This window comes from Pseudoduganella dura (assembly GCF_009727155.1).
Taxonomy (GTDB): Bacteria; Pseudomonadota; Gammaproteobacteria; order Burkholderiales; family Burkholderiaceae_D; genus Rugamonas; species Rugamonas dura.
Window position 1 is genome coordinate 2,586,629 of sequence record NZ_WNWM01000002.1, and the last position, 457,812, is coordinate 3,044,440.

The 457,812-nt window shown below is 64.9% G+C and carries 413 protein-coding genes, 8 tRNA genes and 2 riboswitches (2 of these 423 only partly in view); of the genes, 162 read left to right on the plus strand and 259 right to left on the minus strand.

Annotation, left to right across the window (positions count from 1 at the left end):
• The 9 genes from GJV26_RS11280 to GJV26_RS11320 all read right to left on the minus strand — a co-directional run.
• Positions 1–4,044 carry the 5' portion of a non-ribosomal peptide synthetase/type I polyketide synthase gene (locus GJV26_RS11280; protein WP_173346187.1) on the minus strand. The gene continues 6,768 nt to the left of window position 1, outside the view, so 4,044 of the gene's 10,812 nt are visible here — the first part of the coding sequence; its start codon is at positions 4,042–4,044; its stop codon lies off the left edge, out of view.
• A gap of 36 nt (positions 4,045–4,080) precedes the next feature.
• Complete coding sequence (locus GJV26_RS11285; protein ID WP_155708906.1) at positions 4,081–5,358, minus strand: hypothetical protein; 1,278 nt, start codon at positions 5,356–5,358, stop codon at positions 4,081–4,083.
• A 42-nt stretch (positions 5,359–5,400) separates the two neighbouring features.
• Entirely contained in the window at positions 5,401–6,162 is a 762-nt protein-coding gene (locus GJV26_RS11290; RefSeq protein WP_155708907.1) for an outer membrane lipoprotein-sorting protein, read from the minus strand.
• The gene (locus GJV26_RS11295; RefSeq protein WP_155708908.1) at positions 6,155–7,393 is read right to left on the minus strand and encodes an ABC transporter permease; all 1,239 of its coding nucleotides are present in this window, start codon (positions 7,391–7,393) and stop codon (positions 6,155–6,157) included. The genes GJV26_RS11290 and GJV26_RS11295 overlap by 8 nt, the downstream gene beginning before the upstream one ends.
• The gene (locus GJV26_RS11300; RefSeq protein WP_155708909.1) at positions 7,390–8,091 is read right to left on the minus strand and encodes an ABC transporter ATP-binding protein; all 702 of its coding nucleotides are present in this window, start codon (positions 8,089–8,091) and stop codon (positions 7,390–7,392) included. Before GJV26_RS11300 ends, GJV26_RS11295 begins: the two co-directional genes overlap by 4 nt.
• Positions 8,092–8,249: 158 nt before the next feature.
• A complete protein-coding gene (locus GJV26_RS11305; protein ID WP_155708910.1) occupies positions 8,250–8,621 on the minus strand; it encodes a hypothetical protein in 372 nt (123 codons plus the stop codon).
• A gap of 27 nt (positions 8,622–8,648) precedes the next feature.
• Positions 8,649–9,221: an aminoacyl-tRNA hydrolase gene (pth, locus tag GJV26_RS11310; RefSeq protein WP_155708911.1), complete on the minus strand. Its 573-nt coding sequence runs from the start codon at positions 9,219–9,221 to the stop codon at positions 8,649–8,651.
• A 27-nt stretch (positions 9,222–9,248) separates the two neighbouring features.
• Complete coding sequence (locus tag GJV26_RS11315; protein WP_155708912.1) at positions 9,249–9,713, minus strand: DUF6691 family protein; 465 nt, start codon at positions 9,711–9,713, stop codon at positions 9,249–9,251.
• Between the two features lies 1 nt (position 9,714).
• Positions 9,715–10,143 (minus strand): YeeE/YedE family protein, encoded by a 429-nt coding sequence (locus GJV26_RS11320; protein WP_155708913.1) that lies wholly within the window; start codon positions 10,141–10,143, stop codon positions 9,715–9,717.
• Between the two features lie 355 nt (positions 10,144–10,498).
• Here GJV26_RS11320 and GJV26_RS11325 point away from each other — a divergent pair, with 355 nt between their 5' ends.
• On the plus strand, positions 10,499–11,377 hold the full coding sequence (locus tag GJV26_RS11325; protein WP_155708914.1) for a hypothetical protein: 879 nt from the start codon (positions 10,499–10,501) through the stop codon (positions 11,375–11,377).
• A 153-nt stretch (positions 11,378–11,530) separates the two neighbouring features.
• On the opposite strand, the gene GJV26_RS11330 is transcribed toward GJV26_RS11325, so the two are convergent.
• The 6 genes from GJV26_RS11330 to GJV26_RS11355 form a co-directional block, all read right to left on the minus strand.
• Entirely contained in the window at positions 11,531–12,130 is a 600-nt protein-coding gene (locus GJV26_RS11330; protein ID WP_155708915.1) for a 50S ribosomal protein L25/general stress protein Ctc, read from the minus strand.
• Between the two features lie 188 nt (positions 12,131–12,318).
• On the minus strand, positions 12,319–13,269 hold the full coding sequence (locus tag GJV26_RS11335) for a ribose-phosphate pyrophosphokinase (RefSeq protein WP_155708916.1): 951 nt from the start codon (positions 13,267–13,269) through the stop codon (positions 12,319–12,321).
• Between the two features lie 161 nt (positions 13,270–13,430).
• A tRNA-Gln gene (locus GJV26_RS11340) sits at positions 13,431–13,507 on the minus strand.
• 70 nt (positions 13,508–13,577) lie between these two features.
• Positions 13,578–14,489, minus strand: a complete 912-nt coding sequence (gene ispE / locus GJV26_RS11345) for a 4-(cytidine 5'-diphospho)-2-C-methyl-D-erythritol kinase (protein WP_155708917.1) — start codon at positions 14,487–14,489, stop codon at positions 13,578–13,580.
• A gap of 2 nt (positions 14,490–14,491) precedes the next feature.
• Positions 14,492–15,133 (minus strand): outer membrane lipoprotein LolB, encoded by a 642-nt coding sequence (locus GJV26_RS11350; protein WP_229419268.1) that lies wholly within the window; start codon positions 15,131–15,133, stop codon positions 14,492–14,494.
• Positions 15,134–15,158: 25 nt separating this feature from the next.
• Positions 15,159–16,961, minus strand: a complete 1,803-nt coding sequence (locus tag GJV26_RS11355; protein WP_155708918.1) for a tetratricopeptide repeat protein — start codon at positions 16,959–16,961, stop codon at positions 15,159–15,161.
• A 115-nt stretch (positions 16,962–17,076) separates the two neighbouring features.
• On the opposite strand from GJV26_RS11355, the gene mutM reads away from it, so the two are divergent.
• From mutM to mutY, 3 genes are read left to right on the plus strand one after another with little or no spacing between them, the layout of a single operon-like run.
• The gene (mutM, locus tag GJV26_RS11360) at positions 17,077–17,910 is read left to right on the plus strand and encodes a bifunctional DNA-formamidopyrimidine glycosylase/DNA-(apurinic or apyrimidinic site) lyase (protein ID WP_155708919.1); all 834 of its coding nucleotides are present in this window, start codon (positions 17,077–17,079) and stop codon (positions 17,908–17,910) included.
• A 40-nt stretch (positions 17,911–17,950) separates the two neighbouring features.
• Positions 17,951–19,879 (plus strand): dynamin family protein, encoded by a 1,929-nt coding sequence (locus GJV26_RS11365; protein WP_155708920.1) that lies wholly within the window; start codon positions 17,951–17,953, stop codon positions 19,877–19,879.
• Between the two features lie 10 nt (positions 19,880–19,889).
• Positions 19,890–20,996, plus strand: a complete 1,107-nt coding sequence (gene mutY, locus GJV26_RS11370; protein ID WP_155708921.1) for an A/G-specific adenine glycosylase — start codon at positions 19,890–19,892, stop codon at positions 20,994–20,996.
• Positions 20,997–21,078: 82 nt separating this feature from the next.
• Here mutY and GJV26_RS11375 read toward each other — a convergent pair whose 3' ends face one another.
• From GJV26_RS11375 to GJV26_RS11405, 7 genes are all read right to left on the minus strand, one after another.
• On the minus strand, positions 21,079–22,209 hold the full coding sequence (locus GJV26_RS11375) for a deoxyguanosinetriphosphate triphosphohydrolase (protein ID WP_155708922.1): 1,131 nt from the start codon (positions 22,207–22,209) through the stop codon (positions 21,079–21,081).
• A gap of 2 nt (positions 22,210–22,211) precedes the next feature.
• Positions 22,212–23,828 carry a bifunctional shikimate kinase/3-dehydroquinate synthase AroKB gene (gene aroKB / locus GJV26_RS11380; RefSeq protein ID WP_371866560.1) on the minus strand — a complete coding sequence of 539 codons (1,617 nt, stop codon included), beginning with the start codon at positions 23,826–23,828 and terminating at the stop codon, positions 22,212–22,214.
• 260 nt (positions 23,829–24,088) lie between these two features.
• On the minus strand, positions 24,089–26,242 hold the full coding sequence (locus tag GJV26_RS11385; protein ID WP_155708924.1) for a type IV pilus secretin PilQ: 2,154 nt from the start codon (positions 26,240–26,242) through the stop codon (positions 24,089–24,091).
• Positions 26,239–26,793, minus strand: a complete 555-nt coding sequence (locus tag GJV26_RS11390) for a pilus assembly protein PilP (protein WP_229419269.1) — start codon at positions 26,791–26,793, stop codon at positions 26,239–26,241. Before GJV26_RS11390 ends, GJV26_RS11385 begins: the two co-directional genes overlap by 4 nt.
• Complete coding sequence (locus GJV26_RS11395) at positions 26,790–27,443, minus strand: type IV pilus inner membrane component PilO (protein WP_155712398.1); 654 nt, start codon at positions 27,441–27,443, stop codon at positions 26,790–26,792. The genes GJV26_RS11390 and GJV26_RS11395 overlap by 4 nt, the downstream gene beginning before the upstream one ends.
• A gap of 31 nt (positions 27,444–27,474) precedes the next feature.
• Entirely contained in the window at positions 27,475–28,119 is a 645-nt protein-coding gene (locus GJV26_RS11400; protein ID WP_155708925.1) for a PilN domain-containing protein, read from the minus strand.
• A complete protein-coding gene (locus GJV26_RS11405) occupies positions 28,119–29,237 on the minus strand; it encodes a pilus assembly protein PilM (RefSeq protein WP_155712399.1) in 1,119 nt (372 codons plus the stop codon). Before GJV26_RS11405 ends, GJV26_RS11400 begins: the two co-directional genes overlap by 1 nt.
• A gap of 341 nt (positions 29,238–29,578) precedes the next feature.
• Here GJV26_RS11405 and GJV26_RS11410 point away from each other — a divergent pair, with 341 nt between their 5' ends.
• Both GJV26_RS11410 and GJV26_RS11415 read left to right on the plus strand, forming a co-directional pair.
• Positions 29,579–31,915: a penicillin-binding protein 1A gene (locus tag GJV26_RS11410; protein WP_155708926.1), complete on the plus strand. Its 2,337-nt coding sequence runs from the start codon at positions 29,579–29,581 to the stop codon at positions 31,913–31,915.
• A gap of 81 nt (positions 31,916–31,996) precedes the next feature.
• Positions 31,997–33,508, plus strand: coding sequence for a SulP family inorganic anion transporter (locus GJV26_RS11415; RefSeq protein WP_155708927.1), 1,512 nt, complete (start codon positions 31,997–31,999; stop codon positions 33,506–33,508).
• A gap of 102 nt (positions 33,509–33,610) precedes the next feature.
• Here the strand turns inward: GJV26_RS11415 and cyaY are convergent, their stop codons facing one another.
• Positions 33,611–33,952 (minus strand): iron donor protein CyaY, encoded by a 342-nt coding sequence (gene cyaY / locus GJV26_RS11420; protein WP_155708928.1) that lies wholly within the window; start codon positions 33,950–33,952, stop codon positions 33,611–33,613.
• Positions 33,953–33,991: 39 nt separating this feature from the next.
• Here cyaY and lptM point away from each other — a divergent pair, with 39 nt between their 5' ends.
• Positions 33,992–34,165, plus strand: a complete 174-nt coding sequence (lptM, locus tag GJV26_RS11425) for an LPS translocon maturation chaperone LptM (protein ID WP_189441792.1) — start codon at positions 33,992–33,994, stop codon at positions 34,163–34,165.
• 16 nt (positions 34,166–34,181) lie between these two features.
• The gene (gene lysA, locus GJV26_RS11430; RefSeq protein ID WP_155708929.1) at positions 34,182–35,471 is read left to right on the plus strand and encodes a diaminopimelate decarboxylase; all 1,290 of its coding nucleotides are present in this window, start codon (positions 34,182–34,184) and stop codon (positions 35,469–35,471) included.
• Between the two features lie 47 nt (positions 35,472–35,518).
• Here the strand turns inward: lysA and GJV26_RS11435 are convergent, their stop codons facing one another.
• From GJV26_RS11435 to GJV26_RS11465, 7 genes are all read right to left on the minus strand, one after another.
• Positions 35,519–35,974 carry a transposase gene (locus tag GJV26_RS11435; protein ID WP_155708930.1) on the minus strand — a complete coding sequence of 152 codons (456 nt, stop codon included), beginning with the start codon at positions 35,972–35,974 and terminating at the stop codon, positions 35,519–35,521.
• The gene (locus GJV26_RS11440) at positions 35,931–36,713 is read right to left on the minus strand and encodes an IS4 family transposase (protein WP_155708931.1); all 783 of its coding nucleotides are present in this window, start codon (positions 36,711–36,713) and stop codon (positions 35,931–35,933) included. Before GJV26_RS11440 ends, GJV26_RS11435 begins: the two co-directional genes overlap by 44 nt.
• Positions 36,714–36,915: 202 nt before the next feature.
• The gene (gene msrQ / locus GJV26_RS11445; protein WP_155708932.1) at positions 36,916–37,539 is read right to left on the minus strand and encodes a protein-methionine-sulfoxide reductase heme-binding subunit MsrQ; all 624 of its coding nucleotides are present in this window, start codon (positions 37,537–37,539) and stop codon (positions 36,916–36,918) included.
• Between the two features lie 27 nt (positions 37,540–37,566).
• Positions 37,567–38,547, minus strand: coding sequence for a protein-methionine-sulfoxide reductase catalytic subunit MsrP (gene msrP / locus GJV26_RS11450; protein WP_155708933.1), 981 nt, complete (start codon positions 38,545–38,547; stop codon positions 37,567–37,569).
• A 106-nt stretch (positions 38,548–38,653) separates the two neighbouring features.
• The gene (gene ccsB, locus GJV26_RS11455; protein ID WP_155708934.1) at positions 38,654–39,805 is read right to left on the minus strand and encodes a c-type cytochrome biogenesis protein CcsB; all 1,152 of its coding nucleotides are present in this window, start codon (positions 39,803–39,805) and stop codon (positions 38,654–38,656) included.
• A gap of 53 nt (positions 39,806–39,858) precedes the next feature.
• On the minus strand, positions 39,859–41,982 hold the full coding sequence (locus GJV26_RS11460) for a cytochrome c biogenesis protein ResB (RefSeq protein ID WP_155708935.1): 2,124 nt from the start codon (positions 41,980–41,982) through the stop codon (positions 39,859–39,861).
• 201 nt (positions 41,983–42,183) lie between these two features.
• Entirely contained in the window at positions 42,184–42,840 is a 657-nt protein-coding gene (locus GJV26_RS11465) for a c-type cytochrome (RefSeq protein ID WP_155708936.1), read from the minus strand.
• A 159-nt stretch (positions 42,841–42,999) separates the two neighbouring features.
• On the opposite strand from GJV26_RS11465, the gene yihA reads away from it, so the two are divergent.
• Positions 43,000–43,800 (plus strand): ribosome biogenesis GTP-binding protein YihA/YsxC, encoded by an 801-nt coding sequence (gene yihA, locus GJV26_RS11470; protein WP_155708937.1) that lies wholly within the window; start codon positions 43,000–43,002, stop codon positions 43,798–43,800.
• An 18-nt stretch (positions 43,801–43,818) separates the two neighbouring features.
• Positions 43,819–44,832, plus strand: coding sequence for a porphobilinogen synthase (hemB, locus tag GJV26_RS11475; RefSeq protein WP_155708938.1), 1,014 nt, complete (start codon positions 43,819–43,821; stop codon positions 44,830–44,832).
• Between the two features lie 242 nt (positions 44,833–45,074).
• Here hemB and GJV26_RS11480 read toward each other — a convergent pair whose 3' ends face one another.
• Positions 45,075–45,995 (minus strand): LysR family transcriptional regulator, encoded by a 921-nt coding sequence (locus GJV26_RS11480; RefSeq protein WP_189442131.1) that lies wholly within the window; start codon positions 45,993–45,995, stop codon positions 45,075–45,077.
• Between the two features lie 286 nt (positions 45,996–46,281).
• Here GJV26_RS11480 and GJV26_RS11485 point away from each other — a divergent pair, with 286 nt between their 5' ends.
• A complete protein-coding gene (locus GJV26_RS11485; RefSeq protein ID WP_155712402.1) occupies positions 46,282–47,457 on the plus strand; it encodes an MFS transporter in 1,176 nt (391 codons plus the stop codon).
• 168 nt (positions 47,458–47,625) lie between these two features.
• Here the strand turns inward: GJV26_RS11485 and GJV26_RS11490 are convergent, their stop codons facing one another.
• From GJV26_RS11490 to GJV26_RS11510, 5 genes are all read right to left on the minus strand, one after another.
• Positions 47,626–48,552: a cell envelope integrity TolA family protein gene (locus GJV26_RS11490; protein WP_155708939.1), complete on the minus strand. Its 927-nt coding sequence runs from the start codon at positions 48,550–48,552 to the stop codon at positions 47,626–47,628.
• A 255-nt stretch (positions 48,553–48,807) separates the two neighbouring features.
• Entirely contained in the window at positions 48,808–51,933 is a 3,126-nt protein-coding gene (locus GJV26_RS11495; protein WP_155708940.1) for an efflux RND transporter permease subunit, read from the minus strand.
• Entirely contained in the window at positions 51,930–53,129 is a 1,200-nt protein-coding gene (locus tag GJV26_RS11500) for an efflux RND transporter periplasmic adaptor subunit (protein ID WP_155708941.1), read from the minus strand. Before GJV26_RS11500 ends, GJV26_RS11495 begins: the two co-directional genes overlap by 4 nt.
• A gap of 120 nt (positions 53,130–53,249) precedes the next feature.
• Positions 53,250–54,614, minus strand: coding sequence for an ATP-binding protein (locus GJV26_RS11505; RefSeq protein ID WP_371866454.1), 1,365 nt, complete (start codon positions 54,612–54,614; stop codon positions 53,250–53,252).
• A gap of 25 nt (positions 54,615–54,639) precedes the next feature.
• Entirely contained in the window at positions 54,640–55,365 is a 726-nt protein-coding gene (locus tag GJV26_RS11510) for a response regulator (protein ID WP_155708942.1), read from the minus strand.
• Between the two features lie 222 nt (positions 55,366–55,587).
• Between GJV26_RS11510 and GJV26_RS11515 the strand changes: the two genes are divergently transcribed.
• A complete protein-coding gene (locus GJV26_RS11515) occupies positions 55,588–56,046 on the plus strand; it encodes a Spy/CpxP family protein refolding chaperone (protein WP_155708943.1) in 459 nt (152 codons plus the stop codon).
• Positions 56,047–56,369: 323 nt separating this feature from the next.
• Here GJV26_RS11515 and dsbD read toward each other — a convergent pair whose 3' ends face one another.
• Positions 56,370–58,211 carry a protein-disulfide reductase DsbD gene (dsbD, locus tag GJV26_RS11520; RefSeq protein ID WP_155708944.1) on the minus strand — a complete coding sequence of 614 codons (1,842 nt, stop codon included), beginning with the start codon at positions 58,209–58,211 and terminating at the stop codon, positions 56,370–56,372.
• Between the two features lie 267 nt (positions 58,212–58,478).
• On the opposite strand from dsbD, the gene GJV26_RS30685 reads away from it, so the two are divergent.
• On the plus strand, positions 58,479–58,763 hold the full coding sequence (locus tag GJV26_RS30685) for an alpha/beta fold hydrolase (RefSeq protein WP_371866455.1): 285 nt from the start codon (positions 58,479–58,481) through the stop codon (positions 58,761–58,763).
• A gap of 13 nt (positions 58,764–58,776) precedes the next feature.
• On the plus strand, positions 58,777–58,974 hold the full coding sequence (locus GJV26_RS30690; protein ID WP_371866456.1) for an alpha/beta fold hydrolase: 198 nt from the start codon (positions 58,777–58,779) through the stop codon (positions 58,972–58,974).
• 78 nt (positions 58,975–59,052) lie between these two features.
• Here GJV26_RS30690 and rplQ read toward each other — a convergent pair whose 3' ends face one another.
• The 28 genes from rplQ to rplC all read right to left on the minus strand — a co-directional run bounded on the left by rplQ (position 59,053) and on the right by rplC (position 73,162).
• Positions 59,053–59,451, minus strand: coding sequence for a 50S ribosomal protein L17 (gene rplQ, locus GJV26_RS11530; protein WP_155708945.1), 399 nt, complete (start codon positions 59,449–59,451; stop codon positions 59,053–59,055).
• A gap of 120 nt (positions 59,452–59,571) precedes the next feature.
• Positions 59,572–60,549 (minus strand): DNA-directed RNA polymerase subunit alpha, encoded by a 978-nt coding sequence (locus GJV26_RS11535; protein ID WP_137315746.1) that lies wholly within the window; start codon positions 60,547–60,549, stop codon positions 59,572–59,574.
• A 111-nt stretch (positions 60,550–60,660) separates the two neighbouring features.
• A complete protein-coding gene (gene rpsD, locus GJV26_RS11540; RefSeq protein WP_189442138.1) occupies positions 60,661–61,284 on the minus strand; it encodes a 30S ribosomal protein S4 in 624 nt (207 codons plus the stop codon).
• 282 nt (positions 61,285–61,566) lie between these two features.
• Positions 61,567–61,971 (minus strand): 30S ribosomal protein S11, encoded by a 405-nt coding sequence (gene rpsK / locus GJV26_RS11545; RefSeq protein ID WP_028101645.1) that lies wholly within the window; start codon positions 61,969–61,971, stop codon positions 61,567–61,569.
• A gap of 14 nt (positions 61,972–61,985) precedes the next feature.
• Complete coding sequence (rpsM, locus tag GJV26_RS11550; protein WP_155708946.1) at positions 61,986–62,351, minus strand: 30S ribosomal protein S13; 366 nt, start codon at positions 62,349–62,351, stop codon at positions 61,986–61,988.
• Between the two features lie 14 nt (positions 62,352–62,365).
• Complete coding sequence (gene rpmJ, locus GJV26_RS11555; protein ID WP_145653081.1) at positions 62,366–62,479, minus strand: 50S ribosomal protein L36; 114 nt, start codon at positions 62,477–62,479, stop codon at positions 62,366–62,368.
• A 34-nt stretch (positions 62,480–62,513) separates the two neighbouring features.
• A complete protein-coding gene (gene infA, locus GJV26_RS11560) occupies positions 62,514–62,732 on the minus strand; it encodes a translation initiation factor IF-1 (protein ID WP_010812378.1) in 219 nt (72 codons plus the stop codon).
• 14 nt (positions 62,733–62,746) lie between these two features.
• The gene (secY, locus tag GJV26_RS11565) at positions 62,747–64,081 is read right to left on the minus strand and encodes a preprotein translocase subunit SecY (protein WP_155708947.1); all 1,335 of its coding nucleotides are present in this window, start codon (positions 64,079–64,081) and stop codon (positions 62,747–62,749) included.
• 27 nt (positions 64,082–64,108) lie between these two features.
• Positions 64,109–64,540 (minus strand): 50S ribosomal protein L15, encoded by a 432-nt coding sequence (gene rplO, locus GJV26_RS11570; protein WP_130186540.1) that lies wholly within the window; start codon positions 64,538–64,540, stop codon positions 64,109–64,111.
• 28 nt (positions 64,541–64,568) lie between these two features.
• Positions 64,569–64,751: a 50S ribosomal protein L30 gene (gene rpmD / locus GJV26_RS11575; RefSeq protein ID WP_130186541.1), complete on the minus strand. Its 183-nt coding sequence runs from the start codon at positions 64,749–64,751 to the stop codon at positions 64,569–64,571.
• 4 nt (positions 64,752–64,755) lie between these two features.
• Positions 64,756–65,274: a 30S ribosomal protein S5 gene (rpsE, locus tag GJV26_RS11580; protein WP_050409755.1), complete on the minus strand. Its 519-nt coding sequence runs from the start codon at positions 65,272–65,274 to the stop codon at positions 64,756–64,758.
• Positions 65,275–65,284: 10 nt separating this feature from the next.
• Positions 65,285–65,647, minus strand: coding sequence for a 50S ribosomal protein L18 (rplR, locus tag GJV26_RS11585; RefSeq protein WP_130186542.1), 363 nt, complete (start codon positions 65,645–65,647; stop codon positions 65,285–65,287).
• A gap of 13 nt (positions 65,648–65,660) precedes the next feature.
• The gene (rplF, locus tag GJV26_RS11590) at positions 65,661–66,194 is read right to left on the minus strand and encodes a 50S ribosomal protein L6 (RefSeq protein WP_155708948.1); all 534 of its coding nucleotides are present in this window, start codon (positions 66,192–66,194) and stop codon (positions 65,661–65,663) included.
• Between the two features lie 10 nt (positions 66,195–66,204).
• Positions 66,205–66,600, minus strand: coding sequence for a 30S ribosomal protein S8 (gene rpsH, locus GJV26_RS11595; RefSeq protein ID WP_155708949.1), 396 nt, complete (start codon positions 66,598–66,600; stop codon positions 66,205–66,207).
• Between the two features lie 14 nt (positions 66,601–66,614).
• Positions 66,615–66,920 (minus strand): 30S ribosomal protein S14, encoded by a 306-nt coding sequence (gene rpsN / locus GJV26_RS11600; protein WP_155708950.1) that lies wholly within the window; start codon positions 66,918–66,920, stop codon positions 66,615–66,617.
• Between the two features lie 6 nt (positions 66,921–66,926).
• Positions 66,927–67,466, minus strand: coding sequence for a 50S ribosomal protein L5 (rplE, locus tag GJV26_RS11605; RefSeq protein ID WP_130186546.1), 540 nt, complete (start codon positions 67,464–67,466; stop codon positions 66,927–66,929).
• A gap of 6 nt (positions 67,467–67,472) precedes the next feature.
• On the minus strand, positions 67,473–67,787 hold the full coding sequence (gene rplX, locus GJV26_RS11610) for a 50S ribosomal protein L24 (protein ID WP_130186547.1): 315 nt from the start codon (positions 67,785–67,787) through the stop codon (positions 67,473–67,475).
• A 9-nt stretch (positions 67,788–67,796) separates the two neighbouring features.
• Positions 67,797–68,165, minus strand: coding sequence for a 50S ribosomal protein L14 (gene rplN, locus GJV26_RS11615; protein WP_107144090.1), 369 nt, complete (start codon positions 68,163–68,165; stop codon positions 67,797–67,799).
• Positions 68,166–68,424: 259 nt separating this feature from the next.
• Positions 68,425–68,697: a 30S ribosomal protein S17 gene (gene rpsQ, locus GJV26_RS11620; RefSeq protein WP_130186549.1), complete on the minus strand. Its 273-nt coding sequence runs from the start codon at positions 68,695–68,697 to the stop codon at positions 68,425–68,427.
• Positions 68,694–68,885, minus strand: coding sequence for a 50S ribosomal protein L29 (gene rpmC, locus GJV26_RS11625; protein ID WP_155708951.1), 192 nt, complete (start codon positions 68,883–68,885; stop codon positions 68,694–68,696). The genes rpsQ and rpmC overlap by 4 nt, the downstream gene beginning before the upstream one ends.
• A 12-nt stretch (positions 68,886–68,897) precedes the next feature.
• Entirely contained in the window at positions 68,898–69,317 is a 420-nt protein-coding gene (gene rplP / locus GJV26_RS11630) for a 50S ribosomal protein L16 (protein WP_145653055.1), read from the minus strand.
• A 14-nt stretch (positions 69,318–69,331) separates the two neighbouring features.
• On the minus strand, positions 69,332–70,120 hold the full coding sequence (gene rpsC, locus GJV26_RS11635; protein WP_155708952.1) for a 30S ribosomal protein S3: 789 nt from the start codon (positions 70,118–70,120) through the stop codon (positions 69,332–69,334).
• A gap of 9 nt (positions 70,121–70,129) precedes the next feature.
• Positions 70,130–70,462, minus strand: coding sequence for a 50S ribosomal protein L22 (gene rplV, locus GJV26_RS11640; protein WP_189442147.1), 333 nt, complete (start codon positions 70,460–70,462; stop codon positions 70,130–70,132).
• The gene (gene rpsS, locus GJV26_RS11645) at positions 70,459–70,734 is read right to left on the minus strand and encodes a 30S ribosomal protein S19 (RefSeq protein ID WP_055937623.1); all 276 of its coding nucleotides are present in this window, start codon (positions 70,732–70,734) and stop codon (positions 70,459–70,461) included. The genes rplV and rpsS overlap by 4 nt, the downstream gene beginning before the upstream one ends.
• 9 nt (positions 70,735–70,743) lie before the next feature.
• Positions 70,744–71,571: a 50S ribosomal protein L2 gene (gene rplB / locus GJV26_RS11650; RefSeq protein ID WP_155708954.1), complete on the minus strand. Its 828-nt coding sequence runs from the start codon at positions 71,569–71,571 to the stop codon at positions 70,744–70,746.
• Positions 71,571–71,885 (minus strand): 50S ribosomal protein L23, encoded by a 315-nt coding sequence (gene rplW / locus GJV26_RS11655; protein ID WP_131148099.1) that lies wholly within the window; start codon positions 71,883–71,885, stop codon positions 71,571–71,573. The genes rplB and rplW overlap by 1 nt, the downstream gene beginning before the upstream one ends.
• Complete coding sequence (rplD, locus tag GJV26_RS11660) at positions 71,882–72,502, minus strand: 50S ribosomal protein L4 (RefSeq protein ID WP_130186556.1); 621 nt, start codon at positions 72,500–72,502, stop codon at positions 71,882–71,884. Before rplD ends, rplW begins: the two co-directional genes overlap by 4 nt.
• A gap of 3 nt (positions 72,503–72,505) precedes the next feature.
• A complete protein-coding gene (gene rplC, locus GJV26_RS11665; protein ID WP_155708955.1) occupies positions 72,506–73,162 on the minus strand; it encodes a 50S ribosomal protein L3 in 657 nt (218 codons plus the stop codon).
• Positions 73,163–73,361: 199 nt separating this feature from the next.
• On the opposite strand from rplC, the gene GJV26_RS11670 reads away from it, so the two are divergent.
• On the plus strand, positions 73,362–73,964 hold the full coding sequence (locus GJV26_RS11670; protein ID WP_308807626.1) for a DUF2269 family protein: 603 nt from the start codon (positions 73,362–73,364) through the stop codon (positions 73,962–73,964).
• Positions 73,965–74,108: 144 nt separating this feature from the next.
• Complete coding sequence (locus GJV26_RS11675) at positions 74,109–74,282, plus strand: hypothetical protein (RefSeq protein WP_155708956.1); 174 nt, start codon at positions 74,109–74,111, stop codon at positions 74,280–74,282.
• 40 nt (positions 74,283–74,322) lie between these two features.
• Here GJV26_RS11675 and tssK read toward each other — a convergent pair whose 3' ends face one another.
• Positions 74,323–75,657 carry a type VI secretion system baseplate subunit TssK gene (gene tssK / locus GJV26_RS11680; protein ID WP_155708957.1) on the minus strand — a complete coding sequence of 445 codons (1,335 nt, stop codon included), beginning with the start codon at positions 75,655–75,657 and terminating at the stop codon, positions 74,323–74,325.
• 118 nt (positions 75,658–75,775) lie between these two features.
• Here tssK and tssF point away from each other — a divergent pair, with 118 nt between their 5' ends.
• The 8 genes from tssF to GJV26_RS11720 all read left to right on the plus strand — a co-directional run bounded on the left by tssF (position 75,776) and on the right by GJV26_RS11720 (position 88,522).
• A complete protein-coding gene (gene tssF, locus GJV26_RS11685) occupies positions 75,776–77,629 on the plus strand; it encodes a type VI secretion system baseplate subunit TssF (protein WP_155708958.1) in 1,854 nt (617 codons plus the stop codon).
• Positions 77,626–78,630, plus strand: a complete 1,005-nt coding sequence (gene tssG / locus GJV26_RS11690; protein WP_173346188.1) for a type VI secretion system baseplate subunit TssG — start codon at positions 77,626–77,628, stop codon at positions 78,628–78,630. The genes tssF and tssG overlap by 4 nt, the downstream gene beginning before the upstream one ends.
• 13 nt (positions 78,631–78,643) lie before the next feature.
• Positions 78,644–81,481, plus strand: coding sequence for a type VI secretion system Vgr family protein (locus GJV26_RS11695; protein ID WP_229419271.1), 2,838 nt, complete (start codon positions 78,644–78,646; stop codon positions 81,479–81,481).
• A gap of 10 nt (positions 81,482–81,491) precedes the next feature.
• Positions 81,492–83,780 carry a T6SS effector phospholipase Tle3 domain-containing protein gene (locus GJV26_RS11700; RefSeq protein WP_155708960.1) on the plus strand — a complete coding sequence of 763 codons (2,289 nt, stop codon included), beginning with the start codon at positions 81,492–81,494 and terminating at the stop codon, positions 83,778–83,780.
• A 129-nt stretch (positions 83,781–83,909) separates the two neighbouring features.
• Positions 83,910–85,517, plus strand: a complete 1,608-nt coding sequence (locus GJV26_RS11705) for a type VI lipase adapter Tla3 domain-containing protein (protein ID WP_173346189.1) — start codon at positions 83,910–83,912, stop codon at positions 85,515–85,517.
• Between the two features lie 84 nt (positions 85,518–85,601).
• Positions 85,602–86,423, plus strand: a complete 822-nt coding sequence (locus GJV26_RS11710) for an effector protein Tle3 domain-containing protein (RefSeq protein WP_173346190.1) — start codon at positions 85,602–85,604, stop codon at positions 86,421–86,423.
• Positions 86,420–88,174 carry a type VI lipase adapter Tla3 domain-containing protein gene (locus GJV26_RS11715; RefSeq protein ID WP_155708963.1) on the plus strand — a complete coding sequence of 585 codons (1,755 nt, stop codon included), beginning with the start codon at positions 86,420–86,422 and terminating at the stop codon, positions 88,172–88,174. The genes GJV26_RS11710 and GJV26_RS11715 overlap by 4 nt, the downstream gene beginning before the upstream one ends.
• Positions 88,175–88,255: 81 nt before the next feature.
• Positions 88,256–88,522: a PAAR domain-containing protein gene (locus tag GJV26_RS11720; RefSeq protein WP_155708964.1), complete on the plus strand. Its 267-nt coding sequence runs from the start codon at positions 88,256–88,258 to the stop codon at positions 88,520–88,522.
• A gap of 105 nt (positions 88,523–88,627) precedes the next feature.
• On the opposite strand, the gene rpsJ is transcribed toward GJV26_RS11720, so the two are convergent.
• The 5 genes from rpsJ to rpsL form a co-directional block, all read right to left on the minus strand.
• Positions 88,628–88,945 (minus strand): 30S ribosomal protein S10, encoded by a 318-nt coding sequence (gene rpsJ, locus GJV26_RS11725; protein WP_130186563.1) that lies wholly within the window; start codon positions 88,943–88,945, stop codon positions 88,628–88,630.
• A gap of 153 nt (positions 88,946–89,098) precedes the next feature.
• Complete coding sequence (gene tuf, locus GJV26_RS11730) at positions 89,099–90,289, minus strand: elongation factor Tu (RefSeq protein ID WP_155708965.1); 1,191 nt, start codon at positions 90,287–90,289, stop codon at positions 89,099–89,101.
• Between the two features lie 76 nt (positions 90,290–90,365).
• A complete protein-coding gene (fusA, locus tag GJV26_RS11735; protein WP_155708966.1) occupies positions 90,366–92,471 on the minus strand; it encodes an elongation factor G in 2,106 nt (701 codons plus the stop codon).
• 99 nt (positions 92,472–92,570) lie between these two features.
• Positions 92,571–93,041, minus strand: coding sequence for a 30S ribosomal protein S7 (gene rpsG / locus GJV26_RS11740; RefSeq protein ID WP_130186566.1), 471 nt, complete (start codon positions 93,039–93,041; stop codon positions 92,571–92,573).
• Between the two features lie 116 nt (positions 93,042–93,157).
• Entirely contained in the window at positions 93,158–93,538 is a 381-nt protein-coding gene (rpsL, locus tag GJV26_RS11745; RefSeq protein ID WP_155708967.1) for a 30S ribosomal protein S12, read from the minus strand.
• Positions 93,539–93,849: 311 nt separating this feature from the next.
• Between rpsL and GJV26_RS11750 the strand changes: the two genes are divergently transcribed.
• From GJV26_RS11750 to GJV26_RS11800, 11 genes are all read left to right on the plus strand, one after another.
• On the plus strand, positions 93,850–95,688 hold the full coding sequence (locus tag GJV26_RS11750) for a phosphoethanolamine transferase (RefSeq protein ID WP_155708968.1): 1,839 nt from the start codon (positions 93,850–93,852) through the stop codon (positions 95,686–95,688).
• Between the two features lie 297 nt (positions 95,689–95,985).
• Entirely contained in the window at positions 95,986–97,269 is a 1,284-nt protein-coding gene (locus GJV26_RS11755; RefSeq protein WP_155708969.1) for an efflux RND transporter periplasmic adaptor subunit, read from the plus strand.
• Positions 97,270–97,335: 66 nt separating this feature from the next.
• On the plus strand, positions 97,336–98,028 hold the full coding sequence (locus GJV26_RS11760) for an ABC transporter ATP-binding protein (protein ID WP_155708970.1): 693 nt from the start codon (positions 97,336–97,338) through the stop codon (positions 98,026–98,028).
• Positions 98,029–98,037: 9 nt separating this feature from the next.
• On the plus strand, positions 98,038–99,348 hold the full coding sequence (locus GJV26_RS11765) for an ABC transporter permease (RefSeq protein WP_155708971.1): 1,311 nt from the start codon (positions 98,038–98,040) through the stop codon (positions 99,346–99,348).
• Positions 99,349–99,371: 23 nt separating this feature from the next.
• Positions 99,372–100,613: an ABC transporter permease gene (locus GJV26_RS11770; RefSeq protein ID WP_155708972.1), complete on the plus strand. Its 1,242-nt coding sequence runs from the start codon at positions 99,372–99,374 to the stop codon at positions 100,611–100,613.
• Positions 100,614–100,631: 18 nt separating this feature from the next.
• On the plus strand, positions 100,632–101,975 hold the full coding sequence (locus GJV26_RS11775; protein WP_155708973.1) for a sigma-54-dependent transcriptional regulator: 1,344 nt from the start codon (positions 100,632–100,634) through the stop codon (positions 101,973–101,975).
• Positions 101,975–103,363, plus strand: coding sequence for a sensor histidine kinase (locus GJV26_RS11780; RefSeq protein ID WP_155708974.1), 1,389 nt, complete (start codon positions 101,975–101,977; stop codon positions 103,361–103,363). Before GJV26_RS11775 ends, GJV26_RS11780 begins: the two co-directional genes overlap by 1 nt.
• A 118-nt stretch (positions 103,364–103,481) precedes the next feature.
• Positions 103,482–104,078 carry an FxDxF family PEP-CTERM protein gene (locus GJV26_RS29925; RefSeq protein WP_189442097.1) on the plus strand — a complete coding sequence of 199 codons (597 nt, stop codon included), beginning with the start codon at positions 103,482–103,484 and terminating at the stop codon, positions 104,076–104,078.
• Between the two features lie 155 nt (positions 104,079–104,233).
• Complete coding sequence (locus GJV26_RS11790; protein ID WP_155708975.1) at positions 104,234–104,722, plus strand: FxDxF family PEP-CTERM protein; 489 nt, start codon at positions 104,234–104,236, stop codon at positions 104,720–104,722.
• 66 nt (positions 104,723–104,788) lie between these two features.
• On the plus strand, positions 104,789–105,547 hold the full coding sequence (locus tag GJV26_RS11795; RefSeq protein WP_155708976.1) for a spermine/spermidine synthase domain-containing protein: 759 nt from the start codon (positions 104,789–104,791) through the stop codon (positions 105,545–105,547).
• A 355-nt stretch (positions 105,548–105,902) separates the two neighbouring features.
• Positions 105,903–108,359: a TonB-dependent receptor plug domain-containing protein gene (locus GJV26_RS11800; RefSeq protein WP_155708977.1), complete on the plus strand. Its 2,457-nt coding sequence runs from the start codon at positions 105,903–105,905 to the stop codon at positions 108,357–108,359.
• Positions 108,360–108,379: 20 nt separating this feature from the next.
• On the opposite strand, the gene pdxR is transcribed toward GJV26_RS11800, so the two are convergent.
• Positions 108,380–109,960 (minus strand): MocR-like pyridoxine biosynthesis transcription factor PdxR, encoded by a 1,581-nt coding sequence (gene pdxR / locus GJV26_RS11805; RefSeq protein WP_155708978.1) that lies wholly within the window; start codon positions 109,958–109,960, stop codon positions 108,380–108,382.
• A gap of 89 nt (positions 109,961–110,049) precedes the next feature.
• On the opposite strand from pdxR, the gene GJV26_RS11810 reads away from it, so the two are divergent.
• The 3 genes from GJV26_RS11810 to GJV26_RS29930 all read left to right on the plus strand — a co-directional run bounded on the left by GJV26_RS11810 (position 110,050) and on the right by GJV26_RS29930 (position 112,892).
• The gene (locus GJV26_RS11810) at positions 110,050–110,691 is read left to right on the plus strand and encodes a pyridoxamine 5'-phosphate oxidase family protein (protein WP_155708979.1); all 642 of its coding nucleotides are present in this window, start codon (positions 110,050–110,052) and stop codon (positions 110,689–110,691) included.
• A 134-nt stretch (positions 110,692–110,825) separates the two neighbouring features.
• Complete coding sequence (locus GJV26_RS11815; RefSeq protein ID WP_155708980.1) at positions 110,826–111,632, plus strand: class I SAM-dependent methyltransferase; 807 nt, start codon at positions 110,826–110,828, stop codon at positions 111,630–111,632.
• 582 nt (positions 111,633–112,214) lie between these two features.
• Positions 112,215–112,892 carry a PEP-CTERM sorting domain-containing protein gene (locus tag GJV26_RS29930; protein WP_216643126.1) on the plus strand — a complete coding sequence of 226 codons (678 nt, stop codon included), beginning with the start codon at positions 112,215–112,217 and terminating at the stop codon, positions 112,890–112,892.
• 70 nt (positions 112,893–112,962) lie between these two features.
• On the opposite strand, the gene GJV26_RS11825 is transcribed toward GJV26_RS29930, so the two are convergent.
• Together GJV26_RS11825 and GJV26_RS11830 are read right to left on the minus strand one after the other, a co-directional pair.
• Positions 112,963–114,585: a serine hydrolase gene (locus GJV26_RS11825; protein WP_155708981.1), complete on the minus strand. Its 1,623-nt coding sequence runs from the start codon at positions 114,583–114,585 to the stop codon at positions 112,963–112,965.
• An 11-nt stretch (positions 114,586–114,596) separates the two neighbouring features.
• The gene (locus GJV26_RS11830) at positions 114,597–116,444 is read right to left on the minus strand and encodes a M1 family metallopeptidase (RefSeq protein WP_155708982.1); all 1,848 of its coding nucleotides are present in this window, start codon (positions 116,442–116,444) and stop codon (positions 114,597–114,599) included.
• Between the two features lie 116 nt (positions 116,445–116,560).
• Positions 116,561–116,719: riboswitch (yybP-ykoY riboswitch) on the plus strand.
• A gap of 92 nt (positions 116,720–116,811) precedes the next feature.
• Here GJV26_RS11830 and GJV26_RS11835 point away from each other — a divergent pair.
• Positions 116,812–117,387: a TMEM165/GDT1 family protein gene (locus tag GJV26_RS11835; protein ID WP_155708983.1), complete on the plus strand. Its 576-nt coding sequence runs from the start codon at positions 116,812–116,814 to the stop codon at positions 117,385–117,387.
• 129 nt (positions 117,388–117,516) lie between these two features.
• Here the strand turns inward: GJV26_RS11835 and GJV26_RS11840 are convergent, their stop codons facing one another.
• On the minus strand, positions 117,517–126,195 hold the full coding sequence (locus tag GJV26_RS11840; protein WP_371866458.1) for a glycoside hydrolase family 94 protein: 8,679 nt from the start codon (positions 126,193–126,195) through the stop codon (positions 117,517–117,519).
• 204 nt (positions 126,196–126,399) lie between these two features.
• Positions 126,400–128,400: an aminotransferase class V-fold PLP-dependent enzyme gene (locus GJV26_RS11845; RefSeq protein WP_155708984.1), complete on the minus strand. Its 2,001-nt coding sequence runs from the start codon at positions 128,398–128,400 to the stop codon at positions 126,400–126,402.
• Between the two features lie 99 nt (positions 128,401–128,499).
• Here GJV26_RS11845 and GJV26_RS11850 point away from each other — a divergent pair, with 99 nt between their 5' ends.
• Positions 128,500–128,988, plus strand: coding sequence for an Lrp/AsnC family transcriptional regulator (locus GJV26_RS11850; RefSeq protein WP_155708985.1), 489 nt, complete (start codon positions 128,500–128,502; stop codon positions 128,986–128,988).
• 7 nt (positions 128,989–128,995) lie between these two features.
• Positions 128,996–130,174, plus strand: coding sequence for an HPP family protein (locus tag GJV26_RS11855; protein ID WP_155708986.1), 1,179 nt, complete (start codon positions 128,996–128,998; stop codon positions 130,172–130,174).
• A 30-nt stretch (positions 130,175–130,204) separates the two neighbouring features.
• Here GJV26_RS11855 and GJV26_RS11860 read toward each other — a convergent pair whose 3' ends face one another.
• Positions 130,205–130,549, minus strand: a complete 345-nt coding sequence (locus GJV26_RS11860) for a PEP-CTERM sorting domain-containing protein (RefSeq protein WP_155708987.1) — start codon at positions 130,547–130,549, stop codon at positions 130,205–130,207.
• A gap of 248 nt (positions 130,550–130,797) precedes the next feature.
• On the opposite strand from GJV26_RS11860, the gene GJV26_RS11865 reads away from it, so the two are divergent.
• Positions 130,798–132,615 (plus strand): DUF885 domain-containing protein, encoded by a 1,818-nt coding sequence (locus GJV26_RS11865; protein WP_155708988.1) that lies wholly within the window; start codon positions 130,798–130,800, stop codon positions 132,613–132,615.
• 133 nt (positions 132,616–132,748) lie between these two features.
• Here the strand turns inward: GJV26_RS11865 and GJV26_RS11870 are convergent, their stop codons facing one another.
• Positions 132,749–133,219 carry an acyl-CoA thioesterase gene (locus GJV26_RS11870; protein ID WP_155708989.1) on the minus strand — a complete coding sequence of 157 codons (471 nt, stop codon included), beginning with the start codon at positions 133,217–133,219 and terminating at the stop codon, positions 132,749–132,751.
• 202 nt (positions 133,220–133,421) lie between these two features.
• Between GJV26_RS11870 and GJV26_RS11875 the strand changes: the two genes are divergently transcribed.
• Positions 133,422–134,849, plus strand: coding sequence for a sensor histidine kinase (locus GJV26_RS11875; RefSeq protein WP_155708990.1), 1,428 nt, complete (start codon positions 133,422–133,424; stop codon positions 134,847–134,849).
• A 170-nt stretch (positions 134,850–135,019) separates the two neighbouring features.
• Here the strand turns inward: GJV26_RS11875 and GJV26_RS11880 are convergent, their stop codons facing one another.
• Positions 135,020–135,652, minus strand: a complete 633-nt coding sequence (locus GJV26_RS11880; protein WP_155708991.1) for a winged helix-turn-helix domain-containing protein — start codon at positions 135,650–135,652, stop codon at positions 135,020–135,022.
• A 161-nt stretch (positions 135,653–135,813) separates the two neighbouring features.
• Between GJV26_RS11880 and GJV26_RS11885 the strand changes: the two genes are divergently transcribed.
• Positions 135,814–138,630 carry a M16 family metallopeptidase gene (locus GJV26_RS11885; protein ID WP_155708992.1) on the plus strand — a complete coding sequence of 939 codons (2,817 nt, stop codon included), beginning with the start codon at positions 135,814–135,816 and terminating at the stop codon, positions 138,628–138,630.
• 162 nt (positions 138,631–138,792) lie between these two features.
• Entirely contained in the window at positions 138,793–138,975 is a 183-nt protein-coding gene (locus tag GJV26_RS11890) for a hypothetical protein (RefSeq protein ID WP_155708993.1), read from the plus strand.
• Between the two features lie 205 nt (positions 138,976–139,180).
• Here GJV26_RS11890 and rpoC read toward each other — a convergent pair whose 3' ends face one another.
• The 13 genes from rpoC to GJV26_RS11955 all read right to left on the minus strand — a co-directional run bounded on the left by rpoC (position 139,181) and on the right by GJV26_RS11955 (position 153,240).
• On the minus strand, positions 139,181–143,422 hold the full coding sequence (gene rpoC, locus GJV26_RS11895) for a DNA-directed RNA polymerase subunit beta' (protein ID WP_155708994.1): 4,242 nt from the start codon (positions 143,420–143,422) through the stop codon (positions 139,181–139,183).
• Positions 143,423–143,495: 73 nt separating this feature from the next.
• Positions 143,496–147,605, minus strand: a complete 4,110-nt coding sequence (rpoB, locus tag GJV26_RS11900) for a DNA-directed RNA polymerase subunit beta (protein WP_155708995.1) — start codon at positions 147,603–147,605, stop codon at positions 143,496–143,498.
• 325 nt (positions 147,606–147,930) lie between these two features.
• Positions 147,931–148,305: a 50S ribosomal protein L7/L12 gene (gene rplL / locus GJV26_RS11905; protein ID WP_155708996.1), complete on the minus strand. Its 375-nt coding sequence runs from the start codon at positions 148,303–148,305 to the stop codon at positions 147,931–147,933.
• Between the two features lie 65 nt (positions 148,306–148,370).
• A complete protein-coding gene (gene rplJ, locus GJV26_RS11910) occupies positions 148,371–148,916 on the minus strand; it encodes a 50S ribosomal protein L10 (protein ID WP_189442099.1) in 546 nt (181 codons plus the stop codon).
• Between the two features lie 252 nt (positions 148,917–149,168).
• Positions 149,169–149,864 (minus strand): 50S ribosomal protein L1, encoded by a 696-nt coding sequence (gene rplA / locus GJV26_RS11915; RefSeq protein ID WP_155708997.1) that lies wholly within the window; start codon positions 149,862–149,864, stop codon positions 149,169–149,171.
• A gap of 2 nt (positions 149,865–149,866) precedes the next feature.
• On the minus strand, positions 149,867–150,298 hold the full coding sequence (gene rplK / locus GJV26_RS11920) for a 50S ribosomal protein L11 (RefSeq protein ID WP_155708998.1): 432 nt from the start codon (positions 150,296–150,298) through the stop codon (positions 149,867–149,869).
• A gap of 101 nt (positions 150,299–150,399) precedes the next feature.
• Positions 150,400–151,023 (minus strand): transcription termination/antitermination protein NusG, encoded by a 624-nt coding sequence (nusG, locus tag GJV26_RS11925; RefSeq protein WP_155708999.1) that lies wholly within the window; start codon positions 151,021–151,023, stop codon positions 150,400–150,402.
• Positions 151,024–151,407, minus strand: coding sequence for a preprotein translocase subunit SecE (secE, locus tag GJV26_RS11930; protein ID WP_155709000.1), 384 nt, complete (start codon positions 151,405–151,407; stop codon positions 151,024–151,026).
• Positions 151,408–151,443: 36 nt separating this feature from the next.
• Positions 151,444–151,519 (minus strand) — tRNA-Trp (locus tag GJV26_RS11935).
• Positions 151,520–151,612: 93 nt separating this feature from the next.
• Positions 151,613–152,803: an elongation factor Tu gene (gene tuf / locus GJV26_RS11940; protein WP_155708965.1), complete on the minus strand. Its 1,191-nt coding sequence runs from the start codon at positions 152,801–152,803 to the stop codon at positions 151,613–151,615.
• A 112-nt stretch (positions 152,804–152,915) separates the two neighbouring features.
• Positions 152,916–152,990: transfer RNA gene (locus GJV26_RS11945), tRNA-Thr, on the minus strand.
• 44 nt (positions 152,991–153,034) lie between these two features.
• A tRNA-Gly gene (locus GJV26_RS11950) sits at positions 153,035–153,108 on the minus strand.
• A 46-nt stretch (positions 153,109–153,154) separates the two neighbouring features.
• Positions 153,155–153,240 (minus strand) — tRNA-Tyr (locus GJV26_RS11955).
• Between the two features lie 206 nt (positions 153,241–153,446).
• On the opposite strand from GJV26_RS11955, the gene GJV26_RS11960 reads away from it, so the two are divergent.
• Positions 153,447–156,686: an EAL domain-containing protein gene (locus tag GJV26_RS11960; protein WP_155709001.1), complete on the plus strand. Its 3,240-nt coding sequence runs from the start codon at positions 153,447–153,449 to the stop codon at positions 156,684–156,686.
• A gap of 4 nt (positions 156,687–156,690) precedes the next feature.
• On the opposite strand, the gene GJV26_RS11965 is transcribed toward GJV26_RS11960, so the two are convergent.
• From GJV26_RS11965 to GJV26_RS11975, 3 genes are all read right to left on the minus strand, one after another.
• On the minus strand, positions 156,691–158,340 hold the full coding sequence (locus tag GJV26_RS11965) for a tetratricopeptide repeat-containing response regulator (RefSeq protein WP_155709002.1): 1,650 nt from the start codon (positions 158,338–158,340) through the stop codon (positions 156,691–156,693).
• Between the two features lie 197 nt (positions 158,341–158,537).
• Positions 158,538–159,491, minus strand: a complete 954-nt coding sequence (locus GJV26_RS11970) for a J domain-containing protein (RefSeq protein ID WP_155709003.1) — start codon at positions 159,489–159,491, stop codon at positions 158,538–158,540.
• A gap of 141 nt (positions 159,492–159,632) precedes the next feature.
• A complete protein-coding gene (locus GJV26_RS11975; protein WP_155709004.1) occupies positions 159,633–160,781 on the minus strand; it encodes a class I SAM-dependent methyltransferase in 1,149 nt (382 codons plus the stop codon).
• Positions 160,782–160,821: 40 nt separating this feature from the next.
• On the opposite strand from GJV26_RS11975, the gene GJV26_RS11980 reads away from it, so the two are divergent.
• From GJV26_RS11980 to ttcA, 3 genes are read left to right on the plus strand one after another with little or no spacing between them, the layout of a single operon-like run.
• Entirely contained in the window at positions 160,822–161,598 is a 777-nt protein-coding gene (locus GJV26_RS11980) for an SDR family oxidoreductase (RefSeq protein ID WP_155709005.1), read from the plus strand.
• 25 nt (positions 161,599–161,623) lie between these two features.
• Positions 161,624–162,022 (plus strand): dihydroneopterin aldolase, encoded by a 399-nt coding sequence (locus GJV26_RS11985; RefSeq protein ID WP_155709006.1) that lies wholly within the window; start codon positions 161,624–161,626, stop codon positions 162,020–162,022.
• Positions 162,019–162,945 (plus strand): tRNA 2-thiocytidine(32) synthetase TtcA, encoded by a 927-nt coding sequence (gene ttcA, locus GJV26_RS11990; protein ID WP_155709007.1) that lies wholly within the window; start codon positions 162,019–162,021, stop codon positions 162,943–162,945. Before GJV26_RS11985 ends, ttcA begins: the two co-directional genes overlap by 4 nt.
• Positions 162,946–163,116: 171 nt before the next feature.
• On the opposite strand, the gene GJV26_RS11995 is transcribed toward ttcA, so the two are convergent.
• The 3 genes from GJV26_RS11995 to hppD form a co-directional block, all read right to left on the minus strand.
• Positions 163,117–164,874 (minus strand): M14 family metallopeptidase, encoded by a 1,758-nt coding sequence (locus tag GJV26_RS11995; RefSeq protein ID WP_155709008.1) that lies wholly within the window; start codon positions 164,872–164,874, stop codon positions 163,117–163,119.
• Positions 164,875–165,179: 305 nt separating this feature from the next.
• Positions 165,180–168,755, minus strand: a complete 3,576-nt coding sequence (locus tag GJV26_RS12000; protein ID WP_155709009.1) for an indolepyruvate ferredoxin oxidoreductase family protein — start codon at positions 168,753–168,755, stop codon at positions 165,180–165,182.
• A 101-nt stretch (positions 168,756–168,856) separates the two neighbouring features.
• The gene (hppD, locus tag GJV26_RS12005; RefSeq protein ID WP_155709010.1) at positions 168,857–169,987 is read right to left on the minus strand and encodes a 4-hydroxyphenylpyruvate dioxygenase; all 1,131 of its coding nucleotides are present in this window, start codon (positions 169,985–169,987) and stop codon (positions 168,857–168,859) included.
• Between the two features lie 127 nt (positions 169,988–170,114).
• Here hppD and GJV26_RS12010 point away from each other — a divergent pair, with 127 nt between their 5' ends.
• A complete protein-coding gene (locus tag GJV26_RS12010; RefSeq protein WP_137315692.1) occupies positions 170,115–170,642 on the plus strand; it encodes an Lrp/AsnC family transcriptional regulator in 528 nt (175 codons plus the stop codon).
• A gap of 6 nt (positions 170,643–170,648) precedes the next feature.
• On the opposite strand, the gene GJV26_RS12015 is transcribed toward GJV26_RS12010, so the two are convergent.
• From GJV26_RS12015 to GJV26_RS12030, 4 genes are read right to left on the minus strand one after another with little or no spacing between them, the layout of a single operon-like run.
• A complete protein-coding gene (locus GJV26_RS12015) occupies positions 170,649–171,323 on the minus strand; it encodes a GNAT family N-acetyltransferase (RefSeq protein WP_155709011.1) in 675 nt (224 codons plus the stop codon).
• Complete coding sequence (locus GJV26_RS12020) at positions 171,323–172,585, minus strand: multifunctional CCA addition/repair protein (RefSeq protein ID WP_155709012.1); 1,263 nt, start codon at positions 172,583–172,585, stop codon at positions 171,323–171,325. The genes GJV26_RS12015 and GJV26_RS12020 overlap by 1 nt, the downstream gene beginning before the upstream one ends.
• Complete coding sequence (locus tag GJV26_RS12025; protein WP_155709013.1) at positions 172,582–173,295, minus strand: glutathione S-transferase family protein; 714 nt, start codon at positions 173,293–173,295, stop codon at positions 172,582–172,584. Before GJV26_RS12025 ends, GJV26_RS12020 begins: the two co-directional genes overlap by 4 nt.
• 29 nt (positions 173,296–173,324) lie before the next feature.
• Positions 173,325–175,325, minus strand: a complete 2,001-nt coding sequence (locus tag GJV26_RS12030; protein ID WP_155709014.1) for a lytic transglycosylase domain-containing protein — start codon at positions 175,323–175,325, stop codon at positions 173,325–173,327.
• Positions 175,326–175,414: 89 nt separating this feature from the next.
• On the opposite strand from GJV26_RS12030, the gene GJV26_RS12035 reads away from it, so the two are divergent.
• Positions 175,415–175,966 (plus strand): 5-formyltetrahydrofolate cyclo-ligase, encoded by a 552-nt coding sequence (locus tag GJV26_RS12035; protein ID WP_229427926.1) that lies wholly within the window; start codon positions 175,415–175,417, stop codon positions 175,964–175,966.
• Between the two features lie 132 nt (positions 175,967–176,098).
• Here the strand turns inward: GJV26_RS12035 and metF are convergent, their stop codons facing one another.
• The 4 genes from metF to metK all read right to left on the minus strand — a co-directional run bounded on the left by metF (position 176,099) and on the right by metK (position 180,157).
• Complete coding sequence (metF, locus tag GJV26_RS12040; RefSeq protein ID WP_155709016.1) at positions 176,099–176,929, minus strand: methylenetetrahydrofolate reductase [NAD(P)H]; 831 nt, start codon at positions 176,927–176,929, stop codon at positions 176,099–176,101.
• Entirely contained in the window at positions 176,922–177,272 is a 351-nt protein-coding gene (locus tag GJV26_RS12045) for a phage holin family protein (RefSeq protein ID WP_155709017.1), read from the minus strand. The genes metF and GJV26_RS12045 overlap by 8 nt, the downstream gene beginning before the upstream one ends.
• A 73-nt stretch (positions 177,273–177,345) precedes the next feature.
• The gene (ahcY, locus tag GJV26_RS12050) at positions 177,346–178,761 is read right to left on the minus strand and encodes an adenosylhomocysteinase (protein ID WP_155709018.1); all 1,416 of its coding nucleotides are present in this window, start codon (positions 178,759–178,761) and stop codon (positions 177,346–177,348) included.
• Positions 178,762–178,788: 27 nt separating this feature from the next.
• Positions 178,789–178,861: riboswitch (S-adenosyl-L-homocysteine riboswitch) on the minus strand.
• 126 nt (positions 178,862–178,987) lie between these two features.
• Positions 178,988–180,157, minus strand: a complete 1,170-nt coding sequence (gene metK / locus GJV26_RS12055) for a methionine adenosyltransferase (RefSeq protein ID WP_155709019.1) — start codon at positions 180,155–180,157, stop codon at positions 178,988–178,990.
• Positions 180,158–180,348: 191 nt separating this feature from the next.
• Here metK and GJV26_RS12060 point away from each other — a divergent pair, with 191 nt between their 5' ends.
• Genes GJV26_RS12060 through dapF form a run of 3 tightly spaced genes read left to right on the plus strand, consistent with a single transcriptional unit; the run spans position 180,349 to position 182,998 of the window.
• Positions 180,349–181,245 (plus strand): lysophospholipid acyltransferase family protein, encoded by an 897-nt coding sequence (locus GJV26_RS12060; protein WP_155709020.1) that lies wholly within the window; start codon positions 180,349–180,351, stop codon positions 181,243–181,245.
• Complete coding sequence (locus GJV26_RS12065; RefSeq protein WP_155709021.1) at positions 181,242–182,138, plus strand: LpxL/LpxP family acyltransferase; 897 nt, start codon at positions 181,242–181,244, stop codon at positions 182,136–182,138. The genes GJV26_RS12060 and GJV26_RS12065 overlap by 4 nt, the downstream gene beginning before the upstream one ends.
• The gene (gene dapF, locus GJV26_RS12070; protein ID WP_155709022.1) at positions 182,135–182,998 is read left to right on the plus strand and encodes a diaminopimelate epimerase; all 864 of its coding nucleotides are present in this window, start codon (positions 182,135–182,137) and stop codon (positions 182,996–182,998) included. Before GJV26_RS12065 ends, dapF begins: the two co-directional genes overlap by 4 nt.
• Before the next feature lie 4 nt (positions 182,999–183,002).
• Here the strand turns inward: dapF and GJV26_RS12075 are convergent, their stop codons facing one another.
• Positions 183,003–184,439: a tetratricopeptide repeat protein gene (locus GJV26_RS12075; RefSeq protein ID WP_155709023.1), complete on the minus strand. Its 1,437-nt coding sequence runs from the start codon at positions 184,437–184,439 to the stop codon at positions 183,003–183,005.
• Positions 184,440–184,880: 441 nt separating this feature from the next.
• Here GJV26_RS12075 and GJV26_RS12080 point away from each other — a divergent pair, with 441 nt between their 5' ends.
• The 9 genes from GJV26_RS12080 (at position 184,881) to GJV26_RS12120 (ending at position 193,137) form a co-directional block, all read left to right on the plus strand.
• The gene (locus tag GJV26_RS12080; RefSeq protein ID WP_155709024.1) at positions 184,881–185,936 is read left to right on the plus strand and encodes a porin; all 1,056 of its coding nucleotides are present in this window, start codon (positions 184,881–184,883) and stop codon (positions 185,934–185,936) included.
• Positions 185,937–186,037: 101 nt separating this feature from the next.
• On the plus strand, positions 186,038–186,721 hold the full coding sequence (locus GJV26_RS12085; RefSeq protein WP_155709025.1) for a DUF484 family protein: 684 nt from the start codon (positions 186,038–186,040) through the stop codon (positions 186,719–186,721).
• Between the two features lie 2 nt (positions 186,722–186,723).
• On the plus strand, positions 186,724–187,695 hold the full coding sequence (xerC, locus tag GJV26_RS12090) for a tyrosine recombinase XerC (RefSeq protein WP_155709026.1): 972 nt from the start codon (positions 186,724–186,726) through the stop codon (positions 187,693–187,695).
• A gap of 76 nt (positions 187,696–187,771) precedes the next feature.
• Positions 187,772–188,824 carry a CobW family GTP-binding protein gene (locus GJV26_RS12095; RefSeq protein ID WP_155709027.1) on the plus strand — a complete coding sequence of 351 codons (1,053 nt, stop codon included), beginning with the start codon at positions 187,772–187,774 and terminating at the stop codon, positions 188,822–188,824.
• A 97-nt stretch (positions 188,825–188,921) separates the two neighbouring features.
• The gene (gene dksA / locus GJV26_RS12100) at positions 188,922–189,362 is read left to right on the plus strand and encodes an RNA polymerase-binding protein DksA (RefSeq protein ID WP_155709028.1); all 441 of its coding nucleotides are present in this window, start codon (positions 188,922–188,924) and stop codon (positions 189,360–189,362) included.
• A gap of 96 nt (positions 189,363–189,458) precedes the next feature.
• The gene (locus GJV26_RS12105) at positions 189,459–190,793 is read left to right on the plus strand and encodes an STAS domain-containing protein (protein ID WP_155709029.1); all 1,335 of its coding nucleotides are present in this window, start codon (positions 189,459–189,461) and stop codon (positions 190,791–190,793) included.
• A 198-nt stretch (positions 190,794–190,991) separates the two neighbouring features.
• Positions 190,992–191,528 carry an ATP-dependent protease subunit HslV gene (gene hslV, locus GJV26_RS12110; protein WP_155709030.1) on the plus strand — a complete coding sequence of 179 codons (537 nt, stop codon included), beginning with the start codon at positions 190,992–190,994 and terminating at the stop codon, positions 191,526–191,528.
• A gap of 62 nt (positions 191,529–191,590) precedes the next feature.
• Positions 191,591–192,928 (plus strand): ATP-dependent protease ATPase subunit HslU, encoded by a 1,338-nt coding sequence (hslU, locus tag GJV26_RS12115; protein ID WP_155709031.1) that lies wholly within the window; start codon positions 191,591–191,593, stop codon positions 192,926–192,928.
• Between the two features lie 5 nt (positions 192,929–192,933).
• Entirely contained in the window at positions 192,934–193,137 is a 204-nt protein-coding gene (locus tag GJV26_RS12120; RefSeq protein ID WP_155709032.1) for a hypothetical protein, read from the plus strand.
• 41 nt (positions 193,138–193,178) lie between these two features.
• Here the strand turns inward: GJV26_RS12120 and GJV26_RS12125 are convergent, their stop codons facing one another.
• From GJV26_RS12125 to gpmA, 16 genes are all read right to left on the minus strand, one after another.
• Positions 193,179–193,838, minus strand: a complete 660-nt coding sequence (locus GJV26_RS12125) for a type II secretion system protein N (RefSeq protein WP_155709033.1) — start codon at positions 193,836–193,838, stop codon at positions 193,179–193,181.
• A 77-nt stretch (positions 193,839–193,915) separates the two neighbouring features.
• Positions 193,916–195,136, minus strand: coding sequence for a type II secretion system inner membrane protein GspF (gspF, locus tag GJV26_RS12130; protein WP_155709034.1), 1,221 nt, complete (start codon positions 195,134–195,136; stop codon positions 193,916–193,918).
• Between the two features lie 19 nt (positions 195,137–195,155).
• Positions 195,156–196,586: a type II secretion system ATPase GspE gene (gene gspE / locus GJV26_RS12135; protein WP_155709035.1), complete on the minus strand. Its 1,431-nt coding sequence runs from the start codon at positions 196,584–196,586 to the stop codon at positions 195,156–195,158.
• 24 nt (positions 196,587–196,610) lie between these two features.
• Positions 196,611–198,791 carry a type II secretion system secretin GspD gene (gene gspD, locus GJV26_RS12140; RefSeq protein WP_155709036.1) on the minus strand — a complete coding sequence of 727 codons (2,181 nt, stop codon included), beginning with the start codon at positions 198,789–198,791 and terminating at the stop codon, positions 196,611–196,613.
• The gene (gspN, locus tag GJV26_RS12145) at positions 198,791–199,564 is read right to left on the minus strand and encodes a type II secretion system protein N (RefSeq protein ID WP_189441842.1); all 774 of its coding nucleotides are present in this window, start codon (positions 199,562–199,564) and stop codon (positions 198,791–198,793) included. Before gspN ends, gspD begins: the two co-directional genes overlap by 1 nt.
• Positions 199,561–200,082 carry a type II secretion system protein M gene (locus GJV26_RS12150; RefSeq protein WP_371866461.1) on the minus strand — a complete coding sequence of 174 codons (522 nt, stop codon included), beginning with the start codon at positions 200,080–200,082 and terminating at the stop codon, positions 199,561–199,563. The genes gspN and GJV26_RS12150 overlap by 4 nt, the downstream gene beginning before the upstream one ends.
• Before the next feature lie 53 nt (positions 200,083–200,135).
• On the minus strand, positions 200,136–201,365 hold the full coding sequence (gene gspL, locus GJV26_RS12155; protein WP_155709038.1) for a type II secretion system protein GspL: 1,230 nt from the start codon (positions 201,363–201,365) through the stop codon (positions 200,136–200,138).
• A gap of 13 nt (positions 201,366–201,378) precedes the next feature.
• A complete protein-coding gene (gene gspK / locus GJV26_RS12160) occupies positions 201,379–202,302 on the minus strand; it encodes a type II secretion system minor pseudopilin GspK (RefSeq protein WP_155709039.1) in 924 nt (307 codons plus the stop codon).
• A gap of 32 nt (positions 202,303–202,334) precedes the next feature.
• Positions 202,335–202,949: a type II secretion system protein GspJ gene (locus GJV26_RS12165; protein WP_155709040.1), complete on the minus strand. Its 615-nt coding sequence runs from the start codon at positions 202,947–202,949 to the stop codon at positions 202,335–202,337.
• Entirely contained in the window at positions 202,946–203,311 is a 366-nt protein-coding gene (gspI, locus tag GJV26_RS12170; protein WP_155709041.1) for a type II secretion system minor pseudopilin GspI, read from the minus strand. Before gspI ends, GJV26_RS12165 begins: the two co-directional genes overlap by 4 nt.
• An 8-nt stretch (positions 203,312–203,319) precedes the next feature.
• Positions 203,320–203,778 (minus strand): type II secretion system minor pseudopilin GspH, encoded by a 459-nt coding sequence (gene gspH, locus GJV26_RS12175; RefSeq protein ID WP_155709042.1) that lies wholly within the window; start codon positions 203,776–203,778, stop codon positions 203,320–203,322.
• A 15-nt stretch (positions 203,779–203,793) separates the two neighbouring features.
• Positions 203,794–204,237 (minus strand): type II secretion system major pseudopilin GspG, encoded by a 444-nt coding sequence (gspG, locus tag GJV26_RS12180; RefSeq protein ID WP_155709043.1) that lies wholly within the window; start codon positions 204,235–204,237, stop codon positions 203,794–203,796.
• 142 nt (positions 204,238–204,379) lie between these two features.
• On the minus strand, positions 204,380–205,126 hold the full coding sequence (locus GJV26_RS12185) for a HesA/MoeB/ThiF family protein (RefSeq protein ID WP_155709044.1): 747 nt from the start codon (positions 205,124–205,126) through the stop codon (positions 204,380–204,382).
• A gap of 6 nt (positions 205,127–205,132) precedes the next feature.
• A complete protein-coding gene (locus GJV26_RS12190) occupies positions 205,133–206,695 on the minus strand; it encodes a S41 family peptidase (RefSeq protein WP_155709045.1) in 1,563 nt (520 codons plus the stop codon).
• A 132-nt stretch (positions 206,696–206,827) separates the two neighbouring features.
• A complete protein-coding gene (locus tag GJV26_RS12195) occupies positions 206,828–208,336 on the minus strand; it encodes a peptidoglycan DD-metalloendopeptidase family protein (protein WP_371866463.1) in 1,509 nt (502 codons plus the stop codon).
• Positions 208,337–208,342: 6 nt separating this feature from the next.
• Positions 208,343–209,089 carry a 2,3-diphosphoglycerate-dependent phosphoglycerate mutase gene (gene gpmA, locus GJV26_RS12200; protein WP_155709046.1) on the minus strand — a complete coding sequence of 249 codons (747 nt, stop codon included), beginning with the start codon at positions 209,087–209,089 and terminating at the stop codon, positions 208,343–208,345.
• A gap of 103 nt (positions 209,090–209,192) precedes the next feature.
• Here gpmA and GJV26_RS12205 point away from each other — a divergent pair, with 103 nt between their 5' ends.
• The 9 genes from GJV26_RS12205 to GJV26_RS12245 all read left to right on the plus strand — a co-directional run bounded on the left by GJV26_RS12205 (position 209,193) and on the right by GJV26_RS12245 (position 215,606).
• The gene (locus GJV26_RS12205) at positions 209,193–209,594 is read left to right on the plus strand and encodes a rhodanese-like domain-containing protein (RefSeq protein WP_189441834.1); all 402 of its coding nucleotides are present in this window, start codon (positions 209,193–209,195) and stop codon (positions 209,592–209,594) included.
• 15 nt (positions 209,595–209,609) lie between these two features.
• A complete protein-coding gene (grxC, locus tag GJV26_RS12210) occupies positions 209,610–209,870 on the plus strand; it encodes a glutaredoxin 3 (RefSeq protein WP_155709047.1) in 261 nt (86 codons plus the stop codon).
• Positions 209,871–210,017: 147 nt separating this feature from the next.
• On the plus strand, positions 210,018–210,494 hold the full coding sequence (gene secB / locus GJV26_RS12215; RefSeq protein ID WP_155709048.1) for a protein-export chaperone SecB: 477 nt from the start codon (positions 210,018–210,020) through the stop codon (positions 210,492–210,494).
• A gap of 102 nt (positions 210,495–210,596) precedes the next feature.
• Positions 210,597–211,040 (plus strand): SH3 domain-containing protein, encoded by a 444-nt coding sequence (locus GJV26_RS12220; protein WP_155709049.1) that lies wholly within the window; start codon positions 210,597–210,599, stop codon positions 211,038–211,040.
• A 1-nt stretch (position 211,041) separates the two neighbouring features.
• The gene (locus GJV26_RS12225; protein ID WP_155709050.1) at positions 211,042–212,091 is read left to right on the plus strand and encodes an NAD(P)H-dependent glycerol-3-phosphate dehydrogenase; all 1,050 of its coding nucleotides are present in this window, start codon (positions 211,042–211,044) and stop codon (positions 212,089–212,091) included.
• A gap of 74 nt (positions 212,092–212,165) precedes the next feature.
• The gene (locus GJV26_RS12230) at positions 212,166–212,576 is read left to right on the plus strand and encodes a GtrA family protein (protein ID WP_155709051.1); all 411 of its coding nucleotides are present in this window, start codon (positions 212,166–212,168) and stop codon (positions 212,574–212,576) included.
• The gene (locus GJV26_RS12235; RefSeq protein ID WP_155709052.1) at positions 212,525–213,556 is read left to right on the plus strand and encodes a glycosyltransferase family 2 protein; all 1,032 of its coding nucleotides are present in this window, start codon (positions 212,525–212,527) and stop codon (positions 213,554–213,556) included. The genes GJV26_RS12230 and GJV26_RS12235 overlap by 52 nt, the downstream gene beginning before the upstream one ends.
• The gene (locus GJV26_RS12240; RefSeq protein WP_155709053.1) at positions 213,553–213,717 is read left to right on the plus strand and encodes a hypothetical protein; all 165 of its coding nucleotides are present in this window, start codon (positions 213,553–213,555) and stop codon (positions 213,715–213,717) included. The genes GJV26_RS12235 and GJV26_RS12240 overlap by 4 nt, the downstream gene beginning before the upstream one ends.
• Positions 213,714–215,606 carry a hypothetical protein gene (locus GJV26_RS12245; protein WP_155709054.1) on the plus strand — a complete coding sequence of 631 codons (1,893 nt, stop codon included), beginning with the start codon at positions 213,714–213,716 and terminating at the stop codon, positions 215,604–215,606. Before GJV26_RS12240 ends, GJV26_RS12245 begins: the two co-directional genes overlap by 4 nt.
• Before the next feature lie 55 nt (positions 215,607–215,661).
• Here GJV26_RS12245 and GJV26_RS12250 read toward each other — a convergent pair whose 3' ends face one another.
• The 3 genes from GJV26_RS12250 to GJV26_RS12260 all read right to left on the minus strand — a co-directional run bounded on the left by GJV26_RS12250 (position 215,662) and on the right by GJV26_RS12260 (position 220,151).
• Complete coding sequence (locus GJV26_RS12250; RefSeq protein WP_155709055.1) at positions 215,662–215,991, minus strand: cupin domain-containing protein; 330 nt, start codon at positions 215,989–215,991, stop codon at positions 215,662–215,664.
• 120 nt (positions 215,992–216,111) lie between these two features.
• Positions 216,112–217,482: a hypothetical protein gene (locus GJV26_RS12255; protein WP_155709056.1), complete on the minus strand. Its 1,371-nt coding sequence runs from the start codon at positions 217,480–217,482 to the stop codon at positions 216,112–216,114.
• Positions 217,483–217,661: 179 nt separating this feature from the next.
• Positions 217,662–220,151: a TonB-dependent receptor gene (locus GJV26_RS12260; protein ID WP_173346191.1), complete on the minus strand. Its 2,490-nt coding sequence runs from the start codon at positions 220,149–220,151 to the stop codon at positions 217,662–217,664.
• Positions 220,152–220,340: 189 nt separating this feature from the next.
• Here GJV26_RS12260 and GJV26_RS12265 point away from each other — a divergent pair, with 189 nt between their 5' ends.
• The 5 genes from GJV26_RS12265 (at position 220,341) to GJV26_RS12285 (ending at position 226,763) form a co-directional block, all read left to right on the plus strand.
• A complete protein-coding gene (locus GJV26_RS12265; RefSeq protein ID WP_155709058.1) occupies positions 220,341–221,333 on the plus strand; it encodes a LacI family DNA-binding transcriptional regulator in 993 nt (330 codons plus the stop codon).
• Between the two features lie 79 nt (positions 221,334–221,412).
• Positions 221,413–223,743, plus strand: coding sequence for a glycoside hydrolase family 65 protein (locus GJV26_RS12270; protein ID WP_155709059.1), 2,331 nt, complete (start codon positions 221,413–221,415; stop codon positions 223,741–223,743).
• A complete protein-coding gene (gene pgmB, locus GJV26_RS12275) occupies positions 223,740–224,399 on the plus strand; it encodes a beta-phosphoglucomutase (protein WP_173346192.1) in 660 nt (219 codons plus the stop codon). The genes GJV26_RS12270 and pgmB overlap by 4 nt, the downstream gene beginning before the upstream one ends.
• A gap of 35 nt (positions 224,400–224,434) precedes the next feature.
• Complete coding sequence (locus GJV26_RS12280; RefSeq protein ID WP_155709060.1) at positions 224,435–225,712, plus strand: MFS transporter; 1,278 nt, start codon at positions 224,435–224,437, stop codon at positions 225,710–225,712.
• A 40-nt stretch (positions 225,713–225,752) separates the two neighbouring features.
• Positions 225,753–226,763 carry a substrate-binding domain-containing protein gene (locus GJV26_RS12285; protein ID WP_155709061.1) on the plus strand — a complete coding sequence of 337 codons (1,011 nt, stop codon included), beginning with the start codon at positions 225,753–225,755 and terminating at the stop codon, positions 226,761–226,763.
• Between the two features lie 13 nt (positions 226,764–226,776).
• Here GJV26_RS12285 and GJV26_RS12290 read toward each other — a convergent pair whose 3' ends face one another.
• The 7 genes from GJV26_RS12290 to petA all read right to left on the minus strand — a co-directional run bounded on the left by GJV26_RS12290 (position 226,777) and on the right by petA (position 231,947).
• Positions 226,777–227,481: a hypothetical protein gene (locus GJV26_RS12290; RefSeq protein ID WP_155709062.1), complete on the minus strand. Its 705-nt coding sequence runs from the start codon at positions 227,479–227,481 to the stop codon at positions 226,777–226,779.
• A 197-nt stretch (positions 227,482–227,678) separates the two neighbouring features.
• Positions 227,679–227,754 (minus strand) — tRNA-Thr (locus GJV26_RS12295).
• Positions 227,755–227,780: 26 nt separating this feature from the next.
• On the minus strand, positions 227,781–228,284 hold the full coding sequence (locus GJV26_RS12300; RefSeq protein WP_155709063.1) for a ClpXP protease specificity-enhancing factor: 504 nt from the start codon (positions 228,282–228,284) through the stop codon (positions 227,781–227,783).
• Positions 228,285–228,387: 103 nt separating this feature from the next.
• Positions 228,388–228,999 carry a glutathione S-transferase N-terminal domain-containing protein gene (locus GJV26_RS12305; RefSeq protein WP_090436157.1) on the minus strand — a complete coding sequence of 204 codons (612 nt, stop codon included), beginning with the start codon at positions 228,997–228,999 and terminating at the stop codon, positions 228,388–228,390.
• 130 nt (positions 229,000–229,129) lie between these two features.
• Positions 229,130–229,894 (minus strand): cytochrome c1, encoded by a 765-nt coding sequence (locus GJV26_RS12310; protein WP_155712414.1) that lies wholly within the window; start codon positions 229,892–229,894, stop codon positions 229,130–229,132.
• 30 nt (positions 229,895–229,924) lie between these two features.
• On the minus strand, positions 229,925–231,337 hold the full coding sequence (locus GJV26_RS12315) for a cytochrome b (RefSeq protein ID WP_155709064.1): 1,413 nt from the start codon (positions 231,335–231,337) through the stop codon (positions 229,925–229,927).
• A 1-nt stretch (position 231,338) separates the two neighbouring features.
• On the minus strand, positions 231,339–231,947 hold the full coding sequence (gene petA, locus GJV26_RS12320) for a ubiquinol-cytochrome c reductase iron-sulfur subunit (RefSeq protein WP_155709065.1): 609 nt from the start codon (positions 231,945–231,947) through the stop codon (positions 231,339–231,341).
• 220 nt (positions 231,948–232,167) lie between these two features.
• Here petA and mscL point away from each other — a divergent pair, with 220 nt between their 5' ends.
• From mscL to GJV26_RS12335, 3 genes are read left to right on the plus strand one after another with little or no spacing between them, the layout of a single operon-like run.
• The gene (gene mscL / locus GJV26_RS12325; protein ID WP_155709066.1) at positions 232,168–232,593 is read left to right on the plus strand and encodes a large conductance mechanosensitive channel protein MscL; all 426 of its coding nucleotides are present in this window, start codon (positions 232,168–232,170) and stop codon (positions 232,591–232,593) included.
• A gap of 36 nt (positions 232,594–232,629) precedes the next feature.
• Positions 232,630–233,793: a S1C family serine protease gene (locus GJV26_RS12330; protein WP_155709067.1), complete on the plus strand. Its 1,164-nt coding sequence runs from the start codon at positions 232,630–232,632 to the stop codon at positions 233,791–233,793.
• Positions 233,794–233,837: 44 nt separating this feature from the next.
• Positions 233,838–234,533, plus strand: a complete 696-nt coding sequence (locus GJV26_RS12335; protein WP_155709068.1) for a DUF2461 domain-containing protein — start codon at positions 233,838–233,840, stop codon at positions 234,531–234,533.
• Between the two features lie 27 nt (positions 234,534–234,560).
• On the opposite strand, the gene GJV26_RS12340 is transcribed toward GJV26_RS12335, so the two are convergent.
• A complete protein-coding gene (locus GJV26_RS12340; protein ID WP_189441832.1) occupies positions 234,561–235,457 on the minus strand; it encodes a LysR family transcriptional regulator in 897 nt (298 codons plus the stop codon).
• A gap of 96 nt (positions 235,458–235,553) precedes the next feature.
• Here GJV26_RS12340 and GJV26_RS12345 point away from each other — a divergent pair, with 96 nt between their 5' ends.
• Positions 235,554–236,630, plus strand: a complete 1,077-nt coding sequence (locus GJV26_RS12345; RefSeq protein WP_155709069.1) for a tartrate dehydrogenase — start codon at positions 235,554–235,556, stop codon at positions 236,628–236,630.
• Positions 236,631–236,821: 191 nt separating this feature from the next.
• Positions 236,822–237,028 (plus strand): hypothetical protein, encoded by a 207-nt coding sequence (locus GJV26_RS12350; protein WP_155709070.1) that lies wholly within the window; start codon positions 236,822–236,824, stop codon positions 237,026–237,028.
• 203 nt (positions 237,029–237,231) lie between these two features.
• Here the strand turns inward: GJV26_RS12350 and GJV26_RS12355 are convergent, their stop codons facing one another.
• From GJV26_RS12355 to GJV26_RS12420, 15 genes are all read right to left on the minus strand, one after another.
• Positions 237,232–238,413 (minus strand): LytR C-terminal domain-containing protein, encoded by a 1,182-nt coding sequence (locus GJV26_RS12355; protein WP_155709071.1) that lies wholly within the window; start codon positions 238,411–238,413, stop codon positions 237,232–237,234.
• A 22-nt stretch (positions 238,414–238,435) separates the two neighbouring features.
• On the minus strand, positions 238,436–239,377 hold the full coding sequence (locus GJV26_RS12360; RefSeq protein ID WP_155709072.1) for a type II secretion system F family protein: 942 nt from the start codon (positions 239,375–239,377) through the stop codon (positions 238,436–238,438).
• Positions 239,374–240,348 (minus strand): type II secretion system F family protein, encoded by a 975-nt coding sequence (locus GJV26_RS12365; protein WP_189441830.1) that lies wholly within the window; start codon positions 240,346–240,348, stop codon positions 239,374–239,376. The genes GJV26_RS12360 and GJV26_RS12365 overlap by 4 nt, the downstream gene beginning before the upstream one ends.
• A gap of 9 nt (positions 240,349–240,357) precedes the next feature.
• Entirely contained in the window at positions 240,358–241,704 is a 1,347-nt protein-coding gene (locus GJV26_RS12370) for a TadA family conjugal transfer-associated ATPase (RefSeq protein WP_155709073.1), read from the minus strand.
• The gene (locus GJV26_RS12375; protein ID WP_155709074.1) at positions 241,701–242,897 is read right to left on the minus strand and encodes a CpaE/TadZ family protein; all 1,197 of its coding nucleotides are present in this window, start codon (positions 242,895–242,897) and stop codon (positions 241,701–241,703) included. Before GJV26_RS12375 ends, GJV26_RS12370 begins: the two co-directional genes overlap by 4 nt.
• A gap of 18 nt (positions 242,898–242,915) precedes the next feature.
• A complete protein-coding gene (locus GJV26_RS12380; RefSeq protein WP_173346193.1) occupies positions 242,916–243,500 on the minus strand; it encodes a TadE/TadG family type IV pilus assembly protein in 585 nt (194 codons plus the stop codon).
• Positions 243,490–243,951: a TadE/TadG family type IV pilus assembly protein gene (locus tag GJV26_RS29790; protein ID WP_173346194.1), complete on the minus strand. Its 462-nt coding sequence runs from the start codon at positions 243,949–243,951 to the stop codon at positions 243,490–243,492. The genes GJV26_RS12380 and GJV26_RS29790 overlap by 11 nt, the downstream gene beginning before the upstream one ends.
• Complete coding sequence (locus GJV26_RS12385) at positions 243,948–245,393, minus strand: pilus assembly protein TadG-related protein (RefSeq protein ID WP_155709076.1); 1,446 nt, start codon at positions 245,391–245,393, stop codon at positions 243,948–243,950. Before GJV26_RS12385 ends, GJV26_RS29790 begins: the two co-directional genes overlap by 4 nt.
• A complete protein-coding gene (locus tag GJV26_RS12390) occupies positions 245,390–245,659 on the minus strand; it encodes a pilus assembly protein (RefSeq protein WP_155709077.1) in 270 nt (89 codons plus the stop codon). Before GJV26_RS12390 ends, GJV26_RS12385 begins: the two co-directional genes overlap by 4 nt.
• Positions 245,660–245,668: 9 nt before the next feature.
• Complete coding sequence (locus GJV26_RS12395; protein ID WP_155709078.1) at positions 245,669–247,180, minus strand: type II and III secretion system protein family protein; 1,512 nt, start codon at positions 247,178–247,180, stop codon at positions 245,669–245,671.
• A gap of 10 nt (positions 247,181–247,190) precedes the next feature.
• Positions 247,191–248,030, minus strand: a complete 840-nt coding sequence (cpaB, locus tag GJV26_RS12400) for a Flp pilus assembly protein CpaB (RefSeq protein WP_155709079.1) — start codon at positions 248,028–248,030, stop codon at positions 247,191–247,193.
• Positions 248,027–249,391: an ATP-binding protein gene (locus GJV26_RS12405; protein ID WP_155709080.1), complete on the minus strand. Its 1,365-nt coding sequence runs from the start codon at positions 249,389–249,391 to the stop codon at positions 248,027–248,029. Before GJV26_RS12405 ends, cpaB begins: the two co-directional genes overlap by 4 nt.
• A gap of 76 nt (positions 249,392–249,467) precedes the next feature.
• On the minus strand, positions 249,468–249,998 hold the full coding sequence (locus GJV26_RS12410; RefSeq protein ID WP_155709081.1) for an A24 family peptidase: 531 nt from the start codon (positions 249,996–249,998) through the stop codon (positions 249,468–249,470).
• Between the two features lie 63 nt (positions 249,999–250,061).
• Positions 250,062–250,250 (minus strand): Flp family type IVb pilin, encoded by a 189-nt coding sequence (locus GJV26_RS12415; RefSeq protein WP_155709082.1) that lies wholly within the window; start codon positions 250,248–250,250, stop codon positions 250,062–250,064.
• 632 nt (positions 250,251–250,882) lie between these two features.
• Positions 250,883–251,071 carry a Flp family type IVb pilin gene (locus tag GJV26_RS12420; protein ID WP_155709083.1) on the minus strand — a complete coding sequence of 63 codons (189 nt, stop codon included), beginning with the start codon at positions 251,069–251,071 and terminating at the stop codon, positions 250,883–250,885.
• Positions 251,072–251,472: 401 nt separating this feature from the next.
• Here GJV26_RS12420 and GJV26_RS12425 point away from each other — a divergent pair, with 401 nt between their 5' ends.
• Positions 251,473–252,528, plus strand: coding sequence for a GGDEF domain-containing protein (locus tag GJV26_RS12425; protein WP_155709084.1), 1,056 nt, complete (start codon positions 251,473–251,475; stop codon positions 252,526–252,528).
• 6 nt (positions 252,529–252,534) lie between these two features.
• On the opposite strand, the gene GJV26_RS12430 is transcribed toward GJV26_RS12425, so the two are convergent.
• Positions 252,535–253,752, minus strand: a complete 1,218-nt coding sequence (locus GJV26_RS12430) for an HD-GYP domain-containing protein (protein ID WP_155709085.1) — start codon at positions 253,750–253,752, stop codon at positions 252,535–252,537.
• Between the two features lie 78 nt (positions 253,753–253,830).
• Here GJV26_RS12430 and GJV26_RS12435 point away from each other — a divergent pair, with 78 nt between their 5' ends.
• The 5 genes from GJV26_RS12435 to GJV26_RS12455 all read left to right on the plus strand — a co-directional run bounded on the left by GJV26_RS12435 (position 253,831) and on the right by GJV26_RS12455 (position 263,399).
• Positions 253,831–254,757 carry a LysR substrate-binding domain-containing protein gene (locus tag GJV26_RS12435; protein ID WP_155709086.1) on the plus strand — a complete coding sequence of 309 codons (927 nt, stop codon included), beginning with the start codon at positions 253,831–253,833 and terminating at the stop codon, positions 254,755–254,757.
• A gap of 287 nt (positions 254,758–255,044) precedes the next feature.
• Positions 255,045–258,614 (plus strand): indolepyruvate ferredoxin oxidoreductase family protein, encoded by a 3,570-nt coding sequence (locus GJV26_RS12440; protein ID WP_155712418.1) that lies wholly within the window; start codon positions 255,045–255,047, stop codon positions 258,612–258,614.
• Between the two features lie 192 nt (positions 258,615–258,806).
• Positions 258,807–262,097: a fused isobutyryl-CoA mutase/GTPase IcmF gene (gene icmF / locus GJV26_RS12445; RefSeq protein WP_155709087.1), complete on the plus strand. Its 3,291-nt coding sequence runs from the start codon at positions 258,807–258,809 to the stop codon at positions 262,095–262,097.
• A 180-nt stretch (positions 262,098–262,277) separates the two neighbouring features.
• Positions 262,278–263,174, plus strand: a complete 897-nt coding sequence (locus tag GJV26_RS12450) for a phytanoyl-CoA dioxygenase family protein (protein ID WP_155709088.1) — start codon at positions 262,278–262,280, stop codon at positions 263,172–263,174.
• Positions 263,175–263,192: 18 nt separating this feature from the next.
• Positions 263,193–263,399: a hypothetical protein gene (locus GJV26_RS12455; protein ID WP_155709089.1), complete on the plus strand. Its 207-nt coding sequence runs from the start codon at positions 263,193–263,195 to the stop codon at positions 263,397–263,399.
• A gap of 49 nt (positions 263,400–263,448) precedes the next feature.
• Here the strand turns inward: GJV26_RS12455 and GJV26_RS12460 are convergent, their stop codons facing one another.
• Positions 263,449–265,485, minus strand: a complete 2,037-nt coding sequence (locus tag GJV26_RS12460; protein WP_155709090.1) for a 3'-5' exonuclease — start codon at positions 265,483–265,485, stop codon at positions 263,449–263,451.
• A 105-nt stretch (positions 265,486–265,590) separates the two neighbouring features.
• Positions 265,591–266,598, minus strand: coding sequence for an MBL fold metallo-hydrolase (locus tag GJV26_RS12465; RefSeq protein ID WP_155709091.1), 1,008 nt, complete (start codon positions 266,596–266,598; stop codon positions 265,591–265,593).
• A gap of 110 nt (positions 266,599–266,708) precedes the next feature.
• Between GJV26_RS12465 and GJV26_RS12470 the strand changes: the two genes are divergently transcribed.
• Complete coding sequence (locus GJV26_RS12470; protein WP_155709092.1) at positions 266,709–267,323, plus strand: TetR/AcrR family transcriptional regulator; 615 nt, start codon at positions 266,709–266,711, stop codon at positions 267,321–267,323.
• Positions 267,324–267,468: 145 nt separating this feature from the next.
• On the plus strand, positions 267,469–267,795 hold the full coding sequence (locus GJV26_RS12475; protein ID WP_155709093.1) for a hypothetical protein: 327 nt from the start codon (positions 267,469–267,471) through the stop codon (positions 267,793–267,795).
• 2 nt (positions 267,796–267,797) lie between these two features.
• Here the strand turns inward: GJV26_RS12475 and GJV26_RS12480 are convergent, their stop codons facing one another.
• Positions 267,798–268,340, minus strand: a complete 543-nt coding sequence (locus GJV26_RS12480; protein ID WP_155709094.1) for a carboxymuconolactone decarboxylase family protein — start codon at positions 268,338–268,340, stop codon at positions 267,798–267,800.
• Between the two features lie 113 nt (positions 268,341–268,453).
• Here GJV26_RS12480 and GJV26_RS12485 point away from each other — a divergent pair, with 113 nt between their 5' ends.
• Positions 268,454–269,362 carry an AraC family transcriptional regulator gene (locus tag GJV26_RS12485; protein WP_155709095.1) on the plus strand — a complete coding sequence of 303 codons (909 nt, stop codon included), beginning with the start codon at positions 268,454–268,456 and terminating at the stop codon, positions 269,360–269,362.
• 3 nt (positions 269,363–269,365) lie between these two features.
• On the opposite strand, the gene GJV26_RS12490 is transcribed toward GJV26_RS12485, so the two are convergent.
• The 18 genes from GJV26_RS12490 to GJV26_RS12575 all read right to left on the minus strand — a co-directional run bounded on the left by GJV26_RS12490 (position 269,366) and on the right by GJV26_RS12575 (position 291,520).
• Positions 269,366–269,668, minus strand: a complete 303-nt coding sequence (locus GJV26_RS12490; RefSeq protein WP_155709096.1) for a 2Fe-2S iron-sulfur cluster-binding protein — start codon at positions 269,666–269,668, stop codon at positions 269,366–269,368.
• On the minus strand, positions 269,668–271,116 hold the full coding sequence (locus GJV26_RS12495) for a lipopolysaccharide biosynthesis protein (RefSeq protein ID WP_173346195.1): 1,449 nt from the start codon (positions 271,114–271,116) through the stop codon (positions 269,668–269,670). Before GJV26_RS12495 ends, GJV26_RS12490 begins: the two co-directional genes overlap by 1 nt.
• A 14-nt stretch (positions 271,117–271,130) precedes the next feature.
• Positions 271,131–272,165, minus strand: coding sequence for a polysaccharide deacetylase family protein (locus GJV26_RS12500; protein ID WP_216643127.1), 1,035 nt, complete (start codon positions 272,163–272,165; stop codon positions 271,131–271,133).
• Positions 272,152–273,486 carry a putative O-glycosylation ligase, exosortase A system-associated gene (locus GJV26_RS12505; protein WP_155709098.1) on the minus strand — a complete coding sequence of 445 codons (1,335 nt, stop codon included), beginning with the start codon at positions 273,484–273,486 and terminating at the stop codon, positions 272,152–272,154. Before GJV26_RS12505 ends, GJV26_RS12500 begins: the two co-directional genes overlap by 14 nt.
• A 24-nt stretch (positions 273,487–273,510) precedes the next feature.
• A complete protein-coding gene (locus tag GJV26_RS12510; protein ID WP_155709099.1) occupies positions 273,511–274,920 on the minus strand; it encodes a phenylacetate--CoA ligase family protein in 1,410 nt (469 codons plus the stop codon).
• Positions 274,921–274,957: 37 nt separating this feature from the next.
• Positions 274,958–276,064 (minus strand): glycosyltransferase family 4 protein, encoded by a 1,107-nt coding sequence (locus GJV26_RS12515; protein ID WP_155709100.1) that lies wholly within the window; start codon positions 276,062–276,064, stop codon positions 274,958–274,960.
• Positions 276,061–277,287, minus strand: a complete 1,227-nt coding sequence (locus GJV26_RS12520; RefSeq protein ID WP_155712421.1) for a TIGR04063 family PEP-CTERM/XrtA system glycosyltransferase — start codon at positions 277,285–277,287, stop codon at positions 276,061–276,063. Before GJV26_RS12520 ends, GJV26_RS12515 begins: the two co-directional genes overlap by 4 nt.
• A gap of 54 nt (positions 277,288–277,341) precedes the next feature.
• Positions 277,342–279,237: an XrtA/PEP-CTERM system amidotransferase gene (locus tag GJV26_RS12525; protein ID WP_155709101.1), complete on the minus strand. Its 1,896-nt coding sequence runs from the start codon at positions 279,235–279,237 to the stop codon at positions 277,342–277,344.
• On the minus strand, positions 279,225–280,400 hold the full coding sequence (locus GJV26_RS12530; protein ID WP_155709102.1) for a TIGR03088 family PEP-CTERM/XrtA system glycosyltransferase: 1,176 nt from the start codon (positions 280,398–280,400) through the stop codon (positions 279,225–279,227). The genes GJV26_RS12525 and GJV26_RS12530 overlap by 13 nt, the downstream gene beginning before the upstream one ends.
• Before the next feature lie 5 nt (positions 280,401–280,405).
• Positions 280,406–281,989, minus strand: a complete 1,584-nt coding sequence (gene xrtA, locus GJV26_RS12535; protein ID WP_229419273.1) for an exosortase A — start codon at positions 281,987–281,989, stop codon at positions 280,406–280,408.
• Positions 281,986–283,248, minus strand: coding sequence for a TIGR03087 family PEP-CTERM/XrtA system glycosyltransferase (locus GJV26_RS12540; RefSeq protein ID WP_189441828.1), 1,263 nt, complete (start codon positions 283,246–283,248; stop codon positions 281,986–281,988). Before GJV26_RS12540 ends, xrtA begins: the two co-directional genes overlap by 4 nt.
• Positions 283,249–283,251: 3 nt before the next feature.
• On the minus strand, positions 283,252–284,418 hold the full coding sequence (locus GJV26_RS12545) for a FemAB family XrtA/PEP-CTERM system-associated protein (protein ID WP_371866464.1): 1,167 nt from the start codon (positions 284,416–284,418) through the stop codon (positions 283,252–283,254).
• Positions 284,415–285,236 (minus strand): XrtA system polysaccharide deacetylase, encoded by an 822-nt coding sequence (locus GJV26_RS12550; RefSeq protein ID WP_155712427.1) that lies wholly within the window; start codon positions 285,234–285,236, stop codon positions 284,415–284,417. The genes GJV26_RS12545 and GJV26_RS12550 overlap by 4 nt, the downstream gene beginning before the upstream one ends.
• Positions 285,237–285,327: 91 nt before the next feature.
• Entirely contained in the window at positions 285,328–286,467 is a 1,140-nt protein-coding gene (wecB, locus tag GJV26_RS12555) for a non-hydrolyzing UDP-N-acetylglucosamine 2-epimerase (RefSeq protein WP_216643129.1), read from the minus strand.
• Positions 286,460–287,479 carry an XrtA/PEP-CTERM system-associated ATPase gene (locus tag GJV26_RS12560; protein ID WP_155709104.1) on the minus strand — a complete coding sequence of 340 codons (1,020 nt, stop codon included), beginning with the start codon at positions 287,477–287,479 and terminating at the stop codon, positions 286,460–286,462. The genes wecB and GJV26_RS12560 overlap by 8 nt, the downstream gene beginning before the upstream one ends.
• Before the next feature lie 20 nt (positions 287,480–287,499).
• Positions 287,500–289,035: a TIGR03016 family PEP-CTERM system-associated outer membrane protein gene (locus tag GJV26_RS12565; protein WP_155709105.1), complete on the minus strand. Its 1,536-nt coding sequence runs from the start codon at positions 289,033–289,035 to the stop codon at positions 287,500–287,502.
• Positions 289,028–289,975, minus strand: coding sequence for an XrtA-associated tyrosine autokinase (locus GJV26_RS12570; RefSeq protein ID WP_189441826.1), 948 nt, complete (start codon positions 289,973–289,975; stop codon positions 289,028–289,030). The genes GJV26_RS12565 and GJV26_RS12570 overlap by 8 nt, the downstream gene beginning before the upstream one ends.
• 24 nt (positions 289,976–289,999) lie before the next feature.
• A complete protein-coding gene (locus GJV26_RS12575) occupies positions 290,000–291,520 on the minus strand; it encodes an XrtA system polysaccharide chain length determinant (protein WP_308807627.1) in 1,521 nt (506 codons plus the stop codon).
• Between the two features lie 267 nt (positions 291,521–291,787).
• Between GJV26_RS12575 and GJV26_RS12580 the strand changes: the two genes are divergently transcribed.
• From GJV26_RS12580 to GJV26_RS30220, 10 genes are all read left to right on the plus strand, one after another.
• Positions 291,788–292,564, plus strand: coding sequence for a S1 family peptidase (locus GJV26_RS12580; protein WP_155709107.1), 777 nt, complete (start codon positions 291,788–291,790; stop codon positions 292,562–292,564).
• A gap of 151 nt (positions 292,565–292,715) precedes the next feature.
• On the plus strand, positions 292,716–293,321 hold the full coding sequence (locus GJV26_RS12585) for an XrtA/PEP-CTERM system exopolysaccharide export protein (protein ID WP_155712429.1): 606 nt from the start codon (positions 292,716–292,718) through the stop codon (positions 293,319–293,321).
• Positions 293,322–293,518: 197 nt separating this feature from the next.
• Positions 293,519–294,094: a hypothetical protein gene (locus tag GJV26_RS12590; RefSeq protein WP_155709108.1), complete on the plus strand. Its 576-nt coding sequence runs from the start codon at positions 293,519–293,521 to the stop codon at positions 294,092–294,094.
• Positions 294,094–294,327 carry an HPr-rel-A system PqqD family peptide chaperone gene (locus tag GJV26_RS12595; RefSeq protein ID WP_155709109.1) on the plus strand — a complete coding sequence of 78 codons (234 nt, stop codon included), beginning with the start codon at positions 294,094–294,096 and terminating at the stop codon, positions 294,325–294,327. Before GJV26_RS12590 ends, GJV26_RS12595 begins: the two co-directional genes overlap by 1 nt.
• A 41-nt stretch (positions 294,328–294,368) precedes the next feature.
• Complete coding sequence (locus tag GJV26_RS12600; RefSeq protein WP_155709110.1) at positions 294,369–295,280, plus strand: HprK-related kinase A; 912 nt, start codon at positions 294,369–294,371, stop codon at positions 295,278–295,280.
• Entirely contained in the window at positions 295,277–296,371 is a 1,095-nt protein-coding gene (locus tag GJV26_RS12605) for a nucleotidyltransferase domain-containing protein (protein WP_155709111.1), read from the plus strand. Before GJV26_RS12600 ends, GJV26_RS12605 begins: the two co-directional genes overlap by 4 nt.
• Before the next feature lie 51 nt (positions 296,372–296,422).
• The gene (locus tag GJV26_RS12610; protein ID WP_155709112.1) at positions 296,423–297,148 is read left to right on the plus strand and encodes a GAF domain-containing protein; all 726 of its coding nucleotides are present in this window, start codon (positions 296,423–296,425) and stop codon (positions 297,146–297,148) included.
• Positions 297,149–297,152: 4 nt separating this feature from the next.
• The gene (locus GJV26_RS12615) at positions 297,153–298,043 is read left to right on the plus strand and encodes a transglycosylase SLT domain-containing protein (protein WP_155709113.1); all 891 of its coding nucleotides are present in this window, start codon (positions 297,153–297,155) and stop codon (positions 298,041–298,043) included.
• The gene (locus GJV26_RS12620; RefSeq protein ID WP_155709114.1) at positions 298,040–299,632 is read left to right on the plus strand and encodes an FAD-binding oxidoreductase; all 1,593 of its coding nucleotides are present in this window, start codon (positions 298,040–298,042) and stop codon (positions 299,630–299,632) included. Before GJV26_RS12615 ends, GJV26_RS12620 begins: the two co-directional genes overlap by 4 nt.
• 90 nt (positions 299,633–299,722) lie before the next feature.
• Positions 299,723–300,562, plus strand: a complete 840-nt coding sequence (locus GJV26_RS30220) for a PEP-CTERM sorting domain-containing protein (protein ID WP_229419274.1) — start codon at positions 299,723–299,725, stop codon at positions 300,560–300,562.
• Positions 300,563–300,781: 219 nt separating this feature from the next.
• Here GJV26_RS30220 and GJV26_RS12630 read toward each other — a convergent pair whose 3' ends face one another.
• The 11 genes from GJV26_RS12630 to GJV26_RS12680 all read right to left on the minus strand — a co-directional run bounded on the left by GJV26_RS12630 (position 300,782) and on the right by GJV26_RS12680 (position 315,304).
• On the minus strand, positions 300,782–301,546 hold the full coding sequence (locus tag GJV26_RS12630) for an N-acyl amino acid synthase FeeM domain-containing protein (RefSeq protein WP_229419275.1): 765 nt from the start codon (positions 301,544–301,546) through the stop codon (positions 300,782–300,784).
• 154 nt (positions 301,547–301,700) lie between these two features.
• Positions 301,701–304,454 carry an XrtA/PEP-CTERM system TPR-repeat protein PrsT gene (prsT, locus tag GJV26_RS12635; RefSeq protein WP_155709115.1) on the minus strand — a complete coding sequence of 918 codons (2,754 nt, stop codon included), beginning with the start codon at positions 304,452–304,454 and terminating at the stop codon, positions 301,701–301,703.
• A 118-nt stretch (positions 304,455–304,572) separates the two neighbouring features.
• Positions 304,573–305,577, minus strand: a complete 1,005-nt coding sequence (locus GJV26_RS12640) for a glycosyltransferase family 2 protein (protein WP_173346196.1) — start codon at positions 305,575–305,577, stop codon at positions 304,573–304,575.
• The gene (locus GJV26_RS12645; RefSeq protein ID WP_173346197.1) at positions 305,574–306,542 is read right to left on the minus strand and encodes a glycosyltransferase family 2 protein; all 969 of its coding nucleotides are present in this window, start codon (positions 306,540–306,542) and stop codon (positions 305,574–305,576) included. The genes GJV26_RS12640 and GJV26_RS12645 overlap by 4 nt, the downstream gene beginning before the upstream one ends.
• A 78-nt stretch (positions 306,543–306,620) precedes the next feature.
• The gene (locus GJV26_RS12650) at positions 306,621–307,856 is read right to left on the minus strand and encodes a carboxylate--amine ligase (RefSeq protein ID WP_155709118.1); all 1,236 of its coding nucleotides are present in this window, start codon (positions 307,854–307,856) and stop codon (positions 306,621–306,623) included.
• Between the two features lie 8 nt (positions 307,857–307,864).
• Complete coding sequence (locus GJV26_RS12655) at positions 307,865–308,974, minus strand: acyltransferase family protein (protein ID WP_155709119.1); 1,110 nt, start codon at positions 308,972–308,974, stop codon at positions 307,865–307,867.
• Complete coding sequence (locus tag GJV26_RS12660) at positions 308,971–309,573, minus strand: arsenate reductase/protein-tyrosine-phosphatase family protein (protein WP_216643130.1); 603 nt, start codon at positions 309,571–309,573, stop codon at positions 308,971–308,973. Before GJV26_RS12660 ends, GJV26_RS12655 begins: the two co-directional genes overlap by 4 nt.
• Complete coding sequence (locus GJV26_RS12665; RefSeq protein WP_155709120.1) at positions 309,570–310,616, minus strand: polysaccharide deacetylase family protein; 1,047 nt, start codon at positions 310,614–310,616, stop codon at positions 309,570–309,572. The genes GJV26_RS12660 and GJV26_RS12665 overlap by 4 nt, the downstream gene beginning before the upstream one ends.
• A 1-nt stretch (position 310,617) precedes the next feature.
• Positions 310,618–312,447 carry an asparagine synthetase B family protein gene (locus GJV26_RS12670; protein WP_155709121.1) on the minus strand — a complete coding sequence of 610 codons (1,830 nt, stop codon included), beginning with the start codon at positions 312,445–312,447 and terminating at the stop codon, positions 310,618–310,620.
• Positions 312,448–312,470: 23 nt separating this feature from the next.
• Positions 312,471–313,706, minus strand: a complete 1,236-nt coding sequence (locus GJV26_RS12675; RefSeq protein ID WP_155709122.1) for a pyridoxal-dependent decarboxylase, exosortase A system-associated — start codon at positions 313,704–313,706, stop codon at positions 312,471–312,473.
• Complete coding sequence (locus GJV26_RS12680; protein WP_155709123.1) at positions 313,703–315,304, minus strand: acyl-CoA ligase (AMP-forming), exosortase A system-associated; 1,602 nt, start codon at positions 315,302–315,304, stop codon at positions 313,703–313,705. The genes GJV26_RS12675 and GJV26_RS12680 overlap by 4 nt, the downstream gene beginning before the upstream one ends.
• Positions 315,305–315,555: 251 nt before the next feature.
• On the opposite strand from GJV26_RS12680, the gene GJV26_RS12685 reads away from it, so the two are divergent.
• Genes GJV26_RS12685 through GJV26_RS12715 form a run of 7 tightly spaced genes read left to right on the plus strand, consistent with a single transcriptional unit; the run spans position 315,556 to position 321,985 of the window.
• Complete coding sequence (locus tag GJV26_RS12685) at positions 315,556–316,824, plus strand: aminotransferase class I/II-fold pyridoxal phosphate-dependent enzyme (RefSeq protein ID WP_229419276.1); 1,269 nt, start codon at positions 315,556–315,558, stop codon at positions 316,822–316,824.
• Positions 316,821–317,936, plus strand: coding sequence for a GNAT family N-acetyltransferase (locus GJV26_RS12690; RefSeq protein WP_155709124.1), 1,116 nt, complete (start codon positions 316,821–316,823; stop codon positions 317,934–317,936). The genes GJV26_RS12685 and GJV26_RS12690 overlap by 4 nt, the downstream gene beginning before the upstream one ends.
• Before the next feature lie 2 nt (positions 317,937–317,938).
• Positions 317,939–318,187, plus strand: coding sequence for an acyl carrier protein (locus tag GJV26_RS12695; protein WP_130186740.1), 249 nt, complete (start codon positions 317,939–317,941; stop codon positions 318,185–318,187).
• Between the two features lie 13 nt (positions 318,188–318,200).
• Positions 318,201–319,058 (plus strand): hydrolase 2, exosortase A system-associated, encoded by an 858-nt coding sequence (locus GJV26_RS12700; protein WP_155709125.1) that lies wholly within the window; start codon positions 318,201–318,203, stop codon positions 319,056–319,058.
• A complete protein-coding gene (locus GJV26_RS12705; protein ID WP_155709126.1) occupies positions 319,048–319,992 on the plus strand; it encodes a hydrolase 1, exosortase A system-associated in 945 nt (314 codons plus the stop codon). Before GJV26_RS12700 ends, GJV26_RS12705 begins: the two co-directional genes overlap by 11 nt.
• Complete coding sequence (locus tag GJV26_RS12710) at positions 319,989–321,275, plus strand: glycosyltransferase (RefSeq protein ID WP_229419277.1); 1,287 nt, start codon at positions 319,989–319,991, stop codon at positions 321,273–321,275. The genes GJV26_RS12705 and GJV26_RS12710 overlap by 4 nt, the downstream gene beginning before the upstream one ends.
• Entirely contained in the window at positions 321,269–321,985 is a 717-nt protein-coding gene (locus tag GJV26_RS12715) for a tetratricopeptide repeat protein (RefSeq protein ID WP_155709127.1), read from the plus strand. Before GJV26_RS12710 ends, GJV26_RS12715 begins: the two co-directional genes overlap by 7 nt.
• 134 nt (positions 321,986–322,119) lie before the next feature.
• Here GJV26_RS12715 and GJV26_RS12720 read toward each other — a convergent pair whose 3' ends face one another.
• From GJV26_RS12720 to GJV26_RS12750, 7 genes are all read right to left on the minus strand, one after another.
• A complete protein-coding gene (locus GJV26_RS12720) occupies positions 322,120–323,334 on the minus strand; it encodes a VanZ family protein (protein ID WP_155709128.1) in 1,215 nt (404 codons plus the stop codon).
• 14 nt (positions 323,335–323,348) lie between these two features.
• Positions 323,349–324,719, minus strand: a complete 1,371-nt coding sequence (gene prsR / locus GJV26_RS12725) for a PEP-CTERM-box response regulator transcription factor (RefSeq protein WP_189441824.1) — start codon at positions 324,717–324,719, stop codon at positions 323,349–323,351.
• A gap of 82 nt (positions 324,720–324,801) precedes the next feature.
• On the minus strand, positions 324,802–326,844 hold the full coding sequence (prsK, locus tag GJV26_RS12730; protein ID WP_308807628.1) for an XrtA/PEP-CTERM system histidine kinase PrsK: 2,043 nt from the start codon (positions 326,842–326,844) through the stop codon (positions 324,802–324,804).
• Positions 326,845–326,875: 31 nt separating this feature from the next.
• Positions 326,876–328,279, minus strand: a complete 1,404-nt coding sequence (locus GJV26_RS12735) for a TIGR03013 family XrtA/PEP-CTERM system glycosyltransferase (protein WP_155709129.1) — start codon at positions 328,277–328,279, stop codon at positions 326,876–326,878.
• 69 nt (positions 328,280–328,348) lie between these two features.
• Positions 328,349–329,395: an SDR family oxidoreductase gene (locus GJV26_RS12740; protein ID WP_155709130.1), complete on the minus strand. Its 1,047-nt coding sequence runs from the start codon at positions 329,393–329,395 to the stop codon at positions 328,349–328,351.
• Between the two features lie 20 nt (positions 329,396–329,415).
• On the minus strand, positions 329,416–330,705 hold the full coding sequence (locus tag GJV26_RS12745; RefSeq protein WP_155709131.1) for a nucleotide sugar dehydrogenase: 1,290 nt from the start codon (positions 330,703–330,705) through the stop codon (positions 329,416–329,418).
• A 592-nt stretch (positions 330,706–331,297) separates the two neighbouring features.
• Positions 331,298–331,373 (minus strand) — tRNA-Arg (locus GJV26_RS12750).
• A gap of 251 nt (positions 331,374–331,624) precedes the next feature.
• On the opposite strand from GJV26_RS12750, the gene GJV26_RS12755 reads away from it, so the two are divergent.
• A complete protein-coding gene (locus tag GJV26_RS12755; RefSeq protein WP_155709132.1) occupies positions 331,625–332,215 on the plus strand; it encodes a c-type cytochrome in 591 nt (196 codons plus the stop codon).
• Between the two features lie 165 nt (positions 332,216–332,380).
• Here GJV26_RS12755 and GJV26_RS12760 read toward each other — a convergent pair whose 3' ends face one another.
• The 3 genes from GJV26_RS12760 to GJV26_RS12770 all read right to left on the minus strand — a co-directional run bounded on the left by GJV26_RS12760 (position 332,381) and on the right by GJV26_RS12770 (position 337,383).
• Positions 332,381–334,423 (minus strand): M13 family metallopeptidase, encoded by a 2,043-nt coding sequence (locus GJV26_RS12760; protein ID WP_155709133.1) that lies wholly within the window; start codon positions 334,421–334,423, stop codon positions 332,381–332,383.
• Between the two features lie 143 nt (positions 334,424–334,566).
• Positions 334,567–336,615 carry a M13 family metallopeptidase gene (locus GJV26_RS12765; RefSeq protein ID WP_371866466.1) on the minus strand — a complete coding sequence of 683 codons (2,049 nt, stop codon included), beginning with the start codon at positions 336,613–336,615 and terminating at the stop codon, positions 334,567–334,569.
• A gap of 210 nt (positions 336,616–336,825) precedes the next feature.
• Positions 336,826–337,383: a hypothetical protein gene (locus GJV26_RS12770; RefSeq protein ID WP_189441740.1), complete on the minus strand. Its 558-nt coding sequence runs from the start codon at positions 337,381–337,383 to the stop codon at positions 336,826–336,828.
• Positions 337,384–337,703: 320 nt separating this feature from the next.
• On the opposite strand from GJV26_RS12770, the gene GJV26_RS12775 reads away from it, so the two are divergent.
• The 4 genes from GJV26_RS12775 (at position 337,704) to GJV26_RS12790 (ending at position 343,055) form a co-directional block, all read left to right on the plus strand.
• The gene (locus tag GJV26_RS12775; RefSeq protein WP_155709134.1) at positions 337,704–339,134 is read left to right on the plus strand and encodes a S41 family peptidase; all 1,431 of its coding nucleotides are present in this window, start codon (positions 337,704–337,706) and stop codon (positions 339,132–339,134) included.
• A gap of 154 nt (positions 339,135–339,288) precedes the next feature.
• The gene (locus GJV26_RS12780; RefSeq protein WP_155709135.1) at positions 339,289–340,410 is read left to right on the plus strand and encodes a beta-ketoacyl-ACP synthase III; all 1,122 of its coding nucleotides are present in this window, start codon (positions 339,289–339,291) and stop codon (positions 340,408–340,410) included.
• Between the two features lie 187 nt (positions 340,411–340,597).
• Complete coding sequence (locus GJV26_RS12785; protein ID WP_155709136.1) at positions 340,598–342,307, plus strand: cation:proton antiporter domain-containing protein; 1,710 nt, start codon at positions 340,598–340,600, stop codon at positions 342,305–342,307.
• 103 nt (positions 342,308–342,410) lie between these two features.
• A complete protein-coding gene (locus GJV26_RS12790; protein WP_155709137.1) occupies positions 342,411–343,055 on the plus strand; it encodes an SRPBCC family protein in 645 nt (214 codons plus the stop codon).
• A gap of 36 nt (positions 343,056–343,091) precedes the next feature.
• Here GJV26_RS12790 and GJV26_RS12795 read toward each other — a convergent pair whose 3' ends face one another.
• The 8 genes from GJV26_RS12795 to GJV26_RS12830 form a co-directional block, all read right to left on the minus strand.
• Positions 343,092–343,544, minus strand: coding sequence for a hypothetical protein (locus GJV26_RS12795; RefSeq protein WP_155709138.1), 453 nt, complete (start codon positions 343,542–343,544; stop codon positions 343,092–343,094).
• Between the two features lie 93 nt (positions 343,545–343,637).
• On the minus strand, positions 343,638–344,090 hold the full coding sequence (locus GJV26_RS12800) for a DUF2721 domain-containing protein (RefSeq protein ID WP_155709139.1): 453 nt from the start codon (positions 344,088–344,090) through the stop codon (positions 343,638–343,640).
• Between the two features lie 98 nt (positions 344,091–344,188).
• On the minus strand, positions 344,189–345,142 hold the full coding sequence (pip, locus tag GJV26_RS12805) for a prolyl aminopeptidase (RefSeq protein WP_155709140.1): 954 nt from the start codon (positions 345,140–345,142) through the stop codon (positions 344,189–344,191).
• 10 nt (positions 345,143–345,152) lie between these two features.
• A complete protein-coding gene (locus GJV26_RS12810) occupies positions 345,153–346,466 on the minus strand; it encodes an amino acid deaminase (protein ID WP_155709141.1) in 1,314 nt (437 codons plus the stop codon).
• Between the two features lie 98 nt (positions 346,467–346,564).
• Positions 346,565–347,305, minus strand: a complete 741-nt coding sequence (phbB, locus tag GJV26_RS12815) for an acetoacetyl-CoA reductase (RefSeq protein ID WP_155709142.1) — start codon at positions 347,303–347,305, stop codon at positions 346,565–346,567.
• Positions 347,306–347,378: 73 nt separating this feature from the next.
• Positions 347,379–348,557, minus strand: a complete 1,179-nt coding sequence (locus GJV26_RS12820) for an acetyl-CoA C-acetyltransferase (protein ID WP_155709143.1) — start codon at positions 348,555–348,557, stop codon at positions 347,379–347,381.
• 61 nt (positions 348,558–348,618) lie between these two features.
• Positions 348,619–349,095: a phasin family protein gene (locus GJV26_RS12825; protein ID WP_155709144.1), complete on the minus strand. Its 477-nt coding sequence runs from the start codon at positions 349,093–349,095 to the stop codon at positions 348,619–348,621.
• A gap of 94 nt (positions 349,096–349,189) precedes the next feature.
• Entirely contained in the window at positions 349,190–350,098 is a 909-nt protein-coding gene (locus GJV26_RS12830; protein WP_155709145.1) for a LysR family transcriptional regulator, read from the minus strand.
• A 100-nt stretch (positions 350,099–350,198) separates the two neighbouring features.
• Between GJV26_RS12830 and metE the strand changes: the two genes are divergently transcribed.
• Positions 350,199–352,610, plus strand: a complete 2,412-nt coding sequence (metE, locus tag GJV26_RS12835; RefSeq protein WP_155709146.1) for a 5-methyltetrahydropteroyltriglutamate--homocysteine S-methyltransferase — start codon at positions 350,199–350,201, stop codon at positions 352,608–352,610.
• Positions 352,611–352,690: 80 nt separating this feature from the next.
• Here the strand turns inward: metE and GJV26_RS12840 are convergent, their stop codons facing one another.
• Positions 352,691–353,803, minus strand: a complete 1,113-nt coding sequence (locus tag GJV26_RS12840; RefSeq protein ID WP_155709147.1) for an RNA-guided endonuclease InsQ/TnpB family protein — start codon at positions 353,801–353,803, stop codon at positions 352,691–352,693.
• Between the two features lie 163 nt (positions 353,804–353,966).
• Between GJV26_RS12840 and minC the strand changes: the two genes are divergently transcribed.
• The 3 genes from minC to minE all read left to right on the plus strand — a co-directional run bounded on the left by minC (position 353,967) and on the right by minE (position 355,845).
• On the plus strand, positions 353,967–354,713 hold the full coding sequence (gene minC / locus GJV26_RS12845; RefSeq protein WP_155709148.1) for a septum site-determining protein MinC: 747 nt from the start codon (positions 353,967–353,969) through the stop codon (positions 354,711–354,713).
• 63 nt (positions 354,714–354,776) lie between these two features.
• Positions 354,777–355,592 carry a septum site-determining protein MinD gene (gene minD, locus GJV26_RS12850; protein WP_189441738.1) on the plus strand — a complete coding sequence of 272 codons (816 nt, stop codon included), beginning with the start codon at positions 354,777–354,779 and terminating at the stop codon, positions 355,590–355,592.
• A 1-nt stretch (position 355,593) separates the two neighbouring features.
• Positions 355,594–355,845, plus strand: coding sequence for a cell division topological specificity factor MinE (gene minE / locus GJV26_RS12855; RefSeq protein WP_145650669.1), 252 nt, complete (start codon positions 355,594–355,596; stop codon positions 355,843–355,845).
• 270 nt (positions 355,846–356,115) lie between these two features.
• Here the strand turns inward: minE and GJV26_RS12860 are convergent, their stop codons facing one another.
• Positions 356,116–356,529, minus strand: a complete 414-nt coding sequence (locus GJV26_RS12860; RefSeq protein WP_229419278.1) for a hypothetical protein — start codon at positions 356,527–356,529, stop codon at positions 356,116–356,118.
• A gap of 274 nt (positions 356,530–356,803) precedes the next feature.
• Here GJV26_RS12860 and GJV26_RS12865 point away from each other — a divergent pair, with 274 nt between their 5' ends.
• The 9 genes from GJV26_RS12865 to GJV26_RS12905 all read left to right on the plus strand — a co-directional run bounded on the left by GJV26_RS12865 (position 356,804) and on the right by GJV26_RS12905 (position 365,378).
• The gene (locus tag GJV26_RS12865; protein ID WP_155709149.1) at positions 356,804–357,493 is read left to right on the plus strand and encodes a response regulator transcription factor; all 690 of its coding nucleotides are present in this window, start codon (positions 356,804–356,806) and stop codon (positions 357,491–357,493) included.
• 119 nt (positions 357,494–357,612) lie between these two features.
• Entirely contained in the window at positions 357,613–358,887 is a 1,275-nt protein-coding gene (gene hemA, locus GJV26_RS12870; RefSeq protein ID WP_155709150.1) for a glutamyl-tRNA reductase, read from the plus strand.
• 72 nt (positions 358,888–358,959) lie between these two features.
• The gene (gene prfA / locus GJV26_RS12875; RefSeq protein WP_155709151.1) at positions 358,960–360,036 is read left to right on the plus strand and encodes a peptide chain release factor 1; all 1,077 of its coding nucleotides are present in this window, start codon (positions 358,960–358,962) and stop codon (positions 360,034–360,036) included.
• Positions 360,037–360,136: 100 nt separating this feature from the next.
• Positions 360,137–360,607 (plus strand): disulfide bond formation protein B, encoded by a 471-nt coding sequence (locus GJV26_RS12880; protein ID WP_155709152.1) that lies wholly within the window; start codon positions 360,137–360,139, stop codon positions 360,605–360,607.
• Positions 360,604–361,437 carry a peptide chain release factor N(5)-glutamine methyltransferase gene (prmC, locus tag GJV26_RS12885; RefSeq protein WP_155709153.1) on the plus strand — a complete coding sequence of 278 codons (834 nt, stop codon included), beginning with the start codon at positions 360,604–360,606 and terminating at the stop codon, positions 361,435–361,437. Before GJV26_RS12880 ends, prmC begins: the two co-directional genes overlap by 4 nt.
• A gap of 162 nt (positions 361,438–361,599) precedes the next feature.
• Complete coding sequence (gene gshA, locus GJV26_RS12890) at positions 361,600–363,195, plus strand: glutamate--cysteine ligase (RefSeq protein ID WP_155709154.1); 1,596 nt, start codon at positions 361,600–361,602, stop codon at positions 363,193–363,195.
• A 12-nt stretch (positions 363,196–363,207) separates the two neighbouring features.
• A complete protein-coding gene (locus GJV26_RS12895) occupies positions 363,208–364,251 on the plus strand; it encodes a histone deacetylase family protein (RefSeq protein ID WP_189441736.1) in 1,044 nt (347 codons plus the stop codon).
• A gap of 171 nt (positions 364,252–364,422) precedes the next feature.
• The gene (locus GJV26_RS12900; protein WP_155709155.1) at positions 364,423–364,848 is read left to right on the plus strand and encodes an organic hydroperoxide resistance protein; all 426 of its coding nucleotides are present in this window, start codon (positions 364,423–364,425) and stop codon (positions 364,846–364,848) included.
• Positions 364,849–364,925: 77 nt separating this feature from the next.
• Positions 364,926–365,378, plus strand: a complete 453-nt coding sequence (locus GJV26_RS12905; RefSeq protein WP_155709156.1) for a GNAT family N-acetyltransferase — start codon at positions 364,926–364,928, stop codon at positions 365,376–365,378.
• A gap of 120 nt (positions 365,379–365,498) precedes the next feature.
• On the opposite strand, the gene GJV26_RS12910 is transcribed toward GJV26_RS12905, so the two are convergent.
• Entirely contained in the window at positions 365,499–366,722 is a 1,224-nt protein-coding gene (locus GJV26_RS12910; RefSeq protein ID WP_155709157.1) for a sensor histidine kinase, read from the minus strand.
• Positions 366,712–368,088: a sigma-54-dependent transcriptional regulator gene (locus tag GJV26_RS12915; RefSeq protein WP_155709158.1), complete on the minus strand. Its 1,377-nt coding sequence runs from the start codon at positions 368,086–368,088 to the stop codon at positions 366,712–366,714. Before GJV26_RS12915 ends, GJV26_RS12910 begins: the two co-directional genes overlap by 11 nt.
• A 201-nt stretch (positions 368,089–368,289) precedes the next feature.
• Between GJV26_RS12915 and GJV26_RS12920 the strand changes: the two genes are divergently transcribed.
• From GJV26_RS12920 to GJV26_RS12930, 3 genes are all read left to right on the plus strand, one after another.
• Positions 368,290–369,522 carry an efflux RND transporter periplasmic adaptor subunit gene (locus tag GJV26_RS12920; RefSeq protein WP_229419279.1) on the plus strand — a complete coding sequence of 411 codons (1,233 nt, stop codon included), beginning with the start codon at positions 368,290–368,292 and terminating at the stop codon, positions 369,520–369,522.
• 96 nt (positions 369,523–369,618) lie between these two features.
• Entirely contained in the window at positions 369,619–370,299 is a 681-nt protein-coding gene (locus tag GJV26_RS12925) for an ABC transporter ATP-binding protein (protein ID WP_155709159.1), read from the plus strand.
• Positions 370,296–372,701, plus strand: coding sequence for an ABC transporter permease (locus GJV26_RS12930; protein WP_155709160.1), 2,406 nt, complete (start codon positions 370,296–370,298; stop codon positions 372,699–372,701). Before GJV26_RS12925 ends, GJV26_RS12930 begins: the two co-directional genes overlap by 4 nt.
• Before the next feature lie 58 nt (positions 372,702–372,759).
• Here the strand turns inward: GJV26_RS12930 and GJV26_RS12935 are convergent, their stop codons facing one another.
• Both GJV26_RS12935 and GJV26_RS12940 read right to left on the minus strand, forming a co-directional pair.
• The gene (locus GJV26_RS12935) at positions 372,760–373,200 is read right to left on the minus strand and encodes an FKBP-type peptidyl-prolyl cis-trans isomerase (protein ID WP_155709161.1); all 441 of its coding nucleotides are present in this window, start codon (positions 373,198–373,200) and stop codon (positions 372,760–372,762) included.
• Between the two features lie 131 nt (positions 373,201–373,331).
• Entirely contained in the window at positions 373,332–375,203 is a 1,872-nt protein-coding gene (locus GJV26_RS12940) for a potassium transporter Kup (RefSeq protein ID WP_155709162.1), read from the minus strand.
• A gap of 185 nt (positions 375,204–375,388) precedes the next feature.
• Between GJV26_RS12940 and GJV26_RS12945 the strand changes: the two genes are divergently transcribed.
• The 3 genes from GJV26_RS12945 (at position 375,389) to ettA (ending at position 378,467) form a co-directional block, all read left to right on the plus strand.
• A complete protein-coding gene (locus GJV26_RS12945; protein ID WP_155709163.1) occupies positions 375,389–375,823 on the plus strand; it encodes a GNAT family N-acetyltransferase in 435 nt (144 codons plus the stop codon).
• Positions 375,820–376,716, plus strand: coding sequence for an EamA family transporter RarD (rarD, locus tag GJV26_RS12950; protein WP_155709164.1), 897 nt, complete (start codon positions 375,820–375,822; stop codon positions 376,714–376,716). The genes GJV26_RS12945 and rarD overlap by 4 nt, the downstream gene beginning before the upstream one ends.
• A gap of 83 nt (positions 376,717–376,799) precedes the next feature.
• A complete protein-coding gene (gene ettA / locus GJV26_RS12955; RefSeq protein ID WP_155709165.1) occupies positions 376,800–378,467 on the plus strand; it encodes an energy-dependent translational throttle protein EttA in 1,668 nt (555 codons plus the stop codon).
• Between the two features lie 163 nt (positions 378,468–378,630).
• Here ettA and GJV26_RS12960 read toward each other — a convergent pair whose 3' ends face one another.
• Both GJV26_RS12960 and GJV26_RS12965 read right to left on the minus strand, forming a co-directional pair.
• Positions 378,631–379,215: an outer membrane beta-barrel protein gene (locus GJV26_RS12960; RefSeq protein WP_155709166.1), complete on the minus strand. Its 585-nt coding sequence runs from the start codon at positions 379,213–379,215 to the stop codon at positions 378,631–378,633.
• 224 nt (positions 379,216–379,439) lie between these two features.
• On the minus strand, positions 379,440–380,036 hold the full coding sequence (locus tag GJV26_RS12965) for an alpha-ketoglutarate-dependent dioxygenase AlkB family protein (protein WP_155709167.1): 597 nt from the start codon (positions 380,034–380,036) through the stop codon (positions 379,440–379,442).
• Positions 380,037–380,085: 49 nt separating this feature from the next.
• On the opposite strand from GJV26_RS12965, the gene GJV26_RS12970 reads away from it, so the two are divergent.
• Positions 380,086–380,682, plus strand: a complete 597-nt coding sequence (locus GJV26_RS12970; protein ID WP_155709168.1) for a molybdopterin-dependent oxidoreductase — start codon at positions 380,086–380,088, stop codon at positions 380,680–380,682.
• 6 nt (positions 380,683–380,688) lie between these two features.
• On the opposite strand, the gene GJV26_RS12975 is transcribed toward GJV26_RS12970, so the two are convergent.
• The 8 genes from GJV26_RS12975 to GJV26_RS13010 form a co-directional block, all read right to left on the minus strand.
• On the minus strand, positions 380,689–381,051 hold the full coding sequence (locus GJV26_RS12975; RefSeq protein WP_155709169.1) for a hypothetical protein: 363 nt from the start codon (positions 381,049–381,051) through the stop codon (positions 380,689–380,691).
• Between the two features lie 245 nt (positions 381,052–381,296).
• Positions 381,297–382,115 carry a Rossmann-like and DUF2520 domain-containing protein gene (locus tag GJV26_RS12980; RefSeq protein ID WP_155709170.1) on the minus strand — a complete coding sequence of 273 codons (819 nt, stop codon included), beginning with the start codon at positions 382,113–382,115 and terminating at the stop codon, positions 381,297–381,299.
• Complete coding sequence (locus GJV26_RS12985) at positions 382,115–382,699, minus strand: DUF924 family protein (RefSeq protein WP_155709171.1); 585 nt, start codon at positions 382,697–382,699, stop codon at positions 382,115–382,117. The genes GJV26_RS12980 and GJV26_RS12985 overlap by 1 nt, the downstream gene beginning before the upstream one ends.
• A 144-nt stretch (positions 382,700–382,843) precedes the next feature.
• Entirely contained in the window at positions 382,844–383,584 is a 741-nt protein-coding gene (locus tag GJV26_RS12990) for an MgtC/SapB family protein (RefSeq protein WP_155709172.1), read from the minus strand.
• Between the two features lies 1 nt (position 383,585).
• Positions 383,586–383,849 (minus strand): hypothetical protein, encoded by a 264-nt coding sequence (locus tag GJV26_RS12995; protein WP_155709173.1) that lies wholly within the window; start codon positions 383,847–383,849, stop codon positions 383,586–383,588.
• Positions 383,846–385,663, minus strand: coding sequence for an aminopeptidase P family protein (locus tag GJV26_RS13000; RefSeq protein WP_155709174.1), 1,818 nt, complete (start codon positions 385,661–385,663; stop codon positions 383,846–383,848). The genes GJV26_RS12995 and GJV26_RS13000 overlap by 4 nt, the downstream gene beginning before the upstream one ends.
• 61 nt (positions 385,664–385,724) lie before the next feature.
• On the minus strand, positions 385,725–386,726 hold the full coding sequence (locus GJV26_RS13005) for an alpha/beta fold hydrolase (RefSeq protein WP_155709175.1): 1,002 nt from the start codon (positions 386,724–386,726) through the stop codon (positions 385,725–385,727).
• Positions 386,727–386,861: 135 nt separating this feature from the next.
• On the minus strand, positions 386,862–387,554 hold the full coding sequence (locus GJV26_RS13010; protein ID WP_155709176.1) for a Crp/Fnr family transcriptional regulator: 693 nt from the start codon (positions 387,552–387,554) through the stop codon (positions 386,862–386,864).
• A 127-nt stretch (positions 387,555–387,681) separates the two neighbouring features.
• Between GJV26_RS13010 and GJV26_RS13015 the strand changes: the two genes are divergently transcribed.
• From GJV26_RS13015 to GJV26_RS13055, 9 genes are all read left to right on the plus strand, one after another.
• Positions 387,682–389,625: an AMP-binding protein gene (locus GJV26_RS13015; RefSeq protein ID WP_155709177.1), complete on the plus strand. Its 1,944-nt coding sequence runs from the start codon at positions 387,682–387,684 to the stop codon at positions 389,623–389,625.
• A gap of 14 nt (positions 389,626–389,639) precedes the next feature.
• The gene (locus GJV26_RS13020; protein WP_229419280.1) at positions 389,640–390,464 is read left to right on the plus strand and encodes an ABC transporter ATP-binding protein; all 825 of its coding nucleotides are present in this window, start codon (positions 389,640–389,642) and stop codon (positions 390,462–390,464) included.
• Complete coding sequence (locus GJV26_RS13025; protein WP_189441750.1) at positions 390,460–391,356, plus strand: branched-chain amino acid ABC transporter permease; 897 nt, start codon at positions 390,460–390,462, stop codon at positions 391,354–391,356. The genes GJV26_RS13020 and GJV26_RS13025 overlap by 5 nt, the downstream gene beginning before the upstream one ends.
• A 1-nt stretch (position 391,357) precedes the next feature.
• The gene (locus GJV26_RS13030; RefSeq protein ID WP_155709178.1) at positions 391,358–392,416 is read left to right on the plus strand and encodes a branched-chain amino acid ABC transporter permease; all 1,059 of its coding nucleotides are present in this window, start codon (positions 391,358–391,360) and stop codon (positions 392,414–392,416) included.
• Positions 392,417–392,448: 32 nt separating this feature from the next.
• Complete coding sequence (locus tag GJV26_RS13035; protein ID WP_155709179.1) at positions 392,449–393,744, plus strand: ABC transporter substrate-binding protein; 1,296 nt, start codon at positions 392,449–392,451, stop codon at positions 393,742–393,744.
• Positions 393,741–394,541, plus strand: a complete 801-nt coding sequence (locus tag GJV26_RS13040) for an ABC transporter ATP-binding protein (RefSeq protein ID WP_155709180.1) — start codon at positions 393,741–393,743, stop codon at positions 394,539–394,541. The genes GJV26_RS13035 and GJV26_RS13040 overlap by 4 nt, the downstream gene beginning before the upstream one ends.
• A 10-nt stretch (positions 394,542–394,551) precedes the next feature.
• On the plus strand, positions 394,552–394,908 hold the full coding sequence (locus tag GJV26_RS13045) for an MmcQ/YjbR family DNA-binding protein (RefSeq protein ID WP_155709181.1): 357 nt from the start codon (positions 394,552–394,554) through the stop codon (positions 394,906–394,908).
• The gene (locus GJV26_RS13050) at positions 394,905–396,161 is read left to right on the plus strand and encodes a phenylacetate--CoA ligase family protein (RefSeq protein ID WP_155709182.1); all 1,257 of its coding nucleotides are present in this window, start codon (positions 394,905–394,907) and stop codon (positions 396,159–396,161) included. The genes GJV26_RS13045 and GJV26_RS13050 overlap by 4 nt, the downstream gene beginning before the upstream one ends.
• 111 nt (positions 396,162–396,272) lie before the next feature.
• Complete coding sequence (locus GJV26_RS13055) at positions 396,273–396,845, plus strand: hypoxanthine-guanine phosphoribosyltransferase (RefSeq protein ID WP_155709183.1); 573 nt, start codon at positions 396,273–396,275, stop codon at positions 396,843–396,845.
• 18 nt (positions 396,846–396,863) lie between these two features.
• Here the strand turns inward: GJV26_RS13055 and clpP are convergent, their stop codons facing one another.
• A complete protein-coding gene (gene clpP / locus GJV26_RS13060) occupies positions 396,864–397,451 on the minus strand; it encodes an ATP-dependent Clp endopeptidase proteolytic subunit ClpP (RefSeq protein WP_155709184.1) in 588 nt (195 codons plus the stop codon).
• A gap of 125 nt (positions 397,452–397,576) precedes the next feature.
• On the opposite strand from clpP, the gene GJV26_RS13065 reads away from it, so the two are divergent.
• Positions 397,577–398,338, plus strand: coding sequence for a sigma-70 family RNA polymerase sigma factor (locus GJV26_RS13065; RefSeq protein ID WP_155709185.1), 762 nt, complete (start codon positions 397,577–397,579; stop codon positions 398,336–398,338).
• Positions 398,339–398,441: 103 nt separating this feature from the next.
• The gene (locus GJV26_RS13070) at positions 398,442–399,140 is read left to right on the plus strand and encodes a hydrolase (RefSeq protein ID WP_155709186.1); all 699 of its coding nucleotides are present in this window, start codon (positions 398,442–398,444) and stop codon (positions 399,138–399,140) included.
• 34 nt (positions 399,141–399,174) lie between these two features.
• Here the strand turns inward: GJV26_RS13070 and GJV26_RS13075 are convergent, their stop codons facing one another.
• The 3 genes from GJV26_RS13075 to GJV26_RS13085 form a co-directional block, all read right to left on the minus strand.
• Entirely contained in the window at positions 399,175–400,128 is a 954-nt protein-coding gene (locus GJV26_RS13075) for an NAD(P)H-dependent flavin oxidoreductase (protein ID WP_155709187.1), read from the minus strand.
• A gap of 109 nt (positions 400,129–400,237) precedes the next feature.
• Positions 400,238–401,146: an MBL fold metallo-hydrolase gene (locus GJV26_RS13080; RefSeq protein ID WP_155709188.1), complete on the minus strand. Its 909-nt coding sequence runs from the start codon at positions 401,144–401,146 to the stop codon at positions 400,238–400,240.
• 28 nt (positions 401,147–401,174) lie between these two features.
• The gene (locus GJV26_RS13085; protein ID WP_155709189.1) at positions 401,175–401,384 is read right to left on the minus strand and encodes a DUF1289 domain-containing protein; all 210 of its coding nucleotides are present in this window, start codon (positions 401,382–401,384) and stop codon (positions 401,175–401,177) included.
• Positions 401,385–401,608: 224 nt separating this feature from the next.
• Here GJV26_RS13085 and GJV26_RS13090 point away from each other — a divergent pair, with 224 nt between their 5' ends.
• Positions 401,609–402,631 (plus strand): extracellular catalytic domain type 1 short-chain-length polyhydroxyalkanoate depolymerase, encoded by a 1,023-nt coding sequence (locus GJV26_RS13090; RefSeq protein WP_229419281.1) that lies wholly within the window; start codon positions 401,609–401,611, stop codon positions 402,629–402,631.
• A 76-nt stretch (positions 402,632–402,707) separates the two neighbouring features.
• Here GJV26_RS13090 and GJV26_RS13095 read toward each other — a convergent pair whose 3' ends face one another.
• The gene (locus GJV26_RS13095) at positions 402,708–402,941 is read right to left on the minus strand and encodes a cysteine-rich CWC family protein (protein ID WP_155709191.1); all 234 of its coding nucleotides are present in this window, start codon (positions 402,939–402,941) and stop codon (positions 402,708–402,710) included.
• A 176-nt stretch (positions 402,942–403,117) separates the two neighbouring features.
• Here GJV26_RS13095 and argB point away from each other — a divergent pair, with 176 nt between their 5' ends.
• Together argB and GJV26_RS13105 are read left to right on the plus strand one after the other, a co-directional pair.
• A complete protein-coding gene (gene argB / locus GJV26_RS13100; protein ID WP_155709192.1) occupies positions 403,118–404,044 on the plus strand; it encodes an acetylglutamate kinase in 927 nt (308 codons plus the stop codon).
• Positions 404,045–404,104: 60 nt separating this feature from the next.
• Positions 404,105–404,179, plus strand: a tRNA-Thr gene (locus GJV26_RS13105).
• Positions 404,180–404,203: 24 nt separating this feature from the next.
• Here the strand turns inward: GJV26_RS13105 and GJV26_RS13110 are convergent.
• On the minus strand, positions 404,204–405,109 hold the full coding sequence (locus GJV26_RS13110) for a TraB/GumN family protein (protein ID WP_155709193.1): 906 nt from the start codon (positions 405,107–405,109) through the stop codon (positions 404,204–404,206).
• Between the two features lie 48 nt (positions 405,110–405,157).
• On the opposite strand from GJV26_RS13110, the gene GJV26_RS13115 reads away from it, so the two are divergent.
• From GJV26_RS13115 to pabB, 3 genes are read left to right on the plus strand one after another with little or no spacing between them, the layout of a single operon-like run.
• On the plus strand, positions 405,158–405,901 hold the full coding sequence (locus GJV26_RS13115; RefSeq protein ID WP_229427912.1) for a pyrimidine 5'-nucleotidase: 744 nt from the start codon (positions 405,158–405,160) through the stop codon (positions 405,899–405,901).
• Complete coding sequence (gene slmA / locus GJV26_RS13120; RefSeq protein WP_155712451.1) at positions 405,901–406,524, plus strand: nucleoid occlusion factor SlmA; 624 nt, start codon at positions 405,901–405,903, stop codon at positions 406,522–406,524. Before GJV26_RS13115 ends, slmA begins: the two co-directional genes overlap by 1 nt.
• The gene (gene pabB / locus GJV26_RS13125) at positions 406,524–408,389 is read left to right on the plus strand and encodes an aminodeoxychorismate synthase component I (protein ID WP_229419283.1); all 1,866 of its coding nucleotides are present in this window, start codon (positions 406,524–406,526) and stop codon (positions 408,387–408,389) included. The genes slmA and pabB overlap by 1 nt, the downstream gene beginning before the upstream one ends.
• On the opposite strand, the gene GJV26_RS13130 is transcribed toward pabB, so the two are convergent.
• Both GJV26_RS13130 and ftrA read right to left on the minus strand, forming a co-directional pair.
• Entirely contained in the window at positions 408,379–408,732 is a 354-nt protein-coding gene (locus GJV26_RS13130) for a DUF1428 domain-containing protein (RefSeq protein ID WP_155709195.1), read from the minus strand. The genes pabB and GJV26_RS13130 overlap by 11 nt on opposite strands.
• A gap of 120 nt (positions 408,733–408,852) precedes the next feature.
• Complete coding sequence (gene ftrA / locus GJV26_RS13135) at positions 408,853–409,848, minus strand: transcriptional regulator FtrA (protein ID WP_155709196.1); 996 nt, start codon at positions 409,846–409,848, stop codon at positions 408,853–408,855.
• A gap of 97 nt (positions 409,849–409,945) precedes the next feature.
• On the opposite strand from ftrA, the gene GJV26_RS13140 reads away from it, so the two are divergent.
• Positions 409,946–410,338: a rhodanese-like domain-containing protein gene (locus GJV26_RS13140; RefSeq protein ID WP_155709197.1), complete on the plus strand. Its 393-nt coding sequence runs from the start codon at positions 409,946–409,948 to the stop codon at positions 410,336–410,338.
• Here GJV26_RS13140 and GJV26_RS13145 read toward each other — a convergent pair whose 3' ends face one another.
• Entirely contained in the window at positions 410,339–410,950 is a 612-nt protein-coding gene (locus GJV26_RS13145) for a glutathione peroxidase (RefSeq protein ID WP_155709198.1), read from the minus strand.
• Positions 410,951–411,128: 178 nt separating this feature from the next.
• Between GJV26_RS13145 and GJV26_RS13150 the strand changes: the two genes are divergently transcribed.
• Positions 411,129–412,235 (plus strand): extracellular catalytic domain type 2 short-chain-length polyhydroxyalkanoate depolymerase, encoded by a 1,107-nt coding sequence (locus GJV26_RS13150; RefSeq protein ID WP_229419284.1) that lies wholly within the window; start codon positions 411,129–411,131, stop codon positions 412,233–412,235.
• Here GJV26_RS13150 and GJV26_RS13155 read toward each other — a convergent pair.
• The 9 genes from GJV26_RS13155 to dgoD form a co-directional block, all read right to left on the minus strand.
• On the minus strand, positions 412,222–413,028 hold the full coding sequence (locus tag GJV26_RS13155; RefSeq protein ID WP_155709199.1) for a PPK2 family polyphosphate kinase: 807 nt from the start codon (positions 413,026–413,028) through the stop codon (positions 412,222–412,224). The two genes, GJV26_RS13150 and GJV26_RS13155, sit on opposite strands and share 14 nt — an antisense overlap.
• Positions 413,025–413,981 (minus strand): LysR substrate-binding domain-containing protein, encoded by a 957-nt coding sequence (locus tag GJV26_RS13160; protein WP_155709200.1) that lies wholly within the window; start codon positions 413,979–413,981, stop codon positions 413,025–413,027. Before GJV26_RS13160 ends, GJV26_RS13155 begins: the two co-directional genes overlap by 4 nt.
• Before the next feature lie 104 nt (positions 413,982–414,085).
• Positions 414,086–415,303: a glycoside hydrolase family 53 protein gene (locus GJV26_RS13165; RefSeq protein ID WP_173346198.1), complete on the minus strand. Its 1,218-nt coding sequence runs from the start codon at positions 415,301–415,303 to the stop codon at positions 414,086–414,088.
• A 28-nt stretch (positions 415,304–415,331) separates the two neighbouring features.
• Complete coding sequence (locus tag GJV26_RS13170; RefSeq protein WP_155709202.1) at positions 415,332–416,219, minus strand: SMP-30/gluconolactonase/LRE family protein; 888 nt, start codon at positions 416,217–416,219, stop codon at positions 415,332–415,334.
• Positions 416,219–418,855, minus strand: coding sequence for a TonB-dependent receptor (locus GJV26_RS13175; protein WP_155709203.1), 2,637 nt, complete (start codon positions 418,853–418,855; stop codon positions 416,219–416,221). Before GJV26_RS13175 ends, GJV26_RS13170 begins: the two co-directional genes overlap by 1 nt.
• A gap of 25 nt (positions 418,856–418,880) precedes the next feature.
• A complete protein-coding gene (locus tag GJV26_RS13180; RefSeq protein WP_155709204.1) occupies positions 418,881–421,340 on the minus strand; it encodes a beta-galactosidase in 2,460 nt (819 codons plus the stop codon).
• Positions 421,341–421,415: 75 nt separating this feature from the next.
• Positions 421,416–422,033 carry a 2-dehydro-3-deoxy-6-phosphogalactonate aldolase gene (locus GJV26_RS13185; protein WP_155709205.1) on the minus strand — a complete coding sequence of 206 codons (618 nt, stop codon included), beginning with the start codon at positions 422,031–422,033 and terminating at the stop codon, positions 421,416–421,418.
• Between the two features lie 26 nt (positions 422,034–422,059).
• A complete protein-coding gene (locus tag GJV26_RS13190) occupies positions 422,060–423,016 on the minus strand; it encodes a 2-dehydro-3-deoxygalactonokinase (protein WP_155709206.1) in 957 nt (318 codons plus the stop codon).
• Positions 423,010–424,158, minus strand: a complete 1,149-nt coding sequence (gene dgoD / locus GJV26_RS13195; RefSeq protein WP_155709207.1) for a galactonate dehydratase — start codon at positions 424,156–424,158, stop codon at positions 423,010–423,012. Before dgoD ends, GJV26_RS13190 begins: the two co-directional genes overlap by 7 nt.
• Positions 424,159–424,470: 312 nt before the next feature.
• Between dgoD and GJV26_RS13200 the strand changes: the two genes are divergently transcribed.
• Together GJV26_RS13200 and GJV26_RS13205 are read left to right on the plus strand one after the other, a co-directional pair.
• Positions 424,471–425,259 (plus strand): alpha/beta fold hydrolase, encoded by a 789-nt coding sequence (locus GJV26_RS13200; RefSeq protein ID WP_155709208.1) that lies wholly within the window; start codon positions 424,471–424,473, stop codon positions 425,257–425,259.
• A 51-nt stretch (positions 425,260–425,310) separates the two neighbouring features.
• The gene (locus GJV26_RS13205) at positions 425,311–426,324 is read left to right on the plus strand and encodes an alpha/beta hydrolase (RefSeq protein ID WP_155709209.1); all 1,014 of its coding nucleotides are present in this window, start codon (positions 425,311–425,313) and stop codon (positions 426,322–426,324) included.
• A gap of 381 nt (positions 426,325–426,705) precedes the next feature.
• On the opposite strand, the gene GJV26_RS13210 is transcribed toward GJV26_RS13205, so the two are convergent.
• The 4 genes from GJV26_RS13210 to GJV26_RS13225 form a co-directional block, all read right to left on the minus strand.
• On the minus strand, positions 426,706–426,906 hold the full coding sequence (locus GJV26_RS13210; RefSeq protein WP_155709210.1) for a hypothetical protein: 201 nt from the start codon (positions 426,904–426,906) through the stop codon (positions 426,706–426,708).
• Positions 426,907–427,020: 114 nt separating this feature from the next.
• The gene (locus tag GJV26_RS13215) at positions 427,021–427,593 is read right to left on the minus strand and encodes a DUF2750 domain-containing protein (protein ID WP_308807629.1); all 573 of its coding nucleotides are present in this window, start codon (positions 427,591–427,593) and stop codon (positions 427,021–427,023) included.
• Between the two features lie 62 nt (positions 427,594–427,655).
• On the minus strand, positions 427,656–428,903 hold the full coding sequence (locus GJV26_RS13220; RefSeq protein WP_155709212.1) for a type II toxin-antitoxin system HipA family toxin: 1,248 nt from the start codon (positions 428,901–428,903) through the stop codon (positions 427,656–427,658).
• The gene (locus tag GJV26_RS13225) at positions 428,887–429,219 is read right to left on the minus strand and encodes a helix-turn-helix domain-containing protein (protein WP_155709213.1); all 333 of its coding nucleotides are present in this window, start codon (positions 429,217–429,219) and stop codon (positions 428,887–428,889) included. The genes GJV26_RS13220 and GJV26_RS13225 overlap by 17 nt, the downstream gene beginning before the upstream one ends.
• Positions 429,220–429,380: 161 nt before the next feature.
• Between GJV26_RS13225 and GJV26_RS13230 the strand changes: the two genes are divergently transcribed.
• Positions 429,381–429,923, plus strand: coding sequence for an acyl-CoA thioesterase (locus tag GJV26_RS13230; RefSeq protein WP_155709214.1), 543 nt, complete (start codon positions 429,381–429,383; stop codon positions 429,921–429,923).
• Between the two features lie 28 nt (positions 429,924–429,951).
• On the opposite strand, the gene GJV26_RS13235 is transcribed toward GJV26_RS13230, so the two are convergent.
• Positions 429,952–431,571, minus strand: a complete 1,620-nt coding sequence (locus tag GJV26_RS13235) for an FAD-dependent oxidoreductase (RefSeq protein WP_155709215.1) — start codon at positions 431,569–431,571, stop codon at positions 429,952–429,954.
• Between the two features lie 7 nt (positions 431,572–431,578).
• Positions 431,579–433,090: a polyamine aminopropyltransferase gene (locus GJV26_RS13240; RefSeq protein ID WP_155709216.1), complete on the minus strand. Its 1,512-nt coding sequence runs from the start codon at positions 433,088–433,090 to the stop codon at positions 431,579–431,581.
• Between the two features lie 55 nt (positions 433,091–433,145).
• On the opposite strand from GJV26_RS13240, the gene GJV26_RS13245 reads away from it, so the two are divergent.
• The 5 genes from GJV26_RS13245 to speD are packed head-to-tail and all read left to right on the plus strand — an operon-like array spanning position 433,146 to position 436,603.
• A complete protein-coding gene (locus GJV26_RS13245) occupies positions 433,146–433,532 on the plus strand; it encodes a DUF350 domain-containing protein (protein WP_137315481.1) in 387 nt (128 codons plus the stop codon).
• Between the two features lie 11 nt (positions 433,533–433,543).
• Positions 433,544–434,587, plus strand: a complete 1,044-nt coding sequence (locus GJV26_RS13250; protein ID WP_155709217.1) for an SPFH domain-containing protein — start codon at positions 433,544–433,546, stop codon at positions 434,585–434,587.
• 5 nt (positions 434,588–434,592) lie between these two features.
• Positions 434,593–436,056 (plus strand): DUF4178 domain-containing protein, encoded by a 1,464-nt coding sequence (locus GJV26_RS13255; RefSeq protein WP_155709218.1) that lies wholly within the window; start codon positions 434,593–434,595, stop codon positions 436,054–436,056.
• Positions 436,053–436,217, plus strand: coding sequence for a hypothetical protein (locus GJV26_RS29795; RefSeq protein WP_173346199.1), 165 nt, complete (start codon positions 436,053–436,055; stop codon positions 436,215–436,217). The genes GJV26_RS13255 and GJV26_RS29795 overlap by 4 nt, the downstream gene beginning before the upstream one ends.
• A complete protein-coding gene (speD, locus tag GJV26_RS13260) occupies positions 436,214–436,603 on the plus strand; it encodes an adenosylmethionine decarboxylase (protein ID WP_189441734.1) in 390 nt (129 codons plus the stop codon). The genes GJV26_RS29795 and speD overlap by 4 nt, the downstream gene beginning before the upstream one ends.
• Before the next feature lie 16 nt (positions 436,604–436,619).
• On the opposite strand, the gene GJV26_RS13265 is transcribed toward speD, so the two are convergent.
• Entirely contained in the window at positions 436,620–437,009 is a 390-nt protein-coding gene (locus tag GJV26_RS13265) for a VOC family protein (RefSeq protein WP_155709219.1), read from the minus strand.
• A gap of 171 nt (positions 437,010–437,180) precedes the next feature.
• Between GJV26_RS13265 and GJV26_RS13270 the strand changes: the two genes are divergently transcribed.
• Entirely contained in the window at positions 437,181–437,765 is a 585-nt protein-coding gene (locus GJV26_RS13270) for a hypothetical protein (RefSeq protein WP_229419285.1), read from the plus strand.
• A gap of 210 nt (positions 437,766–437,975) precedes the next feature.
• Here GJV26_RS13270 and GJV26_RS13275 read toward each other — a convergent pair whose 3' ends face one another.
• From GJV26_RS13275 to GJV26_RS13340, 14 genes are all read right to left on the minus strand, one after another.
• Positions 437,976–438,401, minus strand: coding sequence for a F0F1 ATP synthase subunit epsilon (locus tag GJV26_RS13275; RefSeq protein ID WP_155709220.1), 426 nt, complete (start codon positions 438,399–438,401; stop codon positions 437,976–437,978).
• A 56-nt stretch (positions 438,402–438,457) separates the two neighbouring features.
• Complete coding sequence (gene atpD, locus GJV26_RS13280) at positions 438,458–439,858, minus strand: F0F1 ATP synthase subunit beta (RefSeq protein ID WP_155709221.1); 1,401 nt, start codon at positions 439,856–439,858, stop codon at positions 438,458–438,460.
• A gap of 30 nt (positions 439,859–439,888) precedes the next feature.
• Positions 439,889–440,764 carry a F0F1 ATP synthase subunit gamma gene (atpG, locus tag GJV26_RS13285; protein ID WP_155709222.1) on the minus strand — a complete coding sequence of 292 codons (876 nt, stop codon included), beginning with the start codon at positions 440,762–440,764 and terminating at the stop codon, positions 439,889–439,891.
• A gap of 59 nt (positions 440,765–440,823) precedes the next feature.
• Entirely contained in the window at positions 440,824–442,365 is a 1,542-nt protein-coding gene (gene atpA, locus GJV26_RS13290; RefSeq protein WP_155709223.1) for a F0F1 ATP synthase subunit alpha, read from the minus strand.
• A gap of 76 nt (positions 442,366–442,441) precedes the next feature.
• Complete coding sequence (locus GJV26_RS13295) at positions 442,442–442,975, minus strand: F0F1 ATP synthase subunit delta (RefSeq protein WP_155709224.1); 534 nt, start codon at positions 442,973–442,975, stop codon at positions 442,442–442,444.
• A 2-nt stretch (positions 442,976–442,977) separates the two neighbouring features.
• The gene (locus GJV26_RS13300) at positions 442,978–443,448 is read right to left on the minus strand and encodes a F0F1 ATP synthase subunit B (RefSeq protein WP_155709225.1); all 471 of its coding nucleotides are present in this window, start codon (positions 443,446–443,448) and stop codon (positions 442,978–442,980) included.
• Positions 443,449–443,486: 38 nt separating this feature from the next.
• Positions 443,487–443,771, minus strand: coding sequence for a F0F1 ATP synthase subunit C (atpE, locus tag GJV26_RS13305; protein WP_155709226.1), 285 nt, complete (start codon positions 443,769–443,771; stop codon positions 443,487–443,489).
• Positions 443,772–443,885: 114 nt separating this feature from the next.
• On the minus strand, positions 443,886–444,686 hold the full coding sequence (gene atpB / locus GJV26_RS13310; protein WP_155709227.1) for a F0F1 ATP synthase subunit A: 801 nt from the start codon (positions 444,684–444,686) through the stop codon (positions 443,886–443,888).
• Between the two features lie 84 nt (positions 444,687–444,770).
• Positions 444,771–445,139: an ATP synthase subunit I gene (locus tag GJV26_RS13315; protein ID WP_189441731.1), complete on the minus strand. Its 369-nt coding sequence runs from the start codon at positions 445,137–445,139 to the stop codon at positions 444,771–444,773.
• A 351-nt stretch (positions 445,140–445,490) separates the two neighbouring features.
• Positions 445,491–446,387: a ParB/RepB/Spo0J family partition protein gene (locus tag GJV26_RS13320; protein WP_155709228.1), complete on the minus strand. Its 897-nt coding sequence runs from the start codon at positions 446,385–446,387 to the stop codon at positions 445,491–445,493.
• A gap of 160 nt (positions 446,388–446,547) precedes the next feature.
• On the minus strand, positions 446,548–447,318 hold the full coding sequence (locus GJV26_RS13325; protein ID WP_155709229.1) for a ParA family protein: 771 nt from the start codon (positions 447,316–447,318) through the stop codon (positions 446,548–446,550).
• Between the two features lie 130 nt (positions 447,319–447,448).
• Entirely contained in the window at positions 447,449–448,102 is a 654-nt protein-coding gene (rsmG, locus tag GJV26_RS13330) for a 16S rRNA (guanine(527)-N(7))-methyltransferase RsmG (RefSeq protein WP_155709230.1), read from the minus strand.
• Positions 448,102–450,030, minus strand: coding sequence for a tRNA uridine-5-carboxymethylaminomethyl(34) synthesis enzyme MnmG (gene mnmG / locus GJV26_RS13335; protein WP_155709231.1), 1,929 nt, complete (start codon positions 450,028–450,030; stop codon positions 448,102–448,104). The genes rsmG and mnmG overlap by 1 nt, the downstream gene beginning before the upstream one ends.
• Positions 450,031–450,249: 219 nt before the next feature.
• On the minus strand, positions 450,250–451,014 hold the full coding sequence (locus tag GJV26_RS13340; RefSeq protein ID WP_155709232.1) for a sulfite exporter TauE/SafE family protein: 765 nt from the start codon (positions 451,012–451,014) through the stop codon (positions 450,250–450,252).
• Between the two features lie 89 nt (positions 451,015–451,103).
• Between GJV26_RS13340 and GJV26_RS13345 the strand changes: the two genes are divergently transcribed.
• Positions 451,104–452,273, plus strand: coding sequence for an iron-containing alcohol dehydrogenase (locus GJV26_RS13345; RefSeq protein WP_155709233.1), 1,170 nt, complete (start codon positions 451,104–451,106; stop codon positions 452,271–452,273).
• Between the two features lie 93 nt (positions 452,274–452,366).
• Here GJV26_RS13345 and GJV26_RS13350 read toward each other — a convergent pair whose 3' ends face one another.
• From GJV26_RS13350 to GJV26_RS13365, 4 genes are all read right to left on the minus strand, one after another.
• A complete protein-coding gene (locus GJV26_RS13350) occupies positions 452,367–454,427 on the minus strand; it encodes a 3-hydroxybutyrate oligomer hydrolase family protein (RefSeq protein ID WP_229419287.1) in 2,061 nt (686 codons plus the stop codon).
• A 115-nt stretch (positions 454,428–454,542) separates the two neighbouring features.
• Positions 454,543–455,517: a branched-chain amino acid ABC transporter permease gene (locus tag GJV26_RS13355; protein ID WP_155709234.1), complete on the minus strand. Its 975-nt coding sequence runs from the start codon at positions 455,515–455,517 to the stop codon at positions 454,543–454,545.
• 10 nt (positions 455,518–455,527) lie between these two features.
• Positions 455,528–456,412, minus strand: a complete 885-nt coding sequence (locus GJV26_RS13360; RefSeq protein WP_155709235.1) for a branched-chain amino acid ABC transporter permease — start codon at positions 456,410–456,412, stop codon at positions 455,528–455,530.
• A 563-nt stretch (positions 456,413–456,975) separates the two neighbouring features.
• Positions 456,976–457,812 carry the 3' portion of an ABC transporter substrate-binding protein gene (locus GJV26_RS13365; protein ID WP_155712461.1) on the minus strand. 369 nt of this gene lie beyond the right edge of the window, so only the last 837 of its 1,206 coding nucleotides appear in the window; its start codon lies off the right edge, out of view; its stop codon occupies positions 456,976–456,978.

Below are 457,812 nucleotides of genomic sequence, written 5' to 3' on the forward strand. Positions count from 1 at the left end.
GCCGGCGCAGCGGCCCATCAGCCGTGCGCGCGTGGCGACGAGCAGCGCGGCGTCTTCCAGGTCGATCGCGCCGGCGATGCATGCCGCCACGTATTCGCCCAGGCTGTGGCCGAACGCGGCGGCCGGCTGGATGCCGCCGGCCATCAGCGTCCACGCCAGCGCGTATTCGCAGGCGAACAGCGCGGGCTGCGCGAAGGCCGTCTGCGCCAGCGTGTCGCTGTCGAGCGGTGCGCTGCCGTACAGGTGGCCGGCGACCGGCAGGCCGTGGCGTTCGAACGCGGCGGCGGCGGCATCGAACGCTTCGCGGTAGGCCGGCACCAGGCGGTACAGTTCGGCGCACATCGCCGCCTGCTGCGCGCCCTGCCCGCCGAACACGAAGGCGATGCGCGGCGCCGGCCGGCCGGTGACGTCGCCCTGCAGCAGCGTGCCGCCCATGGTTTCCAGCTGCGCGGCGATGTCCGCCGCATCGGTGCCGATGGCCACCGCGCGGCGCGACAGCGCGGAGCGCCCCGCCGCGGCCGAACGGGCTACCCGGTGCAGCGCGCCCGGCGCTTCCCGCAGCTGCCGGGCATAGGCGGCGCACAGCGCGCGCAACGCCGCATCGGATTCGGCGCCGACCGGCAGCACGGCCACCGGGAGCGCCGGAGATGCGGGGGCCACGGCGTCACTGCGCTCCAGGATCACGTGCGCATTGCTGCCGCCGAAGCCCATCGACGTGACGCCCACGTGGCGCAGCGGCGCGGCCAGCGGCGTGCCGTCGGCCAGCCGCAGCCGGCCGTCGGCGCGGTCCAGCTTCGGATTGGGCTGCAGCAGGCCGGCAACGGGCGGCACCTGCTGGTGCCGCAGGCACAGCACGGCCTTGACGAAGCCGGCCAGCCCGGCCGCCGCTTCCAGGTGGCCGATGTTGGCCTTGACGGTGCCGACCAGGCACGGCGCGGCGGTGTCGCCGCTGTTGCAACGGTCGGCTCCCACCACGGCATTGAGTGCGTTCCACTCGATCGGATCGCCCAGCGCGGTGCCGGTGCCGTGCGCCTCCACGTACTGCACGGCGTTGCCGGCGATGCAGGCGGCTTCCAGCGCGGCGCGCACCAGCTGCTGCTGGGCGTTGCCGTTCGGCGCGGTCAGCCCGAAGCTGCGGCCATCCTGGTTGACGGCGCTGCCGGCGATGCGGGCCAGCACGGGATTGCCGCATGCCTCGGCCATGCCACGCCGGCGCAGCACGACGGTGACGACGCCTTCGCCGCGCACGTAGCCGTCCGCCGCCGCATCGAAGCTGTGGCAGGCGCCGGTCGGCGACAGCATGCCGGCGCGGCGCAGCGTGGCCGACAGCCGCTCGTCGAGCAGCAGGTTGACGCCGGCCACGAGCGCGGTGTCGCACTCGCCGTCGAGCAGGCTGCGCCAGGCCATGTGCAGCGCCACCAGCGACGACGAACAGGCGGTGTCGATGGCCAGGCTGGGGCCGCGCAGGTCGAGGAAATACGACAGCCGGTTGGCGACGATGCTGTTGGCGCCGCCCGTCGCGGCGTGTCCGCCGTCGGCTTCCTCCAGCACGCGCTGGCCGTATTCCTGGCCGCTGATGCCGACGAACACGCCGGTGCGGCTGCCGGCCAGCTGCTCGCGCGGGATGCGCGCCGCTTCCAGCGCATGCCAGGCGCTCATCAGCAGCAGGCGCTGGCGCGGGTCCATCCGCTCCGCTTCCCGCGCGGCCAGGTGGAAGAACGGCGCATCGAAGCCGTCGATGCCGTCCAGCCAGCCGGCGTGGCCGTCGGCACCCAGCGCGCGCCGGGCCGCCGACGGCGTGCCGACCGCGCGGCCGCCTTCGCGCAGCAGTTGCCAGAACGCGTCCAGGTCAGCCGCGCCGGGGAAGCGGCCGTGCATGCCGACGACGACGATGTCGTCCTGCGCCGGCGGGGCGGACAGGGAAGACGAAGGGGACGAAGTTGCCTCCCGCGCCGTTGCCGGCACAGCCAGCGTGGCCAGGTGGCGTGCCACGGCGGCGGGGGACGGGTGATCGAACAGCAGCGTGGTGGGCAGGCCCGCCAGGCCGAACGCGCGCTCCAGTTCGCCGGACAGGCGCACCGCGTCGTTCGAATCGAGGCCCCAGTCGGCAAAGGCGCGCTCGGGGCGGATCGCGTCGAGCGGCAGGCCGGCCAGCTCCGCGACACGCCGGCGCACCCAGGCTTCGATATCGGCCACGTCGGCCGGTACCGGCGTGCCGGCCGGCGCGGCTTCCTGCTGCGCGGCCAGCAGCGCCGGGCTGCGCCAGCCGGCCTTTTCTTCCAGCGTGCCGTCCAGGAACATCGCGCTCGTGGCGCGGCGCTGCACCTTGCCGCTGGTGGTCTTCGGGATCGTGCCCTGCCGGATCAGCGCGATGCCGGCCACCTTCAGCTCGTGGCTGTCGGCGATGCCGCGGCGGATGGCCGTCAGCACGGTATCAGTATCGCGCTCGGGGTTGAAACGGCGGTCGGTCTCCGCCACCACGCACAGCTGCTCCTCGCCGTCGACGGGCACCGCGAACGCCGCGGCGCCGGCCGGGCGCAGCAGCGGGTGCGCGCCGTCGACGGTATGCTCGATGTCCTGCGGGTAGTGGTTGCGGCCGCGGATGATGATCACGTCCTTCATCCGGCCGGCGATGACGATTTGCCCGTCGTGCAGGAAACCGAAGTCGCCGGTGCGCATCCAGCGGCGCGCATCGCCCGCCGCTTCGCCTGCTTCCTCGTCCGCTTCCTCGCCGGCCAGCACGCCGCCGAACGTTTCCTCGGTGCGCTCCGGGTTCATCCAGTAGCCGGCGCCGACGGCGGCATTGCGCACCCAGATCTCGCCCACCCGGTCCGCCGCGCAGGGCATGCGGGTGGCCGGATCGACGATCGCTAGCTCGGTTTCGCCGATCGGGTAGCCGCTGCAGGCCAGCCACGTGGCGCCCGGGCCGTCCTCGGCGCGCGGCTCGACGCGGTGGCATTCCAGCGCGCGGGCATCGACGAACAGGCCGGCCGGCACCTGCCCCGTCCCGGCGGCCGCCTTCAGGTGGCTGCCGGTGACGATGCAGCTGGCCTCGGCCAGGCCCCAGCTCGGGTTGAACACGCCGGCGCGAAAGCCCACCGGCGCGAATTTTTCCGTGAACGCGCGCATGGTTTCCATGCGCACCGGCTCGGCGCCGTTCAGCGCGCCCTGCCAGCACGACAGGTCCATGTCCGCCAGCTCGGCGGCGGTCACGCTTTTCATGGCGAGGTCGAACGCGAAGTTCGGGCCCATGGTGTGCGTGATGCGGTAGCGGCTGATCGCCCGCACCCAGCGCGACGGCTGCTGCACGAACGAGGCGTTCGGCATGATGTAGCCGCGGATCGCCAGCCGGATCGGCGTCAGCAGGCCGTAGATCAGGCCCAGGTCGTGGAACGGCGGCAGCCAGTTCAGCAGGCTCGATTCCGGGCCGTGCGCGCAGCCGCGGGCGAAGTAGTCCGTGTTGGCCAGCAGGTTCGCGTGCGTGAGCATCACGCCTTTCGGCAGCGCGGTGGAGCCGGACGTGTACTGCAGGAAGGCAACGCCGTGCGGATCGATGTGCGGCCGCCGCCATTCGCCGGCGCGGGCCATGTCGATCTCTTCGCTTACGAGCCATGCCATGTCGCGCAGGGCCGGCATCGTGTCGAAGAACTCGGCCGCCTTGTCGGCCAGCAGGCGCGTGGTCAGCACAGCGCGCGGCGCGGCCGAGGCGGCGATCGCCAGCAGTTTTTCCAGCGTCTGCTGCAGGCGCGCCGGCCGCGGCGGCGGCAGCGGCACCGCGATGCGGCCCGCGTACAGGCAGCCGAAATACGCGCTGGTGAACTCCATGCCCGGCAGGTACAGCAGCATCACCCGGTCGCCGGGCTGCGTGCTGCCGGCCAGCGCCTGGGCGATGGCGCGCGCCTGCGTGTCGAGCTGGGCGAAGGTGGCGGTGGCGGCGGCTTCCTCGCCGTCCCGCAGGTAGGTGAGCACCGGGAAATCCGGCTGCCGGGCGGCCTGCAGCTGCAGCAGGTCGACCAGGTCGCGCGGGACGATTTCGTCATGCATGTTCATCTGTTCTACCCCTAGTATTTTTTACGAATGTCAGAAACTTGCCGTCATGCCGAAGAACAGCACGCTGTCCAGGTAGCGGCGGGTGTCGCCGTGGCGCGAGCCGAACGGCACCGTGAGGTTGGCGGCCAGCTTGATGCGGTCGTTCAGGTCGTGCGAGACGACCACGGTGGTGCTGCCGTCGTGCGAGTTCAGGCCGTAGCTCACCTGCACGACGAGGCTGGTGGACGGTGCGATGCTGCGGTCCACGTATTGCGCATACAGCGTGTCGCGGCCGTACGTGCGGGCATACGGCTGCACCAGCGCGCCCAGTTGCCCGGCCGCCGCCCCCACGGCGGCCGGGTCTGAACCATTGCGCAGGCGGGCCGCCTGCACGGTGGCGAAGGCGTCGAGCGCCTCGCGTTCCGCCCCCGTGTAGGCTTCCGTGTTGCGGCGGTATTCCAGGTTCACGGTGCCGCCGCCGGCAAAGGTGTACGAGCCGCCGACCAGTGCGTCGTAGTGGCGCTTGCGGTCGTCGCCGCGCGTGGCCAGCTGCCAGTCCTGCGCGCCCCCTGGTTCCCCGCCCGGAGCCAGTGCCAGCAGCCGGCGCGAACCGCGGAACGTGGCGGCATCGAAATACACCAGCACCGCATCGTTGACGGTCCACTGGCCGTAGGCGCCGTACCCGTTGCGGCCGGCGCGGTGCGAGGCGACCGCGCCCACGGCGAAGTTGTCGCCCACGTGGTCGGCCCGCAGCGCCGTTTCGGGCTTGAACGGCCGCAGCACTTCGCGGTCGCGGCCTTCGTCCGTGTTGCGCACCAGCGCCACCGTGTTGCGGTCGTTGATGCGCCAGCGCACGCCGGCGAAATCGCGCGACGGCAGTTCGGTAAAGGGATTCACCCCGTTCGTCTCGATGAAGAACGGGTTCGACGGCGACGCGAACTGCGACGGCCCCCACAGCATCAGCTCGCGGCTGTAGAACACGTCGAAGTTGCCCAGGCGCCCTTCCACCAGCCAATTCTGCAGGTAGGCTTTCGTGTCGCGCGTATCCGTGCTGGCCGCGCTGGTGCCGGTGGCCTTGCTGAACGCGACCCGCGGGCCGACGGCCAGCACGCCGTACTCGCCTTCCATGCGCCAGCGCAGCCGTGCCTGGGCGCCGTGTTCCATGCGCGGCAACCCCGCCAGCAGGTTGTCCGGGTTGTACGGGCTGTCGCCGCGCACGTCGTACAGGGAACTGAACAGCACCAGGTCGGCACCGAATTCCGGATCGCGGGCAAACACATCCCCCGTGCCGGCCGCCAGGGAGACCAGCACTACCAGAGCTACGCGCATGTGGAACCTCGTTATGAGTAGGTTGAGCCTGATTGCGTGCGATTAATTGCGCGTCAGGTTCGCCAGGCTGAGCGTGGACGACGAAATATCGTTCACCTTGACGTCCCAATATTTGAGGACGGTGCGCTTCGAAGGTTCGAGCGCGTCGGCGATCTCCATCTTGCTGACGAAGCGCACGGTCTGGCCGTTGTGCCGCACGTGGTTGTCGTACTCGATCCGCGCGGTTTTCAGCACGTTGCCGGAGACGGCGAAGTATTCGGCCTTGATGCCGAGCGCCGCTTCCTTGTCGATGTAGTAGCGGATGCGGTCGTAGGTCACGGAGGTGGCCTTGGCCTTCAGGTCCAGCACCCACACCGGGTGGCCGTCGACGGTGCCCTCGCCGACCAGCGCGGCATCGTAGTCGCGGCTGTAGTTGGTGGTGGCGATATCGCCGTTCGACGCTTCGCCCAGCATGCGCTGGCGCGGCGAGATCGCCACCGGCTTCCTGACTTCCGGCGAGGCGAACCACAAATTGCGGCCCTGCATCAGCATGCGGTTGCCGCGCACCCGCGGCGGCTCGGTGAAGCTGATCAGGCTGTCGGTGGCGGCGGCCTGGATCTCGAGCTTGAGTTCGGAACCGGGGCGGCCGTCGCGGATCTCGGTGACGCTGCTGGACAGCTGCACGCCTTTCAGGCCGCCGCCGCGCGCCATGTCGCTCTGTTCGAGCAGCTTGTTGGGGTCCGGCGCGCCGTCGACGGCGGCCTGGGCTTCGAAGGTCACGGCGGCCGCCAGCAGCAGCCGCATCAGGTGTTTGGCGTTAAACATGGGACAGTGCTCCTACGATGTTGCGGCGCGAGGCGCGCCGTGCCGGCAGGTACGAGGCCAGGGCGGCCAGCACCACCAGCGTGAACAGGGAACCGAACAGGTTGGCGCCCACCAGCTCGACGCTGAGCGGCACCTCGGTGGCGGCGTCCGGCGGCAGGTACGTGATGCCGGCGCTGTTGATCAGCCAGCCGGCACCCAGCGTCAGCACGATGCCGGCGCAGCAGCCGATCGTCACGATCAGCATGCCTTCCAGCACGAACAGCCCGTCGAGCGTGCGGATCTGCATGCCCAGCGCCCGCATCGTGCCGATCTCGCGGGTGCGTTCCGTGATCGTCATGCCCATCGTGTTGAAGACGCTGGCCAGGACGACGATGGCGACGACGACGCTGATGAACAGGTACATCAGGTCGAACAGGCTCTTCACCTGGCCGTAGTACACCGACAGCGTGCGCCAGTCGTGCACCTCGACGGCGAGCCCGTCGGCGGCCAGCGCGGCTTTCACGGCGGCACCGGTGGCGGCGAGATCGGTGCCCTTCTCCAGCAGCAGCACGATGCGCTCGGCGCCTTCGTAGGCCATCAGGCGGCGTGCCGTGTCCAGCGACGTGAGCACGAACTTGTCGTCGGTGCCGAGGCTGCCGGTGGGCGACGCTTCCAGCAGCTGCACGCCCACCGCGTTGACCATGCCGTCGAGCGTGGAGCCCAGCAGCGTGGCATCGCTGCCCTGTTTCAGGCCCAGCGACTCGGCCAGTTTCCTGCCGAACACGGCGCCCTGCGGCTGGCCGGGGTCGAGCCGGCCCGGATAATTCGCATAGCGCTCGCCGCGCAGCGCGATCATGTCCTGCGGGCGCATGCCTTCGCCGATGTAGATGCGCGACGTGTCGCCGTTGCTGACCAGGCCCGACATCGAGATGCGCGGGCTGACCAGCTTCACGCCGGCGATCCCCCGCAGCCGCGCGGTGGCCCTGGCAAGCTCGGCTTCGGTGAACGCGTAGGCCCGCGGGTCCTGCGCGCCTTTCTCGTACAGCCCCGGCTTGCTCACGGTGAGGTGGCCCAGCCGTTCGCCGATGATGGCCTCGTCCTCCAGCGCGCTGTAGACGGACACGAAGTAGCCTTCGAACAGCGACAGCGCGACGAAGCCGATGACGACCGAGGCCAGCGTGGCCATGCTGCGCCGGCGGTTGCGGACCGCGTTGCGGGCGGCCAGCTTGAAACGGGTGACGATGTCCATCATGCGGCCCTCTCGTTGGCGTGGCGGGTATCGGTGACGATCCGGCCGTCGGACAGTTCCAGCCGGCGGCCGGCATAGCCGAGCAAGCGCGCATCGTGGGTGGAAAACACGAACGTGACGCCCTTCTCGTTGTTCAGCTTGCGCATCAGCGCGATCACCGATTCGGCGGTCACGGAATCCAGGTTCGCGGTGGGCTCGTCGGCCAGCACCAGCTTCGGGTCGTTGACGAGCGCGCGGGCGATCGCCACGCGCTGGCGCTGGCCGCCGCTCATCTCGTCGGGCAGCTTGCGGGCCTGCTGCTCGAGGCCCACATCGGCCAGCGCGCGCAGGGCCCGGGCCTTGCCTTCGGCGGCCGGTACCGCCGCGATCTGCAGCGGCAGCATCACGTTTTCCAGCGCGCTCAGCACCGGCACCAGGTTAAAGCCCTGGAACACGAAGCCGATCGTGGCGTTGCGAAATTGCGCGGCCTCGCTTTCGCCAAGGGTGGCGCAGTCGGTGCCGTCGACCCGCACGGCACCCAGGTCTGCACGGTCGAGCAGGCCGATGAGGTTGAGCAGCGTGGACTTGCCGCTCCCCGATGCGCCCCATACGCAGGCAAATTCGCCGGCCTGGACCTGGAGACTCAGGTTGTGCAGTGCAACAACCCTGCCCTGGTCCTTGCCGTACGCCTTCTCGACGTGGGTTAATTCAACGATGTTCAATGGAAGCTCCTCGAAAAACAGGCAAAACGGGGCCCCGCGGCGACACGCGAAGCGTTGCCGGATGGATGCATACCGGGTGGACGGGATGCGGCTATCGACGGGTTCGATCTACTGCTGGTACTGCCTTCTGCCGGAGACTGCTGGTTACCGCTTTTTTCTTACTGCCTGATGCTGCATGGTGGATTGCCAACGTTATTCACTGCTGCCTGGCGGCATTGTTGGTCTGGTCGCGACTGTAGCGGCGCGATGTGACGCGGGAATGACAAAAAGATAACTCCTGGTTTTATCTCAAGGAGTTGCGCAAATTCATAATTGTTAATTGCGCGTCCCGAATCAGTGAAGGCATCATAGCGATGTTGCGAAGCACAATCATCGCTATCGTGTAGCCCATTTGTCGCAAAAATGTATTGGTAATAAGCTAATGCAATTTTTGTTTCAGGGAGAAAAAAGCGCAATGCCGAGGTAAGGCTGCTGGCATCGCGGAGAGGGGAATGCGGCGCGGCGCGCTCCGGATGGGAACGCGCCGGCATGAGGGAGCGAGGGTGGACGCCGGCGAATCAGCCGGTATGCAGTTCCATCGTGGCCTGCGCCAGCTTGCCGGCCACGGCCAGCGGGATGATGTCCAGGCTCTTGCGGATCGCTTCGTCGATCAGCAGCTGTTCTTCCCGGCGGGGTCGGTGCAGCACGAAGTCGGCCACGTTCTGCGTGAGGTTCAGCGTGCGCGGATGGCCGATGCCGATGCGCAGGCGCCAGTAATCCTGGGTGCCGAGCGCCGCGGTGATGTCCTTCAGGCCGTTGTGGCCGCCGGACGAGCCACCCTTCTTCAGCTTGGCCACGCCGGGCAGCAGGTCCAGTTCATCGTGCACGACGAGGATTTCATCGGGATTGATCTTGAAGAAGCGCGCCAGGCCGCCCACGGACTGGCCGGAGCGGTTCATGTAGGTCTGCGGTTCCAGCAGCCACACCTCGCTGCCGCCGATCGATGTTTTCGCCGCGAGCGCATTGAAGCGGCTTTCGCGCTGCAGCCGGCCGCCGGCGAGATGGTCGACCAGCCAGAAGCCGGCGTTGTGGCGGGTTTGCTCGTATTCGGGCCCGGGGTTGCCGAGGCCGGCGATCAGGCGGATGGTCATGGCGTGCTGGAGTATGGAAAAGGCGGATTATCCCGGAGATTTGGCGGAAACAGAAGCGCGCATCCATTCGGCCAGTTCGAACACCGCCATGCCCGCCACCATCGCCGGCACGAAGAGCCATGGCGCCGCGCCGCCGATCGACAGCGACGCCAGCGCGGGGCCGGGGCAATATCCGGCGATGCCCCAGCCCACGCCGAATGCCAGGCTGCCCACCACCAGCGGCCGGTCGATGCGGCGCGATCGCGGCAGCTGCATCGGCGCACCCGTGATCGCCGCCTTGCGGCGCGCGGCGATCCGGAACGCCGGCGCGGCGACGGCGATCGCGCCCAGCATCACGCACAGCAGCGAGGGGTCCCAGCTGCCGGCGAGATCGAGGAAGGCCGCGACCTTGGCCGGCTCGGTCATGCCGGAAAGGATCAGGCCGACCCCGAACAGCAGGCCGGCGGCCAGGGCGGCCAGCAAGGTCGCGACGAAAGAGGTGCGCGTGCCCATGTCAGCCGCCGTGCCGCAGCAGGAACACGGTGGCGAAGCCGGCCGCCACGAACAGCGCGGTGGCTGCCAGCGAGCGTGGCGACGCGCGCGCGACTCCGCACACGCCGTGGCCGCTCGTGCAGCCGCTGCCATAGCGGGTGCCGATGCCCACCAGCAGGCCCGCCGCGACCAGCCACGCGCCACCGGCAACGGGTTGGGCCGGCGCCAGCGGCGCGAACAGGCGCCACAGCGGCGCGGCCGCCAGCAGGCCGCCAAGGAAGGCGATGCGCCAGGCGCGTTCGCCGCGCGCCGCGCGCAGCAGGCCGCCGAGGATGCCGCTGACACCGGCGATGCGGCCATCGAACAGCACCAGCAGCGCGGCGCCCAGGCCGATCAGCGTGCCGCCGGCCAGCGAGGATATCGGTGTGAAGTGTTGCCAGTCGATCGACATCGCGGTCTCCTTTTCAAGGGTACCGGTCGATTGTACGCGCGAAAAAAAAGGCAATGCCAGCGCATGCCCGTTCGGTCAAGAGTGATGGCAACGCCCGTTTTCGCAAGTTATATCGAAAGCGAAGATCGCCCGGCGGCACAGGCGTGATGTCATGCGAACGCGCCGGGTTCACCGGTCTTCGGATACTGCGATCCGTTCCGGCACAGCTCGACGATTACGAAGCACTGCCTTATTGGCTGCTGCTATCATCGCTTGACACATGGGGAGCCGGGTATGGTGCCCGCCGGTTATTGCAGGATTACTCGAACCACGCCGCTCGCGAACCAGCGGATTTCATGATGGAACCAGCATTTATATGAACAGATTCTGGACGTTGAAACAATGGCTGTTGGAATTCCTGCTCGAGTGGATCATTCCCAAATTTTCGGTGGCGGCGGGCGTCTCGGCCGTCTCCGCGGTTTTTTTCAGCCTGGACCCATCCACGCCCGTATCGACGAAGGCAAATGAAAAATTCAACGCAATATTTTCATTGATCTCTTATGACTGGTTCGTTCCCGTTACGGTGGCATTTGGAATATTATTGATTATCAGTATTTCCATCAGGGGCCATGCCAATGGCAGCAGGACGAAATTCCATGCCTTTTCATTGCACGCTGAAAAATTATCCAAGGCATTGAATTTTCTTTACGGTTGTACCCTGGTCCCGCTGGTCGTCATTTGTACCGCCTCGGTCATGCATCGCGGCGCGGGCAGTGAAAATATCGGCTCCATGGCGTTCCTTGCCCTTTCCTACGTACTCATCGGTGCCGGCGTACACCTGCTGGGAAAGATGGATTCGCATCCCTGGGAAGGGCTGTCCTATGTGGTCTACGCCGATCATGCCATCGGCAACGATGCATTCGGTTTCGCCACGCTTGCCAGGCTGGAGCAGATGATGGCTTATCTCCCCTGGGCTGGCGATGTCGTGGTGGGAATTGAATCCCATGGCGGCTTTACGACGTTGTCGATCCCGTTGCACCTGAAGGCCGCCAGCTGGGATGATGAAGAGCTGGAGTGGCTGCGGCGGGCCACCTGGGCAGTCGAGATCGAATGGCAAAAGCTGGGCCTGCATTACGAAAGAACCATGTCCGTCGATATGGAACGCCGATTCAGGAGCGCGGTATATTCTGTCCAGGGTAAAAGTTCATCCGGCAAGGTTCATGAATACGTGATTCCCTGTTCGAATCGCAATTGAACTTCCCGACGCAGCGATGGGCGCCACCGATCGCATGTCAAGCCTGCTCCACCAGGCACGTTATCCGCCGGAGCATTGCTTCCGTGCCCGCGGATTCTATTCAAGCAAAAAAAAACCCGCCGGAGCGGGTTTTTCTTGCAGCGCAAACGAAGATTATTTCTTTTCTTCGGTAGCAGCGGCTTCGGCGGCAACCTGGCCAGCCGGGATCGAGGCGGTAGCGATCGTCAGATCGGAACCGTGGGTGATCAGCGTCACGCCTTCCGGCAGCGTCAGGTTCGATGCGTGCAGCGACGTGCCGACGTCCATGTTCGTCAGGTCGACGGTGATGAACTCAGGCAGCTGGCCTGGCAGGCACGAAACTTCGATTTCGTTGGTCACGTGGCTGATCGTCGCGCCGTGCAGTTTCACTGCAGGGGAGACTTCGGCGTTTTCGAAGTGCAGGGCCACTTTGACGTGCACTGGCTGGTTGGCGTCGACGCGCTGGAAGTCAGCGTGCAGCACCAGTTGCTTGTATGCGTGCATCTGGAAGTCGCGCAGCAGTACTTTCTGTACCTTGCCGTCGATTTCCAGGTCCAGCACGGCGCCGTGGAACGCTTCTTTTTTCAGCGCGTGGTACAGCGCGTTGTGGTCCAGGGCGATCGTCACAGGGGCTTCGGCGCCGCCGTAGATGATGCCAGGGGTCTGGCCGGAAATACGCAGGCGGCGGCTCGCACCCGTGCCCTGCAGTTCGCGTTTGAATGCAACAACTTTCATTTGATACTCCAAAAAGAGCCGGGGTATGCCCCCGTGGGTTTTGACACCCTTGATTAGAAGCCTCCCGCGACCAGGAGACTCCGGAAATCGGCGCGATCGCATGCATGCGGCCGTGCCGGATAAAACACACGGCGCGGCCGGTCTTTCGACCGGTCGCGCCGCAGTAATTCAGTGCTTCGCCGAAAAAATCAGTCGACGAACAGGGAGATCACGGAATCGCCCTTGATGATGCGCTTGAACGTCTCTGCCAGCAGCGGTGCGCAGGTCAGTTGACGGATCTTGCCGCAGGCCTTGCCGGCGTCGGACAGCGGGATCGTGTCCGTCACCACCAGTTCGTCCAGCGACGAATTGGTGATGCGCTCGATCGCCGGGCCGGACAGCACCGGGTGCGTGCAATAGGCAACCACTTTCTTGGCGCCGCGTTCCTTCAGCACTTCGGCGGCTTTCACCAGCGTGCCGGCGGTATCGACCATGTCGTCCATGATCACGCAGTTGCGGCCTTCCACGTCGCCGATGATGTTCATCACTTCGGAAACGTTGGCTTTCGGACGGCGCTTGTCGATGATCGCCAGGTCGCAGCCGAGGCGCTTGGCCAGCGCGCGGGCGCGCACCACGCCGCCCACGTCCGGCGACACCACCAGCAGGTCCTGGTAGTCGCGCTTCTGCAGGTCGCCCAGCAGGATCGGCGAAGCGTAGATGTTATCGACGGGAATATCGAAGAAGCCCTGGATCTGGTCGGCGTGCAGGTCCATGATCAGGACGCGCTCGACACCGGCTTCTTCCAGCATGTTGGCGACGACCTTGGCCGAGATGGCGACCCGGGCCGAACGCGGACGACGGTCCTGGCGGGCATAGCCGAAATACGGGATGGCGGCCGTGATGCGGCCAGCGGATGCGCGTTTCAGCGCGTCGACCATCAGGATGAGCTCCATCAGGCTGTCGTTGGTCGGTGCGCAGGTCGATTGCAGCACGAAGACGTCCTTGCCGCGAACGTTCTCGTTGATTTCGACCATTACTTCGCCGTCCGAGAATTTCGAAACGACCGCTTTGCCGAGGGGGATGCCGAGATTTTTCGCGACCCCTTCTGCCAACGCAGGATTAGCGTTGCCGGTAAAAACCATCAGGTTTTCATAAGCCATGGGAGTCCCAGGAAGGTAAGCTTTTGAACTGAATACCACCGGATCGAGTCCAGTGTGTGAATAAAAACGCGGAATAAAAAAGCCCCGGCTCAGCAGGGGCATTTTTGTTTTTTTCTAGGCTGTCTGGCTGTGAATCCCGATCGACAGACCTGAAGAATTGGTGGCAGGGGAACAAGGATTCGAACCTTGGTATGCCGGAATCAAAATCCGGTGCCTTAACCAGCTTGGCGATTCCCCTACGCTTGACTGACTGTGCTTCATCAGATGGCGAGCATTATACTAGCAAAACGACGAAACACCAAATCTTTTTACGCTTCGCAACTTTCAGACTGGAACATCTCCATCGGATGCCTGCGCAGCGCCTTTGCTTTCCACCCCTTCCAGGTGGAGGGTGCCGTTGCCCCGAAGGCATCCAACACCGCATCGGCCTGTTCTTCGCCGTGAAACGCGCAGAACACGCATGCACCAGAGCCAGTCATCCTGGCATCGCCGTGAACCCCCAGCCATTCGACCGCCTGTGCCACCGGCGGGAACAAGCGGGAGGCCACTTGTTGCAAATCGTTTTTCCCGAACTGCCGCAGCCCGATATTCTGGTCAGCGAAGTGCCTGGAAAAGTCCGAGATTATGACGGCGGCTGTGTTCCTTGTCAAATGTTCCGACGTAAAAATGTCGCCTGTCGGCACCTGCACGCCGGGTTCGATGACGACATACCAGCAGTCCGGCCCGTCAACGGGCCGCAGCGCCTCGCCCACGCCCTCTGCGAACGCCGTTTCGCCGAACAGGAAGAAGGGAATGTCGGCCCCCAGCGGCAGGCCCAGGTCCATCAATTCCTGCTTCGACAGGCCGCCATGCCACAGCCGGTTCAGCGCCAGCAGCGTGGTGGCCGCGTCGGAGGAGCCGCCGCCCAGGCCGCCGCCCATCGGCAAGACCTTGTGCAGCGCGATGTCCACGCCCGGCGGCGGCGTGCCCGTGCGGCGCGCCACTTCCGCCTGCAGCAGGCGCGCGGCGCGAACGACCAGGTCGCTGTCTTCCGGCACGCCCGGCACGTCGGTCACGCGGCGGATCCGTTCGTCGCCGCGCAGCGTGAAGTCGAGCGTGTCGCAGCGGTCGATCAGCTGGAACACCGATTGCAGCAGGTGGTAGCCGTCCGGGCGCCGGCCCGTGACGTGCAGGAACAGGTTCAGCTTGGCCGGCGCAGGGCAGCTCATCAGGCTCCGCATGGTCAGCTGCCCGCGTCGATGACGATGCGGATCTCGATGCGCTCGATATCGCCGTCCGCGCCGCCCGCGCCACGGCGCGCATCGATGCGCAGCGGCTTCGGTGTCGCGCCGCCCTGCTGCCACGACACGAAATCGAGCTGCCATCCGTCGCGCGTGGTCACCTTCGGCTGCGCCGGGCTGGCGGCAAAGCGCTTGCCGTCCGCCGCCACCGCGTAACCCTGCAGCCAGTCGCGCAGGCCGGATACCGGCAGCGGCCAGCCCAGCGCCTGCATCGACAGCGCATCCACGTCCGGCGCGCTGCGCGGCGGGTTGCTGCCTTCCTTGAACACCGCTTCGCCGGGGGTGACGGCGATCGTGGCGATCGTCTGGCCGAGCGGCGAGGACAGCGTCACATCGGTGCGCGCGCCGTGCTGGCGCCAGGCGAACTTGCCGGAGATCGACTCCTGCTTGCCATCGCGGACATAATTGACGGAGAGGCGGCCATCGAGGTCGATCGTGTCGGCGTAGGGCGCGACGACGGCGTTCGACACGGGGGTGGAAGGCGCGGTGGCGCAGCCGGCCAGCGCAGCGAAGGTGGCGGCCATGGCGGCCAGCGAGGCGGTGTGGATCAGGCGTGTGACCGGCATCAGGCTTGGGATCGGCATCAGGCTTCTTATCGTCATGCGAACTCTATAAACTGGTATTCAGGCGCGCCAGCGTATCACGCAGCGCGTCGTTCTTCGGGTCCTTGGCGCTGGCTTCGCGCCACAGCTTGCGCGCATCGTCCTGCCTGCCCTGCCGCCACAGCACCTCGCCCAGGTGCACGGCGATCTCGGCATCGTTGCGCAGCGCGTAGGCCTTGCGCAGCGTGGCTTCCGCTTCGGCCAGATTGCCCTGGCGGAACTGTACCCAGCCCATCGAATCCATGATGTACGGATCGTTCGGCGCCATCCGCAGGGCCTTGTCGATCAGCGCATGCGCTTCGTCGAGCCGCACGCCCCGTTCGGCCAGCGCGTAGCCGAGCGCGTTGTAGGCATGATGATTGTCCGGCACCGCCGCCATCACCTTGCGCAATGCCGCTTCCATTTCCGCCGGCTTGTCCTGCTTTTCGGCGGCCAGCGCGAAGTCGTACAGCAGGTCCGGGCTGTCCGGGAAGCGCTGCACGGCATCGGCCAGCAACGTGTAGGCTTCGGCGCCGCGGCCGGCGTCGCGCAGTAGCTGGCCTTCGGTCTGCACCACCTCGGCCTGCTCGGCGGGATCGACGGCGGCGATCTCGTGCAGCATCGTGCGGGCCCGTTCCAGGTTGCCCTTCTTCGCCGTCAGGTGCGCGCTTTTCAGGCGCGATGTCATGTACAGGCGCGGTTCGGCGCTGCTGACCTGGTCCAGCCAGGCCAGCGCCCCGTCGAGATCGCCACGCTCCTCGGCGATCTGCGCCAGCAGCGCGAAGCCCTTCGACGGATCGCGCTCGGGATCGTCGCTTTCGCCCAGCACGGCCACGAAGCGGCGCAGGTAGCCTTCTGCACCCGGCGGATCGCCGGCCTGCAGCGACATGATGCCCAGCGCGTACAGCGTGCCCGGATTATCGGGCTCATCCTTGAGCATCTGCTCGAACTGGGCGCGCGCGCCGTCGTATTTCTTCTGTTCGACCAGCAGGCGCGCATAGGCGGAACGCACCTCGCGCGCGCCCGGATTCTTCTTCAGGAAGCCGGCGAACAACTGGCTCGCGGCATCGGCGTCGCCCATCACCTGGGCCAGCGTCAGCACGGCCAGTTCGGAATCGCCTTTCAGTTCCAGCGCGCGCCTCGCCTCCTGCAAGGCGCGATCGCGGTTTTCGGCCGCATACGCCGCCTGGGCCAGCACCAGGTGGCTCTCCATCATCCCGGCATGCGGCGCGAGCACCCGTTCCATCAGCGCGAACGCGGCGGCCTTGTCCTTCGCCCGCAGCAGGTATTGCTGCATCTGGAACATGATCAGGCCGCGCGCCTCGGCCGGGGCCCCGTTCAGGCGCTGCGCGAACACCTGCTCCGACTCGGCGAGGTCGTCGCCCAGCACGGAAAAGCCCAGGAAATACTGCACCGCCTCGTCGGAATCGGGGGCCAGTTCGCGCCACAGGCGGATCGCCGCCAGCGCCTCGTTGCCCTGCTTCGCCGCCAGCGCCATTTCGGCCGAGCGGCGCGCCAGCCGCGGATCGCGGGTCTGCTGCGCCAGCACCATCATCGACACATAGGCGCTTTGCCACTGCCCCCGCTTGAAATCGAGTTCGGCCTTCGTCAGCTTGTAGAACAGGTCGCTGGTCAGCTCGACGGCGGGCAGTTTTTCCTCGTGCTGCAGGGTGGCGGCGATGGCATCGCCGCCGGACTCGCCGGGCGCCGCCTCCGCCACGGCCGGCGGCACCGGCGGGACGGCGGCATCGCCGTCAACCTGTTTTTGCGGCGCAACAGCGCACGCGGACAACAGCGCCGAGAGGGTTACAATGGCGAGTGCGTATTTCAAGGCTTGAATCCAGGTCGGGTCAAACCCTGATTCTACGCCCAACCCATCGCCTGCGCGGCTTTGCAGGTGTAACGAAGTCTAGTCGGACGGCGCGCCGTCCCCCCATCCGCCCCCTATGCCAGAATTACCGGAAGTCGAAGTCACCCGGCGCGGCGTCGCGCCCCACATCGAAGGCCGCGCCGTGCGCGAAGTGGTGCTGCGCCGCACGGGCCTGCGCTGGCCCTTCCCCGCCGCCCTGCATGAAATCCTGCTGGACCGCACGGTGCTCGCCACCGGCCGGCGCGGCAAGTACCTGCTGGTGGAATTCGAGCACGGCACGCTGATCATCCACCTGGGCATGAGCGGCCACCTGCGCGTGCTGCCACCCGGCGTGCCGGTGCAGAAGCACGACCACATCGACCTGGTCGTCGACGGCCCGGACGGCCCGCAAATCCTGCGCATGACCGACCCGCGCCGCTTCGGCGCCGTGCTGTGGCACCCGAAGGAAGAAGGCGAGCTGGACACGCACCTGCTGCTGCGCGGGCTGGGCGTGGAGCCGCTCGGGCCGGCGTTCACCGGCGAACTGCTGTACCGCAAGACGCGCGGGCGCAGCGTGGCGGTCAAATCCGCGCTGCTGGCCGGCGACATCGTGGTCGGCGTCGGCAACATCTACTGTTCCGAAAGCCTGTTCCGCGCCGGGATCAACCCGAAGACGCCGGCCGGCCGCATCGGCCTGGCCCGCTACGAAAAGCTGGCGCAGGCGATCCGCGACGTACTGGCCGAGGCGATCGTGCAGGGCGGCAGCACGCTGCGCGACTTCATTGCCGTCAACGGCCAGTCGGGCTATTTCCAGAACACGTATTTTGTCTACGACCGCGCCGGGCTGCCGTGCCGCGTGTGCGGGGCGCCGATCCGGCAGGTCAAGCAGGGGCAGCGCTCGACGTTCTACTGTCTCGTTTGCCAAAAATGATTGTCAGAAATGAGCCAGCAATGAGGGATGGACGACAGCCATGATGCGCGACCTCGAACAGTACAGTGCCTGGCGCCAGGGCGTGGCGGCGGCGCTGCGCGCCTACCGCGACGGCGCGCAGGCGGCGGACCTGCTCGATGCGGCCGCCGCCCAGCGCATCGCCCGCACGCTGGCGCGGCTGGCGGACGACAAGCTGTCCGTCGCGTTCGTGGCCGAATTTTCGCGCGGCAAATCGGAACTGATCAACGCGATCTTCTTCGCCGACTACGGGCAGCGCATCCTCCCCTCCGCCGCCGGCCGCACGACGATGTGCCCGACCGAGCTGCTGTACGATCCGGCCTATCCGCCGTCGATCCGGCTGCTGCCGATCGAGACGCGGGCGGCCAACCTCTCCACCAGCGATTACCGCGACGACCCGCGCGCCTGGACCGTGCTGCCGCTGGACGTGAACACCGCCGCCGACATGCACGACGCCTTCCGCCAGGTGAGCCAGACCCGCGCCGTGCCGGTGGAGGAAGCGCGCCGCTACGGCCTGTACGACCCGGACGATCCCGATCTCGCCGCCACCGTGAATGGCGAAGGCATGGTGGAGATCTCGCGCTGGCGCCACGCGATCATCAACTTCCCGCATCCGCTGCTCAGGCAGGGCCTGGTGATCCTCGACACGCCGGGCCTGAACGCGATCGGCACCGAGCCGGAGCTGACGCTGAACCTGATCCCGCACGCGCACGCGGTGCTGTTCATCCTGGCCGCCGATACCGGGGTGACGAAAAGCGACATCGAAGTGTGGCGCGAGCACATCGGTGCCGGCGCGGGCCGGATGGTGGTGCTGAACAAGATCGACGGCATGTGGGACCCGCTGCGCTCCGCCGCCGAGGTCGACGACGAGATCGCCCGCCAGGCCGCGCACGCGGCGCAGCTGCTGGCGGTCGATGCCGGCCAGGTGTTCCCGGTCTCGGCGCACAAGGCGCTGGTGGCGAAGATCACCGGCGACGCGGCACTGCTGGAACGCAGCCGCATCGGGCAGCTGGAACAGGCGCTGTTCCACGAGCTGATTCCCGCCAAGAAGGAGATCGTGCGGCAGCGCCTGGCCGACGACCTGGGCGCGCTGAACGGCGCGCAGGCGGCGGTGCTGGGTGCCCGGCAGCGCGGCATCGCCGAGCAGCTGCACGAACTGACCAGCCTGCGCGGCAAGAACCGCAACGTGATCGCCCACATGGTGCGCCGCGTGGAAGCGGAAAAGAAGGAATTCGACGCCAGCCTGTTCCGGATGCAGGCGGCGCGCGCCACGTTCACGCGCCTGTCGACGGAGCTCTATGGCACGCTGGGCATGGACATGCTGCGCGACCATGTGCTGCGGGTGCGCACGGGCATGGCGCGCAGCCACTGGTCGGCCGGCCTGCGCGAGGCGGTGCGGATCTTCTTCGACAGCGTGCAGGCGGAGCTGGAGCGGTCGGACCGCAAGGCCGGCGAGATCCGCGACACGATGCAGGCCGTCTACCAGCAGTTCGCCGCCGAGCATGGCGTGGCGCTGCCGCCGCCGCCGCCGTTCGCGCTGGCGAAGTACCGCGTGCAGGTGTCCGACATCGAAGCGATCTACCAGCGGCAGTTCGGCGCCGCCGCGTTGCTGACCACCAGCCGGGCCGTGCTGATGGAGCGCTTCTTCGACACGATCGCGTCGCAGGTCAAGCGCTGCTTCAAGGCGGCCAACGCGGAATGCGAGAGCTGGCTGAAGGTGATCATGGCGCCGCTGGAGGCGCAGATCCGCCAGCACCGCGAACAACTGAAGGGCCGCCAGGCATCGATCGGGCGCATCCACGATGCCGCCGACACGCTGGAACAGAAGATCGAGGCCTTCGAGCGCACCCGGGCGGCGCTCGAAGGGCAGAAGGAACAACTGGCCGCGCTGGCCCGGGCGATCGCGGCCGCCATCGATACGGAACCGCGCGCGGAACCCGCTCCACAATAGAAAGACGAACTTGCAGTACGAAGACCCTACTTTTTCAGCCGCGCTGATCGCGTGGCAGCAGCAGCACGGACGCCACACGCTGCCGTGGCAGAACACCCGCGATGCCTACCGCATCTGGCTTTCCGAGATCATGCTGCAGCAGACGCAGGTGGCCGCGGTGCTCGGCTACTACGCCCGCTTCCTGGAGCGCTTCCCCACCGTGCACGAGCTGGCCGCCGCGCCGGTCGAGGATGTGATGGCGCAATGGAGCGGCCTCGGTTACTACACGCGGGCGCGCAACCTGCACCGGTGCGCGCAGCGCGTGGTGGCGGAATACGGCGGCGTGTTCCCGGCCGATCCGGCGCTGCTGGCCGACCTGCCCGGCATCGGCCGCTCCACGGCCGCGGCGATCGCCGCGTTCTCGGGCGGCGCGCGGGCCGCGATCATGGACGGCAACGTCAAGCGGGTGTTCGCGCGCGTGTTCGGCATCGATACCTTTCCCGGCGAACGGAAAACGGAAGAAGCGATGTGGCGCCGCGCCGAGGCGCTGCTGCCCGCGCAGGGCATCGAATCGTACACGCAGGGCCTGATGGACCTGGGCGCCACGCTGTGCACCCGCAGCAACCCGGATTGCCCGCGCTGCCCGATGCAGGCGCGCTGCGTGGCCTTCGCCACCGGCCGCACGAAAGAGCTCCCGGTGCGCAAGCCGAAAAAGACGACGCCGGAAAAGCACACGGTCATGCTGCTGGCCGTGCATGGCGGCCAGGTGCTGCTCGAACAGCGGCCGGGCGCCGGCATCTGGGGCGGCCTGCTGTCGCTGCCCGAGGTGAACGGCCATGTGGCGCTCGACGACGACGGGGAGCCCGGCTTCGATGACGACGCGGTGGCGCGGGCGCTGCTGCCGTTCGGCGTGGCCGAATCGCAGGAACGCCTCAATACCATCATGCACGGCTTCACGCACTACAAACTGCATATCGTGCCGGTGCTGGCGACGCTGGCGCAGCGCGCGCCGCTGGCGGCCGATGGCCGGTTCGTGTGGCTGGACGTGGCGCGGCTCGCGGACGCGGCGCTGCCCGCGCCGGTGAAGAAACTGCTGATGGAACTGCTGGGAGCGCAGGCGCAGGCGCGCATGTTCTGAAGCGCCGGCATTGGCCGCGCCGCCGGCCGCTGCAAGCGGCCGGGAAGGTGGCTACCGGGGTGGCCACCGGGGTGGCCGCAACTCAGAGCTCTTCGAGGGAATACAGGTTCCGGTGCACATGGATTGCATAGCGGTCCGTCATGCCCGCGATGTAGTCGGCGATGCGCCGCGCCTGTTTCGTTGCATCGCCCGACGGTTCGCGGTAATCCGGCGGCAGCAGTTGCGGGTCGGCCGTGAATGCGTCGTACAGCTCGCGCACCATCCGGCTGGCCTTGAGCCGCATGCGGTTCACCTTGTAGTGGCGGTACAGGTTCTCGCGCAGGAAACGCTTCAGCTCGGTCGCATCCTTGCGCATCGGGTCCGAGAAACGGATCAGCGGCGGCGCGGCGCGCACGTCGTCGATGCCTTGCGGATTCGCCTCGAGGATGCGGGCCTGCGACGTGACGATCAGGTCGTCCGCCAGCGCCGTGATCAGGCGGCGCAGCGTTTCGTAGATGGCCCGGCGGCCCGTCAGCCCCGGGTAGGCGGCCTGCACTTCGCGCCACAGCCGGGCAAAGAAATCCACCTGCTCCAGCTGGGCGATCGTGATCAGGCCGGAACGCAGGCCGTCGTCGATGTCGTGGCTGTTGTAGGCGATCTCGTCGGCCAGGTTGGTCAGTTGCGCTTCCAGCGACGGTTGCGTCCTGTCGAGGAAACGCTGCGCCACGTCGCCCAGCTGCCGGGCATTGTGGGCGGAGCAGTGCTTGAGGATGCCCTCGCGCGTCTCGAACATCAGGTTCAGGCCGTCGAACGCGCCGTACTGTTCCTCGAGGTGGTCGACCACGCGCAGGCTTTGCAGGTTGTGCTCGAAGCCGCCGTGGTCCTTCATGCATTCGTTGAGCACGTCCTGCCCCACGTGGCCGAACGGCGTGTGGCCCAGGTCGTGCGCCAGCGCGATCGCTTCCACCAGGTCTTCGTTCAGCCGCAGGTTGCGCGCCAGCGAACGGCCCACCTGCGCCACTTCCAGGCTGTGCGTGAGCCGGGTGCGGAACAGGTCGCCTTCGTGGTTCAGGAAGACCTGCGTCTTGTATTCGAGCCGGCGGAACGCGGTCGAATGGATGATGCGGTCGCGGTCGCGCTGGAACTGGCTGCGCGAGGCGTGCGGGGTTTCGGCGAAATGGCGGCCGCGCCCCTGGTCCGAACGGGCGGCGTAGGGAGCGAGCGCCTCTTCCATGCTCACTCCACGCAGGCCGCGATGGTGGCCAGCAGCGCGTCGTGCGGCGCCGTGGTCACGATGGCCGTGCCCAGCGGCTTGATCAGGATGAACTTGATCGCGCCGCCCTCGTTTTTCTTGTCCACTTCCATCAGCTCCAGCCAGCGGTCGATGCCCAGGTCGGGCGCCTTGACGGGCAGTCCCGCCGCGGCGACCACGTTGCGGATGCGCTCGAGCGTTGCCGCATCGATGTAGCCCAGGCGATGCGACAGGTCGGCCGCCATCACCATGCCGCAGCCGACGGCTTCGCCGTGCAGCCAGGCACCATAGCCCATGCCGGCCTCGATCGCGTGGCCGAACGTGTGGCCGAAGTTCAGGATCGCCCGCAGGCCCCCTTCGCGCTCGTCCTGCCGCACCACGTCGGCCTTGATTTCGCAGGAACGGGCGATCGCATAGCCCAGCGCGGCGCGGTCGCCCGCCACCAGCTTGCCGATGTTCTCCTCGGTCCAGTCGAAGAAATCCTCGTCGATGATGGGGCCGTACTTGATCACCTCGGCGAGGCCGGCCGCCAGCTCGCGCTGCGGCAGCGTTTCCAGCGTGGAGGTATCGGCCAGCACCACTTTCGGCTGGTAGAACGCGCCGATCATGTTCTTGCCCAGCGGGTGGTTAATGCCGGTCTTGCCGCCGACCGAGGAATCGACCTGCGACAGCAGCGTGGTGGGCACCTGGATGAAATCGACGCCGCGCATGTAGGACGCGGCGGCATAGCCGGTCAGGTCGCCGATGACGCCGCCGCCGAGCGCGACCAGCGTGGTCTTGCGGTCGCACTTGTTGGCCAGCAGCGCATCGAAGATCTGCATCAGGCTCGACCAGTTCTTGTGTTCCTCGCCGTCTTCCAGCACAACGGAAATGACTTCCTTGCCGGCCGCCGCCAGCGGGGCGGCCACGCGCTCCAGGTACAGCGGCGCGACGGTGGTGTTGGTGACGATCGCGACCTTGCGGCCGGTGACATGGCGCGCCAGCAGCGCTTCGTCGAGCACGGCCGGGCCGATCGAGATCGGGTAGCTGCGCTCGCCGAGGTCCACGTTCAGGAGGATGTTGGTCTGTTCGTTCATGGAGGATTGTGCCTGCGTCATGCAGTTCGGCGCATCCTGGCAAGCCAGGGCGTCGAGCTGGTTGATGATGATCTGGACCATCGATTGTACGTTAGGTCGACCCGTATCGACGACGAGGCGTGCCATCTCCAGGTACAGCGGCTCGCGCTGGGCGAGCAGTTCCTCGAGTTTCCGGCGTGGATCGGCGGTTTGCAGCAGCGGGCGGTTCTTGTCGTGGCCGGTGCGCGCGAGGATGCTGGTGATGCCGGCGCGCAGGTAGACGACGGTGCCGCGCTCCTGCAGCAGCGCGCGCGATTCCGGATCGAGGATGGCGCCGCCGCCGGTGGCGAGCACGATGCCCTCCTGGCCGGAGAGGTCGCGGATCACCTCCGCTTCGCGGCGCCGGAAGCTGGCCTCCCCCTCGATCTCGAAGATCCACGGGATCGTGGCGCCGGTGCGCTCCTCGATCTCGTGATCGGAATCGACAAAGCGCATGCCAAGTTTGCGGGCGAGCAGGCGGCCGATCGTCGTCTTGCCCGCCCCCATCAGTCCTACCAAAAATACATTTTGCATCGCGGATCAGATTAGTGCATATCGCACCATTGTAATCCGAGTGACGCGACTGGCGGCCGCGGGATGGCGAGAGGAAGATGGCGCCCGCGTCGCTGGTGTCGGACACCTTCAGGTGTCGGACACCGGTTTTCGCCAACATCCTGCCAATGTCGTCGCTAAAAGCCGGCGCCCGACACCAGCCCGCCGGCACCGCCGCTGGTGTCGGCCGCCGTGATAGCCCGACACCAGGCTTCCTACCGCGCAGTCACCTTCTCCGCCACGATCTTCGGCGTGATGAACACCAGCAACTCGGTCTTTTCGCTGGTGCGGCTGGTGGTCTTGAACAGGTGGCCGAGCACCGGCACGTCGCCCAGCAGCGGCACTTTCGAGACCGAGTTGCGCTCGGTCTGCTGGTAGATGCCGCCCAGCACGACGGTGCCGCCGTTTTCCACCATCACCTGCGTCTTCACGTGCTTGGTGTCGATCGCGAAGCCGGCGCGGGTTTCGGCGCCCACGCTGTCCTTGTTGACGTCGACATCGATGACCACGTTGCCGTCCGGCGTGATCTGCGGGATCACTTCGAGGCGCAGGTTGGCCTTGCGGAACACGATCGACGTGGCGCCGCTGCTGGTGGCCACCTGGTAAGGCAGTTCCAGGCCCTGTTCGATCGTGGCCACCGACTTGTCGGCCGTGACCACGCGCGGGCTGGAGATGATCTTGCCGGTGCCGTCCGCTTCCAGCGCCGACAGTTCCAGGTTCAGGAACCGGTTCGCGGCCGAGTTGAACAGGCTCACGGCCAGGCTGCCCGCCGCCACGCCGTTGATCGGCGCCGCCGGCAGGTTGATGAACTGGGTGTTGTTGAAGTCATCCGCCGAGTCCGACGACACGACCTGGCCGGTCAGCCGGCCGGCGCCCGTCATGTTGCCCGAAACCAATGCATGATTGCCGCCCTGCGTGCCCTTGAAGTCGGCGAAGCCCAGCTTGGCGCCGAGGTTGCGCGTGAAGCCGTCGTTGGCCTCGACGATGCGCGCCTCGATCAGCACCTGCCGGGAGGCGATGTCGGTCTTCGACAGCAGCTTGCGCACTTCTTCCAGCCGGGACGGGATGTCGGTGACGAACAGCTGGTTGGTGCGCGGTTCGATGATCGCGCTGCCGCGGCGCGACAGGATGCGGTTCTTCGCATCGCTGGCGCCATCGAGCCCGAACACCATCTTGAACGATTCGGCCTTCTGGTAATTGAGCTGGAAGATTTCCGATTTCAGCGGTTCCAGGTCGGCGATCTGGGCACGCTGTTCCAGTTCGAGCTTTTCCTTGGTCAGCAGTTCTTCCTTCGGCGCGATCCAGATCACGTTGCCGTTCTTGCGCATGTCCAGGCCCTTGGCCTGCAGGATCACGTCCAGCGCCTGGTCCCACGGCACGTTCTTCAGGTGCAGCGTCAGGCTGCCCGCCACGCTGTCGGAGGAGACGATGTTCAGGCCCGAGATGTCGGCCACGGCCTGCAGCGCCGCGCGCACTTCGATGTTCTGGAAATTGAACGAGACCTTCTCGCCGCGGTAGCCCTGCGTGCCCTGCACCAGCCTGGCCGGATCTTCCTTGACCGGCCGGACTTCCACCACCAGCTGGGTGTCGCTCTGGTACACGTTCTGTTCCCACAGGCCGGTGGCCTCGACCTGCAGCCGCACGTTGTCGCCGTGCGGCGCGGCGGTCACGCGCGTGACCGGGGTGCCGAAATCGGTCACGTCGAGCCGGCGGCGCAGCGTTTCCGGCACGGCCGTCTTCAGGAAATCGACGGTTACGCCTTGCGGGCCCTGCTTCACGTCGACGGCCACCGCGTTGTTCGGCAGGTCGACGACGATGCGGCCTTCGCCGCCGGTACCGCGGCGGAAATCGATCGCCCTGAGCACCGGCTTGCCGGGCGCCTTCGACGGCGCATCCGCCGCCGGACCCGCCGGCAACCGGGCCGGTGCGGCGGACACGGGCACACCGCGCGCATCGAGCGCGGTGGCAACGCCGCCCGTCCCCTCGATCGTCAGGATCACGTTCCTGCCCTCCACCGCGGTGGCGTAGTTCAGCGCGCGCTTGAGGTTGAACACGAGCCGCGAGCGGTCGCCCGCCTGCACCGCGTTCACGCTGCGCAGGTCGCCCACCTCGATGTCCTGCGCCGTCTTGCCGGTGGCATTGCTGGTCTGGCCGAAGTCGAGCGCGATGCGCGGCGGGTTCGCGGTGGCGAAGCCGGCCGGTGCCCGGTCCGGCGCATGGTCGAGCGCGATCTTCACGATCACGTTCGTGCCCTGCCGGCTGGCGGTCACGGATTCGATCGCATTGCCCCCCTGCGCGTGGGCCAGCGCGGCGGCACCGGCCAGCGCCAGCGCGGCGCCGAGGCGGCGCATGGTATCGGTTGCGATCATTGCTTGTTCTCCTGGCTTTGCTGCAGTTCCAACGTACTGGTGCGCTCGATCCATTCGCCGCTCGCATCCTGTACCGTTTCCTTCACGTTGACGGAAGTCTCCGTCACCGACGTGATCACGCCGTAGTTCTGGCCCAGCCGCTGCCCGGTGCGCACCTGGTGCACCGACTGGTCGATCTGCAGCAGGGCGAATATGGCGCGACCCTTCTGCAGCATGCCCACCATCCGCATCGTATCGAGGGGAAAGCCCTCGAGCGGCTCCTTGCGCCGGGCGGTGTCCGGCGCGGCGCCGGTGCCGGGGCGCGCGGCATCGCCGCCGGCCAGCAGCTTGTTCGGGTTGAACGGGTCGGGCCCGCCGGCCGACGCGTAGGCGAACGGCACGAAGGTCTTCGGCTCGACCAGCGGCTTGACGGCCACGCGGGTGGTGGCGTCCACTTCCTTCATCCACTGGCGCACTTCCTGTTCGTCGCGGTCGCCGCAACCGCCCAGCAAGCCGGCCAGCGCCAGCACCAGCATCGGTGCCCCGGCGGTCGGCGAAATCCCGTGCTTCATTTCTTCGCGCCCTTCTTCTCGGCGGCCGCCTTCTTCTGCGCGGCCACTTCTTCCTGGTCCAGGTAACGGAAGGTCTTGGCAATCGCATTGAGCGTCAGCGTGCCGTCCTTGTTGGTCACCAGTTCCATGTTGTTCAGCGTGACGATGCGGGGCAGGTTCGCCATGTCGCCGGCGAACGCGCCCAGGTCGTGGTAGTTGCCGGTCACCTTGATGTCGATCGGCAGTTCGGCGTAATAGTCCTTCACCACGACCTGGCCCGGCTTGAACAGCTCGAACTGCAGGCCGCGGCCCACGCCGGCCTGGTTGATGTCCGACAGCAGCGCCGCCATCTCGGCCTTGCTCGGCAACTGCTTTTCCAGCCGTACCACGTACTGGTCGACCTGCGACTTCTGCGCCGTCAGCGCATCGAGGTTGATCGCCTGCGCGGTCTTCTGGCGGTACTGGTCGCGCAACTGCAGCTCCTGCGCCGCGCCCGCCTCCTGCTCCTCGAACTGGGTGCTCCAGTAGCCGAAGTACCCCAGCACCAGCACGCCGAGCGCCACGCCGATGCCGCACAGGATGCGCGGCGCCAGCGGCCACTGGCCGGGGTGCACGCCGTTCAGGCCGTGGAACTGGGCGCCGAGCGAGCCCGCCAGCCGCCGCATGTCCATCCCCTTGTCGATATCCTTGCCGGTTGCCATGTCAGATCGCCTTCGCGGCCGGTGCCGGCGTGCCGGCCTTGCCGCCGCCGTGGTTGTCGTTGCCTTCGTCCTTGCTTTCTTCCTTGTCGCGCGGCCGCTTGATGCCCACGATGAGCGAGAATTCCACGACCTTGCGCGGGTTCTTCGCCTGGCCGATCGTGCCGGCCTTCACTTCGATCAGGTCGGGGCGTTCCAGCCACGGCGAAGCGCTCGACAGGTTGCGCAGCAGCCCGGACACCCGTTCCTGCGATTGCGCGTAGCCGTCGACCGCCACGCGCTGCCCATCCTGCCGGAAGCCCTTCAGGTACACGCCCTCCGGCGTCTGCCGCACCAGTTCGTCGAGCAGGTAGACGGGCTGGTTGCGGTCGCCCTGCAGGTCCTCGACGGCCTGCTGGCGCGCCTTCAGCGCCTCGATCTCCTGCTTCAGCGTGGCGATGCGGGCGATCTTCACGTCCAGCGCGGCGATCGAATCGCGCAGCAGCGCGTTGCGCTGCTCCTGCACGGCCAGCGCGCGCGCGTTGTAGCCGCCCACCAGCAGCACGATGCCGATGCCGATCAGCGCCGCCAGCACCAGCAGCGCCACGAATGCCGCCTTGCGCTGCTTGCGCTTTTCCTCGCGGTGCGGCAACAGGTTGATGCGAACCATCAGTCGAACCTCCTCAGCGCGAGGCCGCAGGCGACCAGGTAGGCCGGCGCGTCGGCGCGCAGCTGCTGTTCGCGCACGCCGGGTGCCAGCGCCATGCCCTGGAATGGCGAGATCACGGCGCCCGGGATACGGGTGCGCGAGGCCACGATATCCAGCAGGCCGGGCAGCAAGGCGCAACCGCCGGCCAGCAAGACCTGGTCGATCTTCGTGTAGGGCGTGGAGGTGAAGAAGAACTGGATCGCGCGGGTGACTTCCAGCGCGGCCGATTCCAGGAACGGCTGCAGAACGTCTGCCGCATAGCCGGCCGGCAGGTCGCCCCCCTGTGCGTTCGCCTGCGGTGCATTGACCTGGGCTGCGTACGATTTCTTGCGCGACTCGGCTTCCTCGAACGCCAGGCCGTAGGCGCGCACGATATCCTGCGTCAGCGAGTTGCCGCCGAACGGCTGCTCGCGCTCCCACAGCGTGACGCCGTCCTGCATCACCGAAATCTGCGTCATCGATGCGCCGATCTGGAACAGCGCGATTACCTGCCCCTTGCCGCCGCCGGGCATCTGCGCGGTGACGCGCGCGGCCGCCGCGCGTGCCGCGTACGATTCGATATCCATCACCGAAGCCTTCAGGCCCGATGCCTCGGCCACGGCGACGCGATCCTCGATCTTTTCGCGACGCGCGGCGGCGAGCATCACCTCGATGTCGTCCTGCGAGCTGGCCACGGGGCCGATGACGTCGAAGTCCAGGCTCACGTCGTCGAGCGCGAAGGGAATGTACTGGCTGGCCTCGGATTCGACCTGCACTTCGAGCTGTTCTTCCGACAGGCCGGCGGGCAGCACGATCTTTTTCGTGATGACGGCGGCCGGCGGCATGCCCAGCGCCGCGTGGCGCGCGCGTGTGCCGCTCTTTTTCAGCAGGCGGCGCACGGCGTCCACGACCTGGTCCAGGTTCTCGATGTTGCCATCGGCGACCGCGCCGCGCGGCAGCGGCTCGACCGCGCAGCGCTCCACGCGCAGGCCATCCTTGCCGGCATCGGCGAGTTCGACCAGCCGCACGCCCGAACTGCTGATGTCGAGCCCCACGAGCGGCGGCGTGGCGCCACCGAACAAGGACTTCAAGTCTGGCATCATCGATGCATTCCCCGCCCGATGCGGCAAAGAGTCCGCTCCGGAATAATTGGCATAAAGTGAAAAAACCGTTTGAAAACCGTCACTTGGAACATAAATACCTGACGGCAAGATGGATGCTAGCAATTCCGCGAGGCAACTGTAAAGATATTTCCGCACGGCACTATGACTTTCATCTGCCCACCCGCCTGCAGAGTTTGCGGACTGTATAGCCGTGCCGATAACAGAGTTGTCGGCTTGGTCATGCGCCGCGGGGGCGGCACAGAGGGCAGGCCCGGGAAGCGTGCCCGCCAGGACGCGTCGCTTATAATGCGTGCACAAAATTTCAAAGGTTTACCCGCATGACTCCTCCGAACAACGCTTCTTCCAAAAAGTCCAAACCCAAGTCGCCGAAGAACTACCTGCTGCTGGCGCTGGGCTCCGTGGCCGGGCTGGGACTGGTCGCGGTGCTGCTGGTGGTCTTCGGGCTGGCGCTGGCCTACCCGAGCCTGCCTTCGCTCGATACGCTGACGGATTACCGGCCCAAGATGCCGCTGCGGATCTATTCCGCCGACAATGTGCTGATCGGCGAATTCGGCGAAGAGCGCCGCAACCTGGTGCGCTTCAAGGACATCCCGGACGTGATGAAGAAATCCGTGCTGGCGATCGAGGATGACCGCTTCTACGAGCACGGCGGCGTCGACTACCTGGGCATCCTGCGCGCGGCCGTGCACAATGCCACCGGTGGTGCGCGCCAGGGCGCCTCGACGATCACGCAGCAGGTGGCGCGCAACTTCTTCCTCTCCAGCGAACAGACGCTCAAGCGCAAGGCGTATGAAGCGCTGCTGGCCTGGAAGATCGAGCAGAACCTGACGAAGGACCAGATCCTCGAGGTCTACATGAACCAGATCTACCTGGGCCAGCGCGCCTATGGTTTCGCCTCGGCGGCGCAGATCTATTTCGGCAAGAACCTGCACGACATCACGATCGCCGAGGCGGCCATGCTGGCCGGCCTGCCGAAGGCCCCTTCCGCGTACAACCCGGTGGTCAACCCGAAACGGGCAAAGACGCGCCAGCAGTACATCCTGCAACGGATGGCGCAGCTGGGCTACATCACGCCGGCGCAGTATGAAGAAGCCAGGCACGAACAGCTGAAAGTAAAGACCGACAGCAGCGAGTTCGGCGTGCATGCCGAATACGTGGCCGAGATGGCGCGCCAGCTGGTGTACGAACAGTTCAAGGAAGACACCTACACGCGCGGCCTGAACGTGTTCACGACGATCACGAAATCGGACCAGGATGCGGCCTACCTGGCACTGCGCAAGGGCGTGATGGACTACGAGCGCCGCCATCCCTACCGCGGTCCGGAAGCCTACGTGGACCTGCCGCGCGAGCGCGCCGAAGCCGACGAGATCATCGAGACCGAACTGGCCGAGCACCCGGACAGCGACGACATCGTGGCCGCCATGGTGCTGTCGGCATCGCCGACGAAGGTGACGGCGATGACGGCATCGGGCGAGGAAATCACGATCACCGGCGCCGGCCTGTCGATGGCCAAGGGCTGGCTGGCCGAGAAGGCCGCGCCGAACCGCCGCGTGCGCCGCGGCGCGGTGATCCGCGTGATGCAGGAAGAGAAGGATTGGCAGATCACGCAGATGCCGGAAATCGAATCGGCATTCGTGGCCGCCAGCACCGAGGATGGCGCGATCAAGGCGATGGTGGGCGGCTTCGACTACAACCGCAACAAGTTCAACCACGTGACGCAGGCGTGGCGCCAGCCGGGTTCGTCGTTCAAGCCGTTCATCTATTCGGCCTCGCTGGAGCGCGGCCTGTCGCCGGCGACGATCATCAACGACGCGCCGATCTCGTTCGACGCCGGCCAGACCGGCGGCCAGGCGTGGGAACCGAAGAACTACGACGGCCGCTACGAAGGCCCGATGACGATGCGGCGCGGCCTGACGAAGTCGAAGAACATGATCTCGATCCGCATCCTGCACAAGATCGGCGCGAAATACGGCCAGGAATACACCACGCGGTTCGGCTTCGAGGCCGACAAGAACCCGCCCTACCTGACGCTGGCGCTGGGCGCCGGCGCCGTGACGCCGCTGCAGATGGCCGGCGCCTACGCCGTGTTCGCGAATGGCGGCTACAAGGTCACGCCCTACCTGATCTCGAAGGTCACCGATGCCAACGGCCGCGTGCTGTCGCAGGCCGCGCCGGACCGCGCCGGCGTGGAAGGCAACCGCGTGATCGACGAGCGCAACGCGTTCCTGATGGACTCGATGCTGCGCGACGTGGCGCGCTACGGCACCGCCGCCAAGGCCCAGCAAACCCTGAAACGCCCCGACTTGGCCGGCAAGACGGGCACCACGAACGATTCGATCGACGCCTGGTTCGCCGGCTACCAGTCGAAGCTGGTGGGCATCGCGTGGATCGGCTACGACCAGCCGAAGAACCTGGGCAACCGCGAAACGGGCGGCGGGCTGGCGCTGCCGATCTGGATCGGCTACATGCAGAAGGCGCTGAAGTCCATCCCGGTCGAGGAGCGGCCCGTGCCGGATGGGATCATCATGGCCAACGGCGAGTATTACTATGCCGAGAACCCGCCGGGCGTGGGCGTGGAAAGCCTGGAAGGCGCTTCGCGCGGCACGCCGGAAGAAGAAAAGGCGCGCGACGCCGTCAAGAACGAGCTGTTCTAAGCCAGCAACGCAAAACCGGGGACGTGCCTGCCGGGAGCCATCGCTCCCGGCAGGCACGTCCCTCTTTTTTATATATCGGGCATGACCTTGTCGAAACCAACACCCGCGCAATTGCGCACCGATGTCCTTTCCGGCATCACCGTCTCCCTCGCGCTCGTGCCGGAGGCGATCGCCTTCGCGCTGCTGGCCCGGGTGAGCCCGCTGACGGGCCTGTATGCCGCGTTCATCGTGTGCCTCGTCTCGGCCGCGCTGGGCGGCCGGCCGGGCATGATCTGCGGCGCCGCCGGCGCGCTGGCGGTGGTGATGACCGGCCTGGTCGTCAGCCACGGCGCCGAATACCTGTTCGCGGCGGTGGTGCTGATGGGCGTGTTCCAGCTGCTGTTCGCCGCGTTCAGGCTGGGCAAGTTCATCCGCATGGTGCCGCACCCGGTGATGCTGGGCTTCGTCAACGGCCTGGCGATCGTGGTCTTCATCGCCCAGTTCGGCCACTTCAAGGCGAACGGCCAGTGGCTGCAGGGCACGGCGTTGTGGACGATGCTGGCGCTGGTGGCGCTGACGATGGCGATCATCTACGCGCTGCCGCGGCTGACGAAGGCGGTGCCGGCGTCGCTGGCGGCGATCCTGGTCGTGTCAAGCCTGGTGGCGGCGCTGGGCATCCACACCAGGACGGTCGGCGACATGAGCTCGATCGCCGGCGGCCTGCCCTCGTTCCACGTGCCGCAGGTGCCGCTGACGATGGAGACCTTGGCGATCGTGCTGCCGTACTCGCTGATCCTGGCCGCCATCGGGCTGATCGAAACGCTGCTGACGCTGAACCTGATCGATGCCATCACCGATACGCGCGGCAGGCCGAACCGTGAAAGCATGGCGCAGGGCCTGGCCAACATCGCCAGCGGTTTCTTCGCGTCGATGGGCGGCTGCGCGCTGGTCGGGCAGAGCATGATCAACATCGACAACGGGGCGCGCCACCGTATCGCCGGCATCACGGCGGCGCTGTTCCTGCTGGGCTTCATCGTGCTGCTGTCGCGCTGGATCGAGATGATCCCGCTGGCGGCGCTGGTGGGGCTGATGGTGGTCGTCTGCGAAAAAACGTTTGCCTGGGGCAGCCTGCAGACGCTGCGCAAGATCCCGCGGCAGGATGCGGTGATCGTCGTCGGGGTCACCGTGATCACCGTGCTGACGGACCTGGCGGTGGCCGTGCTGGCCGGCGTGGTGTTCGCGGCACTCGTGTTCGCCTGGCAGCATGCGAAGGAAATCCGCGCCGCCATCTCGACGGATGCGCGCGGCTGGAAGGTGTACACGCTGAAGGGCTCGCTGTTCTTCGCATCGACGGCCAACTTCGCCGCGCTGTTCGACCCGAAGAACGACCCGCAGCACGTGGTGATCGAATTCCGCGACGCCAGGGTGGTGGACCACTCGGCCGTGGAAGCGATCGACACGCTGGCCACGCGCTACCAGCAGGCCGGCAAGACCCTGCACCTGCGGCACCTGAGCCCGGACTGCCTGGAAATCCTCGGCAACGCCAAGGCGATGGTGGAAGTAAACGAGTTCGAGGACCCGCATTACCACATCGCCGATAACCGGCTAGGCTGACCGAAAAAAAACCGGTGACAGGCTTCGGTTTTTTTGAAATGTTCCAGTTTAATAGGAGCCTGTCACCGGTTTTCCGGCAATGTTGTCGCCAGCCGCCTTGCGTTACGGATTCTCGCTGACGATCACCGGCGCGCCGCCCGACTGCTCGGTGGCGATCCGCGACAGCGCATCGAACAGCTCGCTGCCGTCGCGCGAATTGATCCACCGGCCGTCGACGCGGCGGTAGTGGAAGCCGCCGGAACGCGCGGCCACCCACAGTTCCTGCATCGCGGCCTGGCTGTTGACGATCACCTTCGAGCCGTTGTGCAGGAACTCGATCTCCAGCACATTGCCGTTGCGGCTGCATTCGACATCGAGCCGGTTGTCGTCGTTCAGGCGGTCCAGCGCGGCTTCGATGGCATTGAGCGTGCTGTCGGCCAGGTCCAGGAATTCGGTTTCGGTCATGCTACACTCCAAGGGTTCTGTAATAACGAGATTCTAATCGTGAAGTCCACTCCAGCGCTTCTCTTGATTGCCGTTTTGCTCGCCGGTTGCGGCCAGACCGGCGCCCTGTACCTGCCCAAGCCGCCCGCCAAACCGGAAACGGCGGCCGGCAAAGCCGGCGTGGCGCCCCCTTCCGCCCCGGTTCCTTCGACTCCTCCCGCTTCACAACAGTAGACCATCCAGCAGATCCATGTCCCACTTCGACTACCAGAACGGCGTGCTGCACGCCGAGGGCGTCTCATTGCCCGCCATCGCCGAAACGTTCGGCACGCCGACCTACGTGTACTCCAAGGCCCAGCTGCTGGATAACTTCGACGCTTACGCCAACGCCTGCGCCGGCCGCGATGCGCTCGTGTGCTATGCGATGAAGGCCAACTCGAACCTGGCGATCCTCGACCTGCTGGCCCGCCGCGGCGCCGGCTTCGACATTGTTTCCGGCGGCGAGCTGCTGCGCGTGATCGCCGCCGGCGGCGATCCGAAGAAGGTGATCTTCTCCGGCGTGGGCAAGAGCGTGGACGAAATGCGCCTGGCGCTCGGCCACGACATCCTGTGCTTCAACGTGGAGTCGATCCCCGAACTGCACCGCCTGAACGACGTGGCCGGTTCGCTGGGCAAGAAGGCGCGCATCTCGCTGCGCGTGAACCCGAACGTGGACGCGAAGACGCACCCCTACATCGCCACCGGCCTGAAGGCCAGCAAGTTCGGCGTGGCGTTCGACGATGCGCTGGCCACCTACCGCACCGCGGCGCAGCTGCCGAACCTGGAACTGGTCGGCATCGACTGCCACATCGGCTCGCAGCTGCTGGACGACACGCCGCTGCTCGAAGCGCTGGACCGCCTGATCGAACTGATCGACACGCTGGCGGCCGAGGGCATCCACCTGCACCACCTGGACGTCGGCGGCGGCCTGGGCATCGACTACGGCGTGGCCGGTGAAGACCAGCCGGCACCGGCAGGCGACTACGTGCGCCGCGTGTTCCAGCGCGTCGAGGCGTGGCGCGCCGCAAGGCACGATGGCAAAGGCATCAAGGTGATCTTCGAGCCGGGCCGCTCGATCGTCGGCAACACCGGCCTGCTGCTGACGAAAGTGGAATTCATCAAGCACGGCGAGGAAAAGAACTTCTGCATCGTCGACGCGGCGATGAACGACATGGCCCGCCCCGCGCTGTACCAGGCGTGGATGGACATGCAGCCCGTGGTGCGGCGCGAGGCGCAGCGTCAGAACGCCGGGGCCGTGTACGACGTGGTGGGCCCGATCTGCGAATCCGGCGACTGGCTGGCGCGCGACCGCGAACTGCCGGTCGAAGCCGGCGACCTGCTGGTGATGAAGACCGCCGGTGCCTACGGCATGACGATGGCCTCCAACTACAACACCCGCGGCCGCGCGGCCGAGGTGATCGTCGACGGCGGCCAGGTGCACCTGGTGCGCCGGCGCGAACTGCCGGAAGAGCTGTTTGCGCTGGAATCGGTGATCAAGTAAGAAGCCGCCCCGAAACGCTTTCCAGAAAATAGGGACGGACCCTGAGCCTACCCCTCGAATTCCCAAGTGCGGACCATCGAAACGAGTTCGATAAATGCATATTTGATGGCCGATGGGGAGAGTCTGGGTCGACGATAGTCGTCGACCCAGTGCATTGCCAACGAGAAGATTGAAAGGCAGCTGCCTGCCTTGGGATGGCTGCCGTAGTGGACTTCATAGCCAGCCGCTCGTGCCGCTAAGCCGATCAGCCATAAGGCATAAGTGAGCAATGCACCGATTAGTAAAAGTGCCGCCAGACGAAGCAGGCTTGTAGTCTGGCTATGTCGCAGTGCCATTCCCCATTTGGCATTCTTCAGGTCGCGGAAAGTCTGCTCGATTTGCATGCGCCCAGAGTAAATTTTGATGATGTCGTCTGCACGAAGCTGTGCCAGTGCTGGCGAAACGGCGAGTAGCCAAGGCTCACATTGGGCAGCGCTGTTTTTCTTGCTGTGGCGCGCGCGCAGGTTGACCGGATTTCGTCAAGCAATGCCGTCCTTTCGATTTGGACTTGTATAGCACTAATCGGCAGTCGACAGGGTTGGAGCGGACATGAAAAAAATAGCCCAAATCGCGCGCTTTTGCGGTAGCTCTTGAGTACAAGCTTTTGCAGCCGAACCAGTCGTTGCCGTTCTGTTGGCACACCAAATCACGGTTGCGTATCCGTCCGACCCAGCCAAAGCCGAGCTGATTGAGCGTTTTAAACCACGTAGCACGAAATCCTGCATCGGTGATGATGATGGCGCGACAGTGCGCTGGCAGGATGGTTTTCAGGGTCTTCATGAAGCACTTATGGACCAAAGATGCCGCGAGCCTCTCCTGAGGGTGGACCTCCTCGTAGAGCGTAAAGGCGCGTCCTTCGATGATGGCTGCTGCACGCAGCAATTGAGCACTGCCATCTGCGCGAATTTCTGACCAATCTACTGCTACCTGCACGTATTGCCTGGATTGAAGAAGGCGTTGGCTCATTGCTCGGTATATCTGCACCCGCTCTTTGGCCAGATGGGGATTGCTCAGCAAACGGTCACAGCACTTGATGCGATGCCGAAGACTTGTTTGTGACCTGAGCTGCTTACCGATGCGTACAACGCCCAGCCCGGCACGAGCTGCAGCTTGCACAATTTGAGCTAGGCAAGCTCGGCGTTTAGCGTGAATTGATGGGCACTCCTGCCCCAACAATCGTTGTATGATTTGGCGTGCATGCATGGTCCGTGCCTTTCATTTGCAGTTTGGTCGCTACGAATGAAAGGGCTAACACGGCCATGCATGTGCCGTTTTTGGGATTGAAGTTAACAGCTTCCCATATGGTTTACAACAAAAATTTGAGGGGTAGGCTCAGGGACGGACCCTGTTTTACAGGAAATTTCCTGTAAAACAGGGTCCGTCCCTAATTCTTTGTTCCTGATTTTCAGGCGCTGGCGCGAGCCGGCGCCCTGCTTTTCTGCCGGGCCCACCACACCCGCGCCAGCAGCAGCGCGGCGACGATCGCGGCGAACAGCAGCGGCTGCGCGAGATCGTTCTTGGCGGCCTTCATCCACCAGTAGTGCAGCACGCCGAGCGGCGTGGCCACGTAGACCAGCCGGTGCAGCCACAGCCAGCGCTTGCCGCCCAGCCGTTTCACCATCGCGTTGGTGCTGGTCAGCGCCAGCGGGATCAGCAGCACGAAGGCGGTGAAGCCGACCAGGATGAACGGCCGCTTGGCCACATCCTTCAGCATGGCCGCCACGTCGAAGAAATGGTCGAACCACAGGAACGTGGTGAAGTGCAGCAGGCCGTAGAAGAACGCGTACAGCCCCAGCATGCGCCGCAGCTTCAGAACCCAGTTCCACTTCGCCAGCCGCCGCAGCGGCGTCACGGCCAGCGTGATGCACAGGAAGTACAGCGTCCAGTCGCCGGTCGAGTGCGTGATGTACTGCAGCGGTTCGACCAGCGCATCGGTGAACACCAGAACCACCAGCCGGGCCAGCGGCACCAGCGCCAGCAGGTGCACCAGGGCCTTGATCCCGGCAAGTTGTAGGGCGGATGGCTGCATCAGAACGCTCCCATCAAAATTCTCCCGTCAGAACCATTTCTTCAGATCCATGCCGGCGTACAGCGACGCCACGTCGTTGTAGCCGTTGAACATCAGCGTCTTGCGCTTGCGCGACAGGAACGAATCCTCGCCGATGCGCCGCTCGGAGGCCTGCGACCAGCGCGGGTGATCCACGTCGGGATTCACGTTCGAGTAAAAACCGTATTCGGACGGCGCCGACTTGTTCCACGCCGTGCGCGGCATGTCGCGGGTAAAGCGGATCTTGACGATCGACTTGGCGGACTTGAAGCCGTATTTCCATGGCAGCACCATGCGCACCGGCGCGCCGTTCTGGTTCGGCAGCACGTCGCCGTACATGCCCAGCGTGAGCAGCGCCAGCGGGTGGTTCGCCTCGTCGAGGCGCAGCCCTTCCACGTACGGCCAGTCCAGCACGCGGCTGTTCACGCCCGGCATCTGGCGCCGGTCCGCCAGCGTGGTGAACTCGACATATTTCGCATTGCCGGTGGGCTCCACGCGCTTGATGATCTCGGAGAACGAATAGCCCACCCACGGGATCACCATCGACCACCCTTCCACGCAGCGCAGCCGGTACACGCGCTCCTCCAGCGGCGCGAGCTTGAGCAGCGAGTCGATATCGAGCGTCATCGGCTTTTTCACCTCGCCCTCGATCGCCACCGTCCACGGCCGCGTACGCAGCGTGTGGGCGTTCTCGGCCGGATCGCTCTTGTCGGTGCCGAATTCGTAGAAATTGTTGTAGTTGGTCGCATCCTTGCGCGGCGTCTGCTTGTCGAGCGCCGAATAGGAGGGATTGAGCTTCGCCGCGAGCTTGCCTGGCGTCGTGCCCTGGGCGAAGGCCTCGCGCGTCAGCATCTCGATCAGCGCGCCGCTGGCGATCGAGCCGGCGGCGACCTGGCGGATGAAGCTGCGCCGTGCCTCGAACACGTGGCGCGGCGTGATTTCCGATGAAAACGGCAGATCGATGCCGTTGGGGGAACGTTTGATCAGCATGACGGCTCCGGATGGGTAAGGTCGATGAACATGTACTGCGACCTTACACCAATCCCGGCAGCCTTTCGTTTACGACAGAATTAATTGCCTGTCGGTACAGCGCATTTTACAGGTTGCCGTAGGAATGCAGGCCCGACAGGAACATGTTCACGCCCAGGAAGGCGAACGTGGTGACCAGCAGGCCGACCACCGCCCACCAGGCCGCCACGCGGCCGCGCAGGCCCGACATCAGCCGCATGTGCAGCCATGCCGCGTAGTTCAGCCACACGATCAGTGCCCAGGTTTCCTTCGGGTCCCACGACCAGTAGCCGCCCCAGGCCTCGGCCGCCCACAGCGCGCCCAGGATCGTGGCGATCGTGAAGAACGCGAAGCCGGCCGAGATCGACTTGTACATCACGTCGTCGAGCAGTTCCAGCGACGGCAGCCGGTCGACCAGGTAGCCGTGCGATTTCAGCAGGTAAGCCGTGCCCACCATCGCGGCCAGCGCGAACGTACCGTAGCCGATGAAGTTGGCCGGCACGTGGATCTTCATCCACCAGCTCTGCAGCGCCGGTACCAGCGGCTGGATCTCGTGCGCATCGCGCGATACCGTGTACCACAGCAGGAAGCCGACGGCCGCCGAGATGATCAGCATCACGAACGCGCCCAGCTGGCGGGTGGCGTAGCGCTGCTCGTAATACAGGTGGAACATCGCCGTGATCAGGCAGAACAGGATAAACACTTCATACAGGTTCGAGATGGGAATGTGGCCGACATCCGCGCCGATCAGGTACGACTCGTACCAGCGCACCATCATCGCGGTCCAGCCCAGCAGCATGCCGCCCCAGCACAGCCGGGACCCGATCGCGCCGCCGGCCGGCGAGCGTGCCGCCAGCCCGATCCAGTAGAACAGCGTGGACAGGAAGAAGAACACGCTCATCCACAGCACCGCGGACTGGCTCGACAGCATGTAACGGAGCCAGAAGCGCTTCTCGGCCGCCGCCAGGTCGCCGCCGTACATGGCGATCGCGCCGAGCGCCAGCAGGGCGATCGCCAGCATCAGGGGGCGCACCGGCTTCCAGTGCCAGCCCAGCGCCGCGAAGGTGGGCACGGCCAGCAGCAGGATCGCCTTTTCGTAGCCGTCCATCCAGGCGCCGTAGCGGTTCAGCGCGAACAGCGCGCCGGCCAGCAGCGCCAGCCCGAACAGCCAGTCGAACGGCGACAGCCGGCGGAAATAGCCGGGGGTGGCCGTGTAGGGTTGGTGTTGTGTGATGTCCATCGTCATTCTCCAGCTCGTGGTTTCCTGCTCGCGGGTGTCCGCTGCCGGTCAGCTTACGCCGTTTGCGGCAGCTTTTGCTTCAGTTCTTCGAATTCGCGGTCGAAGTCGAGCGTGCGGCGCTGCGTGCTCATCGCCATCAGCGCGTGCGCCCCGCCCGTTTCCTGGCCGGCATCGGCACGGATCCAGATCCACAGCCGCCGCTCGCGGATGTAGAACATCGCGAACACGCCCAGCACCAGCAGCAGGCAGCCCAGGTAGACCACCGACTTGCCCGGCGAGCGCGTCACCTGGAATACCGACGCCTTCACCTGCTCGAATTCGTCGAGCTGCAGGTACACCGGCGCGCCGTAGAAGAAGCTGTCGGACAGGCCGTTCATCGCCAGCTGCAGCCAGCGCGCATGGGCTTCGTCCGGCGCGATCGCCGCCAGGCCGTCGCGCTCGCGCGCCACGGCCCACAGTTCCCACAGCGTGCCGTTGAGGATCTTCATGAAGATGTCGGCGGCCTTTTCCTGTTCCGCCTGCGGCACCTTCTCGAGGAAGCGGCTGACGGACATGTAGCCGCCCGCATCCTTGTCGCCGGCGAAGATCTCCAGGCTTTTCAGGGCCGACAGCGCCAGTTGCGCCTGCACCGTGTCGCTTTTCGCGCTGTCGCTCCGGCCCGAACCCGGCGACATGCGCCCCGCATACGCATTGGCCGCGCGTTCGCGCAGCGTCGGGTCGTGCAGCGCGGCGCGCAGGCGCATCCAGTCGCGCACGCTGTGCTCGTCGTCGGCGGGAATGCGCAGGTAGCTGAACGGATCGGCCGGGCTGGCGCGCACGCCGGACAGGAACATCGGCATGCCATCGAGCGTGACGGGCTGCATGTAGTTCTGGAATTCGCGCGCCTGGCCGGTCTGGTCGCGCACCTTGTACTGCACGCTCGGGCCCACGTTCTTCAGGTCCTTGTTGTTGGCGTTCTTGGCGGCCGAGCCCAGGTGCTTGTCCAGGCCCAGAGCGAAGGCGTTGCCCAGTTTTTCATTCTGCTTGACGGCGCGCACGTCCTCGGCGCCGTTCTGGTTCGCCGTGTTCTCCACGTTGAACGGGCGAAAATCGGTCCATTCGATCGTGTGGGCGTCATCGAGTTTCGTGGAATTGCCGACGACGCCATTCATGTCGAACTTGCCCGCTTTCGTGCCTTCCATCGGGAAGCCCGTGAGCTTGAGCTTGCTGCCGCCATCCTCGAAGCTGGCCTGGTACACGGCCAGTCCTTTCCAGATGAACGGCTTGTTGACCTCGATCGTGGCGGCCTTCGTTTCGCCGGTGGCGCTGTCGCGCACCAGCACGTCGCTGGCGAACAGCTTCGGCATGCCGGTGCTGTAGAAATCGATCGTGAATTTCTTCAGCTCGATGGTGAACGGCAGATCCTGGATCAGCACGCCGTCCGGCCGCGACAGCACGGCCGAATTGCTGGCCTGCCCTTCCGGGATCACGGTATTGCCGCGGAAGGTGGGGTTCGAGATGCCGAGGCGGTGCTTTTCCGGGATGGCCGAGATCAGGCCGTCGCCGGTGAACGGCACCTTGCCGAGCGCCCATTGCTGCACGCGGATCGGAATATCCGAATCGAGCAGGCCGCCCACGCAGATGACGACGATCGCGCTGTGCGCGAAGATGTAGCCGAACTTGTTGGCCGCGCCGCGCTTGGCCGCCACCAGCAGGCCGCCCTCCTTCTCCACCACCTTGGCCTGGTAGCCGGCATGCGCCAGGCGCCGCGTCATTTCGCCGGCCAGCGCGGCGGCCGGCTGGGCCGACCGCCATTCGGCCTTGTGGTGGAAATTGCGCAGCGACTGCTCGCGCACGTTCTCGCGCCAGCTGCGCATGTCCTTCATCATCTTCGGCGCATTGCGGATGATGCACAGCGACGTGGACGCGACGAGGAAGCACATCATCAACAGGAACCACCACGCGGAATAGACGGCGTACAGTCCCAGCTTGTCGAACACGTCGAACCAGAATGGCCCGAACTGGTTCACGTAGTTCGTCATCGGCTGGCCCTGCTGCATGATCGTGCCGATGATGGCCGAAATCGCGATCATCACCAGCAGCGCGATCGCGAATCGCATCGAGGACAGCAGTTCGAACGCTTCGTTCAGCGCGGGGCGGCGGGTGTTGAGACGGATGCCCGTCGCTGTAGTGCTCATGTGATAGTGCTCATGTAGTGATGCTCATGCTTATACCCGGACTCATGCGGCAGTGCTCATGCTGCGGTGCTCATGGAACAACTCATGCGCCAGCCGGCGTTTTGTATACAATCCCGGCAGGCATAGTAACAAAAAAAAGGGCGGCCCCGTCATGGCGGCCGCCTTTTTTCCTTCGATCGGTATACACCGGCCGATGCCGGCTTATTTCAGGCCGGCCACGTAGTCGGCCACGGCCTTGATCTCGTCGTCGGACATGCGTTGCGCGATCGTCGTCATTTCGGTACTGTTCTTGCGGCCGTGCCCCTTGAACAGGCCCAGCTGGGCGATCGTGTAATCCTGGTGCTGGCCGCCGATGCGCGGATATTTCGACGGGTTGCCGGCGCCCGCCGGCCCGTGGCAGCTGGCGCAGGCGGGCACGCTCTTCTCGGCCAGCCCGCCGCGGTAGATTTTCTTGCCCAGCTCGATGGAATCCTTGTTCTTCGCGGCGCCCGGCTTTTGCGATTGCGCGGCGAGATAGGCGGAAATGTTTTTCTTTTCCTGGTCCGTCAGCATCTTGGCGTAGGTCGTCATGATCGGCTGGGCCCGCGCCGGCTGGGTGAAGTCCACCAGCTGCTTGTACAGGTAGGCTTCGGGCTGGCCGGCGAGCTTGGGATTGGCGACGATCGTGGAATTGCCGGCGGCGCCGTGACACGACACGCAGGACGGCAGGCCGCGGGCGGCGTCGCCGTCGGCATAGAGCGTTGCGCCCTTGGCCGGGTCCACCTTCACCACCTGCGGAGTGGCAGCCGATGCCGCTCCCGTGAAGGCCATCAATGCAAGGAACATCGAGCGTACCACTGGTGAATACTTACGATTCATTCAGCCACCTCATTTATCCACCTCATTTAGCCACCTTCCGGAAACGAGTCAATAAAATGTCGCAATGTTCGCGTGCGCCGGCCCGCACGGATACGGGTCGTAACTCCTTATTGTACAATAGCTTCCCGGCACAACTGCCTGTTCTCGTAGCAATTTTTCATGTCCAAGCTCTGGCAAGCCCGCTTTTTCACGACCGTCAACCACCTGCGCGATCTGCCCCGTACCACGGTGCCGGAGATCGCCTTCGCCGGCCGATCCAACGCGGGTAAGTCCACCGCCATCAACATCCTCTGCAACCAGAAGGGGCTGGCCTTCGCCTCGAAGACGCCGGGCCGCACGCAGCATATCAACTTCTTTTCGATCGGCGGCGCGCACGTGGCGATGCACCGCCATGACCCGATCAACATGGACGAACTGCGCTGCCTGGTGGCCGACCTTCCCGGCTACGGCTACGCGGAAGTATCCGGCAACGCCAAGCTGCACTGGCAGCGGCTGCTGGGCGACTACGTGCAGCAGCGCGAGCAGCTGGCCGCGCTGGTGCTGATGATGGATGCGCGCCGCCCGTTCACCGACCTGGATATCCAGATGCTCGAATGGTTCGCCCCCACCGGCAAGCCGATCCACTGCATCCTGACCAAGGCCGACAAGCTCACTCGCAACGAAGCCGTCAACACGCTGCGCCAGGCGCAGGCCAAGCTTGACAGCTATGTCGACGAGGATGGCGAAGGCTTCCCGTTCACCGTGCAGCTGTTCTCCGCGCTGAAACGCATCGGCATCGAGGAAGCGACGGCGAAGATCGAGGAACTGGCCGGCCTGAACGACATGCCGGAAGCCGTGCCAGCCACGGAAGACGGCACCGGCGAGGCGCCCGCGGCCGGGCCCGATGCCGCCGGGTCCGGGTCCGGGTCCGGGTCTGAATCCGACGCCGATGCCGACGCCGATCCTTCGCCAGCCCCCTGACCTTTAGGAATCCAAGCGATGCACAGCCCCCATTTCTCCGCCCAGTTCCCCGCGATGCGCATGCGCCGCATGCGCCGCGATCCGTTCTCCCGCGCGCTGATGCGCGAGAACGTCGTCACCGCGGCGGACCTGATCTACCCCGTCTTCATCCTCGAAGGCACCAACGTGCGCGAGCCGGTGCTGTCGATGCCGGGCGTCGAGCGGGTATCGGTCGACCTGCTGCTGAAGGTGGCCGGTGAATGCGTGTCGCTGGGCATTCCCGTGCTGGCGCTGTTCCCCGTCATCGATACGGCGCTGAAGACGCCGGACGGCATCGAGGCCACCAACCCCGAAGGCCTGGTACCGCGCGCCGTGCGCGAACTGAAAAAGCACTTCCCGGAACTGGGCATTCTCACCGACGTGGCGCTGGACCCTTACACGAGCCACGGCCAGGACGGCCTGATCGACGATGCCGGCTACGTGATCAACGACATCACCACCGAGATGCTGGTGCGCCAGGCGCTGACGCAGGCCGACGCCGGCGTGGACGTGGTGGCGCCGTCGGACATGATGGACGGCCGCATCGGCGCGATCCGCCAGGCCCTGGAAGGCAAGGATCACATCCACACGCGCATCATGGCTTACTCGGCCAAGTACGCTTCCGCGTTCTACGGCCCGTTCCGCGACGCCGTGGGCTCCGCGAAGAACCTGGGCAAGGGCGACAAGAACCAGTACCAGATGGACCCCGCCAACAGCGACGAAGCGCTGCGCGAAGTGGCCGGCGATCTGCAGGAAGGCGCCGACATGGTGATGGTCAAGCCCGGCATGCCGTACCTGGACATCGTGCGCCGCGTGAAGGATGAGTTCAAGGTGCCCACCTTCGCCTACCAGGTCAGCGGCGAATACGCGATGATCAAGGCCGCCGCGCAGAACGGCTGGCTCGACCACGACAAGGTGATGATGGAATCGATGCTGGCCTTCAAGCGCGCCGGCGCCGACGGCGTGCTCACCTACTTCGCGCTCGATATCGCGCGCAAGCTGAAGGGCCTCTGAGGCCGGCGTCACCCTCCAGACCAGGCGGGCCACGGCCCGCTTTTTTCATGCCTGCCACGGTTGAGCTGGTCGCTAAACAACACCAGGGGCTTGGCAGGGAGTGTAGGCAGGGAATTCTTGGCGCATGGCTCCAAGCCTGCGGAACGATGCGGCCATGCAGGGCCGCAGCTTCGCGGAGCATGCTCCGCGCCTGCCAAGCGGTAATGGCATGCATGCCATTACTCCTTCCAGTCCCCGATTTTTTACAACACCTGGCAAAGATCCGGCTCGCGCTCCAGCAGCGCGGTAATCCACTCCGCAAACACCCGCAGCTTCGGCGCGCCCATCCGCCCGCGCGGATAGAGCAGCGACACCGGCATCGGCGCTGGCGGGGTTTCCGAAAACAGTTCCACCAGCTCGCCCCGTTCCAGGTAGCCGCGCACCTGGTAGCGCGCGGCCTGCGTGATGCCGAGCCCCTGCAGCGCGCAGGCCACGTTGGCGTCGGCGTTGTTGACGGCGACCCGCCCCGGCACCTGCGCGGCCTTGACCACCCTGCCGTCGACGACGAAATCCCAGTCGAACGGCCGGCCCGTGCGGCCGGAAAAGTGCACGATGCCCTGGTGATGCCGCAACGCGTCGATCGCGTGCGGCGTACCGTGCCGGGCGAGATAGGCCGGGGCCGCGCAGGTGACGAACCGCATGCTGCCGACCTGCCGGCCCACCAGCGACGAATCCTGCAGGTCGCCCACGCGCAGCGCGCAGTCGATGCCTTCCTGCGTGAGGTCCACGAGACGATCCGAAAAGCTCAGTGTCAGCGCCAGCTCGGGCCAGGCGTCCGCAAAGCCGGCGATGCGCGGCAGGATCACGTGGCGGCCGACGGCATCGGGCAGGTCGACGCGCAGCGTGCCGCGCGGCCGGGCCGCGGCCGCGCCGCGAAATGCCGCCTCGGCGCTGGCCACCGCGTCGAGGATCTGCAGGCACTGCGCGTGGTAGTCGGCGCCGTCCGGTGTCAGCGCCAGCCGGCGCGTGGTCCGCTGCAGCAGGGTCGTGCCGAGATACGCTTCGAGGTTCTTGATCGTGGCCGTCAGCGCCGCGCGCGGCAGGCCCAGTGTTTCCGCCGCCTTCGTGAAACTGTTGGCCTCGACGATGCGCACGAAGACCTGCATTGCCCGAAGTTTGTCCACTGTCCACTCAATTGTTCACATGATGTGAAAAGTATAGGGCGATTATGGGTGGATTATCTTCTCTCTTTCGATGCGTACACTTTCCCCATCCAATCCTGCCGGTCCACGGCGCTCCCGATGGCGGATTCCACGCAACCGGCCGCTCCGTAGACTGGTTTCATCCATTCACATGGGGAAAACCATGACATCGCATCGAGAATCGCAGCACGATTTGCAGAAAGACCCACAGCAAGATCCGCAGCACGCCCCGCAACAAGCCCAGCATCCGACCCATATCGCACCCTCGATGGTGCTGTTGCTGGCGGCGGCGTCTGGCCTGATCGTCGCCAACCTGTATTACGCGCAAACGCTGGTGGGGCCGATCGCGGCCGCCACAGGGCTGTCGGCCGGTGCCGCCGGCCTGATCGTCACGCTGACGCAGGTCGGCTACACGCTCGGCCTGCTGTTCATCGTGCCGCTGGGCGACCTGCTGGAAAACCGCCGGCTGATCGTGACGGCCCTGGCGGCGACGGCCGCCGCGCTGGCTGTCGCCGCCTTCGCCACCAGCGCCCCGGTGTTCCTCGCCGCGGCGCTGGCGATCGGGCTCGGCTCCGTGGCCGCGCAGGTCCTGGTGCCGTTCGCGGCCCACCTGTCGCATGAATCGAAGCGCGGGCACACGGTGGGCAAGGTGGTCAGCGGGCTGCTGCTGGGCATCATGCTGGCACGGCCGGCGGCCAGCCTGATTGCCGACCACACGAGCTGGCACGTGGTCTTCGCGGGCGCGGCGGTGCTGATCGCGGCGCTGGCCATCGTATTGCGCGTGAAATTGCCGGAGCGGGTGCCGCACTCGCGCACGTCGTATCCAAAGCTGATCGGTTCGCTGTGGACCCTGTTCCGGACGACGCCGGTGCTGCGCCGCCGCGCCGCCTACCATGCCGGCCTGTTCGGTTCGTTCAGCCTGTTCTGGACCGTGGTGCCGCTGGCGCTGGCCGGGCCGATGTTCGGGCTGTCGCAGACGGGCATCGCGATCTTCGCGCTGGTGGGCATGGCCGGCGCCATTGCCTCGCCGGTCGCCGGCAGGCTGGCCGACGCCGGCCACAGCCTTCCAGCCACGGCGGCCGCGCTGGGCCTCGGCATCGCGGGCTTCGCGCTGCCCCTGCTGGTGCCGGGCTCGCGCCACGTGGCGCTGGCGCTGCTGGTAATCGCGTCGATCGTGCTGGACATGGGCGTGGCGGCCAACCTGGTGCTGGGCCAGCGCGCGATCTTCACGCTGGGCGCGGAAGTGCGCAGCCGCCTCAACGGCCTGTACTTCGCCGTGTTCTTCGCCGGCGGCGCCGTGGGGTCCGCGCTGGGCGGCTGGGTATATGCCCGTTACGGCTGGCACGCGGCGCTGCTGGCCGGCATGGCGATGCCGGCCGCGGCGCTGCTGTACTGGCTCGGCGAGGCGCTGGAGCACGCGGCAGGCCTGGTGGATCGCCAGTAACCGCTGGGGAACCGCTGATTTATTCATGGCGGCGATCTTAGCCATGAGAAAACGCGCCCAGCTGCGTCACAAATGCCCTGCCATACCCAGGTATGACAGGGCATTTGCGTCTTGCTGGCCACGTTTTTCAAGACTAATCTCATCCACCAGCAATAAATCAGCGCTTCCCTAGCGCCCCGCCGGGCGGATATAGCGCGGGTACATTTCCTTCAGCAGGAAGGCGCGCAGCTCGGCTTCGTCTTCCTTGCGGGCGCTCATCTTGACGACCCGGCCCAGCCGGTGCGATTCCCATTCGAAGTCGCCGGTCTTTTCCTTGCGGATCAGCTCGATCATCTTGGTGACGACGGCGTTTTCGATGTCGATCTCGCTGCCCAGCTCCACCTTCACCTGCGACAGCCAGCGGCGCTTGAAGTTGGTGTTCCAGCCGCGGAACTTCAGGTCGGCGCTGTTGAACGTCTGGTTCTTCACGTCGAAGATGCCGCCCGAGTCTTCCCGTTCGCCGGCCGCGTTGCGGCCCTGGGCGCCCATGATGTTGGCCATCGCGCGCGCCTTGGCCTGGGCATTCTCGCTCTCGGCGCTTTCCGTGGCCGGGGATTCGACGGCGCCGCGCCGCCGCCGCGCGGCTTCCACCATCTGCGACATGTCGGTCACGTCCGGCGGCGGCGGCGTCATGTCGGCCTTGACCGGCGGCGGCGGCGTGTCCTGCCTGCGCGGATCGGTGATCGCGTCGTTGTTGGTGCGCTTGATCGGCGGCGACGGCGCCGGCTGCGGCTTCGTTTGCGCGACTTTCGGCTGCTTTTGCGGCGTCGGTTTCTGCGGCGCGGACTTTTGCGGCTTCGGCGGTGTAGGCGTGGGCGATACGGGCGCGATCCACACCATTTCGCCGGCTTTCGACGGTGGATTGAGCTTGATGAAGGTCTGCGGGTTCATCAGGATCAGCCCGATGATGAGGACGTGCAGGCCGATCGCGATGGCCAGGCCCGTGCGGTTCGGCTTGTTGTCGCCATAGCGGAGCGCAAGGCCGCCGGGCGGAATGACCTGGCCGCAGGTGGGGCAGACTTCGTCGGGACCGTGAGTATGGCTGGACTGGAGCAAGATAAACCGTTTTCTATGCGCGAACCGGCGGGGCCGGGCTTTGGTCGGGCAAGCTTACGCGAGCTTGTCGTTAACGGATGTTACCGTATGTATCATATTGATGGGCGCGGGATCGAGCAGTGATGCGGGCATTTCAGGTAGCTTTAATTGAAACGGTCCGGGGCAAACGCCGGTGCCTGGCACCTTTTCCGGGCGAATCATCCAGAGAAGTGTCAGGCACCAGCTTCCCGGGCCAACGGATGTCAAGGTAAGCCATCACGACAGGTTTACCGCCTTCAGCTCCACCTTCTGCGGCTCCGGCGGCAGCTCGGCCAGTTCGGCATCGCCCATCGGACCGTTGCCGCTGTACCGGTCCAGGAACAGGTAGATCACCGGCGTGACGTACAGCGTGATCGCCTGCGAGAAGATCAGGCCGCCGCACACGGCCAGGCCCAGCGGCTGGCGCAGTTCGGCGCCGGCGCCCAGGCCCAGCGCGATCGGCAGCGCGCCCATGAACGCGGCCAGCGTGGTCATCATGATCGGGCGGAAGCGCAGGATGCACGCCTCGCGGATCGCGGCGGCCGGCGCCATGCCCCGCTCCCGCTGCGCCTGCAGGGCGAAGTCGATCATCATGATCGCGTTCTTCTTGACAATGCCGATCAGCATCAGGATGCCGATGATCGCGATCATCGTCAGGTCCATGTCGAACAGCCACAGCGTGAACAGCGCGCCCACCGCGGCGGACGGCAGGCCGGCCAGGATCGTCAGCGGGTGGATGTAGCTTTCGTACAGCACGCCCAGCAGCACGTAGATGACGGCCAGCGCGGCCACGATCAGGATCACCTGGCTGCCTTGCGAGCTCTGGAACACCGCCGCATCGCCGCCATAGTTCGTGATGATCGACGGCGGCAGGCCGAATTCCTGGCCCATCGCATCGATCCTGGCCGTGGCGGTGCCCAACGGCACGCCCGGCGCCAGGTTGAACGCCACCGTGACCGCCTGCAGCTGTCCCTGGTGGTTGACGGCGGTGGGCCCGACCGTGCGCTGCACGGTGGCAAAGCTCGACAGCCTGATCAGTTGCCCGGCCGCGTTGCGCACCGAGACCTTGGCCAGCGCATCCTCGTAGCGGCGGTCTTCGTCGGCCGCCTCCAGGATCACGTAGTAACTGGCGGCGGACGAATAGATCGTCGACACCTGCCGTTCGCCGAACGCCAGGTACAGCGCGGTGCGCAGGTCGCCGATCGACACGCCCAGCGTGCTGGCCTTGTCGCGGTCGATGTTCAGCGTGGCCTGCAGGCCCTTGTTCTGCGAATCGCTGGTCACGTCGCGGAAGTCGGGGTCGGCGCGCAGGCGCTCCAGGTAACGATCGGCCCATTCGTTCAGCGCATCCGGGCTCACCGACTGCAGCGTGTACTGGTAGCGGCTCTTGCTCTGGCGGCCGCCCAGCTGCAGGTTCTGCACCGGCGACATGTAGACGGCGATGCCGGCCACGTCGCGCATCTTCTTGCGCAAGCCTTCCAGCACCTGCGGCATCGCCTTGCGCTCGCCGCGCGGCACCAGCACCACGAACATGCGGCCCGTGTTGCCGCCGCCGGTGAACGACACCACGCTCTTCACGGCCGGATCGGCCTTGATGATCGCGGCCACGCGGTCCTGCAGCGCCAGCATCGCGACCGTGGAGATATCCTCGGAGGCTTCGGTGTTGACGCGGAACTGGCCGATGTCCTCTTCCGGGAAGAAGCCCTTCGGCATCGTGGCGTACATCACCACCGTCAGCACGAAGGTGGCGAGCGCCACGGCCAGCACGACGAAGCGGTGGCGCAGCGCCATGTCCAGCGTGCGGCCGTAGCCGTTCAGCACGGCGCGGAAGCCCCGCTCGAAGTGGCGGCCCAGGAAGGTGTCGTCGCCCGAGGTTTCATGCGAATCGGCCGGCAGGAAGCGCGCCGCCATCATCGGCACCAGCGTCAGCGAGATCAGCGCTGAGACCAGCACGGCCAGCGCCACGATCACGGCGAATTCGCGGAACATCAGGCCCATCACGCCGGGCATGAAGAAGATCGGGATGAACACGGCCACCAGCGAGATCGAGATCGATACGATGGTGAAGCCCATCTCGCGCGAACCGATCAGCGCCGCCTGCAGCGGCTTCTTGCCGTGCTCGATGTGCCGCACGATGTTTTCCAGCACCACGATCGCATCGTCGACGACGAGGCCCACGGCCAGCGTGATGCCCAGCAGCGAGATGTTGTCCAGGCTGTAGCCGAGCGCGTACAGCAGCGCCAGCGCGCCCAGCAGCGAGATCGGCATCGTGACGGCCGGGATCAGGGTGGCCACGGCGCGGCGCAGGAACAGGAAGATCACCAGCACCACCAGCACGATCGTCAGCGCCAGCGTCAGGTTGACGTCGTGGATGGCTTCGCGGATCGACACCGAGCGGTCGTTGACGAGGCTGATGTTGATCGATTCCGGCAACTGCGCGCGAAAGCGCGGCAACAGCGCCTTGACGCCGTCGACCACCTGCACCGTGTTCGCATCGGGCTGGCGCTGCACCAGCAGCACGATCGAGCGCTCGCCGTTGTAGCTGCCGAACGACTTGATGGACTGGAAGCTGTCCTCGACGACGGCCACGTCCTTCAGCCGCACCGGTTCGCCGTTGCGGGTGGCGATGATCAGGTCGCGGTAGTCGGCCGCCTTCATCAGCTGGGCATTGCCCTGGATCGTCAGCGTCTGGTCCGGCCCGTCCAGCACGCCCAGCGGCGTGTTGGCGTTGGCGCTGCGGATCGCCGTCTGCACCTCGGCCAGCGTGAGGTCGCGCGCGTTGAGCAGGTCGGACTTGGCGCGCACCCGCACGGCGAAGCGCTTCTGGCCGTTGACGGTCACCTGCGCCACGCCGGGCAGCGTGGACAGGCTCGGGGCGATCAGGTTTTCCGCGTAGTCGTTCAGTTCGGACAGCGACAGCGAAGGCGAATTCATCGCCATGAACAGCACCGGCGCATCGGCCGGGTTGATCTTGCGGTACGACGGCAGGTCGGTCATTTCCTGCGGCAGCTGGCGCTGGGCGCGCAGCAGCGCGGCCTGCACGTCGACGGCGGCCTCGTTGACGTCGATGCTGGAATCGAATTCCAGCGTCAGCGACGTGTTGCCCTGCGTGCTGGTCGACGTGATCATCGACAGGCCGGCGATCGTGGAAAACTGCTTTTCCAGCGGCAGCGCCACCGAGGAGGCCATCGTATCCGGGCTGGCGCCGGCCAGGTCGGCGGACACGTTGATGACCGGGGTGTTATAGCTGGGCAGCGCGGCGACGGGAATATGCAGGTAGGCCAGCACGCCGGCCAGGATCAGCGACAGCGACAGCAGCACCACCATCACGGGGCGCCGGATCGAGAGCTCGGAGAGGTTCATTCGACGCCGCCTTTCGGCTTGCCCTGCTCGGCCAGGCGCGCATCGGGTGCCCGCACTCCGGGAACCCGTACGTCCGCCACGCGCACCTTGCCGCCGGGGCGCAGGTTCTGCTTGCCTTCGACGATCACCTTTTCATTGCCGGCGAGGCCGCGCACCGCGGCATCGGCGCCGAACGCGTGCAGGCGCTCCACGTTGGCCACTTTCGCCGTGCCGTCCGGCCCCACCGTGTAGACGAACGTGCCGCGCGTGTTCGTGATGATCGCGTTCTGCGGCACCACCAGCGCATCGCGCAGCGTCTGCACGGTGACTTCGGTGTTCACGTACTGCCCCGGCCACAGCCGGTTATCCCGGTTGTCGAACTGCGCCTTCACGCGGATCACGCCGGCCTGCGGGTCGACGGTATTGTCGATGAACGACAGGACACCGTCGATCGGCGTCTTCGAGTCGCGATGGAACACCTGTACCTTCACCTTGCCGGCGCGCTGCGCATCGAGCAGCGCGGCCAGGCTGGTTTCGGGCACCGTGAAGGCCACGTTGATCGGGTCGAGCTGGGTGATCGTCGTCAGCGACGTGGACAGCTGCACCAGGCTGCCGGGATAGACGTTGATGCCGCCGACGCGGCCCGACATCGGCGCGCGGATCGTGTTGTAGCTCTGCCCCACGCTGATCGCGCGGGCGGCCGCGATATTCGCTTCCATTTCGGCGCGGGCGGCATCGACCTGGCTTTTCAGCGTGTCGACGGCGCCCTGGGCAATGAACTTCTGGCCCAGCAGCTCCAGGCTGCGCTTGTACTGGCGTTCCAGGTCGGCCAGGGTGGCACGGTCGCGCGCCACTTCGGCCTGGGCCTTCTGCAGGTTGGCCGATTCGCTGCGGCTGTCCAGCGAGAACATCAGCTGGCCTTCCTTGACGAATTCGCCTTCCTTCACGTGCACCTTGACGATCGTGCTGGTGGTCTGCGGGTGCAGGTCGACGGTGCTGATCGGGCTCACGGTGCCGTTCGCCTGCAGTGCTACGGGAACGTCCTGCCGCTTCGGCGCGACGACGTTGACGGTGGTCGGCCCCTGGCCCTGCCCTTTTCCCTTGCCTTCGGTGCCCGCGGCATGCCGGGCTTCGCCCGGCGCGCGCGTGACATGCCAGGCGCCGGCTCCCACGGCGATGGCGGCAGCAACCAGTACTCCCAAGGTGGTCTTTTTCATTTTTTATAATGGCTGAAGTGGTGAATGACGATATGCCAACAAATTGTTTCCGTCCGGAATTAACCGGCCATTGTCGCATCGAACTGCTACCGCCCGGTGACATCGGTAACGGCTGCGTTGCTACTTTCCTGCGTAAAACTCGGGCAAGGTCAACACCGCTTCAAGGCCGCCGGCATCGCCATTGGCCAGGCTCAGCGTGGCGCCATGCTGTTCGGCGATGTTGCGGGCGATCGTCAGCCCCAGGCCAGTGCCGCCGGAGGCGCGCGAGCGCGACGTTTCGACGCGGTAGAACGGTTCGAACACGCGGGCCAGGTGGTCGTGCGGAATGCCCGGGCCTTCGTCGCGGATGCGGATGCGGGCCGCGCCGGCCAGCCGCTCGACCGTCACGTGGGCCCGCTGGCCATACTTGACGGCGTTGTCGATCAGGTTCACCAGGCAGCGCTGCACGTCCAGCGGCCGGCCCAGCAACGCCATGCCGGCCTTGCCCTTCAGTTCGACCTGCTGGCCGGCGTCGTGCGCATCGGCGCACACGCTGTCGAGCAGCGAATCGAGGTCCAGCTTCTGCATCGTGCCGCTGGTATCCATGCTGCGCGCCAGGTCGAGCCCTTCGCGGATCATCTGCTGCATGGCCGACATGTCGCCGATCAGCTTTTGCTGCAGGTCCGGATCGCTCACCTTTTCCAGGCGCAGGCGCATGCGCGTCAGCGGTGTCTGCAGGTCGTGCGTGATCGCAGCCAGCATCTCGGTGCGCTGGGCGATGTGCTGGCGGATGCGGCCCTGCATCGCGTTGAACGCCGCGCTGGCCTGGCGGATCTCGGCGGCGCCGGCCAGTTCGAGCGGCGGCCGGTTGATGTCGGCGCCCAGGTCCTTGGCGGCCTGGGCCAGCTGTTTCACGGGCCGCACCGCCATGCGCGTGACGAAATAGGCCAGCACCGCCACGCACAGCAGGAACGGCACGAACACGGTCCATTCGTTATGGCCGGTGGGGATCGTGCCCCGCGGCGGCAGCACGGACAGTTTCAGCACTTGCCCGTCCGTCATCACGATCTTGACGGCTTCGCAGGTGCCGCGCCACGGGCCCGGGCCGAACAGCGTCATCGTGCTGTTGCGCTGCCCGCATTGCGCCGGCCGCTCGGTCATCGGAATCACCTGGAAGTCGCGCGGCAGGCGCTGCGCCAGCGCGGCGGAAAACTCCGTGGCGGGATGCATCGTCAGGTCATTGTCCGGCGCGATTTCCAGCTTCATGCTGCTCTTGCTGGACACGGCCAGGTACTGGGCGCGCGATTCCGGACGCACCACATCGGTGGTTTCGATGATCTGCTCGGCGCGTTCCAGAGCGTGGTAATTGCGATAACGTTCCAGCGTGCGCTGGCGTTCGTTGACGGCCAGCCACTGCGTGAGCGCCGCCGACGCGACGATGCCGACCATCAGCGCGAAAAACACGCGCCCGGTCATCGAATTGACGAAATTTTTCAGCGTGCCCACGTTACCCCTGCCCGGCCGGCCCGGTTCACGCGCGCGGCTCAACGGCCACGGCGCCGGCCAGCACGTAGCCGCCGTTGCGCACGGTCTTGATGATCTGCGGCACCCGCGCGTCTTCGCCCAGTTTTTGCCGCAGGCGGCTGATCTGGATGTCGATCGAACGGTCGAACGGGTCCGCATCGCGGCCCTGGGTCAGGTTCAGCAGCTGGTCCCGGTTCAGCACACGGTTCGGATGTTCCAGGAACACCTTCAGCAGCCGGAACTCGGCGCCGGACAGCATGATCACCACGCCGTCCGGGTTCAGCAGGTGGCGCGCGGTGAGATCGAGCGTCCAGTTCGAAAAGCGGATCTGCGATGCCTTGTCCATGCCGCCGGACGGCATCGAGTTGCTGCGGCGCAGGACGCTGCGGATACGGGCCAGCAGCTCGCGCGGTTCGAACGGTTTCGGCAGGTAGTCGTCCGCGCCCATCTCCAGGCCGAGGATGCGGTCCAGCGGTTCGCTGCGGGCGGTCAGCATGATCACCGGCAGGTTCGAATGCGCGCGCAGCTTGCGGCACAGCGTGAGGCCGTCTTCGCCGGGCATGTTCAGGTCCAGCACGATCAGGTCGGGCCTGGTTTCGTCCAGCAGCTTCCACATGCCGGTGCCGTCCGCCGCGCCGAACGTGCGGTAGCCGTTGGACTCCAGGTAATCCGCCAGCAGCGTGCGGATATCGCGATCGTCGTCGACGATCAGAATGCTAGATGTGGGTTCCATGCTCCAATTATCGCCAGTTCGGCAGTGGAAGACCAACGGCGGTTTGTATCGTCTTGTATATGGTTTACCGCCTGCACGAGCGCTATTGCGCAGGGAAAATCGAGGAAACAAACGGATACAAAAACCGGCGTCCGCGACACTTGCCGGAAACACCCGGTTGAGAAACTGGTTTCCGTGCAGTGCTGCAAGCACACTCGAATTCACCCATGAAAGGATTTAAAAATGAATATCCTGCGTAAAAGCATTATCGCCGGCATGACCGTATTGAGCCTGGGCTCCGCCGCGATGGCCACGGAAGCACAGGAAGCCCCGCGTGAACGTTCTTATGCCGCGACGAAATTCGATCCCGTCAAACACGCCGAGCGTATCGAACAGCGTCAGCAGAAATTGCACGACGCATTGAAATTGACTGCCAACCAGGAAGTAGCCTGGAAAACCTATCAGGCGGCGATACAACTCCGCCAGCCGGCGGGCCGTGCCGATCGCGCGTCGTTCAAGGATTTGAATGCGCCGCAGCGACTGGAGAAAAGGCTGGAATGGTCGAAAGCGCGGATCGCACAACAGGAAACCCGGCTCGAAGCCTTGAAAACGTTTTATGCCGTGCTGACGCCGGAACAGCAGAAGCTGTTCGACCAGCATTCGCATGACGGGAAGCGCGGGCATCACGGTCGGCGCGGCTGATCCACGATGGCAATTGCGCAGGGACGGCTCGCCGTCCCGCATTTTTCCTCAGAGCATGCCAGATCGGAGCCTGAATAAGCTGGAATTTGGCATACTCGGTCTGCATCGGTGAGGCGTAGACAGCGTTTGAACCACTGGTGTCGGACACCGGCACTTTGGTAGCGATGCAGGGGTTTCGATGAGCCTGCTAATCGCCTGCAGAGCGGGTCATTGCTTGCAATGACCCTATCCCGGACACCGGTTCTCGCCGAAATTTAGCAACTACGATGCCGAAAACCGGTGTCCGACACCAGCTCATCGGGGGGGTCTTATCAAACTCTTCTTTATTGCAACTTGTCGAGCGAGCCCAAAAACTTTTCACTATTCTGAAAACCAATCACCCGGCTGTCGGTAATTTCCCTGCCCTGCCGATCGAAGAAAATGATTCCGGGCGGCCCGAACAGATTGAATCTTTTCAATAGCGCCTTGTCGTCATCGCTATTGGCGGTCACATCGGCCTGGATCAATATCGTATTACCCAGCCGTTGCTGCACGGCCGGATCGATAAATGTCAGCTTTTCCATTTCCTTGCAGGCGACGCACCAGTCGGCATAAAAATCGAGCATGACGTTTTTACCGCCGGTATCGGCAAGCACGCGGTCGAGATCGGCCATGCTTTTGATCCGCGTGAAATGCAGTGCCTGTTCGCCGTTACCCGTTACATGCGCGAGCGGCGCAAGCGGATCGCGCGCGCCGGTGGCCACGCCGATGATCTGGACAATACCCAGGCCGATGAATGCCACGGCAAGCGCCTGCGCCGGCCAGCCCTTATGATGACGCAACAGGTAAATACCGTAGGCGATACCCAGCAGTGTCCACCCGGCCATCTGGACAATGCCGGGCAGTACCGGCGATACCAGCCACCAGGCCATCGCCAGCAGTAGCACGCCGAAGAAGCGCTTGACGGCCTCCATCCATGCGCCCGCCCGGGGCAACAGTGCTCCGGCCGAGACGCCGACCAGGATCAGCGGCACGCTCATGCCGGCCGCCAGCGCGAACAGCGCGGCGCCGCCGACGACCACGTCGCGCGTCTGGCTGATGTACACCAGCGCGCCGGCCAGCGGCGCGGCAACGCAGGGGCCGACGATCAGCGCGGAGATCGCTCCCATCGCGAACACCCCGGCCAGCTTGCCCGCTGCCCGGCGGCCGGATGCGGCGGCCAGCCGGGTCTGGAGCGCGGCGGGTACCTGCAGTTCGTAGACGCCGAACATCGACAGCGCGAGCAACGCCATCAGCACGCCGAAGGCGCCGAGCACCCACGGATTCTGCAGCGCCGCGGCGAGCCCTTCGCCGGCCAGGCCGGCGGCGACACCGAGCGCCGTGTAGACGATCGCCATGCCCAGCGCATAGCACAGCGACAGCACCAGGCCGCGCCCGCGGCCGGTCTTTTCACCTTCGCCGACGATGATCGACGACAGGATCGGCACCATCGGCAATACGCAGGGCGTGAAGGCCAGGCCCAGGCCGAGCAGCAGGAACAGCGGCAGGATGACCGCCAGGCGCCCGCCTTGCAGGGCGCCCTCTATGCGGCTTAGTTCGCTTTGCGCAGGCACCGGCCGTGCTGCCTGAACAGGCAATGCGGGTGCCGTCGCGGGTATCGCGGGCGCCGCGGCGGGCACTTCCATCACCGGATCGCCCGGGCGGCTCATGGCCGGCAAACCGAACGCGCCGGCCGGCCGCCGTGCCGCCGTGACCTCGCCCGTCGGGGACAATTGCGCCGTTGCATCCTGCGGGGAGTAGCACAGGCCCTTGTCGGAACAACCCTGGCCGGTCGCGGTCAGCGTAAAGGCGCCCGCCGCCTCGACGGGAATGCGCATCGTCACGCGGTGACGGTAGGTTTCCACGTTCTTGTTGAACGTTTCATCGAATTTCACCTTGCCGGGCGGGATATCCGGTGCCCCGAGCCGCGCGCCCGCGGCCTTGAACCGGAACTGTTCCCGGTACATGTAGTAGCCCTCGGCGATCTGCCATGTGGCTTCCACCGTGCCGGCATCGGCCATGCGGGCGTAAAACTGGAAGGCGACGTCCGGCGGCAGGAAATCGTCCTCGGCGCGTGCGGGCGACAGCGCAGACAGGAAAGCGACCAGCAGGAAAAAGCGGAAGAACAGGCGCGGGAAGGTGGGCATACGGCTACTCGGCGGGGTGAACTGCGAAATGGTACACCGGAAAATTCCGGGGCGCTGGCATTTCCCCGGCCGGCCCCGGCATGCGCCAGGTCTTGCCGGAGGCTGTCAACCTTCTTACGCGGGAGATGCGTCTCTGGTCCAGGCAGGAAGCCGGGGTATGCAAGCCGCAGTACGCTCGGTTCGACGGACACGCGGGCGCCGCGGCGCGCGATCGCAGCGGCCGGTTGCGGGCGGTCCGCATTACCACCAACTTCAGAGGTAACGACGATGAATGTCATGCCGCATCGCGCCGCACGCCCGCTTGTCCTGTTCGCCACCGCCGTCCTGATGGCCGGCACTGCCCTCGCCGCCGGCATTCCCCGCTATCCGGCAGCGTTTCGCACCACCGACATCCAGGTCGAAGGCGTCACGCTCCACGTGCGCGTGGGCGGCAGCGGACCCGCGGTCGTGCTGCTGCACGGCTTCGGCGACACGGGCGACATGTGGGCACCGCTCGCAACCCGGGGCGATGCGGGCCGCGTTCGCCCAGTTCAACTCGATTTCGCAGGATGAAAAAGACAATCTCGTGTCGATGCGCACGAAGCTGACGATGCCGGTACTGGCGGTGGGCGGCGAGAAATCGTTTGGGGCCAACGAGGCAATCGTGATGCGCAATGCGGCAACCGACGTGACCAAAGTGGTCATCCGCGATGCGGGCCACTGGCTGATGGAAGAACAGCCCGCGGCCACGATCGACGCGGTGGCCGGATTCCTGCGGCGCTGACCGGCGCGGCCGGATACGATTCACGCGGGAATAAAAAAAGCCGGGCAAGCCCGGCTTCTTCATTCGACGACTGGAAGATTACTCTTCGGCGGTCGGTGCTGCTTCGATGTCGCTTGGTTCCGGACGATCCAGCAGTTCGACGTAGGCCATCGGTGCATTGTCGCCAACGCGGAAGCCCATTTTCAGGATACGCAGGTAGCCGCCGTTGCGGTTGGCGTAGCGTGGGCCCAGTTCGGCGAACAGCTTCAGGACCATTTCGCGGTCGCGCAGGCGGGCGAAGGCCAGGCGCTTGTTGGCCAGCGTGTCGGTCTTGCCCAGGGTCAGGATCGGCTCGATGACGCGGCGCAGTTCCTTGGCCTTTGGCACGGTGGTCTTGATCGCTTCGTGACGCAGCAGCGAAACGGTCATGTTGCGCAGCATTGCCAGACGGTGGGACGAGGTACGGTTCAGTTTACGGAGGCCGTGACGGTGACGCATGGTACTTCCTTTCGAGGTGTTTAATTCCGGACTCTTCGATCGCCTGGCTCATGCCCGGCGCGGGTCGGTTAATAAAGTTGAAAACGTCCGGCGCGACATGCGCCGGACGGGTACTGCAATTTACTTTTCCAGACCGGCTGGCGGCCAGTTTTCCAGCTTCATGCCCAGGGTCAGGCCGCGGGATGCCAGCACTTCCTTGATCTCGTTGAGCGACTTGCGGCCCAGGTTCGGCGTCTTCAGCAGCTCGTTTTCCGAACGCTGGATCAGGTCGCCGATGTAGTAGATGTTCTCGGCCTTCAGGCAGTTCGCGGAACGAACCGTCAGTTCGAGATCGTCGACCGGGCGCAGCAGGATCGGATCGACCAGCGGTGCACGCGATGGTGCCTCGGCGGTGGCTTCCGTGCCTTCCAGCGCGGCGAACACGTTCAGCTGGTCGACCAGCACGCGTGCCGACTGGCGGATCGCTTCTTCCGGCGTGATCACGCCGTTGGTTTCGATGTTGATGATCAGCTTGTCCAGGTCGGTACGCTGTTCCACGCGAGCCGATTCCACGGAGTACGACACGCGGCGGACCGGCGAGAACGATGCGTCCAGGATGATGCGGCCGATCGTCTTGTTCGTGTCTTCCGACAGGCGGCGCACGTTGCCCGGCACGTAGCCACGGCCTTTTTCGACCTTGATCTGCATGTCCAGCTTGCCGCCGGCGGTCAGGTGAGCGATCACGTGATCCGGGTTGATCAGTTCCACGTCGTGCGGCAGGTCGATATCCGATGCCAGCACGGCGCCTTCGCCTTCCTTCTTCAGGGTCAGCGTGACGGAATCACGGTTGTGCACCTTGAAGACCACGCCCTTCAGGTTCAGCAGCAGGTCGACCACGTCTTCCTGCACGCCATCCAGCGACGAGTACTCGTGCACGACGCCGGCGATGGTGACTTCGGTCGGCGCGTAGCCGATCATCGACGACAGCAGCACGCGACGCAGGGCATTGCCCAGCGTGTGGCCGTAGCCGCGCTCGAACGGCTCCATCACGACTTTTGCGTGACCGGCGCCCAGGGCTTCGACGTCGATGATACGTGGCTTCAACAAACTGTTTTGCATTGAAATGTCCTTTTCATTACCCTCGGCTCGTTACACCGATAAGGCTGATGGCATTAGTGAAAACGCCCACTCTGATGAGTGGGCGGTTGATACTTGATACTGTGACTACGATTAACGCGAGTACAGTTCGACGATCAGCGATTCGTTGACGTCGGCAGCGATTTCGCTACGTTCCGGGAACGACTTGAAGGTGCCTTCCATCTTCTTGGAATCGACCGACACCCAGGCCGGCATGCCGACTTGTTCGGCCAGCGACAGCGCTTCGAGGATACGGGTCTGCTTCTTGGCTTTTTCGCGCACGGCGATCACGTCGCCGGTCTTGACGACGTACGAAGCGATGTTCACGACATTGCCGTTCACGGTGAACGCCTTGTGCGACACCAGCTGGCGTGCTTCAGCGCGGGTCGAGCCGAAGCCCATGCGGTAAGCAACGTTGTCCAGGCGGGTTTCCAGCAGCGTCAGCAGCGTTTCGCCGGTGTTGCCCTTGCGACGGTCGGCTTCGGCGAAGTAGCGGCGGAACTGGCGTTCCAGGATGCCGTACATACGCTTGACCTTCTGCTTTTCGCGCAGCTGGTTGCCGTAGTCGGAGGTGCGGGCACCCGACTTCACGCCGTGCTGGCCTGGCTTGATGTCCAGTTTGCACTTGGAATCCAGCGAGCGACGGGCGCTCTTCAGGAACAGGTCAGTGCCTTCACGGCGGGAGAGTTTTGCTTTTGGTCCGATATAACGTGCCACGGTATTTTCCTTAAATAATAAATGACGCCCCGGAACGACAGCAGATGCGCATCGCGTGCGGCACCTTCTGCGAACAGGCGCTAGTCTGACCCTCTAATCCGTCAGACGGTGGCTCAACATGCCGGCTCGCCGGAAGCGAACAGGCAAAAATAGCCGGACAGTGTAACCGTTTCCGATCAACTGTTCCAGCGATTTTTACTTCAGGGTGACGGTGGCCGGTTCGCAATGGAACCGGCCATGGTCGTGCCGAGAAAAACGCCCGGTATGTAAGCTGAGAACAGCTTAGATACGACGACGCTTCGGAGGACGGCAGCCGTTGTGCGGCACTGGCGTCACGTCCTGGATCTCGGTGATCTTGATGCCCAGGTTGTTCAGCGCGCGAACAGCGGATTCGCGGCCAGGACCAGGGCCCTTGATACGCACTTCCAGGTTCTTGACGCCGCATTCCTGCGCAACCTTGCCAGCCGCTTCGGCAGCAACCTGCGCTGCGAACGGGGTCGACTTGCGGGAGCCTTTGAAGCCGGCGCCACCGGAAGTTGCCCACGACAGGGCATTGCCCTGGCGGTCGGTGATCGTGATGATCGTGTTGTTGAAGGAAGCGTGAACGTGAGCGATACCTTCAGCGACGTTCTTCTTGACCTTCTTGCGAACGCGTGCTGCTGCAGCGCTGCTTTGTTGCTTAGCCATAGTGGTTTCCTAGATTATTTCTTCAGCGATTGAGCGGCTTTGCGCGGACCTTTGCGGGTACGGGCATTGGTGCGGGTACGCTGGCCGCGGACCGGCAGGCCACGGCGGTGACGCATGCCGCGGTAGCAACCCAGGTCCATCAGACGCTTGATGTTCATCGACAGTTCGCGGCGCAGGTCGCCTTCAACAACGAACTTGCCGATCTCATCACGCAGCTTTTCCAGCTCGCTGTCGTCCAGGTCCTTGATCTTCTTGTTGGTAGCAACACCCGTTTGCGCGCAGATGAACTGGGCGCGTGGGCGGCCGATACCGTAAATTGCCGTCAGGCCGATCACGGTGTGCTGGTGATTTGGGATGTTAACCCCTGCAATACGTGCCATTCGTTATTCCTCGATTAACCTTGACGCTGTTTGTGACGCGGCTCGATGCAGATGACACGAACGACGCCCTTGCGCTTGATGATCTTGCAGTTGCGGCAGATCCGCTTGACTGAAGCGTTAACTTTCATTTTGCTCTCTCTTCTTGAGATTCGATACTTAAAATTACTTGGTCCGGAACACAATGCGGGCCCGGGACAGGTCGTACGGCGTCAACTCCACCGTCACCTTGTCGCCAGGGAGGATGCGGATATAGTTCATCCGCATTTTACCCGAAATGTGGCCAAGCACCACGTGGCCGTTTTCCAGCTTAACTCGAAACGTTGCATTCGGGAGATTCTCGAGAACCTCGCCCTGCATCTGTATAACGTCGTCTTTTGCCATAGTGACCTTATCGCTTAACGTGTCGGAATACCGCCTTTGAAGTTAGCCTTGCGCAGCAGTGAATCGTATTGCTGCGACATCACGTAATTCTGTACCTGGGCCATGAAGTCCATGGTGACAACTACGATGATCAGCAGAGAGGTGCCGCCAAATACAAAGGACACTTTCCACTGGGCTTGCATAAACTCCGGCAACAGACACACCAGGGTGATATAGACGGCGCCTGCCAGGGTCAATCGGGTCAGGATCTTGTCGATGTAACGGGCAGTCTGCTCACCGGGACGAATCCCTGGCACAAAGGCCCCGCTCTTCTTCAAGTTATCCGCGGTTTCCTTGCTGTTGAACACCAGTGCGGTGTAGAAGAAGCAGAAAAACACGATTGCCACAGCATACAGCAGTGCATGGATGGGTTCGCCTGGAGTCAACGATGCAGCCAGATCTTTCAGGAAGCGTACAACAGGATTGCTGTTGTCAGCGCCACGTGCGAACCAGTCCACGATGGTGGCCGGGAACAAGATGATCGACGATGCGAAGATCGGCGGAATCACGCCTGCCATGTTCAGTTTCAGTGGCAGGTGGCTCGTTTGCCCACCGTAGATCTTGTTACCGACCTGACGTTTGGCATAGTTCACCAGGATCTTGCGTTGACCACGCTCCACGAACACCACGACATAGGTCACGGCTGCGACCAGGATCACGATGATGATGGCGGAAATCGCACTGATCGCACCGGTCGACACCTGGGTGAACAATGCACCCATTGCGCTCGGCAGACCCGCCGCGATACCGGCAAAGATGATGATGGAGATGCCGTTACCAAGACCGCGCTCGGTAATCTGCTCCCCCAGCCACATCAGGAACATGGTGCCGGTCAGCAGCGTTACCACGGTGGTGAAGCGGAAGGCCATGCCCGGATCGAGCACCAGGCCGGGCTGGGCTTCCAGCGCGACGGAGATGCCGAATGCCTGGAACAATGCCAGGCCGACAGTGGCGTAACGGGTGTACTGGGTGATCTTGCGACGGCCAGCTTCCCCTTCCTTCTTCAGCGCTTCCATCTGCGGAGACACGATCGACAGCAATTGCATGATGATCGAGGCCGAGATGTAGGGCATGATGCCCAGCGCAAACACCGTGAAGCGCGACAGGGCGCCACCCGAGAACATGTTGAACATGCCCAGCAGGCCGCCCTCTTGCGACTTGAACAGTGCGGCCAGCTGTACCGGGTCGATCCCCGGCACCGGGACGTGAGCCCCGATGCGGTAGACTACCAGAGCGCCCAGCAAAAACCACAGACGGTTCCAGGGGAACCCTGCTGCGGCACTTTTAGCAAGCTGCGGATTAGTCGCCAATTTTCGCTCCGTTCAAGCTTAAGCGTCTCAGGCTACCGAGCCGCCAGCCGCTTCGATGGCCGCTTTCGCGCCGGCGGTCACTTTCAGGCCCTTGATGGACACTGCCTTAGTGATTTCACCGGATGCGATCACGCGCACGTCGCGGGCCAGCACGGACAGCACGCCAGCCTGCTTCAACACCAGCAGGTCGACTTCGCCGACTGCCAGGTTGTTCAGGTCGGACAGGCGCACTTCAGCCTTGAAGGTTGCGTTCAGCGACTTGAAGCCACGCTTCGGCAGACGACGCTGCAGAGGCATCTGACCGCCTTCGAAACCGACTTTGTGGAAGCCGCCCGAACGCGATTTCTGACCCTTGTGACCACGGCCGGCAGTCTTGCCCAGGCCGGAGCCGATACCGCGGCCAACACGGCGCTTGGCGTGTTTCGCGCCTTCGGCTGGTTGAATGGTATTCAATTCCATTGATTTCTCCAGATCGCAAGCCAAGGGCTTACGACACAACCTTAACGAGGTAGGCGACTTTATTGATCATGCCGCGTACCGATGGCGTGTCCTGCAGCTCGGAAACCGAGTTGACACGGCGCAGGCCCAGACCACGCACCGTAGCGCGGTGGTCTTGGCGGGTGCCGATCAGGCCCTTCACCAGTTTGACTTTGATAGTGCTCATGGTCATCCCCTTAAGCCAGAATGTCTTCCACCGACTTACCGCGCTTGGCGGCGATCTCGGCAGGAGTGCTCATTTTCGACAGGCCGTCCAGGGTGGCGCGCACCAGGTTGTACGGGTTGTTCGAACCGGTGGATTTCGCCACCACGTCCGTCACGCCCATCACGTCGAAGATGGCGCGCATTGCGCCACCAGCGATGACGCCGGTACCTGGCTTGGCCGGGCTCATCATGACGCGCGAGGCGCCGTGACGGCCGGTTACCGTGTGCTGCAGGGTACCATTCTTCAGAGGCACCTTGATCAGGTTGCGACGGGCTTCTTCCATTGCCTTCTGCACACCGACCGGTACTTCTTTCGACTTGCCCTTGCCCATGCCGATGCGGCCATCGCCGTCACCAACCACGGTCAGCGCCGCGAAGCCCATGATACGACCACCCTTGACCACTTTGGTCACGCGGTTGATCGCGATCATTTTTTCGCGCATGCCGTCATCCGGCTTGTCGCTTTGCATTTTTGCTTGCATTTTTGCCATGATCGTACCCTTAGAACTTCAGACCGGCTTCACGCGCGGCATCAGCCAGCGCCTTCACACGGCCGTGGTAACGGAAACCGGAGCGGTCGAACGCTACTTCGGTGATACCTGCCTTGATTGCCTTTTCGGCGACGCGCTTGCCAACCAGTGCGGCAGCGGCAGCGTTGCCGCCCTTGCCCGACTTGCCGGCCAGTTCGGCGCGAACTTCTGCTTCCACGGTAGACGCCGAAACCAGAACTTTAGCGTCCGGGCTGATCAGGTTCGCGTAAATGTGCAGGTTAGTGCGGTGGACCGACAGGCGGTTCACTTTCAGTTGCGCGATCTTGATGCGGGTTTGACGTCCGCGGCGCAGACGAGATTGCTTTTTATCCATCGTCAGCCCCTAATTACTTCTTCTTGGTTTCTTTGATCTTGACCACTTCGTCCACATAGCGGACGCCCTTGCCTTTATAAGGCTCAGGGGAGCGGTAAGCACGAACTTCTGCGGCAACCTGGCCGACCTGTTGACGGTCGACACCCTTGATCACGACTTCCGTCGGGGTCGGGGTAGCCACGGTCACGCCAGCCGGCATCGAGTGCACGACAGGGTGGGAGAAGCCCAGCGACAGGTTCAGCTTGTCGCCCTGGGCTTGCGCCTTGTAACCCACGCCGACCAGGGACAGCTTCTTCTCGAAGCCCTTGGTGACGCCGGTGACCATGTTGTTGACCAGTGCGCGCAGCGTGCCGGACATGGCGTTCGCTTCGCGGCTTTCGTTGGCAACTTCGAACGACAGCGTGCCGTTGTTGTTTTCAACTTTGACCAGGCCATTCAGGCTCTGGGTCAGGGTGCCCAGCGGGCCCTTGACGGTGATCGCTTGTGCGGAGATGGCGACTTCGGCGCCAGCCGGCACGGCGATCGGCATTTTAGCTACTCGAGACATGTGTTACTCCTTAAGCCACGAAGCAGATGACTTCGCCACCGACGCCGGTAGCGCGCGCTTTGCGGTCGGTCATGACGCCTTGCGGAGTCGACACGATGGCCACGCCCAGACCGTTCATCACGGTTGGAATCTCATCCTTGCCCTTGTACACGCGCAGGCCCGGACGGGACACGCGCTCGAGGCGCTCGATGACAGGACGGCCGGTGTAGTACTTCAGGCCGATTTTCAGTTCCGCTTTGCCTTCGTTGGAGGACACTGCGAAATCTTCGATGTAGCCCTCGTCCTTCAGGACGGAGGCGATCGCCACTTTGACTTTCGACGACGGCATTGCGACGGTGGTCTTCTTCACACCCTGTGCATTGCGGATACGGGTCAGCATATCGGCGATAGGATCGCTCATACTCATTGCTTATTCTCCTATTACCAGCTGGCTTTGGTCATACCCGGGATCTCACCACGCATGGCGAATTCACGGAGCTTGATACGGGCCAGACCGAATTTACGGAAGGTGCCACGTGGACGGCCAGTGATGGCGCAGCGGTTACGCTGGCGGGTCGGTGCGGAGTTACGTGGCAGGGCCTGCAGTTTCAGGCGTGCTTCGTAACGCTCTTCTTCCGACTTCGACTGGTCGTCGATGATGGCTTTCAGGGCGGCGCGTTTGGCGGCGAATTTCTCCACCAGGTCGGCACGCTTCTGTTCACGGTTAATCAGTGCGAGTTTTGCCATGATCGTTTAGTTCCTGAACGGGAATTTGAATGCGGCGAGCAGAGCTTTGGCTTCGTCGTCGGTCTTGGCGGTCGTCGTGATCGAGATGTTCATGCCGCGCAGCGCGTCAATCTTGTCGTACTCGATTTCCGGGAAGATGATCTGCTCTTTGACGCCGATGTTGTAATTGCCGCGGCCATCGAACGAACGGCCGGACACACCACGGAAGTCACGCACGCGTGGCAGTGCCACGGTGATGAAGCGATCCAGGAATTCGTACATACGGGCGCCGCGCAGGGTCACCATCGTACCGATCGGGTAGCCTTCGCGGATCTTGAAACCGGCGATTGCTTTACGCGACTTGGTCGTCACCGGCTTCTGGCCGGCGATCTTGGTCAGGTCGCCAACAGCGTGTTCCAGGACTTTCTTGTCGGCGATTGCTTCGCCAACACCCATGTTCAGGGTGATCTTGGTCAGGCGTGGCACTTCCATTACCGATTTGTAGCCGAATTTCTCGGTCAGCTCGGAAACGACCTTCTCTTTGTATACTTGTTGCAGACGGGCCATTTTCAATTACCCCTTCACTACTTCGCCGGAGGACTTGAAGACGCGGACTTTTTTACCGTCCACTTCTTTGAAGCCCACGCGATCGGCCTTGCCGGTCGCAGCGTTGAACAGAGCAACGTTGGACACGTGAATAGGCATGGTCTTGTCGACGATGCCACCAGTTACGCCCGTCATCGGGTTCGGCTTGACGGCCTTCTTGGCCACGTTCACGCCATCCACCACGACGTGCTCAGCGTCTACACGCTGGGTCACGACACCGCGCTTGCCCTTGTCCTTGCCGGTCAGGACGACGACTTCGTCGTTTTTGCGAATCTTATCCATTGTGACTCCTTACAGGACTTCCGGTGCCAGGGACACGATCTTCATGAACTTCTCGGTGCGCAGTTCGCGCGTCACCGGGCCAAAGATACGGGTACCGATCGGTTCCAGCTTGGAGTTCAGCAGGACGGCAGCGTTGCCATCGAACTTGACCAGGGAACCGTCCTGGCGACGCACACCCTTAGCGGTGCGCACAACCACGGCGTTATAAATTTCACCTTTTTTGACACGGCCGCGAGGCTGAGCCACTTTAACCGTGACCTTGATCACGTCGCCGATGCCAGCGTAACGGCGCTTGGAACCGCCCAACACCTTGATGCACATAACTTCTTTCGCACCGGTGTTGTCGGCTACCTCGAGCCGGCTTTCAGTTTGAATCATAGTATTCTCTTTCCCAACTTAAGCCGAAGAATCCACACAATGCGGACCTCTCGGTCAGTCTTGGTCCCGCCAACAATGCTGCTGCATTGCTGTTTGGGTGCTTGACCTTCATACAGTACTGACCGCGAAACCGCGTCTGTGGAAAGACACTTAGCGGCGATACATGAACGAAGCCCGCAAGTATTACATACAACCTGCGGGCCTGCAAGAACTAATTGGAAACGGGCCGGGACGCAACGGTCCCGGCCAGGCTTTCTTCTTAGACGATTTGTGCAGCTTGCACTACACGGGTCACCGTCCACGCCTTCGTCTTGGAGATCGGACGACCTTCCGCGATCTCGACCGTATCACCGGCCTTGACCTGGTTGGTTTCGTCATGTGCGTGGTATTTCGCCGAACGCACGATGATCTTGCCGTACAGAGGGTGCTTGACGTGACGCTCGATCAGCACGGTAACGGTCTTGTCCATCTTGTCGGACACCACTTTACCGATCAGCGTGCGCTTGAGCGACTGTTTCACTGGTTCGTTCATTTGGCTTCCTTCGTGTTCATTACCGTTTTGACGCGTGCGATGTCGCGGCGGACCTTCTTCAGCTGCGAGTTGTTGCTCAGCTGCTGCGTGGCGCTCTGCATACGCAGGCCGAACTGTGCCTTCAGCAGGTCGTTCAGCTCTTTCTGCAGACCGGCCTGGTCTTTGCCGCGGAGTTCAGATGCTTTCATATTTCACTCCAATTATTGGCCAACCTGGCGCACCACGAAGGTGGTTGCCAGAGGCAGTTTGGCGGCAGCCAGGCGGAACGCTTCGCGTGCCAGCGTTTCGTCCACGCCGTCCATTTCATACAGCACTTTACCTGGCTGGATTTCAGCCACGTAGTACTCCGGATTACCTTTACCGTTACCCATACGGACTTCGGCCGGCTTGTTCGAAATCGGCTTGTCCGGGAAGATACGGATCCAGATACGGCCGCCACGCTTGATGTGACGGGTCATGGCACGACGGGCAGCTTCGATCTGACGGGCGGTGATACGGCCACGTGCGACGGCTTTCAGACCGAATTCGCCGAACGACACGGCAGTGCCGCGCGTGTGCGAAATGCCGGTGTTACGGCCCTTCTGCTCTTTACGATACTTCCTGCGGGATGGTTGCAGCATGCTTATTCTCCTGCTTATTCAGCTGCAGCCGGCTTCGCAGCGCGGCGAGCGGCTGGGGCGCCTGGTTTGGCGCCCGGACCTGGACGTGGGCGACCGCCCGGCTTACCATCGTCGCGACGCGGACCGCGTGGCTTCTTCTCGTCGGCCGGGGTGTCGATGACTGGTGCTTCGCCGGTGGCGGAGCGGTCACCCTTGTACACCCACACCTTGACACCGATGATGCCGTAGGTGGTCGATGCTTCGGACGTGCCGTAGTCGATGTCCGCCTTCAGGGTATGCAGAGGCACGCGGCCTTCGCGATACCATTCGGTACGGGCGATCTCGATGCCGTTCAGACGGCCGGACGACATGATCTTGATGCCGACGGCGCCCAGGCGCATTGCATTTTGCATTGCGCGCTTCATGGCGCGGCGGAACATGATCCGCTTTTCCAGCTGCTGGGCGATCGAATCGGCGATCAGCTGCGAATCGATTTCCGGCTTGCGGATTTCCTCGATATTGACGTGCACCGGCACGCCCATGATCTTGGTCAGTTCCGCTTTCAGCACTTCGATGTCTTCGCCTTTTTTACCGATGACAACGCCCGGACGGGAGCTGTACACGGTGAAACGGGCGTTCTTCGCAGGACGCTCGATGACGATGCGGCCGACGGAGGCGTTCTTCAGCTTCTTCTTCAGGTAGACGCGCGCCTTCAGATCTTCGTTCAGCATCTGAGCGAAGTTACCGTTGGTTGCGTACCAGCGCGAAGCCCAGTTACGGGTTACGGCCAGACGGAAGCCGGTTGGATGAATTTTCTGTCCCATCTTGGCTCCTTAGTTTCCGACCGTCAGGTAGACGTGGCAGGACTGCTTCGAAATGCGGTCGCCACGGCCCTTTGCGCGCGCGGTGAAGCGCTTCAGGATCGGGCCCTTTTCGACGTAGATCGTTTTCACGAACAGTTCGTCGATGTCGGCACCATCGTTGTGCTCGGCGTTCGCAATGGCGGACTCCAGCACCTTCTTGATGATGGTGGCGCCTTTTTTCGGGCTGAACTGCAGAATGTTCAGCGCGGCGTCAACCTTCTTGCCGCGGATCAGGTCAGCCACCAGGCGACCCTTTTGATCCGACAGGCGCACGCCTTTGAGGATTGCTTTGGTTTCCATTATTTCTTCGCCTTTTTGTCAGCAGCGTGGCCCTTGAACGTACGGGTCAGCGCGAACTCGCCGAGCTTGTGTCCAACCATGTTCTCGGACACGTACACAGGCACGTGCACCTTGCCGTTGTGCACGGCAATCGTCAGGCCGATGAAGTCAGGCATGATCGTCGAACGGCGGGACCAGGTTTTGATTGGCTTCTTGTCTTTCGTCGCTTGCGCGGTTTCGACTTTCTTCACCAGGTGGGCGTCGCAAAACGGCCCTTTTTTCAATGAACGGGTCATGATTTATCCTTATTTCTTGCCGCGGCGCGAGACGATCATCGAAGAAGTACGCTTGTTCGAACGCGTCTTCTTGCCCTTGGTCTGCTGGCCCCATGGCGACACTGGGTGACGACCAGCTGCCGTCTTGCCCTCACCACCACCGTGCGGGTGATCGACCGGGTTCATGACGACACCACGGACGGTCGGACGCACACCGCGCCAACGCATCGCACCGGCTTTACCGATCTTGCGCAGGCTGTGTTCGGCATTGCCGACTTCGCCCACGGTTGCGCGGCATTCGATATGCACGCGGCGCACTTCGCCGGAGCGCAGACGCACCTGAGCGTAAGTACCTTCGCGGGCCATCAGCACGACGCCGGCGCCGGCGGTACGGGCCATCTGGGCACCCTTACCTGGCAGCATTTCGACGCAGTGGATCACGGTACCGACCGGGATGTTGCGGATCGGCAGGGTGTTACCGGCCTTGATCGGCGCTTCGGAACCGTTCATCAGCGTATCGCCGACGGACAGGCCTTTGGAAGCGATGACATACTTGCGCTCGCCGTCGGCGTAGCACAGCAGGGCGATGTGCGCCGTGCGGTTTGGATCGTATTCGATACGTTCCACTTTCGCAGGGATGCCATCCTTGTTGCGCTTGAAGTCGACCAGGCGGTAGTGCTGCTTGTGACCACCACCGATGTGACGGGTGGTGATGTGGCCGTTGTTGTTACGGCCGGCGGTCTTCGATTTTTTCTCAACCAGGGCGGCGAGCGGACGACCTTTGTACAGGCCTTCGGTCACCACCTTCACCATGCCGCGACGGCCTGGGGAGGTTGGCTTCATCTTAACGAGTGCCATTATTTAGCCTCCTCGGAGAAATTGATTTCCTGGCCAGGCTTCAGGCACACGAAAGCACGCTTGGTAGCATTGCGACGGCCGATGAAACGACCCGAGCGCTTGACTTTACCTTCGCGGTTTACGGTCTGCACCGATTCCACTTCAACCTTGAACAGCAGTTCAACGGCGGCCTTGATTTCTGGCTTGGTCGCGTCCGGAGCAACACGGAACACGATCTGTTCGTTCTTTTCCGCGACCATCGTGGCCTTCTCGGAAATGACCGGCGCCACCAGCACCTTCAACAGGCGCTCTTCGCTAAATTTGACGGCGCTCATGCCAGCAACTCCTCAATCTTGGCCAGTGCCGCTTTGGTAACCAGGATCTTCTTGTAGAAGACCAGCGACATTGGATCTGCATGACGCGGTTCCACGACCAGCACGTTCGGCAGGTTGCGGGAAGCCAGCAGCAGGTTTTCTTCGATGTTCTCGGTGATGATCAGGACCGAATCCAGACCCATGCCAGCCAGCTTTTGCGACAGCAGCTTGGTTTTCGGGGCTTCGATCGACAGATCTTCGATCACGACCAGGCGCTCTTCGCGAGCCAGCTGGGACAGGATCGAGCACAGGCCGGCGCGGTACATCTTCTTGTTCACTTTGTGGGTGAAGTTCTCGTCAGGCGAGTTCGGGAAGATGCGACCACCGCCACGCCACAGTGGCGACGACGACATACCAGCACGGGCGCGGCCGGTGCCTTTCTGGCGCCAAGGCTTCTTGGTCGTGTGGTGAACCTGTTCACGGTCCTTCTGCGCGCGGTTGCCGCTACGGGCGTTCGCTGCATAAGCAACCACGATCTGGTGGATCAGGGCTTCGTTGTAATCACGGCCGAAGACGGTGTCTGCAGCAGCAACGTTCGACGCGGCTTGACCTTCAGCGTTCAAGAGCTTGAGTTCCATGAATTAAGCTCCCTTCTTAGCTTTGACTTTAACGGCTGGCGATACGACCACCTGACCGTTTTTCGCGCCTGGTACCGCGCCCTTGACCAGCAGCAGCTGACGGTCGGCGTCGATACGAGCGATTTCCAGGTTCTGGGTGGTGACGGTAACGTCGCCCATGTGACCGGTCATGCGCTTGCCAGGGAACACGCGGCCCGGATCCTGCGCCATACCGATGGAGCCTGGTACGTTGTGCGAACGGGAGTTACCGTGGGTTGCACGGCCGGATGCGAAGTTGTGACGCTTGATGGTACCGGCATAGCCTTTACCGATCGAGGTGCCCTGCACGTCGATCTTCTGACCGACTTCGAACAGCGAAGCGGCGATGACTTCGCCAGCTTTCAGTTCGGCAGCTTTTGCTGCGTCGATACGGAACTCTTTCAACAGAGTACCGGCTTCGACACCAGCTTTGGCGTAGTGACCCGCAGCGGCTTTGGTCACGCGGGAAGCGCGACGTTGACCGAATACGACCTGAACAGCGGAGTAACCATCCGTTTCAGGAGTTTTGATTTGCGCGATACGGTTGTTCGACACGTCCAGCACGGTCACAGGGATCGAATCCCCGTCGTCCGTGAAGATGCGCATCATGCCAACCTTGCGACCGAGGAGGCCAAGGCTCATTTTTTCTCCATTCCCGCCTACGATTGGGCAGGGCTATGTTGAACTACAAAAATGGCAGGACCAAAAAAGACGTGTCCATACCGAAGCCGGCTAGTGTACTTTGCTTTGCCTCTTGACGCAACAAGTAAGTACGGGGTATGTCGATGCTTGTTGCACAAAGTTTGCACAACCGTCGCGCACGGCCACGCGACGTATTTTTTTGGCATGCAACCCTGTCATCGGCGGCGGCCGCGAGCCGCCGGATCGCCGCGTGGAGCGGCTCCCCGGGCCGCGTGCCCTGCCGCCAAAGGGCCCGGAGCGGCGCACCGGCGGCTTCGATGCCATAATCGCCACCATGACCGCCTACATGCTGCTGAAACTGCTTCACGTGCTGAGTTCCACCGTGCTGTTCGGCACCGGCATGGGGATCGCCTTCTTCAAATGGATCACCGACCGCGCCGGCGACGTGCGGGCGATCCGCATCGTCACCGAGCGCACGGTACTGGCCGACTGGCTGTTCACCACGCCGGCCGTGATCGTCCAGCCGGTTACCGGCTTCGCGATGGTCTGGCTGGCCGGCTACCCCCTGTCCAGCCAATGGATCGCCTGGTCCGTGGCGCTGTACCTGCTGGCCGGCGCCTGCTGGCTGCCCGTCGTGTGGCTGCAGATGCGGATGCGCGACCTGGCGCGGGTTGCCGATGCGGGGAACACGCCGCTGCCGCCGCTGTACTGGCGTTACCAGCGCTGGTGGTTCGTGCTCGGCATTCCCGCGTTCAGCGCGCTAGTGGTGATTTTCTGGCTGATGCTCAATAAGCCGGCCTGAAAAACCGGGCACGGGGGCCCGGCCCCGTCATGTCGCCCCGCAATCAGAACGTGTAGCTGGCCGACGCGCCTTACGGCGGAACTGCGCCGCTTCAGCCTGGCGTTCTGGGACTCGGACTTCCACGAGGCGCTGGACAAGGATTTCTTGCTGGCCTATGCGAACGGCAGCGATCGCGACCTGGTCGTGACCCTGTACCTGTCGGCCTTTACCGATGTGATCACGGCGGGACCGATCCCCGAGCCGGGCACGTGGATGATGCTGCGCGCCGGCATGATGCTGATGGGGGTTGCCGCCCGGTCGCGGCGGCTGGGAGGTTAAGTGCCGCCGCCAGAGGTGCCGGCAACCGCCGGCCTGGCGATCAAGGGGAGATGCCGAACAGCTCGAACTGCAATCCATCGATGCCGGAAGGCGTATACAGCGTGATGGCTTGGGCCTTCAGCATTTCCTCGTATAGCTTGCCCCTGGCTGTCAGGGAAAAGTAATAAGTGTTTGGCCGCACAGGGATTTCCGTAGGCAATTGCGCCATGTGTACCAGCTCCACGCCCGGCAGCGCCACGCTGATCATGTGCTCGACATCATCCGGCGAGCCGATCTTGAAGCGCGACAGTACGGCTGGTACCAGGTCCAGCGCCGACATGTTCGCGCTTACCGCCAGGCATAACTGGGTGCGGTGATCGACGCGGGACGCATCGAGCATGCCGTGGAAGATAGAAGGTCGTTCGGCTGCCGAGGCCAATGGAATGACGAAGTAGCGTGAAGAGATCACGGTGTCGATCAGGTCGCGGATGATGGCGTCGAGCCTCTCGAAACCAGGGCCGGGATCATCATGCCGGTATGTGGGCAGATCGGCCAGCGTAAACTTGGGCGAGAACGTCATCAATCCGCCGGCCAGCGCCGTCAGCCGGTCGAACACGTACTCGGGATGGTGAAGGCGGAAGCTGGCGCAATGCGTCAGCGGCGCCGCAGCAGTGCAGAGCACGTTGAGCATCCAGAACGACGAGAAATCGCCACTGTGCACCTCGAACGCCTGCCGGTGGTTCATGCGTTGCCGCTCATACAGTGCCGCGATCTTGGCGTTCAGCTTGGCCAACAGCGCATCGAGCAATGTGGGCAGGCCTGCCGCCGTCGCCAGCGTGACCGAGGGTGGCATGAAGGTCGGATCGGATTCGAAGCCGCCGGTGCTGGCGCGACGGATGCGAATGACAGGGACCGAAAAGTATGCGCTGCGCGATACCGTATGCGGCAGCAAGCGCACATTCTTAGCCAGGTAGGCAACGGAGGTCGGCGCCATGTGCGAGAACAGGTCGGCTGTTCCACCATCCGTCCGCATGTAACGGCCTTCGGCAGCCATGTTGTGGCCATGACCATTCACGATTGGTAGCGCTGCGTAGTAGGTAAACGTCTGGAGCTCGGCAGGAAGCGTGGACAGGTCCACCGCTGCCGGTGCCTGTTCGGAAAGTGGCGCGTCGTAGATTTCGCCATCCTGGAACACCAGCGCAAGCTCAGTGGCCATCAATACGTTATTGGCCAGCGCGTCGATATTCCACTTGGCCTTGCGCACGCCCCACAAGCAAGGATTGAGCGTCATCGCAAGCTGTTGGAGCCGGATTTCGTGGTAACGGTCCATTTGCTGAAGCTGATGCGGGCCGATCGCGATACCCTCGCCCCATAATACTTTCAAGGGAAGATTCATGATGCTCCTTTCGTGTGAAAGACACATCATGAATCTTTCTATCGGAAATTAACTTGCGTTAAAGCAATAATTCCCTATCGATGCTCGTCAATAATCACCTCTCTACAACGGAGGTGACATGACCCAGGCTCTGCAGGAATTATTCAGTCATTTCGAACGGGAACTGCTGATCAACCAGCGCCTCGGCACCGAATTCGCGAAGCATTATCCGCAGGTGGCATCCGGCGTGGGATTTAGCGGATCAGGCGCAGACCAGGACCCGTTGATCCGCAAACTGATGCAAGGATGTGCCCTGCTCAATGCACGAACCCTCATGCAAATCGAGAAAAGCAAGGATGAGTTCACGGAAGGCACGCTTCAGGTAAATTATCCGAACTACAACAGGCCATTTCCGCCAGCCACGATTGTTCGGTTCGATGGCGAAAAAGCCGGAGCCACCCTGCTGAAAGTACCCACCATTGCTCGCGGAACGACGCTGCATTCGGCCGAGGTAAGCGGCACACGGTGCCAGTTCCGCACTGTCTACGACGTCAAGCTTGCGCCAATGCGCGTGGCGGACGTTCAATTTATTGCACATTTCACGCCGCGGGCAGAAATCCGTGTCGATGCGGAAATAACCGCCGCAATGCGTATTGCGATCGAGATCACCTCCGACCGGTTCGAGTTCACCGATCCAGCCATCGCACAATGGCGCCTGTTCATCGATGCCGATCCCTCCCACGGTGCCTGTTTCCGGGACACGTTGTTCATGCGCGTGCATCAGGCATGGTTTTCAACGGACGAGAGCGAATGCCTGGTGCCGTTGCAAAAAAACCCGCTGCTGCCGGTTGGCTTTCGCGAAGACGAAGCGATGATCCCGTTCGAAACCCGCTCGCACCCGGCCTATCGATTCTTGACAGAATATTTCTGCTTTCCAGAAAAATTCAATTTCGTGGATGTCGATTTCGCTGCATTCGCCGACAAGATTCCCGCCGGCTGCCGCCGCATTACGCTGCATCTTGGCATCGCCCATACCCGTGACGACAGCGCCGCCGCCAGGACGCTGGCTTCCCTGTCTCGTACCACCCTGCTTCCTTCTTGCACCCCGGCCGTCAATCTGTTCCGCAAGGCTGCCTGCGCAATCGATCTCGACCATACAAAGGCGGAATACACCTTGCTGGCCGACACGAGCCGCGCCAGCGCTTACGACATCTACAGCATCGACAAGGTCGTCGGGCTCAAGGAATGCGGCGTAGGCAGCACGACCCGTCCTTATCATCCCTACTATTCGATTCGGCACGCTCAGGCCGAAGCGGAAGATGGGCATTACTGGCGTTCCCGGCGCGATGCACTGATGGCGGAAACCAGCCCGGGCTATGAACATTCCATCTCCTTCGTCGACCGTGATTTCGATCCGCAGGCAGTGGAAGCCGCGACGATATCCATCGACCTGACCTGCACGAACCGGGCCTTGCCGCAGGAATTGCCCATCGGTGCCGCGGGCGGCGACCTGATGATGGCCCATCAATCGGGCAACGTGCCGATACGGATGCTGCGCAAGCCGACCGCTCCTTACCGCTTTCCGACGGGCGATCACTGGCGCTTGATCTCGCACCTGGCCCTTAACCACTATTCGCTGGTGCAGCACGATGCGCAAGCGCTGATCGAGGTGTTGAACCTTTATGACCTGCCCCGGTCGCCGGCAACGCAACGGCAGATTGGCGGCATTCGGGGACTGGTGCAACGGCGGACCCGCGTGCGCTGGAACGATGAAGGCGCAGCCGGATTCCTGGATGGCAGCGAAGTGCGGCTGATGATCGACCAGCAAGCCTATGCCGGCAGTGGCATACATGCTTTTGCGCAGATCATCGAGCACTTCCTGGGCCTGCACGTGCACCTGAACAGCTTTGTCGAACTCGTCATTGAATGCCACGCCACGGGCAGGGATCTCATGCGATGCAAACCACGAAACGGCAGCCTCGAACTTCTGTGATCGAACGCCTGTTCGCCCAGCCCTACCGGTTTCAGTTCGGGCAGGCGGTCCGTGTTATCGACGCCTGGCTTGGCAAGGACCTGGCAGCAACGGATGTCCTCGACCACTGCGTGCGGTTCCGGGCGCGCACCTCGCTGGCATTCCCGGCGAGCGACATCGAATCCATCGAATGCCAGCGTGGCGCTGGCGACGATCGTCAACCGGCGGCCGGGGACATGCCATGCATCGGCATCACGCCAGCGTTCATGGCCATGCTCGGCTCCACCGGCGTTCTGCCCTGGCACTACACGGACAGCATTGCCGCAGCAGACCAACGTAGCAGGGACAGCAGCCACAGCGCATTCTTCGAACTGGTTTCGCATCGCCCGACGGTGTTGTTTTACCAGGCCTGGTCACTGTCCCGCTGGAGCTACCGTCACTGCGGCGACAAAACGCTTTCGCACCTCCCTGTTGCACTGGCCATGGCAGGTTACCTGTCAGCGCCACCAGCATCGCGAGTGCAGCCCACCCTGCCCGCCATGCACGCGGGCACGCTGCGCCGGCATACCGTCACGGCCCAGATGCTGGCGTCGATCCTTTCGGAGTACTTCGACGTGCCCATCGCGGTCGAGCAATTCCTCAGGAAATGGTCGCCGCTGCCTGCCGAGTACCAGACACGCCTGGGCTCGCCACATTTTCGCGCGGACATGCTCCTTACCCTGGGCGAGCGGATATTCGAACCTGGCCGGTGGGTGCGGCTGCGCATCGGGCCATTGACGAAAGCCGGGTTCGATCGATTCCTGCCTGGCGGCGACTGCGCGAAGGCGCTTCCGGCCGTGCTGGCACTGTTCCCGCTGGAAGGCTTGCGCTTCGAGGTTCTGCTCGTGCTGCGCGCGCAGGACATCGTGCCGATCCGGCTGGGGGGTGATCCGTCGACCTGGCCACGGCTTGGCTATGGCACGTTCTGCATCACCGACCCGCAGACCGCGGACCGCGAAGGCTTTTGTTACGAACTCGACTAAGTGAGGGACAGCGATGGACTCTGCAAACAGCGATATCCTCAACTACATGATTGCCCCGGACGGGCTGTCGGCGGAAAACCGGCCCCTGCATTTACGGCTTGCCGGTACTGGCGGTATCAGCGAGCGCACGCTGCTGCCGCAGCGGCTGCAAGGCCGCGAAGCGCTATGCGACGGGTTCGAATACCAGGTGCTGTGCGTGACCGACAATGCCGGGCTTGCACTGAAAGATTTCATCGGGTTACCGGCGGAAGTGCAGATCGTGACCGACCTGGGCGAGCTGCGCCGGCTGTGCGGCATCGTTACCCAGGCTGCCGCAGGTGAAAGCGACGGTGCACTGGCAACCTACCAACTGGTACTGCACGATGCGCTGGCGGTCATGGACAAGCGCCGCAACACACGGATTTTTCGCGACAAGAGCGAGTTGGACATCATTGCGCTGCTGGTGGCCGAATGGCGCCAGCGCAATGACGTGCTGCGGGCGTGCTTCGACCTCGCCATCGATCCGGCGCTGGTCGAACAGGGCTTGTCCAGACGGGAATTCACGATGCAGCACAACGAATCGGATGCGGCATTCATCCGGCGTCTGTTGCGGCGCTGCGGCATTGCCTGGTATTTTCGCCCCGGCATGCCCAATCGCGGGGCGCCGATGGAATTGCAGCGCAGCACCGTTCCTGCCCATACACTCGTTCTGTTCAACGATCCGCTGCGTTTGCCCGAGAACGCCGCCGGTACGGTGCGCTACCACCGCGACAGCGCGACGGAAGAACGCGATGCGATCAATGGATGGTGCGCCGTTCGCAGCCTTCAGCCGGCTAGTGCGTCCCTGCATAGCTGGGACTACGATTATCCATCCGCCCGCAGCTTCATGACGACCGGCGCGACGGGCGCCACAGACCAGGGCGTTCGCGGCAACCGGCTTGCCGCCCTGCTTGAAGACCATGAGGTGGCCGCTCCGCACATTGCCGACAGCGCGGTGGACCTTACCCGCCTCGGCGCGCTGCAGATGGGCCGTCACGATTACGCCGCGAAGTGCTTCCGCGGCGAAGGCGGCGTGCGCGCACTGGCGGTCGGCGAATGGATCCGGATCGATGGACACCCTGAGCTCGACATGCATCCGACCGGCGAACGCCAATTCGTCATCACCGCGCAGCAGATTATTGCGCAGAACAACTTGCCGGTGGAGTTTCGCGCCAGGGTGGAACAGCTGTTCAGCCGCAGCGGCTGGGTTTTCGATCCCCACCTGCCGCGTGCAAGAACAGCCAGCCGCTACAAGACGCAATTCGAATGCGTGCGGCGCGGAATCCGCATCGTGCCCCGGTATGACCCTCGTTATGACCTGCCAGCGCCTCGGCTGCAGAGCGCTATCGTGGTCGGCCCGCCGAATGAGGAAATCTGGTGCGACGAATTTGGCAGGGTCAAGATCCGCCTTGCCGGCACCCGGCCTGCCGACCATGAGCATGCGGCCGGCGCCGGCAGTTCCGATACCGATGCGGACTCCGCCTGGGTACGCGTGGCGTCGAGCTGGGCCGGAAATGGCCCAGGCACCGGCAATCAGTTCGGAACCCGCTTTCTCCCCTCGGTGGGCACCGAGGTATTGATCGATTTTCTCGGCGGCGACCCCGACAAGCCCGTCATCGTCGCCCAGCTGTTCAACCGCGCGGCGCCGCCGCCGGGGTTCAGCAAGGAAGATGGCCTGCCCGGCAGCAAATACCAGTCGGGCATCCGCAGCCGTGAAATCCAGGGCCAGTGCGGCAACCAGGTACGGATCGACGACACGCCTGGCCAGATCAATATCCAGGTCGCCAGCGACCACGGCGGCAGCCAGCTCAATCTCGGCTACCTGACCGAGCCGCGGCACGAAGGCCGGGGAGCCGCGCGCGGCGAAGGAGCGGAACTGCGCACCGACGAACACCTGGCGCTGCGCGCCGCGAAAGGCATGCTGGTCAGCGCATGGAAAGGCCTCGGCGGTGCAACGAGAACCGGTGCCCAGCTGGCCCGCGACGACTATTTGCGCCTGCTGCGCGAATGTGGCGAGCTGTGCAGAACGCTGGGCGAGTATGCGGCCGGCCACCAGGGTCTTGCGTCAAGCAGCCAGGAGCAGGACGCGCTGCGCGCACGCTTCGAAGCATGGGAAGCCGGCAGCAACACGGATCCCAAGACACACCCGCCAGCCGAGCCGGTCATCGCCGTAACCGCACCGGCGGGAATGGGGTTTGCCACGTCCAAAGCCGTTGTGACCTATGCCGGCAGCACCATCGATACGGTGGCCCAACAGCACCTGCAACTGACCGCGGGCCAGTGCTTCACGCTCAACGCCGGCAAAGGCATTTCCCTGTTCTCGCACCATGACGGTTTGAGCGCCATCGCCCACCAGGGAAAGCTGCTCCTGCAAAGCCAGCACGACGACACCACCGTCAACGCGGCACGCAATCTCACGCTGACATCTTCGGAAGGCAAGCTCCGTGCTATGGCCAAGGTGATCGAACTGGTGGCCGACGACGGTTCGTTCATCAAGATCGGCGATGGCAGCATCACTTTCGGCAGCAAGAACCCGCTGAAGTTTCTTGCACCCGACTTTACGTTCGATGCCGCAAGCACGCTCGCGGCCGAGTTGCCGGTTTTTGACAGCGCGGGGGCGGACCAGCAATTCCTAGCCCATTTCGAAGAAGGCGTGCCAGGCGACGAGCCGCTCGTGCCGACACCGGTTCCGGGGGCGAACATCAAGATCAGGGTTGACGATGGCAGCACCGTGGAAGGCCGCAGCGACGTGGGCGGCAAGTCGGAAGTGGTGGCGCGGGAGACGATGCGGATGGCATCCATCGTCGTAATGAGCAGCGGCGACAAGGCATAGGAGAACATACATGGGCTACCAGAAGATTCCCTACGAATGCGGCACCCGCGATGCGGTACTGGAAAAGGGCCGTACACAGTGCAAGGGTGTGACCGTGCGCCGCCGCCTTCCCGGCAACATCATCGTGGTCCATGGCGTCAACGATGTGGGCACCAGCTACGCTGCCGTGGAGGAAGGGCTGTGCGCCGGGCTGGAAGAGCGGCTGCTGCGGCGCTTCCAGCCGGCCGGATACAAAAACCCTGCGGACGCCGATAAAAATAGCGTGGTCGAAGATCCCGACGCGGTGTTCTACAAGCGCACGGTAATAGACGACACCAATAGCCCGGTCATTCCCTTCTACTGGGGATACCGGGAACTGAACAGCGAAACCAGGATTGTCAACGGCCAGAAAACCGACCGCTACGGCAACCGCCTGGACAAGGATTCTTCCAAGGGCGGCGGGCCATTCGGCAATGCCACCAACACCTTGCCGGACATGTGGAACAGGGGCATGTGCGCGCCCTTCGATCCGTCCGGCGACGCGATCCGTCCCCTGCGCAGCGCGCCCGGGCGCATGTATATGGTGCTGGCCGCGCGCCGTCTGGCAGCGCTGATCTCGATGATCCGCGATTACGATGCCAATGAGACCGTGACCATCGTCGCGCACAGCCAGGGGTGCCTGCTGAGCCTGCTTGCGCAAGCCTTCCTGCTGGAGCAGGGCCTGCGCCCTGCCGACACGCTGGTACTGACCCATCCACCCTACGGCCTGGATGAGAATGCAAACTGGTTAACCTGGGGAGCCGAACTGATCCACAGCGGTACCGACAGCGCGATGGAACCCTACTATCACCTGATCAATGCGCGGCAGACCATGCATGCCCGCCTGCAGACGCTGGTCAACATCGTGCGCGGCGTGGCCAGCGCCAAGGCCGCCATGCCGGCATTCACCACGCTGACTGACGACGCGCAGCATGGCGGCATGGTCGACCAGCGCTGGAAGGCAGTGGCCGACCGCGACAACCGCGGCAAGGTCTACCTGTACTTCTGCCCGGAAGACATGACGGTGGCGCTCGACAATGTGCAGGGCATCGGCTGGCAGGGCGTGCCGGACTTCATTAACGGCACACAGTACAAAAGCGACTATCTGCCGGTCTTCGACCCTCGCACGCAAACGCGCAAGGAACAATATCCAACCCGACCGATGGCCAGGAGCGTCACGCGCAAGCCGCTGGAAGAACTGGGGCCATCGTTTCACCAGCGCGTATTCACCGACAAGATGCGCTTCGACCCGGGCACGGGCAAGTTCGAATGGACCCTGGTGGGCCAGCCCCCGCACGACTTCCCCCTGCGCGTGGCAAGCAAGGCGCTCGATCCGCACGGCAGGGTCGAGGACGACAAGGCCCACGTGGAAGCCAGCGGCCGCACGCTGCGCAAGCGGCTCCCGGTGGCCACATGGCCGATCGATCAGCGCGCCAGTCCGGTCGAACAGCGTTTCGGCATCCGGCGGATCAATGGCGAAGCACTGGCCAGGCCGTGCCGCGCCGACCTGCGGGGCAACCAGATCGATGCGGACAAGCTGCCGACCGGCTCGCCACAGTCGCGCCTGCCGGCCGAAGACCGCGGGCCGTGCGAGGAAGTCGACCCGATCGATGCCGCGACCGCCACTGCCAATGGCGGCCTGCTCCGCTGGCGCAAGATCCGTCCCGATCCGTCGGGCCACCGGCATTTCCCGGCAGTGCCGGAGCCCCTGTCCAGTGCGGAACTGCAGCGTGTTTCAGACCTGTACAACGCGGAAAACGCACCGAAGGACGCTGCAAGGGACGACCTTTTTACCGTTACGCAGGCCTACCGCGATCCCAGCGGTGTCGTCAAGGCCATCATTCAGGAAAGCCCGAACGCAGCCCGACTGCGATGGCAACAGACCGTCAGTGCGAAGTCGTTCCATGGCGTGATCATCGGCAGCCGGGAAAACCATCGGCGCGTGACTGCGTATGACGTTGCCATTGGCGGCGGAAAGGCGAGCAGTGATCCGAATTTTTATGCGTATTTGTGCGCGGTGGCGGATTGGCGGTTGAAGAAGCTTCAAAGGTCGGATAATCCGCGTAGCGGAATTTTACAATGGGGAGATTTCCAGAGCCGATTCCGGGTTTATTGGGCAGACGAGCTCCAGTGGCGAAAAGACCTTATTGAAGGCAATGCCAATTACTACAGCACTGGAACTTTGCCGACTTGCTTACCCATACTGACCGGAAATTTGTGGGAGATCATTGTATCTGAAACGATGAGTGGAAGAACAGTAGAGAAAAATCCAAAAAAATAACTATAATTAATTTCCTCACACCGGAACATTAATAAAAATTGATATGCATCAAAATTAACAGACTTGCCTAGCCCTTATGCACTATGGATCGCATTCGAAGTTCCAATTTAATAGAAAATGGAGGCCATAATGAATAAATTGCATTGGATTGCAATTATACTTTCATTTGTTGCATTAATTTTTGGCGGAATGTGGTGCGTAGCAAAGCGAAAGGCAATAGAGCAAGAACGGACAGAACAAATCAATGCATCTGGATTGCAACAGAAATCGACAACCAAACATGTCGATGAAAATAGGCATAAATATATTCTTGAAGTAATTGGACTAGGCATTACGGTCGATAAATATCGACAGGATGCGCTTTGGAAAATACTTCAAAAGGGCAACCCCTATCAAAGCATTCGAGAAAAAGATCCCAAGAAGTATGAGTGGGCCCTATTCGACAAATATGGCATTTCCGGTGGCAGAGCATGTGACGCGTTGGAGAATGGCGCCGGCCCCTCGCCAATGTACTGGGGCGTTCCTAGTTTCTATGCAGGCTCACCAATTGCAGATCCTTCAGCACAGCCTAGTTTGATTGATCCAATAGCCGGTTTGGCTGCTAGCGCGGTAGGTACGGGCATGGCATGGCATTTATTTGTTACTGGCCAATGGCAGCTATCTGAACGGCCTGATCAATTGCTTGAAGAAATATTCGAATTTTTTGATACCTATCCAGACATTCCGTACGTGGTGCTCCTATCTGAAGATAGCCTTACAACTCGTGATCGCAATCTTCCTCTAGAGTCATCACGACTAGTCAAGGACGGTTTTTACATTCCTGAAATGCCCGACTCCTCCTCAGTACTTGTATTGGCACGTCGTGAGCGCGTGGAGCCTTTACGATCTTTTGTATGGAAAGACCCCGATAATGACTATCTGCAGGAAACACTGCGTAGAACGTATTTTGCGCTTCAAGATAATGTTCCAACCCCCGAGCGTCAGAAAAATCCTGGAAAACTGGTTCCAGTAGGCCGCCAACCCACTGTCGCCGAATGGCTCGCCACTGCCGATGCGTTCGCCAAAGGCAAACGCACCGATGCCAGCCTTGTCGCGCCCATCTTGGGGAACTTCAAACACTGGAATCACCAGCCGCCAAAGAACTGGAAACCAACCCCGTGGTTCCCTGTTCCCTGGAACAGCAACCAGCTTGCCGCGTTCGACAATTTGCCCACGCTCGGCTTCATCCATCGCCCCGTGTTCGTCCGTTTCGAAGACGAGCACGGCAAGCCGGTGACACGCCGAGAGCAGCGGCAGAAATTGCTGGAAGCCGGCTGGCAGCAGGCACTGCAAACACTGCCCGAAGCGGAGCGCGCCAAGGGCCCGGCCCGCATTATCGGCGCCTTCGGCAACCACACCGAACAACGGATTGCCTTCGAAGGCATGTTGCACCGTTACGCCGAACAGGGCGGTCCGGAAATCGATACCGGCAACATGGCGCAGTTCATCGGCACCGACAACCGCATCGGCAACATGGGCGCGGCGACCTTCTTTGTACAGATGGCGCTGGGCGTGATGGGCAGCTACAACGCCGGCGGCATATCGGCCGCCGTTAACCTGCGTGAACTCGGCGGCGCCAGCATCGTATTCGTCAGCCCGCCACCGGACGACAAGCGCAAGCAGCAGGGGGAACAATTCCGACACAACGTCGAGCCTGCGATCGATCCGAAGAATTACGAGGTGCCGGCTGTCGAGTGAGTGCTTCGCGCCCCCTTTGCACATAAGCGCGCCCATCTGGCCATCAGCCTTATGCGATGCGGCCTGCTTCCGGCTTGGCGAGGCATGGCTTCCATCGTCGTAACGAGCAGCAGCGACAGGCCGTGCCGCGCCGACCTGCGCGGCAACCAGATCGATGCGGACAAGTTGCCATCGAATTCCCCAAGGTCGCGCTTGCCTGTTAAGGACCAGGGTCCCTGCGAAGAAGTCGACCCGATCGATGCCGCGACCGCCACTGCCAATGGCGGCCTGCTCCGCTGGCGCAAGATCCGTCCCGATCCGTCGGGCCACCGGCATTTCCCGGCAGTGCCGGAGCCCCTGTCCAGTGCGGAACTGCAGCGTGTTTCAGACCTGTACAACGCGGAAAACGCACCGAAGGACGCTGCAAGGGACGACCTTTTTACCGTTACCCAGGCCTACCGCGATCCCAGCGGTGTCGTCAAGGCCATCATCCAGGAAAGCCCGAACGCAGCCCGACTGCGATGGCAACAGACCGTCAGTGCGAAGTCGTTCCATGGCGTGATCATCGGCAGCCGAGAAAACCATCGGCGCGTGACTGCGTATGACGTCGCCATTGGTGGAGGAAAAGCGAGTAGTGATCCGAATTTTTATGCGTATTTGTGCGCGGTGGCGGATTGGCGGTTGAAGAAGCCGCAGAAATCCGACAAACCGCGACGTGGAATAATGAAGTGGGAAACTTTCAAAGAAGAATTTTCAATTTATTGGAATGATGAACTCCCATGGCGCAGAACGCTTATTGAGGGCAATTCATACTATTACAATAACGGAACTCTTCCGGAATGCCTTCCTATACTCTTTGGAAAATTATGGGAAATAATTATTTCCGAAACAATGAGCGGCAAACAGGTAACCGGGAGAAATAAATGACTGCAAAGCTTTTCGCCTCAACTCCTCCCAGCCATCCGAATTTAGTGAAATATATACTATTCGCAGCATTAACGATCATCATCGTAAGCTTTATATGGCTCATATTTCAGGAAACTTTTTTTCACGTAGAAATGGAAACAACTATGAATAAAATACGATGGCTCAGCATTTCAATTTTGATCGCCTTTTCAGCATGTTTTGGTAGTTGGTTTTTTACTAATAAGACGGTTACTAGCCACCAGAAGGATTGGCAAAAGCGGTCAGATCAACCTAAACAAGAGAAAACAAAGGCGCTGAATCTGCAAGCTCATCGAGAATACGCATTGGAAGTAATCAGCCTCGGCATTACTGTCGAAAAATACCGGCAAAATTCATTGTGGAAAATTCTTCAGGCAGGACAACCCTACGAGAGTATTAGAGAACAGGATCCAAAAAAATATGATTGGCAAAGATTCGACAAGGATGGGGTTTCAGGCTCTAGAGCATGTGATGCACTTGAAAATGGAGCTGGTCCATCACCAACTCACTGGGGGGTCCCAACCTTCTATGCTGGATCGCCAATAGCCGATCCAGATGGACAGCCGAGCGCAATGGATCCGATGGCCGGGCTAGCGAGCAGTGCAATTGGTACCGGCATAGCGTGGCATTTGTTTGTTACTGGCCCTTGGAAGCTGTCTGAAAGACCTGATGATTTACTAGAGGAAGTATTTGCTTTTTTCGATTCTCATCCTGATCTCCCATACGTGGTTCTCCTATCTGAAGACAGTTTGAGCACAAGAAACGACAACCTTCCTCATGGAGCACTTAAATTAGTTAAAGATGGCTATTACATCCCCGCCATGCCAGACTCTACCGCCGTATTTATTCTTGCCCGCCGCGAACGCGTCGAACCGCTGCGTCCTTTTGCTTGGAAAGACCCGGATAACGACTATCTCCAAGAGACACTTCGTAGAACATATTTCGCGCTGCAAGACAAAGTACCTACTGCCGAAAGACTCGCAAATCCTGAAAAACTGGTTCCTGTAGGCCGCCAACCCACTGTCGCCGAATGGCTCGCCACTGCCGATGCGTTCGCCAAAGGCAAACGCACCGATGCCAGCCTTGTCGCGCCCATCTTGGGGAACTTCAAACACTGGAATCACCAGCCGCCAAAGAACTGGAAACCAACCCCGTGGTTCCCTGTTCCCTGGAACGGCAACCAGCTTGCCGCGTTCGACAATTTGCCCACGCTCGGCTTCATCCATCGCCCCGTGTTCGTCCGTTTCGAAGACGAGCACGGCAAGCCGGTGACACGCCGAGAGCAGCGGCAGAAATTGCTGGAAGCCGGCTGGCAGCAGGCACTGAAAACACTGCCCGAAGCGGAGCGCGCCAAGGGCCCGGCCCGCATTATCGGCGCCTTCGGCAATCACACCGAACAACGGATTGCCTTCGAAGGCATGTTGCACCACTACGCCGAACAGGGCGGTCCGGAAATCGATACCGGCAACATGGCGCAGTTCATCGGTACCGACCACCGGATCGGCAACATGGGCGCGGCGACCTTCTTCGTGCAGATGGCGCTGGGCGTGATGGGCAGCTACAACGCCGGCGGCACGTCAGCCGCCGTCAACATGCGCGAAGCCGATGGCGCCAGCATCGTGTTCATCAGCCCACCTTCCGACGACAAGCGCAAGCAGCAGGGGGAACAATTTCGGCACAACGTGGAACCGGCAATCGATTCGAAGAATTATGAGATGCCGGTTGTCGATTGAGTGTTTACACTTTCTCGACGCTATCGATCAGGTTCGAACAAACTGGGCACCCACGAATTTTACGCTTACGAAAGGAACAACATGCGTAACGTCATTCGCCTCGGCGACCTCACCACCCATGGTGGAAAAGTCATTTCGGCAAAAGCCACGCACTTCAAGGTTGCCGGCATTGCCGTGGCCTGCGTGGGGGACCTGTGCGTATGCCCAATCCAGGGTCACAGCAACTGCCGGATCGTCAGCGGATCGGAGCGGCATCATATCAACGGCGTGGCGCTGGCCTTCGAAGGCGACGAGACGAGCTGTGGTGCCAAGCTGATCTCAAGTTTGGCTAACTTCAAGACCAGCTGAACGCGAGCGCTCAAAGAAAAACGGGCACCCGCCAATGCGAAGTGCCCGTTCCTTGATCCGGCGGCCGTCACGTCAGTGAAGCCGCCCGATGCGAATCTTGACAGATTATTGCAGCTTGATTTCGACGTCCACGCCAGCTGGCAGGTCCAGCTTCATCAGCGCGTCGACGGTCTTGTCGGTTGGATCCACGATGTCCATCAGGCGCTGGTGGGTACGGATTTCGAACTGGTCGCGCGAGGTCTTGTTCACGTGCGGGGAACGCAGCACGTCGAAACGCTGGATACGGGTCGGCAGTGGAACCGGACCTTTGACAACGGCGCCGGTGCGCTTGGCGGTGTCAACGATTTCCAGTGCGGACTGGTCGATCAGTTTGTAGTCGAAAGCCTTCAGGCGGATGCGGATCTTTTGATTTGGGGTGGACATGCTGATTCCTTAAAAAGAACGAACCGGGCATCGGTGGAAACCTTGCTCCGGCAATGTAGAAATATGCAACACACTACTAAACGACTGCTCTGACGTAAAAGCAGCGGGACCGGCATGATATCACGCCCTGTCCCGCTGCATCAACGCAAAAACTTAGGCGATGATCTTGGCAACAACACCGGCGCCGACGGTACGGCCGCCTTCACGGATTGCGAAGCGCAGGCCTTCTTCCATAGCGATCGGGGAGATCAGCTTGACGGTGATCGACACGTTGTCGCCCGGCATGACCATCTCTTTGTCCGCTGGCAGCTCGATCGAGCCGGTCACGTCCGTCGTACGGAAGTAGAACTGTGGGCGATAGTTGTTGAAGAACGGGGTGTGACGGCCGCCTTCGTCTTTCGACAGAACATAGATCTCGCCGGTGAAGTGGTTGTGCGGCTTGATCGAGCCTGGCTTGGCCAGAACCTGGCCACGCTGCACGTCTTCACGCTTGGTGCCGCGCAGCAGCAGGCCAACGTTGTCGCCGGCTTGACCCTGGTCCAGCAGCTTGCGGAACATTTCCACGCCGGTGCAGGTGGTCTTGACGGTGTCGATGATGCCGACGATTTCGATTTCTTCGCCGACTTTCACCACGCCGCGCTCGACACGACCGGTCACCACGGTACCGCGGCCGGAGATCGAGAACACGTCTTCCACAGGCATCAGGAAGGCGCCGTCCACAGCGCGCTCAGGCGTCGGGATGTAGGTGTCCAGAGCATCGGCCAGACGGATGATGCACTCTTCGCCCATTTCGCCAGGCTGGCCTTCCAGGGCCATACGTGCCGAACCTTTGATGATCGGCAGGTCGTCGCCAGGGAACTCGTACTTCGACAGCAGCTCGCGCACTTCCATTTCGACCAGTTCCAGCAGTTCTGCATCGTCGACCAGGTCGCACTTGTTCAGGAACACGATGATGTAAGGAACGCCAACCTGACGCGCCAGCAGGATGTGCTCGCGGGTCTGTGGCATCGGGCCGTCGGCCGCGGAGCACACCAGGATCGCGCCGTCCATCTGCGCAGCACCGGTAATCATGTTCTTGATGTAGTCGGCGTGGCCTGGGCAGTCAACGTGCGCGTAGTGACGGGCAGCGGTTTCGTACTCGACGTGCGCGGTGTTGATCGTGATGCCGCGTGCTTTTTCTTCCGGAGCAGCGTCGATCTGGTCGTAGGCTTTGGCTTCGCCGCCGAATTTCTTCGACAGCACCGTTGCGATCGCAGCCGTCAGCGTGGTTTTGCCGTGGTCGACGTGACCGATGGTGCCGACGTTGACGTGCGGTTTAGTCCGCTCAAACTTACCTTTTGCCATTTTATTTCTTCCTTAGAACTTTGATTTAAGGTTGTCCGGCCGGGATTTTGTCCCGGCCGATAAACGCTATTCTGAATTACTTCGCTTTTGCGGTCACGATTGCGTCGATAACGTGCTTCGGCGCTTCGGAGTAGTGCTTGAATTCCATCGTGTACGTTGCACGGCCTTGCGTTGCGGAACGCAGCGAGGTCGAGTAACCGAACATTTCGGACAGTGGCACTTCGGCCTTGATGATCTTGCCGCCGCCGCCCGGGATTTCGTCCATGCCCTGCACCATGCCGCGGCGGGACGACAGGTCGCCCATCACGTTACCGGCGTAGTCTTCCGGCGTTTCCACTTCCACGGCCATCATCGGCTCCAGGATGACCGGCGATGCCTTGCGGCAGCCGTCCTTGAATGCCATCGAACCGGCCATGCGGAACGCGTTTTCGTTCGAGTCCACGTCGTGGTACGAACCGAAGGTCACGGTGACTTTCACGTCGACGACCGGGTAGCCGGCCAGCACGCCGCTGTTCAGCGTTTCGCGCACGCCTTTTTCCACCGCAGGGATGTATTCGCGAGGAATCACACCGCCCTTGATGGCGTCGACGAACTCGAAGCCCTTGCCCGGTTCCTGCGGCTCGATCGTCAGCACGGCGTGGCCGTACTGGCCGCGACCACCGGACTGCTTGACGAACTTGCCTTCGACGTCGGTCACGGCCTTGCGGATCGTTTCGCGGTAAGCAACCTGCGGCTTGCCGACGGTGGCTTCCACGCCGAATTCGCGCTTCATGCGGTCGACGATAATTTCCAGGTGCAGCTCGCCCATGCCGCCGATGATGGTCTGGCCGGATTCTTCGTCGGTCTTCACGCGGAACGACGGATCTTCCTGTGCCAGGCGGTTCAGCGCCAGGCCCATTTTTTCCTGGTCGGACTTGGTCTTCGGCTCGACGGCCTGCTGGATCACCGGCTCAGGGAAGACCATGCGTTCCAGGATGATCACTGCCGACGGATCGCACAGCGTTTCGCCGGTGGTCACGTCTTTCAGGCCCACGGCTGCGGCGATGTCACCGGCGCGCACTTCCTTGATCTCTTCACGCTGGTTGGCGTGCATCTGCAGGATGCGGCCCAGGCGTTCCTTGCGGTTCTTCACCGAGTTCAGCACGGTGTCGCCGGAATTCACGGCACCGGAGTACACGCGGAAGAACGCCAGCTGGCCCACGAACGGATCGGTCATGATCTTGAATGCCAGCGCCGAGAATTTCTCGTCGTCGGCAGCCTTGCGGGTGACCGGCGCTTCGTCGTCGTCGGTGCCCTTGACCGGCGGGATGTCCAGCGGCGAAGGCAGGTATTCGATGACGGCGTCGAGCATGGCCTGCACGCCCTTGTTCTTGAACGCGGTGCCGCACAGCATCGGCACGATTTCCGAAGCGATGGTACGGTCACGCAGTGCCTGCTTGATCTCGGCTTCGGTCAGGTCGCCTTCTTCCAGGTACTTGTTCATCAGTTCTTCGGACGATTCGGCAGCCGCTTCGACCATCTTCTCGCGCCACTCGGCAGCGGAATCGGCCAGCTCGGCAGGGATATCCTTGTAGTCGAACTTCATGCCCTGGGACGCGTCGTCCCAGATGATGGCTTTCATCTTGACCAGGTCGATCACGCCGGTGAAGTTTTCTTCGGCGCCGATCGGGATCTGGATCAGGACCGGGTTCGCCTTCAGGCGAGCGCGCATCTGCTCGTAGACCTTGAAGAAGTTGGCACCGGTACGGTCCATCTTGTTGACGAAGGCCAGGCGTGGCACTTTGTACTTGTTAGCCTGACGCCACACGGTTTCCGACTGCGGCTGCACGCCACCCACTGCGCAATACACCATGCAGGCGCCATCGAGCACGCGCATCGAACGTTCCACTTCGATCGTGAAGTCGACGTGGCCCGGGGTATCGATGATGTTGATGTGGTGCTCAGGGAAGTTGTTCGCCATGCCCTTCCAGAAGCAGGTCGTCGCGGCCGACGTGATCGTGATGCCGCGCTCTTGTTCCTGCTCCATCCAGTCCATGGTGGCTGCGCCGTCGTGGACTTCACCAATCTTGTGGTTCACGCCGGTGTAGAACAGCACGCGTTCGGTGGTGGTGGTCTTACCAGCGTCGATGTGAGCGGAAATACCGATGTTGCGGTAGCGCTCGATGGGGGTCTTGCGGGCCATAATGAGATCCTAAATCTTTGAATGGACAAAACCGAGCAACACTTTTGAATCAAAAATGCGCCCGGCTTGAACAAATGGCCGGACATGCCGGCCGGAATTTTAGAAGCGGAAGTGCGAGAACGCTTTGTTCGCTTCAGCCATACGGTGCACCTCGTCACGACGCTTCATCGCGCCGCCGCGGCCTTCCGCAGCTTCCAGCAGCTCGCCACCGAGGCGTTGCGGCATGGATTTTTCGCTGCGCTTGTTCGCAGCTTCACGCAGCCAGCGCATCGACAGGGCCAGGCGGCGCACTGGGCGCACTTCAACCGGCACCTGGTAGTTGGCGCCGCCGACACGGCGGGACTTCACTTCAACCATTGGCTTGGCGTTGTTGATTGCTGCGGTGAACACTTCCAGTGGATCCTTGCCGGATTTTTGCTGGATATGGTCGAACGCACCGTAGATGATGTTTTCTGCGACCGACTTTTTGCCGGACAGCATCAACACGTTAACGAACTTGGCGACTTCGGTGTTGCCGAATTTTGGATCCGGCAGAATTTCGCGCTTGGGTACTTCACGACGACGTGGCATGTCTTTTCCTTCATGTCTTCAGTTGAGTGCCTCTTGATCGACACTCGCGTGGGCCTTCATGGCCTCACACTTACTCGGCCTCGCGGCCGCCTCAACTCATTTAAACTGCAAGAGTATTACTTCTTGGCCTTAGCGCGCTTCGCACCGTACTTCGAGCGAGCTTGCTTACGGTCCTTGACGCCCTGGGTATCCAGCGAGCCGCGAACCATGTGGTAACGCACACCCGGCAAGTCTTTGACACGACCGCCGCGCAGCAGCACGACACTGTGCTCCTGCAGGTTGTGGCCTTCACCGCCGATGTACGAAATGACTTCGAAACCGTTGGTCAGGCGTACCTTGGCAACTTTACGCAGTGCCGAGTTAGGCTTCTTAGGAGTGGTGGTGTACACGCGGGTGCACACGCCACGCTTTTGCGGGCAGTTTTCAAGTGCCGGCGATTTGCTTTTCACGACCAGTGCGGTACGTGGGCTGCGAATCAATTGATTGATGGTTGGCATCGTTCTAAATCCAACAAAATTACAGCAATGACATTCCCGGCTGTCGCGCATGCTTGCAAGCGCTCCCGGGGGCTAAAACCAGTTTCTCGGCCGGCGCCAACAGCCCTGCAAAGTTTCCGTGCGACTGATTTGCAAATGACGCAAATCGCCGGAACGAGGCGTATACGAGGCGCAGACTAAAATGAGAACTCACGAGTATAGACTGGGCTCAAGGCCCAGTCAACCAGTTTACAAATCAGTCATGCAAGCAATGCCCTGCCCGCCCGGGCCAAAAGCGCCGATAATAGCGCCCGTCCCGTCATCCGCCCACCATGTTCCCGCTGCCGCCGCTGCCTTCCCCGCCCGCCCTGCCCCGCCCTGCCCACCTGTTCATCCTGCTCAGCTACCTGGCGCTGTCGCTGGTACCGTGGATCCGCGTGCTGCTCGGCAACCCGCTCGAACACGGCTGGCACATCCTCGGCATCGAGATCGCCGCCTGGACCGCCGTCTGGGCCGTGTTCAAGCGCCCCGCCTATTTCCACTGGCTGCTGATCCCGGCATTCATGGCGCTGCCGACGGAAATCTACCTGCTGGTGTTTTACGGGCAGGGCATTTCCACGCACCACCTCGGCATCCTGGCCGAAACGAGCCCGATGGAAGCGCTCGAGTTCCTCGGCCAGAAAGTCTGGACGATGGTGGCCGTGATGGCACTGGTCGCCGCCTGGTGGGTCATGACATTCCGCGCCGCGCGGCTGACCCGCGGGCTGGACTGGCAGGGCCCGTCGCGCCCGCTGGCGCTGGCCCTGCTCGGCGTGTTCGCGCTGCTGGCGGCCTATGCGTGGGAATTCGGCGCCGGCCAGCCGCCGGCCGCCTCCGCATCGGCGTCGGCCGCATCGGCGGGCGCCTCCGCCGGCGGCAGCCGCGGCGCGCATGTCACCGGCTGGAAGCTGGCGCCGCTGCCGGGATGGGCCCGCCCGCCGCTGCCGTTCGCTGTCTTCATCGATTCCTGGCCGTTCGGCCTCGCCGCGCGCGGCATCGATTTCTACCGCGAACGGCGCTACCTCGCCGAGCTGAACGAAACCAGCCGGCATTTCCGCTTCGGCGCCGACCAGCCCGGGGCGGACGACGTGCCGGAAACGATCGTGCTGGTGATCGGCGAATCGGCGCGCCAGGATCGCTGGCGGCTGTTCGGCTACAGCCGCGACACCAACCCGCTGCTGGGGCAGGAAGCGAACCTGGTGCCGTTGCCGGACGTGATCACGGCGGTCTCGGCCACCCGGTTGTCGGTCCCCGTCATCATCTCCAGGAAGCCGGCACGCCAGAGCCTGAAGGACGGGTTCAGCGAAAAGTCGTTCATCACAGCCTACAAGGAAGCGGGCTTTCGCACGTGGTGGCTGTCGAACCAGATTTCGTTCGGCAAGTTCGACACCCCCGTTTCGGTGTTCGCGCGCGAGGCGGACGTGGTGCAGTTCACCAACCTGGGCGGCTTTTCGGCCAAGTCCAACCTCGACGAGGTGCTGTTCGAGCCGCTGCGCCTGGCCATGGCCGATCCCTCGCCCAAGAAGCTGATCGTGCTGCACACGCTGGGCAGCCACTGGAACTACAGCCAGCGCCATCCGCAGTCGTTCGACCGCTGGCGGCCGTCGCTGTTCGGCATCGACAAGCCGGTCTACACTGATCTCGCCATCAAGGAGCAGCTCAATAACAGCTACGACAACGCCATCCTGTATACAGACTGGTTCCTCGCCCAGGTGATCGATCGGCTGAAGTCCACCCGGCACCCCACCGCGATGCTGTACGTGGCCGACCACGGCCAGACACTGTACGACGGCAGTTGCCGCCTGGCCTTCCACGGCCACAACACCCAGCATGAATTCCGCGTGCCGGCATTCATGTGGTACTCGGACGGCTACGGCGACCGCTACCCCGGCAAGGTGCGCGAACTGCGCCGGCACCGCAAGGCGAAGCTGGCCACCGAAAACATGTTCCACACGCTGCTGGACATGGCCGACATCCGCTACCCCGGCGAGCGGCTCGAATGGAGCTTCGTCTCCCCCGCCTTCCAGCGCCACACGCGCTGGGTCGACAGCTACGGCTGGACCGACTACGACAACGCCACGTTCCGGGGCGACTGCCGCGAAGTGATCGCGAAAAAGCCGAAACAGCGCTGAGTACCGGAATCCTGGTGCGAGGCAGCCGGACCGTGGCCCGTTGCCATCCTTGATCCAGCACAGGAAATGACCTGGCGCAGGGAATGTCCTGGGGCCAGGCCCCGGGACATTACTTGATCCGGCGCAGATCCGGTCCGCGATGCGTGGCACCGGAGGTCGGACGCCGCGGACGCGCCGGACGCCGCCGGACACCCTCGGACAGCGGACACGCCAGCATGAAATCCTGCCGAAACAACCACTTAGGCGATGGCATGGTTCCTGCAATGGGATACCCATCATCCACCCGCAGGCCCGACCATGATTCGCGACACCTCCCACCAGGACACCGTCATCGCCCCGCCCGTGGCCCGGCTTCGCCAGCGCCGCGCCGTCCAGGTCGCCGCCGTCCTGGCCGCGGTGGCGGTCCTCGGCACGGCGACATACGCGGCGGTTGGCAGCTGGACCGGCAGCGAGCACTCCGTCAGCGCGGCGCGGCTGCGCATCGCCGGCGTCACGCGCGGCACGCTGGTCCGCGACGCCGCCGTCAACGGCCGCATCGTGGCGGCCGTCAGCCCCACGCTGTATTCGACCGCGCCCTCCTCCACCGTGACCCTGAAGGTGCGGGCGGGCGATACCGTGCAACAGGGCGATGTGCTGGCCGTGCTGGAATCGCCCGACCTGACCGACGAGCTGAAGAAAGAACAATCGAGTTACCAGGAACTGGCCGCCGAGGTGGCGCGCCAGCAGATCCTGGCACGCAAACAGAAACTGCTGGCGCAGCGCGATGCCGATACGGCGGAGATCGACCGCCTGTCCGCCCAGCGCACGCTGGAGCGCTACGACAGCGTGGCCAACGAAGGCGTGGTGGCCAGGATCGATTACCAGAAAGCCAAGGATGCGCTGCGCGCCGCCGAGATCCGCGCACGGCACGCCACCCAGGCTTCCACGCTGGAGAAGGACGACGTCGACCTGGCGCTGCGCACCAAGTCCGCGCAGCTGGAACGCCAGAAGCTGGTGCTGGCCAACGCGCAGCGCCGCGTCGACGAGCTGGTCGTGCGCGCGCCCGTGAACGGCTTCATCGGCACGCTGAGCGTGGCCAACCGCAGCGTGGTGCAGGCGAACACGCCGCTGATGACGCTGGTGGACCTGTCCGCCCTCGAAGTGGAGCTCGAAGTGCCGGAAACCTATGTCAACGACCTGGGCCTGGGCATGCGCGCCGAGATCACCGTCAATGGCGCCACCACGAGCGGCAAGCTGTCGGCCCTGTCGCCGGAAGTGGTGAAGAACCAGGTGCTGGCGCGCGTGCGCTTCGAGGGCCGGCAGCCGGACGGCCTGCGCCAGAGCCAGCGCGTGCAGGCGCGGCTGCTGATCGACGAGAAGCCCGGCGTGCTGCTGCTGCCGCGCGGCCCGTTCGTGGAATCGGAAGGCGGCCGTCATGCCTACCTGGTGCGGGACGGCGTGGCCGTGCGCACGCCGATCCGCATGGGCGCCACCAGCATCAATGCCGTGGAAATCCTCGCCGGCCTGAAACAGGGCGACCAGGTCGTGATCGCGGGCACCGAAACGTTCGAGAACGCCAGGCGCGTCGCCATCAACCGGTAACCCGTAATCAGTACTCAGAAATCAGAAACCAGGCAACCACCACATCCCATTACCGAAAGGGCCGCCATGCTGCGCATGCAAAACCTGAGCAAAGTCTACCGCACCCACATGATCGAAACCCACGCGCTGCGCGGCTTCGAGATCCATGTGAAACAGGGCGAGTTCGTCACCGTCACCGGCCCTTCCGGCTCGGGCAAGACGAGCTTCCTGAACATCGCCGGCCTGCTGGAGGAATTCACCGCCGGCGAATACATCCTCGATGGCGTCAACGTGCGCGGCATGGACGACAACGCGCGGTCCCGGCTGCGCAACGAGAAACTCGGCTTCATCTTCCAGGGCTTCAACCTGATCCCGGACCTGTCGCTGTTCGATAACGTCGACGTGCCGCTGCGCTACCGCGGCTTCAACGCGGCCGAGCGCCGCGAGCGCATCGAGGATGCGCTCGCCAAGGTGGGCCTGGCGTCGCGCATGAAGCACTATCCGGCCGAGCTTTCCGGCGGCCAGCAGCAGCGCGTGGCGATCGCGCGCGCGCTGGCCGGCACGCCGAAGCTGTTGCTGGCCGATGAGCCGACCGGCAACCTCGATACGCAGATGGCGCGCGGTGTGATGGAACTGCTGGAAGAGATCAATGCCCAGGGCACCACGATCCTGATGGTCACGCACGATCCCGAACTGGCCACGCGCTCGCAGCGCAACGTGCACATCATCGATGGCCAGGTGTCGGACCTGGTGCGCAAGTCGCCCACGCTGGCGGCATAAGGGGCCGCCATGTTCGCCTATTATTTCAGGCTCGGCCTGCGCAACCTGCGGCGCAACCCGGCGCTCACCGCCCTGATGGTGCTCACGCTGGCCATCGGCGTGGCCGCCAGCGTGTCGACGCTGACGATCCTGCACGTCATGTCCGGCAATCCGATGCCGCACAAGAGCGACCGGCTGATCGTGCCGCTTTTCGACAACGGACCGATGGAAGGTTATGCGCCGGGCGACGAACCGAATGACAACCAGCTCAGCTATCGCGACGCGATGAACCTCCTGGCCAGCAAGCAGGGTGAGCGCCGCACCGCGATGATGGGCCTTGGCGGCTCGCTGCAGCCTGACCGCAAGGACATGGCGCCGTTCATCGTTTCCGGCGGCGGCCCCACGCGCGACTTCTTCGCCATGTTCGAGATCCCGTTCCTGTACGGCCAGGCCTGGAGCGATGCAGACGACAAGGCCGGCGCGGACGTGATCGTGCTGACCCGAGCGCTGTCGGAGAAGCTGTACGGAAACGACAACCCGGTGGGCCGGCGGCTGCGCTACAACGGCTTCGACTACCAGGTGACCGGCGTGATCGATACGTGGAAGCCGGTCCCCCGCTTCCACCGCATCGTGGGCATGGGCCCGTTCGACGAGGAAGATGAATTCTTCATCCCGATCGCTTCGGCCGTGCGGCACGAATGGAACAACAGCGGCAGTACCAACTGCACCAGCCACTCGGGCACGGGCTACCAGGGTTTCCTGGATTCCGAATGCACGTGGCTCCAGTTCTGGTTCGAACTGCGATCGGCCAGTGACCGGCCGGCACTGCAGGACTGGCTGGACGGCTATGCGGCCGAGCAGCGCAAGCTCGGCCGCCTGCAGCGCAACACGCCGAACCGCCTGTACGACCTGGCCGAGTGGCTGGAACACCTGAAGGTCGTGGGCAACGACAGCAAGCTGTCCGCCTGGCTGGCATTCGGCTTCCTGGTGCTGTGCCTGGTGAACACGATCGGCCTGCTGCTGGCGAAGTTCTCGGTGCGCGCGCCGGAAGTGGGCGTGCGGCGCGCGCTGGGCGCCTCGCGCAAGGAAATCTTCCACCAGTTCCTCACCGAGACCACGGTGATCGGCCTGGCCGGGGGCATGCTCGGGCTGCTGCTGGCGGTGGGTGCGCTGGCACTGATCTCGATGCAGTCCAAACAGCTGGCGCTCGTGGCGCGGATGGACTGGGTCATGCTGGTCGCGACGTTCGCGATGGCCGTGGCCGCGGCAATGCTGGCCGGCCTGCTGCCCACCTGGCGCGCCTGCCAGGTGACGCCGGCCCTGCAACTGAAATCCCAATGACGTCACAAGGAAAGGCAGTCACCATGGAAATCCGTCCCATCCTGTCGTCCCTGCTGCGCAACAAGACCGGCCCGGTGCTGGTCGCCGTGCAGGTGGCGCTCAGCCTGGCCATCCTGGCCAATGCGCTGCACATCGTCAGCGAGCGGCAGGCCGTCGCCGATCGTGTCTCCGGCGTAGAGCGCGAGGAAGACATCTTCCACCTGCAGGTCGCCGACCTGCAGAGCGACAGTCCGTTCAACGAGGTGCTGGCGACGCAGGTCCGGCAGCGCGACCTGCTGCGCGCGGTGCCCGGCGTCGTATCCGTGGCCCAGACGAACCAGGTGCCGCTGTCCCGCTCCGGCAACAATACCGGCATGGCGGCCGCGCCAACCCAGTTGAAGGTCACCACGGGTACCGCTTTCTACGTCTCGCCGGATTCGCTGGTGAAGACATGGGGCCTGAAGCTGGCCGAGGGCCGCGACTTCCTGCCGGCGGAAATGACGAACCTGGACAGTTCGAAGGGCATCTACGAAACCGACGTCATCATCGTCACGCAGACGCTGGCCCGCAAGGTATGGCCGGACGCCACCTCGTATGTCGGCAAGAACATCTGGTTCGGCACCGGCAAGGACGCGGTTTCGGCACGGGTCGTCGGCGTCGTCGAGCGGCTGCAGTCGACCGGCGCGGAAGTCGGCGAGCGTGGCGAAATGTCGATCATCCAGCCGATCCGCCGCATCAGCGCCCCGCGCGCGATGTACACGCTGCGCGCCGAACCGGGCCAGCGCGACCGCGTGATGAAGGAAGCCGAGGCGGCGTTGCGCAAGGCGGCGAACAACCAGATCATCGTGCGCGCGAAAACGCTGGAAGGCGACCGCCTCGACCGCTACCGCGCCGATCGCGGGCTGGCGTGGATGCTGGTCACCGTCAGCGTGCTGCTGATGCTGGTGACGGCCAGCGGCATCGTCGGCATGGCCAGCCTGTGGGTCACGCAGCGGCGCAAGCAGATCGGCGTGCGCCGCGCGCTGGGGGCGCGGCGGGCCGACATCCTGCGCTACTTCATCACCGAGAACGTGATGATCACCAGCGCCGGCGTGGCCGCCGGCCTGCTCGGCGCGCTGGGCCTGAACCACCTGCTGGTGGCGAACCTGGAACTGGCGCGGCTGCCGGGCGCCTACCTGGCGGCTGGCGCAGCCATCTTCCTGGCGCTGGGCATCGCCGCGGTGTATGGCCCCGCATGGCGCGCGGCGGGCATTTCACCGGCCACCGCCACCCGCGGCGTGATGTAGGAATGTTATGCTGACACCATGCCCACCGTACTGATCATCGACGACAATGCCGCCATCACGATGGCGCTCGAAGTGCTGTTCTCGCTGCACGATATCGCCGCGCTGCGCGCGGCCTCGCCCGAAGAAGGAATTGCGCTGCTGGAACGCCATGCGGCCGTGATCGACCTGGTCATCCAGGACATGAATTTCACCGCCGACACCACTTCCGGCGAGGAAGGCGTGGCGCTGTTCCGCGCGATCCGCAAGCGCCATCCGGATCTGCCGGTGATCCTGCTCACCGCGTGGACGCACCTCCATTCGGCGGTGGACCTGATCAAGGCCGGCGCCGCCGATTACCTGGCCAAGCCATGGAACGACGAGCGCCTGGTGGCCACCGTCAAGAACCTGCTGGAACTGGGCCAGGCCAACCGCGCGCTGCGCCAGCGGCTGCAGGGCGAGCTGCGGCAGCGGCGCGAACTGGAACGGCACGACCTGCGCGGCATCGTATGGCAGGATCCGGCCACCGAGCGGGTGATCCATCTCGCCTGCCAGGTGGCGCGCGCCGATGTGCCGGTGCTGATCAGCGGCCCGAACGGCACCGGCAAGGAACGCATCGCCGAAATCATCCAGGCCAATTCGCAGGTGGCGCACGGCCCGTTCGTCGTGCTCAATTGCGGCGCGCTGCCCGCGGAGCTGATCGAGGCCGAACTGTTCGGCGCCGATGCCGGCGCCTACACCGGCGCCTCGAAGGCCCGCGAGGGAAAATTCGAGGCGGCCGACGGCGGCACGCTGTTCCTCGACGAGATCGGCAATCTGCCGCTGGCAGGCCAGATGAAGCTGCTGCGCGTGCTGGAAACGGGCCGCTTCGAACGCCTCGGCTCGAACCGCGAACGGCAGGTACAGGTGCGCATCGTCAGCGCCACGAATGCCGACCTGCCGGCGATGATCCGCGCCGGCACCTTTCGCGAAGACCTGTATTACCGCCTCAACGTGATCGAGCTGAAGCTGCCGGCGCTGGCCGCCCGGCAGGGGGACATCGCGCCGCTGGCGCGCCACTTCCTGGGCGCCGGCAAGGCCTTGCTGCCCGATGCCGAAGCGGCCTTGCTGGCGCATGCGTGGCCGGGCAACGTGCGCGAGCTGAAAAACGTGATGGCGCGCGCCCGGCTGCTGTCCGCCGGGCCGGAAGTCGCCGCCGCCGACCTGGGCCTGCCCGCCGTTCCGGCCGTTGCCGGCGCGGCGCCGGACGCGGAACCCGACCGCGATGCCATCAGCACCGCGCTGGCGCGCGCCAACGGCATCGTGGCGCAGGCGGCGGCGGAACTGGGCCTGTCGCGCCAGGCGCTGTACCGCCGCATGGAGCGGCTCGGCATCGCGCGGCCCTGATGGGGGACCGGAACGAAGAGGCCGGGGAGCGCCCCGCGCCGCCGCAAGCCGCGCGGCGCCCTTTTCGCCTTTCCCTGCTCACCAGGTGGTCGGCCATGGTCGGCACGCTGCTGACCGTCGGTATCCTGATCGCGCTGGCGCTCGGCCATTATTTTCCCGGCCAGCCGCTGCTGGTGCTGGGCGTGTGCCTGCTGTGCGTGGTGCCGCTGTCGGTCATCACCATCCGGTCGCAGCTCAAGCCGGTCATGTCGCTGTATCGCGCGCTGGCCGGCACCGTCACCAGCTACCGCGACGGCGACTTTTCCTTCAGCCTGCACTGGCCGTACGACGATGAACTGCGCGAGCTGGTGGCCGCCCACAATGCGCTGGGCGAAGTGCTCCGCGAACAGCGGCTCAATCTCGTGCAGCGCGAACTGCTGCTCGACACCATGGTGCAGAACACGCCTGTGGCGATGCTGCTGGTCGCCGATGCGGGGCCGATCGTCTATGCCAACGTGGCGGCACGGCACATGCTGAACGCCGGCCGCAAGCTCGAAGGCCACCGCCTGGCCGACCTGCTGGAGCGTTCGCAAGCGCCGTTGCGCGACGCCGTCGCCCGCGGCGGCGACGGCCTGTTCACCATCGGCGACGGCGAAGACGAGGAAGTATTCCACCTGGCGCGCCGCCGCTTCCACCTGAACGGCCGGCGCCATGAACTGCTGCTGCTGCGCCAGCTCACGCTGGAACTGCGGCGGCAGGAAGTGCAGACGTGGAAGAAGGTGATCCGTGTGATCAGCCACGAACTGAACAATTCGCTCGCGCCGCTGACCTCGCTCGCCCATTCCGGCGCCGAGCTGGTGCGGCGCGGCCAGACCGGGCGGCTGCCGCAGATCCTGGCCACGATCGAGGAACGGACGCGCCACCTGGAAAGCTTCATCCTCGGTTACGCGCGCTTTGCCAAGCTGCCGGCGCCGCGGCTGCAGCCGCACCTGTGGCCCGGCTTCGTGGCGCACCTTGCCGGGCAGGTAACGTTCCAGCTGGCAGGCACGCTGCCGGCCGGGCCGGCCGCCTTCGATGCCGCCCAGCTGGAACAGGCGCTGCTGAACCTGTTGAAGAATGCCCATGAATCCGGCTCGCCGCCCGGCGCCGTCACGCTGGAGATCCGCCAGGCGCAGGACATGGCCCGGATCGAAGTGCGGGACCGTGGCCCCGGCATGAGCGACACGGTACTGGCGAACGCGCTGGTGCCCTTCTATTCCACCAAGCGCAGCGGTACCGGCCTGGGCCTGGCGCTGGCGCGCGAGATCGCCGAGGCGCATGGCGGCCGCATCACGCTGGCGAACCGCGACGGCGGCGGCCTGGCCGTTACGCTGCTGTTGCCGGCCGAGCATGCGAAGGACATGACATGACATCGCGCATGTCGGCCCGCATGTCGGCCGATTTAACGCGTTGAACTCAGTCATGAATCAACCATAAAGCCCAGCCAAGGGAACCCGGCAGCTCTAATGTGTCTGTACGCGGCTCGCGGTGGGCCGCACTTTCTCCGGGGATTCCATCATGAAATTTTCTTTGAGCAAGCAAACTGCGCTGTCGACCGCACTGTCGACCGCGTTCCTGACGGCGGCGCTGGCCTTCGCGGGTGCGGCGCATGCCGACAATCTCGTCAACAACGTCAACCTGGGCGGCAACGGCAACGGCACGTTGACTGCCGGGTTCGGTGTCACGCACCTGCAAACGGGCGAATTCGAAGACACGTTCTACCTGTCGCCAACCAACGGTACCTGGCGTGTCGATTCGAGCCTGGTGACGATCGGCTTCCAGCCATTATCGAACCTGAATTTCCACTGGGCCGAAATCAATGGCCACGCCATGACGCTGACTCAGGCAATGGGCGGCGTGTTCGAATATGGCTGGCTGATCAACGAGGAGATCCTTGGCCCGCTGGTGCTGACCGTGCATGGCGACGTACCGGGGCTGGCCGGCGGTGCATCGGCCAGCTACGCGGGCACGATCAACATCAGTGCGGTGCCGGAACCGCAAACTTATGGAATGTTGCTAGGCGGCATGGGGATTCTGGCATGGCTGAGCCGTCGCAGAATTCCCAATGGCATTAAAAGTTCCTAAAAGCATTCAAAATCCGCTGTCCTGTAGCGAAAAAGACGCTTCGGCGTCTTTTTTTTGTACCCAATTGTAACGGTTACAATAAAATATTGACAACACCTTAAAGCTGGCTTAACTTGTCGACTCCTATAGTTAATAACTCTTCGACGAGGTAACGCATGAAATTGAAATCTCTCGTACTGGCAGCTGCACTGCTGCCCGCCTTCGGCTCCGCTTTCGCTGACGACTTCACCGTGGACCTGATCGGTGGTCCGAACGTGTGGTCCGCACACCTGGGCGCCACCCACACCACCGGTGCTTTCTCCGACACGTTCACGTTCAGCAACTACAGCGCCGACAACGGCACCGTGTTCGCCAGCCTGATCAACACCGCAACGACGTGGAGCGACCTGTCGTTCGACACCGTGACGCTGAACGGTGTGAACATCTCCACGGGCGATATCGGCCCACTGTCGATCGCTGCAATCCTGGGCCAGAACGTCACGGGTCCTCTGACCCTGGCGGTCAGCGGTACGGTCACCGGTCAAGTTGCCAGCTACGGCGGCGACTTCAACGTGACGACCCCGGTTCCAGAACCAGCTACCTACGGTATGCTGGCTGGCGGCCTGGCCGTGCTGGCTTTCGCAGCACGTCGTCGCAAGCAGTAATCCACACCCGCATCACTAAAAAGGCGCTTCGGCGCCTTTTTTCATGCCTGCTGGTAAACTTGGCCGATGCAAAAGACCCGTTTCGACCAGCCAGGCCACCCTCCCGCCACCGTCACCGAATTCGAAGGCGTACGTTCGCTCCATCTCGGCACCTCCTGGGTGCAGGGCGCCATGCGCCTGTCCAGGCCCGATGCCATCGAGCTCGAATACGTACAGATGATGATGATGTGGATGCTGTTCCTGCACGATCCCCGCCATATCGCCCAGCTCGGGCTGGGCAGCGCCGCGCTGACCAAGTTCTGCTACGGGCGCTTCCCCGGTGCGCGGGTATCGGCAGCCGAGCTCAATCCCAACGTGATCGCCATCTGCGAGGCGATGTTCGGCTTGCCGCCGAACGACGGCCGGCTGAACGTGCGCCAGATGGATGCCCTCGATTTCGTCAACGATCCGGCCAATCGCGGCGCCATCGACGTGCTGCAGGTGGACCTGTATGACGAGGAAGCGCGCGGTCCCGTGCTCGACTCGCCCGAGTTCTACCAGGCATGCAGCGACTGCCTGACCGAACACGGCATCATGACGGCGAATGTATTCGGCGACTTCGACAACTACGACAAGAACCTGCGGCACATGGAACTGGCGTTCGACGCGGTCGTGTGGCTGCCCGAAGTGCACGATGCGAACATTGTCGTGATCGCGTTCAGGAAGGCGCCGGTTCTGGACTTTTCCGTGCTGTACGAACGCGCCGCCGAGATCAGGAAAACCTGCAACCTGCCGGCGAAAAAATGGGTCGACGGCCTGAAAGAGTGGATGCTGGACCAGGGTTAGTACCTCTTCCCTCGCCCCCTCGCGGCCCGGCCGGCCGCGCTCGTTTCGCCGGCCGCAACGAAGGTCGCCGCGTTTCACCTCCTGCCCTTCGCCCCCATCCAGCCCCTCCTGCCCAGCTCGCGCATCGCGCCGCGACTGTCGTAAAAAAGCCGCGCCCATAGCAAGAAATTCGCCATTTCCTGGAAAAAGGGGCAACAGAATACGGCATATATCGATATAAATCGAGCAATATTTTCCGTACGTTCGTTCCACGCAACAGCGCGTTACAACTTTGTTACTTGCGCGGTTAGACTCAGTTCGGGCCACCCCCACCGCATGCTTCACACCCATCCAACCAAGAGACGATAAAAGACACATGAAGCAGAACACTTTCCGCCGTACCGTTCTTGCCAGCGCGGCGCTGCTGCTGGCCGCACACGCCGCCGCCCAGACCACCGCCGCCGCCGGCCAGCAGGCCGAGGCGCAAACCGAACAGACCGTGGTGGTGCTGGGCTCGCGCTCCGCGGCCCGTACCGCCCTCGATACGGCCGCGCCGGTCGGCCTGATCAACGTGAAGGACATGCAGACGGCCGGCCCGCTCGAACTGGGCAAGCTGCTGCAAACGCTCGACCCGTCGTTCAATTTTTCCTCCACCTTCATCAGCGACGGTACCGACATCATCCGCCCGGCCACGCTGCGCTCGCTGGGCCCGGACCAGCTGCTGGTGCTGGTCAACGGCAAGCGCCGCCACCAGCAGGCGCTCGTCAACGTGCAGCAGACGGTGGGCCGCGGCTCGGCCGGCACGGACATCAACGCCATTCCGCTGTCGGCGATCCATCACATCGAAGTGCTGCGCGACGGTGCCGCCGCGCAGTACGGCTCGGACGCGATCGCCGGCGTGATCAACATCGTGCTGAAGTCGAACGTGAACGAGACGCAGGTCTCCGGCCAGTTCGGCACCACGTCGGAAGGCGATGGCGACATGGTCTCCGGCAGCGTGAACCGCGGCTGGGCACTGGGCGCCGATGGCGGCTTCATCAACCTTTCCGTCGAAGCCCGCCGCCGCAACTCGACCAACCGTGCCGGCCTGAACACCACGCTGGAAGGCGAGGCGCCGCGCGTTACGCTGCGCGTGGGCGACAGCGACGCGAAGGATGCCTACCTGTGGGCCAATGCCGCACTGCCGGCGGGCCGCGGCGGCGAGTTCTACGCCTTCGGCGGCGCGTCGAAACGCAAGGGCGATTCGGCCGGCTTCTTCCGCACCAAGGGCGACGACCGCACCGTGACGGCGGTATACCCGGAAGGCTACCTGCCGAACATCCGCACCACCGTCAAGGATGCCTCGCTGGCGGTCGGCTACCGGCTCGACCTGCCGAACGAGTGGAAGGCCGATGTGTCCGTCAACCACGGCCGCAGCGAACTGGCGTTCAACGAAAAGAACACCATCAACGTCAGCTACTGGTATGAGCCGCGCCCTGCCGGCAGCGGCATCTATGCCGAGTCGCCGCTGGAAGCCGATACCGGCAAGCTCAAATTCAACCAGACCACCTTCAATGCCGACCTGAAGGGGCCGCTCAAGCTGGGCGACACCAGCGTGTTCTTCGCCACCGGCTTCGAATGGCGCCGCGATGCCTACCAGATCGTTGCCGGCGACCCGGTGTCGTACCAGTACGGCCGCACCAATAACCCGGCGATCCAGATCTTCACGCCGTCCGGCAGCATCGCCGCTTCCGGCACGCAGGGCTTCCCCGGCTACACGCCGTCGACCGAAGTGAACGAGGGCCGTCACAATATCGCGCTGTATGGCGACGTGGAATACCGGCCGGTCGACACGCTGCTGCTGACGGGCGCGGTGCGCTACGAGAAATATTCGGACTTCGGCAATACCACCACCGGCAAGGTCACCGCGCGCTGGGATCCGTCGAAACAGGTGGGCGTGCGCGGCAGCTATTCGTCCGGCTTCCGCGCGCCCGGCGTGCAGCAGGCGTTCTACAGTTCCGTGTCGACCAACCTGAACGCCGATGGCGTGCTGACCGAAACGCTGACCGCGCGCCAGGGCAGCGCCGTCACCCGCGCGCTGGGTATCGCGCCGCTGAAGGAAGAAACGTCGCGCAACGCCAGCATGGGCCTGGTGCTGCGCCCGCTGCCGAACTTCTCGCTCACGGCCGACGTGTACCAGATCAAGATCAAGGACCGCATCGTGTTCTCCAGCACGATCGCGCCGGAAGCGGGCGGGGGCCCGATCGCCAGCGTGCTCACGCCGCTGAAAGTGGGCCAGGCGCAGTTCTTCACCAACGCGGTCGATACCAAGACCAAGGGTATCGACATCGTCGCCGAGCACACCTCGCGCTGGCCTGGCTCCACGCTGGTGCTGTCCGGCCAGCTGGGCTTCAACAAGACCGAGGTCACCGGGCGCCACTCCACCTCGTCGATCCTGACCGGCGAGCAGCTGTTCGACGAATCGCAGGTCACCCTGATCGAGCACGGCCAGCCGCGCAAGCACCACGTGGTGTCGGTGGACTACACGACCGGCCAGTGGAACGGCAACGTGCGCGCCAATTACTACGGCGAAGTGAAGGGCCAGGGCTTTACTCCCGGCTTCATCCAGACGTGGGAAGGCAAGTGGCTGGCGGACATGACGCTGCGCTACAGCTTCACGAAGAAGCTCAGCCTGCAGCTGGGCGTCAACAACGTGTTCGACAGCTACCCGACGGAATGGGACAAGACGCGCGCCGCGCCGTTCCCGCAACTGGGCTTCACGCATTGCTGGGAAGCCTGCCCGTTCGGCATCAACGGCCGCAGCATGTACGTACGGGGCGACTACGCGTTCTGACGCGCCGTTTTACGCACCTGCTACCCCACCAGCGCCGGCTTGCCGGCGCATTTTTTTCGTTCGCCGCCGCGTTGCCCGGCCTCGTACGCGGCCAGGTGGATCACGGCCGCCAGCCGCTTCACCAGGCCCTCCATCGCTTCGGCCGGCACCTGCGCATAACCCAGCATCAGGCCGTTCCAAGGCGCATTCCGGGTCCCATTCCGATATGCGCCGGAGGGTGTTGCCGGCTGCACCGCGTGGGTCGACAGCGCATTGACGATGATGCCCTCTTCCCGCGCCCGGGCGCGGATCGCGTCGTCCGGCAGCCAGTCCGGCAGCCGCAGCGACAGGTGCATGCCGGCCGAGGCGCCGTGCACGGTGGCGATACGGCCAAGGTGCCGTTCCAGCGCCGCCACGAGCGCATCGCGCCGCTGGCGGTACAGCCGCCGCATGCGGCGCAGGTGCAGCAGGAAATGCCCGTCTGTCACGAACGCCGCCAGTGCCAGCTGCTCGGCCGTGCGCCCGGCCGCCGCGGACTGGGCACGCAGCAGTGCAAACTGCGGCGCAAGGTCGGGCGGCGCCACCAGGTAGCCGATGCGCAGGCCGGGGAACATCGTCTTGCTGAACGTGCCGCAGTACAGCACCGGCGCATCCGTCACCAGGCCCTGCATCGCCGGCAGCGGCGGGCCATCGTGGCGGAACTCGCTGTCGTAATCGTCCTCGATGATCAGCGCGCCGGTGCGGCGGGCGCCTTCGATCAGCGCCAGCCGCCGCGCCAGCGACAGCACGCTGCCGACCGGATACTGGTGCGACGGCGTGGTGTAGAGCAGCTTCGGCCGGTGCGCCTGCCAGTCCTGCGCCGCCGGCGCCATGCCTTCACCGTCCACCGGGATGCCTTGCACCGCCAGCCCGGCATGGCGGAACGCCGCCAGCGCGCCGCCGTAGCCGGGATTTTCATGCCACACGGTGTCGCCTTCGTCCGCGCAGGCGCGGGCGCACAGGTCCAGCGTGCTCTGGCTGCCGTCCGTGACGAACACCTGTTCCGCCTCGCATACCACGCCGCGCGAGGCGCGCAGGTAGTCGGCGATCGCCAGCCGCAGCGTCCATTCGCCGGCCGGGTCGCCGTAATTGAGCTGCGCCGCGTCGAGGCCGCGCCAGGCCCGGTCCAGCAGGCGGCGCCACAGCGCCAGCGGAAACGCATCCAGGTCCGGCACGCCCGGCACGAAAGCCCGGCTGTCGCTGGCGCCGTTCGACACCGGACGCAGGTTCACGGCGCGGCGCGACAGGCCGGCAAGTGCCGCCGGCGGGCGGCCACGGCGCGCCGGCGCACCTTCGGGGCCGGGTTCCGGCACAAGTTCAGGGCCAACCCGGGCCACCACGGTACCGCGGCGGTCCGGCACCACCAGGCCTTCGCCGGCCAGCTGCTCGTAGGCGTACAGCACCGAATTGCGGGCAATGCCCAGCTCGGCGGCAAGCGCGCGCGTGGCCACCAGCCGCGTGCCGGCCGCCAGCGTGCCCGCGCGGATCGCCTGGCGCAGGCATTCGTGCAGCAGCCGCTGGCGCGGCCAGCTGTGGTGGCCGTGGTCGCGTTCGAACGTCGACAGCAGCAGCGCGTAATCCATCGTGGCTCCATGAAAATGCCGTCCCGTGGACCTGTTCCGGGAGCCAGCGCCCCCATTATAGTGCGCCTTCAACTTGACGGATGGAGACCATGAACACCACCACAGCACCTTCCACACGCACGCAGGTAAAGCGTTCCGCCAACCGCGGCAGCCACGACCCCGCCGTGCTGCATGCCATCATCGACGCCGCCTGGGTCTGCCACACGGCATTCACCGACGAACATGGCGTGCATTGCATTCCCATGGCCTGCTGGCGCCTCGGCGATTACCTGTACATCCACGGTTCGAACGGCAGCCGCATGGTCAGGCGCCTGCAGGAACAGGATTGCTGCGTGACGATCACGCACGTGGACGGTCTGGTGCTGGCACGCTCCGCCTTCAATCACTCGATGAACTACCGCAGCGCGGTGATCTATGGCCGCTTCGAAACGGTCGACGAGGCCGGCAAGCGGCCCGCGCTGGAAGCGTTCATGGAACACCTCGCCCCCGGCCGGCAGGGCGAGGTCAGGCCGGGCAACGACAAGGAATATGCCGCCACCACCGTGCTGCGCATCGCACTCGCCGAGGCCGCCTGCAAGACACGCAGCGGGCCGCCGGAAGACGACGAGGAAGACCTGCACCTGCCTGCCTGGGCCGGCGTGCTGCCGTTGCGCGAGGCACGCGGCGCGCCGGTGGCCGACGCCGGCTGCGGGATCGCGGCGCCGGCGTACGTGCAGCGCTGGCAGGACTGACGTTGCGCCGCCCGTCCACGCGGTGCGGCCGCCACTGGCCGGACCGTGCGAGGCTTGACCTGATTGTCTTTATTGCACATCATCGCCGTGCCGCGGCCAATCTCGCGCCGCGCATATGCTCATAAGGAGATCGCATGCAACGAATCCTCGCCGCCGCCCTGCTGGCTGCCACCTGCAGCGCACCCGCATTCGCGGACGATGCCCTGAAGGCCGCCATCGGCGGCAGCCACCGCAGCGCCGACAACGTGAAGCGGGACGCCTACCGCCACCCCTACGAAACGCTGACCTTCTTCGGAATCCGGCCGGAGATGACCGTGGTCGAACTGTCCCCCGGCGGCGGCTGGTACACGGAGATCCTGGCGCCCTACCTGCGCGAGCGCGGCAAGCTGGTCGCCGCCGGCGCCACGCCGGAATCGAAAGCGGCCAACGTGGCGAAGGCCGGCGAACGCTTCAAGCAGAAGCTCGATGCGAATTCCGCCGTGTTTGGCAAGGTGCAACTGGGCGCGTTCGAACCGGGCAACGGCGTGTTCAACTACGGTGCCAAAGGCAGCGCGGACATGGTGCTGACCTTCCGCAACGTGCACAACTGGATGGAGCCGGGCGACGCGCGGCTCAAGGGCGTGCTGAAAAGCGTGTACGACACGCTCAAGCCGGGCGGCGTGTTCGGTGTTGTCGAGCACCGCCTGCCCGCGGGCAAAACGCAGGATCCCACGGCGTCCAGCGGCTACCTGCACGAAGCCTATGTGATCCGGATGGCGGAAGCGGCCGGTTTCAGGCTGGCGGCGAAATCGGAAGTGAACGCCAATCCGAAAGATATGGCCGATCACCAGGGCGGCGTGTGGGCGCTGCCGCCGACTTACGCGAACAAGGAAGTGGACCGGGAAAAATACGCGGCGATCGGCGAGAGCGATCGCATGACACTGAAGTTCGTGAAGCCATGATGCGCCCGGTGCAGGGACCGGTTGCCTGACTGCGCAGCCGCCGGCGATTCAGTCCGGCGGCTTTTTTGTTCTAGCGGCGCTGGAGGCGGCTCATCAAGCTGCAAAAGGCCACGAAGCCTACCACCATGGAACCGCACACAGCGGCTACCGTCAACATCAGCTCATTCATTCGAGAAACTTTCACTTTAAGACAACCGCGTGATTATGCTGCATTTGCACATGAAACATTCTCACTGAAACTCACTGTTACACGAGATATTTCATTTCTGTTCGATTCAGCTTCCGCCATGCCCCACTTGACGCGGCGGCAAGGGCCAAGCCAGCCGATCCGGCAACGATTGCTGACGTTTCTTTCTTGCAACGCACCACTCTGCGTGCGGCATACCATGGATACATTGCCCGGCAGCTTGCTAGCTTAACCCTGCGGCTGCCCATCGGACAATGGCATCTGTTGTTTATTTTTATACTATTAAAAATAATTTTATCAGCTCATCCTTTACGTAGTTATTGCTACCGATGCTAGCGCTATCATAATCCTGCCGCCACCGCGGCATACCATTCCCTCTCTTATCAGGAGCAAGCATGCGTAAAGCACTAGTTGGGTTGATACTGGCCGCGACGGCCCTCACGTCGCACGCCGGCGGTTATTTCACCGAAGACGCCACGCCGTTCGATACCCTGATCGGCGCCGGCGCCCAGCACCAGGACTTCTCGGGCCCTTATACCCAGACCGGTTATTCGTGGAGCTGGGGCGATGTCACATTTACCTGCAATGTCGTGCAGTGGTGCAACAACAGCAGCTTTGCCTTCGGCGGCTATAACGATCACTTTAACTTTGTCGAGGGCAACTTCGTTTACTACGCTCCACCAGATAGCGCTACCTTCACATTCGCCAATCCGATCATTGCCTTCGGTGTCGATGTGTACGGGATCGGCGGTGGCCAGTATTCGCCGGGCGGTGCGCTGCAGCCGACACCGATGCTGGTGACGTTCGAGGACGGTTCGCATGAATTCTTCACGAACCATGTCCACAACTACAACATTTCGGTGCCGGTATTCGCCGGTATCCTGTTCGACCGGCCCGTTTCGTCCATCACGGTTTCCGGCGAGTGGGAGAACAACGGCATGTTCTTCACGAACGTGCGCTATGTGACGGCGCCGGTGCCGGAGCCGTCCACCTGCGCGATGCTGTTCGGCGGGCTGGCCGTGATGGGCGCGATCGCGCGGCGGCGCAGCAAAGTTGCGCACACATCACATTGACTTTTAGCGGCAACGGCGCGCCGCCGTGCCGCCCCTTGACGAGACGGCGGCGCACAGGGCAGCAGTCGCCTCACTCGGTCGCAGCGCCCTTCGCTGCCTTCACGGGCGTGAGCGCCAGGTCGTGGAAGTCGTAGCTGAAGTCCGTTTCGTCCGAGATGGCGGCCATTTTCGCGCGCTCGATCGAACCGTCGGGATTCAGCGCGAACGTCACATAGGCATCGGCGTTGAAGTTGCGCTCTTTCCAGCGCACGATGAACGTATCGTGCTGGAAGTGTTCCAGTTCGCCGGTCAGGTCGGGCGTGCGCGTAAACGCCATGACCTGCTTTTTGCCTTCATGGCGGATGACGACCTTGCCATACCACGGGTCCGTGTATTCGCCGTCGTACGCGGTGCGCGGCAGCGAGGGCTTCGAGCCGGCGGCGCGGGCCGATGCCGCCTTGCCCACTTTCGCCAGTTCCTTCCGGTGCGCCTCCTCCTCCTGGGCGGCGATGATGCCGATCCAGTCGGTCGGTGCCGCGCCCAGGTAGTGATCGAGGATGCGCCATTGCAGCGACGTCATCGAACCGCTGTTTTCCGCGTTGGTGAAGATCGCGATGCCAAGTTTCTCTTCCGGCACCATCAGCACGCGCGAATAAAAGCCCTGCAGCGCGCCGCCGTGCAGCACCAGCTTCTTGCCGCGGTAGTCGCGGATGTTGAAGCCCAGGCCATAGGCGTTGAAATTGGCCCGCGTGGCGGCCAGTTCCGGCTTCGGTTCGGCGATCTTCATCGGCGTCACCGGCGTCCAGATCTCCCTCGATTGCGCGGCGGAGAACAGCCGCGCCTCGCTGCCCGGCAACTGGCCGCCGGCCAGCAGCACGTTCATCCACTTGGCGATATCCTCGGCACTGGTATTGATGCCGACGGCGCCCACCGCGTTATCGACCGGCATCGGCTTGACGACGGACTGCCGGTCGTTGATCCGGCTGTGCGGCGCCGAGTAATCGGCGGTTTTCAGCATCGCGGCCACGCTGGTGGTGGTGTTCGTCATGCCCAGCGGGTCCAGGATCTGCGCCCGCACCGTGTCGCCCCAGCTCTTGCCGCTCTTCTGCGCGATGATGCGGCCGGCCACGATGTACAGCAGGTTGTCGTACGCATAGCTGGCGCGGAAGCTGGTGGCCGGCTTCACATGGCGCAGGTTATGGATGATCTCGTCGGTCGAGAACGTGGTGGTCGGCCACCACAGCAGGTCGCCGGCGCCCAGGCCCAGGCCGCTGCGGTGCGTGAGCAGGTCGCGCACCGTCATTTCCTGCGTCACGTAGCCGTCGTGCATGCGGAAATCCGGCAAATGCTTGATCACCGGGTCATCCCAGGCCAGCTTGCCTTCGTCGACCAGCTTCGCCAGTGCCACGGCGGTGAACGCCTTCGAGTTCGAAGCGATCTCGAACAGCGTCTTCGGCGTCACCGGTGCCGGGTCGCCCAGCCGGCGCACGCCGAAGCCCTGCGCGGCCACCACCTTGCCGTCCTTGACGATGGCGATCGCGATGCCGGGCACGTCGAAGGTCTTCAGCACGCGGTTGACGTCCTGCGCCAGGTCGAAGGCAGGCGCCGGCGCGGCCGCCACGGCAGCGGCGCCGGCAGCGAAAGCCAGCGCCGGCGCGCCGGAAAACGCGCAGGCGCCCAGCACCAGTGCGCAAATGGTTTGTTTCACGAACATCGGGGCTCCAGTCATTTCTTCAGCAGCTTGTCGACCGACTTCTGCGTTTCGGGGTGATAACGCGCGCGCGCCTTGGCGAACACGCCCCTGGCCCAGGCCGCATCCTGCGGGTTCTTCAGCAGCGCGGCGTACAGCGGCACCACGAACTTCTGGCGGCCCACGCTCATCAGGAACGTCTCGAGCTGGTCGCGCACGTTGTAACCGGCATGCACGGATGCCAGGTAGAAGCGGTAGGCAATCTCGTTGTTCTTGCTGGTCTTCAGCGCGAACGTCTGGTCGAGCTCGCGCAACTGGGCGGCGCTGGCCTTGTTGTCGATGTCGTTCAGGAAGTGCATCCACTCGGCGGCGCCCCAGCTGCGCGCCGTCAGGTCGGCCGTCGCCTGTTCGCCTTTCAGCCACGTGGCGCGCTGGGCATCCACGGCCTGGAAGCGCTGCGACACCACGCGCTGCGCGGCGGCCGGAATGCCGGCGCCATACAGCCATTCGTCGAGTTCCGCCTGCGTCATTACCTCCGGATGCTTGTCCAGCAGGTTGGCGCGCAGGTAGGCCAGGAACTGCTCGGTGGTGGCGGACTGGAACGCATGCTGGTCGAACCAGCCGCGCAGGAACGGATCGAACACTTCGCGGCCGGCGCGCTGCTCGAGCGTGCGCAGGAACCACGCGCCTTTCGGGTAGGCGAGTGCTTCGTCGGTGTACGTGTCCGGGTTGACGTCCGGGTCACGCGTGAGCAGGGCCTGCTTCGCCGCCGGAATATCCTTCAGCGAAGCCAGCGCTTCTTCCTGCTCCACCTGCAGGTTCATCTCGGCGGCCTCGGCGCCGTAGAGGATCTCGATGATCCGCGTCGTCACGTAGGTGGTGAAACCTTCGTTGAGCCACCAGTGCTTCCACGAGGCGTTGGTGACGAGGTTGCCGGACCACGAATGCGCCAGTTCGTGCGCGATCAGGTCGTTCAGGCTGCGGTCGCCGGCGATCATCGTCGGCGTCAGGAACGTCATCCGCGGGTTTTCCATGCCGCCGATCGGGAACGACGGCGGCAGCACGATCATGTCGTAGCGCCCCCACCGGTAAGGGCCATACAGCGATTCGGCGGCGGCGATCATTTTCTCGGTATCGGCCAGCTCGAACGCGGCCGCCTCGATGCGGCCGGGTTCCGCATACACGGCCGAACGCGGGCCGACGCTGCGCACATCGATCTCGCCGATGGCGATCGCCAGCAGGTAGGACGGTACCGGCTGCGGCATGCGGAACTTCCAGCCGCCGGCACCGGTGGATTGCGGATCGTTCTCGGCGCTCATCACCACGCGCATGCCGGCCGGCGCCTCGATGCGCGCGCTGTAGGTGAAGCGCACGGCCGGCGTATCCTGCACCGGCGCCCACGAGCGGGCCTCGATCGCCTGCGACTGGCTGAACATGAACGGCCGCTTGCCGGACAGCGTCTGCACCGGCGTCAGCCACTGCAGCGCACCGGCGGTGGCTGCGGTGCGGTAGTACACACGCACCTTCTTCGGCTGGCTGCGCAGCGAGATGCGCAGCGCCTGGCCCTTCTTCGGATCGGCGCGATCGAGCATGTACGAGGCCGGCGCCCAGCGGCCATCGTCGTTCTGCACCTGCACGCGCGCGATCGACAGCTGGCGCGTGTCGAGCACCAGCGTGCGCACGTTCTTGTCCAGCCAGTTCAGCGTCAGCTCGGCGTAGCCGGAAAGCGTCTTGCGGCCGAAGTCCGCCTTCAGGTCGAGGTACAGGTCCGTGGTGCGCACCTCGTTGTAGCGTGCGTAGCTGAGCGGATCCTGGGCGTGGGCGCTCGTTGCGAGCAGTGCCAGCGCGGCGGATATCGCCAGGCGCAGAGAAGGTTTTCGCATGTGCTTCCTTTAAATTTTCATCAAGCTGGCACCGGGATCGCCGGTGCGGGCGCGGTGCAGAATAGCATATGGCATGGCATTTCCGCCCTGCCCCGGCACCGACTCTGCTATCATGGCGCCCGTTCTTTGGGGAGTAGCCTCCTTCCCCGCGCATCGCACGGCGTCCGCACCATTGCGGCACCATCGCGGCATGCGCGGGAAGAACCTGCGTCAACACAATCGGTCCGCAGACCGTGGCGCAGGTGGCCGGCGCGATTGTCTATCGGCGCGGGCCTGGCGAGACCAATGATCCACGGGCGGCCGCATACACCAAGGGGCCGGGACCGCCCATGGATCCTTGGTTAACATCCGGCCCCCAGCCACCTACATGGAAGCCTTCCTCGTCTCCACGGGCATCGTCGCCCTCGCCGAAATCGGCGACAAGACCCAGCTGCTCGCCTTCGTCCTCGCCGCCCAGTTCCGGCGCCCGCTGCCGATCGTCGGCGGCATCTTCGTCGCCACCGTCGTCAATCACTTCTGCGCGGCCGCCGTCGGCACCTGGCTGACCGACCTGCTGGGCCCCGGCGCGCTGCGCTGGATCCTGGGCGTGGGCTTCATCGCGATGGCCGCCTGGATCATGGTGCCGGACGAGCTCGACGAGGACGATACCCCGGCCAGCCGCTATGGCGTGTTCACCGCCACGCTGGTCGCCTTCTTCCTGGCCGAGATGGGCGACAAGACGCAGATCGCCACCGTGGCGCTGGCCGCCCGCTTCGATGCGCTGATCCCGGTGGTCGTCGGCACCACGCTGGGCATGATGCTGGCCAACGTGCCCGCCGTGTACCTCGGCAAGCGCGCCGCCACCGCCGTCAACCTGAAGCTGGTGCACGGCATCGCCGCCGTGATCTTCGTGGTGCTGGGGGTGGCGACGCTGATGGGCGCGGGCACCGCCGTGGGGTTGTAAACCCTGGGCAATGCCGGCGCACGCTTACCCCAGCGGCGTAGCCCCGGGGTGAGACCTCCGCCAGCGCTGGCGGCGAGCTCCGCCGCCGGCGCCAAAGGGGATCTGACCCCTGCGCCTGCCGTTGGTTGATCAGGCCGGCGGCAAACGCAGTTCGACGGCGTGCTCGCGCCCGTCGTCGACCAGCGCGATCTCGTTGCCGTCCTGCGCAACGCCGTCGACAGCCAGCCCGGCCGCGCCCCGCGTCACCCGGATGATGTAGTTCGCCGAGCCATGGCGATACGACAGCGCGAAGCCGTCCCACTCGTCCGGCACCCGCGGCGCCAGTGCCAGCCGGTCGCCGTTGCGCGTCACGCCCAGCAGCGATTCGAGGATCAGCCGGTACATCCAGCCGGACGATCCCGTATACCAGCTCCAGCCGCCGCGCCCCACGTGCGGCTCCACCGCGTAGATGTCGGCCGTCACCACATAGGGCTCCACCTTGTAGATGGCGGCGTTCTCCGCGCTGGACGCGTGCTGCACCGGGTTGATCAGCCGCATCAGCTCCCATGCCTTCGCGGTATCGCCCATCCTGGCGAACGCCATCACGGTCCACACCGCGGCGTGCGTGTACTGGCCGCCGTTTTCGCGCACGCCCGGCACGTAGCCCTGGATATAGCCGGGGTTCGGGTCGGCCTTGTCGAACGGCGGGTCGAGCAGCTGGATCAGGCCGAAGTCGCGCTTGACCAGCCGCGCGTCGACCTGCGCCATCGCGCCCTTCACGCGTTCCGGATCGGCCGCGCCCGACAGCACGCCCCAGCTCTGCGAGATCGAGTCGATCTGGCATTCCTCGTTTTCGTGCGAGCCGAGCGGGGTGCCGTCGTCGAAGTAGGCGCGGCGATACCACTGGCCGTCCCACGCGTTCTGTTCGACATTGGCCGCCAGCTTCCTGGCTTCCTCCAGGCATTCATCGGCAAAGACCGCATCGCCGCGCCGCCCCGCCACCACGGCGAACTGCTGCAGCACGTCGATCAGGAACCATGCCAGCCACACGCTTTCGCCCTTGCCTTCGGCACCCACCTTGTCCATGCCGTCGTTCCAGTCGCAGGAACCGATCAGCGGCAGGCCGTGCACGCCGAAGCGCAGGCCGTGGCGGATCGCGCGCACGCAGTGTTCATACAGCGGCCCGGCCTGCGGCGATTTGCCCGGCATGTCGTAATACGAATCCTCGTCCGGCTTGACCGGGCGGCCATCGAGGTAGTGGGCCTGCTCGTCGAGCACCGCCATGTCGCCGGTCACCTGCACGTAGCGGGCCGTGGCCAGCGGCAGCCACAGGTAATCGTCCGAGCAGTGCGTGCGCACGCCACGGTCGGATGGCGGATGCCACCAGTGCTGCACGTCGCCCTCGGCGAACTGGTGCGCCGCGCACAGCACCAGGTGCTCGCGCAGCAGTTGCGGCTCGGTATGCACCATCGCCATCGCATCCTGCAGCTGGTCGCGGTAGCCGAAAGCGCCGCCGGACTGGTAATAGCCGCTGCGTGCCCACAGCCGGCAGGCGATGGTCTGGTACATCAGCCAGCCGTTGGCGATCACGTCCAGCGCCGGGTCGGGCGTGGCGATCTGCACCGCGCCCAGCGTGGCGTGCCAGTGCGCGTGCACCGCGGCCAGTGCTTCCCGCGCGGCGCCCGCGCCGCCATGCTTCTGCACCATCGTGCTGGCATCGGCATTGCGGCGCCCGCCCATGCCGAGCACGAACACGAGTTCGCGCTCTTCGCCAGGCAACAGCTCGAACGGCACCTGCAGCGCCCCGCAGCTGTCCAGGCCGGTACCGACCTTGCCCGACAGCCGCTGCCGCCGCAGCGCGGCCGGGCTGGCCAGCGTGCCATTGCGGCCCAGGAATTCGGTGCGGTCGGTCGTGACCGTGCGGGTGGCCGCGTCGACATTGAAGAACGCCACCCGGCCGGAGAACTCGGTGTTGTACGGGTTGCGGGCGAACAAGGCGCCGCTGACGCCATCCTGTTCCGTCACCAGGTGCATGCCCGATTTCGAACGCATTTCCCCCAGCACCCATTCGACATAGCCGGTGGCCGACAGCTTGCGCGGCACCAGCGACACGTTGCGCACCTTCAGCACCGTGTAGCGTACCGGCGCATCGGTCGACACATACGTCGTCAGCGCCGACGTGATGCCGGCCTCGGTGTGCTCGAACGTGCTGTAGCCGAAGCCGTGGCGCGTCACGTAGTCGCCGCTGCCGCGTGCCGGCAGCGGGGTCGGCGACCAGAAGTGGCCGCTGCTCTCGTCGCGCAGGTAGAACGCCTCGCCGCTGGCATCGGTGACCGGGTCGTTGTGCCATGGCGTGAGCCGGAATTCATGGGCGTTTTCGTGCCACGTGTAAGCCTGCCCGCTTTCCGAGATCACGCTGCCGAACTGCGCATTGGCCAGCACGTTCGACCACGGCGCCGGCGTAACGCGGCCATGGCCGGTGACGATCACGTACTCGCGCCCGTCCGGCGTGAAGCCGCCGAAGCCGTTCCACAGGATCAGGTCGTGCGGGATGTGCGTCGCCGGGCCGGCATCGTCGTATTCGCCGCGGCTGTCTGCCAGCAGCGGCGGCATGCGCAGCGCCGGCGGGCCGGAGCGCTTGATCTGCTCGGCCAGCGGGCCGCGCGCGTCGTTGACGATCACCCGGGCCACGGTCTGCAGCAGGATGCGGTCTTCGCTCGAGATCTGTTCCAGCGGCCGCACGAAGATGCCGCCGGGGCGGTCGATCGCCTGCGCATCGATGCCCGAAGCGATCATGCCGATGATCTGGTCGTACAGCGCCTGGCGGTAGCCGGACGTATCCTCGAACCAGATCACCAGGTCGACCACCAGGCCCTTCAGGCGCCAGTACGAGTGCGCCTGCACCATCTGCCGCGCCACTTCGATGTTGGCCGAATCCTTCACCTGCAGCAGCACGATCGGCAGGTCGCCGGAAATGGCGTACGGCCACAGGCCGGACTGGCCGCGCCCGTTCCTGATCAGCACCGAAGGCTCTGCGCGCAGCGCCGCGTTCGGATAGATCACGTGGTTCGCCAGGCGGCTGTAGAGCTGGCCGTCCGCCTCGCTGGCGTTCAGCTGGCGCAGCACGACCTGGCTGTGCGTCCAGGCCAGCTCGAACACGCGGTCGGCCATGTGGCGGTCCTGGTACTTGTCGATCAGGTGCCGCGCCGCTTCGCGCGTTTCCGTCATGCCGGTGGCGATGTCCACCGTGGCCACCTGGTCCGGCTGCAGCGTGATGCGGTAGCGGATCGCCACCGCCGGGTCCAGCACGGAGCCGTGGCCGCCGGCCAGCGGGCCCGGCTCGACCAGCGCGCGCGGCGCCCGCACGGTGTTGCCGCGGCCGATGAAGTGCGCGCGGTCCGTTTCGTAAGACACCTCGACCACTTCGGCATCGTGCACCGTCATCACGTGCAGCATGAAGGGTGGCTGCTCGTCCTTGCCGCGCGGGCGGCGCGTGCACAGGATCGCGCTCTCGTCGCGAATGATCTCGGTCTGCACGAACAGCTTGGAAAATGCCGGGTGCGCCGCGTCGGCGGCGGCCGGCGCCATTACCACTTCGGCAAAGCTGGTCAGCTCGATCGTGCGCGGCCGTGTCGAATTGTTCGTCACGCGCAGCCGGCGCATCTCGATATCGTCTTCCGGCGAGACCACGATTTCGGTGTACAGGTCGATGCCGCGGTCGCTGCGCCGGAACTCGGCGCGGCCTTCGGAGAAGATCACTTCGTAGTGGTCCGGTTCGGCCAGCGTGGGCTGGTAGGTGTTCGACCAGAAGTGCCCTTCCTCGTCGCGCACGTAGCAGAACTGGCCCCAGTTGTCGCGCGTGGTGTCCTCGCGCCAGCGCGTTACCGCGAGATCGCGCCAGCGGCTGTAGCTGCCGCCGGCGGCGGTGACCATCACGTGGTAGCGCCCGTTCGACAGCAGCTGCACTTCCGGTATCGGCGTGTTCGGCTGCGTCAGCACGCGCACCGGCGCGGCCTGGTCGTGCGACGTGGAGCGCACCGCCGCGGCCTGCTCGGAACTGCTCGAGAAGAACGCGCCGATGCGCGGGCTGCGTTCCTGCAGCATCAGCAGCGCCGACTGCAGCATCGGGTCCGATTCGAAGCGGCGCTGCATCGGCCGGTCGTGCAGCAGGTAGGACAGCGACAGCAGGCCCATGCCCTGGTGGTGCACCATGAAAGACTTGACGACCGCGAACGCCTGGCCGCGCGGCAGCCGCGCCGGCGTATAGTCGACCGCCTCGTAGAAGCCATAGCGGCCCATGAAGCCGAGGCCGGCCATCTTCTGCAGGTTCTGGCACGCCGCCTCCGGCTCGACCATCAGCGCCATCATCGAGGCATAGGGGGCAATCACCAGGTCGTCAGCCAGGCCGCGCTTCATGCCAGTGCCGGGCACGCCGAAGGCGCGGTACTGGTAGTTCATCGCCGCGTCCATCGTGGTGTAACCGGATTCCGAAACGCCCCACGGCACATTGCGCTGCCGGCCGTATTCGATCTGCGCCGCCACCACCGAATGGTAGGTCTGGTCCAGCAGGGTATCCGGATAGGTCGGCATCACCAGCAGCGGCATCAGGTACTCGAACATCGAGCCGCTCCACGACAGCAGCACCGGCTGGCCGTGCACGATGCACAACTGCCGGCCGAGCGCGAACCAGTGCTCCTGCGGCAGCTGGCCCTGCGCCACGGCCACGTAGCTGGCCAGCCGCGATTCGGAGGCGAGCAGGTCGTAATAGCTGGCGTCGAGCCGGCGTTCGCTGACGTTGTAGCCGATCGCCAGCAGCCTGGTGGTGCGGTTGTACAGGAAGCCGTAGTCGACGTGCGCCAGGTCGCGGGCCTGTGCCGCCAGCGCCAGCATCGTGCCGATGCGTTCGCGCGCCACGGCCGCGCCCTGCTCCACCAGCACACCGAGCTGTTCGCGGCGCTCGCGCTCGCCCGGCGCCAGGTCGGACAGCGGCGCGCCGGCCGGCGGATAGGCGGCCAGTTCGCGCAGGGTCGGGATCTTCAGCAACGAGGTATCGAGGAGCGTGCCGGTGCCGCCGGCAATCCACGGTGCCAGCGCATTGAGTTCATCGAGCGCGGTGCGGCACTGCGCGGCCAGCGCGCCGGCCCACATCCGCGCCGTGGCCGCCGTGTCGCTTCCCGCCAGGGCAGGCTGCGCGGCAAAGGCCTCGGCGCCGGCGGTGGCCCGCTCGAGCCAGGCGCGCAGTTCCGGCAAATTGGACGGATACAAAGGTTGTTGCGGCGCGATGGCTTCCTGCAGCGCCGCCAGCGCCCCGGTGTCGAGTCCTTCGACCCCGGCGGCCGCCTCCTGCAGCACGCGCAGCGTGGTTTCCAGGCCGGTGCCGATCTGCGGCCCGAGGACCGGATCGTCCGCCGCGTTCAGCAGCGCGGCCTGCAATGTCAGCAAATGGCCGGTCAGGTTGCCGCTGTCCACGGCCGACACGTACATCGGATGCAGCGGCTTTTTCGATTGCGTGTCGTACCAGTTATAGAAATGGCCCTGGTAGCGTTCCAGTCCGGCCATCGAATCGAGCGTGTTGCGGGTACGCTGCAGCATTTGCGCCAGTGTCACATAGCCGAAGTCGTAGGCGCTCACATTGGCCAGCAGCGCCATGCCAATGTTGGTGGGCGACGTGCGGTGCGCGATCACGGTACCCGGATGTTCCTGCACGTTATCCGGCGGCAGCCAGTTGTCGTCCGGCCCCACAAAGGCGTCGAACCATGCCCAGGTCTTGCGCGCCAGCGCGTGCAGGAACTCGCGCTGGTCGCCGGTCAGTTGCGCCGCCAGGCGCTCGACCGGGCGGCTGATCCACCATGCGACCACCGGGGCGACCAGCCAGGCAACCAGGAAAATGGCGGCGGCCTCGAACGCCTTGACGCGCCACAGCGCCAGCCCGGCGCCGACCGCCAGCGCCAGCACGGGCGACATCCACATCGCCCGCCAGCTGGCGACCAGCCCGCCGTTCGCGTGCGACAGCGCCGACGGGCGCCATTGCAGCAGGTGCTTCTTCGAAACCAGCAGGCGCCACGTGGTGCGCGCGACGGCATCGAGGCTGATGTAGGCCTCGTACGGCAGGAATACCAGCGACAGGACGCCGTGCGCGAAGTGCAGCGCGCTGCGGCGCAGCGAATTGGGCAGGTGCTGCCGCCACAGGGTATCGGGCGACTTGTGCGCCAGGTCGTACAGCGCGGCGGCGATGGCCGGCACGAAGATGATGGCCAGCACCATGCTGGTATAGAACCACGGGTGCGGCAGCACGGCGAAGGCGAACAGCAGCGACAGCGTCAGTGCCGGCGCCACCAGGCTGCGGCGCAGGTTGTCGAACAGCTTCCAGCGCGACAGCGGCGACAGCGGATTCTTTTCACGCGCGCCGGTGGCCGTCGGTACCCGGCCGAACAGCCACCCGGCCAGTTGCCAGTCGCCGCGGATCCAGCGGTGGCGGCGGCTCACATCCTCGCGGTAGCGCTGCGGATACTGCTCGTACAGCTGGGCATCGGACAGCAGTCCGGCCCGCAGGTAGCAGCCCTCCAGCAGGTCGTGCGACAGGATGCGGTTTTCCGGGAAGCGTTCGCCCAGTGTCCGCTCGAACACGTCCAGGTCGTAGATGCCCTTGCCGATGAACGATCCCTCGGCGAACACGTCCTGGTAGACGTCGGATACGGTGCGCGTATAGGGATCGATGCCCGGCTCGCCGCCGCACAGCCGTTCGTACCGCGAAGCATTCGGGCTGGGCAGGCTGACGGCCACGCGCGGCTGCAGGATGCCGTAGCCGGAGACCACGCGGTTGGTGCGCGGATCGATCCTGGGCTGGTTCAGCGGGTGCCGCATCGTGGCGATGAACTGGCGCGCCGAGTCGCGCGCCAGCTGTGTGTCCGCGTCCAGCGTAATCACGTATTTCACCGTCAGCAGCTGGCCGCTTTCGCCGGCGACGAGCACGAAGCGGTCGCGCGCGCCGCCGCGCAGGAAGCGGTTCAGGTCGGCCAGCTTGCCGCGCTTGCGTTCATGGCCCATCCACGTGTGCTCGGCCGGGTTCCACAGCCGGGGCCGGTGCAGCAGCGTGAAGGGCGTCCTGTTCTCGTCGCGGCCGTATTTGCGGTTCAGCTCGTCGATATGCGCCTTGGCCCGTTCGAGCAGGGGCGCATCCGTCGGCAGCGTTTCGCTTTGCGCATCGGCAAAGTCGGACAACAGGCAGAAATGCAGGTTCGGATCGCGGTTGGCGAGGAAGCGCACTTCGAGCTGCTCGCATAATTCGTCGACGTTGTCGGCGCTGTAGAACAGCGACGGCACGACCACGGCGGCGCGCGCATCGGACGGAATGCCTTCCTTGAAATCCATCCGTGGCAGCGGACTGGGGTGGGTGACCAGCGTGGCGACCCAGTTCACCAGCGCCAGGGCCAGCTGGCTGCTGCCCATCAGGCCCAGTATGGCCAGCACGGCGATTTCCCAGCCCGCCACGCCATCGCGCACCGCGCGCTCGACCATCAGCGCCGTGGCGATCACCGACAGCGCGGCGATCGCGCCCAGGTACGACGTCAGCGGCGCGGCGCGCACGGTGGCGCGCAATGCCTCACGCGGCGTGCGGCGCCGGGCCACCTTCTGTTCCAGCAGCAGCACACCCTTGTCGATCAGGTAGAAGCCCACGTGCCCGTGCCGCGGGTCGTCGCTGCCGCCATGGGTGCGCGCCAGTTCGACCGCCGCTTCCGCCACCTGCGCTTCGGAAAGCTTGCTGCCGCGGGCGATCTTCTCGACCACGTGGCGGTACTGGTCGCGGGTGGCGAAATCCATCGCGCCGTAGATGCCGGACGGATCGTCGCGCAGCGCGCGTTCGACGGTGCTCATCGTTTCGACGAATTCCTGCCAGTCCATCGTGCCGACGAAGCGCAGGCTGCCGATCGTGTTGGCGATCGACACCTGGTCGGCCGCCTGCTGGCCGATCTCGGCCTGGATCTGCTGCTCGATCGTCTGGCCCGATTCGGCTAGCCGATAGGTGACCCAGGTGAGCGCCAGCGTCAGCGCCGGGCTCTGGCCCTGCAGCCGCCGCGCCAGCTCGGCCACGAAACCGCTCGTGATCGGCGGGTTCGAACGGGCCATGTCGGCCACCAGCAGGATCAGGCCGGAAGGGTTCTTGTCGGCGATTTCCACCATGCCGTCGGCCCAGGTGTTCGCCAGGTCGCGCTGGTAGCGGTTCTCGGCCACCCGGGCGGCCACCCGGCGCAGGTTTTCCAGCAGCGCCAGGCGCAGCATGATCGGGATCGCCCACAGTTCGCCGAGCTTGAGCGGAGCCAGTTCCTGGTAAGCCTCGACGAAGCGGCACAGGCTTTCCGGGTCCACGCGGCCGTCGCCATGGGCGATCACCTCCAGGGCCAGCTTGTAGACCCGCGGCGTGCCTTCGGCGGCGCCCTTCGCGAGCCGCGGCAACTCCTTGCTGTAATCCTTCGGCAGGTGGCGCCGCGCGATACGGATCTGTTCTTCGATCAGGTAATAGTTATCGAGCAGCCATTCGGAAGCGGGCGTGATCTGGCGGCCTTCCTTGACGGCGGCGGTCAGCTCGTCGGCGGTGCCGCGCAACAGCCGCGCATTGTCCGCCAGGCGCGCCAGCAGGCGGTCGGGACCGCCGCGCCTGCTCAATACATGCGCCTCGGCCAGCGTGCGGCCATGGTGGGCCATCTGCTGGGCACTGTAGAGCTCCGCGCGGAGCGGCAGGTCTTCTTCGGTATCGGGTGCGGCGGAACCGGGCGCGGCTTCCTGGAATCCGGCGGCGAGGCCGGGCCACAATTTGAGGTGTTCTTTCAAGGGAGCCTCGCTTCGGGGCGGCAGGCAGGAGGCCCGCCACGACTGGAGTATGTTGCAGGAAATATTATTCCGGCGCGCGGCAGCCTACTGTTCGGTAGCGAACATACGGATGATGCACTGCAAAAAAAACCGCCTGTTACGGCGCAGGACCTCCGTCACGAGCAAAAGCAAAGCGGCCCGCAGGCCGCCTTGGAGAATGACCGGTTACCGGAAGTCATCCACCGCCAGGGCAATCCCGCCATGCAGGTGCCAGGCATTGGCATAGCCGAGGCTGCGCAGGCATCCGGCCGCGCGGGCGCTGCGATTGCCGCTACGGCAGTAGAACACCAGCGGCACGCGCTCGGCCTGCGCCAGCCAGGCGGGCAGCTCGCCGGCCAGACGGCTCAGCGGGATACTGCTCACTTGCGTGATGCCCTGCCGCCCGCGCATCGGCCAGCCGGATGGCAGCGCGGCGGCGTGCTCGTAGGGTTCGCGCACGTCGACCAGCAGCGCGCGCGGGTCGCCATGCAACAGGGTGGCCAGCGCGTGCGCATCGAGGTGCATGTCGGCGGACGGCCCGGCATCGCCGGCGGCATGCAACAGCGTGCAGACCGCCGATTGCGCATCCGTGGCCGGGCACAGCAATAAATTGGGCGAGAAGACGTCGGGCAAGGAGACGTCGGACAGGATGCCGGCCAGCCGGGACGGTTCGACGCGGCCGATGAACGCGTGGCGCGGCGCGGCGCCGTCCGGGCCCAGCAGGTAACACAGGCTGTCCTGTCCTGCCGCGACGCGGCGCAGGCACTGCTCACCCAGGTAGAGGCAGTCGCCAGTGGCCGGCCACGATGCGCCATCGCGCGTGGACAGCGTGGCGGCCACCCGGTAGCCATGGTTGCGCAGCAGGGTATCGATGCGTTCGGCCAGGGCCGGTTGCGGGTCGATCACGGCACAGGTACCGCTGGCGGCATCGAGCACCAGCCACGTGTGGAGGCCCCCCTCGGTCAGCTGCAGCAACCCGTCCGGCCGCACCGCGGCCGGTTCGCCGAGCAGGCCGGCCAGGCGCAGCGCCTTGCCGCAGCGGGCGATCCGTGCGCAGGCTTCGGTAACGGTGGCGTCATCCATCAGCGGCCCGAACGACAGGCGCACGGCGCTGCTGCTGCGCCATTCGGGCAAGCCCATCGCGTCCAGCACATAGGATGGCTGCGCCTTCGCGGCCGAGCAGGCGCTGCCCGCCGATACGCGCATCGCGGCGGCATCGAACACGTCGAGCAATTGCCTGCTGGACAGGCCGGGCACGGAAAAGTTGAGCGTGGTCGGCAGGGCCCTGTCGAACGGCGCATTGAACACGATGCCGGGCAGCGCCAGGCGCAGCGCATCGGCCAGGCGGTCGCGGAAGGCGCACTGTTCGGCATGGGTACGGAATGTCCCGCCGTGCTCCAGCGCCGCCAGCACGGCGCCGAGCGCCGCGATGCCGGCCATGTTCTCGGTGCCGGAACGCCAGCCGGTTTCCTGGCCGCCGCCCTTCATCAACGGCGTGAACGGCGCGCCGGCACGCACGTACAGCATGCCGGTGCCCTTCGGCGCATACAGCTTGTGGCCGGAAAACGGCGCGTAATCGATGCGGGTGCCGGCAAGATCTAGCGGCAGCTTGCCCAGCGCCTGCACGCAGTCGACCATCCACAGGGCCGGACTTCCTTCGAGCGCGGCGGCGATGCCGGCCAGGTCGGAGATCACGCCGGTTTCATTGTTGGCCGCCATCGTGCAGACGAATGCGGCATCCGGTGCCAGCCGGCGCAGCGCATCGAGATCATGGCGGCCGTCCGCCCCGACCGGCAGCGCGACGAGGTCCAGGCCCAGCCCCAGCAATGTGTTCCAGTGCGCCAGGCTTTCCGGCACGGCCTTGTGTTCGGTGGCGCCGTAGACCAGCAGCGTGCCGGCCGGCTCGCCGGCGGCGCGGCGCGCCCGCACCGCGCACAGCGCGGAGAGCACGGCGGTCTGGATGCCTTCGGTGGCGCCGCTGTTGAACATCAACCGGCCGGCACCGGCGCCGACCACCCGATGGGCGCGGGCGCGCGCCGCATCCAGCACCGCCCTGGCCTTCAGCCCGGTGCCGTGGGTGCTGCTGGGGTTGCCGTAATGGTCTTCCATCGCGTGCACGGCGGCGCGCAGCGCGGCAGGGAGGACGGCCGTCGTGGCGTTGCCGTCGAGGTAGATTTCATTGTTCATCCGGATAGATTAACGGGTAACGACGGAGCAGCCATCCCAAAAAACCTTGCATCGACGGCATAATGAGAACATTCATCCTTATATTCCGACGAAAGCAGCATGAACGATCTGGACAAGTTCGATTACGCGATCCTGGGCGCCCTGCAGGTGGACGGCACGTTATCCGTGGCCGAGCTGGCGGAGAAGGTAGGACTGACCAGCACGCCGTGCTGGAAGCGCATGAAACGGCTGCAGGATGCCGGCTACCTGGACCGCCGCGTGGCGCTGGTCAACCGCCGCAGGGCCGGGCTGCCGGTCACCGTGTTCGTCAGCGTGCGCACCAGCCAGCACGACGAACAATGGCTGGCGAAGTTCGCCGCCGCCGTCGTCGCGCTGCCGGAAGTGATGGAATTCCACCGGATGAGCGGCGATGTCGATTACCTGCTGAAGGTGGTGACCACCGATATCGACGGCTACGACCGGTTCTACAAGAAGCTGATCCGGGTGGCGAACCTGACCGGCGTATCGTCGGCCTTTTCGATGGAACAGATCAAGTACACGACGGCGTTGCCGCTGGATCTGGTCTCGCATGGGGCCGGCATGGGATAATCCAAAGATGCATGCAAGATCTTTATTTAGTGCGCTGCTGCCCGCCCCCAGCACGGCCAGCACCACGGAACGCCTGCGCGCCAGCGCCGGCGCCCTGCTGGGACTCCTCGTTACCGGTACCGTCGCCCACCTGATGCTGGGGGACGACGCCATCTGGCTGGTGGCGCCGATGGGCGCCTCGTCGGTGCTGCTGTTCTGCGTGCCGGCCAGTCCGCTGGCGCAGCCATGGTCCGTCATCGGCGGCAACGTGATTTCCGCCCTCGTCAGCGTGGCCTGCGTGCGCTGGCTGGGCCACCTGATGCCGATGCCCGCGCTGGCGGCGCTGGGCACCGCGCTGGCGATCGCCGTGATGTTCTTCACGCGCTGCCTGCACCCGCCCGGCGGCGCGGCGGCGCTGACGGCCGTGATCGGCGGCCCTGCCGTGCACGCGGCGGGCTTCTCGTTCGCCCTGGGCCCGGTACTGCTCGATTCCGTGCTGCTGGTCAGCGCGGCGATCATGTACAACAACCTGACGGGGCGGCGCTATCCACACGCCCAGATGCTGAGTCACCCGAACCCGCATGCCACGAAAGACGATGTGCCGACGGTGCGCCTGGGCTTCAAGCCGGAAGACCTCGATGCCGTGCTGCGGCGCTACGGCCAGGTGCTCGACATCAGCCGCGACGACCTGGAGGCGCTGTTCCTGCAAACCGAACTGCGCGCCTACCAGCGCCGCTTCGGCGTGATCACCTGCGGCGACATCATGTCGCGCGACGTGGTGACGGCCGAATTCGCGACACCGCTCACCGAAGCGTGGCAGGCCATGCGCGGCCGCCATATCGCGGCGCTGCCGGTGCTCAATCCCGCCCGGCGCGTGATCGGCATCGTGACGCAAGGCGATTTCCTGAAGCACGGCGGGCTGGACGATTACCGCGGCATGCGCGAGAAATTGAAGGAGTTCCTGAAGCCTTCCGGTCTGTCGCACTCGGAAAAGGCCGAGGTGGTGGGACAGATCATGACACCGCGGCCCCGCGTGGCCCGGACCGATACGCCGATCGTGGACCTGGTGCCGCTGATGGCCGATGCGGGCCTGCACCATATCCCGGTGGTCGACGGCGAGCAGCGCTTCGCCGGCATCGTCACGCAATCGGACGTGGTGGCGGCGCTGTACGAACACCGGCTGGTCGAGGCCTCGCAGCCGGCCTAAGCGAGCGGAGCCTGGCTCGTGGCAGGCCGGTCAGGTGAACTTTTCGTTGCGGCGGCGGCTCTTCAGCGCCAGCAAAACCGCGCCAGCCAGCAGCATGCCCCACGTGCCCGGCTCCGGCACCGCGACTGCAGGAGTGGCAGGCATGGGAGGGGCGCTTGCAGCCGGCGGCGCTGCGGCGAATGTCGTGGTGGGGATGCCCTCCAGGCAGGCACCCAGGCAGCCGGCGGAATCGCCGGCATGCCAGGGAGCCGGTGCGCCCGGTACCAGCGTGGTGGGTTGACCGTTCCAGTCGATCGATTGCACAGGGCCAGCCACCGCGGCCGCCGGCATGGCGAGCACCGCGGCCAGCAGCCCGGCGGCGAACACTATTTTCATGCTTGCTCCTGGAATATATTAAAAAACGGCGTTGGCCCGATGCATGGATGGGGCCGCCGTTATTTTAATGACATGCCGGGCAGTTCCCTACCGCCGGTACAAACCATTACATTTTATTTAAGCCATAGGACATTCCCCAGTCTTCGCCCTTGCCAACCGTTACCTGCCATGCCGGCATTCCTCCTTTGCGCCAGATCGCTTATGCTTGCAACGTTCCTTTCCAACCACACATATTCGGAAAATCACGCATGAAGCACTGTAGTCACCTGGGCGCGCTGGCGGCCGCCCTGCTGCTGGCCTTTGGCCCCGCCCACGCCGCGCCGCAGGCAGCCGGCACGCCGGCCGGCAAGGTTTCCGCCGCCGTCTCGGCCGCGGAAACCAGGAAATTCCTCGCGCTGGCCGACGAGTATTACGACGCCATCGCCCGTTTCGAACCGGTCAATGCCACCGACAACGGCGACAACCGCTTCGACGACCAGATCGGCATGGCGATCTCGCCTGCCGAACGCGCCAGGCAGTTTGCGCGCTACCGCGACTACACCCGGCGCCTGGGGCAGATCGACCGCCACAAGCTGACGCACCGCGACCGTATCAACTACGACGTGCTGGCCTTCGAGCTCAAGACGCTGCTGTCGTACGCGCCCTACCCGGCCCACCTGTTGCCGGTCAGCCAGATGGACAGCCTGCCGGTGACGCTGGCGAACTTCGCCAGCGGCGAAGCATCCCAGCCGCTGACCACCGTGAAGCAATACCGCGCCTACCTGAACCGGCTGACGCAGCTGCCGGCCTGGATCGACCAGGCGATCGTCAACATGAAGGAAGGCATGCGCACCGGCGTGACGCAGCCTAAGGCCATCATGGTGTCGGCGCTGCCGCAGTTCAGGAAGCTCGTCAGTACCGTGCCCGAGCAGAGCATTTACTACACCCCCGTGCGCCGGATGCCGGCCGCTTTTGCTGCTGCCGACAAGGCGCGCCTGGCGGCCGACTACCGCGCCGCGGTCTTGAAGCTGCAGCCGGCGCTGGCGCGGCTGGCCGCGTTCATCGAAAACGACTATATTCCGGCCTGTCGCACGTCGACCGGTTTCTCGGCCGTGCCGAACGGGGGCGCCTGGTACCTGGTGCGCGTTGCCGATGCCACCACCACCGACCTGACGCCGGAAGCGATCCACGAGACCGGCCTGAAGGAAGTGGCGCGTATCCAGGCCGAATTCGCGCGGCTGGGCCCGCAACTGGGCTACGACGGCCCGCCGGCAGGGCTGCCGGTGTGGGTCTCGCAGCAGCCGCGCTTCTTCCCGTTCAAGACGGAAGAGGAAGTGCAGGCCGTCTATCGCAAGCTGGATGGCGTGCTCGACGAGAAGCTGCCCGCGATGTTCACGCTGCTGCCGAAGGCAAAGCTGGACCTGCGGCTGGAACCGGAGCTGTCGCGCGATACGGCGTCCGACCATTACACGGCGCCCGCCGCGGATGGGTCGCGGCCGGGCGTGTTCTGGTCGGTGGTCACCGATCCCGCGAAGTATGGCAACACGGGCATGACGACTCTGTTCCTGCATGAGGGCAAGCCGGGCCACCACTTCCACATCGCGCTGATGCAGGAACTGGGCTTGCCGAACTTCCGCAAATTCGGCGGCAACACGGCATTCACGGAAGGCTGGGCCCTGTATGCGGAAACGCTGGGCCGCGAGATGCGGCTGTTCGACGATCCGGCGCAATACTTCGGCCACCTGAACGACGAACTGCTGCGGGCAACGCGCCTGGTGGTCGATACCGGCATGCATGCCAAGGGCTGGACGCGCGAGCAGACGATCCAGTACATGAAGGACACGCTGGGCTACGACGCGGTGGCGCGCAGCGAGACGGAACGCTACATGGCCTGGCCGGGCCAGGCGCTGGCATACAAGATCGGTGCGTTGAAGATCATGGCGTTGCGCCAGAGGGCGCAGGAGGCGCTGGGCGACAAGTTCAGCCTGCCGGCCTTCCATGAACAGGTGCTGGGCGACGGCACTTTGCCGCTGAGTTTGCTGGAAGCGAAGATCGACCACTGGATCGCGCAACAGCGCCCGCAGTAGTGTATTTCTCGGTGACCGGTTGCTCGGTGACCGGTTGTTTCGTGTCTGGTGGTTCAGTATCTGCCGAGGTTGCTGCTCGGCGGCTACGCTGCATTGTTTGGGCAGGCGTGGCGCATTCCGGGCGGTGGCTGCATTACTTCTTCAACGCATAGCGCCCGATGCGTTTCAACACCAGTTCCGGCAGCGCCTTGATCTGTTTCGTATGGCTGGCGAACACAAGCTGCTGGCGGCCTTGCGCTACCAGCTCGCCGTTCGCATAGAAGCGGAACTCGAGCCAGAACGAGCAGCGCTTGACATCGTAGCTGTTGACTTCGCACGTGATGTCCTGGAAGGGAAAGGTTTCCTGCAAAAAATCCTGCTGTGCATGCTTGGTGATGAACACCCCTTCCTGCTGCAACATGTCGCGTGAAATGCACTCGTAGAACCATTTTTCGCGGCAGATCCCCTGCCATTCGAAATAGCGCGCAAAATACGTATTCCCATAGGCGTTCGAGTCTTTCAGGTAGATCGACAGCTGATGATGGAACGTCAGTTCCGCATTGCTGTTGGCGTCGTTTGCGACCTTTGCTTCAACATTGGCTTCGACGTTGGCATGCATAAACATGATTTTCTCCTGTGAAGTATTTGCCGGCCGCCGGCAGGGGTTTCGACACGATGCCGAACACCTCTACTTTTTGCCTTAAAGCATTATTCTCTTTTGACTAAGCGCAACACTTAGTCGGATATGGGGAACTTGGCACGCACTTCGCCATTTTCTGTTGCTAAGATCGCTTGCCTGTTCACTGTAATCTCCCAGAGGAGCGCACATGTATTCGATCTTGCCGGGCTTGGTATCGCTGGTGTTCATCAGCTACGGCGTCTATGTGCTGAACTCGCGCGGCGCGAACCGCGCCAGCCTGACCTTCTTCCTCATCTGTATCACCACGTTCAGCTGGCAGGCGGCATGGGCATTGATGTTCCAGGTTCACAATGCCGACACGGCGCTGGTGCTCGCACGGCTGGGCTACCTGCCGATCCTTTTCCTGCCGACCACGCTGTATCACTTCATCGCGGAACTGACGGGCCGCCGCACCGAGCGCTCCCTCGTGCAGGCCAGCTATGCGCTGGCCGGGGTGCTGGCCCTGCTGATCCCCACCACGGACTGGCTGCTGTCCGGCCTGTATCCCTATTTCTACGGTTTTTACCCGAAGGCCGGCTGGCTGCATCCGGTGCACCTGCTGCAGACCACGGCCGTGATCCTGCGCGGCCTGTTCCTGCTGTACCGCCGCCAGCAGGTGGCGCTGTCGACCGAGAAGGCGCGGCTGCGCTACTGCTTCGTCAGCATCCTGATCTACGCCGTGGCATCCATCGATTACCTGTGCAACTACGGCGTGGAGTTCTACCCGCCGGGCGTGCTGTTCATCGCCGCCAGCCTGGGCCTGATCGCCCAGGCGATGGTGCGGCACAACCTGCTGGCCGATCCGCTGGCCACCGCGGCCAGCATCGCGCACGAGGTGCGCACGCCGCTCGCCACGATCCGCAGCCAGTCGCGCGTGCTCGCGCGCAACCTGCCCGAGTTGATCGCCGGCTACCGGCGCTCGCAGGCGCCGGGCCTGAACGACGAGCAACTCGACTACCTGAGCGACATCGCCCGGCATATCGAAGCCGAAGTATCGCGCTCCAACTTCATCGTCGACATGCTGCTGGCATCGGCGCGCGTGGGCTCGCTCGAACGCGACAATTTCGCGCTGCATTCGGTCAAGCAGGTGGTCGACGAAGCGCTGGCCTGCTACCCGTTCACCGACCGGGAACGGGAAAAAGTCAGCGTGCGGCTGAGCGCGGATTTCCGCTTCTACGGGTCCGACACGCTGCTGGTCTACGTGCTGTACAACCTGCTGAAGAATGCCCTGCACGCGGTCAAGACCAAGGGCAACGGCGCGGTGGTGATCGAGTGCTACAAGGATTTCGACCAGAACATGCTGGTCGTGACCGATACCGGCCACGGCATTGCCGCCGATGTGCTGCCGCACGTGTTCGAGCCGTTCTATACGACGCGCAAATCCGGCGGCGGCACCGGCATGGGCCTGGCGTTCTGCCACAAGGTGGTAACGGCCTTCGGCGGCACGATCTCCTGCGAATCCGAAGTGGGCAGCTATACGCGCTTCGCGCTCGGCTTTCCGCTTGAGCGCGCGCTGCCGGCCCAGGCGACCGGCCAGCACCTGGGCGATTTTCCGCTGCCCGACCAGGCCAAATAAGCACAGCGGCAAGCGGGCCGAAAAGCGGGCCGGAGAGGTGGATCGGCCAAGTGATCCAGGCAAGCAGGCAGACGAGTAGGACAGACGAGTAGGACAGACGAGTAGGACAGGCAAACAGGACAGGCAAGCAGGCCAGTCATGCCAGGCAGGCGCGACTTGCGCGACGGGCATCAGCCGCCGGTGGGCGGTGTCGTTGCAGGATCGGCCTGCGCGCCCTTCACGATCTCGTCGAGATCGGTTTCATCCCCCAGCACGAAGACCTTCCGTTCATCGAGCATGTTCAGGATGAAGCCCTGCTGCTCGCGCACGCGCCGCCTGAAATCCGGCAACGAATAGAGGTTGGGATTGATCTTGCGGCGCAGGATGCGTTCCGCCACCGGCAGGCGGGTCAGCAATTCGCCATACGTGGTGTTCTCGCCGATCAGCAGCAGCTCGACGGCATCCGACGTGGGCTCGCCCTCGCGGGCCGTTTTGCCGTACACGAAGGCCACATTCAGCGCCTTGCGCATCGGCCCGAGCGTGGCATGCAGCACGCTCAGCAGTCCGAAGGTTTTCTTGACGATGCCGGCCAGTTCCTCGTAGACGGGGCTGGCCTTGTTCGGGCGGAATTGCCGCACATTGCCGATACGTTCGGACAGGATCAGCCCCGCTTCGTGCAGGCGCTTCAGTTCGCGCTGGGCCGAAGCGCTGCCCAGCCCCGTGAGCCGCATGATCTCGTTCAGGTGGAAGCCTTCGTCCACCCGCACGAACAGCAGCCCCAGCAGCTTTTGCTGGGCAGGAGTAAACAGGGCCGATGCGATCATGGACCAAATCTTAGCACGGTGAGCCCAGCCGCCGCGGCCGCCCTTGCCTGGCTTGCTCCCTTGTTGCCATTGCCACGCCACGGGTTTTTTGAAGCCTTTACCTGATTCGTTATCAATCGGGCACGCTAGAATGACCGGATTCATCCTGCTCCGGGAGTTCCATGAAACGCACGATTGTCCTCGCCGCCACGCTGGCCTGCATCGGCGCCGGTTCGCTGGCCGCACCGGCCGCACCGAAGAGCGCATCCGCGAACGCCTCCGCAAGCGCCGTCGCCGCCGCACCGTGGCAGCGGCAGGCGTATGTGATCCCCCATCAGAAATTCGTGCTGCAAAACGGCCTGACGCTGATCGTGCACACGGACCACAGCGTGCCGGTGGTGGGCGTGAACCTCTGGTACCACGTGGGCTCCCGCAACGAGAAACGGGGCAAGACGGGCTTTGCGCACCTGTTCGAACATTTCTTCTTCAACGGTTCGGAAAACTACCCGCACGGCTTCCGCGAGGCGATGGACGACCTGGGCGCCAACAACCGCAACGGCACCACGAACACGGACCGCACCAATTTCTTCGAGGACGTGCCCGTGTCCGCGCTGGAGCGCACGCTGTACCTGGAAGCGGACCGGATGGGCTTTCTCGGCAATTACATCTCGAAAGACATGCTGGAACGCGAGCGCGGCGTGGTGCAGAACGAAAAGCGCCAGGGCGAAAACCAGCCCTATGGCCGCGTGCACCTGGAAAAATCGGCCCGCATGTACCCGTATTCGCACCCGTACTCGTGGCCGGTGATCGGCAGCATGGAAGACCTGGCCGCGGCATCGCTGGACGACATCCGCGAGTGGTACCGCACTTACTATGGCCCGAACAATGCCGTGATCTCGCTGGCGGGCGACATCACGCCGGAGCGGGCCCTGGAGCTGGTCAGGAAATATTTCGAATCGATCCCGCCGGGCCCGCCGCTGCCGCGCACCGAGGCCTGGATTCCGCAGCTGGAGCGCAACGTGCGCGACGAGATGGACGACCACGTCCCGCAGGTGCGCATCTACCGCAGCTGGCATGCGCCGGGCTGGCGCGACAGCGGAATGGTGGAGCTCGGCATGGTGACCGACGTGCTGGCCAATACCAAGAGCGCGCGGCTGAACCGCCGGCTGATCGATGAAAAGCGGCTGGCCACGGCGGTGTCGGCCGGCGTGGACGCCAGTGAACTGTCGAGCACGTTCGATATCGTCGTGACGGTGCGGGCGGGCGTCGACCCCGCGCTGGCCGAGAAGGAACTCGATGCCGTGCTGGCCGAGCTGCTGGACGAGGGGCCGACCGCCGCGGAGGTGGCGCGCGTCAAGGCGAGCACGCTGGCGTCGTTCGCGCGCAGCATCGAACGCCTGGGCGGCTTCGGCGGCCGTTCCGACGTGCTGGCCGAAAGCATGACGTACGGCGGCGCGCCGGATGCCTACCTGCAGCAGCTCGACACGCTGTCCGCCGCCCGGCCGGCAACGCTGAAGGCGACCGCGGCGCAATGGCTGCGGGCGCCCCACTACACGATGACGGTGAAGCCGTTCGCCAAAGTGTCCGCCGCCGCCGCGACGCTGGACCGCAAGGTGTTGCCCGCGCTGGGCGAGGCGCCGGACGTGAAATTCCCGGCGATGCAGAAAGCCACGCTGTCGAATGGCCTGCAAGTGATCCTGCTGGAACGCCATTCGGCGCCGATCGTCAACGTGGCCGTGGCGATCGATGCCGGTACGGCGGCCGACACGCCTGGCAAGGCCGGCCTGGCCTCGCTGACGCTGGAGCTTCTCAACAAGGGTACCCGCAGCGGGAACAGAACGCGCGACGCCTACCAGATCTCGGACGCATTCGAATCGCTGGGCGCGCGCCTGTTCACCGGCACCGGGCCGGACATGTCGCTGGTGCGGCTGCAGGCCACCAGCGCCGGCCTGGCGCCGTCGCTGGCGCTGCTGGCCGAGGCCGTGCTGGCGCCGTCGTTCCCCGCCGACGAGTTCGCGCTGGCAAAGCAGCGCCGGCTCGCCCAGATCGCCCAGGAAAAGGCCCAGCCGAACGCGCTGGCGCTGCGCACGCTGCCGGCGATCCTGTACGGTACGGGCAGCAGCTATGCCCTGCCCGCTTCGGGCTTCGACGCTTCGGTGGCCGGCCTGTCGCGCGACGACCTGGCGGCATGGCACCGTGCCTGGTTCAAGCCGGGCAGCACGACGATCGTGGTCACCGGCGACACCACGCTGGCGCAGGTGGTGCCGCTGCTGGAAGCGGCGTTCGGCAAGTGGCAGGCCGGCCGCGCGCCGGCGAAATCCGCGGTGGCCGCACCGGCCGCGGCCACCGCCGGACCGGCCGCCAGGCGCATCTACCTGATCGACAAGCCGGACGCGCAGCAATCAACGATCCTGGCCGGGCACCTGTCGCTGCCGCCCGGCCAGCCGGAAGACCTGGCGCTGGAACCGGTGATGCAGAATTTCGGCGGCATGGCGACATCGCGCCTGAACCGCAACCTGCGACTCGACAAGCACTGGAGCTACGGCGGCACGGGGCGGATGACGAGCGTGCGCGGCCCGCGCAATTTCTTCACGCTGATCGCCGTGCAGTCGGACAAGACGAGGGAATCGCTGATCGAGGTGGACAAGGAAATCCGCGATATCGCCGGCAAGCGGCCCATCGAAGGCGAGGAATTCACGAGCATCATGCGCAACATGACGTCGCGCCTGGCCGGGCGCTTCGAGACGATCAACGCGCTGGAATCGGCCGCGCTGGAGACGGTCAACCTGGGCCTGCCGGAGGACTACTGGGCGAATTATGCGGCCGGCATGCGCGCCCTGGACCCGCCGCAACTGGCCGGCGCCGCCGGCAAGTTCATCCGCCCGGACGACGTGGTGTGGCTGGTGGTCGGCGATTTGCGCAAGATCGAGCCGCGCATCCGCGAACTCGGCTGGGGCGAAGTGACGGTGCTGGACAACGATGGCAAGCCGTTACGTTAAGAATGGACGTTGTTTGGTTGCTGATTTTCAACAATGGCGACCAGGGTTTGCGCCAAATCAAAACAACGCAATGACGGCTGCGTAGGATGACGTTTCCTGCTGGCATTAATTGGGACACGGGATCCCGGTTGGCGCAGGATTCGTTCATCCCAAGGAACCGTCATGAACCGTTTGTATCTCCAGGTCGCCGCCCTGCTGATCGGCACTGCCGCGATCACCTTCATTGCCACCGAGTGGCGCTGGGAACCGGCGAGCGCCGGCAATTACCTGGTCATCGTCGGGCCGGGCCTGGCGCCGGGAGCCGTGGAAGGCCCCCCTGCCGATGACGCCGGATGGGGACGCTGAAACGTTCGCAATGCGTGCAGGGCCTGCGCTCACTGACATCATCAACAGGGGCCGCTACAGTGGCAGGAGCGGCGTGGCGGCAGTCGTCCGGGCACCGCGAAGACCGCGACCGCATTTCGGGCAGGCGAAAAAAAAACGGCACCTTTCGGTGCCGTTTTCATGTCGAGCCCGAAAGCTCGTGAAGTTCAGTGCGGGGCAGTAAAAATCAGCCCTCGCCGCCTTCGTGGTGCTGTTCCGCAGGCGTTTCCAGTGCTTCCAGATCCGTACTTGCCTGTGCTGCGCGCTCGGCTTGCAGCAGGGCGGTACGTTCTTCGGCTTCCCAGACTTCCTTCTCGCGACGGGCGCGGTGGAAGGCCAGGCCGGTACCGCCAGGGATCAGGCGGCCGACGATGACGTTTTCCTTCAGGCCGCGCAGACCGTCGCGCTTGCCCATGATCGCCGCTTCGGTCAGCACGCGGGTGGTTTCCTGGAACGATGCGGCCGAGATGAACGAATCGGTCGACAGCGATGCCTTGGTAATACCCAGCAGCACGTTTTCATACGTGGCCGGCAGCTTCGCATACGAATTCATCTTGTCGTTCTGGTCCAGCAGTTCCGAACGTTCCACCTGCTCGCCGACGATGTAGTCGGTGTCGCCCGCATTGGTGATCTGAACACGACGCAGCATCTGGCGAACGATCACCTCGATGTGCTTGTCGTTGATCTTCACGCCCTGCAGACGGTACACGTCCTGCACTTCGTCGACGATGTAGCGCGCCAGTGCCTCGATGCCCAGCAGGCGGAGGATGTCCTGCGGATCGGCCGGGCCGTCCACGATCATCTCGCCCTTGTTCACCACCTGGCCATCGTGCACCAGCACCTGCTTGTCCTTCGTGATCAGGAACTCGTGCTTGTTGCCGTCCATGTCGGTGATTTCCAGGCGCTGCTTGCCCTTCGTCTCCTTGCCGAAGGCCACCGTACCGGTGACTTCGGCCAGCATGCCCGCATCCTTCGGCGAACGTGCTTCGAACAGCTCGGCAACGCGCGGCAGACCACCGGTAATGTCGCGGGTCTTCTGCGATTCGGTCGGAATACGCGCCAGGACCTCACCCACCGACACCTGCTGGCCATCCTTCACCATGATCAGCGCGCCGACCTGGAAGCCGATCGCTACTGCGTGTTCGGTGCCGGCGATCTTCACTTCCGCGCCTTCTTCATTCAGCAGTTTCACCTGCGGACGAACGGTCTTCGTCAGCGAGCCGCGGCGTTTCGCATCGATCACCACCAGCGTTGCCAGGCCGGTCACTTCATCGACCTGACGGGCCACGGTCACGCCTTCTTCGACGTTCTCGAAGCGCACCGTACCGGCGTACTCGGTAATGATCGGACGGGTCAGCGGATCCCACGTCGCCAGGGCGATGCCGGCTTTCACCGTCATGCCATCCTTGACGATCAGCGTCGCGCCGTACGGCACCTTGTGGCGTTCGCGCTCACGGCCATGGTCGTCGGTGATCAGCACTTCGCCGGAACGGGAAATGACGATCTGCGAACCCTTGCCGTTCGTGACGTAACGCATCGTGGCCGTGAAGCGGATGATACCGTTCGACTTGGCTTCGACGGACGAGGCCACCGCTGCGCGGGATGCCGCACCACCGATGTGGAACGTACGCATCGTCAGCTGGGTACCCGGTTCGCCGATCGACTGCGCCGCCACCACGCCGACAGCTTCGCCGGTGTTGACCAGCTGGCCGCGGCCCAGGTCGCGGCCGTAGCACTTCGCGCACAGGCCGAAACGGGTGTCGCAGGTCAGCGGCGTGCGGACCTTGACTTCGTCGATGCCCATGCGTTCGATGTCTTCGACCATGTCCTCGTCCAGCAGCGTGCCGGCTTCGTACACGGTTTCCTGGGTTTCAGGATTGACCACGTCGTTGTTCGCCACGCGGCCCAGGATACGGTCGCGCAGTGCCTCGATGACTTCACCGCCTTCGACCATCGCCTTCATGTGCGTGCCGTTGGACGTGCCGCAATCGTCTTCGATCACGACCAGATCCTGCGTCACGTCGACCAGGCGGCGCGTCAGGTAACCCGAGTTTGCCGTCTTCAGCGCCGTATCGGCCAGACCCTTACGGGCGCCGTGGGTGGAGATGAAGTACTGCAGAACGTTCAGGCCTTCACGGAAGTTCGCCGTGATCGGCGTTTCGATGATGGAACCATCCGGTTTCGCCATCAGGCCGCGCATACCGGCCAGCTGACGGATCTGGGCCGCGGAACCGCGGGCGCCCGAGTCGGCCATCATGTAAATCGCGTTGAACGATTCCTGGGTCGTCTTGGTGCCGTCGCGCTTGACGACGTCTTCCACCTTCAGCTGGTCCATCATGGCCTTGCCGACTTCGTCCGAGGTCTTGCCCCAGATGTCGACGACCTTGTTGTAGCGCTCGCCCGCGGTCACCAGACCGGAAGCGTACTGCTGCTCGATCTGCTTGACTTCGGACTCGGCGGTCGAGATCAGCGTTTTCTTCTCGAGCGGCACCAGCATGTCGTCCACGCAGATCGAGATACCGGCGCGCGTCGCCAGGCGGAAGCCCGACTGCATCAGCTGGTCGGCGAACACCACCGTGGCACGCAGGCCGCACTTGCGGAACGACGTGTTGATCAGCTTCGAGATTTCCTTCTTCTTCAGCGAGCGGTTCAGCACGCTGAACGGCAGGCCTTTCGGCAGGATCTCGGACAGGATCGCGCGGCCGACCGTCGTTTCGTAACGGGTCAGCGTGCGGGTGAACTCGCCCGTTTCCGGGTTGCGCGGGTTCTCGACGATACGCACCGTGATGCGCGTCGCCAGTTCCACTTCCTTGTTGTCGTACGCGCGGATCACTTCCGACACGTCCGGGAACAGCATGCCCTCGCCCTTGGCGTTGATCGCCTCGCGGGTCGCGTAGTACAGGCCCAGCACGATATCCTGGGACGGCACGATCGACGGCTCGCCGTTCGACGGGAACAGGATGTTGTTCGACGCCAGCATCAGCGTGCGCGCTTCCATCTGCGCTTCGATCGACAGCGGCACGTGAACGGCCATCTGGTCACCGTCGAAGTCGGCGTTGAACGCCGCGCAGACCAGCGGGTGCAGCTGGATGGCCTTGCCTTCGATCAGCACCGGCTCGAACGCCTGGATACCCAGGCGGTGCAGCGTTGGCGCACGGTTCAGCATGATCGGGTGTTCGCGGATCACGTCTTCCAGGATGTCCCAGACGACCGGTTCCTGCTGCTCGACCAGCTTCTTGGCGGCCTTGATGGTCGTTGCCAGACCCATCAGTTCCAGCTTGTTGAAAATGAACGGCTTGAACAGTTCCAGGGCCATCAGTTTCGGCAGGCCGCACTGGTGCAGTTTCAGCTGCGGACCCACCACGATGACCGAACGGCCCGAGTAGTCGACGCGCTTGCCCAGCAAGTTCTGGCGGAAACGGCCGCCCTTGCCCTTGATCATTTCGGCCAGCGACTTCAGCGGACGCTTGTTGGCACCGGTCATCGCCTTGCCGCGACGGCCGTTGTCCAGCAGCGAGTCGACCGCTTCCTGCAGCATGCGCTTTTCGTTACGCGTAATGATTTCCGGCGCGCGCAGTTCCATCAGGCGCTTCAGGCGGTTATTACGGTTGATGACGCGGCGATACAGGTCGTTCAGGTCGGACGTGGCGAAACGGCCGCCATCCAGCGGGACCAGCGGACGCAGTTCCGGCGGCAGCACCGGCAGCACTTCCATGATCATCCAGTCCGGCTTGATGCCGGAACGCTGGAACGCTTCGAGCACTTTCAGGCGCTTGGCGTATTTCTTGATCTTCGCTTCGGACTTCGATTCCTTCAGTTCCACGCGCAGCGTTTCGGCATCGCGGTGGATGTCGATCGAGCGCAGCAGTTCACGGATGCCCTCGGCGCCCATGAATGCGGTGAAGTCGTCGCCGTACTCTTCGTACTTGGCGGCGTAATCGTCTTCCGACATGATCTGGCACTTCTTCAGCGGCGTCATGCCCGGATCGGTCACGACATATGCTTCGAAGTACAGCACGCGTTCGATATCGCGCAGCGTCATGTCCAGGACCATGCCCAGGCGCGACGGCAGCGATTTCAGGAACCAGATGTGGGCGACCGGCGAGGCCAGCTCGATGTGGCCCATGCGCTCGCGGCGCACCTTGGCCAGCGTGACTTCGACGCCGCACTTCTCGCAGATCACGCCGCGGTGCTTCAGGCGCTTGTACTTGCCGCACAGGCACTCGTAGTCCTTGATCGGGCCAAAGATCTTGGCGCAGAACAGGCCGTCGCGTTCCGGTTTGAAGGTACGGTAGTTGATGGTTTCCGGCTTCTTGACTTCGCCGTAGGACCACGAACGGATTTTCTCAGGCGAGGCGAGACCGATCTTGATCGCGTCGAAGGTCTCGTTCGTCTGTACTTGCTTGAATAAATCGAGCAGGGCTTTCATGTATCACTCCAGGTAGTGATGAATTCTTGAAGTTGCCCGGCCGGCGTTCTGCGCCGGCCGGGCTGCGTGCGGCTTAGGTGCGTTCCAGGTCGATATCGATACCCAGGGAACGGATTTCCTTCACCAGCACGTTGAACGATTCCGGCATGCCGGCCTCGATCACGTGATCGCCCTTGACGAGGTTTTCGTACACTTTGGTACGTCCATTCACGTCGTCGGACTTCACGGTCAGCATTTCCTGCAGCACGTACGATGCGCCGTACGCTTCCAGTGCCCACACCTCCATCTCGCCGAAGCGCTGGCCGCCGAACTGGGCTTTACCACCCAGCGGCTGCTGCGTCACCAGCGAGTACGGACCGGTGGAACGGGCGTGCATCTTGTCGTCGACCAGGTGGTGCAGTTTCAGCATGTGCATCACGCCCACGGTGACCTTGCGCTCGAACGCTTCGCCGGTGCGGCCGTCGTACATCGTGACCTGGTTCTTGGACGGGGTCATGCCCAGTTTCGCGGCGATGTCGTCCGGGTACGCCAGGTCCAGCATGCGGCGGATTTCGGATTCGTGCGCGCCGTCGAACACCGGCGTTGCGAACGGCACACCCTTCTTCAGGTTGGCCGCCAGCTTCATGATCTCGTCGTCGGTCAGGCTCGCGATGTCTTCCTTCGCGCCGGACTCGTTGTACACGGTGGTCAGGTACTTGCGCATCTCTTCGACCTTGATCTGCTGTGCCAGCATTTCACCGATCCGGATGCCCAGGCCCTTCGCCGCCCAGCCCAGGTGGGTCTCGAGAATCTGACCCACGTTCATCCGCGAAGGAACGCCCAGCGGGTTCAACACCACGTCCGCCGGCGTGCCGTCGGCCATGTATGGCATGTCTTCCACCGGCACGATACGCGACACCACACCCTTGTTGCCGTGGCGGCCCGCCATCTTGTCGCCGGACTGCAGGCGGCGTTTCACGGCCAGGTACACCTTGACCATTTTCTGCACGCCAGGCTGCAGTTCGTCGCCCTGCGTGAGCTTCTTGCGCTTCTCTTCGAAGGCCAGGTCGAACTGGTGGCGCTTCTCGTTGATCGATTCCTTGATCGCTTCGAGGGCGGTCGCGGCATCGTCGTCCGCCGGGCGGATGTCGAACCAGTGATACTTGTCCAGGTCGGCCAGGTAATCCTTGGTGATCGCGGCACCCTTCGCCAGCTTCTTCGGACCGCCGTTGACGATCTTACCGATCAGCATCTTCTCGAGACGCTGGAAGGCATCGCCTTCGACGATACGCATCTGGTCGTTCAAGTCCAGGCGGTAGCGCTTCAGCTCGTCGTCGATGATCTGCTGGGCGCGCTTGTCGCGCGGGATGCCTTCGCGGGTGAACACCTGCACGTCGATGACGGTACCGACCATGCCCGAAGGCACGCGCAGCGACGTATCCTTCACGTCGGAGGCTTTTTCGCCGAAGATCGCGCGCAGCAGCTTTTCTTCCGGCGTCAGTTGCGTTTCGCCCTTCGGCGTCACTTTGCCGACCAGCGTGTCGCCGGCCTGCACTTCGGCGCCGATGTACACGATGCCCGATTCATCCAGGCGTGCCAGCTGGTTTTCGGCCAGGTTCGAAATGTCGCGGGTGATTTCTTCCGCGCCCAGTTTCGTGTCGCGGGCCACCACGGACAGTTCTTCGATGTGGATCGAGGTGTAACGGTCGTCCTTGACGACGTTTTCCGAGATCAGGATCGAATCCTCGAAGTTCAGGCCATTCCACGGCATGAATGCCACGGTCATGTTCTGGCCCAGTGCCAGCTCGCCCAGGTCGGTCGATGCGCCGTCGGCGATCACGTCGCCCTTGGCCACGCGGTCGCCCACTTGCACGATCGGACGCTGGTTGATGTTGGTGTTCTGGTTCGAACGGGTGTACTTGATCAGGTTATAGATGTCCACGCCGACTTCGCCGGCTTGCGCCTCTTCGTCGTTGACGCGGATCACCACGCGGCCCGCATCGATGTAGTCCACCAGGCCGCCACGCAGCGCCTGCACGGTGGTGCCGGAGTCGACCGCCACGGTGCGTTCGATACCGGTACCGACCAGCGCCTTTTCAGGACGCAGGCAAGGCACGGCCTGGCGCTGCATGTTGGCGCCCATCAGTGCACGGTTCGCGTCATCGTGTTCCAGGAACGGAATCAGCGACGCCGCCACGGAAACGATCTGGCCTGGCGCCACGTCCATGTACTGGATGCGCTCAGGGGAAACCAGGATCGTCTCGCCGGCTTCACGGGCCGATACCAGTTCGTCGTCAAGCTGGCCTTCTTCATTGATCCGGGCGTTTGCCTGGGCAATGATGTAGCGGCCTTCTTCGATGGCGGACAGGTAATCGATCTTGTCGGTGACCTTGGAATTCTCGACCTTGCGGTACGGGGTTTCAAGGAAGCCGTATTCGTTCAGGCGGGCATACAGTGCCAGCGAGTTGATCAGGCCGATGTTCGGGCCTTCAGGCGTTTCGATCGGGCACACGCGGCCGTAGTGGGTCGGGTGCACGTCGCGCACCTCGAAGCCGGCGCGTTCGCGGGTCAGGCCGCCCGGGCCCAGCGCGGAAACACGGCGCTTGTGGGTGATCTCGGACAGCGGGTTGGTCTGGTCCATGAACTGCGACAGCTGCGACGAACCGAAGAATTCACGGATCGCTGCCGAGATCGGCTTGCTGTTGATCAGGTCATGCGGCATCAGGTTGTCCGCTTCGGCCTGGCCGAGGCGTTCCTTGACGGCGCGTTCCACGCGCACGAGGCCGGCGCGGAACTGGTTTTCGGCCAGCTCGCCCACGCAACGCACGCGGCGGTTACCCAGGTGATCGATGTCATCGACTTCGCCGCGGCCATTGCGCAGCTCGACCAGGATCTTGATCACGGCCAGCACGTCTTCGTTGGCCAGCGTCATCGCGCCGGTCAGTTCGTCACGGCCGATGCGGCGGTTGAACTTCATGCGGCCGACGGCGGACAGGTCGTAGCGGTCGGCACTGTAGAACAGGCCGTTGAACAGCGCTTCCACCGATTCTTCGGTCGGCGGTTCGCCGGGACGCATCATGCGGTAGATGGCAACGCGGGCGGCGGACTGGTCGGCCGTGTCGTCGATGCGCAGCGTCTGCGAGATGTAGGCGCCCTGGTCCAGGTCGTTGGTGTACAGCGTCTGGATGCCGGAGATGCTGGAATCGCGCAGGCGGTTCAGCAGCTCTTCGGTCAGCTCGTCGTTCGCCGATGCGACCACTTCGCCCGTTTCCGGGTCGACGATGTTCTTGGCCAGCACGCGGCCCAGCAGGTAGTCTTCCGGTACGGAAATGTGAGCGATACCGGCAGCTTCGATTTCACGCACGTGCTTGGCGTTGATCCGCTTGTCCTTCGTGACAATCGTCTTGCCATCCTTCGGATTGACGATGTCGAAGCGCGCGACTTCACCGCGCAGGCGTTCGGCCACGAACTCGAGTTCGCCGCCTTCCGAGCGCAGGTTGAAGTTGTCGAACACGAAGAAGTTCGCCAGGATCTGTTCCGGCGTCATGCCGATGGCCTTCAGCAGGATCGATACCGGCATCTTGCGGCGACGGTCGACGCGGAAGTACAGGATATCCTTCGGGTCGAACTCGAAGTCGAGCCACGAGCCGCGGTAAGGAATGATACGGGCCGAGAACAGCAGCTTGCCGGACGAGTGCGTCTTGCCGCGGTCGTGCTCGAAGAACACGCCCGGGGAACGGTGCAGCTGCGACACGATGACCCGCTCGGTACCGTTGATCACGAACGAACCGGTGGTCGTCATCAGGGGCAGTTCGCCCATGTAGACTTCCTGTTCCTTCATTTCCTTGACGACCGGCTTGGTCGGCGATTCCTTGTCCAGGATCACCAGACGCACTTTCGCGCGCAGCGGGGAAGCGAAGGTCAGGCCACGGAGTTGGCACTCTTTCACGTCGAAGGCCGGGTCGCCCAGCACGTAGGACAGGAACTCCAGGCGTGCAAAGCCGTTGTGCGAAACGATCGGGAAGATGGAAGTAAAGGCCGATTGCAGACCTTCGTTCTTGCGGGTTGCCACCGGGGTGTGCTCTTGCAAGAAGTTTTCGTACGACTCGAGCTGGGTCGCCAGCAGGAACGGAACGTTGTGGACGTTGGCGCGCTTCGCGAATGATTTGCGGATGCGCTTCTTCTCAGTAAATGAGTAGTGCATGGACACTCCGTGAGTGACAGGAAAGGGTAGAAAATTCAGGTTTCGGCTTGTATGCTTGCAATCAGTGGAACTGGACTGGGCTTACAGGCGAAACCTCAAGGCACTACCTTCTCTCCGTCGGGACTAGGGGTACGGCGGACGGGTACGGCTTGGGTACAACGGCATTACTGGTACAACTTACCTGCATACAAACATGCTGTTTGCAAACTGGTACTGCTTAAATACTCCGGAGACGACAAAGGAGCCAAAGCCGGCCCTCCCCCTTCGAGAGGGAGGGCCAGTGCTTTGGCTCAGGCGCTAAATGATACCGGCGCCAATAATACTATTACTTCAGCTCGGCCTTGGCGCCTGCATCTTCCAGCTTTTTCTTGCCGGCTTCAGCGTCAGCTTTCGACAGGGCTTCCTTGACGGTCTTCGGTGCGCCATCGACCACGTCTTTGGCTTCTTTCAGGCCCAGACCGGTGATTTCACGAACAGCCTTGATGACGCCGACTTTGTTCGCGCCGATTTCGGTCAGCACCAGGTTGAATTCGGTCTGTTCTTCAACAGCAGCTGCAGCAGCGCCGCCGCCAGCAGCTGGAGCCGACAGAGCAGCTGCCGACACGCCGAATTTCTCTTCGAATGCCTTGACCAGTTCATTCAGTTCCAGGACGGTCAGATTGCCAACCGCTTCCAGGATGTCGTCTTTGCTAATTGCCATTTGAAACTCCTAATAGATTTGTATGCTTACAGATTGATTACTTGACTAAGAACAGCTGGCTGCTATTAAGCGGCTGGAGCTTCTTCGGCTGCGGGAGCAGCTTCGGCAGCTGGGGCTTCGGTGCCCTCGCTGTTCTTGGCTGCCAGGGCAGCCAGACCACGTGCAAAGCCGGAAACCGGTGCCAGCCAGACGCCTGCCAGCTGGGCCAGCAGAACTTCACGGCTAGGAATATTCGCCAGTGCGGACACGCCAGCTACGTCGAGCTGCTTGCCTGCAAAGTTACCTGCCTTGACAACCAGTTTGTCGTTGGTTTTCGCGAAGTCGGAAATGACTTTCGCGGCGGCCACGGCATCATCCGAGATCGAGTAGATCAGCGGACCGGTCATTGCGTCGGACAGGTTGGCGAACGGCGTGCCTTCGACAGCGCGGCGAGCCAGCGTGTTCTTCAGAACACGCAGGTACACGCCCTGGGCACGTGCGGTTGCACGGAGTTTCGTCAAGTGAGCAACCTGGATGCCACGGTACTCAGCCACGACGATCGTTTGCGCAGATGCTACTTTTGCGGAAACTTCGGCGACGACGGCCTTTTTGTCATTCAGATTGAGACCCACGGTCAATCTCCTTAAAAGATGCGGAAAAATTTCCACATCGGTTTCGAACAACGGCGTCCGAGGTTAGGAGTCCAATGGACTGCAAAACTTGTTCGGGTACACCATCTGCGTTGGGGACCATCGCTGATCATTAACCGGAAACCTGCCTGCTGCTCCCGGCCCAACGGTCTTTGATTGCCTGCCAGGCACGTTCGTACCTGACAGCCCAAAGATGCGCCTCATGCCCGTTTGACGAGCACGAGGACTTGATTCTTAAGCAGCCAGCGTGCCGTGATCGACGCGCAGGCCTGCGCCCATCGTCGACGACAGCGAGACCTTGCGCAGGTACACGCCTTTCGACGAGGCCGGCTTGGCCTTGTTCAGGGCTTCGATCAGGGCAACCAGGTTGCTCTTCAGATCGGCATCGCTGAACGATTTACGGCCGATAGTGGCGTGGATGATACCTGCCTTGTCGGTACGGTACTGGACCTGGCCGGCTTTCGCGTTTTTCACGGCGGTAGCGACGTCAGGGGTAACAGTGCCGACCTTCGGGTTAGGCATCAGGCCGCGCGGGCCCAGGATCTGGCCCAGTGTACCGACGATACGCATGGTGTCAGGCGAAGCGATCACGATGTCGAACGGCATGTCGCCGGCCTTCACGCGTTCCGCCAGGTCTTCCATGCCGACCACGTCGGCGCCGGCTGCCTTGGCAGCTTCAGCCTTTTCGCCAGAAGCGAACACGGCCACGCGAACGGTCTTGCCGGTGCCTGCTGGCAGCACGACGGAACCGCGAACGACCTGGTCCGACTTCTTCGGATCCACGCCCAGCTGAACCGACACGTCGATCGATTCGTTGAACTTGGCCGTGGCCAGTTCCTTGACCAGCGATACGGCGTTGTCGAACGGGTACACTTTGGTACGGTCTACTTTAGCCTTGATGGCTTGTGCGCGCTTGGACAGTTTTGCCATGATCAGATGCCCTCAACGGTGATGCCCATCGAACGTGCCGAGCCAGCGATGGTGCGCACAGCGGCTTCCATGTCGGCGGCGGTCAGGTCCGGGGTTTTCAGTTTTGCGATTTCTTCCGCTTGGGCACGGGTCAGCGTGCCGACCTTGTCGGTATGCGGCTTCGGCGAACCTTTTTGCACGCCAGCGTGCTTCTTGATCAGGAACGTTGCCGGCGGGGTCTTCATCACGAAGGTGAACGACTTGTCCGCGAAGGCGGTGATCACCACCGGAATCGGCATGCCTGGCTCGAGGCCTTGCGTCTGGGCGTTGAACGCCTTGCAGAATTCCATGATGTTCAGGCCGCGCTGACCCAGTGCCGGGCCGATCGGAGGAGACGGGTTTGCCTTACCAGCTGGTACTTGCAGCTTGATAAAGCCAATGATTTTCTTTGCCATGATGGCTTCCTATCGTTGGATTTGAGTGGTAGCGCCCCGCCGGTACTTCATGGCAGGGCTCCTCGTACGGATTGAACGCTCCGTTGGGCGTGGTGAACAGGTCAGACCTTCTCGACCTGCCCGAATTCGAGTTCGACGGGGGTGGCGCGACCGAAGATGGTGACGGAGACGCGCACTTTGGACTTCTCGTAATTGACTTCTTCGACATTGCCGTTGAAATCGGTGAACGGACCATCCTTGATGCGGACCTGTTCGCCCACTTCGTACAGCACTTTCGGCCGTGGCTTCTCGACACCTTCCTGCATCTGCGTCATGATCTTTTCGATCTCGCGTGCGGGAATCGGCGTCGGCTTGTTCGACTTGCCGCCGATGAAGCCGGTGACCTTGGCGGTATTCTTCACCAGGTGCCACGTTTCGTCCGTCATTTCCATTTCAACCAGCACATAGCCCGGGAAGAAACGGCGTTCGGTCACGGATTTCTGACCGTTCTTTACTTCGACAACTTCTTCGGTCGGCACCAGGATCTGGCCGAACTGTTCCTGCATGCCGGCGCGTTCGACGCGCTCAGTCAGTGCACGCTGCACGCTCTTTTCCATGCCGGAATAAGCATGCACAACGTACCAGCGCTTGTTGCTGACTGGCACGCTGACTGGAGCAGCCGTCTCTCCTGCCGGAGCATCTGGCGCCGGAGCGCCAGTTACGTCGTCTTGCACGTTATCGCTCATTTAATTTTTCCAGCCCAGAATCAAGTCGTACAACAGGAACTCAAGCAGCTTATCCGTTCCCCAGAGGAACATCGCCATCACCACGACAAACGCAAACACGATCAGCGTGATCTGCGTGGCTTCCTTGCGCGTAGGCCAGACGACTTTCTTCGTTTCGCGAACAGCTTCTTTCGAGAAATTGATGAAGTCACGGCCGGTGGCGGAGGTGTAGGCAATGCCGACGGAAATAAGCAAACCAACCACAAGCGCGGATGCCCGCACCAGGGTTGGTTGACCTGCCAGGTAGAAGAACCCGACTACGCCTGCAATCGCTGCAACCACCGCCAGCACGACTTTCAGCTTGTCGCCGCTCGTGCCAACGGTTTGCACGGATTGATTAGACATTCGTTTTTACTTTCGGTGCCCTGCACCAGAATTCGGTGGCAGGGGCGGAGGGCATCGAACCCCCAACCTTCGGTTTTGGAGACCGACGCTCTGCCAATTGAGCTACGCCCCTACGTAAAACTTACAGTGGAATCCGTAATTCTAGCACCCAACGTTGTTGGGTGCCAGTATTACTTGGCGGACTCTTTACTACTATTTACTGCTATTAAGCGATGATCTTTGCAACGACACCGGCGCCGACGGTACGGCCGCCTTCACGGATTGCAAAGCGCAGGCCTTCTTCCATCGCGATCGGGGAGATCAGCTTGACGGTGATCGACACGTTGTCGCCCGGCATGACCATCTCTTTGTCCGCTGGCAGCTCGATCGAGCCGGTCACGTCCGTCGTACGGAAGTAGAACTGTGGGCGATAGTTGTTGAAGAACGGGGTGTGACGGCCGCCTTCGTCTTTCGACAGAACATAGATCTCGCCGGTGAAGTGGTTGTGCGGCTTGATCGAGCCTGGCTTGGCCAGAACCTGACCGCGCTGCACGTCTTCACGCTTGGTGCCGCGCAGCAGCAGGCCAACGTTGTCGCCGGCTTGACCCTGGTCCAGCAGCTTGCGGAACATTTCCACGCCGGTGCAGGTGGTCTTGACGGTGTCGATGATGCCGACGATTTCGATTTCTTCGCCGACTTTCACCACGCCGCGCTCGACACGACCGGTCACCACGGTACCGCGGCCGGAGATCGAGAACACGTCTTCCACAGGCATCAGGAAGGCGCCGTCCACAGCGCGCTCAGGCGTCGGGATGTAGGTGTCCAGGGCATCGGCCAGGCGGATGATGCACTCTTCGCCCATTTCGCCAGGCTGGCCTTCCAGGGCCATACGTGCCGAACCTTTGATGATCGGCAGGTCGTCGCCAGGGAACTCGTACTTCGACAGCAGCTCGCGCACTTCCATTTCGACCAGTTCCAGCAGTTCTGCATCGTCGACCAGGTCGCACTTATTCAGGAACACGATGATGTAAGGAACGCCAACCTGACGCGCCAGCAGGATGTGCTCGCGGGTCTGTGGCATCGGGCCGTCGGCCGCGGAGCACACCAGGATCGCGCCGTCCATCTGCGCAGCACCGGTAATCATGTTCTTGATGTAGTCGGCGTGGCCTGGGCAGTCAACGTGCGCGTAGTGACGGGCAGCGGTTTCGTACTCGACGTGCGCGGTGTTGATCGTGATGCCGCGTGCTTTTTCTTCCGGAGCAGCGTCGATCTGGTCGTAGGCTTTGGCTTCGCCGCCGAATTTCTTCGACAGTACGGTTGCGATTGCAGCGGTCAGGGTCGTCTTGCCATGGTCAACGTGACCGATGGTGCCGACGTTGACGTGCGGTTTGGTCCGCTCAAACTTACCTTTTGCCATTTTAGACTCCTAACAATTTTTAAGATATTGCTGGGCACGCGCCCGACTGTCAGATTGGGTACTGATACTGCTGTCTGATGCTACCGCGCGGTGATCACCGCGCAGCGAATTCTGGTGCCCTTTACGTGGATTGAACACGTGGCCTCTCCCTTACCAAGGGAGTGCTCTACCACTGAGCTAAAAGGGCTTTTGTACTGCGATAGACTGTACTGCGACTGCAGCAAGGAAAACTGGAGCGGGTGAAGGGAATCGAACCCTCGTCATAAGCTTGGAAGGCTTCAGCTCTACCATTGAGCTACACCCGCGAGGTTCCGTTTCACTACATTGTCACTCAGCTTCCTTGCGAAAACTTGGTGGAGGGGACTGGATTCGAACCAGTGTACTCATAAGAGGGCAGATTTACAGTCTGCTGCCTTTAACCACTCGGCCACCCCTCCGCGAGGAACCGCAGAGTATGAAGCATAAAATCAAAACTGTCAACGCCTCGACACAAACACTTTGTATCGCGCAGCTAACTGCCTGCTTCGGGGCGAGATTGTAGCGGCTACCCGGAACAAAATGCAAGTGTTGTTTTTACGTTGCATGCTTTGCTATAGAATCTGCAAGTCAGCCGTTAGCCGGCCCACCCTGGAGCACCCCGATCTTGACTCTCCTTCAGCACCGCCTGCCGGCCAATCTGCTGCTGGCGGCTGCCTATGCCGCCACGGGCTGCGTGGGCCTGGAGCTGGCCGGCTCTCCCGGTTTCGCCACCCCGCTGTTCCTGCCCGCCGGCCTGGCGCTGGCCATGCTCGTCAGCGGCGGCCCGCGTCTGCTCCCCGGCGTGGTGCTCGGCGTACTGATCCTGAACCTTTATGCATTGCCGCGCGCGACCGCGCTGCCGTCCACCACGCTGGCCACCGCCGTGCTGATACTGGTTGCCGCCGCCACGCTGCAAGCCTATGCCGGCATGCACGCGTTTGCCCGCTGGGTGCACCCCGCCGTCGGCGCCGGCCGCGATGTGCTGCGCTTTCTTACCCTGCCGCCGGCACTGGCGCTGATCAGCAGCACGCTGTCGCTGTGCGCCCTCGCCTTGCTGGGCGTGCTGCCGGTCGATGGCCTGGTGGCGAACTGGTTTACATGGTGGCTGGGCGATGCGCTGGGCATCCTGCTGGGCGCGCCGCTGGCCTGGATCGCCTGCGGCCAGCCGCGCGCACTGTGGCGGCGGCGGCGGTGGACCGTCGGCGCGCCGCTGCTGGTCCTGGTGGCGCTGTTCCTGCTGATCTTCCTGCAGGTGCGCCGCTGGGAATCGCATCAGCAGATGCAGCAGGTGCAGCTGAAGGCGCAGCAGGCGTCGGACCTGCTGCAGGCAAAGCTGTCGGAACACGAGCGTTACCTGTTCGCCACTGCCAGCGGCATGAGCGGCTACAGTGACCATATCCGTCCAGAAATTTTCCGCAATATCGCGCAGGGCTACCGCGCGCGCCATCCCGAAATCCTCACGATGGGCTGGTTGAAGCCGCTGGCCGGGGCCGGCCGCGACGCCTTCGAGGCGTGGGCCCGGAAAACGGTCGATCCGACCTTCGCGATCCGCGCGCCGGACGCCGACGGTACGCTGCGGCCATCGCCGCAGCGGGACCGGTACGTGGTGGCCACTTATGCCGAGCCGCGCGGCAACCGCATCTACCTGGGGCTCGACATGCTGTCCGATTCCGTGCGCGCCGCGGCGGTATGGCAGGCGCTCGCGACCGGCGAGCCGACCGCCAGCGCGCCCATCAAGCTGACGCAGCCGCACGAGAACCCGGGCGTCGTACTGCTGCAGGCGGTGCCTTCGGGCGGCAGCGCACCGCCGGGAGCCATCATGCTGCTCGCACTCGAACCGAGCGCTTACCTGGACAGCGTAATGCGCCAGGTCGGCTTCCCTCACCTGCTGGCCGACTTGCGCGACGAAGCCACCGGCCGTCCCCTGTCGCCGGCCTTCGTCGGCGCCGCGAACGAGCCGGCGCTCGAACGGTCGCTGAGCTTCGGCGGCCGCCAGTACCGGTTGACGCTGCGGCCCACGGCCGAGTACGTGGCCGGCCAGCGCATCTGGCAGAGCTGGACCGTGCTGGCCGCGGGCCTGACCCTGACCAGCCTGCTGGGCGGGCTGCTGCTGCTGACCAGCGGCGAACAGGCGGCGGGGCGTGCCCAGGTCGAGGCCGGCACTGCCCGGCTGCAGGAGCGCGAAGCACGGCTGCAGGCCATCCTGGAAAAGGCGGCGGACGCGATCCTGACGATTTCCACCGGCGGCACCCTGACCAGCGCCAACGTCGCCGCGGGCCGGCTGTTCGGCTATGCGCCGGACCTGATGTCCGGGCTGCCGCTGGCGCGGCTGCTGCCGGTCGCGGACGGCGACACGCCGGCCGACCTGCTGCGCCGGATCGCCGCCGGCAACACGCGCGAACACGAAGCGACCGGCCTGCGCAGCGATGGCGCGGCCTTTCCGCTGGCCGTGTCGGTCAGCGAAGTGGAGCTGCCCGGCGAACACCTGTTCGTGGCCATCCTGCACGACCTGACGGAGCAGCGGCGCGCCCAGGCGCGGATCCATCGGCTGGCCCACCACGATCCGTTGACGGGCCTGGTCAACCGGCTGTCGCTGAACCTGCGCCTGGAGCAGGCGCTGGCACGGGCGCGCCGCCTGCAGGGCACGGTGGCAGTGATGTTCCTCGACCTGGATCATTTCAAGAAAATCAACGACACCCACGGCCACGAGACCGGCGACCAGTTGCTGCTGGCCGTGGCGGACCGGTTGCGCGAGCTGCTGGCGGACGTGGACACGATCGCCCGGCTGGGCGGCGACGAATTCATCGTCATCACCGGCTGCATGACACCGGACGACGCCGGCCACATGGCCGCCCGCATCGTCGACACGCTGGCGCGGCCGTATCCGCTGCAGGGCAAGGCGCTGCACAGCGGCACCAGTGTCGGCATCGCGATGTTCCCGGGCGACGGCGAGGATCCCGGCACGCTGCTGCGCCATGCGGACACCGCGATGTATGCCGCGAAAGGGAGCGGCCGCGGCCAGTTCCAGTTCTTCTCGCGCGAGATGAATGCCGCCACGCACGAGCGGTTGCTGCTGGAAAGCCGCCTGTGGCAGGCGTTGGAGCAGCAGGAGTTCGAGCTGTACCTGCAGCCGCAGATCGACCTGGCGAGCGGCGCCGTCATCGGCGCCGAGGCGCTGCTGCGCTGGCACCATCCCGAGCTGGGCACCGTGGGGCCGGACCGCTTCATTCCGATCGCCGAGGAATCCGGCCTGATCCTGCCGCTGGGCGAATGGGTGCTGCAACGGGCGATCGGGCTGCTCGGCCATTGGCAAACCATCGGCCTCGGCCACCTGCGGCTGGCCGTCAACCTCTCCGCCCGGCAGTGCCAGGGCCACGCGCTGCCGGCGCAGCTCGACCGGCTGCTGGCCGCCACCGGCGCCGATCCGGAGTTGCTGGAACTGGAGATCACCGAATCGGCCGCGATGCAGGACCCGGAGCACAGCCGCGCGTTGCTGCAGCAGTTGCGCGCGCGCGGCATCAGCGTGGCGATCGACGATTTCGGCACCGGCTATTCGTCGCTGTCGTACCTGAAACTGTTCGAGCTGGACCGGATCAAGATCGACCGCGGCTTCGTCAAGGATATCGAGACCGATCCGAACGACGCGGCGATCGTCAGCGCCACCATCGGGCTGGCCCATGCGCTGGGGCTGGAGGTGATCGCCGAGGGCGTGGAGACGGCGGCGCAGGCCGATTTCCTGCGCGCCCACCGCTGCGACGAAGCGCAGGGCTACCTGTTCGCGCGGCCGATGCCGGCGGCCGATTTCGAGCGCGCCGCCGGCGCCACGCTGGACGGGCCGGCGCGCGAATGCCTGGTGTTGTCCTGACCGGTCAGGCGCGCTGCCGCACGGTGACGGTGCGCCGGCCGGGACGCACGTTGTATTTCTTCAGCAGTTCTTCCTGCAGGCCGCCCAGCGCGGCCAGCCGCGCATTGGCGGGGTCCAGGCGGCGCAGGTGCGCCACCAGTTCGATGCCCTTGGTGCCCAGCTTCTCGTCCCAGCCGGTGCGCTCCAGGTATTTCAGCACGGCCACGGCGGCGTTGAACACCACTTGCGGATTGTCCGGCAGCTTCTGCACCGCATCGAGCATCGTGTCCACGGCGCCGCGGTAGTCGCCGGCCCTGGCCTGCGACGCGCCCTGCGCCACCATTTCCGCCACCGCATGCCGGCTTTCCCTGGCGAGCCGGTTGGCCATCTCGCCCTTGCCCGACTGCTCCAGCAGGCGCATCGCCTTCGCCATCGGCGTGCCGCCGCCGGCGCTGGCCATCACGTTGCGCATCACTTCGGCGGCCTGCTGCTCGCGCCCGGCCGCGAGACAGGTGCGCGCCAGTTCGAGCTTCATGCCGGCGGACAGGTTCGGCGCCTCGCGCGCGCCGGCCAGCGCACTGTCGAGCGCGGCGCCCAGGCGCGCCGTGTCGCCGGTGGCCTCGAACAGCATCGCGGTGGCGATTGCCGCGCACACGGGCGTGTTCTCGCGATGCGCCAGCGAGCGTTCCATATCGCGGATCACCAGCTCGGCCTGCGCCGCATCGCCCTTCTTCAGCAGCGACTGGGCCAGCCGGGCATGGTCTTCGGGGTCGCGGAACTCGGAGAAGCGGGCACGCTGCAGCACCTGCTTGAGCGCCCGCTCGGCCGAATCGGCATCGCCCGCCTCCAGTGCCACCTCGCCCAGCCGGCGCAGGCGCCCCACCGCGTGCGGCGACAACGTGGCGGCATCGGCCAGCACCGCCTGCGCCTCGGCCAGCTGGCCGGCTTCCTCGTGCACGCGGGCCAGCCAGTCATAGGCGGCCAGATAGCGCTCGTTATGGCCCAGCAGCTCGGCCAGCATGTCGCGCGCTTCCTCCATCTTGCCGCGCAGGGCCAGCGTTTTTGCCTGCCCCAGGCGTGCCCACGGCGCGCTGCGCTCCTGCCACACGGCGGCATACACGTGCTCGGCCTGTTCCGGCTCGCCCAGCAGCAGGTGCGTTTCGGCACGCAGCCGCATGAAATCGGTCCGGTAGCGCGGCTGCGCCGTTTCCTGCCCGGCGCAGGCGGCAATCGCGCCGCGGTGCTCGCCCTCGTCCAGCAGGTGCTGCACGGATGCCAGGGCCGCGCGCCGGTCCAGCGCGCGCTCGATGCGCGCCAGCAGCGTATCGGCCTTGAACGGCTTGAGGATGTAATCGTCCGGCATCAGCTCGGCCACGCTGGTGACCTTGCTGCTTTGCCCCTCCGCCGTGACCATGAAGAACAGCGTGGCCGGCGCGATCAGTTCCTGCTGGCGCAGGTCCTCCAGCAGCTGCTGGCCGTCCTGCCCGCCTTCGAGTTCGTATTCGCACAGGATCAGGTCGAACTGCCGGGCCGCCAGCACGCGCAGCGCTCCCTGGGCGTTGGTCGCCACGTCCACCCTGGTCAGGCCCAGCGTGGTCAGCATGTTCTGCAGGTTGGCCCGCATGCCGGAGTGCGGCTCGATGAGCAGTGCCGTTAAGCCGTTCAGTTGCGCCATTTCGGTTGCGCCATGATAGGAGGTGAATGGAGTTTCTCAACGCATAGGATATGCGCCAGGCCGGGGTCGCGTCGCGCGCGACGACGCTTTTCCGGCGGGACGATGACGCCAGCGCAACAGCGGCCGCTGCGATGCCCGTTGCAATGGCAGGCACGATGCCCGCCGCGATGGCCACCGTGATGGCCCCTGCGGCCTTGCTATCCGCGCCCCTTGCGCACGCAGCGGTTCTTGCCTGCCAGGTCGATGTTCTGGTACCGGATTTCGTACTTGCCGCTGGCTAGCTGGTCGACGACGAATTTATCCTGCGCCTGCACGAACACGTAGCGCACGTTCGAGCGGCGCTCCAGGTCATAGACCTTGATGAACACCGGGAAGGCGTTGTCGCTGTTATCCAGCGTCAGCTGGGTATCGGCGCCCTTGTTCATCAGGGGAAAGCCGTTCACGTAGCCGGACTGCGTGGGCCAGGGCTCGCCGTTCGGCGCCACCAGCGCGGGCGTCTCGTTTTCGCAATCGCCGGCGTAGCCCGGCAGGATCACCTGCGAAAGCGCCACCACCTTGATCGGCGGCGGCTGCATGTCCCCTTCCGGCGAGTACGGGCGCGGCGCCGTTTCCCAGCCATCGGCGGTGTCGGCGTGGCCGGCGGCGCGGGGGTAAGGCGTGGCGGTGGCCGTCACTTCGCCGGCAGGCTTGCCGCCCCAGGCGGCCGCCAGTACCGTCGACACCTGCCGCGGTTCGGTAACCGTCAGCACGCCGCCCACCCACCCGGCGCCCAGGCACGTGATGGCGGTGAGCCACCAGCGCCAGCTGGCGAGCAGCCGGCGGCGGCGGCGAACGGGCACCACCGGGTCGGACCATGCCTGGGCCGGCCCGTCCCCCTTGCGGTACGGATCGTCCTGGCGGGTGCTTTCCACCAGTTCGATCTCGTATTCCTCCTGGGCGATCCAGTCGTCATGTTCCTTGCGCCGCTGCGGATCGGCCAGCGTGCCATAGGCGGTATTGACGATCGCCATGATGCGGGCGGCGCGTTCATCGCCGGGATTCTTGTCAGGATGGTATTTCTGGCTCAGCGCCTTGTAGGCGGCACGTACGACTTCCTGCGGCGCGCCACGGGCCACTTTCAGGTTGTCATAGTGAGTATGGATCTTTCCCATCGTTCCAGTATTGTCAGCCGCGCGTCACGACGGGTTTCGCGCCAGGTCAACCATAATAGCTGAACTTATAACTATTTTTGCACAGAAACAGGCGGGTACGGCGGAGGTTCGACATCATGCGCCGGCGCCTTCCGGTCCCGGCTACAGGCGATGCGCCCGGTCGCTCGCCACCAGCACGGGCGGCAGCGCAACATCCTTGCCGATGACCAGCACCTTGAACAGCTCCCCCATTTCCGCCGGCGACAGCAGCCTGTGGACCGCATTGGCCTGTGGCAGGTAGGCTTTCGTATCGGCCGGATCGGTGCGCAGCAGCAGGTCGCCGATGCCGGCGCCGAGCAGGAAGGATGCCTGGCTCATGTAGGCAAGCACTTCGACCCCGGCGGCATGGGCGGCCAGCGCCATGGCGGTGAAGTCCACGTGCGCGGTGATGTCCTGCAGGCCGGGCAGGAAGAACGGATCGGGATGCGCATGGTGGCGATAGTGGCACATCAGCGTGCCGGCCGACCGGTCCGCGTGATAGAACTCGTGCGCGGGAAAGCCGTAGTCGACCAGGATCGCCGCGCCGCGGCCCTTCGCCAGCAGCGCGCCCAGCGTGCGCATGAAACCGCAGGCGGTGCCGTGCACTTCCGTCACATAGCCTTCCGGCAGGCTGTCGTGTTCCGGGATCTGCCGCGCGATCTGTTCGAGCAGTTCGGCGGACGGCGCGGCGGGCACGTAGTCGAAGCGCCCTTCCGTCACCGTCACGCATTGCTCGCGCCAGCCGTCCGCCGTTTTCGTTACCAGGTGGACCGGCATCGCATCGAGCACCTCGTTGCCGAGCACCACGCCATCGAAGGCTTCCGGGAAGCCTTCGAGCCACACCACCTGGGGGAAATCGCGCAGCGCCTCCTGCTGCCGCACGCGCAGTTCGCCGGACAGTTCGACGATCGCATAGCGCTCCACCGCCACGCCCATGCCGGCCAGCTCGGTCAGCACGTCGCGCGCCAGTTTGCCGGTGCCGGCACCGAATTCGAGGATGGACGGTGCGCTTTGGGCGATAATGTCGGCGGCGACGCGCGCCAGCGCGGCGCCGAACAGCGGCGACATCTCCGGCGCGGTTGTAAAATCGCCATCCTTGCCCAGCTTGGCGGCGCCGCCCGTGTAATAGCCGAGGCGGGGCGCATACAGCGCCGTTTCCATGAAACTGGCAAAGGACAGCGCGCCATCGTGCCGCGCCACGTCGGCGGCGATCTGCTGCTGCAGGGAGTGCGACGCGGCCAGCGCGTCCGGAGAAGGTGCGGGAAGAGACATCCCCGCATTGTAGCGAATCGGGCATCGGACGACGAATGACATGACGACAACAGACCAATCCAGGGCGCCGGTGGCGCTCGTGACGGGCGCCGGGCGCCGGCTCGGCCGCGCGATCGCGCTGGCGCTGGCACGCGCCGGCTGGGACGTGGCCGTGCATTACCGCGCTTCGCGCCGCGATGCCGAGGAAGTGGTGCGCGACATCGTCGCACTGGGCCGCCGCGCGGTACCGCTGCATGCCGAGCTGTCCGACGAGGCGGCCGTCCGCCGGCTGCTGCCCGCCGCGGTCGACGCGCTGGGCCCGGTTACTTGCGTGGTCAACAATGCCTCGCTGTTCGATTACGACAGCGCCGCCGACTTCACGGCGGCAAAGCTCGATGCGCACATGCGCGCCAATGTGGCGGCGCCGGTGCTGCTGGCGCAGGCGCTGCACGAGCACACCGCCGAAGGGGCGCAATCCGTCGTGATCAATCTGCTGGACCAGAAGCTGTACAATCCCAATCCCGATTTCCTGTCGTACACGCTGTCGAAGGCGGCGCTGCACACGGCCACCACGCTGCTGGCGCAGGCGCTGGCGCCGAAGGTGCGCGTGGTCGGCGTCGCGCCGGGCATCACGATGGTGTCCGGCGACCAGAGCGCCGCAAGCTTCGAGAAAGCCCACACGCAAACGCCGCTGGGCCGCTCCAGCACTCCCGAGGACATCGCGGCCGCGGTGCTGTACGCGGCCACCGCGCGCGCCGTAACGGGCACCACGCTGCTGGTCGATGGTGGCCAGCACCTGCTGCCGCTGCCGCGCGATGTGATGTTCCTCGCCAAATAACCTTTTTATAGTCACTGATCCCATCATGCTGTCCGCCCTCACCCATCCCCGCCTGCAAGACTGCCGCCGGCTGTTCCTGCGCAACTACGAAGTGCTCATCAATATCGGCGTGCACGAATTCGAGAAGAAGGGCGAACAGCGCGTCCTGTTCAATGTCGACCTGTACATCCCGCTGGCAGTGTCCACGCCGAAGGCGGACGAGCTGCATGAAGTGGTCGACTACGACTTCATGCGCGACACGATCGCCGCCCGCATGGCCCAGGGCCACGTGCACCTGCAGGAAACGCTGTGCGACGACCTGGTCGATGCGCTGCTGGCCCATCCGCGCGTACGCGCGGTGCGCCTGTCCACGATGAAGCCGGACGTGTATCCGGATTGCGAAGGCGTGGGTGTCGAAGTGTTCCGGATCAAGGATGAAGCATGAACGCCGTCGTGGACAACATCGCAGACAAGGCCGCCGACAAATCGGCCGAGAAGGTCGCGTACGAGAACAACAAGCTGCACAAGCGCCTGTGCCGCCTGGTGGGCCAGGCGATCGGCGACTTCAACATGATCGAGGACGGCGACAAGGTGATGGTCTGCCTGTCCGGCGGCAAGGACAGCTACGCGCTGCTCGACATCCTGCTGACCCTGCGCGAGCGCGCGCCGATCCACTTCGACATCGTGGCCGTCAACCTCGACCAGAAGCAGCCGAACTTCCCGGCCGACGTGCTGCCCCGCTACCTGACGGCGCTGGGCGTGCCGTTCCACATCGAGAACCAGGACACCTACTCGATCGTCACGCGCCTGATCCCGGAGGGCAAGACCACCTGCTCGCTGTGCTCGCGCCTGCGCCGCGGTATCCTGTACCGCGTGGCCGATGAGCTGGGCTGCAACAAGATCGCGCTGGGCCACCACCGCGACGACATCCTCGAGACCTTCTTCCTCAACATGTTCTTCGGCGGCAAGCTCAAGGGCATGCCGGCCAAGCTGGTGTCGGACGACGGCAAGCACATGGTGATCCGCCCGCTGGCCTACGTGAAGGAAGAAGACACCGAACGCTATGCGGCGGTGAAGGGCTTCCCGATCATTCCGTGCGACCTGTGCGGCTCGCAGGAGAACCTGCAGCGCAAGCAGATCAAGGCAATGCTGCGCGACTGGGAGAAGAAAACCCCGGGGCGGGTGGAGAGCGTGTTCTCGGCGCTGTCCACCGTGGTGCCGTCGCACCTGATGGATCGGGACCTGTTTGGCTTCAAGGACCTGAAGACGGACGGCGTGGCCAATCCGCTGGGCGACATCGCGTTCGACGAGGAGCCATGCTCGACGCCGGCCGCGGTGCCGGGGATTATTCCGCTGCAGCCGCGGTAAGCTGGCAATGGTGCCGGTCCGCCGCGGCGGTCCGGCCGGTTTTCGTCAACGCCGTAACCAGATCCGCAAATCCGGGACGGACCCTGTTTTCCAGGAAAATTTTCCTGCAAAACAGGGTCCGTCCCTATTTTTTATGCCTGATACCTCAGCGGTGCCGGGCACGGTTTTCCTTCAGAATTTCTGCGCCGTGCGGTACACCGGATACAGGTTGAGCCGTTCGTCCCAGGAAGCATGGCGCCGGGCGAAGAAGTCCAGCCGGGCACGCGGGCTTTTCGCGAAATCGGCATCGTTGTCCAGCCGGTCCCTGAACGCGGCGGCCACGGCCGGGTCCTTCAGCTGTTCGCGGGCCACTTCTTCGGCCACGTATTCTTCCATGTACTCCTTGCGTTCGAACGCCGGGGTGAACATGCCCCATGCCAGCAGCGAGTCGACACTTCGCGGTTCCAGCATCGTCATCACGAGGCGCGCCTTCGGCTGGGCGATCGGCACGAACAGCGCGCCCTTCCCCACTTCGCGTGCCTCGGCGCTCCATGCGCCATCCACCGCCAGCATCTGGTGCCCTTCGAACGATTGCGGGGTCAGCTTCGTCTTCGTGGCACGGAACGCTTCCACCTCCACCTTGCCGGGTGCGGCGGCCAGCACCTTGAACGACACGCCGTGCTGCGTGAGCTTCGCGCCGACGATGGCCGCCTGCGCGGCGGGCACGATGTAGCCGCCGCCCGGCGCCTTGATGGTCAGGTCGGGCACGATCTCTTCGCGCAGCGGCACCTGCCACAGCTGCGGTTTCGTTTCATCGTATTGCGTCCAGGTGCCGCCCGACACATCGGAAGGCACGCGCTTGTATTCGTAGCCGCGGAAATCGATCGTCTGCACCTTGTCGGTGGTCTTGTAGCTCAGCGGGAAATCCTGCCCGGCGAGCGCCGCCGCGCGCGCATCGGCGGCCAGCGCGGTCTTGCGCCACCCGGCGCCATGCGTTGCAACCTGGTCCATCAGCGACACGATCGTGTTGTACGTGATTTTTACACGCGTGGGGTAATCCTTCCACGAATGCGTTTCGACCAGCATGCCGAAGCGGTTGCGCAGGTAGAAATAGCCGGTCGAAAAGCGCGCCGTGGACATCTCGTCCACGAAGCCCGATTGCGGCTCATCCGTCTTCGCGAACGAAATGTAGAAGTGCTTGGGGTCCGATCCCTGCTTCCTCAGGTCGCCGATCACGTTGTCGCGCAGCGCGGTGCCGGCTTCGCGCAGGGCAGCGTCGCCGCCATGCACCGGTTCCACCTGGATCGACACATCCGGCTCGAACTTGGCGCCGTCGGTCACGTGCAGGTCGATGTAGGCCAGCGGATCCCACCCGTTCACCAGTGCCAGCATGGCCTGCATCTCGGGCGCGTCGGCCTTCACGTAATCGCGGTTCAGGTTGTAGTTCTGCGCCGTGACGCGCCAGCCCATCTCCACCGGGCCGCGCTGGTTCGGCCGGTTGTTCGGGCCGAAGCGCTCGTGGCCATCCACGTTGAACACGGGGACGAACAGCAGCACCTGCCTGTCGAGTGCACCGGGCAGTATCTTGCCTTCCAGTGCCCGGCGCAGCGCCAGGAAGCCGGCATCCTTGCCGTCGATCTCGCCGGCGTGGATGCCGCCCTGCACCAGCAGCACCGGGATGTTCTTCTTCTTCGCACCTTCGGCCGTCAGCGCGCCGCTCTTCGACACGGCCAGCGCCAGCATCGGCCGCCCTTCCGGCGTGCGGCCGAACTCGAAGCAGCGCACCGCCTTCGGGTAAGCCTTCTGGAAGTCCGCGCACAGCCTGATCACTTCGTCGTAGCGGCCGGTGGCCTGGAAGCCGGAACGCTCCGAGACAGTGGTGAGATCGGGCGCGGCATGGGCCAGGGGAACAGCGGCGAGCAAGGCAAGCGACAGTGCGGTGCGAATCATCTACAGGGCTCCGGAAAGGGTCGGTGGACCGATAAAAAAATAGCGGAACCCGGCACGGATCGCGTGCCGGGTTCCGCTACGGCTGAAGCATTATAGACTTGCAGCCTGCCCTTCGCGCCCGGCCGGGCCGGAAACATTGGCATGGGAGGTCCTTGTGGGAACCGAACCATACCAAGCGTGTTGTCTTTTTTGAACGAAGGCTTTCGCAGCTGCTTATGCAAGCTTTGCCGACGCATGAGCCGGCTGAATGGCTTGCATTTTGTCAGCCACGCGGAGATGCCGGAACGGCATCCCCTGCCGGTGAATCAGGCCGCGTGCGGCGTGACGGCCGATGGGCGTGCAATACCGGGCCCGGTGGCTTGCCCAGTGCCGTGATACGCCGCCAGCAGCGAGGCCTCCTTCTGCTTCGCCGCCTTCAGGTGCCGCTCCTTCACATGCCCATAGCCGCGGATGTCTTCCGGGATACGGGCGATCGCCACTGCCGTGTCCAGGTTCTCCTTCGTGAGCTTCGGCAGCAGCGCCAGCACGGTCTCGCGGTAGCTGCCGATCAGCGCACGCTCCATTTTCCGCTCGGCCGTATGGCCGAACACGTCGAGCGGCGTGCCGCGCAAGCCCTTCAGCCTGGCCAGAAAGCCGAACACCTGCCGCATCCACGGGCCGAACTGCTGCTTGACCAGGTGGCCGTCCTTGTCCTTCTTCGCCAGCAGCGGCGGCGCGAGGTGGTACTTCACCTCGTAGTCGCCCTCGAACATGCCTTCGATCTTCTGCCGGAACGCGGGATCGGCGTGCAGGCGCGCAACCTCGTACTCGTCCTTGTACGCCATCAGCTTGTACAGGTAGCGTGCCACTGCTTCGGTCAGTTTCTTCGTGCCCAACGGCTCCTCGGCGCGGCGCACCTGGGCGATGAAGTCCGTGTACTGGCGGGCATAGGCGGCGTTCTGGTACGCCGTCAGCAGCTCGACGCGCCGGGTCATCATCTCGTCCAGCGTTTGCGTGCGCTTGAATTCGATGACCTGCGCCGGCGCCGCCAGCTTCGTCACCGCGGCGAGGTCGTGCGCCGCATAGCGGCCCCAGTTGAACGCAGCCTTGTTGAACGCGACGGACACGCCGTTCAGTTCGATCGCCTTCACCAGCGCCGCTTCCGACAGCGGTACATGGCCCTTCTGGAAGCAGTAGCCCAGCATGAACATGTTGGTGGCGATCGCGTCGCCCATCAGCGCGGTGGCGATGCGGCCCGCATCGATGAAGTCCACCCGGTCGTTGCCGCACGCACGCACGATTTCCGCCTGCGAGCCCACGCCGGGGAACTGCCAGTCCGGGTTCTTCACGAACGCCGCCGTGGTGGCGCCGGTGGAATTGATCGCGGCCCAGCTGCGGCCTTCGCCCATCCGGCTCAACGCATCGCGGCTGGCGGTCACGATCTGGTCGCAGCCGATCACCAGGTCGGCGCTGCCGGTGCCCACGCGCGTGGAATGCAGATCCGCCTGACGGTCGGCCAGCCGCACGTGCGACATTACCGGCCCGCCCTTCTGTGCCAGCCCGCTCATGTCCAGCACCACGGCGCCCTTGTTCTCCACGTGTGCCGCCACCGCCAGGATCTGGCCGACCGTGACGACGCCGGTGCCGCCGATGCCGGTGATCAGGATGCCATACGGCTGCGCGGTCGATGGCAGCGCCGGCGCGGGCAGTGCCGGCACTTCGCCGCCTGCCGCGGCCTTCTTCGGCTTCTTCAGCGTGCCGCCTTCGACGGTGACGAAACTGGGGCAAAAGCCCGACACGCACGAATAATCCTTGTTGCAGCTGGACTGGTTGATCTGGCGCTTGCGGCCCAGCTCCGTTTCCAGCGGCTCCACGGACAGGCAGTTCGACTGCACCGAGCAGTCGCCGCAGCCTTCGCACACGGCCTCGTTGATGACCACGCGCCTGGCCGGGTCCGGGTACTCGTTGCGTTTCCGGCGGCGCCGTTTCTCGGAGGCGCAGGTCTGGTCGTAGATCATCGCCGACACGCCGGGCATGTCGCGCAGTTCCTTCTGCACATCCATCAGTTCCGAACGGTGGCGCACCGTCACGCCCGGCGCCCAGGCGTAATCGTCCGGGTATTTCCCCGGATCGTCGGTGACGACGATGATCGGCGCGACGCCCTCGGCGGCGATCTGCCGCGAGATCATGCCGGGGTCCAGCGGGCCGTCGAATGCCTGACCGCCCGTCATCGCCACCGCGTCGTTGAACAGGATCTTGTAGGTGATGTTGACCTTGGCGGCCACGGCGGCGCGGATCGCCAGGATTCCGGAGTGGAAGTAGGTGCCGTCGCCGAGGTTGGTGAACACGTGCTTTTCGTTGGTGAACGGCGCCTGGCCCACCCACGTGACGCCTTCCGCGCCCATGTGCGTGAAGGTCGACGTTTCGCGGTCCATCCACAGCACCATGTAGTGGCAGCCGATGCCGGCCAGCGCGCGCGAACCTTCCGGCACCTTGGTCGACGTGTTGTGCGGGCAGCCCGAGCAGAAATACGGCGTGCGGTCGGTTTCCGGATTGGCTTTCAGCGGCACGTTCTTCAGCACCAGTTCCTTCGCTTCCAGGAAGGCGATGCGTTCCTGCACGCGCTTCGCGACCGGGTGGCCGGCGCAGTAGTGCGAGATGCGGCTGGCGATGGCGCGGGCGATCTGCGCCGGGTTCAGCTCATACGTGGCCGGCAGCAGCCAGTCGCCGTGGCCGCTGCGGTGCTGGTTCGACCATTCGCCGGTGTCGTCGAACTTGCCGACCACGCGGGGGCGCTGGCCATCCGGCAGGTTGTACAGCTCTTCCTTCAGCGCGTATTCGAGGATCTGGCGCTTTTCCTCCACCACCAGGATCTCGTCGAGCCCGCGCGCGAATTCATGCACGCCGTCCGCTTCCAGCGGCCACGTCATGCCGATCTTGTACAGGCGGATACCGATGTCGGCGGCGGCCTGCTCGTCGATGCCCAGGTCGGCCAGCGCCTGGCGCGTGTCGAGGTACGACTTGCCGGCGGTGATGATACCGATCTTCGGCGTCGGGCTGTCCCAGATAATCTTGTTGAGCTTGTTGGCGCGGCAGTACGCCAGCGCGGCGTACCACTTGTAACTGTTCATCCGCACTTCCTGGTCGAGCACCGCGTCGGGCCAGCGGATGTTCAGGCCGCCCGGCGGCAGCTCGAAGTCGTCCGGCATGGCGATCTGCACGCGGTCGGGGTCGAAGTCGATCACGGCGCCCGATTCGATGATGTCCGTCACGCACTTCATCGCCACCCACAGGCCGGTGTAGCGGCTCATCGCCCAGCCGTGCAGGCCGTAGTCGATGTATTCCTGCACCGACGACGGATACAGCACCGGAATGCCGCAGGCGGCCAGGATGTGATCGGACTGGTGCGCGGTGGAAGAGGACTTTGCCGCGTGGTCGTCGCCGGCCAGCACCAGCACGCCGCCGTGCCGGGCGGTGCCGGCGTTGTTGGCGTGCTTGAACACGTCGCCGCAGCGGTCCACGCCGGGGCCCTTGCCGTACCACATCGAGAAGACGCCGTCGTACTTCGCGTCGGGGAACAGGTTGGTTTGCTGCGTGCCCCAGACGGACGTGGCGGCCAGGTCTTCGTTCATGCCGGGGTGGAACTTGACGTGATGCGCGTCGAGGTATTTTTTCGCCTTCACTGCCGTCATGTCGATGGAGGTGACGGGCGAGCCCCGGTAGCCGGTGATGAAGCCGGCCGTGTTCAGCCCGGCCTGCAGGTCGCGTTCGCGCTGCAGCATCGGCAGGCGGATCAGCGCCTGGGTGCCGGTGAGGAACGCGCGGCCGCGTTCCAGGGTCCATTTGTCGTCGAGGGTGATGTCCTCTTTGCCTAGCTCCGTACCCTTGTGAGGTGCGTTCATGGGTTGTCTCCAATATTCTTCGAAAAGCTTCAAGCCGGCGCGCCCTCTGACGGGGCGCTGCCGGCTTTGCATTGTGTCGCCGAACTGATCTGTGCCTGTGCTTATGCCGGTGTCGTTGGCTTGTCCTCCAGCACGCCGCGCCGGATCTGGTCCAGCTCGATCGACTCGAACAGCGCGCGGAAGTTGCCTTCGCCAAAGCCCTGGTCGCCCTTGCGCTGGATGATCTCGAAGAAGATCGGCCCGATCACGTTCTGCGTGAAGATCTGCAGCAGCAGTTCGCGCCCGTGCTCGCTGTTGGCCTGCCCGTCGACCAGGATGCGCAGGCGGCGCAGCTCATCGAGGTTTTCGCCATGGTTCGGCAGGCGCCGGTTCACCAGCTCGTAGTACGTTTCGATCGTATCCTGGAATGCGATACCGCTGTCGCGCATTCCCTGGATCGAGCGGTAGATGTCGTCGGTGCCCAGCGCGATGTGCTGGATGCCTTCGCCATGGTATTCGTTCAGGTATTCGGCGATCTGCGACTTGTCGTCCGACGATTCGTTGATGGGAATGCGGATCTTGCCGCATGGCGAAGTCATCGCCTTCGACTTCAGGCCCGTCAGCTTGCCGGCGATGTCGAAGTAGCGGATTTCGCGGAAGTTGAACAGCCGTTCGTAGAAACCGGCCCACTCGGCCATGCGGCCGCGGTAGACGTTGTGCGTGAGGTGATCGATATACGTGAGGCCGTTGCCGACCGGGTTCGGGTCGACGCCCGGGATCGCCACGAAGTCGGCATCATAGATGCTGATGTCGCCGATGCTGCCGGGCGCCTGGCCCTTGGCGGTGTTCTTGCCGCGCCAGCGGTCGACGAGGTACAGCAGCGAATCACCCACGCCCTTGATGGCGGGAATGTTCAGTTCCATCGGCCCGGTCTTGTTGTCGAAGCCCCAGGCGCCCATTTCCAGCGCCTTGTTGTAGACATGGGCGGCGTCGTCGACGCGGATCGCGATCGCGCACACCGACGGGCCGTGCTGGCGCGCGAAACGCTGCGCGAACGAGTGCTGCTCGGCATTGATGATGAAATTGATCTCGCCCTGGCGGTACAGCGTGACATCCTTGGTGCGGTGGCGCGCGATCGCCGTGAAACCCATGTTCTCGAACAGCTTGCCGAGCGCCTTTGGATCGGGGGCGGCGAACTCGACGAATTCGAATCCGTCGGTTCCCATCGGGTTGTCCCAGGGGGTGAATTGCATTGCTTGTCTCCTTGTTCGAATAGCGAAAAGTATAGGCTTCGAGGCGGAGAATTAAATTGCCAACCTGTCCCGACCTTGCGGATTTTGAGCAATAATATTGCGTCGACAGGACATTTATGGAGATTTGATGACGAAGATCGCGCTGGACAAGACAGACCGGAAAATTCTTTCCATCCTGCAGGAGGATGGCCGCCTGTCGAACCAGGACGTGGCCGAGCAGGTCAGCCTGTCGCCGTCGCCATGCCTGCGCCGCATCAAGCGACTGGAAGAGGAAGGCGTGATCCGCCAGTACGTGGCCCTGCTCGATCCGGACAAGATCGGCCTGGGCCTGCTGGCCTATGTCAACGTGCGGCTGGAAAAGCACAGCGACGCCGCCGCCGTGGCGCACAGCACGGCCAGGGCCCTGGGCGCCTTGCCGGGCACGGTATCGCCGCGCGAGGATTTCGCCGTGGCGGTCGAGGGCTGGCCGGAAGTGGTCGCCTGCTATGCGATGACGGGCGAGATGGATTACCTGCTGCGCGTGCACGTGGAAGACATGGACCACTTCTCGCGCTTCATGATGGCCACGCTGCTGCGGCACCCGGCCGTGCTGGACGTGAAATCGAGCTTCGCGCTGCAGCGCATAAAAGATACGACGGCCCTGCCGCTCGTTTGACTGATTTTACTTCTTTCGCCGCGGCAGCAGGTCGAGCAGCTTGACGGCGCGCCGCACATTGGCCTTCAAGGCGTAATCGATCGTGGCCAGCTGCTCCTGCATCGCTTCCTGCAGCACGCTGGAAGGATCGGCCGGGCCCAGCTTCAGGTAGGCATCCGCCTCGCCGTAGTCGCGGTGGATTTCCATCCCCGCCTTCTTCGCGATGTGCATCATGATCTGGTTCGACGACAGGCAGTGCATTGTCAGCGTGTCGACATCGTGGTTGCGGCACACGATCGCGGCGCGCTCGAACAGCTTCGAGCCGATGCCCAGCCCGCGCGCCGATTTCAATACCGAGACGCCGAATTCTGCCACGCGGTCCTTCTCCGTCATGCCATCCTTTTCCGGCTGCCGCTCCGCGAATCCCAGGTGCCCCACGGCAACGAGGCGGAACACGCGGTTGTAGACGCCGAACACGATGTCGCGCCCGAAGTCGATGCTGTCGACGTATTTCGTCACCTGCTCGTCCGACAGGTGCGAGCCGAAGCGCAGCAGCCGGTCGCGCCCTTCGATCTGCAGGAAGTGGCGCACCATGCGGCGGCGGTCCCGTTCGCGCAGTTCCTTGATGGGAATCGTCGGCCGCGGCTCGGGGCGGCCCAGCCACTTGTGCAGCGGGTTGCGGAACAGGTTCAGGCGGGGCATCAGCCCTCCCCGCCCGGGTCGTCCGGTTCGTCGTGCCGGGCCAGTGCCTGGCGTACCGCGCGCACGCGGGCTTCGCGCACCATGTCCGGAATGCGCCCGGGCTGATCGCCACAGGCCAGCGCGATCTCGCCCGCATTGATGCCGCGCGCGGCGGCCAGCGCCCGCTCCAGGTAATCACGCTGCGGGAACGGCGCGTCGCGGAACGAGCGGGCGGCGCCCTCGCGGCCGCGGGCATCGCATTCCGACACCTGCAGCAGCTGGACGAAGCGCGCCGGCTTGCGGAAACCGTCGCTGCGTTCGAACAGCTTGACAATCGTGTTGCAGCGCAGCTCCAGCGCCCGGCTTACATTGCCGTGTTCGCGCGCCGCCAGCACGGCCAGGTCGCGGCATTCGGTCGGCACCTTCAGCCGCGCGCAGACATCCTTGACCAGTGCGGCGCCGAGGCCTTCGTGGCCGTGATGGGCCGGCCACCTGTCGGGCGGCGTGGCGCCCTTGCCCAGGTCGTGCAGCAGCGCGGCGAAGCGCACCGGCAGGTCGTAGCCCTGTGCGGCCGCGTAGTCGGCCACTTGTTCCATGTGGATGCCGGTATCGATTTCCGGGTGCCACTGCTCCGGCTGCGGCACGCCCCACAGGCGGTCCAGTTCCGGCACGATACGGGCCAGCGCGCCGCAATCGCGCAGCACCTGCAGCATGCGCGACGGCCGCCTTTCCATCAGGCCGCGCGACAGTTCCTGCCACACGCGCTCGGGCACCAGCGCATCGACTTCGCCCTCATCGACCATCCGGCGCATCAGCGCGTTGGTTTCGGGCGCCACCATGAAATCGGCATAGCGGGCGGCGAAGCGGGCCACGCGCAGGATGCGCACCGGGTCTTCGGCAAACGCATCGGAAACGTGCCGGAACACGCGGCGGGCGATGTCGCCCTGGCCGTCGAACGGATCGGTCAGCGTGCCGTCTTCGGCGCGGGCGATGGCGTTGATCGTCAGGTCGCGGCGCACCAGGTCCTGCTCCAGCGTCACGTCGGGCGCCGTGTGGAACACGAAGCCCGTGTAGCCGGGCGCGGTCTTGCGCTCGGTGCGGGCCAGCGCGTATTCCTCGTGCGTGTCCGGGTGCAGGAATACCGGAAAATCCTTGCCCACGGCGCGAAAGCCCTGCCGCACCATCTGTTCCGGCGTGGCGCCGACGACCACGTGGTCATGGTCCTTGACGGGCAGTCCCAGCAGCGTGTCGCGGACGGCACCGCCAACGACGAAAGTCTTCATTCGCCGTCCGCGCCTTCGTCCGCGCTGTTGCTCACTTCTGCATGCGCCTCCTCGATCCAGCGCGCCACGGCGGGATGCCGCGTGATCCGTTCGCAATAGGCCGACAATGCCGGCGGCAGCGCCACGCCATAGGTGTTGAAGCGCGTGACGACCGGCGCGAAGAACGCGTCCGCCAGCGAAAAGTCGCCGAACAGGTACTCGTTGTGGCCGAAGCGGCACAGGCACTCTTCCCAGATTTCGCTGACGCGGCCGATATCGGCCTGCGTGTCCGGGGTGCGGCCCTGGCCCGGCAGGCGGGCGGTGATGTTCATCGGCAGCGTGCTGCGCAGGCTCGCGAAGCTCGAGTGCATTTCGGCGCAAATGGAACGCGCCGTGGCGCGCGCCGCCACGTCCTGCGGCCACAGGTGCTTGTCGGGGAACTGCTCGGCCAGGTATTCGCAGATCGCCAGGCTGTCCCAGATCGTCATGTCGCCGGCCAGCAGCACGGGCACGCGGCCGCTGTGCGTGTAGCGGGCGATATTGCCGGAAGTGCCCGGCAGGTCGAGCTTCACGCGCACCTCGGTGAACGGAATGCCGAAGGCGGTCATTGCCACCCAGGGCCGCATCGACCAGGAAGAAAGATTCTTGTTGCCGATGACGAGGGTAAGGCCCGGCTCGCGGGCGGCGGCCAGGGTCTGGCTCAGGGTAGGGTCGAGATCGATCGTTTGCATGGGTGAAAAGGTAATGGGAGCGCGCCGGATCAGCGGCTCGAGAAACTGGTCTGCTGCGGTGCCTGCTCGCGCGGCCCCTTCTCGCGCAATTCGCTGTCGGAATAGCCCTTCGGCGTGACGATGCCCAGGCGCGCCTTCATCGATTGCGGCCGGCCTTCGAACAGCGCCGCATAGTAGGTGGCGTTGGTCATCACGTTCTTCACGTAGCCGCGGGTTTCCGAATACGGAATCGACTCGATGAACACGGTGGCGTCCATCGGCTTGTTCAGCGCCGAGCGCCAGGCGCGCAGCCGGCCCGGGCCGGCGTTGTAGGCGGCGGTGGCCAGTACCTGCGAGCCATCCATGCTGCCCAGGACCATGTTCATGTAGTTGGCCCCCAGCAGGATGTTGGTGCGCACGTCCGTCAGCATGTCCTGCACGAAATTCGTCAGGCCGATCTTGTTGGCGACCCAGCGCCCGGTGGACGGCATCACCTGCATCAGGCCGGACGCGCCGGCGCTCGACTGGGCGTTCATCACGAAGCGCGATTCCTGGCGAATCAGGCCATACACCCAGGCGCGGTCGAGGCCGAGGGTGCTGGTGGTGGGCCGCATGATTTCATCGTGCGGCGCCGGGTAGCGGTGGGTGTAGTCGGCCAGCGCGCGGGTGCGTTCGGACGTGTACACCATGCGATCGAGGATATGGTGCTGGCGCGCATATTCGGCCACGGCGATCAGTTCGCGGTCCGACAGGTGGCGCACTTCCCAGTTCCATTCGCGCATGCCTTCGAAGCGCAGCCGCATGTCGAAGAACTTCAACGCGCGGCGGATGCCCGGGTTGGCGGCGATCGCGGCGATTTCGGCCGCCGTCACCGGTGCGCCGGGCGCCGGAATGCTGACCGTGCGGCCCAGTTCCTCGGCGGCCAGCAGGCCGTAGTAATCCTCGCGGTCGGCGATGCTCTGGTACAGGAACTGCGCTTCCGGCGTCATGCCGCCGGCCAGCGCGACCGCGGTGCGGGCCTGCCAGTACACCCAGGTGGGATCCTGCCGCAGTTGCGGCGGCATCGCGGCAATGTAGTCGCGCACCTGCTGCCAGTTGCCGTCGCGCAGCGCGTAGCGGGTGCGCCACTGGTGCTGGTCGATCGACAGGGGCGCGCCGTTGGCACGGCGCCAGTACTCGGACGTTTCCGGCGCCACCACATAGGACGCGGGCAACGCGATGTTGGCCCAGCCGATCGCCTGTTCCTGCGCAGTGAGCTGCGGCAGCGCCTTCTGCAGCGCCAGCACCGACAGCTTGATGCTGGTGCGCGCGGCGCGGCCCAATGCAACCAGGAACACTTCGCGGTCGGCCTTGGTGCCGCCGACGCCCTTGGCCAGCACCACGGCCGGCACGTCGATCGCCTGGGCGATTTTCTTGTCGGAGCCGTTGAGCAGCATGATCGTGCGGCGCGCCGGCCCGGTGGCATTCGTTTCGCCGGCCAGGCGCACCTGCGCCCACAGGTCATCCTGGGTGAACTGGCCGGTCTGCGCCAGCGACGCGACCAGCGCGGTGCAGCCATCGCCGTAATACGGCGGATAGATCAGCAACGCCCGCGCTTCGGCGGCCACGTTTTCGCCTTTCGACAGGCGCGACAGCAGGCCATAGCACTTGACCTGGGTATCGTCCTTCAGCACGAACAAGGGAAATTGCTGGTCGAACATCGCCCAGTCGCCCCTGCGGCCCAGTTCGAGCAGCCAGTCGTTGCGCAGGCGATCGGCGATCGCGCTGCCTTCGTGGCGCTGCAGGAAGCCCAGGATCTCCGCCGTGCTGGCGGCAGTGAAACGGGATTTGAGCCGATAATAGTCGACGTACGAAGGAATGGCGTAGTCGGCGAGGCGCGCGGCGTAGAACTCGGCCTTCGCGGCATCGTTGCGGCGCACGGAATCGCGCAGCAGCAGGAACGCATCGTCCTCCTTGCGGCTGTCGCCCAGGTCCTGCGGGATCGCGAGCGGCGTGATGGCGCAGGAAATCGCGAGCAGTGCGCCGGCTATCCATTTCGACGGGAAAATCAAGATGCGGCTCTCAGAAACGGCTCTCAAAAAGTGACATGACCAGCGATCCTAGAATAACACGCCTGACTGAAGGGCTACCACCCGCAAGCGTGCCGACGGCCGCGGCCGGCAAGGCCGCATTGCGCAAGCAACTGTTGGCGGCACGCCGCAACCTGCCGGCGGAAACGCGCGCGCAATGGGATGCCGGCATCTGCCGGCACATCGTCGAATGGTGGCACGACGCGCGGGTGGATGCGCTCGGCGTCTACTGGCCGCTGCGCGACGAGCCGGACCTGCACCCCGCCTACGCCGAGCTGGCGCGGCTGGGCGTGCGGCTGCTGCTGCCGGTCGTGCTGCAGCGCGATGCGCCGCTCGACTTCGCCGCGTGGGCGATCGGCGAGCCGCTGGTCAAAGATGCGATGGGCATCGCCGTGCCCGCCGAACTGCGCATCGAGCCTTATCCGCCGGCACTGCTGGTGCCCTGCCTGGGCTTCAATGCCGCCGGCTACCGGCTGGGGTACGGCGGCGGCTTCTATGACCGCACGCTGGAAAAACAGCCGCGGCCGGCCACGGTGGGCATCGCCTACGCATGCCTTGCCGCCGAGTTCGGCAGCGACGGGCACGACATCGCGCTGGACCGGATCATTACCGAGGCGGGCTAGAAACCCGGGACAGACCCCTGTTTCCAGGAACTATTTCCTGAAACCCCAGGTCTGTCCCGGGTTTTGTCACTTCTCCTGCTGCTGTCACAACGCTGCCGTGATCGCGGCTGATTCAAAAACAGGGACGGATTTTTACTTCACCAGCCGCTGCCACAGCGCCGTCGTGGCGGCCGCCTGGTTCATGCTGTAGAAGTGCAGGCCGGGGGCGCCGCCGTCGAGCAGGCGCTCGCCCAGACCGGTCACCACGTCGAGGCCGAACGCCTTGATTGACGCGGTGTCGTCGCCGAAGCTGGCCAGCTTGAGCCGCACCCAGCGCGGGATCTCGGCGCCGCACATGTCGGAAAAACGCATCAGCTGCGTGTAGTTCGTGATCGGCATGATGCCCGCCACGATCGGCACGGTAACGCCGGCTTTCTGCGCCGCGTCGACGAACTGGAAGTACGCGTCGGCATTGTAGAAATACTGCGTGATCGCGGCATCGGCGCCGGCGTTCACCTTGCGCACGAAGGCGTCCAGGTCCGACTGCGGCGATTTTGCCTGCGGATGCACTTCCGGGTAGGCGGCCACTTCGATGTGGAACCAGTCGCCCGTTTCGGCGCGGATGAATTCCACCAGCTCGTTGGCATAGCGGAACTCGCCGGCCGCGCCGTAGCCGCTGGGCAGGTCGCCGCGCAGCGCGACGAGGCGCTTGATGCCGTGCGACTTGTATTCGCCCAGGATGGCGCGGATCGAGTCGCGCGTGCCGCCCACGCACGACAGGTGCGGCGCGGCTTCCTCACCGGCGGCCAGGATGTCGAGCACGGTATCGAGCGTGCCGCGCTGGGTGGTGCCGCCGGCGCCGAACGTTACGGAAAAATACTTGGGATGCAGCTCGGACAGCTTGGCGCGCGTGGCACGCAGCTTTTCCGCGCCTTCCGCCGTTTTCGGCGGAAAGAATTCGATACTAAAATTATGGTCAGCCATCGGCGTCTTTCAACAACAGGGAAGAGAGGGCCCAGGAGATCACGCTGTACAGCAATGCGCCGCCGACCGCCGCCCAAAAACTCGTCACGTTGAACCCGCTCACCCACTGCGATACCAGCCAGAACGTGAAGCCGTTGACGATGAAAATGAACAGGCCCAGCGACAATACCGTTACCGGCAGGGTCAGCAGGAGCAGCAGTGGGCGGATCAGCGTATTCACCAGTCCCAGGACGAGCGCCGCGATCAGGGCTGCGCCGACGCTCGTGACGTCGACGGAATGCATCAGGTAAGGCACTGCGAACAGGGCCGCGGCATTGATAATCCAGGTCAGGACCAAACGCATGAATAAGCCTAAAAGCGAAATGAATTGAAAATGCGGTGCAAAAAAAGGCCGGCTGCGCCGGCCTTCGTACCGATCAATAGCGGTAGTGTTCCGGCTTGTACGGGCCTTCGACCTTCACGTTGATGTAGGCGGCCTGCTCTTCCGTCAGCTCGCTCAGCTGCGCGTTCAGCTTTTTCAGCTGCAGGCGGGCCACTTTCTCGTCCAGGTGCTTCGGCAGCGTGTAGACGCCGACCGGGTACTTGTCCTTGTGCTGGAACAGTTCGATCTGGGCGATGGTCTGGTTCGCGAACGACGAGCTCATCACGTAGGACGGGTGGCCCGTGCCGCAACCCAAATTCACCAGGCGGCCTTCGGCCAGCAGGATGATGCGTTTGCCATCCGGGAAGATCACGTGATCGACCTGCGGCTTGATGTTTTCCCACTGGTACTTCTTCAGTGCCGCGACATCGATCTCGTTGTCGAAGTGACCGATATTGCAGACGATCGCCTGGTCCTTCATCTTCAGCATGTGCTGTTCGGTGAGGATGTGGTAATTGCCGGTGCAGGTGACGAAGATGTCGCCGTGTTCTGCGGCGTAATCCATCGTCACGACGCGGTAGCCTTCCATCGCGGCCTGCAGCGCGCAGATCGGATCGATCTCGGTGACCCACACCTGGGCCGACAGCGCGCGCATCGCCTGCGCCGAGCCCTTGCCCACGTCGCCGTAGCCGGCGATCACGGCCACCTTACCGGCGATCATCACGTCGGTCGCGCGCTTGATGCCGTCGACCAGCGATTCGCGGCAGCCGTACAGGTTGTCGAACTTCGATTTCGTCACGGAATCGTTGACGTTGATTGCCGGGAAGGCCAGCTTGCCGTCCTTGTGCATCTGGTACAGGCGGTGCACGCCGGTGGTGGTTTCCTCGGTCACGCCCAGGATGGCCGGCAGGCGCTTCGAATACCACGTGGCATCCTTCGCCAGGCGGGCCTTGATCGCGTTGAACAGGCAGATTTCTTCTTCCGAGCCAGGATTGTCCAGCACCGACGCATCCTGCTCGGCGCGCGCGCCCAGGTGCAGCAACAGCGTGGCGTCGCCGCCATCGTCCAGGATCATGTTCGAGTACACGCCTTCGCCCGGCCATTCGAAGATGCGGTGGGTGTAGTCCCAGTATTCATCCAGCGTTTCGCCCTTGATGGCGAACACCGGAGTACCGGCCGCGGCGATCGCGGCGGCGGCGTGGTCCTGGGTCGAGTAGATGTTGCACGAAGCCCAGCGCACCTGCGCACCCAGTGCTTCCAGCGTGCGGATCAGCACGGCGGTCTGGATCGTCATGTGCAGCGAACCGGTGATGCGGGCGCCCTTGAGGGGCTGCGCGGCGGCGAATTCTTCCTGGATCGCCATCAGGCCAGGCATTTCCGTTTCCGCGATCTTGATTTCTTTTTCGCCCCATGCGGCCAGGCCGATGTCGGCAACGATGAAGTCTTGGGAGTCTTTGAGTACGGCGTTCATCACGCCTCCTTTCAATGTTGAAAAAAGTTGACGTGAGCGCGGTTGCAGAAGTTCCGAGCCTGGCGGATTCGAACGATCCGTCGCAACGCTCCTCGGAGAACAGGCATTCTATAACAAAAAACCGAAGCATCGCTTCGGTTTTTTGTTGGCTAAAACCGGGGTCAGACCCCAGTTTTTGGAAATATTTCCTAAATTTGGGGTCTGACCCCGGTTCTAGAAAAGTTTTTCAGGACAGTCCGGCGGCGGCGCGCAGGGCGGCGGCCTTGTCGGTGCGCTCCCACGTGAATTCCGGCTCTTCGCGGCCGAAGTGGCCGTAGGCGGCCGTCTTGCGGTAGATCGGGCGGAGCAAGTCCAGCATCTGCACGATCCCTTTCGGGCGCAGGTCGAAGTGTTCCTGCACCAGTTCGGCGATCTTCTCGTCCGGGATCACGCCGGTGCCTTCCGTGTACACGGTGATGTTGATCGGGCGGGCCACGCCGATCGCGTACGACACCTGCACCTGGCACTGGCGCGCCAGGCCGGCGGCCACCACGTTCTTGGCCACGTAGCGGGCGGCGTAGGCGGCCGAACGGTCGACCTTGGACGGGTCCTTGCCGGAGAATGCGCCGCCGCCGTGCGGCGCCGCGCCGCCGTACGTGTCGACGATGATCTTGCGGCCGGTCAGGCCGCAGTCGCCCTGCGGGCCGCCGATGACGAAGCGGCCGGTCGGGTTGACCAGGTATTTCGTATCCTTCAGCCACTCTTTCGGCAGCACCGGGCGGATGATCTCTTCGATCACCGCTTCCTCGATCTGCTTGTGCTGCATTTCCGGCGCGTGCTGGGTGGACAGCACGACGGTGTCCACGGCCACCGGGCGACCGTTGACGTAGCGCAGCGTGACTTGCGACTTGGCATCCGGACGCAGCCATGGCAGGCGGCCATCCTTGCGCAACTGCGATTGGCGCTCCACCAGGCGGTGCGAGTAGTAGATCGCGGCCGGCATCAGTTCCGGCGTTTCGTCGCAGGCATAACCGAACATCAGGCCCTGGTCGCCGGCGCCCTGGTCCAGGTCGATGCCGGCGCCTTCGTCCACGCCCTGGGCGATGTCCGGCGACTGCTTGTCATAGGCCACCAGCACGGCGCAGCCGCGGTAGTCTATGCCGTAGTCGGTGTTGTCGTAGCCGATGCTTTTGATGGTTTCGCGGGCAACCTGAATATAATCCACGTTCGCGAAGGTGGTGATCTCACCCGCCAGCACCACGAGGCCGGTGTTGCACAGCGTTTCAGCGGCGACACGCGCAGCGGGGTCCTGGGCCAGGATGGCATCGAGGATGGCGTCGGAAATCTGGTCCGCAACCTTGTCGGGGTGGCCTTCGGAAACGGATTCGGATGTGAAGAGGTAATCGATGGAAGACATCGCAAGCTCCTGTAAAAGTTGTAGAGACTGAAATTGATAGAACTGTCGCAACAACCCATACGGCTTGCGACGCTTTAGCGATATTTTTATCCCGCCTCGCAAGTTGTCTGTTAACTCGGCGGTTACTGCTGCGTGGTATTTTACGCTTCTTCAAAAATTTTTGCGCAGGTACACTTCTTTTTTGCGAGTTCATGCTGTTACGAATCTTCCGTTTCTTTTCAATATTTCCACTGCCGGTGCTCCATGGATTGGGCAGCTTGCTGGGATGGGGCGTTTACCTTCTGTCGCCGTCGTACCGCCGCCGCATGCGCGAGAACATGGCCCTCGCCGGCTATGACGGGCACCTGCGCCAGGCCATTGCCGAGGCCGGCAAGGCGGTGGCCGAATTGCCCTTTGTCTGGCTGGCCTCCGAACAGCGGATCGCACGGCGCGTCTTCCTGAAAAACTATGAGCTGGTCGAAGCGCACCTGCGCGCCGGCCGCGGTATCGTGTTCCTGACGCCACACCTGGGCTGTTTCGAGATCACCGCGCAGCGCGTGTCGCACGATACCGAACTGATGGTGATGTATCGCCCGCCGAAGCAGGCGGCCATGAAGCCGCTCGTCGAAGTGGCACGGGCCCGCGGCCAGATGGTGCTGGCGCCGGCCAACCTGGCCGGCGTGCGGATGCTGGCCAAGTTCCTGAAATCGGGCAAGCCGGTCGGCATCCTGCCGGACCAGGTGCCCCAGGAAGGCGAAGGCGTGTGGGCCGATTTCTTCGGCCGCCCCGCCTACACGATGACCTTGCCGGCCAAGATGGCCAGGCTGGGCGGCAACGCACCGGTGGTGCTGACCTATGCCGAGCGGCTGCCGGGCGGGCGCGGCTTCCTGATCCACTTCGTGCCGTTCCCCGGCTCGCTGGAAGGCGACAACGCGCAGCAGGCGCGCGCGATCAACGCGGCGATGGAAGGGCTGATCGCCGGCTGCCCGGCGCAGTATTACTGGAGCTACAACCGCTACAAGGTACCGCCCGGCGTGGCGGCACCCGGCGCAGGCACCGGCAACAGCCCGGGCAACAGCGCCGGCAATGGCGCCGGGGAGGCCGCATGAAGATCCTGCTTGGCTTCATGTGGCTGCTGCACTGGCTGCCGCTGCCGGTGCTGGGCCGCTTCGGCACTGCCGTCGGCAGCCTGCTGTTCATCATCATGGGCCCGCGCCGCGAGATCGCGCTGACCAACCTGCGCCTGGCGATGCCCGAACTCACGGAAGACCAGCGCCGCGCCCTGGCCCGCCGGCATTTCCAGGCCTATTCGCGCAGCGTGTTCGACCGGGCGATCCTGTGGTGGGCATCGGAAAGACGCCTGCGCCGCCTGATCCGGATCGAAACCGGCGAAGGCATGCCGCCCGGCCAGATCCCGGTGGCCGCGATGACCGAGAAGCCGACTATCCTGCTGTGCCCGCATTTCGTGTGCCTGGACGTGGCCGGTGCCTCGATCGCGATGGAAGCGTCGGCGTCGTCGATGTACGTGCAGCAAAAGAACGCCGCGTTCGATGCCGTGCTGCGTGCCGGCCGGGCCCGGTTCAAGCCCGTCAAGCTGTTCACGCGGCAGGACGGCATCAAGCCGATCCTGCGTGCGCTGCGCGACCGCCTGCCCTACTTCATGCTGCCGGACATGGACTTCGGCGAGAAGGATGCCGAGTTCGTGCCGTTCTTCGGCACGCCGGCCGCCACCTTGACGGCCACCGCGCGCATCGCCGCCACGACCGGTGCCCAGGTCATGCCGGTGATCGCGACCTTTTTGCCGAATTACCAAGGATGGCGCGTCAAGTTCTATCCGGTGTGGGACAATTATCCCGGTACCGACATGGTTGCCGCCACGCGCCGCATGAACGAGTTCATCGAGGAACGCGTGCGCGAGGCGCCGGCGGAATATTTCTGGACCCACAAGCGCTACAAGACCCGCCCGAACGGCGAACCGTCCTTCTATTCGAACAAGCGATGAAACTCAAATTTACCAAGATGCATGGCGCCGGCAACGACTTCATCGTCATCGACGCCATCAACCAGCAGATCGACTTCACCACCGCGCAGTGGAAAGCGCTGGCGGACCGCCGCTTCGGCATTGGCGCCGACCAGCTGCTGGTGGTCGAGAAACCGACCAATCCGGGCTGCGACTTCCGCTACCGCATCTTCAACAACGATGGCGGCGAAGTGGAACAGTGCGGCAACGGCGCCCGCGCGTTCGCCAGGTTCGTGGCCGAAAAAGGCCTTACGCAAAGCCGCAGCATCGCTGTCGAAACGATGTCGGGCATCATCGCGCCGCGCCTGGAAGATGATGGCAGCGTCACGGTGGACATGGGTGCGCCCGTGTTCGATCCGGCCCTCGTGCCGTTCGACACCGAGGGCCTGGCGGGCCTGCCGGAAGGCGACGACACGCTGTGGCCGCTCGTGCTGGAACTGGCCGGCGAGAAGGAAACCGTGCCGGTGTCCGTGCTGTCGATGGGCAATCCGCACGCCGTGCAGGTGGTGGCCGATACCGACACCGCGCCGGTCGAACTGACCGGCCCGCTGATCGAGCACCATGCCCACTTTCCGAAGCGCGTCAACGCCGGTTTCATGCAGGTGGTGAGCCGCCGGCACATCCGCCTGCGCGTGTTCGAACGCGGCGCCGGCGAGACGCTGGCCTGCGGTACGGGCGCCTGCGCGGCCGTCGTGGCGGGCATCCGCCGCGGCTTGCTCGATTCGCCGGTGCGCGTGGATGCGCGCGGCGGCGAACTGTCGATCGCGTGGGCCGGCGATGGCGAACCGGTGTACCTCACCGGCCCCGCCGTCACCGTGTTCGAAGGCGAAATCACCCTCTGAAGCATCAGGCGGCCAGCCGCGCCCGGCCGCCTTCGACCGATTGCAGCCATGTCTTGAAACGGTACAGGCGCTGCCGGTAATTGCCTTCCAGGTTGCCGTCGACATGGTCGAAAGCCCGCGCGATGCGGTCCAGCGCCTGGCGCTGGCGGGCCGTCTCCACCAGCACCAGCCGGCGCCGGCCCCGGCCGTAACTGGCGCGGATGTCGATCACCAGGCAATGGCCGTGATCGGCCGCCTTCACATCGAGCAACAGCGCCTCGGCGCGCGTCAGCCCGAACAGCGCGGCCAGTTCGATCCGCGCCGCCAGCAGCGGCTGGCTGCTGGCCAGTTCCCGCGTCAGCAACGGCAGCAATGCCACGGCCCAGCCGGATGCATCCGGCGCCGGCACGATCCGCGCCAATACCTCGGCGGCTTGCGTGCAATGTTGCGCCGCCGCCTTCTGCAGCCAGTACAGCGCCTTGACGTCGTTGCTCTCATGACTGCGGCGCATCCGCCATGCCTGCAGTCCGCACTCGAGCTGCGCGGCGCCATGCCCCAGCGCCGCGGCTCGCTCCAGGCATGCCTGCGCTTCGCCCACGCAGCGCTGTGAAAACTCCGGTTTGACATAAATACGCGACAGCGCGAACCATGCCTCGGCCAGGCCCTGTTCGCCGGCCAGCGTCAGCCAGCGTACCGCGCGCTTGAAACTGGCCGGGCAGCCGTGCGGCAGCCGCACGCCTTCCGCATCGATGCGCGCCAGCTGCAACCCCATCGCCAGCTGGGCATGGCGGTCGCCCGCCGCGGCCGCCAGCTCGCGCATCCGCTGCGCCTCGCCGGTATCCCCCGCGGCGGCCAGCGCTTCGGCGCAGCGCGCCAGCAGACGGGCGTTGGCGGCGGACCCCGGCCAGGCTGCGGGATCGGCCGGCGCTTCCTCGAGCAGCGCGCGTGCCAGCGGCAGCGCTTCGGCAAGGGCAATGGCCGGTTCGGCACCGCCGCGCCCATCTGGCGCGACCGGATGCGGGGCCGGATGCAGCTCGGGTGCGGCCGGCTGTAGCCGCGCCAGCAGCGTGCCCGCCTCGGCGCAACCCGCATGCGCTGCCGCGTCGAGCGCACGGCGGGCGCGCTGGCGCAGGCCGGCCTGGGTCACGGCGGGTTCCTGCAACAACAACTGACCCAGGGTCAGCGTGGCCTGGACGATCCCGGCATCGCTGGCGCGCGCATACCAGTCCAGCAGCGTGGCGCGGTGGTGGGTCGCATATTGCAAGGGAATGTGGCGACCGATCAGCAGCCACGCTTCGTCGATGCCTGCGGCTGCCGCGCGGGCCAGCCAGTGCAGCGCGGTGGGCGGGCTGCATGGCAGGCCGGCGCCGCCCGCCAGGTATAACTTGCCCAGTCTCAGCTGGCATGCGGCATCTCCCGTCCGCGCACCCCTGATCACTGCCAGCTCTTCACGATTGGCCATGTCGGTCTCCAGAAGCTGCGTTATCGCGGAACCGGCGGCAATGCAGTTTGCAGTTGCCGGCTTTCCACTATTCGCGCTTTTTTTCGTTATGCGGTATTGACGCAACTGAACAGTTTATTCTCGAAACTGTTGCATTGCCTGAACAAGGTTGAACTCGCTTGATCCAACGCAAACGAGTTCAACCAAAGGTCCGGCTACGCTGTTCATGGATACCTTACCAATGAAAGGATTACGTGACGTGGATAAACAAATGGCACCGTAAAACTACCGTTTTATAAATACAACAAGATCCCGGTGTTTTTCCGCTTTCAACCAAGACTCGTGTCCGCAATCGACCAATACGCCGGCCTCGACGGCACCACGATTTAAGGTGCACCTGTCCAGTTTCACGAGCATCCGCTGGCTTCTTGCACAACCCATCCAGAACAGAGGGAACGACAAATGAAGAAATCCTTGGTTGCCCTGGCCCTGACGGCCGCTTTCGGCGGCGCCGCCGCCCAGTCCTCCGTGACCATCTACGGCACGATCGACGCAGGCATTCAGCGCACCACGCATGCCCCCAACGATGCCACGCTGGTGTCCCGGCGCGATAACAACAAGCTCGGTTTCCGCGGTGTCGAAGATCTCGGCAATGGCCTGAAAGCATTGTTTCAACTGGAAATTCGCTACGATCCCGATACCGGTGCCCTCGAAAACAATGTCCGCCCGCTGTTCCAGGGGCAGAGCCGGGTCGGCCTGCAGGGTGCGTTCGGTACCGTGCGCATCGGCCGCGGCCTGACCGCTTACCAGGAATCGTCGGTGGCGTTCGAACCATGGTCCGGCCTGCCCAACGTGGCCGGCTACCAGACCGACCTGCACGTGGCCGGCTATACCAGCGATCCGCTGAGCGTTGCCGGCAACTCGCTGAACCGCTTCTCGAACGCGGTGTTCTATAACACGCCCGTCATCGCTGGCTTCCAGGTCAACGTCTCGGTGGCCACCAAGGAAGCCAACAACGGCCCGGCCGTGATCGGCAAGGGCACCGCCACGGCGCCGCAGTACGCGGCCAACTCGACGGCCTCCGCCAACCCGTACTCGGTCAGTGCCACGTACACCAATGGCCCGTTCGCGGCGATGCTGGGGGCCGAGCGCAACGCCATCGAAACGAAGCTGTGGTCGGTGGCGGCTTCGTACAAACCCATCACGGACCTGAAACTGATGGCGTCGTACCAGCGCCAGGACCAGAGCCATACGCAGTTCTTCAACGAAGATACGAACGCGTGGGTGGTGGGTGCCAACTACACGGTCGGCGTGAACAAGTTCATCGTCGGTTACGGCCAGAAGGATCCGGATGGCGTCATCAAGACCAAGCAGGCCTCGGTCGGCTACGAATACAATATTTCTCCACGCACCTACCTGTATGTGGACCTGTCGGTGAAAAAGACCCCATTCGTGGTAACGGCCACCAACGACGTCACCCGCAAGCACTACGCGCTGGGCGTGCACCACAATTTCTGAAGCTTACCCGTTGGAAGACTGCGCCCCGGGCAGGTTTGCCGGGGCGTTTTTTTGTCGGCGTGTCGGTTAGAATGTTGCTTGCATTTATTTAAAGTGACAACATGACCGCTATCCTGGATTCCTCGGCTGTCGCGCAATACCTGACAGACCATCCCCATTTTTTTGAAGAACATGCGAACCTGTTGGGCGACGTCCGGCTGTCCAGTCCGCTGACAGGCCGTGCCGTGTCGCTGCAGGAACGGCAGATGGAAGTAATGCGCGAGCGGTACAAGGCCCTGGAACTGCGCTTGTCGGAACTGAACCGTAACGCCCAGGAAAACCAGGCGATCGCGAACCGCTTCCATGGCTGGAACCAGTCGCTGCTGCGCGAACGCGACGTGGCCGCCATGCCGCGTGCCATCACCGAAGGACTGAAGACGGGATTCAATGTGCCGGCCGCCACGCTGCGCCTGTTCGACGTCGCGCCGGAGTACACCGGCGAATGGTTCGCCGCCGGTGTCTCCGACGACGCGCGCCTGTTCGCCAACGGCTTGCTTGCCCCGTACTGCGGCAGCAACAACGATTTCGAAGCCGTGCGCTGGCTCGACGATGCCGGCTCGATCAGGTCCGCCGTCATCGTGGCGCTGCGCCAGCCCGGCTCGACGGGCGCGGCGTTCGGCCTGCTGATCATGGGCTCGCCGGATGCGGAACGCTTCACGTCGCTGATGGCCACCGATTTCCTGGTGCACATCGGCGAAACGGCCAGCGTCGCGCTGGCGCCGCTGCTGGCCCCACTGCCGGCCTGAGCATGACGGACGCGCACGGCAAGGCCGGCCCGGGCGCCGGCTGGGTCGATGCCTGGCTGCGCCACCTGGCCACGCAGCGCAAGCTGTCGCCGCGCACCGTGGAAGCCTATGGCCGCGACCTGGCCGAACTGGCCGCGCTGTCGGGCGATGCCGACTGGACCGCGGTCACGCACGCGGACATCCGCCGCTACACGGCAAGGCTGCACGCCGGCGGGCAGCAACCCCGGTCGATCGCCCGCAAGCTGTCGGGCTGGCGCAGTTTTTTCGGCTGGCTGGCCGAACACACCGCGCTGCCGGCCAACCCGGTCGAGGGCGTGCGCGCGCCGAAACGCACCAAACCGCTACCGAAGGCGCTGTCCGTCGACCACGCCGTGCAACTGGTGGCAACGCCGGCGCGCACGGCCGCCACGCCTACCCCGGCGGAACTGTGCAACAGCGCCATGTTCGAGCTGCTGTATTCCAGCGGCCTGCGGGTTTCCGAACTGTGCGGCCTCGACCTGCATTTTCACAAGGCGCAGGACGGCCTGGAGGCTTCGAGCGGCTGGCTGGAGCGCGATAACGCCGAGGTCGTCGTCACCGGCAAGGGCAACAAGATGCGCCGGGTGCCCGTCGGCCAGGCCGCGCTGGCGGCGATCGCGGCCTGGCTGCAGGCGCGCCCCGCCCCGGCCGACGGCAGCGGCGCATTGTTTGTAAGCGAACGCGGCGGAAGGATGTCGCCGCGCGTCGTGCAGATGCGGCTGAAACGGCATGCGATCGCCACCGGCGCGCCGGTGCACGTGCATCCGCACATGCTGCGGCACTCGTTCGCATCCCACGTGCTGCAATCGTCCGGCGACCTGCGCGCGGTGCAGGAAATGCTGGGGCACGCCAGCATCACGTCGACCCAGGTCTATACGGCGCTGGATTTCCAGCACCTGGCCGAGGTCTACGACAGGACCCATCCTCGTGCAAAAACCGGTAAAGGTACGAGCTGATTTAAGTCAATTGTGCGATTGGACAGCATAATTGGAATTCCGGCATAATCGACCGATTCTGTTATCGACAACTGACATGGCATTGATCCCGACTACCATCCTGACCGGCTTTCTCGGCGCCGGCAAAACCACCCTGTTGAACCGCATCCTGCGCGAACAGCACGGCATGCGCATCGCCGTGATCGAAAACGAATTCGGCCAGGAGAATATCGATAACGAAATCCTGGTGCAGGAGAGCCGCGAACAGATCGTCGAGATGAATAACGGCTGCATCTGCTGCACGGTGCGGGGCGACCTGATCATCGGCCTGACGGACCTGGCGAAAAAGCGCGCCGCCGGCGAAATCGCATTCGACCGCGTCGTCATCGAAACCACCGGTCTGGCCAATCCCGGTCCCGTCGCGCAAACCTTCTTCATGGATGAGGAAGTGGGCAGCCATTACCTGCTCGATGCGATCGTCACCATCGTCGATGCGCGCCATGGGATGGGGCAGCTGGACGACAATGAGGAAGCGCAGCGCCAGGTGGGCTTCGCGGACAGGCTCCTGCTGTCGAAGACCGACCTGGTCGATGCCGCCGCGATCGAGACGCTGACCGCGCGCCTGAAGCGCATCAATCCGCGCGCGCCGATCGGCAAGTCCGATTTCGGCAACGCGCCGATCACCGAGGTGCTGGACCTGAAAGGGTTCAACCTGAACGAAAAGCTGGAAATCGATCCCGATTTCCTGGCTGCCGATGATCACGAGCATGAGCATGCGCACGAACATGAGCACCATGACCACGAACATGGCGAGCATTGCGATCACCCGAGCCACCGCCATGCGCACCACACCGACGAGATTTCCGCGTTTGCCTTCAAGAGCGACCGTCCGTTCGACTCCGCCAAGCTGGACGAATTCCTGGGCGGGCTCGTGAACGTCTACGGGCCTCGCATGTTGCGGTACAAAGGCGTATTGTGGATGCAGGGCGCTGAACGCAAGGTCGTCTTCCAGGGCGTGCACCAGCTGATGGGCAGCGACCTGGGCGCAAAATGGGGCGAGAACGACGTGCGCGGCAGCAAGATGGTGTTTATAGGCAAAAATCTGCCCAAAGACATCTTTATTCGCGGTTTGGAACAATGTCTGGTATAAACTAACCCGGTTTTTATGGGGCCGCGTCCGGTCCAGGCCAAGGCGGCCACCCGGCTGGAATTTGAAAAACTCTGTCGTATCGAAGGTAAGCGAAGTCATGACCAAAACAAATAAGACCCCCGCGGAAGCGCCTATCCTCACCGATGAAGAAATCCTCGCGATGAGCGACAAGGACTACATGAATCCGGCACAACAGGCATTCTTCAAGGCCAAGCTGCAGGCGCTGGAAAAGGAACTGCTGAAAAACGCCGGCGAAACCACCGAACACCTGCGCGAAACCGTGCTCGTGCCCGATCCGGCCGACCGCGCCACGATCGAGGAAGAACATGCGCTGGAACTGCGCACCCGTGACCGCGAGCGCAAGCTGCTGAAGAAAGTGCAGCAATCGATCGTTGCCATCGACAACGGCGACTACGGCTGGTGCGAGGAAACGGGCGAGCCGATCGGCATTCCCCGCCTGATCGCACGGCCGACCGCCACGCTATCGCTCGAAGCGCAACAGCGCCGCGAGCTGAAACAGAAACTGTACGGCGACTGAACCGTACGCCTCCCGAAAAAAGCATGCCGCGGCATGCTTTTTTTGTGCCAGCCAGCCGTACCAGGCCGAAGCCTGCTCATCGGATAGACTATCAAGATGGGACTCTTCTCCCTTTTCCGCAAAGATAAACCGGCCGACGACGACGACGCGGCCTACGCCCGCCTGGCCGCCGACAGCGAACTGCAGCGCGATGCGGCACAGCGCGACCCGCAGCACATCGCACAACTGCACAGGCAGCGCGACATCGCCCGTGCGACCGTGCTGAAGATCGATGCGATCGAGGCCGCCATGGCTGCCGACATGTTCGACGAACCGGCGTTCCGCCGGCCGCCGCGACCTGCCCCGCCCACGGCCGTTGCCGCTGCGCAGGCGCCGCCCAGTCCCGCACTGTTGCCCGATTGCGCCGTCACCGAGCTGCTGGAAGACGACGACACCCCGGCGGAAGCCGTGGCCGCCGAAACCGCCCCGGCGGTCGAGGAAGCGGCGATCCTGTACGCCAACGGCCAGCCGGAGGAGGCATGCCGGCTGCTGGCCGGTGCCGTCGCCGGCCAGGCCGGCGCCGACCGCACCGCCTGGTGGATGCTGTTCGACCTGTACAGCGTGCTCGGGCGGCAGGAAGCCTTCGACAGCCTGTCGATCGACTACGCCAGCACCTTCGAAACATCGCCACCGCCATGGAATCCGGTACTGGCCGATGCCGGGAGCGCGGCGCTCCAGGGCGGCGGCGTCGTGTCCACGACGGTGCTCGCCGGCGTGCTGGATGCCGCCGCCGGTGCGCAGATCGCCCGGCTGGGCACGGTGGCCGACGGCGCCGCGGTGCTGCGGCTGGATTTTTCCCGCGTCGCCGGTGTCGAACCGGAAGGCTGCGCGCCGCTGCTCGACATGCTGCGACTCGTGCAGCGGGGCCGCGAACTGATCCTCGCCGGCGCCGAAGAACTGCTGGCTCACGTGCGCGGCATCGTCGACGTGGGACGGCGCGACGAAGGCGAGGCGCCATGGCTGCTGACGCTGGAACTGCTGCGCCTGTTGAACCGCGAAAAGGAATTCGAGGAAGCCAGCATGGATTACTGCGTGACGTTCGAAGTGTCGCCGCCACCGTTCACGCCACCGGGCAAGGTGGCCAGCACGCCGCGGCAGGTCGCGGCGCCGGCGGCGGACCGCTACCTGCTGCCACGCACGATCGAAGGCAATCCCGAAGGTACCTGGTCGACCATCCGCGCCCATGCCGAGCACTGCGCCGTACTGGTATTCGACTGCTCGCGGCTGGCCCGGATCGACTACCCGGCGGCCGGGCACCTGCTGGCGTTGCTGCAGCAACTGGCCACCCCGGAACGGCGCATCGAATTTCGCGAGCTGAACCACCTGGTGGCGGCATTGCTGCGCTTGCTGGGGTATGGCGGCACGGCGCGGCTGTTCCCGCACCGGTACTGAGTTCGCGCCGAATATGGCATGCATGCCCTTTGCCGCGGGTAGCCTCCCTGCGGATTCCATCTCCGCGCGAGCCAAGGCATACTGGCGCTGCGTGACGACGCGGCGAAAAGGTCCGGCGTCGCGGCCCGTTTGCTGTCCGCCTTGCAATTTTTTGATCCAACCCCATTTGCGCGGCTGGCGTCATCACTTGAGGCAATTATGGAACAATTTCACGGCACCACCATCCTCTCCGTCCGGCGCGGCAACCAGGTCGCACTGGGCGGCGATGGCCAGGTAACGCTGGGCAACATCGTCATGAAGGGCTCGGCCCGCAAGGTACGCAAGCTGTATCAGGGCAAGGTCCTGTGCGGCTTTGCCGGCGGCACCGCCGACGCCTTCACGCTGCTGGACCGCTTCGAAGGCAAGCTGGAAAAACACCAGGGCAACCTGCTGCGCGCTTCCGTCGAGCTGGCGAAGGACTGGCGCACCGACCGCGTGCTGCGCCGGCTGGAAGCCATGCTGCTCGTCGCCGATGCGCAATCGACCCTGATCATCACCGGCAACGGCGACGTGCTGGAGCCCGAGGACGGCATCGGCGCGATCGGCTCGGGCGGCGTGTATGCCCAGTCGGCGGCCAAGGCGCTGTTCGAGAATACCGAGCTGACGCCGGCCGAGGTCGTGAAGAAATCGCTGACGATCGCGGGCGAACTGTGTATTTATACGAACATGTCGCACATCATCGAAACGCTGGATTGACGGCGCCGGACTGACCGCGCCACGAACCGACCCGCACAAACCGAACAACCGCAGGAACACCTATGAACATGACCCCGCAGGAAATCGTCGGCGAACTCGACAAGCATGTCGTCGGCCAGGGCAAGGCCAAGAAGGCTGTCGCGATCGCCTTGCGCAACCGCTGGCGCCGGCAGCAGGTCGACGAACCGCTGCGCCACGAGATCACGCCGAAAAACATCCTGATGATCGGCCCGACCGGCGTCGGCAAGACCGAGATCGCGCGCCGCCTGGCCAAGCTGGCCGATGCGCCGTTCATCAAGGTGGAAGCCACCAAGTTCACCGAAGTGGGCTACGTGGGCCGCGACGTGGAAACCATCATCCGCGACCTGATCGACATCGGCATCAAGCAGACGCGCCAGGCCGAAATGGCCAAGGTGCGCGCCCGCGCCGAGGATGCGGCGGAAGACCGCGTGCTCGACATCCTGGTGCCGCCGCCGCGCGACTTCGGCTTCCGCGACAATGCCGCGCAAGAGCCGCAGGAGAAGGATTCCACGCGCCACACGTTCCGCAAGCGCCTGCGCCAGGGCGAGCTGGACGACAAGGAAATCGAGATCGAGGTGGCCGACCAGGCGCCGCAGATGGAAATCATGGCGCCGCCCGGCATGGAAGAAATGACCGAGCAGATCAAGTCGATGTTCGCCGGCGTGGGCGGCAACCGCAAGAAGGCCCGCAAGATCAAGATCCGCGAAGCGATGAAGCTGCTGGTGGACGAGGAAGCTGCCAAGCTCGTCAATGAAGACGAGATGAAGCAGAAGGCGATCCAGAACGTGGAGCAGAACGGCATCGTGTTCCTCGACGAGATCGACAAGATCGCCTCGCGGTCCGAAACGGGCGGCGCCGACGTGTCGCGCGCCGGCGTGCAGCGCGACCTGCTGCCGCTGGTCGAAGGCACCACGGTGAACACGAAGTACGGCATGATCAAGACGGACCACATCCTGTTCATCGCCTCGGGTGCGTTCCACCTCGCCAAGCCGTCGGACCTGATCCCGGAACTGCAGGGCCGCTTCCCGATCCGCGTGGAACTGGAATCGCTGTCGATCGCCGATTTCGAACGCATCCTGACCAGCACCGACGCCTGCCTGACGCGCCAGTATGCCGCGCTGCTGGCCACCGAAGGCGTGGAACTGGACTTCGCGCCGGCCGGCATCACGCGGCTGGCCGAGATCGCGTTCCAGGTCAACGAACGCACCGAGAACATCGGCGCGCGCCGGCTGTACACGGTGATGGAAAAGCTGCTGGAAGAGGTATCGTTCTCGGCCACCGAGGCGGGCGACAAGCACATCGTCATCGATGCGGACTATGTCAACGGGCGGCTCGAAGCGCTGTCCGTCAACGAGGATCTTTCCAGGTACGTCCTGTAAATACTATGGCGAACAAGGCCCTGGCAACCCGGCAGAAGATGCGCATCCGCATCGAACCGTCGCAATCGTTCTCGAAACCGCGCAACCCGTTCGCCGCGCTGGCGAAGGCGCGCGCGGCCGGTCCCCACGAGCGCAGCAAATCGGCCGAGCGCCAGGCCGCCAGGCAAGCCATCGCAAAGGCCAGGCTGAAGCCGGACCCCGAGGACTGAAACTGCTCGCCGAAATCTGAACCGGGGTCCTCCCGGTTTTTTTATTGGGTAATGACCCGCTGGACCGGGGCGGTCTGCACCGGCGCGGGCTGGCCAGGAGCGCCGACCGGCGTGCCGGCGGGCGGGGTGACCAGCGGCGCGCCTGGTTGCCCTTGCCCTTGCCCTTGCCCTTGCCCTTGCCCTTGCTGTGGCTGTGGCTGTGGCTGCGGCTGCGGCTGCGGCTGGGCCTGCACCGGCGGCGCGGCGCGGTTCACGGGCGGCAGCGGCGCGGCCGTCGTCGACGACATGCCGGCGTCCGCCAGCAGGTCGAGCCGCTTCTGCACACCGCCGTCGAGCAGCATCACGTGGCGCGGCTGCACATCCTGCACCGTGACCCCGGGTGCCAGTTCCTTGCCCACCGGGTAGGCCTTCGGCGTGTCGCCATTGGCCGCGATGATCGCTACGCTGCCGCGGCCATTGCGGGCGGCCACCACGCCGCGCAGCTCGTACGAGCTGGCCGGCGCGGCCACGGCGGCCTGGCCGCCGAACAGGCCCAGCGCCGCGTCGACCGGCGGCGGCGGGGTTTCCTGTACCGGCACGACGGCGATCGGCCGCTGCGGCGGCTTGAACAGTTGCAGGGCCCAGTAGGCCGTGGACGCGGTCAGCGCCACCACGGCGGCCAGGGTGGCAATGGAGTGGATGTGGGGCGGCAGACGGTTCATTGCAACTTTCAAAAATTCGGCTCGGTTCTTCAGCTCGGGGCTTCAGCTCGGTTCAGCGGTTCAACGCAGTGGACGGCTCAGCGCACCAGCTGGTTGATCTCGATGATCGGCATCAGCACGGCCAGCACGATCAGCAGCACCACCACGCCCATCGCCAGGATCAGCGCCGGTTCGAGCAGCCCGGCGATCGTCAGCGTGCGGCGCTCCAGGTCCGCTTCCTGCGCGGCGGCGGCGCGTTCCAGCATCGCCGGCAGTTCGCCGGTGATCTCGCCGGCGCGGATCATGTGGATCAGCATCGGCGGGAAATGCTTTTGCGCCGACAGCGCGCGCGCCAGGCTTACCCCCTCGCGCACCGCATCGCTGGCCTCTTCCACCAGCTGGCGCATGGCCACGTTCGACAGCGTATCCCGGCTCGTTTCCAGCGCGCGCAGGATCGGCACCCCGGAACCGGTGGTGATCGCCAGCGTGCTGGCGAAGCGCGACGTGTTCAGGCTGCGCTCGAACTTGCCGTACAGCGGCGCCGTGAGCAGCCAGGTATGCCAGCGCGTCTTGAGCGCGATATTCTGCAGCGCGCGGCGCCACGCGACCCAGGCGCCGATCAGCAGTACCAGCACGATCAGGCCGTAGTTGCGCACGAAGTCCGATACGGCCAGCATGATCACCGTGAGCACAGGCAGCTTCTGCTTGGTGTTGGCGAATACCGACACGATCTGCGGCACCACGTACGTGAGCAGGAAGATCACGATCGAGAACGCCACCACGGTGACGATGGCCGGATACGTAAAGGCCAGCCGCACCTTCTGCACCAGCGCGTTGCGCCGCTCGATGTAGTCGGCAAGCCGGGACAGCACGCGCGACAACTGGCCGATCTGCTCGCCCGATGCCACCAGCGCGCGATAGATCTCGGCGAAGTCGCGCGGATGGCGCCCCAGCACGTCGGACAGCGACGCGCCGCCGATCACCTCGGAACGGATCGAGGCGATCAGGTCGCGCAGGTACGGCCGTTCGGCCTGTTCCAGCAGCGCTGTGAAGGCCTGCTCCAGCGGCAGCCCCGCTTCCAGCAGGCTGGCCATCTGCCGCGTGAACAGCGCCAGCTCGGTGGTCGACAGCTTTTCGCCCAGGCCGCGCCGCCGCGCCGTGCCGCTCGCATCGACCTGCGCCGCGATGGTATCGACCTTGAGCGGTACGAGTCCCTTGGCGCGCAGGTCGGCGCGCGCCGCGCGCGGGCTGTCCGCGTTGACGACGCCCTTCTTGGTGGCGCCGCCGGCGTCGACGGCTTCATAACGGAATGCCGGCATTCAGTTCATCCTCAAGCTTCTAGTCCTTGGCCACGCGCAGCAATTCGGCCAGCGTCGTGGTGCCGTTGGCGAGCCAGCGCTCGCCGTCGTCGCGCATCGTCAGCATGCCGTCGGCCAGCGCCGTCTCCTTCACATCGGCCTCGGAAGCGCGCTCATGGATCTGGGCGCGGATCGTTTCCGTCGTCTGCAGCAGCTCGTAGATGCCCACGCGGCCCTGGTAGCCCGTCTGGCCGCAGGCCTCGCAGCCCACCGCGTGCCATACCCGGCCGCCCGGTGTTTCCTCGCTGCGCTTGCATTCGCCGCACAGCTTGCGTACCAGCCGCTGCGCAAGCACGCCGAGCAGCGACGACGACAGCAGGAACGGCTCGATGCCCATGTCCAGCAGCCGCGTCACGGCCGACGCCGAATCGTTGGTATGCAGGGTGGCCAGCACCAGGTGGCCCGTCAGCGAGGCCTGCACGGCGATCTGCGCCGTTTCCAGGTCGCGGATCTCGCCGATCATGATCACGTCCGGGTCTTGCCGCAGGATCGCCCGCAGCGCCTTGGCGAACGTCATGTCGATGCGCGCGTTCACCTGCGTCTGGCCCACGCCGGCCAGGTCGTATTCGATCGGGTCTTCGACGGTCAGGATGTTTGTCGTGGTCGAGTTCAGCAGCGACAGCGCCGCGTACAGCGTGGTCGTCTTGCCCGAGCCGGTCGGGCCGGTCACGAGCACGATGCCGTGCGGCTGCGCCAGCAGGCCGTTGAACTGCGCCAGCATCGGCTCGCTCATGCCCAGGTGCTGCAGGTCGAGGCGGCCGGCTTCCTTGTCGAGCAGGCGCAGCACGGCGCGTTCGCCGTGGCCGGTCGGCAGCGTGGAAACCCGCACGTCCACCGGCTTGCCGCCCACGCGCAGCGTGATGCGGCCATCCTGCGGCAGGCGCTTTTCGGCGATGTCGAGCTGCGCCATGATCTTGATCCGCGAGATCAGCGAGCCGTGGATCGCCTTGCGTGGCTTGACGATGTCGCGCAGCGCGCCGTCGACGCGAAAGCGCACCACGGAAATCTGCTCGAACGGTTCCACGTGGATATCCGATGCACCGTCGCGCAATGCCTGCGTGAGCAGCGCGTTGATCATGCGGATCACCGGCGCGTCGTCGGAGGATTCGAGCAGGTCTTCGATGGCCGGCACATCCTGCAGCAGGCGGGTCAGGTCGAGATCGGCGTCGAACTCGTCCGCCACCTGCGACACATCGCCGCCGGTGCCGGCATAGGCCGCGGCGATCGCCGCCTCGAGCTCGGCGCGCGGCACCGGCTTGAGCTGCACGCGGCCGAAGCGCCGCGACACTTCGGCCAGCGCCGATGGCGCGGTGGCGTTCGACACCAGCACCTCGACCGTGCCGTCGCGCTCGCCGCCTTTCGCCAGCACGAGGAAGTCGCGGGCAAAAGCGTAGGGGAGAAGGTTATCCATGATGCGGGTCATCCATGATGCGGATCATTGCTGCGGGGGCGTCGGCTGCGCCGGCTCGGCGGCACCGGGCGACTGCGGCGGCACGGGCGCCGGCGGCACCGGCGCGGCCAGCGTCGGCGAGCCGACCGGCACGCCGTTGTTCAGCTGCGGCAGTTGCGGCTGGCCCAGCTGGCGCATCAGGATCGTGTCGCTCGGCTTGAACTCGGCGCCCGAGGCGCGCATGTAGTCGTAGCGGTCCGCGGCCAGGCTCATGCTCTGCTCCTTGTTGCGGATCACGACCGGGCGCAGGAACACCATCAGGTTGGTCTTCTTGCGGGCCCGCGTGTTGTACTTGAACAGGTTGCCCAGCACGGGAATGTCGCCCAGGCCGCGGATCTTCTCCACGCCGTCGGACGCGGTATCCTCGATCAGGCCGCCGAGCACGATGATCTGGCCGTCGTCGGCGATCACGTTGTTCTCGATCACGCGCGTGTTCAGCGTGATGCCGGCCGTGGCCGTCAGCGTCGACTGGTCCACCGACGACGATTCATTGTAGATCGCCAGCTTGATCGTGCCGCCTTCGGAAATCTGCGGCTTCACCTTCAGCGTCAGGCCCACGTCCTTGCGGTCGATGGTCTGGAACGGGTTGGTGTTCGTGCCGGACGTGGTGGTGAACTGGCCGGTCAGGATCGGCACGTTCTGGCCCACGCGGATCGTGGCCACTTCGTTGTCCAGCGTGATCATGTTCGGCGTGGACAGGATATTGCCGTTGCCGGTAGTTTCCAGCGTGTGGGCCACGGCGCCCAGGCCGAACTTGCCGTCGGCGAGCTGCTTGAAGATGCCGATCGTCAGGCCGTTGGACGGGGTGCTGGCGCCGTTGTACACGTTCACCAGGTTGTTGCCGCCGCTGGAGAACGACTGCAGGCCGCCGATGCGGTAGGTGCTGTCGCTGTTGCCGGAGGCGCCCACCCACTGCACGCCGAACTCGGAAGCCTTGTCGAGCGACACTTCGACGATCAGCGCCTCGATGTAGACCTGGGCGCGGCGCACGTCGAGCTGGTCGATCACGGCGCGCAGGTTGCGGTAGATCGCTTCGGGCGCCGTGATGATCAGCGTGTTGGTCGACGCATCGGCCTGGATGTAGCCGGCCGAGCCGCCCGTGGCCGTGCCCTGCGTGCCGGTGCGGTTGGCGGACAGCGCCGGGTTCGACGGCCCCGAACCCTGCGACGACGTGCTGCCGGTCTGGCCGATCGTGTTGTTGGCGCCGGTCTGCATCGTGGCCTGGTTGTTCAGCGCGTTGCCGGACGTGCCGGAAGGAGCCGGCGCTTCGCCCGACATCACGGCGCGCAGCGTTTCGGCCAGCTGCGTGGCATCGGCGTTCTTCAAGTACACCACGTGCACGTTGCCAGATTGTGTCGTGGGCTGGTCCAGCTTGGCGACCAGCGAACGGGCCAGGTTGGCGCGCGCCACGGACGGCGCGCGCAGCACCAGCGAATTGGTGCGCGGGTCGGCCAGCACCGAGACGCGTCCGCCACCGTCGCCGCCGGCACCCGGTTCCATCAGCTTGTTGATCATCGACGCGATATCGCTGGCGATCGCGTTACGCACCGGGATCACGTCCATGTCGGCCGCCGCCGGCGTATCCATCGCGGCGATGATCTTCGACAGGCGTTTCAGGTTGTCCGCGTAGTCGGTGATCACCAGCGTGTTGTTGCCGGGGTTCGCGTTGATCGTGTTATTGGTGGAAATCAGCGGGCGCAGCACGCCGACCATGTTGGCGGCCGATTCGTGATTGAGCTGGAATACCTGGGTGGCCACCTGGTCGCCCTTCGGCGCAGCCTGCCCCTTGACCACGGTGGGCGTGGCCTGCAGCTTGGCTTCCGCTTCCGGCACCACCTTCGCGAACCCGTCGCCGCTGACGATCGCGTAACCCTGCAGGCGCAGCGCGGAGGTCAGCAATGCGAAGGCCTGGGATTTGCTGATCGATTTTTCCGACACCAGCGTGATCGTGCCTTTCACGCGCGGATCGATCAGGAACGTGATGTTGGTGTAGTGGCCCACCGCCTTGATGACGGATTCGATATCGGCACCGACGAAATTCAGCGCGGCTTCGTCCTGCGGCGCCGCCCATGCGGGGGCGACGGCAGACGACAGCATGCAGCACAGCAGCGCGGCAGCGGACAGGCGCCGCAGCGCAGGAGGTTGAAATTTGCTTGCAGTTTTCATTATCTGAACTCGAGTGCGATGATGTTTTTGCCGCCGACGTTGCGACGCTGGCCCAGCAGGTTGAGCAGGTTGCCCAGTGTGTCTTCATACCCGGCGGCCGCCTCGGCCTGCCCGGAAAATTGCAGCCGGCCATTGCGCAACTGGCCACTGCCGGACAGCAGCAACGGCCCCTTGATGGAAATGAGCGCCACGCCGGCCTGCTGGCCTTTCCAGTCCAGCGCCAGCTGGTAGCTGCCCAGCGGCTTGATCGGCGCGAGGCGCGACGACACGTCGCCCATCTGCAGCGTGGTCACGCCGTTGACCAGGATGGCCTTGTTTTCCAGTGCCAGCGCCAGCGAGGTCCACGACAGCTGCAGCCGGCCGGACAGCGCCAGCGTGTTCAGCGGCGCGCCCAGGCCGGACAGGCCGTCCGCCGGCAGCTTCAATGCCGCCGGACTCAGTTGCCAGGCACGCCAGCTGCCGGTGAAGATCACAGGCTGCGTGAGGGCCTGCGGGTTGTCCAGTTCCATGCGCACGCTACCCAGCAGCGACAGCGGCGAAAGCTTCCAGCCGAAGCGGCCCGGCAGCAGCGGCGTGACGGCGCTGTTGCCGCTGGCGGCACCGCCGACGAACGCGGAGCCGCGCCACAGCGTGCCCTGCGGGTCGCCCAGCGCGAGCCGCCCGCCGGTCTGTTTTTCCACCAGCGCGGCGACCCACGCGGCGGGGAAGAACACCAGCAGCGTCAGCACGGCCGTGACGGCGATCGCCGCCAACCATAACACGGCGCGCTTCACCGGCCGCCCGTTTCACTGCCAGCTTCGCGGCGCAGCGTCAGCGTGGCATCCACCAGGCCGGCGCTGTCCGGCTTGCCGTCCTGCGCTGTGATCTTTGCTTCCTGCACCGCCAGCCGGCCATCGCGCCGCGCCGCATCGAGCCACGTGACGAGGCCGGCAAACTGCACGCCCTTGAATTCCGCCTTCACATACTCGCCCGTCACGGTCAGGTTTTGCACCGTCAGGCCGCGCTCCGCCAGCGTGGCGGCCAGCGCCTCGCGCGACAGCGGCGCCACCGGCGGCAGGGGCTGCGTGCCCAGCTGCGCCGCCTGCGCGGCCAGCGCCTGCATCTCGGCCGTTTCCTGGCGCAACTGCGGCAGTTCGCGGCGCAGCCGCTCGCGGCCCGTCAGTGCCGGATCGATGAAGATGGCATAGACCAGCGCAAGGCCGACGACGAAGCCGCCCACCGCCAGGAACCTGCGCTCCTGTTCGCTGCGGGCACTCCAGAACGCCGCGGCCGACGCGCGCAGGTTGCCCACTCCACCAGAAAATTTCCCTATGGATCTTCCTGCGGATTTTTCAACTTCGTCGTTCATGACTTGCCTCCCGCGCGCACTTCCCAGATTCCGGCACCCGATTCCGTCAGCGCCAGCCCGCGCGCCGCCAGTTGCGCCTGCACCTGCGCCAGCGCGGCGCCATCGGCGCTGCCCGGCTTCAACCGCACGACCAGCGTGCGCTCGCGGTAATCGAGGCCGGCCACGATGTCGTGCCGCGGCAGCGCGCCCAGTGCCTCGCCGAACGCGGCGGCCAGCGCCGTGAAGTCATCCCTGGCCATGTCGCCGCTGCCGGCCCTGGCGCGGGCGAGATTGCCGCGCAACTGGGCGGCCGGATCGAGCACCACCTTCTCGTTCGGGTAGGCGGCGCGGAAAATCTGCACCATCGACTGGCGCAGCGTCTGGGCCTCGCGCTTCATGCGCAGCCATTCCACGTTCATGCCCACGATATTGACCAGCACGGCCAGGATCGCCAGCCGCAGCGGCCAGCGCCAGCGGTGCCAGGCCTGCGCGCGCGCACCGTCCGTCGCGCCCAGGCCTGCCGCCAGGTCCAGCTGAACCGTCTTGCTGGCCGCGATCCGGTGCGCCCAATGCTCCTCTTCCAGCGCGATGCCCGTTACCGTGGCCAGCAGCGGTTCGTACTGCGCCCGCTGCACGGCCGGCACGTACAGCGTGACGGGCGCCTCGCCGGCCAGCGCGCGCAGCACCTGCAGCGCACTCTCGGGCTGCGCCGGCAGTGCCAGGCCGATGCCTTCGTACTGCCCGGTGCGCAGCGTGAGCTCCATGCCGCCTTCGTCGTTGGCGAGCAGCGCCGACACGCCGCCCGGCGCCAGAGGCAGGCACAGTTGCGCCGGCAGTGCGGAGATTGCGCGCGCGCCCTGCTGCACCAATGCCTTCACCAGCACTTCCAGCCAGGCGCGCTGTACCACGGCCACCGTTCGTTCGGCGCTGCCGGCCTGCATGGGGCCGAGCGCGAGCACGCAGTCGGCCGGGTCGCCCAGCAGCTGTTCCTCGACGATGTTCGGCAAGGCCGCCTTCAGGCGGCTGCCGGACAGCGGCGGCACCGCCACGCGCAGCAGCGTCACATCGGCCGCCGCCAGCAGCAGCACCACCTTGCGGCTGGCCGCCACCAGGTCGCCCAGCTTGCCCAGCGCGCCCGCGCCCTGCTGCATCACGTTGCCGCCGTCGCCCACCTGCGCATACGCGCAGGCGGCGCCGGCGTCGGACGCGGCGGCGCGGGCGGGGTAGCTTATATAGAGAGTCGTCAAAACGTTGCTTTCCTTAGATTTCCCGGATCCACTGGACCGAGGTCCGCGAGGGCTGGGTCGAGGTCGGGGGTTCGCGCTTGATCAGGGCCCACGATTCCAGCGCGGCCCGGTCGAGCCGCACCTGGCTCAGCACCAGGAAGTAGTCGCTGCGCACGCCGACTCTTGCCAGCACCGTCCGGTTCCCCGCCTGCGCGAGCGCCGTGAACGCGGCCAGGTTCAGCGTCTTGCCCTTGCGCGACGCCACCATCGATTGCGCCTCCGACAGCGACATGCCCGCGACGGTCGCGGCAATGACCTCGGCCGGCGCCGTGTTCACGTTAACGTCCGTCGCCACCGGCAGCACGATCACGAAATCGCGCAGCTTTTCGATCGCCGCCTGCGAAAAACCCACGGCCAGCAAGTCTTCCACCCGCTGGAAGGCGATCGGCGCGGTACCCGTGCTGCCCTGCGCCGCCTGCGCGGCCCGGATCGCGTATTGCGCGGCGGCCTGCGCCAGGTTCGCATCGAGCTGCAGCAGCGACAGCAATTGCGCGAACGCCTTCACTTCGTTGTCGTTGACGCTGCTGACCACGGCCAGATTTGCCAGATTGTAACGCGACTGTGCGTCATAAACCTGGCCCTGCAGCGTGGCATCGTAATCTTCGCCTTCGACCCGTTCGCGCTCCACGTACTGGTCGAGCCGCGTTTCGGCCAGCGGCGTGGCCCACACGCCATCGGCGCGCGTGTCGTTCGGGTTGTCGATGCCGTCCTGGCGCAGGATCAGCCGGGCCCAGTCCAGCGCGCCGCGCAGGATCCAGCGCGTCTGCAGGTGCAGCCGCTGGTTTTCCAGCGAGCGCACCTGCACCTGCTGCTGCCAGAACAGGCTGGCGACGATCGTGACCGCCAGCGTCGTCAACAGCAGCGCGGTCACCACGGCAACACCCGCCTGCCGCTGCATGCTCCGCTGTATGTTCCGCTGTTTGCTTCGCTTCATGTCGCCCCCAGCAGCAGCACCTTGACCATCGGACTCGGCTCGTCCCGCAACTGCAGCGACATCTCCAGGCCGGCCGGGTCCAGGCGCGCCGCGCTGCTGGAGCTGGTCGTGGGCGCCTGCCATGCGCCGTTCACCCACAGGCGTACGCCCATGCCCGCCACGCCGGCATGCAGGGCGACGCCGGGCACCGGGTCGCCGTCGGACGTGGCGACCTGCCACAATGCATCGAGCTGCACCAGGTCGCGCGTGGCGGCCGATTCGCGGCGCGTCAGCACGCCGTCGCGCAGGCGGTAGCTGACCACTACCAGCTGCGTGGCGCCGTGGTCCGGCGCATGGGTGCGCACGAAGATCAGGCGCAGGTTGTCCGCCACGAGGTTTTGCCGCGTGCCGATCACCGCCGTGCCGGCCAGCTGCTCCAGGTCGCTCTGCAGTTGCGCGAAGGCGAGCTGGATGCCGCGCGTGTGTTCCATCTGCTGCGTCAGCGACACGCGCGAGCGCAGGATGCTGTCCAGCCCGCGCCAGCCCAGCACGGCCACGAGCGCCAGGATGCCGATCGCCACCAGCAGTTCGATCAGCGTGAAGCCGCGGGAACGGTGCGGGCGCCGCATCATTTCAGCACCAGCTGCACCAGCTTGATGATGCGGCGGTTCGGATTGGCGCTGTCGTAGACGGACACCTCCACCCGCCGCAGCAGCGGGTTCGGCGAGATGATCACTTCTTCCTCGCACTGCAGTTGCAGGTTGCCCTGCGGACACGCGAACGACGTTTTCCCCACTGCCGGGAACGCCCCCGCCAGGCGGATCTGCACCAGCCGGTTTTCCGCCGACCAGGTCGCCATCATCGTGGTGCGCAAGCCTTCGCTGTTGCGCGTGAGGCTGCCGATCGCCTGCAGCGCCGCGATCAGCGCGGTGCCGACGATGAACAGCGCCACCAGCACTTCGAGCAGCGTGAAACCCCGTTCGGCGCGCCTCATGTCACGCCTCACTCGACGACGAAGTGGCCGATGCCGTCGGCCCGCACGGCGGTGCGCACGTCGCCGTGGGCCAGCGTCAGCACGAACGGCTTGTCGACCGGTTCGCGGCCGAACACGATGCGCAGCGGCGCACCGGGGAGATTGGTCGGGGGATCGAGCAGCAGGGTCATCGGGGTGCGCTTGAACGCGCGTTCGCGCAGCATGTCGTCCTGCGGCAGGGTCTTCCACTCGCGCCCGTCGCGCACCAGGAAGCGGTAGCCCTCGGCGCCGGCTTCGAACGCGATCGGCCGGTTGCGCACGATCGCTTCATCGCGCGCCAGCTGCAGCAACAGGGCCACGCGCTGCGCTTCCTGCTGCATGGCCTGGCGCCCGCTGGGGGCCGCGTTCATCGTCACCAGGCCCAGCGTGATGCCGATGACGACCAGCACCACCAGCAGCTCGATCAGGGTGAAGCCGCGCTGGCGCATGCTGCGGGACAGGACTCAGTTTTCCCAGGAGCCGACGTCGGCATCCTCGCCGGTGCCGCCAGGCTGGCCATCGGCGCCCTGCGAGAACACATCGACTTCGCCCTTTATGCCGGGCGACAGGTACTGGTACTGGAAACCCCACGGGTCCTTCGGCATTTTTTCCAGGTAGCCGCCTTCCTTCCAGCCGTTGGCGGCCGGGCCGGAGGTCGGCTTCGTCAGCAGCGCCTGCAGGCCCTGCTCGGTGGTCGGATAGCGCGCATTGTCGAGCTTGTACAGCTTCAACGATTGCATGATCGTGGCGATGTCGACCTTGGCCGCGGCGATCTTCGATTCGCCGGTGCGGGCCAGCAGCTTGGGCACCACGAGCGCGGCCAGCACGCCCATGATGACGACGACCACCATGATTTCGATGAGGGTGAAACCACGCGCGCGGCGCTTGAAAGTGAGACCTTTTTTCATGAAGCTTCAGGGGAAGATGAAAAAGCAGAGTGCAGAAGTATAAGCCTGAATTGCTACGGGACGGTGAAAAAGGAGGTAAAGAGAAGTTACCGCAAACCGCCGGCAAGGACACCGGCTGCCCCGGTTTCCCCGCCTGCCCGGGCTACGTGCCGCACACCGGGCAGCCGGCATTGCGCCCCACCCCGATGCTGGTCCATTCCATGCGCAACCCGTCGAGCAGCAGCAGCCGGCCGGCCAGCGAGGTGCCCACGCCCATCACGATCTTCAGGGCCTCGGCCGCCTGCATGGCGCCAACCACGCCCACCAGCGGCGCGAACACGCCCATCGTCGAACACGCCACGTCCTCGAAGGCCTGGTCCTGCGGAAACAGGCACGAGTAGCACGGCGCGTCTTCGCCGCGCGGGTCGAACACGCTGACCTGGCCGTCGAAACGAATCACGGCGCCGGAGACGAGCGGCACGCGCGCTGCCACGCAGGCGCGGTTGACGGCGTGGCGGGTGGCGAAATTGTCGGTGCAGTCGAGGACGACGTCGCTGGCCGCGGCCAGTTCGGCGAGCCGCGCATCGTCCACGCGCTCGATCAGCGCGGTTACCCGCACATCCGGGTTGATCGCGGCGACCGCTTCGCTGGCCGAAAGCGCCTTCGGCCGGCCGACGCGCGCGGTGGTGTGGGCGATCTGGCGCTGCAGGTTCGTCAGGTCGACATCGTCGTCGTCGACGATCGTCAGGTGGCCGACGCCGGCCGATGCCAGGTACAGCACGGCAGGCGAGCCGAGGCCGCCGGCGCCGATGACGAGCACGCGCGCCGCCAGCAGCTTCTGCTGGCCCTCGATGCCGATCTCGTCGAGCAGGATGTGCCGCGAATAGCGCAGCAGCTGTTCATCGTTCATGCGTGGCTATTTGTCGAGCGAGGGCGGGGTGGACGACGGCGTGGTGGACGACGGCGTGGCCGGCGACGGCCTGGCGGGCATCGGCGCAACGTGCGACGGCGGCGCCTTCTTGTCTTCCGGCTTCACGGTATCGCTCTTCGTCTCGGGCTTGACCAGGATTTCCGCGGCCCCCTTTTCGGCCGGCGTATCGGCCTTCGCCAGCTTGACCGGCAGGCCCTTGAAGTGGTTCAGCGCCTGCGCCAGCTGGAAATCTTCCTTGCTGCCGAACTCGACCGGCTTCTGCTTCTTCGCCAGGGCGACGATGCGCTGCTCTTCTTCCAGTTCGTCGTGCTTGACCGGGCGGATTTCCTTGTCGTCGCCGGACAGGTGCTTCTGCAGGTCCGCTTCGCGCAGCCGCAGGCTGTTCAGGCCGTCGCCTTCGGCCGTTTCATCCACGTGCACGTCCGGCTCGATGCCCTTGGCCTGGATCGCCCGCCCCTTCGGCGTGTAGTAGCGCGCGGTCGTCAGCTTGACGGCCGTATCGGCGGTCAGCTGGCGCAGCGTCTGCACGGAGCCCTTGCCGAACGTGGTGGTGCCGATCACGGTGGCGCGCTTGTAGTCCTGCAGCGCGCCGGCCACGATCTCGGATGCGGAAGCCGAACCGGCGTTGACGAGCACCACCAGCGGCACCGTCTTGACGGCCGCCGGCAGCTTCGCCAGCGGGTCGCCGGGGTGGCGGCCCGCGTAGTATTCCGGCCGCGCGTAGAACGTCTGCTTGGAGTCGGCCAGCTGGCCGTTGGTGGAAACCACCACCGAATCCTTCGGCAGGAATGCCGCGGACACGCCGATCGCGCCCGGCACCACGCCGCCCGGGTCGTTGCGCAGGTCCAGCACGATGCCCTTGATGTCCGGCGTTTTTTCATACAGGGCGGCCAGCTTCTTGACCATTTCCTCGACGGTGGGTTCCTGGAACTGGGAAATGCGCAGCCAAACGTAGCCCGGCTCCACCACTTTCGCCTTCACGCTCTGCACGCGGATTTCCTCGCGCACGATGGGCACGATCAACGGCTTGTCCTCGCCCTTGCGGGAAATCGTCAGCACCACCTTGGTGCGCGGCTCGCCGCGCATCTTCTTGATCGACTCGTCGAGCGACATGCCCTTGAGCGGCACGTTGTCGATGCGGGTGATCAGGTCGCCGGAGCGGATGCCGGCCTTGAACGCCGGCGTATCCTCGATCGGCGACACCACCTTCACGTAGCCATCCTCGGTGGAGACCTCGATGCCGACGCCGACGAACTTGCCCTGCACCGATTCGCGCATCTCGCGGAACGCCTTCTGGTCCAGGTACACCGAGTGCGGATCGAGCGACGACACCATGCCGGCGATCGCTTCCTGCAGCAGCTTCTTGTCGTCCACGTTTTCCACGTAGTCGCTCTTGATCAGGCCGAACACGTCCGACAGCTGGCGCAACTCCTCGAGCGGCAGCGGCGCATCGATCCGCTGCGCCAGCGCGGAAAAGTTCATGGAGGCAGCCACGCCGGCCACCATGCCCAGGCCGATCAGGCCGATACTCTTGAGTTTGTTGCTCATTGATGTTCCACTGAGGTACAACGGGGGAAGCGCATGGTGTCAGGCACCTTTTTCCGGCGATTTTCCGGAAAAAGGTGCCTGACACCGGTTTTTGGCAGCAACACGGTTTTGGCAGCGCTCCGGCAGGGATTGTCAGAACTTCACCCACCCGGCAGGATCGAACGCCCGGCCCTGATGACGCAGCTCGAAGTATAAACCCGATTCTTCATTGCCACCGCTGTTGCCGGCCGCGGCGATGACGTCGCCGCCCTTCACCACGTCGCCGGCGCGCTTGAGCAGCGACTGGTTGTTGCCGTAGATGCTCATGTACTGGCCGCCGTGGTCGACGATGATCAGGTTGCCGAAGCCGCGCAGCCAGTCGGCGAACACCACGCGGCCCTGCGCCACGCTGCGGATTTCGGTACCCTCGCCGGCCAGGATGAACATGCCTTTCCAGCCGGGGCCGTCGCCGCGCTTGCTGCCGAAACGCGCGGCGACCCGGCCGGAGACCGGCGCGCGCATCTGCCCTTTCAGGCTGGCGAACGCGCCGGCCGGCGCCGCCGGGGCCAGCGCCACGTCCGCCGGCCGGGCCGCGCCTTCGTCGCGCGGCTCGGGCTTCGCCGGTTCGCGCTGCGTGATCCTCGGCTCCGGTTTCGGTTCGATCTTCGGTTCCGCCTTTGGCGCCGGCCTGTGTTCCGGCCTGGCGGCGATTTTCGGCTCTTCCTTCCTGTTGCGTTGTTCCCGCGCCAGCCTTTCGCGCTCGGCCTTTGCCTTGGCGGCGGCCAGCGCGCGCGCCTCGGCTTCCGCCCTGGCTTTCGCGGCGCGCTCCGCAGCCAGGCGCTCCTGGCGCGCCTTTTCGGCCGCGGCGGCGCGCGCCTGTTCCTCGATCAGCTTGGCCAGCCGGTCGACCAGCGCCCCCATGCGCTGCTCGTCACGCTCCACGCGGCCCACCTCCTTGCGCTGCGTGTCGAGCTTTTGCGACAGGTTCGCCACCAGCGCGGCGTGCTTCGCCTTTTGCTGTTCCAGCACGGCTTTCTGCTGGCGTTCCTCGTCGGCGATTTCCACCAGCTCGTCGCGGGCATTCTGTGCTTCGGCCTGGTTGGTCTCCACGGCCGCCAGGTTGGTGCGCAGCGATTCGATCAGTTGCGCCTGCGCCTGCGACACGTAGGACATCAGTTGCAGGTCGCGGTTGATGCGGTTCGGGTTATCGCCGGAGAGCAGCAGCTTGATCCGGTCTTCGTTGCCGGCCACGTATTGCTCGCGCAGCAGCCGGGCCAGCTGGCCTTTCTGGCTGGCGATGGTGCCGGCCAGCCGCTCGCGCTCGGCGGCCAGCTCGGTCATCCTGCTGGTGGTGGCGGCAGTCTCGGCGGCCAGTTCGCGCAACTGGCGGTTGGCGTTCGAGATCGCTTCCTCGGATTCGGCCAGCGTGTCGGCCGCATCCTCGCGCGCGCTTTCGGTCTGGCCGATGTCGCGCTTCAGGGCATTGAGTTTCTGCTGCAGCGCGATGCGCTCCGCCTCGGCGGCCGCCTTCTGCTTGCTGCGGTTGGTCTGTTGCTTGGACTGGGGCGCGGCGAGGGCATCGCCCCCGCCGAGCGCCAGCGCCGCGGCCATGCCCAGCGCGGCAAACCAGGCGCCGGCGCGCCGCGGACGATTGACTGGCATCGAGCGTTACTTGGCCTTGCCCTGGTTGGCCACGGCCGCCTGGGCAGCGGCGATCGCGTCGGCATCGCCCAGGTAATAGTGGCGGATCGGCTTCAGGTCCGCGTCCAGTTCATACACGAGCGGCTGGCCGTTGGGAATGTTCAGGCCGACGATTTCCTCGTCGCTGATACCGTCCAGCATCTTGATCAGCGCGCGCAGGCTGTTGCCATGGGCGGAGATCAGGATCTTCTTGCCGGCCTTGATCTGCGGGGCGATTTCCTCGTTCCATGCCGGCAGCACGCGCGCCACCGTATCCTTCAGGCATTCGGTCAGCGGGATCTGCTCTTTCGGCAGGCCGGCATAACGGGGATCGTTGAACGAGGCGCGGTCGTCGCCCTCTTCCAGCGACGGCGGCGGGATGTCGTAGCTGCGGCGCCAGACCAGCACCTGCTTGTCGCCGAACTTGGCGGCAGTCTCGCCCTTGTCCAGGCCCTGCAGCGCACCGTAATGGCGTTCGTTCAGGCGCCAGTCGTTCCTGACCGGCAGGTACATCAGGTCCATCTCGTCCAGCGTCAGCCACAGCGTGCGGATCGCCCGTTTCAGCACCGACGTGTAGCACAGGTCGAACGTGTAGCCTTCGCGCTTGAGCACTTCACCGGCGGACTTCGCTTCCTTCACGCCTTTTTCGGTCAGGTCCACATCGGTCCAGCCGGTAAAGCGGTTTTCGAGATTCCACGTGGACTCACCATGACGCATGAAAACAATTTTGTACATAGGGCAATCTTTTTAGAAGGGTAGGATGGGAAATCTGCAGCCGGAGCCGTTGTTCGTCTTCTATTTTATAATGCGCGGATTGAGTTCAACCATTGGAAGCTAAGTGAAATTCATCCTCGACCATATCTTTCTTGTTGGCATCGCCGTCTTGTCCGGTGGCGCGCTGCTTTGGCCCTTGCTGACGCAACGGGGCAAAAAGGCGACCCCGCAGCAGGTTACGCTGTTGATAAACCGGGCCAAAGCCACCATTGTAGATGTACGCGACGCTGCCGCTTTCGGTGCGGGGCACCTGCCGGATGCGAGGAATATTCCGCTGGGTGAACTGGCCAAGCGCAGTGGCGAGCTGGAGAAGTTCAAGAACAGGACGGCCGTGGTCGTCTGCCAAAAAGGGACGCGGGCCTTCGGTGCCGCAAAGATTCTGGAAAAGGCGGGGTTTGCCGATGTGGTCGTCCTGGACGGCGGCATCGACGCATGGAAAACCCAGGGGTTGCCGATTACCAAATAAAGGAGGATTACCGTCATGACCGCTCAAGTAACGATGTACACCACCGCCGTTTGCCCGTATTGCATCCGTGCCGAACGGCTGCTGGAAAGCAAGGGGATCAAGAACATCGACAAGATCCGCGTCGACCTCGATCCCGACCAGCGCCAGATGATGATGCAGAAAACCGGCCGCCGCACGGTACCGCAGATTTACGTGGGCGAAACCCATGTCGGCGGCTTCGACGACCTGTATGCGCTGGACCAGGCCGGCCGCCTCGATCCACTGCTGAACGGCTGACATTTCTTGCCGATTTAATAAAATTACAACGCCGGGCAAAAAAAGGCTGGCAGGCATATTTGTTTTGCTACAATTGCCCACGCGTTTGATCCAGGCCCCCCTGGGCGGACGACATAATCATCTGTCCAAATTCATTGAAAGCGTTCCATGTCTGACGAAAACCTGCAACCCGTATTCCAAATCCAACGCGTCTACCTGAAAGACCTGTCGCTGGAACAGCCGAATTCCCCGGGCATCTTCCTGGAGCAGGAAGCCCCGTCGATCGAAGTGGCCCTGGATGTGGGCGCCGTTCCACTGCAGGAAGGCATCTTCGAATCCACGGTGACGATCACCGTGACCGCCAAGGTGAAGGACAAGGTTGCATTCCTGGTGGAAGGCAAGCAGGCAGGCATCTTTGAAGCGCGCAACATTCCAGCCGAACAGCTCGATCCGCTGCTGGGCATCGGTTGCCCGAATATCGTGTACCCGTACCTGCGCGCCAACATCGCCGACGTGATCACCCGCGCGGGCTTCCCGCCGGTACACCTGGCCGAGATCAACTTCGAAGTGTTCTACCAGCAGCGCCTGCAGGCCATCGCCGAACAGCAAGGCAAGCTGGCCGAAGGCACCAGCACCGTTCAGTAATCCGGCTGAACAGAAGCGGCCCGGTGTTTCACCAGGCCCGCTTCGCTCCCATATCAAAGGCCCGTTGTGGCCTTTGATCATTTTGGACGAAAGTTTTTAGCAATGAGTATTACCCGCTTGATAATGGGCGCCATCGTGTTACTGGCGAGCGGCGCCGGCTGGGCTGCCGATTTCAAGACGGTTGGCGCGGCGCCCGCCGTGCTGTACGACGCGCCTTCCACGAAGGGCGTCAAGCTGTTCACCGTGCCGCGCGGCGCGCCGCTGGAAATCGTGCTTACCTATGGCGACTGGGTCAAGGTGCGCGACGTGTCCGGCGACCTGGCCTGGACGCCGGCGCGCGGGCTGTCGAGCCGCCGCAATGTCATCGCCCGTGCGCCGAACGTGAAAATCCGCGCGGCCGAGGACGATGCGTCCGCCGTGGTGTTCACGGTCGACAAGGGCGTGCTGCTGGAGCTGGGGGAACCCGGCGCGAACGGCTGGATCAAGGTGCGTCACCGCGACGGCCTGGCCGGCTACGTGCGCGGCAGCGATATTTGGGGTTATTGACATGCAAGACAATCCAACGAGCCGGCGCCGCATCACCGTCCTGGGCGCCGGCGCCTGGGGCACGGCCGTCGCCATCGCCGTCGCCGCCCGGCACGATGTCGTGCTGTGGGGCCGTAACGCGCAAGCCATGGCGGACATCGCCGAGGCCCGCGACAACACGCACTACCTGCCCGGCTTTCCCTTCCCCCCCGCCCTGCGCGTGAGCGCCGATTTCGATGAAGCGGTCGCTCACGCGCAACGCGACGCCGACGGCAACGACGGCCTGCTGATCGCGGCCACGCCGGTGGCCGGCCTGCGCCCGCTGCTGCACAGCCTGAAGGGCCGCCCGATCCCCAACCTGGTCTGGCTGTGCAAGGGTTTCGAATATGACACCGGGCTGCTGCCGCACCAGATCTTCCGCGAAGTGCTGGGCGACGCTATTCCCGGCGGCGCGCTGTCCGGTCCGTCGTTCGCGCAGGAAGTGGCGCGCGGCCTGCCGTGCGCGCTGACCATCGCCTCCACGTCGGCCGCGCTGCGCGACTGCGTGGTGGCCACGGTGCATGGCGGCACGATGCGCGTGTACTCGAGCGACGACCTGATCGGCGTGGAAGTCGGCGGCGCCGTGAAAAACGTGATGGCGATCGCCACCGGCTGCGCCGACGGCCTGGGCCTGGGCCTGAATGCCCGTGCCGCGCTGATCACCCGCGGGCTGGCCGAGGTGACCCGCCTGGGCACGACGCTGGGCGGCAACATCGAAACCTTCATGGGCCTGACCGGCATGGGCGACCTGATCCTCACGTGCACGGGCGACCTGTCGCGCAACCGCCGCGTGGGCCTCGGCCTGGCGCAAGGCAAGGCGCTGGAGACGATCGTGGCCGAACTGGGCCACGTGGCCGAGGGCGTACCCTGCGCCAAGGCCGTGCGCGAACTGGCCGCCCGGCTCGGTGTCGACATGCCGCTCACCAATGGTGTTGCGTCGATGCTGTTCGACGGCGTGAAACCGGAAGTGCTGGTGGCCCGGATGCTGGCCCGCGATCCCCGCGATGAGACACTCGCGCCCGCTTCCAAGTAAGGTTTGATCCAATCGAAGTCGTGCGCTGAAAGGCATCGATAGACTTGACGGGTACGCTTGCCCGTTCGCTATCCATGCCCACTCTTCCATCTTCCAGGCGCGCCAACTTTTCGGCGCGCAGCCTGATTGCCTTCCTCTGTGTGGGCGGCGCTTCCACGGCCGCGCACTACGTGGCGATGCTGCTGCTGATGCGCGCCGGCCTGCCCGTGGCAACCGCTTCCGGCACCGGCTTCGCGCTCGGCGCGCTGCTGAACTACCTGCTCAACGAACAGCTCACCTTTCAAAGCGATGAACAGCGCCGTGTCACCGCGCCCCGCTTCGCGGTCGCGGCCGCCACCGGCCTGCTGCTGAATCATTTCTTGCTGACGACGCTGATCCGCGCCGGCCTGCCCACCCTGCCCGCACAACTGCTGACCACCATGGGAGTGATCGTATGGAACTACTGCATCCATGGCGCCTGGACTTTTCGACGCCGCCGGAACTGAAGCAGGATCTCAAACCCGTGCCTGTCGTCAGCCTCGTGCTGCCGTGCTTCAACGAGCAGGAAGTGCTGCCCGAAACCACGCGGCGGCTGATTGCGCTGCTGGCCCGGCTCGAGGCCGAGGGCCGCGCGGCGCCGGGCAGCGCGATCTACTACGTGGACGACGGCAGCAGCGATGGCACCTGGCGCCTCGTCGCGGAGTACGCGGCGGTATTTCCGACGGTGTGCGGCATCAAGCTGAGCCGCAATCGCGGCCACCAGAACGCGCTGCTGTGCGGCCTGATGACAGCGCCGGGCGACGTGCTCGTGAGCCTCGATGCCGACCTGCAGGACGACCTCGAAGCGATTCCCCGGATGCTCGACGGCTACCGCGCCGGCAATGAAATCGTCTATGCGGTGCGGCGCTGCCGCGATGCGGACAGCTTCTTCAAGCGTGTCACGGCCGAAGGCTATTACAGGCTGCTGGCCTTCCTCGGCGTGCAGGTGCTGTTCAACCATGCCGATTTCCGCCTGATGAGCCGCCGCGCCATCGAGAGCCTGCGCGGCTACGAGGAAACCCACCTGTTCCTGCGCGGCCTGGTTCCGCAGCTGGGATACCGCACGTCCGTGGTGGAATTCGAGCGGGCCGCGCGCTTCGCCGGCGAATCGAAATACCCGCTGCGCAAGATGCTGTCGCTGGCGTGGCAGGGCGTGACGTCGTTTACGGCCTATCCGCTGCGGCTGATCACCGGCGCCGGCGCGCTGGTCTCGCTGGGCAGCCTGCTGCTGTCGGCATGGGCGCTCGGTATCCGGCTGTTCACGGACGATGCCGTGCCGGGCTGGGCATCGGTCGTGATCCCGATGTACCTGCTTGGCGGCGTGCAGCTGCTGAGCCTGGGGATCATCGGCGAATACCTGGCCAAGGTCTACGAATCGACGAAGAAGCGGCCACGCTTCCATGTCGAGACCGTGTGCGGCAACGGCTTCGGCAAGGATTCGTCGTGAACCGGCGGCGTCCGGCGCTGGCAACCGTGCTGGTGACCAGGGTGCCGGCGGCCCTGTCGGCATGTTCGATCGCCGTGTATTTCGCCTGCAGCGAAGGGATCGGCAATCATCTCGCGATGCTGTGGCACGCCGCTCGCGCGATCGCGGAGCACCTGCTGTGATCGCGCTGTCCGGTTTGCTGCTGTACCTGCTGCTGTGCGGCTGGATGGCGACCCTCGCCGCGCGGCGCTTTCGCGCCGAGCGCTGCCTGGTGACGGCCGCGGTATTCTCCGGCGCGTTCATTCTCCCGTTTCACGTGCTGGGCGTGTTCGAGCTGTCGACCGGGGTTCGCGCTGCCACGACGGCCAACGCGGCGCTGCTGCTGGTGGCCGGGGCACTGGCGTTGCGGCTGGTTCCTCACGCCCGGGTTTCCATTCCCGCTTCGTTCGAGCGCCATGGATGGGTGCCATCCCTGACGCTGGCCGTCTTTGCGCTGGGCGCGCTGCTGCTGGCCTTCGGCCGGCCGCAAGGCTACGAGGTGATGGCCTACCACCTGCCGTTGTCCGTCAACCTGCTGCAGACGCACTCGCTGATGGCATGGGATGGCAACTTCCCCCATACCTTCCCGGCCAATGCGAGCGTGCTGTGGGCGGTGCTGCTCGAGGCGTTGCCGGAACGGCTCGTTTCGGCAGCCAATCTGGTGCTGCTGGTGCCGCTGGTGCTGGCCGTGCATGCGCTGTGCCGGCTGGCGGAGGCCGACCGCAAGGCCTCGTGGTATGCCTGCTGCGGCATGCTGGGCGTGCCGATGATCGCGTTCTCGTCGGCGGAACTGGGAGCCGACATCGGCGGCATCGCCTTCGCCACGCTGGCCATGGCCTTCGTGCTGTCGCCGCTGCGCCCGGCGGTGGCGATGACGCTGGCCGGACTGTGCATGGGCCTGGCGATCGGGTTCAAGAGCCTGCACCTGATCACCGCCGTGGCCGTGGGGCTCGTGGCCTGCGCGCGCGACGGCGCTCCACGAGCTGGCGGACTGGATCGCGGATTGCAAGTTCACGGCTTGCAAGCTCACGACATGCAGGCGCGATTATGGAATGCGGCCCTGTTTGGCGGGGTGGCATTGCTGGCTGGAGGCTTCTGGATGCTGCGCAACGCCGTCATGCTCGGCAATCCGCTGCATCCGGTCGGCGTCCCGCTGGTCGGCGCATGGTTCGGCTGGCTGCCGTCGGCCGATTTCGACACGTCGCTGCGCCGCACGACGGAACTGGAATGGGTCGACCACGCCTGGCAATGGCTCTTCTACCCGTGGATGGAATCCCAGCGCTACGGCCAGAACTTCAAGCACAGCTCGGGCCTGGGCGCTTTCATCGCAGCCGCCATTCCCGGCACCGCGATGGCGCTGGGCGCTGCCGTGATCCGCGATGGCCTGAAGGCGCATCGCGTGCGGGCCGCGCTGCTGTCCGCCGTGCTGTTCATCGTGGCCGCGTGGTGGTTGCTGGGCGACCGGCAGCCCCGCTATGTGCTGGCCGCGCTGCCGCTGGCGATGCCGCTGCTGGCATGGGCGGTCACGCAGGCCGCCGGCGGGTGGCGGCGCGTATTCGACATGGGCCTGGCGGTCTGCATCGTGGCGATGCTGGGCGTGTTCCTGTCGCGGCAGGCATTGCAGTTCGGCGACCGGATCCTGCTGTCGCGGCAGACGTCGCGCGCGGCGTTCTACGAATACCCGGCCATGGTGGACAATTTGCCGGCGGGTGCCGCGATTCTCAATCTCGCGGACCGCAGCTGGCACTATCCGCTGGCCGGCGCGGCGTTGTCGAACCGCGTGATCAGCATGCCGGAAGGCCGGCGCATGCTGGCCCTGCCGCCCAGCCTGACCGCGCCGCGCGAGGTGCGCCTGCGCGCGGCCTCGCTGCGCGCCGCGGGCGTAACGCACGTGTTCGCGGCGGGCGCCAGGCTGACGCACGACGCCTGCGTGCAACTGGAAGAAGCCGCGCGGCTGGACCGCAACCCCGTCAACGGCGAGCCGCTCGGCAGTGCGCGCGTGCTGTACGCGGTACGCTACCTGTGCAGATAGGGGAGCATTCCGGATTTTGCCCCGTTGCCGGCACCGCGCCTGTGCCGATACTGCGTCAGTTCTTCAGCAGGATCGTCAGCAGCGCCACCGAATCGGCCGCCGCCGCCAGCGCATGCGGCGTGCCGCCCGCCAGGTACAGCATCTCGCCGCCATGCAGCGTGGCCGTGCGGCCGTGCGCATCGACCGTGATTTCGCCGGACAGGCATTGCAGCGTGATTTCCCCCTTCACCGCATGTTCGGGCATGGTTTTCCCGGCGGGCAGTACGAGGCGGATCAGTTCGAGATCATCCGTCTTGGCCAGTGCGATCGACGAAAACTGCGCGCCATCTTCATCGCCGCGCTGCAATGCGAAGACCTGACCGGAGGAAGCGTGTTGTAAGGCCATGGGCACTCCTGGGTTGAACGTTGTGCTCATCTTATCAAACGGGCGCGCATTGCCGCGCTGCATTGAAATGCGCGCCCCGTTTCATTCACCATCCTCACGCACCATCCTCACGCACCCCCCTCACGCGCCGGGCGGCTGCGCCAATGTCCGCGCGTCCTCTTTCAGGGCGCCGCAGGAAATCAGCGCTTCGATATCGTTTTTCCGGCCGTACAGCGAGTCCGTCGACGATTTCGCCAGCACCCGGCGCCAGTGCGCTTCCTCGGCCGCATCGGATTGCGGGCCAGGCTCGGGCGTGGCATCCCTGGTGGACGCATGCTTGGCCGACGACTGCGTGAACGGCCATGGCGTCGGCGTGCCGGCATACGCGGTACGCGCCATGAGCAATTGCTCCATGCGCCCGGCGGCCGCCTTCATCTCCTCCGGCGCCGGCGCGTTGCGGGCATGCAGTTGCAGGATGGTTCTCGCTGTTTCCAGTTCCGGCACGATGAAGTCCTTCAGCAGGAAGTAGTAGCGCACCTGTGCCGCAGCGGCTTCCGCACCGGCTTTCCTTGCCGAGGCGGCGCGCGCCTGCGGCGCCCCTTGCCCGCAGGCGTTCTTCATCGCTTGCACCACTTCGTTATCGAAAGCATGGGTCACCGACGTCACCGCGACCGCTTCGCGCACATCCTCGTTGAAGATCACGAGTGTGCGGGAAAGCTCGGCCTGCAGACCCTGGTCGAAACCGGCGCGTTGCTTGTCGACCTTTTTCGTGAGCGCGGAGAGCTGCTTCGTCGCGGGGTCGCGGCAGCTGCTGATCAGTTCATGGGTGAACGTGAAGGTACCCTGCCCCAGCACAGCCTGGCATTCCTTGTAGGTGTTGCCGAGATCGTCCAGGCTCTTGACGATATCGTCGACATTGGCCGACGCGCTCTGCGGCCTGGTTTTCGACGCATCGATCGCGTTCTTGCCAAGAAACAGCGACCCGGCGCCGCCTGCGACGATCAGCAGGAGGGCGGCAGCCAGGGCCAGCTTGCGCCCGCCGGACGAGGCGCCTTCGTGGCCATAGAACGCCGTACGCACCTTCTCGTGCTGCCCGATGTGTCCGCTGATCGTTTGCCAGCCCCACACCGCCACCGATGACTGGCCCGTCGCCCGCCGGCTGGCCGTGAGCTCCGCCGCGTAAGCCGCCGTGGCGGCATCGTCGGGCGCCGTGGTCAGCAGGATGAATTCGGCCACCGGATGGGGGAAACCGGCCAGTTCCGACAAGGCGGTATCGATGTCCGTTCTGGTCAGGACCTGGCCGAAATGCTCGGTGCGGCCTTCGCAGCGCACGGCGACCACTTTGCCGTCCGGCAGCTTCGCCCACGCGTCCACGCCATCCTTGCGCTGGCCGGCACTGCCCCATCGGCGAAAACGCGTTTGATACACCGCGGACAACAGGTCCAGGGACAGGCGTTCGAAATCCTGCCAGCTGGAGGAACGGGGGTAATCGGTTGAAGCAGGAGATGTCATGGGAAACCCGGGCGTGTCGACTTGGACGGTGGCAAATTCTAAGTGCAAGCCGGGGCAAGCATCAATCGAACAGGCGCTATCAGGTGACAGCGCCATAAAAAAAGCGGCCCTCGGGCCGCCAAAGCGAGATCGGGCAAGGCGGTCCTTGATGCCGCCAGGCCCGGGGACTTCTCGAAAGGTCAGAAACGGTACATGACCGAGGCTTCCCACGTGCGGCCGAACAGCGGGCGGGCGTTGATCGGGCCGCTGCCGCCGGTGGTCAGGCGCGAGTTGCCTTCGGTGAGGCCCAGTTCGTTGGACAGGTTGCTGCCGTTGACGCGGAACTCGATCTTTTCGCCCAGCCGGTACACGGCGCCCAGGTCGAACGTCTTGTATGACGGCAGGTATTGCAGGTTGGCCTGGTCGGCCCAGCGGTCGCCGATGTACGTGTAGGTCCCGTATACCCGCAGTTCGTTGTCGCCCATCGGGATGCGGTACGACGGCGTGAAGCGCCCCTGCAGCTTCGGTTGCCGCTGCACGCGCTTGCCGGCCGTGAGCGGGTTGTCCTTGTATTCCGAATCCTGCCAGTTGCCCGTCAGCGTCAGCGTCAGGTCGCGGACCGGGCGCACGGCCAGTTCGAATTCCACGCCCTGCCCTTTCGATCCGCTGACGGAGTTGAGGATCGTGCCGTCGGCCAGGATCTGCTGGAACGCGATGCCGTCGAAATCGGTGCGGAAGTAATTCACGTAGGCGCTGTACAGCGGCGAGGCCGTCTTGAAGCCCACCTCGAACTGCTCCACGGTGGGCGTGGGCAGCAGGCCGCGATCGTCGACCTTGGCCTGCGTGCCGGCGTTGCGCAGGTCGTCGAAGGCGATAAAGGTATGGCCGCGGTTGGCCCGGGCAAACACGCTGGCATCGCGCGACAGCTTGAAGTTGCCGCCGATCGTGAACGAGTTGGCCGAATCGGTGCGGTTCAGCGCGGTGTTCGCGCTGGTGGGCATCGACGTGCCGTTGTTGTACACGGTCAGCGGGTTGTTGTCCGTGTCGCCGGTGGTCAGGCCCGATACCGTGGCATCGAGCTTTTGCCGCTCGCGGCGGATGCCGCCGTCGACCTTGATGCGGTCGTTGATCTTCCATTCGTTGGCGATGAACAGCGCCGTGTTGCTGCCGTCGTAGGAGGCCACCGGCGCGTAGTTGACCGGGCCTTCCTTGCCGCCGTTCGACACGATGACGCCGTTATTGAGCCGCACGTCGATCAGCCGGGCATTCGGCACGGCCGTCATCAGGTGGCTGTTGCCAAGGTACCAGACGTCGTCCGACGAGTAATTGGCGAAGTAGCCGCCGATCGTCACGGTGTTGTCTTTCATCCACTCGCGGCTGACGCGCAGCTCGTTGGTGGCCGATTGCAGCTGCTTCTCGACGGCCCACAGGCCGGCCTGCACCACTTGCTGCGTGTCGGCGACGGGGGTGCCGTCCAGGTATGTAGCGGTGGCGGCGGTGGCGGTGCTGCCGTCCACGGCGTTGCGATACGTGGACAGCGCACCGGCGTTGTAGGCCGCCATCGTCAGCGGGTTGTTCCCCGTGAACATGGCGATCGTGTTCAGGTCGCCATCGAAGTAATTGAACTTGTTCGACACGTTCCAGCCACCGATCGTTTGCGCGAAGTCGATGCCGAACACGGTCGATTTCAGCCCGCGGCCATCGCCCAGGTCATAGTTCAGCGTGCGGCCGGGGCCCGCCTCCACCGTGAAGCGGCGCATTTCGCCGCTCATCAGGGTGCCGGTCAGCGGATCGAAGCCGGGGAATTCCGAGATGGTGCGGCCTTCGTTCGACGAAATCAGCGGCACGCCCGTGTAGAAGGCGTTCTTGTCGTCGGTGCGGCGGGCGTAGAACGTGATTTCACCGTTGTCGAGCTTGCGGGTCAGCGTGGCGGTCAGCTGCGTGCCCTTGTCCGCCGGGAAGCCGGCATCGCGCACGCCGTTGGTATTGCGGTAGAAACCGCCGATGGTGCCATACCAGTTGTCGGCGATCTTGCCGCCGTAGAACACGTCGACCCGGCGCAGCTCGCCGGTGCCGGTCGAGAAGCGGATCGAGCCTTCCGGCGTATCGGTCCCTTTCTTCAGGATGAAGTTCATGGTGGCGCCGGGCTGCCCGTTCGAGAAGATCGTGCTGGGCCCGCCGCGCAGCACTTCGACGCGTTCGATGGTGTCATCGAGCCGGAACGCCGACGAGCCTTCGAAGAACGACAGCGTGGGCACCGGGTAGATCGGGTTGCCCATCATCTGCACGGACACGAATGGCGAATCCGAGCCGGACGGGAAGCCGCGCACCTCGATGTTGGCGCCCGACTGCCCGCCGGTGGCTTCCGCATACACGCCCGGCACCAGTTTCAGGATGTCGGCCGTGCTGCTCGGGGCGGCCTGCCGGAGCTGCTCCTCCGTGGCGGTGGTGATCGAAAACGCCGAATCGAGCTTGCGCACGCCGCCGGTGGCGACACCGGTCACCACCACCTGCTGCAGCTCGGCCTGCACGGCGGCGCCGCCTTCCTGGGCACCGCCGCCGGATGCACCGGAAACCTCTTGCGCCGCGGGCGCCGGGGTGACCGCATCCTGCGGCGTGGCGGCACGCGCCTGGCTGGTCAGGGCGAGGATGGCAAGGGATATCGAGGACAGCAGGAACCTGTTGTTCATGGCAATTTTACTTTCATTTGTGAATTGTCGTCTCCGGACAATGCGCCGTGATAGCGCCGCCGCTGGTCTGTGTGACAACATTGAAACGCACAAATGACATCGATGTCAATCTAAATGCTATCGATGTCATTTCGCGTGACAACAGTGTTGGATCTGTCATAATGCCCCCAACTTTTTTCAGGACACACGATGGCTGCCGCGAAACCCGACGCTGGATTGACGATGGAAGACCTGGCCCAGCTGGCGGGCGTTTCCAAGATCACCGTGTCGCGCGCGCTGCGTAACAGTCCTCTCGTGACGGACGCCACCCGCGACAAGGTGCGCCGCGTGGCCGAGGAACAGGGCTATCGCTTCAATGTGAGCGCTCGCAACCTGCGGATGGGCCGTTCGTACTCGGTGGCGGTTGTGGTGGAAATGACACCCGCGAAGGGCCGGCCGATGTCCGATCCGTATCCGCTGGAACTGCTGGGCGGCATCACGCAGGAGCTGACCACGGCCGGCTACAGCGTGGTACTGACCTCGAAACAGTTGCTGGACACGGCCCCGGTGCGCGGCGCGGACGGTCTGATTTTGCTGGGCCAGGGTTCGCACGGCGAAGCCGTGACGGCGCTGAAGAAGGCCGGCCTGCCGCTGGTGGTCTGGGGCGCGCCGGAACCGGAGTCCGGCACGGTGGTGGTCGGCAGCGACAACCGCAAGGGCGGCATCAGCGCGGCCCACCGCTTTCTCGAACTGGGCCGCAAGAAGCTGGTGTTCCTGGGCGACGTGGACCATGCCGAGGTACAGGAGCGCTGCGCGGGCTTCATCGGCGCGATCGGCAACCAGGGCAGCGTGCACATCATGCGCCCCAAGGCGTTCACGTTCGAAGCCGGGTTCGACTGCATCTCGGCACTGCTGAAGAAGAAAAGCCACGGCTTCGACGGCGTGTTCGCCGCCAGCGACCTGCTGGCCATGGGCGCGATCCGCGCGCTGGCCGAGAAAAACCTGCACGTGCCGGAAATCGTCTCCGTCATCGGCTACGACGATACGCCCGGCGCCGCCAGCTTCGTACCGCCCCTGACATCGGTCCACCAGTACCTGCGCGACGGCGGCGTGCTGCTGGCGAAAAAAATGCTGGACCTGATCAACGGCCAGCCCGTCTCGTCCGAAATGCTGTCCACCACGCTGATGGTGCGGCAGACCTGAATTTCCATGAATGGCTTCCGCGGTGCCGCTGCACTGCTTATTTTTCACACATCATTCAAACCGGTTTGAAGGAGACACGATGCAAGCCCGGAACCACCGCTTTCCCCCTGATCCCTGGTGCCTGCGCGAAGATGCGCCGGATCCCGCCACGCATTTCCTGAACGAGACCCTGTTCGCCCTGGGCAATGGCTACATCGGCGTGCGCGGCACGGCGGAGGAAGGCTGGAGCGGCCCGGGCGGCACGTCGCGGGACGGGACCTACCTGAACGGCTTCTACGAATCCGAATCGATCCATTACCCGGAAACGGCTCATGCACTGGCGAAGACCAACCAGTTCATGCTCAATGTGCCGAATGCGAAGGGCATTGCGATCTGGGTCGAGGAGGAACGCTTCGACCCGCTGCAAGGCAGGCTGGAAAATTACCAGCGTTCGCTGGACCTGCGCCGGGGCGTGCTGGAACGCTCGCTGACATGGACCTCGCCCTCGGGCCGGTCGATCGCGCTGCGCAGCCGCCGCCTGGTATGCCTCGACAACCGGCACCTGCTGGCATTCGAGGTGGAAGTCACGCCGCTGAACTTTTCCGGCACGGTGCGCATCGTGTCGTCGCTCGATGGCGCCGTGCAGAACCTGGAAGCGGGCGACGATCCCCGCATCGGTTCGGCCGTTTCCGGCGCTTCGCTGCAATTGCTGTCGGCGGAACAGGAAGGCGACTTCTGCGCGCTGGTGCAGCGCACCCGCAACAGCGGCTTCATGCTGGTCAGCGCCACGCTGACCGAGGTGGATGGCAAGGGCACGGTGGAAGCGCAATGCAGCCGCGACGGCCTGCGGCTGGAGCAGACGTATGCGCTGCCTGCCGTGCAGGGCGAGAAAATCACCGTGCGCAAGTACGCGTGCTACCACACGTCGCGCGATTATCCGGAAGACGAACTGCTCACGCGCAGCTGCGACGTGCTGGAAGTGGCGCTGCGCGGCGGGTTCGACGTGCTGGCCGCCCGCCAGGCCGCGTACCTGGCCGATTTCTGGCAGCAGTCCGACGTGGAAATCGATGGCGACGACCTGCTGCAGCAGGGGATCCGCTTCAACCAGTACCACCTGCTGCAATCGGTGGGACGCGACGGCAAGACCAACATCTCCGCCAAGGGCGTGACGGGCGAAGGCTACGAAGGCCATTATTTCTGGGACACGGAAATCTACATCTTCCCCTTCTTCCTGTACAACAAACCGGAGATCGCCCGCGCGCTGCTGGAATACCGGTGGGCGGGCCTGGAATCGGCGCGCCGCCGCGCGCGCCAGATGTCGCACCCGAAGGGCGCGCTGTACCCGTGGCGCACCATCGCCGGCGAGGAATGCTCGGCCTATTTCCCGGCCGGCACAGCGCAGTACCACATCAATGCCGACATCGCCTATTCGATCCGCCAGTACCTTGATGCGACGGGCGACGACGCCTGGCTGCGCGCCCACGGCGCGGAAATCGTGATGGAAACGGCGCGCATCTGGACCGGCATCGGCACCTACGACCGCCACGGCAGCTTCGTCATCAACGAGGTGACAGGGCCGGACGAGTACACGGCCCTGGTCAACAACAACTACTACACCAACGCGATGGCGCAGGCCCACCTGGAGTTCGCCGCCGCCATCGCCGCCCGGCTTGCCGGCGAATTCCCGGAAGATTACGCCCGCATCGCGCAATCGATGGACCTCGCTCCGGGCGAGCCGGAGGAATGGGCCAACGCCGCGCGGCTGATGCTGCTGCCCTACGACACCGCACTGCAGATCCACGAGCAGGACGACAGTTTCCTGTCGAAGAAGCGCTGGGACTTCGCCAACACGCCGCCGGGTAATTACCCGCTGCTGCTGAACTACCACCCGATGGTGATCTACCGTCACCAGGTGTGCAAGCAGGCCGACGTGGTGCTGGCGCTGCTGCTGCTGTCGGCCCGCTTCGGGCAGGACGACAAGCGGCGCGACTTCGACTACTACGAAGCCGTGACCACGCACGACTCGTCTCTGTCGTCGTGCATCTTCTCGATCATTGCCGCCGAAGTGGGCTATGCCGACAAGGCCTACGACTACTTCATGGAAACGGCCCGCCTCGACCTGGACGACACGCACGGCAACACCTGCCACGGCGTGCACACGGCCGCCATGGCGGGCACCTGGCTGGGCGTGGCGTACGGCTTCGGCGGCATGCGCACCGATGGCGGCAGCCTGCGCTTCGCCCCCACGCTGCCGGCGCGCTGGCAGGGCTACCGCTTTCGCATCCAGCTGCGCGGCTGCCTGCTGCAGGTCGGCGTGAATGGCGCCGGCACCACCTACCGGCTGGTGCAGGGCGAAGCGCTGCAGTTCACCCACCATGGCAAGCCGGTCGCGCTGACCGCCGCCCAACCCGAACACCAGGAGGCCGCATGAACCCCGGAACCCCGCGTAACCTGAAGGAATTCAAGGCCGTGATCTTCGACCTCGATGGCGTGATCACCGATACCGCCCGCTACCACTACCTGGCCTGGAAGCGGCTGGCCGAGGCGCAGGGCGTGCATTTCGACGAAGCGTTCAACGAGCACCTGAAAGGCATCGACCGGATGGGATCGCTCGACCTGATCCTGGCCTCGTCCCCCCGCGGTTACACCGCCGAGGAAAAGCTGGCGCTGGCCACGGAGAAGAACGAGCATTACAAGGAGCTGATCGCCACGATGTCGCCGGCCGACCTGCTACCCGGCGCCATCGAGGCGCTCGACGCATGCCGGGCGGCCGGGTTGAAGATCGGCCTGGCTTCCGTGAGCCGCAATGCGTTCACGGTGCTGGACAGCCTGGGCATCACCGGCAAGTTCGATTACGTGGTCGACGCCGGCACGATCGCCCGCGGCAAGCCCGATCCGGAGATTTTCCTGAAGGCGGCGCGCGAACTGGGCGTGGCGCCGCCCGAGTGCTTCGGCGTCGAGGATGCGGTGGCCGGCGTGGCGTCGATCAAGGCGGCGGAGATGTACGCGATCGGGGTCGGCGATCCCCGGGTGCTGGCGGAAGCCGACATCGTGATCCCGGACCTGACGGCGTTTTCCCTGGCTTGACCACAATAAAATCATAACCGCCGGGAGGAGACACCATGCAACGCCGCCGTATCCTGTTCATCCTGTTCCTGATTTACTTCGTGTTCGCGATCCTGCTCAACAGCGTGGGCACCGTGATCCTTCAGGTCATCAACAACTACGGCGTCGGCAAGTCCGCCGCCAGCGTGCTGGAAGGGTTCAAGGACCTGCCGATCGCGATCGTGTCGTTCCTGGTGGCGTCGTTCCTGCCGCGGCTGGGCTACAAGCGCGCCATGCTGGCCGGGCTGGCGATCGTGACCGGCGCATGCCTGGCGATGCCGCTGGTGCCGGGGTTTGCCACCGCCAAGCTGCTGTTCCTGTGCGTGGGCGTGGCGTTCGCGCTGGTGAAGGTTTCCGTCTACTCGACGCTGGGCCTGGTCGCCACGGGCCGCAAGGAGCACGCCGGCATCATGAACACGCTGGAAGGCTTCTTCATGGTGGGCGTGCTGTGCGCCTACTGGGTGTTCAGTTTCTTCATCGATTCGGCCAACCCGCGTTCGCAAAGCTGGCTGAACGTCTACTGGCCGCTGGCGGCGCTGTGCGCGCTGACGTTCATCCTGCTGCTGGGCACCCGTTTCGACGAGCGGCTGGCCGCGCCGCCGGCCGGCAGCACGCCGGCGCAGGATTTCGCCGCCATGCTCAAGCTGTTCTTCAAGCCGCTGGTGTGCATCTTCGTGCTCACCGCCTTCCTGTACGTGCTGATCGAGCAGAGCGTCGGTACCTGGCTACCCACCTTCAACAACGAGATCCTCCACCTGCCGGCGGCCATGAGCGTGCAGGTCACCAGTATCTTCGCCGCCTGCCTGGCGATCGGGCGGCTGTCGGCCGGCGTGGTGTTGCGCCGCCTGCACTGGTACCCGGTGATGAATGGCTGCCTGGTCGGCATGGGCGCCGTGGTGCTGGTGGCGCTGCCGCTGACGCACGGCGTGGTGCCGGACCCCGGCATCACCTGGTTCACGGCGCCGGCGGCCACGTTCCTGTTCCCGCTGATCGGCCTGTTCATGGCGCCGATCTATCCGGGCATCAACTCGGTGATGCTGAGCTCCCTGCCCCAGCACCAGCACGCGCCGATGACGGGGCTGCTGGTGATCTTCTCGGCGCTGGGCGGCACCACGGGATCGCTGATCACCGGCTACGTGTTCGGCGCCTTCAGCGGCCATTTCGCGTTCTACCTGACCCTGGTGCCGATCGCCGTTGTGCTGGTGATGCTGTTCTTCTTCCGCCGCGCGGTGGAAGGCGCCAACGGCGGCGGCGGCGCGCAGGCCTCCGCTATAATCGGCGGCCAGTCGCACTGACTTCGGCACTGATTTCCGCCCTGCTCTTCCCTGCCGCCGCATGAACCTGAAAGCCCTGGCCGACACGCTCGGCATGTCGAAGACCACCGTCAGCCGCGCGCTGAACGGCTATCCGGAGGTGTCCGAGGCCACGCGCCAGCGCGTGCTGGCCGCGGCCGCCGCCAGCGGCTACCGGGCCAATCCCGTGGCGCGCCACCTCGCCGTGGGCCGCAGCAACGTGCTGGGCATCCTTTACCCGCTGCTGCCGGCCGACCTGGGCGATCCGATGTTCCTCGACGTGGTGGGCGGCATCTCGGGCGCGCTGGAAGCGGCCGGGATGAACTTCATCATCGCGCCCGTGTCGCCCGCGAATGAACTGCCTTCCTACCAGCAGATGGTGCTGGGCCGGCGCGTGGACGGCCTGATCGTCAGCCGCACGCTGGTGGACGATCCGCGCATCGCGTTCCTGTCGGAAGCGGGGTTCCCGTTTGTCGCGCATGGGCGGACCGATGCCAGCGCCCATCATGCATGGTTCGACTACGACAACGCGGCGGGCATCCGCCTGGCGCTCGATGCGCTGATGGCGCAGGGGCATCGCCGCATCGCCCTGCTCGGCTCGCCCCAGACGCTGAACTTCGCGCGGCAGCGGCGCGACAGTTTTCTTGATTGCTTCAGCCGTGCCGGGCTGGCGGTCGATCCACGCTACCTGATCGAATCGGCGATCGACCGGCGCAGCGGGTATGGGGCGATGCAGCAATTGCTGGCCTGCGCGGAGCGCCCGACCGCCGTGATCGTGGACAACCACCTGTCCGGCGTGGGCGCAGTGCGTGCGCTGCTCGATGCCGGGATTCAGATTGGCCGCGACATGTCGCTGGTGGTGTGGGGACGGATGGCCGATGCGCTGGCCGGGCTGGATGTCGCGACCATCGACCAGCCCGATGCGCGGGCGGCCGGCGCGAAGATGGGAGCGATGCTGCTGGCACTGCTGGAGGGGGCGCCGGCGGCATCGTTGCAGGAACTCTGGCAGCCCGTGCTGCTGCCGGGGGCGTCGATCGGGCGTCGTCCGGACTGAAGGCAAGGCAGCGTCAGATGGCGCTCGGCAGCTTTTCGATCTGGCGTTCGCTGACGACGGTGAAATCCGCGAGCGATATGCTGGCCTGCCAGATGGCGGTATCGCGTTGGAACAGGACGCTTACACGTCGTCCATCCACCACCCGGTGGGACAATACCCGCGCGACGTCCTTCAGCACCGGTGTAAAGCCGCTGCCGTCCGGCCGTGAAAATCCAACGGCAAGCTGGCTGTCCTTGTGCTTGACGTTACTGCCCGGCTGGTGCGCCGAAAACTCGACATAGAGCGCCAGCGTTGGCAGGTCCTTCCGGGATTGCGCGCTTTCCTGGAGCTGCTCCACGACCGACACCACGTTCTTGTGGTCCTTGAACAGCCAGCGCGCGGGTTTGTCCATGGTGCTGACAAACAGCACATTTCTGGTTTGAAAATTGCGTCCGGAATATTTACCATCCCCAGCGTCGATGGTCAGCCGGATCATTTCGGTATCGGCCATATTGATCTGTTCGGCCTCCTGAAAGCTCAGCGCAACAGCTTTTCCCGTTTCCATCGTCTGGTCTTCGACCTTCACCACGCCCGGTCGTTCATCCGGCCCGTTGCTCCAGAATAGGTAGGCGATCACCGCCGCGCCAGCGAGCAGGCCCAGCAGCACGAGCAGGCTGAGCACCCGGTTGACGGTGACGAAAATGCGGTCTGATCTGGTTGGTGGTGCGGGGGCTGGCATATTTACTCGCTTTGAAAGTTAACAACTGAGTACCATCCGCGTGATTATGATGGATTTGATAACTTTCGCGCAGGGCCTGGCCTTAGGGAGGCATTAAATGCCGATGCTACCAGGGGGAAGCGGCAAGACGCGCGCCGGCGCAATGCAAAAAGGGCCACATGCGATGCATGTGACCCCTTTCGATTGCTATGCGATTCTGGTGCCGGCTGCCGGTTTCGAACTGGCCACCTGATGATTACAAATCAACTGCTCTACCAAATGAGCTAAGCCGGCGTGATCTGGACAGCGAAGATTATACGCTATTTGATCCTGGTGAGGGTGGGCCGGCCGCCCTTCTTGGGACCATCGCCGCCATCATCCGGGCCATTGTCGTCGGAGCGCGACGGTGCGGGCACAGGCGCGGGCGAGGAAGACGGCGACGGCACGGAAGACAGCGTCGGCGCCGGAGGTTCCGCGGTAGGGGCCGGCACAGGCGACGACGAAGACTGCCCCAGCACCGGCTCGAACGCCATGCCCTGCCCGTTCTCGTTCGCGTAAATCGCCATCACGTTATTGACGGGCACGTAGATCTCGCGCGACACGCCGCCGAAGCGGGCATTGAAGCGGATGCTGTCGTTGTCCATCTTCAGGCCGGAGGTGGCGCCGTAGCTGATGTTGAGCACGATCTCGCCCTTCTTCACGTACTCCATCGGCACCGTGGTCGCGGAATCGACTTTCACCGCCAGGTACGGCGTGTAGCCGCAATCCGTGCACCATTCGTAGATGGCGCGCAGCATGTAGGGCTTGGTTGAAATTTCTGCCATGACTATTCTTCGAAAGCCGGCGCCCCTACGGCGGCGCCGGTGTTGCGTGAGCTTGTGTGAAGCGGCCGCGAACCTGCCGCGGATTCGCCCCGGATTTATCCGATCAGCGGCGCATCACTTTCTCGGACGGCGTCAGCGCTTCGATGTAGGCCGGACGCGAGAAGATGCGTTCGGCGTACTTCATCAGCGGCGCGGCGGTCTTCGACAGTTCGATGCCGTAGTGATCGAGGCGCCACAGCAGCGGCGCCACGGCCACGTCGAGCATCGAGAATTCGTCGCCCAGCATGTACTTGTTCTTCAGGAACAGCGGCGCCAGCGTGGTCAGGCGGTCGCGGATTTCGGCGCGGGCCTTGTCGTGGCTCTTGTCGTTCGTCTTGTTGCGCTCGCTTTCCAGCGTGTGCACGTGCACGAACAGTTCTTTTTCGAAGTTGAACAGCATCAGGCGGGCACGGGCGCGCATCAGCGGGTCGGCCGGCATCAGTTGCGGGTGCGGGAAGCGCTCGTCGATGTACTCGTTGATGATGTTCGATTCGTACAGGATCAATTCGCGTTCGACGAGAATGGGCACCTGGCCGTACGGGTTCATCGTCGAGATGTCTTCCGGCTTGTTGAACAGGTCGACGTCGCGCACTTCGAAATCCATGCCTTTTTCAAACAGGACCAGGCGGCAACGCTGAGAAAATGGGCAGGTGGTGCCCGAGTAGAGAACCATCATGTTGGTAGTTCCTTAAGAAAACAAAGGGGGCGAGACCGCGAACGGTTCACCCCAGTTGGCCGCGCGGCAAGGGATAGCGCGCGGAGCAAAGACGAGACCTTACCAAAATCGGCAAGCAGAAATCAAATTTTTATTTGACTTCTTTCCAGAAGGAGGCATTCAGGCGCCAAGCCAGGAAGGCGAAGGCCGACAGGAACAGCAGTACCGCCACGCCCAGGCGCTTGCGCGTCTGCTGGGCCGGCTCCGCCATCCACTCCATGTAGCCGACCAGGTCCGCCACCGCGGTGTCGAATTCGAGCTTGCTCATGGTACCGGGCGTGATCTGCTGGAAGCCGGCGAACTTGTGCACTGTCTTGCCGGCATCGTGCGGATCCTTCTCGTCCACCCATTTCGCCCCCTGCACGCCCTGCAGCTGCCACAGCACATGCGGCATGGCCACGTTCGGGATCACCAGGTTGTTGAAACCGGTCGGCCGGGTGTCGTCCTTGTAGAAGGTGCGCAGGTAGGTGTACAGGTAATCGCCGCCGGAGCCGGCCGGGCCCGACTTCGCGCGCGAAATCACGGAAAGATCGGGCGGCACCACGCCGAACCAGGCCTTGGCATCCTTGGCCGGCATTGCCGTGGTCATCAGTTCGCCGACTTTTCCGCCGGTGAACAGCAGGTTGTTGCGGATCTGGTCTTCCGACAGGCCGATATCGCGCAGGCGGTTATAGCGCATCGACGATGCGTTATGGCAATTCAGGCAGTAATTGACGAACAGCCTGGCGCCGTTCTGCAATGCCGCCATGTCATGCGAACGGTCCGGCGCCCGGTCCAGCGGATGGCCGCCTTCGGCCCCGATGGCCAGGGCCGGCAGCAGCGTCAGCAGAGCGAGAAACTTCTTCGTGAAATTCATCATTCGTGTCCTTTGCCAGATGGGCCGGGTTCAGTGTGCATGGAAGACGACGCGATCGGGCACCTTCTTGAAGGTGCCCATCGTGCTCCACCACGGCATCAGCAGGAAGAACGCGAAGTAGTACAGCGTGCCCGCCTGCGACACGATCGTCTTGATCACCGAAGGCGGTTGCGTGCCCAGGTAACCCAGCGCCACGAACGTGAGCGCCAGCAGCGCGTACAGGACCTTGTGCCAGGTCGGGCGGTAGCGGATCGACTTCACCGGCGAATGGTCCAGCCATGGCAGGAACGCCAGGATCACGACCGAACCGCCGAAGAACACCACGCCCCAGAATTTCGCATCGAGCACCTGCGGCAGCATGCCGATGATGGCCACGATGGCGATCACGGCGATCACGGCCTTGGTGCGGAACGCCAGCTTCGACTTCAGCCACAGGAAGCTCACATAGGCGGCCACCGCGACCATCAGCACCCACATGAAGTCGGCGGTGACGGCGCGCAGCACCGAGTAGAACGGCGTGAAGTACCAGGTCGGCGCGATGTGCAGCGGCGTTTTCAGCGGATCGCCCGGCAGGAAGTTGTTGTACTCCAGGAAGTACCCACCCATTTCCGGCGCGAAGAACACCACCGCCGAAAAGATCAGCAGGAACACCGACACGCCGAACAGGTCGTGAACCGTGTAATACGGATGCGACGGGATCGAATCGAACGGGTGGCCGTCCGGCCCCAGGTTTTCCTTGACCTCGATGCCGTCCGGGTTCGACGAGCCCACTTCGTGCAGCGCGATCAGGTGCGCCGCTACCAGGCCCAGCAGCACCAGCGGGATCGCGATCACGTGGAACGCGAAGAAGCGGTTCAGCGTGGCATCGGACACCACGTAGTCGCCGCGGATCCACAGCGACAGGTCGGGCCCGATCAGCGGGATGGCGCCAAACAGGTTGACGATCACCTGCGCGCCCCAGTAGGACATCTGTCCCCATGGCAGCAGGTAGCCGAAGAACGCCTCGGCCATCAGGCACAGGAAGATGGCGAAACCGAACAGCCAGATCAGTTCGCGCGGCTTGCGGTAGGAACCATACAGCAGCGCCCGCGTCATGTGCAGGTAGACGATGATGAAGAATGCCGAGGCGCCGGTGGAGTGCATGTAGCGCACCAGCCAGCCCCACGGCACTTCGCGCATGATGTACTCGACCGAGGCGAACGCCAGGTTGGCGTCCGGCTTGTAGTGCATCGTCAGGAAGATGCCCGTCACGATCTGCAGCACCAGCACCAGCATGGCCAGCGAGCCGAAGATGTACCAGAAGTTGAAGTTCTTCGGTGCGTAGTAGCGGCCCCACTGGTCGTTCCACAGCTTGGTCAGCGGAAAGCGGTCGTCGACCCAGCCCAGCGCCTTTTGTGCCGCCGGCGCATCGGCCGGCAGTTTCGTCTCCTTGAACGCGCCCATGTTATGCCTCGCCTTTCTCGTCTTTGCCGATCAGGATGCGGGTATCGCTCAGGTACATGTGGCGCGGCACCACCAGGTTGTCCGGCGCCGGCTTGTTCTTGAAGACGCGGCCGGCCAGGTCGAACGTGGAACCGTGGCAGGGGCAGAAGAAGCCGCCGGCCCAGTCGTCGGGCAGCGATGGCTGCGGGCCGGGGGCGAACTTGGTGGAGGGGGAGCAGCCGAGGTGGGTGCAGATGCCGATGGCAACCAGGTATTCGGCCTTGCGGGCGCGCGCCTCGTTGATGCAGTACTCGGGCGTGAATTCGTCGGGATTGCGCTTCGAGGCGGGATCGGCCACCTGGCCATCCGTCTTCTTCAGCGAAGCGAGCATTTCAGGGGTGCGGCGCAGCACCCAGACCGGCTTGCCGCGCCATTCGACGGTGACCATTTCACCAGGGGCAAGGGAGGAAATATCGACTTCGACCGGTGCGCCTGCGGCCTTGGCGCGCTCGGAAGGTTGAAACGTGCTGACCAAGGCGCCTGCCGTGCTGATGCCTATCACGCCACCCGCGGCGCAGGTGGCCACTAACAGACCTCGCCGGCTGGGATCGACCTGCTTCTCAATGCTCATACAAACCCCAATCTTATAAAAATTCGAATATTTGTAAAGCGACAACAGACCTCTAGCAACACAAAATTATAAGTGAACATAAACGCTTATTGAAGCGAAACGTTGCAATAGTAAAAATAGTCACCATGTTGCAGCGCACTGCAAACACGGGTCAAACGCTTGGGTCAGGCGTTGAAAAAACAGTATCATCCTCCGGTAACTACCACTACAGGAGGACGGCATGGCGATGATGAACGAATTCAAGCAATTTGCGATGCGGGGCAACGTGATCGACCTGGCGGTCGGCGTGATCATCGGCGCCGCTTTCGCCAAGATCGTCGATTCGCTGGTGCAGGACATCATCATGCCGCCCATCGGCAAACTGATCGGCGGGCTCGATTTCGCCAACTATTACCTGCCGCTCAATAACCAGGACCCGAACCTGCCGCTGCTCGAAGCGAAGAAGCTCGGCGCGGTGCTCGCCTACGGGAATTTCCTCACCATCCTGTTAAACTTCCTCATCCTGGCATTCGTGATTTTCCAGATGGTGCGGCTGGTACAAAAGGCCCGTAATCGCCTGGAACAACCCGGCAAGGCGCCCGAAGCGGCACCGCCGGCGGAAGACGTGCTGCTGTTGCGCGAAATCCGCGACGCCCTGAAAAAATAACCGAGCGGCCACGAGCCGCCATCATGTAGGAACGCCATGCAGCGACTGTGGTTATTGTTTGCGCAAGCGGTGACCATCGTTCTGGCACTGTACTTTGTTTATTCGGCGGTGCAGCCGAAGTGGCCGCCCGCGCGCCCCGGCACCGTGCAACAGCTCGGTACCCCGACGCAGCCGGCCTCGGCGATGGTGGCGGCACCCGCGCCCACGCCGAACTCGTTCCGCACCGCTGCGGGCCGGGCGATGCCGGCCGTGGTCAACATCCTCACGTCGAAGGCGTTGCCGCAAAAGCACCCGCTGATGCGCGATCCGTATTTCCGGCGATTCTTCGGCGACCGCGACAACGACAGCGAAGAGGAAGAGGACGATCCGAACAGCCTGGGCTCGGGCGTGATCGTCAGCCCGGACGGCTATATCCTCACCAACTTCCACGTGGTGGAAGCGGCCGACGAGATCGAGGTGGTGCTGGCCGATGGCCGCAAGGCTTCCGCCAAACTGGTGGGCACGGATCCGGAAACGGACCTGGCCGTCATCAAGATCGACCTGAAGCAGCTGCCCGCCATCATCCTGGGCAACGTGGAGGGCGCCAAGGTGGGCGACGTGGTGCTGGCGATCGGCAATCCGTTCGGCGTTGGCCAGACAGTGACGATGGGCATCATCTCCGCGCTGGGCCGCAACAACCTGCACATCAACCATTTCGAGAACTTCATCCAGACCGACGCGGCGATCAACTTCGGCAACTCGGGCGGCGCGCTGATCGATACCAACGGCAACCTGCTGGGCATCAATTCGGCGATCTATTCGCAGACCGGCGGCTCGGTGGGCATCGGTTTCGCGATCCCGGTCAGCACGGCGAAGACAGTGATGGAATCGATCATCAAGAGCGGCCACGTGGTGCGCGGCTGGATCGGCGTGGAGTCGCAGGAAATCACGCCCGAGCTGGCGCAAAGCTTCGGCCTGCAGCGCGACAGCGGCGCGATCATCGCCGGCGTGGTGCGCAACGGCCCGGCCGACAAGGCCGGCATGAAGCCGGGCGACATCCTGGTTTCCGTCGACGGCAAGGCGGTGCGCGACACCAACGAGATGCTGAACCTGATCGCCCAGCTGCAGCCGGGCGGCAAGGCCACGATGCGCGTGCTGCGCAAGAACCGCGAATCCGAACTGGCCATCACGGTGGGCAAGCGCCCGGTCCCGAAAAAGTAAGCCGACAAAGTAAGCCGACAAACAAGCGAAATCAAGAGAACCGAATGCACCTGCGTGACCTGAACGGCTACCTGCAAGAGCTGGCCGAGAACAACAACCGCCCTTGGTTCGTGATGAACAAGCCGCGCTACGACATCCTGCGCGAGGAATTCCTGGAACTCGTCACGCAAGTGATCGTCGAGGCGGGAAAGTTCGACCGCGAGGTCAAGTTCTGCAACCCGAAGAAGGCGATCTTCCGCATCAACCGCGATGTGCGCTTTGCCCACGACAAGAGCCCGTACAAGACGAACTTCTCGGCCGCTCTCGCCCCGAGCGACCTGCGGCGCCCGAGCCAGTCCGGCGGCCCCACCTATTACTTCCAGCTCAACGGCCACGGCCAATTGCAGTTCGGCGCCGGCGAATACATGCCGCCGCCGCACCGGCTGCGCGCATTGCGCCGGCACATGGTGGAAGACGCGGCGGGATTTCGCAAGGCACTCAATAGCCGCGGGCTGAAGGCCACCTACGGCACCATCCAGAACGAAGGCAAGCTGCAACGCCCGCCCAAGGGGTTCGATCCCGAACACGAACATATCGAGTTCATCAAGCTGAAGAGCTTTTTCGTGTGGACCGACGTGGACCTGGACCTGAACGATCCGGATGCGCTGCTGCCGCTGATCGCCGGCGGCTTCAAGGATGCGCTGCCGCTGGTGCAGTGGATGCGCGCGGCCAGGGTGGACGAGGAAGACCAGGCGGCATAGCGGCGCAGGAAGGGCGGCGCGCTGCCGTCACCTTCCCTGCAGCCAGTCCTCCAGGAACTCGACGCATACGCGCAGCCTGGCGGACGTGGACAGCCGCGACGGGTAGATCGCCCACACGTCCGCCGGCTGCTCGTAGCCCGGCAGCACGCGCACCAGCTCGCCCCGTTCGATCGACGGCCCCACGTCCCACACGGAGCGCAGGATGATGCCGTGGCCATCGAGCGCCCAGCCATGCACCACTTCGCCGTTGCTGGCCGACAGCGGGCCGCGCACCTTCACCGTTTCCAGCCCGTGCGGGCCCCGCAGGGTCCAGCGGCCGAAATCCTCGTTGCGCTCGCGGATCACGATGCAGCGGTGTGCCGCCAGGCCGGCCAGCGTGTCCGGCGTGCCGTGTTCCGCAAGGTAGGCCGGCGCGGCGCACAGCACGCGCGCGTTCGAGGCGATGCGGCGCGAAATCAAGTGCGGCTCGTGCGCCCGGCCCACGCGGATATCGAGATGAAAATCCTCGGCGATCAGGTCCACCGAACGGTCCAGCAATTCCAGCTGGATTTCCAGCGCCGGATAGCGCTTCGCCAGCGCGGACAGTGCCGGCGATACGCGGTTGCGGCCGAAGCCGGAACTGGTGCAGATGCGCAGCAGGCCGGCGGGCGCCATCTTTTCCGTCGATACCGCTTCGCCCATCTGTTCCACGTCTTCCAGGATCCGCAGTGCCCAGCCGTGCACCACGCTGCCTTGCTCGGTCAGCGTCACGGTGCGGGTGGTGCGATGCAGCAGCCGCACCCCCATCGCATACTCCAGCATCCCGATGCGCTTGCTGACGAAGGCGTTGGAGACGCCGAGCGCGCGGGCCGTGGCGGCAAAACTCTTCAGGCGCACCACGCCGGCGAACAGCTGGAGGTCGTCCAGCTCGGGCATATTCTTCACGATTCGTGCACAGTGGAGTGACGGAATTGCCGATTATATCCATTCCGTAAAGACGGTATGCTGGACGAATTCGATCGACACCTGACAGGAGACCATATGGATACGCAACGCATCGCCGTCATCGCCGGCGACGGCATCGGCAAGGAAGTGATGCCCGAGGGCCTGCGCACGCTGCGCGCCGCGGCAAAACGCTTCGGCCTGCCGCTGGAATTCACCACGTTCGAATGGGCCAACTGCGACTACTACCGGCAGCACGGCAAGATGATGCCGGACGACTGGTTCGCCCAGCTGAAGGACTTCGATGCCATCTACTTCGGCGCCGTGGGCTGGCCGGACACCGTGCCCGACCACGTGTCGCTGTGGGGTTCACTGATCCAGTTCCGCCGCCAGTTCGACCAGTACGTGAACCTGCGCCCGGTGCGGCTGATGCCGGGCGTGCCGTGCCCGCTGGCGAACAGGCAGCCGGGCGACATCGATTTCTACGTGGTGCGGGAAAATACCGAGGGCGAGTACTCGTCCGTCGGCGGCCGGCTGTTCGAAGGCACCGAACGCGAGACGGTATTGCAGGAATCCGTATTCACCCGCAAGGGCGTGGACCGCATCCTGAAATATGCGTTCGAGCTGGCGCAGTCGCGCCCGAAAAAGCACCTGACCTCGGCGACGAAATCGAACGGCATCGCGATCAGCATGCCTTACTGGGACGAGCGCGTGAAAGCCATGGCGCCGTCATACGACGACGTGCAGTGGGACCAGTACCACATCGACATCCTCTGCGCGCGCTTCGTGCTGAGCCCCGAGCGCTTCGACGTGGTGGTGGCATCGAACCTGTTCGGCGACATCCTCTCCGACCTGGGCCCGGCCTGCACGGGCACGATCGGCATCGCGCCATCGGCGAACCTGAACCCGGAGCGCACGCTGCCATCGCTGTTCGAACCGGTACACGGCTCGGCGCCGGACATCTTCGGCAAGAACATCGCCAACCCGGTGGCGATGATCTGGAGCGGCGCGATGATGCTGGACTTCCTCGGCAACGGCGACGCGCGCTTCAAGGCGGCGCACGACGCGATCATGGCCGCCGTCGAGCAGGTGCTGCGCGACGGACCGCACACGCCGGACATGCGCGGCACTGCCGACACCACGCGCATGGGCGAAGCGATCGCCGCGCTGATCTGAACGTGCCGGGCTGAACATACACGGCTGGCTGTACCGGCCTGGATGTCCCGGCCCGCCGCGGATGCCGTTCATCTCGCGGAAAATGCAGTTCGTCGCATCCGCATGGTGGAAGAACCGCGTCCTCCCTATAGTTCAATCAACGCAGCACAACATCAACGGAACCTCAACTGATCGAACCAAGGGAGCACGTCATGAACATCGCCAAACACATGGAAACCATCTTCCTCGCCACCCTCGTCCTGATCGGCGCAACCGGCATCGCCACGGCCGCCGTCTCGAAATACCAGCGCGTGGCACCGGAGCCGAAGGTCTATGCCGTGGCAAGCGAGGGTGCGCCGATGGCGGTCGTGAAGGTGACGGCGAAACGCCTGACCGCCGCCGAAAAAGCGGCGCTGTAATTTCACCGCCACGCGAGCGGCTGGAGAGCCTGGCGAACCAGTCGTTCCATCCAGCGATGCCGGGCCACGCAAACCGGCATCGAGCCGGCATTGAGCCGGCAATGCGCCGGCAATGCGCCGGCAATGCGCCGGCAATGCGCCGCAATCCTGCGGTACCCGGCCCCCTGCATGGCCGGTGCAGGATGCCGACACGATCACCCGTGTCAGGGGGCCTGCAAGGTGCCCTGCGCGGATATTTTCCCGGCATGCACGATGTCCGGGCGCTGGTCCCGGCCCAGCACGATGCGCAGGTCGGCCATCGCCGTGCCGTTGCCCGGCATGGCGCGTGGCGCCGGCAAGCCGAGACGTTGTGCCAGCGCCAGCGCCCTGGCGGCCACGGCCGCATCCGCGCCATTCCTGTACTCGATGCGTGTCGCCTGCACGGCAAAGGGCTTCACATTCGACAGCCGGACCGACTTCCATTGCGGCCCCCCGAGCCGGCGCGCCCATGCGGCGGCCATGCCGCGCACGCCATTGCCGTTGCTGATTTCGAGCCGCATGCCGGCCTCGCCGCTCGCCGGTGCGCCGGGTGCCGCGAGAGGCAGCGAAGCCACGGAAACCACGGACGCCAAGGAAGGCACGGAGAACACGGGAGTCATCGCGGGTGCGGCCGGAGCAGCCACGCGGCGCAGCTCGAACACGGCACCGACCTGCCGCACTTCGGTGCGCATCATGTCCGCCGGCCAGGGCGTGGCGCGCCGTACTGGCTCCGATGCCGGCCCCGATGCCGGCGCCGAGGCCGGTGCCGGTGCCGACGTCGGTGCCGGTGCTGGCGCCAGCGCGGCCGGGGCAGCCGTCCCGGTCATCGCATAATCCTGGCCGATATCGTGGGTGCGCAGCATGCGCGCCTGTTTCATCATCTGCAGCGCGCGGTCGGTCTGGCCCAATGTTTCCAGTACGGCGGCCAGGTGCTCCCAGGCGAGCGGCCGGTATGGATCGAGCACGCAGGCCTGCTCCAGCATCGCCAGCGCTTCTTCCCGCTTGCCCTGCAGGTGCAGCGCGTAGCCGAGATTACCCAGCAGGAAGGCACGCTCCGCGGCGGGCAGCGCCTCGCCTTCTTCCACCAGCGTGCGCCACAGCGCGATCGCCTTGCCATACTCGCCTTGCCCGGCCAGCAGCACGGCCATGCCATTGCGGGCGGCGGCATGGCGGGGATCGCGCTGCAATGCCTGCTCCCATGCCCGGCGCGCCTGCGCAAGGCGTTGCGCGGCGTGTTCGGCGCGGCCGAGCGCATAGTATGCGTCGGCGCTGGCGAATGGTACCGGAGCCTTCACCGGCTGCGCGCCGCAGGCGATCAGCAGCGCGCTGGCGCATGCCGTACTCACCATTTTGCCTGTCATCTTCATGCCGTCTCCTCGTCAAGATTGCTCAGCGCTCGCCGCTCATCGCAGGCAGCACCACCGTCATCAGCTGGATCGCCGCCGGTCCCGCGAGCACCACCATCAAGGTGGGGAACATGCAGAAGATCAGCGGGAACAGCAGTTTCAGGCCGATCTTCGCCGCGGCCTCTTCGGCCATCAGTGAACGCTTCAGCCGCAGGTTGTCCGCATGCACGCGCAACGAATCGCCCATGCTGGTACCGAAACGCTCGGCCTGGATCAGCATCGCCACCAGCGAATCGACATCGTCCACGCCGCTGCGCAAGGCGAAATTGCGCAGCGCCTTTTCCTTCGAGAAGCCGGCACGCATTTCCATCAGCACCAGTTGCAGCTCTTGCGCCAGGACGGCGCTCTTGACGTCGATCTCGGCCGCCACCTTCGTCATCGCACGTTCCAGCGACAAGCCCGCCTCCACGCATACGGTCAGCAGGTCGAGCGCATCCGGCACATTTTCGAATACCTCGCGCTTGCGCCGTTCCGCAGCACGCGAAAGCGCCACGTTCGGCAGGTAATAGCCAATGCCGGCGCTGACGAGCAGCAGGGACAGCAGGTTGTCGGGCACCATGCCGCCCGACGTGCCGGCTGCCAGCGCGATGATCGCGGGAATACCCAGCGCCAATGCGGTCTTCGCGGCGAAATACAGCGTGGGCGCCGTGGGATTGCGCCAGCCGGCATTGATGAACCTCGTTCGCAGCGGCGAGCGCTCCCAGCCTTCTTCCGGCAGCGACAACTTCGTCAGCGGCTTGGCGGCGCGTGCCACACGCTCGATCCATTCGCCATTCTTTGCTGCCGGTTCGGGCTTGTCGGTGTCACGGCTCATGCGCAGCCGCTGCCGCAGCGGAATCGGCGAAAAGATCGCCACCGCGACCAGTGCGACCGCCGCAACCACCAGGAAAACGATCAGCAGGAATGCAATCTGTGCGTTGTTCATACCCGTATCCTCACCATCTTGCGCATCCACAGGATGCCGAACACCATCGCGCCGGCCGAGCCCCATAGCATCTGGGTACCGGGCTCGGTGGTCCATAACACACTGATATACTCCGGGTTGACGAGGCTCATGAAGACCAGCATGATCAGCGGCAGCAGGCCGAGGATCCAGGCCGACATGCGGCCCTCGGCCGACAGCACGCGGATCTGTCCCAGCAGCTTGAGCCGGGCACGCGTGAGCCGGCTGACATTGGCCAGCAACTCGGCCAGGTTGCCGCCCGATTCGCGCTGGATCAGCACGGCCAGCACGAAGTAGCGCAGGTCGGTCAGCGGAATGCGGCCGGCCATGTTGTGCAGCGCTTCATTCATCGGCACGCCGTAGTTGATTTCCTCATAGGTTGCCTTGAACTCGGCGCAGAGCGGTTCGGGAATCTCGTCGCCGACCATTTTCAGCACATTGGAGAACGAATGCCCGGCGCGCAGACCACGCGCGAGAAAGTCCGCTGCCTCGGGCAGCTGCTGCTCGATCTTTTTCAGGCGCTTGCCGCGCAATTTCACCAGCAGGCCATATGGCGCCACGAGCGCCAGCGCCAGCAGCGCGAGTACCGCCGGCACCGGCAACGGCATGATGGCGGCCAACAGCAGCGCCCCCAGCAGCAGCCCCGCCGAACCCCCCAGGAACTGCGCGACCTGCCAGCGTACGCCGGCCTGCAGCAGCAGCCGGTCGACGGCGGCCAGTTGCGGGATCCGGCGCAGCCATCCGTCCAGCTCGGGCGAGGCGGCATACTTGCGCTGCTTGAGGATGCTGATGCGTTCGCCGCCCTCCCTGCGCCCGGCCATCAGGTCGAGCCGCCGCGCGATACGGCGCGCGCTGCCGCCGTGGCTGGTGCTCCACCACAGCCACGCACCTTCCACCATGAAGATCACGGCGGCGAAAACCAGCACCGCGAATGCGGTGAAGACGATATCCACGGCGCTCTCCTATTCGAACACGCGGTCGGGATCGAACACGCTGTCGGGCACGGGTACCCCGAACATCCTGAGCCGCTCGGCGAAGCGGGGCCGCACACCGGTGGCGTAGAAATGACCTTGCACCTTGCCGGCGGCATCGACACCCGTCTGCTCGAAGTGGAAGATTTCCTGCATCGAGATCACCTCGCCTTCCATGCCCGTGACTTCCTGCAGGCTGACGAGCTTGCGCGCGCCATCGGTGAGACGGGACACCTGCAGTACGACGGTGATGGCGGAAGCGATCTGCTGCCGTGCCGCGCGCGGCGTCAGGTTCACGCCTGACATGCCCACCATGTTTTCCAGCCGCGTCAGCGCGTCGCGCGGCGTGTTCGAGTGGATCGTCGCCAGCGACCCTTCGTGGCCCGTGTTCATCGCCTGCAGCATGTCCATCGCTTCGGCGCCGCGCACCTCGCCCAGGATGATGCGGTCGGGCCGCATCCGCAACGCGTTGCGAACCAGCGCGCGCTGGTTGACCTCGCCCTTGCCCTCGATGTTCGGCGGGCGCGTTTCCAGCCGCACCACGTGCGGCTGGCGCATCGCCAGCTCGGCGGCATCCTCGATCGTGACGATCCGCTCGGACGGCGGGATATAGCCGGACAGCACGTTCAGCAGCGTGGTCTTGCCGCTGCCGGTGCCGCCCGAGATCAGGATGTTGATCTTCGCGTGGCCCAGCGCCTGCAGCACCTGCATCATCGGCGGCGTGAGGCTCTTCAGTTCGATCAGGTTCTGTATCGTCAACGGATTGGCCGAGAAACGCCGGATCGACAGGATCGGGCCATCCACCGCCAGCGGCGGAATGATCGCGTTGACCCGTGAACCATCCGGCAGGCGCGCATCGACCATCGGGCTCGATTCGTCCACGCGCCGGCCCACGCGCGACACGATCTTCTCGATGATCTTCATCAGGTGGGCATTGTCGGTGAATGTCACGTCCGTCAGTTCGAGCCGGCCGCCCCGCTCCACGTAGACCTGTTTGCAGGTATTGACCAGGATGTCCGAAATACTGTTATCGGACAACAGGCGCTCCAGCGGGCCGAAGCCCAGCATCTCGTGCTGGATGTCGAGCACCAGGTGGTGCCGTTCGGCCTGGTTGAGCACGATGCGCTCGTCCTCGATGATGCGCTGCACCAGCAGCGCCAGCTCGTGCTTGAACTGCTCGGCCGTCAGCCGCTTGAGGCGTTCGAGGTCGATGCGGTCCAGGATCAGCTGGTGCATCGTGGCCTTCAGCTCCTGGTAGGCGGCCTGCGACTGCACTTGCAGCGTGGCGCCATTGCCGCGGGCCTCTTCCGCCAAAGCCAGGCGTTCGCGCAAACTCATGATGTGATCCTTTCAGGTTTCTGGCCTGCATCGCTGCGGCCGAACAGGCGGTCGAACAGGCCCTTGGTTTCGGTGACGCGGCGCGCCGTCACCAGCTCGACCAGGTCGGCCAGGCTGCGGGCAACCGCGCTGCCGCGCGACAGCTGCAACACGGGAATGCCCTGGTTGACCGAGTCGGTGGCCGACGCGTAGTCGTTCGGCATCGTGTGCATCACTTCCGCGCCCAGCGCATGCTCCAGGTCGGACAGGCGCAGCTTGCCGCCCTTCTCATAGCGGTTGACGATCAGCCGCGTGCGCTCGGCCGGATAGCCCAGCGAGCGGAAGATATCGAGCAGCCGGCGCCCGTCCCGGATATCGGGCAGCGCCAGCTGCAGCACCGGGTAGATCGCATCGGCGCTGTCCAGCGCGCGCAGCGACAGCGCATCGATCTGGCGGCCCATGTCCAGCAGCACGTAGTCGTAGTGCTTGCGTGCCACGCGCAGGATCGTGTCCATGTGCTCCGGCTTCATGTCCACCACGTGGGCCGGATCGTCGGCGCCGGCCAGGACGCCGAAGTTGGGCGTCACATGCACCAGGCAGGATTCCAGGAAGGCGCCATCCATGCGGCCGATCTGGGCGCAGATATCCGACAGCGTCATCGTCGGTTTCTGGTCGGAGACATACAGCGTGGCGTCGCCGAACTGGCCATGCAGGTCGATCAGCAGCACTTTCTTTTCCGCCAGGGCACCCAGCGCGTAGCCGAAATTGGCGGCGATGAACGTGGCGCCGCTACCGCCCTTGCAGGATATGAACGCGAACACCTTGCCGTCGCGCATGCGGGTGACGCCCGACTCGATTTCGATCCGGTCGATCGCTTCATGAAACGCGCGGTGCACGAGCGGCAGCTGCAGCACTTCGCGGATGCCGGTCCGCATCGCGCGGATCAACAGGTCCTGGTGCGCCTCGCGCGCCAGCAGCATGAACCGGGCTTCCGGATACAGGCGGGCCAGGCGCTCCACCATTCCCCATTCGCCGGGTTCCACGCCGCTGGCGTCGAAAATCACCAGATCGGGCGGTTCGGGAAGAATCCGGTCGGTGGCGTCGCGCAATCCCTGGCGCGATGCGACGAGCTGCACTGCCGGCAGCCGGGCGGAACCCTGCGCGGCGATTTCGGCGTGCAGCAGGCTATCCTTGCTGATCATGAGGGCTTTCATGGCGAACTTTCCTATTGTTTAGAGACAGTTATTCACGCCCGGCCGGTAGCCGAGCGTTTCAGCCTTGACGACGGTGGCCGCCATCGGCACGGGCCCGGCCATGCCGGGCAGCAGGCCCGTCATCGGCTGGTGGGCCAGCGGCGTGCATGCGCCGCTGGCGTCGCTGCAAATGCTGGCCCGCACGAAGCGAATGCAGGATGCGCCGGAAGGGTCTTGCATGCAGTTGCGGATGTTTTCGACCGGACAGGCCGGCATCGACCCGGCCCCGATCGCCGTGCCGTCGGCACGGAGGTATTCGATCCGCACTTGCGCGGGCCCGAGGTTGGGCGCCAGTACCAGGGGGCCATCGTCGCCGGCATTGCGGAACAGGGCGTGCCGCCTGACCACCGCCAGGTCGGCCGCGACGGAAAAATCCGTCATCGCCGCGGCGCGCGCGGCCTGGCGCGTCACTTCCTGCACGGTGTTGGACACGAAGAGCATGCGCGCCACTTCCATCGTGCCGAACATCATCACCAGGAACATCGTCATGCATAGCGCCAGTTCGACCATGAGCGCACCGCCCTCGCGGCGCAGCGGAGCGTGGGCAAGGTGTTCAGGGCACATAATCGAGCTCGCTGTCGAAGTCGAGGGCCGCGCCTTCCCGGAGACCGAGAAGATCGAACGTGTACCCGTCGTTGAAAATGGTGTCGGCGAATTCGGTGCGTGCCGTGACCGTGACCTGGGTAAGATTCGTGATCCCGCAAGCACCATTGTTGCACCTCGCTTCCACGGTATCCCCCGGCACGATGTCGATTCCGGAGGATCGCGCCGCGGTATTGACCAGGGCACTTCCGGCCTCTCTCATGCGAGTGGCAGCACCGGTGCCGCTCACCTGTTCGATCGGCCGCGCAGCGATGATGCGCGCCGCGTTGTACACGCTTTTCTCCATCGCGATCAGGTGCCACGTGAACCGCCCGAACAGCACGATCGTGGCGAGGACCAGCATGCCGAGGCTCATTACCACCGCCAGCTCGATCGCGGCGGTGCCGCGCTCGCGGTATCTTGAAACGTTCATCGGAACACCTCCACGTTGCTGTCGACTTCTTCTTCCCGCACAACGCCGGCGAACTCGCCAGGCACCTCGCCGGCGCTGGCCCTGGCGGTCAGGAAAAACCGGCCATAGGCCAGCACCCGCGCGCGCGGCGCCGCGCCGGCGGGCGCCGCGGCGGCGCAATCGAGCAGCGGGATCAATAGCAGCCGCCGCCCCCGGCGCCAGGGATCGGCACCGGAAATGTGGTGCGCCGACGCCGCGCTCATGTACGGCGTCTGGGTAGCCCATTTGCTGGGTATCGCCGTGGCGCCGGGATACAGCTTGGCCCAGTCGGTCATGGTGAAACTGCCGCCGATGGCACCGCCGGGCTGGCTGGCGGAGGTCCACTTCGCCGTACCGTAAGCCCACAGGCTGCCGTATGCGTTTGCCGCGACCGGCTGGCCCGGTGGCAGATCGGCGACGGTTGCCAGCCTGCCGTCGGCCGTGGAAGACTGGGCGCTGGCGCCGAGCTGGGTTCCCTGCCAGCCGGGCGACTGGAACTCCCGCACGTTGCGGTCGTTCGGCGCGCCCTCCGCGCTGCACAGGTTCGCGAACTGGCTGAAGCGCGTGTTGAGCTGGTTTGCCAGCGCGAACGCGTCGCCGCCCTTTTGCAGGTGCAGCTGCCCGCTGCCGATGCCGCTATAGCCCAGCTTGCCAGCGCACATGAAGGGACCAAGCGCATTCCAGTCGCCGGCCGTGGCAGCCCCACTGGGAGGTGTCACTGGGTTGACCAGGTAATACGCATGCGTTGTGGCGCGCGGATTCAGGCGCAGCAGGTTATAGGTCACGCCATAGCGGAAGCCGTACGTCACCACTTCGGAGGTCGCCGCGGAGAACGCACGTGTGCCGTTCGGCGTTTCCGAGAGCGCACAGATGGCCAGCGGCGTGGCGTTCAGCATCGTGGGGCCGGCCACCGCCACGGCCCCCACGCCGATGCCCGCGCCGGAGCCGAACATGGCCATCAGGATGGGCTGCAACTGGTGAACGGCATTGTCGAGCGCGCTCATGTCGAACCGCGCATACGTGATCCCGGCCGGTGCGGCTCGTACCTCGGCGGCTGTCATCCATGCGCCAGGGGCCGCATCCGGACTGGCGGAAAAACGCAGCGCGCTCCCCTGCGTACCCGCGTTCCAGGGCAGCCGCCCTTCGATACCGAGACGCTTGGTGCCGGCGATGGCGAGCGCGGAAGCCATGGCCGCGTCCACGCCGCCCGACGTGCCATTGAGCTGCTGCGCCGCGGCCAGTGCGATCGCATCGGCCGCGTTCTGCAACTGCACCTTGCGGTAATACACCAGGCCCAGGTCCGTCACCAGGCCGGCAAAGCCCAGTATGATCATGAGCATGAAGGCATACATGATCAGGATCGCGCCGCCCTGGCGCGCCCGCGCGGCGCCTGGTGGAAGGCGCAATCCGCAGCGCACGCTCATTTCGCACCGCTGACGCCGATGGTGAACACGCTCGAGGGCGGCGGCGGCTCGGTGAACGATTTCTGGTAGCGCTGCTGCGACGCGGCGGCGGCCTGGCCGTCGATCCCCGCCACCGGCCGGCGATCCCGCGCGGCTTCGGGGTTGATGATCTGCTGGGCGAACGCGGCACGGGTCGCGTCGCCGAAGCGCGCATCCCATTGCGGCGTGCGCGAGACGCAGCCGGCAGTCGCGCAGGCGAGCATGGCAATGATGAAGTACGGTTTCATGGGTTCTCCTCACTTCAGCTGGAAGCCGGACGATGCCGCCGGCGCCGGGGTTGTCGCTGCGGGCGCACGCCCTTCCATTTTCCCGTTGATGAACAGTCCGCCCCGGCCGGCGGGCTGCAGTGCATCGGTGGGCAACGCGTGGCCGGGCGGCAGCGGCTTGACCAGGTGCGCCGTGACGACGAACAGCAGTTCGCTGCGGTCGTTCTGGAAGTCGGTGCTGCGGAACAGCGTGCCGAGTACCGGCACTTCGCCCAGCGCGGGCAGCGCATTGATGTTGCTGACCTGGTTATTGCGGATCAGGCCGCCGATGGCGAAACTCTGCCCGTCGAACAGCTGCACCGTGGTGGTGGCGCGCCGCGTGGTAATCACCGGCATGATGGCGCCGCCGGTGATGCCGTTGGCGGAAATGCCGATGCCTTCGCGCGACAGCTCCGAGACTTCCGGCGCCACTTTCAGGTTGATGCGTCCGCCCGCCAGTACTGTGGGGGTAAAGCGCAGGCCCACGCCGAATTCCCTTTCTTCCAGCGAGATCCTGTTGTTGTCCTGTGCCACGGGGATGAAGATCTTGCCGCCGGCCAGGAAGCTGCCTTCCTGGCCGCTGATCGCCATCACCGTGGGTTCGGCCAGCAGGCGCACCAGGCCGTCATTGCGCTCCCCATCGATCTGCAACTGCGTGCCCGCCGCCTTGAACAGGTTGATGCCGCCCTTCAGTGAACCGGTAAGGAAATTGGACAGCAGCGACGTGGTCCATTCCCCGCCATGCTTGCGGATGGCGGTGCCGGCTTCGAGCTTGTCGAGCAGACTCTTCGATACCTCGGCGATTTTCACCTCCAGCATGACCTGCTGCGGCGAACTCACGCCCAGCAGGTTGACGATGCGCGCACCGCCCGCGCTGGCCTGGCTCGTGCTGGCCAAGCTCGCACTTTCCTCGCCGGCCTTGCCGGCGGCAACCGGCTTGGCGGGCCGGCGCACATAGGCCTGCGCCAGTTCCAGCACGCGTGCCAGCGTGCCGCCATCGGCGACCGTGCCGCTCAGCACCAGCGTATCGGCGGCGGCCGTCACCTTGATGTCCTGCTCTTCCGGCAGCACCGAAGCCAGCGTGGCACGCAGGCCCGTGACATCCATCGCCACGTTCACTTCGATCACGCTGCAGTTGCCGCTTTTTCCCTGCACGATCATGTTGGTGCTGCCGACATCGACGCCCACCAGGTACAGCGTTTCCGGCGCCACCAGCATGGCCTGCAGCACGGCCGGATTGCCGACGCTGCGGTTGACGACGGGTTCGGGCAGCCGCATCAGCGTGGACTTGCCGATCTGCAGGTCGAGCTGGCCGGGCGCCGCTGCCTGGCCGCGGCAGCGCGGGCCTTCCGTCCGTTCCACCGGTGCCGGCTTGCGCGGCTCGACCGGTGCGGCGGCCGGGCTAGCCGGGGGAGTCAGGGTAAGGACCGGGGCCGGCGTGGCAGCGCCTGCGGTGCGGGCCGCCAGCATGCAGGCGAGAATAATCATTGGACAGTTTTTCATGATGGCTTCCTTACAGGCATTCCTGGCGGCTCTTCAGGCCGTCGATGGCGCCGATACAGTGGCGCGGCCTGGCCGCTGCGACTTGCCGCACGGCCGCCACGCGCTTCACGGGCGGAGCCGGTGGCGGCGGGGCAGGTTCGGCAATTCCCAGCAGGCTGTTCTTGGTTGCGCCCGTCGTGGTGGCGTCGCGCGGATCGACCTGGTTGCGCAGCACCAGCGACAGGCTGCCCACGGAGCGCGCCAGGTCGAGCTTTTCCGCCTGTTCCGGCGCCACCTCGAGCGTTACCGCGTTGACGACTCTGGGCTTGGTATCGTCGCGGCCCACTTCCTGGGCGACGGCCAGTACGAGGATCCGCTCCAGCACGATCTTCGAGATCGCCAGCTCCCGGTCGCCTTGCGTGCCGCTGCCTTCGGCTTGGGTGCTGACGAGGATGTCGACGAAGTTGCCCGGCAGTGCGAAACCGGCGACGCCGACCACGTCGTTGACGCGCACGGTGATGGCGCGCTTGCCTTCGCTGATCAGCGCCGACAGGCCACCCAGCGTGCCGGCGGGGGCCAGCTTGGCCTCGGCCAGCGGTTCACCCCGCAGCACGCTGACTTTCAGCACCCGGCCGACCAGCTTCATCGGATCGCCCACCGCACCTTCCGGCAGGTTGTCCGCCGGCCAGTCGGAGAGTTTCACCATCTCGGGTGCAAGGCGCTGCCCGAGGCTGATATCGCCCGTGGCCACGACGATGCGCGAGGCATGGGTGGGGGTCTGCCCCAGCAGCCAGCGCGACGCCATGGCGACTGCCGCGAGGCCCAGTAAAATGGCCAGGGCCATCATTGAATATGCACGCCGGTTTTTCATCCTATCCTCTCAAACAGACTGGTATCGACGGCACCGGCGAACTGCGGTGCCACTGTGGCAAACATGCTGGACCACGCCTGGTCGATCGCGGCCACCGACATGCGGGGTGGCTGACCGGCAAACGCGGCGAAATCGGCGACCCGCGACAGGATCTCGCGGGGAAAACTGGCCAGCAGCAGCTGGCCGCTGTCGCGGTGCAGCTCATTGACCAGGTAGCCCAGCGCGGACTCGTCCGGCTCGATGCCGAAGGCGCGGCACTGCTGGCGGAACAGGGTGCGGTAAGCGGTTTCGCCGATCGGCCCCACGTGCACCTTGTAACCGAGCCGGCGCAACGACGAAGCATCGAGCACGGCATGCGGTTCGAGGTTGGTCACGAAGATCATCGTCACGTCGAACGGCACGGCAAACTTGTGGCCGCCCTGCAGCGCCAGGTACTCCGCCCCCGTGTCGAGCGGCCGGCTGAAACGGTTCAGCAGCTCGGCGGCCGGCGTGCGCTGGCGGCCCAGGTCGTCGACGATGAACAAGCCGCCGGTGGCCTTAATGTGGGCCGGTGCGTGATAGCAGCCGGAAAACGGGTCATGGCGCAGGTCCAGCATGTCCAGCGCCAGTTCGGCTCCCATGTGCAGCACCGGACGGCGGCACAGGGCCCAGCGGGCATCCGTGCTGCGCCGCTCGCCCATCGGGCGGCTTTGCGGCGGCGCCATCGGCGGCTGGTGGAGCGCGGCGTCGAACATCTGCACGATCTCCTGGCCAACGACGATCGCATACGGCACGCCGACCGTTCCCTGCAACAGCCGCCCCAGCCGGCGCGCCAGCGTGGTCTTGCCGCTGCCCGAAGGACCGTGCAGCAATAGCGACCGATGCGAATGCAGCGCGGCGCCAGCCAGTTCGCGCACGCTGGCGGGCAAGCAATCATCGGCGAATTCGGCCGTTATATCGCCTGCCGCCACCGATGACGACAAGGCCGACTGGCGCTGCACCAGCGCGCGGTAGGCATCCAGCGGCACCGGTGCCGGCCCCGCATACGGGCAGCGTTCCAGCCAGGCCACTGCGCGCTCGCGGCCGGCGGCGGTCAACTGGTATTGCACGTCGATATCCGCGTCGCCCCGCCAGGCCACCTCGGCCAGCTGCTCGGCCACCATGAAATCGAGTATTTCGCGCATCACGTTGATCGACAGCCGCAGGCGTGTGGTCAACACCGGCAGGTGAACCTTGCCGCCGCCGAACAGATTCTTGGCGGCCAGCTCGACCAGCAGCGTCAGTTCCAGCCCCGTCTCGCGCACCGTTTTCGGCTGTGGCGGCAAGGCCGGCTGGCCGTCCACCCGCTCGCCGCCTGTTGCTATCGTCGTTTGAAGATCCATCTGCCCGCTCCCTTCCTGTTGGAGGAAACGAGTCTAGCGAGACGTTTCCTCGTGGATATTGACTTCGAGCAAAAAATCAGCGGTGTGCATTTGCCACCACAGCCAGCGTGCCCAGCGCAATGGCCACGCCATATGGAATGCCGCCGGCACTGGCCTCTCTTGAAAAGGAGATGGCTTCCACGGGAATCCCCATGCAGCGCGCCAGCAATGGCGCCTGAATGGTTTTCAGGTTGCGCAGAAGAATGCGCCAGCGCCCGTTCAGCACCAGCATCAGCAATGCCAGGACACCGCCGATCAGGCAGGTCAGCAGCGCTATGTGCAGGGCCATGCCCGGGCCGACGAAGGCCCCGGTCATCGCCATCAGCTTGACGTCGCCGGCTGCCATGCCGCGCAGCACATACAGCGGCAGGAAGATGAAAAAACCCGTGGCCAGGCCAGCGATTCCCGTCTCCAGCCATGTGCCGGCAGTGCCGGTGCGAAGGTGCAGCAGCATCGCGATCAGCAGACCGCTCAGCACCAGCACGTTGGGAATGCGCCGCAGCGCCAGGTCCGTTACCGCTGCCTGCAGCACGAGCCACAGCAGCATCAGTTGAAGTGCCTGGTTCATGGGACATTCACCAAAATGAAAGTTAAAAAATCTGCCAGGGGAACCGACTGGCGCACGCGATAATCAGGTATTCAATACGGTAGTGATCTTGGCAGCGATGGCCGTAAATGCTGTATCAAGCCCGGCCCCGAGGGTTTTGAAGGCAGCGACGACGACACCTGCGATTACAGCGGCGACCAGGCCATACTCGATGGCGGTCACGCCTTCTTCATCCAGTGCGAATTCACGTGCTGCGGTAATAAAAGATTTCATGCTTGGCTCCTGTAACGTCGATTTATGGGTGGATTTCCGTCTGGCTTCATATCGTTCGCCAGTGGTGCTACTGTACGTTTTATGCACCGTGGAAATCTTGATGTAGCGCAAGCTTGCCGGATGGAACCATCACGGACGCAACACACGCTTTTGCGCCAACGAACGGTGATGACTGTGACGAGAAGGACCGGATGCATGCCGTGCCGGACGCTGCCCTTGGAAAGTCGTGGATATGGATCCGGGCTTCCACGGATAAGCCTGCGCAGCGTGACAGCATTGCTACAGGATGGTCTTCAGGTTGCGCATGAGGATGGACCGACACCCGTTGATCGCCAGCATCAGCAGTGCCAGGACGCCGCCATACGGGCAGGTCAGCAGCGTCATATGAAAGTCGCTGTTCGCGCAAGGAGGGGGAAATTTCACACCAGCCGGCTGTGCGATGTCCTGGTGAGATATCTCATGTATGTCGGGAAGCATGGGAGGGCCCGGCTTGCCAAGTCGGGCCGCGCCAAGGCAGCAACTTGGCTCTCGAGAGGATTTCGTCAATTATTTGACGACGAATTCCTTAAGGTTTCACCGCACTGGGTGGAAGTCAAAACCCCGCCGACGGAGCCGGCGGGGTAACACGATAATTAAGTGTTCAACACGGTGGTGATCTTGCCGGCGATGGCCGTAAATGCTGAGTTAAGCCCAGCACCCAAGGTTTTGAAGGCGGCGACGACCACGCCTGCAATCACAGCCGCGACCAGGCCGTACTCGATGGCGGTCACGCCCTCTTCATCCCGTGCGAAATTCTGGGCTGCAACGATAAATGCTTTCATGGTTTGCTCCTGTACAGTAATAGTGGTTGGATTTCTTTCTGGCTTCATGTCGTCGCCATTGAAGCTACTGTACGTTTTATGCCCGCCGGAAATCTTGATTTAGCGCAAGCTTGCCTAATGGAACCATCAAGGGAATAGCATTGCTTCCCTTGCCAACTGCGGTCCTTTTACTCTGTGGAAAGCAGCGGGGCAACGCCTTGCTGAGAAGCGCTGCCTGTGAGGCTGCCAAGGTAAAATCGTTGCGTTTTACACGAATAAGGCTGGGGATAATTGCCCACATGGCAAAAAAGATTTATGCTAATCAATTATCCTGAGAATGGCTGGTGCTTTGCGTCACTGTGCCTCGAGGCTGAAATGCCTTACTTTCGGAAACAGCGGCCGCAACCCTCCAGACGACGAGCATGGATTCCCTACTGAAACACATGGTCGACATGACCGGCCATCGCGATCACACGATGCTGGACATCTCCGTGATCTCGGCGGTGCAGGAGCTCGCCTGTGCCAGCCGCGCCCGGGTGCTGACCCTGGCCGACGTGTGCGGGCACCTGTATGTGCGTTCCCGGGCGGTCGTAATGGCCGGGCAACCGGCCCGGATGGAGGAACAACAGGACCTGACCAGCCCCGGCGAGCCGATTGCGAACTATCCGGTGCTGGCCGGCTGCATCGCCCGCCACGAAGCGTTCGCCGAGCAGGTCGATGCCGGCGGCACGCGCACGCTGTGGCTGCCGATCTGGCTGGGCGACCATGACACGGCCGATACCTGCCTGGAAATCGTCAACCCCACGCCCTATTCGCCCGCCACGATCCATGTGATCGGCGGCATCGTCAGCGTGTACCGCAACTTCCAGAACCTGCTCGACTACAGCGAGCGCGATTCGCTGACGGGCCTGCTGAACCGCAAGACCTTCGACGATCAGCTGGCGAAAATGCTGCTCGCCTCGAGCATCGAGCAGGATGCGCTGGCGCTGCCGCCCGGCGAACCGGAGCGCCGCCAGCATACGGAGCAGGAACAGCAATGGCTGGCCGTGATCGACGTCGATCACTTCAAGCACGTCAACGACCGGTTCGGCCACCTGTACGGCGATGAAGTGCTGATCCTGATCGCCAACCTGCTGACGTCATCGTTCCGCGCCCAGGACCGCGTGTTCCGCTTTGGCGGCGAGGAATTTGTGGTACTGCTGCGCTCGACCACGCAGGACAACGCGCACAAGATCATCGACCGTTTCCGCATGAACGTGGAGCAGCACGATTTCCCGCAGGTAGGCAAGGTGACCGTCAGTATCGGCTTCGTGGCCATCAGCGCCAGCGAGGCCCCGGTGGTGATTCTTGGCCGCGCCGACCAGGCGCTGTATTTCGCGAAAGGCCATGGCCGCAACATGACCTGCCATTACGACGAACTGGTGGGCAGCGGCCTGCTGCATGCCGTCGAATCGAACGATACCGCCGAATTTTTCTGAATATTGTCAGCCCGGCGCCATGAAGCGCCCCGGATCCACGTTCCAGCGTTCCGGACTCTCGTGGCTGACGATCCTGTCCGCGCCGCCCGCGCCGGCGCCGCGCGACAGATCCACCAGCTCGGGCCGGAGATACCCGTTGCGCTTCGTATGGAAGAACACATTGACCTTCGGCGCCAGCAGGTTGCTTTCATGCGGTTCGACCACCACGCCGAGCCGGCCCGATTCCAGCAGCACCAGCGTGCCGACCGGATAGATGCCCACGCAGCGCATGAACGCCTGCACCAGGCGCGGATCGAAGTGGAACTTGCTCCATTCGTGCAGCTTGCGCAGCGCACTCGCCGCCGGCATGCCCTTGTGATAGCAGCGGTCCGCCGTGATCGCATCGTAGACATCGACGATGGCCGCCATCTTCGCCAGTTCGCCGATGCCGTCGCCGGCCAGCTTGTCCGGATAGCCGGTGCCGTCGATGCGCTCGTGGTGATGGCGGATGATGTCGAGCGCGATCTGGCTGACTTCCGGCGAACGGCGCAGGATGTCGTAGCCGTCCTCCGGGTGACGGCGGATGATGGCGAACTCCTCGTCCGTCAGCGGGCCCGGCTTGTTCAGGATGGCGTCCGGCACCAGCGCCTTGCCGGTGTCGTGCAACAGCGCGCCCATGCCCGCTTCGCGCACGCTGTCCGCCGGCATGCCGCGCGAATGGCAGAATGCCACCAGCAGCGTGCACACGCTGACCGAGTGCAGGAATGTGTAGTCATCCTTGTTCTTGATGCGCAGCAGCCCCACCAGCGCGCCGGGATTGCGCAGGATCGATTCGGTGATGTTCCGCACCACCGGCTGCACCTGCCCCACCTCGATCGCCCTGCCGAGGCGCGCGTCGGCCATCACATTCTTCACCAGGTCGGAAGCCTGGCGCCGGACGCGGGCGGCGCGCTCGAGTTCCTCGCCGAGCGCCACCCTGGCCGGGCGCGCCGGCTGTGCGGCGATCCGCTGCACTTCCACCTCGGTGGCGGCATCCGACTGGGCGACCGTGGGGGCATCCGCGTCGATCCCCTTGCCGGTGTCGATGACCACGATGCGGATACCGGCATCGAGGATCTTGCGTATTTCCTGGTCGCCGGACAGCAGGAAGCGGTTGCGCAGGAACGGGTGGCTCAGCCAGTCGCATGACAGCTCATGGATGTACATGCCTGGCTTTAACTGCGATGATTCGACTTTCTTCAGCATCGGACTGGTTGAGGATTGGTTACCGGTCCAGTATATCAATTAGTTTTCACAAAGCATCTTCTAATATCTTAAAGACACATGGAATTGCGCCAGCTACGGTATTTCGTTGCGATCGTGGAACACGGCTCGCTGTCGCGCGCAGCGGTGGTGCTGCATGTGGCGCAGCCGGCATTGACGCAGCAGCTGCGCCAGCTCGAGGAAGAGCTGGGCGCTCAGCTGCTGCATCGCAGTGCCCAGGGGGTGCACAGCACCGATGCCGGAAAGGTGTTCTACGAGCACGCGCAGGCGATCCTGAAACAGGTTGCCGATGCCCGTTCGGCCGTGACCCAGTCGGCCCGGCCGTCCGGCACCGTGACGCTCGGGCTGCCGCACAGCATCTCCGCCGCCCTGGCGCTGCCCCTGCTGGTGGCCGCGCGCGAGCAGTATCCCGACATCACGCTGCAACTGACGGAGGAACTGACCGGCCACCTGGCAGGGCAGCTGAAATCGGGCCGGGTCAACCTCGCCGTGCTGTTCGATGACGGCCAGCTGACGCCGTTCGCCACCACCCCACTGGCCGAGGAAGCGCTGCGCTTCATTTGCCGTGCCGATGCGCCATGGTTTCCGGACCGGTCGCAGGTCACGCTGGCCGAGGCGCTCGGCGCCACGCTGATCCTGCCCGGACCGCAGCACGGTGTGCGCCCGCGCATCGAGGCGGTGGCGCGCTCGGCCGGACTGGCCACTGCCGGCGTCATCGAAATCAATTCCATTGCGATCCTGAAATCGGCGCTGATGGCGCAGATGGGCGCCACGATCCTGCCGGTGGCACCGGTATTGCCGGAGATCGAACGGGGCCAGATGCGCTGGCTCGATATCCGCGAACCAGCGATTTCCCGCACCGTGGTGCTGTGCGCATCGCGCAACCTGCCGCCCACGACCGCCGTGACGGCGATCAGCGGGCTTGCCGTCGAGGTGGCGCGCAAGCTGTGCACGGGGGGCGCCTGGCCGGGCGCGACGCTGCTTTAAGCCGCTACCAATGGCGACGGCGTTCGCTCCTGTTAGCCATCGTTTTTTCTTATACCCCCATCCCCAAACGCTATTTCCGTATACGTCAACCCGGGCGTACACTGGCCCGATGACCGCGGCGCCGTGAACGGCGGCGGTCGGCGAACCCGATTCCAGCCGGCCCGAGACCGGCGCGGGTGCGACAGTGGCCTGGGCCGGCATGCTTCTACCCGAAGCGCGATGGCGCAGGCGCAACCGAAACAAGATTTTGGAGACAAGCCATGCCCGATACCTCGGCAATGGGATCGATGGGATCCCCCGCACCGCTGCCCGGCGGTGGCGTTCCGCCGCAGCCAGTCCCCCTGAACGACGTCAGCCTGGACGACAAGTACACTGCCACGTCCGGCAAGATCTTCCTCTCCGGCATACAGGCCCTCGTGCGCCTCCCCCTGATGCAGAAGAAGCGCGACGAAGCCGCGGGCCTGAACACGGCCGGCTTCATTTCGGGCTACCGCGGCTCGCCACTGGGCGGCCTCGACGAAACACTGTGGAAGACGCAAAAGCACCTGGATGCGCACCATGTGCAATTCATGCCGGGCGTGAACGAAGACCTGGCCGCGACCGCCGTGTGGGGCTCGCAGCAGGTGGACCTGATCGGCCCGTCGAAATACGATGGCGTGTTCGCGATGTGGTATGGCAAGGGCCCGGGCGTGGACCGCTGCGGCGACGTGTTCAAGCACATGAACCATGCCGGCACGGCGCGGCACGGTGGCGTGCTGCTGGTGGCCGGCGACGACCATGGCGCGTATTCGTCGACCTTGCCGCACCAGTCCGACCATATTTTTTCGGCCTGCATGATCCCGGTGCTGTATCCGTGCAACGTGCAGGAATACCTGGACCTGGGCGTGCACGGCTGGGCGATGTCGCGCTTTTCCGGTTGCGCGGTGGCGTTCAAGGCATTGGCGGACACGGTGGAATCGTCCTCTTCCGTCGATGCCGATCCGTTCCGCGTACAGGTGAAACTGCCGCAGGACTTCCATATGCCGGAAGGCGGGCTGAATGCGCGGCTGTCGAACGTGCCGCTGGGCCGGCAGGCGCGCAACCAGGAAGCGCTGATGCAGGATTACAAGATCTATGCGGCGCTGGCCTATGCGCGTGAAAACAGGCTGAACCACACCACGATCGACAATCCGGATGCCAAGCTGGGCATCATCGCTTCCGGCAAATCGTACCTGGACGTGCTCGAGGCGCTGGAAGAACTGGGGATCGACGAGGCGATGGCGGCGAAAGTCGGGCTGCGCCTGTTCAAGGTGGCGATGCCATGGCCGCTGGAGCCGGATTCGGTGCGCGAGTTCGCCCAGGGCCTCGACGAGATCCTGGTGGTGGAGGAAAAGCGCCAGTTCGTTGAGTACCAATTAAAAGAGCAGCTGTACAACTGGCGCGACGACGTACGCCCGCGCGTGATCGGCAAGTTCGACGACAAGGGCGAATGGGTGGCGCCGCGCGGCGAATGGCTGCTGCCGCCGAAGGCCGATTTTTCCGTTTCGCAGGTGGCCCGCGTGATTGCCTCGCGGATCGAGCGCTACGTGACGGACCCGCATGTCCGCGACCAGATCAAGGCCCGCCTGGTCTTCCTGGACGCCAAGGACGCCGTGCTGCAAAAAGCGATCAGCACGCCGTTCCGACCCGCGTTCTACTGCTCCGGCTGTCCGCACAACACATCGACCAAGGTGCCTGAAGGCAGCTTCGCGCTGGCCGGCATCGGCTGCCACGTGATGGCCACCTCGATCTATCCGGAGATGAACAAGCTGACCACGCACATGGGCGGCGAAGGCGCGCCGTGGATCGGCCAGGCCGCGTTCTCGACCGTGCCGCACGTGTTCCAGAACCTGGGCGACGGCACCTATTTCCATTCCGGCTACCTGGCGATCCGCGCCGCGGTGGCGGCGCGCGTCAACATCACCTACAAGATCCTGTACAACGACGCCGTGGCGATGACGGGCGGCCAGCCGGTCGACGGTACCGTTTCCGTGCCGATGATCGCCCAGCAGATGGCGGCCGAGGGCATCCGGCGCATCGCGCTGGTGACGGAAGACCTGTCGCGCTATGAAGATCGCTCGCACCTGCCCGCGATCGTCACGCTGCACGACCGCAAGGAGATGGATGCGGTGCAGCGCGAGCTGCGCGAACTGCCCGGCTGCACGGTGCTGATCTACGACCAGACCTGCGCGGCCGAGAAGCGCCGCCGCAGGAAAAAGAAGGAGCTCGTGGACCCGGGCAAGCGGATGGTGATCAACGAGGCCGTGTGCGAAGGGTGCGGCGATTGCGGCATCCAGTCCAACTGCGTGTCGATCCTGCCGAAGGAAACGGAGTTCGGGCGCAAGCGCACGATCGACCAGTCCAGCTGCAACAAGGATTATTCGTGCGTGAAAGGCTTCTGCCCGAGCTTCGTCACCGTGGAGGGCGGCACGCTGAAGAAATCGAAGGCTGGCAAGACGGCCGGCGACGACTGGGGCGCCCTGCCCCAGCCGATGATCCCGGCCTGCGAGCGGCCGTACAACATCCTCATCAACGGCATCGGCGGCACCGGCGTGATCACCGTGGGCGCGCTGATGGGCATGGCCGCGCACCTGGAGGGCAAGGGCGCTTCGGTGCTGGACATGACGGGTATGTCGCAAAAGAACGGCTCCGTCACGTCCCACGTGAAGATCGTGCAGTCGCCGGCGCAGTTGCGCGCGCAGCGCATCGCCACCGGCGAGGCCGACCTGGTGCTGGGCTGCGACATGCTCACCACGGGCGCGGCCGATGCCGTGTCGAAGATGCGGCCGGGACGCACGCTGGCCGTCGTCAACCTGCACGAGCAGCCGCCAGGCACATTCGCGCAGGATGCCGACTGGGAATACCCGGCGGCCGACGTGCGCGCGCTGATCGAGGAATCGGTGGGCGGCCCCGATGCGGCCGATTTCGTCGACGCGACGAAACTGGCATCGGGACTGATGGGCGACTCGATCGCGGCCAACCTGTTCATGCTGGGCTATGCGTGGCAACGCGGCCGCATTCCGCTGACCGAGGCGGCACTGCTGCGCGCCATCGAGATGAACGGCGTGGCGGTCGAGTCGAACCAGAAGAGCTTCCTGTGGGGCCGGCGCGCGGCGGTGGACCTGAAACGGGTCGCGTTGATCGCCACGCCCGCGCAGGCGATCGTGGTGCAGATGCCGCAGAGCCTGGATTCGGTGATCGCCAGGCGCATCGACTTCCTGACCGGCTACCAGGACGCCGCGTATGCCGGCCTGTACCAGCAGTTCGTCGAGCAGGTGCGCGACCGTGAAACCGCCCTGGGCCTGTCGGCCGGAAAAACCATGCGGCTGTCGCTGGCGGTGGCGAAATCGCTGGCCAAGCTGATGGCCTACAAGGATGAATACGAGGTGGCGCGGCTGTATACCGACGGCCGCTTCGTCGAACAGCTGAAGGGCCAGTTCGAAGGCGACTTCACGCTGAAATTCAACCTGGCGCCGCCGGTCTTTTCGAAGAAGGATGCCCAGGGCCACCTGGTGAAAGCCGAATATGGCTCGTGGACGTGGAAGGCATTCCAGGTGCTTGCCCGCATGAAGGGCCTGCGCGGCGGCCCGCTCGATATCTTTGGCCGCACCGCCGAGCGCAGGATGGAACGCGCGCTGATCGCCCAGTACCGGCAGACGATGGCCGAGGTGCTGTCGCGCCTGACCGCCGAGAACTATGACACCGCCGTGGCACTGGCCGCGCTGCCGGACAAGATCCGCGGCTTCGGGCACGTGAAGGAAAAGGCCGTTGCGGCTTACCACGCCGAGCAGGCGCGGTTGCTGGCCGCCTTCGGCGGCTCGCAGCAGCACGCCGCATGAAAACCGGTGACAGGCTCCGATATTTAATTTGGTGACAGGCTCCAAATTGGTGGCAGGCTCCGGTTTTCAAAAAAATCGGAGCCTGTCACCGGTTTTCGGGCAATGAATGCACCAGCCAAAGCTCTTTATTACGTTTACGTAAACGTCATATAATCGGATCACCGCGATCCGCCAGAATTTCCAGGGAATTCCATGAACGATCTGACTTCCGCCAAGACCCTCGCCGCCGACGCGCAACCGCCGCGGCCGGCCAACAAGGTGCGTTTCGTGACCGCCGCCTCGCTGTTCGACGGCCACGACGCATCGATCAACATCATGCGCCGCATCCTGCAGTCGCACGGCGTGGAAGTGGTGCACCTGGGGCACAACCGCTCCGTCGACGAGGTGGTGACGGCGGCGCTGGCCGAGGACGTGCAGGGCATCGCGATCTCCAGCTACCAGGGCGGCCATGTCGAATACTTCAAGTACATGATCGACCTGCTGCGCCAGCGCGGCGGCGCGCACATCAAGGTGTTCGGCGGCGGCGGCGGCGTGATCGTGCCGGCCGAGATCGCCGACCTGCACGCTTACGGCGTGACCCGCATCTTCAGCCCGGAGGATGGCCAGCGCATGGGCCTGGCGGGCATGATCGACTGGATGGTGCAACAGTGCGACGTCGACCTGTCGCAATATTCGCCCACGTCGCTCGCCCCCCTTCAGGAAGGCGAGATGGCACTGCGCCACCGCCCGCTGGCGCAGCTGGTCACGGCGCTGGAAAATGACAAGGCCGAGCCGGCGCTGCGCCGGCAACTGGCGGCGGCCGCCGCCGCGCTGCGGGTGCCGACGCTCGGCATCACCGGCACCGGCGGCGCCGGAAAATCGTCGCTGACCGACGAACTGATCCGCCGCTTCCGCCTCGACCAGGGCGATGCGCTGAACATCGCCGTGATCTCGATCGACCCGTCGCGCCGCAAGTCCGGCGGCGCGCTGCTGGGCGACCGCATCCGGATGAACGCGATCAATCCGTGGAGCGGGCGCCACCGCGTGTTCATGCGCTCGCTGGCCACGCGCGAGGCGGGGTCCGAAATCTCGCAGGCATTGCCGGACGTGATCGCCGCCTGCAAGGTCGCCGGCTTCGACCTGATCATCGTGGAAACCTCCGGCATCGGCCAGGGCGACGCGGCGATCGTGCCCCACGTGGATGTGTCGATGTACGTGATGACGCCGGAATTCGGCGCCGCCACGCAGCTGGAAAAGATCGACATGCTCGATTTCGCGGATTTCATCGCGATCAACAAGTTCGACCGCAAGGGCGCGCAGGATGCGCTGCGCGACGTGGCGAAACAGTACCAGCGCAACCGCGAACTGTGGAGCCGCCAGCCCGACGAGATGCCGGTGTTCGGCACCCAGGCCTCGCGCTTCAACGACGACGGCGTGACCGCCCTGTACCAGGGCCTGCTGCCGGCGCTGGCCGGCTTCGGCCTGCGCACGCAGCCGGGCCAGCTGCCGCGCGTGGACGTGCGCTTTTCCTCCGGCAAGAACGTGATCGTGCCACCGGCCCGGGCCCGCTACCTGGCGGAAATCGCCGACATGGTGCGCGGCTACCACCGGCAAGTGCGCCGGCAAGCGGTGCTGGCGCGCGAACGCCAGCAGTTGATGGAGGCGAAACGCATGCTGTCCGCCGCCGGCAAGAGCACCGATTTCGACGACGTCATCGCCGGGCGCGATCACGCACTGGACGGCGGCGCGAAAAGGCTGCTGGCGATGTGGCCGGACATGCAGGCCGCCTACGCGGGCGATGAATACGTGGTGAAGATCCGCGACAGGGAAATCCGCACAGGACTGGTACAGCACACGCTGTCCGGCACGAAGATCCGCAAGGTGGCGCTGCCGAAATACGAAGACCACGGCGAGCAGCTGCGCTGGCTGATGCTGGAAAACGTGCCCGGTTCGTTCCCGTACACGGCCGGCGTGTTCGCGTTCAAGCGCGAGGGCGAGGACCCGACGCGGATGTTTGCCGGCGAAGGCGATGCGTTCCGCACCAACCGCCGCTTCAAGCTGGTGTCCGAAGGGCTCGATGCCAAGCGCCTGTCGACTGCGTTCGATTCGGTGACATTGTATGGCGCCGATCCGGCGCCGCGGCCGGACATCTACGGCAAGGTGGGCAACTCCGGCGTGTCGATCGCCACGCTGGACGACATGAAGGTGCTGTACGACGGCTTCGACCTGTGCGCTCCGTCGACCTCGGTATCGATGACGATCAACGGGCCGGCGCCGACGATCCTGGCGATGTTCATGAACACGGCGATCGACCAGCAGCTGGACAAGTTCGTGGCGCAGAACGGCCGGCAACCCACCGACGACGAAGCGGCGAAGATCCGTGCCTGGGTGCTGCAAAACGTGCGCGGCACCGTGCAGGCCGACATCCTGAAGGAAGACCAGGGCCAGAACACGTGCATCTTCAGCACCGAATTCTCGCTGAAGGTGATGGGCGACATCCAGGAATACTTCGTGCACCACGGCGTGCGCAATTTCTACTCGGTGTCGATCTCGGGTTATCACATCGCCGAGGCGGGCGCCAATCCCATCTCGCAGCTGGCGTTTACGCTGTCGAACGGATTCACGTTCGTGGAAGCCTACCTGGCGCGTGGCATGCATATCGACGACTTCGCGCCGAACCTGTCGTTCTTCTTCTCCAATGGCATGGACCCGGAATACACGGTGCTGGGCCGCGTGGCGCGCCGCATCTGGGCCGTGACGATGCGCGACAAATATGGCGCCAACGAGCGCAGCCAGAAGCTGAAGTACCACATCCAGACTTCCGGCCGTTCGCTGCACGCGCAGGAGATCGACTTCAACGACATCCGCACCACGCTGCAGGCGCTGATCGCCATCTACGACAACTGCAATTCGCTGCACACCAACGCCTACGACGAAGCGATCACCACGCCGACCGACGAATCGGTGCGCCGGGCCCTGGCGATCCAGTTGATCATCAACCGCGAATGGGGCCTGGCGAAAAACGAGAACCCGAACCAGGGCGCCTTCATCATCGACGAGCTGACCGACCTTCTCGAAGAAGCGGTGCTGCAGGAATTCGAACGCATCGCCGAACGGGGCGGCGTGCTGGGCGCGATGGAAACCGGCTACCAGCGCGGCAAGATCCAGGAGGAATCGCTGCTGTACGAGCACCGCAAACACGATGGTTCGCTGCCGATCATCGGCGTCAACACGTTCCGCAATCCCAAGGGGGCCGAAACGCCGCAGACGATCGAACTGGCCCGCTCGACGGACGACGAAAAACAGTCGCAACTGCACCGCCTGGCCGACTTCCACGCCCGTCACGCGGCTGACGCGCCGGCCGCGCTGGCTGCGTTGCAGCAGGCCGCGATCGACAACGAAAACGTGTTTGCCAGGCTGATGGATGCGGTGCGCGTGTGCTCGCTGGGCCAGGTCACCACGGCGCTTTTCGAGACGGGTGGCCAGTACCGCCGCAATATGTAGAAAACAGCCGTCACGCGCGGTTACCACACGTAGCCGGGGCGTGACGGCCCTTCTGATTTACGTCAAATCGCCCGCCCTGCAAGGTGTTGCACGCCTTGCCGCTACTGCTGCGAATCAATACCGCAAACTTCCCTCACGCTAACTTCATATCTTATTGCCCTGGCCTCAGCGGAGACCAATATGAGATATGCAAGACTGACGCCGGGACACGGCTTCAAACCGGCGAACAGCTTTCTATACTATCTGCAACGCCTCACGGTTTCACCTCCCCTGCGCGGACTGTGCGTGCGCATGTTCCGCAACTGGGTGCGTGCGCGCCACGGCATCTCGTTGCGCGTATCGGCGCCGGCCCAGCTGCAGTTGCTCGACCGGTTGCACGCGGAAGGCTATGCCCCGCTCGGTAACGTGCTCAGCAAGAATCAGTGCGACGACATCCACGCGTGGTTCGCCGACAAGGTGCTGACGGACCGGCAGAACGACGGCGCCACCTTCACGCTGGCGCGCGTGCCGCCTGCGGCACGGCTGGCCGAGTACAGCCTGCGCGATATCGTGCGCTGCCCGCACATCATGGCACTGGCGAACGACAGCCGGTTGCTGGAACTGGCCGAGCGCTACATAGGCTGCAAGCCCACGATTTCGCAACTGGGCGTGCGCTGGTCGTTTCCCTCGCCCGGCCTGCGCTCGGACCTGCAAACGTTCCACCGCGATTCGGAAGACTGGCGCTATTTCAAGGTGCTCGTCTACCTGACGGACGTGGGGCCGGGCGACGGCCCCCATGTGTACGTACGCGGCACCCACAAGACGCGCGCGCCGGTACGGCTGAAAATCCAGACCGACGGCGAGATCAGCCGGGAATATGGCGACGACCGCCTGATCACGGCGATCGGCGAACAGGGCTTCGGTTTCGCAGTGGATACCGCGGGCGTGCACAAGGGCACCCCGCCCGCCATCAGGCCACGCCTGATGCTGCAGATCCAGTACTCGCTGTTTCGCAGCTATGCCTACGTGTACGAGCCGGAGCCTTGCGCGGATGCGTTTTCCTTCGACCGCTACATCAACCGCCTCATCCTTTCCTGACCGGGAGACCCACCGCCCATGACTACGATCGAACTCAAGCTTCCGCGCGACCTGGCCGAGGAGGCGGCTGAAATGGGCCTGCTGAAATCGCAGGTGGTGGCCGATTTGCTGCGCGATGAAATCCGGCGCCGCACCTTCTCCGACCTGCTGCAGAACGGCGGCTACACGGCAGGCAGCTGCGCCGCCGATGAACCCGTGGCGCTGCCCCGGCGCCGAAAGGCCTGATCCCCGGCGGCGCCTTCCGCCGCGTTTTTCTCCACCCCGACAGGAATCGTCACGCGACCGATCGACCGCTGCCGTCGCGCGCCGCGTCGCCGTGCAACAGCGGGCTCCACAGTTGCCGGTATTGCTCGCCGGGCTCGCACAACGTGAGGCTGGCCTTGGCCCGTGTCATCGCCACGTACAGGAAACGGCGCTCTTCGGCCAGGTCGGGGCCGCGCGGAAATTCTCCCTGCTGCAGGTAGGGCAGGATCACGTGGTCCCATTCCTGGCCTTTCGCTGTCCTCACCGTGGTCAGCACCAGTTGCGCGCGATAGCGGTTGCTCCTGGTGCGCGCCGAAAGCCTGGCCTGGCGGTTGCGCAGCTCCGCCAGGAAATCCGCCAGGGGCTTGTGGGCATACGCCCTGGCGAACTCGATGAAGTGGGCAATCGAACGCATCGCCGCATCGGCCTCGCTGCGCCGCGGTACCGCCCTGCTCACCGCCGCGGGCAGGTCGATCATCGCCTGCACGGCCAGCAGCACGTCGGCGGCGCTGCGCAGGCTTTCGCGGCGTCCCGCCAGTTCGGCGACACAGGCGGAGAACCGGGCTTTCCAGTTCCGCGTCAGCACGCTGTCGTCGTCCTGCGGCCGCACGACGATACCGTCGAAGAACCACTGCAGCGAGGACGGCGTGCCCACCACGGTTTCCACCGCCTGCTCCAGCGGGTCGTTGCGTGCCGCCCGGGTGACCTGCAGGTAGCTGCTGTCGAAGCTGCGCGGATCCGCCGACATCGACACGAACGCGGCCAGTGCGGTGACCATCGCCCTGATTGTTTCCGGATCTTTTTCCAGCGTGTCGTAGGTGCCGCCGACGATGTGCAGCAGCGCGCGCATGAACAGGATTTCCGGCCGCAACAGGTAGGAAACGATGCCTTCGCACTGGTACGGGATTTCCGCATCGATCAGCGCGTTTTCGAGATCGATGCTTTGATCGTCGTCGCGCGTGACGATGGCGATATCGGACAGCCTGACGTCGTGGTGCGCCGCGTGCAGCGACTTCACGTGCTCTGCCACCGCCTGCGCGCAATTCATCGGCGTGGCGGGATCGTAGTCGACCTTGTGCTGCACGGTGTGCAATCCCTCGATGGATTCCACCGGCCGCGACGTCAACCTCGACACCGCACGCGATACCGATGCGCCGAAGCGCCTGGAGCGATGCAGGGGCAGGCGCTCGGCGTCGCGGTACGTGGTCATGAAGAGCTCGGTCGAGAAACGCAGTTCCGCGCCGCGCGCCGCGTCGATCACCTGGTCACGGTCGCCGACCACGACGAGCCTTGCGCGCCGCTTGAGCATGGCGACCAGCCTGAATTCCGCGGCATTCACATCATGCCATTCGTCGACGAGGTAGAGCGACGGCTGCCACAGGTGGGCGAGCGCGGTACCCTGCAGCTCCAGCAGGCGCACGAGATCGGGCACGAAATCGTCTTCCGTTTGCCAGGCGAACTCGCCGGGCTCGGGTTCGCGCAACCGTTCGTAGGCCGCGCAGATCTCGACGATTTCCACGGGCAGATCGAACTCGTCCGCGATGGCGAACTGGCCGATCGAGCCAAAATCGTCGTCGCCGAAACCGTGCGTCAACAGTTTCGCCTTCAGCTCGCGCAGCACCTGCAGCAGATGGTCGATGCGGTCGCGGCTTTGTTCGATGCCGAAATCGAACTCGGTCGCCATGCCTCTCGACGCATGGCGCTGCCAGACACTTTCGGCGGCTTCCACCAGGCGATCGCGCACCTGGCCGGGCCCGGCCGGCATCGGCATGTCGAGCAGGCCGACCGACTGCAGCTTGCGCAAGTGGCGCTGGGCGAACTCGCCCAGCGTGAGGGGAACGATGCCTGCCGCCCGTTCTTCGGCAAGTTTCTGGGCGAAGCGTTTTTTCGCGCCGGTCGAGAACGCGAGGCAGGTGACCGCCGCGGCGGGCATGCCACGCTGGCACGCGTCCCTGGCGATCATGCCGAGGGTCGTGGTTTTTCCGGAACCGGCTACCGCATCGATGAGGATGACGTCCGCGCGGGAACGCAGGATGGCCGACTGTTCATTGCTGGGCTCGTGCGCCATGATCGTCCTTTGGTATCGCTGTCAGTATGGGCTGGAACGGCGAAACGAAACGCCATCGCCGGCAAACCGGCACTATACGTGATGGCGGCGCGGGCACTGGTGGTCTTATCGCGCCATGGCCGCCCACCAGCGCGTGTCGACGTGCGGCGCGGCCAGGCCGACGGGCTGGCCGATCGCCGGCGTGGCAAGCCGCTGCCCTTGCGCGTCGGCCAGCGCGGCGATGCGGTCCAGCGGCTCCTGCCAGGCGTGGAAGGCCAAATCGAACGTGCCGTTGTGGATCGGCAGCAGCACGTTGCCGCGCAGGTCGATGTGGGCCTGCAGCGTTTGCTCCGGCTGCATGTGGACATCGGGCCAATCCTCGTTGTAGGCACCTGTTTCGATCATCGTCAGGTCGAACGGCCCGAAGCGGTCGCCGATCGCCTTGAAACCGCGGAAATAGCCGGAATCGCCGCTGAAGAATACCCGGTGCGCACTGCCGGCGATCACCCACGAGCACCACAATGTGCTGTTGCCGTCCGATAGGCCACGGCCGGAGAAATGCTGGGCCGGCGTGCACGTGAGCTCGATTTTTCCGAGCTTGATGGAACGCCACCAGTCCAGCTGGCGCACCTTCGCGGCGGGCACGCCCCACGCCACCAGCCGGTCGCCGACACCGAGCGGCGCCACGAAATGCCGCGTCTTGCCCGCCAGCGCCAGCACGGCTGCGCGATCCAGGTGATCGTAATGGTCGTGCGACAGGATCACTCCTTCGAGCGGTGGCAGGTCGTCCAGTGCCAGCGGTGGCGCGTGAAAGCGCGCCGGGCCGAGCCAGCTGAATGGCGATGCCCGCCGTGCGAACACGGGATCGGTCAACCACAGGCCGCCTTCGAGCTTGAGCAGTACCGTCGAGTGCCCGAGGCGCCATACCGTCTCGTCCGGCGCCGCCTCGATGGCGGCGCGGCTCATCGCCTGCACCGGGATCGGCGTCGCCGGCACCGTACCGGCCGGCTTGTCGAACAGCGCGCGCCACACGATGCGCAGCGTCTTGCCAAGGGCGGCGCGGTGCATCCGCGCCGGGTTGCGGAAACGGCCGTTCTGGATCTGCGGTGAAACATGGGCGGCGGTCGATGGCATGAGTAGCTCCTGGTTCGGCGATGAATACCGGAATATTTACACTACACAGTGTAGTTCCAAGTGTAGCGTCCGATCTTCGAAAAGTAAACTACCCGGTGTAAAATGTTCGCATGACCATTTCCCGCCTTACCGACCGCAAGCGTGCCGCCATCGTGCAGGCGGCGATCGCCGAATTCCGTGCCAACGGCTTCGATGCCACGTCGATGGACCGCGTGGCGGCCACGGCCGGCGTATCGAAACGCACCGTCTACAACCATTTTCCCAGCAAGGACGACCTGTTCGCGCAGATCCTGGAAGAGCTGTGGGCGTGCAGCATGGCGGCCAATGCGGCCCCTTACCAGCCTGGCCGGCCGCTGCGCGCGCAATTGCTGGAACTGCTCGCGCAAAAGATGGCGCTGCTGCGCGACCCGTACTTCCTCGACCTGGCGCGGGTGGCGATCGCCGAAGCCATCCATACGCCCGAGCGGGCGCGCAGCATGGTGGCGAAGTTGTCCGAGAAGGATGAAGGGGCGTCGATGCTGCTGCGCGCCGCCCAGGCCGATGGCAAGCTGAAAGCCGGCGATGCGGCGTTCATGGCGAACGTGCTGCAGGGCCAGTTGAAAGGCTTCGCCTTCTGGCCCCAGGTGGCGATGGGCCAGCCGGAGCTCGACGCGGCGCAGCAGGCGGCGGTGGTGGAAACGGCCGTCGACATGTTCCTGTGCTACTGGGGCACCGAGGCTGCCTGAAACCGGCCATGGCAGTCCCGCTGTGGCAACCCGTCGCGCCGCGCGACGAAGGACGTTCCGCCAAATTCACAACATTAGCGCGGTTGCCCGCCGGGTTGGCCTACAATGAATCACGGACGGACGGAAAGCAACACGGGAGCTGCCAATGTCGATTACCCAGCAGGAACTTGAAACCCTCATGCAGGAAGTGGAACAGGAAGATCCGATCGATTTCGCCGACCTGCCGTTCGACGAGAGCGACTTGCGCGGCATCGTTGCCGGCCGCCTGTGCGAAATGGCCGGTGCGATGGAGTCGTTCAGCGAGACGGACCGCCAGATGACGCTGCTGGCCGTTTCCGCCAAGCTGGTACTGGAAAACCTGGTGCTGCACGTGCAGCTGCTGCGGCGCCATGGCCAGCCGCTGAACGGGCAGGCCGCGGCGCTGCTGTCGCGGCTGCGCAAACAGGACAATCCGGGCGACAGCGCCGGGTAACGTTACAGGCGCGGCGCCGCCGGGAAATCGACCGCCGTGTCATGCACCCGGTTGAACAGGTTCGTGAAGGTGATGCTGGCCACGGCCAGCAGCGTGTCGACGATCTCCGCGTCGGTCACACCGGCGGCGCGTACCGCATCCAGGGCATCCGCCGGCACGGTGCCGCTGGTGCCGGCGATCCGCCGCACGAACGCGACCAACCCGTCAATCCGCGCATCGCCGGTCGGTTCGCCCCCGCGTACCTGCAGCATCGCTTCCTGCGCCAGCCCGGCCTTGCGGCCGGCCAGGGTGTGCGCGGCCAGGCAGTAGTCGCAGCCGGCCAGTTCGCTGACAGCGAGCTTGATCACTTCGATGTCGCGTGCCGACAGGCTGGTTTTCTTCAGCGCGCCATCCAGGGCAAGGGCCGCTTCCAGCGCCACCGGGCTGTTGCTGCCGATCGCCGCGTAGGCGTTCGGCACGATGCCGATCGCACTCTTGATGGCACCGAACAATCGAGCGGCATGGCCGGTGGCTTCGGTGGCGGGCTGGTTGAACAGGCGGTTCATGATGTGCTCCTTTCGTGTTGTCGATGGAACCAGTGTAGACAAGCCGAGTGAGCCGTTGAATGCCCGGACGGCGCTATAATTTGCTCTTCCGGCTCACCCATATACCGCCACTCTTGGACTCCCTCAGCCGCCTTCTTTCCCTCTACCCGCTGCAGACGGCATTGAACGTGCGCTGTCATTTCGGCGCGCCGTGGCAATTGCAGCTCGCCCATGCGGGTGACGGCTGCGCGCCCTATCACGTGCTCGTTTCCGGTTCGGCGATACTGGAAATGCCCGATGGCGCATGCCAGCCGCTGGCCACCGGCGACGCGGTGCTGTTCCCGCATGGGAATGCGCACCGGATCCACGCGGGCGAAGGTGCGCCGGCACTGTCCGCGAAGTCACGCGGCATGCACCTCGTAGTGGAAACGAACGACGGCCCGGGGCCGGCCAGCGACATCCTGTGCGGCGAATTGCGCTTCGGACCCGAAGCTGCGCCGCTGCTGCGCACGCTGCCGGATGTGGTACTGGTGCGCACCGCGGGGCAACCGGCGCTGGCCAGCCTGCGCGCGCTGATCGCGCTGCTGCAGCAGGAGGCGGAGACGGACCGGCCCGGCACCGCGGCGATCCTGGCGCAGCTGACATCTGCCCTGTTCGCGCTGCTGCTGCGCGGCTGGATCGAGCAGAGCGGCGGTCGGGGATTGCTGGCTGTGCTGGCCGTGCCGCGGCTGCAGCCGGCGTTGCACGCGATGCTGGCCGAACCGGGGCAGCCGTGGAGTCTCGACAGCCTGGCGCGGTTGTGCCACATGTCGCGTGCGACGTTCGTGCGCGCGTTTCGCCATGCGGCGGGCTTGCCGCCGGCCGAAGTGTTGACGCAGCTACGCATGGCACGGGCGGCACGCCTGCTTGCCCAGGGACGGCTCGGCGCGGGACAGATCGGCGAACAGGTGGGCTACCAGTCGGAAGCGGCATTCAATCGTGTATTCAAGCGCCACCACGGCGTGGGGCCGGGCGAATACCGGCGCGCGGCGCGCCGGCACTGACGTTCAGGGCTGCAACGGCGGCAGCCGGCGTGCGGCCGGCGCGATCAGCGTGATGTCGCCTTCGGCCACCGCCACGCATGGCAGCACGTCGTACGCCTGCCGTTCGTCGAACGACAGGCCGGGCCACTCGACCAGATAGCGCACCGGTCCGCCGTCGCTGCCGCACAGGCAGGTGCGGCACGTGCCGTTGCGGCACGAGCTTGGCATGCGGATGCCGGCGCGCTCGGCGGCGCGCAGCAGGGTCTCGCCTTCCTGCGCATCGAACGCGAATTCCTTCGGCAGGATGCGCACGCGGTGCGTGGTCATCAGGCCACCTGCCGCTTGCGCCGGACCATGCCCCACACCTGCGCAACGGCGGCGCGATTGAGCAGGCAGCTGGCAGCCACGTAGGCAATGGCACCGGCACCGACCTGGATCGCCAGCGCAATGTGCCGGTCGGCCATGTCGACCAGCATGCCGTGCACACCGGTCACGGCGGCGCACATCGCGGCAGCGGACAACATGGCTGGCAGCATCCGCAACGCCACTTCGCCCATTGTGAGGCCGATCACGCCCAGCATCCGGTGCATGTTGATCAGCAGGACAATTGGATAGACCAGCGCCCATGCCATCGCCACGCCGAAAATGCCCCAGTGCGTGCCGACGTAGAACGCGACTGGCATCAGCGTGCAGGCGACAATGCCGTTCTGCAGGGCGATGCCCGGGCGACCAACGGCATCGGTGATGGCCGGCAGGAACTGGACCACGGTGCGGAACGGCATGATCAGCGCCAGCACGCGCAGCGGCAGGATCGCTTCTTCCCAATGCCGGCCCAGGAACACCAGCACGATGTCGCTGGCCGTTGCCGCCATGCCCCACAGTACCGGGAACGCCACCAGCGAGACCAGCTCGAACGCCTTCAGCAGTTGCCGGGCGATGGCGGCACGGTCGTTCTGATAGCGCGCCAGCGCCGGGAATGCGACCTGGTTCAGGATGCCGGATACGCGTTGCACCGGCAAACTGGCCAGGTGCAGCGCAACCGAATAAACGCCGAGGATCTCGCCGCCGAGCGTGCGGCCGATGATCACCGTGTCGGCCTGGGTGAAGAAGAACCACAGGAAGCGTGATGCCGAGATCTTGCCGCCGAACGTGAACAGTTCGCGCATGCCGTGCCACGAGAACAGCGGAAGGTGCGGGAATGGCGCCACAACGTTCACAGCGATGGTGCGGTAGACCGCTGCCACGATGATGCCCAGCGCCAGCGCCCACACGCCCATGCCCCACCACGCCAGCGCCAGCGTGACGATGGCGGTGATGACGGACTGCGACAGGTCGAGCAGCGAGCGGGCGCGGAAATTGAGGCCGCGCTGCAGCAGCACTTCGGAAACCAGCCCGAACGGCGTGAGCACGAACTGCAGCGACATCAGGCGGATCAGGTTGGCAAGGTGCGGCTCGTCGAAGAATTGTTCGGCCAGCGGCGCGAACGTGACCAGCAGCGCCACCACGGCGAAATTGACCAGCATGAACAGGCCGTATGCCTGGCGCAGCTTCTGCGTGGAGACTTCCTTGGCCTGCACCAGTGCGGGGGCCAGGCCCATCTCGACGAACATCGCGCACCAGGCGAGAAATACCGACGCCATCGCCATCAGGCCATAGTCGGCCGGCACCAGCATCCGCATCACGATGATCGTGATGACCCAGCTGACGATCTGGCTGGCGAACTTGGCGCCGGCCACCCATTTGAGTCCGTGGAGGACGTCCTTCTTCAATGACATGCGGGTGTTCCTTGTTACGCCAGCTGTGCGCTCGTGGTCAGGTTGCGTGCCATGCGCAGGACGAAGCGCAGGCGGCTCCTGTCCCATGGCGTGAAGCGCGGCAGCTGGAACGGATCCGGCCGGCCGCGGCTCGCCCCCCAGGACGTCGACACGGCGCCCTCGAAACGCAGTTCTCGCGCCATCGCCACGTGGCGCGCTTCGTAATCTTCGCCAGGCTTGCCGTTCGGGTAGGCGAACAGCTGGACACTGGCGCCGATCATGTCTTCCAGCGCCAGCTTGCCCTGCGCGATCTCCTGGCGCGCTTCGGCATCCGGCAGGCGGGCCAGGATCGGGTGGTTGACGGTGTGCGCGCCGATGCCCATGCCGCCCGCGTGCAGCTTGCGCACCTGGGCGGTGGTCATCATCAGATCGTGCGGCAGCGCGACGCCGGCCAGTTGCACCAGCCGGTCGACCTGCTGCTGCCGCTCGGCCATCGGCAGGTATTTCAGCTGGCCGATCAGCGCCGGAATAGCCTGCCGGCGCTCGGCCTGCGTGTGCAGCGGATGCGTGCCCAGGCCCAGTGGCGTGGCATCGAGCACGCCATCCGGTGCATGGCGCACCAGTTCATACACGCTGTCGTTCCACATCCGCCCGCCGTTCAGGAACCCGGTGGCCACGAAGAACGTGGCGTGCAGGCCATGCCGCTGCAGGATCGGCAGCGCCACCTCGGCGTTGTCGGCATAGCCGTCGTCGAACGTGATGGCGGCTGCGCGCGGCGGCAGCGTGCCATCCTTGGCGCGGCGTACCGCTTCGAGCAGCGGCAGCACATTGAAGTGCGATTTCAGCATGCCGATCTGCGCCGAAAACTCGGCGGCATCGACCTCGCTCGGGAACAGCGGGTCCTTGTGCGGCAGCACGCGGTGGTAAATCAGGATTGACAGGCCATGCCGGCCGCCGGGCGACAGCAGCGACAGCAGGCTCTTTTCCAGCAGCGGCGCCGTGGTGGAATGCCCGGCATCGACGGCATCGGTGGCGGCCGCGGTGGCGGAGACGGGTTCAGGCTGTTTCATGGCGAAGCTCTTCTTCCGGGGTCGTTTCGTCCGGTGCGTCGGGCTCGGGCGCGAGCGGGCTGATAATGGGTTTCGGCACCAGCGACTTTCTCTCGCGCTCGACGATCAGATGGGTGGCGACCATGGCCGCCATCAGGTAATACGGCACATCGAAGTACGCGAGGCTGAGGAAGGCGCCGCCGACCGCGAATCCGAGCAGGCTGACCTGGACCATCCGTGCCAGGTTGCCGGCCCAGGCCAGCTCGTCGAACCGCGCGCTGCGGCTGATGATGCGCGAGCCGGTCAGCCACGTGAGGATGCCCAGCGCCAGGTAGATCGCCAGGCCGCCCCAGCCATGCTCGCCCAGCACCTGGAAATAGATGCTGTGCGCCGCATGCACGTCTTCGGGGATCGGCGCATACAGCTGGAACACGTGGGAATCGTAGATTTCAAAGCCGCCGCCAAGCGGCCGGTCGTTGGCCAGGTGGTAAGCCATCCACCACGCGTTGATGCGGCCCATCGCCGACATGTCTTCCTCGTATTCGTTGATCGTGTCGATGCGGGCGTGCCACTGCTCCGGCATGAACACCAGCGCGACCGGCACGCACAGCATCAGCAGCACGCCGAGCATCGCCTTGTTGCGGCTCTTCAGCCACAGGAAGACGAGCATCGCCACCATCGCGATCGCCGCGCCGCGCGAATAGGAAGCCAGCGACGCCAGCGCGCACAGCAGCATCGACAGCATCACGCCGCGCTTGGCCCACTTGTTGGTCAGCAGCGTGTACAGGTAGAGCATCAGCGGGATCGTCATCACGAGCGCCAGCGCAATTTCGTTGTTGCCGTCGATGAAGGTGCCGATCGGCCCCCATACACGGTACTGGCCGCCGCTGCGCAGCGTGAAGATGCCGCCCTTGACACCGTAGAAGCCGATCGAGATCACCACGGCCCAGATCAGCCATTCGACGTGGGTACGCTTGCGCAGCAACATCATGACGACGATCGTCATGCCCATGATCTTCATCACCTTGGTCAGCTGCGGCATGATCTGGTCGGGGTGGATCGCGAACGCCGCGGTCACGCACATCCAGGCAATGAACACGAGGAAGGTGATGGTGACCGGCGTCAGCGGATAGCGGTATTTGCGGTGCGCATTGGTTGCCATGGCCGCCACGGTGGTCACGGCGATGATCGCGGCAAACGGAAATTCGCGCGCAAAACCCCATCCCTGCGTGTGCGGGTTCATCACGCTGATCCAGATCCACATCACCATGCCGATCGACGGCCGCTTGAAGATATAGGGCAGCGAACCGAACACCAGCAGCGTAATGACCACATCCCTCATGCTGCATTCCTCATGCTGCGGTCCTCATGCGGCCGGGCTCCCGGTGACCACCTTGCTGACCACGTAGCGGAACTTGCCCGATTTTTCCGGCGCGATCCCGGCGACCGCCTCGACCTCGACGGCGACGCCCGCACCGAGCCGGGCCTTGAAACCGCGCTCGATCTGGCGCTGCAGCTTGTCGAAGGCCTGGGCATCGAGCGGCGCGGCCGGCACGATCTGCACCCGCGTCAGGCCCAGGCTTTCCTGCATGATCTTGAATGCCTGGACCTGGGGCAGGTCGCGCAGGATGTACACCAGCGCCAGGCCATGCATCACGGTGCCATCCTGCGCCACCAGGAAATCCGTGCTGCGGCCCTGGATCTCCTGCAGCAGCGGCAATCCGCGCCCGCAGGCACACGGCCGCGTGCCCAGTACGCCGATGTCGCCGGTGCGGTAGCGAATGAACGGGAAGTCGCCGGTCGCCAGGTGCGTGACGACGATCTCGCCGGCCTCGCCGCGCGGCACCGGCTTGCCTTCGGCATCGAGGATCTCGACGACGATATCCTCGGCGGTGATATGCATGCCGCCTTCCGGGCACTGGTGGGCGATGAAGCCGGCATCGCGGCCGCCATAGCCGTTGGCGACCGGGCAGCCGAAGGTATCGGAAATCTGCGCGCGCTGTTCGTCGTACAGCCGCTCGGACGTGACGAAGGCGACGCGGATGCCCAGGTCGTCCATGCGCTGGCCCCTGTCGCGGGCATGCCGCGCGATGTGCGACAGCGCCGACGGATAGCCGAACAGCATGCGCGGCTTGTGGGCGCGGATGCGCGCCACGAAGCCATCGAGCTTGGCCGCCGACATTTCAAACGCCGGCAACAGGTGGGTGCGCAGCAGCAGGTCGCGCAGCGCGCGTACCCGGTCCTGCGCGCCGAGCTCGATCGGCGAGCCCCATACCACGATCTCCGGATCGCCGATATCGACGTTCCACCAGCGCGTGGCGCGCCATTTCGCGGCCACGTCGTGGCTGACCCGTTCCTTGCCGATATAAAAAATCAGCGGCTCGCCGCTGGAGCCGCCGGTATTGAAGCGGGCCAGCCCGACCGCATCCTCCGCCTTCAGCCGGTCGACATTGTTGCGGATGACAGCCTTGTCCATCAGCGGCAGGCGGGTCAGGTCTTCCAGGCTGCGCAGATCGCGCATGGGATCGAAGCCGAGCTGCGCGAACAGGTCGCGGAAATACGGCACCGTGGTGCCGGCCCGCGCCAGCAGGCGGCGCAGGCGTTGCAGTTGCAGGTCGCGCAGCCGCTCTTCCGGCCAGTACTGCGATTCCTCCAGCTGCTTGCGCACGGCCACGCTGCGGTGCTGCTTGACGCGCTCGTGCAGCGGAAAGATCAGGTTCGTCACCAGCGCCGTGTAGGGCGCGGCACGATAGCGGGTATTTGGCTGCAGGCTCATGGCTGGATACTCATGGCTGGGAACTCTGGCTGGATACTCATGGCTGACTGAGCGGGTGGGTGCCGGCGCGGTCGGCCAGCACGTGTTGGTAGACTGCCAGCAGGCGCGGTCGCACGCTCGCCCAGGTGTATTGCTGCACCTGCCGCAGGCCGGCTTCGCGCAGCGATGCCGCCAGCGCGGGTTCGGCCGCCAGCCGCAGCACGGCATCGGCCATTGCCCGCGGCGTTTGCGGTGGCACCAGCAGCGCGGTGCTCCCGTCGTCGACGAGATACGGCACGCCGCCGACATTCGTGCTGACGACGGGCACGCCGCACGCCAGCGACTCGAGCACGGAATTGGGCATGTTGTCGACCAGGCTGGGATTGAGCATCACGTCCGCGTTGCGGTACAGCGCCGCCATGGCCGCGTTGTCGACCCGGCCGGTGAACGTGACTGCCTGCGCGATACCCAGTTCCGCCGCCAGTTGCTCCAGTCCGGCGCGCAGCGGGCCGGAACCGGCGATGACCAGCGTGGCATCCGGGTATCGTTCGCGCACCAGTGCCAGCGTGTGCAGCGCGGTGGCGTTGTCGTAAATCGGTTCCAGGTTGCGCGCCACCAGCAGCCGCGGCCCGGCACCCGTTGGCGGTTCGCGATCCGAGGCGAAACGCTCCAGGTTGACGATGTTCGGCACGACCTGGGTCGTGAAGCCGTGCTTGCCGAACACGACTTCCAGGAAGCCGGATGGCACGATGACGGCATCGGCACGCTCCAGGCTTGGCGCGACCCAGCGGCGGGCGCGTCCGAGGAAGCCATCCGCTTCGCCACCCCGGTAATTGACGACTACCGGCTTGCCGCGCAGCCGGGCGATCCAGATCGCCGGCGCGGCAAACAGGTGCCACGACCAGCCCGAGTTGGCCATCACGTGGAAGACCTGCACGCGGCCCGCGGTGCGCCACAGGCTGGCCAGGTAGGGCAGCAGCCTGGCCAGGGCGCGCAGTCCCTTGATGCGGCCCGCCCATGCCGGCTGGTAGGGTGCATTGACCTGCACGGTCTCGACCCGCAGCCCTTCGCCGCGCAACAATCCGGCCAGTTGCAGGGTCTGGTTCGCCATGCCGCCGGATGGCGGCGGCAGCGGCCCGACGAGACCGATCGACAGCGCGCTCATTCGACACCCCGCGCCACCAGGCTGCCGTACACCTTGCGATAGCGCGCCACGCTGGCGGCCCAGTTTCGCTCGTTCTCGACGAAATGGCGGCCCTGCGCTTTCAACTGCGGCCAAGCCTCCGGCGTCGACAGCAGTGCCAGCACCCGCCGCGCCAGGGCGGCGGCATCGCCGGCGGCAAACAGCACCCCGGTGCGGCCATCGTCGATCAGTTCGCGGTGCCCGCCCACGTCGGACGCCGCCACCAGCCGGCCTTGCGCCATCGCTTCGAGCGGCTTCAATGGCGTGACGAGATCCGTCAGCCGCATCTTCAGGCGCGGATAGCACAGCACGTCCACCAGGTTGTAGTAGCGCTGCACTTCCTTGTGCGGCACGCGGCCCGTGAAGATCACCTGTGCTTCGATGCCCAGCGCCTTGGCCTGCTGGCGCAGGGCCGCATCCTGCGGGCCGCCGCCAACCAGGAGCACGCGCAATGCCGGCTGCTGCGCCAGCATTGCCGGCACCGCGTCGAGCAGCACGTTCAGGCCTTCGTAGGCGTAGAAGGAGCCGATGAAGCCCAGCACGGTTTTTCCTTCCAGGCCCAGTTCGCGGGCCAACGCCTCGTCGCGCGCGCCACCGACCGAAAAGTCGCCGATATCGACGGCGTTCGGGATGACTTCGATCTTCCGGGCCGGAATGCCGCGGCCGACGATCTCGGCGCGCAGGCCTTCGCAGATCGTGGTGGCGGCATCGACGTGCTTCAATGCCCAGGTTTCCATCGCCCGCGTGAGGCGGTAGCGCACGCCCCATTCCTTGCTGGTGCCGTGGTCGACCGCCGCGTCTTCCCAGAACGCGCGGATTTCATACACGACCGGAATGCCCAGCTTGCGGCCCACGCGCAGCGCCGCGACCGCGTTCAGCGCGGGCGAATGCGCATGCAGGATATCGGGTTTGATTTCCTGTGCGACCTGCAGCAGCCGCGCGGCCAGCCGGTCGATCACGGCCAGCTGGTTCAGCACCGGCATGCGGGAAAGCACGCCGCGCGCCGGCTCGGTGCGGAAGAACCGCAGGCCGTCGACCATTTCATGCCTGTCGCCGATGTCGTCGGCCTCTGCCGCGTGTTTCGGGCTGGTGATGTGATGCGTGTCCCAGCCCAGCGCGCGCTGCTGCTGCAGGATCGAGCGGGTGCGGAACGTGTAGCCGCTGTGCAGCGGAATCGAGTGATCCAGCACGTGCAGGATTTTCAAGGGCCGGGCGGCAATGGCGGAAAAATCGGAGGTACCCATGGCTTGCATCCTTGCTTACGCGTGCATTTCTTTTTTCAGGAAGGCTTCGAACATCAGCAGTGTCCAGATCGGCGCGCTGTAGTCGCGGCGGCCGGACTGGTGGTGTTCCACCATCTCGGCCAGGAACGCCCCGTTGAACATGCCGGTCGCGGCCAGGTTCGGCCCCAGCAGCGACGTGCGCACGCGCTCGCGCAGCGGGCCGCGGAACCATGCGGCCAGCGGCACCGCGAAGCCCTGCTTGCGGCGGTACAGGATGTCGTGCGGCAGGTACTTTTCCATGCTCTTCTTGAAGATGTATTTGCCTTCGCTGCCCTTGAGCTTCATTTCCGGCGGCAGGCCCGAGATCCATTCGACCAGCTGGTGATCCAGCAGCGGCACGCGCACTTCGAGCGCGTGCGCCATGCTGGCGCGGTCGACCTTCGTGAGGATATCGCCCGGCAGGTAGGTCTTCATGTCCAGGTACTGGATCATCGACAGCGGATCGTCGGTCGGCGAATTTTTCGCATGGCCGCGCATCACGTCGATCGCCCGATAGCCCTGCAGGCCGGCGCGGAAGCTGTCGGAAAACAGCCGTGCGCGCATCGCGTCCGTCATGATCGATACCCCGTGGAAGTATCCTTCGACGAGATCGCGCGACAGCGATTCGAACGTGCTCTTGGCGCGGAACACGCGCGGCGCCCAGTCGGCTTTCGGATAGTAACGGCCCAGTGTGCCGAACAGCGGGCCGCGCAACGCGGAAGGAATCCGGCCGCGCACGCGTTCTTCGGCCATCGTGTAGCGGTAGCGGCGATAGCCGGCCAGGTTCTCGTCGCCGCCGTCGCCGGACAGCGCCACCGTCACGCGCTGGCGCGCCAGCTGGCATACGCGGTAAGTGGGGATCGCCGAGCTGTCGGCATACGGTTCGTCGTACAGGTCGGACAATGTATCGAGCAGGCCGAAGTCGTCGGTATCCACGGTCTGCACGTGGTGATCGGTGCGGTACTGCTGCGCCACCTGCGCCGCGTACGCCGATTCGTCGAAGGCACGGTCGCGGAAACCGATCGAGCAGGTATTGACGGGGGCCTTGTTCAGGCCCGCCATCATGGCCACCACGGCGGAGGAATCGACGCCGCCGGACAGGAATGCGCCCAGCGGCACTTCGGCCACCAGCTGGCTGCGCACCGAGTCGCGCAGCCGCTCGACCAGCTCGCCCTGCGCATCGCTTTCCGTCATCGCATGATGCAGCTTGAACGGCACATCCCACCAGCGCTGCGGCGTGGCCAGCGGCGCGCCGACTTTCTGCACCATCCGGTAGCCGGGCGACAGCTTGAAGGCACCCTTGTAGATCGTCTTGGGTTCCGGCACATAGCCATAGGCAAAATAATCTTCGACGGCGCGCGGGTCGATCTCGCGCGGCAGCCCGGGCAACGAGCGCAATGCCTTCAGTTCGGAACTGAAGGCGAACAGGCCGTCCGGCAGCATCGTGTAGAACATGGGCTTCACCCCCATGTGATCGCGCGCCAGGAACATCACTTGCAAGTTGCGGTCCCACAGGCCGAATGCGAACATGCCGCGGAAGCGCTCCACGCAGGACTCGCCCCATTGTTCCCAGGCGTGCACGATCACCTCGGTGTCGCTGTTGGTGCGGAATACATGACCGAGCGCCTTCAGCTCGGCAGTCAGCTCGCGGTAGTTGTAGATCTCGCCGTTGTAGCAGACCATCACGCTGCCATCCTCGTTGCCGAGCGGCTGCTGCCCCAGCGACAGGTCGATGACGGACAGGCGGCGGTGGCCGAAGCCGACGCCCGGCTCGCGATAGACGTCGCCTTCGTCCGGGCCGCGATGGAACTGGGTATCGTTCATGCGCCGCAGCAGCGCCTCGTCGATCTCGCGCCGGCCCCGGGTATCCAGCAGGCCCACTATTCCGCACATGATGTCACCGCCCCTCTTGTCTTGATCTTTCGTTCACACAGGCTGTCATACATGCCATGATAGGCTGCAACCATTGCTGCCATACTGTATTTGCGCAGTACTCGTTCGCGGCCCGCGGCGCCATGCCGCGCCGCCAGTTCCGGCGCGAGCACATAAGTCTCGAGCGCCGCCGCCAGCGCCACCGGGTCGGACGCGGGCACGAGGGTGCCGGTAACGCCTTCGTCGACCACTTCGGGAATACCGCCGACGCGCGTGCCGACCACCGGCAAGCCGCTCGCCATCGCTTCCAGTGCGGAGCCGGGCGTGCCTTCGGCGATCGACGGCATCGCGAACACGTGCAGGCTGTGAAGTATCTGCGCCACGTCCGTCCGCGCGCCAGGCAGCCAGGCCACATTCTCCAGGCCGAGCGATGCCACCTTCGACCGCAGCGAGTCGAGCAGCGGGCCGTCCCCGACGATCGCCAGCCGCAGCGCAACGTCCGGCCGGCGAGTGCGCAGCAACGCGAACGCGTCGACCAGCGTGGCATGGTCCTTCACCGCCTGCACGCGGCCGACGGTACCGATCACGAAATCGCCCGGGCCGAACGGGCAGCCCTCCGGCAAGGCGGCCGCACCCGGCACGCGCGGCTGGAAACGCTCGGCATCGATGCCGTTCGCCAGCATCCTGCTCTTGTGCGCCGGCACCCTGATCACATCGCGATTCCAGGTTTCCATTGCCGCCGAATTCGCATAGCAGCAGTCGTAGAACGGCACCATCAACCGGCGCAGCGCATTGTGCTTGCGGTTGGTGCCATGGGGGTCGCCGTGATCGCGCCCGTGAGCACCGTTGACGCGCACCGGCACGCCGGCCAGCAGCGCGGCCGGACCGTATTCGACGGCCGACAGGTTGTACGAATGCAGCACCGCCGGCCGCAGCCGGCGCAGCAGCCGCCACAGCGCCGCGTGCGTTCCCGGCGACTGGCCGGGCTGTTTGTGCAGAGCGTGGACCTCCACGTCGGCACGGGTGATTTTCCTGGCGAAAGCGGGGTTGTAATCGGTAAGGCAGACGATCGCGTGCCGGTAGGCGCCGGCCGGCATGCGATTGATCCGTTCGACCATCAATGTTTCCAGCCCGCCAAAATCGAGTCGGTAGATCAGGTGGACGATGAGCGGGATGTCGTTCATGGGGTTCACTGTCGCGCATTGGCCGCGAGCACGGCATCGATCGCGGCGAGATGGGTTTCCAGGAACGCGCGCAACGCCGGATGCGCCGCCGCGGGATCCTCATCGTATGGTGAGAATACCATCAGTGCAGCACCATCATCGCTGCCAGTCAGAAATTTTTGTTTCGTTTGCAACAATTTCCCCGTATAGTTACTGGTCGTTACGTTGCCGCCGATGGCATACCACTGCCAGACGACGAACCGGCTGCCGCCAGGACCCAGCAAGGTGGTTTCCCGCATCGTGAACGGCCGGCCGGCGATGGTTTCCATGCGAATCGCCACGCCGGTTTCACTCCAGCCACTGCGCGCCGCCGCCAACCGGTTGGTCGAACTGATCAGCTTGCCCCCACCGCCATCGCGGTAATACTGCAGCCAGAAGCCCACCTGCCTGTCGCCAACCTGGTAGAAGCGACGCAACGTGCCGCTGGCGGGTGCGAAATCGGGCTGCCACTCGGTGAAGGCCGGCACTGCCGGCACCCTGGCGGCGAACGATGCCACGTCGACCGACGGCGGCGATGCGTTGCCGCGTTCGATATACCAGCCGTAGGCGGGCCATACGCCGATGCAAGCGGCCACGCCCAGCACCGCCGCGGCGATCCTGGCCGACGGCGCCGATGGTGTACGCGACGCTACCCTCGCTTTGGCGCAAGCAGCGGATGCGGCAGGTGCAGCGGGTACGGCCGGTGCATCCTCGCGCCAGAAACTGCCGACCCAGAACAGCAGCAGCATCACCAGGCCGAAGAACGCCCAGCCGTAGATCAGGTGGTCGACGCCGACGGCCAGCGTCATGTTGCTGGTGTGGCCGATCATCACGATCATATAGGCGCGCAATCCGTTGGCGAAGACCGGCAGTGCCAGCGCAACGACGACGAACAGCACGCGGCGCCACGTGGTCTGGTACGTGAGGTATGCGTACAGGCAGCCCAGCGTGACCGACGAGATCAGGTAGCGTAAACCGCTGCAGGCCTCGACCACCGACCAGTTGCCGCTGGGGATACTGAAGTTGTTCCCTTCGCGCAGCACGGGAATGCCGGTCAGGCGCAGCGCGTCGACGGTGAAATTGGCGGTGATGCCGATCAGCGGCTCGATCAGGCCTTCGCCGACCGGCACGCCGAACAGCAGGAACGCCAGCGGGAAGATCAGTGCACGGGCGATCGCGGTGCCGAACACGGCCAGCACGGTGAGTGGAATCATCACGGCGAAGGCATACTGGCGCACCACCAGCACGTCGCCCAGCATGGCCAGCATCCAGGCCGCACCGCACAGCAGCAGCGCCGCCAGCGCCGGCCAGCAGGGACGCACCGGCAGCAGCGCCAGCTCCGCGCGGCGCCGCCATACCAGCCACAGCGTGATCGGCACGATGACGAAGCCATGCGCGAACGTTTCCGATCGGTCCCAGATCGAGACGATCGACGCGGCCGTGTCGAAATAGGCAAGCAACGGCAGCAGCACGGCGAACGCGGCGATCCACCGCTGGGCCACGGGCGGCGTGCCGTTGGCGGAAAGCGCCGTCGACAGCCGGGCTTCTTCAGTGACAGTCATCGTGTTCATGCCCGGTTCCATGTTGGTGAAGCGATACCGGCCGGGTGCGGTGCGGTGCCGGCCGGCTGCCGTGGCGCTTCGAGCAGCGCATCGAGCGGTGCCAGCCGGGCTTCCCAGCCATACGAGGATTCGACGCGGGCACGGGCGGCGGCGCCGAGCGCGGCGCAGGCCGCATGGTCCGCCAGTGCGGCAACGATCGTTTCCGCCACGTCGCCGGCATGTTCGGCCAGCAGCACCTCGCTGCCGGCGGCGGCATCGATGCCTTCCAGCGCCTGCGGGCTGACGACGACCGCCTTTGCCATCGACATCGCCTCCAGCACCTTGTTCTGGATGCCCCGCGCCACGCGCAGCGGGGCGACCGAAAGCGCCGCGTGTGCGACATACGGCCGTACATCCGGCACGGTGCCGGTGACCGTGACGCCGGGCAGCTGCGCGAGCGCCTGTACCTCGGCCGCCGGCCGGGCGCCGACGATCACGAACGATGCCCGGGGCACGCGGGCGCGGACCAGCGGCAGCACCTCGTGCGCGAACCACTGCACCGCGTCGACGTTGGGCCAGTAATCCATCGCCCCGCAAAACACCAGCGCGCGGTCACCGGATGCGTAAGGGTCGGCATGACCGGCATCGGGGGAAAAATACCCGGTATCGACGCCATTGCCGAACCAGCCGATGCGCGCCGCGCTTTCCGGTGCCAGGGTGCGGAACAACGCCGCTTCAGGGGCGGAAACGAACAGCGCCGCGTCGCTGTCAGCGGCGACCTTGCGCTCGTAGCGCAGCAGGCGGTCCGCCTCGTAGCCATACAGCAGGCTGGCCGGCCACGACTTCTTCTGCGCGTAGGCGCGCCACTTTTCCGAATCCACATCGCACAGGTCGACCACGCGGCGCGCTTCCGGCCAGTCATGCGCATACTGCGCCATTGCCGACGAAAAAACGACGACTCTTTCGATGCCGGTATCGCGCATCGTGCGGCGCACCCAGGCGCGGGTGGAACGGTCGCTGTAGTAGTCGAGGGAGAGCGCGCGGTTGGCCAGCAGGGCGCGCAGGCTGCGCAACCGTGCGCGGCGCGGATTGAGCGGGGCGAAATGGCTCGATGCGCACAGTTTGCGCACATGCGCCACGTATTGCCAGTCGTCCGGATCGTCGACGAACGTTGCCAGGTGCACGCGATAGCGCGCGGCGAGGTGCCGCAGCAGGTGCCACGAGCGGATCTTGTCCCCCTTGTTGGGAGGATAAGGGATGCGGTGCACCAGCAACAGCAGGTCTTCCACGTGTCACCCCAGGTCTTTGACGATGTGCGGACCGAGCGCGTTCGCCAGCGGCAGCGGCAGTTTCTGCCACAGCTTGATGAACAGTTGGTACTTCGGGTTCAGCGGATTCACGTCCGGCAGGTCTTGCGACGCGACCAGCCGGTATTCATACGGCAGCGGCTGCGCGGTGAACCCCCAGTTCTTCTTGAAGTCGAACGCACCGGTACCGCGCTTGCTGCGGCCGAAATCGAAGATGCGGCAGCCTTTCGCGGCCGACGCCTGCATCAGGTTCCAGTACATGAAGTCGTTGCCGGCCACGTCGCGCGCTACCGGCATGCCGCCGCCGTAATACGGCAGCACTTCCTCGCGGAAAAAGAAGCTCAACACACCGGCAACCAAACGCTTTTCCGCCCCTTCGCCCTGCACGATGATGCGCACTTCGCAGTCGTCGCGGAATTCCTCTTTCAGCAAGCGGAAGTATTTCTTGGAGAATACCGGCGTGCCGAGCCGGTGCACGCTGTTGGCGTAAGCGGTGAAAAAGCGCTCGACATCCTGGTCGACTTCGCCTGTCAGCCCCAGCTTGATACCCTTGCGGACCATCGCACGCTGCTTGCGGGGAATCGCATTCATGTTGGCTTCGTCGTCGGCGCCTATCTCCTTGCGGAACGTGACGTACAGGTCCTTGCCCAGCCAGGCAGGATCGTCCGGATGGGCGGGCGCGACATTGCGGTACTCGAGGTGCCCCGCGTTCAGCGAGGCGGCCAGTTGCAGCGCTTCGGCATCGAGCGCGGCACGTGCCGTTCCGGTCAACGCGGCCACGCCGCCGTATACGCAGAACGGCAGCGCGATCAGCGAGTGGCCGAACAGGCGGCTCTTGATCTGCGCCAATGGCAGCACGCCTTCGATTTGCCCGTCACGCTCGGCCAGGAAGAACCAGGTGCGGTGGCCGAAGGCCTCTTCGATCACCCGCTGCCAGCCGGCACGATGGAAGAACGTGGCCTCCGGACAGGCTTGCACGAACATATCCCAGCGTGCCCGGTCGGCGGCATCCGCGCGCAGCAGCCGCACGGACAGGGGACCCGGTTCTGCTGCCGGTTCGATGGCGGGCGAAGCCGGCACGGGCGCGGTTTCGGCAGCGGTGCCCGCGGCTACTTGCGCGCGCTGCATGGCCTGTTCGATGATGGCGTTCATGCACGCTCCAGGAAGATGCGGTCCATCCGGTCCCATTTGAAATCGCGCGTCAGCGCACGGATACGGCGTTCCATCCGCTCCAGGTTCACATAGTGCCGGAAGCGGCTCTTGGCGCCGACGCCGTCGATGCGCGGCTGGCCGGGATCGATTTCCCACGGGTGAAAATAAAAGATCGCCGCCTGGCCGTCCTCGCGATTGACCCGCCGCATCAGGCGGCGCGACAGCGCATATGGCAGCAGCCGGAAATAGCCGCCCCCACCGGCCGGCAGGTTGCGTTCCATCACGCGCACCGTGGTGATCGGCACTTCCAGCAGGCCGTCGGTGCCGTTCGGGTAGAACGCGAAGCGGGGCGCGTCCGGCATGCCGTAGTGATCGTGCGCGATCGGGTAGATCGACGAGCTGTAGCGGTAGCCCGCTTCCTGCAGCACGTCCAGCGCCCACAGGTTGGCGGGGCCGATCGAGAAGCTGGGCGCGCGGTAGCCGAGCACCGGCGTGCCGCCGATGTCTTCCAGGATCGCCTTGCTGCGGGCGACATCGTCGAGAAACTGCGCGCGCGTCTGGTCCGATGCGCGCAGGTGGGCATAACCGTGGCTGGCCAGTTCGTGGCCGCCGGCCACGATGCGCCGTACCATCGCAGGGTAGCGCTCGGCGATCCAGCCCAGCGTGAAGAACGTGCCCTGTGCGCCGCCCTCTTCCAGGATCGCCAGGATGCGCTCGATGTTGGCTTCGACGCGGCATTCGCGCGCCAGCCATGTGTCGCGCGCGATGTGGTCGGCGAACGCGGATACCTGGAAGTAATCCTCGACATCGATCGTCATCGCGTTGCGCAACGCATCGGCGCCGGGCGCGGTCGCCGTCGATTGCGCGGTTGCCTTCAGCTGGTATTCGGGCGCGTTCATGGCGGCTCCGTTACCGGTTCTGCAGCCAGGCGGCGACGATCGCCGCGATGCGCTCGGCGGCGCGGCCATCCCAGAAATGCGGCACCCGGCCGGCCTTGCCGCCGCCGCCGGACACGCCCTCGAACGCGGCCAGGATCGCGGCCGGGTCGTTGCCGGCGATCGTGTTGGTGCCTTCGTCGACAGTGATCGGGCGTTCGGTGTTGTGGCGCAGCGTGATGCACGGCGTGCCGAGCGCCGTGGTTTCTTCCTGGATGCCGCCCGAGTCGGTCAGCACGACAGTGGCATCCTTCATCAGGCCCAGCATTTCCAGGTAACCCATCGGCGGCAGCAACAGGATCGATGCCCGGTCGAGCAGATGCGACAGGCCGAAGCGTTCGATCGTGGCCCGCGTGCGCGGATGGACGGGGAAGATCACCGGCATGCGCTCGCTGATCTTGCCGGCCGTTTCCAGCAGGCGTTTCAGGATCGCGGCATCGTCGACATTCGACGGCCGGTGCAGCGTGAGTACGGCAAAACCCTTGTCCGCGAAACCTGGCCGGCCGGCATCGGCAGCAATCTGCGCGGCGGGCACCGCGCGCGGCAGGTTCAGCCGCAGCGTATCGATCATCACGTTGCCGACGAAGTGGATGCGCCCGTCGGCGATGCCTTCGTTCAGCAGGTTCGCGCGGCCGCTTTCCTCGGTGGTGAACAGCAGGTCGGACAGCTGGTCGGTCAGCACGCGGTTGATTTCTTCCGGCATTGCCCGGTCGAAGCTGCGCAAGCCTGCTTCCACGTGGATCACCGGCACGCCCTTCTTGGCCGCCACCAGCGCGCATGCGATCGTGGAGTTGACGTCGCCCACCACCAGCACGGCCGACGGCGCCACGTCGTCCAGCGCCGGCTCGAAGCGGCGCATCACCTCGGCCGTCTGCTGCGCATGGCTGCCGCTGCCGACTTCCAGGTTGATGTCCGGGTCGGGAATGCCCAGCGCCTGGAAGTACTGGTGATTCATGGCCACGTCGTAATGCTGGCCCGTATGCACGAGCTTGGCCTCGATGCCCGGCAGGGCATCGAAGGCCGCCATGATTGGCGCCATTTTCATGAAGTTCGGGCGCGCGCCCACCACGCACAGGATACGGTGGATTTTGTCGGTATCGCTCATGTCATTCATCCAAAGCCTGGTTGACGCCGGCTGGCGTGCTCACGATGCGTTTCAGGATCGACAGGACGGACCCCATCGATCGTTCCAGCCGCAGCATGCGCTCGTCGAGCACGGACGGGTACTGGTTGGCGAACACGGCACTTTCAGGGTCGAACGCCGTGGCGTCCGCCAGTGGCGCGGCTGCTGCCGGCGCGGCGGCGGGAGGCTCGAATTCCTGCTGTATGTCGCGGATCACGGTATCGACATCGGCATCGGTGAAGGCATGCATCTCTTCCAGGAAACCCATCAACAAGAGGCGGTCGCACAGGTGGTTGGTTTTGCGCGGTATGCCTCCCGTGAATTCGTAGATGGCCGCATGGGCAGCCGGCGTAAACGACGGATCGCCTGTCCAGCCCACGGTAAGCAACCGGTGCTCGATGTAAGCCTGGGTTTCCAGTTCATCCATCGGCCCCAGGTGATAAGTGGCGATGACGCGCTGGCGCAGCTGCTGCATGCCGGGGTTGTGCAGCGTGGCACGGAACTCCGGCTGGCCGAGCAGGAACGTCTGCAGCAGCGGCTTGTCATCGGACTGAAAGTTTGACAGCATGCGCAATTCTTCCACCACGCGGGGCGTCAGGTTCTGCGCTTCGTCAACCACCAGCAGTGCCCGCTTTCCGGCGGTGTCGCAGCCGCGCAGGAAATGCTCGAGACGGGCCAGCAGCGTCGTCTTGCTGGCGCTGTCCTCGAACGGCAGGCCGAACGCGGCAACCACGCCGCGCACGATGTCGTCCGCATTGACATGCGTGTTGACGATGTGCGCGGCCACGATGCGGTCCGATTCGATCTGGCGGAACAGGTTGCGCACCAGCGTGGTCTTGCCGGCGCCCACTTCGCCCGTGATCACGATGAAGCCCTCGCCTTGCGCCAGGCCATACTCCAGGTAGGCCATCGCGCGTTTATGCCCCTTGCTGCCGAAGAAGAAATGGGGGTCCGGGCGCAGGCGGAAGGGCTTGTCGCTGAGCCCGTAATAACTTTCGTACATGGTGAAAACGTCTCGCTCGGTCAGAAATTCATCGAAAGGGAGGCCGCCACTGCATTCTCCGTATAGGAGCTGTTCTGCAACGCCAGGCCGCCGGAATTGCGCCGCACCTCCAGCGTGCCCGACAGGCGCTGCTGGAAGCTGCGCGTCACGTACAGCCGAAACTGTCGGTTGCTCTCGCTGAGCTCGTCGCTGAGCGACTTGCTCCGGCTTGCGGTGGCGGACAAAGCCGCGCTGGTGCGGGCACTGAGCCGGTAGCCAACGTTCAACGACAGCCCGGTCTGATCGGTGTTGTCGTTCAGGTTTTGCTGGCCCGCGCCCAGCAGCGGACTGTCGTATTGCACGAGCGACAACGCCTCGCGGCGCATCTTGTACACCGTGACGACCGCATTGGTCCGCGCCGAACGCCAGGCCATCGAGGCATTGAACTGCCGCTGCAACGTATAGCGGTTGCTGAAATAGTTGACGGCGTTGGGCAGCGAGCGTGGCAGGCCGAGAGCGCGGATGTAGGCTTCGACAAACGCGGCGCGCTGCACCGGGTCGGGGATGTTCGTCTGGTACATCTGGCTCAGCATCGCTACCGTGTCGACCGCCGACGGCAACAGGAAGTTGTTGCGGCTGGTACTCACGTCGTCGCTGTAGTTGATGCTCCACACGGTGTTGCGGCTGCGGTGACTGGCGGCCAGGAAGTAGCTGTTGCCGTAGTAACGCCGGCCCGCCGACATGCGCAGGCTGGTGCGTGCACTGGGCTCCAGCGAGAAGCCCAGCGACCAGGAAGCGCCCTTGGTGCCCTCGCCCATGCCTTCATAGTCGTATTTGTCGTAGCCGGCCGTGCCGGTCAGGCTGAACTTCCGGTTCAGAGAGTAGCGCAGCGATGCGAGCGCCGAACTGTTGATCGATTTCGGCGCGATACCGTCCTGCAGGTTTTCTCGGTTCAGCTGCAGGCCCCAGCCAAGTGTCTGGAACGAAGACCCGCTGTTGAGCGACATGTCGATCGTGTCCGATGTGCTGCGGGGGAAACCGCCCAGGTCGCTGTCGACCAGGTCGTGCGTATAGCGCAGCTGGGTGGTGGCAAAGCCGCCGAACTGGTGCACGAGATACGGCGATACCCGGTAGCTGCGCACTTCGCTGCGGTTGCTGTCCGAATACGGGTTGTCGCTGACCGGGCCGAACGCCGATACCGGCGTTTGCGTGATGCCTGCCGAGGCATCGAAAAACAGCAGGTCGCGGATGACGTTGCCCCTGGCCATTGCATTCAGCGTGCTGTTCAGGCGGTCGTTGCCCGTGTCCCGCTTGTCCGAATAGGCGAACGCGTTCAGCCGGTAGGAGGCCGAGACCTGCAGCCGCGGGGTGTCGTTCGTCACCGTCAGGCCCGGCGCCACGGATGTGATGAACTGGCTTCGCTTCTGGTCGTCGCTGCGCAGCTCGGGATTGTCCGACCACGTTTCCCGCACCTCGACGCTCGGCTTCACCTGCCACGCCGCACGCACGGCCGACGGCAGCAGCGCGAGCAGCATGGCCGAGCCGAGCACGGCGCAACGGGTACGCCGTTCAGCCATAGTGATAGTCGTATTTGCTGGAGGAATTCATCTCGCGCGACTTGTTGTAGACGAGATTGACATTGCTGCAGCCTTCGAGCTGGTGCAATGCTTCCTTGACGGCATGCTGGGTGGTTTTTTCGGATTCGACCACCACGACGATCTGCCCCATGTGGCTGGCCAGCACGTGCGCCTCGCTGGTCAGCAGCAGCGGCGGCGAATCGAAGATCACGATCCGGTCCGGGTACCGGTTGGCGATTTCATGCACCAGCGACTTCATCGCCTGGCTGGCCAGCAGCTCGGTCGCGCGCGGGTTGGACGTACCTGCCGGCAAAATCGACAGCGTGTTCACGTTCGTGCGCAGCATCACTTCGGACATGTCGAGGTGATCGTCCAGCAGGATGTCCATCAGGCCGCGCTGGGCCGGCAGGCCCAGCGTGCGCAGCACGGAAGGCCGCGCCACGTCGGCATCGACCAGCAGCACCGTGTGGTCGAGCTCCATCGCAATGCTCATCGCCAGGTTGATCGACGTGAAGGTCTTGCCCTCGCCCGGCAGCGAACTGGTGATCATGATCAGGTTGCCCGGATTCGCGTTCGCCTTGCGCGGCGTGAACGCGCGCTTGATCAGCGGCCGCTTGATGATGCGGAAATCCTCGACCAGGTTGGTGCGGCCGCCTGCCGCGGTCACGAGCCCGGCTTCGTTCATGCGAGCCAGGTCCAGCTCGATCATGCGGGTGGTGCGGCGCAGCTGCTCCGGCGTGGCCGGGTCCGGGTTCGACAGCGCGGTGGCAGGGGCTTGCGCAGGCGCGGGCCTGACCGCCTCGGCCACGGCAACGTCCGGACTGCCGGCTGCCGGTTCCTGCACGACCGCGGGTGGCGCTTCGCTGCGGACATGGGCCAACGGCGCTGCCGCCGCGGGTTGTTTGCCGATACGGTTCGCGGCTTTTTCAATGATGCTCACGTTGTAACCTGTGCTTTCCCCGGCCTAGGCTTGCCGGAAAAGGGTGAGTGCCAATACCCCGCCGTAGGCGGTAAACAGCGAGGCGACCGCGGCGGCGAAGGCATACAGGCGGCGACGGCGGCGCACTTTCTGCTGGTCGGTCCAGTTCATGCCGATGCTGCCCAGGATCGGCAGGCCCGTCGCTTCGCGCAGATTGGTCTGGCTCAGGAAAGTCGGCCGGATCTGGCTCAGCAGCAGCGCGGTACCGAGGCCCGCCACGAGGGAAGCCAGGAATACGAGCGTGTACAGGCGTGGGCGGTTCGGCCCGGCCGGGGTGCTCGGCACGGCTGGCGGATCGACGACGCGGAACGTCATCATGTCGGTAGCCGTCGACAGGTCACCCGACAGCTTCGCCGCTTCGCGACGCTGTACGAGCTTCTCGTAGTTTTCCTTGTTCACCGCGTAATCGCGGTTCAGCTGCGCCAGCTGCGCTTCCACTTCCGGCGCCTGCGTGCTCAGCGAGCGCATCGTTGCCAGGCGCGACGTGTATTCGCCGACCCGCGCCTGCAGCGAGGCGATGCGCGCTTCCTCGACCGAGAGCTGCACATTCATCTGCTGCAGCATCGGGCTGTAGTTCGCTCCAGGATCGACCGCGCGCATCTTCTTGGCTTCCAGCTTCTTGCGCTCCTCGAGCTGCGCAATCAGGCGCTTGGCCGCCACGATGTCGGGATGCTCTTCGGTGAACTGCATGCGCAGCTGGTCGAGGTTCTTTTCCACGGTCGCAATACGGCCATCGAGTTCCGGGTTGACGATCGCGCGTTCGGTGGTGTCGGTGACCGGTGCCATGTCGTCGCCGGCAATCTGGCGCTTGATCGCATTGCGCGCCTGTTCCGCTTCCAGCAATTCCAGCCGGGCCTGGCTGATTTTCTCGCTCAGGTCGCCATAGGAGGAAGCATAGTCGCCGCCCTGGCGCGGCAGCAGGCCCATGTGGCGGATCTTGAATTCCTTCAGCGCGTTCTCGCCGATGGCCAGCTTGTCTTCATACATCTTGATCTGGTCGTCGATGAACTGGATCGCTTTTTCCGATTCCTGCTTCTTGCCGCCAAAGCTGCCTTCGACAAAAATCGTCAGCAGCGACTGCACCACATCCTTGCCCAGCTTCGGGTCAGGGTTACTGTACGACAGCGTATAGATGTCGTCGCGCTCGGTGCCACCAATCTTGATCTGGCTCATCAGCTCGTCGACGAGCTTTTCGTGTTCCCGGGGACTCTTGGCCTTGATGTCGAGGTCGACCATGCGCAGCACCCGTTCCACGTTCGGGCGGCTGATCAGCGTGCGGCGCATGAACATCACCTGCTGTTCGGTGTTGGGCAGCGTGGTCATGCTGGCCATCAGCGGTTTCAGGATGCTCTGGGTATCCACATAGACACGGGCGGAAGCCTGGTAATCGTTGGGCAGCCTGGAAACAACGGTCCAGCCGACGACCGCAACAAGCCACGTGATTGCCACCGCGTACCAGCGGTACTTGCCAATTGCTTTGAGGAAGCTCAAAAGCAGGGCCATCATTTCTGCCATCTTGTTAACTCACTTTCCGCCAAGCCGATCCAGGATTTGACTACTGCGACAACTCACTCAGTCGCCTTCCTAAATATTGCTTAAATTACATCAATCGCTCTATCATACCGCAGAATTCGTTGCCTGTTGATATTAATTTTTCTTTCCAACATGTCATTGCCCACAACGTTGCAATCTGCTGACAGCGCGGAAATGTAATTCCCAAAAAGCAATCTTAATCTGCTACTACTTATCTGCTATCCTGACCTGATGAGCTCGATGACCCGCCCGATGTACTCCCTGTTGCTGGCATGCTGCGCTGCCGTCATCGCGCTTGCATCGCCGGCCCGTGCCGCGCTGAAGGACACGATCCCGGCCGTCAAGCCGTCCGTGGTCGGCGTCGGCACGCTGCTGCGTACCCGCAGCCCGGCCATTGTCTTCGTCGCCACCGGCTTCGCGGTCGGCGACGGCCTTTCCATCATCACCAATGCCCATGCACTGCCGGTACTGGACGTGGAACGGATGGAAACGCTCGGCATCGTCATCGGTACCGGCGAAAAACTCGACTTCCGCCCCGCCACCATTGCCGCCATCGACCGCGAGCACGACCTGGCCCACCTGCGGCTGACCGGCGCGCCGCTGCCAGCGTTGCGCCTGGACGGCGGCGGCACCGTTGCCGAAGGCCAGGCGCTGGCCTTCACCGGTTTTCCACTCGGCATGAGCCTTGGCCTGACGCCGGTCACGCACCGGGCGATGCTGTCGGCCATCACGCCGATTCTGTTGCCTTCGCTGACATCGCGCCGGCTCGATTCACGGACGATCAGCCAGTTGCAGCGCCGGCCGTTCCAGATCATGCAACTGGACGGCACCGCCTACCCCGGCAACAGCGGCAGTCCTGTCTACGACCCCGACAGCGGCGTCGTGCACGGCGTGCTGAACATGACTTTCCTGAAAAACCAGAAAGAAAATGCCATCAGCCAGCCGAGCGGCATTTCGTATGCAATCCCCGTTCGGTATGTACAGGAATTGTTGCAGCAAAATGCTAACGGGAAGTAAAAAATTGCCCGATCAACCCGGGCTCTCGTATAAAATAAGCAACACAAAATTTACACAACGAAAGTTACGAGCGTGTAACAAGCTGCTGCCTGCGGATGGCACGATCCCATCGCCCGTAATAACCAGACTGGAGAGTCCTGTGAAATACCAAATGCTGTTCAAATGGCTGGCGGCAGGCGCGATCATGCTGGGGGCCCTGGGCGGTTGCGCCAGTTCCGGCAACACGATGGTCGACGCGGGGCCGGCACCGGCGCCCGATTATCTGATCGGCCCGGGCGATAACGTCAGCATCATCGTCTGGCGCAATCCGGAAGTGTCGCAAAGCGTACCCGTGCGGCCGGACGGCAAGATCACCACTCCGCTGGTCGAGGACCTGGAAGCCAGCGGCAAGACGCCCACCGTGCTGGCGCGCGACATTGAAAAGGCGCTGGCCAAGTACATCCAGCAACCGGTCGTGACAGTGATCGTTACCGGCTTCACGGGCACTTACGGCGAACAGATTCGCGTGATCGGCCAGGCCGCGCGGCCACAGGCATTGCCGTACCGGCGCGACATGTCGCTGATGGATGTGCTGATCGCCGTTGGCGGTGTCACCGAATTTGCAGCAGGCAACAAGGCCACAATCATTCGCAATGTAGACGGCAAACAACAGCAATACCGCGTGCGCTTGAACGACCTGATCAAGGAAGGCGATATCTCGGCCAATGTATCGATGCGCCCTGGTGACATCCTGGTGATTCCCGAGAGCTTCTTCTAAGCTGGGTGTTCTAAGCCGGCTGAGCTGTCGAAAATCTTTACAGCATCTGAGCCAGATCAACAATGACCTCCAGCTCTTTTGCTTTAAGTCATTGATTTAGAAGGTGCAACAACCGCGATCGGTCGTCGGGAACGGTAATTGCTTACTATTTTCGCAATACCCGCCCAACCGACCGACCACCTAGAAGGAAACCCGACGTGGCCACCGAACAACAGCATGATGCCCCAGCCGCCGATGCTGCAAATGCCGCAGACCTGTCGCCCGTGGGTGCGGCACGGCGCCGCTTTACCCGCGCCGGCGTTGCCGCTTCCGGCGTATTGCTCACGCTGCACAGCCAGCCGGGCATGGCTGTTGAAGTGTGCACCACGCCATCCGGCTCCCTGTCGGGGGGCCTGCAGAGCTTCCGCGGACCGCCGCCCACGTGTGCCGGCCGCTCGCCCGGCTACTGGAAAAACCACAGCTGGCCGCGCGGTTGCAACAAGAACGAGCCCTTCACGCGGATCTTCAGCTGCAACAGCCTGAACGCGAAAACCTATGGAACCACGTCCCAGAGCGCGATCCTGGATCCGAAACAGTGGGACAAGAACGGCATCGGCCGGCACCTGATGGCGTGCTACCTGAACGTGCAGGCCGGCCTGTCGACATTCCAGACGACGGCCATGCTGCAACGCATCTGGCTCGAATACCAGGCCAAGGGTTATTACGCGCCCACGGCGGGCGTGAAATGGGATGGCGGCAAGATCGTCGATTACCTGCAAGGCACCATGTACTGATGGCCTTGTCCTGGCGCCTCGTTCCCGGCCAGGCCCTGCTGCATCGCGGCTGGGACGGCGCCTTCGTGCTGTACAACGATTTGTCCGGCGATACGCACCTGTTGTCCGAAGACGCGATGACGTTGCTGCTGGCATTGCGCGATGGCGATGTCATGCCGGAAGAGCTGGCCGCACCGGAGTTGACGGAACTGCTTGCCACGCTGCGCCAGCTCGACCTGGTCGAACCGTGCTGATGCCATCCGATTGCCACCCGCCCGCCCCTGCCGAGCCCGCCATGATCACCGTTGCCAGCCTGACCCGTGCCCAGTTGGGCGAGCGCCTCGCCGGCCCCGGCATCCACTTGCGTACGGGCCGGTTCACCACGCTGCTGCGCTCGCCAATCGGCGGCGTTGCCGACGGCATCCACCTGTTGTATGGCGACTATCCGCTGCACGAAGGCTTTGCCGACTTCCATCTGGACCTGGTGCGTCCGGCCACGCTGCGGCGCTGGCTGCGCCCGCAGGTGTCGCTGTTGTACGACGGCCGCTCGATGTTCAAGCCGCTGCCGCTGGACCAGGCATTTCCCATGTTCGAGTGGGGATTGAACTGGTGCGTGTCGAGCCGGGCCAACCGCTACCTGATCGTGCACGCGGCCGTGGTTGAAAAAGGCGGCCGTGCCGCGATCCTGCCGGCCCCGCCGGGATCCGGCAAGAGCACGCTGTGCGCGGCGCTCGTCGGCCGCGGCGGCTGGCGCCTGCTGTCCGATGAACTGACATTGCTGCGGCTCGATGACGGCATGCTGCATCCGCTGCCCCGCCCGATCAGCCTGAAGAACGCTTCGATCGGCGTCATCCGCGACTACGTGCCGGGCAGCGTGATGAGCCGCGCCGTCACCGATACGGTCAAGGGCACGGTGGCGCACGTGCGCGCGCCGGCCGACAGCGTGGCGCGGGCAGTGGAAACCGCGCTGCCGGCCTGGGTCGTGTTTCCCCGCTTCGAAGCCGGTGCCGCCATCACGGCCGAGCCGATGCCGCGCGCCGAAACCTTCATGCAGCTGGCACAGAACTGCTTCAACTACAGCCTGCTCGGTGCCGAGGGCTTCACCGCGCTGGTCGGCCTCGTCGAGCGCAGCCAGGGCTATCGCTTCCGCTACGGCGTGCTGGACGAAGCGCTGGCGTTTTTCGACAGCCTGCCCGCCGTGTCATGAAGCACGATCGCCTCGCACCGCTGCTGGCCGGCGCATTGCGCGTGCCGGAAGAGCTGCCGGCGCTCGACGAGGCCGGCTGGGACCTGCTGCTGCGCCAGGCCGGCGCCGCCAACCTGCTGGCCACGCTGGCGTGCCTGCTGGAAGAGCGCGGCTTGCTGGACCGGATCGCGGGTCCGGCCCGCGAACAGCTCGACTGGGCCCGGGTGCTGGCGCGCCGTCATCGCCAGGGCGTGCTGTGGGAAGTGCGGCTGATCCGGCAGGCGCTCGCCGAGCCGGGCCTGCCGCTGATCCTGCTGAAGGGCGCGGCCTATACGGTGACCGGGCTGCCTTCGGCGCATGGCCGGCTGTACTCGGATATCGACGTGCTGGTGCCGGAAGAACGCCTGGGCGAGACGGAGGCGGCGCTGATGCTGGCCGGCTGGGCCGGCACCCACCACGATGCCTATGACCAGCGCTATTACCGCGAATGGATGCACGAGCTGCCGCCGATGCGCCACCTGCGACGCCTGTCGATGATCGATGTGCACCATGCGATCCTGCCCAAGACGGCCGCCATGCGGCCCGATCCGGCGCTGCTGCGCGCCGCGGCCGTGCCCGTGCCGGGCATGCCGGGACTCCACGTGCTGGCGCCGGTCGACATGGTGCTGCACAGTGCCGTTCACCTGTTCAGCGACGGCGAGTTCAACAATGCCTTGCGCGACCTGTTCGACATCCACCGGCTGCTGTGCCATTTCGGCAACGACCGCCGCTTCTGGGTTGAACTGTTGCCCCGCGCGCGCCGGCTCGAGCTCGAACGGCCGCTGTTCTATGCGCTGCGTTACGGCGCGATGTTCCTGGGCACGCCGGTACCGGAGGCGGTGCGCGCTGAAGTGGCCGGTCCTTCACCCGGGCTGCTGGTCCTGATGGACGGGCTGTTCCGCCGCGCCTTGCTGCCGGACCATGCGAGCTGCGGCGACCGCTTCAGCCCGCTCGCCAGGTTCCTGCTTTACCTGCGTGGCAACTGGCTGCGCATGCCGCCGCTGCTGCTTGCGCGGCACCTGTTTCACAAGGCCTTCCTGTCGCCGCGCAAATCCGGGCCAGAAGCCGCGTGACCCGGCGGCCACGGCCGCTAGAATGAAACCCTGCCCCTGTGGAGGACCGTGATGGCCGACGATCTGTTGAGCAAGATTCACCAGTTGTGCCGCGACATTCCGCCCGCCCACGACGACCTCGCCGCCCATGCCACGCTGGCTGCCACGCTGGTGGGCGCGGAGATCTGCTCGGTCATGCTGGTCAATGGCGATGGCGAGCATGCCCGCATGAGCATTGCCGCCAGCCACGGCCCACTGGCCCAGGATGCCGCCGCCACGCTCGTGGCGCGCGGCGAAGGCCTGGCCGGGCAGGTGCTGGCCAGCGGCGAGGCCCTGCTGGTCGACGATATCCTGAGCTCGCCATATGCCGCGCTGGCCCGCCGGCCCGGCGATCCCGGCCGCAGCCTGATGCTGGCGCCGATCAGGATCGAAGGCCGTGTGGTCGGCACGCTGACCGCCAGTTGCGGCAGCAGCAAAGGCTGCTTCTGCGAGCAGGACCTGGCATTGCTGGAAACCATGGCGCTGCTCGCCGGCAAGGCAGTACAGCTGCGACAACTGCGCGGCATCCTGGCCTCCCGCTTCACCCAGCTGGCCCTGTCCCGCGAGCTGGAGGGCAGCGCGGCCACCACCGCCTACCAGAAGCCCGACCAGGTGGCACGCCTGCTGGCCCGCTCGTTCTATCGCGAGATGGCGCGGGCCGGCTTCGACTCCAGCCAGATCGTGCAGGCGGCTTCCGAGATCATCACTCAGCTCAACAGCAGCCTGGCCCGGCACAACGCGCGCGAAGGCCGCAGGTAATGCCATGGCCCCCCTGTCCACCGGTCGTTCGCCTGTCCCTCACTGGCCCATACTCCTGCTCGCGCTGTCGCTCATGGCCGGCACGGCCGCCGCCGGCAACGATACTGCCGCACTGATCGCCGAGGCGGCGCGGTACGAACACGGCGAAGGCATGCCGCGCGATCCGGCCCAGGCCGCCGCGCTGTACTGCCAGGCGGCACGGCTGGGCGCGGCCGATGCGCAATACGCGCTGGGCTGGATGGCCGCCAACGGCCGTGGCATGCCGCGCGACGACGCCGTTGCATGGCGGCTGTTCTCGGCCGCGGCCGACCAGGGCCATGCGCAGGCTGCCAGGCTGGCGCAGGCGCTGCCACCCCGGCAGGATGTGCCGCTGCCCGCCTGCATGGCCCCCGACCTGCCGCTGCAGGTGGACCTCGACCCCGATCCCTGGGCCGGCCCTGCGCGGGCGGCCGATTACCCGCCTGCCAGCGCGCCGGTGCGCCGCATCGTCGAGCGGCTGGCGCCCGTGTACGAAGTCGATCCCGAACTGGCGATGGCGGTCATCGCGGTGGAATCGGGTTTCCGGGCCAATGCCGTGTCGCCGAAAAACGCCCAGGGCCTGATGCAGCTGATTCCCGCAACGGCGCAACGCTTCCGCGTGGCCGATCCGTTCGACCCGGAGTCGAACGTGCGCGGCGGCCTGGCCTACCTGCGCCAGCTGCTGGCGCTGTTCGATGGCGACGTGCGGCTGGTGGCCGCTGCCTACAATGCCGGCGAAGGCGCCGTGCTGCGCCATCGCGGCGTGCCGCCCTACCGCGAAACGCGCGATTACGTCACGCGCATCGCACGCTTGTACAGCCTGCCTGTCCACCGCTACTATCGGAGTTCGTCCAATGACCCCCTCTCGAAGCGATGAACGATTCTTCCCCGTCGGCACTGGCCGAATGGCGCGCCGTGCCGGGCGTGACGCAGGTGCTCGACCAGGCCGAAGCGGCAATTGTCTACGGTAATGATACCGGTGGCGCCAGCCGGCGGATTGCCGGAGCCCTGAAAATCGGGCACGGCAGCGCCCTTCCCGCGGTGCTGGCGATCGCCCGGCGCCATCGTTGCCACGTTTATCCGCTCAGCACCGGCAAGAACTGGGGTTACGGCAGCTCGCTGCCGGCAAGCGACGGTGCCGTCATCATCGATCTCTCCGGCATGCAGCGTTTCTGCGTCGACCCCGTGCTGGGCGTCGTCACGCTGGAACCGGGCGTCACGCAGGGCATGCTGGCACGCTTTCTCGACGAACACGACTACCCGTTCATGGTGCCGGTCACCGGTGCCGGCCCCGGCGTGAGCCTGCTGGGCAATGCGCTGGAGCGCGGCTACGGCATCACTCCGCATTCGGATCATTTCGGCGCGGTCACCGACCTGGAAGCCGTGCTGGCCGACGGCTCGATCTATCGCACGGCATTGTCGGAGGCGGGCGGCCATGAACTGGCCCAGCTGTTCAAGTGGGGCATCACGTCCTATACCGCCGGCCTGTTCACGCAGAGCGGCGCGGGCATCGTCACGCGGATGTCGATCGTGCTGGCGCGCCGCCCGGAAACCGTCAAGGTGTGCCTGTTCAACCTGCGCGATGACGCGCTGCTCGAACCCGCCGTGGAAAAAATCCGGGAAATCCTTGCCACGCTGCCCGGCACCGTCGGCGGCATCAATCTGATGAACCGTCACCGCGTGCTGGCGATGACGGCGCCGTACCCGGCTGCCGAAGTGGTCGACGGCACGATTCCCGATGCCGTCGTCGAGCGCCTCGGCCGCCAGTACCAGATCGCCCCCTGGACAGGTTTTGGCACGCTGTACGGCACACGCGGCATGGTGGCGGCGGCGCAGAAGGAGATCAAGGCCGCGCTGCGCGGGATCGCCAGCCGCCTGCTGTTCCTGAGCCCCTCCAATGCGCAATTGCTGGCACGGGCATCGACGATGGTGCCGGGGGCGTTGGGCAAGGGCATTGCCTCGACCAGCAACACGCTGGCCCATGCGCTGGAACTGGTCGGTGGCCGGCCCAACGAAACAGCGTTGCCGCTCGCCTATTGGCGCAACCCCGGCCCGCAGCCGAAGCAGGATCGCAATCCTGCCCGCGACGGCTGCGGCCTGCGCTGGTATGCCCCGCTCGTGCCGATGCGGGGCGCAGATGCGCGCGCCTATGTCGACATGGTGACCCGCACTACCCGGGCCCATGGCCTGGAACCGCTGCTGACATTCACGTCGATCAGCGACCGCCTGTTCGACAGCACGGTGCCGCTGCTGTTCGACCATAACATTCCCGGTGCCGCCGGCCGCACCCGTGAATGCTACGACGCACTGGTGCAGCAGGGCCGTGCGCTGGGCGTCTTTCCTTATCGCGTCGGCGTCGATGCGATGGAAGCGCTGGCGCAGCGGATGCCGGGCGCTGCGGCATTCAATGCCCGCCTCCGTACCGCGCTGGATCCGGATGACATCATCGCCCGGGGCCGTTATTGATGTGTCGGAAAACTTTACAGTACGCCATATTTTTCGAGCCCAACAGGAACGGCGCCGGCCAAGGATTGAGTGAAATCAAGTACTTAATGGATGACCCAGTCGGATGGCATGGTGTTTGCTTTTAGTTATGCGTGGTGGGAAGGTCCGCCCCTTAAAGCAGCACTAAATACCAAACTCAAGGAGTCTTCGATGAACATGCTTAAAAAAGTAGCGCTGGCGGCGGCCCTGACGGTGTCGACGATGTCGGCAGCCCTGGCGGATCCACAAACGATCGGCGGCGTCACCTGGGATCCGGATTACCCGCTGGACTTCTCGTCGTCGTCCGTGCAGATCCAGCAATTCATCCAGCCGGATGGCTCGTTGCGCGGCTTCGGCTTCGTGTCGACGATCAATGGTTACGGTCAGTCGGAATTTTGCTCGACAGGTTGCGAACTGACTTTCAAGTTCAGCGGTTACACCCCGATTGCCACTGCCGGCAATACCACGACCTACACCGGCGGTATCGTCCAGATCTTCCGTAACGACGGTCCATCGACGATCAACCCGAATGACCCGACCACGATGAACGACGGTAACACCGGGCTGGGCGAGCTTTGGCTGAGCCTGGCCGGTGCCACGTTCAACGGCGGCACGCTGCTGGGTACCATCAATGCCATCAACCCGCCTAACCTGAGCGGCCTGGGTCAGCTGGATGTGGTTGGCGGCCTGGCCGCAGCTGCCTTCGACACGAACCAGCAAGTCGGCGGTTCGGACCTGTCCTTCAGCACCAGCTTCACCCAGCCGTTCCCGGGCGAAGGCATCAGCCACGTTGCCGGCACCGGTAACTTCTTCGGCCAGTCGCTGCAAGTGGTCCCAGAACCAGGTTCGCTGGCACTGATGGGCCTGGGCCTGCTGGGCCTGGCGCAAATCCGCCGCCGCAAGCAGAAGTAATCTGGAGCTTTCTTCATGCCGCACTGCAACGTGCGGCACGGAAAAAAAAGACCTGGCATCCGCCAGGTCTTTTTTTTCCTACATCCTTCGAATGAATGTGGCCGAAGTGCAGTGGCTGGCCACGCGCGCCGGGCGGCGCGGCAAGTTTTCCGCAATCAGCACGGAAGACACGCCGCAACAACGACGCGGCCATGACCGCGTCGTTGCCGGCAATACAGCTCAGCCAATCTGCAGCAGGCGGCTTGCTATGCCGCGCTCTTCGCGCGGCGAAAAGAAATACGGGTACAACGAACGTTCACCGGCGGGGTGCGTGCTGGTGCCTCCCAGTTTCCGGATCTGCTCATTGACATAATCCATGCTGACATGCAGCAGGTAGGCCGGCGCATCGACTCGCGGATTGCTCCGCAATTCACCGATCTGGTTAAACCCCAGCATATTCATATAATATCGACGATGCCGTGGATTCACTTCGATGAATACATCGGTGCACTGGTGCAGATAATGCCCATAGATAAACAGGACATGAAACAGCGAAGCCAGCGCGCTTTTCGACTTGACGTGCGGCGCGAATGCCAGCTTGGTGATTTCACATACCTTGGAACCGCGGGCACGGAATTCCCCGATATAATCGGAAAACACCTCGTCAGCCAGAATGCCCATCTGTGAATCGATGCCCAGCGTGACGGTACCGATCACGTCCCCCTTGTCGGACGCAGCCAGGGTAATACGGTTGGGATTGTTATCGATCCGGTGCGTGCCTGCATAGCCGCGCCAGGCGTACATTTTATTGATGAGCATGCTCACGGAGGCACGCCCAGCCTCGGTATCGGCAACGCGGATGCCGAAATCGGATTGATTGATAGTCACATGCGTTATGTTTGCAGAGTTATCTTCTTCGACTGCGCAAATCAACGGCTCGCCGGAATCGTAATCATCCGGCGGGAATTGATCTGCGGTGTCGTCCTTGGTAGACTCTGAGGCCATAGCACACTCCCCTGTTGAGTGGCTCGACATTTACAACTGATAACGGAGCAATTTATCAGTCATGCCGTGCTTTTTCAACAACTATTTAGTTTATTATTTAATTATAAATATACAAATATTTTATTTTTAAATACGCTTGATACCCTGCCTGCTGTTATAACTGCTTCAACAGTGCTTTTGCTTCATCGGCTTCCCTGAAGCCCGGCCCGGATGCCAGCGCCTGTTCAAGCGCCTTGCGGGCCCCGGTCTTGTCGCCGGATTTGAACAGACCGACAGCCAGATGGTAATGCACCTGAGGGGCTTTAGGTGAAGTCGAGGCTGCTTTTTTCAGCAACTCGACGGCCCGCCCGTAATCGCCCCGTTCGACCAGCAGCCATCCGACGGTATCAAGCACCTCGGGACTGTCCCCGTTCAGCTTCAGGGCGCGCTCCGCCGTCGGCAGTGCGCGAGCATCTTTCTGCTGCTGATATACCCATGCCAGGTTGTTGAGCGCTACCCCGTTGTCCGGTGCCTGCTGCACGACTCCCTCCAGCAGTTTTGCTGCCTCTGGGTAACGTTTCGATGCCATATGGCCTTCGGCAAGGTACAGTGCCGTGATGACTTCCTGCGGATGCTTCCGGTTGAATTCGGCAACGCGCGCTTCCGCTTCCTGGATCTTGCCGGCATCACGCAGTGCTCTGCTCAGCTTGATCAACACGGGTCCGGCATTGGTCGCAGCAAAAGCCTGCTCATAGGGGCGAATCGCCGCTGTCGCATTTCTTTGTTGCATCAGGATGTCGCCTTCCAGCATGAAGCCGACCGCCGATGCGGAAAACTGTTTCTGTACCTGGCGCGCGATCGCCAGCGCCTGAGTAAGGTTGCCTTGGGTGATGGCCAGTTGCGCCTGCGCCAGGTATGTCTGGATATTGCCCGGTTCCAGGCTGGTGGCCTTGCTCAGGCTGGCAGCGGCACCGGTCGGGTTCTGGAGTGCCATCTGGGCGGCTGCCAGCCGGATCTGCGGGTTCGCTGCCTTGGGCGACACGCTGGCCAGCTTGCCGAATGTTTCCAGTGCCGCCGCGGCATCCTTGCTGGCCAACTGCGCCTGGCCAAGAACCTCCAGCAAGGCGGGATTGCCCGGGTTTGCCACCTGGTACTTGCCCAGCAATGCCTGCGCCTTGGCCGCCTCGCCGGTGGCGTTGTAATGGCTGCCCAGCCGCAGTGCCACGTCCAGGTCCTCAGGGTGGGCCGCATTGGCTTTTTCCAGCCATTGCGTAGCCGCCGGCTTATTGCCCAGTACGATCTCAAGCTGCGCCAGCGCCGTCAGGGCTTCGGCATTCTTGTCGTCCTTGGCGAGCAGCGCCTCGAGACGTTTGCGCGCCTCGGCAGGCTTCTTGTCCGTCAGGTCGAGTTGCACGAGGCCGGCGGCTGCCGGAAAATACGTCGCATTGACAGCGAGCGCGGCTTCGAACGCGGCACGCGCATTGGTGCGATCGCGCGCGGCGAGATAGGTATTGCCTTTCAGAACCTGCAGTTCCGCATTACCGGCATGCTTTGCTTCCATCGTGCGGATTGCTGCCAGTGCCTTGTCTGTCTCGCCGAGCTCGGCCAGCGCGCGCACCAGCACCGTGCCGGACTGCAGCGAGCCCGGCTCCAGTTCCATCGCCTTTTGCAGCTCGACGATGCCGGCGGCACGGTCGCCCTGCGCCAGCTTGACCATGCCAAGCGAGGTGTGCGAGGCGGCGCGCCCCGGCTCCGCCTTGACGGCCTGCGCCAGGTAATCGCCTGCCTTGCCAAAATCGCGCGCGAGCATTGCCGCCTCGCCGGCCAGCTGCAGCACGGCCACATCCGGCGTGCCGCTCTTCAGCGCCGGTGCCAGCACGGCCTGGGCTTCGCGGGCCTGGCCGGATTTCAGCAGCGTGCTGACGAGCGCCTTGCGGGCCTGCAGGCTGTCGGGATTCCATTCGACATATTTGCGCAGATCGTTCTCGGCCTGCTCCAGCAAGCCCAGGTTCAATGCAACGATGCCCGACAGCAGCACGCCCGGCTTGTAGTTCGGTGCCGCCTGGTTCACCTTCAGCAGGTTGGCTTGCGCTTCCTTCAGCTTGCCACGCGAAAAATCCAGCAATGCCTGGTGATAGGCGACCAGGAAGTTGCCAGGGGTACTTTTGCGCGCCGCCTCGATGTCGGCCTGTGCCGCATCAAGTTTCTTGGCCGCGATATTGATGGCCGCCTGCTCCAGGTGCGCCGTGCGATGGCTCGGCTTGACCTTCAGTACCTGGCCATAGGCCGCCATCGCTTCCTCGCGCTTGCCGGTGACGCGCAGCAGGTCTCCCTTCAACTGCCAGGCATCGACATTGGCGGCATCCTTGGCAATTGCCTCGTTGACCAGGCGCAGGCCCCCTTCCCAATCCTGCTGCAGCGCCGCCAGCCGCGCCAGCCCGGTCAGCGCATCGCCGAAGCCGGGTTGTTGCGCCAGCGCGGCGTCGAATTCCCGTTTTGACTCGTCGGACTTGCCCAGCCCGAGAAGCGCGTGGCCGCGCAGTGTCAAGATGGCGGCATTGCGCTGGCTCTTGTCGGTTTCATCCAGGGCTTCCTGGAACTTGCCCTGCAGTGTCAGCGACTTGCCGAGCACTGGCAGCACCTGGTCGACCGGGTATTTCAGCGCCAGTGCACGGCGTGCCTCTTTTTCTGCGCTCAGCGGATCGTCCATGTCCAGCGCCAGCGAGGCGAGCATGAAGCGCGCCTGTGCATCGTCCGGGCTTTTCTCCAGCGCGTTTTTCAGCTGGATCACCGCGGCCTTGTTGTCACCCTTTTGCTGGTACTGCCGGGCCTGCGCTTTCAGCGAGTCGGCGCTCTCGGAGCTGCATGCGCCCAGCACGGAAACCGCTACCAGTGCCGCGGCTGCGGCCTTTGTCAAATGAAGGGACATGATGCACCTGCAAAAAGTTAATAATCGAATAATGACACGTGGAGGATAGCCAATCAATAGGCTCTGGCCGCCGATTGACGAAAGCCGCAGCAATCAACCACACCTGGTTCATTGCGCTTCATGCGGCGCGGTCGAGCCGGCGCAGCACACGCAGATGCGGCAGCCACAGCAAGGCGCGCAAGGCGCGCAACCGGAACCCCGCGCTGCGATCGAGCACCGGCCGCCCGTACCGGCGGCGCATGAAGTCTTCGACGCCCAGCAGCGCGGCCCGCGCCTGCTCGGGAAAGCCCCGGTAGTACAGCCGGTTGACGTCATATAACGCCCGGTCCAGCAGCTTCAGCCCGATGCGGCGGCGATGCGCCGGCGGCGTGCTGCCATGCCAGAAAATCAGGTAGTTGCGCGCCATCAGGTAAAAGTAGTACGGCGGACGATCGGTTTCACGCCGCGGCATCGCATGCAGCACGCGCGCGCCATAGGCCACTGCGCTGTGCCAGCCATGAGCTGCCAGCCTGGCGCACAGCTCGTCGTCTTCGTAGTAGGCGAACATCCGCTCGTCGAGCTTGCCGGCGACGCGCAGTGCCTGCGTGCGCAGCAGCATCGCCGTGCCGGGCACCCACTGGTGGGCGCGGCGCTGGCCGGCAGTGGCGCGGGCATCGTCGATGGTGCGGGCGCGCTGCGTGTCGAGGCTGGCCCAGTCGTGGAAATTGCCGCAAAAATACACTTTCTCCGGCTGATCGAGAATTGCCAGCACGGGCGACGCCGCACCGCAGCGGTCGTCCGCCGCCATCAGTGACAGCAATTGTGCCAGCACATCGTCGCTACCCATCACCGCGTCGCTGTTGACGAGCCAGATGAACGCGTAGCCTTCTTCCAGCGCACGGGTGACGGCCAGGTTGTGGCCGCCTGCGAAACCGTGGTTGACGGCTTCGCGGCGCAGCGTCACCGGCAGGCCGGCCAGTCCCTGCGCCAGGGCATCGGCATCGGCCGGCTTCGATCCATTGTCGACGACCAGGATGTCGGCCGTGACACCGGCCGGCAATTGCTGGCGCAGCAGATCGCCCACGCAGCCGAGCGTTTGCGCCGCGCCGTTCCAGTTCAGGATGCTGACGAGAATCCGGCTCACGCGCTGCGCTCCCGCCGCAGCACCAGCCCGACCGCGAGCGGCACGAAATACAGCACGCTGCGCACGTCGATCCGCATCTGCTTCCACATCACTTCCAGGAACGGCTTGCGGTGCGCCACGCGATGCAGCACGTCCGCCACGAAGCTGCGCCGCAGCGCCAGCACCGCTTCGCGGTTTTCCTTCACCTGCCGCTCGGTGAGCGGATACAGCCGGGCGATCGCCTTCTTGTACTTCATTTCGTAGTGCAGGCGGATCAGCGACTTTTCCGTGCCCCAGCCGGAGCCGGCAAACACGTTGACACCATCGCCGCACACCACCGCCTGCGCGGACGAGAAGGCGATGCGGTCGGTCATGCGCGACAGGTCGAGCCAGAACAGGTAATCCTCGCCAGCGTAGACGAATTCGGTGCGGAAGCGCAGCGTGCGGAACGAGCGGAACCGGTATACCACGGTCGGCGTGCCGATCACGTTGCCGCCCAGGATCTGGGATTGCATGTCGGCCTGGTACACGTGCAGGTGGCGCTCGCCCGGCAGCAGCAGGTGGCGGGGCGGCTCGATGCGGCCAGCACGCTGGAATGCGCTGACGGCCTGGTTCAGCTGGTAGAAATCCGTGAAATAGAAGTCGTAGCCTGCGCCCAGCGCGCGCAGCGCATCGGCCAGGTGGAATGGCTGCCAGGTGTCGTCCGAATCGAGAAAGGCGACCAGCTCGGTATCGTCCGTCACGTGGTCCAGGCCCGTGTTGCGTGCCGCCGCCGGGCCGCCGTTTTTTTGCTGCACGATGCGCACCCTGGCGCGGTCCGCTTCCGGCAACTGCGCCAGTTCCTCCCGTGCCGGCACCGGCGACTCGTCATCGATGACGATCACGTCCAGCTGTGCATCGGTGGTTTGTGCCGCCACCGAGCGCAGCGCGCGGGCCAGGATGCCGGGCCGGCGCTGGAAATAGGGAATGACGACCGCGATTTTCACTGCGCTGCCCCTTTGCATGCGGCACCATGGCTGGCGCCGGGCGTTTTTTTCTCGTGCATGGTGCTCCTTGGGTAAATGTCAGCCGGTACGCCGGACCACGTGCCACAGGTCACGCAGGAAAGGGACCGGGTCCGACCAGGTGAACAGGTAATAGCGCGTGGACGGGCGCAGGAAATCGCGCAGGTAGCCGGCGAGCTCGCCGGCGCGCGAGAAGGTCAGCTTGCGGTCCGCCACCGCGCCGGGCTGGAACAGCAGCCGTGCCAGCCGCTTCGTTTCCGGGATCATGAAGCGGCAACGCAGGCCGGCCCGGTAGCCGGGCTGCGGCTGCGCCTTGCCGGTGCCCAGCAGGCTGTAGGCAAGCCATGGAAAATCGGCGCCGGCATGACAGGCAAGCGGCAGGCTGCCCCAGAAGCGGCCGTTGATCTCCATCAGCGCCGCTTCATCGCGCTCCGGATCGTAGCGGTACTCGACCATCGCGATACCTTCCCATTCGAGCGAGCGCAGCAAGGCCAGCGAGCGTTCGCGCAATGCCGCGTGGTGTTCCAGCGATACCGATTCGCACAGGGTGGACACGCCGCCTTCGGGCGGCCATTCGTGCAGCCGGCGGTGCTGGAACTCGCAATGCACTTGCCCGTCGTGCATCAGGAAGAACTGGCCGAGCCCGTAACCGGCACAGTATTCCTGGATCATCGGATAGCGGCCGACAGGCGCGAATTGCCGCAGGTATTCCAGCAACTCCTGCGCATCGTGGCAGTAGCGTGTCTTGTCCAGCGCGAGGCCGGCGCGGCGCAGCAGGATGCCCGCCTGGTTCGGCTCGGACCATTTCAGTACCACCGGGTAGCGCAGCGTGGGCGCGGCTTCCTCGGCGTCGGCCATCGTGGCCGGCTGCACGGTGCGGGGCACCGGCACGCCGGCTGTCGCGGCGGCGGCGTAGGTCTTCTGCTTGTCGAGCACCGTGTCCATCCGGCGCGCATCCGGGAACATCAGCCGGTAGGCGGACAACCTGTCGCGATGCTGGTTGAGCAGCGCGATGTCGCCCTCCGAGATCGCGAACAGGCATGCGGTGCCGAGCCGCTGACCCAGCGCCTCGAGCTGGTCGAGCGTGCCGGGCGCCCCTTCCGCGCGCAGCATCCCTTCGCACAGGTGGCGCGACGACAGGCCCGGCGCGGCGACGCTGCGGGCGATGCCGTACACGGGCACGCCGCGCCGTCCCAGGCTGCGCACGATGGCCAGCCCGATCGGCGTGTCGATGCCGAGTACCACGGCGGGGATCGGACCGTTCGCGGACACCGTTGCCGCCATCGTTGCTGTCATGGTTCCGGTCATCTTGTGCCCCATGGCGCGAGCCGGCGCAGGCCATGCAGCGACTGCAGGCGCGCCAGCAGCCATGCGCGCAGCAGGTGGCGGCGCCCTTCGGTGAGCGAACCGGCCAGCCACACGGCGACCAGGATGGCGCCCAGCACCTCGATGAAATACAGCGGGCCGCGCGGGTCGCCGCTGATGGCGGCGCCGAAGAACAGCAACAGCGGCTGGTGCATCAGGTACAGCGAGAACGTGTAGCCAGCCAGCCAGCGGATCGGCCGTTCCAGCGGCAGCAGCACGCGGCCCAGCACGGGCGCGATGGCGCGTGCGCCGGCGAAATTGGCGGCCACGATCAGGCCCAGCAGGTAATCGGTCAGCGCGAAACGGGAGAATGTCAGCTGGTGGTGCAGCGCTTCACCGACCAGGGTGCGCATCCACGCGCTGCCCAGGTCCGTCAGCCGGTAATGCTGGAACAGGCCGAAGGCCACCAGCGAGCCGGCGAACAGCGCCAGTCCGGTATTGAACGATGTGCGCTGCAGCAGTTGCCAGCGGTGCAGCACCACGCCCATCGCCCAAACCGGTGCCAGCAGCAGGATCTTCGGGCCCACCACCAGCGCGCAGGCGGCCAGCAGCAGCAGGCGCGTGCGCCCTGCCGTGAACACGCAGACGGCGAACATGATGTAGTACCACATCTCGTAGCACAGCGACCAGTACGGCGTGTTCGAGAACGACATGATCGAGATCGTCCACACCTCGTTCAGCCATGCCAGGCTGGTGACGATGCGCAGCGGTGCCAGGCCGTGCGTGGTCCAGCCTTCGTAGATGTCCGGCCGCAGCGCGGCGCCGGCGAGATCGAGCAATGGCGTCAGCAGCACCACCGGGATCGCCAGCGAATAAAAGCGCGACAGGCGGCTGGCCCAGTATTCGGCCGGCGTGTTTTCACGCTTCGCATGGATATAGGAGATCACGTAGCCGGACAGCACGAAGAACACCATCACCGCCGCATGCCCGTGATCGGACAGCGGCAGGATGGCGGTGCTGAGCCAGCGCATGTTCATGTGGTAGAACACGACCATCAGCGCGGCCAGGAAGCGCACCGCGTCCAGGTAAAGCGAGAATTCGCGGCTCATCGCTGCCCCCTCTTCTGCGCCGTGGCGGCGCGCGCATTCGGAACGTCTTTCGCCAGCCGGCCCACGGCCTGGCGGACGCGGGTAAAGCAGGTGTCGAAATACGCGTCGGAAAGCGTGAACGGATCGTGCAGGTGCGGCGACGGCGGCGAACACCAGTTGCCGAGCAGCGCGACCTGTACATCGGAGCGGCCACCCAGCCGGCGCGCGAGCTCGTGCGCCTGGCGCACTTCCATCACCAGCAGCAGGTCGCCCGGCTGCACGGTGAAATCCTTCCAGTCGCGCGCACGATGCGCTTGCATCGGCATCCGTTGCCGTGCCGCCGCGGCCAGCGCCGGCTCGGGCGAGCCGACGCCGGTGGTGGTCGACAGGCCGAGCGACGCGGTGTTCAACCCTTCGGCGCGCGCCACCTGTTCGGCATACGCGCTGCGGCAGATGTTGCCCAGGCAGACGAACACCACGCGGCGCACCGCCTGGGGATCGTGCAGCGCGAACGGCCGCAGCCGGCCCGCGATCCGTTCGGCGTGCGCCAGCAGCAGCCGCACCAGCCCGCGCCACGTGCCGAAGCGCGCGTTCAGGCGATCGCGCAGGGGCGCCATCATGCCGGCACTCCCTGCCGCGCCAGCGCCCAGCTGCCGTAGCGGTCATTGACCGCCTGTTCGGCAAGCCGGCGGATGCTGTGCCAGCCGCTGCCGTGCAACAGCACATTGCGTTCGTCCGGCACGGCCTGCAGCGCCGCCTGCATCGCATCGCCCGCTTCGCCCATGCCGGTGGGCAGGAAGCGGTCGCGGTTGCCGTCGAGGTAGCCGCACAGGCGCGCCAGCCGGTCCTGGTGCAGCGCATTGGCGCGCGCGGTGCGCATGTGGTCGTCGCGTCGCTGCACATATTCGAACGGGTGGGTCAGCAACACCACCAGCGGCACCTGCTGTTCATGGGCACGTTCCAGCAGCAGGCGCGTCTCGGCGAAGCTGGTGCCGGCGATCGTCAGCGTTTTCAGGTGACGGCGGCCGCCGAGCTGCCAGTCCTGGAAAGTCAGCACGGGCATCTCCAGCACGCCATGGCGGTGGTGCGCGCCGCTGTAGAGCTGGTAGCGGGGATCGCGGCTGTCGAACACCGCCAGGCCCACGCAGGAGCTGTAGGGGATGCCGCAGCGCGCCAGCGCGGCGAACAGCGCATCGTCGTGCTGCATGTTCCCGGGCCGGAACACGGTCGGCGCCGGCACGCCCCAGCCGGCAAATGCCTGCTGGCCCTGCCGCAGCAGCCGCACCGTGTCATCCTCGGCCCGGCCGAAGAACTCGTCCTGGAGCGGTTCTCGCGCGACCCGCTCGCGCCAGTCATCGTGCTCGAACACGGCCCAGCAGGGGTGTGTGTGCAGTTGCACTTCATGGCCCTGCCCGACGATGCGACGGACGATGGCGCCCATCGGATCCTGGTCCTGGAAATAATAGCGGTGGGCCGCCTCGACGAAAAACGTGGCCGGAATGCGGTGGCGCTCGAACTGCTCGAGCAGGAAGCCCAGGCCGTGCGAGCGGCCGCCCGTCTCGCACCAGACCATGGGTTCGGCGACGGGCTGCCTGTCGGCGCTGGTGAACGCGCCGCCGATGGAAAACTCGGTGTCGATCGAAATACAGACCCGAGTGCGCATGTCATGCCCCGCTGCGCTGGCGGAACCACTGTTCCAGCATCATCAACACCCAGACCATGGTGCCGTGGTAGCCGGCATGTTCACGCAAGTGCGTGCCGGTGAGCTGGTCGATGAACGCGGCGCGCACGATGCCGCGCTTTTTCAGGTCCGTCAGGCTGTCGGACGCCAGGTCCTGCAGCGCCTTGTGCTCCTGCAGCCAGACGCCGAACGGCAGCCCGAAGCCATGCTTTTGCTTCGTGATGATCTCTTGCGGCAGGAAGCCTTTCAGCGCTTCCTTGAAGAACCAGCGCAGCTGGGTGCCGTTCAGCTTCTGCTGCGGCGTGAGGCCGGCGGAGAATGCCACCATCGCGTCATCGAGGAACGGGAATGCCGCCTCGACGCCGGCCAGCTCGCAGGCCTTCATCACCTTCGGCAGGTCGTTGTCGGCCAGCGTGATCTTCAGGTCGAGCGCGAGCATCCGGTTGATCAGGCTCTTCGCCTCGCTCGCGCCATAGGTTTGCGCCAGCCCGGCCAGCGGCTGGTTCGTGTCGGCGCCGGCCAGGAACTCGTCGGTGAACACCTCCCGCGCACCGTAGCGGCCCAGCAGGTTGTAGGTTTCCAGCCGCGCCGGCATCGCCACGGATGCCTGCTCGATATAGCTGCGCGCCTTGCGCAGCAGCGTCACCTGATCGCCGCCGGGGAAATTGAAAATGGCCGGCTCCAGCAGCGCCTTGCGGAACAGCCACGGCACCTGCTCGTAGCGCGCGAACACATGCTGCTTCGCATAGCGCTCGTTGCCGCCGAAGAGTTCGTCGCCGCCATCGCCGCCCAGCATGCGCGTCACGCCATCCTTGCGCGCCATCTGCGCGCAGTAGAACGCCGGCACCGCCGACGCATTGCCGAACGGCTGGTCGCAGACAGCGGCCACGTTGGGAATCGCCGCCACCACATCGTCCGGCGTCACGTAGTATTCGTGGTGTTTCGTGCCGAAATGGCGCGAGGCGATGCGCGCATACTCCATCTCGTCGTAGCCCTGCGCGGCGAAACCGATCGAGTACGTTTCGGCCGGCACGCCGCCGACCTCGCACAGCATGCCGGCGATCGTCGAGCTGTCGGTGCCGCCGCTGAGGAACGCGCCCACCCTGGCCCCTGCCGATGCCTCGCGCACGCCGTTCCTGAGCTGGGCGAGGAATTCGGCCTTCAGGTCCTCGAACGAACGCCTGCCGTCTTCCTGGAACGTCATGCGCCAGTAGGGGCGGGTCTCGACGCGGCCCTGGCGATAATGCAGGTAATGGCCGGGCAACAGCCGCTGCTGGTCCTTGTACACGGTGCCCGGCGCCGGCACCATGTGGAAGTACACGTAGTTGTAGATTCCCTGCGGGTCGATGTCGGCACCCGCCAGCGGATGACGGATCAGCGCATCGGCCGACGAGGCGAACAGCAGCGCTTCGCCGGCCAGCCGCCATGTGAGCGGGTGCACGCCCAGGCGGTCGATCGCGAGGATCGCCTCCCCGGCGTGCTCGTCGAGAATGCACAGCGCGAATGCACCTTGCAACAGCGCGCACAGTTTTTCCGGGCCCAGGTGACGATGCGCCGCCAGCACCGCCGCGACGCCGCGCGTGGCGGCCTGTTCGGCCAGCGCGGCATCGCGCAGCACCGGGTGGCCCCACAGCGCGATCAGCAGGCCTTCCTGCCGGTGCACGTCGCCGGCACCGGCTACCGCGGCCGCCGAACGGCTGCCTTCGGCCTGGTGCACGGCACTGCCGTCGAACCGCGCCAGCGGCGCGGCCATCCTGCCGATCAGCTCACGGTCTTGCGCGCCGTGGCCGATCCATCCACAAATACCGCTCATCGTGCACCCCTAGTATGTTCAGTTCAGACCAGTACTTCCGGCGCGGCCGGATGGCTGAGGAAGCCGGCCGGGCTGGCCGACACGCCGTAGGCGCCCGACTGCAGCACCGCGACCAGGTCGCCCGGCTGCGCGCGCGCCAGGTCCATCCCGTCGGCGAGCACATCGAGCGGCGTGCACAACGGGCCGACGACCGATGCCTTTTCGCGCTCGCCGCCCTGCACCCGATTGCCGATCACCACCGGATAATTCTTGCGGATCACCTGGCCGAAATTGCCGGAGGCGGACAGGTGATGATGCAGGCCGCCATCGGTCACCAGGTACACGCTGCCGCGCGATTCCTTGCGGTCGACGATGCGGCAGACATACACGCCGGCCTCGCCGACCAGGTAGCGCCCCAGCTCGATGACCACCTGGGCGCCTTGCAGCCGCGGCCGCACATCTTCCATCACCGCGTGCAGGTTGGTGCCCACGGCGGCCAGGTCCAGCCGCTCTTCGCCGGGGAAATACGGGATGCCGAAGCCGCCGCCGATGTTCAGGATGCGCGGCGCACGCGGCGCATCCTGCGCCAGCCGCAGCGCCAGCGCGAACGTTTTTTCATGCGCCTCGTGCAGCGCCGCGGCCTTCAGGTTCTGCGAGCCGGAGAAAATATGGAATCCGTGGAAATCGAGCCCCAGTTCGCCGATGCGGCGCAGCAGCGCGGGCACCCGCTCGGCATCGACGCCGAACTGCTTCGGCCCCCCGCCCATCTTCATGCCGGACGACTTCAGTTCGAAGTCGGGATTGACGCGTACGTTGACGCGCGGCGTGATGCCCAGCCGGTCGCCGATGCGCGCCGCCCGCTCCGTTTCGCCTTCCGATTCCAGGTTCAGCACGATGCCGGCGGCGATCGCGCAGGCCAGGTCCACGTCGCTCTTGCCGGGGCCGGCGAAGCTGATGTGCAGCGGGTTCATCGGCGTATCGAGCGCCACGCGCAGCTCGCCGCCCGAGGCCACGTCGATGCCGTCCACCAGCGCCGCCATATGCTGCACCACCGCGGGCATCGGATTGGCCTTCATCGCGTAATGCAGGTGCACGTCGGCCGGCAGGTGCCGGCGCAGCTCGGCCACGCGCGCCGTCAGCGCGCCGCGGTCGTAGGCATAGAACGGTGTCTGGCCGACACGCTGCGCCAGCCGGGTCAGCGGCACGCCGCCGACCTGCAGGCAGTCGTCGACGACGGGGAACTGCAGCAGCGGCGCGTGCTGCGGGCGCGGCGCCGTCATTGCGGTTCTCCGAACACATTTTCATACTGCGTGGACAGCAGCTTGCGGTCGATCTTGCCGTTCGGGTTGCGCGGCAGCGCGCCCTCGGCGATGACGAATTTTTGCGGCAGCATGTAGGCCGGCAGGTGCGGACGGCAGGCGGCCTGCAGGTCGCCCGCCGACAGCGCGGCGCCGTCGCGCGGGTAGGCGATGACGACGATCGCCTGCCCCAGCGCCGGATGCCGGACGCCGATCGCGGCCGCCTCGGCCACGTGTTCACGGGCATACACCACTTCCTCGACCTCGGTCGGGCTGACGCGGTAGCCGGACGTCTTGATCATTTCGTCGTTGCGGCTGATGAAATACAGGAAGCCGTCCTCGTCGCGACGCACCGTGTCGCCGGACCACACGGCAAGTTCCGTCAGCGGCAGGCCGTAATGGCGCGGCGCCACCGGCTTGAAGCGCTCGGCGGTCTTGCCCGGGTCGTTCCAGTAGCCGAGCGAGACGAGCGCGCCGCGGTGCACCAGTTCGCCCGGCTCGTGCGGCGCGCATTCGCTGCCATCGGGCCGCAGCACCACCACTTCGGCATTCGGAATCGCCTTGCCCATCGAATCGGGGCGGCGCTCCAGTTCTTCCGGCGGCAGATAGGTGGAGCGGAATGCTTCGGTCAGGCCGTACATCAGGAACGGCCGCGCGTTCGGCAGCGCCCGGCGCAGCGCATCGAGCGTGGGGCGCTGCATCGCGCCGCCGGAATTGGTGAGGTAGCGCAGCGTGCAATCCTGCGGCCACGGCAGCGGCGCCAGCTGGATCCACAGCGGCGGCACCGCCGCCAGGCCCGTGATGCGCTCGGCGACGACGGCATTGAGCACGTCGCGCGGCAGCAGGTGGTTGATCAGCACGGCCGTGGCGCCCGCATGGAACGCCGTTGTCAGCTGCGAGAGACCGTAGTCGAACGAGAGCGGCAACACCGCCAGGAGTCGGTCCTGCGGCGTATTTTCCAGGTAGCTGGCCACGCTCTGCGCGCCCGCCACCATGTTCCGGTGCGACAGCACCACGCCTTTCGGCTTGCCGGTGCTGCCGGACGTGTACAGGATCGCGGCCATGTCGCCGTCGATCGCGCGGTGCGGCGCCCGCGTTTCGCCGGCAGCGCGGGCAATCGCGCCATCCCACGACAGCACTTCGACGTCATGCGCGGCGGACAGCGCCGCGATTTGCGCATCGTCGCCGCCCACGGCCACGACTAGGCGCAGGTCTCGGCACGCCGGCAGCACGCCGGCCAGCAGTTTCAGGCGGTCGATCGTGGTGACCAGCACGCGCACGTTGCAGTCGGCCAGGATATAGGCGACCTGCTCGGGCTTGAGCAGCGGGTTGACGGGCACGAACACGCCGCCGGCCGCCGCCGCGCCGAACATCGCGCCCACGTTTTCGACGTTTTTTTCCATGTAGACGGCCACGCGCTCGCCCCGTTCGAGGCCGGAGGCCAGCAGGGCGGCGGCGGTGCGGCGCACCAGGTCGGCAAGAGCGCCGTAATGCAGGCGGCGGCTACCATGGACGAGGGCTTCGGCGCCGGGTGTCCGGTCGGCCGAGCGGAAGATGAAATCGTGGATCAGGTCGCTCATATCATGTCCTGCATCATGTCCTGCAAAGGGGGCTGGTCCGCAGGGAGTCGCTTTGTAACCGTGTGGAAACCTAGGCGGAATATTAACATTTTACAATCACCCGCTAGTTGTTTTTTGCCAAGGTCCTGGCGAAAATTTCCTCTTGCATTATTCCAAATACAACAATTAACGTGAATTTTTAGCAATCTTTTGATGTATGATGTGGAACGCCGTAAGTTTTATCCTGGAAATTGGCTGCAAGCGAGACGACCATGGGAAAAATCAGCATTTCAGATGTGAAGCCGGCCGCAGCGCAGGCCGAGCCGCTCGCTCCCGCAGCGCCTCTCTCCCCGGACTACCCGCGCTCCCGCCTGCCCGTGGCGCCGGCGCTGTCGCTGGCGTCCTTCATGCGCATGGGCGGCCCGCAGGCGCCATCGATCCTCGATGCCGGTGAAGTGCGTTTCGTCACCAGCGGCCGGGTGGCCATCGCACTGGCGCTGAAGCAAATGGGCGTCGGGCCCGGCGACACCGTCCTTGTGCCTTCGTACCATTGCGCATCGATGATCGAACCGGTCGTGTGGGCCGGCGCCACGCCGCTGTTCTACCGCATCAATCCGGATACCACGGTCGACCTCGACGATCTGGCACGCAAGGCCGCCGGCGCGGCCAACCTGAAAACGCTGATGGCGACCAACTACTACGGCTTTCACCAGCCGCTGCCGGCACTGCGCGCGTTCTGCGATGCGCGCGGCATCCAGCTGCTGGAAGATTGCGCCCACTCGTTCCTGGGCCGGCACGCCGGCCGGCCGCTGGGCTCGTGGGGCGACTATGCGATCGCCAGCAGCATGAAGTTTTTCCCCGTGTACGAAGGCGGCTGCCTGGTGTCGTCGCGCCACCGGCTCGACGGCGTGCGCTTGCAATCGGCGGGCACCGGCTTCGAAGCCAAGGTGTTGCTGAACTCCGTGGAAAACGGCTTTGCCTACGGCCGGCTGCCGTTGCTGCGCGCGCTGATGGCACTGCCGATGGCCGCCAAGACTGCGCTGTGGGGTGTGATCAAGGCCCGCCGCCACGGCCAGGGGCCGGCGCTGGCGCCGGGCTCTTCCGACGGCGGCTTCGGTTTCGACCCGGCCTGGCTGACCAAGCGCTCGTCGCTGTATTCGCGGCTGATGCTGCGGCTGGTGTCGCACCGCCGGATGGGCGAACTGCGCCGCCGCAATTACCGTCGCCTGTATGACGCGCTGTCGGCACTGCCCGGCTGCCGCCCGCTGTTCGCCACGCTGCCGGACGGCGTCTACCCCTGGGTATTCCCGTTGCTGTGCGACGAACCGCAAGCCCTGTTCCGCCAGTTGAAGGGTGCCGGCGTGCCGGTGATCCGCTTCGGCGAATACCTGTGGCCGGGCGTGGACGCCACGGTATGCGAGAACAGCGTCAACCTGTCGCGCCGCGTGCTGCAATTTCCCTGCCACCAGGAGCTGCGCGATGATGAAATCGAATGGATGATCGGCCAGGTGCGCGGCGCGATCCCGGGAGGCACGCGATGAAATGGCATTTATACCCGGCCGGTACATTTGGCGACCATGCCCAGGCATGGCGCCTGCTGAATGCGGCCACTACCCGCTCGCCGCTTCTGGAGCCGGAATTCGTGCAGCCGCTGCTGGCCGAATTCGGCGATCCGCGCGGCCAGCTCGCCGTCTGCACGGCCGGCGGCGAGATCGTCGCGATGGGCGTCCTGGTGCCGCGCGGCCACGGGGCTTGGCAGGCGCTGCAGCCGTCGCAGGCGCCGATCGGCCTGTGGCTGCACCGTTCCGGCATCCTGCTCGACGACCTGCTGCCGGCGCTGGCGCGCAAGCTGCCGGGCCTGGCGCTGATGGTCGGCCTGACGCAGCGCGACCCGCAGCTCGAACCGCGCCCGGCCGACAGCGCCACGACCAGTACGATGGACTATATCCGCACCGCCTACGTGCCGATCGCCGGCACGTTCGACGACTACTGGAATGCACGCGGCAAGAATTTGCGGAGCAACCTGAAAAAGCAGCGTTCGCGGCTGCAGAAGGACGGCATCGCCACCCGCATGCAGATCGACCGCCTGCCGGAGCAGATGGCGGCGGCGGTGGCCGACTACGGCCGGCTGGAAAGCGCCGGCTGGAAGGCGCAGCTGGGCACGGCGATCCATCCGGACAATGATCAGGGCCGCTTCTACACGGCGATGCTGGAAGGCTTCGCGCGGCGCGGCCAGGCGGCCGTGTACCGCTACTGGTTCGAGGAACCGGGACTCGCCCCGCGGCTGGTGGCGATGGACCTGTGCATCGAAGGCGACGGCGCCCTGATCGTGTTGAAAACCACGTATGACGAGTCGGTGCCGGCCAGCCTGTCGCCGACATTGTTGATGAGAGAGGAATGCTGCCAGCGGCTGTTTGAGCAAAAGCAGTACGCGCGGCTGGAGTTCTACGGCAAAGTGATGGAATGGCATACGCGCTGGACCGACGAAATCCGGACCATGTACCATGTCAACCATTACCGCTGGCCGGTACTTCGCCAGCTGCATGCCGCCGCCGGCGAACGTAACGCCCTGGTGCAACGGTTGCGCGGCAAGTTTGCCGCTCCCGTTCCTGCGCCGGTCGCCGCGCGGCAGCAAACCTCAACCACGGAGTAAACATGTATCTCGACGAAGTAAAGCAGATTGTCATCGACGTCCTCGCCCTCGGCCCCGCCGGCCGCTCGCTGGACGAGCATTCCGCCCTGCTGGGCAGCATCCCGGAACTCGATTCGATGGCGGTGGTGCAGCTGATCGGCGCGCTGGAAGAGCAGTTCGGCTTTGCCGTCGACGACGACGAGATCAGCGCCGAAACCTTTGCCACGCTGGGCAGCCTGACCGCCTTCGTGAAGCACAAACTGACCGCCTGAGTGCACGCCTGACATGAGCCCCATCGCCGCCGCGCCGCCTGCGCAGCCATTCTTCCTGGATGGCGGCGCGGCGGCGCGTTTCTGTTTGTACCATGCTCCCGCTGGCCATTCGCCTGCCGGCGCATGGCTCTACATCCACCCGTTCGCGGAGGAGATGAACAAATCGCGCCGCATGGCCGCGCTGCAGGCGCGCGCGCTGGCGCGGCAGGGCCATGCCGTGCTGCAGCTGGACCTGTACGGCTGCGGCGACAGCGCCGGCGATTTCGCCGACGCGCGCTGGGATATCTGGCAGGATGACATCCGCCGCGCCCTGGCCTGGCTCGAACAGGAGAGCGGTTGCGCGGCCGGCCTGTGGGGCCTGCGCCTCGGTGCCCTGCTCGCGCTCGATGTGGCGCAAACGCGCCCGCTGCCCGGCCTGCTGCTGTGGCAGCCGGTAACCGGCGGCGGCCAGTTCCTCACGCAGTTCCTGCGCCTGAAGGTGGCCAGCCGGATGCTGAGCGATGGCAAGGATGGCAACAGCGGCAGCGGCGGCACGGCGGCATTGAGGCAATCGCTCGCCGCCGGCGAGCCGCTGGAAATCGCCGGCTACACGCTCGCTCCCGCCCTTGCGCTGGCAATCGATGCGCGCGCGGCGGAACAATTCACGCCGCCGGCCTGCCCGGTGCACTGGTTCGAGATCGCCGCGGAAAGCGGCCGCCCGTTGTCGCCGGCCGCCGCGCGCGTGGCGGCGGCGCTGGGCGCGGGCGGCGCCACCGTGGCGACCCACGTCGTCGCCGGTCCGCAGTTCTGGGCCACCCAGGAAATCGCCGAGTGTCCGGCACTGCTCGACGCCACCGTGCAGGCAATCAGCGAGCCTTGCCATGCAGCCTGACGAACAGGCGCTGGCGTTCCCTTGCGCGGATGAATGGCTGACGGCGATCCTGAGTCCCGCCGCGCCAGCCTCGCCTGCCGCGCAGCGCGGCGTGCTGATCGTCGTCGGCGGCCCGCAATACCGCGCCGGCAGCCACCGGCAATTCGCGCTGCTGGCCCGGGCGCTCGCCGCGCGGGGCATCCCGGCCATGCGCTTCGATTACCGCGGCATGGGCGACAGCAGCGGCCCGGCGCGCAATTTCGAGGATGTCGACACCGACCTGCGCGCCGCCGTCGACCGCTTCATGGCCGCCGTGCCGGGCCTGCGGGAAGTGGTGATCTGGGGCCTGTGCGATGCGGCCAGCGCGGCGCTGTTCTATGCGCGGCACGACCGCCGCGTGTCCGGCCTCGTGCTGCTCAACCCGTGGGCACGCACGGCCGATGGCCTGGCGCGCGCCACGCTGAAGCACTATTACGTGCAGCGGCTGCTGCAGCCGGCACTGTGGAAAAAGATCGCCACCGGCCAGTTCGAATTCGGCAAGGCGCTGCGCTCGTTTGCGGGATTGCTGCGCACCTCGCGGGCAGGCGCCGCCGAGGTGCCGGCCTCCACCGTGCCAGCGGCAGCGGCGGCACCTGTCGCTACGCCGGCAATGCCCGCCAGCCCGGATCTGCATGCCCGCATGCAGGCCGGCTGGCAAGGGTTCGACGGACCGATTTTATTGATCATCAGCGGCGCCGACCTGACGGCGCAGGAGTTTCTCGACATGGTGAAGGCCTCGCGCCAGTGGCGCAAGCTGCTGGCCGCGCCGCGCGTGCAGCGCCGTACGCTGCCGGCGGCGGATCATACGTTCTCGCGCCGCGAATGGCGCGACCAGGTGGCAGCGTGGACCGCGGACTGGGTTGGCGAAACCGGGCCACGGGAAAACGGCCCGCGGGAAACCGGAGCGCATGCATGAACCGCGTGCTGATGATTGCCTATCACTATCCGCCGATGCGCGGCAGCAGCGGTATCCAGCGCACGCTGAAGTTTTCGCAGTACCTGCCGCAGCACGGCTGGCAGCCGCTGGTGCTGTCCGCCAGCCCGCGGGCGTACGCCAACAGCGGCAACGACCAGCTGGCCGAGATCCCGAAGGAAGCGATCGTGCACCGCGCGTTCGCGCTCGATACGTCGCGCCATCTTTCCGTGCGTGGCCGCTACGTGGGCTGGATGGCCCTGCCGGACCGCTGGGTGACCTGGTGCCTGGGCGCGATCCCCGCCGGGCTGCGGATGGTTCGCAAGTACAAGCCGCAGGTGATCTGGACCACGTATCCGATCGCCAGCGCGAAGCTGATCGGCCTCGCGCTGCACAAGCTGACGGGATTGCCGTGGATTGCCGACCTGCGCGATCCCATGACGGACGTCGACTATCCCGCCGACCCGGTAACGCGCCGCTTCTACCGCTGGATCGAGGAAAAGACGGTTCGCAACTGCGCGCTGGCCGTGTGCACCACGCCTGGCGCGATCGTCACCTATACAAAACGTTTCCCGGACATTCCCGCCAGCCGCTTCGCGCTGATCGAAAACGGCTATGACGAAGAAAACTTCGCCAATGCCGCGGCGCTGCAGAAACCGGTGGCTCCCGTCGCCGGCCGGCCGTTTACGCTGATCCACAGCGGCATCATCTACCCGTCCGAGCGCGATCCGGTACCGTTCTTCGAAGCGCTGGCCGAGCTGAAGGCCATTGGCGCCGTGACGGCGAAGCGCCTGCGCATCGTGCTGCGCGCCACCGCCCACGACAGCTACCTGATTCCGCTGATCGAAAAATTCGGCATCGGCGACATCGTCAGCCTGGCGCCGCACATCGCCTACCGCGATGCGCTGGCCGAAATGCTCGGGGCGGACGGCCTTCTCGTACTGCAGGCCACCAACTGCAATCACCAGATTCCCGCCAAGCTGTACGAATATCTGCGTGCGCGCCGCCCGGTGCTGGCGCTGACGGATGCGATCGGCGACACCGCCGCCGCGCTGCGCCACGCCGGCATCGACACGATCGGCCCGCTGGACGACAAGGCCGGCATCGGCACCGCGCTGCTGCGCTTTCTCGACCTGGCCGAAGCGGGCCGCGCGCCGCTGGCGTCCGACGAGGCCGTGGCCGCCAATTCCCGGCGCGCCCGCACCGCCGAACTGGCGCGCCTGCTGGACCAGGTGACGGTGGCCATGTCCAGCGCCCAGGTAAAAGGAACGAGCGAAGCATGCTGACTATCAAATGCAACCGGAAATTGCTGCCGGCGGTACTGCTGCTGGCGGCCGCCGCCGCCGGCGCGAAGCCGTATTGCGGCGAGCTGACCAACGGCTTCGGCCCGTTCGACTACCGCGAGCCGCCGCCCGATTCGCTGTACCTGGTGGAATCGGCGCACTACACCGAGGAAGTGGCTGCCGGCGTCAGGGGCAATACCGGCACGGTCGGCGGCGACCTCGATTACACGCTGCGCGCCTTTCCCAACCATGTCAAGGCGCTGACGTCGATGGCGACGGCGGCCGCGCGTGCCAAGGTCAACCAGCTGCCCGGCGCCAAGTACCCGGTCGAATGCTATTTCGAACGCGCCGTGCGCTTCAAGCCGGACGACGGGATGGCCTGGGGTGCCTACGGCAAGTACCTGTACGGCGCGGGGCAGGAAGCGCGCGCGATGCCGCTCCTGAAGAAGGCCCACGGCATGGCGCCGGACAACCCGTCCATCAACTACAACCTCGGTATCGCGTATTTCCGCGCCAAGCAGTATGAGCTGGCCGTGCAGCATGCCAGGAAGGCGTACCAGCACGACTTCCCGTTCGACGGCCTGCGCAACATGCTGGTCGGTGCCCGCAAATGGGACGGCAAGGTGGAGCCGTTGCCGGCCAATGATGGCGAGGCTGGCGGCAAGGATGATGCATCCGCCGCGAAGAGCGCTCCGGAGACCACGGCGCGGTAGGTGCTGCAAGATCGTCGTGCGATGAGCGTTGCGCTGTCACCGTTGCGCGATCATCATTGCGCGGTCATCGTTGCGCGGTCATCGTTGCGCGGTCATCGTTACGCGGTCATCGTTACATATATCGTCGGCGGGCATCATCCCTGCCCGGCCGCGGCGCGGCGCGCCGGCACGGCAGGCCGCGCACCGCGCATCCGCACACACCAGGGTATGATCCAGCCGACACATGCCAGAACCACCTGCGTGATGTCGCCATACCGTCCCGGCAGCGACTGCTGCAGCCACTCCAGCACGAACAATCCCAGCGCCACCAGCACGGTACCCAGGACCGCACCGGCATCCTGCCTGTGAAATGGCAGCGCCTGCCGCAGCAGGCATGCCATTGCCATCGGCGGCCACAGGAACTCGAGGATGTTTTCGAGGCCGGAAATGTCGTTCATCTGGCCCTCGAACGGGATCCAGTTGAAGGTGCCCTGGTAGACCGCCGCGTCGCCCGCCATCCGCTCGTAAATCACGAGCCCGGCCGCCAGCAGCGCCACGCCGGTTGCCGCCAGCGCGCGCGGCGGCAACCGGCGTGCCAGCGCCAGCGCCGGAACCGCCAGCAGCGCCGCCGCGACCAGTTCCAGCGACAGCACGCGCCCCACCACCAGCAGCTTGCCGCCGCAGACGAACGCCAAAAGCAGCACGTAGGGCCGCAGCAGTGGCCGGCCCGCGTTCAACAGCGTGCACAGCAGGATGCCGAGCGCCACCTGGTAGCACCACAGCGTGGCCAGCTTGCCCCGGCTGAACGGGTAAGGCTCCGTCAGCGAACGGTACAGGTAACCCAGCTTGCTGCGCAGCTGGGCGATATCGAGCGACGGCACCAGCGGGGTGGTTTGCGAAAGCATCCACAGGCCGATGACGATCAGGCCGGTGCTGGCCAGCGCGCCGGGGCGGAACCAGGCGTCGCGCAGGCGCAGCAGCGTGGCCCCGGGCAACGTGCGGCGGCTCACCAGCGCCCCCAGCAATGCGCCGATGACGCTGCCGCCGAAATTCATCGCCACATCGACTACCGACGGCACCCGCGAAGGCAGGTATTGCTGGGCGGTTTCGATGCCCAGGCTGAGCGCCGTTCCGCCTAGCGCAGCCAGCAGCAGCGCCGCCATGAAGGGCAGGCGCCTGCCGCACCAGGCCACGACCAGCAGGCCGAACGGCATGTAGACCAGCACGTTCTGCACGATATCGCCCTTGTCCAGATAGGTGGGCAGCGTGTGCAGGAACGTGAACGGCGGTGCCGGCGGCTCGCCCCAGGCGAACGGATACCAGCTGCCGTACACCAGCAGGACCGCATACAGCAGCAGCAGAAAACCCATCGGTGTCCGCCGGATCAGGCCGGGGCCGCCGCGGGCCGGATCGCGTGGCGGTCCATCAGGTCGTACAGCGTGGGGCGGCTGACGCCGAGCAGCTCGGACGCCTTGACGATATTGCCATCCACCCGCGCCAGCGCCTTGACGATCGCCTTGTACTCGGCTTCGTCGCGCACCTGGCGCAGGTTCAGCGGCTCATCCTCGACGGGCCCCAGGCCCAGGCCCAGGTCGTCGGCCGTGATGGCCGGGCCATCGGCCATGATAACGGCCCGCTTGATGCAGTTTTCCATCTCGCGCACATTGCCCGGCCACTCATGGCGGGCGATCTGCGCCAGCGCATCCTGGGCGAAATGCAGCGTCGGCCGCCCTTCCTGGGCGCAGAACCGGTTCTTGAAATGCTGCGCCAGCAACACCGCGTCGCCATTACGGTCGCGCAGCGGAGGAATCGTCAGCACGATCTCGGACAGGCGGTAATACAGGTCTTCGCGGAACTTGCCGGTGGTGGCCAGCGCCTTCAGGTTCTGGTGCGTGGCGCAGATGATCCGCACGTCGACCGGGATTTCCTCGTGGCCGCCGACACGTTCGATGACACGCTCCTGCAGGAAGCGCAGCAGCTTGGCCTGCAGCGCCATCGGCAGGTCGCCCACTTCGTCGAGGAAGAAGGTGCCGCCATTGGCCAGCTCCACCTTGCCCTTGGTCTGCTTGGCGGCACCGGTGAAGGCGCCCTTCTCGTAGCCGAACAGCTCCGATTCGAGCAGCGTTTCGGGGATTGCCGCGCAGTTGATCGCCATGAAGCGCTCCTTGGCGCGCGGCGACAGCTGGTGCAATGCGCGTGCCAGTACTTCCTTGCCGGTGCCGCTTTCGCCCAGCACCATCACGGTGGCGGAACTGGGCGCCACCTTCTCGATATTGCGGCAGACCTTCTGCATGCCGGGATCGCGGCTGATCACGCCGGACAGCGGCGAGTCGGCCTGGCCCTGCTGCAGCCGGCGATGCTCCTGCTGCAACCCGTGCAGCACGAAAGCGCGCTGGATCACGAGATTGAGCAGGTCCGGATCGCACGGCTTCTGGTGGAAATCGTAGGCACCCATCGCGATCGCCTTCACGGCGTGCCCGCGGTCCTGGTTGCCGGTAAGGACGATCACCTTCGTTTCCGGCGCCAGCGCCAGCATCTGGGCCAGGGTGGCCAGGCCTTCGGTGGCGCCATCCGGATCGGGCGGCAGGCCCAGGTCCATCGTCACCACCGCCGGTTCGTGCCGGCGCAGCTGGGCCAGCGCCGCATCGCGGTCGCCCGCCACCACCACGTCGTAGGCGTCCAGGCTCCAGCGCAACTGCTTCTGCAGGCCGGGATCGTCCTCAATGATCAACAGCTTCGGTTTGGTTTGCGTCACAACAGTCCTCTTGCCGGGTTCCCGGCGTTATCTCTGCTTATTCCAGCCTGCTTGTTCCAGCTTGCCTGCGCCGGCGATCGGTTCAGGCGGCGGCGCCGATGGCGTCCGCGCGGTACAGCGGCAGGGTCACGGTGAACGTGGTGCCTTGCTGCGGCGCGCTGCGCACCTCGAGCCGGCCACCGAGCTCGTGAATGTATTCGCGGCTCTCGAAGGCGCCGATGCCCATGCCGGCCGACTTCGTCGAATCGAATGGCTTGAACAGGCGCTCGCGCATGAACTCGTCGCTCATGCCTTGCCCGGTATCGCCGATTTCGATCGTCACCGTGTCCGGCGTGCCGTCGACGCGCACCCACACCCGGCCGTCGCGCGGCGTCGCCTCGATCGCATTCTGGATCAGGTGGCCCAGCACGCGCTCCAGGCGCTCGGCATCGGCCAGCACGCGCAAGCCAGGCTGGTTCACCTGCAGCACCGGTTTCGGTTCGAACGCCGCTTTCAGCGCCACGGCGCCGGTCAGCAACTGGTCCACCGCTAGCGGCCGCGCATGCTCGGGCGTGGCGGTACGGCTCAGCTTTTGCAGCATCAGTTTCATCTTTTGCACGGAATAGCTTACCGTATCCTGCATGTCGCGCTGGAATTCCGGATTGTCGCGATGTTTTTCCGCGTTGGCCGTCAGCAGCGACAGCTGCGCCACCAGGTTTTTCAGGTCGTGCACGACGAAGGTCGACAGCCGGTTGAACGAATCGAACTGGCGCGCCAGCATCAGCGCGTTGTCGGCCTCCTGCTGTGCCACGTAGCTGGCCGCCTGCGTGCCGGCCACCTTCAGCAGGTCCAGAACTTCCCAGTTCAGCGCCACGGCGCTGCGCGGCCGCTGCAGCACGGTGAAGCCGAGCAGCCGGCCGTGCAGCATCAACGGCACCACCAGCCACGCGCGCGGGAAACCGCGCAGCCATGCCGGCAGCAGCACCGGCTCGCCGGTGACAGGGTCTCCCAGGTCCACCACCCACTGCTTTTCCTCGATGAAGCGGCAGAACGGCGAGTCGGCCGGTTCGACATCCGTGACCGGCGCCGTGTGCCAGTATGCGACAGGCTCGCAACGTTCGCCACGCCGGATCCACAGCGTGCCGCCGGGGCTTTCCACGAGCGCGGCCAATGCCTGGATGGTGCGTTCGCCCAGGCCCGGGCCCGGATGCGACAGCGTGCGCGTAAAACTGAGCCACTCCTCGCGGTAGTCATAGTTATAGCGGTAGAAATGCTTGCTGATGAAGACCTTCAGCCAGGCGCGGAAGCTGCCCGAAAACAGGACCCCCACCAGCAGCATCGAAGCACCGAACAGGAACACCAGCTGCATCAGCGAGCCCCAGCTGCCGCCCACGAAGCGCAGGTAATAGGCCGCCGAACTCATCGCCAGGAGGTAGAAGGCGGAACCGATCAGCGCCGCCGAGTGGAACAGCATCCGGCGCGACACCGCGAAGTGGCCGGTCCATGACGCACTGCGCAGCAACGACAGCGCCAGCAGCGGCACCGTGAGCGCGTTGACGATGCCGCGCGCGGCCCACAGGTCGCGGTTCAGCTCACGGAACAGCAGCATGTCGCTGTACATGTAGAAGTCATAGACGAAGATGCCGCCCAGGCCCAGGCAGGCGAACTTGATCGCCCAACGCCCCTGCGTGCCGGTATTGCGGTACAACTGCTCGACCAGCAGCATGCCCAGCACCGCGGCGCCGACCCGGCCGATCACCGTCACCTGGAACCGCAGGCCGGCCGGCAGGGCCGCCTCGGCCAACGTCACGGCAAGCAGCAGCAGATACAGGCCCACGGCGAATACCAGCATGCTGCTGCGGCGCCGCGCGCCGCCCGCCGGCCGCAACTGGCCCAGCATCGCCAGCAGCACAGCGGTCCAGGCCGCATCGCGCAACAGTTCGGCCAGCTCTGCCGCCATGGCCGGCACGGCGTCGTATGCCAGGCCGATCATCGTCGCGCTCCATGGCACCATCGCGGCGCATGCAACGGCGAACAGCCGCGTATGCGGCCGGCCGCGCCAGCGGGTCAGCAACGGCAGGCACAGGAACACAAACGCCAGCGCAGCGCTGGCGTAACTGAAGGAAGCGGTACTGACCGGCATCATGACCCCGCGCGGCCGTGCTGCCCGGGGCCGCTCAGCGGCCTCCCCGGAACATCACCACCTTGATGGTATCGATCAGCACCAGCACATCGAGCAGCAGGCTGTTGTTCTTCACGTAGTACAGGTCGTACTGCAGTTTTTGCACCGCATCCTCGACCGAATCGCCGTAGCCGTAGCGCACCTGCGCCCAGCCGGTGATGCCCGGCTTGATACTGTGCCGCATGTTGTAGTACGGCACGCGCTCGGTCAATTGCTCGACAAAGTACGGCCGCTCCGGCCGCGGGCCGACAAAGCTCATTTCGCCCTTCAGCACGTTCAGGATCTGCGGCAGCTCGTCGATCCGCAGCTTGCGGATGATGTTGCCCACGCGGGTGATGCGGGGATCGTTCTTGGCCGCCCACTGCGGCTTGCCGCTCTGCTCGGCGTTGGTGAACATGCTGCGGAATTTCATTACGCGGAACACATTACCGTCCTTGCCCACCCGCTCCTGCGAATAAAAGATCGGTGCGCGGTCTTCGATGTAGATCGCCAGCGCCGTCAGCAGCATCAGCGGCAGCGTTACCAGCAGCAGCAACAGGCTGGCGGCGACATCGAAGCTGCGTTTCATGAACGTGCGCACCCAGCTCTGGTCGAAACCGCCACCGAACACCAGCCAGCTCGGTTGCACGGAATCGACCCGGATCTGGCATGTCTCGCGTTCGAAGAATGTGGTCGAATCGGTCACATTGATGCCATACAGCTTGCAGTCGAGCAGCTCCTTGATGGGAAACGTGCCGCCGCGCCGGTTCTGCACCGACACCACGATTTCGCTGACCCGATGCTGCTGCGCCAGCTGCACAAGCGACTTCCCCGACTCGAGCACCAGCAGCCGTTCGCGTGCCACGCTCACGTCCTCGCCCGGCACCGATACGTAGCCGGCGATATGGTACCTGTGGTAGCTGCCGCCGCGCGTGGCCAGTTCGCCGCATTCCTTGGCCAGCTGGCCGCAACCGATGAAGAGGATGCGCGACTCGAGTATCGACAGTTCGGAACTTTTCAGGAACACCATTCGTGCCAGCACGATGCCGGTGCCGGAAATGCAGAACACGAGGATCAGGATGCCGCGGCCGAAGTAAAGGTCCGGCGCCATGTAGAAAATCAGCGTGAGAATACAGAAACCCATCGCGAACGAGGGCATGAGTTGCAGGAAGAATGGATTGCGCAAGCCTTCGCTGACCTTGACCTGGTACATGCCCAGCGCGCTCATCGAGAATACGATCGCGGCCGCGAACACGCACGCGGACATGAAGAAGTGGTCGAGCTTCGGCAGCACGAATTCGTCGCCGTCGAAGATCCGCAAACCGGCTCCTGCATAGAACGAGCCGATCAGGATCAGGACTTCCAGGAACAGCAGGCTGAACACTACCTTGGATATGTAGTGGTTGGAGATTTTCAACATTTTTACCCCCCAGGGCGTACACCTAGTTTTTATTCCCTTGCCGTCGGATGCGGCTCGTGGAACCACTTTTCAGCTGGCGATCGCCAGGTGTTGCACGTACCACTCCATTGCTTCCCTGAGTCCGGCGGCGATGTCATGCGTCGGCGCATAGCCCAGTAATTCACGCGCGCGGGTAATGTCGGCCTGCGAATGGCGCACGTCGCCGGCCCTGAAGTTCTTGTATTGCGGTTGTGCACCCTGCAGGTGCGGGAAACGCTCCTGCAACAGGTCGCGCATCATGTGATACAGCCCGTTGAGACTTGTGCGTTCGTTCAGCGCCACGTTGTAGACGGTGTTTGCCGCACCCGGCGCCGTGGCCAGCGCGGCAAGCAGGTTGGCCTGCACCACGTTGTCGATGAAGCAGAAATCGCGGCTGGTCTCGCCATCGCCGTTGATGAATACCGGGCGATCGCCGATCATCGCCGCCACCCATTGCGGGATCACGGCGGCATAGGCACCCTGCGGATCCTGCCGCGGGCCAAAGACGTTGAAGTAGCGCAGCCCGATCGTTTCGACGCCGTAGCAACGCGCGAACACTTCGGCATACAGCTCGTTGACGTATTTGGTGACGGCATACGGCGACAGCGGCTTGCCGATCGTATCCTCCACCTTCGGCAGCCCGGGATGGTCGCCGTAGGTGGAACTGGAAGCGGCATACACGAAGCGCTTGACCCTGGCATCGCGTGCCGCCACCAGCATGTTGACGAAGCCGGTCACGTTCACATCGTGCGTGCGCTGCGGGTCCTCGATCGAGCGGGTGACGGAACCCAGCGCCGCTTCGTGCAGCACGAAGTCGGTGCCTTCGCAGGCATGCACGCACGTATCGGCGTTGCGGATATCGCCTTCGATGAACTGGAAGGCCGCCCAGGCCTGCGCGCCGACGGCTTCGCGCACCTGGTCGAGGTTGTGCTGGTGCCCGGTGGCGAAATTGTCCAGCCCCGTCACGCGCTGGCCGAGTTTCAGCAGTGCTTCGACCAGGTTGGAGCCGATAAAACCGGCAGCACCCGTCACGAGCCAGCGATATTGCCGCCCGCGCAGGTGTTTCGTCACGTCGTCGAACTTGCTCACAGCGCGCATGCCTCCAGGTTATTCGGCGCTTACAGGCGCCAGACGGCGTAGCCGGCTTCGCGCAGGCCGGACAGCGGGAACTGCGCCTTGACGTCGATGAAACAGCCGCCATCGTTCAGTTTCGACGCCAGGTCTGTCAGCGACAACGCCAGCAATTCCTTGTGCGACACCGCGGCAACGACGGCATCCGCGCGCGGCAGCGACTCCCAGCTCTCCAGCTTGATGCCGTATTCGTGCATCGCCTCGCCGGCATCGGCAACCGGGTCGTAGACATGCACGTCCAGGCCGTAGGATTGCAGTTCGGCCACCACGTCGGCCACTTTCGAGTTGCGCAGGTCCGGGCAGTTTTCCTTGAAGGTCAGCCCCAGCACGTTGACCTTCGCACCCTTCACGTGGCAACCGGTGGCGATCATTTCCTTGACCGTTTTCTCGGCCACGAACTTGGCCATGCCGTCGTTGATGCGGCGCCCGGCCAGGATCACCTGCGGGTGGTAGCCGACCATCTCGGCCTTGTGTGTCAGGTAGTAAGGGTCCACGCCGATGCAGTGGCCACCCACCAGGCCCGGGCGGAACGGCAGGAAGTTCCACTTGGTGCCGGCGGCCTGCAGCACTTCGAGCGTGTCGATGCCGATCTTGTCGAAGATGATCGCCAGCTCGTTCATCAGGGCGATGTTCAGGTCGCGCTGCGTGTTCTCGATGACTTTCGCCGCTTCGGCCACTTTCACGCTCGAGGCGCGATACACGCCGGCGGTGATGATCGATTCGTAAAGCCTGGCAACCGCTTCCAGCGTGGGCGCGTCGTCGCCGGACACGACCTTCAGGATGGTGGTCAGCGTGTGCTGCTTGTCGCCCGGATTGATCCGCTCCGGCGAGAAGCCGATGTGGAAATCCTCTTTCCACTTGAGGCCGGATTGCTTTTCCAGGATCGGAATGCACACTTCCTCGGTGGCGCCGGGATACACGGTGGATTCGTAAACAACGATGGCGCCGCGCTTGAGATGCTTGCCGACACTGGTCGATGCGCCGATCAGCGGACCGAAATCGGGATTGTGCGCGATGTCTACCGGGGTCGGCACGGCGACGACGATGTAATCGGCCTGCGCCAGCGCAGCCGGGTCGGTGGTAACCGACAGGAACTTCGCCGCCTTCAGGTCTTCCGTCGACACTTCGCCGGTAGGGTCGATGAAGCGCTTGTAATTCTCGACTTTCGTTTCCGACAGGTCAAAACCGATCGTCGTTCGCTTCTTGCCGAACTCCACTGCCAGGGGCAGCCCCACATAGCCCAGTCCCACTACTGCAACGACTTGATCGTTTTCCATATCGGGTTCCGTTCGAGAATTACGATTTGTGATTATGCCAACTATATATCAAAAATTTAATTAGTACAATATTGATAACAAGAACGTAAAGTTGGCAACGTGCACACTCAGCAATTGGTAACGTATTTTCTACCAAAAATTGCAGAAATGATACGACTAAATTTTACAGTGGCAACGTCATCACGACACAGCGCTAGCGCAAGGTTCGCTGCAATGAAGAGCGTGAAGGCGAACAAGGCAATGCCCGAAAGCATAACCTTATTGACAATAAAGAATGTAAGAAATTGTCGAACTGGCAGGAAAATAGTCAAACCGTTGCGCTCGCGCATCGACTTGCTGTAACGCTACGCTCTTCGAGCACTGTTCAGCCAAGCAGATCTGTGCATGAAGTTACTTCTCTTCAGCCTGGACGGAGACAGACGGCGGGAAGCGTGCCCGCGCAATATCGCCGGGCGAGGACACCCGACCACGGCATTCATTCACGATATGAAGCTGAAAATGCAGTAATTCCCGACGGCAGCAGACGCCGACAATGACCATCAAGGATCGGAAATGGAAAGCAGGGACCCTGAAAGGATCGGCAAGGCGGGGGTGGTGCGGCTGGCTGGGATCGAACCAGCGACCCTTGGCTTCGGAGGCCAATACTCTATCCACTGAGCTACAGCCGCACGGAGAACCGAAGGATACCGGCTTTCCCGCCGCACGTCTATCCGAAAGCACAAGTATTTTGCTTCGCGGGATTGCGGCATCCTCGGCAGACAGGCGATACCAGGCCATTTCCGGCACGGCCGAGTTGTTTCCCGCTTCATATTTTTGGGACTATAATCAGCCGGTTTCTCGGCGAGAAGTCTGCCCTGCCCAAGTACCCCGATGTTTACAACATTAACGCTGGCCAACCAGCACTTGTACTAAGGAAATCATGAGCGACGCACACCACGAGCACCAATCCGTCATCCGGACTCCGAAGCAACTCGCAGCAGCCGTCATCGCCTTCTTTCTCGTCACCATCATCGGCATCATCCTGCTGGTGCAGTTCGTCACCCAGCAACAACTCACCGGCGCCGGCTCGAACGCCATGTCGCCGGAAGCCGTCGCCGCACGGCTGAAACCCGTTGCCGACGAAGGCTTCACCTTCAAGGATGCCAGCGCGCCGAAGGTGCTGCAGACCGCCGAGGCGGTGTACACCTCCACTTGCCAGGCCTGCCACGGTGCCGGCATCGCCGGCGCGCCGAAAACCGGCGACAGCGGCGCGTGGGCGGCCCGTATCGCCCAGGGTTACGACACGGTCCTCAAGCATGCGGTCGAAGGCTTGCGCGCCATGCCGGCCAAGGGCGGCAATCCGGACCTGGACGACGTGGAAGTGGCCCGCGCCGTCGTGTTCATGGCAAACCAGTCCGGCGCCAAGTTCAAGGAACCGGAAGCGCCCGCCGCCAATGCTGCCGCACCCGCCGCGGAAGCACCTGCCACCGCTCCCGCCGCCGCCGAAGCGGCCCAGCCGCCGAAAGGCTGACCGGGTTCCGCACTTGCGGAAAAACCGCCCGCCGGGCGGTTTTTTATCGGCGGTGCGGCACCTGATCCAAAGCGATATTTCCTGAAACCGGGGTCAGACCCCGGTTTCAGGAAACAAAAAGGCCGCCCAATCGGGCGGCCTCGTGCTTCACGCGCTTGCGCTTGCTTACCAGATGATCACGCGCTCCTTCGGTGCCAGGTACATCTTGTCGCCCGACTTCACGCGGAACGCTTCGTAGTAGCCGGGCTGGTTGCGCATCGTGCCGTTGGCGCGGAACTGGCCGGGCGCGTGCGGATCGGTCTTGATCTGCACGATCTGCGCCGGTTCGCGCATCTTCATGCGCCATACCTGCGCCCAGCCCATGTAGAAGCGCTGGTCGCCTGTCAGGTTGTCGATCACCGGCGCCTTCTTTCCCTTCAATGACAGCTTGTAGGCCTTGTAAGCCACCGCCAGGCCGGAGTTGTCGCCGATGTTTTCGCCCAGTGTCAGCTCGCCGTTGACGTTGTAGCCGGGCAGCGGGCTGTAGGCGCCGTACTGCGCCACCAGCTGGCCAGTCTTGGCCTTGAAGTTCTTGTGGTCGGCCGCGCTCCACCAGTCGCGCAGGTTGCCGTCGCCGTCGTACTGGGCGCCCTGGTCGTCGAAACCGTGGCTGATCTCGTGGCCGATCACGGCGCCGATGCCGCCGTAGTTGACCGCGTCATCCGCCTTCGGATCGAAGAACGGCGGCTGCAGGATCGAGGCCGGGAACACGATCTCGTTCATTTCCGGGTTGTAGTACGCGTTCACGGTCTGCGGCGTCATCAGCCACTCGTCGCGGTCGATCGGCTTGCCCAGCTTGTTCAACTCCTTGTTGTAGTTGAACTCGCTGGCGCGCTGCACGTTGCCCACCAGGTCGTCGCGCTTGACCGTCAGCGCCGAGTAGTCGCGCCACTTGTTCGGGTAGCCGATCTTGGTGGTGAACTTGGCCAGCTTGGCTTGCGCTTCCTTCTTCGTGGCCGGGGTCATCCAGTCCAGCGTGTTGATGCTTTGCCTGAACGCGGTCAGCAGGTTCTTCACCAGCACTTCCATGCGCGCCTTGTATTCTGGCGGGAAATGCTGCTGCACGTAGACCTTGCCGATCGCCTCGCCCACCGCGGCTTCCGTGGAGCTGACGGCGCGCTTCCAGCGCGGGCGGTTCTCGGTCGCGCCGGACAGCGTGGTGCCGTAGAACGCGAAGTTCTCGTCGACGAACACCTTCGACAGGTAAGGCGCCGCCTCATGGATCGCGTGCCACTGCGCATACGCCTTCAGCGTGTCCAGCGACGTATCGGCCAGCACCTTGTCCAGCGCCTGCAGGTAGGTCGGCTGGCTGACGATCACGTACGTGGCCTTGCCCTGCACGCCGGTGGCGGCCAGGTAGGCGTTCCAGTCGAAATTCGGCATCAGCTCGCCGACCTTGGCGATGTCGTACTTGTTGTACGCTTTCACCGGGTCGCGCAGTTCCACCTTGCTCCACTGGATTTTCGCGATCTCCGTCTCGAATGCCACGATCGCTTTCGCATTGGCGGCGGCGTTCGCGTCGCCGGCCAGCGTCAGCATCTTCGCCACGTGCGTTTCGTACTTGGCCAGCGCGTCGGCCAGTTTCGCGTCATCCTTCTTCAGGTAGTAATCGCGGTCGGGCAGGCCCAGGCCGTCCTGGAAGAAATCGGCCACATACTTGGTCGAATCCTTGTTGTCCTGGTGGATCGCGAAGCCGATCGGCGCCGTCACGCCGTAGCGGTTGAATTCGGCGAACAGTTGCGGCAGCGCCTTCTTGTCGGCCAGGCCGGCGATCTTCGCCAGCTCGTCCCTGATCGGCGTGATGCCCAGCTGTTCCACGCGCGCTTCATCCATGAAGCTGCCGTAGAAGTCGCCGATGCGCTGCTGGTCCGCATCCCTGGCGCTGGCGGCGGCATCCTCGATGATCTTGCGCAGTTGCGGCTGCACGTCGTCGTGCAGCTTGGCGAACGAACCCCAGCTCGACTTGTCGGCCGGGATCTCGGTGGTGGCCAGCCATTTGCCGTTGGTATGGACGAAGAAATCATCCTGGGCGCGCACGGATGGGTCGACATACTCGATCGCGATGCCGGATGCGGCCTTGCTGGTCGGAGCCTTGTCGGCCGCGCCGGCAACGCCGCAGACGCCGGCCAACAGGCCGAGCGTTAATGCACTTAACAGGTGTCGTTTCAAGGTATTTCCCTCTTGTTTGGACGATGGGTTTGACCGGACGGATGCCGGTCGGTCGACAATACCATACCCGCCTTTGGGCAATGGCGAAAAGACCACGGCCTGTGGTCTTTTCGCCGTGCCCGCAGGCGGCTTGCCAAGCCGTGTTACCAGATGATCACGCGCTCTTCCGGCTTCAGGTACAGCTTGTCGCCTTCCTTGACCCCGAACGCCTCGTAGAAGCCCGGCTGGTTGACCACGGTGCCGTTGGCGCGGAAGCGGCCCGGCGAATGCGGGTCGGTCTTCACCTGCACGATCTGCTGCGCCTCGCGCATCTTGGAGCGCCACACCTGGCCAAAGCCCATGTAGAAGCGCTGCTCGCCGGTCAGCTTGTCGATCACCGGCGCCGGTTGCCCGTTCAGCGACAGTTTATAGGCCTTGTACGCGATCGCCAGGCCCGAGTTGTCGGCGATGTTCTCGCCCAGCGTCAGCTTGCCGTTGACGTTGTAGCCCGGCAGCGGGCTGTAGCCGTCGTACTGCGCCACCAGGCGGTCGGTCTTCGCCTTGAAATTGGCGCGGTCGGTGTCGGTCCACCAGTTGCGCAGGTTGCCGTCGCCGTCGGACTGGCTGCCCGAATCGTCGAAGCCGTGGCTGATCTCGTGGCCGATCACGGCACCGATCGCGCCATAATTGACGGCGTCGTCGGCCTTCGCATCGAAAAACGGCGGCTGCAGGATCGCGGCCGGGAACACGATCTCGTTCGTGGTCGAGCGGTAGTAGGCGTTCACCGTCTGCGGCGTCATGCCCCACTCGGTGCGGTCGATCGGCTGGCCCAGTTTGTTGATGTTGCGGTCGTAGTCGAACTCGGCCGCGCGGCGCAGGTTGCCCAGCAGGTCGCCCTTGACGACCTTGAATGTCGAATAATCGCGCCATTTGTCCGGGTAGCCGATCTTCGGCGTGAACTTGGCCAGCTTGGCCTGCGCTTCCTTCTTCGTCTCGGGGCTCATCCAGTCCAGCGTGTCGATGCTCTGCCGGTAGGCCACCAGCAGGTTGTCGACGAGCCTTTCCATCCGTTCCTTGCGCTCGGCCGGGAAATGCCGCGCCACGTACAGCCGGCCCAGGCCTTCGCCGATCGAGCCTTCCACCACGCCCACGCCCCGCTTCCAGCGCGGCGGCTGTTCCGTCACGCCGGTCAGCACGGTGCCGTAGAACGCGAAGTGCGCATCGGCAAAGGGCTTCGACAGGTAAGGCGACGCATCGCGCAGCAGCTGCCACGTGAAGTACGACTTCCACGTGGCCAGGTCGGTGTCGTTCAGCGCCTTGACGAAGCCCTGCAGGTAGCCGGGCTGCATCACGATCACGTAATCCGTCTTGCCGGCCACGCCGGAAGCGGCCAGCGTGCCCTGCCAGTCATAGCCCGGCGCCAGTCCGGCCAACTGGTCGATCGATACCTTGTTGTAGCGCTTGACGGGGTCGCGGTTCTCCACCTTCGTCCACTGCGCCTGCGCCAGCGCGGTTTCCAGCGCCACGATGTTCTTCGCCTGCGCCGCGGAATCCTTGCCGCCGGCCAGCGTGAGCACCTTCGCGATGTGCAGCTCGTATTTCGCCAGCGCGTCGGCCAGCTTGGCATCGTCCTTCTTCAGGTAGTAATCGCGGTCCGGCAAGCCCAGGCCGCTCTGCGCCACGTAGGCCGCGTAGCGCGACGATTCGCGCGCATCCTGCGAAACGCGCACGGCATACGGCGTCACGACACCCAGGCGGTTCAGGTGCGCCACCAGCGCCGGGAGCGCCGACTTGTCCTTCACGGCGGCAATGCGCGCCAGCTCGCCGGCCAGCGGCTTCGTGCCCAGCGCATCGAGCTTCTTCTCGTCCAGGTAGCTGGCATACAGGTCGGCGATCTTCTGCTCGTCGCCCTGCAGCTTTTTCTTCTTGCCCAGTTCCTCGATGATGCCGCGCAGCTGCGGCAGCGTGTCGTCGCGCAGCTTCATGAACGAACCCCAGCTGGCCTTGTCGGCCGGGATCTCGGCCGTCTTCAGCCAGCCGCCATTCAGGTGCTCGAAGAAGTCGTCCTGCGGGCGCACGCCGTGGTCCATGTGCTCCGTTTCGATACCGGAAGACAGGGCGCTGCCGCCTGCGGCATCAGCCGCCATGGCGCCCGCGGCAAACTGGGAGCAATACAGGGAAAAGATCAGGGTGGAGAGGAGGTGTCGTTTCACGTGGCCGCTTTCTCGTTGAGGGAGCGGTCCTTCGTGGGGTCCGTTCCCGGGTTGCACTGGGTGTTTGGGCGCCTGCTCCGGACGGACCAGCCCGCATCCTGCATGCCGGTGCGCGGCGCCAGCCCGTTAGCGTACACGAGGTTGCCGCCGTGCGCACCCCCGCCCCGGGCCACGCCGGGCCATTCGCTGTCAACGGGCCCTGCGGCAGGCTCAGCGCCCGATATTGATGCCGCCGCCGATGCCGCCCATGCCGCCGCCACTTCCGCCGCCGCCCGGACCGCCGCGATGACCGCCGCCCTCGCCGCGCGGCGCGCCGCCGCCGCCGGTGCCCGGCCCTTCCGGCTTGCGCTGCAACTGCTCCGCCAGGAACACGGCCACCGCGCCGCGCTGGCTTTCGTCGAGCGCGTCGTTCACCGTCAGCCACCATTCGCGCAGCTGCTTTTCTTCGGCGGCCTCGGCGGCGTTCTCCGCGTCGAGCGCCCCGGTCAGCTCGCGCAGCTCGACGTTCTTGCCCTGCAGGGCCTGCAATGCGGCGGCCTGCATTTTCTCCGTGCGCGATTGCCGCTCGCGCAGCAGGGTGCGCGTCCGGCCTTCGGTCTGCTGCCACAAGGTCTGCTGGTTGGCGTTCAGCTTCAGCGCCTCCTTCAGTGCCGGCGCCATCATCAGCAGATCCTGCGCCCGCATCTCCGCCATCGGCAATGCGAATGCGGTGCCGGCCACCAGCAGCGCGGCGGCCAGCGCGGCCGCGCCCTTCTTCAACGTGTTCATGAATGCTCCATGCAAAAAAAAGCCTGCGCTTGGGGCGCAGGCTAAAACCACTTCAGGGTAGAGAGAAATACGGGCCCAGTGTAGGACGCGATTTCGTGTCATTCCGGCATTCTTACATTTACTTACTCTCATTAACGCAGTCGTACAAGTCATCAATAACCGCAATGTTTGCGGCGTGTTAAAACTGGAATCTGCGCAGCCGGTAAATCATGGTAAAGCCCGTGCGGCGGCTCACGCCGGCCGCCACACTCGCCGGAATTCGGGTTTATACTGGGCCAGCGGCGGTCGAGTGAGCGCTGCGTGTCTTGAAGGGCAACAACATGGGCAAGAAACTGAAGGCAGCACTCAATCGCGGCGGGCTGATCGGCGTGGGTGTCGTGGCCGGCATTGCCGTTTCACTGCAGTTTTCCGCAATGGCGCAGCGCGCGGAACCTGCCCTGCCGCTGGAAGAATTGCGCCAGCTGGCCGATGTCTACGGCCTGATCAAGTCCGATTACGTCGAGCAGGTCGAGGACAAGAAACTGCTGACCGAGGCCATCTCCGGCATGGTCGCCTCGCTCGACCCGCACTCGGCCTACCTCGACAAGAAAGCCTATGCCGAACTGCGCGAAGGTTCGCAGGGCCGCTTCGTGGGCCTGGGCATCGAAATCGCGCAGAGCGAAGGGGGCTATATCCGCATCGTGGCGCCGATCGAGGATTCGCCCGCCTACCGCGCCGGCATCAAGCCCGGCGACCTGATCACCCGCCTCGATTCGATACCGCTCAAAGGCTTGTCGCTCGATGAATCGGTGAAGAAAATGCGCGGCGAGCCGCACAGCAAGGTCACGCTGACGGTGCTGCGCGAAGATGAACCGCAACCGCTCACGTTCAGCCTGGTGCGCGAGGAGATCCTCCAGAAAAGCATCAAGGGCAGGATCATCGAACCGGGCTATGCCTGGCTGCGCGTGGCGCAGTTCCAGGAACCCACCGTGGACGACCTGGCCGCCAAGATCACCGAGCTGTACCGGCAGGATCCCAACCTGAAGGGCATGGTGCTGGACCTGCGCAACGATCCGGGCGGCGTGCTGCAGGGCGCGGTCGGCGTGGCCGCCGCGTTCCTGCCGAAGGATGCGGCCGTGGTGTCGACCAATGGCCAGCTGACCGATTCGAAGCAGGTCTACTATGCCCGCGCCGAATATTACTCGCTGCGCAGCGACAGCGACCCGCTGGCGCGGCTGCCCGAGGCCGTCAAGCGCGTGCCGCTGGCGGTGCTGGTGAACACGGGTTCGGCATCCGCATCCGAGATCGTGGCCGGCGCGCTGCAGGATTACAAGCGCGCCACGATCATCGGCACGCAAACGTTCGGCAAGGGTTCGGTGCAGACGATCCGCCAGCTGACGGCCGACACGGCGCTGAAACTGACCACGGCGCGCTATTACACGCCGCACGGGCGCGCGATCCAGGCCAAGGGCATCGCACCCGACCTGAAAGTGAATGAATACGCCGATGGCGACGGCCTGAACGCGCTGCGCATGCGCGAGGCCGACCTGACCCGGCACCTGGCGAACGACCGCGAAGCGGAAGCGTCGAAGGAACGCCGCGACGAACTGGAAGAACAGGCGCGCATCCTGGCGCTGGAGAAAAAGCGCAAGCCGCTCGAATACGGCGGCAGCGAGGATTTCCAGCTGGCGCAGGCCCTCAACCACCTGAAAGGCTTGCCGGTGCAAACGGCCAGGCCGGAATCGGCGATCGTGCAGGCGGCCATGAAGTGATCGCCTGCCGCGGGGCAGGTCAGCGACGGCGCCGGGTGCGCCGTTTTTTCCGTCGCCTTTCGATGCCGTTTCCCCGCAGTTTCCCACCTGAATCTTGGGGTAGAATCAGCGCCTCAGCGGCGCTTGCGCCCTTAACGAATTCGAAAGTTTGTTTATGAAACAAGCCGTTATCAGCGGTACCGGGCTATTCACGCCACCGCATGCAATCTCGAACGAAGAACTGGTGGAAGCGTTCAACGCCTACGTCGAATTGTTCAATGCGGAAAACGCCGCCGCCATCGCGGCCGGCACGGTCACGGCGCTGGAGCCGTCTTCCGCCGGGTTCATCGAGAAAGCATCGGGCATCAAGTCGCGCAACGTGATGGACAAGGCCGGCATCCTCGATCCGAAGCGGATGGCGCCGCGCATTCCCGAGCGCTCCAATGAAGAGCTGTCGCTGCAGGCGGAGATCTGCGTGGCCGCGGCGAAAGATGCGCTGGCCCGCGCCAACCGCCAGCCGGCCGATATCGACATGGTGATCGTGGCCTGCTCGAACATGCAGCGCGCCTACCCGGCCATGGCCATCGAAGTGCAGCAGGCGCTGGGCATCGACGGTTTCGGGTTCGACATGAACGTGGCCTGCTCCTCCGCCACGTTCGGCATCCAGACCGGCGCCACCGCCGTGCAGACCGGCCAGGCCCGCGCCGTGCTGGTGCTCAACCCCGAGATCACCAGCGGCCACCTCGATTACCGCGACCGCGACAGCCATTTCATCTTCGGCGACGCGTGCACGGCGATCGTGATCGAAGCGGCCGACGCGGCGCACTCGGCGCACCAGTTCGAGATCGTCGACATGAAGCTGAAAACGTCATTCTCCAACAACATCCGCAACAACTTCGGCTTCATGAACCGCTTCGACGACGCCGGCGTGGGCCAGCCCGACAAACTGTTCAAGCAGCAGGGCCGCAAGGTGTTCAAGGATGTGTGCCCGATGGCGGCCGAGATGATCAAGAACTCGATCGCCAGCGCCGGCCTGCAGGTCGAACAGATCAGCCGCTACTGGCTGCACCAGGCCAACCTGAACATGAACCAGCTGATCGCGCGCCTGATCCTGGGCCGCGATGCCACGGCCGATGAAGCGCCGGTGGTACTGGATACCTATGCAAACACGTCCTCGGCCGGCTCCATCATCGCCTTCCACAAGCACCAGGACGACCTGCCGGCCGGCGCGTATGGCGTGATCTGCTCGTTCGGCGCCGGCTACTCGATCGGCAGCGTCGTCGTGCGCAGGATCTGACGGCGCCGCATCCGGTCGCGCCGTTCCGGATGCCGGGGCGGCGAACGTGGCAGGTCGCCGCGGGCCACTGCAGGTCACAGCAGGTCCACAGTTGTATTACCGCGGGTTGACGGGCGGCACAGTTTATACTTTCGGCAAGGGGCGGCATCCGCCACTCCGCGACGCCACCGAAAGGAACCCCGCCTGCATGCCCCATGACGTCACCCTGATCACCACCATCGCGGCCGCGCTCGGCTTCGGTCTCGTCCTCGGCTTCATCGCCGCCCGCCTGAAACTTCCCGCCCTGGTCGGCTATCTCGCCGCCGGCATCCTGCTTGGTCCCACCACTCCCGGCTTCGTGGCCGATGCCGCGCTGGCCGGCCAGCTGGCCGAGATCGGCGTCATGCTGATGATGTTCGGCGTGGGCCTGCATTTCTCGCTGGACGACCTGTGGGAAGTGCGCAAGGTGGCGCTGCCCGGGGCCGTGCTGCAGATCGGCGCCGCCACCGCGATGGGCATGGGCCTGGCGCACTGGTGGGGCTGGTCGATCGGCGGCGGCCTGGTGTTCGGCCTGGCGCTGTCCGTCGCCAGTACCGTGGTGCTGCTGCGCGCGCTGGAGGAACGGGGCATCCTGGACACGTTCAACGGCCGCATCGCGGTCGGCTGGCTGGTCGTCGAGGACCTGGTCACCGTGATCGTCCTGGTGCTGCTGCCCGCGCTGGCGCCATCGCTGGGCGGCGACATGACCGGTGTCGATCCCGATGCCAGCATCTGGTGGACGCTGGCCGTCACGCTGGGCAAGGTGGCGATCTTCGTCGGTTTCATGCTGGTGGTGGGCCGCAAGCTGTTCCCGTGGATCCTGTGGCAGGTGGCGCGCACCGGCTCGCGCGAACTGTTCACGCTGTGCGTGATCGCGGCCGCGGTCGGCATTGCGTTCGGGGCCACGAAACTGTTCGGCATCTCGTTCGCGCTGGGCGCGTTCTTTGCCGGCATGGTGCTGCGCGAATCGGCACTGGCGCACCGCGCAGCCCAGGAGTCGCTGCCGCTGCGCGACGCGTTCGCGGTGCTGTTCTTCGTCTCCGTCGGCATGCTGTTCGAACCGGCCATCATCATGGAACAGCCGCTGCAACTGCTGGCCGTGGTGGCGATCGTCATTTTCGGCAAGTCGCTGGCCGCGTTCCTGCTGGTGGTGCTGCTGCGTTATCCGGCCAAGACGGCGCTGATGGTATCGGCCAGCCTGGCGCAGATCGGCGAATTCTCGTTCATCCTCGCCGCGCTGGGCATCTCGCTGAAGCTGATGCCGCACGACGGTCAAAGCCTGCTGCTGGCCGGCGCGATCATCTCGATCGCCCTGAACCCGCTGGTGTTCGCCGCCACCGGGCCGCTCGAGCGCTGGCTCGGCAGGAACAGGCTGCTGGCCGCGAAATTCGACCGGCCGGCCGACCCGCTGGCGGAATTGCCGATGACCACGGCGCGCACCAAGCTGTCCGGCCAGGTGGTACTGGTAGGCTACGGCCGCGTGGGCCAGCATATCGCCCGCACGCTCAACGAGAACGGCATCCACTACGTGGTGGCCGAGCAGAACCGCGAGAAGGTCGATGAGCTGCGGCGCAACGGCATCCCGGCCGTGGCCGGCAATGCGGCCGATCCGGCGGTGCTGATCCAGGCCCACATCGCGCACGCGAACATGCTGGTGATCGCCACGCCGGATACCTTCCACGTGCGCGCGATGATCGAAACCGCCCGCGCGCTGAACCCGGGCATCCGCACCGTCGTGCGCACCCACAGCGAGGAAGAAGCCGACCTGCTGCGGCAGGAACAGGCGGGCAAGATCTTCATCGGCGAACGCGTGCTGGCCGATGGCATGAGCGACTATGTGATCGACACGTTCCGCAAGCCGCACCCCACGGGACACTGACCCGCGAACCTGGCAGTAAGAAGTGGCACAGCATGGGTGCGCTGGTTAACGGTACACGTCTGCCAGCCTTGTATTCCACTGTCGCTTGCCGTACGCTGGAACCATGAGGCAACTGTTGCTGCTATTGTTGTTAGGGATTGGTGTGCCCGCGCTGGTGTTCGCGCAGGGCCCGCGCGCCGACGCGCCCAAGCTGCAGGTATCGGTCAAACGCATCATGCAGGATGCGCTCCACATGTACGAGATCGATGCCAGCGGTACCGTGCAGGCCCCGCTGCCCACCGTGTGGCGCATCCTGACCGGCTACGACCGGATGGAAGAATTCGTGCCGGACCTGGTGTCGTGCCGCGTGCTTTCACGTAACGGCAACGAGGTGATCATCGAGCAGTTCGGCAATGCGCGCTTCCTGTTCATGTCCCGGTCGATCCACCTGATCGTGCGGGCCACGGAGCAGCCCATGTCGTCGATCGACATCGCGCTCATTTCCGGCGACATGAAGCACTACGAATCACGCTGGGAACTGGTACCGGTGCCGGAAACGGGCGGCACTCGCGTGGTGTACACGGGCCGCATGATGCCCAACTTCTACGTGCCGGGCATTCTCGGCACGAACATCATCCGCGGCGACATCGAACGGATGATGGGTGCCGTGCTCGCCCGGCTCGACAAGGGTATCGCGCCGCGCGCGCTGCCGGTTGCCGGCAGCGACATCGCCCGCACCGGCGCTGCCGCGCTGCCGGCGCCGCGCTGAGCGTTGGGTGGCGGGGTAGCCGGGTAGCACAGCTTCCTACACGAGGTTCTGGTCCCGCGTCCGTACTTCGGCGAAATTCTCCAGGCTGCCGATCCGGATCACCACCGGGTTCATGCTGGCCTGCGCGTGCATCGGCCGCCAGGCGAATTTCCATTCCTGTTCCGCCGCATCCTGGGCCGCCATCGTGAAGGCCGAGCCAAGACGGGCGCGGCTGCCATACTCGACGGCGCCGTCGATGCCGGCCCAGTTCGGCAGCGTGCGCTGCACGGCACGGTGGATGCGCTCACCGAATTCCTCGGAATTATGAATGACGAGGCAGGCATCGGCGCCGAAATGGTCGAACAGGTCACGGCTCCATGCCTGCGAGAACGACAGCGTCAGGAAGCCCGCATCGGGCCGCAGCACGAAGTGCCCCAGGCTGAGCGCCTGGTCCAGTTCATTGCGCGGGCCGTAGCGGTGCAGGGTCGGGGGGCGTTGATAATCGTGCATGATAGGAAATAATTCGGAAATGATTCGTAAAATTCGTGGCAAAAGGTCGTAAAAACCCGGGGCGACCCGGTGGCGAGGCTGGAAACCGCGTGCCTATTCGCCGGCCCTGGGGGCCCGGCGCACATGGCGCATCGCGCGCATGGCGGCCGAGGCGATGAAGATCTCGCGCAGCAGGAAGCCGAAGCTCGCGATCAGGCTGCCTACCGACGCCGCGAACAGCCCGGCAATGTACTTGTCGAGGGTCACGTCGGTGGTATCGCCCACGAACAGCAGGGCGATCACGATGCCGATGAACAGGCCGCACAGCGTGGACAGCGTGATCGCCATGTTGATGTAGTGCGAGCGGCGGTACAGCACGTCCAGCTCGGTCAGGTAATGGTCGTTGTAGGCGATGTCGAGGCGGTCTTCGAGCACGCGCGAGCGGTCGATGATGCGTGCCAGGCGGTTGATCAGCACCATCAGGGCCGTGCACACGCCGTTCAGCAGGAAAACCGGCGCAATTGCCAGTTGAATGATGTGGCCGATATCGCCCAGCTGGATATTCATTGAATTTATAATAATCACTCCGCGGGACGATGGCCCGCTCCAGCCGCAAGTGTATCAGGGCCGCAGCACGGCAGCGACAACGTTACCGTGCCGGGTCATCAAAACCGTCCAAAGCGGCGGAATGCCTCGGTGGCCGCCACCAGCTCGCGGCTGATGCCCGTTTCCATCGCGCCGTGGCCCGCATCGGGCACCATTTTGACGATCGACCCCGGCCAGCGCTTGTGCAGCCGCCAGGCCGTTAACGGCGGGCAGATCACGTCATAGCGCCCCTGCACGATCACCGCCGGCAGGTGGGCGATGCGCTCCACGTTCTTCAGCAGCTGTTCATCCTCGAAGAAGCCCAGGTTGGCCATGTAATGCGCCTCCAGCCGGCCCAGGCCCAGGTCGAGCGTGTCGCAGGAAGGTTCTTCCGGCTGCGGCATCAGGAAAACGCGCCGGCCCTCGAAGCGGCTCCATGCCCGCACTGCCGGCCAGTAGATATCCGGATCGGGGTCCATGATGCGCCGGTAATAGGCCTGCAGCAGGTCGCCCCGCTCCTCCGGCGGAATGGCCGCGGCGAATTCCTCGTGGATCTCCGGGTGGAACCACTGCGCGCCGTCGATGAACCAGTCGATTTCCAGCGCCGTGCACAGGAAGATCCCGCGCAGCACGAAGCCCAGGCAGCGTTCCGGGTGTGTTTCACCGTAGGCCAGCGCCAGCGTCGACCCCCACGAGCCGCCGAACACCAGCCACTGGTCGATGCCCATCAGTGCACGCAGCTGCTCCATGTCCGACACCAGCAGCTGCGTGGTGTTCTGGCGCGTTTCGCCCACCGGCGTGGACTGGCCTGCGCCGCGCTGGTCGAACAGGATCACGCGGTAATGGCGCGGATCGAAGAAGCGCCGGTGCTGCGCCGACAGCCCGGCACCGGGTCCGCCATGCAGGAAGATTACCGGAATGCCCTGCGGGTTGCCCACCTCTTCCCAGTAGATCGTGTGCAGCGCGTCGACCTGCAGCATGCCGGTGCGCAGCGGCGCGACAGGCGGGAACAGGTAGGGAGAAGGATCGGACATGAGGGTTCTTTCAGAAGAGCGTATTGATGGCACGCTGCACATTGTAATCGTCGTCGACGAGCAGCAGCACGGACCACTTGTCGAACGTGGTGCACGGGTGCGAGATGCCGCAGCCGACCAGGTCGCCCACGCGCACGTCCACGCACATGTCCTTGCCTTCGGGCAGCCGCAGGTAGGCATGCTGGTCGTTCATCTTCTCGATGCGCGCGCCGTCCGGCAGCGTCACCGGACCGGCCCCGCCCGGCCGGTGCGTCACCAGCGCATGCGGCAGGCCCAGGTCGTACGACGCGTCGCGCTTGCCCATCGACAGGATCGCCAGCGTGGGTTCGGGCCGCGACAGCACGACGCTCCATACCTCGAGCGCCGGCCGCAAGCCTTCGCCGAGCCCGGCCCGCTCGTCGAGCTCGGCCGTCAGTTGCAGGTAGTGGCCGTGATCGCTGGTCAGGTAGCAGCCGCTGCGCAGCACCGGCAGCACCGGCCGCGACAGGTCACCGACCGCACGGAACGCGCTCGCCACCAGGTCGAAATACGACGAGCCGCCCGCCGACAGCAGGATGCGCGGCCCGCCGAACAGCGCTTCGGCGTCGAGCTGCCGGGCCAGGTCCGTCATCTGCGCGAGGAAGGCGTCGACGCGTTCGAGGTCCGCGGCGCGGTCGTCGCTCACCAGCAAGCCTTCGTAACCCTCGATGCCGGCCAGTTGCAGCCCCGGAGATGCCGCGATCGTGCGTGCCAGCGCCAGCGCCTCCCCGGTGCTGCGGCAACCGCTGCGCTTGCCGGCGATGCCCAGCTCGACCAGCAGCGGCAGCGGGCGCCCGATGCCGGCGGCGACGGCGGCTTCCGCCAGCCGCCGCACGCCCTCCGGCGAATCGGCCAGCACGAACAGCTCGAATCCGGGATCGTTTCGCAGCAGCGCCAGCAGCGCGCGGATGTCGGCCGGTGCCACCAGCTCGTTGGCCAGCAGCGCGCGCCGCACGCCGAAGCGCGCCGCGGCCAGCACCTGCGATGCCGTCGCCAGCGTGATGCCCCACGCGCCGTTGGCCAGCTGGGCGCCGAACAGCTGCGGGCTCATCGTGGTCTTGCCATGCGGGGCCAGCACCGCATCGAAGCGCGCGCAAAAGCCGCGCATCCAGTCGAGGTTGTGCAGCAGGCTGGAAGTCTTCAGCACGGCCACCGGAAAGCTGGTATCGGCATCGAGCACGTTCCAGCCCTGCAGGCCCACCATGTGCTGGCGCAGCGGTTCCGTGATCGGCAAGCCTTTCGTGCCGGGTTGCAGTGTTTGCTCTTCGAGCGCGGCCAGTTGCAGGCCGCCGTCGGGCAGGATCATTCCTTCTCCAGATGCAATCGGGGACAGGCACCGTTCCGGGCATTCGCCCCGAACCGTGCCTGTCCCCAGGTTTGACCGACTAAAAGCGGTCCAGGCGCTTACGACATGTGCTGGCCGCCGTTGATGGCGATATTGGCGCCGGTCACGAAGGCGGCTTCATCCGACGACAGGTAGGCGACCAGACCGGCCACTTCGTCCGGCTTGCCAAGGCGGCCCATCGGGATCTGCGGCAGGATCTTCGAATCCAGCACGTCCTGCGGAATCTCGGTGACCATCTTGGTACCGATATAGCCCGGCGAGATCGTGTTGACGGTCACGCCCTTGCGCGCCACTTCCAGCGCCAGCGCCTTCGTGAAGCCATGCACGCCGGCCTTCGCGGCCGAATAGTTGGTCTGGCCGAACGCGCCCTTCTGGCCGTTGACGGACGAGATGTTGATGATGCGGCCCCAGCCGCGCTCGGTCATGCCGTCGGTTACCGGTTTCGTCATGTTGAACACGGAATCCAGGTTGGTGCGCAGCACGGCATCCCAGTTCACCTTGTCCATCTTCTTGAACGTCGTGTCACGGGTGATGCCGGCGTTATTGACCAGCACGTCCACCGGGCCGATGTCGCGCGTGATCGCGGCCACGCAGGCCTGCGCCGAATCGTAGTCGCCCACGTCGGCCGGATAGGCGGCAATGTTGTGACCCTGCTCCTTCATCTTGTCCAGCCAGTCCTGGTATTTCGTATTGTTCGGGGAATACGTGGTTACCACCTTGTAGCCCAGTGCCAGCAATTTGACGCAGATCGCTTCGCCCAGACCACCCATGCCGCCCGTTACCAATGCAACTCGTGCCATATTGTTATCTCCTCTAGTTAGCGAATTCCGTTTGAAGCAGAAGGGCCGCCATCGGCGGCCCTTCTTCCAGCTCTTACTCGCGTTCGACTGCCAGCGCCACGCCCATGCCGCCGCCGATGCACAGCGAGGCCAGGCCCTTCTTCGCATCGCGGCGCACCATCTCGTGCAGCAGCGTCACCAGGATGCGGGCGCCGGAGGCGCCGATCGGGTGGCCGATGGCGATCGCGCCACCGTTCACATTGATCTTGCTGGTATCCCAGCCCATTTCCTGGTTCACGGCGCACGCCTGCGCGGCGAATGCTTCATTGATTTCCAGCAGGTCCAGGTCTTGCGGCGACCAGCCGGCCTTTTTCAGCGCCAGCTTGCTGGCCGGTACCGGGCCCATGCCCATGAACGCCGGGTCCAGGCCGGACGACGCGTAAGCCTTGATGCGCGCCAGCGGCTTCAGGCCCAGTTCCTTCGCCTTCGAGGCGGACATCAGCACCACGGCGGCGGCGCCGTCGTTGATGCCGGAGGCATTACCAGCGGTAACGCTACCCTCCTTGTTGAACGCCGGACGCAGGCCCTGCAGGCCTTCGATCGTGGAACCGGCCTTCACGTATTCGTCGCTGTCGAACACGATCGTGCCCTTCTTCTGCGGAATCTCGAGCGGCAGGATCTCGTCCTTGAACTTGCCGGCCTTTTGCGCCGCTTCGGCCTTCAGCTGCGACTGCAGCGCGAATTCGTCCTGCTGGGTGCGAGAGATTTCATACTTCTTCGCCACGTTCTCGGCGGTGATGCCCATGTGGTACTGGTTGTATACATCCCACAGGCCATCGACGATCATCGTGTCGGTCATCTTCACGTCGCCCATGCGGAAGCCGTCGCGCGAGCCGTTCAGCACGTGCGGGGAGGCGCTCATGTTTTCCTGGCCACCGGCGATGATGATGTCCGAATCGCCGGCCTTGATCGCCTGCGCGCCCAGGAACGTGGCCTTCAGGCCGCTGCCGCACACCTTGTTGATGGTGTAGCCGGGAATCGCGTTCGGCAGGCCGGCCTTGATGACCGCCTGGCGGCCCGGGTTCTGGCCCACGCCGGCCGTGAGCACCTGGCCCAGGATGACTTCGTTGATCAGGTTCGGATCGATGCCGGTCTGCGCCAGCAGGCCCTTGATCACGTGCGCGCCCAGGTCGGCCGCAGGAATCTTGGCCAGGCTGCCGCCGAATTTGCCGACCGCGGTACGGGCCGCGGCAACGATGACTACGTCTTCCATTTACTATCTCCAGTGTGCCGACGAGCTAAGCCAGCAGGGGTTGTCGAAGCGCTACTACTTTTCATTCTATCGGGTTGCGCGGCAAGCTACCAGCAAAGTCGCGGCTGAGCTCGCCTATGCGGCTGTGGGCTTCGTTGGCCACGCCGGCTACCTGGCGGCCATACCGCTGAGCACGTTCCACGGCTTGCTGCGATTGCGATGCGGTCAGGCAGACCAGGTCGCGCACTTCGCGCACGAACAGCAGCTGGCTCGAGGCCGCATTGGCGGCCGCGATCCCGTCCTGGGCGGCATGCACGCTCAGGCCGAACAGGCTGGCGCCGCTGTCGACGGCCGCCTGCAGCAGCGCATTGCAGCCCGCCAGGTGGGATTCGGTCAGGCTGCGGGTGGCATTGAACAGCTCGGTTGGCAACGCGTTGGGCAATTGCGCGGGCAGCGCAGCGGGCCATGCCGCGGAAAACACGGAGGCAAACCCGTTCGGCCATGGGGCTGGCAACGCGGTTGACCATGGGGTCGATACATCCTTGGGCAGCATGAACATAGAACGTCCTTTCCGGAAGCGGCTGAGGTAACGCAAAGGCTTTCATGCTAATTGGCGGCTGTGACTGGTTGTTTGATAAATATCAAACTCTGCGTCATGAGAGCAATTTAATGCCGTCCAGCGAGGCGGCACACTGCTCGCGGATCACCTTGACGAAGTCCGCCACGTAGGCTTTTTGCCGCAATGCTTCCGGTACCGACACGTACAGGTCACTCCACAGCCCGGCTTCGCCGACCGGCCTGGCGATCACGTAATCGTAGTCCACGTAGTTCTTGATTGCCCAGTTCGGCAGCGCCGCGATGCCGCGGCGGCTGGCCACGAGCTGCAGGATCGCCACCGTCAGCTCGGCCGTGCGGCGGCTGTACTGCACTCCGGCCGGCCACAGCACTTCGCGGATCAGGTCGATGCGTTCCTCGGGTACCGGGTAGGTGATCAGTGTCTCGCCCTCGAAATCGGCGGCGGCCAGGCGGCGATGGTTCGCCAGCCGGTGCTTCTGCGCCATCACCGTCAGGATCTCGAAGCGGAACAGCGGGTAGGTGGCGTACTGGGCGCTGTAGTCGGAACCGATGACGAGATCGGCGTTGCCGGCGCGCAGCAGCTCGACCGGTTCGCTGTGAAAGCCCGAGACCAGGTCGATTTCCACTTCCGGCCAGCGCCTGCGGAATTCATCCATGACCGGCATCAGCCAGTCGAAACACGTATGGCATTCGAGCGCCACGCGCAGCTGGCCCTGGTCGCCCTGCATCAGCCGCGCCACGTCGCGCTCGGCCTGCTCGATTTCCGGCAGCAGCGTGTCGGCCAGCCGCAGCAACCGGGCACCGGTGGCGGTGAACCCGATCGGTACCGATTTGCGCTCGAACAGCGGGCCGCCGTAGCGGTCTTCCAGCAGCTTGATCTGGTGCGACAGCGCGGACTGCGTGAGGTTCAGCAACTGGGCGGCGCGCACCAGGCTGCCGGCCGAACGCAGCGCGGACAGGGTGCGGAGATGGCGGATCTCCAGCATGGTCAATGAATATTTTTCATGTTAAACCGCAAAATGTTTCGTTTGGCTTATGCAAGGCATTGTCGCACACTCTACTTCACCAATATTTAATTCTTGTGACATGAAAAACATTTACACGCACATCCCCGGCTTTCCCCGCATCGGCGCCCAGCGCGAACTGAAGACGGCACTGGAGCGCCACTGGCGCGGCGAGCTGCCGGCCGCGGAACTGGAAGCCGTCGGTCGCGCGCTGCGGGCACGCCACTGGGCGCTGCAGCGCGACGCCGGCCTCGATTTCGTGACCGCCGGCGACTTCGCCTTCTACGACCACGTGGCCAACCATATAGCGCTGCTCGGCTGCGAGCCGGAGCGCTTCCGCTTCGATGGCAGCGAGCCGGCACTGGCGCGCTACTTCACGCTGGCGCGCGGCCGCTCGGGCGGCGCCGCGGCTGCCGCCCCGGGCGCCGATGGCGGCACCTGCGGCGGCCAGTGCGGCGGCGGCCACCATGGCCACGCGGACCGGGACGAGGGCAGCCCGGCGCTGGAAATGACGAAATGGTTCGACACCAACTACCACTACCTGGTGCCCGAACTGCATGCCGGCAGCACATTCTCGGTGGCGTCGGAACGCCTGTTCGACGAAGTCGCCGAGGCCCTCGCGCTGGGCCATGCCGTCAAGGCCACGCTGATCGGCCCGCTCACCTTCCTGTGGCTGGCCAAGGCCACCGACGGCTCGTCGCGCCCCGATCTGCTGGAGCACCTGCTGCCGCGCCTGCTACCTGTCTATGGCCAGGTACTGGCGCGGTTGAAGGAACAGGGCGTGGCATGGGTGCAGATCGAGGAACCGATCCTCGGCCTCGACCTGCCGCAGGCATGGCGCAGCGCGTTCGAGACCGCCTACTGGCAGCTGAACCAGGCCGGCGCGCCGCTGCTGCTGGCCACGTACTTCTCGCCGCTGGAGGAAAACCTGTCGCTGGCCTGTCGCCTGCCGGTGGCCGGCCTGCACGTGGATGGCGTGCGCGCCGCGCACGAACTGGCCAGTGTGGCCGACTGGCTGCCCGTGCACAAGGTGCTGTCGGCCGGCATCGTCGATGGCCGCAATATCTGGCGCACCGACCTCGACGCCGCGCTGGCCACGCTGGCGCCGGTGCTGGACAAGCGCAACGGCCGGTTGTGGCTGTCCACCTCGTGTTCGCTGCTGCACGTGCCCTACAGCCTGGAACCGGAAACGGCGCTGGACCCGGAACTGGCATCGTGGCTGGCGTTCGCCCGGGAAAAGCTGGACGAACTGGCCCTGCTGAAGACTGCCATCGCCAATCCCGAAGCCGCGGCCGCGCCGCTGGCCGCCTCGCGCGCCGCGATCGCCACCCGCCGCGCCAGCCCGCGCGTGCACGATGCGGCAGTGCGGGCGCGCGTGGCCGCGCTGCCGGACAATGCCGCGCAGCGCAAGTCGCCCTTTGCCGGACGCCGGCTGCTGCAGGGCGCCAGGCTGAACCTGCCAGCCTTCCCCACCACCACCATCGGCTCGTTCCCGCAAACCCCGGCGATCCGCGCCGCCCGTGCCGCGTTCAGGCGCGGCGAGCTTGCCGCCGCAACGTATGAAGCGGCGATGCGCGCCGAGATCGAACATGCGATCCGCCGGCAGGAAGCGCTGGGACTGGACGTGCTGGTGCACGGCGAGGCCGAGCGCAACGACATGGTCGAGTACTTCGGCGAGCAGCTGGCCGGCTTCGCCTTCACGCGAAACGGCTGGGTGCAATCCTACGGCTCGCGTTGCGTGAAGCCGCCCGTGATCTGGGGCGACGTGTCGCGCCCTGCGCCGATCACCATCGGCTGGGCGCGTTACGCGCAAGGCCTGACCGCGCAGCCGGTGAAGGGCATGCTGACCGGCCCGGTCACGATCCTGCAATGGTCGTTCGTGCGCGACGACCAGCCGCGCGCCGACACCGCCGACCAGATCGCGCTGGCAATGCGCGACGAGGTAGACGATCTCCAGAACGCCGGTATCGCGATCGTGCAGATCGACGAGCCGGCGCTGCGCGAAGGCTTGCCGCTGCGGCAGGCGCGCCATGCCGCCTACCTGGACCGGGCGGTGCGCGCGTTCCGCCTCACGGCCGCCGTGGCGCGCGACGGCACGCAGATCCATACCCACATGTGCTACGCCGAGTTCAACGACATCCTGCCGCAGATCGCCGCGCTCGATGCGGACGTCATCACGATCGAGACCAGCCGCTCGGCGATGGCACTGCTCGATGGCTTCGGCACCTTCCGCTACCCGAACGACATCGGCCCCGGCGTCTACGACATCCATTCGCCGCGCGTGCCGGATCGCGAGGAGATGCTGGCGCTGCTGCGCCGTGCGCGCTCGGTGATCCCGCCGGAGCAGCTGTGGGTCAACCCCGATTGCGGCCTGAAGACCCGGAGCTGGAACGAGACCGAGGCGGCGCTGCGCAACATGGTCGGGGCGGCGCGTCAGATGCGCATCGAATCGGACGCCGCGGCAGGCAATGGCGGTACCGTCCAAGCCGCATGAATGCAGGGCCGGGAGGCTGTTCCGCCACATGAAAATGCCTCACCGATAATTGTTTTTTGACATTGACATCCTCCCCCACCTCAGCCAAGGGCTGCCGCGTGCGCGGTAAGGAGGGGGATTCCTGGAGCTAGCGTCGCATGTCCGCGACGGAGTATGTTTCTTGCGGCGTTTACATCACGGTCGTGAGGGGCGCCACACTGATCGCACGTCCATACTCTTATTTCAAGATCTTTCAGCCCTTTCGGTCCGCTACGTGCATCGCATACAGAACAGTCTTGAGTGGAAAACGCTTCGTCGACCTCATCGAACCATACACCAGCGCTATCGCTTTTGTACCTGAGCATGGCTCTGAATTGCGACCAGCCGGCATCGAGAACGGATTTCGCCATTCTGGTCTTCGCCAGGGCGGATGCGTTCACATTGCCAACGAAAATGGCACCGAACCTTTGGACAAGTTCGGTACTTCTCACATGGTGCTGGTGCTTGCGTTGGTTCGCGATGCGCGCGTGGATCGTCTTGACAAGCCTTTTCTTGCCTGCACGCTGGGCCATCGCAAGCTTGGCTTCGTGGTGCCGGTACTGCTTCAGCGCCTCGATCTTCTCGCCGTTTGAGAGCGTGGCGAAATGCTTCAATCCCAGGTCAATCCCGACGGCATTCGTTGCGGCCGATCGAGGCTCGCGCGCCACCTTGACACTGATGTTGATATACCAGCGGCCGCGCGCATCCTCCGAAAAGGATCCAGCACCCAATTGATATTTCGACAGGCCATAGCTGTCCCAAAGGCCGAGCGCCTGATCGATTCCCGACATCCATAGTTGGCCATTTCGATAACGCAGCGCCGACGCCTTGAACGGTATCCAGCCGAGGGAGCGGCGAGCACCGCTTGATTTCCGCCACCGTAGCTTCACCTTGTTGAACTGCTTGCGTCGCCTGGCATATTCCTGGCCTATCGCCTGGATGGTTTGAGAATGCAGTGGGACACCTTCCTTGCTGGCGCCAGAGGTCATTTTGTCGAGGTCATACCCTGACAAAAACCGCCGCTCGCGCTGCCATACCTTGTGGGATGTTTCGTTACAATAATTCCAGCACTGATTCACCCAAAAAGCCTTCGCACGCAGGACGTGAGCGTGCTTGTCCTTCAGCCGAAGCCGGAGCACACGCACGACATCAGCAGGCACATTGGAGGTCTTCATATTGGCATTTGCTGTATGCATATACAGCGTAGCAAGATATAAATAAAACGCAATGAAAATCCAGGAATGCCCGCTTTGACATTTCCGCCTTGAAGGACAGAGCGTTACCCGCTAACTGGTAAAATGCTCGGGCCCGGGCCAGCCCGAACTTTTTACTGTCGTCATGTCCAAAAGCCCGTTCCAGAAGCCCATTGAAATCAAGATTTCCACCGTTGTCGCCGTCTCCGCGATCCTCCATACCTCCGACGGCATTGCCCTCGACGCCGCCCTGAAGGGCATGACGGGCGGCGTGGCCGATTTCTTCGAGGGCGACCTGGCCGTCATCGACGTCGGCGACCTGGCGCCGGGCTCGCAACGGATCGACTGGGCAGGCACGATCGCGCTGCTGAAGAAATACCGCCTGAATCCGGTCGCCGTGCGTAACGCCCGGGCGGACATGGTGGAAGAAATCCAGGCCCACGGCCTGTCGCTCGATACCGGCAAGCGCGACGACAACGGCGCAGCCGCCACCGTGGCGGTTCCGGCGCCGGCACCCGCGCCCGCCTTTACGCCCGCCCCGGCGCCCGCGCCCGCCAACTCGGGCACGATCATCATCGATACACCGGTTCGCGCCGGCCAGCGCATCTATGCGCGCGGTGGCGACCTGATCGTGATGGCCGTCGTCAACAACGGCGCCGAGATCATTGCCGATGGCAGCATCCATGTTTACAACACGCTGAACGGCCGTGCGCTGGCCGGCGCCTCCGGCGACCCGAGCGCACGCATCTTCGCTCTGTCGATGTCGCCCGAACTGGTGTCGATCGCCGGTGTCTACCGCACATTCGAGGACGGATTCCCCCCAGAACAGGCTCGCCAGCCGGCACAAATCCGGCTCATCGGCGACCGTCTGGATATACAATCTGTCAATTAAGGCAATTCTTCAGGCATTGCGTGCGCGCCCCGCGCCTGAGCTTTCACATTAAAAGGATTATTCGTGGCAAGAATTATTGTTGTAACGTCCGGCAAGGGCGGTGTCGGCAAGACCACTTCCAGCGCCAGCTTTTCCACGGGCCTCGCGATGCGCGGCCACAAGACGGCGGTGATCGACTTCGACGTGGGCCTGCGTAACCTCGACCTGATCATGGGTTGCGAACGCCGCGTCGTCTACGACCTGATCAACGTGATCAACAAGGAGGCATCGCTGCCGCAGGCACTGATCAAGGACAAACATTGCGACAACCTGTTCATCCTGCCGGCCTCGCAGACGCGCGACAAGGACGCGCTGTCCGAAGACGGCGTGGAACGCGTGCTGGCCGAAATGATCGAGATGGGCTTCGAATACATCATCTGCGATTCGCCCGCCGGCATCGAGCACGGCGCCCTGATGGCGCTGACCTTCGCCGACGAAGCCATCGTGGTCACGAACCCGGAAGTATCGTCGGTGCGCGATTCCGACCGCATCCTCGGCATCATCCAGGCCAAGTCGCGCCGTGCCATGTCCGGCGGCGAACCTGTCAAGGAACACCTGCTGATCACGCGCTACTCGCCCAAGCGCGTGGAAGCGGGCGAAATGCTGAGCTATACGGACGTGCAGGAAATCCTGCGCATCCCCCTGATCGGCATCATTCCGGAATCGGAACAGGTGCTGCATGCGTCGAACCAGGGCAACCCTGCGATCCACTTCAAGGGTACGGACGTGGCCGAAGCCTATGAAGACGTCATCGCCCGCTTCCTCGGCGAAACCAGGCCGCTGCGCTTCACCGACTATGAAAAGCCGGGGCTGTTCAAGCGCATCTTTGGAGCAAAGTGACATGGCGCTGCTATCTTTCCTGTTCCCCAGCAAGCCGAAAACGGCCAATGCCGCGAAGGAGCGGCTGCAGATCATCATCGCCCGCGAACGCAACGGGCGCACCGGCCCCGACTTCCTGCCGGCGCTGCACAAGGAACTGATCGAGGTCATTTCCAAGTACACCAAGGTCAACGCCGACGACATCAAGATTTCGCTGGACCGCCAGGGCAACCTGGAAGTGCTCGATGTAAACGTGGTGCTGCCCGACGCCTGACGGCACATCCCGTTTCAAGCCACCCCGGCAGCGCTGGCCACATCCGGACCAGGTTTCGCTGCCGGATCAACGGCTTGCGCTGCCTGGCGCCTGCCTTGTCGCCCGGCGCCCTCTCATAGGGAGGCGCTGATTTATTCATGGCGACGATCCTGGCCATGAGAAAAACGCGCCCAGCTGCGTCACAAATGCCCTGCCATACCCAGGTATGACAGGGCATTTGCGTCTTGCTGGACACGTTTTTCAAGACTAATCCCATCCACCAGCAATATATCAGCGCTTCGCCGCCAGCAACTCCCCCGCCACCTTCGCGCAGGCGTCCACGTGCTGGTAGCCGATCTGCCGGAACGCGAAAAAACCGATCGCGGCCGACGCCACCTGCCCCGCCAGCGGCACGATCTTCGACGCCTGCTTCGCCACCAGCTTCTTCCCGCTTTTCGCCAGCAGCCTGAACACCAGGTCGCGGGTGATCAGCCTGCCCACCAGCATGCCGCCCACCCCGACGGCCGCCTCGTAGCCGATCATCCGGAATTTAGGCTGCATCCGTTCGATCTGCCCGGGCGTCAGGCCGAACGCGGTATTGATCTCGTCGATCAGTTGCGTAAACAACTTCATGTCCGACACGATATCGACGCCGGGAATCGGGATCGCCGACACGCCGGCCGACAACGCGGCACGCCGGCGCACGAGCCGGCGCAGTGCTCCCGTACCTTAGCGATGTCGGCCGGCGAAGAAGGCAACAATTCCCAGCCGTCATCCACGAATGTGTCTCCTAAAAAATTGCCAAATGTAAAAGTTCATTGATAACCGCGTTTAACCAGTGTACCGTTTACCGGCAGTATGAATCGCACAAAAGATTTTTCCATAAAGAAACTCTTGGTCATTTTGGTAACTCTGCCAGAAAATCCTGTTATATTCGCAGTGACCAAGCCTTACTTCCGTGTTTTAACCCGCAGATAAGATGAGAATCGTAGTCCTCGATAATGACCGGAGCCAGACCGACCTGATATCCCAGGTGCTGACTTCCGCTGGCCATATTTGCCATGTTTTTCAAACAGGCAAAGACCTGCTCGGTCAGCTGCGCAAGGAAAGCTACGACATGCTCATCTTCGACTGGCAGGTCAGCGATATGGGAGGGGCGGAGCTGTTGCGCAAGGCACGTGAACGCCTCAACGACGGGGCGCCGGCCATGTTTCTCACTACCAGTTCGGGCGAGGACGACATCGTGTCCGGCCTTGATGCCGGCGCCGACGATTACATGATCAAGCCGCTGCGCCGCAGCGAAATGGTGGCCCGCGTGCAGGCGCTGCTGCGCCGCGCGTTCCCGGCCCAGAACGGCGCCGAGCAATTGACTTTCGGCCAGTATGTTTTTGAAACCCGCCCGGGCCGGCTGTTAATGGATGGCCATGTGCTGGACGTGACGCACAAGGAGTTTTACCTCGCGCTGCTGTTTTTCCGCAACATCGGCCGGCCGCTCTCCCGCGCATATATTCACGAAGCCGTGTGGATCCGCGAAACCGAAGTTCCCTCCCGCACGATGGATACCCATGTGTCGCGGGTGCGCAATAAACTCCAGCTGAAACCCGAAAATGGTTTCCGGCTCGTGCCGGTGTACAGCTACGGCTATCGGCTCGAAAAACTCGGCAATTGATTTTCATTGACGGTTGGCCAACTGGGACGATTTGTCCCACGGACCGGCGCTCGACCGGCGGCAGCCGATTCACGCACATCAGGCTATAATCAAAGCCTACGTCGTTGATTTTTCTAGAAATGCAACTGCTTGCCGTCGGCCTCAACCACACTACAGCTCCGGTCGCCCTGCGCGAACGGCTGGCGTTCGCGCCTGATCAGCTGGGGTCGGCCGTGCGCGCGGCGCGCAACTGGTTCCAGCGCCTGGACGGCCGGGGCAGTGACGAAGCGGCGATCCTGTCCACCTGCAACCGCACCGAGCTGTATGCGGCCAGCGGCGCCGCCAATCCGCTCGATGCCGGCGCGCAGTTCCTGGCCGATTTCCACCACCTGAACTATTCCGAACTGCGGCCGCACCTGTACATGCTGCCGCAGCACGAGGCGGTGCGGCATACCTTCCGTGTCGCGTCGGGCCTCGATTCGATGGTGCTCGGCGAAACGCAGATCCTCGGCCAGATCAAGGACGCGATCCGCACCGCCGACGAAGCGGGCGGCCTGGGTACCTACCTGCACCAGTTGTTCCAGCGCAGCTTCTCGGTGGCCAAGGAAGTGCGCAGCACCACCGAGATCGGCGCGCACAGCGTGTCGATGGCGGCGGCCTCGGTGCGGCTGTCGCAGCGCATTTTCGACAAGCTGTCCGAGCAGAACGTACTGTTCATCGGCGCCGGCGAAATGATCGACCTGTGCGCCACGCACTTCGCGGCGCAGAATCCCAGGTCGATCACCGTGGCCAACCGCACGCTCGAGCGTGGCGAACTGCTGGCCCACCGCTTCAACGGCAAGGCCGTGCGCCTGGCAGACCTGCAAACGCAGCTGCACCAGTACGACATCCTGATTTCGTCGACGGCATCGTCGCTGCCCCTGATCGGCCTCGGCATGGTCGAGCGCGCGATCAAGGCACGGCGTCACAAGCCGATGTTCATGGTCGACCTGGCCGTGCCGCGCGATATCGAACCCGAAGTGGGCCGCCTGAACGACGTGTTCCTGTACACCGTCGACGACCTGGGCAAGGTCGTGCAGGCCGGTATCGAGAACCGCCAGGCCGCCGTCGCGCAGGCCGAGGCGATCATCGAAACGCGCGTGCAGTCGTTCATGCACTGGGTCGACGACCGCGCCGTGGTGCCCGTCATCCAGGGCCTGCAGGAAAACGGCGAGGCGATCCGCCTGGCCGAACTCGAACGCGCCCGCAAGCTGCTGGCGAAGGGCGAGGATATCGATGCGGTGCTCGAAGCGCTGTCGAAAGGCCTGACGGCCAAGTTCATGCACGGCCCGCAGCAGGCGCTGCACCGCGCCCAGGGCAGCGAACGCGCCCAGCTGGCCGAACTGCTGCCCCAGCTGTTCCGCGGCCGCCGTTAGCGGCCCCAGCCATTCGCTCCCCGCCGCCCCGCTCCGGGTGCGGCTGTCATTCCCGCTACCCAAAAAAAGACCATGAAACCATCAATGCTGGCCAAGCTGGACCAACTCGCGAACCGCCTCGTGGAGCTGGACGAACTCTTGATGTCCGAAGGCGCCACCGCCAACATGGACAGCTACCGCAAGATGACCCGCGAACACGCGGAGCTGGGCCCGCTGGTGGCACTGTACAAGGATTACCTGAGCGTGCAGGCCGACATGGGCGAGGCGCAGCAGATGCTGCTCGACCCCGACATGAAGGACTTCGCGCAGGAAGAGATCGAGTCCGGCAAGGCGCGGCTGGCGGCACTCGAACTGGACCTGCAAAAGATGCTGCTGCCGAAGGACGCCAACGACGAGCGCAACATCTTCCTCGAGATCCGCGCCGGTACCGGCGGCGACGAATCGGCGCTGTTCGCCGGCGACCTGTTGCGCATGTACACCCGCTTCGCCGAGCGCAGCCGCTGGCAGGTGGAGATCGTGTCCGCTTCGGAAAGCGACCTGGGCGGCTACCGCGAAGTGATTGCCCGCATCGTCGGCACCGGCGCGTATTCCAAGCTGAAGTTCGAGTCGGGCGGCCACCGCGTGCAGCGCGTGCCGGCCACCGAAACGCAAGGCCGCATCCACACGTCCGCCTGCACGGTGGCGGTGATGCCGGAGGCGGATGAGGTGGAAGACGTGCACATCAATCCGGCCGACCTGCGCATCGACACCTACCGCGCCTCCGGCGCCGGTGGCCAGCACATCAACAAGACCGACTCCGCCGTGCGCATCACCCACCTGCCGAGCGGCATCGTGGTCGAATGCCAGGACGACCGCTCGCAGCACAAGAACAAGGCCTCGGCGATGAAGGTGCTGGCGGCCCGCATCAAGGATGTGCAGCTGCGCGAACAGCAATCGCAGGAAGCGGCCACCCGCAAGAGCCTGATCGGCAGCGGCGACCGCAGCGAGCGCATCCGCACCTACAACTTCCCGCAGGGCCGGATGACGGACCACCGCATCAACCTGACCTTGTACAAGCTGGACATGATCATGGACGGCGACCTGACCGAACTGACCGCCACGCTGTCCGCCGAGCACCAGGCGGAGCTGCTGGCGGCGCTGGGAGACTGAAGCCAGGCAGCAATATGCCCGGCCCGGATCAGCTGGGCGGGACATGCCATTGCCCGCTTTATGCGAGAATTGGCGCCTTCACATTCGGGCAACTTTATCCATGATGAAATCGCGCACCATCCTCCTGTCCACCGCGGCCGTCTGCCTGCTGCTGGTGGCCTTCGCGCTGTATCTCCAGCACGTCAAGGACATGCTGCCCTGCCCGCTGTGCGTGATCCAGCGCTACCTGTTCCTGGCGGTGGCGATCGGCTGCCTGATCGGCGCGTTCGGGCGCAAGCCGAAGGTGGGCGCGGCAGTGGGGCTGGCGGCGGCGATCGGCGGCCTTGGCGTGGTCGGCAAGCATCTGTATGTGCTGGCCAATCCCGGTTTCTCGTGCGGCATCGACCCGATGACGACGGCGCTCAACAAGATCCCCACCGCCACCTACCTGCCGTGGCTGTTCGAAGCGGACGGCCTGTGCGAGAACGCCACCGATGCGGTGCTCGGCCTGTCGGTGCCGCAGTGGTCCGCCGTGTGGTTCGCGATCCTCACCGCCACGATGATCTGGGTGCTGGCGCGCCGCCAGGCATGAGCACGCTGGTCTCCCCCGGCATCACGCTGGCGGCGCTGCAGCGCACGCCGCTGCTCGACCCGGTCGACCAGCGCATCCTGCTGTGCCATGCGCTCGGCATCACCCGCACCGCGCTGATCACGCAGCCGGACCGCGCATTGACCGATGAGGAAGCGGCCCGCGTGTCGGCGCTGCTGCAGCGCCGGATCGATGGCGAACCGGTCGCCTACCTCGTCGGCAAGCGCGAGTTCTACGGGCTCGACTTCACGGTCGGGCCGGGCGTGCTGATTCCCCGGCCCGAAACCGAACTGCTGGTCGAACTGGCGCTGGAGCGCCTGCCGCCGCGCGCCCGCGTACTGGACATGGGGACCGGCAGCGGCGCGATCGCCGTCGCCATCGCCCATGCGCGGCCGGATGCGCAGGTGACGGCGCTCGATGTCAGCCCCGCCGCGCTGGCCATCGCCGCCCGCAACGCGGCACTGAACGGCGTGTCCGTGCGCTGCCTGCACAGCGACTGGTTTACCGCCGTGACCGATGAAACGTTCGACATCATCGTCTCCAATCCCCCTTACATCGCGGCCGGCGACCGCCACCTGTCCGAAGGCGACCTGCGCTTCGAACCGCCCGGCGCGCTGACCGACCATGCGGACGGCCTGTCCGCGCTGCGCACGATCGTGGCCGGTGCGCCGGCGCACCTGGTGCCGGGTGGCTGGCTGCTGATGGAGCACGGCTACGACCAGTCCGTCGCCGTGCAGGCGCTGCTGGCGGGGCAATGTTATGCCGATGTGCAAAGCTGGCACGACCTGGCCGGCATCGCCCGTGTTACCGGTGGCCGCGCCGGCCACGGTTAGCCAGCGCCCCGAACAGCCGGTATTGCTTTGCTAGAATCGTCGAACCGGTTCCTTCAGAAGGATTGAACGGTTGCGATTTTGGGCCCCCGGCGTACGCGTTTTTACAATTTCGGTTACTCTCGCACCAATCTTTTGGTCCGATGCACAAGAAAGGAAAGCCAATTGTCCAACCTATTGACGCGCCGCCTGGCCCTGCTGGCCGACGAACGGCACCGCGACGTGCTGCGCGGCGGCTTGCGCGGCATCGAGCGCGAAACGCTGCGCGTGCAGCCGGACGGCCACCTGGCGAAAACGCCGCACCCCGCCGGCTGGGGATCGGCCCTCACGCATCCCGAAATCACCACCGACTACGCGGAAACGCTGGCTGAATTCATTACGCCGGCCGAAAATGATATCGCCACCACGATCGAGAAGCTCGATGGCATCCACCGCTTCGCCTACAGCAAGCTGGGCGACGAACTGCTGTGGAGCGAATCGATGCCCTGCCAGCTGCCGGCTGAAGAGGAGATCGACATCGCCTGGTACGGCAAGTCCAACCTGGGCATGCTGAAGCACGTGTATCGCCGGGGCCTGGCGCTGCGTTATGGCAAGGCGATGCAATGCATCGCCGGCATCCACTACAACTACTCGCTTGACGAGCAGCTGTGGCGCATCCTGGCGGAAAACGAGCCGGCCGAAAAGCCGCTCACGCCGGTGGCCTACCAGTCCGAAGCCTACCTGGCGCTGATCCGCAATTTCCGCCGCAACAGCTGGTTGCTGATGTACCTGTTCGGCACTTCCCCGGCGCTGAACAGCAGCTTCCTGCGCGGCCGCCCGCACAAGCTGGAAACCCTGTCGGCCGACACGCTGTTCCTGCCGTATGCCACCAGCCTGCGCATGAGCGACCTGGGTTACCAGAACGATGCGCAGTCGGGGCTGCGTCCGCACGAAAACAGCCTGGACAGCTACGTGGCCACGCTGACCCGCGCGGTCAACCAGCCTTACGAGCCGTACCAGAAGATCGGTACCCGCGATGCCAACGGCGAATGGCAGCAGTTGTCGACCAACGTGATCCAGATCGAAAACGAGTACTACTCGACGATCCGGCCGAAGCGCGTGATCCGCACCGGCGAGCGTCCGATCCAGGCGCTGTGCAACCGCGGCGTGCAATACATCGAAGTGCGCTGCCTGGATGTCGACCCGTTCGCGCCGGTCGGCGTGAGCCTGCCGACCGGCCGCTTCCTCGATGCGTTCCTGCTGTACTGCGCGCTGGAAGACAGCCCGGCCATCGCGGAGGAAGAAGGTGAAATCCTGGCCCGCAACTTCGCCCGCACGGTGAAGGAAGGCCGGCGCCCGGGCCTGACACTGACGCGCGATGGCAGCGAGATCGCCTTGCGTGCCTGGGGCGAGGAACTGCTGGAGCGCATCCGTCCCGCCGCCGAACTGCTCGATCAACTGCGCGGCGACACCCAGCATGCCGACGCACTGGCGCTGCAGGCGCCCAAGCTGGCCAATCCGGACTGCACGCCATCGGCGGCCGTGCTGCGCGAACTGGCCCGACACGGCAATTCGTTCACCGCGTTCGGCCTCGCGCAAAGCACGAAGCACGCGCAGTACTTCCGCGCCCATCCTCCAAGCGCGGAAGAACAAGCCTACTTCGGCGAACTGGCGGCGCGCTCGGTGGCCGAGCAGGCCGAAATCGAGAGCGCGCCGGCGGGCAGCTTCGACGACTTCGTGAAGGCCTACCGCGCCAGCAACCTGTGCCCGAACCACGCCTGACGCGGGCTTGGCGTGCTGACCTTCTTTAACGAACAGCACGGCCAGCTCCAGCCCCGGCATGCGCTCGTGCAGGGGCACCCTACCCCCGTGCGCGACACGCCCGACCGCATCGACGGCATCCTTGCCGAACTGGGGCGGCGCGGCCTGGGGCAGATCGTCACGCCGCACGGCGTGCCGCTGATGTCGCTCGAACGCGTGCACACGCCACGCTACCTGCATTTCCTGCGTACCGCGTGGAGCGAGTGGGTTGCCCAATCCCCCGCCCATGCCGGGCGCGACGCTTTTCCGTCGCAATGGCCGGTGCGCACACTGCGTGCCGATATCGAACCCGAGGATTTCGGCGCCCGCCTCGGCCTGTACTCGATCGACACGACCACGCCGCTGACCGCCGGCACGTGGGTGGCCGCCAAGACCGGGGCCGATTGCGCCGTCAACGCGGCCCATGCGCTGCGCGTCGGCGAGCGCGGCACCTTCGCGCTGACGCGCCCTCCCGGCCACCACGCCGGCGCGGATTTCTTCGGCGGCGGCTGCTACCTGAACAACGCCGCGCTGGCGGCCCGGCACCTGCTCGACGACGGGCTGCAGCGCGTGGCGGTGCTGGATGTCGATTACCACCACGGCAGCGGCACGCAGGGCATCTTCTATGAACGGGCCGATGTACTGTGCCTGTCGATCCATGCGGAACCGCGCCATGCGTACCCGTTCTACAGCGGACACGCGGATGAAACCGGCGGCGGCAGCGGCCATGGCTACAATGTCAACCTGCCGCTGCCTGCCGGCGCCACGAGCCAGGCATGGTTCACGGCGCTGGAAACGGCCTGTGTGCGGCTGGCGATGTACCGGCCGGAAGCCGTGGTGGTGGCACTGGGTGCCAACACGTTCCAGGGCGAACAGCATGGCGGCTTCGGCCTGCAGGGCGGTGATTACCTGCGGCTGGGCGAGCGGCTGGCCTGGCTGAACCTGCCCACCTGCTTCGTGTTCGAAGGCGGCAGTCCGCTCCGGGAACTGGGCGTGAATATCGTCAACGTGCTCGAAGGGTTCGAGACCGCGCTGTAGGTCGATTTTCACACTCCATTAAAATCGCTTGCAATTAAATCGCTCGCTATGTATAGTGTGTACATGGACGACGCGAACCGCGTCCCAGGCAGCAAAAAACCGTGATCGAGACGTGCTCCATAAATAGTGCACTATTGAATCGAAAATTACCTAACTGAAAGGAACTGCATCATGTCGATCGAAAATGTCCTGTACCGTGCCAATGCCAAATCCACCGGTGGTCGCGAAGGCCGTTCCGTTTCCAGCGATGGCGTGCTGGATGTCAAGCTGACCACGCCGAAGGAACTGGGCGGTAACGGCGCCGAAGGCACCAACCCGGAACAGCTGTTCGCCGCCGGTTACTCGGCCTGCTTCATCGGCGCGCTGAAATTCGTCGGCGGCCGCGACAAGATCGCCGTGCCGGCCGATACGTCGATCGACGCCACCGTGGGCATCGGCCCGATCCCGACCGGCTTCGGCATCGAAGTGGAACTGAAGATCTCGCTGCCGGGCCTTGACCGTGAAACGGCCGAGAAACTGGTGCAGGCCGCGCACATCGTGTGCCCGTACTCGAACGCCACCCGCGGCAATATCGACGTGACGCTGACGATCGTTTAAGCGTACCCGGCATCACCCGGCTCCGGCCGCTGCCTTACAATGCCCGCTTTGAGTGAAAACGACATGCGGGTATTGAAATGATCGAATGGCAGTGGCTGGAGTTTGAAGACATTCCCCGCAGGGACCTGTACGAAGTGCTGCGCCAGCGGCAGGAAGTGTTCGTGCTGGAGCAGACCTGCCTGTATCCCGACCTGGATGGCCTCGACGAAGCCGCCCATCACCTGATGGCATGGCAGACGATCGACGGCGAACGCCGGCTGGCCGCCTACCTGCGCTGCCTCGCCCCCGGCGCCAAGTACACCGAGATGTCCCTGGGCCGCATCCTCACCCCCGCCATCGCCCGCGGCACCGGCATCGGCCGCCTGCTGGTCGCCGAAGGCATCCGCCGCGCCGAACAGCAGCACCCCGGCCACCGCATCCGCATCGGCGCCCAGCAACGCCTGGAAAAGTTCTACCAGGGCTTCGGCTTCGCCACCATCAGCGCCCCCTACGACGAAGACGGCATCCTGCACATCGACATGCTGCGCTAGAACATTTCCTAAAACCGGGGTCAGACCCCAGTTTTAAGCAAATATTTCCAAAATTCGGGGTCAGACCCCGGTTTTTGGCAACATTCAACAACGGGGACTGTCCCTGTGGTTTTCCTGTAACTAAAAGCTGACGATGAAGCGGGCGCCGTTGCTGACCGAGCGGGCGTAGCGCACGGTGCCGCCGTTGCCGTGCACGAGTTGCCGAACCATGGCCAGGCCGATGCCGCGGCCCTGCTTTTTCGTCGAGAAGAACGGCGTGAAGATGTGCGCGGCGAGGTCGGCGGGCACGCCGGGGCCGTTGTCGGAGACTTCGATGCGCAGCCGCCCGCCGCGCCCCAGCCGCGCGCGCACCTCGGCGCGCGGGCGGGCAACCGGCGCCGTTGCCTCGCAGGCGTTCTTCAGCAGGTTGATCAGCGCCTGTTCGAGCTGGCCCGCGTCGACCATCACTTCCAGCGATGACGGCTCGACGGAAAACTCGGCGCCGCCGCCACGCGCCTGCCACTCCGGCCCGACGAGCGCCGCCAGCCTGGCGAACAGCCGGCCCAGGTGCACCCGCTCGGGCCGCGCCTGGGGCAGTGTCGACAGGCTCCGGTAGCTCGACACGAAATCGACCAGGCTCGCCGCCCGCCGTGCGATCGCGTCGAGCGCGGTGGACAGGTCATCGGCGGCATCGGCCGGCAGGTCCGCCGACAGCTCGCCAAGCAGATCGTGCGCCGTGCGCGACAGCGAGGCCACCGGCGTCAGCGAATTCATGATCTCGTGGGTCAGCACGTGCACCAGCTGCCGCCATGCGTTCAGCGCTTCGGCCTCCAGCTGGCTTTCGACCGGCATCAGCGCCGCCAGCCGCTGCCCCTGCCCCTGCACTGTCAGCGTGGAGACGGCCACCATCGCCCGCTCCAGCCCCCGTTCCGTGTCGAAGCCGACCAGCCGTCGCTCATCGGCCGGCTGGCCGGCAAGCTGCGCGTACAGCGCTGCCACGTCGCTGGCGCGCCCCGGCGCGACCAGCCGCCGCGCATTGGCATTGATCGGCGCGGCGATACCCGGCCCGGACAATCCTTCGATGCGGAACAACGCGATCGGCGCGTGCTCGAGCCGCGCCTCCAGTGCCAGCACCGTCGCCGTTGCCGGCCAGGCGGCAGGCGCGGAGGGCGTTTCCGGCCGCGCCACCGGCAGCCGCAAGCGCCGCAGGCAGCGCCACATCGCCAGCACCGCGCCAACGCCACCCAGCCCGCACAGCACCAGCAGCCGCGGCGAATCGGTCACCAATGCGGCACAGGCGCTCAGCCCCGCCAGCGTGGCCGCGCTGGCCACGACCCCGAGGCGCACGCCCCGCTCAGATGCCATGCTTGTCCAGCTTGCGGTACAGGGCGGCGCGCGACACGCCCAGCATGCGCGCCGCGTGGCTGATGTTGCCCTGCGCCTGCTCGAGCGCCGCGGCGATCGCCTCGCGTTCCAGCGACGACAGCGTGGCCTCCTCGCGCATCTGCACCAGCGTGGCCGGCACCGCCGCCGATACCGCCGAACCTGCGCACGGCGCGCCGCCGGCGGCCAGCCCGAAATCCTCGAGCCGGTAATCGGCCTGCGCGCCAAGGATGACGGCCCGCTCGCAGGCATGCCGCAACGCCCGCACATTGCCCGGCCAGCCATGCGCGCACAGCGCCGCCAGCGCGGCCGGCGCCACCGCCCGCGCCGGCCGCCCGTACTGCGCCTCGTACAATTCCAGGTAATGCCGCAGCAGCAGCGGCACATCGCCCGGCCGCTCGCGCAGCGGCGGCACGCGCAGCACGATCGTGTTGAGCCGGAACAGCAGGTCGGCACGGAACACGGAGGGATCGAACATGCGGGCTTCATCGAGATTGGTGGCGCTGACGATGCGCACGTCCACGCTTTCCGGCCGGTCGGCACCGATCGGTGTCACCTCGCGCCGCTCCAGCGCCGTGAGCAGCTTGGCCTGCGCCGGCAGCGGCATGTTGCCGATCTCGTCGAGGAACAGCGTGCCGCCCCGCGCGGCCTGGAAGCGGCCGGCACGATCGGCCTTCGCATCGGTAAATGCCCCCTTGCGATGGCCGAACAGTTCGCTCTCGAACGTGGACTCCGGCAGCGCGCCCATGTCCACCGACAGGAACGTGCCGGCCGCGCGCCGCGACTGCGCGTGCAGCGCACGGGCCACCAGCTCCTTGCCCACGCCGTTCTCGCCCAGCACCATCACGTTGGCCTCGGTGGGCGCCACGCCGGCGATCATCGCGCGCACCGCCTGCATGGGCGCGGAATCGCCCATCAGCGCGGAGGCGCCGGTATCGGTCGCGGGGCGCCGCCGCGCCAGCGCCGCATCGACGGCGGCAACGAGCCGCGCGTTGTCCCACGGCTTCGTGATGAAGTCGGCCGCGCCGCGCTTCAATGCCTCCACCGCCAGCGGCACGTCCGCATACGCGGTCAGCGCGATGACGGCCGGCGGCCGCGGCTGGCGGCGCAGCACGTCCAGCGCGGCCAGGCCTTCGGCACCGTCGGTGCGGCCCGGCGTGAAGTTAAAGTCCAGCAGCACCACGTCGGGCACCGCATCCGGCCCGCCGCGCGCCAGCATGCCGTGCAGCTGCGCCGGATCGTGCAGCACCGCCACGTCGCCGTAGCGGCGGCGCAGCAGCATGCGCGCCGCATAGGCCACGTCGGCATCGTCGTCGAGGATCAGGATGCGGGCGGTGGAATCGGGCATGGGGTCGGGGCTGGGCGATGGATCGGGGCATTCTAGCAGCAGCATTCGCCGTGCGGACAGCGGTTTTGCGACCTGTCCGGAAGCGGACACCCCGACTTGTCCGGTTCCGGCCAGGGACTGCCCCAACGCGCCGGAACGTGCCAGAATGTGCCGAAGCGCGCGCCGGAACAGGCCTGGCACATGGTTTGCAATAGAGAGGCCATGCACCAACTTCCTTTCCCCGACAACAGGCCGGCAAGCGGCGCGGCCATGGACACCGTCGTGCCCCGCCGCCATGGCCGCACGATCGCGCTCGCCGTCGCAGGACTGCTGGCGGTGCTGGCGGCCGCCTTCGCGATCTGGCACTGGATGCCGCGCGGCCTGCAAGTGGTGGCCGCCGACTTGCGCATCGCCACCGTCGAACGGGGCATCTTCCGCGACGACATCGCCGTGCGCGCCAATGCCGAGCCGCTCACCGCCGTGATGCTCGACTCGGTGGAATCGGGCCGCATCGAGGAAGTGCATGCACGCGACGGCGACCTGGTGACCAGGGGCCAGCTGCTGTTCCGCATCTCGAACCCGCAGCGCAACCTGGAACTGCTGGCGCGCCAGTCCGAGTACGCCCAGCAGATCTCCAACCTGTCCACGCTGCGGGTGGCGGAACAGAGTAACCGCACCGAGCGCCAGCGCCGGCTGGACGACCTGTCGTTCGCGCTGGAGCAGGCGCAAAAAACCCTGGCACGTACCGAACGGCTGGCCGGCCAGGGTTTCGTCTCGGCCGTGGCGCTGGAAGAAGCCGGCGACCGGCGCGACAAGGCGCGGCGCGCGCTCACGCTCGAGCAGCGAAGCATCGAAGCCGAGGACAAGGTGCGCGGCAACGCGCTGGGCCGCCTCGAGGAAACCATCCTCGGCCTGGCCACCGGCCTGCGGCTGGTGGAGCAGACCGTCGACGCGCTGGCCGTGCGCGCCCCGGTAGCCGGCCGGCTCACCGATTTCCGGCTGCAGGTCGGCGAGTCGATCGTCACCGGCAAGCGCGTCGGCCGCATCGACGATCCCCAGCGCTTCAAGCTGTCCGCGCTGGTCGACGAGTATTACCTGAACCGCGTATCCGTCGGCCGCCTCGGCGCGGTCACGCAGGATGGCCGCCGCTACGGGGTCAAAGTCGGCACCGTGTACCCGCAGATCAAGGAAGGCCGTTTCACCGCCGAGCTGCTGTTCACCGAAAGCCAGCCCGCGGTGCTCAGCCCCGGCCAGAGCCTGGATGCGCAGATCACGCTGGGCGAACCGGCGCCCGCGCTGCTGCTGCCGAACGGCGCGTTCGTATCCGACTCCGGCGCGGCCTGGGTCTACGTGCTCACCGATGCCACCCATGCCGAGCGCCGCGAGATCCGCGCGGGCCGCCGCAACAACGCGCAGATCGAGGTGCTGTCCGGCCTCGCCCCGGCGAGCGCGTGATCGTCTCGGGCTATGCCGCCTTCGGCAATTCGGTCCGCCTGCAGCTCCACTAAAACCACTTGCGGTAATCTTCATCACTCATCCAGGGGATATTCCATGCTCAAACTGTCAGGCGTCAGCAAGATCCACGTGGCCGGCGAAGTCCAGACCACCGCCCTCGACCGCATCGATCTCGAGATCGACGCCGGCGAATACGTGGCGATCACCGGCCCCTCAGGGTGCGGCAAGTCCACCCTGCTGTCGCTGCTCGGCCTGCTGGACGTGCCCACCAGCGGCGACTACTGGTTCGAAGGCCGCAACGTCTCCGGCTGGAGCGAATCGCGGCTGAACGAATTGCGACGCGGCCGCATCGGCTTCATCTTCCAGAGCTTCAACCTGATCGAGGAGTTGTCGGTGTTCGAGAACGTGGAACTGGCGCTCGAATACACCGGCACGCCGGCGCGCGAACGCAAGGTGAAAGTGGCGGCCATGCTGGAGAAACTGGGCGTGGCGCACCGCGCCAAGCACAGGCCTTCGCAACTCTCCGGCGGCCAGCAGCAGCGCGTGGCGATCGCCCGCGCGCTGGTGGCGGGCCCGGCGATCCTGCTCGCCGACGAACCGACCGGCAACCTGGACACGGCGCACGGCGACGACGTGATGCGCCTGCTGCGCACCATCAACGCCGAGGGCACCACCGTGGTGATGGTCACCCACTCGCCGGCGCACGCCGCGCAGGCGTCGCGCACGCTGAACCTGCTCGATGGCCGCGTCATCGTCGATGCGCTGCGTGCCGCATGAAGGCAGCCGATTTCCGTATCGGCTGGCGCCTGCTGCTGCGCGAGCCGGGCTTTTCGTTCGTGACCGTGCTGGGCATGGCGCTGGCCTGCACCGCCTGCTTCCTGCTGCTCGGCTACGTGCATTATTGCTTCAGCTACGACAGCCACGTGCCGGACGCGGCCCGCGTCGTGCAGCTGAAGCAGCGCATCAACTGGTTTCCACGGCCCGACTGGGAGGCCCGCGCAATGCTGCCGCTGCGCCAGGTGGCGCTGGACAGCGGCATGGTGGAGCAGGCCAGCATTGCCGTGCGCCTGCGCGCACCGGTACGGGCCGGCGAGCACCTGCATGACGTGACCCTGCTGGCCGTCGACCCGGCATTTGCCGGCCTCTTCGGCATCGTGCCGCTGGCCGGGGACCTGACAGCGGCATTGACCCGGCCCGATGCCCTTGCCGTGACCCGGGAAACAGCAGGCCGGCTGTTTGGCACCGCCACCGGCATATTGGACCGCACCGTGCAGGTGAACGGCGAAACACTGCGGGTGGCGGCCGTGCTGCCCGACCTGCCCGCCAACGCGACCACGCGCTGGGAAGCACTGACGGGCCCGCTCAGCCGCGCGCGCCCGGTGGCCGAGCGGACGCTGACGCCAGACTGGAACCGCGGCGGCATCTTCCTGAAGCTGAAGGCGGGTGCCGGCAACGCCGACTTCGTTGCACTGGAGGCGCTGCTGCAAAAGGCCATCGCCGACTCGCCGATGGAACAGCGCGTGCGATCCGGCGCGATGGGCAAATCGCTGCAGGGCCGCCCCGGCACCGAAGTCAAACTGCTGGCGCTGCCGGACGCCTACTTCGATCCCGACATGGCGGCCGGCCGTGCCGGCGACAGCTACGGCAAGCGCTCCAGCGTGCTGGGCCTGGCCGGCATTGCGCTGCTGATCCTGCTGCTGGCGGTGACGAACTACGTAAACCTGGCAACCGTGCGCGCGCAGCAGCGCCAGCGCGAATCCGGCCTGCGCAAGCTACTCGGCGCCAGCGCGCCGCGCATGGCGGCGCAGTTCCTCGCCGAATCGGTGCTGGTGGCCATGCTGGCAGCGGTACTCGGCATGATGCTGGCATGGCTGATGCTGCCCACGTTCGCCGGCCTGGTCGACCGCACATTGACCGGCTTCTTCGCGCCAGTGCGCATTGCCCTGGCGCTGCTGGCGGCGCTGCTGACAGGCACGTTGGCCAGTACCTGGCCGGCCCTGGTGGCACTACGGGTGCGGCCGGCGGCGGCCCTGGCGGGGCGCGACAACAGTGAAACGGTCGGCGGCCTGTGGCTGCGCCGCACCCTGACGGCGTTGCAGTTCGCCACCGCGATCGCACTGGGCGGCATGGCGATCGCCGTGGCCTGGCAAACGCGCTTCGCCAGCCATGCCGATCCCGGCTTCGATCCGCGGCAGCTGGTCACGATCGACGTGCCGCGCGATGCCACGGCAGCCGATACGATGGCGTTCGCCGCGGCGGTACGGCGGCTGCCGCTGGCCAGCGGCGCGGCGCTGTCCAACGAAGCGGTCGGCCGCGACGGCAGCAAGGTCGTGCAAAGCTTCCGTACCCGCGATGGCCGCGACATGCGACTGGAGATCAAGCCGGTGTCGCCGGAATTCTTCAAGGTGTACGGCATCCGGGCGCAGTTCGGCCGGTTGTTCGATGCCGGCAGCGACAGGCCCGATGGCGACGCGCTGGTGCTCAATGCCGCCGCGGCGACGGCACTGGGATACGCTACCCCGCAAGCGGCGGTCGGCCAGGCGCCGTTCGCCGAACGCGGCACGGTCGTCGGCATCGCGCCGGCCATCCGCCACAACGACCTGCGCCAGCGCACCGAACCGATCGTCTACGTGCTGTGGCCGAAGGACCATGGCGTGCTGACGCTGCGCACTGCCGCGGGCATGGAGGACGTGGAACGCGCACTGGCGCCGCTGTGGCAACGTTACTTCCCGGACCGGATCATGGCGGCGCAGCCGGCCGCCGCCCTGTTCGCAGCCACCTACCAGGAAGACGCGCGGCTGGCGCGCATGCTGGGTACGGCAAGCATGCTGGCGGTGGCGCTGGCCGCCTTCGGCATCTACGTGCTGGCGGCCTACAGCGTCCAGCGTAACCGCCGCCAGATCGTGCTGCGCAAGCTGTATGGCGCCGGCCGGGGGGCGATCGCCCGGCTGCTGGGCCGCGAGTTCGCCGCGCTGCTGGCAGCCGGCGCGCTGGTGGGATTACCACTGGCCTGGCTGGCGATCGAGCGCTACCTGTCCGGCTTCGTCGAACGCGCGCCGCTGGGCCAGTGGCCGCTGATCGGCGCCACGCTGCTGGCCGCCCTGGTGGCGCTGCTGGCCACGGCACGCCATTCGCTGGCGGCATTGCGGCTGCGGCCGGCCGGCGCATTGCGGGACTGAACCGGCACGGCCCAAAAAAATGGCGGCCCCGCGGGCCGCCATTTTTTGCGTATCTCGCTCAGCGCTTGATCGCCAGCATCTCGATCTCGAAGATCAGCGTGGCATTGGCGGGAATGGCGCTACCGCGGCCGGCACTGCCATAGGCCAGCGCTGGCGGAATGACCAGGCGGCGCTTGCCGCCGACGCGCATGCCGGCCACGCCCTGGTCCCAGCCGGCGATCACGGCGCCTTTGCCCAGCTGGAAGGTCAGCGGACTCGCGGCGGTGGCCTGGTCGAACTGCGTGCCCTTGCTGTCGGTCTTGGTGGTGTCCTGCAGCCAGCCCGTGTAGGCCACGGTCACCGAGTCGCCGGCGATCGCCTCGATACCCGTGCCCACGGCCAGGTCGGTCGAGACCAGCGTTGCGGGGACGACCGCCGGCGCTTCGTCGTCGGAACCGCCGCAGGCGGTCAGGAACAGCGCGCAAGCCAGCGTTGCGATAATTTGGAACATCGATTTCATGAAGTCACTCTTGTCTGTTAATACAAAACGGTTGGATGATCGTGCTGCCTGGGAAGCGGCAGTTTAACAGACTGCCATTGCCGCTCCCCGGGCACAACATTTCTTTACAAATTTGCCGGTCGTTTCACCCCTCAGATCTCGACCTGGGTGCCCAGTTCGATCACCCGGTTCGGCGGAATCTGGTAATAGTCGGCCGCGGCGCGCGCGTTGCGCGACATCGCCACGAACAGGTGTTCGCGCCATGGCGCCATGCCCTGCTGCGGCGCCGAGATCACGGTCTGGCGGGCGATGAAGAACGAGGTTTCCATCATCTCGAATGTCAGGCCGTACCCGGCGCACTGGTCGAGGATGACGGGAATGTCCGGCTCGTCCTTGAAGCCGTAGCTCACGTTGACCTGGTAGCACTGGTGCCCCAGGTCCGTGATGCGCACCTGGTTCTCGGGCGCCACGTAGGGCTCTTCCAGGATGTGCACGGTGAGGAATACCACGCGCTCGTGCAGCACCTTGTTGTGCGACAGGTTGTGCAGCATCGCATGGGGCACGCCATCGCTCTCGCCGCGCAGGAACACGGCGGTGCCGGGTACCCGCACCGGCGGCGCCACGAACAGGGAACTGAGGAAGTCCTCCAGCGGGATCGCGTGTTTTTGCAGGTTGAGGAACACGAGGTGGCGGCCGGTGCGCCACGTGAGCATGATGGTAAACAGCGCGGTACCCAGCAGCAGCGGCATCCAGCCGCCATGGAACAGCTTCAGCGTGCAGGCCGAGAACAGCAGCACGTCGATGACGAGGAAGAAGCCGGTGGCGGCGATGCATACCGGCAGCGGCAGGTGCCAGCGGTAGCGGATCACGAAGAACGTCAGGATGGTGGTGGCCAGCATCGTGGCCGATACCGCGATGCCATAGGCACCCGCCAGCGCGTCCGAAGAGCCGAAGCCCACCACCGCGATCAGCACCACGATCAGCTGCAGCCAGTTGACGGCCGGGATATAGATCTGGCCGATCTGGTGTTCGGACGTGTGCATCACGCGCATGCGCGGCAGCAGGCCCAGCGCGATGGCCTGCTTCGTCATCGAGAACGTGCCGGAGATCGTGGCCTGCGATGCGATCACGGTGGCCATCGTGGCCAGCACCACCAGCGGATAGATGCTCCAGCTGCCCAGCTGCTGGAAGAACGGATTCGAGATCGCTTCCGGCGCATGCAGCAGCAGCGCGCCCTGGCCGAAGTAATTCAGCGCCAGCGCCGGGAACGCCACCATGAACCATGCCATGCGGATCGGCTTCTTGCCGAAGTGGCCCATGTCCGCATACAGCGCCTCGGCGCCGGTAAAGGCCAGCACCACGGCGCCCAGGCCCACGAACGCGATGAAACCGTTGTCGATCATGAAGTACACCGCGTGCAGCGGGTTCAGCGCGCGCAGGATGTCGGGCCGTTCGACGATGTTCACCAGGCCCATGGCCGCCAGCGCGGCGAACCACAGCACCATGATGGGCCCGAAAAAGCGGCCGATCCCGGCCGTGCCGTGCCGCTGCACCGAATACAGCAGCACCAGCACCACGATCGTCAGCGGCACGACATAGGGGGCCAGCGCGGGCGTGGCCACTTCCAGGCCTTCCATCGCGCTCAGCACCGAGATGGCGGGCGTGACCACGCTGTCGCCGTAGAACATCGTGGCGCCCAGCACGCCCAGCACCAGCAGCGGGAAATGCCACCCGGAGCGCTTGCTCACGGAATTGAGCGCCAGTGCCATCAGCGCCATGATGCCGCCCTCGCCGCGATTGTCCGCGCGCAGCACCAGAGTCACATACTTCAGGGAAACAACGATCGTCAGGCCCCAGAAGATCAGGGACACCACGCCCAGCAGGTTGGCTTCGTTCAGCACCAGGCCATGGTCGGGGTCGAAGATGGTTTTCAGGGTATAGAGGGGGCTGGTACCGATGTCGCCGTAGACGATGCCCACCGCCGCCAGCGTCAGGGCGGCGAGGCTGCTTTTCTTGTCTGTCAAAGTTGCACCCGAAGTAAATTTTGCGCATTGCACAATAGGCCAACTGCCCTTGAAAAGCAAGCTGGCGGCCCCCAGCGCATGCCATGCCGTTGTGTTAAGGTCGCGCCTCGTGAAAGGATGCCGCGATGACCGCCGCAAGGACCAGCTCAATGAACAGCTCAGTGACCAGCCCAATGGCCGATGCAATGACCATCGATGAAGCGACGCCGGCCGATGTGCCCCGCCTGTTCGAGGTGTGGCAGGCAGCGGTCCGCGCCACCCATGATTTCCTCACCGGGGAAGCCATCGACACCCTGGCGCCGCTGGTACGAGAACTGCTCGGCACGTTTGCTCCACTGTACTGCCTGCGCGACAGTACCGGCGCGCCGTACGCGTTCATCGGCGTGGCGGCTGGCAACATCGACATGCTGTTCGTCCACCCCGACCGGCGCGGCGGCGGCGCCGGCCGCGCGCTGGCGGCATTCGCCATCGGCACGCTGGGCGCCACGAAGGTCGACGTCAACGAGCAGAACGGCCAGGCCGCCGGCTTCTATGCGCGGCTGGGGTTCAGGCAGGTCGGGCGCTCGGAACGCGACCCGTTCGGCCATCCGTACCCGATCCTGCACCTGGAGCTGGCATGACGAAAGAAAGACAAGGCGCGGGCGTGCTCAATGCCACGACCGCCTTCCTGCTGTGGGGCCTGTTCCCGCTGTATTTCCATGCGATCGGCGAAGTGCCGCCGGTGGAAATCCTGGCGCACCGCATGGTGTGGTCGCTGCTGTTCCTGTGCATCGTGCTGACGGTACGCCGCCAATGGAAGTGGCTGCCGGACGTGCTGCGCAAGCCGAAAGTGGTGGCCACGTTCGCCGCCAGCGCCCTGCTGCTGTCGGCCAACTGGTTCATCTATATCTGGGCCGTCAACAATGGCCATGTGATCGATGCCAGCCTGGGCTATTTCATCACGCCGCTGTTCAACGTGCTGCTGGGCCTGTTCGTGCTGAAGGAACGGCTGCGCGGCGGCCAGTGGATCGCCATCGGCGTGGCCGCCGCCGGCGTGGCATGGCTCACCTGGCAGGCCGGCACGCTGCCGTGGATCGCGCTGGTGCTGGCCGCCACGTTCGGTGCCTATGGCCTGCTGCGCAAGACCGCCGCGCTGGCGGCGCTCGAAGGCCTGTCGTTCGAGACGCTGCTGCTGTTCCCCCTGGCGGCCGGCTACGTGGTCTGGCTGACGGTGCACGGCGCCAATACGTTCGTGAACACGCCCAGCGACACCACGCGCGCGCTGCTGGTGGCCGCCGGCCCGATCACCGCGATCCCGCTGCTGCTGTTCGCCGCCGGCGCGCGGAAAATCCCGCTGTCGGTGCTGGGCATGCTGCAGTACATCGCGCCGACGATCCAGATGGTCCTCGGGCTGGTCGTGTTCCACGAAACGTTCACCAGCGCGCGGCTGGCCGGCTTCATCGTGATCTGGAGCGCGCTGGCCCTGTACGTGGCGGAGGGGTTCATCACGTCGCGGCGGACGGCGGCCAGCTAGCGGCTCACTGGCCCTCCCGCCACGTTTGGCGTATCCTTGTTGACCTTCTTTACAGTCACCTCACTCAATTCGAGAATTTCTCAATGGCAAATTACGTCTATACCATGAACCGCGTGGGCAAAATCGTCCCGCCCAAGCGCCAGATCCTGAAAGATATTTCGCTCTCGTTCTTCCCGGGTGCGAAGATCGGCGTGCTGGGCCTGAACGGCTCCGGTAAGTCGACCTTGCTGAAGATTATGGCCGGCATCGATACCGACATCCAGGGCGAAGCGCGCCCGATGCCGGGCCTGTCGATCGGCTACCTGCCGCAGGAACCGCAGCTCGATCCGGAAAAAACCGTGCGCCAGGAAGTGGAATCGGGCCTGGGCGAAGCGTTCGAAGCGCAGGCCAAGCTCGACGCCGTGTACGCCGCCTATGCCGAGGAAGATGCCGACTTCGACGCGCTGGCCGCCGAACAGCAGCGCCTGGAATCGATCCTGGCGGCCGCCGATGGCGGCAACCTGAACCTGCAGCTGGAAATGGCCGCCGATGCGCTGCGCCTGCCGCCTTGGGATGCGAAGATCGGCGTGCTGTCGGGCGGTGAAAAGCGTCGCGTGGCACTGTGCAAGCTGCTGTTGTCCAAGCCGGACATGCTGCTGCTCGACGAACCGACCAACCACCTCGATGCCGAATCGGTCGAATGGCTCGAACAGTTCCTGCTGCGCTTCCCGGGCACCGTGGTGGGCATCACCCACGATCGCTACTTCCTCGACAACGCCGCCGAATGGATCCTGGAACTGGACCGCGGCCACGGCATTCCCTGGAAAGGCAACTACAGCTCGTGGCTGGACCAGAAGGGCGCGCGCCTGAAGCAGGAAGAATCCACCGAATCGGCCCGCCAGAAGGCGCTGAAGACGGAACTGGAATGGTCGCGCCAGAATCCGAAGGCGCGCCAGGCCAAGTCGAAGGCCCGCCTGGCCCGCTTCAACGAACTGTCCGAATACGAATACCAGAAACGCAACGAGACGCAGGAGATCTTCATCCCCGTCGCCGAACGCCTGGGCAACGACGTCATCGAGTTCAAGAACGTATCGAAAGCATTCGGCGACCGCCTGCTGATCGACAACCTGTCGTTCATCGTGCCGCCGGGCGCGATCGTGGGCATCATCGGCCCGAACGGCGCCGGTAAATCCACGCTGTTCAAGATGATCGCCGGCATCGACACGCCGGACAGCGGCGAAGTCGTGATCGGCAAGACCGCCAAGGTGTCGCTGGTGGACCAGAGCCGTGATGAACTGGCCAACAACAAGACCGTGTTCGACGATGTATCCGGCGGTGCCGACATGCTGAGCGTGGGCCGCTTCGAGATGCCGTCGCGCGCGTATCTCGGCCGTTTCAACTTCAAGGGCGGCGACCAGCAGAAGATCGTCGGCAACCTGTCCGGCGGCGAACGCGGCCGCCTGCACCTGGCCAAGACGCTGCTCAAGGGCGGCAACGTGCTGCTGCTCGATGAACCGTCGAACGACCTGGACGTGGAAACGCTGCGCGCGCTGGAAGACGCGCTGCTCGAATTCGCCGGCTCCGTGATGGTGATCTCGCACGATCGCTGGTTCCTGGACCGGATCGCCACCCACATCCTGGCCTTCGAAGGCAATTCGCAGGTGACGTTCTTTGACGGCAACTACCAGGAATACGAAGCAGACAAGAAGAAACGCCTCGGCGAGGAAGGCGCCAAGCCGAAGCGCATCCGCTACAAGCCGCTGACGAATTAAGCCGGCTTGGGCGAACAAAAACGGACTCCCGACGGAGTCCGTTTTTTTTGCTCTTCATCTTCTCTCACGAAGACAAGCTCTTCCGGTGAGGCGGGCACAGGGACATTGGCGTTCTTTTCGAACCGCCGTTGTCGCGCCCGGCCTCGATCGGTACAACGCCGGCTTAGAAGCTGTAGCGTGCGTTCAGCGACACGGCACCCTTGCTGCGGCCCACGTCGATGTCGTTCTTGCCGTAGTGCTCATATTCCAGCGACAGCGCCACTTTCTCGTTTACCGCATATTCGGCGCCCAGCGAGGCATAGACCGAATTGCGGCTGCTGTCGCCGTTCCAGGCGGCGGCCAGGCCGGTGGCACTCACTTCATTCTTGTTGTGGGCCACGCCCAGCTTGCCGAACACGTTGACCTTTTCCGCTACCGGGTAGCTGGCCTTGCCGGCCAGGTAATACGATTTCGAATCCGCTTCGGCACGGCCGCTGGCACCGTTCACCGTGTAGGCGTAATCGGATTTGCCGAAGTCGGTGTAACCGGCTTCCACGGCGAACATCGGGTTGATCTGGTAGCCGGCGAAGAACTTGCCGCCGTATTCGTGCTTGCTGTTGTCCACGCCGGACGTATCGTTGCGCAGCTCGTAGCGATGTTCGCTGACGACGCCGCCGATACCGACATACGGCGATCCATCGGCAGCATGAGCGGAAACGGCACCGAAGGCGGCAGCGGAAGCAACAATGGCAAGAATGGTGTTTTTCATGATTGATCTCTCAGCAAAATGGTTGTTCTGACGGTGCTGCGGGATCGCTGTTCATTTATGTGAGGAACCGCGATGAGACCAAGATATCATCGGACCTCATTTATAAAAGGTCCATTTCCGTAATAATTGTTAGCAGATGTAATGACCATTGAAACGAAGGGAACACCCCCAAACTGGCGGCGTTCCCTTAAAAAACCCTAATAAAGTGTTGTCGTGAAACGCTTTCAGCGAATCATGCGAAAGGTGAGGTTGACGCGCAGGCCGCGTGGCCTGGTTTCCTTGTTGATGCCATGGCGCCAGTGCTCCTGTAGCGCACCGGCCATCAGCAGCAGGCTGCCGTCGGTCAGGTCCAGCTTGAGGGTGCCCGCCCGTTTCCTGTGCTTGAGGATGAAGGTGCGCGTGGCGCCGAACGTGACGGACGCAATGACGGGCTCGGGGCCGAGCTCGGGCTCGTCGTCGCTGTGGAAGCCCATGCTGTCGCGCTCGTTGCGGTAGCAGTTCAGCAGCACGCTGTTGAAGCGCGCGCCGGTGGCCTCTTCCACGGCGCGCTTGATGTCGAGCAGCAGCGGCGTGAACGGCAACGGGTGGAAGGTGCGGCCCGAATAGGTATAGCGCGCCTCGCCGTACCAGGCGGAAAGCCGCGGCTGCTTCTGGGCCTTGCCGAACAGGAAAATGGTTTCTTCGCGCCACGCGATCTCGTCGAGCAGCCGGCGCAATATCACGTCATTCGGGATGTCGAGCGGCAATTGCGACAGGAACGACAGTGCGCCATCCTCGATCGGTATGGGCTGCAGGGTGGCGTCGGCGGAGAACAGGTCCATGACGCATGATAATGGCGGCTTCGAGCCACCAAGACAAGGAGGAAACCTGATGGAAAAACGTACGTTCCTGGCCGCGCTGGCGGGTACCGGCGTGGCAAGCGCCGGAGCGGCACTGGCTGCCCCGGCACTCGCCGCGCCGAAGAACACCAGCCGCGGTCCCACGCTGCTGACGGTCACGGGCGCGGTCCCGCAAGCCAATCGCGGCAAGTTCGACCCGGTGGCGGACCAGATGATGTTCAAGCAGAAGCTGTCGTTCGACAAGGCGTGGGCGTTCGACTACGCGGCCCTGGCCGCGCTGCCGGCGCTGACGATCCGGCCCACGCTGGAATACGACAGCAAGGTGCATGCGCTGTCCGGCCCGCTGTTGACGGATGTGCTGAAGGCGGCCGGCGCCGCCGTCGCCGACGGCACCCGCATCACGCTGCGCGCGGTGGACGGCTATGCGGCATCGATCACCGGCGCTCAGGCGCGCAGCCAGCGGTTCATCGTGGCGACGCGGATGGATGGCGCACCGATGGCGCTTGGCGGCCTGGGCCCGCTGTGGGCGCTCTACGATGCGGACCGGGTACCCGAAATGGCGGCAAGACCCGTGGCCGAGCGCTTCGGCTCGTGCCCATGGGCCCTGTATCACATCGATGTAGCGTAACTTGCGTCAGGCGTAAGCTTCGGCCAGCGACATGACACGCGGCGTGAACGTGATGCCCACGCCGCCGAAGATCGCGGTGATCTGCGCCATGTTGGCTTCGCACTCTTCCAGCTTCCATCCCTTGAACAGGTCGGTGCCATCCTTGTGGAAATGCAGGTCGAGCACCTTGCCCCGGTCCTTGTGGGTGTAGGCGGAGCTGTGGGTTTGCTGGAAGCCGGCGGCAGCCAGGGCTTCGAGCACGCCGGCCGGCGGGTTGGCCGGATCGGTTGCCAGGTAGACGCCATAGGTCTTGCCAGGCGGTTTGGCGGCGATATCGACTTCATAGATGCCGGGCGCCTTGGTCACGGTCGTGGACTTCAGAAATAACATAACGATCCCTTGTCCGGCGCGGCGCCGGGCGATAAGCGGTAAAAGAGGATCTAGCTTATTGCCTTCAGCCAATTTTGTCGATCATCCTGACGTATTTTTGCTGTAGCGCAACGCTTTTACGCCGAGGCGACAAGATTGCGTTCCGGTTAATCTGGTATGGATGCCCACCGAAGGCGCCTGTCCTTGGCGCTTGGGCTTGGGCTTGGGCTTGGGCTTGCGCTTGGGCTTGGGCTTGGTGTTGGGGCTTAGCGTTTCCTTGCCGCCAGCGCGGCCGTGGGCGGCACCAACGCGCCGTACAGGTTGCCGGTATCGGCATCCCATGCCGATACCGCGGCCTGCTGCCGCTGCACGGTCGCGTAATCGCCGCGCGCCACCGGGCCGGACAATGCCCCAGCGGCCCCCATCCGGAACACGTTCGACAGCGATTCCTGCGCCAGTGGCCGCGCCAGCTCGCGCGCCACGTCTTCCGGGATGCCGGCTGCCTGCCAGGCACGCAGCGCGGCGTCGAGCACGGTGACCAGGTAATTGCTCGCGAACACGGCCGCGGCGTGATAAACCGTCTTGGCCGCAGGGTCGATCGGCACGGGCCGGGCGCCGATCGCCTCCAGGGCCGGCGACAGCCGTGCCAGCGCCCCGGCCTCGCCCTCAATGCCGCAATACGTGCCGGCAAAGGCCGCCACGACGGCTTCGGGATCGGCAAAGCTGCGAATCGGGTGCACGCTCGCCACCAGCGCACCGGCCTGCCGCGCCGCCTCCAGCGCTCCCGAGGCCAGCGCGCCGCTGCAGTGGAACACGATGGCGCCTTCCAGCGGCCGGCTGGTGGCCAGTGCCGCGCAGGCGGGAACGATCTGGTCGTCCGTCACGGCCAGCATGTAGACATCCGCCTCGGGCAACGCCGCGGCATCGACGACGGGAACGCCGGCACCGATGAAGGCCACGCCGCGCCGGGCCGACGCCGGCGAGCGCGCCAGCACGCCCGCCACGTCGAACACGCCGGCGTCATGCCACAACCGCCCCAGTGCACGGCCCACATGCCCGGCGCCGACGATGGACAGCCTGCGCATCAGAATCCCGATCCCGGCTGCCGCAGGAACTCCACCTCGTCGGGCGTGGACGTGCGGCCGAGGATCTCGTTGCGGTGCGGGAAGCGGCCGAATTTCCGGATCACGTCACGGTGGCGCTTCGCGAAATCGAACATGCTTTCGAAGCCCGTGCTGCCGGCGGCCAGCTTGTCGAACAGGATCACCGAACGATCCTGCATCGACAGGTTCTCGGCATGCTCGAACGGCATGAACGAGAAGGCGCGCTGCACCGGTGGCAGTGTCTGGTTCGCGCCGGAATTGTCGATCGCGAGCGCGGCCTCCAGCGCCAGCGAATCGCCGGCAAACGCCTTCGGCGTGCCGCGGTAGATGTTGCGCGTAAACTGATCCAGCACCAGGATGCGCGCGAGCGCGCCTTGGGTACCTTCGTCGTCCCACTGGCGCAGGCCGCCGGCCAGCGCATCCTCGACCGCGTCGCCGAAGTGCCCGAACACGGCGCGGTCGAACGCGTCATCCTTGCGGAACCATTCCGGCCGCTGCGTGTTGTGGCCCTTCACGCCGATCGGCAGGAACCAGAAATCCAGTACGTCTTGCGATGTGACGAGCATGATGTTTCCCAAAGTTTCCTCAAACCGGGGTCAGACCCCAAGAACAGGAAATATTTCCTGAAACTGGGGTCTGACCCCGGTGTGCGGCAATATCAGTTGCAGGCTTCGGTCGCGGGCGCCGATTGCTTGCGTCAGTTACGTGCTTCAGTTGCGTGCATGCGTGAGCTGGAACCCGTCCACGCCCTCGTAGTGCGCCATCTCGGCGGCCAGCGTGCCGAACGGGGCGCCGCTGCGCTTGCTGTGGGCAAGCGCCACGAAACGCCATTCCATCCGCCCGCCTTCCAGCGCGATCATCAGCGAGCCGCCGGCGATCTCGTAACCGCGCTCGGTTGCCATGCGGCGCAACGCATCTTCCGAAGGCTGGTAGCCCGGCTTGAAGCGCAGCGTGATCGCGATCGCGTGCCGCGACGGCAGCCAGGCTTCGATCCGCGACAGGTAGATCATCACCACCGCCGACAGCAGCGCCAGCCCCATCGCCGCGGCATAGAAGCCCACGCCGACGAGGATGCCGATCACGGACGATGCCCAGATCGACGCCGCCGTCGTCAGCCCGCTGATGTTGAACCCCTCGCGCATGATGACCCCGGCCCCCAGGAAACCGATGCCGGTCACGATGCCCTGTACCACGCGGGTCGGATCGGTACCGACCAGCGCCGTCATGTGCCCGCCGAACCAGTGCTCCGGGTAGCCGCCGATCACCGTCAGCGCGGCCGATGCCATGCATACGAGGCCATACGTGCGCATGCCGGCCGCGCGGCCGTGATACGAGCGCTCGTACCCGACCAGCATGCCGAGCAGCAGCGCGCCCAGCAGGTTCAGGAAGATCACGCCGTTCGTCAGCAGCTCCGTGGACGACCAGTACGCCCCCAGCATGTCGAGCGTCATGTCAGGCTTTCGGCGGTTTCTTCGTCAGCTGTTTTTCGAATGCCACGTCGAGCTTGCTGATGCGCCTCGGCGTCTGCGGCCCCTGCGCATTGACGAAGGCGACGAACTCGTCGAGCTCCATCGGCGGGCACAGCGGCGGCTGGCCCGGTCCTTCGGTCAGGAAGAAATGGCCGCTGCCGGTGATCGACATCGACCAGCCCTGGTTGCCGCTGCGCAGCTTGAGCCGGTCGACTGCATTGGATGCCCTGGTGGAACGGCTGCTCATAATGCCCTGGTCCTCTCGTTGAGCCACGCGAGCGCCTCGCCCGTCACCAGCGGTGCCAGGCGTTCGCGCACGGTGGCGTGGTAATCGTTCAGCCATGCGATCTCGTCGTCGCGCAGGAGCGCCCGGTCGATGCAACGCGTGTCGATCGGGCATAGCGTAAGTGTCTCGAAGCGCAGGAATTCGCCGAATTCCGTCGTGAGATCAAGCCGGTTCAGCACCAGGTTCTCGATCCGGATGCCCCACTTGCCGGGCCGGTAGATGCCCGGCTCGATCGACGTGATCATGCCCGGTTCCATCGCCGTGTGCGGTTCCGGCATCAGCGACGGCGTGATCGCATGCGGCCCTTCGTGCACGTTCAGGAAGAAGCCCACGCCGTGGCCCGTGCCGTGGCCAAAATCCACGCCGGCCGCCCAGATCGGCGCGCGCGCGATCGCATCGAGCAGCGGCGCCTTGGTGCCGCGCGGGAAGCGGGTGGCGGACAGCGCCATCATCCCCTTCAGCACCAGCGTGAAATCGCGCCGCTGCTCCGCCGTGATGTCGCCCACCGGCACCACGCGCGTGATGTCCGTGGTGCCGCCGGGGTACTGGCCGCCGGAATCGATCAGCAGCAGGCCGTCGCCGGCGATGACGGCGCAACCCTCTTCGGTGGCGCGGTAATGCATGATCGCGCCGTTCGACTGGAACCCCGCGATCGTGCCGAAGCTGGGACTGACGAAGCCGGGCCGGCGCGCCCGTGCGGCTGTAATGTGGCGATCGATGTCGACCTCGTTCAGCGGCACCTCGCCACGGCGTGCCAGCGCGCCCTCCAGCCAGCTGAAGAACTCGCACAGCGCGGCGCCATCCTGTTCCATCGTGGCCCGCACGTGCGCCGCCTCGGCCTCGGTCTTGCGCGACTTGGCGAAGGTGGTCGGGTTGATCGCTTCCACCACTTTCACGTGGCCGGGCACCGCCGCGCGCGTGCCGTGCGTGATGCGACGCGGGTCGAGCAGCAGCACGGTGCCGGGTGCCAGGTCGGCCAGCGCGGTGGCGGCACGCTCGTACGGTGCGACGGTGACGCCGTCCGCCGTGAGCCTCGCCGCCAGCGATGGCTTTATTTTGCCGTCGGCCACGAACAGCGTGGCATGTTCCGGACCGATCAGCGCATGCGATACGAAGACAGGGTTGAAGTTGACATCCGATCCGCGCAGGTTGAACAGCCAGGCGATATCGTCCAGCGTGGAGATCAGGTGCCGGTCGGCGCCCTGCTCCTTCATCGCGGCGTGCACCGCCGCCAGCTTGTCATGGCGCGACGTGGCGGCATACGGCGCAGCGTGTTCGTACACGGGATCGTGCGGCAGGCCCGGGCGATCGCGCCATACTTCATCGAGCAGGTCGATGTCCGTACGCAGCACAACCCCTTTCGCGTCGAGCGCGCCCTGCAGCATCCGGGCGATGGCCAGTCCCAGCACGGTGCCGTCGACGGCCGCCGTCTGCCCCGCCTGCAGCGTGGCGGCCAGCCAGCCCACGTATTCGGTGCTCGCGCCGGACGCGATCTTCATCAGCGCGATGCCGGTGCCGGCCAGTTCCGTTTCGGCCTGCGTCCAGTAGCGGCCGTCGGTCCACACGCCGGCGAAGTCCTGCATGGCGATGAACGTGCCGACCGACCCGGTGAAGCCGGAAAGCCACTCGCGCCCTTTCCAGCGCGGCGGCAGGTATTCGGACAGGTGCGGATCGGACGACGGCACGATGACGGCATCGATGCCGTGGCGGCGCATGGCCTGGCGCAGTGCGGCGAGGCGGTCGGCGATGAGAGTGGCGGCTGTGGTGGTGGACATGGCGGGTATCAGTGGCACACGAAGAAGTACACGTGGCCGAATGATACCGCGCAGCCGCTCATCAGTGCAGCACCTGCGGCGCGGCGTGATGCGTGGTCAGCTGAAAGTCCATATGCGGACGGTCGTGGGTGATGTCGCCGACGGCGCGCACGATGTCGTCCTGCGCCACGTAATGCAGCATGTGGCCGGCATCCTGCACCGAGTGCAACTGGCTTTGCAGCAGTTCGCGGTGCAGCCGCTCGGCGTTGTGGCCGGGGTTGGCGATCTTGTCGCCGGTGCCGGTGAAGATCGTGACGGGCATCGTGATCTCGGCATAGCGATCGCGCAGGTTCGCGGCGGCAGGTACCATCAGTACCGATTCCGCGCTGGAAGCGCGCAACTGCGACGGCCGCAGCGACAGCCACTTCGGCCAGCGCTTGAAGCTCTCGGCGACGGGCTGCGGACTGAACACTTTCTTGACCAGCCCCGACCACAGCAAACGCGAGACCAGCGGTGAAATCGTGAAACGGATCACGTCGCCCAGCACCGGGATGGCGGGGCCTGCCATCAGCGCCACGTCCAGCCGCGGACTCGGGTAGTAATAGCCACCCATCAGCACGAGGCCGTTTACGAGGCCCGGGTTGTCCATGGCCATCGCCAGCGCTACCAGCGTGCCCCAGGAATGGCCCACCACCACGGCCTGGTCGACATGCAACTGCCGCAGTGCCTTGCCCAGCAATGCGGCCTGCTCCGGCGGCGTCCACACCGTGCTGCGCGGGCGGTCGCTGTAGCCGAAGCCGGGGCGATCGAAGGCGATCACCGTATGCTCGCGCGCCAGCATGTCGATCAGGCCGGACAGTTCGAAATCGAGCGACGTGGCGCCATTGCCGTGGAGTAGTACGACGGCGGGACCGGCTCCCCGCCGGACGTAATGGAGCCGCACGCCATCGACGGTGACGAATTCCCCGGTGGGCGGATTTTCCGCCTCGGCCTGCTTCGTCTTGCTTCGTACCACGACGTAGGCGGCCGCCAGCGCAGCTGCCGCTGCCGCCCACGCCGTTTGTTTTTTACTTAGTTGCAACATGAAAAGCTCCTGGATTAACCGTGTCTGCACACAGGCTAAGGCAGGAACCAGATGCCATTTGTTAAGGGACTAACACAGAACAACAATCACTTTCAACGCAATTGCAAGCGCAAACGAGCACGCATTTGCGCGCTATCAAGCATGTGCGTCGAACCGCCGCAGCCCTTCCAGGTCGAGAATCCGGATGCCGCCATAGTCGACGCGCAACAAACCTTCCCGCTCCAGCACCTGCAGCGCCTGGTTGGCACGCTGGCGCGACGCGCCGGACAGCAGCCCCACCTCTTCCTGCGAGATCTGCACCAGCCGCTCGCTGCCGGGATACAGGTGGGTATTGAACAGGGAGGCGAGGCAGCGGGCCACGCGTGTGTCGGGGTCGAGCAGACGTTCGTGCTCGACCATGCCGATGAACTGGCCCAGCCGTTCGTTCAGCTGCATCAGCAGGAAACGGGTAAACGGCAGGCTGCCTTCAAGCAGCCAGTGGAACGTTTCGGCCGGCATGCGGGCGATACGGCTGTCGCGCAGCGCCATCGCATCGTACTTGCGCCGCTCGTCCTTCAGCAGCGACCCTTCGCCGAACCAGCCGCCGGGCGGCACGCCGGTGAAGGTCACGCTCTTGCCGGATGGCGAGAAGTTGTTCATCTTGACCATGCCGGCCACGATGCCCACCCAGTTGTCGACGACTTCTCCCTTGCGGCAGACATAACCGCCCTTCGGCACGAATACTTCGAACGTGGTGGCCTCCACTCGCGCCATCTGTTCGGCCGTCAATGCCTGCGCCCACAGCGCGCCGCGCAATGCTTCGTTCAGGCTGGGAACCTTGTCATTCATTTTGCATCGCACCATCGAAAGTGGGAGTGATTGTCTTCCAAACGACAACCACCAGGGGGCATCGCAGTTATTATCATTGCATAAAAAAGCGCGTCTCAAACACCCTGCTTCAGAATGGGAGACACTGATGGACGCAATACCGGAGACATTCCCCCGCCTGCTCCTCGAGCATGGACGGGTCCGGCCGCACAAGTGCGCGTACCGGGAAAAGACCCTGGGCATCTGGCAGGCGTGGACATGGGCCCAGGTCAACGATGAAGTACGGGCGCTGGCCTGCGGCCTGGCGGCCATCGGCTTCTCGCGCGGCATGAACCTGGCGATCATCGGCGACAACCGGCCCCGCCTGTACTGGGCGATGCTGGCCGCGCAATGCCTCGGCGGCGTGCCCGTGCCGCTGTACCAGGATGCGCCGGCGGCGGACATGGCCTACGTGCTGGAGAACGCCGAGATCCGCTACGCGATCGTGGAAGACCAGGAACAGGTCGACAAGCTCTTCGAACTGAAGCAGGACTATCCCGGCATCGAACACATCGTCTTCGACGACGAGCGCGGCATGCGCCATTATCGCCAGAGCGAACTGATCTCGTATGCCCGGCTGCAGGAAGCGGGCCGTGCATGGGACCTGGCCAATCCCGGCAGCTTCGACGCGGCGCTGGCGGCGGGCCGCGGTGCCGACAACGCGGTCATCCTGTACACCTCCGGCACCACCGGCAAGCCGAAGGGCGTGTGCCAGACCCATGCGGCACTGATCGCCGCGGGCACCGGCGGTACCGGCTTCGAACGCCTGACGGATGCGGAAAACGTGCTGTCCTACCTGCCGATGGCATGGGTCGGCGACTGCCTGTTCTCGTTTGCCCAGGCCCTGGCGGCAGGCTTCACGGTGAACTGCCCGGAATCGTCGGAAACGGTCACGCTCGACCTGCGCGAGATCGGCCCCAGCTATTATTTTGCGCCGCCGCGCGTGTTCGAAGGCATGCTGACGCAGGTGATGATCCGCATGGAAGATGCCGGCGCCATCAAGCGCCGCATGTTCCACTACTTCATGGACGTGGCCCGCCGCGCTGGCGCGGACATCCTCGACGGCCGCCCGGTGCCAACCGCCGACCGGTTGCGCTATGCGCTCGGCAACCTGCTGGTGTATGGCCCGCTGAAGAACGTGCTGGGCCTGTCGCGGGTACGCGTCGCGTACACCGCCGGCGCGGCGATCGGCCCCGACCTGTTCCGCTTCTACCGCTCGATCGGCATCAACCTGAAGCAGTTCTACGGTTCCACCGAAACGTGCGCCTACATCTGCCTGCAGCCCGACGGGCAGATCAAGTTCGACAGCGTGGGCATGGCCGCGCCCGGCGTTGACGTGAAGCTGGCCGACAACGGCGAAGTGCTGGTGCGCTCGCCCACGCTGATGAGCGGCTACTACAAGCGGCCCGATGCCACGCTGGAGGCGATCGATCCGCAAGGCTGGTTCCATACGGGCGATGCCGGCATCTTCGACGCGGACGGCCACCTGAAGATCATCGACCGCGCGGCGGACGTGGGGCGCCTGAACGGTGGCGCGATCTTCGCCCCGAACTATATCGAGAACAAGCTGAAGTTCTTCCCGTTCATCAAGGAGGCGGTCGCGTTCGGCAACGGCCACGATACCGTGTGCGCCTTCCTGAACATCGACATGGAAGCCGTGGGCAACTGGGCCGAACGGCGCAACATCGCCTACTCGGGCTACACGGACCTGGCCGCGCACCCGCAGGTCTATGAGCTGATGGCCGACTGCGTGGAAAAGGTGAACGCCGACCTTGCCGCCGACGCGGCGATGAGCGCCACGCAGGTGCACCGCTTCCTCGTGCTGCACAAGGAGCTCGACCCGGACGACGACGAACTGACCCGCACCCGCAAGGTGCGCCGCAAGTTCATCGCCGAGAAGTACCGCGTGCTGATCGACGCGCTGTACGAAGGCCGCGCGTCGCAATACATCGAAACGCAGGTGAAGTTCGAGGATGGCCGCACCGGCATCGTGTCGGCCGACCTGCGCATTGCCGAAGGCCGCGTCCTGCCGCCCGTGCGGCAAGTGGCGTGATGGGAGAAACCACGATGCTGATGAACGAACCCGATGCCCTGTTCGCCCCGCGCCGCGAAACAGGCCCCGTGATCCTCGACCTGCGCGGCATCTCGCTGTCGTTCGGCGGCGTGAAGGCGCTGACCGACATCTCGTTCGACGTGCGCGAGCACGAGATCCGCGCGATCATCGGTCCGAACGGCGCCGGCAAGAGCTCGATGCTGAACGTGATCAACGGCGTGTACCGCCCGCAGCAGGGCGAGATCGTGTTCCGCGGCCAGCACCGCCGCAACATGGACTGCTACGCGGCCGCCAGGTCGGGCATTGCGCGCACGTTCCAGAACATCGCGCTGTTCAAGGGCATGACGGTGCTCGACAACGTGATGACCGGCCGCAACCTGAAGATGAAATCGAACTTCCTGCTGCAGGCGCTGCATTGGGGACCGGCACGCCGCGAGGAAATCGCGCACCGCCGCAAGGCCGAGGAAGTCATCGACTTCCTCGAGATCCAGCACATCCGCAAGACACCCGTGGGCCGGCTGCCGTATGGCCTGCAGAAACGTGTGGAGCTGGCCCGCGCGCTGGCCGCCGAGCCGGAAATCCTGCTGCTCGATGAACCGATGGCCGGCATGAACGTCGAAGAAAAACAGGACATGTGCCGCTTCATCCTCGATGTGAACGACCAGTTCGGCACGACGATCGTGCTGATCGAGCACGACATGGGGGTGGTGATGGATATCTCGGACCGGGTCGTGGTGCTCGACTACGGTTGCAAGATCGGCGACGGCACGCCGGATGAAGTGCGTGCCAACCCGGAAGTGATCAGGGCCTACCTTGGAGGCGAGTCAGGTGGACATTAATTTCTTCTTCGAAGTCCTGATCGGTGGCCTGCTCTCCGGCGTCATGTATGCGCTGGTCGCGATCGGCTTCGTGCTGATCTACAAGGCTTCCGGCGTGTTCAACTTCGCGCAGGGCGCGATGGTGTTCTTCGCGGCGCTGACCTGCGTGGGCCTGATGGACAAGTTCGGCATGTCGCTGTGGCTGGCGATCCCCTGCACCGTCGTGGCGATGATCCTGCTCGGCATCGCCATCGAGCGCGTGGTGCTGCGCCCGCTGGTGAACCAGCCGGAAATCACGCTGTTCATGGCCACGATCGGCCTGGCCTTCTTCCTCGAAGGGCTGGCGCAGCTGCTGTGGGGTTCGCAGGTGCACCAGTTGCCGCTGCCGATCGAGGATGTGCCGATGCAATGGCTGCTGGACCGCTTCAACATCGTGGTGTCGCAGTTCGACGTGATCGCCGCCGTCATCTGCGGCGTGCTGGTCGCCGCGCTGGCGCTGCTGTTCGCGAAAACCAGGGTCGGCCGCGCATTGCGCGCGGTGGCGGACGATCACCAGGCCGCGCTGGCGGTCGGCATCCCCTTGCAGCGCATCTGGGCCATCCTGTGGGCCGTGGCCGGCGTGGTGGCGCTGGTGGCCGGCCTGCTGTGGGGGGCCCGCAACGGCGTGCAGTTCGCGCTGACGTTCATCGCGCTGAAAGCCTTGCCGGTGCTGATCCTGGGCGGCTTCACGTCGGTGCCGGGCGCCATCGTCGGCGGCCTGATCATCGGTGCGTCCGAAAAGCTGGCCGAGGTCTACATCGGGCCGCTGGTCGGCGGCGGCATCGAGGGCTGGTTCCCCTACGTGCTGGCGCTGCTGTTCCTGCTGGTGCGGCCCGAAGGGCTGTTCGGCGAAAAGATCATCCGGAGGATCTGACATGTTCTACCGCGAAGCCGGGCAGTTCCGCACCACCTACGAGGCCGATGGCCAGATCCTGCCGATCCGGCAGGACCGCATCGCGCTGCTGGCCACGCTGGCCGTGGCGGCGGTGGCCGTGCCGTTCATGGCCTCGCCCTACATGCTGTCGGCGATCCTGATCCCGTTCCTGATCTTCGCGCTGGCCGCGCTGGGGCTGAACATCCTTACCGGCTATGCCGGCCAGCTGTCGCTGGGCACCGCGGCGTTCATGGCCGTGGGCGCGTTCGCGTCGTGGAACTTCGTGGCGCGCGTGCCCGGCATGCCGATGCTGCTGGCGTTCGTGCTGGGTGGCCTGTGCGCGGCGCTGGTGGGCATCGCGTTCGGCCTGCCGTCGTTGCGCATCCGCGGCTTCTACCTGGCCGCCTCCACGCTGGCCACGCAGTTCTTCGTGATCTGGTGCCTGACGAAGATTTCGTGGCTGACGGGTGGCAGCGCCTCCGGCGTGATCACCGCCCAGCGCATCGAGATCATGGGCTACGCGTTCGATACGCCGCAGCGCAAGTATGTGCTGGTGCTGCTGGTGGTGGCGCTGATGGCGCTGCTGGCGAAGAACCTGGTGCGCTCGAACGTGGGCCGCTCGTGGATGGCGGTGCGGGACATGGACGTGGCGGCCGAGGTGATCGGCATCCGCCTCATGCGCACCAAGCTGCTGGCGTTCGCCGTGAGCTCGTTCTACTGCGGCGTGGCCGGTGCGCTGTATGCGTTCGCCTACCTCGGCACGGTGGAACCGGAGGCTTACAGCCTGGACCTGTCGTTCCGCATCCTGTTCATGATCATCATCGGCGGCGTGGGCTCGATCCTCGGCTCGTTCCTGGGCGCCGCGTTCATCGTGCTGCTGCCCGTGTTCCTGAACATCGCCGCGCATGGCCTCGCGCTGCCCACCAGCGTGGCGTCGAACCTGGAGCTGATGGTGTTCGGCGCGCTGATCATCTTCTTCCTGATCGTGGAACCGCACGGCCTGGCACGCCTGTGGCAGATCGGCAAAGAAAAGCTGCGCCTGTGGCCCTTCCCGCATTGATCATCATAAGAACACATCCAAAGGAGACCGTCATGAAGCTGTTGCAATCGATCGTACTGGGCGCCGTGCTCGCCGGCGCCATCGCGCCCGCTTTTGCCCAGGAACAGTTCGTCGCCCTGCCCTCTTACCGGGTGGGGCCGTATGCCTCGGGAGGCTCCGGCTTCTATGGCGGCATCATCGACTATTTTTCGCTCGTCAACGCGGCCGGCGGCATCAACGGCGTGAAGGTCGCGTGGCAGGAATGCGAGACGGAATACAACCCGTCGCGCGGCGTGGAGTGCTACGAGCGGCTGAAAACGCAGCGCGGCGGCGCCACGCTGGTCGAGCCGCTGTCGACCAGCATCGCCTACGGCATCCTCGACCGCATCCCGCAGGACAAGATCCCGATGACGATGCTGGGCTACGGCCGCTCGGATGCGGCCAACGGCAAGGTGTTCCCTTACGTGTTCCCGCTCATTTCGAGCTACTGGAGCCAGGCCGCGGCCATGGTGAAATACCTGGCCGACAAGAACGGCGGCTCGCTGAAGGGCAAGAAGATCGTGCACCTGTACCACGACTCCGCGTTCGGCAAGGAGCCGTTGCCGGTGCTGGAAGCGCTGGCTAAACAGCAGGGCTTCGAACTGGTGAAGATCCCGGTGGCGCCGCCCGGCAGCGAACAGCAGGCGCAGTGGCTGCAGATCCGGCAGGCGCGGCCGGATCACGTAATCCTGTGGGGCTGGGGCGTGATGAACTCGGTGGCGATCAAGACCGCGCAGCGCAACGGCTTCCCGCGCGAGAAGATCCTCGGCGTATGGTGGGCCGGGTCGGAAGAGGATACCGTGCCTTCCGGCGATGCCGCCAAGGGCTACACGGCGATGTCGTTCAACACGCCCGGCAATTATCCCGTAATGGACGAGATCCGCGCGAAGCTGTACAAGACCGGCAAGGGCAACCTTTCCGACCAGGCCCGCATCGGCTCCGTGTACCACATGCGCGGCGTAACCGCCGGCATCCTGTTCGTCGAGGCGATGCGCACCGCGCAGGAAAAGTTCGGCAAGGGCAAACCCGTCACCGGCGAACAGCTGCGCTGGGGCCTGGAACACCTGAACATCGACGCGGCGCGGCAGAAGGCGATCGGTGCCGCCAACATGTTCCCCACGGTGAAGACGAGCTGCGAGGACCATGAAGGTTCCGGCGCCGTGAAGGTGCAGCAATGGGACGGCAAGAAGTGGGTCGCGATCACGCCGAACTGGATCGTGGGCGACCGTGCGCTGGTGAAGAAACTGATCGACGAATCGTCGAACAGGTACGCGGCCGAGAAGAACATCAAGCCGGCCTGCATGCCATGAGCACGCTTTCCGTCAACAACATCGAAGTCATCTACGACCACGTGATCCTGGTGCTGAAAGGCGTGTCGCTGGAGGTGCCGCAAGGGTCCATCGTGGCGCTGCTGGGCGCCAACGGCGCCGGCAAGTCGACCACGCTGAAGACGATCTCCACGCTGCTGCGCGGCGAACGCGGCGACGTGACGAAAGGCGAAGTGCGCTTCAACGGCGAACGCGTGGACCAGCTGACGCCGAACGCGCTGGTGACGCGCGGGCTGGCGCAGGTGATGGAAGGCCGCCACTGCTTCGGCCACCTGACGATCGAGGAAAACCTGCTCACCGGAGCCTACACCCGCAAGCTGTCGCGTGCCGGATTGCGCGAGGCGCTGGAGCGCGTCTACCACTACTTTCCGCGGCTGAAGGAGCGGCGCGGCAGCCAGGCCGGCTACACATCCGGCGGCGAGCAGCAGATGTGCGCGATCGGCCGTGCGCTGATGGCCAAGCCCACGATGATCCTGCTGGACGAGCCGTCGATGGGCATCGCGCCCCAGGTCGTCGAGGAGATCTTCGGCATCGTCAAGGATCTCAACACGAACGAAGGCGTGTCGTTCCTGCTGGCCGAGCAGAACACGATGGTGGCGCTGCGCTATGCGGACTTCGGCTACATCCTCGAGAACGGCCGCGTGGTGATGGAAGGCGCCGCGCGGGAGCTGGCCGCCAACGAGGATGTGAAGGAGTTCTACCTCGGTATGTCCGGCGCGGGCCGGCGCAGTTTCCGCGAGCAGAAATTCTATCGCCGGCGGAAGCGGTGGCTGTCATGAGGTGGCTGCAATGAATCTGGCCAAGGCGAAAAAACTGTGCGCCGGGCTGCCCGGCGCCACGCAGGATGTCAAATGGGGTTCGAGCCTGGTGTTTTCCGTCGGCGGCAGGATGTTCGCCGCGACCGACGACGATGCGAAGGCGAAGCGGATCACCTTCAAGGTCGACGACGACGCCTTCCTGGCGTTGACGGACCGGCCCGGCATCGTTCCCGCGCCATACCTGGCGCGGGCGAAATGGGTGCAGATCGACGACCTGAAGGCGGTGTCGGACGAGGAAGCGGACGTGCTGCTCAGGCGCGCCCATGAAATCATCTTCGGCAAACTGACGAAGAAGCTGCAGAAGGAAATTTCGGAAGGCGGCGCATGAATACGGAAACCCTCGACCATCTCGAAACGCGCGACCCCGGTGAACGGGAACGCGATCTGATGCGGCGGCTGCCGGCCCTGGTGGCGCAGGCGCAATCGGCTCCCGGCTGGGCGCGCATCCTGCACGGCGTGGACGCGGCCGCCATCGATCACCGCGCGGCATTGGCGCAGCTGCCCGTCACGCGCAAGGCGCAGCTGAAGGATCTGCAGCAGCACGATCTGCCGTTCGGCGGGCTGACCGCCACGCCGCCGCGCGCGCTGTCGCGCATCTGCATGTCGCCCGGCCCGATCTTCGATGCCGAGGGGCACGCGGCCGACTGGTGGCGTTTCGCGCGGCCGATGTATGCGGCCGGCGTGCGGGCCGGCGGCCTGCTGCAGAACTGTTTTTCGTATCACTTCACGCCAGCCGCGTTCATGGTGGAAAGCGGCGCGGCGCGCATCGGCTGCACGGTGATCCCGGCCGGCAGCGGCCAGACGGAACTGCAGGTGCAGGCCATGGCGGCGCTCAGGCCCGACACCTACGTGGGCACGCCGTCGTTCCTCAAGCTCATCCTGGAAAAGGCGCAGGAGACGGGCGCGGACGTGTCGAGCGTACGGCACGCGCTGCTGTCGGCCGAGGCGCTGCCCGATTCGCTGCGCAAGTGGTTCGTCGAGCACGGCGTGCCCCATGTGTGCCAGGCGTATGCGTCGGCCGATGCCGGCAACATTGCGTATGAAACGCGCACCGGCGGCGCGCTCAATCCCGGCATGGTGCTGGACGAAGAGGTGATCCTCGAGATCGTCAGGCCCGGCTCGGGCGAGCCGGTCGCACCCGGCGAGGTGGGCGAGGTGGTGCTCACCGTGTTCAATCCCGACTATCCGCTGATCCGCTTCGCCACCGGCGATCTTTCCGCGCTGCTCACCGATGCGGTGCCGTCGCCATGCGGCCGTACCAATGCGCGCATCCGAGGCTGGCTGGGGCGCGCGGACCAGACGACGAAAGTGCGGGCGATGTTCGTGCATCCGTCGCAGGTGCACGAGATCGCGCGGCGGCACGGGCTCGGCAGGACGCGCCTGGTGGTTACCGGCACCACCGCCGACGAAACGATGACGCTGCAGTGCGAGAGTGACGATCCGGCAACTGCCGGCGACGGCGCCGCGATCGTCGCCACGCTGCGCGACGTGACGAAGCTGCGCGGCGAAGTGCTTTTCGTGCAACGCGGCAGCCTGCCGAACGACGGCAAGGTGATCGACGACCGCCGCAGCTATGACTGAGCCGTGGCCGATACGCTGTCGCACGACAGCCAGTACCGTTGAATCGGGGCCGGACAACCGCATCGTTATCGCGGATAATTGGCGCACTTTTCAACTGCAACTTTCCACGTCATGCAAGAATTTCATCATCAACGGGCCCGCGCCCTGCTCGACAACGCCGAGGAAATCTTTACCGCCCAGCAGGTGTCCGACGCCGTGCGCCAGGTGGCCGACGACCTGAACGCGCGCTTCAGCCAGCTCGAGGAATTCCCCCTCGTGCTGGGCGTAATGGGCGGCGCCGTCGTCTTCACCGGCAACCTGCTGCCGCAGCTCACCTTCCCGCTCGAGTTCGATTACATCCACGTGAGCCGCTACGGCGATGCGGACCGCGGCGGCGAGGTCGTGTGGAAAGTGGTGCCCCGCTCGAACGTCGAGGGCCGCACGGTGCTGGTCGTCGACGACATCCTCGACGAAGGCGAAACGCTGGCCCACGTGAAGCAGCGCCTGCTGGACATGGGCGCGAAGGAAGTCGTCCTGGTCGTGTTTGCCGACAAGGCGATCGGCAAGGCCAAGCCGGTGAAACCCGACCTGGTGGGCCTGGTGATCCCGAACCGCTTCGTGGTCGGCTACGGCATGGACGCGTACAACTACTGGCGCAATCTGCCGGGCCTGTGGGCGATCAACAACACCGACCTGTCGAGCTGATTTTTCCCCCGGCCGCGGTCAGGTCGGCCGTGGCTGCAACACCTCGTCCACCAGGCCGTACTCGACGGCCTGGCGGGCCGACATGAAGTTGTCGCGGTCCGAATCGCGCGCCACCCGCGCCAGTTCCTGCCCGGTGCGCTCGGCGAAGATGCGGTTCAGCCGCTCGCGCAGGTGCAGCACCTCCCTTGCCTGGATTTCCACATCGGCCGCCGTGCCCTGCGAACCGCCGCTGGGCTGGTGGATCATGATCCGGGCGTTCGGCAGCGCATAGCGCTTGCCCTTCTCCCCCGCCGCCAGCAGGAAAGCGCCCATGCTCGCCGCGAAGCCGGTGCAGATCGTGGCCACTGCCGGCCTGATGAACTGCATCGTGTCGTAGACCGCCAGGCCCGCATAGACGGAACCGCCCGGCGAGTTGATGTACAGTGAAATCTCCTTGTCCGGATTTTCCGATTCCAGGAACAGCAGTTGCGCGACGACGAGATTGGCCGATTCGTCGGTCACGGGGCCGACGATGAAGACGATGCGTTCGCGCAGCAGGCGCGAATAGATGTCGTAGGCCCGCTCGGCGCGGCCGGTGTTTTCGATGACGGTGGGGATCATGTGCATGGCGGCTCCTCGATGGTGGGTGTGACCGCTTGACGCCGCGCGGGCCCGCGGCGTGACGAATTTATTTTCTTCGGCCGTTGTCACGTTCTTGCAGTCTCCCGCGTCATGGGGGCGAGGAGGAAAAGATGAGCCAATCCATCGATGTATTCGAAGCGTCGCGCCGGCGCCTGTTGTCGATCGCCTACCGGATGCTGGGCAGCATGGCCGAGGCGGAAGACGTGGTGCAGGACACGTGGCTGCGCTGGCATGCGGCCGATCCGGGCATGCTGCAGACGCCTGTCGCCTGGCTGACGACCGTGGCGACACGCCTGGCGATCGACCGGCTGCGCCGCGCGAAACGGGAGAGCGCGTTGCCGGAACCGTGGTTGCTCGACGATCAGCCATCCGGGGAGGATGAGGTGGAACGGCTGTGCGAGCTGTCGTATGGCGTGCTGCTGATGCTGCAGCGGCTTTCGCCGGACGAGCGCGCGGCCCTGCTGCTGCACGAGGTGTTCGACGTGCCGCACCAGGAAGTGGGCCGCATCCTCGGGTTGAAGACGGAACATTCGCGCCAGCTCGTGCGCCGCGCAAAGGCACGCGTGCAGGCCGGGCCTGCCCGGCGCGGCGCCAGCGCGGACAGTGCCCGGCTGGCCCACGCGTTCGTGGAGGCGATCCGGCGGCACGACGAGGATGCGGTGGTGCGGCTGGTGCAGGGTCTCGACGTGATCGGCCTTGCCGGCGATGTCGCGCCGCAGGCACTGGCCGCGACCGGCACGGCGGCACGGCTGCAATGCGTCAACGGCGGCTGGGGCGTGGCGGTGCTGCGCTACGGCCGCGTCGATGTGCTGCTGAGCCTGGATGGCGGCACGCTGTATGCCGTGCGGCCCCGCGTGCTGGCGGTGGCGTGATCCCTTGATCGGGGCGGCAAGGTCTCCCACCTAAGACCAATGGGCACCGGGGGTTGTCTGGCATACCATTTTTCGCGCAGATCAACCCCATCGGAGGACCCCCATGACGAACAATGCCAACAACCCGAAACTCGAAGTCCTGACCCCGCAGAACAGCCAGATCATCTTCATCGACCACCAGCCGCAGATGGCGTTCGGCGTGCAGTCGATCGACCGCCAGGTGCTGAAGAACAATACCGTGGGCCTGGCGAAAGCCGCCAGGGTGTTCAATATCCCGGCCACGATCACCACCGTGGAAACGGAGAGCTTCTCTGGCCACACCTACCCGGAACTGCTGGACGTGTTCCCGGGCCAGCCGATCCTGGAACGCACGTCGATGAACTCGTGGGACGACCAGAAGGTGCGCGATGCGCTGGCGAAGAACGGCCGCAAGAAAGTGATCGTGGCCGGTCTGTGGACCGAAGTATGCAACACCACCTTCTCGCTGTGCGCGATGCTGGAAGGCGACTACGAGATCTACATGGTGTCCGACGCGTCGGGCGGCACGTCGAAGGAAGCGCATGACATGGCAATGCTGCGCATGATCCAGGCCGGCGTGGTGCCGGTGACCTGGCAGCAGGTGCTGCTGGAATGGCAGCGCGACTGGGCGCACCGCGATTCGTACGATGCCGTGATGAAGATCGTCAAGGAACACTCGGGTGCCTACGGCATGGGCGTCGACTATGCCTACACGATGGTGCACAAGACGCCGCAGCGCACCACGTCGCAGCACGAGACGCTGGCGCCGGTGCCGTCGAAATAAGGTTGTAAAAAAAGGGCCGCGAGGCCCTTTTTCCTTACAGCGCGAGCCGCTTGCGCGCCGCCTCGTATTCCGCCTTCAGCCGCTCCACCATCTCGGCGGTGCTCGGCACATCCTCCATCAGGCCCACGCCCTGGCCGGCGCCCCAGATATCGCGCCATGCCTTCGCGCTGCCCGAGCCGAAGCTCATCTTGGTCTTGTCCGATTCCGGCAGTGCTTCCGGGTCCAGGCCGGCGGCCACGATCGACTTCTTCAGGTAATTGCCGTGCACGCCCGTGAACAGGTTCGTGTAGATGACATCGGCTGCCGAAGATTCCACGATCGCCTTGCGATAGTCCTCCGACACGTTCGATTCCTTGGTTGCCAGCCAGCGCGAGCCGATGTAGGCAAAGTCGGCGCCCATCGCCTGCGCGGCGAGGATCGCGTCGCCGGTGGCGATCGAGCCGGAAAGCGCGATCGGACCATCGAAGAATTTACGGATTTCACCGACCAGTGCGAACGGCGACAGCGTGCCCGCATGGCCGCCGGCGCCGGCCGCCACCAGGATCAGGCCATCGACACCTGCTTCCAGTGCCTTCTGCGCGTGCCGGATCGAGATCACATCGTGCAGTACGATGCCGCCGTAGCCGTGGATCGCGTCCATCATCTCCTTCGGCGGCGCGCGCAGCGACGAAATGATGATCGGCACCCGGTGTTTCACGCACACTTCCACGTCATGGGCGAGGCGGTCGTTCGACTGGTGCACGATCTGGTTGACGGCGATCGGGCCCACTTTTTTATCGGGATTGGCGGCCTGGAACGCCGCCAGTTCCTGTTGCAAATCGGTCAGCCACTTGTCGAGCAGCTCGGCCGGCCGCGCGTTCAGCGCCGGAAACGAGCCGACGATACCGGCCTTGCACTGCGCCGCCACCAGCTCGGGGCCGCTGGCGATGAACATCGGCGAGGCGATGACGGGAAGAGACAGGTTTTGCAGCACTGGAGGCAAGGCCATGGTCGACTCACTGTTGAGGTTGATCAGATCAAACGATTATAGACTTGAAAAAGTACGATCGTGCGAATTCTAGACGTAACGCTCTACCAAAAACCGCGTAACTGCCGGGTCAGACGTTCACCAGGTCGTCGCCTTCGACCTTCGCCGCCAGGCCCCGCACGAGCTGCCTGACGGCCCATGCGGCGAGTTCCTCTTCCGACTTGTGCAGGTGCCGCCGGTTGGTTTCCACGACCAGCGGGATCGATGCCAGCAGGGCCTGCACGCCGGCCACGGGAATGCGCTGGCGTTCCAGCAGCAGGAACTTCAGCAGCACTTTTACCGCATATTCGGCATTGTTCGACGGCTTCGACGACAGGAAATCGAGCCGCCGCCGCGCGCGCGCCAGCGATGCTTCGACGTCGTCGAACATCGCGCCGTGGCCGGGAATCACCAGCCGCACGTCCAGCGCCGCGATCAGGTCCAGCGTGGCGCCCGCCTCGGCGAAACCCTCTTCCCCTTCCAGTTCGGGGAAGATCACGCCGAAGCCGTTCTGCCACAGCGCATCCGCCGAGATCAGCAGCTTGTGCTCGGCACAGTACCAGATCAGCGAGTGTGCATGGTGGCCGGGCGCCCCCAGGACCTGCCATTCGAGGTCGCCCAGCATCAGCACGTCGCCCGGCCGGACCACGCCGTCGATGGTAAAGCGCGGGCATTGCTGGCCGGTGGCACGGAATGTCAGTGCGTCCTCGTCCCAATGCCGCACCTTGGCCTCCTCGGCGGCGGGCACGAACGTATCGCAGCCGAAGTGCGCCTGCAGCAGCAGGTTGCCGCCGCAATGGTCGGAATGCAGGTGGGTCGTATACAGGCGGTCGAGCCGGCGACCCGGCAGCGCATGCCGGACCAGTTCGAGCGTTTGCGGCGCGTGCGTCACGTAGCCGCTGTCGATCAGCGCCGTGTCATCGCGGCCGATCAGCAGCACGTTGTTGGCGGAGAGCCAGCCGCGTTCGAACACGCGGATGGAGTCGGGTAAATTCATCATCGTTATCTGGACGGGAGCCGGTGTGGATTCAGTCGCCGTCGAAGTCGATCGTCTGCTCGCGCAAAGGCAATCGGGCCCATACGGCGCGCTTGTAGGCATCGTCGGCACGGCCCCATGCGACGATCTCCTCGATCGTGCGCAGGCAGCCTTCGCAATAGCCGGTGTCCCGGTTCATCTTGCACAGGCTCACGCAGGGCGACGGCACGGGGGTGGCATGTTCCGGCAATACAGGTTTCATGGTGCGGTGGGGTTCTGGCAAGGCTGTATTCTAGCCGATACAGTGTGGCACCCCGCTTTGGCGAATTTGGCTATACTGGACCAAAAAAAGGCCCGTGGAAGAACACGGAGCGCAGAGGAGACGCAGCATGGCACGCGATTGTTTCGCAACACCTCGCGTGTTGACTGATCATCCACCAGCCTCCGAGGAATACCATGAATGAAGGTCATCAATGGTTCACCCAAATGCGAAAGACGGTCAAGCTGCTGTTCGGCAGCGACCTTCCCGATCTGCCCGAAGCGGCCTTTACGCTGCCTTCCCTGCCCCCCGTTACGCCGCCCGGCTTCGCACAGCCCGCGTTTGATTTGCCGGCATCGGTCTTCGACGCTTCGCCATCGCCCGCGAAAACACCCGCCGGCGCGCACTTCATGAGCGGCGTGTATGCCAACGACGCCGGCAGCCGCTCCTACAAGCTGTATGTTCCCTCATGCTGGAAAGGCCAGGCATTGCCGCTCGTGGTGATGCTGCACGGCTGCGCGCAGGATCCGGACGATTTCGCCGCCGGCACGCAAATGAACACGGTGGCCGAGGAACGGCGCTGCTTCGTGGTCTATCCCGCGCAGTCGCCCGATGCGAACAACTCGCGCTGCTGGAACTGGTTCAATGCGCTCGACCAGCAGCGTGGCCAGGGCGAACCCTCGATCATCGCCGGCATCACGAGGGACATCATGGATACCTACCCGGTCGCCCCCGGCCAGGTCTATATTGCCGGCATGTCGGCCGGTGGTGCGATGGCCGTCATCGTGGGCACGCTGTATCCGGAACTGTTCCGTGCCGTCGGCGTGCATTCGGGGCTGCCGTTCGCGGCGGCGCGCGACCTGGCGTCGGCGCTGTCGGCGATGAAGCGCGGCGCCAGCGCACGCGAAGTGAAAAGCGCCGGCCTGCCGATCATCGTGTTCCATGGCGACCAGGATACGACTGTCCATCCCGCCAACGGCGAGGAACTGATGGCGCAGGGGCTGCGCAGCCATCCGCTGGGGACGAAGTCGCTGCCGTCGCGCCTGGCCGGCCGGGTGCCGGACGGCCACGCCTACACGCGCACCAAGCACTGGCTGAACGACGGCTCCCCGCTGGCCGAACATTGGGTGATCCACGGCGCCGGCCACGCATGGTCCGGCGGCAGCTCGGCCGGCAGCTACACGGATCACAAGGGGCCCGACGCGAGCCGCGAGATGATGCGCTTCTTCGCAACGGTACGCGGCGGCTGACGCGTTCGGCCGCGCGGGTTTCATCGCCGTGGTTTCAGCCCGGCGTTTTCAACCCGACGTTTTCAGTCCGGCGTTTTCAACTCCTGCGCTGCAGCGCGGCGATATGCGCCTTCAGGCATTCCGGGCACCAGCATCCCGCACCGGCCGGCGTTTCCGGCGTGGCGGGAGCGTCCTGCCGGGGTACCGGGACGGCGGGCGGCAGCAGCGTGCACCAGCACGGCGTGCCGTCGGGGCTCCCCGCCGTGCCTTCGGCATCCTGGTCCCTCATTGCACAGTGAAAGGTGGCGCCGCAGCGCTCGCAAGTGCTCATCGTGCCGAGGCTAACGGATCGGCCGGGATAGTACAAGTACGCACAATGAATATGATGCCGATTTGGCTATATAATGCGCGTCAAACCCAGCAGATACCGGTTGTTGCAACTGGTGCAATGCGGCCCGGATCGCCGCTTCGCTGTAAAATCGCCCCCCACTCTTTACCGGACCCGCCATGAGCCAACTGTCGAATTTGAACCTGGATGTGCTAGCCGATGATCTCGCCAATGTATCGCCGGCAATCAAGGCGCAGATCCTTGCGGAAGCATTGCCGTACATCCGCAATTTTCATGGCAAGACCATCGTCATCAAGTACGGCGGCAACGCGATGACCGACGAGCGCCTGAAGCACGGCTTCGCGCGCGATGTGATCCTGCTGAAACTGGTGGGCATGAATCCGGTCGTGGTGCACGGCGGCGGTCCGCAGATCGATAACGCGCTGAAGAAGATCGGCAAGCAGGGCACTTTCGTGCAGGGCATGCGCATCACCGACGAAGAGACGATGGAAGTCGTCGAGTGGGTGCTCGGCGGCGAGGTGCAGCAGGATATCGTGATGCTGATTAATCACTACGGCGGCCAGGCCGTGGGCCTGACCGGCAAGGACGGCGGCCTGATCCGCGCCCGCAAGTTCGCCATGCCGGACAAGGAAAATCCCGGCCAGTACCTGGATATCGGCTTCGTGGGCGAGATCGACGCGATCAACCCGGCCGTCGTCAAGGCGCTGCAGGACGACGCGTTCATCCCCATCATCTCGCCGATCGGTTTCGGCCAGGACGGCCAGGCCTACAACATCAATGCCGACGTCGTGGCCGGCAAGATCGCCGAGATCCTGAAGGCCGAGAAGCTGATCATGATGACCAACATCGCCGGCGTGCAGGACAAGAACGGCAATCTGGTCACCGACCTCTCCGCGCGCGAGATCGACGAGATGTTCGCCGACGGCACGATCTCCGGCGGCATGCTGCCGAAAATCTCGTCCGCGCTCGATGCCGCCAAGTCCGGCGTCAACACGGTGCACATCATCGACGGCCGCATCGAGCACAGCCTGCTGCTCGAAGTGTTGACCGAACAGGCATTTGGCACTATGATCCGGTCTCACTGAAAAAACGGGCGGTTCATCCCGCCCTTTTTCCAGCGGATGTTCAATATCAGCGGTACCGATGCCCTTTTAGCTCAGTGGTAGAGCACTCCCTTGGTAAGGGAGAGGCCACGTGTTCAATCCACGTAAAGGGCACCACCTTCCTCCTGCAGCAGTTCCTCCTCAGTACACCCGCTCGACCCGCAAGCCCTTCCGCCGCAGCAGTTCCGGCACGCTGTTCTTTCCCACCAGGTGCAAGACCCCGATCGCGGCCACGCTGAGTTTTTCGCGCGCCAGCAGTTTCACGATACCGTCCGCCAGCAGCGGATTGCGCTCGTCGAGCAGCACGCGGCTGACAAAACGGCCGGAGAACGTGTCGTCCGTGGCGGTCTTGTCGGCGATGCCGTCGAGCGCGGCCTGGTCGGCCGAGGCCCACGCCGATGCGATCGCGCGCGCATCGCCGGCCTGCTCGCTGCCATCGATCGCATCGATGGTCTCCTGCAGGAACAGCGCCTGGTCGGCCGTGCTCATGCGCCCGAACAGCGACATCTGCGAGTGCACCGATTCCAGTTCGACGATTTTCTGCTTGCGCGCCCGCGCGCCCTTCGACAGCCACACTTCCACGGCCAGCTCGGTCTGGTAACCCTGGCGCTCGAATTCGCGCACCGTCAGCAGGCTGGCCAGCATCCACGGTTTCATCGGCGCCACCGATGGCGGCGGCACGTCGTACTGGCGCAGCAGCCGGTCGAGCCGGGGCCGGTAAGAGGCGGGCAGCTCGGCGGCGGCGGGCCCGCGGCCGTTCTGGTACATGCCATATTCGCGCACCGCGCGGGCGATGTCTTCCTGGCTGCCGAGCGGATCGACTTCCAGCGCCAGCACGCTGGCCTGGTCGAGCGCCGCGGTGATCCTCGGTTCGAGCGGATAGAAATGCTTCGCACCCACGTGGATCGTGCCGAACAGCCATGTCACGTTGCGCACCTCCCCCGCCTGCTGCTCGATGCGGAACAGCGCGCCCCGGTTCGGAATGCCGTCCGCCGCCATCGCCCGCGGCGCCAGTCCCGCGGTAAACACGAACAGGCAACAAAACATCACTATAATCTGGCGTCGCATGGCTACCTTTTGCAGTTCCCGAGAGACGTGAATATTAAACCTTTGGCCCCGGTCTGGCTGTTCGACCTCGATAACACGCTGCACGATGCGTCGCACGCGATCTTCCCGGCGATCATGGCGAACATGAACACGTACATCGCGCGCGTGCTGGGCGACGGCACCACGCCGGCACACATCGACGCCGTCAATGCCGCGCGCATGCTGTACTGGAAGCGCTACGGCGCCACGCTGCTGGGACTGGTGAAGCACCATGGCGTAAAAGCCGACCACTTCCTGGCCGAAACGCACGGCATGGACGACCTGCTGTCGATGATCCGGCACGAGAAGGGTCTCGGCCAGCTCCTCAGGCGCCTGCCCGGCCGCAAGGTGCTGCTGACGAACGCGCCGCACCGCTACTCGACGATGGTGCTGCGCCACCTCGGCATCCAGCGGCACTTCTCGCACCATATCGCGATCGAATCGATGCGCGTGCACGGCCAGCTGCGGCCCAAGCCGTCGAAGCTGCTGCTGCGCAAGGTGATGCGTCGCCAGCAGGTCACGGCGCGCCGCTGCATCCTGGTCGAAGACACGCTGGCCAACCTGCGCACCGCGCATGCGCTGGGCATGCGCACGGCATGGGTCACGCAATACCTGAAGGTGGACGATCCGATCGGCATGGCGCATCCGCCCAAGCGGCTGACGCGGCCCGGCTGGGTCGACGTCAAGGTAAAATCCGTCAAACACCTGCCGACGCGGCTGTCCCGCCTGCGCCGCAATACCGTGATCGAATGATGGCAACCCAACCGCCCGGGCAGCGCAAGCTGCAAATCCTCCAGGCCCTGGCCGCGATGCTGGAGCATCCGAAGGGTGAGAAGATCACCACGGCCGCGCTGGCGCGCCGGCTCGAAGTTTCCGAGGCGGCGCTGTACCGCCATTTCGCCAGCAAGGCGCAAATGTTCGAAGGCCTGATCGAGTTCATCGAAACGTCGGTATTCGGCCTGATCAACCAGATCACCGAGCGCCAGCCGGACGGCCTGGCGCAGGCGTGCGACATCCTTGCCATGCTGCTGCATTTCGCCGAGAACAATCCGGGCATGACGCGCGTGCTGATCGGCGATGCGCTGGTGGGCGAGGATGAGCGCCTGCAGCAGCGCATGAACGGGTTCTACGACCGCGTGGAACTGGCGTTGAAGGGCGCGCTGCGGCAGGCCGCCGCCGATGCCGCCGCCGGTTCGGCTGCCGCTGCTGGTTCAGCTGCCGCTGCCGCTGCCGACGGCGACGAGCGCGACGTGGCGGCGCGGGCCGGCCTGATGGTGGCGTTCGTGCTGGGCCGCTGGCACCGCTACGCCAAGAGCGGCTTCACGCTGGCGCCGGCGCAGGATGCGAACACGCAGATCGCGCTGCTGCTGCGTTGATGACCGCCGCTGCCATGGATTCCGGATGCTTCGCCCTGCTCGATGATGCCGCGGCCGGCGGCCGCTCGCGCCTGCTGACGGGCCACGTGCGCACGCTGCGCTGCACCGCGTTCGACACGTGGCCGGCGCTGCTCCGCGAAATGGAACAGGCGCTGGCGCAGGGCCAGTACGCGGTGGCGCTGTGCAGTTACGAGCTGGGCCATCACATCGCCGGCATCGCGCCGCGCGACGCCGGCGTGCCGCTGGCGCAGGTGCTGCTGTTCCGGCAATGCGAGCACCTGGATGGCGCGGCTGTGGCGCAGTGGCTGGCACGAAGGGAGCCGCAGGGCGGCGCCGGCGTGGCGGGCCTCGCCGGCATCCACGCCAACGTTACCGAGGCAGAGTTCACGGCGGCGATCGACCGCATCCGCGACTACATCGCGGCCGGCGATACCTACCAGGTCAACTACACGTACCGCCTGCGCTTCGATGCATTCGGCGCGCCGTGCGCGCTGTACCAGCGGCTGCGCGCGCGCCAGCCGGTGCCGTATGGCGCGCTGGTAATGGCCGACGACGGCACGGCCGTGCTGTCGCTGTCGCCGGAACTGTTCGTGCGCCGCGAAGGCGACACGCTCACCGCCCAGCCGATGAAAGGCACGGCTCCAGCCGCCCTGACGGGCCAGGCCGGCGACATCGATGCGGAGAACGCGCGCCGCGCCAGCGCCCTCGCGGCGGACCCGAAGAATCGCGCCGAAAACCTGATGATCGTCGACCTGCTGCGCAACGACATCGGCCGCGTGGCCGTTACCGGCTCCGTCAGGGTACCGGCGCTGTTCGACGTGCGGCGCTACAGCGGCGTGCTGCAGATGACCTCCACCGTGCAGGCCGAACTGCGGGCCGGCGTCACGCTGCAGGAGCTGTTCGCCGCGCTGTACCCGTGCGGCTCGATCACCGGCGCGCCGAAGCGGCGCACGATGGAAATCATCGCCGAGCTGGAACCGGCGCCGCGCGGCCTGTACACCGGCGCGATCGGCTGGTTCGACCCGCCGCGGCCCGGCGCGCCGGGTGACTTTTGCCTGAACGTGCCGATCCGCACGCTGACCCTGCAGCCGGAACACGAAGGCGTGCGCCGCGGCGAAATGGGCGTGGGCGCCGGCATCGTGTACGACAGCGTGGCGGCCGGTGAATACGCTGAATGCCGCCTGAAGGCGCGCTTCCTTACCGGCCTGTCGAACGATTTCGAACTGTTCGAAACGATGCATGCAACGCGCGAACAGGGTGCGCGGCACGTGGCGCTGCACCTGGCACGGCTGGCGCGTTCGGCCCGCTATTTCGGATTCCAATGGGATGAAGCCGCCGCCAGGGCCTACGTTGCGGTGGCTTGCAACGACTTGCCCGCGAACGCCGAGTACCGGCTGCGCCTGGCATTGAACAGCGCCGGCGGCTTCGCGGTGCAGACCGGCCTGTTCGCCCCCGTGCAGCAGCCGGTGCGCGTGCTGCTGGCGGAGACGCCGACCGCGTCGCATGAACTGTTCCTGCGTCACAAGACCACGCTGCGCGCCGCTTACGACGCGGCGTGGAAGGCCGCCGAGGCGCAGGGCGCGTTCGACCAGCTGTTCTTCAACGAGCGCGGCGAACTGACCGAGGGTGGCCGCAGCAATGTGTTCGTGCGCATCGGCGGCCGCTGGCTGACGCCGCCGCTCGCCTGCGGCCTGCTGCCGGGCGTGATGCGCAGCGTGGTGCTGGAAGCATGGGGCGCCGCCGAAGCGGTGATCACGCGCGACACCCTGGCGCAGGCCGAGGAAATCGTCGTCTGCAATGCGCTGCGGGGCGCGTTGCGCGCGGTGCTGCAGCCACGCGCGGCCGCGGAACCGGCTACAGGCTGACGAACGACTTGAAGCCGCCCCAGAACATGCGCTTGCCGTCGAACGGCATCGAATCCATCGTGTTTTTCAGGCGCGGATCGTTCATTACCTTCTCGTTGATCGCATCGCGTTCTTCGCGCGAGTTGTAGACGATCCACGAAAAGAACACCGTTTCATCGTCCTTCAGCTGCACGGCCTGTGGAAAAGACGTGACTTCTCCTGGCTTCACGTCGTCGGCGATGCATTCGTGGAATTCCAGCGCGCCGTGCTCGCGCCACACCGCGCCGGCCGTTTCGGCCATCGTACGATAGGCATCGATCTTGTCTTTCGGGACGGGAACAACAAAACCATCGACATAAGGCATGGCGGACTCCTTTCAAGGTTCGGGCGAGATGCGCGGATGAGATGCGCGGAAGAATGCACGCAAAAACGCGTGGACGGCAATGCGTGGGACGGACTGCGCGGACGGCCGTGCCCATGCAGCTTAGTCGACCGATGTACCCGCAACAAGGAATGCTTTCCGGTAAGCACCCGGTGTCGTCGCCGCCAGCCGGCGGAAGTGATGGCGCAGCGTTTCCTCCGAACCGAAGCCGGCCCGCTCCGCCACCTGCGCCAGCGGCAGCGGCGATTCGAGCAGCTCCTTGGCGATCGCCACCCGTTCCCGCGTCAACCATTCGGCCGGCCCCATCCCCGTGGCATCGCGGAACTGGCGCTGCAGCGTGCGCGGGCTCATCGCCGCCCGTTCGGCCATCGTGGCGACCGTGTGACTGGCTGCCGGATGGCGGCGCAGCCACTCCATCAGCCTGGCCAGGCGACCCGCTTCGTCGGCCGGCATCGGCCGCGGCAGGAACTGCGCCTGGCCGCCTTCGCGATGCGGTGCCACCACGAGCCGCTGCGCCACCATGTTCCCGACCCGGGCCCCGTAATCGCGGCGCACCAGGTGCAGCAGCATGTCCAGCCCTGCGGCGGAACCGGCGGACGTGATCACCTGCCCGTTATCGACATACAGCGCATCAGGCTCGACCTGGATGGCCGGGTGGCGCCGCGCCAGGCGGTCGGCATAGCGCCAGTGCGTGGTGGCACGCTGGCCGTCCAGCACGCCGGCCGCGGCCAGCACGAACACACCGGAACAGATCGAGCACAGGCGTGCACCGCGGGCGTGGGCGGCGCGCAGCGCGGCGACCAGTGCCGGCGGCGGCGGCTCGTCGGCGTTGCGCCAGCCGGGGATGACGATCGTGTCGGCCTTTTTCAGCAGTGCGGGCGCGTAGCGGGCTTGTATCGTGATGCCGCCGGCCGCGCGGATCGGGCCGCGCTCCACCGCGCACACCTGGAAGTCGTACCAGTGCACGCCCAGTTCCGGCCGGTCGAGCGCGAACAGCTCGACCGTGCAGCCGAATTCAAAGGTGCACAGGCCGTCGTAAGCGAGGGCGACGACGAGATGCGGGCGATTCGAGGATAACGGTGGCGATGGTGGCGGCATGGCGCGATCTTAACGCAGAATGGCATTCGCGCCACTGCGCCGCCGCTGCGGCCGGGCCGACAATAGAGTCTCTTTCAACGCACAAAAGGAAGTCACCATGTCCATCGTGACCGAAGTTTCCGCCGCGCCCGCCGATGCCGCGCTGGCGCATTTCGAAGGTTCGCTACGTTTCGAGACCGATTGCTGGGACGTGCACAGCGTGCTCGGCACGCCCGGGCAGGATTTCGTGCTGCTCGATGTGCGCGGCACCGAGAAATATGAACAGGGCCACGTGCCGGGCGCGGTCGATCTCGCGCACCGCAAGATCATCGGCTCGAAGCTGGCGGAGTACCCGGCCGATACGCTGTTCGTCACCTACTGCGCCGGCCCGCACTGCAACGGCGCCGCCCGCGCCGCGATCCGGCTGGCGAAGCTGGGCCGGCCCGTGAAGATCATGCCCGGCGGCGTCACGGGCTGGCTGGACGAGGGGTTTGAACTCGTCCGGAACTGATCAGGAAGCCAGCGCCTTCTCGATCGCGCCGACGAGCTGCTTGTCCTGCGGCGTCACCTTGCTGGGGTAGTTCTCGATCACCTTGCCGTCGCGCCCGATCAGGTATTTGTGGAAGTTCCAGCCCGGCGCCTTGCCGGTGGCCTTGATCAGGTCCGCGTAGAGCGGGTTCGGCGTGCCGCCGGACACCACGGTCTTGGCGAACATCGGGAACTTCACGCCATAGGTATTGAAGCAGAGATCGGCGATTTCCTTGGCCGTGCCCGGTTCCTGCTTGCCGAAGTCGTTCGACGGGAAGCCCAGCACCACCAGGCCCTTGTCGCCATATTTGGCATGCAGCGCTTCGAGGCCTTCGTATTGCTTCGTGTAGCCGCAATAGCTGGCCGTGTTCACCACGAGGACGACCTTGCCGGCATACTGGCACAGGTCTTGCGGAGCTTCATCCTGCAGGCGCTTGAACGACCGGTGCAGGATGGCGGGACAGCTGGCCGGACGGGAAACGGCCGCCGGGGTTGCCGGGGTTGCAATCGAAGCCGCGGGCTGCTGCGCGAATGCCGATGCCGCACCCAGCAGACCAAACGCGGACAGGGCCGCGAACCTGAACAGAGAAGTCATGGTAAACCCACCAAGTGATATAAGAAATCCATTGTAAGCCGGCCGGGCCGCCCTGTGCCGGCTTTGCGTGCGGCTTTGTAACTTGCAGCGTTCCGATAGACCATTGAGAAGGATTAAAGCCGGTGCCGGCAGCTCAATGAGAATGCGCAAGGAAGCGGTCCATTGCATGGAGTGAGTCATGATGCGTTCGACGTTCGCCCGTTACCCCATTGCCTGCGCCGCGCTGGCGGCAATGCTGTTGTCCGTGCTGGCGGCATCGGCGCGGGCGGAAGCCGCTGCCCTGCCCGCGATGAAGACGAGCCGGCTGTCGGTCTCCGGCCTGTCCTCGGGCGGCTACATGGCGGTGCAGTTCGACGTGGCGTACTCGGCGAGCGTGACCGGTGCGGGCATCATCGCCGCCGGGCCGTACTCCTGCTCGCGGGGCAGGCTGAGCATTGCAACGATGAAATGCAGCTGTACCTCGGGAACGCCCTGGTGCAACGTATCGCCGGGTGGCACGAACGTGCCGGAACTGCTGGACATCACCCGCCGCCACGCCGAGCGCGGCGCCATCGACGCGACCGCGAACCTGGCGGGCCACCGGATCTGGCTGTTCTCGGGCCTGGCCGACAGCGTGGTGCCGATGGCCGTGATGGACGACCTGCAGGCGTACTACCAGCACTATGTCCGGCCCGGAAACATCCGCTATCGCAAGGATGTGCGGGCCGAGCATGCGATGCCCACCGACAGCTTCGGCAACAAGTGCGACAAGCTCGGCTCGCCCTATATCAGCGACTGCGACGTGGATGGTGCCGGCGAGCTGCTGCAATGGATCTACGGTGCGCTGGCGCCGAAAACGGGCAACGGCGCCACCGGCCGCTTCGTGGAATTCGACCAGGCCGAATTCCTGCCCCACCCGGCCGACCACGGCATGGCGGCCACCGGCTGGCTGTACGTGCCGCCCGGTTGCGAGGGCGCGGGCCAGGGCTGCAGGCTGCACGTGGCCTTCCACGGCTGCAAGCAGAACTCGGCGCTCGTCAAGGAAGCCTGGGTGCGCCACGCCGGCTACAACGGCTGGGCCGATGCGAACCGGATCGTGGTGCTGTATCCGCAGGCCGCGGCGCTGCGGTTCAGGAACCCGAATTCGTGCTGGGACTGGTTCAGCTACGACGACCCGGATTTCGCCGTGAAATCCGGGCGGCAGATGCGGGCGGTGAAGAAAATGACCGAGCGCCTGATGGGCAACGGCGCGCCCGCAGGGCGCCCGGTGGCCGTGCCGAACGGAGCCGTTCCTACTTCACCCTGATCTTCGCCAGCTTCGCATCCCCCGCCGGAAACGCCAGGTTCATGCCCCGCAGCGTTTCCGCGAGCAGCATCGCCACGGCGATATCCCGGTGCGGCTTCGAATCGGCCGGCACGATGTACCACGGCGCATGCGGCGCATCGGTCTCGGCGATCGCCTTCTCGTAAGCCCGGTGATACCCGGACCACTGTTCCCGGTGCTTCAGGTCTTCCGGATCGAATTTCCAGTGCTTTTCCGGATCGTCGATGCGGTCCTGCAGCCGTCGCCGCTGCTCGTCCTTCGAGATATGCAGGAACACCTTGACGATCGTGGTGCCCGATTCGGCCAGCATGCGCTCGAAGTCGCGGATCTGCGCATGGCGGCGGGCCGCCTCGAGCGCGTCGATCCGTTCATAGACGACCGGATGCAGCACGTCCTCGTAGTGGCTGCGGTTGAACACGGCGATCTCGCCCTTGCGCGGCACCTGCAGGTGCACGCGCCACAGGAAATCGCGCGCCGTTTCGGCCGACGTGGGCACGTCGAAACGCACCGGCCGCAGACCCATCGGATTGATCTTCCGGAACAGCCGGTGCACGGTGCCGTCCTTGCCGGCGCAGTCGACACCCTGCAGCACCAGCAGCACCTTGCGCTCGTGCTCGGCGTACAGCTTTTCCTGCAATACCGCGATTTCCTTGTGCAGCGATTTGCCGAGGTGCCGGTCCTCGCGCTCGTCGCCGCTGCACAGCGGCGTGAGCGCCGCGTCTGCGTCCGCCAGCACCGGCGTCTCCGCCGTGCGAAACAGTTTGCCAGCCTTCATGCGTTCTCCCGGGGATAGCGCTGCGCGGCCACTTCGCGCAGCGTGGCCAGCATCGCCTCCGCGCCGGGCGACAGGCGATGCTGCCTGCGGGTGACGATACCATACAGGTCCATCGTCAGCCCCAGGTCGTACGGGAGAACCGTGATCAGCCCCATGTCCAGGTAAGGCCGCACCAGTTCGGCTGGCAGCGCAGACACCATGCGGCTGCCCGCCAGCAGGTTGACGATGACGGGCAGCGCCATCGCTTCCACCGTATCGGACGGCGGCTCCAGGCCATGCGACAGGAACAGCGCCGTCAGCCGGTCGCGCAGCACGGAGCCGGCCGGCGGCACGATCCACGGCTCGCCGGCCAGGTCGTTCAATGTGAGGTCGGTGCGCGCGGCCAGCGGATGGCCGGCGCCGGCGATCAGGCTGTGCGGCTCGTCGGTGATCGGTTCGAAATGCAGCTCGCCGGCGGCGTGCGAGTCCTGCACGCGGCCGATCACGATATCGAGTTCGCCGGCCCGCAGTTTGTCCGTCAGCAGCTTGCTGGTATCGACGGTGACGGACACCCGCACCCGCGTATGGCGCGTCTTCAGCAGCTTGATCGCGTCCGGCAGCAGGCCGGCGGAGGGCGTCAGCACGGCGCCCACGCTGACCTTGCCCGACAGGCCGGCCAGCAGCTCCATCACTTCCTGGTGCGCGGCATCCATCTCGGCCAGCGCCGCGCCGGCGCGGCGGATCAGCACTTCGCCATACCACGTGGGCAGCACGCCGCGAGGCAAGCGCTCGAACAGTTGCACGTTCAGCGCATGTTCCAGTTCGGCCAGCAGCTTCGAAGCCGCCGGCTGCGTGAGGTTGGCCGCCTGCGCCGCGTGCAGGATCGAGCCGTGGCGGCCGAGTTCCACCAGCAGCACGAGCTGGCGCATCTTCAGGTGAGAGCGGACGAAACGGTCGGAAAGGATGTCGTGCATGCGGGATGACGCGGTGGAAAGCAGCAAAACCGCGGACAAATCCGCGGTGCGTCAAGCATGATAGGCCGCTACCCTGTCCCAGTCAATCGAAGCATCCGCCGCCGTCAATCCTTGCGTGGCGCGGGCGTGTGCTTGCGCCACGCATCGAGCACCGGCAGCGCGCGGCCCTTGAAGTCGAACAGCGTGGTATTGGACACCACGTTCTCTCCCGGCTTGCCGTCCGCGTCGCGCACCGCCCAGCCGGTGCCCGGCGTGGCGATCATCACCGGATCCCAGTACAGCACACCCAGCACGCGGTCGGTGCGGCGCAGCGCGCCGAGCAGCTCGTCGATGAACGCGGCCTGGCCTTCCGGAGAACTCATCGCCGCCGGATACGGGCCGTTGTCGGCCAGCTGGCCGGCGTGGCCGTTCGGCAGCGTGGGCGACCAGTTGAAGCCGGCCTCCATCACGAACAGGTCGCGGTCGTAATGCCGCGTGATCTCCCTGGCAAACGCGGTGAGCTGCGTCACGTTGCGCTTCGTCCAGAACGGGTAGTACGAGGCGCCGATCACGTCCCACTTCACGCCCAGCTTCTGCAGGTGGTCGAAGTAGTGGCGGTACTTGGCCACGTTGCCGCCGTCGTCCAGGTGGATGATCACCTGGCTGGAAGGCGACACCGCCTTGACGCCGTCGTACCCTGCCTGGAACAGCGCACCGAGGCGCGGCCAGTTTTCGTCCAGCGTCTTGCCACCCAGTTTCCCGTACGGGTACAGCATGCCCCCTTCGGTTTCGTTGCCGACCGAGACATATTGCGGCGTGGTGCCCTGCGCCTTCAATGCCTGCATCACCTCGCGCGTGCGTTCGAACACGAGCCCGCGCAGGCGCTCGAAGCGGGCATTGTCATCGGGCAGCTTGTCCAGCTCCGCGCGCCATCGCGCGGGCACGATCTGCGTCTTGCTGTTGGTCCAGAAATCGCTGTAGTGGAACGTCAGCTCGATCTGCATGCCGAGATCGGCGCTGCGGCGCGCCATCTTCAGCAGATCCGGCAGGTCCATCGAGCCGGCCGGCCAGTGCCAGCCTTCGTTGCCGGTGCCCGGACCCGGCCCTTCATACAGGCGCAGGCGGGCGATGTTGTGGCCGGATTCGCGCAGGATCTTCAGCGCGTCGCCGGGCTTGCCCTGGCGGTCGCTGAACACGGCGCCATGCCGCTCCATCAGCGGCAGCACCGAGTAATCGCCGCCGGCCAGCAGCGGATCGTTGGCCGCCGCCGGCAAGGACACCGCACACAGCGAGGCGCACAGCAGCGCCGCCAGCGCGAACGGGCGGAATATGGAATGGTTCATCGTCATCCTTGGAAGGTATTGGAAGTTGTTATGGGTTGCCGGCGCTGTCGTCGAACGGCGTCTCCGGGATGCCGCGCACGCCGGGTACCGCCAGGCGGAACAGGCCGCCGCCACCGTTGCGGGTGCCGTCTGCGCTGCCGACCAGCAGGCAATCGAGCTTGGTGCCGCCGAACGCGGGCCGCGTGACATGCGGCGCGGGCAAGGTCCATGTGGCCATGCGCTCGCCGTCGGGCGCATACCGGGTCAGCCGGCCGCTTCCCTGCTCGGCGTTCCACACGCAGCCTTCGCTGTCGACGATGGCGCCGTGGGGCACGGCGTCCGCCAGCGCCGCGAACGGGCGCACGCCGGCCACCTGCGCACTGTCGGCGTCGTAGTCGCAGCGCATGATGCGCTGTTCGCCCGTGCTGAAATACATCGTGGCGCCATCCGGCGAAAAGCAGATGCTGCCGGCGACGGTCGCCGCCGGCAATGCCAGCCGGCGCAGGCCGTGGGCCTGTGAATATTGATAAAAACTGCCGATCGCACGCGGTTCATCCGCCTCGATCCGGGTGCCGAAGACGAAATGGCCGCGCCGGTCGGTGCGGCCATCGGCCACGCGGGTGCGCGGCTCGGCGGGATCGACGGCGGCCACCGGCTTCAATGCCAGCGGCCGGTTCGTCTTCGCAGGCCCGGGCGGCGTGGCGAAGCACAGCCACTTGGCCAGCCCCACCAGCAGCCGGCCGGAGCGGCAGAGCGCGAAACTGCCGGCACGCTCCGGCAGGCGGTAAGCCACCGGCGCCGGGTCGGTCTCCCGCCAGGCATGCAGCGTGGCGGCTGGCACGTCCGTCCACCACCAGCGATCGCCGCCGTGTTGCCACAGCAGGCCATCGCCCGGCAGCGAGCGGTGTGCCAGCACCCGCTGCACGCCGTCGCCCATTACAGGTTGGCTTGCAGGCTGAGGCCGAAGCGGCGGTCGTCCGCGTAGCGGCCGAACTGCGTGCCGGTCACGCCGTAGTAGCTGCTGCGCGACTTGCGGGTCAGGTTGCTGACTTCGAACGCCAGTTTCAGGTTCTTCGTCAGCTGGTAGCTTGCGTAGGCATCCACCAGGCCATAGCCGTTCATGTACGTCGTCGTCTGCGCCATCGTGGCGCCGTTGTTCACGTAGTAGTTCTGCGTACCGGACAGATACTTGCCGCGGTAGTTGTAGGCCACGCGCAGCGCGAAGTCGTTCCAGTCATACATGCCGACGATGTTGTAGCTCTGCTTCGACAGGTTTTCCAGCGCCGTCTCCTGCCCGCCCAGCGGACCCGGAGCCTTACTGTCCACGTACGTGAAGTTCGCCTGCAGGCCGAGGCCCTTCCAGTAGCCCGGCAGGTTGGTGAAGAAGCCCTGGTAGCCGATTTCCAGGCCCTTGATCGTGCCATCCTGGCCGTTGGTCGGCGTGCGCACGCTGTACGTGGTGCCGGCGTACTGCACATCGCCCGTCGTGGTCTGGATGAAGCCATCCACTTTCTTGTAGAACGCGGCGCCGAACACGTAGTCGCTCGGGCTGATGTAGTACTCGAGCGTGGTGTCGAACTGGCGTGCCGACAGCGGCTGCAGGTCCGGGTTGCCCAGGTAGCCGGTACGGCTGTTGGCGTTCAGCGACAGGCTCGGCGTCAGTTCGTCGAAGTTCGGGCGGGTCACCACTTTCGAGGCGGCCACGCGGGCGATCAGCTTGTCCGTCAGTTCCATGCGCGCATTCACGCTCGGCAGGAAGTCGTCGTCGGTCGTGCTGTTCTGGCGCGGTACGTAGGTACCGTTCTGCGATTCCTGCCACTGACGCCCGGTTTTCGTGCGCACGTAGCGCACGCCGAAGTTACCGGTCACGGCCTTGCCCGCCAGCGCGGTTTCAAAGTCGGCCATGGTGTACAGCGCCTGCGTCTTCTCGGAGAAGTCGAAGGTTTGCGCCGCATCGAAGCCAGGTACCGTCAGGCCCACCGCACCGCGCACGGTTTGCGGGTCGCGCAGCCAGTCCAGGTTGGCGATCGACAGCCACTGTTTCGGGATCGTGCCGGAGCCTTCGCGGTGCAGCAGGTCGCTGTACGGGATCGTGCCGATCTGGCCTGCCAGGGCCGGCATCGCGGAGCCGATGTCGTCGATCGTGTTGATTTCGGAGCTCGACGCCTTGCGGTCGGTAAGACGCACGCCGGCCTTGATGCGCGGGATCAGTTCGCTGTCCAGGCTGCGCTCGACGTCGCCGCGCCATACGGTTTCGCGGCCATCGTTCTTCTGGCGGAAGTACAGCGCCTTGCTGGCCCAGTACTGCGACGGATTGGTCAGGTCGCCGGCATTGCCCAGTTCCGGATACGCGGAGGGCAGTGCCGTCGTCAGGTCATACGTGAACGCCGGGTTGGCGGTCCATACGCCCAGGCGCACTTCCTGGTACAGGCGTTCGAAATCGCTCTTCGTGTAGCCCAGCTCGGACTTGACGGTCCAGCCGTTGGCGCGCCACGAACCGCCGATCGCCAGCTGGCGCGTCTTGGTGTCGTTGTCGCCGATGGTGCCGGACGTGCTCATCTCCGAGCCATAGAACGTGCCCTTGGTGACGTTGCCCTTCTCGCTGGCGACGCTGCCGCTCGGCCACATCGCGCCCGCATTGGTTGCAGCCGACCAGTTCGGCCAGTACGGCGACGCATAGAAACCATACGTGTCGGTGGCCGTTTCCAGCTTGGTGTAGTTGGCGTCCAGGTACAGCTCGACGCCGCGCGTCGGGCGCCATTGCAGCGACGCGTTGATGCCGGTACGTTCGCGCTCGCCCAGCTCGTAGGCATACCAGGCGCCGATCGGCGCATACAGGCCGGAGCCGTCCGCGATCTGGGACGGTGCGCTCAGTTCCTGCGTGTCCGAACGGTAGTTGCGTTTCTGGTGCGCCACGCTGACCAGTGCGCCGAAGTCCTGGCCGTTCAGCTTCCAGCGGTTCGACACGAGGATCGAGCCTTCGCCGTTGCGCTTGTCCGCGTAATCGGCATCGGTCGCCTTCAGCGTGCCGGCCACTTTCAGGCCGGCGAAGTCGAACGGACGGCGCATGCGCAGGTCGATCAGGCCGCCGATGCCGCCTTCCACCTGTTCGGCGGTCGGGCTCTTGTAGACATCCGCGCCGGCCAGCAGCTCGGACGGCACATCCTGGAACGACAGGCCGCGTTCCTTGCCGGCCGTGAAGATCGAACGGCCGTTGACCAGGGTTTGCGTCTGCGACAGGCCGCGGATCTGCACGCGGTCGCCTTCGCCGCGGCTGCGCGAGATCTGCACGCCGGTGATGCGCTGCAGCGCTTCGGCCACGTTGGAATCGGGCAGCTTGCCGATATCGTCGGCCACGATCGAGTCGACGACCTGGTCGGCGTTCTTTTTCAGGTCCTGCGCCTTTTGCAGGCTGGCGCGCATGCCGGTCACGACGACCTGCTGCGTGTCGGCGACCGGGGCGGCCGGCGTGGCCTGGCTGGCATCAGTGGTCTGGGCCAGTGCCGGCATCGCGCACAGGGCCGCGGCGATGGCGATCGCGTGGCGGCGACCCGGCTGGTTGTTGAAGTTCATGCTTGCTCCGATGGTGTGTGAATTTTTATGGTGTAACGGTGAGCTGGTACACGGGTACCAAGCTCACCTTGTTGACGCGCGCGATCTGCGATTGCGCGCCGAAATCGGGTCGTGCTTCTTTCGGTATGTAGACCGGGGCGTCGGCGCGCAGCGGCAGTACCGCCAGCGACAGTTCGCCCGGTGTCTTTCCCTTGATAGCGAGCGACTTCAGGCCGGCCTGCCAGCCGTAGCCGCTGTAGTACCAGTCGTCCGCCAGGCGCGTGCCGTCGAACAGCCGGCCGATGTCGCCGGTGAAGTCGATCTGCAGCAGCGCATCGTCGACGTTTTTCAACGCATCGCGCGGCAAGTCGATGCGCCAGGTGGCCGCGTTGCGCCATGCTTCCGGGATTGGCTGGATGGCCGCTTTGGCCAGGCCGCCCTTCATCACGGCCGGTGCGGCACCCGCTTCGCGCAGCGGCGTGGCGGTGGCGGTCAGCTGCACTGCCGGCAGTGCAGCTTCGAAGGCCTGGAACACGCCGTCGGCGCCTTGCGCGCGCAGCGCGTGGTTCGCCTTCGGCACGCGCTTCAGCGCCGGGTAGACGGCAAAGCGCAGCGCGGCATCGCCGATGGAGCGCAGGTGCAGCTTGCCGCCTTCGAACCAGGCCTGCTGGCCGCTCAGCACGAGGCGGCGCTGGCCGGCGATGTCGCCGATGACCAGCTGGCGCGACTGTTCCGCGGACAGCACCAGCAGGTGCACCGGCCTGGTGCCGGCACGGCGGATCGTCAACGCGCGGCCGGTGCCTGGCGTGACGGTGAAGGTGGCGCCGGCGGCCATGGCGCCGAAAGCCTCGATCTGCGTGCCGCCATCCGCTTCCAGCGCCAGCTCGACGGGCACGTTGGCGGTGGCGGCGAACACGTAGGTGATGCCATCCGCGCCGCCATCCAGGCGGGCGACCGGCTGCGCCGTCGCGTAGCGCAGGCGCGTGCCGTCGAGGTCGAAGTTCACCGGCCAGATCGCGTAGGCGCCGCCCGGCACCTCGACGGCGTTGCGCGGGAACTGTACCGTGCCGCCGGCAAGCTTCACGCTGAACTGCAGCGATTGCGCCGGCATCGGGTACTGGCGCACATGGTTGTTGACGAACACGAAGGCGCTGTCGCCCGCGCTGCGCACGGCGATGCGGGGCGTTTTCAGGTCGGCGGGGCCGGACGGCGTCACGTCCGGCTTGCGCACCGTCATCGGCGCCAGGCGGTTGCCGAAATCGGCGATGAAGTAGTGGTAGGGGCGCAGGTATTCCAGCACGGGGCGCTGCTGGCCGTCCGGACCCAGCGGCGCCTGGAAATCGTAGTTGATGGCCGGCGTATCGTTGTAGCCGCCGCTGATGCTGCTCTCTTCCAGCGTGGTGCCGCCGACCGGATTGCGGCCGCCGTGGAACATGTAGTAGCCCATCAGGTTGACGCCGGAACCCAGCTGCACCGGCAGCATCGAGGCGATGTCGTCCGGCGACACCACCGGGCGGCGGCGGTACATGAACGGCAGGCCGGCGCCGTATTCGGCGCCCAGGAACGGGGTCTTGTCGATGTCCGATTCGGCGGTGCCGGGACCGTGCGATTTGGTCTGCGCGCCCAGGTCGCCGGATACGCGGCTGCCGAAGCGGAACGCATACGTTTCCTTCGGCGGCAGCTCGGTGGTGGACACGGCCCACGGCTCGTCGACATAGCCGCCGAACACCGGCGTGACCTGGCCGGACGGGTATTGCGCGCCATCCCACCCGGTCACCGTGTAGTACGGCACATCCATGCCCGCCTGCAGCGCCAGCTTCTTCAGCGTGGAAATATGGCCGGCGCCCTCGCCCGGCCCGCTCAGGTTGTATTCGTTTTCCAGCTGCAGGCCGATGACGGGGCCGCCATCCTTCCACAGGCTGCCCTTCAGCTGCGCGCCGATCTCGCGATACAGCCGCGCCACGTGGCGCAGGTATTGCGGATCGTCGCCGCGCGTGCGCATGCCGTCCACCACCCAGTCGGGGAGGCCGCCGTAGCGCACTTCCGCATGCACCCAGGGCCCCACGCGCACCACGGCCTTCAGGCCCAGCGTGCCGCACAGCTGGACGAAGCGGCGCAGGTCGCGGTTGCCCTGCCAGTCGAATGCGCCATCCTTCGGCTCGTGGTGGTTCCAGATCACGTACGTGGCCACGACGGTGACGCCGGCCGCCTTCATCTTCGCCAGTTCCGCCGCCCACGTGGCAGCCGGGCTGCGCGTGTAATGGAACTCGCCCATCACCGGCATCCACGGCTGGCCATCGAGCGTGAGGTAGCGGTTGTTCGCACCGAGCACGCTGCCCTTCGGCGTTTTCGCGACGCCCAGCTGCAGGTGGCCGGTCACGGGGTCCGCGGCGGGCGCCGCGGCGTCCACGCCGATGACTTGCTGCGCCTGCACGCCAGTCACGACAAAAGCGGCAGCGAATGCTGCCGCCAGCGCCTGTGCGGGCCGCTTCGATTGCTTGCTCATTCCATCTCCAGGTAGTTCAGTGCCGGCTGTTGCCGCCGGTGGTTGTCGCCGGCTGGGACCGGCGTTCTTTCGTCGTTATTTCCAGGCGTCGACAAAGGCCTTTGCGTTGGCGGCGACCGTTGCCGCATCCATGCCGGGCTTGTACAGGGCGGACCCGAGGCCGAAGCCGGCCACGCCGGCGGCGCGGAAGTCTGCCATATTGCCGGGATTTATGCCACCCACAGGCAACAATTTTATATTTTTTGGCAACACCGCGCCCAGCGCGCGCACGATGGCCGGCGTGACCAGCTCGGCCGGAAACAGTTTCAATGCATCGGCCCCGGCCCTGATCGCGGCGAATGCCTCGGTGGGGGTGGCCACGCCGGGCACGCAGAACATGCCGGCCGCTTTCGCGGCGCGAATGACTTCCGTATCCGCATGCGGCATCACGATCAGTTTGCCGCCGGCATCCCGCACGCGCGCCACCGCATCGCTCTCCAGCACGGTGCCGGCGCCCAGCACGGCATCGGCGGGCAGGCTGCGCGCCAGGCGCGCGATCGAATCGAACGGGTCGGGCGAATTGAGCGGCACTTCGATCAGGCGGAAGCCGGCGTCGTACAGCGCGGCGCCGATCCCTTCCGCCTCGTCGGGACGCAGGCCGCGCAGGATCGCGACCAGCGGCAGCCTGTCGAAGGCTTCGTTAAAAACGGTCATCGGTTCTCCAGCGATTCATCATGTCTTCAGGCAGTCAAGCCGGCTTCGCGGGCAAGGGCGAGCAAGCCCTCGGGCGCCGTGTTGTCCAGCACCAGGTCGGCGGGTCGCGCGAAGCGATGCAGCGCCGCCTGGTAGCGGGCGCACAGGTCCGGCGCGCCCACCAGCGCCAGCGGTTGCGAATCCAGGCCGGCCACCGCGCGCCATTGCAGGCCGGCGCGCAGTTCGTGGCCGATCAGCAGGCCGGACAGGTAATCGGCCAGCATCGCGTTCGGCAGGCGCCCGGCCACGCCGAGGCTGCGGGCGGCGAACATCTGGTGCGGCAGCCCCAGTTCGCCGTGGTCGCGCGCCGCGTCGACGCCCTGCACGAACGCATCGGGATCGGCCGGCGCATCGCCGGGCATCAGGCGGCCCAGCACCGAATGCTGGCGCAGCACGGCATACAGTTCGCCCGTCATGTGCGTGGCGAAACGCACGATCTGCCCGCCGCGGATCTGCGCCCATTTCGAATGCGTGCCGGGCATGACCACGCAGCTCGATGCACGCAGCGTCTCGTGCAGGTGCAGCGCGCCGACGACCTGCGTTTCCTCGCCGCGCATCACGTCCGGCGGCAGGCCCGTATCGTCGAACAGCACGCCGGGCACGATGCAGGGTGCAGCCTCGGCGCCATCCGGGCGGCGCAGGCCGGCCGCCAGCGCGGCGGTGCCGGCCGGGCAGCGCGCATACGGCACGTCGAGCCAGCCGTGCGCGCTGCCGACCATGCCGCAGGCCAGCACGGGCAAGCCGGCATGCGCCGCGCGCCAGGTGCCGGAGACCTCGTCGAACGCTTTCACGAACGCGTCATGGCCGGACAGCGTGGAGGCGCCCTTGCCGGCCTTGCGCTCTTCGATCACGGTGCCGTCGGGCGCGATCAGCCAGGCACGCAGGCTGGTGCTGCCCCAGTCGACGCCGATCAGGGCGGGCACGACGACCGATGCGCTTACCATTCGGCCACGCTGCCGTCCGGATGGCGCCACACCGGGTTGCGCCAGTCCGGCGGGTTCTGGCTGGCGGCGATGACCCGTTCCTCGTCGACGATCACGCCGAGGCCCGGCTTGGGCAGCGGCGGGAAGTAGCCGTCGGTGATCTGGAAGTCTTCGCGGTTGATCACATAGTCCAGCAGCTCGGCACCCTTGTTGTAATGGATGCCCATGCTCTGCTCCTGCAGCACGGCATTGTGCGACACGAAGTCCACCTGCAGGCACGCCGCCAGTGCCACGGGACCCAGCGGGCAATGCGGCGCGAACGCCACGTCATACGCCTCGGCCATCGCGGCGATCTTCACGCACTCGGTGATGCCGCCGGCATGCGACAGGTCGGGCTGCACGATCGAGATGCCGCCGCGCTGGAACACGTGCTTGAACTCGAAGCGCGAATACATCCGCTCGCCGGCGGCCAGCGGGATCGACGTGTACTCGGCCAGGCGCGGGTAGTATTCGGCCTGCTCGGCCAGCACCGGCTCCTCGACGAACAGCGGGCGGTGCGCCTCCAACTCGCGCAGCAGCACCTTGGCCATCGGCGCGGCCACGCGGCCGTGGAAGTCGATGCCGAATTCGATCGTGTTGCCGAACGCTTCGCGGATCCGGGCAATGCGGTCGACGGCGGCATCGACGGCCGATGCCGTGTCGATGATCCCCAGTTCCTCGGTGCCGTTCAGCTTGAACGTCTGGATGCCGATCTCGCGCAGCGTGTTGATGCCTTCGATCACGTCCGCCGGACGGTCGCCGCCGACCCAGCTGTACATCTTCATCCTGTCGCGCACGCGGCCGCCCAGCAGTTCATAGACCGGCACCCCGAGCGCCTTGCCCTTGATATCCCACAACGCCTGGTCGATGCCGGCGATGGCGCTCATCAGGATCGCCCCGCCACGATAAAAACCGCCACGGTACATCACCTGCCACAGGTCGTTGATGCGGGTCGGGTCCTGGCCCACCAGGTAGCCGGACAGCTCGTTGACGGCCGCCTCGACGGTACGCGCGCGGCCCTCGATCACGGGCTCGCCCCAGCCGGTGATGCCTTCATCGGTTTCGATCTTCAGGAACATCCAGCGGGGCGGTACACGGTACAACGTCAGCTTCGTGATCTTCATGGCGGCCAGGGGGAATGTGGTCAGGCCAGTGTAGCGCGATCAGGTAGCGTTGAAATATTGATTATTTATAAGGATGTATATCAAATTTACATATCTGAAGGTTGACGCTGGGGAGCGCCCTGCTTCGGCCTGTTCGACAGGCATGCAAAAATCTAAATAAATCGCTTGCAATTGAATCGCACGCTATCTATAATTCATTCCATGGGGTGAACGCAGCAAGCGCAAGACCCCGCAGCCGGAACGATTCCGGCTTTATCCAGCCAATCAAGTAGTGCGCTATAAAATCGAACGTTAACTAACCAGGAGGACACCATGAAAGCCATCAAGACCATCGCCCTCGCCCTGTCGCTCATCGGTAGCGCAGCCGCCGCCGCTGCACCTGCACCTGCCGCGCAAACCAAACCCACCGTCATCCTGGTGCACGGCGCGTTCGCCGACTCGGGCAGCTGGAACGGCGTGGCGGCGAAACTGCGGGCCGATGGCTACACGGTCATCGGTGCGGCCAATCCGCTGCGCAGCGTGAAAGGCGACGCGGCCGCGGTATCGACCATCGTGCAAAGCGTGAAGGGGCCGGTGGTGCTGGTAGGTCACTCGTATGGCGGTGCCGTGATCTCGGCCGCGGCGAACGGTCATGCCAACGTGAAGAGCCTGGTGTACGTGGCCGCCTTCGCCCCGGAGCAGGGTGAAACGGCGCTCGAACTGTCGGGACGCTACCCGGGCGGCACGCTGGGTGCGGCACTGGCAGAGCCGGTGGCGCTGCCCGATGGCGGCAAGGATTTCTACATCCGGCAAGACAAGTTCCACCAGCAGTTCGCGGCCGACGTGCCGAAAGTGCAGGCCGAGCTGATGGCGGTGGGCCAGCGGCCGATTGCCGAAGCGGCGTTGACGGAAGCGGCCGGCGCCCCGGCATGGAAGAACGTGCCTTCCTACTTCGTGTATGGCACCGCGGACAAGAACATCCCGGCAGCGGCACTGCGCTTCATGGCAGACCGGGCGCAGTCACGCAAAACGCTGGCCATCCCTGGCGCCTCGCATGTGGTGATGACATCGCACCCGGCCGAGGTGGCAAAGTTGATCGAAACCGCCGCCAGCGCCCAATAAATCCAACCGATATATAGCACACTATCTAATAGCATAAAAAGAGAGCCCGCCATGAACACCACCAAAACCATCCTCGCCGCCGCCCTGCTGGCCGCCACCGCAACGCAGGCAGCTGCCGCCGCCCTCCCCGGCGTCGAGCGCCAGACCGCCGCCTTTCTCCAGGCGATCGAAGGCGGCAAGCCGATCGAGCAGATGACACCGCAGGAAGCGCGCGCCGTGCTGGCGGGCGCCCAGGCCGGGGCAAACGTCAAACTGCCCGCGGCCGACGTGAGCGAGAAGACCGTCACGCTGGACGGCAAGCCGGTCAAGCTGACGATCGTGCGCCCGGCTGGCGCGAAGGGGCAGGTGCCGGCGTTCATGTTCTTCCACGGCGGCGGCTGGGTACTGGGCGACTATCCGACCCATGAACGCCTGGTGCGCGACCTGGTGGCCGGTTCCGGCGCGGCGGCGGTGTTCGTCAACTACACGCCTTCCCCCGAAGCGGGATACGGGGTGGCGATCAACCAGGCCTATGGCGCGACCCGCTGGGTCGCCGCGCACGGCGGCGAGATCGGCGTGGACGGCAAGCGCCTGGCGGTGGCCGGCAACAGCGTGGGCGGCAACATGGCGGCGGTGGTCAGCCTGATGGCCAAGGACCGGGGCGGTCCGGCCCTGCGCGCCCAGGTGCTGCTGTGGCCCGTGACGGATGCGAACTTCGACACGCCGTCGTACCGGCAGTATGCGGACGGCCACTTCCTGACGAAGAACATGATGACCTGGTTCTGGGACAACTACACCCGCGACGCGGCGGCCCGCAGGGAGATCACCGCGTCGCCGCTGCAGGCCGGCATCGAACAGCTGAAAGGCTTGCCGCCCACGCTGATCCAGACCGCCGAATTCGACGTGCTGCGCGACGAAGGCGAAGCCTATGGCCGCAAGCTCGATGCCGCCGGCGTGGAGGTGAAATCGGTGCGCTACAACGGCATGATCCACGACTTCGGGCTGCTCAACGCGCTCTCCGACGTGCCGGCGGTGCGCGGTGCGATAAGCCAGGCGGCGAACGAGTTGAAAGTGCGTCTGAAGTAAGAGCGTCGAGGGCGGGACAGAACAGTAATTTTGTCCTGTCCCGGTGGCTGCTGTCGGAAACGAAAAATTTGACGCAAATGATTCGACATTGTCGTCATCAGATGCGTCGGAATCGGGTTTGTTTGACACGGCGCTTTCGGAGGCGGAAAGACGCGCTCAGGAATAGCTGCATGCCACCGTTGTTCGAACGCGAATTTCCGATTCCGCCCCATTGCGGACATTCGCGCAAAAAGATAAACGAGGCGACGCTAGTGTGGTGAATCATAAATTCGTTGATTAATAAATTTGACGAAATCGTCTCAAGACAAGGCGGAAATGTATGGTAAGGCCGGGGCCTTTCCGTGCATTTTCAACGCAGTATTGGGGCGATTCTCGTCGGATTTATTCAACGAATTTGTGATTCGGCACACTAGGACCACGTGATGTTTGCATTCCATGGGAAGCCGCGTAGACCGTATCGGCTAACTTCAGGATCATCCAGATGAGCTTGGCTACATAAGCTTTGCCAGCCGTGACCTGACTGACATGCCACCCCGTTGAACCAGTCATGGACATCAAGAAGAAAATCTGCTGGATCGTCATACATCATCAACAATTCGATGAGATCGATCTGAAGCCTTGATTCCAGGACAGCCGATGAAAGAAACTCCTCCCACTCGCGTAGCACGTTAGCGTTCGCCGCTCCAAGCGCGGCCTCTAAGCCAGTTCGACAAGAGGCATAGGTAGCGCGCGCCTTCTCAAGGGATGAGAAAAAGGTAGGAATTTTCTCAAGTACTTCGTTACCTTCCTCATCGGTGCAGGGCACGTCATCGAAGGTGTCGGAAATACCGCCACTGAAACCCCTCGTTCGGCCATGTTGGGCAGCCACTCGTCAGTGAACTTGTGAATGTCAATCTCGGCAGGGAAGCTTCCGGCCCAAGTCTCCGTTGCGCAGGCTTGCGCGTAGTCGGGATGTGGCCACACAGGAAATCCTGGTGCGCCCGTGTCGTCTGCCAATGCTACCCACCCGGTTGCATCACGAAGGCCCCATGGACGTTCGCAGTCTGCAGCGCGGCCGATGAAGTGCTTAAATCTCGCGGGTCCGGCCGATGCCAGCAATGCCGTGCGCTGCGATTGAGGCAGTTCAGATGGTGGAATCATAATCATCCTTTTGTGGTCGAAAAGGTCCGCTCTTGCCCGAAAGCAGCCTATCACGGCAACCGCGCCGAACATAAAATGAATTCCTGACGCCAAGGAGAACCATGCAGAAGCCTTCGATTTTCGAGTCATAGAAGTTGGAGCATCGTGATCCCTTGCAGAGATAAGGCACGCTGTGAACGCCCACTCTGTTTTCAACGGCCAAGGGCTTTCATATTTTCCCGCAGCCGCTCAAGCAGCAGTTGCTGCCAGTGAGGCTCCAGCAAATGGGCGGTATCATCGAATCCTTTGCGTATCCGGACAAGTAGTGAGTCCAGATACCGTTCCGCTTCTTCTCCATTGGCAAATCCGAACCGCCGTGCATCTGCCAGCGCTGAAGTGCGGCAAATATCGAATCGCCCCATCGACATCTGCAACATCAACACGCCGGGTGTTTCGACGGGATTCGGTACCACGTCGAACGCCGGTGCAAGCCGCCAGCGCTTCTGTTCATGGCGATAGAAAACGGCGTGGTTACGCACATGGTCGTCGTCATTGCCGCATAGTGCGTTGAAGACCATGCGGCCGAACAGCTCGGTGCGGTCTTCGGCGGGTGCGCCAATTCTCCGCAATTCCTCCGCCAGGCGGGGATAGCTCCAACGATCCGCATGCGCCGCGCCGCCCGGATACTCGGCCTGCAACAGCGACGCCGCGCTCACGCACATGCGACGCTGGTGATGTTCGCGGTCGAACCGAAGTACGCGCACGGCACTGCGGGCAGCCGTTGCGCCATGAAAGACTGTCTGCACAAAATCCAGCCCGCTTGCTGCGCCCCACTGCTGTGCCATGTGTTCGAGACGGGGGATATCCGCCACGTCGGTTGCAATCTGTGGTTTGACAAGCCAATACCTGCCGGCCTCGTCCTGCACCGTCGCCTTTGGACGGGCGCCACCGACACTGGCGGTCTGCACGAGACGCTTTCTCAATCTCGCGTCGATGGCCGGCCTGTGCTCGCTCATGGCATTGAGCTCCTCGACCACAAGCGCCAGTTGCGGCAGCCTCGGGCTCGACAATGCGGCAACCGAAGGTTTTTTGCCCGTACCAAAGGCAAGCGCCCCCCACCGGTCAGCATTATTTGCGAGTACGAGGTAGCGCAGCAGGGGTGTTCCCTCCGGAAGGTCATGCTCTCGCCGCAACAGCGCCTGGCCCCAGGCGTCCGGGCATGCATCCCTCAGCACGTCGTGCAAACCCTGGTAGCGTTCCGCCGTCCATTCGGTATCGCTGCTGAACGGCAGGTTTACCGGATCGATCGGCCACGCCAGGCCGGCGTCCACATAGCTAGGCGCGTATCTGAACGTGCCATTCATCGTCTCTGCCGGCTTCAGATAACGGCCCGCCGTTACCCACTCGCCGGTGTCAGGACGCTGGAGGTAGACGAAGACCGGCTTAGAAGTAGTCACCATCGTCCTCTCCCCGCTCTAGCTTGCCGCGCCTGACTCGATGACCCGTTACAGTGCCGAGAGAAACGTGCAATGCTGGCACAGCCTCGTCGAACAAGCCGAGCATGAGGAGCGCTGTCAGATACGTGCCGGCTGCAGCGCCCGGGTCGCCGCGTTCCAGGCGACGCAATGTGGCTTCCGATATGCCTATCCTTTCGCACAAGTCTGCAACGGTGATGCGTTGTTTCAAGCGCGCGGCCCGAATCGAACGCCCCCAGGCGACCAGGCGTTCCTGTACCAGGGTTGGCGTGACATCTGAACTGGAGAGCTTTTTCGGCATTCGCTGATGATACCACCACCCCCCTCATAGATAGACTTTTATGGCTTATAAGAAGTAATCTATGACCCCAATCCATGAAATGCGCTTCAGTCCAGCTAGAGGGAACCTTCCTTGCCAAAATGACCGTCGTACTTCAGGATCGCGCCTTTTATGGGATTCCGATGAACCTGTGGTTCCGCCTGCTGTACCTGCTGATCAGCACCCCGTTCCGACCGAAGCTGGCCGCGCCGCACGGTGTCTCGCGCCTGCATTTCCGCGTGTGGTTCAACGACCTCGACACGAACGGCCACGTGAACAACGGCCGCTACTGGACCCTGTTCGACCTGGGCCGCACCGACATCATGCTGCGCATGGGTTTGCTGGGCGCCGTGATGAAGAACAAATGGATGCCGATCGTGGGCGGCGGCGCGATCCGCTTCCGGCGCGAACTGCGGCTGTTCCAGTCGTTCGTGCTCGAGACCCGGATCGTGGCGTGGACCGACAACCGGGTGGTGTTCGAACAGCGCATCCTGGCCGAGGGCGACGTGGTGGCGACGCGGGCGCTGGTGCTGGCCGGGCTGTACGACCGCAAGCGGCGCGGCTTCGTGCCGGTCGATACGATCTTCGAAAGCGTGGGCGTGACGGGTGTGTCGTCGCCGGAAATCGATGCCGCCGTGCAGGCGATGCTCGATCTGGACGCGGCGATGAAGCTAAACGCCGACTGACCGGCAGCGTGGCTGGTATCCCGATTCGCTAGGCCAGCGCGTTGCGCGCCGCCTGCCACCCCCACCACGACGCTTCCTCGAACACGGAAAACCCCGACAGGTCCGAGTGGGCGAACAGGATCGGCCCATGCGCATCGCGCAAGGCCTGAATACCGGCGTTCGACAGGAACCCCGGCAGCGGCGCCGCCATCGCGTGGGCCCGCAAGGTGATGTCGGCGCGCTGCACGCAGCCATCGAACGCGCTGCCATACGCGGCGCGCAGGTCGGTGGCGGCCAGCGCCAGCAGTTCCTCGGCGCTCGCGGTCTGCAGCCACTTGCGCGCCTCGACCGGATCGCGATCCGACAGCGCGACATAGCTGGTGAACACGGTCTGCGCCGGCGGCTGCCGGCGGATATCCTGGTGCGTGGACACCACATAGCCGAGGCCCTTCGTGCCGTGCACCACGTTGTCCCATGACAGCGGCGCCTCCGGCAACTCTTCGGGAAAGCGGTCCAGCAGAAAATTCGTCACCAGCCATGGCGCATAGGCGGGCATGTGCCTGGCAGGATCGAAACCATACTGCGCGATATTGTCGACCACGCGGCTGGCCACGAACAGCGGCATCGCGCAGATCGCCTTGCGGGCGCGAACCAGGTACGTGCGCGGCTTGCCGGCTTCGAGGGTGAAGCACAATGCCTCGACGCGTCCGTTCACCTCCTTGACGCTGGCGACGGTGCCGGCCATGCGCCGCGCACCGGTGCGTTTCGCCAGCTGTTCCGCCAGGGGCTGCAGGCCGCCCGGCCACGTGAGCCATGCGCCGCCCTCGGCGTTCGACGCCTCGCCGCCGCGTGCGCAGAAATAATGCAGCCCGGCCCAGGCGGATACGCGGTCGATGCCGATGCCGTAATCGTCGCGGCAGCAGTAATCGAGGTACCACAGCAGGGTGGGTGCCCGGTAGCTGTTCTGTTCCAGCCAGGCCTTGAACGTGATGCTGTCGAGCCGGCGCCAGGCCGGGTCGTTCGATGCGTGCGCGGCCGGCAGCGTGAAGACCTTGAGGCGGTCGGCGCCGCGCATGGCATGCAGCTTTTCCATCTCGGCGTTGAAGCGGGCATGTTCGGCCAGCTCGGCCGCGGGCACGCCGTCACGCGGCGCGATGCCCTCCTGCCACTTGCCCCCGTACAGCAGCCGTTCGTGCGGCGCGTGCAGGATCAGCTTCTCGTCGTATTGCGGCCTGGGGCCGTATGGATCGCGCGTGATGATGCCCAGGTCGTACAGCAGGTGCCGCACGTGCAGGCACTCCTGCGGCGGAATCGGCAGGTAGTGGGCGCCGGTCGGATAGGCCAGTGCCCCGTGGGCGCCGCCGGCCGCGTTGCCGAACGGCTCCGGGCCGTCGACCATCAGCACGTCCCCGACGCCTTCGCGGTGCAGCTTCCACGCCGCCGTGAGGCCGGCGATGCCGGAACCGAGGACCGCGACATCGGCGTCGATCACGCTGGAAGGCGGGGGCAATGCCTGGCGGTCGCGCAAATAATGGCCTTCGGCGCGGCCGGGATGGTGCACGTCGGGTTTGATTTCCCGCCAGCGCCCGTAAGCGGCAATGCCGGCGGCGGCGGCGGCGCCACCGGCTCCGAGAGCGGCGGTCCAGCGCAGGAAAGAACGGCGTTGCATCGTTACCTCAGCGTATGGTGCGGTGCCAGTCCTGCTCGAACTCGTGCACCAGCGATTGGGTGTTCAGGCGGTTGGGCGCCATCTTCAGCGGCTGCATGTCCGGCGGGAAGCTGAACATCGCCGCCGTGGTGGCGCCGTTCAGGAAACGCATCGGCAGCCGGTACGAAGCCGGCGGCGTGAACGTGCCCTGCGGCGAAGCGAGGATGAAACCCCATTCGCCGAACGACGGCACATACGCATGATACGGGTACGTGCGCATTCCTGTTTCGCGCAGCGTGGCATCGATGGTCCAGAACGCGTGCGGCGCGAAGAACGGCGAGGTCGACTGCACGACCACCAGGCCGTTGGCCGCCAGGTGATGCCGCAGCATGCTGTAGAACGGCACCGAATACAGTTTGCCCAGCGCGAAGCTGGAGGGATCGGGGAAATCGACGATGACGGCATCGAACATCTCGTCCGTCTGCCGCAGCCACACGGCGGCGTCGGCGTTGATCACCTTTACGCGGGGGTCCGACAGCGACTTGTGATTCAGCGCGGCCAGTTCGGCGCGCGACCTGAAGGCCGCGGTCATCGCCGGATCGAGGTCGACCAGCGTCACCGCCTCGATGTTCCTGTAGCGCAGGATCTCGCGCAAGGCAAGACCGTCGCCGCCGCCCAGCACCAGTACCCGTTTTGCCCATGGCAGCTGCTGCAGCGCCGGATGCACCAGCGCCTCGTGATAGCGGTATTCGTCGCGCGACGAGAACTGCAGGTTGCCATTGATGTACAGCCGCGTGTCATCCTTCCAGCGCGTGATGACGAGGCGCTGGTAAGGCGTGGTGGTGGCATACACGATCTCGTCGCCGAACAGCGAATGCTCGCCGAACTGCGTGAGGCGGTCCGCGCTGGCGAAGCCGAACGCCAGCAGCACCAGCACGGCGCAGGCACGCAGCGTGCGGCCGGCCAGGCCCGTGAGCTCGGCGCGGAACACGTGGATCGTCCACAGCCCCACGCCGATGTTGAGCATGCCGAACAGGTAGCCGGTGCGCACCAGGCCGAGATACGGCGCCAGCACCAGCGGGAACAGCAGCGACACGGCCAGCGCGCCCAGGTAATCGAACGTGAGCACGCGGCTGACGATTTCCGCGAACTCCGTCTGGCGCGCGTTCAGTGCCCGCATCACCAGCGGCACCTCCATGCCGACCAGCATGCCGATCATGAACACCAGCACATACAGCAGCAGCCGGAACGGCGCGGCCATCCACGAGAAGGTGAGGAACAGCAGGGCGGCCGACACGCCGCCGATCAGGCCGATGGCCAGTTCGATGTCGACGAAGCGCGCCAGCACGTGCTCGTCCTTCACGTATTTCGACAGGTGGGCGCCGACGCCCATCGCGAACAGGTAGCAGCCGATGATGGTGGAAAACTGCAGCACCGAGTCGCCCAGCAGGTAGCTCGAGAGCGCGCCGGCGATCAGTTCATAAGCCAGGCCGCATGAGGCGACGACGAACACGGACAGGATCAGAATTTTTTTGTTCATCGGCCGGCAACTGGATTATCATGTTTCTCTATTTACAAGTTTGCTACTATAAGCCATGTTTGCCGTTGCCAACTACCTGATCCACCTGTGCATCGCCGCGGCCCTGCTTGCCGTGTTCTTCAAGGCCTACACATGGATGACGCCTTATGACGAGGTGCACCTGATCCGGCAAGGCAACCACGCCGCGGCACTGTCGCTGGGCGGCGCGCTGCTGGGCTTTTCGCTGACGATCGCCTCGGGCCTGCTGCACACGCGGAACTACCAGGAATTCTTTGCATGGGCCTTCGGCGCGATGGTCGTACAGGCGCTGGCGTATGCCGTGACCACGCGCGCGCTGAAAATGGCCAAAGACCAGATCGAGGCCGGCAACAGCGCGTTCGGCGCGCTGCTCGGCACGATTTCCCTTTCCATCGGCGGCATCAATGCCGCCTGTATTTCCTGAAGGAGCCCGCGATGGGTATCGGCAGCTTTATCAAGAAACAGTTCATCGACGTCCTGCAGTGGAACGAAGACCAGGAAGGCGTGCTGGCCTGGCGCTATCCGATGCAGGATTTCGAGATCCAGAACGGCGGCGTGCTGGTGGTGCGCGAGTCGCAGGTGGCGGTGTTCGTCAACGAAGGCCAGATCGCCGACGTGTTCGGCCCCGGCACGCACAAGCTGACGACGCAGACGCTGCCCGTGCTGACCAACCTGAAAAACTGGGACAAGCTGTTCGATTCACCGTTCAAGTCCGACGTGTATTTCTTCAGCACGCGCGTGCAGACGGGGCGCAAGTGGGGCACGCCGCAGCCGGTGACGATCCGCGACAAGGATTTCGACATGATCCGCGTGCGCGCCTTCGGCATGTATTCCTACCGCGTGACGGACGCCCGCAAGTTCTTCACCGAGATCAGCGGCACCCGCGAGGCTTACACGCGCGACGAAGTGGAAGAGCAGTTGCGCGGCATCCTGCTGTCCACGATGGCCAGCTCGATCGGCGGCTCGAACGTAGCCTTCCTCGACATGGCGGCGAACCAGGCGCTGATGGCGCAGGAAATCAAGGGTGACCTGGCCGACGCGTTCGCGCGCTACGGCATCGGCCTCGACGAGTTCAACGTGGCTTCCGTGAGCCTGCCGGAAGAACTGCAGCAGGCGCTGGACGACCGCATCTCGGCCGGCATGAAGGGCGGCCTGTCGGCCGACAAGATGGCCGGTTTCACGCGTTACCAGACCGCCACCGCGATTCCGCTGGCGGCGCAGAACGAAGGCGGCATCGCCGGCATCGGGGCCGGGCTCGGGGCCGGGGTGACGATCGGCCAGGCGATGGGCCAGGCGGTCGGCGCTTCGCTGGCGCCGGCCGCGCCGCAAGCCGCGCCCGCGCCGGTGCCGGCACCGGCAGCGGAAGACCCGATCGAAGCCCGCCTGCAAAAGCTGAAAGGCTTGCTGGACAAGGGCCTGATCTCCGCCGCCGACTATGACAGCACGAAAGCCGAGCTGCTGAAGAAACTGATCGGCTAGAAGCGTTGCTGACTCTCTCTTGTCCCAGCTGCGGCGCCGAGGTGCGCTTCCGCTCGCACGCGGCCGTGATGGCCGTGTGCGAGTACTGCCGTACCGGCGTGCTCAAGGACCCGGGCGACGTCGGCGACCTGGGCAAGATTTCCGAAGTCCTGGAAGACTATTCGCCAATCCAGCCCGGCACCTCGGGCATCTGGGGCAGCCGGCCATTCACCGTCCTCGGCCGGCTGCAGCTGCGCTATGACGCCGGCTTCTGGAACGAGTGGTACCTGCTGTTCGACGATGGCGCAAGCGGCTGGCTGGGCGACGCTTCCGGCCAGTTCACGATCACCGTGCTGCGGCAGGCCGAAGGCCCCCTGCCCGCTTTCGGCGACCTGGTGCCCGGCAATCACGTCACGGTCGGCGGCGAGCGTTACATGGCGGCGGACGTGCGCACCGCCCGCTGCACGGGCGGCCAGGGCGAGCTGCCGTTCCGCGTGGGTCCAGGCTGGGAAGCGAAGGTGGCCGACCTGCGCGCCGGCAGCGCTTTCCTGACGCTCGACTATTCGGAAGGCCCCACGCCGCTGGTGTATGCCGGCGTGCCGGTCACGCTGGACGGCCTGCGCCCGCAGCTGCTGCGCGACGACCTGGAAATCCAGCGCACCGCCGGCCGCTTCCGCGGCAAGGTGACGGCGCTCGATTGCCCATCGTGCGGCGGCGCCATCAAGTATTTGCCGGGCATGACCGCCAATCTCGTCTGCCCCGCCTGCCGCGCGCAGCTCGACGCGGCCAGCCCGGAGATCGAAGTGCTGCGCGCCGGTGAACGGGTCGATGCCGTCGCCACCACGCTGCCGCTCGGCACGGAAGGCACGCTGGGCAACCAGAAGCTCGCCGTGATCGGCGTGATGCGCCGCGAGGATGACGAAGGCACGGCGTGGACCGAGTACCTGCTGTACGGCAGCCGCGCCGGCTTCACGTGGCTGGTCGAGACGGACGACGGCTGGCAGCGCTCCGACGTGCTGGACGCCTGGCCCGCGTGGCACGGCGAATCGGCCACGCTGGACAATGTCGACTACCGCCGGTTATACGAATACCCGGCGCGTGTGACGTTCGCCGCCGGTGCCTTCAACTGGCGTGTCGAGGTAGGCGACGTGGCGCAGGTCGAAGAATTCAGGCAGGGCCAGACCACGCTGGCGGCGGAGCGCAGCGCACATGAAATCACGTGGTCGCGCTCGAAACCGGTGGCATGGGACCAGTTGCAGGCATGGTTCCCGGATACGCTGAAAGCGAAGGCCGCGCCGCCGCGCGCGTCGGGCAAGCCGACGGGCGGCACCCCCTACCGCGATGCCGCGCGGATGCTGATCATTGCCACCGGCGTGGTGAACGCGATCCCGCTGATGTTCAATTTCGGCGGCACGTTTGCGTATTCCGTGCTGGCCGCGCTGGCGCTGTACCTGCCGGCGGTTTTCCTGGATAACAACGACAACGCATGAAAAAGTTCTGGATCTACGGTGTCGTGGTGGTGGTGGTCTCGACGGTGCTCAGCTGGAGCAATCTGAATGGCAGTCCATCGCGCGGTGCCTACCGCACCGGCTCGACATGGTCGTCGAACACCGGCGGCGGCAGCTGGGGCGGCGGCGGAGGCCATAAGTGAGCGGGTCACCAGCCACCATCTACAAGGCCGAGGGAACTCATCTGCTGGCCGATCTGTCCGGCGTGGCGCCGGCGCTGTTGACCGGCTGTGACGGGATCGAAGCGCTGTTGCGCACGGCGGCGCAAGCGGCCGGCGCGCATATCCTGCACAGCCATTTTCATGCGTTCGGGCCCGGGCTCGGCGTGACCGGCGTGGTACTGCTGGCCGAATCGCATATTTCGATCCACACCTGGCCCGAGCAGGCATTCGCCGCGGTCGATATCTTCATGTGCGGGGCCGCCGCGCCCCAGCGCGCACTGGCCGTGCTGCGCAACGCCCTGGCGCCGGCGCACTGCCGCGTGCGCACCGTGCAACGCAGTGCGATCGACGAACCGGTCACGGGGTAGTGGCCATCGTGGCCGCTTATTTCTCCCTGATCGTCGCCTCGATATTGTTGCCGTCGAAGTCCAGCATATAGGCGCTGTAATAATGGCCCGCGCCGACCCGCAAGCCGGGCGGGCCGTGATCTTCGGCACCGTGTTCCATCGCCGCGGCATAAAACCTGTCGACGGCTTCCTGGTCGGGGGCCGCGAAGGCGATATGCAGCGGCGCATTGCCGGCCTGGTGCCCGGCCCGCCAGTAAGTGGGAATTTCGGACCCGAGCCAGATAAACGGCTGGCCTCCTTCGGCCGCATAAATACACCAGTCCATGTCGGTCTCCGTGCGGCGGATTCCCAGTGGCGCGAGGCAGGCGTCGTACAACGCCATGCTGCGCGGGAAATCTGTCACGACAATACCGAGATGATGAAACATGCGCTGCTCCTGAAGTGAGAGAGACCAGCCTATCACTGTTGATAGCGTACCGGCGCGCACGATTGCCTGTCGGTGGCCATGGCCGCCATGGTGCCGGGCATGCGCGCCGGTGAATCCGGCACGATGCATTGTTGCGGCGGAAGACACTCGGTTACACTGTCGGCTGACTCCATGACCCTTACTGCCATGCGCCGCCTTGCGCCCCGATTTTCCCTGATTGCCCTGCCCCTGCTGCTTGCCGTTGCGGGCTGCGGCGACGATTACCAGCCCGAACAGTTATACATGGCGACGAGCCCCGATTGCCGGGAATGGGTGGATGGGTCGACATTCAACCTGCCGGACGGTGTGAGCGTTTCCGCCACCAGCCCCGTCACGCTGAAGCAGGGAAGCGCCGAGTTCGGCATCATCTACCTGGTGCCGCGCGGCGGCCGGGTACAGTTCATCACGCGGGCGTTCAATGTCACGCAGCCGAAAGGCGCAACGATCGCCAAGGCGAAGATCATCAGCTATTACCAGCGCGGCACCAATAACCGCGCCGAAATGGTGGAAGTGATCGAGAACATCCCGGGCCTGCTGCTCCCGGTCGCCACGGCGGACGTCACGCAGTGGCGCATCCGGCTGGGCGTGCCCGCCGGCCTGCCCGACCGCTTCGACCTGGTGACGTCCGACGTCATCATCGGCAACGAACGCTACCCGGTGCGCACGTTTACCTATCGCTGGTTCCCGGAGCGCAAGGCTTACGGGCTCTGCCGCTAAAGTTTCCTGAAATCGGGGACTGTCCCCCCTTCCGGAAACTTTTCCCGAAAATGAGAAGTAGAAATCCTGCGTAAGTCGCGGCACGAAGTTGACGGCTTCTCAAATTCGAGAATTGTTGTCAAAAAATGGGGACTGTCCCCGTGATTTTTTTGCAACGGTGAAGGCGTAAAAAAAGCAGCCCGAAAGCTGCTTTTTTTGGATGCGACCAGATCAGTGCTTGTTCTGGCGCAGTTTGGCGATGGCTGCCAGCTGGCCGATGGCCGCTGCCAGTTCCGCCTGGGCTTTCGCGTAGTCGATGCCGGTCTGGTTGTTGGCCAGGCTTTCTTCCGCCAGTTTCTTGGCGGCCTGGGCCTTGGCTTCGTCCAGGTCGCCGCCGCGGATCGCGGTGTCGGCCAGGACCGTCACGGCGTTCGGCTGCACTTCCAGCAGGCCGCCGGCGACGAAGACGAATTCTTCTTCCGACTTGCCCAGCACCTGGATGCGCACCGCGCCCGGACGGATACGGGTGATCAAAGGCGTGTGCTTCGGGTAGATACCCAGCTCGCCCTGCTCGCCCGGCAACGCGACGAAGGTGGCTTCGCCGGAGAAGATCAGCTCTTCTGCCGAGACCACATCGACGTGAATAGTGTTTGCCATAGTTATCCTAACGGTTGAACGCCCCGCTTCACGAAGAAGCGGGGCGTCGCATCAAATTAGCCGAGCTTCTTGGCTTTTTCGATGGCTTCTTCGATCGTGCCGACCATGTAGAACGCCTGCTCCGGCAGGTGATCCAGTTCGCCGGAAGCGATCATCTTGAAGCCCTTGATCGTGTCTTTCAGCGAAACGTACTTGCCCGGTGCGCCGGTGAAGACTTCGGCAACGTGGAACGGCTGCGACAGGAAACGCTGCATCTTACGTGCGCGCGAAACCAGCAGCTTGTCTTCCGGTGCCAGCTCGTCCATGCCCAGAATCGCGATGATGTCACGCAGTTCCTTGTAGCGCTGCAGCGTGCCCTGCACGGCGCGGGCCGTGTCGTAGTGGTCCTGGCCCACGACCAGCGGATCCAGCTGGCGGGAAGTCGAGTCCAGCGGGTCCACGGCCGGGTAGATACCCAGCGAGGCGATGTCACGCGACAGAACGACGGTGGAATCGAGGTGACCGAAGGTCGTCGCAGGCGACGGGTCGGTCAAGTCATCCGCGGGAACGTAGACGGCCTGGATCGACGTGATCGAACCGGTCTTGGTCGACGTGATGCGCTCCTGCAGGCGGCCCATTTCCTCGGCCAGCGTCGGCTGGTAGCCCACGGCGGAAGGCATACGGCCCAGCAGTGCGGACACTTCGGTACCGGCCAGCGTGAAGCGGTAGATGTTGTCGACGAAGAACAGCACGTCCTTGCCTTCGTCACGGAACGATTCCGCGATCGTCAGGCCGGTCAGTGCCACGCGCAGGCGGTTGCCCGGCGGCTCGTTCATCTGGCCGTACACCATGGCCACTTTGGAGTTGCCCAGGTTGTCCAGGTCGACGACCTTCGCATCGGCCATCTCGTGGTAGAAGTCGTTACCTTCACGGGTACGCTCGCCCACGCCGGCGAACACGGACAGACCCGAGTGCGCCTTGGCGATGTTGTTGATCAGTTCCATCATGTTGACGGTCTTGCCCACGCCGGCGCCGCCGAACAGGCCGACTTTACCGCCCTTGGCGAACGGGCACACCAGGTCGATCACCTTGATGCCGGTTTCCAGCAGGTCCTGCGACGGCGACAGTTCGTCGTAGGCAGGCGGCGTGCGGTGGATCGAAGCGATCTGGTCTTGCGGCACCGGGCCGCGTTCGTCGATCGGGTTACCCAGCACGTCCATAATGCGGCCCAGGGTGCCTTTACCGACCGGCACCATGATTGGCTTGCCCGTGTTCTGAATGGTCATGCCGCGACGCAGGCCGTCGGAAGAACCCAGCGCAATGGTACGGACAATGCCGTCGCCCAGCTGCTGTTGAACTTCCAGGGTCAGCTCGGAGCCTTCCATTTTCAGCGCGTCAAAAACCTTAGGCATCGCGTTGCGCGGGAACTCCACGTCCACCACGGCGCCAATACACTGAACGATTTTGCCATCAGCCATTTTCGTTCCTTCAAATATAGTTAAATTCGTTTAAACCGCTGCCGCACCGGCCACGATTTCAGAGAGTTCTTTGGTAATGGCTGCCTGACGGGTCTTGTTGTACACCAGCTTCAGTTCGCCGATCACACTGCCGGCGTTGTCGCTGGCGGCCTTCATTGCCACCATCCGCGCCGATTGCTCGGACGCGAGGTTTTCCGCCACGGACTGGTACACCAGGGCTTCCACGTAACGTTCCAGCAGTTCGTCGATGACGGTCGCTGCATCCGGTTCGTAGATGTAATCCCAGTTGATGCCGCCCTTGTCCGCTTCGCGCTTTTCCGCCGTCAGCGGCAGCAGCTGTTCGACCATCGGTTCCTGCTTCATCGTGTTGATGAACTTGGTGTAGCACAGGTAAACGGCGTCCAGCTTGCCTTCCTGGAACTTCTCCAGCATGACTTTCACGGGGCCGATCAGCTTTTCCAGGTGCGGGGTATCGCCGATCTGCGTCGCCTGTGCCACCACGGGCACACCGATGCGGTTCAGGAAACCGAGACCCTTGTTGCCGATCGCGACCGCTTCAACTTTATTGCCGGCCGCTTCCAGTTCCTTCGTCTTGTTCGTCACCGCGCGCAGCACATTGGTGTTCATGCCACCGCACAGACCCTTGTCGGTCGTGATGATGATGAAACCGACGGCTCTTGCCTGCGTGCCCTGGGCATCAGCCAGGAACGGGTGCGTGTACTCGGGATTGGCGCCAGCCAGGTTCGCGGCGATGTTACGAATCTTGTCCGCATAGGGACGGGCGGCGCGCATGCGATCCTGCGCCTTGCGCATTTTCGATGCGGCGACCATTTCCATCGCCTTCGTGATCTTCTTCGTATTCTCTACGCTCTTGATCTTGCCACGTATCTCTTTGCCTACTGCCATGAGTCCTTACTCCTTCTGTACAGAAGCGGCCCCTTTCGACGGGGCCGCTGTAGCTGCACTTAAAATGCGCCGGATTTCTTGAAATCAGCGATGGCCGCGGACAGCGTAGCTTCGCTGTCCTTGTCCAGTTGCTTGCTTTCTTCGATCTTCGACAGCAGGGCGGCGTTCTTGGCCTTCAGGTACGAGTGCAGGCCCGCTTCGAACGGCAGCACTTGCTTGACGGCGATATCGTCCAGGAAGCCCTTGTTCACGGCGAACAGCGACGCGGCCATCAGCGAGATCGACAGCGGCGAGTATTGCTGCTGCTTCAGCAGTTCGGTCACGCGGGCACCGCGGTCCAGCTGCTTGCGGGTCGATTCGTCCAGGTCGGAAGCGAACTGCGCGAACGCAGCCAGTTCACGGTACTGCGCCAGGTCGGTACGGATACCGCCGGACAGGCCCTTGATGACCTTGGTCTGGGCGGCGCCACCGACGCGCGACACCGAGATACCGGCGTTGATCGCCGGACGGACGCCCGCGTTGAACAGCGACGTTTCCAGGAAGATCTGGCCGTCGGTGATCGAAATCACGTTGGTCGGCACGAAGGCGGACACGTCGCCGGCTTGCGTTTCGATGATCGGCAGCGCGGTCAACGAACCGGTCTTACCGGTCACGGCGCCGTCGGTGAAGTTCGACACGTAGTCGGCGTTCACGCGGGCTGCGCGTTCCAGCAGGCGGCTGTGCAGGTAGAACACGTCGCCAGGGTAGGCTTCGCGGCCTGGCGGACGGCGCAGCAGCAGCGAAATCTGGCGATAGGCAACGGCTTGCTTGGACAGATCGTCATACACGATCAGCGCATCTTCGCCGCGGTCGCGGAAGTATTCGCCCATCGTGCAGCCCGAGTAGGCCGAGATGTACTGCATGGCAGCCGATTCGGATGCCGTAGCGGCGACGACGATCGTGTATTCCATCGCGCCGTGCTGTTCCAGCGAGCGGACGATGTTCTTGATCGTGGAAGCCTTCTGGCCGATGGCGACGTAGATACACGTCATGCCCTGGCCCTTCTGGTTGATGATCGCATCGACTGCGACAGCCGATTTACCGGTCTGGCGGTCGCCGATGATCAGCTCGCGCTGGCCACGGCCGATCGGCACCATCGCGTCGATCGACTTCAGGCCGGTCTGCATTGGCTGCGACACGGACTCACGGGCGATCACGCCCGGAGCGATCTTTTCGATCGGCGAGGTCAGCTTCGCATCGATCGGGCCCTTGCCGTCGATCGGCTGGCCCAGCGCGTTGACCACGCGGCCGCGCAGTTCCGGACCGACCGGCACTTCCAGGATGCGGCGCGTGCACTTGACGGTGTCGCCTTCCGAGATGTGCTCGTAAGCACCCAGGATCACGGCGCCGACGGAGTCGCGCTCCAGGTTCATGGCCAGGCCGAACGTGTTGCCCGGGAATTCGAGCATCTCGCCTTGCATCACTTCGGACAGACCGTGGATGCGGCAGATACCGTCGGCAACCGAGATGACGGTGCCTTGATTGCGCACTTCAGCGCCGCTGTCAATGCCTTGGATCCGGCTCTTGATCAGCTCGCTGATTTCAGATGGGTTGAGTTGCATGGTAACTCCTAATTGTGTTCTCTCAGCTTGCGCGAGGGTATAAGGGTCTGCCGCAGGTGGACGCGGTACTGCCCGCTTACGACGTCAGCGCGACGCGCATCTGTTCGAGCTTGGCGCGTACCGAAGTGTCCAGCACTTCGTCACCGACCACCACGCGCACGCCGCCGATCAACGCTGGATCGACCGTGACTTGCGGGTTCAGCTTGCGGCCGAATTTCTTTTCCAGCGTCGCGACCAGGGCAGCGACTTGGCCGCCGTCCAGATCGAATGCGCTCGTGATGTCGGCATCCGCCGCACCTTCCACGCCGTTTTTCAGGTCGTTGAATTGGGTGCCGATTTCCGGCAGCAATGCGAGGCGGCCGTTTTCGATCAGCGTCGAGAGAAAATTGTTCGCTTCCGCGGTCAGCGGCGATTTCAGCAGGGAGGTGACGGTGGCCAGCACATCGCTGTCCGACACCTTCGGGTTGCGGGCATATGCCAGCACCTCTTCGTGCGAACCGATCTGGGCCAGTTCGGACACCAGATCGGACCATTGCGCGAGGTTGCCAGCCTGGGCTACGCGGAAGAGGGCTTCCGCGTAAGGACGAGCGACGGTTGCGAGTTCAGCCATGATTACAGCTCGGTCGCAAGGCGATTCAGCAGGTCGGCGTGGGCCGACGCGTTGACTTCGCGCTTCAGGATTTGCTCGGCGCCCTTGACTGCCAGGTCCGCCACCTGGGCACGCAGTTGCTCGCGTGCCTGGGTAACCTGCTGGTCGGCTTCTGCCTTGGCGGTCGCGATGATGCGATCCGCTTCGGCTTTGGCATTGGCCTTGATTTCTTCAGCGATCAGCTGAGCACGCTTTTCAGCGTCCGCGACGCGCGACGCAGCTTCGTCACGCGCGGAGGTCAGGGCTTCCGCGGCGCGCTTTTCAGCAGCCGCCATCGAAGCCTGGCCCTGGTCGGCAGCAGCCAGACCATCCGCGATACGCTTGGCACGCTCATCCAGCGCGCTGTTCAGCGCCGGGAATACGAATTTCATCGAGAACCAGACGAGCACCGCGAAGGTGATCATCTGGCCGATGAGAGACATATTGATGTTCATACCTTGCTCCTAAAAAGTTTCCCCGGTTGGAGCGTGAATTACTGAGCTACGGCGTTGGTCAGGGCGGTCAGGAATGGGTTGTTGAACGTGAACAGCAGAGCAACACCAACGCCGATCATGGAGATCGCATCCAGCAGGCCGGCGATAACGAACAGCTTGGTTTGCAGTTGCGGCATCAGTTCAGGCTGACGTGCCGAAGCTTCCAGGAACTTGCCACCCAGGATTGCGAAGCCCAGAGCGGTGCCGATGGCAGCCAGGCCGATGATGATGGCGACGGCCAGAACGGTGTTGCTTTGGATTTGGGCGATCAGTTGAGCTTGCATTTCAGATTTCTCCTAAGATTTAAAAAAACACAGATACCAGATTTAAAAAACTCTTTTTTACAGCGAACTTCTCGGAACCCCGACAGACCGTACCCGGCCTGTCGGGTTTCTTCATTAGTGTTTCTCGACCGCGAGGCTGAGGTACACAACCGTCAGGGCCATGAAGACGAAGGCCTGCAGCGTCACAATCAGGATGTGGAAGATTGCCCATGGACCACCCAGCAGCCACTGTGCCCACCAAGGCAGCAGCGCGATCAGGATGAAAATCAGTTCGCCGGCATACATGTTGCCGAACAGTCGCAGCGACAGCGAAATCGGCTTGGCCAGCAGTTCCAGCATCTGGAACAGGAAATTGACCGGTGCCAGCAAGATCGCCGCGAAGCCGTGTGCGTGGAACGGCGTGGTCAGCAGTTCCTTGCCCCAGCCGCCAACGCCCTTGGCCTTGATGGAAAAGCCGATAATGCACAGCAGGACGCCGAACGACATGGCGAAGGTGTGATTCACGTCGGCGGTCGGCACGACGCGCAGCTTGTACACACCGAAGAATTCCAGGACACGCGGCAGCAGGTCGACCGGCAGGAAGTCCATCGCATTCATCAGCCAGACCCACACGAAGATCGTGATGGCCAGCGGTGCGATCACGGCGCTTTTCGCGTGAAAGGCGCTGTTGACGGTGTCGTTGACCAGCTCCATGATCCATTCGACGAAATTCTGCAGCTTGCCCGGCACGCCCGCAGTGGCGCGCTTGGAAGCCATGTAGAACACACCCAGGAACACAAAGCCCAGGATGGCGGAGATCCAGAACGTGTCCAGATTCCACATGCCATCGGCGGATTGTAGGTGGGAGAGGTGGTGCTGGATGTACTCGGTGGCGTTAGCCGGAGCCGCGTGGCCCCCCGCGTGTTCAGTCGTCATAATGAAGTTGATATTGAATTTAGAAACTTTGGCCGCACCATCCGATTCTCGAATGGTGAAAACGGCAATTAAACTGCGCGGCGATCACACTGCGAGCAATGCAAACCAATATGCCAATGTCGTCACCGCAAAACCCAAGATCAGCCATAACCAGGCCGCCGATGGAAACAGCACCAGCGTCGTTATGAACAGAACTGCTGTAATGAATACTTTTATCATCTCGGCGCGAAAATGCCGCCGGAAGACTGCCTTGGCGTCACCGTTGCCGCGTGCGACGATCAGCGCGTAGACCAAGCTGCCCGCCACCGTGATCCCGCCGCCCATGGCAGCGGACCAGCCTTTTTCCATCCCGGCGAAAAGCGCAACGAGGGCGGAAAACAGGACGGCGATTGTCAGTTGCAGAGCGACGATGCGAAAGACCGGCCGGGCGATACCTGCTGCAGAATCACTCACTTGCCAACTTTCTTAACGGAGCTTTAAGACCCAAAGACACGGGATTATAGGGCTGTTACGATTGCCACGTCAAACATGCTGCACCGCAACAGAGCGATTTAAGGCAACATTGCAACAAATTTAGCAACACGTTTATCCATTTTGCACCATGCCGGTGCATCGCTCCCCTGCAGAGCAAACTTAAATGTCACTTAAACACCATCGGGCGTGATAACTCACTGTCCGATACCGGCTGTTCCAGCGTTTTTCCACTTTTTAGGCGTTTTTCGATGGCTTGCCGGATACCGCGACCAATATCGGGACAGGAACCGGCCGCTGCAATAGACGGTCCGGCAACCTTCGTGACTATTTTTAGAGGGGATGCTCGGCGCGCAGCCGGGCCAGCACGCCGTCCAGGATATCGAGGTCGGCGAAGTCGATGATCATCTGGCCCTTGCCCTTGGTACCGATGCGGAACGAGACCGGCGTGGCCAGCCGGTCGGACAGTTCTTCTTCCAGGCGCTTGATATCGCCCGACTTTTCCCGCACCTTCGCGTCCGGCGGCGCATTCTGCTCTTCCTGCGTGCGGGTAACGAGCTTTTCCGTTTCGCGCACCGACAGGCGCCGGGCAATGACCACGTTGGCCAGCGTGATCTGCGTGGCGGCATCCACCGCCAGCAAGGCACGGGCATGGCCCATGTCGATGTCGCCGGCCATCAGCATGGTCTGCACCGGCGCGGCCAGGTTCAGCAGGCGCAACAGGTTCGACACGGCGGACCGCGAACGGCCGACGGCATTCGCCGCCTGCTCATGCGTAAAGGCAAAGTCGGTGATCAGCCGGTGGATGCCCTGCGCTTCCTCCAGCGGGTTGAGGTCTTCGCGCTGGATGTTCTCGATCAGCGCCATCGCGGCGGCGGAGGTGTCGTCCACTTCGCGCACCAGCACGGGGACCGTGTCCAGCCCGGCAATTTGTGCGGCGCGGAAGCGGCGCTCGCCGGCGATGATTTCATACTTGGTGCCACCCGGCTCGTTGCCGACAGGGCGTACGAGGATCGGCTGCATGATGCCCTGCGCCTTGATGGATGCGGCCAGCTCGTTCAGGCTGCCTTCATCCATCCGCGTGCGCGGCTGGTATTTACCAGGTTGCAACTGCCCCAGTGGCAGTTCCGATGGTGCGCCCTGCTCGGTGGCACTGGATGAAGCGTTGTCGTCGCCGCCCAGCAGCGCGTCGAGGCCGCGGCCGAGGCCTTTGAGTTTTTTGGTTGCCATGTAGTGTGCTCTTGCTCGTCAGTGCCGCATGCCGGCATTGGGGCATGGCCCCGATGATGGCGTGCGGCACCGTTTTTTGTTTGCGTCACGGGGACAGTTTCGGGAAGTCCGGCTCGGGCATGTATTACTGGTTGATGTTCACCGGCTTGCATTCGCGGGCCTACATCGTCTTGATCCGCTCCACCATCTCCGCGCCGAAGGCGATGTATGCCTGAGCCCCCTTGGAAGACGGGTCGAACGATACCCCGGGCATGCCGTAGGAAGGCGCTTCGGCCAGGCGCACGTTGCGCGGAATGATCGTTTTAAAGACCTTGTCGCCGAAATGCTGCTCGAGCTGGGCTGAGACTTGCTGCGACAGCGTCATCCGCGGATCGAACATCACCCGCAACAGGCCAATGATCTTCAGGTCCTGGTTCAGGTTGGCGTGCACTTTCTTGATCGTGTTCACCAGGTCGGACAGCCCTTCCAGCGCGTAGTACTCGCACTGCATCGGAATGATCACGCCGTGCGCCGCGCACAGGCCGTTGAGCGTGAGCATCGACAGCGCGGGCGGGCAATCGATCAGGATGAAGTCGTAGTCCTTGTCGACCAGCGCCAGCGCATCCTTCAGCCGCTTCTCGCGGTTCTCGAGTTCCACCATCTCCACTTCGGCGCCGGCCAGCTCGCGGTTCGACGGCAGCACGTCGAAGCGGCCCGAGTCCGAGCGCAGGCGCGCCGTGGCCACATCCGCGCTGCCGAGCATCACTTCATAGGTGGAAGCGGCAAGGCCGGCCTTGTTGATGCCGGCCCCCATCGTCGCATTGCCCTGTGGGTCCAGGTCGACCAGCAGCACGCGCTGGTCCAGTTTGGCAAGGCCGGCGGAGAGGTTGACCGTGGTGGTGGTCTTGCCCACCCCACCCTTCTGGTTCGCTACGCAGAATATCTTTGCCATCGAATTTTTCTTGTGCCTTCCGGTTTGGTTCGGATTTGATTTATATCATTTATACGGTTTATATAATTTATACCGTTTATATGATTTATACTGTTTATTTCTTTTATATCGTATAAACTATTTATACCGTTTATACGGTTACTGAACGCTCGACGAAAACCAGGTGCCGTTCCGCATCCAGGCCGGGCACCCGCAGCGGCTGCAACTGCTGCACCTTCCAGTCCTCCGGCAGGCGCTCGCGTTCCTCCTGAGGTGCCGTGCCTTTCAACGCGATGAAACGGCCGCCCTCGGCCAGCAGGTGCTGCGACCAGTCGATGAAGTCGGACAGGTCGGCGAAGGCGCGCGACGTGATTACATCGAACGGCGCGTTCACGACCAGGTCCTGCACTTTCTTCGTGTAGACGGTCACGTTCTTGAGGCCCAGTTCGACCTTCACCTGGGTCAGGAAAGCGGTTTTCTTGTGCACCGTGTCGATCATGGACACTTTCATGTCCGGCCGGGCGATGGCCAGCACGAGGCCGGGCAAGCCTCCCCCTGCCCCCACATCGAGAACATTTTGCGCGCCGGCGAACGCCGGCACGGCGGCCAGCGAATCGAGCAGGTGCAGCGTCATCATCTGCAGCGGGTCGCGCACGGACGTGAGGTTGTAGACATGGTTCCACTTGCCCAGCAGCGCCAGGTAATCCAGCAACTGGTCCTGCTGCCCGGCCGACAGGTCGAGGTGCAACTCCGCCACGCCATTCGCCAACACCTGGGCCAGCGCGGTACGATCGACGCCGGCCATCAGGCAGCCTCGTCTTTCAGTGTGACGAAGCCGCCGAACCCGGCCTTCTTCAGGTGCACGAGCAGCAGCGAGATCGCCGCCGGCGTGACGCCGGAAATACGTGATGCCTGGCCCAGCGTCTCAGGGCGGTGCTTGTGCAGTTTCTGGCGCACTTCGACCGACAGCGCGGCGATGTCCAGGTAGTTGAACCCTTCGGGCAGCTTCAGGTTTTCGTAATGTTCGTGGCGCTCCACTTCCTTCAACTGGCGCTCGATATAGCCGGAATACTTCAGCTGTATCTCCACCTGTTCCTGGACGGCCGCGTCCGTCACGCCCGGACCGCCGAGATCCTGGCCGTCCACGCCGGTCAGCGTCACCAGCTTGTCGTAGTCGACGTTCGGGCGGCGTAACAGGTCCGCCAGCGAATACTCGCGCTCGATCGCCTGGCCGATGACCCGTTCCGATTCCGCCGCGGCCAGGATGCGTGGGTTCACCCATGTCGACTTCAGGCGTTCCAGTTCGGCTGCGACACTGTCGCGCTTGCGTTCGAATGCTTCCCACTGGGCGTCACCAACGACACCCAGCTTGCGGCCGATTTCCGTCAGGCGCATGTCCGCATTGTCTTCGCGCAGCGACAGCCGGTACTCGGCGCGGCTGGTGAACATCCGGTACGGCTCCTGCACGCCTTGCGTCACCAGGTCGTCGACCAGCACGCCCAGGTACGCTTCGGAGCGGCCCGGCGTCCATGGCTCCTTGCCCTGGGTTTGCAATGCGGCATTCAGGCCCGCCAGCAAGCCTTGCGCGGCCGCTTCCTCGTAACCGGTGGTGCCGTTGATCTGGCCGGCGAAGTACAGGCCCGCGACCGCCTTGGTTTCCAGCGATGCCTTCAGGCCCCGGGGATCGAAGTAGTCGTATTCGATCGCATAACCGGGCCGCAGGATATGGGCATTTTCCAGGCCCTTCATCGAGCGTACCAGTTCGATCTGCACGTCGAACGGCAGGCTGGTCGAGATGCCGTTCGGGTAAAACTCGTGCGTCGTCAGCCCTTCCGGTTCCAGGAAGATCTGGTGCGATTCCTTGGCGGAGAAGCGATGGATCTTGTCTTCGATCGATGGGCAATAGCGTGGACCGACGCCTTCGATGACACCGGTGTACATCGGGCTGCGATCCAGCCCACCGCGAATGATGTCGTGCGTCTGCTGGTTCGTGTGCGTGACCCAGCACGGCAGCTGCTTCGGATGCATCGCCGTATTGCCCATGAACGAGAACACGGGTACCGGGTCGAGATCGCCCGGCTGTTCCGTCATCACCGAAAAGTCGATGCTGCGGCCATCGATGCGCGGCGGCGTGCCCGTCTTCAGGCGGCCTTGCGGCAGCTTCAATTCCTTCAGGCGTGCCGACAATGACAACGCCGGCGGATCACCGGCGCGGCCGGCCGAGTAGCTTTGCAGGCCGACGTGGATCTTACCGTCGAGGAAGGTGCCGGCGGTCAGCACGACCGCGCGGGCGAGGAACTTCAAGCCGATCTGCGTGACGGCGCCGACGACACGATCGCCCTCCACCATCAAGTCATCGACCGCCTGCTGGAACAGCCATAGGTTCGGCTGGTTTTCCAGTCGCTCGCGGATCGCTGCCTTGTACAGGATGCGGTCGGCTTGCGCACGGGTAGCGCGCACGGCCGGCCCTTTCGAGGAATTCAGGATGCGGAACTGGATACCGGCTTCATCGGTAGCGATGGCCATGGCACCGCCGAGCGCATCGACCTCCTTGACGAGGTGGCCTTTGCCGATACCGCCAATGGATGGGTTGCAGGACATCTGGCCGAGGGTTTCGATGTTATGGGTCAGCAGCAGAGTCTTCTGGCCCATCCGGGCCGACGCCAAAGCGGCTTCGGTACCGGCATGGCCGCCGCCGACGACGATGACGTCGAATTCAGTAGGAAATAGCATGGTGGAAAGAGAAGCAGAGGGATGAATGGAGATTATAAAGTTTTTTGAGGACTGCGACTTTTTTAGGCAGAAATATTCCGTTGATGTTTCACGTGGAACGTCGTAAAAATGCGGTTGGTGGAGATGCCTGACGACCGCGGTCCGACGTCTGACGTGTTTCACGTGGAACAAAAAAGCCCGGCAAAACCGGGCTTCCTGTCACTGTTTCACGTGAAACAATCACCAGCGTTGCCAAGCATCCCAGGATGTCTTGACGATCAGGATCGTTACCACCACCAGGAAGACACGCCGCACGAAACCGCTGCCATGCCGCATCGCCAGCTTCGTACCGATCAACGACCCCGCCACCTGGCATACGGCCATCATCAGGCCAAGCTGCCACAGCAGGTGGCCGCTGTAGCCGAACCACATCAACGCCGACAAATTGCAGGCGACATTGACCACCTTGGCTACGGCTGATGCTCCCAGGAAGTCGAAGCCGAACAGCCGCACGAACAGGAACACCAGGAAGCTTCCGGTTCCCGGCCCAAAGAAGCCGTCATAAAACCCGATGCAGGCACCGATCAATACAGCCAGTAGCCGCTCCTTCAACCCGCTGTGCATCGGGGCGTGGATGCTGCCCAGGTCCTTGCGCCGAAAGGTGTAGACCGCCACGGCGATCAGCACGAACGGCAGCAGCGTGCGCATGAAATCGGCGGGAATTTTTGTGACGGTATACGCGCCGAAGAACGCGAACAGGAAGGCGGCGAACGCTGCCGGCGCCGCCGTGGTCCAGGCGATCGACACCCGCCGTGCGTAATTGACCGCCGCGGCGGCAGTGCCGAAGATGCCGGCCAGCTTGCTGGTGCCGAGCAATGTGGCCGGGGCCGTATTGCCGAACATCGAAAACAGGACGGGAATCTGGATCAGCCCTCCCCCGCCAACGACCGCATCGACCAGCCCGGCCGAAAAGGCGGCCACGCCCAAAATCGCAAAATCCAGCATCACGCCCCCGTTGTTGAACCCGCCATTGTACGGAAGAACATACCCGCTGGCTGGTGTATGCTGGAATGCCGACGCTCCACGGAGATGACATGACCGATTTTTCCTTCAGCACCGTGTCCCACATCGTGTCCGCCGCAGGCGCTGCCGGCCGCCTGGGTGAACACATCCGCACCCATTTTCCCGACGTCCAGCGTGCCCTGGTGGTAACCGATGCCGGGTTCCTCGGCACCGGCCTGGCAGCCGCCCCGATCGCCAGCTTGGAGGGAGTGGGTTTTCACGTGAAAATCTACAGCGATGTCATCGCCGATCCGCCCGAATACGTGGTTCTTGCGGCCACAAACATCGCACGCCGCCATGACACCGACATCGTCATCGGCCTCGGCGGCGGCAGTTCGATGGATGTCGCCAAGCTGATCGCCGTGCTTGCCGGCAGCGGCCAGCCGCTCGCCGAAGCCTATGGCATCGGCAATGTCCAAGGTCGTCGCCTGCCCCTGGTGCAGGTTCCCACGACAGCGGGCACCGGTTCGGAGGTAACCAACATCGCGATCGTCACCACTGGCGCCACCACGAAGATGGGCGTCGTTGCACCGCAACTGTATGCCGATATCGCCATCCTCGATGCCGAACTGACGCTTGGCCTGCCACCGCGTGTAACGGCGGCAACCGGGATCGATGCGATGGTGCATGCGATCGAAGCCTATACAAGCCGCCACAAGAAGAATCCGCTGTCCGACATGCTGGCGCGTGAAGCGCTGCGCCTGCTGGCGCACAATCTGCCAAGGGCGTGCGAAGGCGGTACGGACCGCGCCGCCAACCTGGAAGTCCGGCAGGCAATGCTGCTCGGGGCGCTGCTGGCGGGACAGGCATTTGCCAATGCCCCGGTCGCCGCCGTCCACGCCCTCGCCTACCCGATCGGTGGGATCTTCCACGTGCCGCATGGTTTGTCCAATGCCCTCGTACTGCCCCACGTGCTGCGCTTCAATGCGTCCGCCGCGGAGGAACACTATGCCGAACTGGCCTCGATCATCGTCCCGCATGCACAAGGCTCGACGGCAGCAAGGGCGGAAGCACTCGCGGCAGCGATGGAACGGCTGGCGGAACTGACCGGCATCGAACGCACCTTGCGGGCAGTGGGCATCACGGAAGCCGACCTGGACCAGCTCGCCGATGCCGCGATGCTGCAGACCCGCCTGCTCGGGAACAATCCACGCGACGTGACGCGAACGGATGCGCGCGCCATCTACGCCGCGGCACTGTAATCCGGTTGGCGCCGCCCGCGCCGTCCACATTCCTCCAGGCAAAAAAAGGGCGGGCCACGCGGGCCCGCCCTTTCCTCGCGACCGATAAAAACGTCAGTCGGGCACGTTCACGGTCGTTCCGCTGACGGTGATCGCGCTGGCACCTGGTGTCGCCGCGATCGGCGGCACGTTGGCGACCGTGATCGGCACGGTATTGCTGGTCCGGGTTACCGTGTGCACGATCTGCGATGGCGGCAGTGCCGTCGCACTGTTTTTCAGGTTGGCGTACACCGCATCCAGCGCGCGGAACAGGTAGACATGCAGCGGCACGATCAACGTCGGCAGCGCATTCGAGAAGCTGTCGAAGTGATTGCCATTGGTTACTTCGATATAGCGCAGCTTGCTGCTGGTGCCCTCCACCGAAGCGTTCAGTCCGACATACGCCCGCGACGCATGGTTCACCGGAATCAGCGCATCGGCCCGGCCGGAGACGATCACGGCCGGCTTGCCGCGCAGGTTGCCGGTGGCCTGCACCTCGGCCATGCCGGCACGCACGCGGGCACTCTGCGCCGCCAGGTCTCCGGTCAGCGCCGCGCCCGTTACGGCGTCGATGCCCGTCGCCAGCGAACGCAGGCACAGGAAGCCGTCGAGCGCCTGGTCTTCGATCCCGGTCGATGGCGACACACCCAGGTTGTACAGCCTGGCGCCACCTGCCGAGTTTTCATAGATGGGCGTGCCCAGGATGCCGTTCTGGGTGGCGAAGCTCGACGCCTTGGCCGCGGCCGTGAACGGCACCGGTGCACCGGTGGCGTCGGCCGTACCCCAGCTGAACCCGCAAACATTGTCGGTCGCCGAGAACTTGCCGTAAGCGTTCACGTACGTCACGGCGACGAGGATGTTCGTCAGCGCGTGGGCTCCCTGCAGCGGTTCGGCGTCCGCCGTCCATCCGTACGCCTTCAGGCGGGCTCGCGCGTCTGCCTGGCGCGATGCCAGGTCGTTGCCGCTCAACAGCCCTTTCTGTACCAGCGATGCGCAGCGCCCGGCCCCGCCGGCGATGCACGGCTGGTACAGCGCCGCGTAGCTCGAGTAGTCCAGCAAGGGCTTGCCCTGCGCCGTGACGTTGGTGCCGGCCTGCCGCACCGTGTACCCGGTGGTCTTGTTCGGCTGGATCTGCGGCTCGGTGGCGGCCACGGCATCGATCAGTCCGGTCGTGTCCTGTTCGGCCGCCAGCAGCGCGGAGCCGGCGCCATTCGAGATCGACGATGCGATCGTCAGCGTATTGGCCGGCGTGAACCGGACCAGGCGATTCGTGTTGTCCTTTGCCACGACCCCGTACTTTTCGTTGAGCACATAAAACGCGAATTCAATGGCTTGCAGCGTGACCTTGCCCCAGTCCTTTTCCGGGTTCTGTTGCGAGTGCGCGTGCTTGAACGCCACGCGGCCGGGGTATTGGGTGGCGAACGCGGTGCGCTGTGCATCGGTCAGGTCCGGGGCGAAAGTGGCGTTCTTGCCGGCGGCAGTACGGGATGTCCGCACGCCGTTCTGCCCGTTGACGCTGTCATCCTCGAATGTGTACAGGCCGGTGCCGCTGCCCTTGTCCGCATAGGCGACGGCGCAGTTGTTCTTCAGGCCCCACTCCCCGGCGCTGCCGATCGCCCCGTAAATACCGCGCGAGCCGCTCGACGTACCGGTGACGATGCAGGGGTTGACGGGATCGAAGCCGTTCGGTACCTGTACCATCAGCGTCACGTTTTGCCGGCCCGAGCCGTCGTCCGTGTACGCGAGGTATTCGGTACCAGCCACCATGCCGCTGCCGTTCGTCGCCACGTTCGCCGCGTTGACGTTCGGACCGTACAGCGTGCCGTACCCGCTGTTCGCGGCGATATCGAGCACCGCCCGGTAGTTCGCGAAGATCGCGTTGCGGCGCAGTTCCCGCGCCGTGGGGTTGGCCGCATCGTTGTAGGCCGGCGGCGCCGCCGCGGCCAGCCCGCTGGCGCCCAGGCCGGCGGTCAGCAAATCGTCGGTCGTGCCATCGTAGCTGGCCGATGCGATCATGCCGAGATACGCAGGCTTCTGGTTCAGCACTTCCGGTTCGTCGTCGTCGTCGCTGCCACAGGCGCCGAGCAGCAGTGCCACGGCAAGGGCGATCGCGGTTTTCGTTGTCGTCATCTGCATGGTTGTCTCTTTCCGGGGTAGGCCCGAGTCATGACTTGTTGAATGATGCGTTACCAGGTGAAAAGTCTCCTCCACAAACAACAACGCCGGAAAAATCCGGCGTCGTATCCTTGCCTCATGCCGGCCTTTTTCTTCCCAGCGCCGCCACGATTTCGCCGATGATGCCGCGCCGGAACAGCAGCACGCAGGCCACGAAGATCAGCCCCGTGACCATGCTGACGGCTTCGCCGAGCGTATTGAACCATTCGATGCCGGTGCCGCTGGCCATTGCCGTGCCGAAGTCGCCCAGCTTGTTTTCCAGTGCGATGATGATCACGGCGCCCAGCAACGGGCCGGCCAGAGTGCCCATGCCGCCGACCAGGGTCATCAGGATCACGAGGCCGGACATCGTCCAGTGCACGTCCGTCAGCGTCTCGAAGCCCAGCACCACGGTCTTCAGCGCACCAGCCAGGCCGGCCAGCGCGGCGGACAGCACGAACGCCATCAGCTTGTACTTGTCGACGTCGTAGCCCAGCGAGATCGCACGCGGCTCGTTCTCCTTGATCGCGCGCAGCACCTGGCCGAACGGCGAGTGGACGGTCCGCACGATCAGCGCGAACGCCGCCACCACGAACGCCAGTACGACAAAGTACAGCGTGAGATCGCTCGACAGGTCGATCACGCCCAGCAGCGTGCCGCGCGGCACGCCCTGCAGGCCATCCTCGCCGCCGGTAAAGCCGGTGTAACGCAACGCGAAGAAGTACACCATCTGCGCCAGCGCCAGCGTGATCATCGAGAAGTAGATGCCGGAGCGGCGGATCGCCAGGCCGCCGATCACGAAGCCCACCAGTGCCGCCCCCACCACGCCGGCCAGGATGCCGAGCTCGACAGGCATGCCCCAGTTCTTCAGCGCATTGCCGGCCACGTAGCCGGCCGTGCCGAAGAAGGCCGCATGGCCGAACGACAGCAGGCCGGTGAATCCGAGCAGCAGGTTGAAGGCGCTGGCGAACAGCGTGAAGCACAGTAACTTCATCAGGAAGACCGGATAGCCGACAAAGGGCGCCGCCAGGGCCGCCACCAGCAGGAGTCCGTAGCCGATTTGCTTGTTCATGGATGCCCTCTCATTTCTCTTTGCCGAACAGGCCGGCGGGACGCAACAGCAGCACGATGACCATCACGAAGAACACCACCGTCGACGAGAATTCCGCATAGTAGACCCGCGTCAGGCCTTCGATCACGCCCAGGCCCAGCCCGGTGACGATCGAGCCCAGGATCGAGCCCATGCCGCCGATCACCACCACGGCGAACACGACGATGATCAGGTTCGAGCCCATCAGCGGCGAAACCTGGATGATCGGCGCCGCCAGCACGCCGGCGAAGCCGGCCAGCGCCACGCCGAAGCCGTACGTCAAGGTGACCATCAGCGGCACGTTGATGCCGAACGCTTCCACCAGCTTCGGGTTCTCGGTACCGGCACGCAGGTAGGCGCCGAGCCGGGTTTTCTCGATGACGAACCAGGTGGCGAAGCAGACGACCAGCGACGCCACCACGACCCAGCCGCGGTAGTTCGGCAGGATCATGAAGCCCAGGTCGGTAGCACCCTGCAGCAGTTCGGGGGTGTCGAACGGCTGGCCGGACACGCCATAGAACGAACGGAAAATGCCTTCCACCACCAGCGTGATGCCGAACGTCAGCAGCAGCCCGTACAGGTGATCGAGCTTGTACAGCCAGCGCAGCATCGTTTTCTCGATGACGATGCCGACGATGCCGACGATGATGGGCGCGGCGATCAGCATCGTCCAGTAACTCATGCCGAGATAGGACATGCCCATCCAGGCGAGGAAGGCGCCCATCATGTACATCGCGCCGTGCGAAAAATTGATGACGTTTAACAAGCCGAAAATGATGGCCAGGCCAAGCGACAACATCGCGTAGAAGGAGCCATTGACGAGTCCCAGCAACAGCTGGCTCATCATGGCTGGCAGGGGAACGCCGAAAATTTCCATGGACCTTGTCTCCTGGGAGAGGGTGGAACTGCGGGTGGAACTGCGGGTGGAACTGCGGTTGAAACTGCGGATCAAACTGCGGGTTGGAACCGCGTGACGACACTGCGTGGCGCTATTGCTTGATACGATATTGCTCGATAAGCGGTTGTGCTGCGAACCGGACAAATCCGGGGGCCGGGACTGTGCAACGGCGCGACAGACTGGCGCGAACCCGGCAAATCCGGGCAAGGCCAGGCATGCAAGGCTGTACCGCGGCGGACAATGCGACGCCGGCATCGTGCGCCCGCGCCATGCGACACGACCGCACGTGAGACAGCACCCGCCGGTCCGGCATGAATCCGGTGCCTGCCCGACCGATGCCGGCTACCGCCGATGCCGCCGGCATCGTGGCCGGCACTGGCCGGTACACCAGCCCGGTGCGGCGACTCGCTATCGCGCCTCGCCGTGGCGTCTCACTACCGTCTCATCGTCTCACCCGGCGTACTGCTGCAAGCCAGCACGGCGGCCGGCCCCGACTGCACGCCACGCCGACACCCGCCTGGTTCAGGCCCCGATGCGCCGCATTACTTCCAGAGCGCGCACCTGGTTTCAGCCTTCGTCATGTACGCCTGATCGCCCGGGATCGTGGTCACCACCTTGTAGTAATCCCACGGGTACTTCGACTCGGACGGCTTCTTCACCTCCATCAGGTACATGTCGTGCACCATGCGGCCGTCTGGACGGATCACGCCGTTCTTCGTGAACATGTCGTTGATCGGGGTTTTCTTCAGGTGGGCCATCACCTTGTCGGAATCGTCGGTGCCGAGCGTCTTGACGGCCTTCAGGTAGTTGGTCGCCGCGGAATAGTCGGCCGCCTGCAGCATCGACGGCTCCTTCTTCATCTTGGCGAAGTAGCGCTTGGACCAGGCGCGCGTGTCGGCATTCAGGTCCCAGTACCAGCCGTCCGTCAGGTACATGCCCTGCGTGGTGTTCAGGCCCAGCGAATGGATATCGTTGATGAAAATCAGCAAGCCGGCCATTTTCATCTTTTTCGAGATGCCGAACTCGTTGGCGGCCTTGATCGAGTTGATCGCATCGCCGCCGGCATTCGCCAGCCCCAGGATCTGCGCCTTCGACGCCTGCGCCTGTAGCAGGAACGACGAGAAGTCCGATGCCGACAGCGGGTGCTTCACCGAACCCAGCACGCGCCCGCCGCCGGCCTTGACGACGGCCGCGGTGTCCGTCTCGAGCGACTGGCCGAACGCATAGTCGGCCGTCATGAAGTACCAGTCCTTGCCGCCCTGCTTGACGATCGCGCCGCCGGTGCCGCGCGCCAGTGCCACGGTGTCATAGGCGTAATGCACGGTGTATGGCGTGCATTCCTCGTTCGTCAGGCGCGACGAGCCGGCGCCGATCGAGAT

What these genes read in the sequence shown, in the direction of transcription:
- GJV26_RS11285 (WP_155708906.1), bottom strand. Translation starts at nt 5,358, where the DNA reads ATGCGCGTAGCTCTGGTAGTGCTGGTCTCCCTGGCGGCCGGCACGGGG.
- GJV26_RS11290 (WP_155708907.1), bottom strand. Translation starts at nt 6,162, where the DNA reads ATGTTTAACGCCAAACACCTGATGCGGCTGCTGCTGGCGGCCGCCGTG.
- GJV26_RS11295 (WP_155708908.1), bottom strand. Translation starts at nt 7,393, where the DNA reads ATGATGGACATCGTCACCCGTTTCAAGCTGGCCGCCCGCAACGCGGTC.
- GJV26_RS11305 (WP_155708910.1), bottom strand. Translation starts at nt 8,621, where the DNA reads ATGCCGGCGCGTTCCCATCCGGAGCGCGCCGCGCCGCATTCCCCTCTC.
- pth (WP_155708911.1), bottom strand. Translation starts at nt 9,221, where the DNA reads ATGACCATCCGCCTGATCGCCGGCCTCGGCAACCCCGGGCCCGAATAC.
- GJV26_RS11315 (WP_155708912.1), bottom strand. Translation starts at nt 9,713, where the DNA reads ATGGGCACGCGCACCTCTTTCGTCGCGACCTTGCTGGCCGCCCTGGCC.
- GJV26_RS11320 (WP_155708913.1), bottom strand. Translation starts at nt 10,143, where the DNA reads ATGTCGATCGACTGGCAACACTTCACACCGATATCCTCGCTGGCCGGC.
- GJV26_RS11325 (WP_155708914.1), top strand. Translation starts at nt 10,499, where the DNA reads ATGAACAGATTCTGGACGTTGAAACAATGGCTGTTGGAATTCCTGCTC.
- GJV26_RS11330 (WP_155708915.1), bottom strand. Translation starts at nt 12,130, where the DNA reads ATGAAAGTTGTTGCATTCAAACGCGAACTGCAGGGCACGGGTGCGAGC.
- GJV26_RS11335 (WP_155708916.1), bottom strand. Translation starts at nt 13,269, where the DNA reads ATGGCTTATGAAAACCTGATGGTTTTTACCGGCAACGCTAATCCTGCG.
- ispE (WP_155708917.1), bottom strand. Translation starts at nt 14,489, where the DNA reads ATGCGGAGCCTGATGAGCTGCCCTGCGCCGGCCAAGCTGAACCTGTTC.
- GJV26_RS11350 (WP_229419268.1), bottom strand. Translation starts at nt 15,133, where the DNA reads ATGCCGATCCCAAGCCTGATGCCGGTCACACGCCTGATCCACACCGCC.
- mutM (WP_155708919.1), top strand. Translation starts at nt 17,077, where the DNA reads ATGCCAGAATTACCGGAAGTCGAAGTCACCCGGCGCGGCGTCGCGCCC.
- GJV26_RS11365 (WP_155708920.1), top strand. Translation starts at nt 17,951, where the DNA reads ATGATGCGCGACCTCGAACAGTACAGTGCCTGGCGCCAGGGCGTGGCG.
- GJV26_RS11375 (WP_155708922.1), bottom strand. Translation starts at nt 22,209, where the DNA reads ATGGAAGAGGCGCTCGCTCCCTACGCCGCCCGTTCGGACCAGGGGCGC.
- aroKB (WP_371866560.1), bottom strand. Translation starts at nt 23,828, where the DNA reads ATGGGGGCGGGCAAGACGACGATCGGCCGCCTGCTCGCCCGCAAACTT.
- GJV26_RS11385 (WP_155708924.1), bottom strand. Translation starts at nt 26,242, where the DNA reads ATGATCGCAACCGATACCATGCGCCGCCTCGGCGCCGCGCTGGCGCTG.
- GJV26_RS11390 (WP_229419269.1), bottom strand. Translation starts at nt 26,793, where the DNA reads ATGAAGCACGGGATTTCGCCGACCGCCGGGGCACCGATGCTGGTGCTG.
- GJV26_RS11395 (WP_155712398.1), bottom strand. Translation starts at nt 27,443, where the DNA reads ATGGACATGCGGCGGCTGGCGGGCTCGCTCGGCGCCCAGTTCCACGGC.
- GJV26_RS11400 (WP_155708925.1), bottom strand. Translation starts at nt 28,119, where the DNA reads ATGGTTCGCATCAACCTGTTGCCGCACCGCGAGGAAAAGCGCAAGCAG.
- GJV26_RS11405 (WP_155712399.1), bottom strand. Translation starts at nt 29,237, where the DNA reads ATGCCAGACTTGAAGTCCTTGTTCGGTGGCGCCACGCCGCCGCTCGTG.
- GJV26_RS11410 (WP_155708926.1), top strand. Translation starts at nt 29,579, where the DNA reads ATGACTCCTCCGAACAACGCTTCTTCCAAAAAGTCCAAACCCAAGTCG.
- GJV26_RS11415 (WP_155708927.1), top strand. Translation starts at nt 31,997, where the DNA reads ATGACCTTGTCGAAACCAACACCCGCGCAATTGCGCACCGATGTCCTT.
- cyaY (WP_155708928.1), bottom strand. Translation starts at nt 33,952, where the DNA reads ATGACCGAAACCGAATTCCTGGACCTGGCCGACAGCACGCTCAATGCC.
- lysA (WP_155708929.1), top strand. Translation starts at nt 34,182, where the DNA reads ATGTCCCACTTCGACTACCAGAACGGCGTGCTGCACGCCGAGGGCGTC.
- GJV26_RS11440 (WP_155708931.1), bottom strand. Translation starts at nt 36,713, where the DNA reads ATGCATGCACGCCAAATCATACAACGATTGTTGGGGCAGGAGTGCCCA.
- msrQ (WP_155708932.1), bottom strand. Translation starts at nt 37,539, where the DNA reads ATGCAGCCATCCGCCCTACAACTTGCCGGGATCAAGGCCCTGGTGCAC.
- msrP (WP_155708933.1), bottom strand. Translation starts at nt 38,547, where the DNA reads ATGCTGATCAAACGTTCCCCCAACGGCATCGATCTGCCGTTTTCATCG.
- ccsB (WP_155708934.1), bottom strand. Translation starts at nt 39,805, where the DNA reads ATGGACATCACACAACACCAACCCTACACGGCCACCCCCGGCTATTTC.
- GJV26_RS11460 (WP_155708935.1), bottom strand. Translation starts at nt 41,982, where the DNA reads ATGAGCACTACAGCGACGGGCATCCGTCTCAACACCCGCCGCCCCGCG.
- GJV26_RS11465 (WP_155708936.1), bottom strand. Translation starts at nt 42,840, where the DNA reads ATGAATCGTAAGTATTCACCAGTGGTACGCTCGATGTTCCTTGCATTG.
- yihA (WP_155708937.1), top strand. Translation starts at nt 43,000, where the DNA reads ATGTCCAAGCTCTGGCAAGCCCGCTTTTTCACGACCGTCAACCACCTG.
- hemB (WP_155708938.1), top strand. Translation starts at nt 43,819, where the DNA reads ATGCACAGCCCCCATTTCTCCGCCCAGTTCCCCGCGATGCGCATGCGC.
- GJV26_RS11485 (WP_155712402.1), top strand. Translation starts at nt 46,282, where the DNA reads ATGGTGCTGTTGCTGGCGGCGGCGTCTGGCCTGATCGTCGCCAACCTG.
- GJV26_RS11495 (WP_155708940.1), bottom strand. Translation starts at nt 51,933, where the DNA reads ATGAACCTCTCCGAGCTCTCGATCCGGCGCCCCGTGATGGTGGTGCTG.
- GJV26_RS11500 (WP_155708941.1), bottom strand. Translation starts at nt 53,129, where the DNA reads ATGAAAAAGACCACCTTGGGAGTACTGGTTGCTGCCGCCATCGCCGTG.
- GJV26_RS11510 (WP_155708942.1), bottom strand. Translation starts at nt 55,365, where the DNA reads ATGGAACCCACATCTAGCATTCTGATCGTCGACGACGATCGCGATATC.
- GJV26_RS11515 (WP_155708943.1), top strand. Translation starts at nt 55,588, where the DNA reads ATGAATATCCTGCGTAAAAGCATTATCGCCGGCATGACCGTATTGAGC.
- dsbD (WP_155708944.1), bottom strand. Translation starts at nt 58,211, where the DNA reads ATGCCCACCTTCCCGCGCCTGTTCTTCCGCTTTTTCCTGCTGGTCGCT.
- GJV26_RS30685 (WP_371866455.1), top strand. Translation starts at nt 58,479, where the DNA reads ATGAATGTCATGCCGCATCGCGCCGCACGCCCGCTTGTCCTGTTCGCC.
- rplQ (WP_155708945.1), bottom strand. Translation starts at nt 59,451, where the DNA reads ATGCGTCACCGTCACGGCCTCCGTAAACTGAACCGTACCTCGTCCCAC.
- GJV26_RS11535 (WP_137315746.1), bottom strand. Translation starts at nt 60,549, where the DNA reads ATGCAAAACAGTTTGTTGAAGCCACGTATCATCGACGTCGAAGCCCTG.
- rpsK (WP_028101645.1), bottom strand. Translation starts at nt 61,971, where the DNA reads ATGGCTAAGCAACAAAGCAGCGCTGCAGCAGCACGCGTTCGCAAGAAG.
- rpsM (WP_155708946.1), bottom strand. Translation starts at nt 62,351, where the DNA reads ATGGCACGTATTGCAGGGGTTAACATCCCAAATCACCAGCACACCGTG.
- rpmJ (WP_145653081.1), bottom strand. Translation starts at nt 62,479, where the DNA reads ATGAAAGTTAACGCTTCAGTCAAGCGGATCTGCCGCAACTGCAAGATC.
- infA (WP_010812378.1), bottom strand. Translation starts at nt 62,732, where the DNA reads ATGGCAAAAGACGACGTTATACAGATGCAGGGCGAGGTTCTCGAGAAT.
- rplO (WP_130186540.1), bottom strand. Translation starts at nt 64,540, where the DNA reads ATGGAATTGAATACCATTCAACCAGCCGAAGGCGCGAAACACGCCAAG.
- rpmD (WP_130186541.1), bottom strand. Translation starts at nt 64,751, where the DNA reads ATGACCATGAGCACTATCAAAGTCAAACTGGTGAAGGGCCTGATCGGC.
- rpsE (WP_050409755.1), bottom strand. Translation starts at nt 65,274, where the DNA reads ATGGCAAAAATGCAAGCAAAAATGCAAAGCGACAAGCCGGATGACGGC.
- rplR (WP_130186542.1), bottom strand. Translation starts at nt 65,647, where the DNA reads ATGGATAAAAAGCAATCTCGTCTGCGCCGCGGACGTCAAACCCGCATC.
- rplF (WP_155708948.1), bottom strand. Translation starts at nt 66,194, where the DNA reads ATGTCTCGAGTAGCTAAAATGCCGATCGCCGTGCCGGCTGGCGCCGAA.
- rpsH (WP_155708949.1), bottom strand. Translation starts at nt 66,600, where the DNA reads ATGAGTATGAGCGATCCTATCGCCGATATGCTGACCCGTATCCGCAAT.
- rpsN (WP_155708950.1), bottom strand. Translation starts at nt 66,920, where the DNA reads ATGGCAAAACTCGCACTGATTAACCGTGAACAGAAGCGTGCCGACCTG.
- rplE (WP_130186546.1), bottom strand. Translation starts at nt 67,466, where the DNA reads ATGGCCCGTCTGCAACAAGTATACAAAGAGAAGGTCGTTTCCGAGCTG.
- rplX (WP_130186547.1), bottom strand. Translation starts at nt 67,787, where the DNA reads ATGGATAAGATTCGCAAAAACGACGAAGTCGTCGTCCTGACCGGCAAG.
- rplN (WP_107144090.1), bottom strand. Translation starts at nt 68,165, where the DNA reads ATGATTCAAACTGAAAGCCGGCTCGAGGTAGCCGACAACACCGGTGCG.
- rpsQ (WP_130186549.1), bottom strand. Translation starts at nt 68,697, where the DNA reads ATGAACGAACCAGTGAAACAGTCGCTCAAGCGCACGCTGATCGGTAAA.
- rpmC (WP_155708951.1), bottom strand. Translation starts at nt 68,885, where the DNA reads ATGAAAGCATCTGAACTCCGCGGCAAAGACCAGGCCGGTCTGCAGAAA.
- rplP (WP_145653055.1), bottom strand. Translation starts at nt 69,317, where the DNA reads ATGCTGCAACCATCCCGCAGGAAGTATCGTAAAGAGCAGAAGGGCCGT.
- rpsC (WP_155708952.1), bottom strand. Translation starts at nt 70,120, where the DNA reads ATGGGACAGAAAATTCATCCAACCGGCTTCCGTCTGGCCGTAACCCGT.
- rpsS (WP_055937623.1), bottom strand. Translation starts at nt 70,734, where the DNA reads ATGACCCGTTCATTGAAAAAAGGGCCGTTTTGCGACGCCCACCTGGTG.
- rplB (WP_155708954.1), bottom strand. Translation starts at nt 71,571, where the DNA reads ATGGCACTCGTTAAGATGAAGCCAACCTCCCCAGGCCGTCGCGGCATG.
- rplW (WP_131148099.1), bottom strand. Translation starts at nt 71,885, where the DNA reads ATGAGCGCCGTCAAATTTAGCGAAGAGCGCCTGTTGAAGGTGCTGGTG.
- rplD (WP_130186556.1), bottom strand. Translation starts at nt 72,502, where the DNA reads ATGGAACTCAAGCTCTTGAACGCTGAAGGTCAAGCCGCGTCGAACGTT.
- rplC (WP_155708955.1), bottom strand. Translation starts at nt 73,162, where the DNA reads ATGAGCCTTGGCCTCCTCGGTCGCAAGGTTGGCATGATGCGCATCTTC.
- tssK (WP_155708957.1), bottom strand. Translation starts at nt 75,657, where the DNA reads ATGAATCTTCCCTTGAAAGTATTATGGGGCGAGGGTATCGCGATCGGC.
- tssF (WP_155708958.1), top strand. Translation starts at nt 75,776, where the DNA reads ATGACCCAGGCTCTGCAGGAATTATTCAGTCATTTCGAACGGGAACTG.
- GJV26_RS11695 (WP_229419271.1), top strand. Translation starts at nt 78,644, where the DNA reads ATGGACTCTGCAAACAGCGATATCCTCAACTACATGATTGCCCCGGAC.
- GJV26_RS11700 (WP_155708960.1), top strand. Translation starts at nt 81,492, where the DNA reads ATGGGCTACCAGAAGATTCCCTACGAATGCGGCACCCGCGATGCGGTA.
- GJV26_RS11705 (WP_173346189.1), top strand. Translation starts at nt 83,910, where the DNA reads ATGAATAAATTGCATTGGATTGCAATTATACTTTCATTTGTTGCATTA.
- GJV26_RS11710 (WP_173346190.1), top strand. Translation starts at nt 85,602, where the DNA reads ATGGCTTCCATCGTCGTAACGAGCAGCAGCGACAGGCCGTGCCGCGCC.
- GJV26_RS11715 (WP_155708963.1), top strand. Translation starts at nt 86,420, where the DNA reads ATGACTGCAAAGCTTTTCGCCTCAACTCCTCCCAGCCATCCGAATTTA.
- GJV26_RS11720 (WP_155708964.1), top strand. Translation starts at nt 88,256, where the DNA reads ATGCGTAACGTCATTCGCCTCGGCGACCTCACCACCCATGGTGGAAAA.
- rpsJ (WP_130186563.1), bottom strand. Translation starts at nt 88,945, where the DNA reads ATGTCCACCCCAAATCAAAAGATCCGCATCCGCCTGAAGGCTTTCGAC.
- tuf (WP_155708965.1), bottom strand. Translation starts at nt 90,289, where the DNA reads ATGGCAAAAGGTAAGTTTGAGCGGACTAAACCGCACGTCAACGTCGGC.
- fusA (WP_155708966.1), bottom strand. Translation starts at nt 92,471, where the DNA reads ATGGCCCGCAAGACCCCCATCGAGCGCTACCGCAACATCGGTATTTCC.
- rpsG (WP_130186566.1), bottom strand. Translation starts at nt 93,041, where the DNA reads ATGCCACGTCGTCGTGAAGTACCCAAGCGCGAAATTCTGCCGGATCCA.
- rpsL (WP_155708967.1), bottom strand. Translation starts at nt 93,538, where the DNA reads ATGCCAACCATCAATCAATTGATTCGCAGCCCACGTACCGCACTGGTC.
- GJV26_RS11750 (WP_155708968.1), top strand. Translation starts at nt 93,850, where the DNA reads ATGTTCCCGCTGCCGCCGCTGCCTTCCCCGCCCGCCCTGCCCCGCCCT.
- GJV26_RS11755 (WP_155708969.1), top strand. Translation starts at nt 95,986, where the DNA reads ATGATTCGCGACACCTCCCACCAGGACACCGTCATCGCCCCGCCCGTG.
- GJV26_RS11760 (WP_155708970.1), top strand. Translation starts at nt 97,336, where the DNA reads ATGCTGCGCATGCAAAACCTGAGCAAAGTCTACCGCACCCACATGATC.
- GJV26_RS11765 (WP_155708971.1), top strand. Translation starts at nt 98,038, where the DNA reads ATGTTCGCCTATTATTTCAGGCTCGGCCTGCGCAACCTGCGGCGCAAC.
- GJV26_RS11770 (WP_155708972.1), top strand. Translation starts at nt 99,372, where the DNA reads ATGGAAATCCGTCCCATCCTGTCGTCCCTGCTGCGCAACAAGACCGGC.
- GJV26_RS11775 (WP_155708973.1), top strand. Translation starts at nt 100,632, where the DNA reads ATGCCCACCGTACTGATCATCGACGACAATGCCGCCATCACGATGGCG.
- GJV26_RS11780 (WP_155708974.1), top strand. Translation starts at nt 101,975, where the DNA reads ATGGGGGACCGGAACGAAGAGGCCGGGGAGCGCCCCGCGCCGCCGCAA.
- GJV26_RS11790 (WP_155708975.1), top strand. Translation starts at nt 104,234, where the DNA reads ATGAAATTGAAATCTCTCGTACTGGCAGCTGCACTGCTGCCCGCCTTC.
- GJV26_RS11795 (WP_155708976.1), top strand. Translation starts at nt 104,789, where the DNA reads ATGCAAAAGACCCGTTTCGACCAGCCAGGCCACCCTCCCGCCACCGTC.
- GJV26_RS11800 (WP_155708977.1), top strand. Translation starts at nt 105,903, where the DNA reads ATGAAGCAGAACACTTTCCGCCGTACCGTTCTTGCCAGCGCGGCGCTG.
- pdxR (WP_155708978.1), bottom strand. Translation starts at nt 109,960, where the DNA reads ATGGATTACGCGCTGCTGCTGTCGACGTTCGAACGCGACCACGGCCAC.
- GJV26_RS11810 (WP_155708979.1), top strand. Translation starts at nt 110,050, where the DNA reads ATGAACACCACCACAGCACCTTCCACACGCACGCAGGTAAAGCGTTCC.
- GJV26_RS11815 (WP_155708980.1), top strand. Translation starts at nt 110,826, where the DNA reads ATGCAACGAATCCTCGCCGCCGCCCTGCTGGCTGCCACCTGCAGCGCA.
- GJV26_RS29930 (WP_216643126.1), top strand. Translation starts at nt 112,215, where the DNA reads ATGCGTAAAGCACTAGTTGGGTTGATACTGGCCGCGACGGCCCTCACG.
- GJV26_RS11825 (WP_155708981.1), bottom strand. Translation starts at nt 114,585, where the DNA reads ATGTTCGTGAAACAAACCATTTGCGCACTGGTGCTGGGCGCCTGCGCG.
- GJV26_RS11830 (WP_155708982.1), bottom strand. Translation starts at nt 116,444, where the DNA reads ATGCGAAAACCTTCTCTGCGCCTGGCGATATCCGCCGCGCTGGCACTG.
- GJV26_RS11835 (WP_155708983.1), top strand. Translation starts at nt 116,812, where the DNA reads ATGGAAGCCTTCCTCGTCTCCACGGGCATCGTCGCCCTCGCCGAAATC.
- GJV26_RS11845 (WP_155708984.1), bottom strand. Translation starts at nt 128,400, where the DNA reads ATGAACAATGAAATCTACCTCGACGGCAACGCCACGACGGCCGTCCTC.
- GJV26_RS11850 (WP_155708985.1), top strand. Translation starts at nt 128,500, where the DNA reads ATGAACGATCTGGACAAGTTCGATTACGCGATCCTGGGCGCCCTGCAG.
- GJV26_RS11855 (WP_155708986.1), top strand. Translation starts at nt 128,996, where the DNA reads ATGCATGCAAGATCTTTATTTAGTGCGCTGCTGCCCGCCCCCAGCACG.
- GJV26_RS11860 (WP_155708987.1), bottom strand. Translation starts at nt 130,549, where the DNA reads ATGAAAATAGTGTTCGCCGCCGGGCTGCTGGCCGCGGTGCTCGCCATG.
- GJV26_RS11865 (WP_155708988.1), top strand. Translation starts at nt 130,798, where the DNA reads ATGAAGCACTGTAGTCACCTGGGCGCGCTGGCGGCCGCCCTGCTGCTG.
- GJV26_RS11870 (WP_155708989.1), bottom strand. Translation starts at nt 133,219, where the DNA reads ATGTTTATGCATGCCAACGTCGAAGCCAATGTTGAAGCAAAGGTCGCA.
- GJV26_RS11875 (WP_155708990.1), top strand. Translation starts at nt 133,422, where the DNA reads ATGTATTCGATCTTGCCGGGCTTGGTATCGCTGGTGTTCATCAGCTAC.
- GJV26_RS11880 (WP_155708991.1), bottom strand. Translation starts at nt 135,652, where the DNA reads ATGATCGCATCGGCCCTGTTTACTCCTGCCCAGCAAAAGCTGCTGGGG.
- GJV26_RS11885 (WP_155708992.1), top strand. Translation starts at nt 135,814, where the DNA reads ATGAAACGCACGATTGTCCTCGCCGCCACGCTGGCCTGCATCGGCGCC.
- GJV26_RS11890 (WP_155708993.1), top strand. Translation starts at nt 138,793, where the DNA reads ATGAACCGTTTGTATCTCCAGGTCGCCGCCCTGCTGATCGGCACTGCC.
- rpoC (WP_155708994.1), bottom strand. Translation starts at nt 143,422, where the DNA reads ATGAAAGCCCTGCTCGATTTATTCAAGCAAGTACAGACGAACGAGACC.
- rpoB (WP_155708995.1), bottom strand. Translation starts at nt 147,605, where the DNA reads ATGCACTACTCATTTACTGAGAAGAAGCGCATCCGCAAATCATTCGCG.
- rplL (WP_155708996.1), bottom strand. Translation starts at nt 148,305, where the DNA reads ATGGCAATTAGCAAAGACGACATCCTGGAAGCGGTTGGCAATCTGACC.
- rplA (WP_155708997.1), bottom strand. Translation starts at nt 149,864, where the DNA reads ATGGCAAAACTGTCCAAGCGCGCACAAGCCATCAAGGCTAAAGTAGAC.
- rplK (WP_155708998.1), bottom strand. Translation starts at nt 150,298, where the DNA reads ATGGCAAAGAAAATCATTGGCTTTATCAAGCTGCAAGTACCAGCTGGT.
- nusG (WP_155708999.1), bottom strand. Translation starts at nt 151,023, where the DNA reads ATGAGCGATAACGTGCAAGACGACGTAACTGGCGCTCCGGCGCCAGAT.
- secE (WP_155709000.1), bottom strand. Translation starts at nt 151,407, where the DNA reads ATGTCTAATCAATCCGTGCAAACCGTTGGCACGAGCGGCGACAAGCTG.
- tuf (WP_155708965.1), bottom strand. Translation starts at nt 152,803, where the DNA reads ATGGCAAAAGGTAAGTTTGAGCGGACCAAACCGCACGTCAACGTCGGC.
- GJV26_RS11965 (WP_155709002.1), bottom strand. Translation starts at nt 158,340, where the DNA reads ATGGCGCAACTGAACGGCTTAACGGCACTGCTCATCGAGCCGCACTCC.
- GJV26_RS11970 (WP_155709003.1), bottom strand. Translation starts at nt 159,491, where the DNA reads ATGGGAAAGATCCATACTCACTATGACAACCTGAAAGTGGCCCGTGGC.
- GJV26_RS11975 (WP_155709004.1), bottom strand. Translation starts at nt 160,781, where the DNA reads ATGTCTCTTCCCGCACCTTCTCCGGACGCGCTGGCCGCGTCGCACTCC.
- GJV26_RS11980 (WP_155709005.1), top strand. Translation starts at nt 160,822, where the DNA reads ATGACGACAACAGACCAATCCAGGGCGCCGGTGGCGCTCGTGACGGGC.
- GJV26_RS11985 (WP_155709006.1), top strand. Translation starts at nt 161,624, where the DNA reads ATGCTGTCCGCCCTCACCCATCCCCGCCTGCAAGACTGCCGCCGGCTG.
- ttcA (WP_155709007.1), top strand. Translation starts at nt 162,019, where the DNA reads ATGAACGCCGTCGTGGACAACATCGCAGACAAGGCCGCCGACAAATCG.
- GJV26_RS11995 (WP_155709008.1), bottom strand. Translation starts at nt 164,874, where the DNA reads ATGATTCGCACCGCACTGTCGCTTGCCTTGCTCGCCGCTGTTCCCCTG.
- GJV26_RS12000 (WP_155709009.1), bottom strand. Translation starts at nt 168,755, where the DNA reads ATGAACGCACCTCACAAGGGTACGGAGCTAGGCAAAGAGGACATCACC.
- hppD (WP_155709010.1), bottom strand. Translation starts at nt 169,987, where the DNA reads ATGCAATTCACCCCCTGGGACAACCCGATGGGAACCGACGGATTCGAA.
- GJV26_RS12010 (WP_137315692.1), top strand. Translation starts at nt 170,115, where the DNA reads ATGACGAAGATCGCGCTGGACAAGACAGACCGGAAAATTCTTTCCATC.
- GJV26_RS12015 (WP_155709011.1), bottom strand. Translation starts at nt 171,323, where the DNA reads ATGCCCCGCCTGAACCTGTTCCGCAACCCGCTGCACAAGTGGCTGGGC.
- GJV26_RS12020 (WP_155709012.1), bottom strand. Translation starts at nt 172,585, where the DNA reads ATGAAGACTTTCGTCGTTGGCGGTGCCGTCCGCGACACGCTGCTGGGA.
- GJV26_RS12025 (WP_155709013.1), bottom strand. Translation starts at nt 173,295, where the DNA reads ATGCAAACGATCGATCTCGACCCTACCCTGAGCCAGACCCTGGCCGCC.
- metF (WP_155709016.1), bottom strand. Translation starts at nt 176,929, where the DNA reads ATGGCTGACCATAATTTTAGTATCGAATTCTTTCCGCCGAAAACGGCG.
- GJV26_RS12045 (WP_155709017.1), bottom strand. Translation starts at nt 177,272, where the DNA reads ATGCGTTTGGTCCTGACCTGGATTATCAATGCCGCGGCCCTGTTCGCA.
- ahcY (WP_155709018.1), bottom strand. Translation starts at nt 178,761, where the DNA reads ATGAACGCCGTACTCAAAGACTCCCAAGACTTCATCGTTGCCGACATC.
- metK (WP_155709019.1), bottom strand. Translation starts at nt 180,157, where the DNA reads ATGTCTTCCATCGATTACCTCTTCACATCCGAATCCGTTTCCGAAGGC.
- GJV26_RS12060 (WP_155709020.1), top strand. Translation starts at nt 180,349, where the DNA reads ATGCTGTTACGAATCTTCCGTTTCTTTTCAATATTTCCACTGCCGGTG.
- GJV26_RS12065 (WP_155709021.1), top strand. Translation starts at nt 181,242, where the DNA reads ATGAAGATCCTGCTTGGCTTCATGTGGCTGCTGCACTGGCTGCCGCTG.
- dapF (WP_155709022.1), top strand. Translation starts at nt 182,135, where the DNA reads ATGAAACTCAAATTTACCAAGATGCATGGCGCCGGCAACGACTTCATC.
- GJV26_RS12075 (WP_155709023.1), bottom strand. Translation starts at nt 184,439, where the DNA reads ATGGCCAATCGTGAAGAGCTGGCAGTGATCAGGGGTGCGCGGACGGGA.
- GJV26_RS12080 (WP_155709024.1), top strand. Translation starts at nt 184,881, where the DNA reads ATGAAGAAATCCTTGGTTGCCCTGGCCCTGACGGCCGCTTTCGGCGGC.
- GJV26_RS12085 (WP_155709025.1), top strand. Translation starts at nt 186,038, where the DNA reads ATGACCGCTATCCTGGATTCCTCGGCTGTCGCGCAATACCTGACAGAC.
- xerC (WP_155709026.1), top strand. Translation starts at nt 186,724, where the DNA reads ATGACGGACGCGCACGGCAAGGCCGGCCCGGGCGCCGGCTGGGTCGAT.
- GJV26_RS12095 (WP_155709027.1), top strand. Translation starts at nt 187,772, where the DNA reads ATGGCATTGATCCCGACTACCATCCTGACCGGCTTTCTCGGCGCCGGC.
- dksA (WP_155709028.1), top strand. Translation starts at nt 188,922, where the DNA reads ATGACCAAAACAAATAAGACCCCCGCGGAAGCGCCTATCCTCACCGAT.
- GJV26_RS12105 (WP_155709029.1), top strand. Translation starts at nt 189,459, where the DNA reads ATGGGACTCTTCTCCCTTTTCCGCAAAGATAAACCGGCCGACGACGAC.
- hslV (WP_155709030.1), top strand. Translation starts at nt 190,992, where the DNA reads ATGGAACAATTTCACGGCACCACCATCCTCTCCGTCCGGCGCGGCAAC.
- hslU (WP_155709031.1), top strand. Translation starts at nt 191,591, where the DNA reads ATGAACATGACCCCGCAGGAAATCGTCGGCGAACTCGACAAGCATGTC.
- GJV26_RS12120 (WP_155709032.1), top strand. Translation starts at nt 192,934, where the DNA reads ATGGCGAACAAGGCCCTGGCAACCCGGCAGAAGATGCGCATCCGCATC.
- GJV26_RS12125 (WP_155709033.1), bottom strand. Translation starts at nt 193,838, where the DNA reads ATGAACCGTCTGCCGCCCCACATCCACTCCATTGCCACCCTGGCCGCC.
- gspF (WP_155709034.1), bottom strand. Translation starts at nt 195,136, where the DNA reads ATGCCGGCATTCCGTTATGAAGCCGTCGACGCCGGCGGCGCCACCAAG.
- gspE (WP_155709035.1), bottom strand. Translation starts at nt 196,586, where the DNA reads ATGGATAACCTTCTCCCCTACGCTTTTGCCCGCGACTTCCTCGTGCTG.
- gspD (WP_155709036.1), bottom strand. Translation starts at nt 198,791, where the DNA reads ATGAAAACTGCAAGCAAATTTCAACCTCCTGCGCTGCGGCGCCTGTCC.
- gspK (WP_155709039.1), bottom strand. Translation starts at nt 202,302, where the DNA reads ATGCAGCGGCAGGCGGGTGTTGCCGTGGTGACCGCGCTGCTGTTGACG.
- GJV26_RS12165 (WP_155709040.1), bottom strand. Translation starts at nt 202,949, where the DNA reads ATGATGCGGCGCCCGCACCGTTCCCGCGGCTTCACGCTGATCGAACTG.
- gspI (WP_155709041.1), bottom strand. Translation starts at nt 203,311, where the DNA reads ATGAGGCGCGCCGAACGGGGTTTCACGCTGCTCGAAGTGCTGGTGGCG.
- gspH (WP_155709042.1), bottom strand. Translation starts at nt 203,778, where the DNA reads ATGCGCCAGCGCGGCTTCACCCTGATCGAGCTGCTGGTGGTGCTGGTC.
- gspG (WP_155709043.1), bottom strand. Translation starts at nt 204,237, where the DNA reads ATGAAAAAAGGTCTCACTTTCAAGCGCCGCGCGCGTGGTTTCACCCTC.
- GJV26_RS12185 (WP_155709044.1), bottom strand. Translation starts at nt 205,126, where the DNA reads ATGAACGATGAACAGCTGCTGCGCTATTCGCGGCACATCCTGCTCGAC.
- GJV26_RS12190 (WP_155709045.1), bottom strand. Translation starts at nt 206,695, where the DNA reads ATGAGCAACAAACTCAAGAGTATCGGCCTGATCGGCCTGGGCATGGTG.
- GJV26_RS12195 (WP_371866463.1), bottom strand. Translation starts at nt 208,336, where the DNA reads ATGCCAGTCAATCGTCCGCGGCGCGCCGGCGCCTGGTTTGCCGCGCTG.
- gpmA (WP_155709046.1), bottom strand. Translation starts at nt 209,089, where the DNA reads ATGTACAAAATTGTTTTCATGCGTCATGGTGAGTCCACGTGGAATCTC.
- grxC (WP_155709047.1), top strand. Translation starts at nt 209,610, where the DNA reads ATGACCGCTCAAGTAACGATGTACACCACCGCCGTTTGCCCGTATTGC.
- secB (WP_155709048.1), top strand. Translation starts at nt 210,018, where the DNA reads ATGTCTGACGAAAACCTGCAACCCGTATTCCAAATCCAACGCGTCTAC.
- GJV26_RS12220 (WP_155709049.1), top strand. Translation starts at nt 210,597, where the DNA reads ATGAGTATTACCCGCTTGATAATGGGCGCCATCGTGTTACTGGCGAGC.
- GJV26_RS12225 (WP_155709050.1), top strand. Translation starts at nt 211,042, where the DNA reads ATGCAAGACAATCCAACGAGCCGGCGCCGCATCACCGTCCTGGGCGCC.
- GJV26_RS12230 (WP_155709051.1), top strand. Translation starts at nt 212,166, where the DNA reads ATGCCCACTCTTCCATCTTCCAGGCGCGCCAACTTTTCGGCGCGCAGC.
- GJV26_RS12235 (WP_155709052.1), top strand. Translation starts at nt 212,525, where the DNA reads ATGGAACTACTGCATCCATGGCGCCTGGACTTTTCGACGCCGCCGGAA.
- GJV26_RS12250 (WP_155709055.1), bottom strand. Translation starts at nt 215,991, where the DNA reads ATGGCCTTACAACACGCTTCCTCCGGTCAGGTCTTCGCATTGCAGCGC.
- GJV26_RS12255 (WP_155709056.1), bottom strand. Translation starts at nt 217,482, where the DNA reads ATGACATCTCCTGCTTCAACCGATTACCCCCGTTCCTCCAGCTGGCAG.
- GJV26_RS12260 (WP_173346191.1), bottom strand. Translation starts at nt 220,151, where the DNA reads ATGAACAACAGGTTCCTGCTGTCCTCGATATCCCTTGCCATCCTCGCC.
- GJV26_RS12265 (WP_155709058.1), top strand. Translation starts at nt 220,341, where the DNA reads ATGGCTGCCGCGAAACCCGACGCTGGATTGACGATGGAAGACCTGGCC.
- GJV26_RS12270 (WP_155709059.1), top strand. Translation starts at nt 221,413, where the DNA reads ATGCAAGCCCGGAACCACCGCTTTCCCCCTGATCCCTGGTGCCTGCGC.
- pgmB (WP_173346192.1), top strand. Translation starts at nt 223,740, where the DNA reads ATGAACCCCGGAACCCCGCGTAACCTGAAGGAATTCAAGGCCGTGATC.
- GJV26_RS12280 (WP_155709060.1), top strand. Translation starts at nt 224,435, where the DNA reads ATGCAACGCCGCCGTATCCTGTTCATCCTGTTCCTGATTTACTTCGTG.
- GJV26_RS12285 (WP_155709061.1), top strand. Translation starts at nt 225,753, where the DNA reads ATGAACCTGAAAGCCCTGGCCGACACGCTCGGCATGTCGAAGACCACC.
- GJV26_RS12290 (WP_155709062.1), bottom strand. Translation starts at nt 227,481, where the DNA reads ATGCCAGCCCCCGCACCACCAACCAGATCAGACCGCATTTTCGTCACC.
- GJV26_RS12300 (WP_155709063.1), bottom strand. Translation starts at nt 228,284, where the DNA reads ATGGCAGAAATTTCAACCAAGCCCTACATGCTGCGCGCCATCTACGAA.
- GJV26_RS12305 (WP_090436157.1), bottom strand. Translation starts at nt 228,999, where the DNA reads ATGATGGTTCTCTACTCGGGCACCACCTGCCCATTTTCTCAGCGTTGC.
- GJV26_RS12310 (WP_155712414.1), bottom strand. Translation starts at nt 229,894, where the DNA reads ATGAATTTCACGAAGAAGTTTCTCGCTCTGCTGACGCTGCTGCCGGCC.
- GJV26_RS12315 (WP_155709064.1), bottom strand. Translation starts at nt 231,337, where the DNA reads ATGGGCGCGTTCAAGGAGACGAAACTGCCGGCCGATGCGCCGGCGGCA.
- petA (WP_155709065.1), bottom strand. Translation starts at nt 231,947, where the DNA reads ATGAGCATTGAGAAGCAGGTCGATCCCAGCCGGCGAGGTCTGTTAGTG.
- mscL (WP_155709066.1), top strand. Translation starts at nt 232,168, where the DNA reads ATGGCGATGATGAACGAATTCAAGCAATTTGCGATGCGGGGCAACGTG.
- GJV26_RS12330 (WP_155709067.1), top strand. Translation starts at nt 232,630, where the DNA reads ATGCAGCGACTGTGGTTATTGTTTGCGCAAGCGGTGACCATCGTTCTG.
- GJV26_RS12335 (WP_155709068.1), top strand. Translation starts at nt 233,838, where the DNA reads ATGCACCTGCGTGACCTGAACGGCTACCTGCAAGAGCTGGCCGAGAAC.
- GJV26_RS12345 (WP_155709069.1), top strand. Translation starts at nt 235,554, where the DNA reads ATGGATACGCAACGCATCGCCGTCATCGCCGGCGACGGCATCGGCAAG.
- GJV26_RS12350 (WP_155709070.1), top strand. Translation starts at nt 236,822, where the DNA reads ATGAACATCGCCAAACACATGGAAACCATCTTCCTCGCCACCCTCGTC.
- GJV26_RS12355 (WP_155709071.1), bottom strand. Translation starts at nt 238,413, where the DNA reads ATGAAGATGACAGGCAAAATGGTGAGTACGGCATGCGCCAGCGCGCTG.
- GJV26_RS12360 (WP_155709072.1), bottom strand. Translation starts at nt 239,377, where the DNA reads ATGAACAACGCACAGATTGCATTCCTGCTGATCGTTTTCCTGGTGGTT.
- GJV26_RS12370 (WP_155709073.1), bottom strand. Translation starts at nt 241,704, where the DNA reads ATGAGTTTGCGCGAACGCCTGGCTTTGGCGGAAGAGGCCCGCGGCAAT.
- GJV26_RS12375 (WP_155709074.1), bottom strand. Translation starts at nt 242,897, where the DNA reads ATGAAAGCCCTCATGATCAGCAAGGATAGCCTGCTGCACGCCGAAATC.
- GJV26_RS12380 (WP_173346193.1), bottom strand. Translation starts at nt 243,500, where the DNA reads ATGTGCCCTGAACACCTTGCCCACGCTCCGCTGCGCCGCGAGGGCGGT.
- GJV26_RS29790 (WP_173346194.1), bottom strand. Translation starts at nt 243,951, where the DNA reads ATGAACGTTTCAAGATACCGCGAGCGCGGCACCGCCGCGATCGAGCTG.
- GJV26_RS12385 (WP_155709076.1), bottom strand. Translation starts at nt 245,393, where the DNA reads ATGAGCGTGCGCTGCGGATTGCGCCTTCCACCAGGCGCCGCGCGGGCG.
- GJV26_RS12390 (WP_155709077.1), bottom strand. Translation starts at nt 245,659, where the DNA reads ATGAAACCGTACTTCATCATTGCCATGCTCGCCTGCGCGACTGCCGGC.
- GJV26_RS12395 (WP_155709078.1), bottom strand. Translation starts at nt 247,180, where the DNA reads ATGAAAAACTGTCCAATGATTATTCTCGCCTGCATGCTGGCGGCCCGC.
- cpaB (WP_155709079.1), bottom strand. Translation starts at nt 248,030, where the DNA reads ATGAAAAACCGGCGTGCATATTCAATGATGGCCCTGGCCATTTTACTG.
- GJV26_RS12405 (WP_155709080.1), bottom strand. Translation starts at nt 249,391, where the DNA reads ATGGATCTTCAAACGACGATAGCAACAGGCGGCGAGCGGGTGGACGGC.
- GJV26_RS12410 (WP_155709081.1), bottom strand. Translation starts at nt 249,998, where the DNA reads ATGAACCAGGCACTTCAACTGATGCTGCTGTGGCTCGTGCTGCAGGCA.
- GJV26_RS12415 (WP_155709082.1), bottom strand. Translation starts at nt 250,250, where the DNA reads ATGAAATCTTTTATTACCGCAGCACGTGAATTCGCACTGGATGAAGAA.
- GJV26_RS12420 (WP_155709083.1), bottom strand. Translation starts at nt 251,071, where the DNA reads ATGAAAGCATTTATCGTTGCAGCCCAGAATTTCGCACGGGATGAAGAG.
- GJV26_RS12425 (WP_155709084.1), top strand. Translation starts at nt 251,473, where the DNA reads ATGGATTCCCTACTGAAACACATGGTCGACATGACCGGCCATCGCGAT.
- GJV26_RS12430 (WP_155709085.1), bottom strand. Translation starts at nt 253,752, where the DNA reads ATGCTGAAGAAAGTCGAATCATCGCAGTTAAAGCCAGGCATGTACATC.
- GJV26_RS12435 (WP_155709086.1), top strand. Translation starts at nt 253,831, where the DNA reads ATGGAATTGCGCCAGCTACGGTATTTCGTTGCGATCGTGGAACACGGC.
- GJV26_RS12440 (WP_155712418.1), top strand. Translation starts at nt 255,045, where the DNA reads ATGGGATCCCCCGCACCGCTGCCCGGCGGTGGCGTTCCGCCGCAGCCA.
- icmF (WP_155709087.1), top strand. Translation starts at nt 258,807, where the DNA reads ATGAACGATCTGACTTCCGCCAAGACCCTCGCCGCCGACGCGCAACCG.
- GJV26_RS12450 (WP_155709088.1), top strand. Translation starts at nt 262,278, where the DNA reads ATGAGATATGCAAGACTGACGCCGGGACACGGCTTCAAACCGGCGAAC.
- GJV26_RS12455 (WP_155709089.1), top strand. Translation starts at nt 263,193, where the DNA reads ATGACTACGATCGAACTCAAGCTTCCGCGCGACCTGGCCGAGGAGGCG.
- GJV26_RS12460 (WP_155709090.1), bottom strand. Translation starts at nt 265,485, where the DNA reads ATGGCGCACGAGCCCAGCAATGAACAGTCGGCCATCCTGCGTTCCCGC.
- GJV26_RS12465 (WP_155709091.1), bottom strand. Translation starts at nt 266,598, where the DNA reads ATGCCATCGACCGCCGCCCATGTTTCACCGCAGATCCAGAACGGCCGT.
- GJV26_RS12470 (WP_155709092.1), top strand. Translation starts at nt 266,709, where the DNA reads ATGACCATTTCCCGCCTTACCGACCGCAAGCGTGCCGCCATCGTGCAG.
- GJV26_RS12475 (WP_155709093.1), top strand. Translation starts at nt 267,469, where the DNA reads ATGTCGATTACCCAGCAGGAACTTGAAACCCTCATGCAGGAAGTGGAA.
- GJV26_RS12480 (WP_155709094.1), bottom strand. Translation starts at nt 268,340, where the DNA reads ATGAACCGCCTGTTCAACCAGCCCGCCACCGAAGCCACCGGCCATGCC.
- GJV26_RS12490 (WP_155709096.1), bottom strand. Translation starts at nt 269,668, where the DNA reads ATGACCACGCACCGCGTGCGCATCCTGCCGAAGGAATTCGCGTTCGAT.
- GJV26_RS12495 (WP_173346195.1), bottom strand. Translation starts at nt 271,116, where the DNA reads ATGTCATTGAAGAAGGACGTCCTCCACGGACTCAAATGGGTGGCCGGC.
- GJV26_RS12500 (WP_216643127.1), bottom strand. Translation starts at nt 272,165, where the DNA reads ATGAAACAGCCTGAACCCGTCTCCGCCACCGCGGCCGCCACCGATGCC.
- GJV26_RS12505 (WP_155709098.1), bottom strand. Translation starts at nt 273,486, where the DNA reads ATGAGGGATGTGGTCATTACGCTGCTGGTGTTCGGTTCGCTGCCCTAT.
- GJV26_RS12510 (WP_155709099.1), bottom strand. Translation starts at nt 274,920, where the DNA reads ATGAGCCTGCAGCCAAATACCCGCTATCGTGCCGCGCCCTACACGGCG.
- GJV26_RS12515 (WP_155709100.1), bottom strand. Translation starts at nt 276,064, where the DNA reads ATGAGCGCGCTGTCGATCGGTCTCGTCGGGCCGCTGCCGCCGCCATCC.
- GJV26_RS12525 (WP_155709101.1), bottom strand. Translation starts at nt 279,237, where the DNA reads ATGTGCGGAATAGTGGGCCTGCTGGATACCCGGGGCCGGCGCGAGATC.
- GJV26_RS12530 (WP_155709102.1), bottom strand. Translation starts at nt 280,400, where the DNA reads ATGAACGACATCCCGCTCATCGTCCACCTGATCTACCGACTCGATTTT.
- xrtA (WP_229419273.1), bottom strand. Translation starts at nt 281,989, where the DNA reads ATGAACACGATGACTGTCACTGAAGAAGCCCGGCTGTCGACGGCGCTT.
- GJV26_RS12545 (WP_371866464.1), bottom strand. Translation starts at nt 284,418, where the DNA reads ATGAACGCCATCATCGAACAGGCCATGCAGCGCGCGCAAGTAGCCGCG.
- GJV26_RS12550 (WP_155712427.1), bottom strand. Translation starts at nt 285,236, where the DNA reads ATGACGATCGATGTCGAGGATTACTTCCAGGTATCCGCGTTCGCCGAC.
- wecB (WP_216643129.1), bottom strand. Translation starts at nt 286,467, where the DNA reads ATGAATGACATGAGCGATACCGACAAAATCCACCGTATCCTGTGCGTG.
- GJV26_RS12560 (WP_155709104.1), bottom strand. Translation starts at nt 287,479, where the DNA reads ATGTACGAAAGTTATTACGGGCTCAGCGACAAGCCCTTCCGCCTGCGC.
- GJV26_RS12565 (WP_155709105.1), bottom strand. Translation starts at nt 289,035, where the DNA reads ATGGCTGAACGGCGTACCCGTTGCGCCGTGCTCGGCTCGGCCATGCTG.
- GJV26_RS12575 (WP_308807627.1), bottom strand. Translation starts at nt 291,520, where the DNA reads ATGATGGCCCTGCTTTTGAGCTTCCTCAAAGCAATTGGCAAGTACCGC.
- GJV26_RS12580 (WP_155709107.1), top strand. Translation starts at nt 291,788, where the DNA reads ATGACCCGCCCGATGTACTCCCTGTTGCTGGCATGCTGCGCTGCCGTC.
- GJV26_RS12585 (WP_155712429.1), top strand. Translation starts at nt 292,716, where the DNA reads ATGCTGTTCAAATGGCTGGCGGCAGGCGCGATCATGCTGGGGGCCCTG.
- GJV26_RS12595 (WP_155709109.1), top strand. Translation starts at nt 294,094, where the DNA reads ATGGCCTTGTCCTGGCGCCTCGTTCCCGGCCAGGCCCTGCTGCATCGC.
- GJV26_RS12600 (WP_155709110.1), top strand. Translation starts at nt 294,369, where the DNA reads ATGATCACCGTTGCCAGCCTGACCCGTGCCCAGTTGGGCGAGCGCCTC.
- GJV26_RS12605 (WP_155709111.1), top strand. Translation starts at nt 295,277, where the DNA reads ATGAAGCACGATCGCCTCGCACCGCTGCTGGCCGGCGCATTGCGCGTG.
- GJV26_RS12610 (WP_155709112.1), top strand. Translation starts at nt 296,423, where the DNA reads ATGGCCGACGATCTGTTGAGCAAGATTCACCAGTTGTGCCGCGACATT.
- GJV26_RS12615 (WP_155709113.1), top strand. Translation starts at nt 297,153, where the DNA reads ATGGCCCCCCTGTCCACCGGTCGTTCGCCTGTCCCTCACTGGCCCATA.
- GJV26_RS12620 (WP_155709114.1), top strand. Translation starts at nt 298,040, where the DNA reads ATGAACGATTCTTCCCCGTCGGCACTGGCCGAATGGCGCGCCGTGCCG.
- GJV26_RS30220 (WP_229419274.1), top strand. Translation starts at nt 299,723, where the DNA reads ATGACCCAGTCGGATGGCATGGTGTTTGCTTTTAGTTATGCGTGGTGG.
- GJV26_RS12630 (WP_229419275.1), bottom strand. Translation starts at nt 301,546, where the DNA reads ATGGCCTCAGAGTCTACCAAGGACGACACCGCAGATCAATTCCCGCCG.
- prsT (WP_155709115.1), bottom strand. Translation starts at nt 304,454, where the DNA reads ATGTCCCTTCATTTGACAAAGGCCGCAGCCGCGGCACTGGTAGCGGTT.
- GJV26_RS12650 (WP_155709118.1), bottom strand. Translation starts at nt 307,856, where the DNA reads ATGACAGCAACGATGGCGGCAACGGTGTCCGCGAACGGTCCGATCCCC.
- GJV26_RS12655 (WP_155709119.1), bottom strand. Translation starts at nt 308,974, where the DNA reads ATGAGCCGCGAATTCTCGCTTTACCTGGACGCGGTGCGCTTCCTGGCC.
- GJV26_RS12660 (WP_216643130.1), bottom strand. Translation starts at nt 309,573, where the DNA reads ATGATGGCGCCCCTGCGCGATCGCCTGAACGCGCGCTTCGGCACGTGG.
- GJV26_RS12665 (WP_155709120.1), bottom strand. Translation starts at nt 310,616, where the DNA reads ATGCGCACTCGGGTCTGTATTTCGATCGACACCGAGTTTTCCATCGGC.
- GJV26_RS12670 (WP_155709121.1), bottom strand. Translation starts at nt 312,447, where the DNA reads ATGAGCGGTATTTGTGGATGGATCGGCCACGGCGCGCAAGACCGTGAG.
- GJV26_RS12675 (WP_155709122.1), bottom strand. Translation starts at nt 313,706, where the DNA reads ATGACGGCGCCGCGCCCGCAGCACGCGCCGCTGCTGCAGTTCCCCGTC.
- GJV26_RS12680 (WP_155709123.1), bottom strand. Translation starts at nt 315,304, where the DNA reads ATGAGCGACCTGATCCACGATTTCATCTTCCGCTCGGCCGACCGGACA.
- GJV26_RS12685 (WP_229419276.1), top strand. Translation starts at nt 315,556, where the DNA reads ATGGGAAAAATCAGCATTTCAGATGTGAAGCCGGCCGCAGCGCAGGCC.
- GJV26_RS12690 (WP_155709124.1), top strand. Translation starts at nt 316,821, where the DNA reads ATGAAATGGCATTTATACCCGGCCGGTACATTTGGCGACCATGCCCAG.
- GJV26_RS12695 (WP_130186740.1), top strand. Translation starts at nt 317,939, where the DNA reads ATGTATCTCGACGAAGTAAAGCAGATTGTCATCGACGTCCTCGCCCTC.
- GJV26_RS12700 (WP_155709125.1), top strand. Translation starts at nt 318,201, where the DNA reads ATGAGCCCCATCGCCGCCGCGCCGCCTGCGCAGCCATTCTTCCTGGAT.
- GJV26_RS12705 (WP_155709126.1), top strand. Translation starts at nt 319,048, where the DNA reads ATGCAGCCTGACGAACAGGCGCTGGCGTTCCCTTGCGCGGATGAATGG.
- GJV26_RS12710 (WP_229419277.1), top strand. Translation starts at nt 319,989, where the DNA reads ATGAACCGCGTGCTGATGATTGCCTATCACTATCCGCCGATGCGCGGC.
- GJV26_RS12715 (WP_155709127.1), top strand. Translation starts at nt 321,269, where the DNA reads ATGCTGACTATCAAATGCAACCGGAAATTGCTGCCGGCGGTACTGCTG.
- GJV26_RS12720 (WP_155709128.1), bottom strand. Translation starts at nt 323,334, where the DNA reads ATGGGTTTTCTGCTGCTGCTGTATGCGGTCCTGCTGGTGTACGGCAGC.
- prsK (WP_308807628.1), bottom strand. Translation starts at nt 326,844, where the DNA reads ATGATGCCGGTCAGTACCGCTTCCTTCAGTTACGCCAGCGCTGCGCTG.
- GJV26_RS12735 (WP_155709129.1), bottom strand. Translation starts at nt 328,279, where the DNA reads ATGTTGAAAATCTCCAACCACTACATATCCAAGGTAGTGTTCAGCCTG.
- GJV26_RS12740 (WP_155709130.1), bottom strand. Translation starts at nt 329,395, where the DNA reads ATGCGCGCTGTGAGCAAGTTCGACGACGTGACGAAACACCTGCGCGGG.
- GJV26_RS12745 (WP_155709131.1), bottom strand. Translation starts at nt 330,705, where the DNA reads ATGGAAAACGATCAAGTCGTTGCAGTAGTGGGACTGGGCTATGTGGGG.
- GJV26_RS12755 (WP_155709132.1), top strand. Translation starts at nt 331,625, where the DNA reads ATGAGCGACGCACACCACGAGCACCAATCCGTCATCCGGACTCCGAAG.
- GJV26_RS12770 (WP_189441740.1), bottom strand. Translation starts at nt 337,383, where the DNA reads ATGAACACGTTGAAGAAGGGCGCGGCCGCGCTGGCCGCCGCGCTGCTG.
- GJV26_RS12775 (WP_155709134.1), top strand. Translation starts at nt 337,704, where the DNA reads ATGGGCAAGAAACTGAAGGCAGCACTCAATCGCGGCGGGCTGATCGGC.
- GJV26_RS12780 (WP_155709135.1), top strand. Translation starts at nt 339,289, where the DNA reads ATGAAACAAGCCGTTATCAGCGGTACCGGGCTATTCACGCCACCGCAT.
- GJV26_RS12785 (WP_155709136.1), top strand. Translation starts at nt 340,598, where the DNA reads ATGCCCCATGACGTCACCCTGATCACCACCATCGCGGCCGCGCTCGGC.
- GJV26_RS12790 (WP_155709137.1), top strand. Translation starts at nt 342,411, where the DNA reads ATGAGGCAACTGTTGCTGCTATTGTTGTTAGGGATTGGTGTGCCCGCG.
- GJV26_RS12795 (WP_155709138.1), bottom strand. Translation starts at nt 343,544, where the DNA reads ATGCACGATTATCAACGCCCCCCGACCCTGCACCGCTACGGCCCGCGC.
- GJV26_RS12800 (WP_155709139.1), bottom strand. Translation starts at nt 344,090, where the DNA reads ATGAATATCCAGCTGGGCGATATCGGCCACATCATTCAACTGGCAATT.
- pip (WP_155709140.1), bottom strand. Translation starts at nt 345,142, where the DNA reads ATGTCCGATCCTTCTCCCTACCTGTTCCCGCCTGTCGCGCCGCTGCGC.
- GJV26_RS12810 (WP_155709141.1), bottom strand. Translation starts at nt 346,466, where the DNA reads ATGATCCTGCCCGACGGCGGCCTGCAACTGGCCGCGCTCGAAGAGCAA.
- phbB (WP_155709142.1), bottom strand. Translation starts at nt 347,305, where the DNA reads ATGGCACGAGTTGCATTGGTAACGGGCGGCATGGGTGGTCTGGGCGAA.
- GJV26_RS12820 (WP_155709143.1), bottom strand. Translation starts at nt 348,557, where the DNA reads ATGGAAGACGTAGTCATCGTTGCCGCGGCCCGTACCGCGGTCGGCAAA.
- GJV26_RS12825 (WP_155709144.1), bottom strand. Translation starts at nt 349,095, where the DNA reads ATGTTCATGCTGCCCAAGGATGTATCGACCCCATGGTCAACCGCGTTG.
- GJV26_RS12830 (WP_155709145.1), bottom strand. Translation starts at nt 350,098, where the DNA reads ATGCTGGAGATCCGCCATCTCCGCACCCTGTCCGCGCTGCGTTCGGCC.
- metE (WP_155709146.1), top strand. Translation starts at nt 350,199, where the DNA reads ATGAAAAACATTTACACGCACATCCCCGGCTTTCCCCGCATCGGCGCC.
- GJV26_RS12840 (WP_155709147.1), bottom strand. Translation starts at nt 353,803, where the DNA reads ATGAAGACCTCCAATGTGCCTGCTGATGTCGTGCGTGTGCTCCGGCTT.
- minC (WP_155709148.1), top strand. Translation starts at nt 353,967, where the DNA reads ATGTCCAAAAGCCCGTTCCAGAAGCCCATTGAAATCAAGATTTCCACC.
- minE (WP_145650669.1), top strand. Translation starts at nt 355,594, where the DNA reads ATGGCGCTGCTATCTTTCCTGTTCCCCAGCAAGCCGAAAACGGCCAAT.
- GJV26_RS12865 (WP_155709149.1), top strand. Translation starts at nt 356,804, where the DNA reads ATGAGAATCGTAGTCCTCGATAATGACCGGAGCCAGACCGACCTGATA.
- hemA (WP_155709150.1), top strand. Translation starts at nt 357,613, where the DNA reads ATGCAACTGCTTGCCGTCGGCCTCAACCACACTACAGCTCCGGTCGCC.
- prfA (WP_155709151.1), top strand. Translation starts at nt 358,960, where the DNA reads ATGAAACCATCAATGCTGGCCAAGCTGGACCAACTCGCGAACCGCCTC.
- GJV26_RS12880 (WP_155709152.1), top strand. Translation starts at nt 360,137, where the DNA reads ATGATGAAATCGCGCACCATCCTCCTGTCCACCGCGGCCGTCTGCCTG.
- prmC (WP_155709153.1), top strand. Translation starts at nt 360,604, where the DNA reads ATGAGCACGCTGGTCTCCCCCGGCATCACGCTGGCGGCGCTGCAGCGC.
- GJV26_RS12900 (WP_155709155.1), top strand. Translation starts at nt 364,423, where the DNA reads ATGTCGATCGAAAATGTCCTGTACCGTGCCAATGCCAAATCCACCGGT.
- GJV26_RS12905 (WP_155709156.1), top strand. Translation starts at nt 364,926, where the DNA reads ATGATCGAATGGCAGTGGCTGGAGTTTGAAGACATTCCCCGCAGGGAC.
- GJV26_RS12910 (WP_155709157.1), bottom strand. Translation starts at nt 366,722, where the DNA reads ATGGCATCTGAGCGGGGCGTGCGCCTCGGGGTCGTGGCCAGCGCGGCC.
- GJV26_RS12915 (WP_155709158.1), bottom strand. Translation starts at nt 368,088, where the DNA reads ATGCCCGATTCCACCGCCCGCATCCTGATCCTCGACGACGATGCCGAC.
- GJV26_RS12920 (WP_229419279.1), top strand. Translation starts at nt 368,290, where the DNA reads ATGCACCAACTTCCTTTCCCCGACAACAGGCCGGCAAGCGGCGCGGCC.
- GJV26_RS12925 (WP_155709159.1), top strand. Translation starts at nt 369,619, where the DNA reads ATGCTCAAACTGTCAGGCGTCAGCAAGATCCACGTGGCCGGCGAAGTC.
- GJV26_RS12930 (WP_155709160.1), top strand. Translation starts at nt 370,296, where the DNA reads ATGAAGGCAGCCGATTTCCGTATCGGCTGGCGCCTGCTGCTGCGCGAG.
- GJV26_RS12935 (WP_155709161.1), bottom strand. Translation starts at nt 373,200, where the DNA reads ATGAAATCGATGTTCCAAATTATCGCAACGCTGGCTTGCGCGCTGTTC.
- GJV26_RS12945 (WP_155709163.1), top strand. Translation starts at nt 375,389, where the DNA reads ATGACCATCGATGAAGCGACGCCGGCCGATGTGCCCCGCCTGTTCGAG.
- rarD (WP_155709164.1), top strand. Translation starts at nt 375,820, where the DNA reads ATGACGAAAGAAAGACAAGGCGCGGGCGTGCTCAATGCCACGACCGCC.
- ettA (WP_155709165.1), top strand. Translation starts at nt 376,800, where the DNA reads ATGGCAAATTACGTCTATACCATGAACCGCGTGGGCAAAATCGTCCCG.
- GJV26_RS12960 (WP_155709166.1), bottom strand. Translation starts at nt 379,215, where the DNA reads ATGAAAAACACCATTCTTGCCATTGTTGCTTCCGCTGCCGCCTTCGGT.
- GJV26_RS12965 (WP_155709167.1), bottom strand. Translation starts at nt 380,036, where the DNA reads ATGGACCTGTTCTCCGCCGACGCCACCCTGCAGCCCATACCGATCGAG.
- GJV26_RS12970 (WP_155709168.1), top strand. Translation starts at nt 380,086, where the DNA reads ATGGAAAAACGTACGTTCCTGGCCGCGCTGGCGGGTACCGGCGTGGCA.
- GJV26_RS12975 (WP_155709169.1), bottom strand. Translation starts at nt 381,051, where the DNA reads ATGTTATTTCTGAAGTCCACGACCGTGACCAAGGCGCCCGGCATCTAT.
- GJV26_RS12980 (WP_155709170.1), bottom strand. Translation starts at nt 382,115, where the DNA reads ATGCGCAGGCTGTCCATCGTCGGCGCCGGGCATGTGGGCCGTGCACTG.
- GJV26_RS12985 (WP_155709171.1), bottom strand. Translation starts at nt 382,699, where the DNA reads ATGCTCGTCACATCGCAAGACGTACTGGATTTCTGGTTCCTGCCGATC.
- GJV26_RS12990 (WP_155709172.1), bottom strand. Translation starts at nt 383,584, where the DNA reads ATGACGCTCGACATGCTGGGGGCGTACTGGTCGTCCACGGAGCTGCTG.
- GJV26_RS12995 (WP_155709173.1), bottom strand. Translation starts at nt 383,849, where the DNA reads ATGAGCAGCCGTTCCACCAGGGCATCCAATGCAGTCGACCGGCTCAAG.
- GJV26_RS13000 (WP_155709174.1), bottom strand. Translation starts at nt 385,663, where the DNA reads ATGTCCACCACCACAGCCGCCACTCTCATCGCCGACCGCCTCGCCGCA.
- GJV26_RS13005 (WP_155709175.1), bottom strand. Translation starts at nt 386,726, where the DNA reads ATGTTGCAACTAAGTAAAAAACAAACGGCGTGGGCGGCAGCGGCAGCT.
- GJV26_RS13010 (WP_155709176.1), bottom strand. Translation starts at nt 387,554, where the DNA reads ATGAATGACAAGGTTCCCAGCCTGAACGAAGCATTGCGCGGCGCGCTG.
- GJV26_RS13015 (WP_155709177.1), top strand. Translation starts at nt 387,682, where the DNA reads ATGGACGCAATACCGGAGACATTCCCCCGCCTGCTCCTCGAGCATGGA.
- GJV26_RS13020 (WP_229419280.1), top strand. Translation starts at nt 389,640, where the DNA reads ATGCTGATGAACGAACCCGATGCCCTGTTCGCCCCGCGCCGCGAAACA.
- GJV26_RS13030 (WP_155709178.1), top strand. Translation starts at nt 391,358, where the DNA reads ATGTTCTACCGCGAAGCCGGGCAGTTCCGCACCACCTACGAGGCCGAT.
- GJV26_RS13035 (WP_155709179.1), top strand. Translation starts at nt 392,449, where the DNA reads ATGAAGCTGTTGCAATCGATCGTACTGGGCGCCGTGCTCGCCGGCGCC.
- GJV26_RS13040 (WP_155709180.1), top strand. Translation starts at nt 393,741, where the DNA reads ATGAGCACGCTTTCCGTCAACAACATCGAAGTCATCTACGACCACGTG.
- GJV26_RS13045 (WP_155709181.1), top strand. Translation starts at nt 394,552, where the DNA reads ATGAATCTGGCCAAGGCGAAAAAACTGTGCGCCGGGCTGCCCGGCGCC.
- GJV26_RS13050 (WP_155709182.1), top strand. Translation starts at nt 394,905, where the DNA reads ATGAATACGGAAACCCTCGACCATCTCGAAACGCGCGACCCCGGTGAA.
- GJV26_RS13055 (WP_155709183.1), top strand. Translation starts at nt 396,273, where the DNA reads ATGCAAGAATTTCATCATCAACGGGCCCGCGCCCTGCTCGACAACGCC.
- clpP (WP_155709184.1), bottom strand. Translation starts at nt 397,451, where the DNA reads ATGCACATGATCCCCACCGTCATCGAAAACACCGGCCGCGCCGAGCGG.
- GJV26_RS13065 (WP_155709185.1), top strand. Translation starts at nt 397,577, where the DNA reads ATGAGCCAATCCATCGATGTATTCGAAGCGTCGCGCCGGCGCCTGTTG.
- GJV26_RS13070 (WP_155709186.1), top strand. Translation starts at nt 398,442, where the DNA reads ATGACGAACAATGCCAACAACCCGAAACTCGAAGTCCTGACCCCGCAG.
- GJV26_RS13075 (WP_155709187.1), bottom strand. Translation starts at nt 400,128, where the DNA reads ATGGCCTTGCCTCCAGTGCTGCAAAACCTGTCTCTTCCCGTCATCGCC.
- GJV26_RS13080 (WP_155709188.1), bottom strand. Translation starts at nt 401,146, where the DNA reads ATGATGAATTTACCCGACTCCATCCGCGTGTTCGAACGCGGCTGGCTC.
- GJV26_RS13085 (WP_155709189.1), bottom strand. Translation starts at nt 401,384, where the DNA reads ATGAAACCTGTATTGCCGGAACATGCCACCCCCGTGCCGTCGCCCTGC.
- GJV26_RS13090 (WP_229419281.1), top strand. Translation starts at nt 401,609, where the DNA reads ATGCGAAAGACGGTCAAGCTGCTGTTCGGCAGCGACCTTCCCGATCTG.
- GJV26_RS13095 (WP_155709191.1), bottom strand. Translation starts at nt 402,941, where the DNA reads ATGAGCACTTGCGAGCGCTGCGGCGCCACCTTTCACTGTGCAATGAGG.
- argB (WP_155709192.1), top strand. Translation starts at nt 403,118, where the DNA reads ATGAGCCAACTGTCGAATTTGAACCTGGATGTGCTAGCCGATGATCTC.
- GJV26_RS13110 (WP_155709193.1), bottom strand. Translation starts at nt 405,109, where the DNA reads ATGTTTTGTTGCCTGTTCGTGTTTACCGCGGGACTGGCGCCGCGGGCG.
- slmA (WP_155712451.1), top strand. Translation starts at nt 405,901, where the DNA reads ATGGCAACCCAACCGCCCGGGCAGCGCAAGCTGCAAATCCTCCAGGCC.
- pabB (WP_229419283.1), top strand. Translation starts at nt 406,524, where the DNA reads ATGACCGCCGCTGCCATGGATTCCGGATGCTTCGCCCTGCTCGATGAT.
- GJV26_RS13130 (WP_155709195.1), bottom strand. Translation starts at nt 408,732, where the DNA reads ATGCCTTATGTCGATGGTTTTGTTGTTCCCGTCCCGAAAGACAAGATC.
- ftrA (WP_155709196.1), bottom strand. Translation starts at nt 409,848, where the DNA reads ATGCCGCCACCATCGCCACCGTTATCCTCGAATCGCCCGCATCTCGTC.
- GJV26_RS13140 (WP_155709197.1), top strand. Translation starts at nt 409,946, where the DNA reads ATGTCCATCGTGACCGAAGTTTCCGCCGCGCCCGCCGATGCCGCGCTG.
- GJV26_RS13145 (WP_155709198.1), bottom strand. Translation starts at nt 410,950, where the DNA reads ATGACTTCTCTGTTCAGGTTCGCGGCCCTGTCCGCGTTTGGTCTGCTG.
- GJV26_RS13150 (WP_229419284.1), top strand. Translation starts at nt 411,129, where the DNA reads ATGATGCGTTCGACGTTCGCCCGTTACCCCATTGCCTGCGCCGCGCTG.
- GJV26_RS13155 (WP_155709199.1), bottom strand. Translation starts at nt 413,028, where the DNA reads ATGAAGGCTGGCAAACTGTTTCGCACGGCGGAGACGCCGGTGCTGGCG.
- GJV26_RS13160 (WP_155709200.1), bottom strand. Translation starts at nt 413,981, where the DNA reads ATGCACGACATCCTTTCCGACCGTTTCGTCCGCTCTCACCTGAAGATG.
- GJV26_RS13165 (WP_173346198.1), bottom strand. Translation starts at nt 415,303, where the DNA reads ATGAACCATTCCATATTCCGCCCGTTCGCGCTGGCGGCGCTGCTGTGC.
- GJV26_RS13170 (WP_155709202.1), bottom strand. Translation starts at nt 416,219, where the DNA reads ATGGGCGACGGCGTGCAGCGGGTGCTGGCACACCGCTCGCTGCCGGGC.
- GJV26_RS13175 (WP_155709203.1), bottom strand. Translation starts at nt 418,855, where the DNA reads ATGAACTTCAACAACCAGCCGGGTCGCCGCCACGCGATCGCCATCGCC.
- GJV26_RS13180 (WP_155709204.1), bottom strand. Translation starts at nt 421,340, where the DNA reads ATGAGCAAGCAATCGAAGCGGCCCGCACAGGCGCTGGCGGCAGCATTC.
- GJV26_RS13185 (WP_155709205.1), bottom strand. Translation starts at nt 422,033, where the DNA reads ATGACCGTTTTTAACGAAGCCTTCGACAGGCTGCCGCTGGTCGCGATC.
- GJV26_RS13190 (WP_155709206.1), bottom strand. Translation starts at nt 423,016, where the DNA reads ATGGTAAGCGCATCGGTCGTCGTGCCCGCCCTGATCGGCGTCGACTGG.
- dgoD (WP_155709207.1), bottom strand. Translation starts at nt 424,158, where the DNA reads ATGAAGATCACGAAGCTGACGTTGTACCGTGTACCGCCCCGCTGGATG.
- GJV26_RS13200 (WP_155709208.1), top strand. Translation starts at nt 424,471, where the DNA reads ATGAAAGCCATCAAGACCATCGCCCTCGCCCTGTCGCTCATCGGTAGC.
- GJV26_RS13205 (WP_155709209.1), top strand. Translation starts at nt 425,311, where the DNA reads ATGAACACCACCAAAACCATCCTCGCCGCCGCCCTGCTGGCCGCCACC.
- GJV26_RS13210 (WP_155709210.1), bottom strand. Translation starts at nt 426,906, where the DNA reads ATGACGATCCAGCAGATTTTCTTCTTGATGTCCATGACTGGTTCAACG.
- GJV26_RS13215 (WP_308807629.1), bottom strand. Translation starts at nt 427,593, where the DNA reads ATGACTCGAAAATCGAAGGCTTCTGCATGGTTCTCCTTGGCGTCAGGA.
- GJV26_RS13220 (WP_155709212.1), bottom strand. Translation starts at nt 428,903, where the DNA reads ATGGTGACTACTTCTAAGCCGGTCTTCGTCTACCTCCAGCGTCCTGAC.
- GJV26_RS13225 (WP_155709213.1), bottom strand. Translation starts at nt 429,219, where the DNA reads ATGCCGAAAAAGCTCTCCAGTTCAGATGTCACGCCAACCCTGGTACAG.
- GJV26_RS13230 (WP_155709214.1), top strand. Translation starts at nt 429,381, where the DNA reads ATGAACCTGTGGTTCCGCCTGCTGTACCTGCTGATCAGCACCCCGTTC.
- GJV26_RS13235 (WP_155709215.1), bottom strand. Translation starts at nt 431,571, where the DNA reads ATGCAACGCCGTTCTTTCCTGCGCTGGACCGCCGCTCTCGGAGCCGGT.
- GJV26_RS13240 (WP_155709216.1), bottom strand. Translation starts at nt 433,090, where the DNA reads ATGAACAAAAAAATTCTGATCCTGTCCGTGTTCGTCGTCGCCTCATGC.
- GJV26_RS13245 (WP_137315481.1), top strand. Translation starts at nt 433,146, where the DNA reads ATGTTTGCCGTTGCCAACTACCTGATCCACCTGTGCATCGCCGCGGCC.
- GJV26_RS13250 (WP_155709217.1), top strand. Translation starts at nt 433,544, where the DNA reads ATGGGTATCGGCAGCTTTATCAAGAAACAGTTCATCGACGTCCTGCAG.
- GJV26_RS29795 (WP_173346199.1), top strand. Translation starts at nt 436,053, where the DNA reads ATGAAAAAGTTCTGGATCTACGGTGTCGTGGTGGTGGTGGTCTCGACG.
- GJV26_RS13265 (WP_155709219.1), bottom strand. Translation starts at nt 437,009, where the DNA reads ATGTTTCATCATCTCGGTATTGTCGTGACAGATTTCCCGCGCAGCATG.
- GJV26_RS13270 (WP_229419285.1), top strand. Translation starts at nt 437,181, where the DNA reads ATGACCCTTACTGCCATGCGCCGCCTTGCGCCCCGATTTTCCCTGATT.
- GJV26_RS13275 (WP_155709220.1), bottom strand. Translation starts at nt 438,401, where the DNA reads ATGGCAAACACTATTCACGTCGATGTGGTCTCGGCAGAAGAGCTGATC.
- atpD (WP_155709221.1), bottom strand. Translation starts at nt 439,858, where the DNA reads ATGGCTGATGGCAAAATCGTTCAGTGTATTGGCGCCGTGGTGGACGTG.
- atpG (WP_155709222.1), bottom strand. Translation starts at nt 440,764, where the DNA reads ATGGCAGTAGGCAAAGAGATACGTGGCAAGATCAAGAGCGTAGAGAAT.
- atpA (WP_155709223.1), bottom strand. Translation starts at nt 442,365, where the DNA reads ATGCAACTCAACCCATCTGAAATCAGCGAGCTGATCAAGAGCCGGATC.
- GJV26_RS13295 (WP_155709224.1), bottom strand. Translation starts at nt 442,975, where the DNA reads ATGGCTGAACTCGCAACCGTCGCTCGTCCTTACGCGGAAGCCCTCTTC.
- GJV26_RS13300 (WP_155709225.1), bottom strand. Translation starts at nt 443,448, where the DNA reads ATGAACATCAATATGTCTCTCATCGGCCAGATGATCACCTTCGCGGTG.
- atpE (WP_155709226.1), bottom strand. Translation starts at nt 443,771, where the DNA reads ATGCAAGCTCAACTGATCGCCCAAATCCAAAGCAACACCGTTCTGGCC.
- atpB (WP_155709227.1), bottom strand. Translation starts at nt 444,686, where the DNA reads ATGACGACTGAACACGCGGGGGGCCACGCGGCTCCGGCTAACGCCACC.
- GJV26_RS13320 (WP_155709228.1), bottom strand. Translation starts at nt 446,387, where the DNA reads ATGGCAACCAAAAAACTCAAAGGCCTCGGCCGCGGCCTCGACGCGCTG.
- GJV26_RS13325 (WP_155709229.1), bottom strand. Translation starts at nt 447,318, where the DNA reads ATGGCAAAGATATTCTGCGTAGCGAACCAGAAGGGTGGGGTGGGCAAG.
- rsmG (WP_155709230.1), bottom strand. Translation starts at nt 448,102, where the DNA reads ATGGCCGGCGTCGATCGTACCGCGCTGGCCCAGGTGTTGGCGAATGGC.
- mnmG (WP_155709231.1), bottom strand. Translation starts at nt 450,030, where the DNA reads ATGCTATTTCCTACTGAATTCGACGTCATCGTCGTCGGCGGCGGCCAT.
- GJV26_RS13340 (WP_155709232.1), bottom strand. Translation starts at nt 451,014, where the DNA reads ATGCTGGATTTTGCGATTTTGGGCGTGGCCGCCTTTTCGGCCGGGCTG.
- GJV26_RS13345 (WP_155709233.1), top strand. Translation starts at nt 451,104, where the DNA reads ATGACCGATTTTTCCTTCAGCACCGTGTCCCACATCGTGTCCGCCGCA.
- GJV26_RS13350 (WP_229419287.1), bottom strand. Translation starts at nt 454,427, where the DNA reads ATGCAGATGACGACAACGAAAACCGCGATCGCCCTTGCCGTGGCACTG.
- GJV26_RS13355 (WP_155709234.1), bottom strand. Translation starts at nt 455,517, where the DNA reads ATGAACAAGCAAATCGGCTACGGACTCCTGCTGGTGGCGGCCCTGGCG.
- GJV26_RS13360 (WP_155709235.1), bottom strand. Translation starts at nt 456,412, where the DNA reads ATGGAAATTTTCGGCGTTCCCCTGCCAGCCATGATGAGCCAGCTGTTG.